Origin of the sequence: Cytobacillus sp. FSL K6-0129, assembly GCF_038007625.1 — a bacterium.
In the GTDB taxonomy this organism is placed as follows: domain Bacteria; phylum Bacillota; class Bacilli; order Bacillales; family Cytobacillaceae; genus Cytobacillus; species Cytobacillus kochii.
The window spans coordinates 288357-749729 of record NZ_JBBOXM010000001.1; the positions used below are offsets into that span (position 1 = coordinate 288357).

The following is a 461373-nucleotide window of genomic DNA, read 5'->3' on the forward strand; positions in this document are numbered from 1 at the left end:
AGCAGTAACAGTTGAACAAGCGTTAAATCATCCTAACTGGTCAATGGGAGCTAAAATCACAATTGACTCGGCAACAATGATGAATAAGGGCTTAGAAGTAATCGAAGCTCATTGGTTATTCTCATTACCATATGATAAGATTGACTGTCTTCTTCATAATGAAAGTATCATTCATTCAATGGTTGAATTCCATGATAGTAGTGTCATCGCACAATTAGGTACACCGGATATGAGGGTACCTATCCAGTACGCACTTTCATACCCAGACCGTTTACCATTAAAGAATAAGCGATTAGATCTAGCCAAAATTGGCCAGCTCCATTTTAAAGAGATGGATTATGATCGCTTTCGTTGTTTAGCGCTTGCTTACCAAGCAGGAAAAGAAGGTGGATCGATGCCTGCGGTTTTAAATGCAGCAAATGAAGCAGCGGTTGCAGCATTTTTAGAAGGAAAAATAAGCTTTTTAAAGATTGAAGAGTTAATTGAAAAAGCTTTAACAAGACATTCCTGTATAAAAGCACCGACATTATCAGAAATACAAGAAGTAGATGAGGAAACAAGAGCCTATATCTATTCGCTTTTATCAAGCTGATTCGTTTTTGATTCAGAAAAAAAGGTGGTTAAAAATTGAGTACAGTCATAGCCTTTATTATCATTTTTGGGGCACTAGTATTTTTCCATGAACTTGGACATTTAATCTTTGCGAAGCGAGCAGGTATCCTATGTCGTGAGTTCGCGATTGGTATGGGACCAAAAGTTTTTTCATTTACAAAAAATGATACACTTTATACGATCCGGTTGTTACCGATAGGTGGCTATGTTCGGATGGCTGGTGAAGATGTTGAAATGGTCGAATTGAAAGCAGGTTACCGTGTAGGATTAGTCTTCAATGACCAAAATGAAGTTCAGAAGATTATTTTAAATAACAAAGATAAATATCCGGATGCAAGGATTCTCGAAATCGAACATGCAGATATTGAACATGAATTGATATTAAAAGGGTATGTCGAAGGTGAGGAAGAAGAAAAATTAGAAACTTTTAAGGTGAATCGCCGAGCAGTATTGGTGGAAGATGGAACAGAAACACTGATTGCTCCTTATGATCGCCAATTTTCTTCTAAAACTTTAGGACAAAGAACAATGGCTATTTTCGCTGGACCGATGATGAACTTTGTTTTAGCTTTTGTTATTTTTGTCATCATCGCTTTATTACAGGGGATGCCATCAAATGCGCCGATGCTTGGGGAATTAACAGAAGATGGTGCAGCGATTGATGCAGGATTCAAACAAGGTGACATTGTTCATTCAGTCGATGGTGCAGAAATTTCAAGCTGGCAAGATGTTGTAGAAATCATTCAGAAAAACCCTAATAATGAGCTTGAATTTCAAATTGATCGCGGTGGGGAAGAAATGACGATCCCGGTTACACCTAAGTCACAAGAAATAGAAGATGGTCCGACAATCGGTGTGATCGGTGTATATAGTCCGATGGAAAAAAATCCATTAAAATCAGTTGTATACGGTGCTGAGGAGACCTTATTATGGACAAAAGAAATTTTTGTTATTTTAGGGAAGTTAATCTCTGGGGAATTTACGATTGATGCCCTTTCAGGTCCTGTTGGTATCTATGTTTCAGTTGACACAGTTGCTCAATCAGGTATATTTTATTTAATGAAGTGGGCAGGCGTCTTAAGCATCAATTTAGGTATCATGAACCTATTGCCTATCCCTGCTCTCGATGGTGGAAGATTAATGTTCTTTGCTATTGAAGGAGTTAGAGGAAAACCGATAGACAAACAAAAAGAAGGTATGGTTCACTTTGTAGGCTTTGCGCTATTAATGCTGCTTATGTTAGTTGTAACATGGAATGACATTCAGCGATTCTTTTTATAAGAAGATGAAACCTGAGGCTCAGAGATCCGTTTTCACTAAATGGTTTCTGAGCCTTGATAATGAAAATAAATAATAGAGGTGTATAAATTAAGATGAAACAAAGTCAGGTATTAATTCCAACTTTAAGGGAAAACCCTGCTGATGCAGAAATTAAAAGTCATCAACTTTTATTAAGAGCAGGATTTATTCGTCAAAATGCTAGTGGTATTTATAGTTATTTACCAATGGCAAGAAAAGTGTTACAAAATATTGAAACGATTATTAGAGAAGAGCTTGAAGCCATTAATGCCGTAGAGATGCTTATGCCTGCACTTCAGCAAGCAGAGTTGTGGCAAGAGTCTGGTCGCTGGTATACATATGGTTCAGAGTTAATGAGAATGAAAGACCGTCATGAGCGAGAATTTGCTCTTGGGCCAACACATGAAGAGGTTGTGACGAGTCTTGTACGTGATGAAGTGAAATCATATAAAAGGTTACCCCTTGCTCTGTATCAAATTCAAACGAAGTTTCGTGATGAAAAGCGTCCGCGTTTTGGTGTGCTAAGAGGTCGAGAATTTATTATGAAAGATGGTTATTCTTTCCATTCAAGCCAAGAAAGTTTAGATGAGATGTACGACCTTTTTTATCAAGCTTATTCCAATATTTTTTCTCGCGCAGGTTTGAATTTTAGAGCTGTTATTGCGGATTCTGGAGCAATGGGTGGTAAAGATACTCATGAATTTATGGTTCTGTCCGAAATTGGAGAAGATACGATTGCTTATTCTGATACATCTCAATATGCAGCAAATATTGAAATGGCAGAGGTAGTTTCAACATATGAAAAATCTAATGAAGAGTTAAGAGAAATTGAAAAAGTTAGTACTACGAATCAAAAAAGTATTGCAGAAATTGTGGATTATTTAAATGTCTCAGCAGAAAAATGCATAAAATCATTACTGTTTAAAGTAGATGAAGATTATGTATTGATACTTGTTCGTGGTGATCATGAAGTCAATGATATTAAAGTAAAGAATCTGCTCGCTGCCAATGATGTGGAATTAGCTGATGCTGAGGAGACAAAATCCGTTATTGGCTGTGAAATTGGTTCCATTGGTCCGGTTCATACAAATGTACGGATCATTGCCGACCATGCTGTCAGTGCAATTGTAAATGGTGTCTGCGGTGCAAATGAAGCTGGTTACCACTATGTCAATGTAAATGTGGATCGCGACTTTACCGTAGAACAATATGCAGATGTTCGCTTTATTCAAGAAGGAGACCCATCACCTGATGGAGAAGGTAGTATTCTTTTTGCAAAAGGAATTGAAGTTGGTCATATATTCAAGCTTGGTACGAGATATAGTGAAGCTATGGACGCGACTATTCTTGATGAAAATGGCCGTTCACAACCAATGATTATGGGTTGTTATGGCATCGGGGTTTCTCGTGTAATGGCAGCTATTGCGGAACAACATAGTGATGAAAATGGACTTGTTTGGCCGGAGAATATCGCACCTTATCAGCTTCATCTTGTTTCTTTAAATATGAAAAAAGAAGACCAAGTGCAATTAAGTGAAAGAGTATACGATTCTTTGAAAGATTTAGGGTATCGTATTTTATGGGATGATCGCGCTGAACGAGCTGGCGTAAAATTCGCTGATAGTGATTTAATCGGTTTACCTTTACGAATTACTGTTGGTAAAAAGGCAAATGAAGGCATCGTAGAAGTTAAATTAAGAAGTACAGGCGAGCAATTTGAAGTATCGGTGGATGAATTACCACAATTCATTCATAATCAGTTAGCATAAAAAACCTAAACATTCCTATATAAAAATATTCCGACCCCATTAGTCGTCAAATGTTAAAGATGAGAATGGGATCGGTTTTTTATTTATCATCGATAGAATTAGATTGTAGTCCTATTAATAAATTGCGTCACTTTCCGAATTATAGCTTGATACTTATGCTTAATAGCCTACGCTTCATTCATTTTTGAAGTGTTAAATAACCCGTTCATTCCTCGGGGAAATAATATACATTACCACAAAATAGTTGACAATTAGCGTGATTTTTACTTTATCAAATCTAGTATTTAATTATGATATAATAGTGACCGATTGAAAAAAATAGAACGTTAATGAAGGGGGAGGGCTGAAATGAGCGATGTAAAAGGAAACAAAGAACGTTTTCAGCTCCTGTTACAACAATTAGAATTAACAGAAGATGCTTTTGTTCATTATTTTGAACAAGCCGAAATCATGAAAGTATATATTCAAAAAAAGGAAAAAAGGTGGCATTTTTCCTTTAGCTTAGAACAAATCTTACCGGCAACTGTTCTTCAAAGATTTGCAGCTCAATTGCACCACAAGTTTTCTCATATTGCACGTACCTCTTTTTCTATTACTGTTACGAATCAACAATATGATGAGAGCTTAATTCAAGATTATTGGACATTTTGTATGAAAGAAATTGAAGGCATCTCACCACCGATGCTTAAGCTTCTTCATGAGCAATTGCCGAAAATAAAGGGAAATAAGGTAATCGTTACCGTTAGTAATGATATGGAAAGTCAGTCTATTAAAAATAAGTATGCGCCCCTTATTCTTGATAGCTTTCAATCATTTGGATTTCCACCATTTCAAATTGAAACAGAATTGTCAACCGAAGAGAGCAATGAAGCATATGAGCGTTTCTTAGAAGCAAAGAGAAAAGAAGATCAAGAACGCGGCATGCAAGCAGCAATTGAAATGGAGAAGAAAGCATTAGAGCAAGAATCAGATACACCGATACCACAAGGGCCATTGACAGTTGGCCTGACAATTAAAGATGATGCTGACTTCCGCAAACTAATTGATATAGTTGACGAAGAAAGAAGAATTGCTGTGGAAGGTTACGTCTTTCATGCAGAAACAAAAGAACTCAGAAGTGGTCGGACATTATTAACTTTCAAAATTACTGATTATACAAGCTCGATACTTGTAAAAATGTTTTCCCGAGATAAAGAAGATGCTGCACTCTTTCAAATGGTACAAAAAGGCATGTGGCTGAAAGTTCGTGGTAGCATTCAAAATGATACCTTCGTGCGTGACCTAGTCATGATTGGTAATGATTTAAATGAAATTAAACCAATTGAAAGAAAAGATACAGCTAAGGAAGATGAAAAGCGGGTTGAACTTCATCTTCATACACCAATGAGCCAAATGGATGCCGTTAGTTCGGTTAGTGCGCTTGTTTCACAAGCAAAGAAGTGGGGACATAAAGCAATTGCGATTACAGACCATGCTGGTGCTCAATCCTTTCCAGAAGCATTTAATGCCGGTAAGAAAAATGGTATCAAAATACTTTATGGTGTTGAGGCGAACTTAATCGATGACGGTGTACCAATTGCTTATAATGATGCTCATAGACGAGTAGCTGAAGATACTTATGTTGTGTTTGACGTTGAAACGACTGGATTATCTGCTGTTTATGACACCATTATAGAACTTGCAGCCGTGAAAATTCACGACGGCGAGATTATTGATCGTTTTGAATCCTTTGCTAATCCGCATCATCCATTATCTGCTACGACAATTAATTTAACGGGCATAACAGATGATTTAGTAGAGAATGCCCCTGAAGTAGCTGACGTTTTAAAAGATTTTTACGAATGGACTGGCGATAGTGTGCTTGTGGCCCATAACGCTTCATTTGATATGGGTTTTTTAAATGTAGGGTATAAGAAAATAGGTCTTGGAAAAGCAACAAATCCCGTTGTAGATACACTTGAATTAGCGCGATTTTTACACCCTGAAATGAAAAATCATCGCCTCAACACATTGGCAAAGAAGTTTGATGTTGAACTAACTCAACATCACCGGGCAATATACGATGCGGAAGCGACAGGCTATATATTAATCAAAATGCTGAAGGATGCGATGGCTAAAGGCATTGAATACCATGATCAATTTAATGACAATATGGGTAAAGGAAATGCTTATCAAAGGGCTAGACCGTCCCATTGTACTTTGATAGCGCAAACGAGTGAAGGATTGAAGAATCTTTTTAAATTAGTCTCGATTGCTCATATTAATTATTTTTATCGTGTGCCACGTATTCCTCGCTCGGTATTACAGAAATATAGAGAAGGTATTATTGTTGGTTCTGGATGTGACAAAGGTGAAGTTTTTGAAGGGATGATGCAAAAATCGCCTGATGAAGTGGAAGAGATAGCTGAGTTTTATGATTATCTAGAGGTTCACCCTAAAGAGGTCTATGCTCATTTATTAGAATTAGAGTTAGTTCGTGACGAAAAGGCGCTCGAAGAAATCATTACGAACGTTGTACAACTTGGTGAAAAATTAAATATCCCAGTTGTTGCCACAGGGAATGTTCATTACTTAAATCCGAATGATAAGATTTATCGTAAGATTTTAGTAAATTCTCAAGGTGGGGCAAATCCGCTCAACCGTCATGAACTGCCTGATGTGCATTTTCGCACGACCAATGAAATGCTTGAATGCTTTGCATTTTTAGGAAAAGAAACAGCGAAAAAAATCGTAGTAGATAATACGAATAAAATTGCTGAGATGATTGATGAAATCAAACCAATAAAAGATGATCTCTATACGCCAAAAATAGAAGGCGCAGACGAAGAAATGCGTGAAATGAGCTATAGCATGGCGAGAAGTATTTACGGAGAAGAACTACCTGAAATCGTAGAAGCTCGTTTAGAGAAAGAATTAAAAAGTATTATCGGACATGGCTTTGCCGTTATTTACTTGATCTCTCATAAACTTGTTAAAAAGTCACTAAATGATGGCTACTTAGTAGGATCAAGGGGTTCGGTAGGTTCCTCATTTGTTGCGACAATGACGGAAATAACAGAGGTTAATCCACTGCCTCCTCATTACGTCTGCCCTGATTGTAAACACTCTGAGTTTTTTGATGATGGTTCAGTAGGTTCAGGGTTTGATTTACCAGATAAAGATTGTCCAAACTGTTCTCAGCATTATCGTAAAGATGGCCATGATATTCCATTTGAAACTTTCTTAGGCTTTAAAGGGGATAAAGTACCAGATATTGACTTGAACTTCTCCGGGGAATATCAGCCTAGAGCTCATAACTATACAAAAGTTCTTTTTGGTGAAGAATATGTATATCGGGCAGGAACGATCGGTACTGTAGCAGACAAAACGGCATTCGGCTATGTTAAAGCGTATCAAAATGATAATAATCTTCAAATTCGAGGCGCAGAAATTGATCGCTTAGCTTCTGGTTGTACCGGTGTTAAGCGAACAACTGGACAACATCCAGGCGGCATTATTGTTGTTCCTGATTATATGGATATTTATGATTTTTCACCTATCCAGTTTCCGGCTGATGATCGTAATTCAGAATGGAAAACAACTCATTTTGACTTCCACTCCATTCATGATAATGTGTTGAAGCTAGATATACTTGGTCATGATGATCCCACTGTTATTAGGATGTTGCAAGATTTAAGTGGGATTGATCCGAAGACCATTCCAACCGATGATCCAGAAGTAATGAAAATCTTCAGTGGAACGGAATCGTTAGGCGTCACAGAAGAGCAAATTATGTGTAAAACAGGGACATTTGGTATTCCGGAGTTCGGAACAAGGTTTGTTCGACAAATGCTAGAAGACACGAAACCAACGACATTTTCTGAGCTTGTTCAAATTTCAGGTCTTTCACATGGAACTGATGTATGGCTCGGCAATGCCCAAGAGTTAATTCATAACAATACATGCACATTAAGTGAAGTTATTGGATGTCGTGATGATATTATGGTGTATTTAATTTATCAAGGCTTAGAACCGGCTTTCGCTTTTAAAATTATGGAATCAGTCCGAAAAGGAAAAGGCCTGACAGAAGAGATGGAAGCGGAAATGAGGAAGAATGAAGTACCTGAGTGGTATATTGACTCTTGCTTAAAGATAAAATATATGTTCCCTAAAGCCCATGCCGCTGCCTATGTCTTAATGGCGGTACGTATAGCCTACTTTAAAGTTCATCATGCGCTTTTATATTATGCAGCTTATTTTACCGTTCGTGCAGAAGATTTTGATATAGATGCGATGGTAAAAGGCTCACAGGCGATCCGAGCAAAAATTGAAGAAATCAATGCGAAAGGCTTAGATGCTTCTACAAAAGAAAAAAACTTGCTGACTGTAATGGAGTTAGCGCTTGAAATGAATGAAAGAGGATATAGTTTCCAAAAAGTTGATTTGTATAAATCCAGTGCAAGTGACTTTATTATTGAAGGTAATACACTGATTCCGCCGTTCAACTCTATACCAGGATTAGGTACGAACGCAGCACTGAATATTGTAAAAGCAAGAGGAGAAGGAGACTTCCTATCGAAGGAAGATCTTCAGCAAAGAGGTAAGGTATCTAAAACAATTATCGAGTACTTAAATAATCATGGTTGTTTAGAAGAATTACCAGACCAAAATCAGTTAAGTTTGTTCTAAGTCGCTTTTACAGCTATTCCATTTGCATAAAAATTATGGTTATGGTATAGTTTTATTGGAAATACTAACGGATATCTTCGCAAACAAGAGTGGGGCAACCCACTCTTTCGTCTTGTTATTAACCAAAATTTTCATCGGTTACAAAGATGATCCGGTATATCTCGATTAGCAGCAACTCTAGTGTTTGCTGCTACATTTATAATGAATAGGCATCTTGCTAGAAGGAGGGATAAAGATGAGTAAAGTGACTGAAGAAGTTGAACAATTAGTCACTCCTATTTTGAGCGATCTTCAGTTGGAATTAGTTGAGATCGAATATGTGAAGGAAGGAAAAGACTGGTTTCTTCGTGTCTTTATTGATAAAGAGACAGGCGTTGATATAGAAGAGTGTGGAGTAGTTAGTGAACGCTTAAGTGAGAAATTAGATGAAATTGACCCAATTCCTTACAACTATTTCCTTGAGGTCTCTTCACCAGGAGCGGAACGCCCTCTAAAAAAAGAACAAGATTTCATGAAAGCAATTGGTAAAAACGTATTTATAAAAACGTATGAACCAATAGATGGAGAAAAAACATTTGAAGGTGTATTAACAGACTTCGATGGCCATATCGTTAAAGTTGAAATGAAAGTTAAAACAAGAAAGAAAACGGTAGAATTACCGTATGAAAAAATCGCAAAAGCTCGCTTAGCTATTGTCTTCTCATAAAGCAATTGGCGTAACGCAACTTATTTAAAGGGGGATATGAATCACATGAGCAGTGAATTATTAGATGCTCTTATTTTGCTTGAAAAGGAAAAAGGAATTTCACGAGATGTCATTATTGATGCAATGAAAGCCGCGTTAGTGTCTGCTTATCGTAGAAACTTTAATCAAGCACAAAATGTCCGTATTGATTTAAATTTAGGTAGTGGCACTATGAAAGTATTTGCCCGCAAAGAAGTCGTTGATGAAGTGTTTGATCCAAGATTAGAGATTTCTATCGAGGATGCACGCAAGATTAATCCTAACTATACGGTTGAAGATATTGTAGAAATGGAAGTAACGCCAAAAGATTTTGGTAGAATTGCTGCACAAACAGCCAAACAAGTCGTTACTCAACGTGTTCGTGAAGCAGAAAGAGGCATTATCTATTCTGAATTCATTGATCGAGAAGAGGATATCATGACAGGCATTGTCCAAAGACAAGACGCAAAATTTATTTACGTTAGTCTTGGTAAGATTGAAGCGATTTTACCTGTAAGTGAACAGATGCCTAGTGAACAGTATCGCCCACATGATCGTATTAAAGTGTTTATTACAAAAGTCGAAAAAACGACAAAAGGTCCACAAATTTATGTTTCTAGAACACACCCAGGACTTTTAAAACGTCTTTTTGAAATTGAAGTACCAGAAATTTATGACGGTACTGTTGAATTAAAATCTGTTGCGCGTGAAGCGGGAGATCGCTCAAAAATCTCTGTACATTCTGATAATCCAGAGGTAGATCCAGTTGGTTCATGTGTTGGACCTAAAGGTACACGTGTGCAAGCCGTTGTTAACGAGTTAAAAGGTGAAAAAATTGACATTGTGAAGTGGTCTAGCGATCCAGTTGTCTTTGTAGCCAATGCATTAAGTCCTTCTAAAGTGTTAGATGTTGTAGTAAATGAAGAGGACAAAGCGACAACGGTTGTTGTTCCAGATTATCAACTATCGCTAGCTATTGGGAAACGCGGACAAAATGCAAGACTTGCGGCGAAGCTTACTGGTTGGAAAATTGATATTAAATCAGAGACAGAAGCAAGAGAAGCCGGCACATATCCAAGAGATGAAGCTCTTTTAAGCTATCATCAAGATGATGAAGATGAAGATTTTACATTCCCTGAAGATAAGGAATAAGAGGTGAATGGCTGGTGAACAAAAGCAGAAAAATTCCGATGAGAAAATGTATAGCGACGGGAGAAATGATGCCGAAGAAATCACTCGTACGCATTGTTCGCTCAAAAGAAGGCGAAGTTTCGGTTGATGTTACAGGTAAGAAATCCGGTCGTGGAGCGTATCTTACAAAAAGCAAGGAAGCCATCTTACTTGCAAAAAAGAAAAATATTTTAGCTAGTCATCTAGATGTACAAGTGGATGAGGACATATATAACGAACTTTTAGATCTTATTGAAAAGGAGAAATGACCGTCCAAAATGAATGAGAGAAAATGGATGTCATTACTTGGCTTGGCCAATCGAGCGCGTAAAATCACTTCAGGTGAAGAGCTTTCTATAAGCGATATTAGAAAAGGGAAAGCGAAGCTGGTTTTGTTGTCTGCAGATGCTTCTGCTAATACGACAAAAAAAGTAACAGACAAATGTAAATCTTATGCTGTTCCTTATAAGATTGTCCCAGACAGAGAATTGTTAGGGCAAGCAATTGGCAAGGAAGCAAGAGTAGTGGTGGCTGTTTTAGACGCTGGATTCGCCAAAAAGCTATTAACGTTGCTCGATTAATTCTAGCGGGGGTGAAAGCATGAGTAAAATTCGCGTTTACGAATATGCTAAAAAACATAATCTATCTAGTAAAGATGTAATTACGAAATTAAAGGAAATGAATATAGAGGTTTCGAATCATATGACAACATTAGAACCAGGTGAAGTAACAAAATTAGACGGTATTTACAATAAGCAAGAAGAGAAGCAACCACAAAAACAACAATCAGCGCAAGCACAACCTGCAAACAATCAGAAAAATAAACCAGCAGGTGCACCAAAAGGCAATAGAAATAAGCCAAATAATAATAATAATAAGAATCAAAAACCTAATCGCAATAATAATCAAAAAAATAAACCAAAGAATAAAGGGCAGAAGCCACCTCAACCACCAGCACCTAAAAAAGTAAAAGAATTACCAGAGAAAATTACTTTTACTGAATCACTAACGGTTGGTGAGCTTGCTAAGAAGCTCCATAGAGAGCCTTCAGAAATCATTAAAAAGCTATTTATGCTTGGTGTGATGGCAACAATTAACCAAGAACTAGATAAAGATTCCATTGAGTTAATTGCAGGCGAATATGGTGTTGATGTAGAAGAAGAAGTATTAGTAGATGTGACAGATTTAGAAGCATATTTCACTGAAGATGAAGAGACTAATCTTGAGGAACGTCCATCTGTTGTAACGATTATGGGTCACGTTGACCATGGTAAAACGACATTACTTGATTCCATTCGCCACACAAAGGTAACTGCTGGCGAAGCTGGTGGAATTACACAGCATATCGGTGCCTATCAAGTAGAAGATAAAGGTAAGAAGATTACATTTCTAGATACACCTGGTCATGCGGCATTTACAACAATGCGTGCCCGTGGAGCGAAAATAACTGATATTACAATTTTAGTTGTTGCAGCGGATGATGGTGTGATGCCGCAGACAATTGAAGCAATTAACCATGCTAAAGCTGCTGAGGTACCAATTATTGTTGCTGTTAATAAAATGGATAAAGAAGCGGCAAATCCTGACCGTGTAATGCAAGAGCTAACAGAACATGGATTAGTTCCTGAAGCATGGGGCGGAGATACAATCTTTGTACCGATTTCAGCCATTAAAGGTGACGGTATTGATGAGTTGTTAGAAATGATTCTCCTTGTTGGTGAAGTAGAAGAATATAAGGCGAACCCTAATCGTAATGCTGTCGGAACAGTTATTGAAGCACAGCTTGATAAAGGTAGAGGATCAGTAGCCACATTACTTGTACAAAACGGAACATTGAAGGTTGGTGATCCGATTGTTGTCGGTAATACATTTGGACGCGTACGTGCAATGGTTAATGACCTTGGACGTCGAGTAAAAACTGCGGGACCATCTACTCCTGTAGAAATTACAGGATTGAATGATGTCCCTCAAGCAGGTGACAGATTTGCTGTTCTAGAAGACGAGAAATCTGCGCGCCAAGTAGGGGAAGCACGTGCACAATTAGCTCTACAAGCACAAAGATCTGAGAAATCTCGTGTTAGCCTTGATAACTTATTTGAGCATATGAAAGAAGGGGAAATGAAGGACATAAACATCGTTGTAAAAGCTGATGTCCAAGGTTCTGCTGAAGCCCTAACTTCCGCATTAAATAAGATTGATGTAGAAGGCGTAAAAGTACGTATTCTTCATACAGGTGCGGGTGCCATTAATGAATCAGATATTACGCTTGCTGCTGCATTTAACGCAATCGTTATCGGCTTTAACGTAAGACCAGATACGAATGCAAAACGTGCTGCTGAAGCAGAAGATGTTGATATTCGTCTACACCGCATCATTTATAACGTAATTGAAGAAATTGAATTAGCAATGAAAGGGATGCTAGACCCAGAGTTTGAAGAAAAAATTATTGGTCAAGCAGAAGTCCGTCAAACATTTAAAGTATCAAAAATTGGTACAATTGCTGGTTCTTATGTTACGGAAGGTAAAATCACAAGAGATTCTGGTATTCGCCTAATTAGAGATGGCGTTGTTATTTTCGAAGGTGAAATTGATGCGTTAAAACGCTTCAAAGATGATGCGAAAGAAGTAGCAACAAATTACGAATGTGGTATCACAATTAAGAACTACAATGATGTCAAAGAAGGCGACATCATTGAAGCTTATATTATGCAAGAAATTGAGCGTAAATGATTGTAGGTTTGGTTTCGTGTGAGTGTATGATATATGATGCTCGTTCATTAAAGGAGAAGAGAAGTGTATTACAGCGAATCCTCACTCGTCTGCAACAGAAGTTTAACATTTCTGTTGCAGAAGTAGGGTTTCAAGATACATGGCAACATACGCAAATTGCCATAACTGCTGTAGCTTCAAGTAAGCAAGCCGTTGAGTGGGAGCTTTCAAATGCGCTTAAATTAATTGATTCTTTTCCTGAGATTGAACGGACAATTACAGACATTGAATGGCTTTGAAAAAGAGGTGTAACAATTGAGCCTAAGATCAAATAGAGTTGGCGAGCAAATGAAAAAAGAGCTCGGAGAAATTATCGGTCGAAAAATTAAAGATCCACGAGTGGGATTTGTAACAGTAACAGACGTTCATGTGACAGGTGATTTACAACAAGCTACTGTCTATATTTCTGTTCTCGGTAATGAAGAGCAAAGAGAAGATACATTGAGAGGATTGGCTAAAGCTAAAGGGTTTATCCGTTCTGAAATTGGTCAGAGAATACGTTTGAGAAAAACCCCTGAAATCACTTTTGAGTTTGACGAATCAATCGATTACGGTAATCGTATTGAAACACTCCTTCATCAAATTCAAGATGACGGTCAATCCAAAGATAAGGAATAAATAATGATTGGCGGATAGACGTTTGTCTATCCGTATTTATTTCACCTTAATTTGAATTTGAAAGGGGGCGTACAAAATGGAAGGAATATTACCTTTATTAAAGCCAAAAGGAATGACTTCTCATGACTGTGTATTCAAGTTACGCAAGATTCTAAAAACGAAAAAGGTGGGTCACACAGGAACATTGGACCCTGAGGTAACTGGCGTATTACCTATTTGTATTGGACGTGCTACGAAGGTTGCCGAATATATTACGGATGCAGGTAAAGAGTATGAAGGAGAGGTCACAATAGGTTTCTCTACAACGACAGAAGATGCCTCAGGTGAAGTGGTTGAAGAGAAGAAGGTAGATAAACCGATTACTCGAGAAGAGATTATCGCGGTGTTCCAGCAATTAACTGGAGAGATTGTCCAAACACCACCCCTGTATTCTGCTGTTAAAGTGAATGGTAAAAGACTTTATGAATATGCACGACTAGGGCAAGAAGTGGAGCGGCCAAGTAGAAAAGTGCGCATTGATCGTATCACCTTGCTAAATGAGCAGGAAGTATATAATGGGGAACGGATTACTTTTCGTTTTCGTGTTGCATGTGGAAAAGGAACATATATTAGAACATTAGCAGTTATGATGGGTGAACTTCTTGGTTATCCTGCCCATATGTCTGATTTAACTCGCATCCGGTCTGCAGACTTTACTATTGAGGATTGTTTGACATTACCACAAGTGGAGGAAGTGATGAACGAGGGAAGAATAGCTGATGTGCTCAAACCTTTAGAATGGGGGATTAGCTATTTGCCGAAATATCAAATAAATGATAAAGTAGCAATGAAAGTGAAGAATGGCGCAGTTCTTCCTACTCCCGAAGAACTTGAGAGTGTATCTGGTCCTATTGTAATGGAGACTGTGAACAATCAAGCGTTAGCCCTGTATATCCATCATCCTGATAAACCAGGTATAATAAAGCCAACTAAAGTTCTATACATAGGTGAATAGGGTAAAGGTAAACGTTCTTTAACATAAAGTAGACGTTCTATGCCTATCTTCATGTTTAAACAATATAAAAAGGTGAATGATCATGGAAGTTATAAAAATAGTACATCCACATAACCATACTAAAGATAGCTGGCCACCTCTTTCAATGGCATTGGGCTTTTTCGACGGTGTTCATCTTGGTCACCAGAAAGTGATGCAAAATGCAAAGGAGAAGGCAGCTGAACTAGGGTTGAAAAGTGCCGTAATGACATTTGATCCTCATCCATCAGCTGTATTAGGTGATCCACAAGAACAAATTAGATACATCACACCGATAAATGAGAAAATTAAGATTGTTGCACAGTTAGGCATTGATTATTTATTTATTGTGCACTTTTCTAAAGCATTTGCTAATCTAGATCCAGAAGCTTTTATCGATCAGTATATTATTGATTTAAATGTATCACATGTATCTGCTGGATTTGATTATACGTATGGTAAATTCGGAAAAGGCACTATGGATACGATAAAGACACATGCTAAAGGGTATTTCTCTACAACCACGATTCCACAATTAAAAAGAGATAATGCCAAGATTAGTTCCTCGCTTATTAGGTCTTACTTAAAAGAGGGGAGCGTTGAAAAAATCCCTCCGCTTTTGGGAAGATACTATACAGTTAGTGGTCTGGTCGTGCAAGGTGATCAAAGAGGGAGACAATTAGGTTTTCCAACAGCAAACGTTGCTGTTAGCGAAGATTTCATCACCCCGCCTACAGGTGTTTACGCTGTAAGAATTTTTGTTCAAGGAAAATGGCGTAAAGGGGTCTGTAATTTAGGCTATAAGCCAACTTTCCATGATGACTTAAAGACCCCTTCTATTGAAGTTCATATTTTTGATTTCGATCAAGATATATATGGTGAAGAGGTTGAAGTAGAGTGGCATCAACATATTAGAGATGAACGAAAGTTTAATGGAATTGAAGCTTTAATAGAGCAAATTGCTAAAGATAAGCAAGCAACACTCGATTATTTTGCAAAAAACAACGGTTAATTCTTGCATTTTGTCTAAAAAAGTTGTATTCTTATAAACGTATTGATTGATGAACCTTTGCTTGGCAAGTCGAGTCACCGACGCTCGCTCAGTAACAGGGGATTGAAATTTTAGGAGGTGAATCGGATGGCAATCACTAAAGAACGTAAAAATGAACTTATCAGTGAGTACAAAACTCATGAAAATGATACTGGATCTCCAGAAGTTCAAATCGCTGTCCTTACAGAAGAAATCAACAATTTGAACGAACATTTACGTACTCATAAGAAAGATCACCACTCTCGTCGTGGTCTATTAAAAATGGTAGGTAAACGTCGTAACCTATTAACTTACCTTCGTAACAAAGATGTACAACGTTACCGTGAGTTAATCAATAAGCTTGGTTTACGTCGATAATAAGAAGCTTGTCTTCTTATTTGAAGAAGCGGGATTTTTTCCCGCTTTTTTATTAGCCTAAAAACGCTATTCTACATAAAATTTTGTTATTTTATATATTTGAAAAAGTGTGCATAATAGTATTAATGATGAAAATATGTCATGGCATTTTGCTTTAGTATATATGATTTTGTAAGTGAAATGGTAGAGAGGGGTACAAATATGGGACAAGATAAGCATATCTACAGCATAGATTGGGCTGGACGCAAGTTGTCTGTTGAAATTGGACAATTAGCAAAGCAAGCAAACGGTGCTGTATTGGTTCGCTATGGTGATACAGCTGTACTAAGTACAGCAACGGCATCAAAAGAACCGAAGAACTTAGATTTCTTTCCACTTACTGTGAACTATGAGGAAAGATTATACGCAGTCGGTAAAATACCTGGCGGCTTTATTAAACGTGAAGGTCGTCCAAGTGAAAGAGCCATTCTAGCTAGCCGATTAATTGATAGACCAATTCGACCACTTTTCCCGGACGGTTTCCGCAATGATGTTCAAGTTGTCAGTATGGTTATGAGTGTCGACCAAGATTGTTCTTCGGAAATGGCGGCAATGTTTGGGTCATCTCTTGCATTAAGTGTTTCTGATATTCCGTTTGCCGGTCCAATTGCAGGTGTAACTGTTGGCAGAGTTGACAATGAATTTATCATTAACCCTTCTGTAGAACAAACAGAAAAAAGTGATATTCATTTAGTCGTTGCTGGTACGAAAGATGCGATCAACATGGTAGAAGCAGGGGCAGAAGAAGTTCCTGAAGAAACGATGCTTGAAGCAATTATGTTTGGTCATGATGAGATAAAACGATTAATTGCCTTCCAAGAGAAGATTGCTGAAGAAATTGGTAAAGACAAGATGGAAGTTACACTTTATCAAGTCGATGAAGAGATTAATGCAACTGTGCGCGCTATGTGTGAAGCGGATATGATTCCTGCTATTCAAGTTCAAGAAAAACATGCTAGAGAAGCGGCCATTAAAGTTGTCAAAGATAAAGTGATCACCCATTTTGAAGAGCAAGAAGTTGATGATGACTATCTTAAACAAGTAAAGCAAGTACTTGATAAAATTGTTAAACAAGAAGTACGCCGCTTAATTACTGAAGATAAAGTAAGACCTGATGGGCGTGGACTAGAGGAAATTCGTCCGCTGTCATCTGAGATTGATTTACTTCCACGTACACATGGATCAGGACTGTTTACACGTGGTCAAACACAAGCGTTGAGCATTTGTACATTAGGTGCGCTTGGTGATGTACAAATTTTAGATGGTCTTGGCATTGAAGAAGAAAAACGTTTTATGCATCATTATAATTTTCCTAATTTCAGTGTTGGTGAAACTGGCCCGATGAGAGGACCTGGTCGTCGTGAAATCGGACACGGTGCTTTAGGAGAAAGAGCTTTAGAACCAATTATTCCATCAGAAAAGGATTTTCCTTATACGATTCGACTTGTTTCTGAAGTGTTGGAATCTAATGGTTCCACCTCACAAGCAAGTATCTGTGCAAGTACTTTAGCAATGATGGACGCTGGGGTACCAATTAAAGCGCCAGTTGCTGGTATTGCGATGGGTCTTATCAAATCAGGTGATTATTACTCTATTCTAACCGATATTCAAGGAATGGAAGATCACTTAGGTGATATGGACTTTAAAGTAGCAGGTACAAGTAAAGGCGTTACAGCACTACAAATGGATATTAAAATCGATGGTCTTTCTAGAGAAATTTTAGAAGAGGCATTACAACAAGCAAAAATCGGTAGAATGCAGATTCTTGATTCTATGCTAGCAACAATTGCTGAACCTAATAAAGAGCTTTCACAATATGCACCGAAAATCTTAATGATGTCAATTAACCCAGATAAAATCCGTGATGTTATTGGACCAAGTGGAAAACAAATCAATAAAATCATTGAAGAAACGGGCGTAAAAATTGATATCGAACAAGATGGTACAGTATTTATTTCTTCAGTCGATGAAGCGATGAACCAAAAAGCGAAGAAAATCATTGAAGATATCGTTCGTGAAGTAGAAGTTGGACAAATGTATTTGGGTAAAGTGAAGCGCATAGAGAAATTTGGTGCTTTCGTAGAAATCTTTAATGGGAAAGATGGACTTGTTCATATTTCTGAACTAGCTGAAGAGCGGGTAGGAAAAGTCGAAGATGTGCTTTCAATAGGTGATGAAGTCCTTGTAAAAGTGACGGAAATCGATAAACAAGGTAGAGTGAACCTTTCTCGTAAAGCTGTATTAAAAGAGCAGCGTGAACAAAAAGAAAAAGCTGAGAATAAATAAACTTGTAAGAAAGTCAGGGTTGTCCCCTGATTTTTTTCTTTCTTTTTTTGTTAGAATATAAAATGATGATGTTTTTTGTGAGCCCTTGGCTTGTTTCTTTTACTTGTCAAAGGGATTGTTATTATGTAAGCGCTTTATCAAATAGTTAAACTGTTCTACCTTGTCCTCCTTTAACATATTTTAATGAAGAGGGAGGCTGGTGTTATGAGAAAAATTGGATACACGCTGGTAATAGTCATTAGTGGATTTTTAATCGTTGCGAACCCGTTAACAGATCAATATATGTCTTTAGCCCTGAATGAAAGCATATCGGTAAGTAAAGTAGATGATCCGCTTTTAATAGAAATAAAGGAGCAAGCGAAGACGTTTGAAGTACCTGCCAAGGATGCTGTTATAGATAGAGTATGGAAGGCGATTCCAGGATTAAATGGACTAAAGGTTGATGTGAATGCATCTTATAAAAAGATGAAAAAGGACGGGTCCTTTGATAAAGAGAAACTCGTATTTTCCGAAGTAAAACCAAAAATCCATCTAGAAGATTTAGAACCTTCACCGATTTATAAGGGACATCCAGACAAGCCGATGGTTAGTTTATTAATTAATGTAGCTTGGGGAAATGAGTATCTTCCTAAAATGTTGGAAACATTAAAGAAACATAATGTAAAAGCAACGTTTTTTTTAGAAGGAAGATGGACGCAAAATAACCCTGATTTAGCAAAAATGATTGTTGCCGCAGGGCACGAAATTGGCAATCATTCTTATACGCATCCTGATTTGAAAGTTGCTTCTGATCAAAAAACGAAAGAAGAAATTGCGAAAACTAACGAAGTCATAGAGGCGACGACTGAACAAAAGGTGAAATGGTTTGCCCCCCCAAGTGGTAGTTATCGTAATCAAACCGTCAACATTGCTAATGGGCAAGGACTACTTACTGTGATGTGGACTGTCGATACGATAGATTGGCAAAAACCATCACCTGAAACGATTATTAATCGTGTAGTCAATAAAGTAGAAAATGGTTCAATGGTCTTAATGCATCCAACAGAATCAACAGCAAATGCACTGGACAGAATGATTGTAGGGATTAAAGACAAAGACTTACAAATTGGGACAGTGACATCCTTATTATCAGAGGAAAGAATCGGATCACACGAAAAGCCGAAAAAATAACAAGCGAGATTTTGCAAAAAATAGCAACAATAGATACACTTATGTTATTCTACCATCATGAGTCTTTTTTTCTAATGAATGATAAACAGTTGTTTTGAAAAGCATTTCGTATCATTCGAAAAAAAGACAGCTTGCAAACAGAACAGGAGGAGCATGCTTGATTAAAAGATATACTTGCAAAAATGGAACAAGAATCGTATTAGAAAATATTCCGACTGTCCGCTCTGTTGCCATTGGCGTTTGGATTGGAACAGGATCAAGAAATGAAGATAAAGAGAATAATGGGATTTCCCACTTTCTTGAACATATGATTTTTAAAGGTACAGAGTCAAAAACAGCTAGAGAAATAGCGGAGTCTTTTGATAGTATTGGTGGACAAGTGAACGCTTTCACATCAAAGGAATATACATGCTATTACGCAAAAGTACTGGATACTCACGCCTCATTTGCGTTAGATGTACTAGCAGATATGTTTTTCAACTCTTCCTTCGATAACGAAGAGTTGAAAAAAGAGAAAAATGTTGTCTACGAAGAAATTAAAATGTATGAAGATACACCGGATGATATTGTCCATGATGTTTTAAGCAAGGGTGTATATGAAAGTCATTCATTGGGGTACCCTATACTCGGAACGGAAGAAACACTAGAAACGTTTAACGGGGACACATTAAGAGACTATATGCATAATCACTATATACCTGAGAATGTCGTCATCTCCATTGCAGGTAATGTACCTGAATCATTTATTAAAGAAGTTGAGTCGCATTTTGGTACATATACAGGTGGTAGTCCGGCAGTAAACGAAACAGTACCTACTTTTCACAATAATAAGATCGCCAGAAAGAAAGAAACGGAACAAGCGCATCTTTGTTTAGGGTTTAACGGACTTCCAGTCGGTCATGATGATATGTATCAGTTGATCGTTCTAAATAATATTCTTGGTGGTAGCATGAGTAGTCGCTTATTCCAAGATGTGAGGGAAGATAAGGGGCTCGCTTACTCTGTGTTTTCTTATCACTCTTCTTTTAAAGATAGTGGTTTGGTTACAATATATGGCGGTACCGGTGCGAAACAAATGAATGTTCTTTTCGAAACGATTCAGAACACATTAGACGTTTTAAAACGAAACGGAATAACAGAAAAAGAATTAGTCAATAGTAAAGAGCAATTAAAAGGTGGCTTAATGCTAAGTTTAGAAAGTACAAATAGTCGCATGAGCCGTAACGGCAAAAATGAACTATTGCTTGGATCTCATCGTACATTAGATAAAATTATTGAAGAAATTGATGAAGTATCAATGGATGAAGTCAATGAAATGGCGAAAAAGATCTTTACAGATGACTACTCCTTAGCCTTAATTAGTCCAGATGGTGAATTACCTCAAGGGCTATAAATAAAAGAGAACAATTTCCCGTTTGTTAAGATAGGAAATTGTTCTTTTTTTATTATAAAAATTATATTTTCTTTAGCCTTTGTTCTTTTTTAAAACCGCACGAAAACAACTTAATTCTCCCCATATAGTTGATGTGAGGACATTAGAAGGTCGGGTGAAGGTCACATGATCAAAAAAGGTTAATCCAGCTTCGTGAATCATACGATTGAACATGTCTAGATCGATGGTAGGATAATCACATGTTAAAATAATAAGTCCATCCTCTTTTAATACACGTTTAAACTCTACAAGGCTTTTATATATATCCTCAATACTTAAATGTTCAATAACGGAAATACAGAAGATTTTATCAAATAGTTGCCCACTGTATGGTAAATCAGTTAAGGAACAGCAATTCATAGATAAGTTGTTTAACAATCGCTGTACATTTCCTTCTTGTATGTCGTCATGTGTATATGTTTCCTTCATATCTAACAAAATGGCTTTACTGTCTAATAATCTCTCATCGATATCACAGGCAAAAGTGTGTTTGCATATCTCACTTAGATAAAATTTTAAGGGATGCCCCAATCCACAGGCTGCATCGAGAACAATTTCATTTTTGTCTGCAAAATTTTTTGCCCATTCATACTCATAGGGTCTTGTTTCCCATTCCTTAGGTAACTGGAAGACAAACTGCTGAGATTTCGGATCGTCAGTTGTAATAAACCTAGAATCTGTTATGTTTTTCATTTTATTTCCTCCTCACTTAGCATTTTATTGTATGTGAATAAAGATGAGTCGCTACCTCACTATTTAATAACTTTTCTTATTTAAAGTGTTTTTTAAAAGTAAGGAGTTTCGTCCTTCATTCTTTATCAATCTTCTCTTCACAACTAAGGTTCAAACTTAGAGTCTATTCTTTGTTAGAGAACTCACCGAATAGGTCATTTCTACATAAGATGTTGAAGTAATTGAGTAAAAGAACATAAAAAGTTCTTTAAAAGAAGGTGAGTGTTGCATGCTGACAGGATTACAAATTGCAGTGATCGGCGGAGATGCAAGGCAGCTTGAGGTCATTCGTAAGCTGACAGAATTGGATGCAAAATTATATTTAGTTGGTTTTGAACAGCTTGACCACGCTTTTTCTGGTGCAGTAAAGGAGAAGTTAGATGAAGTTGACTTTACATGCATTGACGCTATTATATTGCCAGTGCCTGGGGCTGGGGTGGATGGACAGATTGATACAATTTTCTCTAATGAAAAAATTACAATAAATGAAGAAATTTTAAAGAAAACACCGCAACATTGTAAAATTTATTCTGGTATTAATCCTCCTTATCTTCAAGAAATTTCAACCAAAGCAGATCGTGAAGTTGTTCAATTATTTAATCGTGATGATGTCGCAATATACAATTCAATCCCCACTGTTGAAGGTGCATTAATGATGGCCATTCAACATACTGATTTTACAATTCACGGATCAAATGTGACTGTATTAGGACTAGGAAGAACAGGTATGAGTATAGCTCGTGCATTTCATGCTTTAGGAGCTAAAGTGAAAGTAGGAGCTAGAAAAAGCGAGCATATAGCGAGAATAACTGAAATGGGTCTTACGCCTTTTCATTTGAGTGATATTGAAGAAGCCGTTGTGGATACAGATATATGCATTAATACAATTCCCGTACAAGTCGTGGTGGCGTCAGTAATAGCGAAAATGCCAGTTCATACGCTCATTATTGATTTAGCTTCTAAACCGGGTGGTACGGACTTTAGGTACGCAGAGAAACGCGGGGTCAAAGCACTATTAGCACCTGGCCTTCCAGGAATCGTTGCACCAAAAACAGCGGGACGTATTTTAGCTAATGTTCTTTCACAATTGATTTTGGCTAATTTTGATGAAAGGGAGGATAAACAATCATGAATTTAAAAGGGAAAAAAATAGGATTCGGGTTAACTGGGTCGCATTGCACATATGATGCCGTTTTTCCGGAAATAGAGAAGTTAGTCGGGGCAGGAGCTGAAGTAATACCAGTCGTGACTTTTACAGTTCAAAACACGGTGACAAGATTTGGCGATGGAGAAGATTGGATTAAAAGAATAGAAGAAGTGACTGGGAATAAAGTCATCGATTCTATTGTAAAAGCAGAACCATTAGGTCCGAAAATCCCATTAGATTGCATGGTTGTTGCCCCATTAACAGGAAACTCCATGAGTAAATTTGCAAATGCTATGACAGATTCTCCAGTGCTTATGGCTGCCAAAGCAACATTAAGGAACGAAAAACCAGTTGTACTAGGTATATCGACTAATGATGCACTTGGCTTAAATGGCACAAATCTCATGCGTTTAATGTCAACAAAAAATATTTATTTTATCCCATTTGGGCAAGATGACCCGGTGAAGAAACCGAACTCAATGGTCGCCCGTATGACCGCATTATCTGATACAATAGTGAAAGCAATAAATGGTGAACAGATTCAGCCAGTCATTGTAGAAAGATACAAAGATGGTAACTAAGTTCGAGATTTATCATAGTTCCTTTTGTTAACTCATGAATATTTAGCAGACGACGGCTTTCGCCAGTAGACTTGGCGATAAGCCATGTTTTCTCATAAAATTTTATTTTTTAATGCGGGAATATGATAAAATATAAAATAATCTTAGTATACTATCCCTAGCTCGCTCTCATAGCTGAAATACGACTGAAAGATAGTCGCTCACTTGTTTGTTAGCTGAAAGGTAAACTAAAAAATATCAATCATTATGTTGGCCGGAAGGAGAAATGGTTATGACAGAGAAAAAAGACTTCCATGTAGCTGTAGTAGGAGCAACAGGAGCAGTAGGTGAGCAAATGTTAAAAACATTGGAAGAGCGTGCTTTTCCGATATCAACGTTGAAAGTATTATCTTCGTCTCGCTCAGCTGGGAAGAAGATTCAATATAACGGTAAGGAATATACTGTAGAAGAAGCTACACCTGATAGTTTTGAAGGTGTAGATATTGCCTTGTTTAGTGCAGGGGGAAGTGTATCCAAACAATTAGCTCCAGAAGCGGTAAAGAGAGGAGCAATTGTGGTTGATAATACGAGTGCATTCCGTATGGATGAAAATACTCCACTCATCGTACCTGAAGTAAATGAAGAAGACTTGCATAACCATAATGGCATCATTGCCAATCCCAATTGTTCAACCATTCAAATGGTTGTAGCGCTTGAACCGATTAGAAAAGCATTTGGTTTAAATAAAGTGATTGTCTCCACTTATCAAGCAGTCTCTGGCTCAGGGCAAGCAGCTATTGATGAATTGCAAGAGCAAACAAGAGCGATCCTAGATAATCAAGCATACACGCCTGAAGTATTGCCAGTAAAGGGTGATAAAAAGCATTATCAAATCGCTTTTAACGCCATTCCTCAAATAGATAAATTTGTTGATAACGGTTATACATTTGAAGAAATGAAAATGATTAATGAAACGAAAAAAATTATGCATCTGCCTTCTTTACCAGTCGCTGCGACTTGTGTTCGTCTACCCGTAGGAACTGGTCATTCTGAATCTGTGTATTTTGAGATTGATCAGGAAGGCATTAACGCAAAGGATATAAAAGCTTTGTTAAGTACCGCACCAGGTATAGAACTACAAGATGACCCTGAACAGCAAATTTATCCAATGCCAGCAGATTGTGTTGGTAAATCAGAAGTGTTCGTCGGTCGTATTCGCAATGACTTAGATGAGCCAAAAGGGTTCCATATGTGGGTCGTTTCTGATAATCTACTAAAAGGTGCAGCCTGGAATTCTGTACAAATCGCAGAAAGTCTTGTTAAATTAAAGTTAGTGAAATAAATTGCAATTACTCGAGGTGTTAAGATGAAAATCGTCGTTCAAAAATTTGGCGGTACATCGGTAAAAAATGAAGAAGGCAGGAGTCATGCATTAAGGCATATTAAAAATGCCGTTCAGGAAGGGTTCAAAGTGGTAGTTGTTGTTTCTGCAATGGGAAGAAAGGGAGACCCTTATGCAACAGACACGTTATTATCACTTGTTGGTGCGCCCCTTGCCAAAATCAATAAACGTGAAACAGATTTATTACTATCTTGTGGAGAAGTTATTTCAAGTGTTGTATTTACGAATATGCTTTTAGAAAATGAGCTAACGGCGACCGCATTAACAGGTGCGCAAGCTGGTTTTCGTACAAATCATGATCATATGAATGCGAAAATTATTGATATGAAATGTGAACGTTTAAAAAACGAGTTAGAATTACATGATGTTGTTGTCGTTGCAGGCTTTCAAGGATCAGCTAGAAACGGTGATACAACGACGATTGGACGTGGCGGTAGTGATACTTCAGCAGCTGCGCTAGGTTCTGCCCTTAATGCAGAGTGGATTGATATATTCACAGATGTTGAAGGGATTATGACAGCTGATCCGCGGATTGCACAGAATGCACGTTCTTTGGATGTCGTAACTTATACGGAAGTTTGCAATATGGCTTATCAAGGTGCAAAGGTTATTCATCCACGAGCAGTTGAAATCGCGATGCAATCAAAAATTCCCATTCGTATCCGTTCCACTTATACAGACGGTTTAGGGACGCTAGTTACGGCTGTTACGAAACAAAGTAGAGGAACAGATATAAAAGAAAGGCCGGTTACCGGGATTGCACATGTAGCGAATATTACGCAAATTAAAGTGGTTGCTAAAGAAAATCAGTATGACCTACAATCAGAGGTTTTTAAGGCAATGGCTAAAGAAGGCATTAGCGTTGATTTCATTAATATTTATCCACATGGAGTAACCTATACAGTGACCGAAGAAATGACCGATAAAGCGATACAAATTTTAAATGGATTAGGTCATGAACCAAAAGTGGAAAGAGGCTGTGCGAAAGTTTCAGTTGTCGGTGCAGGTATGCAAGGTGTACCTGGTGTTGCCTCTAAAATTGTAACAGCACTTTCGGAACAAGGCATTAGAATTATGCAATCAGCAGATAGCCATACGACTATTTGGGTTTTAGTTGAACAAGAAGATTTGCCGAAAGCAGTCAATGCACTCCATGATGCCTTTCATTTAGAAAAAGATCAAGTAGAAATGATATAAGTGATTATTAAAAAGAGGTGTAAAAATGGTTTTATTCGGAAGAGTTTCAACAGCAATGGTTACGCCATTCGATATCAATGGGCATATTGATTTTGCAAAGACAACTCAGTTGATCAATCATTTGATTGAGAATGGGACAGATTCTCTTGTTGTTGCTGGAACAACAGGCGAATCACCTACGTTAACGAAAGAAGAAAAGCTTGCTTTGTTTAAACATGTAGTGAAGGTAACGGATGGACGCGTGCCAGTTATTGCCGGTACAGGTAGCAATAATACTTACTCATCCATTGAATTAACGAAAAAAGCAGCAGAAATTGGTGTAGATGCCATCATGTTAGTCGCTCCTTATTATAATAAGCCAAACCAAGCTGGCTTATATGAACATTTTAAAGCGATCGCAGCAAGTACAGATTTGCCTGTTATGTTATATAATATTCCAGGTCGATCATCTGTTAATATTGCACCTGAAACAATTATTGAACTATCCAAAATTAAAAATATTGTCTCTGTAAAAGAAGCGAGTGGTGATCTTAATGCAATGACGAAGATTATCGCTGAAACAGATGACGATTTCTTGTTATATAGTGGCGACGATGGTATCGCTTTACCAGTCTTATCCATTGGTGGAGCAGGTGTTGTATCAGTGGCCTCACATATAATCGGCTCTGAAATTCAAGAAATGGTGCAAGCATTTTTAGTTGGACACTATCAAGAGGCTGCAAAATTGCACCAATCCTTACTACCAATAATGGAAGCGATGTTTGCAGCGCCAAGTCCTGTACCAGTTAAAACCGCTTTGCAGGTCAAAGGCCTTGATGTCGGTTCGGTGCGTTTACCAATGGTACCACTTTCTGAACAAGAAAGAGCTACACTGATTGCCATTATTAAATAGTTAGCAAAAAAATCTGAACGTTCATTCCCACCTTAGGGTTTGAATTGTTCAGATTTTTTTTGCGATGCCATAACATATTTACACTGGATAGTGGAGTAAAAAGGGGGCTCTTCGTATATTTCACACAAATCTAAAATATATTGAGCAAACATAAGTAGTGCAGCTATCCTTGGAGAAGTTTTCGCATACTAGCTGAACTAGAGATATTTAAATCTTTGATCACTACTATTTAGTCCTTGTTAAATCCAAACCCAATATATCAATCTGGATGAAGGAAGTTTACACGTTTCTTGAGTCTTTTACGTTCTCTTTTTTAAAAGCAAGACTAACTGAATTATTAAAAACTTGATATTAGGTATCACTTTTTGAGGAGAGTATTTGCTAAAGTAAAATTATCCTTTATTGTGCCGTCTTCTTTAATTACTAAAGTGTTTAATTACTTAATTTAACTGGATAAATTGCTTAATAACCGCAAAAATGCATAAATTTGGTTGTTATTATTTTCTTAGTTAAAGTATAATGGGAATAACTGATTTTGATCGGGTGAATGAACTATAGGAGGATACATAAGTGAAAAGACAGAACGAAAGCATCAAGTTAGCAGCACTAGGTGGAGTTGGTGAATTAGGAAAGAATATGTACATAATCGAAGTTGATGAGGATTTATTCGTAATCGATGCAGGTTTAATGCTTCCAGAGAACGAAATGCTTGGAATTGATACGGTTATTCCAGATTTCACCTATCTTATTCAACAAAAAGATCGTGTGCAAGGAGTATTTTTAACCCACGGACATGAAGACCATATTGGAGCTTTATCTTATTTGCTTCGTCAAATTGAGGCCCCGGTATACGGAACTAAGCTTACGATTGCGTTAGCAAAAGCAAAAATGAAAGAGCAAGGATTTAAAGGGAAAGCTAAACTAGTGGAAATACATAGTGATACTGAACTACACTTTGATCATTGTGAAATTTCATTTTTTAAAACAAATCATAGCATCCCAGACAGTGTTGGGGTATGTATTCATACCTCACAAGGCAGTATCGTCTACACTGGGGATTTTAAATTTGACCAAGCGGCTGGCCCACTTTATAAAGCCGAAATTGGAAAAATGGCTAAAATCGGAGAAAATGGCGTTTTGTGCTTATTATCTGATAGTACAGAAGCAGAAAAGCCGGGCTACACAAAATCTGAAGCTGAAGTATTAGATGATTTAGTGAAGCATTTTTATCAAGCAAAAGGGAGAGTCGTAGTAGCTACATTTGCGTCTGAGTTAATTAGGATTCAACAAGTATTTGACGCTGCGAAACAGACTAACCGAAAAGTAGCAATAGTAGGAAGAAGTTTGCAAAAAATATATGATATTGCCATCAGATTAGGGTTTTTGGATATTTATGAAGACGTAATGGTTTCTATGAACGATGTGAAAAACTTGGCAGATGAAGAAATCATTTATTTAGTGACAGGTACGCAAGGAGAGCCAATTGATGCGCTGTATAAGATGGCGAAAAACTCTCACCGTCAAGTGCATATTCAATCTGGAGATTATGTGATATTCTTTGCTTCTCCTTTGAGAGGTTCGGAAGTTTATTTATCAAAAACAGTTGATGTATTGTTCAGGGGCGGAGCACATGTGGTCTCAGGTAAAGGGAGTTTTAATACATCTAGTCATGGTAGCAAAGAAGAGCTTAAATTCATGATTAATTTAATGAATCCGAGATATTTCTTTCCTGTTCATGGAGAATATAGGATGTTAAAGGCACATGCAAAAGTAGCTGAGTCGACTGGTATGGAAAGTGAAGCTATTTTTATTCCTGAAAAGGGAGAATTATATGAAATAGCAAAAGGAACCATGAAAAATGTGGGGAAAATCCCAACCGGACATGTATTAATTGATGGCAGTGGTGTAGGTGATGTTGGTAATATTGTCCTTAGAGATCGTAAGTTATTATCTCAAGATGGAATATTACTTGTGGTTGTTACGTTAAACAAAAAACAAAAAATCATTTCAGCAGGACCAGAAATTATTACAAGAGGCTTTGTTTATGTTAGAGAATCTGAAGAATTACTTGCAGAAGCAAGCAAATTGGTAAAAGAAATTGTTGAAGCCAAACTATCGAAAGAAGCTTTTGACTGGTCAGGTATCAAACAAGATATGAGAGAAGGTCTCAATCAGTTCTTATTTGATAAAACAAAACGTCGTCCGATGATCTTACCGATAATTATGGAGTCCTAAAAAAGCAGGCAATTACGTATTCGTGGTTGCCTGCTTATATTTTTATTTCGATAATAGATATCTTCGTTTCTAAAAGCATTAGTAGAATGAAAATCCCATCCCTGTTCATACTAAATATATAAAAGTTTGAAGGGAGAAGTCTTATGGATTTTGAAATGAATGGGAACGATCAAGAGCAACAACCTAAAGAAGATAAACAATCGCCTTTAATGGAAAAGATACAGCAATTAGGTCAAACAAATGTACCGCAACTATCTCAAGATTCCAAAATTCACTGTTTGACTATCGTTGGACAAATAGAAGGGCATTTACAACTACCGCCACAAAATAAGACAACAAAATATGAACATCTTATCCCTCAGATTGTAGCCATTGAGCAAAATCCAAAAATAGAAGGTTTGTTAGTAATATTAAATACTGTAGGTGGAGATGTAGAAGCAGGATTAGCACTTGCTGAAATGTTAGCATCATTGTCGAAACCTACAGTTTCAATCGTGTTAGGTGGTGGACACTCAATAGGTGTACCTATAGCCGTATCTTGTGATTATGCCTATATTGCTGAATCAGCAACGATGACCATCCACCCCATTCGGTTAACCGGCTTAGTAATTGGGGTGCCACAAACTTTTGAGTATTTAGATAAAATGCAAGAACGCGTCATTAACTTTGTAACAAAACACTCACAGATTACTGAAGAGAAGTTTAAAGACTTAATGTTTGCTAAAGGAAATTTGACAAGAGATATTGGAACGAATGTGATTGGTGCTGATGCTGTTGAATTTGGTTTGATTAATGAAGTAGGTGGTATTGGCCCAGCATTAAAAAAACTTGAGGAGTTAATTGAAAACAATGAACATCAGGAGGGGCTTGTGCAATGATTTTATATACAGCCATGCCAAGTGAATGGATATACCAAGCTGAACCATCTGAATATGCGAAACAAAAAGTGGTTAACTTTGAAGGTATCCCGTTACTAGTGGAATTAACTAGTGGTTCTGAATATCGTGTAATCCAAGTAATGAGTACGGACCCAAATGATTTCATGAATGAAAATATTGGACCTGGAGTAAAAATCACCCTCAGTTAAGTAAAAGATGGATGAAATTATGCTATAATAAATGAACAAACGTAGAGCAGCCACTAAAAGGCTGCTCTCTTCTTTCATGCATCATTCAAGTACTTATAAATCAGGTGATAAAATGGCGAAAAAAAAGAAGCGTAAAACGCGAAAAAAGCAACAAGTGAGACAAACTTTAAAATATGAATTAACTGCTCTAGTGATGCTCGCATTAGCAGTGATTGCTATAGCGAAATTAGGGGCAGTAGGTGGAGCAATCGTACTTTTTTTCAGGTTTTTTACCGGCGAATGGTACATGCTTTGTTTAATTGGATTAGTGATTTATGCAGGATTTCTAATGTGGAAAAGGGAGAGACCTGATCTCTTTCATATGAAATTAGTGGGCATGTACTTCATCATTAGTGCACTTCTTTTATTAAGTCATGTAACGTTATTTGAATTACTTTCAAATGGGGGAGCATTTACCGACCCAAGTGTAATCATGAATACATGGCGTCTCTATTGGGGTGAGGTGACAAATCAAGCCAGCACTTCAGATTTAGGTGGAGGCATGATTGGAGCATTAATGTTTGCCGTTTTCTATTATTTATTTGATGAAGCTGGCTCAAAAATTATTGCATTCCTCTTGATTATCGTAGGAATTATATTAATTACAGGGAAAACTTTTGGCCCTGCGATGGGCGATATGACCATTTCATTTGCTCAATTTCTAAAAAAACAATGGCTAGCATTTCTTGATGATGTAAAAGGTTGGGTAAGTAAAAAGAATAAGCGCAATGCTAAACCTCGTACGAGAAGAAGTAAAGAGAATCAAGAAGAGCGGGCAATAACAATCCATAACAGCTCAGAAGACATGGATAAAGACAATACACCAGAAGAACCAATTATTTCTAGTTTTTCTCAAAATGCTTATAATCAAGAACAAGATGTTACAGTCCCGGTACAAGGGATAAGCGAGAGACAACCGGAGGACGAAGAGCAGCAAGATGAGACTGTACCACCGATTACATTTACAGAAGTGGAAAATAAGGATTATAAACTACCACCAATGAAATTATTAAAGGCACCTAATCACACCGACCAAAGCGGTGAATATAAACTTATTCATGATAATGCAGCAAAGCTTGAGAGAACCTTCCAAAGCTTTGGTGTCAAAGCTAAAGTAACCCAAGTTCATCTTGGACCGGCAGTAACCAAATATGAAGTACATCCTGATGTAGGTGTGAAAGTGAGTAAAATTGTTAGTTTAAGTGACGACTTAGCACTTGCTTTAGCAGCAAAAGATATCCGAATTGAAGCACCAATTCCAGGAAAATCAGCTATCGGGATAGAGGTACCGAATTCAGAAGTTGCGATGGTTTCCTTAAGAGAGGTCATTGAACCTAAAGGTAAAGATCGCAATGATTCAAAACTATTAATCGGTTTAGGAAGAGATATTACTGGCGAAGCTGTCACGGCAGAGTTGAATAAAATGCCGCATTTGCTCGTCGCTGGAGCGACAGGAAGTGGGAAGAGTGTTTGTATTAATGGCATTATTACTAGTATTTTAATGAGAGCGAAACCTCATGAAGTGAAATTGATGATGATTGACCCAAAAATGGTAGAGCTTAATGTATATAATGGCGTCCCACATTTATTAGCGCCTGTTGTGACAAATGCCAAAAAAGCTTCTCAAGCACTGAAAAAGGTTGTAAGCGAAATGGAGAGAAGATATGAATTATTCTCCCATACAGGCACAAGAAACATAGAAGGTTATAATGAATTTATAAAAAGGCAAAATAAAATAGAGGAAGCTAAGCAACCACTACTCCCTTACATCGTTGTTATTGTTGATGAGTTAGCGGACTTAATGATGGTTGCTTCATCGGATGTTGAGGATGCAATCACTAGATTAGCACAAATGGCTAGGGCAGCTGGTATTCATCTAATCATTGCGACTCAACGTCCTTCAGTAGATGTCATCACCGGTGTGATAAAAGCAAATATTCCATCAAGAATTGCGTTTGCTGTTTCTTCTATGACGGATTCAAGGACGATTTTAGACATGGGCGGAGCAGAGAAGTTATTAGGAAGAGGCGATATGTTATTTATGCCAGTCGGCGCATCAAAACCTATTCGGGTACAAGGCGCATTTTTATCGGATGATGAAGTAGAAGAAATTGTTGATTTTGTCATTGGTCAGCAAAAAGCGCAATATCAAGAAGAAATGATTCCCGATGATTTACCAGATTCACAAGCAAGTGAAGTTGATGACAAATTATATGATGAAGCAGTTGAGCTTGTCATTGAAATGCAAACAGCCTCTGTTTCCATGTTGCAAAGGAGGTTCCGTATCGGTTATACGCGAGCAGCGAGGTTAATTGATGAAATGGAGCTGCGAGGAATCGTCGGACCTTATGAGGGAAGTAAACCAAGAACAGTACTCGTCAGCCAAAGTATGGATGAGGCATCTTCTTAAAAATATATTTAACGCTTTTTAGCAACACAGCTTTAATCAACAATTGAAAGAAAGTATGTACAAAGAATAGGTTAATATTTATTATAAATATGACCTATTCTTTTTTTAAAAGGTTTCTAAAATATTTTAGTAGCATTTGATTTTTATCAAAAGAAGCCTATAACGAAAGGGAAAATAAATAAACAAAACTCTTTAAGACATCAACTATGAGTCAACAAATGTGAAAAATATTCACTTTTTTCACTATCTTTTTCGACATTTTTTGAAAAATATGTTTCTTTATATTTAGAAAAATGGTATAGTATTTTCGATTAGTAGAGATGATTGAACATCAGAGGTCTGATGTCTTGAGATTTGGATTTGGAGGAGCACAGCATGTCTATTAAGTCAGATAGCCGCCATTTGTATTTACAAGTAATTGATCGTTTGAAGCAAGATATTGATAAAGGAATTTATAAAGAGAGAGAAAAATTACCTTCAGAATTTGATCTTGCCAAACAATTAGGTGTCAGTCGTGCGACATTAAGAGAGGCATTAAGGATATTAGAAGAAGAGAATGTCATTATTCGTAGACACGGTGTCGGCACGTTCGTAAATACAAAGCCATTATTTACATCAGGAATTGAACAGTTAAATAGTATCACTAATATGATTACCCAAGCAGGTATGCAACCTGGGACTATATTCCTTAGCTCAGAGACGCAATGTCCAAGTGAGGAAGATATCAGACTTTTTTCCTGTTCAGCAGATGAAGAAATCTTAGTAGTAGAACGGGTGAGAACGGCAAATGGTGAACCTGTTGTTCATTGCTTGGATAAAATGTTGGCGAAGCATATTCCAGACTCTATCTCTTGGGAAAAAGAATCTATTTTTGAAAATTTGGAAGAAAAAACAGGCAGAAGAATTACATATGCGGTCTCTGAAATTGAACCGATTGGTTATCACGAGAAGGTCTCACCTATTTTAGATTGTAGCCCTGAGACAGCTCTACTCGTTCTTAAGCAGATGCATTACACTGAACAAGACGAGCCATTACTCCTCTCGGTTAACTATTTTAGAGCAGACAAATTTAGCTTCCATGTTCTTAGAAAACGGATTAACTAATCAATCATACTCATCTACTAATGTAAACCAATTCCTTAAGGGGGAGCAAAATGAAAAAACGTAAACTTGGATTAGTACTTTCTTTTGCACTAGCAGCAGGTACCATTTTAGGAGCATGTGGTTCTTCAGAAGAAAACGAAAAAGGATCAAGTTCAGAAGGCAACAAAGAAGAGTCATTCACGGTTGCAATGGTAACAGATGTTGGTGGCGTAGATGATAAATCATTTAACCAATCTGCATGGGAAGGGATTAAAGCTTTTGGTGAAGACAATGGCTTAGAAGAAGGTAAAGGTGGATACACTTACCTTCAATCCCAATCTGATGCTGATTATGCAACAAATTTAAATAACTTAACTCGTCAAAAATTCAATTTAGTGTTTGGTGTTGGAGCGATGATGCATGATGCGATTGCTGAAATTGCCGAACAACAAAAAGATAGCCAATTTTCAATTATTGATTCAGAAGTAGAGGCAGATAATGTAGCTAGCATTATGTTTAAAGAACAAGAGTCAGGTTTCTTAGCTGGTGTCGTTGCTGCAAATGCAACAAAAGGGGATACAGTTGGTTTTATCGGCGGTATGGAACTTCCTGTTATTGAACGCTTTGAAGCAGGGTTTATTGCAGGTGTTAGAGCTGTAAATCCAGATATTAAAGTAGAAAGCAATTACTCAGGTGCATTTGACAAAGCAGAGCTTGGTCAATCAATAGCCTCTAAGATGTATGCTTCTGGCATTGATGTCATCTTCCATGCGGCTGGTGGAACAGGTAATGGATTATTCAAAGAAGCACGTGACTTAAAAGGAAAAGATCCAGAGAGAGAACTTTGGGCAATTGGTGTTGACGCAGACCAATCAGCAGAAGGGGTAGTCGGAGATCATAATATTATCCTTACATCTGCTATGAAACGTGTAGACGTTGCTGTACAAGATATCGCTACTAAAGCAAAAGATGGGAACTTCCCTGGTGGCGAAACTACTGTTTACGGTTTAAATGAAGATGGAGTGACTTTGGCACCAATCAACGAAGAGTTCGCTGCCAAAGCGGAAGTTGAAACACAAGTAAACGAATGGATTGAAAAAATTAAGAGTGGAGAAGTTACTCCTCCTCAATCAGTAGAAGAAGCGAAGGCATTTACAGCAGAGTAATGAGGAAAGGAATAAGGGACTTGAAATCTCTTATTCCTTTTTAACTTAAAAGGTTAATTGAAAAGAATAACAAATTATCCTTTTCAATTAGGTTTTTAAAGATAAGCCTAAAATTTCATTCATGGATGTTCAATCAATCATAAATAAAAAGCGAGGTCTGACCTCTAACTACATAAGGGTAAGGAGTGGAGAGGGTGGAATATGTTATTGAAATGCTCAATATTCGTAAAGAGTTTCCGGGTATTGTAGCGAATAATAATATCACACTTCAAGTTAAACCAGGAGAAATTCATGCGCTCCTCGGAGAAAATGGTGCAGGAAAATCAACGTTAATGAATGTTTTATTCGGTCTTTATCAACCTGAAAAAGGGGAGATTAAAGTCAGGGGAAACATTGAAAAAATCACCAATCCAAATGTCGCGAATGAGTTGGGTATTGGGATGGTTCATCAACATTTCATGTTAGTTGATAAATTTACAGTAACAGAAAATATTATTTTAGGGAAAGAGATCACATCAAAAGGTAAAATTGATTTAAAAGAAGCGGAAAAAGTAGTTAGCGACATTTCACAAAAATATGGTTTATCGGTAGATCCAAAAGCAAAAATTGCAGATATTTCTGTAGGAATGCAACAGCGTGTTGAGATTCTAAAAACACTTTATCGAGGAGCAGATATCCTAATATTCGATGAACCTACTGCAGTGCTAACACCACAGGAGATTGCAGAGCTTATTCAAATAATGGGTAAGCTGATTAAAGAGGGTAAATCTATCATTCTGATTACTCATAAACTAAAAGAAATTATGGAAGTATGTGACCGAGTAACGGTTATTCGCAAAGGTGAGGGAATCGGAACGCTAAATGTATCTGAAACAAATCCCGATGAATTAGCTAGTTTAATGGTTGGTAGGGAAGTGACGTTTAAAACTGAAAAAACAGAAGCTATGCCGAAAGAAGCGTCATTAGAAATACAATCGCTTACAGTAAAAGATTCTCGCAATATCGCAGTTGTAGACAATTTAAACTTAACAGTCAGAAAAGGGGAAATTGTCGGTATTGCAGGTGTAGATGGTAATGGACAAACAGAATTGGTAGAAGCAATTGCAGGATTAAGAAAAGTAGAAAAAGGGTCAATTCTGTTAAACAATAAAGAAATTACTAAATTAAATACAAGAAAAGTAACTGAATCAGGTATTGGACATATCCCGCAAGATCGCCATAAACATGGCTTAGTATTAGATTTTACAATTGGTGAAAATATGGTGCTACAAACCTATTACCAACAGCCTTATTCGAAAACAGGTTTGATGAATAAGAAAGCGATTTATGACCAAGCAAATAGATTAATAGAAGAATATGATGTACGAACACCAAGTGAATATACACCAGCTCGCGCTCTTTCTGGAGGTAATCAGCAAAAAGCGATTATCGGCAGAGAAGTAGATCGTAATCCAGATTTATTAATTGCCTCACAACCGACTAGGGGGCTTGACGTGGGTGCAATTGAATTCATCCATCGCAAGTTAATTGACCAAAGAGATCAAGGTAAAGCCGTGCTGTTAGTTTCTTTTGAAATGGACGAAATCATGAATGTGAGTGACCGTATTGCTGTTATTTTTGAAGGGGAAATCATTGCAATGGTTGATCCCAAGGAAACGACAGAGCAAGAGTTGGGCTTATTAATGGCTGGTTCAACGAAGAAAAAGGTAGGTGATGGAAATGTCTAACCGTATGCAAAACATATTAATACCAATCATTGCCGTGCTTCTTGGCATCATTGTCGGGACTATTTTAATGATTGTAACAGGTTATGATGCTATTGCAGGGTTTATAGCTCTGTGGAATGGTGCATTTGGTGATGTTTATTTTTTCGGTGAAACCGTTAGACAAATCATCCCCTATATATTAGCTGGCCTTGCAGTTGCATTTGCTTTTAAAACAGGCCTTTTTAACATCGGAGTTGAAGGGCAATTAATTGTTGGTTGGTTAGCTGCTGTTTGGGTAGGTGTAGCTTTTGAACTACCGAAGATCATTCATTTACCTTTAGCTGTGCTAGCTGCTGCTTTAGCGGGGGCGATTTGGGCATTTATACCTGGTTTCTTAAAAGCACAATATCGTGTTCATGAAGTTATTGTCACAATTATGTTGAATTATACTGCACTTCATATTACGAACTATATTATTCGAACAAAATTGTCAGAAGGTAGTGATAGTTCGGACCCAATTGCTGAAACAGCAAGTCTTCGTTCACCTTTATTAGAATCTTTAACAGATTACTCTCGTATGCACTGGGGAATTGTTATTGCCATTATTGCTGTTATTATTATGTGGTTTATTTTGGAGAAAACAACGAGAGGATTTGAGTTGAAGGCTGTTGGCTTAAATCAACATGCTTCAAATTATGCAGGCATGAATGTTAAAAAGAATATTATTCTTTCCATGGTGATATCTGGAGTTTTTGCTGGTTTAGCTGGTGCAATGGAGGGGCTTGGGACTTTCGGATATGCCGCTGTGAAAAGTGGATTTACTGGAGTCGGCTTTGATGGTATCGCTGTAGCTTTATTAGGTGCTAATTCACCGATAGGCATTGTTTTGGCGGCGATTCTTTTCGGGAGCTTGAAGGTTGGTGCCCTTAATATGCCACTAGAAGCAGGCGTTCCGAACGAGTTGGTTGATATTATTATTGCTTTAATTGTTTTCTTTGTGGCTTCAAGTTATATGATTCGATTACTCATAAGAAAGATTAATAAGAAGGGGGTGAAGTAAGTGGGTATCATGGAAATATTAATGATTATTGTGCCAACTACTTTACTTTGGGCAGCACCCCTTATTTTCACCGCGTTAGGTGGAACTTTCTCAGAACGTTCAGGTGTAATTAATATTGGATTAGAAGGATTAATGGTAATAGGTGCTTTTACAGCAATTGTCTTCAATTTATCGTTTGCCGATGTATTAGGGGCATCGACCCCGTGGGTTTCGCTATTAGTAGCCATGCTTGCTGGAGTCATTTTTTCAGCTATTCATGCGGTAGCATCCATCACTTTTAGAGCGGATCAAACTGTTTCTGGTGTCGCAATCAATCTGTTAGCAGTAGGAGTTACCTTATTTCTAGTAAAATTTATTTATGATAAAGGGCAAACAGATATCATTCAAGAGAGCTTCAGTAAAATAGATATCCCGCTTTTAAGTGATATCCCGTTTATTGGCCCGATATTCTTTTCTAATACGTATTACACTTCGTTTGTAGCAATCATTTTCGCTGTGGTTGCTTGGTATGTCATTTATAAGACAAAATTCGGTCTCAGATTACGGTCTGTTGGCGAACATCCGATGGCCGCAGATACTATGGGGATTAATGTGACAAAAATGCGCTATTATGGCGTATTACTTTCGGGAGCGCTAGGTGGTATAGGTGGTGGTGTATATGCCCAAGCGATCTCTTCTGATTTTGGTCATGCGACAATTAGTGGACAAGGATTTATGGCATTAGCTGCAATGATATTTGGGAAATGGCATCCCTTAGGAGCAATGGGTGCAGCGATATTCTTTGGCTTTGCCCAAAGTTTGAGTATTATTGGTTCTAGCTTACCGCTATTAGAGAATATCCCAAATGTCTATCTACTTGTTGCACCATATGTATTAACGATTATAGCACTCACTGGATTTATAGGTAGAGCAGATGCGCCAAAAGCTTCTGGGGTACCGTATATTAAAGGAAATAGATAATAAGTAAAGTCTCGGGAGATTGGCCCTGAGACTTTTATTTTACTTATTTTCTCCTATAGATGTCTGCAAGATTAGCATAGGATGGTTATTAACGTATATAATAGAAAATATTGTTTTCTTTTCATACATATACTAAAAAGATGACAAAATAGGAAGAAGTGCGATTCAAATAGTATGTTTTAAGGTAAAAAGGAATAAGGAGGTTTATTAATGAATATTACAACAGAAACAGTTAAAGAAATTGATGGTGTTAAGCTCCATCAAATTAAAACAGATAAATATAAAACAAATACGATTGTTTGGAAAATGAAAGCGCCTTTAAGTAAAGATACTGTCACACTAAGGGCTTTATTACCGCATGTGTTAGAAAGTAGTAGCGCTGCATATCCTACTACGGCTAAGTTGAGGGCATACTTAGATGAGCTTTATGGCGCTTCCTTATATGTGGACCTCTCAAAAAAAGGGGAGTACCACATTATTTCTATGACTATTGAAATGGCAAATGAAAAATTTCTATCTGATCAGACCCCATTACTTAGAAAAGCTTTTGAATTACTTTCAGAGCTTTTACTCCATCCATTATCCAATAATGGAGCTTTTGACCGAGAGGTGGTTGAAAGTGAGAAAAGAACATTAAAGCAGCGGATACAAGCAGTTAATGATGATAAAATGAGATATGCTAATTTACGTCTTGTACAAGAAATGTGTAAAGATGAAGCCTATGCGCTCCATGTACACGGTGAATTAGATGATTTACCATTAATTACAGAATCGTCTCTTTATCATTATTACGAAAAGGCTCTAGCTGAAGATGAGCTTGATTTATATATGATTGGTGATATTGATACGAATGAAGTTGAACAATATGTTCGTGAATTATTACCTTTAAAAACTCGATCTATTAAAGAAACCTCAATGGCGAGAGCAAACGATTTGATTGAGCCAGAAACGATTAAGGAAGAGCAGGATGTGAAACAAGCGAAATTAAATATTGGTTATCGTACTGGTATCACTTATGGTGATCCTGAATATAGTGCGTTACAAATATTTAACGGAATTTTTGGCGGATTCTCCCACTCAAAATTATTTATTAATGTAAGAGAAAAAGCTTCTCTAGCCTATTATGTCGCCAGTCGTTTGGAAAGTCACAAAGGTCTATTGATGGTGATGTCTGGAATTGACAACAACAGCTATGGGCAAGCAACTTCTATTATTGAAGAACAATTAGAGGAAATGCAGAAGGGTGCCTTTACAGAAGAAGAGATTACGCAGACAAAAGCGGTTATTAAGAACCAAATGTTGGAAACGATGGATACGGCAAGAGGTGTCGCAGAAGTGCTCTATCATAATATCGTTTCTCAACAAAAAATGGACTTAACTGAATGGATGAATGGAATGGAAGCAGTTACAAAGGAAGACATTATAACTGTAGCTAAGAAAGTTCAGCTTGATACAATTTACTTTCTTCATGGAAAAGAGGTGCAAAAATAATGGAACAAATCGCATTTGATCAGCTTCAAGAAAAACTCTATTATGAAAAAATGGCCAATGGGTTAGATGTCTATGTCCTACCGAAAAATGGTTTTAATAAGACTTTTGCAACATTTACGACAAAATACGGATCGATCGATAATCACTTTGTTCCGCTTGATAAAAATGAACCAGTTAAAGTACCAGACGGTATCGCCCATTTCTTAGAGCATAAAATGTTTGAAAAAGAAGATGGAGATGTGTTTCAACAATTTAGTCGCCAAGGTGCATCTGCCAATGCATTTACTTCATTTACTCGCACGGCCTATCTTTTTTCAAGTACGTCAAACGTTCAAGAGAATTTAACTACATTGATTGACTTTGTCCAAGACCCTTATTTTACTAAGGAAACGGTAGAAAAAGAGAAAGGCATTATCGGACAAGAGATTACAATGTATGATGATAATCCTGACTGGCGTCTATATTATGGTCTAATAGCAAACCTATATCATCATCACCCTGTGAAAATCGATATCGCGGGAACGATTGAAAGTATTTCTCACATTACAAAGGATATGCTGTATGAATGTTATCATACTTTTTATCACCCAAGTAATATGTTGCTTTTTGTAGTGGGTCCAGTTGACCCAGAAGCTGTAATTGCTCAAGTAAGGGAAAATCAGGCTAATAAAAGTTATAGCGAGCAGCCTGCAATTGATAGAATCTTTGATCAAGAGCCGCAAACGGTTGCTGAAACGATAAGTACATTAAGAATGAATGTGCAAACACCGAAATGTATGGTGGGCATTAAAACAAACGACGCCAGCCAGCAAGGAGCGGAGATGCTTAAAAAAGAACTAAGCCTAAATGTTATGTTAGACTTGTTATTTGGAAAAAGTGGGCAACATTACAATGATCTCTATCGAGAAGGTTTAATCGATGATACTTTCTCTTACGATTACTCCCAAGAATCTGGGTTTGGCTTTGCTATGATTGGCGGAGATACAAGTGACCCAAATAAACTTGCTGAAAAAGTGAAAGAGATTTTATTGCAGTCTACGAATGGTGCAAATTGGGATGAAGCGGCACTTCAACGCTCAATCAAGAAGAAGATTGGTGGGTTTTTAAGGGCGCTTAACTCTCCTGAATATATAGCCAATCAATTTACTCGTTACTCATTCAATGATATGGACCTCTTTCAAATTGTTCCTTTTCTTGAAAAGTTAACGTTGGATGATATTAATGAAGCGGCAAAAGAATTAATTTCGGAAGAAAGAATGTCTGTGTGCCAAGTTTTACCAAAATAAACAATGCTAGCCCCGTTTTAGGTGGGCTAGCTTGATTTATGTATTTGTTTTTTGGAGGAAAAAAATGAAGAAATTTGTATTAATAACGGGAGCTAGTGGAGATATTGGCGAAGCAATTGCGCAGTTATTAGCGAAAGAAGGTTATTCCCTTTATTTGCATTACAACAAAAATCAGTCTCGTATTGATCAGTTAATGGCTGCTTTGAATACTTATGGCGGTGAATATATTGCTATTTCTGCTGATTTAACCTCAACTGAAGGATATCAAAAAATTGTTAAAAACATTTTTTCACTTGATGCGATCATTCATTGCAGCGGTCATGCTTATTATGGTCTATTAACTGATATGACAGATGCTGATGTCCAACATTTAATGAACGTACACGTCTTAAACCCGATTTTATTAACGAGAGCATTAATGCCAAAACTTGTAACAAAACAAAGAGGAAATATACAGTTTATTTCTTCGATATGGGGACAAACAGGCTCTGCCTGTGAAACTGTCTATTCAGCTGTTAAAGGGGCACAGATTAGCTTTGTGAAGGCATTGAGTAAAGAAGTAGCCTATAGTGGCATACGGGTAAATGCAATTGCTCCAGGTGCCATTGAGTCAAAGATGATGTCCTCTTTTAACGAAATGGAAATGGAAGATATGAAGAATGATATTCCTATCGGTCGGTTCGGTTATCCAAGTGAAGTAGCTCATGCTTGTGCATTTTTACTATCTGACGCCTCTTCTTATATAACTGGTCAAACCATAAGTGTCAATGGTGGCTGGTATACATAAAGAATGAATAATTTATTTCTCCTCGTTGCATGATAATATTGTACGTTCTAATATTTTGCATTTGCACCATCTACCTGTTGAGGCAAATGTCTATAACGAGGAGGAAATACAAATGTCTGTACTAGATAATTGGCAACAATGGAAAGATTTTTTAGGTGAGCGTTTAGAACAAGGTCAAGATCAAGGGATGAATCAATCTACGGTAAGTGAAATTGCTTATCAAATTGGAGATTATCTTGCTGGTTCAGTAGAGCCGAAAAACGACCAAGAGAAAATTCTTGCTGATCTTTGGTCTGTCGCAAGTGAGGAAGAACAACATGCGATTGCTAATTTAGTTGTGAAATTAGTACAAAAATAATTAGCGGGTATGGGAAAAGCAATGAAGGTGTATATGCCTTTAATTGCTTTTTTCTTATTTTACATATATTTTTACGAACGAAAAGGATTTTCCTTTCATATTAGTGGAAAATCATATATTATAGAACCTAGATTTAATTAAAAATAAATTAATATTGTGTAATAAGAATATCTGGAACTGTAGGCGAATAAGGAGTGTTTTAGGTGGAGAAAAAAGAATGGTATTTCGAATATGAAATCCAAAAAAACAGACCTGGATTACTCGGAGATATTTCATCATTGTTAGGGATGCTTTCCATCAACATTATTACGATTAATGGAGTTGATCAAGGTAGGCGTGGAATGTTGATCCTTGCTAAAGATGATGACCAAATCGTTCGATTGGAATCAATATTAAAGACGATGGATACGATTAAGCTCATTAAACTAAGAGAGCCAAAGCTTCGCGATCGGCTGGCTGTGAGACATGGGAGATACATACAGAGAGACGCAGATGATAAGAAGACTTTTCGATTTGTCAGAGATGAGCTCGGTCTTTTAGTAGATTTTATGGCAGAATTATTTAAGAAGGAAGGCCATAAATTAATTGGTATTCGTGGCATGCCTAGGGTTGGAAAAACAGAATCTATTGTGGCATCAAGTGTTTGTGCGAATAAACGATGGCTGTTTGTTTCGTCAACGTTGCTTAAACAAACGATTCGCAATCAATTAATTGAAGATGAGTATAGCGATGATAATTTATTTATCATTGATGGGATCGTTTCGACAAAAAGAGCAAATGAACGTCATTGGCAGCTTGTGAGAGAGATAATGAGACTCCCAGCTATTAAAGTAATTGAACATCCTGATGTTTTTGTGCAAAATTCAGAATATACTTTGGATGATTTTGATTATATTATCGAGCTTCGTCACGACCATGATGAAGATATCGTCTATGATGTAGTCGAACGTAACAATCATAATATGTTCTCCGATACAGGCTTCGGAGGTTTTGATTTTTAGTAATGTTGGAAGGTGTTAGTTTTGACAGAATTAGGTAGTCGTTTGAAAGAAGCACGTTTACAAAAAGGGATGTCTCTTGATGAGTTACAGACAGTTACAAAAATACAGAAAAGATATTTAATCGGCATAGAAGAAGGTAATTACCGTATAATGCCGGGTAAATTTTATGTGCGTGCTTTCATTAAGCAATATGCAGAGGCAGTGGGCTTAAATCATGAAGAGCTGTTAGATGAGTATAAAAGTGAAATTCCAGCAACATCCAATGAAGATATTCCAGAGAAACTTTCACGTGTGCAAACAAGTAAGAATATCTCTCCTTCAACTTCGAAGTTTTTAGATCTTTTACCAAAAGTTTTAATTATTGTCTTTATCATTGGTGTTATTGCTGTCATTTATTATTTTGTTGAAAATAACGTGTCTAATAGTGATAAGCAATCAAATGAAGACAATAATAATCCAGGTGCAATTGTTGAAAATAATATGCCTAAAGATGAGAAACAAAATGAAGATGCTGCTCCTGAGGAAGAAAAAGACGATGCAGCAGATGAAAATGCAGAAGAAGAGGAGAAACCAGTTCAAGAGTTAAGTGTACAAGAATCCTCGGGTAAAAACACTGTATATGAATTGAAAAATACGGATACGTTTACACTATCTTTATTAGCAGAAGGTAAAAGCTGGGTAAGAGTGGCTAGTGCTGATAATGAAACCTTCTATGAAGAAACAATGGAAGAAGGCGTTGAAAAAGAGTTAGATTTAACAGACCAAAAAGAAGTACAAGTAATCATTGGAAATACAACTGCTACTGAAATTAAAATCAATGATGAGAGACTCGAATATGAAGTCTCACCATCAGAGTATGTAAACCAAAACATTACAATCCGTTTTACATCGCTTGGCGAATAGTCATCAACCATTGATGACTATTTTCGTGTTTAGCCCCCTGAGGTGGGAAATATAAATAAATCCTAACATTGTATCGCAAATTTAGGCTTTATGACTTTTTTTTGATAAAATATGATCATCCCACCAAGGGAAGAATTACATAATTACCGGAGGGAACTTATGAATTTACCAAATAAGATAACGATTTCAAGGATTTTGTTAATACCGATTTTCATTATTATTATGTACAACCCTTTCTCATGGGGAGACATGAATTTTATCGGTGTGACGCTCCCAATTGCTCATTTTGTTGGCGCGCTTATTTTTATATTCGCTTCCGTTACAGATTGGATTGATGGATATGTAGCGAGAAAATATCAATTAGTAACCAATTTAGGGAAATTTTTAGACCCTTTAGCAGATAAGTTATTAGTTTCCAGTGCATTAATCATCCTTGTAGAATTAGGGATGGCTCCCGCTTGGATTGTGATTATTATTATTAGTAGGGAGTTTGCAATAACTGGTCTTCGCCTGATTTTAGCAGGTGGTGGTGAGGTAGTTGCAGCGAATATGTTAGGTAAGATTAAAACTTGGACGCAAATTATAGCTGTATCTGCGTTATTGCTGCATAATACAATCTTCGCATTGATTCCATTTGACTTTGCGACATTTGCTCTATGGGTGAGCATGGTGTTTACTGTTTGGTCTGGCGTTGATTATTTTATTAAAAACAAACATGCCTTTACCAATTCAAAATAATAGGAGAGTGGTCATCATGAATGCTGAAATTATTGCGGTTGGCTCTGAGTTGTTATTAGGACAAATTAACAATACGAACGCCAAATTTTTATCACAGCAGTTAGCTGACCTTGGTGTGAATGTTTTTTATCATACGGTCGTCGGAGACAATGCGGGGCGGTTAGAGTCTGCTATAAAAATTGCTGAAAATAGAGCTGAACTCATTATCTTCACTGGTGGGCTTGGTCCGACAAAAGACGATTTAACAAAAGAAACCATTGCTAAGCATTTGCAAACAAATCTCGTAATGGATGATACAGCACTGGCGTCTATTGAAGAATATTTTAAACGGACGAATCGACCAATGACTGAAAATAATCGTAAGCAAGCCTTAGTTCTTTCTGGTGCGAAAGTACTTCCTAATGATTACGGTATGGCACCTGGTATGTTTTATCAGACGGAAAATAAGCAATATATGCTTTTACCTGGGCCACCAAAAGAAATGGAACCGATGTTTTTGAAATACGGATTTTCTGCAATAAAATCACAATCAGTAGAAGAAGCAGTTATCTCGTCGCGTGTCCTTAGATTCTTTGGCATTGGTGAAGCAATGCTAGAGGCGGAAATAGAAGATATACTTGATAACCAAACAAACCCGACGATTGCGCCGTTAGCGGGAGATCATGAAGTTACATTGAGGTTGACAGCCAAACATCATAATCTTGATACTGCTTTAACACTTTTGGAAGAAAAAGAGAAAGAAATTATGGCAGTAGTAGGAGACTATTTTTACGGTTATGATGATACGTCGCTCTTTAAAGAGCTCTCAAAAAGAATGCAGGAAAAGAAATTAACCCTGTCTGCTGCGGAAAGTTTAACTGGGGGCATGTTTCAAGAAACATTTACATCGATTCCTGGAGCTGGTGGGCTAATAAATGGTGGCGTCGTTTGTTATACAAATGAAGTAAAAGCTAAAGTACTCAATGTAAAGCTAGAGACAATTAAAAATGAAGGTGTTGTCAGTGCTACATGTGCAAAGGAACTTGCGGAAAATGTCGCCAAGTTAATGGAAAGTGACATTGGTGTAAGCTTTACGGGTGTTGCCGGACCTGATGAATTAGAAGGCAATCCAGTCGGTACCGTTTATATAGGGATTTATCACGATGGTGAAGCAAGAGCTGAGAAGCTCAACCTTGGTGGTTCCCGCACATCAATCAGAAAGAGGTCATCTCTTTATGGCGCCTATTTTCTATTGAAATCCTTGGCGTAGTGAGGCGTTTTAGATACTGAAGGAAGTAAGTAGTTGAAGAAATCCGGACAATGATTAACGTTGTTCGGATTTCTCACTTCTAAAGAAGCAATAGATGCTTGTTATGATCGGCTAGGGTGCCAATATAGCTAAAGGAATAGTCGGAGATTAAAAGAAATTTGAAGTTTATACTGAGAAAGAGGTTTGATTAATGGATTTCTATCTGGCAAAACGATCATTTTTCCAAAAAAACCAACCGATAAAAAAAACGAATGGATGTTCGATTTTTTCCTCGACAAAGTCATAAAAAAAAGCTATAGTATAAATATGAAATCGAAAGACCTAATGATAAATTTATCATAGATAATCGAAATTTAAAGGAGGAAATAGCATGAGCGATCGTCAAGCAGCCTTAGATATGGCGTTGAAACAAATAGAAAAGCAGTTTGGTAAAGGCTCGATTATGAAGTTAGGAGAACAAGCAGAGCGTAAAATATCCACTATTCCAAGTGGTTCATTAGCTCTAGATACCGCTTTAGGAGTAGGTGGATATCCGAGAGGACGTATCATCGAAATTTACGGGCCTGAAAGTTCGGGTAAAACAACTGTTGCTCTGCACGCCATTGCTGAAGTACAAGCAGCAGGTGGACAAGCAGCATTTATCGATGCAGAGCATGCACTTGACCCTGTATATGCTCAAAACCTTGGGGTGAATATTGATGAGCTTCTTTTATCACAACCAGATACAGGGGAACAAGCCCTTGAAATAGCTGAAGCTTTAGTTAGAAGTGGTGCCGTTGATATTTTAGTTATTGACTCTGTAGCTGCTTTAGTACCAAAGGCAGAAATTGAAGGGGAAATGGGAGATTCTCACGTCGGTCTTCAAGCAAGATTAATGTCGCAGGCACTAAGGAAACTATCTGGTGCGATTAATAAATCCAAAACGATTGCGATCTTCATTAACCAAATTCGTGAAAAAGTAGGCGTTATGTTCGGTAACCCTGAAACAACACCAGGTGGTCGTGCATTAAAATTCTACTCAACGGTACGTTTAGAAGTGCGTAGAGCAGAAGCTTTGAAGCAAGGCAATGAGATTGTCGGTAATAAAACAAAAATTAAAATTGTAAAAAATAAAGTAGCTCCGCCTTTTAGAGTAGCGGAAGTTGATATCATGTATGGTGAAGGTGTATCAAAAGAAGGGGAAATTATTGATCTCGGATCAGAGATTGATATTGTACAAAAAAGTGGTTCTTGGTACTCCTATAATGATGAACGTTTAGGTCAAGGAAGAGAAAATGCAAAGCAATTCCTTAAAGAGAATACGGAAATTCGTTTGCAAATTCAAGAGAAAATCCGGGAGTACTATGGTTTAGACGTAGATAAATCTTCTAACAGCGATGATGAACAAGAGGAATTCGAACTAATCGATTAATTGAGAGAAAGCAGAGTACAGACTACTGTAACTCTTGTTACTTCGAAAAGAGATATTCACAACTTATAAATATAGTTGAATATCTCTTTTTGTATAGAAAAATCATGCGGTGAAAATCGTCATCTTCTTGAGCTCGTGATTATACATAATAACAGGCATTGTGGACTTATACTCTACCTTCAAGTACTTGACAATGAAATTCTGCGGCTTTACAATTAAAACTGTATAATTTACATTTTTTATATGTTAATTTGCATATTTGTTAAGGGAAGGTAGAAATAACCTTTTCAGAAGATATCTCTGTTGCAAACAATGGAGAATGCTTCCAAATAACTGTATTATTTGCAAACAATAAGAAGAATGAAAGCGTTGAAAAGCTTAAGTGCAGTATATTGTTAAAACGGTATACATGCCAACACTTTAAAAACGTAACAAAAAAGTTTATAGCAAGAGGAGGTGAAATGATGGAACTAGGTTATATCATCTCCATTTTGCTTGGCCTAATCGTTGCTGCTTTTGTTGGCTATTTCTTTCGAAAATCCGTTACGGAAGCAAAAATCGCTGGTGCCCGAGGAGCTGCTGATCAAATCTTAGAAGATGCAAAACGTGAAGCAGAAGCTCTAAAGAAAGAGGCATTACTTGAAGCGAAGGATGAGAATCATAAGCTTCGCACAGAGGCGGAACGTGAAATTCGTGAACGTAGGAATGAACTGCAAAAACAAGAAAATCGTTTATTGCAAAAAGAAGAGAATCTAGACCGAAAAGATGAAACGCTAGATAAGCGTGAAGCGGTTTTGGAAAAAAGAGACGACTCTCTTGGCAAAAGACAACAGCATATTGAAGAGATGGAAAGCAAAGTGGACAAAATGGTACAGTCTCAGCAAACTGAACTGGAAAGAATCTCCGGGTTAACTCGTGAGGAAGCTAAATCCATCATTTTAGATCGTACTGAACAAGAGGTTGCACATGATATTGCCATCATGGTAAAAGAGAGTGAATCAAGGGCGAAGGAAGAAGCGGATAAGCGTGCGAAAGAAATCTTATCATTAGCGATTCAAAGATGTGCTGCGGACCATGTAGCTGAAACAACGGTGTCAGTTGTTAACTTGCCAAACGACGAAATGAAAGGTCGTATTATCGGTCGTGAAGGGCGTAATATCCGTACACTTGAAACGTTGACAGGTATTGATTTGATTATCGATGATACACCAGAAGCCGTTATTCTTTCAGGATTTGATCCTATCCGACGAGAAACTGCTCGTCTTGCACTTGATAAACTTGTACAGGATGGAAGAATTCATCCAGCTCGAATCGAGGAAATGGTGGACAAGGCCAGACGAGAAGTGGATGAGCATATTCGAGAAATTGGAGAGCAAACGACATTCGAAGTTGGTGTCCATGGTTTACATCCTGACTTGATCAAAATATTAGGTCGCCTAAAATTCCGTACAAGCTACGGTCAAAATGTATTGAAACACTCGATGGAAGTAGCACAGTTGTCCGGTATGCTTGCTGCGGAATTAGGTCAAGATGAGACATTAGCTCGCCGAGCAGGATTATTACATGATGTTGGGAAAGCGATTGACCATGAAGTAGAAGGAAGCCATGTGGAAATTGGGGTTGAACTAGCGACGAAATATAAAGAACACCCAGTTGTCATTAATAGTATCGCTTCCCATCATGGTGACACGGAACCAACATCCATTATCGCTGTTTTAGTAGCTGCAGCTGATGCACTTTCTGCTGCAAGACCGGGGGCAAGAAGAGAAACGCTTGAGAATTATATTCGACGTTTAGAAAAGCTCGAAGAAATCTCAGAGTCATATGATGGTGTTGAAAAATCATTTGCTATTCAAGCGGGTCGTGAAATTCGCATTATGGTTAAACCGGAGCAAATTGATGATTTGGAAGCACACCGTCTTGCAAGAGATATAAGGAAGAAAATCGAAGAAGAACTCGATTATCCAGGTCATATAAAAGTAACGGTTATTAGGGAAACAAGAGCCGTAGAATATGCGAAATAAGAGCGATGCCTATTAGGCATCGCTTCCTTTTTTGAAGGATAAATAATCTTAAAGAGCTAACAATCTAGCATAGAGCTTGATTGGCGTATGTATGAATACAAGTATTTTTAGAAGGGGAATTTTATGAGAATTTTATTTGTAGGGGACGTTGTTGGATCATTAGGCCGTGAAATGGTAGAAGAGTATTTACCGAAGTTAAAGGAAAAGTATCGACCGCAAATAACCATTATTAATGGGGAGAACGCTGCTGGTGGTAGAGGAATTACCGAAAAAATATACAGGGAATTTTTATCGGCTGGAGCACAAGCGGTGACATTAGGTAATCACACATGGGATAATAAGGAAATATTTGATTTCATTGAGGAAGCAAAGTATTTAGTTAGGCCAGCTAATTTCCCTGATAATAATCCAGGGAAGGGTTTAGTTTATTTAAAATATAATAGTGAAGAAATAGCTGTTATCAATCTACAAGGTCGAACATTTATGCAACCAAGTGATTGCCCTTTTGAGAAGGCAGAGCAACTTATTGAAGAGGCAAAGCAAAGAACTCCGGTTATTTTCGTCGATTTTCATGGTGAAACAACAAGTGAGAAACAAGCAATGGGCTGGTATTTAGATGGTAAAGTGTCAGCAGTAATTGGGACTCATACACATGTGCAAACAGCAGATCAACGCATTCTGCCAAATGGGACAGCATTCATGAGTGATGTAGGTATGACTGGACCATATGATGGTATTCTTGGTATGGAAAGAGAAGCTGTATTAAAGCGGTTTATTACGAATATGCCGGTTCGTTTTGAAGTACCGAAAAGTGGAAGAGGAATATTGAGTGCCGTAACCATTGACATTGATATGAAAACAGGAAAAGCGAAGAAGATAGAAAGCGTTTTAATTAATGATGATCACCCATTTTATAGCTAAAAAAAACCTCCTCATTTTTTAATTTTTCTGGTCAAGCTGGAATATGTCTTTTTCATTATGAATATAGTAGCAGTGGAAACATTTATTGAAACCTGATGAACTCTTTAAAAAAAGAGCATTCAGGAGGGGGAAAAATGAGGAGGAGCTAGGAATGGAAATATTAAAAGTTTCAGCAAAATCTAATCCTAATTCTGTAGCTGGTGCGCTTGCTGGTGTTCTACGTGAAAGAGGAGCAGCAGAAATCCAGGCAATTGGTGCGGGTGCATTGAATCAAGCGGTTAAAGCAGTAGCAATCGCAAGAGGATTTGTAGCGCCTAGCGGTGTAGACTTAGTATGTATTCCTGCGTTTACTGATATTTTGATAGATGGGGAAGAGAGAACAGCTATAAAGCTGATCGTAGAACCTAGATAATGGCTGTCATGTCCCATCAGAAAAAGTAAAAGCTCATTTGATTATCAAATGGGTTTTTTCTCTTTGTAGAACGAAAAACAATAGAGAATGAATGAAATATTTTGTATATTTAAATAATAAGGGAGTGAGAAAGTGAAGATAGTTGATGGTCATTGTGATGTATTAGTAAAAATGTTTTTGGACCCTTCCATTGGGTTTCAGTATTCGCAGCAGCTTCAGGCTAATCTCAATCGATTATTAGCCGGTGATGTGAAAGTCCAATTGTTTGCTATTTATGTACCAGAGAAAATTCATCCAGAATTAAAGTTTAACGCAGCACTACAAATGGTTGATATTTTTTATGAGAAAATAGTTAAACCTCATCCTCAAGTGAAGGTAATTCAGTCGAGTGATGATCTTCAAGGATTACAGGAAAATGAAATAGGGGCGGTTTTAACTCTAGAAGGCTGTGATGCGATTTACAATGATGAAGTGAAATTAAAATCGCTGTTAAGGTTAGGTGTACAATCGGTCGGCTTAACTTGGAATTACGGAAATTTTGTTGCCGATGGTGTATTAGAGGAGAATGCAGGAGGACTATCACGATTTGGCAAAAAGGTTATTGAAATATTAAATGAACGCAATATATTATGTGACGTCTCTCATATAGCAGAAAAAGGCTTCTGGGATGTAATGGATATAGCTAAGAGACCGTTTGCTTCACACTCTAATTGTCTTCATTATTGTTCACATCCAAGGAATTTAACCGATGACCAAATTCGAGCTCTTATTAAGAAAGATGGTTTGATTGGATTGACTTTTGTTAGAGAATTCTTAAATGAGCCACATAGAGCTTCAATCAATGATGTATTAAAACATATTGATCATATCTGCTCCCTTGGTGGAGAAGACCATATTGGCCTTGGTTCAGACTTTGATGGCACTGAACCACCACTAAGAGGGCTTGAGCATGCTGGAGAATATCAATATTTGATTGACACATTATTACAGCACTTTCCACACGATGTCGTAGAAAAGATTACCTATTATAATTTTAAAAATATGTTATTTAGTAGATAAATAGATGAATTTTTCAAAACTATCTAAAAAAATAAACAAATCTATCAATTATTTAATCTTAAAGGCTTGCAATTTTACATTGTTAGGTCTAGAATTGAAAGCGTTTAGTACGTTAAATGGTGAAATGGATGTATAAAAAGAGATTATACAAGTTATTTACATATTTCTCATGTAATAAAAGGGGTGTAGGACATGGTGAAACAACTTTCGTGGAAGGTTGGCGGACAACAAGGCGAAGGAATTGAAAGTACTGGTGAAATATTTTCTATTGCATTGAATCGCCTTGGCTATTATTTATACGGATACCGTCATTTTTCTTCTCGTATCAAAGGGGGGCATACGAATAATAAAATTCGTGTGAGTACCTCTCAAACTCGGTCTGTTGCGGATGATTTAGACGTTCTTGTGGCGTTTGACCAAGAAACGATAGATGTCAATTATAAAGAGTTACATGATGGTGGGATTATCTTAGCAGATGCAAAATTTAATCCAGTGAAACCAGAAGATACAAACGCGCTACTTCTATCCATTCCATTTACACAAATGGCGACTGATCTGGGTACATCACTGATGAAAAATATGGTCGCTGTAGGCTCAACTTGTGCCGTTTTAAATTTGGATGTGGAAGTTTTCAAAGAAGTGGTAGAAGAGATTTTTGCTCGCAAAGGACAAGCCGTTGTAGATAAAAATATGGAAGCGATAAAAGCTGGCTATGATACAACAGTTGAACAATTAGGTAAAACAGATGGCTTGATGCAGTTGGATGAAGCGGATGGTAAGAAAAGAATGTTCATGATCGGAAATGATGCCATTGCTCTGGGTGCATTAGCTGCAGGAAGTCGATTTATGGCTGCTTATCCAATTACACCAGCCTCGGAAATTATGGAGTATCTAATAAAAAAATTACCTGAACTTGGTGGTACTGTTATTCAGACAGAGGATGAAATTGCTGCTGCAACTATGGCGATTGGTGCTAACTATGCAGGAGTACGTGCTTTCACAGCCTCAGCCGGCCCAGGATTATCTTTGAAAATGGAATCGATTGGCCTAGCGGGTATTACAGAGACACCATTAGTTATCGTTGATACTCAACGTGGTGGCCCGTCAACAGGTCTACCAACGAAACAAGAACAGTCAGATTTAATGGCTATGATTTATGGAACACATGGAGAAATTCCAAAAATTGTTCTTGCACCAAGTACAGTACAGGAAGCGTTTTATGATACTGCTGAAGCATTTAATCTAGCTGAAGAATATCAATGTCCTGTAATTGTTTTATCAGATCTACAATTATCATTAGGTAAACAAACAGTGGAACCGTTGAATTTTAATGAAGTAGAAATTCGCCGTGGGAAGCTGCAAGGTGATCTACCTGAAATAGATAGCAAAGAATATTTTAAACGTTATGAAGTGACGGAGGATGGCGTATCGCCAAGGGTAATCCCAGGGATGAAATATGGAATCCACCATGTTACAGGTGTAGAGCATGATCAATCTGGAAAACCATCGGAATCAGCAGCAAATCGTATTCAACAAATGGATAAACGGTTCCGTAAAATTGAAAATGTGAAATTTAATACACCAGTATATAAAAATGCCCTTCATGAAGAAGCAGACTTGTTATTAGTTGGTTTCATTTCAACAAGAGGTGCAATTGAAGAAGCGATTACTAGATTAGAAGCAGACGGTTTGAAGGTTAATCACGCACATATTCGTTTGATTCATCCATTCCCAACTGATGAGTTAATGCCGTTAGTTGCATCTGCTAAAAAGGTTGTGGTGGTTGAAAACAATGCCACTGGACAGTTAGCAAATATTATCAAAATGAATGTTGGACATGCGAATAAAATCATTAAATATAATAAGTACGACGGGAATCCTTTCTTGCCGCACGAAATCCATACAAAGTGCAAGGAGTTGTTCTAAATGGCTACGTTTAAAGACTTTCGAAATAATGTAAAACCGAATTGGTGCCCAGGCTGTGGTGACTTCTCTGTTCAAGCTGCTATTCAACGCGCATCAGCTAATGTTGGTTTAGAACCTGAAGAGTTAGCTGTAGTATCTGGAATTGGTTGTTCTGGACGAATTTCTGGCTATATTAATTCATATGGATTTCACGGAATCCATGGACGTTCATTACCGATTGCTCAAGGTGTTAAGATGGCGAATAAGGACTTAACGGTTATTGCTTCTGGTGGTGATGGGGATGGCTTTGCTATCGGTATGGGGCACACGATTCATGCTATTCGCCGCAATATTAATGTTACGTATATCGTAATGGATAACCAAATTTATGGCTTAACTAAGGGCCAAACATCTCCGCGTTCATCTACCGGTTTTAAAACAAAATCAACACCTGAAGGTTCCATTGAACAAGCGATTTCACCAATGGAAATGGCTTTAACGGCAGGAGCTACGTTTGTTGCACAAAGTTTTTCAACCGACTTGAAAGATTTAACTGCTCTCATTGAACAAGGAATTCAACATGATGGATTTTCACTTATTAATGTGTTTAGTCCATGTGTCACTTATAACAAAATCAATACGTATGATTGGTTTAAAGCGAACTTAACTAAATTAAAAGATATTGAAGGATACGATTCTTCCAATAGAGAACAAGCAATGCAAACCTTAATGAAACACGAAGGATTAGTAACTGGACTTATTTATCAAGACACAGAACGTAAGTCTTATCAAGAAATGCTACATGGTTATTCAGAGACACCGTTAGCAAAGGCTGATTTAAACTTAGATCAAGCGTACTTTGATAAGTTAGTAGAAGAATTTATGTAAATTAAATAAAAGACTTAAGAGAATCCATTGTTGATTTTCTTAGGTCTTTTTTATTCTTTATAGAATGTACGCCTATTTTTAATACTTTCCTACGAAAAAGAATAGATCAGGTGCATTGCTATTGTGTTCAATAGAAATACGCTTTATACTATAGTAATGTGTATAGAAATAATGGATAGAAATCGCCTACAGTATCATAGAAAGGGGCATGTCGTAAATGAATGAAAAACAAAGATTAGAAAGTCAACAAGTAAAGGTCGCAAATCCTGCGGACAAAAAATCCGAAAAGGATTACAGTAAGTATTTTGAACATGTGTATACAGCTCCATCTTTAAAGGATGCGAAGAAACGTGGAAAAGAAGATGTCAAATACCATAAGGATTTTGAAATACCGAGTGAATTTGCCGGCTTAGGGGAAGGTCGTAAGTTCTATATCCGTACATATGGATGTCAAATGAATGAGCATGACACGGAAGTAATGGCAGGGATTTTTATGAATTTAGGCTATGAACCAACTGAATCCGTAGATGATGCCAATGTGATTCTTCTAAATACTTGTGCAATCCGTGAAAATGCGGAAAATAAGGTGTTTGGTGAACTCGGACATTTGAAACATTTAAAACAGCAAAATCCTGATTTACTTATCGGTGTTTGTGGGTGTATGTCTCAAGAAGAATCTGTCGTTAATAAGATTCTTAAAACATATAACCAAGTAGATATGGTGTTCGGAACACATAATATTCACCGCTTGCCAAATATTTTACAAGAAGCTTATATGTCTAAGGAAATGGTACTTGAAGTTTGGTCTAAAGAAGGCGATGTGATTGAAAATTTACCTAAAGTGAGAAGAGGTAATATCAAGGCTTGGGTAAATATTATGTATGGCTGTGATAAATTCTGTACGTATTGCATTGTTCCTTATACAAGAGGAAAAGAGAGAAGTCGCAGACCGGAAGATATCATTCAAGAAGTTCGTCAACTAGCGGCAAAAGGCTATCAAGAAATTACTTTATTAGGACAAAATGTGAATGCTTACGGTAAAGACTTTAAAGACATAAAGTATGGTCTTGGGGATTTAATGGATGAAATTCATAAAATTGATATTCCTAGGGTCCGTTTTACAACTAGTCATCCACGTGACTTTGATGACCATCTCATTGAAGTGCTTGCAAAAGGCGGCAACCTTGTAGAACATATTCATTTACCTGTACAATCAGGTTCGAATGATGTATTGAAAATTATGGCTAGAAAGTATACCAGAGAACAGTTTCTAGAGTTAGTACGCAAAATAAAAGAAAACATACCAGGAGCAACTTTTACTACGGATATAATTGTTGGTTATCCGAATGAAACTGAAGAACAGTTCGAGGAAACGATGTCGCTCTATCGTGAAGTAGGTTTTGAAGCGGCGTATACTTTTATCTATTCTCCTCGTGAAGGTACACCTGCTGCGAAAATGAAGGATAATGTACCAATGGAAGTGAAGAAGGAACGCTTACAAAGATTAAACGCGCTAGTAAATGAAATATCTGCTGAATCTATGAAGAAATACCAAGATGAAATAGTTGAAGTGTTAGTAGAAGGGGAAAGCAAAAACAACCCTGATACATTAGCAGGCTATACAAGAAAGAACAAGTTGGTAAACTTTAAAGGACCGAAGACAGCAATAGGAAAAATCGTCAAGGTGAAAGTGACGGATGCTAAAACTTGGTCACTTAATGGTGAGATGATTGAAGAAAAAGAAAATCTTGAGGTGAGCTAAGATGGCGAAGTATTCTAAAGATGATATTGTAAAGCGTGCAAGAGAACTAGCTGTAATGATTGCTGAAACGGAAGAAGTAGATTTCTTTAAACGTGCGGAAGCACAAATTAATGAGAATGAAAAAGTTTCAAAGATTATTACGCAAATTAAAGGTCTACAAAAACAAGCGGTTAATTTACAACATTATGGGAAAGAGGAAGCTTTAAGAAAAACAGAAGCGAAAATTGATTCTCTTGAAGAAGAGCTAGATGCAATTCCTGTTGTTCAAGAGTTTAAACAATCTCAAGTGGATGTGAATGATTTATTACAAATTGTCTCTTCAGCCATTTCTAACAGAGTGACAGATGAGATTATTTCGTCAACTGGTGGCGATTTACTATCTGGTCAAACCGGTTCACAATTGAAAAATTCAGGCTGTCAACATTAAGAATGAAATTGAAGGGTGATCACAAGTCGATGTGATCACCCTTTTGATTTTTCACTATTGATATCAGCAGCTTTTAGAAACTTGTTTTATAAGTTTATTGTTCTTTAAGAAAGGAAGTGTTTCTCATGGATTACTTTAGACTTATGAATATATTCTTAGATTTCGAACTTCTTATTGTTGAATAGAATGATTATCAATATAGGTTAAATATGTGGATTTATCACCCTTTCCTTCGTTGTGTAAGATGAAAATAGGGTCTTTTTTTGCTTGTTAAAAAATACATCACATTCAATGCAACCGTATTTATAACCAATTGCCTGCAATCCATAATCGCCCTTTTTAAAAGCAATAATACATCTGCATCGTTGTCGCTTTGGGCAATGATTGAATCGGTTGCAGCTGCACAACCTTTGTTGATGAAAAACTGTAAAGTTATAAAGATATTGTAAAAAAATAGTCTAAAGACCAGCAATAGTACCCAGCGCTGCTGATCTGTGCTTATTTAAACGGCTAATCTCACTTATGCATGTATCTTATTTGTTTCTATTGAGGAGTAAATTTATATCTCTAATTTTGCGCCGTTTTGTGAGAAATGAAAAAGTGTACTATAAGAAAACAATATAATTGGGAACAAACTATACAGTAAGGTGAAATTTGAGAATTCAAATTTTCTACAAGTGAGATGCGTTTTCAAGATATTATTTAACTGACCAATTAATCCTTCGTAAGACAACTATCACAATAACGCCACTTCTATCCTCGTATGATTAATTTAACAGCTACGTGACAATCAATACCGGTATTTGAACCAAAATTGAGAGAGAATGTTTCAAGAGGTTGCTGAAAAATCTTTCCTAGATTGGGCCCTTGCCCACCTCAGTCCGTAACAATCGCCCGTATGCGGCATATGATAAAGCATGCTAATGGATTTGGCTAATTGCCCACAAGAAAATATGTCGCACACTAGTCTAATATCCCGCATAGGATGAATTGAAAATGAATGAGGAGGGTTCGCTCGCAATGGGAGACTATAGAGAGATAATAACGAAGGCAGTCGTTGCGAAAGGACGTAAGTTTATCCAGTCCAATCACACGGTTTGTCCTCAACACCACCCATCTAGTATTCTTGGTGCTTGGATCATTAACCATAAGTACAAAGCGAAAAAGGTGGGAAATACTGTAGAGGTTAGCGGAAGCTTTGATATCAATATCTGGTATTCTTATAAAGATAACACGCAAACTGAAGTAGTAACAGAATGCGTGGAATACAAAGATGTAATCAAAGTGAAGTATCGTGATGAAGAAATCCTTGACGATATTGAAGTTGTTGCACGGGTCGTTCAACAACCAAACTGTATTGAAGCAACAATCTCTAAAAATGGCAATAAAATTATTGTACATGTGGAGAGAGAGTTTATTGTTGAAGTCATTGGAGAAACAAAGATTTGTGTAGCAGTTGCTGATGCTGGTGACTGCGAAGATGAAGATTGGGGATTAGAAGCAGAAGATGAGGAGTTTGAAGACTTAAACCCAGACTTCATCATTGGAACTGAAGAGGAATAAAAACTAACTAGGAGGTTTTACTTCCTAGTTTTTTTCTTTTTTCAAAGTGTTGAAGAGTTAAGGCGGGTAAGAGTATGAAGCATTTCTAATCGTTTGTTGACTTTCAAGTATGATATAATGAGATAAGAAAATAATAGATTATGAATTATGTGGAGGAAATTATGGCAGCAACATATACGCCGATGATACAACAATATTTAAGGGTAAAGGCAGATTATCAAGATGCCTTTTTATTTTTTCGTTTAGGCGATTTTTATGAGATGTTTTTTGACGATGCGATTTCAGCATCAAGAGAGTTAGAAATTACATTAACAAGTAGAGACGGAGGAGCTGAAGACCGCATACCGATGTGCGGGGTACCTTATCATTCAGCCCCGAATTATATCGAACGCTTAATTGAAAAAGGCTACAAAGTAGCCATATGTGAACAAACCGAAGATCCGAAACAGGCTAAAGGTGTAGTCAAAAGGGAAGTTGTTCAATTAATTACACCTGGGACTCGGATGGAAGGTAAGGGGTTAAATGAAAAGGAAAATAACTATATCGCTACAGTAAGCGCATTTGAAGATGATACCTATGGTTTTGCATATAGTGATTTATCAACAGGAGAAACAAAAGCGACCATTATAACTGATGGTTTTACTTCCATTTTGAATGAGCTTTCAGTTTCTAATGCGAAAGAAATTGTCGTCTCTTCGCAGTTCTCAGATAAATGGCTCAAAAAGATGAAAGAGAGAATGGTACTGACCATTTCTATTGAAGACGATATCCAAACTCGGGAAGTGTTTCAGGAAAGTGTAGCAAAGTTAGCAAATGATCGTCTGCGTGAAACAGTAATGAGATTATATAATTATTTATACAAAACACAAAAACGTAGCCTTGACCATTTGCAACTTGCTGAAGTGTATGAAGTGAACCAATTTATGAAAATTGATTACTTCTCGAAGAAAAACCTAGAACTAACTGAAACGATGCGTTCAAATGGAAAGAAAGGTTCACTTCTTTGGCTGCTGGATGAAACGAAAACAGCGATGGGTTCGAGAATGTTAAAACAATGGATAGATCGTCCGTTAATTAATAAGGATGCCATTATAGAACGACAATCAATGGTGGAAACTTTCATGAATCATTATTTCGAACGAGAAGAGCTAAGAGATACTTTAAAAGAGGTATATGACTTAGAGCGACTTGCAGGTAGAGTCGCATTCGGTAATGTCAATGCTCGTGACTTATTTCAATTGCAAAAATCATTACAGCAAGTACCCAAAATAGGTCATGTAGTGAATCAGTTAACGAATGACGTAGCTAAACAGTTGGCAAATCAACTTGATCCTTGTGAGGATGTAACCGACTTGTTAGAAAGAGCCATTACCGATAATCCCCCGTTAACCATCAAGGAAGGGAATATTATTGCTGACGGTTTTAATGAAGCACTCGATCAATATCGTGACGCAACGAAAAACGGTAAAAATTGGATCGCTCAGCTTGAGAAGAGAGAGAGAGAGAAGACAGGGATTAAGTCATTAAAAATCGGATACAATCGTGTCTTCGGATATTATATTGAAGTGACAAAGTCTAATCTTCATCTGTTAGAAGAAGGTTTATATGAACGAAAGCAAACCTTAACAAATGCTGAACGGTTTATTACTCCAGAGCTAAAAGAAAAAGAGGCATTAATTCTACAAGCGGAAGAAAAATCGGTTGAACTAGAATACACATTATTCTTAGAGGTAAGAGAACAGGTAAAAGAGCATATTCCACGCATCCAGAATCTTGCCAAGCTAATAAGTGAATTGGATGTATTGCAATGTTTCTCTGTGGTTAGCGAACAGCGGCAATACCATAAACCGACCTTTTCTAGTGAACGGAAAATCGTCATTGAGGACGGGAGACATCCGGTTGTTGAAAAAGTGATGAATGCGCAAGAATATGTAGCAAATGACTGTTATATGGATGATGAAAGAGAGTTGTTACTTATTACTGGACCTAATATGTCAGGTAAAAGTACATATATGCGACAAATTGCTTTAACCTCAATTTTGGCACAAGTTGGTTGTTTTGTTCCTGCCAAACAAGCGGTGTTACCTATTTTTGACCAAGTGTTTACTAGAATAGGTGCGGCAGATGATTTAATCTCTGGACAAAGCACATTTATGGTCGAGATGTTAGAAGCAAGGAATGCCATTGTTCATGCCACAGAAAATAGTCTTATCCTATTTGACGAAATTGGTAGGGGAACGTCGACCTATGATGGAATGGCCCTTGCTCAGGCGATTATTGAATATATTCACCACCATATTGGGGCGAAAACATTGTTCTCAACGCATTATCATGAGCTTACTGTTTTGGCAGAGGAGTTACCCCATTTAGAAAATGTGCATGTAAGTGCAGTTGAACAAAACGGGAAGGTCGTATTTCTCCATAAGATTAAAGAAGGCTCAGCAGATAAAAGTTATGGTATACATGTTGCCCAACTTGCAGAGCTACCGGAGACATTGATTCAAAGAGCAAACGAAATCCTTACGCGACTAGAAGCAAAGGATTCAACAAAAATAAATGCAACAGCAACAAAAATAGACGTACAAGAAGAAGCGGTTGGCCAATTGTCATTCTTTGAAGAAGAAACGCAAGCGAAAAGAGGAACAAATATTGCAACAAAGGAAAGAAAGTTGCTTGATCAGCTAAAGAAACTAGACATTCTAGAAATGACACCGATGACGGCATTAAATACCTTATATGAGATACAAAAAAAATTAAAATAAAGATTGAAAGGGTGAATCCTAATGGGTAAAATCAAGCTCTTAGATGATTATCTATCAAATAAAATCGCAGCAGGAGAAGTCGTTGAGCGTCCAGCATCTGTTGTAAAAGAATTAGTTGAAAATGCAATTGATGCAGGCAGTTCTGTTATAGAAGTGGAAGTAGAAGAAGCTGGCCTTTCAAGTATCCGCATCATCGATAATGGAGAAGGAATAGCAGAAGATGACGTTCTCCATGCGTTCCACCGACATGCGACAAGTAAAATCCAAGACGAGAGCGACTTATTTAGGATTCGCACATTAGGATTTAGAGGGGAAGCGTTGCCCTCTATTGCTTCCGTTTCCAAAGTTGAATTGAAGACTTGCCATAGTGATATAGGTACGAGAGTGATGCTTGAAGGCGGAAAAGTTGTAACGATGGAAAAGGCAGCTAGTCGTAAAGGTACAGATATTACCGTGTCAGATTTGTTTTACAATACGCCAGCTAGACTTAAATATATGAAAACGATTCATACCGAATTAGGTAATATTACAGATGTCATGAATCGCTTATCTTTATCACACCCGGAGATTTCATTCAGGTTACTCCATAATGATAAGCAATTGTTAAAAACAACAGGTAATGGTGATGTTCGTCAAGTTTTAGCGGCGATCTATGGTTTAAATATTGTCAAAAAAATGATTCCCATTCAAACTCAGTCCCTTGACTTCAAGGTTTCTGGTTATGTAGCGTTACCAGAAATAACGAGAGCTTCGAGAAATTATATTTCAACGATGATCAATGGTAGGTTTATTAAAAACTACCCTTTAGTGAAAGCGATTCAGGAAGGTTATCATACATTATTGCCGATAGGACGGTATCCCATTGTTTTATTAAACATTGAAATGGACCCATTATTAGTAGATGTAAACGTTCATCCTTCTAAAATGGAAGTTCGGTTAAGTAAAGAGCATGAATTAAACGAATTAGTAACGGCCACCATTAAACAAGTCTTTAAAAAAGAAGAATTAATTCCAAGTGGCTTTACCGAAAAGAAAATATTTAAGCCAAAAGATGAACAAACATTCCTTCACCTCGATCATTTACCTGAAAGAAAACCATTTAAAGAGATCGAGCAAGAAAGGAAAGAAACAGAAGTACAATTCATCCAAGAAGATTTAGTAACACCAAATCAACAAGTAAAAAATACGATCTTTGAAACGGCTCCTGCAATAGAAGTTTCTGCTCCACCTAAAGAAGTGGATTCACAAGAAGGAGAAAATATAACGCTTGCAGAAGAAGAGGAATTCGTGCTTCCTTCTAGAGTCCCAGCGATGTATCCTATAGGTCAAATGCATGGTACCTATATTTTTGCACAAAATGATAATGGTTTGTATATCATTGACCAGCATGCGGCTCAGGAAAGAATCAAATATGAGTTTTTTAAGGAAAAGGTTGGGAAAGTAGAAAGTGAATTACAGGAGCTTTTGATTCCAATGACCTTTGAATATGCGAATGACGATGTGATAAAGATTGAAGAATATAAAGACGAACTTGAAAAAGTGGGAGTTTTCTTAGAGGAGTTTGGCCACAACAGTTATATCGTTCGTGCGCATCCACAATGGTTTCCTAAAGGAGAGGAACAAGAAACGATTGTGGATATGATAGAACAATTGCTGAATATGAAACGAGTGGATATAAAAAAACTGAGAGAAGAAGCGGCTATCATGATGAGTTGTAAAGGTTCCATAAAAGCAAATCGCCATTTACGTAACGATGAAATTCAAGCATTACTTGATGAGTTACGACAAACGAATGATCCCTTTACTTGTCCTCATGGTCGCCCAATTATCATTCATTATTCTATATATGAAATGGAAAAAATGTTTAAGCGTATTATGTAAGACTTGCTTTAAAGAGACCTTTGTTTTAAGAAGGATACAGGAAATTAACTCTAAAACGGTTATGGTCACATAAAAAGAGAGAACCGCAAAATTAGTGCTACGCGGTTCTCTCTTTTTTAATTATTTCGCATTGGCTGTTTGTAATTTGTCCATGTATTTTAATGATTTTCCTGTTCCAATTGCGACGGATTCTAACGGATTTGGAGCAAGGTGAACAGGCACATCAATCTCTTGACTGATCCATTCTTGCATACCGTTAAGTAAAGCTCCACCGCCAGTTAAAATGACTCCACGGTCAACGATATCACCGCTTAATTCAGCAGGGCTATCTTCTAATGTTGCTCTTAGTGCTTCTAAAATACTGAGTAACGCTTCTTTCATCGCATCCCTAATTTCAAAGGAAGAAAGCTCAATGGTTTTTGGTAAACCAGTAACTAAATCTCTCCCACGTATCTCCATTTTTAATTCATCATGGTTAATCAGCGCATGGCCAATCTCAATTTTAATATTCTCTGCTGTTCTTTCACCAATAAGTACGTTGTATTCTTTACGCACATACTGAATAATATCATCGTCTAAACGGTCTCCGCCAATACGGACGGAGTGGCAAGCAACTACACCACCGAAGGAAATAATTGCCACTTCAGTTGAACCGCCACCTATGTCAACTACTACATTTGCTACTGGCTCATCGACTGGCATACCAGCGCCAATTGCTGCTGCAACAGGTTCCTCAATAACGAAAACTTTTTTTGCACCGGCGTTTCGTACTGCGTCTTGAATCGCTCTTCTTTCAACACTTGTCGACCCGGAAGGTGTACAAACAACAACACTCGGCTTTCTAATTGAGAAGCCACCAGCTTTTGCAGCTTTTTTCATAATATGACGTAACATTTCTGTTGTTGTATCGAAATCGGCAATTACCCCATCTTTTAGTGGGCGTATGGCGACAATTCGTCCCGGTGTTTTACCAATCATTTCTTTTGCTTCAGAGCCAACTGCAAGCACTTTTTTTGTTTCTGTATCAATCGCAACAACAGAAGGCTCATTGAGAGCGATTCCTTTTGCTTTACTATAAACAAGTATATTAGCTGTTCCTAAATCGATTCCAATTTCAGCATTTCCTATCATTATCAATCACCTAATTTCCTATAATTCTGCTTCGTCTCAATCCATTTTCATAAGACCATATTCATAAGACATCTTATCTTAAACTCCGCTTTTTATAAGGTAACATGAAACGACTATAGAAGCCTGAATGTAAATAAAACGTTATAAAAATGTAATCTCCACTGTAAAAAAGAATCGAATCCGCAATAAAAAAGGTTTAATTTGTAGAAAAAGGGTGAATAATGTTTGAGTATTGATTGTCTTTTTTCCTTCCTATGCTTATGGTACGATAAGGTAGAAATTGAAAGACTAAAAGGCAGTGTGAGTGAATGACAAATCAAAAAGAAAAAATCATTATTCTTATAGGACCTACTGCTGTAGGGAAAACAAAAACAAGTATTGAACTGGCAAAAAAATATAATGGTGAAATTATTAGTGGTGATTCCATGCAAATTTACAAAGGTATGGACATTGGTACAGCTAAAATAACGAAAGAAGAGACAGAAGGTATCAGCCATCATTTAATTGATATTAAAGAGCCAGATGAAAGTTTTTCGACAGCTGAATTTCAAACAATTGTCAGAGAAAAGATAACTGAAATCAGTAGTAAAGGGAAGTTACCCATTATTGTAGGGGGGACGGGACTATATATACAATCCGTTCTATTTGACTATCAATTTTCAAATGCCCCCTCAGATGATGATTTTCGATATCGCTTAGAGGAAAGGGCGAAAGTTGAAGGGAATGTTTGTATACATAAGGAATTACAGGTGGTCGATCCGGTATCTGCGGGAAAAATACATCCTAATAATATTCGAAGAGTGATTCGGGCTCTCGAAGTATACCATTGTACGGGAAAAACGATGACAGAATGGCAAAGTAAACAGGAACTTGAATTGGTATATAATGCCGCTGTAATCGGTTTAACAATGGACAGAGATCTTTTGTATAAACGAATTAATCAGAGAATAGATATGATGATGGATAATGGCCTATTGGAAGAGGTGAAAGGGTTTAGTGATAAGGGGTTGCAAAACTGTCAGTCCATGCAAGCGATAGGATATAAGGAATTCTACCCTTATTTTGATGGTTTGATTACTTTAGACGAAGCTGTTGATCAACTAAAGCAAAACTCACGAAGATATGCCAAAAGACAGCTAACATGGTTTCGTAATAAACTGGATGTTAGTTGGATAGATATGAGTGAAGCTCTCGATTCAAAGGGTTTCCATAAAAAAATAAATGAAATTTATGTAACGATTGAAGGAAAGCTGAAAATTAAATCGAATACATAATAATAGAGATAAAAGAGGAGGATTTGTAATGAAAACATCAATCAATATCCAAGATCAATTTCTAAATCAATTGCGAAAAGATAATGCCAATGTGACAGTTTTCTTGTTAAACGGTTTCCAAATTAGAGGGCAAGTAAAGGGATTTGATAATTTTACTGTCCTATTTGAATCAGAAGGAAAACAACAACTTGTTTATAAGCACGCGATTTCAACATTTGCTCCTCAACGAAATGTATCGCTAGATATGGAACAAAAATAATAAAGTTGCCTTGTCGAGTCCGCAAATGATGCGGGCTTTTTCTTATGCTTTGACAATCTTGTTGGAAGAAATTCTGTTGTTCTATAATTTATATTTAATTAGTAACAATTTTGTTTTCACTAAAAAAACTTTAATGATTTTCCTCCAAATTGAATATATATGAACAAGAAGACTCTAACTTCTAATAATAGAATAGGCTAAATAACGACTTGAGATAACGACTAGGCTTTTGTCACAATTAAGGCAATCTTAGCGTATACTGGTGCAAGAGAATGTGAGGTGAAAGCTATTGGATCAGCCGATTCGTTTGAAAAATAATGGACAAATCAGTATTGTACTAAATTCTCAAAAAAGAAAAGCCTTAACAAAGGAAATACCCGAACCGAATGTTGTACAAAAAACCTTACAATCAGAGCATCTTGCTCTTAGAGAAATTGAAGAAGAATTAGCTGCTTTAGTAGGCATGGAAGAAATGAAGAGAATGATAAAAGAAATTTATGCCTGGATCTATGTGAACAAGAAGCGAGAAGAAGCAGGACTGAAAGCGGGAAAGCAGTCCCTTCATATGATGTTCAAGGGAAACCCTGGTACAGGGAAAACAACGGTAGCGAGGTTAATAAGTAAGCTATTTCAAAAAATGGATGTTTTGACAAAGGGACATTTGATCGAAGCTGAAAGGGCTGACTTAGTAGGAGAATATATTGGCCATACAGCTCAAAAAACGAGAGATTTAATTAAGAAAGCAATCGGAGGCATACTTTTTATCGATGAAGCTTATTCCCTCGGTAGAGGAGGGGAAAAGGATTTTGGTAAAGAGGCAATCGATACATTAGTGAAACATATGGAAGATAAACAGCATGATTTTATACTGATTTTAGCCGGATATTCAAAAGAAATGGACTATTTTTTATCTTTAAATCCGGGTTTACATTCTAGGTTTCCGCTAGTTATAGATTTTCCAGATTATTCGATTGAACAATTAATGGAGATTGGGCAAAGAATGCTGAAACAAAAAGAGTACGTACTTAGTAGAGAAAGTGAAAGGAAATTAAAAGATCACTTACTTTGGGTGAAAACAGTCTTAAATCCACAAACATTTTCTAATGGAAGATATATAAGAAATATTATCGAAAAGGCAATACGTGCACAATCCATGAGGCTTTTAATGCAAAGTCATTATGACCGCCATGAATTAATGACTATTAGAAGCAACGACTTAGTTTTTGAAGAAGATGATTGACCTTGTTTTAGCTCCGATTAATTTAGGAGCTTGTTTTTGTTATTAATAGAGATGGAAATTGAATTAAGCAGAGCCAGTCTCCTACCTTTTATCGTGGGCTGAAACGTGGCTCTGTTTTTTTACTATTTTATCTTTAATTTAACTTGAATTGTTTTGTAGGAAGTTTCCATTTATAAGTGTAAGATAATACTCTAAGGGCTGTAATTGTTATGAATAATATTATGAGTTCTACTGCTGATGTGAAAATATTTAATCCAATTAATAGCCCAGTAATAATGGCCCAAACAGCATAGATTTCTGATCGTAATACTAAAGGTTTTCTTTGTGCTAATAAATCACGAATCATTCCACCACCACTACCGGTTAATACTGCGGCAACGATAATTGCGCTTAATGGATGATTCATATCAGCAGCATAAAGTGCACCTTGTATAGCAAATGCTGATAATCCGATGGCATCAGTGAAGTTTCCCCACTTATGCCAATGCTTCAATAAGTGATGGGGAAAAATAATAATCAATGTAATAGACAAGAGGGCGATTTGAAAAAAAGTTCCCTGTTCCCACAATGTTGATACGGGTACCCCAATTAATAAATTACGGATGGCTCCCCCACCAAAGGCAGTGACAATACCTAAAATATAAATGCCTAATATATCATAATCTTCTTCCATTGCTACGATAGCACCGCTAATGGCAAAAGCAATTGTACCAATCATACTTAAAAAATCCCAAGTTAACATCACATATCACCACACGTTCTTAAAATCCTGCTAAAACACAAACATATAGATTTTAACATGAAAAAGCATGAAATCAATGATTTTCAATAAATAAATTTTTGTGGTAAACAATAATTATTGATTACTTAGCAGGGACATTTTGGATAACCGGAAATTTTCTCCCTTTAACGTAAAGAATAATTAGTGAATTACAAAAGAATTTGATATGATAATGATATGTTAAAAAGAAAGTAGGGCTTTAATGGAACAACAGTCTTTTAAAGAAAAAGCGATACTTGTCGGCTGTCAAACGACTGAAGACGATTTGCAATATAGTTATTCAATGGATGAGCTTGTGTCTCTAACAAAAACAGCTAAAGGTGAAGTGATTACAAGTGTTGTACAAAAAAGAGAGAGAATTCATCCATCTACATATATAGGAAAAGGGAAAGTTGAAGAAATATCACGCCTACAAGAAGAGACCGAAGCAGATGTGATTATTTTTAATGATGAACTATCTCCTAGTCAAGTTCGTAACTTATCCGAATTCATTTCGGCAAGAATTATTGATCGAACCCAGTTGATTCTTGATATTTTTGCTGGCAGAGCTCGTTCAAAAGAAGGGAAACTGCAAGTTGAACTAGCTCAATTAAAATATTTACTACCGAGATTATTGGGACAAGGAACAGCACTTTCACGCTTAGGCGGGGGAATTGGAACAAGAGGTCCAGGTGAGACAAAGCTTGAATCAGATCGCCGTCATATACGAAGGAAAATTGATGATATTGATAAGCAATTGAGGGCAGTTGTTCATCATAGAAAGCGTTATCGTGAAAGAAGAAAGAAGAACCAAGCACTGCAAATAGCCTTAGTAGGTTATACGAATGCGGGTAAATCGACCTTGTTTAATCGCCTAACCGAAGCTGATTCCTATGAAGAAAATCAATTATTTGCCACACTTGATCCAATGACAAGAAAAATGTCTTTACCAAGTGGATATACAGCTCTTTTAACCGATACAGTTGGATTTATACAAGACTTACCGACTACGTTAATTGCAGCTTTTAGATCTACTTTAGAAGAAGTAAACGAAGCGGATCTCATTTTACATGTAGTCGATATGTCTAATCCGGACTACACCCAACATGAACAAACCGTACAACAATTAATTGATGATTTAGAGCAGGAAGAGATTCCACAATTGATTGTTTATAATAAAAAAGATGAAGCACATGAAAGGTTCATTCCAACAAAAGGTAGGCACACGTTACAAATGAGTGCATTAAATGATCGTGATCGCTATTTGCTAAAAGAAGCAATTGAACATGCGGTCACCCAATTAATGGATTCGTATACTGCTGCAATCCCTGCTTCAGAAGGAAAGTTATTATCGCTCCTAAATACGGTGACTATTGTGCGGAGTAGTGAGTTTATAGAAGAAAAACAAATGTATTTGGCTAAAGGTTTTTACTTCAAAGATCATCCAATCACACAAATGCTAAATCATTATAGAGTATAGAAAGTAAAGGTGTAAATCATGTTCCAAAGCTTAATAAATGGAGAATCTCTTTCTGAGATTGTTCAAGAAGTAGAAAAAAAAATTTCTTGTGTGACACATAAAATAGAGGAAAGAATAGATGAGAATCAATTTCGGGTTCTGCGGAGTTTTCAAAAACACCGTGTAAGTGATAGCCATTTTATACCGTCGACGGGATATGGTTATGACGATGCGGGTAGAGATACTTTAGAATTAATCTATGCAGATGTCTTTGGTGGCGAAGCAGCATTGGTTAGACCACAAATCATTTCTGGTACGCATGCTATATCCACTGCGCTATTTGGTATTTTACGACCGGGGGATGACCTTTTATATATTACTGGTAAACCATACGATACGTTAGAAGAAATCGTCGGTATAAGAGGTAAAGGGGTAGGGTCTCTAAAAGAATTTCGTATTGGGTATGATGCGGTTGAATTGCAAGAGGATGGTACTGTTGATTTTGAGGTACTCAAAGAAAGAATGACATCCTCAACAAAGATGGTTGGTATACAACGTTCAAAAGGTTATGCGGAAAGACCATCATTTACAATAAATGAAATTAAAGAAATGATTCATTTTGTTAAGTCCATCAACCCTGAAGTCGTTATCTTCGTCGATAATTGTTATGGTGAATTTGTTGAAGAAATGGAACCTTGTCATGTTGGTGCCGATTTAATGGCCGGTTCCCTTATTAAGAACCCAGGCGGTGGATTGGCGAAAACGGGTGGTTACATTGTTGGAAAAAAAGCCCTTGTTGAAGCGTGCTCTTATCGATTAACTTCCCCTGGCATTGGAGCGGAAGCTGGAGCCTCACTATATAGTTTACAGGAGATGTATCAGGGTTTTTTCTTAGCCCCTCATGTAGTAGGACAAGCTTTGAAGGGAGCGGTTTTTACAGCTGCAATTCTCGAATACTTTGGGATGAAAACTAATCCAAGATGGGATGCAGAGAGAACAGACCTTATACAATCAGTACAATTTGGTGATGCTAAAATGATGGTTGCCTTTTGTCAAGCGATTCAATATGCTTCCCCAATCAACTCTCACGTTACTGCCTATCCAGCATATATGCCAGGATATGAGGATGATGTCATTATGGCTGCGGGTACTTTTATACAAGGAGCAAGTATTGAGTTAACAGCAGACGGACCTATTCGGCCCCCGTTTGAAGCATATGTTCAAGGCGGATTAACCTATTCTCATGTAAAAATCGCCATTTGTACAGCGTTAGACCAATTATTAGAGAAAAAACTCATTCAAAAGTATTAATAAATATAGGGAAAGGAGGCGGAATATACGCTGCCTTCTTTCAGTATTAGGAAAAAAGTTTGAAAATTTCATGATTTCCATGTGATAAAACATAACATTTTGTTGACAGATTATCTAACACGACATATAATAGGATATAAGATACAAAGAAATTAAAAGTAAAAGAATGAAGGAGGAGAGATGGTTGACTGGAAGTGAAATACGTCGTTCCATGCCGCTCTTTCCAATTGGCATTGTGATGCAGCTGACTGAGCTAACAGCAAGACAGATTCGCTATTATGAAGAACACCAATTGATTACTCCAGCTAGAACGGATACGAATAGAAGGCTATATTCATTGAATGATATTGATAAATTGCTAGAGATCAAAGATTTAATTGATCAAGGTGTCAATATGGCTGGAATAAAGCAACTATTCACAGTGAAACAACAACAAGAGATGGATGAACAAGCATTTAAGAAGCAAGAAGAAAAAGTGAGACACGATTTGTCAGATGACGAATTGAGAAAGCTTTTGCGTAAAGAATTTATGCAAGCAGGTAGGTTTACTCGATCGTCTTTAAGACAAGGTGATTTATCACGCTTTTTCCATTAAAATAAAAAATCTTTTCTTGACTTTAAAGGAGGAAACACAAGGTGGCAAAATTCACTAAAGAAGATATCACACGAATTGCTGAAGAAGAAAATGTAAAATTTATCAGATTACAATTTACTGACATTTTAGGAACAATTAAAAACGTAGAAATCCCAATTAGTCAGCTTGAAAAAGCTTTGGACAATAAAATGATGTTCGATGGTTCCTCAATTGAAGGTTTCGTTCGCATTGAAGAATCAGATATGTATTTATTCCCAGACTTAGACACATGGGTAGTCTTCCCTTGGACAGCTGAAAAAGGAAAAGTTGCACGTTTAATCTGCGATATTTATAATCCAGATGGTACGCCATTCGCGGGAGACCCTCGTAATAACTTAAGAAGAATCCTTAAAGAAATGGAAGACCTCGGCTTTACAGATTTTAACCTTGGACCAGAACCAGAATTCTTCTTATTTAAGTTAGATCAACAAGGTGAACCAACTTTAGAACTTAATGATAATGGTGGTTATTTTGATTTAGCTCCAACTGATTTAGGTGAAAATTGCCGTCGTGATATCGTTCTTGAGCTAGAAGAAATGGGCTTTGAAATTGAAGCTTCTCACCATGAAGTGGCTCCAGGGCAACATGAAATTGATTTTAAATATGCTGATGCACTTACAGCATGTGATAACATCCAAACATTTAAATTAGTGGTTAAAACAATTGCACGTAAACACGGTTTACACGCAACATTTATGCCAAAACCATTATTCGGTGTGAACGGTTCAGGTATGCACTGTAACGTTTCATTATTTAAAGATGGTGTAAATGCATTCTATGATACAAAAGGTGATTTAGAACTTAGTGATACAGCACGTAATTTTATTGCAGGTATCATTAACCATGCACCAAGTTTCACAGCTGTAACAAATCCAACAGTAAACTCTTTTAAACGTTTAGTACCTGGATATGAAGCTCCTTGTTATGTTGCTTGGTCTGCGAGAAACCGTTCACCACTTATTCGTATCCCAGCATCACGTGGTGTCAGTACACGTGTAGAAGTACGTAGTGTTGACCCAGCTGCCAATCCATACCTTGCAATGGCTGTTCTTCTTAAGGCTGGATTAGATGGTGTGAAAAACAACCTAACACCACCAGCTCCGGTAGACCGTAATATTTATGTTATGAGCAAAGAGGAACGTGAAGCTGAAGGTATTAAAGATCTTCCAGCTACACTTTATAGCGCGCTAGAACTTCTTAAACAAGATGAAGTAATGGTTGCTGCACTTGGTGAACATATTCTTGAGCACTTTATTGAAGCAAAAGAAATTGAGTGGGATATGTTCAGAACGCAAGTTCACCCATGGGAACGCGAGCAATATTTACAAATGTATTAATAGATAATACCAAAGTGGTTTTTCAGACTGTAGGTAAACTCGGTGTAATCGAGGTACCTACAGTCTTTTTTTATTTGAAAATATAAGAGGTGAGGATTATCCTTGAGGCGTTTATTATGAACCTCTCTACATTTAATTTATAGAAGTAGCCTTAACATCTGATTTTTTCATAAAAACTTAAGAAGATGTAATATAAAATGGTCTTTTAACAAGGTAATATAGCCCGTACAACTCTTCATCTTCCACATATAGTATTAACATAATCATAGAAAGGAGGATGAGAATATGGGATATAATAATCAAAACTATTCAGACTCATACGGATATGATCATAATGATTGTGGCTGTGATGAGTTCTTTAGGAACATTTCCCGTGGTGAGGATGTGAAAGTATTCCTTAAAGGTGGCGGCCATGTGTTCGGAGAGTTTATCGATGTTCGTGGAAATTTAGTTTTCCTAGCAAAAGCTAACTGTAATCGTCACGATGATCGTCACGATGATCGTCATGATGATCGTCACAAAGATTGTTGCAACAAGAAGGATCGTGTAAGGATTACTACGATCTGTTGTGATGATATCATTGCAGTTGAAACTCGATAGTAAGAGTCCTTTTTATGAGTCTAAAAGAAGTTCTTGCAAGGGGTATAACTGCTTCGTATCATCATTCAACTAATTAATAGAAACTAAAAAGGGTCTCAGATTAAAGCAGCCATAATGGCTGCTTTTTTATATTTGCTAGGATAGGTTTGAAAAACAAAAAAGGTCCACAGAGAAAAATAAAATGGTCTTTCAACAGGGGGATATAGCCCGTACAACTCTAAGACCATCCACATATAGTATTAACATAATCATAGAAAGGAGGAAGAAAAATGGGATGTAATAATAATTTCTATGGAAGAGGCTCAAGATATTCAGACTCATATGACAACAACAATCACGGTTGTGGTAATTACAGTAAAAACGACAATAAGGATTGTGGCTGTGATGAGTTCTTTAAGAATATCTCCCGTGGTGAGGATGTGAGAGTATTTCTTAAAGGCGGCGACCATGTGACAGGAGAATTCGTTGATGTTCGCGGTAATTTAGTTTTCTTAGCAAAAGCTAACTGTGATCGTCACGATGATCGTCACGATGATTGTTGCGACAAGAAAAATCGTGTAAGAATCACTACGATCTGTTGCGATAATATCGTTGCAGTTGAAACACGATAGTTAGGAGTTTCTTTATTGTGTCTAAACAGATATGTATGCAAGGAGTATAACTGTTGAGTATTAACATTCAACTTGGTATCTCTTTATTAGATACTAAAAAGAGTCCAACCAAAGCAGCCATAACGGCTGCTTCTTTATTTTAGTTAGGATAGGATAGCAAATTAAAAGATAGAAACAAAGAGAAAATAAATGGTCTTTTAACAGGGGGATATAGCCCGTACACCTCCAATACCCTCGACATATAGTATTAACATAATGATAGAAAGGAGGAAGAGATATGGGATATAATAATTGTTTTTTTGGAAGAAGACCAAGATATTCAGACTCATATGGATATGACAACAACAATCACGGTTGTGGTAATTACAGCAAAGACGACAATAAGGATTGTGGCTGCGATGAGTTCTTTAAGAACGTTTCCCGTGGTGAGGATGTGAGAGTGTTTCTTAAAGGTGGCGGCCATGTGTTCGGGGAGTTTATCGATATTCGCGGTAATTTAGTCTTCCTAGCTAAAGCAGACTGTGATCGTCACGATGATCGTCACGATCATTGTTGTTGTGACAAGAAAGCTCGTGTAAGAATTACTACGATCTGTTGTGATGATATTGTTGCAGTTGAAGTATAAGGAACTTAGGAACCCCGTAAGTTGAGAGTGCTTTTACTGTGTTTTAATGGAAGCTTATATATGGGAAAATAACTATTGCTGAAACTAAAAGGCATCTTCAAATACCGTTTTAACGGCTGCTTCAGACTGTAGATAAACTCCTTAAATGAGTTTGTCTACAGATTTATTTATTAATAATAGGAAGAAAAAATATAAGTAATGATGCGGATAGTCGAAATCAATGAGAAATAGTTACTTTAAGCGATTTAGTACTTGTGGGTTATTGGGTATGTAAAATCAAGGGGGGCAATTGATTCATTTATGAACTGAATTTAAGGTGTATGTATGATGAAGTAGGTCGTTCAAGTTACCAATCAATTGAATAATTGGCATTTAATCATCCTAGCTATTTGTTTTCATGAAAAATGCTTTAATATTTATTTACCCATAAAACATCATGTCAAGTAGTAGGTATCAAATTTAAAAACATTAGCTCGTATTGAATGGATGAACAGTACTTCAGGAGAGTGGTTCTATGGGCTGTGTAAGACATACATATTACAATTTAAGAAGCAACACAAAACGTTAAACGAAAATGTGTTATGTCCCTTCCATAAAGGTGAAATAGAACTGTTTAAGCGGGTATTTCTAGCGCTAGAATAGTAGGTAAAAAGCGAAGTTGTCTAAATAAAATTTGTTCTTGTTATATACAACAAAAAACCGTTCATAAGAACGGAATAAAATTTTATTCTTGATCTTTTACTTTTAGGGTATCTAATAATTTTAAGATACCCTCACCTCCCATACCAGATACGAGAGAGATGATGAAAACAGCAGTGGGGGAATCCGGTGTTGTTGTCACAATGACAAATACGGCCGCCAGTCCTCCTAGTAAGATGTCTTCTAAGAACCCTAAATAAATGAATTTTTTCGTCATCCGTGGCTTGACTAGTTTGCCTAATCTCTGCAAATGTCCTGCAACACCGACAATTCCACCAATCAACGCAGCGAAGAGAATGTTCATTAACATTTTTCCTTCACACTCCTAAAGCCGAGATTTTTTTGCGACCTTAGGTTGATTCTTGGTGTAAATTTCATTATAATATATTTTTGTCTCGATGTAATGATTCTATTTTACTGAATTTTTCAAATTTTATAATTGTATGAGTAACATATAAAGATAATTGCAAACTATTAAAAAGGAGTGTCAATAATGACACTCTTTTTTAATGTATTTGACGATAAACACCAATAACTTTGCCTAAAATAGATACATTGTGCAAGATAATCGGCTCCATAGTAGGGTTTTCTGGTTGCAAGCGGATAAAGTTCTTCTCTTTAAAGAATCGCTTAACGGTGGCCTCATCATCTTCTGTCATAGCAACCACGATTTCTCCATTATTTGCTGTTTGTTGCTGCTTGACTATGACATAATCACCATCTAATATGCCAGCTTCAATCATACTTTCTCCCATAATTTCAAGCATGAAGATATTTTCATCACTCGGAGCCATTCTTTCAGGTAAAGGGAAATATTCCTCAACATTCTCAATCGCAGTAATGGGGTGACCAGCAGTAACCTTACCGATAATAGGTACGTTCACCGTTTGCACTTTAGGTATTGGGTTGCTCTCTTCTAGATTTAATACCTCAATGGCACGGGGTTTTGTCGGATCTCGACGAATAAGACCTTTACTCTCTAGTCTGGCTAGATGGCCATGTACGGTTGAACTTGAAGCAAGTCCAACAGCTTCACCTATTTCCCTAACGGAAGGTGGATAACCTTTTTGTTTTACTTCATCTTTTATAAAATTCAATATATCTTGCTGCCTCTTAGATAATTTCACGCTATCACGCACCTTCGTCAATTTCATTAAGATTATTATACCATCAGTAGTAAATAGATACAAACATAAGTTCGAATTTTCTTATTGACAGAAACAAATGTTCGCATTATACTAAAATTATTAAATCGAACATATATTCTATTCAGGGGTGGCAATTAATGATAAAACAATTGTGGAATTCTTATAGTTATGCTATTATTCTTATCGCTTTTAGTTTCGGTATGGTTTTCTTATTATTTTTGAACACTGGTAATGCAAATCAGGAGGAATATGTAAAAGTTGAAGTAAAACAAGGAGATTCTTTATGGAAAATAGCGGAGGAGTTTAAAGATGCCCATAATATGTCTTCTAAAGACTTTGTTGCTTGGGTAGAAGAATTTAATCATATACATTTAGGTAAAATACATCCTGGTGATACGGTATATCTTCCCATTACAAATGGTGAAATAATATCTGAAACAAATTTAGCTAGTGTGATATTAGAAGACTAAAGGAATGAAAGAGAATGAATGTAATTATATATTGCAGGGTGAGTACGACGAAGGATACCCAGGAAACGTCTCTTGCTAGACAAGAAGAAGAACTTTTACATTTAGCGAGAATGAAGGATATGAATGTAGTTGAAGTCATACGTGAGAAAGCAAGTGGCTATGATTTAGAAAGAATTGGTGTGTTGCAATTATTGGAGTTACTTAAACAAAATCAAGCAGAGGCTGTTCTTATTCAAGATGAAACCAGGATTGGAAGAGGAAATGCTAAAATTGCCATCTTACATTGTATACTTAAAGAAAATGGGAAGATTTATACAATTGCCCATAATGGAGAATTGCAACTTTCAGATTCTGATTCTATGGTATTACAAATTGTTAGCATGGTTGAAGAGTATCAAAGAAAACTACATAATGTAAAAATAAAAAGAGGGATGCAAAAAGCTGTTCAAAAAGGCTTTCGACCTGAAAAAAATTTAAAAAACCAAGGAAATATAAACGGAAGAGAACGAATAGAGGTACCAATAGAAGAAATAGTAAAATTGAGACAAAATAACCTTACTTTTGCAGAAATTGCTGCAACGTTAAGAGGCTTTGGTTATAAAATATCTAAAGCGACAGTAAACCGTAGGTATAATGAATATATAGATGATATAGAGCAGATGGATAATGAATCATCATGATATAGGCATAATAAGTTAAGTCGATTGATTAGTTGTAACTCAACTAAAAAACTAAGAAATATTAGTACTGATACCAAGCAAGATAAAGGCATACTAAAAGATTCTACAATCGTTCGTGGGTTCAGACAAGTGAACTGTGAATGGTTATTTGTTTCCGAGGATTCATCCGTGTTTTTTCATTTAACGTTAGTTGTTAGTGAAAGTATTATTCCCTTATTCCCCTTATTTACATACATACGCTCCCTATATTAATAGTCTCACATTTTTAAGTTGAGAACACTGCTACATTGCCATACCTAATAATAAAGCAAGACGATACCAACTTATTGGCGTCTGAAATGAAAATCAAAAGATGATTGTAAAACTGCTTTCTTGTAAAATGCAGTCATATTTAGTAATATGGCTATTAAGTATCTTCTCCATATGGAATGAAGAACTTTTTGGATGGGAAGGAGTGTAGCACAATGATTTCAAAAGAAAAATTAGCGAGAATTAATTCGCTTGCTAAGAAAGCGAAAACAGAAGGTTTATCAGAACCAGAAGCAAAGGAACAATCTAAATTAAGAAAAGAATATTTAGAGAAGTTTAGAGCTTCTATGTTAAATACATTAAAAGGTGTTACTGTTATTGACCCTGAAGGTAATGATGTTACACCAGAGAAGTTAAAACGTGAACAAAATAAACCACTTCACTAAGATTGTGTTTATAAATTTTTAAAAGGAAACTGTCACGAACAGTTTCCTTTGTTGTTGTTTTATATGACAATTATATAATTTTTTACCTTTCTGGTTGTAACTGAAGGTGAAAGTCTATTATATTTAATTTGTAGGATATATATTGAAAGGATGTCGTTCATGTTCAACAAAACAGATGCTTTATCAATTAGTGCCATAAGAACATTGTCTATCGATGCAGTCGAGAAGGCAAACTCTGGTCATCCAGGAATGCCAATGGGAGCTGCGCCAATGGCGTATACTTTATGGACAAAGTTTATGAATCATAATCCCAAAAATCCTGATTGGTTTAATCGTGATCGCTTTGTGTTATCTGCGGGTCATGGGTCTATGCTTTTGTATAGTCTCCTTCATTTATCGGGATATGGTCTTTCTTTAGATGATATTAAAGAATTTCGCCAGTGGGGTAGTAAAACACCAGGACATCCTGAATATGGCCATACACCAGGTGTAGATGCGACAACCGGTCCATTAGGACAAGGGATTGCCATGGCAGTAGGGATGGCAATGGCAGAAAGTCACTTATCAGCTGAATATAATAAAGATGGCTACAATGTAGTAGACCACTATACATATAGTATATGCGGAGATGGAGACTTAATGGAGGGAGTGTCTGCAGAAGCAGCTTCTCTTGCTGGTCACCTTCAATTAGGAAAGTTGATTGTAATGTATGATTCTAATGACATCTCATTAGACGGAGATTTAGATCAATCATTTTCTGAAAGTGTAGCCGATCGTTTTAAAAGTTATGGCTGGCATTATCTTCGAGTAGAAGATGGAAATAATCTCGATGAAATTGCCCAGGCAATTGACAGCGCTCGTCAAAATACTACACAACCGACGTTAATAGAAGTTAAAACAGTAATTGGTTATGGATCCCCGAATAAGGCAGGCTCATCTGCTTCTCATGGTTCACCACTAGGCTCATCTGAATTAAAATTAACAAAAGATGCTTATGAGTGGACATTTGAAGAAGATTTTCATGTTCCTGAAGAAGTATATGCACACTTCAAACAAAATGTAGCTATTAACGGTGAAAAAGCAGATAGTGAATGGAAAGATCTTTTCGCTGCTTACAAAAAAAATCATTCGGAATTAGCAGAACAGCTAGAAGGTGCAATCAAAGGTGAATTACCAAATGGTTGGGATAAAGATATTCCCGTATATGAAGAAGGTAAAAGTTTAGCCACTAGAGCGTCTTCAGGGGAAGCTCTCAATAGTATTGCGAAGAACTTACCATCTTTCTTTGGTGGTTCAGCTGATTTAGCAGGTTCGAATAAGACGATGATTAAAGATGCAGAAGACTTCTCAGCAACTAATTATGCTGGAAAAAATATTTGGTTTGGCGTACGAGAATTTGCTATGGGTGCCGCTTTAAATGGTATGGCTTTACACGGTGGTCTAAATGTTTTTGGAGGGACATTCTTTGTATTCTCTGACTACTTAAGACCAGCTATTCGGCTTGCAGCATTAATGAAGCTACCTGTTACTTATGTTCTTACACATGACAGTATTGCTGTAGGTGAAGATGGACCTACTCATGAACCAGTTGAACAATTAGCAGCGCTTCGTGCCATGCCAAATTTAGCAGTTATTCGCCCAGCTGATGGAAATGAGACTTCAGCTGCTTGGAAGTTAGCGATTGAATCAAAAGATCAACCAACAGCACTTGTGTTAACTAGGCAAAATATTGCTACACTACCAAACTCAGCAGAGTTAGCCCCTGAAGGAGTTCAAAAAGGTGCTTATGTGATTGCAAAAGCAGAAAAAGAGCAACCAGATGCGCTTCTTTTAGCGACAGGGTCAGAGGTAGAATTAGCGGTGAAGGCTAAAGCTGCTTTAAAAGAAGAGGGCTTTGATGTGGCAGTAATCAGTATGCCGGATTGGAAACGATTTGATGCTCAATCAAATGAATATAAAGAATCTGTATTACCTAAAAATGTAACCAAACGTTTAGCCATTGAAATGGCAGCATCATTTGGCTGGCATAAATACGTCGGTCTAGAAGGCGACGTTTTAGGAATTGATCAATTCGGTGCTTCTGCACCAGGAGATATTCTAATAAAAGAGTATGGGTTTACTGTAGAGAACATCGTAAGTAAATTAAAAAGTTTATAAACATGAGCGAAGAGGGAATTTCCCTCTTCGTTTTTTTTCGACAAAAAAAGTAGAAATTTATAACAAAAAGAGACAGAAAATACAGAAATAAAATTTTATAATAAGAAAAAGACTTGTCTAAAAAAGGAGTAATTCTATGAGAACGTATCAGCTATATTTAATAGATGAACCTTTTGCGTCTCATTATTTTGGTAGAGAGCAAATGTTTTATCAGCTGTTCAAGGAATATGAACAAGCGACTGGGACGATCCAATTTATTTTGGGAAAACAAATTGCCTTTATCACCAAGAATATTCCAAAAGATAAAGTAAATAATGATTTATATAGAGAATTATATGCAGAGAAAAAAGTTTCTTATAAGAGTAATGCGTTTTATATTAAAGAAAAAAATAGTCAAGCTAAGTTGATGATCTATGATCGTTTTCTTAGTTTAGAGGCTCAAGGAAACTATGATGCAGAGACGGTGTTCTTTGAAGTCCTACGAAAAGAAGAAAGTTCTTATTTAGCTATCGACCTTTTTCATAATCGATTTGGCTGGTTAAAGCCAATAAAAGAAAGAAAGTTTGTCTAAATTAGAGAAAATCATCAGCAAATATTGTATAATAACCTTTGGTCTAGTACACTGTATGATAGACAACATGAAGGAGGAAGTAGTATGTGGACATATATTCTAGTTGGTATATTAGCATTACTTGCTGGTGTAGCACTAGGATTTTTCATCGCTCGTAAATATATGATGAGCTACCTAAAGAAAAATCCACCAATTAATGAACAAATGCTTAAAATGATGATGATGCAAATGGGAATGAAGCCGTCTCAGAAGAAAATTAACCAAATGATGAATGCGATGAATAAGCAACAACCTGGAAAATAACTTACGAACTATAGTTAGATAAAGTTACTAGGTTCAATTGCATATAGATAGAAACAGAGCAAACTTTATTTTTCGGTTCTTCATTGCAACTAAGAAATAGACCAAAGCTAAACTTTAGCTTTGGTCTATTTCTTTAGTCGGTATCATATTGTTGAATTCTTTGATATCAAGTCACTTGATAAATCCAAGTATTAGCCTTTTATGCTTGTCTATTTAATGTGAGTCTGCTCTCGTAAAGACGATTATATTCATTTAATAGAGAATCTAACTCCTGACTATATTTTATGGCAGAAGTAGAGTTGAGGCCGTTTCTCATAGCAGTTTGAATCAGTTCTCGTCTTTTTTGTTCAATTAATAATAGTAAGTCTTGTTTGTTCACGCACCTAAAACTCCTCTGCGATTTTGTCTAACCATGAAGTAGTTTCTATTTTGTCCCAAATATACTTTTATTAATTATAGCGAATTATGGTAATTAATTCAAAAGAAACTTATGTAAAACTTTTTACATTCATTATACATATCACTAATTGATTCAACGAAATTGATACAATGTCGAAATAAAACTGGTGTTTACCATGTGTGTTAAATGTTAGACACAAATTATTCAAAAAGATTAATTTCTTTTCTCATAATGTTTTGATAGAATGGGGAAGGAAAAAGGGGAAGGTATGGAGGTGTTGGTATGACTGATGTGAATTTTATTATTGCTCTTGGTGCAGGTTTTTTGAGTTTCATCTCGCCATGCTGCTTACCATTATATCCGGCATTTTTATCGTATATCACTGGAATGAGCGTAGGTGAATTAAAAACGGAGAATGCACTGCTACAAAAACGTAGTTTGATACATACGCTATGCTTTTTATTAGGATTTTCAATTGTGTTTATTGCCATCGGTTTTGGTTCTTCTTATATAGGTAACTTTTTTTATGAATATGCTGACCTCATCCGTCAAATTGGAGCCATTTTTATTGTTATATTTGGTCTAGTGATCTTAGGTTTACTTAAACCAGCATTTTTAATGAAAGAAAGGAGATTTGATTTTAAAAATCGACCGACTGGTTACTTCGGTTCAGTTTTAATAGGTTTAGCCTTTGCTGCTGGTTGGACACCTTGCTCTGGACCTATTTTAGCATCAGTTATTTTACTTTCAGCGACAAATCCTGGATCTGGCCTATTTTATATGATTGCCTATATTATTGGCTTTGCTGTGCCATTTTTAATATTGTCTTTCTTTATCGGTAAAATGAAATGGATTAAAAAACATAATGTAAAGATTATGAGAATTGGTGGGATTTTAATGATAGTAATGGGTGTCGTCTTGTTTTTTGATTGGATGACTGATATAATCTCCCTTCTCACTATGTTGACAGGTGGTTTTACTGGTTTTTAACAGTGATAATTGGATTAAAAAGCGAGGAAAACTCGCTTTTTGTTCCTTGCGAAAATTGTCGTTGGGTTTAAATTGAAATTATTAGAAAAATTAGATATATTGTAATGAGTGATATTACTTTGAAATCGTAGTTCTTTAATATGAGATGTTGTAGCGGATGTGTTTGGAGGAGGAATAATAGGTGGCAAAGATACTAGTAGTAGATGATGCAAAATTTATGAGGCTGACTTTAACAAATATATTAAAAAAAGCCAATCATGATATTGTGGGCGAAGCGGAGAATGGTAAACAAGCCATTGCTTTATATGAAGAATTAACACCAGACCTTGTGACAATGGATATTACAATGCCAGAGATGAGTGGATTAGAAGCAATGAGAAAAATTAGAGCTGAATACCCAACAGCTAGAATTGTTATGTGTTCAGCCATGGGTCAACAAAAAATGGTAGTAGAAGCGATCGAAGCTGGGGCAAAAGATTTTATCATCAAACCATTTGATGAAGTTAGAGTGATAGATGCAGTATCGCGAGTGTTATCTTAATATCATACATATAATTTACTATTGAATAGGAATTAGCTATAATAATAAGTGTCATTGATTTTATTGTAAAAGGATGTTTTTTATGGACATGGTGTTGTTGACATCAATTGGAGCTGTTTCTATGGCAGTATTAGCTATGTTCATCCGAATGAAGGCAGCTAATCATCCAGTCACGATTAAGAAGATAATTTTACCTCCCGTGTTTATGAGTACGGGGGCATTAATGTTTATTTTTCCCTATTTTCGCGTTACGCCAATTGAATTAATGGAAGCTGTTATAGTAGGGGCATTGTTTTCCTTAATATTAATCAAAACGACTAAATTTGAAAAGAAGGAAGACGAAATCTATTTAAAGAAATCGAAAGCGTTTATATTTATCTTAATAGGTTTACTTATTATTCGGCTCGTTGCCAAACTGATGCTAAGTTCGACTATAGACATAGGTGCACTTGCAGGAATGTTTTACTTATTAGCATTTGCGATGATTGTTCCATGGCGTATGGCAATGTTCGTTCAATTTCGCAAAATGGACAAAGCGGTAAATGTCAAACAAGTTAGATCAAGACCAACTACTTAACAAGAAAAGAAGCACCTTTAAGAGTGTCCTAACTTTTAAAGGTGCTTCTTTGTTATTGTGCAATTTCTGCTTCGTTTTAAAAAAGATGTTCATATGGTGTCATGTTGATTTCTTTTTGTGCCAATTTTTTTCTTAGAAATTTATGATCTTTTTTTGGAGTAGCAATTATGTAGCCGCGGATGAGAATTTCCTCTGTTATCTTTGTTGCTTTTTCCTTTACAGCTAATTCCCCAATTTTTCCAGCTATCTTTTGTCTGGCAACATCACGAAAAAGTTCTGGTACTGGACTAACGAGATCATTTAATAACTCTTTTTCTTGTTGTCCCCATAAATGCTGTGTTTGTCTTACGTAATATTCTTCCCAATCCATATCAGATTTACCGTCAGCTTTAGGCAGCCGTTTTAAAAACTTTCGGAACATAAAGAAACCACCAATGGACATAAGGATTACTAATATGACAACCCAAAAAAGTATAAACCACATAAACCAACCATCGAGCATGTTCTTTTCACCCTTACCGTTCTTATTCTCTCATTATTATAAGCCTTCTTATGCAATCAGACAAGCAAGCGTCACAGAAGAGGTTCGTTTTTCCCAATTTGTGAAAACAATGTGGCGTATTCCTTGTCGGTGATTAGTAATCGATGATGTAAATCATATGTTCTTAATACATATTCTTTTACACCTATAAATTCAGATTCAGTAATGACGAGAAAAGGGGTACCTTTTTGAAAATTTTGATAGTCTTTTAATAGACGTACTCTCTTCATGATTTCCCTCGCAAACTATAGTAAATAATTTACTTTCTATTATATTAAAATTTCTTGTTATTGTCGAAACTTGTCTAAAAATAAATCTTTTCTTTTAGTACAAATACTATTGCATATATTAATTATATTTTTTAGAATATACATATATTTCAGAAAATGGGAGGGGATCCATTGGATAACTTAGCGAAAGCGCATGACCAAAAGGAAGAGAATGTAGATTATGAGGTTGTGGCAAGTAGTTCAGCTTTTAAAAGTTTATTAAGTGCTAAGAAAGCCTTTTTAGTACCAATGATTATTTTTTTCATGCTCTTTTATTTTATGCTACCGATACTGACTTCGTTTACGAATGTGCTTAATCAACCGGCAATTGGTTCTATTACATGGACTTGGATGTATGCGTTTGCACAATTTGTGATGACTTGGGTTTTATGCATGATTTACGTTAAAAAAGCTGCAAAATTTGATAAAGATGCAGAACAAATCATTGAAAGTCATAAAACACAAGGAGAACGTTAATTATGAGTGGAATTGGTTTAACTTTATTCGTATTAATCGTAGCAATGACATTGGTGGTCACTTATTGGGCAGCAAAACGCACGAATACAGCAAGTGAGTTTTATACAGCCGGAGGGGGATTAACCGGTTGGCAGAATGGCTTAGCGATTGCTGGTGATTATTTATCAGCCGCTTCCTTTTTAGGTATTGCGGGCGCGATTGCATTATTCGGGTTTGATGGTTTCTTCTATTCTATTGGATACTTAGTAGCCTATTTAGTCGTATTATATATAGTTGCGGAACCACTTAGAAATTTGGGTAAATATACAATTGCTGATATGATTAGTGCCAGATTTAGTGAAAAGAAAGTTCGAGGAGTCGCAGCAATTAGTACGTTAACGATTGTTATTTTCTATATGATTGCTCAATTAGTTGGAGCTGGTGCACTTATACAATTATTGTTGGGTATTGATTACTGGATTGCTGTTGTAATCGTTGGTGTCATGATGACAACTTATGTTTTATTTGGTGGAATGACGGCAACTAGTTGGGTTCAAATTATTAAAGCAGCACTATTAATGATAGGAACAGTCATTATTTCATTCCTTGTATTAAAAGAGTTTAACTTTAATATTCTCGGTATGTTTGAGCAAATGAAAACGGTAACATCCCACGGTGAATCTTATTTAAACCCAGGTGTGAAATATACGAACGGTGTTGACACATTGTCAATGATGGTCGCTCTTGTATTAGGTACTGCTGGACTTCCTCATATTTTGATGAGGTTTTTCACAGTGAAAGATGCTAAAACAGCGAGAAGTTCTGTTGTCACAGCTACTTGGATTGTAGGAATATTCTATATCTTAACGATCTTCCTAGGATTTGGAGCTGCAGCGTTTGTAGGCTCACAAGATATCGTTGCAGCAAATGCAGCTGGTAATATGGCAGCACCTCTATTAGCTGAAGCACTTGGTGGAGACTTCCTAATGTCATTCGTTTCTGCCGTTGCTTTTGCAACCATTCTTGCCGTCGTTGCTGGGCTTGTGCTTTCAGGAGCTTCAGCCTTCGCACATGATATTTATGGGCAAATTATTAAAAAAGGTAAAGCAACTGAGAGAGAGCAAATGCTAGCCGCAAGATATGCTTCCATTGGTGTTTCTGTACTTTCGATTATTCTTGCCCTATTTGCGCAAACGTTAAATGTTGCCTTCTTAGTATCTTTAGCTTTCTGTGTGGCAGCAAGTGCGAACCTTCCAGTTATCATTTATACAATATACTGGAAGAAGTTCAACACAGCGGGTGCCATTTCAGGAATGGTTACCGGTCTCGTTACTGCACTTGTTCTAGTAGCTATTAGTCCAAGTGTATTGAGCCCTGAAGGAACAGCAATCCTTGTTGGTGATCCAATATTTCCATTAACCAACCCGGCAATCATATCAGTTCCAGCAGGATTTCTAGCAGCCTATATTGGTGCAGTTGTTTCAAATAAACGAGATGAGAAGAAATATGCTGAAGTAACTGTTAAAGCGAATACAGGTGTTAAATAATATTTTTAATACAACGCACAAGAGCGGCTTTCCATTAGAAAGTCGCTTTTCTTATATTTTGCGAAATAATGGTGGTGGGGATTTAATGGATATGGAAAGAATAGAAAATTTATCGAAGCCTGCACTTATATTAGATTTAGATGCTCTTGATCGAAACTGCCAGGTCATCGCAATGCATGCAAAAGGCAAAAAAATAAGAGTAGCAACAAAGTCTATTCGTTCCATTGATGTAATCAAGCGTATTTTAGCTTCAAATGAATGCTATCAAGGTATTATGACTTATTCTGCTGATGAGAGCTTAGTATTAGTGAAAGATGGTTTTAATGACATTTTGCTTGGATACCCAAGTATGGATGAAAATTCTCTAATGCTAATTGCTCGAGAGCATCCTAAAGAAATAACTGTCATGGTCGATTCTTTAGCGCATGTTGATTATTTAATAAAACTAGCAAAGTCTGTAAATGGCCAGTTTTCAATTTGTGTAGATATAGATATGAGTACAAATATTTTTGGATTTCATTTTGGGGTTCGACGTTCTTCTTTAAGGAGCTCCTCTGAGGTCCTAGCTATAGTAGAAGCTATTCATGCTAGTGATGTGCTTCACTGGAAGGGAATCATGGGATATGAAGCACAAATTGCTGGCGTTGGTGATAACGTCCCGCATTCATATGGGAAAAATACCATTATCCGTTTAATGAAACAAAAAGCAAAGCGAGAAGTAAAACGGAAGAGGGAAGCAATCATTACAGCTTTACTACAAAAAGGGTATACACCTGCTTTAGTGAATGGTGGCGGGACTGGTAGTATCCATTATACGGCAACAGACGAACAAGTGTCGGAAATTACTGTCGGGTCAGGCTTTTATTCACCACTTCTTTTTGATTATTATCAAGAGATTAAATATGAACCTGCTCTCTTCTTTGCCATACCTATTGTTCGTCAAGCGAAAGCGGATATATATACATGTCTTGGCGGAGGTTACATTGCTTCCGGTGTTACTGATCAAACGAAGATGCCACTTCCCGTATATCCATATGGCATGAGACTTTTATCAATGGAAGGTGCTGGCGAGGTGCAAACACCATTGTCTTATTCAAAAGAACGTTTATCCATAGGAAGTGCAGTTGTTTTTAGAGCTGCGAAAGCTGGGGAGGTATGTGAAAGGTTCACAGAGATTCATTGCTACTCGGAAAGTCAATCTACATCAACTGTAAAAACGTATAGAGGGGAAGGGATGTGTTTCCTATGAGAAAAACTTCGCTCGCATCTATCCGTAACTGGGCAGAAAATGTACAATTCAATGCTGAGCAACTATTTTTTCCACAAAGCATAGAGGATGTCATAAAAGTTATAAATAATGCAAGAAAGGAAAAGAAGAAGATTAGAGTGGTAGGATCTGGACATTCTTTCACAAATCTAATTCAAACCGAAGAGTGGTTCGTTTCATTAGACCGTTTATCAGGTATGATTTCTTTTGATGAGGACCAAGGTTTAGTAGAGGTATATGGTGGTACCAAATTATATGAAATCGGCAAATACTTAGGTGAGAAAGGTTGGGCCCAAGAAAACCTTGGTGATATAAATACGCAAAGTATTGCCGGCGCAATATCAACTGGTACACACGGGACAGGTATGAAATTCGGCAATATTTCTACACAAGTTGAAGAACTAGTGATGATTACAGCAGGAGGAGAGGAACTGTTAATCTCTCGTCAAGTAAACTCACAATTGTACGATGCATCGCTCGTTTCGTTAGGGTTGTTGGGCATCGTTGTAAAGGTGAAATTAAAGGTCATTCAAGCACCGACCTATGTTTATAAAAGTAGGAAAATACTTTATAGTGATTTAAAGTCTCATATTAGTTTATATATCCAACACAATCGCCATTTTGAATGCTTCTTATTCCCCTTTTCTAACCATGTGCAAATAAAAACAATGAATATAACAGACAAGAGGCCGAGGAAAAGAAAATGGCGTAAGATGGAAAGTATGATAATGGAGAATTATATATTTGGTTTTCTATCTGTCTTATGTCGCAAATGGCCAAATCTAACGAAACCAGTTAGTCGTATAAGCGCAAAAGCCATTAGTGATAGTGAGCAATATGCGCCAAGTTATGATTTATTTGCTACTCCACGAAAAGTAAAGTTTGTTGAAATGGAGTATGCCATTCCGTTAGAGCATATGGTTGCTTGTCTCGATGAAATAAGGAAAAAGATAGAAGAGCAGCAATACAAGGTCCATTTTCCAATCGAATGTCGCGTCGTGCAAAGAGACAATATTTGGTTAAGCCCATCTTTTGGGAGAGATTCAGCTTATATTGCTTTTCATATGTTTAAAGGTATGCCATATGAAACCTATTTTAACGATATGGAAGCAATTATGAATAAGTATAATGGGCGTCCTCATTGGGGGAAGATTCATCAAGCAAAGCTTTCAGAGTTGACTCGTAAATACAGCCACCTAAGAGAATTCCTCATTTGGAGAGCAAAACTTGATCCAAACCATTTATTTGTCAATCCCTATTTGGCGAAGTTGTTTCATATTGAAAAGGGCAACATGTACGGGAAAGAAACAATGACAGAAAAGCCATGATTTTTCTAATATACGAAAGGGATATGGTAAGATAGTATTATCGAATCTACATTCAGGAGGATTCAGTCTATCTTGTCTAAAGAACTATTTCAAAAAGCTCAGGAATTTATTTATCAGTTTTACGAAGAAACAAGGCAAACAAAAGAACAAGCGGATAGAAGATTAAGTATGATATTTGATGAAATAGAATCAACTGGAACATATACGCAATTACAGGAAGAATTGGCTTATGGTAGCAAACTTGCATGGCGTAATAGTAATCGTTGTATAGGGCGTTTCTTTTGGGAAACACTTCAAGTCATCGATAAGAGATTATGTAACACAGAAGAGGAAGTAGCAAAGGCGCTTTTTGAGCACATAAAACTAGCGACGAATAGTGGGAAAATTAAACCTTTTATTACTGTATTTCCAAGTAACGAGAGTGATACAACCTTTCGTATATGGAATCACCAATTGATTAGATATGCTGGATATGACACCAAAGATGGTATATTAGGTGATTCATCTTCTATTGAATTTACAAAAAAGTGCATCGAGCTAGGGTGGGAGCCAACCTATAGTCATTTCGATATATTACCGCTTGTTATTCAAAAGAACAATGAAGAACCCAAATGGTTTACGATACCGACAGAATTAATTGTTGAGGTAGAAATCGAACACCCCGAATATACTTGGTTTAAAGAATTACAGTTAAAATGGTATGGAATCCCCATCATTGCTGATATGAAAATGGAAATAGGCGGTCTTATTTATGAAGCGGCACCTTTTAACGGTTGGTATATGGGGACAGAAATAGGTGCTAGAAATTTAGCAGATGAAGATAGGTACAATCAGTTACCTATTATAGCAGAATTGTTAGAGTTAAATATTCGCTCGAATGCTTCACTTTGGAAAGATCGTGCATTAATCGAATTAAATTTAGCTGTCATGCATTCTTTTCGACGGGCCGGAGTTAGTATTGTAGATCATCATACGGCTGCAGAACAATTCAAACAATTTGAAACGAAGGAAAGAAAACACAAGAGAGAAGTCACTGGAGATTGGACTTGGCTTATTCCCCCTTTATCACCAGCTACTACTCACATTTTTCATAAACCTTATAAAAATGTAAGTAAGTCACCCAATTTTTATTATCAGCATAAACCTTATTAAAAAAAGATAGATACTCTACCCTAAATGGTTAGAATATCTATCTTTTTTATGATGGGGAAGAAGTGTTGTGAACAATAGACTGAAGCCGTATTATACTACTTTTATTATATATTGAATCTGTCCGTTTTAATGTCTCTAAGGCACTATCAATAAGAAACTTCCTTGGTTTTTTTCTTAAAAGGAGTTCGTCTTGAATAAACTGTATCAATAATTCTTCGTCCTTAGTTAGTGCTTCCGTTTCTAAGATAAGTTCACATAAATACTTAATTTCATCTTGTGTTTCAGTACCTAATAAATCATTGATTTCTGTATCGATTAAAGAAGGTGAGAATAGTTGAACTTCTTTTGTCGCAACTTGATTTGTCATTTCTACAATTCTCTCAACACTATATTGAACAACCTTAGTAATACTGACCGATGATTGGAATAATTCAGTATAATATTTGCTCAACTGATGAAGAATACCAAGGAAGATAATTGACATATCAAGAAGGTATGCTCGCCGATTCTCTCCAAACAGATCAATAAAACGGTAATAAATCCACTTAACTGTCTGGAGCTGACCTTTTCTTATAAATGCTTTAAGTTCTAAGTCATCTGATATGAACATTTCATCAAATAAGGAGATGAGCTGATGTTTATGATTAAACATGACTTGCTGTTCCACTTGCTGCTTGAAAACATCAATACTTTGTGGGCTTTTTCCGATAAGTAAAGCATCTCTCTCCTTTTCCATCAGTTTGTAACTATCTTTAAAGATGGCCATCAGTAATTCTGATTTTGATGAAAAGTAATTGTAGAATGTACCTTTAGATATACCTGTATAAGATAATATATCTTGGATAGAAGTAGCTTGAAATCCCTTTTCAATAAATAATTCATGAGCTAAATGAATGACATGTAATTTTCTGTCCTTCAAAAAATATCACCTTATTTTTAAGTTTTAAATAATTAGTATCATAACATAAAATTCTACTAAGAAAAAATTCGCAAAGCGAAATATAATGATTGCATTCACTAATCATATCAGTTATGATAAGTCCTACGTGAAATAGTGGTATAAACAATTGAACAATGTGTATAGGGAGGGGAACCAATGACCGCAAATCACCAAAATTCAAATACACCACCCTATGGATTATTAGCAATCCTAATGGTAGGTGCATTTATTGCGTTTTTAAACAATACTTTATTAAATATCGCCTTACCATCAATCATGGAGGATTTGAATGTAGATACAGCTACTGTCCAGTGGCTAACAACTGGCTATATGTTAGTAAATGGGGTCTTAATCCCTGCAACGGCGTTCTTAATCCGTAAATATAGTGTTCGCATTTTGTTTTTATTTGCGATGCTTATGTTCACATTAGGAACATTTGTAGCTGGATTTGCCGATATTTTTAGCATGTTACTTATAGGAAGAATGATGCAGGCATCCGGTTCGGCTATATTAATGCCTGTTCTAATGAATGTGATGCTCGTTTCTTTCCCTGTTGAAAAGCGTGGTTCTGCGATGGGGATATTTGGTTTAATATTAATGGCAGCCCCAGCGATAGGTCCAACATTGTCAGGTTGGATAGTCGAAAATTATGATTGGCGAATGCTGTTTCATTTTATTTCTCCAATTGCAATTATCGTTTTACTATTAGGCTTTATATGGTTAAGAGATAAAAAAGAAAAGCAATCAATTAAATTAGATTTTCTTTCATTATTATTGTCTAGTATTGGGTTTGGTGGAATTTTATATGGATTCAGCTCAGCAGGTAATGATGGATGGAGTGCTGCGAACGTTTATTTAACTATCATTGTTGGTGCTATTTCTCTATTCATTTTTATTTTTAGACAAAACAAGCAAAAAGAACCAATGTTAAACTTTGGTGTTTTTCAATTTCCAATGTTTACTCTCTCAACGATTATTACAATGGTTGTGAATATGGCGATGTTCTCAGGGATGCTACTCATTCCTATCTATGTACAGAATATCCGAGGTATTTCCCCTTTTGATGCCGGTTTAATGATGCTGCCAGGTGCATTAATAATGGCAGCAATGTCACCCCTAACTGGAAAGTTATTTGATAAATTCGGTGGGAAAATATTAGCTTTAACCGGCTTAAGCATTATGACTATCTCGACTTACTTTTTTAGTCGTCTTGGTATGGATACAGGGGTAATTCATATTATGGTATTACATACGATTAGAATGTTCGGTATGTCAATGGTCATGATGCCTGTATCGACAAACGGTTTGAATCAATTACCACCACGGTTTTATCCCCATGGTACGGCGATGAATAATACACTTAACCAAGTATCTGGTGCCATTGGTACAGCATTACTTATTACAATTATGTCTAATAAAGCAAACGCTGTCGGAGAAGATTTAGCAAAAACTACTCTACGTGAAAATGGTGGAGGAGAATTATCTCAAGAAGCGATGATACAAATTGGGTTGCAATCTACATTAGACGGGATTAATTTTGCCTTTTTCGTTTCAACCTTTATCTCGGCTATTGCGTTGATTCTCGTCTTCTTTATGAAACGCTCAGTACCTGCAAAAGATCCTGAAGAACAGACTGAAGCATTAGAAACAGAACCTTTAAATGAAACAGAATCGTCAAGATGATAGAATAAAGTGACTGGAGATCCTCATCTCACAGTCATTTTTTTATGATTTTTTAAAAGGAAGATTAGTTGTATCTTTATACGAAATAATTGCGAATTTCTGATACCCGTGAAATAATAGGTACCATACATAATAGTTTTTATTAAAAGGAAGTGTTTTCTTTGGAGAAAATATATATTATTCACGAGAATGATGAATGGACAGACCATTTGACAAGTAGATTAGATGAATTACAAGTACCTTATGAAACATGGCACTTGCATGAGGGATTAATCGATTTAACTTCTACACCACCAGAAGGTGTGTTTTATAATCGCATGAGTGCTTCATCTCACACGAGAGGGCATCGTTTCGCTCCAGAATTAGCAGCAAGTGTGATTACATGGCTAGAAAGTCACGGTAGACAAGTGTTAAATGGGAGTAACGCACTTTCGTTAGAAGTGAGTAAAGTGAAACAATATGCTCTACTAGAAAAAAGCGGGATTAAAACACCAAAAACAATTGGAGCAGTTGGGAAAGAAAATATTATAACTGCAGCTGAAAGATTAGGAACCACTCCTTTTATAACGAAACACAACCGTGCAGGAAAAGGTTTAGGTGTGCAGTTATTCCAAACAATCGATTCTTTAAGAACATATGTTAATAGCGATTCCTTCGAAGAACCTGTTGATGGGATTACTCTTATTCAGCAATATATAAAATCGGAGGATCAGATAATTACAAGGGCAGAGTTCATTGGCGGGAAGTTTTATTATGCTGTAAATGTTGATACGTCGGAAGGGTTTGAATTATGTCCGGCAGATGCTTGTCAAATTGGCGATGCTTTTTGTCCGGTGGGAGAAGAGCCACAGATACGTCCTAAATTCGAAATCACTGATGAAGTGGATACCGAACAAATGGATAAATATGAGAAATTTCTTGAATATGCAGGAATTGATGTAGCAGGGATCGAATTTATAAAAGATGGTGATGGTAACGTTTATACGTATGACATCAATACAAATACGAATTATAATGCAGACGCTGAAGCAATTGCAGGTAAATATGGTATGTTACAACTAGCAACGTTTTTGAAGGAACAGTTGAAACGAGCATAATTCATGTTAGCCATCATATACTAATGGAGCTAGTCCATTTTTCTATGAACAGTTCTAATTAGAGTGACATATGCTAATTCAAAATGTGTATGTGAGTAATACTGAAATGTTAGCTAATACATCTAAGGGCTGCTTAATTTTAAGCAGCTCTTGATTATGGAGGTTTTTAAGGTTATTTCTTGACATTTGCTCAAAAAAGAGTATATTTATAACTCGTGATAGCGTTAATTTTAAAGAAAAATTTACATTGTCATAGAACGTTCATAATTATCGACTATAATCATAATATGCTTCTGTTCAATACAAACAGGGAAAGTAGTTGGTAAGAAAAGGGTTTTTATTACCAATTGCTTATAGAATTTTTTTAAAAGCATGTTATAATAATGTGCTAGAAGGTAGGTGCAATAATGGATAATTTATCTAAAAAAGGTCAAAGTTTATTCTTCGATAAATATATTGGCTTCTTTATGTTAGCTGTATTCTTCCTTTGGATGAAAACGTATATAACACAATTAACTCAATTTAATCTCGGGGTTGACAGCCCAATACAGCAATTTCTCTTATTTTTAAATCCTTTAGGATCATCGTTGATTTTTCTTAGTTTAGCTTTATTCTTTAAAGGAAGACGAAAGTATATTGCAACATTAGTGATATACAGCATAATGTCATTCTTGTTATATGCGAATGTGGTATATTATCGTTCATTTACGGATTTTATTACATTACCAACATTAACAATGACACAGAACTTTGCAGATGTAAGTAAGAGTGTAACCACTCTACTACGCCCATATGATTTCTTATTCTTCATAGACATCCTATTCTTAATTGGTCTATTAGCATTTAAATTTGTTAAGATCGAGAAGAAAGATTATGGTAAGAGACGCATGGTTGCCGTATTATCTTTAGGATTAGCAATCTCATGTGCAAACCTAGGACTGGCTGAAGCAGATCGACCACAATTATTAACACGTGGGTTTGATAGAAACTATATTGTTAAATATCTCGGTATGTACAATTATACTATTTATGATGCAGTACAAAGTACGAAAGCATCAGCTCAAAGGGTTATGGCAGATAGCAATGATACAACCGAAGTCGTGAACTTTACGCAATCAAATTATGCTGAACCAAATCCAGAAACATTCGGTATTGGGAAGGATATGAATGTGATATATCTTCACTTGGAATCCATTCAAACCTTCTTAATGAACTATGAATTGCATGGAGAAGAAGTTACACCATTTCTCAATTCATTAATTGAAGAAGAAAACACAACTTATTTTGATAACTTCTTCCATCAAACAGCTCAAGGAAAAACAGCTGATGCAGAATTTATGCTTGAAAACTCCTTATACGGGTTACCGCAAGGTTCTGCTTTTACTACAAAAGGAATGAATACATTCCATGCAGCACCAGCCATTTTAAAAGAAGAAGGCTATACGTCTGCAGTATTCCATGGAAATAATGGGACATTCTGGAATAGGAATGAGATATATAAAGGATTTGGTTATGACCGTTTTTATGATTCAAGTTATTTTGATATGAATTCAGATAACTTAACTGACTATGGATTAATGGATAAACCATTCTTTGAGCAATCAGAAGCTTATTTGGATGAATTACCACAACCTTTCTATACGAAGTTTATTACCGTAACACATCACTATCCGTATCCATTAGATGAAGAAGAAGCGACAATTGATAAACATACAACTGGCGATCCATCTGTGGATAATTATTTCCAAACGGCAAGATATGCGGATGAAGCACTTGAAGAGTTCTTTAATTATCTTAAAGAATCAGGACTCTATGATAATTCAATTATCGTTATGTATGGTGACCATTATGGCATTTCAAGTAGCCATAAGAAAGCAATGGAACAAGTATTAGATACAGAGTATAGTGATTTTCTTGATACAAGTTTACAACGTGTGCCGTTATTTATTCGTGTCCCAGGTATGGAAGGTGGAACGAACCATGAATATTCCGGCCAAATTGATTTAAAACCAACGTTATTACATTTACTTGGTATCGATTCGAAAGAGTATATCCACTTTGGAACTGATATTTTCTCAAAAGAACATGATGATTTAATACCGTTCAGAAATGGAGATTTTGTTAGTCCAACAATTACAGCTATCGGTGGAAAATATTACGATTCAAATACAGGTGAACTTATAGAAGATGAAGAAGTGATTGCTAAAGGCGATGAGATGAATGAAAATGTTGAGCAAAAGCTCGCATATTCAGATAAAGTCGTCAATGCTGATTTACTTCGATTCTATGAACCAGAGAATTTCACTCCTGTAAATCGATCAGATTATGATTATGCCGACTTTAAAAAGTTGTTTACTGACACTGAATCAAGTACAAACTCAAACGATATGATTAGAGAATAAAAAGAGGAGCCATAAGCGCTCCTCTTTTTATTATTTTACGTTATTTTTTCAAAAACTATTGAATTTTTTAAAAATTTTAATTATTATATAATGTATAAACCAATGACAGTAATTACCTTACTGCAAAAATGGTTTCCCTTTTTGAAATGTGAATATGAAAATCATTGACAATGATTCACTTGATTTTTCTTGCCGAAAAACAAGCCGTGAATAGGAGTCAGTAGAGTAAACTTTTCGGAGGAAAGTTTATTTTGCTGACTCTATTTTATTGTTGTAGAAATGGAGTGTATAAAAGATGGGGCTTGCATTAGAAGGGGTTAAGATTATCGACCTATCACGGGTGTTAGCAGGACCATTCTGTACGATGATACTGGGTGATTTAGGTGCAGAAGTCATCAAAATTGAACATCATCAGAATGGAGATGAAACAAGATTCTGGGGACCTCCTTTTGTTGAAGGTGAAAGCGCTTATTATTTATGTGCAAACAGAAATAAAGAGAGTATGACATTGAACTTAAAAGCTGAAGAAGGAAAGGAGATTTTTCGTCAATTAGTAAAAGATGCTGATATCGTAGTACAGAATTTCAAAACAGGTACATTAGATAAATGGGGACTTGGATACGAGCAGTTAAATGAATGGAACAGTAAAATTATTTTGGCTTCTATTACAGGGTTTGGTCAAAGTGGGCCATATAAAGATCTACCTGGGTATGATTACATCATTCAAGCAATGAGTGGTTTAATGAATATTACCGGAGAGGAAGCTGGCTCACCAATGAAAGTTGGTGTTGCCATTTCTGATGTGATCACAGGTTTATATACTTGTATTGGAATATTAAGTGCATTACAACACCGTCAACACACTGGAGAAGGTCAAGAAATTGATATAGCATTATTAGATTGTCAAATATCGGCCTTAGTTAATGTTGCGAGTAATTATTTGGTCGGTCAAACAGAACCTAAGCGGTTAGGTAATCGTCATCCAAATATAGCCCCTTATCAAGTATTTACGGTGGCTGATGGAGAAATGGTCATTGCTGTTGGCAACGATCAACAATTTGCCCGTTTCTGTAATATTTTAGAATTAGCTGAGTTGATAGACGATAATCGGTATGCCACCAATCGTAATCGCGTTGAAAATCGTAGTTCGCTAATACCAATTCTTCAACGAGAGTTATTAAAAAATTCAAAACAAAATTGGAAGCGTTTATTTGATGAACATGCGATTCCAAACGGTCCAATTCATACAATTAGCGAAATGTTTAATGATCCACAAGTTCTTGCAAGAGAGATGGTGATAGAGGGCAATCATCCTCATATACCGTCTTTGAAATTAACTGGTTCTCCATTAAAGCTGTCAAAATCTCCGGTCAAAGTAAGACATCATCCGCCGCTTTATGGGGAGCAGACAGCCGAAATATTACAGAGAGTGGGATATACCAGAGCAGAAATAAAAGAAATGAAAAAAAATCAAGTGATATAGGAGGAATTATAATGATGAATTTCGAATTAACAGAAGAACAAGAAAGTGTAAAAAAATTAGTGAGACGGTTCGTTGACAATGAAATTATGCCAAATATTCAAGAGTGGGATCGTAAACAACATTTTGAACCTCGTATTTTAGAAAGGCTGTCAGAACTTCAATTAATGGGTGTATGTATTCCTGAGCAATACGGCGGGGCGGGGATGGATTATAACACCCTAGCAATTGTATGTGAAGAATTAGAAAGAGGAGACACAGCATATAGAACAGCAGTGTCTGTTCATACAGGGTTAAATAGTATGACCTTATTGCAATGGGGAACTGAAGAACAAAAGCAAAAATATTTAGTTCCTCAAGCAAAAGGTGTAAAAGTAGGTGCTTTTGGTCTTACTGAACCGAATGCTGGATCAGATGTAGCAGCAATGAATTCGACAGCGAAAAAAGATGGTGACTATTATATTTTAAACGGATCAAAGACTTGGATTTCACTTTGTGATGTTGCTGATCACTTTCTTGTATTTGCTAAAACAGATCATGATGCAGCTCATAAAGGTATCACAGCTTTTATCGTAGAGAGAACATTTGCAGGTGTAGAAACAAAGGCTATTAAAGGAAAGTTAGGTATACGAGCGGGTAATACTGGTGAAGTGTTCTTATCTGATGTAAAAGTACCAGTAGCCAACCGTTTAGGTGAGGAAGGGGAAGGCTTCAAAATTGCCATGTCAGCTTTAGATAATGGTCGATTCACAGTAGCTGCTGGTGCAGTAGGCTTAATCGCTGCTAGTTTAGAAGCGAGTGTGAAATATTGTCATGAAAGGAAAACATTTGGTAAAGAGATAGGAAAGCATCAACTAGTTCAACAAATGATTGCTAAGATGACTGCTAACCTAGAAATTTCACGCCTACTTGTTTTCAAAGCTGGATCGCTGAAAAATGCTGGTAAGAGAAATACAAAAGAAACGTCCTTAGCCAAATGGATTGCGTGTGATGCTGCATTTGAGGCGGCAAATGATGCGGTACAAGTCCATGGTGCTTATGGTTATTCAGATGAATACCCCGTAGAAAGATACTTGAGAAATTCAAAAGCTCCGGTTATTTACGAAGGAACGAGAGAAATTCATACCGTTATGCAAGGTGAATATGCACTAGGCTATCGTGAAGATAAGCCATTGCGTAACCCACTGCCATCTTGGCCCTTTGAAGAAGAAGAGGTGGCAATTCAACAAAGATAAGGAGAGCAACTATCATGAATACATTTTTTCTAGCAGGACACGCTAAGCTTCCTCAAGGAATGGCGGCAAGGAACCTATATGATTCTATTACAATTACATTAGAATTGGATCAAAAGTATGGTGTAATCATTGATGCATCATGCACGTTAGCAACAGAGCATGGAAGAGAATTTATTCGCCAGTTATTAAGAGGATATAGTTTAAATGATGGTTTGGAACCTTTGATACAGAGAGTAAAAGATCATTATAAAGGCAAAGCGGGTCAAGCGATATTAGCTGCTTTAAAAGATGTGCACACACAATATGAAATGGTTTTATCTATGAAATAAGGAGGGGGGCTGCTTTCATGCAGACCCCTTTTTCCTATCATCGTGTAAAAAAGGAGAAGAGTGATATGGATACCATTCGTTTTAAGATCGGAGACAGTGCAGCCATAGCAAGAAAATTTACAGAAGAAGAAATTTTGAGCTGTCAGCAACTAACAAATGATTATAGCCCTGTTTACCAATTACACAATAAGAAATGGGATGAACCTTTTCATAAAGCAATCGTACCCGCATTGTTAATTGAAGGACTGATCCATCAAGTAGTTAGTGAAAAATTACCAGGTTGTCCATGTGTGCTCCTTCAAAAAGAACTGTTATTTTATGACCCTGTCTACCGTGACGAAATTATTACAGCTAAGTTAGATTTGCTAGACTGTCATAACGAACGTCATTGGTTGACGATGAAGGTATCATGCATAAACGAAGATAATCATGAAGTCATTAGAGGTCAGCTCGTGGTACAATTACTCGGGCCTAGAGGTTGAATAAGATGAAGGATATTACATTGATGGAACAATCTCATCAAAATCCTATATTAATCGTAACTGAGCACGGAAGAATGGTTACTGCTAACCCTATATTTACCCAACGGTTTGCGATTACAATACAAGAATTGAAAGGTCAGTTGATAGAAGTTAGTAATTTTCCTTATCTGATTGGCAAACTTCACTGTCTAACGATCTTATCGGTTCTCTGTATCGTCAAAGTTAATAAAGAAAATGGTCATTATCGTTTAACTATTTTTTTAAAAGCAGATGAAATTTCTCTCCCTGTTTTAAAACAGTTTCTTTCTTTATTACAAGAAAAAGAGCAATATACACCTAAGACACATACAGCTAATTATGAATTTGCGCATATTATCGGTGAAAGTCAAAAGTTATTAGAAGTGAAAGAACTAGCTGCTCGTATAGCTGTTAGTTCATCCACAGTTTTAATTACCGGTGAAAGTGGTACTGGTAAAGAATTATTCGCTCAAGCGATTCATCATGCCAGTCCAAGGAGAAAAGGCCCTTTTATTGCAGTCAATTGTGCGGCCATTCCATCAGAATTATTTGAATCTGAAGTATTTGGTTATGAAGAAGGCGCATTTAGTGGAGCGAAAAAAACAGGCAAGCCAGGAAAAATTGAGCTAGCACAGAATGGCACATTGTTCCTTGACGAAATTTCTGAATTGCCTAAAGCTGCACAAGGAAAGCTATTGAGGGTATTGCAAGAGAGGGAAGTTGAGAGGCTTGGTTCCATAGGAAAAAAGCGAGTGGATATTCGGATAATAGCCGCCACGAATAGAGATCTATTTGAGCTCGTCTCGGCAGGGGAATTCAGACAAGATCTATATTATCGTTTATTCGTATTTGATCTGCCTATCCCCCCATTAAGAGACAGAAAAGAAGATATATTACCGCTTGTTCACTATTTTTTAGATAAATATAATCAACAACTAAATAAAAACGTAAATCAGATTCATCCACATTTGCTAAAATGCTTAATGGAGCATGAATGGCCTGGTAATATAAGAGAATTAAAAGCTGTGGTAGAAAGAGGGGTAACACTTTCTTTAGGAGAAGAGTTAGGCGACAATGCTATGGTGAAAAGAATAGCGACTCAGACTAGTCAAACCCAGTGTTTACCAAGCAATAATACTTCAAAAACCTTAGAAGAGATCGTGAAAGAAACAGAAAAAAAAGCTATTGTTGAGGCTTTAGAAAAATCGGATGGAGATAAAACAATGGCTGCTGTAAAATTAAATATTCATTTAGCTAGTTTATATAGAAAAATGGCTAAATATCAAATCAAAACCTAAGTAAGTAGAAAACGTAAGCAGATTTTGGCAGAGAGCCAATTTGTTTACGTTTTTTTTGTTGATAACACTCGTTCATCTACTGTATAATGACTCACTTTTGCAAATATATTTCGCAAAAGTGAGATAAATTCGCAATAGTAAGAAGAATGAAACTGAATAAACAGCTTCAAACAAATAAACTAATTTGGCATGGTTCTTGCTTAATAGTAACTGAGAGGAGGATGGATGATGTTACAATTTTCATTTACTGAAGAGCAAGAGGACTTTCGAAAAATTTTAAGACAATATTCTAAAGAGGTATTATTACCTCAATATACAAAGTGGGACAGAGAAAAAAAGACGCCGAGACATTTATGGGAGGAGCTAGGGGAGTTAGGTGTAACAGGTCTGCGTATTCCAGAAAAATATGGTGGAAGCGCGGCAGATTGTATCACGACAGGTATTGCTGCTGAAGAAATAGGCAAAGGTGATTTTAATTTAACTTATTCAGTAATGTTAAATGCTTTAATAGGAGAAATTCTCTCCATTCATGCAAATAATGCTATTAAATCAGAGTGGCTTCCGAAAATTGCACAGGGAAAATCGATTGTTGGGATTGCAATTACTGAGCCACAAGCAGGTACCGATGCAGGGGGAATACAATCAACAGCTATTAGAAAAGGCGATCATTTCATTCTAAATGGTGAGAAATCGGGGATTAGTGTGGCAACAGTGGCGGATGCATTTATTCTTTTTGCTAAAACCGACCCAACTGCCGGAAATAGAGGAATATCCGCTTTTCTTGTACCTAGTGATTTACCAGGAGTAGACTGTAGAGGTTATGAAGATATGGGAAATATCCCAATAGGTAGAGGCTCCGTTTATTTAACTGATGTCATGATTCCTGAGCAATACTTGATTGGTAATCTAAATGAAGGCTTCTCTCAAGTGATGAATGGCTTTGATTTAAGCCGACTTTTAATAGGACTTCAATGTATAGGTACAGCCACACAAAGTTTGGATGAAACAATAGAACATGTGAAAACAAGACATTCTTTCGGCAAACCATTAGCTGTGAATCAAGCAGTCTCTTTTCCGATAGTACACCATTATACTCAACTGGAGCTCGTTAAATGGCAAGCTTATCGAGGACTGTGGTTGCGTGATGAATGTTTACAACATACGAAGGAAGCAGCATCTGTTAAGTGGCTTGCACCTAAATATAGTAGTGAAGCGATTCATGAATGCCTCCTTTTAAATGGGCACTATGCTTATACAAAAGAAATGCCATTTGAACAACGATTAAGAGATGTCATTGGATTAGAGATTGGTGATGGAACAGCCCAAGCAAACCAAATGGTAATCGCCAAACACCTTATAGGGAAAGAATTCCGATCTTATCAAAAAATATAAATTCAAATCAGAAGAAAAGGAGAATCACTAATGGAATTAATAGATACGATACTAGAAAAGAAAAATGGCGTAGCGAAAATAACTATTAACCGACCAGAAGTTTATAATGCCTTTCGAGCACAAACGATTAAAGAATTAATTTGGTGTTTTCGTGAAGCTTGGGATGATAACACTGTTGGTGTGGTGATTTTAACAGGTACAGGAGAAAAAGCATTCTGTACAGGTGGCGATCAAAAACAAAAAGATGGAGAAAGTGGTTATGATGGAAAAGGTGGTCTAGGAAATGGAATTGGCCTTGAAATAGAGAATCTCCATCAAACGATAAGAAACATCCCTAAGCCAGTTATTGCTGCTGTTAATGGCTATGCAATCGGTGGGGGCCACGTATTACATGTAGTTTGTGATTTAACAATTGCTGCTGATACCGCAAAGTTTGGGCAATCAGGGCCAAAGGTTGGGAGCTTTGATGCAGGATATGGATCTGCCTATTTAGCAAGAATCGTTGGTGAGAAGAGAGCAAGAGAAATTTGGTACTTATGTGAACAATATAGCGCTGATGAATGTAAAGAAATGGGACTAGTGAATAAAGTTGTACCATTACATGAATTACAGCAGGCGTCAGAAGACTGGGCACAAAAAATACTGCAAAAAAGTCCAACAGCAATTAAAATGTTGAAACTGTCCTTCAATGCAGATAGTGCAAATATCCAAGGGATTACGCAGTTGTCAATGGCAAATTTAGCATTATTCTATCAATCTAATGAATCAGCGGAAGGAAAAAATGCTTTCCTAGAAAAACGCCCAGTAGATTTTTCTACGTTTAGAAGTTAAATGAAAGATGAAGGAGTGTTTATTGTGGAACAATTAGATGGATTAACATCATATTCTTCACAATGGCTCAATAAAACGATGATTGATTACTTAGATGAAGCAATCACACGTACACCAAATAAAACAGCGATTATCGATAGTAAAAGTCGATACACATACAAAATGTTAGGTTCAATGGTCGATCGCGTCGCACTAGGTTTATTGGACTTAGGTATAAAAAAAGGAGATGTCATTTCTATTCAGCTTCCGAATTGGAATGAGTTTGTTATTCTACATTATGCTGCTTCAAAAATTGGGGCGATTACGAACCCTCTTGTACCTATTTACCGAGAAAGAGAACTTACTTATATGGTTAAAGAGGCAGGGGCTAAATTATTAATTATTCCAGATTGTTTTAGAGGCCATGATTATATTGAAATGGTAGGAAAATGTCTAAACGAATGGCCGGAACTTGAGAATATTGTTGTTGTAGGAAATTCGTTACCAATACCGGAAAAAATGAAATCGTTTGCATCAATAGTCACTTCTATAGACATACTTCAAAAGCGTAGAGATGAGCTAAATATAGAAATAGATCCTAATGAAGTGACTGAGATTATCTTTACATCAGGTACAACAGGTCTTCCTAAAGGTGTCATGCATACTCATAATACTTTATGTATTACTTCCCATTATTGGATTGATCATTTGCAATTAACGAATGAAGATGTGTTATTTATGGCTTCAACCTTTGCCCATCAAACTGGGTTTGCATACGGTGTAAGGTTACCAACACAATATGGTGGTACAGCCGTCTACCAAGATACTTGGAATCCAGATTCATTCTTAAAGCTTATAGAAACAGAGAAAGTGACTTTTACGGCTGGAGCTACACCTTTTCTAAAAGACACAATCGCAGCGGCTAAAAAAAGCACAGCAGATATTAGTAGTTTGAAGTATTTTATTGCTTTAGGCGCCCCTATTCCGAGAAACTTAGTCAAGCAAGCAGAAAAGGTTGTATCATTCAAAATATTGGCCGGTTGGGGGCAAACAGAAAATGGGTTAGTTACCTTAACAAAGAGAACTGATTCCATTCAAAAATTGACGGAAACAGATGGTGTTGCTTTCACTGGCATGGAAGTAAAGGTTGTCAATCAAGAAGGGGAGACTTGCCAGGCGGGAGAAGAAGGTAATATTTATTGCCGTGGACCGGCTTTATTTCGCGGTTATTATAAACAAATAGAGAAAACGCAGTCTGAATTCGATCGAGATTGGTTTATTACAGGTGATAGAGGCGTGTTGGATGAGGATGGTTATTTAAGAATTACTGGTAGAAACAAAGATATTATTATTCGAGGTGGGGAAAATATCCCCGTATCTTATATTGAAAATGTCCTATATGAGTATGAGTTGATCAATGATGTGCAGGTTGTGGCAATGCCAGATGAACGATTGCAAGAAAAAGCATGCGCATTTATTCAATTGAAACAAGGGGCTACTACGCTTACTTTAGCTATGTTACAACAGTTTTTACTGGAAAAAGGGGTAGCGAAACAATATTGGCCCGAACATTTTGTCCTTCTAGAGGAATTTCCACGAACAGCAAGTGGGAAAATCCAGAAGTTTAAATTAAGAGAATCGTTACTAAAGAATTGAATGTAACTTAAGTAAAAAGGAGTGTTTGAATAATGAGTAAAATAGCCTATATTACCGGTGGCGGTAGGGGGATGGGAAGAGCAATTTGTTTAGCTGTTGCAAATAATTATCAAGTGGTTGCCAGTGATATCAATATAAATAATGCGAAAGAAACTATTGAACTTGTGAAAGAAATAGGTGGAGAGGGGTTTGCTGTACATTGTGATGTTACGAGTTTAGAAAGTGTAGAACGATCAGTAAAGGAAGTGCAGCAGAAGTATGGGAGTATTGATTTACTTGTAAATAATGCGGGATGGGATAAAATTGAACCATTTTTACAAAGTGAACCCGATACTTGGAGAAAGGTAATAGACATTAATTTAATGGGTCAAGTACACACATGTAAAATGATCCTGCCATTAATGATAGAAAATGGGAAAGGAAAGGTAGTCAACATTGCTTCAGATTCTGGGAGAGTAGGTTCAAGTGGAGAAGGAGTTTACTCTGCTGCTAAAGGTGGTGTAATTGCATTTACAAAGACGATTGCAAGAGAAATGGCCAGATATCAGATTAATGTGAACTGCATTGCGCCAGGTCCAGCCGATACGCCACTTTTCCAGGAGATAGGATCTTATAATAAAGGGATTGCTGCTGCACTAGAGAAAGCCATTCCATTCCGAAAATTAGCCCAACCAGAGGATATTGCTGGTGCAGTCGCTTTTTTTGCTTCGAAGGAAGCGGATTATATTACCGGGCAAACACTTTCTGTTAATGGCGGTTTAACAATGTGTTAAACAAGATAAAAAAGGATAACCTCTTTCCTAAGTTCTTAAGGATAGAAAATAAGTATAAGAGCATGCAAACAAGCCGAAACCTTATTCGGCTTGTTTGTGTTTGTGCTTGAATAGGCAGTAATATATTGTTACTCTTCTATATCATAAGAATGTTTCTCGTCAATGGTTCCATCTTTTTTATATATTACAAGATGTGTTTTTTTATTTTGAGCGATTTCCTTTGCTCTTTTGACTGCTTCTGCCTTCGTAGGAAGGATCTCAGATGGTTTTTTTCCATGATCAGTTGTAATTGCCCAACCATCATCGTGTGGTAGTACATGTTGTCCTTCTTGAACTCGTTTACTCTTTTCTTTATCCCCTTTTCCTTCGGGTTGTAACTCACTGTCAGTTGCTTGAATCATTTGGTTTCGTTCTTTCGTTGTTGCATCGCTATACCATTTTTTACTTTGTTCAATGGCAATTGGGATAGCACGACTTTCATTATAGCCATCACGAATAAGACTGTTAGCTATTTCAATGGCTTTTTTCTTCATCGCTGTTTCTAAGTTTTTGAATGAATCTGGATAATCTGTCGTATGCCAGGGCATGTTCTCCACCTCCTAGTTTATTATTAAATTCATACCCTAGTTTGATAAAGATTACTCATAAAAAAAAGTAAGAGTAGTACATAACAATAGTGAAATATCTAAAAATTTAGAATAATGATTGACAAATGATGGGTATCTATTTAAAATTAAAACAATGTTTTGTTATAGAAACATAATGAAGAGGAGGAGTAAAATGCCTACCATAAGAGTAAGTAAAGAAATGAAGATTCATTACAGAGTGAAAGGTGAGGGAAAGCCGCTTATTATTTTACACGGGTTAGGTAATAATTCTCAGTCGTGGACAAAACAATTGGATGATTTATCAAAAGACTTTCAAGTATTCGTTTGGGATGCACCAGGTTATGGTCAAAGTAGTGATCCGGAGGAAGAGTTTACAAGTTTCCGGCAATTTGCTGATATACTAAAGCAATTTGTCGATGCCCTAGAATTACAAAAATTTTACTTACTTGGTCATTCAATGGGTTCTGCTATTGCTATAGATTTTACCTATCGATTCAAAGATCGAGTTGAATTACTTATTATTGCTGATCCAACACGAGGGGCTGCTGGGAATAGTGAAGAAGAGAACAGGAAAAAGTTAACTAGAAGAGTTTATAATGTGACAAATCTAACAGGAGAAGAACTAGCAAGACAAAGAGTAAGAGAATTGTTAGCGCCAGAGGCAAATCTGGAGGTTGTGAAAGAAGCAGAAAGAATTATGGCGCAAGTTCGACCGAAAGGATATATTTCGGTTGCTAACTCATTATATTCCTTGGATCACACGGACATTTATGGGAGCATAACAACGCCAACTTTAATATTATGTGGTGAATTTGATAAGGCAACTCCTGTTGAAGAGGCAAAAATATTTCATCATGCGATTGCCGAATCACAGTTGGTGATCATTCCTAATACAGGCCATCTTTGCTATCAAGAGGACCCAGCATCTTTTAATGAAGCCGTTCGGACATTTCTGCAAAATCCTGTAAATATATAAATGAAAATGATTCTTAATATCTTTTTCATCGATTTTTTGTTAAAATAGTAATATAGCATTTACTGGGAAAGTGGGGTGATGGAGTGGCTAACGGTGAAAAAGAGAGATATAATGCCAATTCATTAGTCAGAGGATTAGAAATCTTGAAATTATTCAACGGTGGACGTCCAACGATGTCTCTAGCTGAAATTGCGAAGGAACTAAATGTAAGTCGTACAGTACCATACCGTTTACTTTATACATTGCAAACGTTAGGTTACTTACATCAAGATGAACATACAAAGCGCTATAGCTTAACACCAAAAGTGCTTGAGCTTGGGTTTGCTTATTTGAATAGTTTAAACTTACCTGAAATCATTCAGCCTTATTTGGATACACTCCGTGATACAACTGGAGCGTCATGTCATTTATCGATATTAGATGATTATGAAGTCGTATACATAGGTAGTGCACCTGTTCGCGGGGTATCTGCCATAAATGTAAATATCGGTTTAAGATTGCCTGCACATGCAACAGCTAATGGCAAGCTTTTATTAGCTATGCAACCAGAAGGGAAGCTACGTGAGACAGTGTATGGATCTAACTTAAAACCGTATACAGAAAAAACGCAAACTGATTTACCTGGGTTCTTTGAAGAATTAGAAACAATCAGGAAAAACGGTTATGCAATTTCTTTAGGTGAATTCCATCAAGGAATTCAATCTGTAGCGGCGCCAATATATGATCGTAGTGGAAAAGTAGTAGCAGCCATTAATATTGTCGCCACTGATGTCACATATCAGAATGATTTTATCGAAAAAGTTGCTTTACCGAAAATCCTTGATATATCCAAACAATTATCCGGACTTATTGGAAATTGATTCACTAGAAGACACGAACTACTCATTAACAATTGTTGTACCCGAATCTAATTGATTCGGGTTTTTTTATTGGATTTACCTTTTTCTTTCACATGAAACTTGCTTCTTTCCAGTTTATCCTTCTTTAGGTATGAAAGAGTAATTGTTTTTTATATATGTACAATCTTTCCCCTAGTGTTGCTCTCATAGTAATAACTCTACAAATTAATCTACTAGATTAATATATTACTTCTCATCATCAACCTCTTCATTTGTCGTTCCTTTAATTGGCAGGGACTCACTTTTTATAAATAGTTCACAATAAAAAAGATCATTAAATTAAATAGATTCTAAAAAATATATGAAATCACCTGATAAAGTGACTAAAATTTCGAATCTTTTTGGGCTTCTTTAAAATAATACGTATTCACTATTAAAATAAGTGAAATCAGTTGGGATGTTCAATTTTCATTATAAGTATAGTGAAAATAGTTTTAATTTATAACAATCTGTATTGACAAAATTTTTTAAAAATTTTAAGATTATATAAACTTTGTTTTGTATAAAAAACAAAGTTTTGAATGGATCGAAATTTATATGGAGGTGATTTTTGTTAATTAGTGATTTTTTCCACATATGATAGGAGGGTAAAGAATGTTAACAGGAAAGAAAAGATGGTTATATATTGCTGTACCGATATTCTTCTTTTGGTTTTTTGGCCAAATTGACAAGCTTGGTATTTCTATTATTCAAACAGATGCTGATTTTCTTAGTGACTTAGGGATTGCTGGTGAAAATGCCAAGATTGGTTTCATCACTTTTATATTCACAATTGCTTATGCGGTTTCAAACCTATTTTGGGGTGTAATTATTGATAAACTAGGTGCCAGAAAAACAGCAATGTTAGGTTTGGTTGTTTGGACCATTACGATGATTACCGCTGGCTTGTCGACTACATATGAGATGTTTATCTTGTCAAGAATCGTTCTTGGGTTTGGTGAAGGAATGATGATTCCTGTATGTGGAAAATTCATTGCTAACTGGTTCCATTATAAAGAATTAGGAAAAGCACAAGCATCATGGTTATCTGGTAACTATTTAGGGCCGGCTGTTGGTGCATTAATGCTAACCGCTATCATTGCTAGTCTCCATTGGCAAGCTGCATTTTTCCTACTCGCTGCTTTTAATTTATTGCTTGTACTGCCACTTTTTTATTTTCTTACAAGAGATATACCAGAAGAGCATAAAGGGATTACACATGAGGAGCTTGCCTATATACGTGAGAAAAACCCGATTGATAAAAAAGATGGATCGAAAAATTTTGCTCAAGACTATAGGTACTGGATTGTATGGTTTGGAATGCTGATGTCTTCCTTCTTATTTTTTGGTATTAGTATATGGTTACCTACTTATTTAATCGAAGCGAAGAGTTTTTCTAGGGAAGCAATGAGTAGTATTACATCCTTATCTTGGTTATTTGCCTTAGGATTTGTCCTTATTTGTGGTTACTTATCAGATAAGACAAACCGCCCAAGCCTGATGGCGACCATTTTATTTGCATTAACAACAATCTTTTTATGTGGTGGCATTATGTCGCCTAACGCGATAGTTGCAGGTATTTGCATGGGATTAGCTATGGGTACACAAGGTGGCGTCTTCCATCTAAGTAATTTATTTATTGTGAAATTCTCTACACCTGAAACCGCTGGTAGAGCAGCAGGTATGATGGGGTTTACTAATATTATGGGTGGTTTCGCCAGTTATATTATGGGATATTTACGAGATTTATCAAACGGAGACTTTGGGACATCAATCATTGTGTTAATTTTTGCCTCCACTTTAGGTTTTGTTGCTTATTTATTTACTCTTAAGCGGGAATCAACTGAGTTAAGGGTTGTTCATAATAACCAGTCAATAGTAGGTTAATCGTTTCATTCCAACTATTTATCTTTTTAAAATTTTCTCAAAATTTGTTGACTTTTTTGTTAACAGATTTTAAAATTGATTTATAGGAGAAACAGTGTTTCTAATATAAAACATAAAGGAGTGTTTTTGAAAATGGCATTTGATGTTAAAGAATTTGAAAAGAAGCATGTAGCAAGATTACAGGATCGTTCATTAGATTGGAATGTTCTTAAATTCCAAGAAGAAATTGACCCAAGATTTAAAAGAGCACAAATGAGATATATTGGTCGTGGAGCCACTGCAAATGCTGATTCTAATGTTATTGCAGCTGAGCACTTTACATTAAGCACAATGGTATTACCTGCAGGTTGTATTGGACCATTGCATTTACATGATGATGTTGAAGAAGTTTTCTTCATTATTAAAGGAAGTGTAAAAGCGTTGATTCAAGAAGTAGATAGTGATGAGGTTCATGAAATTCGTTTAAACGAGCGTGATTGTATCAGTTCCCCACCTGGCGTATATCGTGGGATTCATAATGATGGTGACGAAGAAGCATTAATGTTGGTTATGCTTGGTGCAGTTAAACCGAATTTGCCAACTTACGTTAAAGGGAGCGAATTAGAAGAACTTCGTCTTCAAAGAGCGAAAGAAAGAGAAGCAATTATTGCAGATAAATAATTAAGTGAGGTAAGGAAGACCAATCTCATATGGTCTATCCTTACCGATTTTTATTAACATTCTATATTCACCAATAATTTGTAACGAGCGAAACAATTACCACGAACTTTCGCTTTATTTATAGAGGAGGTTTCAAGATGATTGGTATTACCCATTTAAGACATATCAGTCTTATTACTCCGAACATTGAAGAACAAGCAGCCTTTTATGAAAAAGTTTGGGGATTAGACAAAACGGCTGAGGATGAACAAACGGTTTATTTCAGAGGAGCAGGACCTGAGAATCATATTCTTAGCTTGCACAGTGGAGATAGAAGTGCTCTTCATCATATCGCATTTGGCATGGTGGATAAGCATGCAGTTGACCGTGCTGCAGAATATTTACAAGAAAAAGGCGTACCGATTGTGCAAGCACCGGGCTATTTAGATGAGGAAGGTAAAGGTTATGGTCTCCGCTTTGCTGATCCAGAAAATCGTGTAATTGAATTATCGACGTGGGTTGAAATTCATACATCTATTTGGAATCAAAAAAATGTAGATCCAGTCAAACTTAATCATGTAGTAATGAATACCGCTGATTTACAAATGATTACAGAATTTTATACAGATATTCTTGGATTTAAAGTGACAGACTGGAGTGAAGATAAAATGGTGTTTTTACGTTGTAATCGAAAACATCACTCCATTGCTTTTAATCAAGAGGGTCATGCATCTGTCAATCATATTGCTTACGAAGTTGATACAGTAGATGAGGTCATGCGTGGCATTGCTAATGTGCGGAAAGCTGGATTGAATGAACTATGGGGACCAGGTAGACACGGACCAGGAGATAATATCTTTTGCTATTTCAAAGACCCAGGTAATTTTGTTATGGAATACACTTGTTATCTTGAAACGATTGAGGATGAAGCAGAATGGAAAGCAAGAGTATGGAAACGTGTACCACACTTAATGGATCAATGGGGGATTGCTGGGCCACCATCCAAAGAAGCACGTGCAGCAATGGGGGGAAAACCAGATCCAGGCTGGGCAAAATTACAATCTTTGATTTAATGGCTGACTTAAGAAAGGAAGAGTGTAATGGATTTAGGATTAAATAATAAAGTAGCAATTATTATGGGGGGGACTTCAGGTGTTGGATTGAAAACGGCTGAGATGTTCCTAGCTGAAGGTGCTAAAGTTGCTATTTGTGGTAGAGATGAAACAAGAAAAAATACGGCAGAGAAATATTTAAATGATTTAGCATCTGCTGATAGCATTTTTGCCGAAACATGTGATGTAACGAATAAAGAAGATGTACAGCGTTTTGTCAAAGGTGTGGCAGAAAAATTTTCAGGTATTGATATTTTAGTCAATGCAGCAGGGCAAAGTGTAATGGGACATTTCTTTGATGTTACTGATGATCAATGGGAACAACAAATTCAATTAAAGTATTTTGCTATCATCCACGCTGTAAAAGCTGTTCATCCCTACTTAGTTAAGCGTGGCGGCGGCCGAATAGTAAATATAAATGCTACGCTCGCGAAAGAACCAGAAAGGCATATGATTGCAACAGCTGCGACAAGAGCAGGATTACTTAATTTAAGTAAAACATTATCGCAAGAACTGGCGAGTGATAATATTCTTGTGAATTCTGTAAGTCTTGGCTTAATTAGAACGGATCAATGGGAGAGAAGAAGGAAGAAAAATGCACCCGATATGGATCCAGAAAGTTATTATGCAGACTTAGCGAAGAAAAGAAATATACCACTTGGTCGTGTTGGAGAAGCAGAAGAAGTAGCTAGTGTGATTTTATTTTTAGCATCCAAACATGCAAGCTATGTCGCTGGCTCAACTATTGAAACAGCAGGTGCATTAGGAAAGGCGTTATAAATACACAAAAAAGGTAGGAAGATACTATGACAGAAACAAAGCAAATGGAGACAGCGGGTGTAACAGATAACTCGGAGATGAACTTTACGGTTGCTGATGCGATTGTTCAAGAGCTTGTTAAAGCGGGCGTTACGACAGCATTTGGAATTGTAAGTATACATAATATGCCGATTTATGATGCCATTTTACGAGAAGGAAGCATCCATCTTGTATGTGCACGTGGTGAAAGTGGCGCGGTAAATATGGCCGATGGCTACGCACGTGTTACAGGAGAGTTAGGTGTTGTCATTACAAGTACAGGAACAGGCGCAGGTAATGCAGCAGGCGCACTTGTTGAGGCTTGGGCAGCAGGTGTACCACTTCTGCATCTAACTGGTGAAGTAGCATCCCCCTATTTAGGTACTGGCCGTGGCTATATTCATGAATGTAAAGATCAATTATCAATGTTAGAAGGATGTTCTAAACAAGCGATGCGCTTAAGAGTGCCACATCAAGCAAAAGCAGTGGTAAGGCAGGCTGTTGTAACTGCTCAAACTGCGCCGGCTGGTCCTGTTTCGTTAGAAATCCCCATTGATTATCAATCTGCGATTATTCCTGACCTGCATTTACAAGACTGGTCGGTAAAAACTCCGGAAGTTAACTCAAATACATATATTCCTGAAGATATTCTCTCATTGGTTGCTAAAGCGAAACGTCCTGTGATTTGGGCTGGTGGAGGTGTCATTTCAGCAAATGCATCCCAAGAGTTAACAAGATTGGCTAATCAGCTAGGAGCTGCTGTTATTACGAGCCAATCCGGAAAAGGAAGCATCCCTGAAGATCATCCTCAATGTATTGGTCATTTTGCTGCCTATCCAGACACGAAAGAAATGCTCAAGAATGCGGATTTGTTAATTAGTGTCGGTGTGAGATTTAGAGGAAATGAAACGTCAAATTGGAAGGTTGAAGTGCCGAATAATCATATTGCAATTGATGCCGATTGGCAAGGAATAAATCGAAATTACCCTTGTAGTTATGGACTTGTTGGAGACGCGAAGGATATTTTAAATCACTTTGTCACGCAATTACAGACAAAAGATGTTCAAGATAAACCATCGTATAAGGCTGAAGTAAAGCAACTACGAGAAAAATTACGAGCAAATTTACGAGCAACTTTAGGTCCATATGAACAAATAATGGACGAAATGAGAGCAGCATTACCGAAAGATACAGTGCTCGTACGAGATGTGACAGTACAAGCTAATGTATGGGGCAGCAGATTGTTCGAGATTCTTGAACCGAGAACATCTATTCATGCTTCCGGTGGTGGAATAGGTCAAGGGTTACCGACAGCGATTGGTGCTCAAATGGCTGCAAAGGATCGCAAAGTGGTTTTAATGGCTGGTGATGGGGGCTTTATGGTGAATGTTGGTGAAATGCCGACTGCTGCTGAGGAGGCTCTCCCACTTATTGTTATCTTATTTGATGATGGTGGTTATGGCGTTCTTCGTAATATCCAAAAAAATGCATACGGTCGTCAAGTAGCTGTTGATCTACTAAGTCCTGATTTTGTGCAATTGGGAGAGTCTATGGGATTTGATGCGGTACGAATTCATTCAAGTGATGAATTTGCCGTAGAAATAAATAAAGCGGCAAAAAGTGTTAATCCGACAATCATCGTTGTAGATATGGAAGCTGTAGGGCCAATGGCTAAACCCTTTGAGGGACCTCCTGGTGCTGCTGATGCGTTTAAACCGAAGAAGTTATAAGTAAACATCTGAGTAAAGGAGGAAGCATAATGATTTCAACATATCCTAAAGTTTCAGGAAAATTTTTAATTGATGGTAAATGGTTGGAAGCGGAAAATAAAAAAGAAGTCATTAATCCAGCAAATACGCAAGAAGTAGTTGGAGAAGTTGCCCTTTGTACAAAGGAGCATGTAGATAAAGCGATAACATCAGCAGTGACGGCATTCGAATCTTGGTCTCAATCAGATATTCACGAACGCGCAGAAAAAATGAAGGTAGCAGCAGGAGCGATTGAAAAAATCGTTGAAGAGAATGTGAATTTACTCGTAAGGGAAAATGGTAAAATATTAGTTGAAGCAAAGAAAGATTTACTTCGATGTGTCGACATTATGAGAGAAGCGTCCGATGAATTATTAACTTGGTGGCAACCAGAGTCATTAGATGGAAAACAAAAAGTGCAAATTCGTAGAAGGCCGAGAGGGGTAACTGCGGTAATCTCTCCATGGAATTCACCGATGATTTTAACATTTAAGCGTGTTATTCCTGCTATCTTAACAGGTAATACAGTCATCGTTAAACCAGCTACAAGTTGTCCGCTAACAATTATGACATTTCTAGAAAAAGTCGCTTCATACTTTCCAAATGGTGTATTGAATGTTGTAACAGGGTCAGGTTCAGTAATAGGAGATGCACTTTGCAAAGATTCTAGTGTACGAACAGTTGCCTTTGTTGGTAGTACGGAAACGGGTAAAGAAATTATGAAAGCGTCAGCTAGCAATGTGAAAAACATCTTCATGGAATTAGGCGGGAATGATGCAGCCATCATCTTGGAAGATGCGAAACTCGATGATGAATTAATAACTAAGTTAAGATTTGGTATCTTACGAGCAGCTGGTCAAGTATGCTCAGCAGTTAAAAGGGTATATGTGCATGAATCTCGTTATGAAGAGCTTGTGGAAAAATTAAGGAAAAAGTTCCAATATATTCGGATTGGTAGTGGGATTCAACCAGATGTAGAGATGGGACCGTTAAATAATCAATCACAATATGAATATGTGAAAGGGTTAATTTCGAGAGCGAAAGATGGAGGGGCAGAAGTCCTTACAGGTGGAATCAAAATTGATCCAGAAGGTTGGAATGATGGATACTTTATTGAACCTACTATTATTACTGGTGTTAATCAAAATAGCGAAATTGTTCAAGCGGAACAATTTGGACCAGTAATTCCGATTCTCTCATTTAAGACAAATGAAGAAGCATTAAAGCTTGCAAACGATAGCCATTTTGGTTTACGTGCGTCTGTTTGGACAGAAAATGAAAAGAAAGCGATTGCGTTTGCTGATCAATTAGAAGCCGGTGCTGTATTTATCAATAACCATACTGTATTCCAGGACCTTCATTTAGATTTTCCTGGTTTAAAAGAAAGTGGTATTTCACGCGAAACGAGACACTGTAGCTTGGAATTTTTTGCAGACACTTATGGATTCGCGAATTAGAAAGTAGGGTTAAAAAATGAAGCTGGGATTAATAGGTGGAGGAAATATCGGAAAATTTTTGCTACAATCTATCAATAGCGATAAATTGGTAGATGGCGCACAATTCGTTGGATTGTATACAAGAAATCAAGAGAAAGCAAATGAGCTGGCTGAAGAGTATGATTTGCGAAGCTACCAATCAATCGATGAACTGATTGCTTCAGATATAGATGTGATAGTTGAAGCAGCTACTGTAGACGTTGTTCGAGCCCATGCCACATCGGTTCTCACACATGGTAAAGATCTTGTTGTGAGCAGTGTTGGCGCATTTTCTGATAACGACTATTTTCTCCAATTAGAAACGATTTGTAAAGAACAAGGGACAACGATTCATTTACCTTCAGGTGCAGTAGGAGGCTTGGATATATTAAAAGCTGCTAAGGCTATTGGTGCTTTACAAGAAGTATCGTTAACAACAACGAAGCCACCGCATGCCTTAAACGGTGTTACTCTCGAGAATAAAACAGTCTTATTTGAAGGTAATGCCTATGAAGCGATTAAACAGTTTCCTAAGAATATTAACGTATCAATTATTCTATCATTAGCTGGACTTGGTTCAAAAGAGACAAAAGTGAAGATTATTGCTGATCCAAAAGCAACGAAAAATAGTCATGAGATTACAGCTAAAGGGGCGTTTGGAAAAGTGAAACTAGTGGTTGAAAATGATCCGATGCCAAACAACCCAAAGACAAGTTACTTAGCAGCTTTAAGTGTTCTCTCAACATTGAAACATAAGGATCAATCTATCAAAGTGGGGTAAGAATTAGTACAATAATCTTTGTGACATCGATGAATCAATTGGTAAGAAGGGGGATTATTATGATTAAAACGGCAAAAGACATAGAGGATATGACAAAATCGGAATTATTGGAACATTTGAATGATACGGTCAAACCGGAAGTAGGAGAAATACCTGCCTACGTGTTGGCTGATCCCAAAGTTTATGATCTTGAACATAAAAAAGTCTTTATGAAAACATGGATATTTATTGGTCATGAATCAGAAATACCTAATAAAAATGATTATATGCTGAGAGATTTAGCCGGATATTCAATTATTGTATCTAGAAATGCAGATAGCAGCATCAAGGCATTTTACAATATGTGTACGCATCGTGGTATGAAGTTGTGTCGTGCAGACAAAGGGAATAAATCTGCTTTTGTTTGTCCATATCATGGATTTAACTTTAAAAACAATGGTGATTTAATTGGTGTTCCACTACAAAAAAACATCTATGGTGAAGAGCTAGATAAATCTACTATGGGTTTAACAGAAGTACGAATTGAATCCTATAAAGGATTGTTATTTGGTACTTGGAATGATGAGGCAGAATCATTAGATGATTTTTTAGGAGATTTTAAATGGTATCTTGATATATTAGTAGGTCGAGCTGAAATGGAAGTTCTCGGTGCTCCGCAACGTTTCGTGATTCATTCGAATTGGAAGATTGGTGCTGATAATTTTGTTGGTGACTCCTATCATACAATGGTGACACATGGTTCAATTGCTAAATTAGGAATGGTACCCTCTGCAACGTATTCCAAAATGGGTTATCAAATTCATAGTGAAAATGGCCATGGACTAAATCTTGGTACACCAAATCCTGATTTTGCTTTTCCAGAAGAATTAATAGAAGAATATAAATCGAATTTATCGTCAGAACAGTTTGAAGTATTAAGTAACTTGAAGAATATGATCGGGAACATCTTTCCACATCTATCTTTCTTAATTTCTCATACGAAAGTAAAAGGGCAATTGATTTCCAATACCACTGTTAGGTTATGGCGACCAATCGATCACGACAAAATGGAAGTGATTGCTTGGTTTTTAGTAGAAAAAAATGCACCTGAAGATTGGAAGAGACGTTCACGTGAATCCTTTGTCCTTACATTCAGCCCATCAGGCATTTTTGAACAAGACGATACGGAAGTATTTACTGACATTACTGCCGCAGCAAAAGGCCCTATGCCAGTAATGAAAAATTTAACTTATAACTACACAATGGGACTGCATAGAAAACCAGTAGACTTTATCGGTCCTGGAGTTGCTTATGATGATAAATTCTCTGAAGCGAACCAAAGAAATTTTTATAAATACTGGTTGGAGCTAATGAATAGCTAAATTTTCTTGAAGGAAGGAGATAGATGAAATGAGTATGGAAAAAATGCTTGCAAATTATGAATTTGAACAATGGCTATATAAAGAAGCACAATTATTGGATGATATCGATTTTGATGGCTGGTTCAGTTTGATGCATCAAGATTTGAAGTATCAGATGCCAGTCCGTATAAATAAGGAAGGAACAGAGCGACCTGATTATACGACAGATATGTTTTGTTTTGATGATGATATTGACTTGCTAAAACTCAGAGTGGATCGTTTAAAAACAGATTATGCTTGGGCGGAAATTCCACCTTCTCGAACTCGACGTTTTGTCAGTAATGTAAAACTGGAAGATTATAATGAGGAAGAATTTGCGTCAGTGAATAGTTATTTACTTCTTTATAGAAGTAGAAGTACAGATATCCATCACGATATTATTTCAGGAGAGCGTCGTGATGAATTCAAGTTCGAGAACGGCAAATGGAAGCTATCGAAACGGGTATTTATCGTGGATCAAACAACAATTAATACTCGAAATCTAGCAATCTTTATTTAATTTATTCACAAGGAAGAGAGGAGGACAACTAGAATGGCAGAGTTTAGTGGTCGCTCGCTTTATGTAACTGGTGGGGCATCAGGTATTGGGAGAGCTGTGGTGGATTCATTTCTGAATGAAGGAGCAAATGTGACGATTCTTGATCGCTCAAAAGACGGATTAGCTGCTATCAAGGCACAATATGGTGAGCAGGTGATTTGTATAGAAGGAGATGTCACTATTTTTGAAGACCACGAAAAAGCGGTATATCAAGCGGTTGAAAAATTTGGGGGACTAGATGTCTTTATTGCTAATGCAGGGGTATTCGATGGATTTGCAAAATTCGAAAATGTGACTGCTGAAGCAATGAATGATGCTTATGATTTATTAATGAACATTAATGTTAAAGGATATTTCAACGGTGCGAAAGCTTCCCTTCACGAATTGCAAAAGACAAAAGGTAATATCATTTTCACCGTTTCAGGTGCAGGATTTTACCCTGATGGTGGTGGAGTATGGTACACCGCTAGTAAACATGCGCAAATTGGTTTAATGAGACAATTAGCTTTTGAGGTTGCCCCAGACGTAAGAGTGAATGCAGTTGCCCCTGGTGGGACATTAACAGCACTTAATGTCATCCCACCTTTAAAACCATTTGTGAAAGAAATCGACAATGATACGAAAGCGAAAAGCATAAAAACGAGAAATCCATTAAGAATCGCAATGAATGCTGATGATCATGTTGGTCCATATTTATTATTAGCTTCGAGTAAATCACGCGCCATTACTGGCGAAGTCATTTCGAGTGATGGCGGCCTAGCCATCAGAGGTCTTAGTTAAGAAAGGAGATAAATGATTATGGCATCAAATACGAAAATACAGCCACTTCTTGGTAGTACAGAGGTCAATCAATTAGCATTTGTTGTCAATGATATTGAAAAAGCCTCGGCTGATTTTTCAAAACTGTTAGGTATACCTAATCCTGGCTGGTTCTTAACAGGTGATGAGGAAGTCTCTAAAGTAATATATAAAGGAAAGTCGACCGCTTCACAAAGTAAACTAGCATTCCTAAATACACCGACTGTTCAATTTGAACTCATAGAACCTAATATGGAGCCGGGAACAATGCGCGAATTTCTCAATGAAACAGGAGAAGGAATCCACCATATTGCCGTTGATGTTGATAAGATTCAAAATCATTTGCCGAACCTAGAAAAAAATGGTTATCCGCTTCTTCAATCAGGTGAGTTTACATCAAGTGATGGAAGGTACATTTATGTTGATACAACGAATGAAATGAAAACTTTGATTGAATTATTAGAAAGTGCAGAACCTAGGGATACTACATACAAAGCGGGAGAAGAAAAGCCACTTTTAGGTACAAATGTTGTGGAACAACTTGCCATTGTGGTAAAAGATTTAGATAGAGCAGCAGATAAGTTTTGCCAATTACTAGGTGTGAAAAAACCAGCAGTGATTCAATCAGGTCATAGTGACATAACAAAAGTTGTTTATAACGGTGAAGCAACGGATGCGGATAGTCGCTATATGTTCATTCGAACACCATTATTAGAAATTGAGTTAATTGAGCCTGGAAAAGCGCCAAGCACATGGAAGACACATTTAGAATCATATGGAGAAGGTGTTCACCATATATCCTTTGTAGTAAAAGATATGGATGAAAAGATTACACTTTTAGAAGAAATGGGCTATCCAGTTATTCAAAGAGGTAATTTTTATAACGGAAAAGGCAGATATGCTTATATGGACACAACTTCAACTTTTAAAGTCATCATTGAGTTGTTAGAAAAATATTAAACTATATTGGGAAGCGCTTTGTAAATGAAGAGGTATACAAGGTTGCTTCTCTCAATTTTTTAAGTAAATACTTATCAGGTGATTTCATGACAAAAGTTGATGTCTTTATTATCTGAATTTTCAAATAAAAAATAAGCGAGGATTATATGATGGAATTAAAGGAGAAAGCACTAGCGCTTCATCGTTTGCATAAGGGAAAACTTAGTATTACCACAAAGGTGCCAGTAAAAACGAAAGAAGATTTAAGTTTGGCGTATTCACCAGGTGTAGCTGAACCTTGCTTAAAGATTGCTGAGCATGAAGAGTCAGCCTATGAATATACGAGTAAAGGCAATATGGTCGCAGTCGTTTCAGACGGTAGTGCCGTTTTAGGCCTTGGAAACATAGGTGCTCAGGCATCTTTACCTGTAATGGAGGGAAAGGCGATTCTTTTTAAAGAGTTTGCCAATGTCGATGCAGTGCCGATCTGTCTTCAGACCAATGATGTAGATGAGATTGTCCGTACGGTGAAATTATTAGAGCCCTCATTTGGAGGAGTGAACCTTGAAGATATTTCTGCACCTAGATGTTTTGAAATTGAACAAAGATTAGTTGAAGAATGCGGAATTCCTGTCTTCCATGACGATCAACACGGTACGGCAATTGTAACAGTAGCTGGTTTAATCAACAGCTTGAAGGTTGTGGGGAAAAAGCTTGATGAAATAAAAGTAGTCGTTAATGGTGCAGGTGCAGCGGGGATTTCAATTATTAAATTATTAAGAAAATTAAATGTTGGCGAAATGATTCTTTGTGATACAAAAGGAATGATTTATAGCGGAAGAGAGGAAGGGATGAACGCGATTAAAGAAGAGGTAGCCAAAATAACAAACAGTAAGTCTCTATCGGGTACGTTAAAAGAGGCAATGAATGGGGCGGACGTGTTTATTGGAGTCTCTGCAGCAGGTGTATTATCTAAAGAAATGGTACAAACAATGAATCGTGATGCGATAATTTTTGCGATGGCTAATCCTAGTCCAGAAATTATGCCAAAGGAAGCCAAAGATGCTGGAGCAGCCATCATTGGTACCGGCCGGTCTGACTTTCCTAATCAAGTGAACAATGTATTAGCTTTTCCAGGAATTTTTAGAGGTGCATTAGATGTAGGAGCCAAAGTGATTAATGAGGAAATGAAGATTGCGGCTGCTTATGCAATAGCAGGCATGATTAACGAAGAAAAACTTACTAGAGACTATATTATCCCAGATCCATTTGATATCAATGTAGCACATAATGTGGCAAAAGCAGTTAGTGAAGCAGCCATTTCTACTGGTGTCACTAGAAATGCATATAGAGAACCAATTTTTATATAAAATAATGAATACGCCGGGGATGTTTGTCCAAACAAAATAAAGATGTGGACATACTATAATTGTGTAAGATCTCCTCCCTATTAGATCTTTTGATCTACTTTGGCCACAAGCCATTTAAACTTGTGGTCTTTTTTATGTCCAATTAGAAAAAAGATAAAAGCTACCAAACATGCCGGTAGCCTTTACTCTCACGAACACCATACCTCCTCAAATATCAGCCCTCGTTATCTGTTTTTTTATTTATCACTATCCCTTCCTTTGTTTGTTTCAAAACCTGATGACCAAAAACAGCGATCCCTGCTGCAATAATACCGTTAACAATCGCCTCTAATGAAAAACCATATCCGATGCTCCCAATACCGATAGAACAAATAAACAAAATCCAAATGATTGTCCAATCAGGGATAATAGGGGTCTGTTTGAGTGCATGTCCAATGAGCCAAAGCGCCGGTATTAATACAAAATAATTTTGGTTCAAAAATTGCACAAGGTTCATGTCACCACCTCCTTATTCCGGCTATTAAATATAGTATGAAAACCGCATAAGATTGCTTGTTCGCTTGCACTAAGTTTAGAAGCAGAAAGGTATTATTTTTTGAGAAATACTAGAAATAGTATAAACAAATCCTTATTTTTAGGTGATCTGTTGTATGTAATAGGGGTGGAACAACCTCTAAGTTCTAATAAATGAAAGCACCTTGTAAGTAGCTCAATTTTAATTTATCTGATGATAACCTGTCTCTTTTGCATATTAACTTTTATATAAGAAGTGAAAGGGGGGAGAGAATATGGCACAAACAATTTTAGTTGATTCAAAGCTTCGTTTAAGTTTTGAAACAGGTGTAAATGAAAAGGGAGAAGCGGAGTATAAGGTGAAAACTTTTAGCCATGTGATATCAGAAACTACGGCTGATCAATTATATCGATTTGCCGAGGCATATGGATCTTTAGCACAATCACCACTCGTTTCTATCCAAAGAAATGACAACCATGATATTTTACAATAATACTATTTGAAGGGAGAGAGTAAAGAATGACGAAAAAATTAGAGTTAACTTTTGGAACGGCAGATGGAAGTGTTTCGACCATTTCAGTTGATGATCCTAAAGAACCTATTGACATCGCTGAAGTCATTACTGTAATGGAAGAAATGATTGCTTCAGAAGCGGTTCAATCAACAAAAGGAAAGCTTACAAATGTTAAAGGTGCAAGACTTGTAGAAAGAACCGTTACTGATTATGAGATAGTGTAATATAAGGTTATTGTAACCAAGTTGTAATTTTAGGTGAACCTCTATCTTTTGCAAGGAAAGAGGTTCATCTTTTTATTTATCTTCTATATTCTTATTACGCAAATTTAGGAGGGAACGAATGTGAGTGAGCTTGTTAAAATGATCAGTGAAGTCGGCTTTCCTATCATTGTGACATTGTATTTACTTTACCGCATTGAGGCGAAGTTAGATGTGGTTGTTCAATCGATTCAAAGCTTGCCTGAGAAGCTAAAAGATTAAAAGCGTAATTTGTTGACAGTGATGGGGATAGATGCTAAATTTAACTTAACCGTTACTCATTAGTGGTATATAAAGAAAGCTTTTCCTTTGATTGGATAGGTCTTTGTAAGTACAATGATTAAAGGTGAATTTTTATATGGTTGTTTTTTCAACCATAAGGAGGATTTTTTGTTATGAAAAACGGTAAAGTAAAATGGTTTAACGCAGAAAAAGGTTTTGGATTTATCGAAGGCGAAGACGGAAATGATGTATTCGTACATTATTCTGCAATCCAATCTGAAGGATTCAAATCACTAGATGAAGGTCAAGAAGTTTCTTTCGAAGTTGTTGAAGGTGCTCGTGGACCTCAAGCGGCTAACGTTAATAAAATATAATTCGATGATAAACAGTCTAACATTTGTTAGGCTGTTTTTATATATAAAAATAATAGTTGATCCTTTCACTTAATATGATGCTGAGCCCACTTACGAAACATCTCATCAAGATCATTCATATTAAAAGTAATAGGAAGGTATGATGCTTCAATATCTTTCCAAAACATTTTTAAAGTATTACCTGCTGACTTCGTACTTCCCCACAATCATTAATATGTTTGCAAGGATTTGCCATCATATCATAATTGCTATACATTTGGAATCTTTCATATGTATAGCAATTGGTTAATTGTGACCCACACGGTTCATTTTTTGCACTCGGTAGGAGTAATCATCGAGATGATTATTCAATCACTATGATGAACCAATAATAATCCTCGTTCACTCCATAACAAGCGGTACACCTTTTATATGATAATCTGATTATCCTTCCAATCATTGCATTATTGTCCGTTCTAGCCCATATTTTTCCTTAATATATTGTTATGCTCACTCCTTTACTTGTTTTTATTTTAAAACATATTCGAAAAATGAAATGGAATATATTAATCTTTGCATTAAGAAAATGTTATTAAGATATAGCTTGTAATCATAGTAGATTATTTGTGATAATATGGTGAGAAAATTGGTTACAGAGTTAAATGGTTCGATTATGGGAAAAGGAAGGTTTAGTTCATTATTAACAATAAAACCTTACGAATCGATGCTGTATGATGGATTGCAGACATGGGGTGTAAGTATTACCAATGAGCGCAGCATTCGCTTGCTATGAAAGTACGACTTTATAAAGATATATTAATATTGAAGATAAGATAACATCAGAAGATTTTGTAACAATGTGGAAGAAAAGCAATATGAAGGCAGATTTGCCTCATTTTTATAAAAGGTTAAATTAGGCAAACAAAGATACATAGAAGAGAGGGAAAATAAGTGAAATTTATTCATACAGCTGATTGGCATTTAGGAAAGCTTGTTCATGGGGTTTATATGACTGAGGATCAATCATATATGCTAAAGCAATTAGTTAAGCTTGTTGAGGAAGAACAACCAGATTGTTTAGTTATAGCAGGTGACCTTTATGACCGATCTGTCCCGCCCGTTGCTGCGGTAGAATTATTAAATGAAGTATTATTTACAATCAATGTAAAATTAGGTGTCCCCATTGTGGCAATTGGCGGAAACCATGATAGTGCAGAACGATTATCATTTGGCAGTTCATGGTATCAACAAAGTGATTTTTACTTAGCTGGAAAGCTGAAAGACACGGTTGACAGTGTCAATATTAAGGGAGTGAATTTCCATCTTGTTCCCTTTGCTGAACCAGGTCTAGTAAAATATGCTTTCAATGATGATCGGATTATCTCACATGAAGAGGCAATGAAAGCGATTATTGAAAAAATAGAAAAGAAGATGAACCATAATGAGCCAAATGTGCTCGTCGGTCATGCATTTGTACTTGGGGGAGAAACGACAGATTCAGAGCGAATATTATCTGTAGGTGGTTCTGGCTGTGTAAGTGCCCGTAACTTCGATTTATTTGATTATACAGCTCTTGGTCATTTACATAGTCCAGATGCGATATCTCATAACAAAATTAAATATGCTGGATCTCTGATGAAGTATTCTTTCTCAGAGGCAAAACAACAAAAATCGGTTTCAATTGTTGAGATGAATGCTAATGGTACTTTTCAATTAGAGAGAAAAAGTTTAATACCGCTCCGAGATATGAGGGAAATTGAGGGCTATTTAGACGAGTTATTAGACGAGCGTTTTTATAGCGAGCAGAAGAAGGATGATTATATAAAAGTAACCCTATTGGATGAAGGTGCGTTGATTGACCCCATCAATAAATTAAGACAAATATACCCTAATATTCTTCATTTAGAACGAAAGCGTACTTTGCAAGATATGAAAAAGAAGACGAAATTAAATGTTTTAACTGATGAGAGAAAAAGTGAACTTGAACTATTTTCGCATTTTTATCAAGAAGTAACCACAGCTGAATTCACTGAGGATAAGCAAAATATTATTGTCGATGTAATAGAAAAAATGAGAAGGGAGGGAGTTGGCCTATGAAACCACTGTTATTAACAATGCAAGCGTTTGGACCATATGCCGGTAAAGAAAAGATTGATTTTACTCAATTAGGTGGTCGTTCAATGTTTGTTATATCCGGAAAAACAGGAGCGGGAAAAACAACTATTTTTGACGGGATAACATTTGCCATTTATGGTAAGGCGAGTGGGGAAGATCGAATGGGTGCAGACTTACGTAGTCAGTTTGCAGAAGAAGAGTTAATAACGGAAGTATCGCTCACATTCACAATTAAAGAGAAACGATTCTATATTGTTCGCTCTCCTCAGCAATTGAAGAAAAAAACAAGAGGGGACGGCTTCACAACCGTTGGTGCGAAGGCCGAATTATATTCGATCTCTAATGATGGTACACAGCAACAATTAGCTGCGAATGTTCGGGATGTAGATGAAAAGATTAAAGAAATCATGCTTATTGATAGCAACCAATTCAGGCAAATACTGATGATTCCCCAAGGAGAGTTCCGTAAATTACTCACTTCAGATAGTAAAGAAAAGGAAGTCATCCTGCAAAAACTATTTCATACAGAGATATATAAAAGAATAGAAGAAAGATTAAAAGATGAAGCAGCTGAACTGCGCAAAAATGTGGAAGTGAAATTCGAGCAAAAGCAGAGAATCGCGCAGCAAATTCATGCTGTTATGAATCAGGAGTTACAGAGAGTACTAGAAGAGGATAAGCTTGAGTCTATCAATCATCATCAGTTTGTAAAACTTTTATCAGAAGAATTAGCACAAATGGAAGAAAAAATAATTGACTGGTCAAAAAAGATAAAAGAGCTTGAAAAGACAAGTTTAGAATTTCAGCAAAATAAAATAGAAGGGAACCGGATTATTGAACAATTCACATTAAAGGAACGATTAACTGAAAGGTATGAACAGCTAAAAGATACTGAGGAAATAATGGCGAAGAAAGAGAAAGATTTGTCCTCAGCGTACAAAGCAGCTGTCTTATTCGAACAGGAACAAAATTGCCACCGTCTAAAAAAAGAAATTAATCATATTTCCGAGCAAATGCAATCAGTCCAAAGTGAAGAAAATATCCAAAAGGAACGGCTATTACATGCAAATAAAGTATTAGAAAAGGAGTTGCTTCGGGAGAAAGAAAGAGAATTAGTAGAATCAGAATGGTTGTCATTAAAAAATTTACACGATGATATCCACATCTTTGCTGACACAGAGAAAGAGGTTTCATTATTAGATCATGCAATGACTAGTAAAAAGAAAGAGATTGATAAAAGCCAACAAAAACTTAATCATTTACAGCAAGAATTAAAAAAAGTAAAAGAAGAAAAGCAAGAGCTTGAGAAAAATCAAGAACATATGCTTTCAATAGAACAACAACTTCATCAATACAAATATGAAATCAAACAATTACAATCACTTATACACTTAGAGCAAGAATTAGTTTTTGAAAAGCAATCTTATGAAGAAAAGGATAAATATCTACAGAACGCAATTGCTCGCTTGAATGATAGTAAATCACTTCAGCATGAACTCGAGAAGAAGTGGATAGAAGGACAAGCAAGTATTCTAGCAAGGCAGCTTCAACAAGGTGAACCATGTCTTGTTTGTGGTTCAATTCATCATCCGTCAATTGCTAATGGTCATGAAACCATTCCAACTGAGGAGGATTTAAATGCAGCTAAACATCAAGCATTAGTCATTGAAAAGGAAAAAATAGCGGCAGAGCAAGCTTTCTACCTAGTACAATCTAAATTACAACATATAGAAAAATCTATTGCGAAACTATTAACAGAAATACAATCAGAGCATCTACATCATCTAACATTAGATAATGCAAAAGAAGTTTTAGCAGAAGTGGAAGAAAACGAAAGAAAAAAAATACAACAGAAAAATCAACTAGAAAAAGAAAAATCCAGGTTGAAGCAATGTCAAGAAAAAATCATCCTGTTAGAAGAAGAGGAAAGTCAGTATGCAAAAAAAACAGATACGCTTAAGCAGTCTGTTGTTGATCTAAACAATGAATATATTAAGCATCATACCTCGCTGCAAAGGTTGATTAAGACCATTCCAGAAGATTTACGTTCTTTACCGCAATACAAAATGGCTTTGCAAAATAAACAGGACAAATTGCAGACATTAAAAGACCAATTAAAGTTGGCAGAAGAACAGAAAGAAAAAGTGGCCAAACAATTAACCATTTTGAAATCGCGTTATGAAACATTCACCCAACAACATGACCATTTACAAGGACAATTACATCAGGAAAGAACGGACTTTGTTAATCGAATGCAGAAGCAAGGCTTTCAAAGTTATAGTGAATATGCCAATGCGCAAATTTCAGAAGAACTTAGGGAACAAATCGCTCAAGAGATACGTTCGTATCGTGAAGAATTACGTTCTGTTAATGACCGCTTAAATGAGTTGACGAAACAATTAAGAGATATAATGAAACCAGATTTAGAGCAAATTGAATCGAAAATAAATGAACTCGCTAAAAAGATTCAATTTGAAAATGAGCAATACAATCAACTTATGTATAAGAAAAGAGATAATGAAAAGGCATATACACGTTTAGAAAGTCTTCATGAAGAAATTGCTGATTTAGAAGAACGTTATCGCCTCATTGGTCATTTATCCGATATTTCGAAAGGACAAAATACGTATAGATTAACGTTTGAGCGGTTCGTTTTAGCGGCTTTCTTAGATGATATCCTTATTCAAGCCAATTTACGTTTATATAAAATGACGAACGGAAGATATGAATTAACGAGAAAAACAGATCGTTCCAAAGGAAATGTACAAAGTGGATTAGAACTACTTGTATTTGACCAGTATACGGGACAAGAAAGACATGTTAAAACATTATCAGGTGGGGAGAGTTTCAAGGCTTCTCTTGCCCTTGCATTAGGTCTTGCTGATGTGGTTCAATCACATGCAGGTGGCGTTTCGATGGAAACCATGTTTATAGATGAAGGTTTCGGTACACTTGATCCTGAATCATTAGAACAAGCCGTTGAATCACTCATCGAAATACAGAGTAGCGGTAGATTAGTGGGCATTATTTCCCACGTCCCCGAGTTAAAAGAAAGAATAGATGCACGCCTAGAGGTAGAGTCGTCTAAAGGGGGCAGTACAACTAAGTTTATTTTTACAACCTAAGTAATTTTGGACTCTCTTCATTGATAGGGGGTCCTTTTTACGTAACCAAAAGGTTTGTTATGAAGACGACATCACTTAGTCTCGAATGATTTTTTTTCGAGCGATTATTCACTATTATTAGGAGTTTTCGGGCGAATAGAAGTGTTTGTCTATAGTCAATTTTTCATAAAAAGAAAATACTTGTGCGAAAGCAACAGATAAGAGTATGGTAAAAAAGGTAAGTACTTCACTTAGAAGCACAAAAGGTGAAAAAGGCGAGCGTATGATGTTTGAACTTTACTCTGAACGAAAGATAGAAATGAAAGCCGTCCACACAAACAAGGCTAGCCTGAGTTAATTAGGTTCAAAAACTCCTAACAAGACCCCAGCAAAAATTGTTTATGTTTTCTTTCGAAAAGCGGAATAATAGGAATCAAAGTTTAATTATTGTATAATTATTAATAATCAGAAAATAATTAAAGGGGGTGAAAAGACATGGCCGTTGCATCCTTCACTCGAACGAGCGCTCATAAGCAAGAAAACCCACAATATAAAAAGTTAATTTTAGCACTCTGTTTTTGTAGCTGGTTTGTCGTTATGAACACAACAATGTTTAATATAGCCTTGCCCAATATAATAACAAACTTACATATTACCCCGATTATCGGTTCGTGGATGGTTTCTGGATACTCCATCGCTTTTGCCATTTTTACACTCACATTTAGTCGATTATCCGATTATATTTCTATAAAAAAATTGCTCCTTATTGGACTTAGTATATTTATAAGCTCTTCGTTGGTTGGATTTTTTGCTGAAAATTTTATTATCCTTTTATGTTCACGAATCTTACAAGCGGTTGGTGCTGGGGCTGTTCCAGGATTATCTATGATCATTGCTAGTAGATATGTGCCGATATCAGAAAGAGCAAAATCAATTGCCATGATTGGTTCAGGTGCAGCATTAGGTTTTGGGTTAGGTCCAGTAGTAGGTGGGGTAGCAACACAATTTTTTGGCTGGAATTACTTATTTCTAATACCGCTAATGGTTCTTGTCTTTTTGCCTATATTAATGCAATTGTCTCCGGAAAATGAAAGAAGGGAAGGTAGCTTTGATATATTTGGTTGCTTTCTTACTAGTTGTACAACTATTGCCGCCCTTTTAACTATCTCGCAAACATCTTATTTATTCGGCGCAGTATTTGTAGGTTTAGCAATCATTACAATGTTCTATTTGATGAAGCAGAATCACCCATTTATATTTCCGCAATTACTATTAAATAAACACTATATCCGATTATTAGTCATTGGTTTATCAGGTTTTATTTTTCATTTTTCAAATTTATTTATGATGCCACTTATTTTAGGGAATTTGCATCATAAAGAGCCGATTACTATGGGTCTATTGATATTTCCAGGTGCCATCATCGCTATGCTTGCTGGACCCTATATTGGTAAGTTGATTGATTTATATGGAAGCAAGCGTTTTATTTCTCTTGGCCAATTAACATTACTGCTCGCCTCATTACTATTTGCTTTTTTACAAGCTTACAATTCGTACTTTATTATGGGTGCTTACATTTTTGCAAGTATCGGTTTTTCTATGCTAAATAGCAGCGTTGCCAATGAAACAGCCTATCTATTATCAGCAGAATTGAACAGTGCAGGTATGGGTCTGTTACAACTACTTCAATTTATTGGTGGAGGAATTGGAGTGACAATATGTGGATTATTAATGAATCTTCAGGGGGAATTGCCATTATATATTCAGTATGAACGCGTCTACTTTATGCTTGCTAGTATTCTCGTACTCGCTTTTAGCTATCAAATCATCTTTCGGAAAGTAGATATTGAAAACTAATCGTTCAAAACAATATAATAATAGAAAAAGAATTCAAGGGGACAATAGATGATGGAATTGAAGATTGATGATTTATCAGGTACAGATATTCAACAATTGATAATGGAACATTTAGAGGATATGAGTAGTCAATCACCTCCTGAAAGTACACATGCATTGAACTTAAATGGTTTAAAACAGCCTTCTGTGACCGTTTGGAGCTGCTGGGAATCTGGTCAACTTGTTGGTTGTGCTGCATTAAAAGAGCTAGACAACCAACATGGTGAGATCAAATCGATGAGAACAGCCAAAAACGCTTTACGAAAAGGGGTAGCAGGAAAACTATTAGATCATTTGCTTCATGAAGCAAAGGAGCGGGGGTACTTGCGTTTAAGTTTAGAAACAGGTTCTATGGAATCTTTTGAACCAGCTAGAAAATTGTACGAAAGTAGAGGGTTTCAATATTGCCAACCATTTGACCACTATAAGGAAGATCCCAATAGTGTGTTTATGACACGAACAATTTAGAATAAGAAAATTATTCTTGTTAGATAAATGGTTGCTAGTAAAGAATCTCTGTAATGAAACAGGTGCAAACCGAATGTGATTTGCACCTGTCTTTCTTCGCATTATGGAAATATTTTTTTAAAGGACAAAGGTGAAAATGAAAAATAAAATGTAAATGAAGATTAATAAGCCGATAATTGTAAAGGCAATAGTTGCTATTTTACTACTAGAGTATTTATTAAGAACAAACACCATCACAATATAGAGAATAAAAAAGATTAGAGCTGGTAAGAAAATAAAGAATGTTGAACTCAATTGGAAAACCCTTTCTTTTTGCAATATATGTACATTCTCTACTATCTTAAATGAAAGCTAGTAGGACATGCAATATTTCGTACAGAGCATAACCTTTTTGAGGTATTTTTAAGCGTATGATAAGTATATTCAAGACGGTTACAGAAGGAGATGTGTAAACGTGAAAAAATAGAAAGATGGAACACTGTACTGGGCAACCTCCTTTTCCATTGTTTTCCATCTTCTCTTTACTAACGAATGTGATATTGAATAATTTTCCCCCCTTATAATGAAAATTCCTGTGATCTCTTTTAAGCAGTTCAGTTCCGACCGCTTAATACACTAATTAAAGAGTGTATATTTTAAGAGCGCCAATCCTTTGTCGGTTCACACCCACAACCTCAGGCAATTATTGTTCTGTCCACTTTTGCTACCTAACAGATATGGAATCTTTGAGCAATTCCTTTCCCTCTTTTCATCAATATGTTTTTTACAGTATTATTTAATATGGCAAAAAAGAAGTGTGAAAAATTCAGATAATTATTAACCTGTTTATTTTGTTGAGGATATTTATGGTATCATTTGTAAATAACAAAGGTCCTAAATTCTAGTTTAAAAGGAGATTTGCGCGACAATTGATATCATTACATAATTTGAAAGAATGGAAAAACCCAATCATTTTATTATCTCACTTTCTAGTGCCCATATTGGTAGTTTTGTATATTTAGCAGCCATTAATGTATTGGTGTACAAAATAACAGATGGTTCAGCAGCGGCTGTCGCCGGTCTTTGGGTGATTTCACCAATAATCAACATGATGACAAAGTTGTGGACAGGTAGTTTTATAGATTATCGTAGTAAAAAGAAAATCGTGATGATTACTTATGTTTTACGTGCTTTATTAATTGTAACCATGTTCTTCGCAACGAATATAACCTACTTGTATCTTATTTTAATTGCTTTAAGTGTGGCCCAATCATTTTTTGTCCCTGCGTCAGTAACCTATTCAACGATGATAGTCCCTGTTGAGAAAAGAAAAAAGTTCAATACATTCCGTTCGGTCACATCATCTAGTGCTTTTATTATTGGGCCAGCGATAGCTGGTGTATTTATCTTGTTGACAACCGTTGAGGTGACTCTTTTATTAACTAGTTTGTTTTTTGTCATCGCTGCCCTTTTTATTTGCTTTCTACCTGATGTGGATAAGAAGAAGATGGAGATCCCTCGATTAACAGTTAACAGAATAAAGGAAGATTTTACCCTTGTTTTTAGCTTCTTAAAAAAAGAGAAATATGTCAGCTTTGTCTACTTAGGTTATTTATATCTGGTAATTATTTCTTATATTATGGATGCGCAAGAGGTCGCTTTTATTCAAACAGTAGTCGGCCTTTCTGAGACTGATTATAGCTTTCTTTTGAGTATTACAGGTATAGGATCGGTTGGTGGCGCTTTAGTATTAACCATGATGGCAAATAGACTATCAATCCGATCAATGATTGCTTGTGGAATGTTCATGATGGCTATTGGATATGTTATCTACTCATTATCCACGTCATTTACGGCTGTGATGAGCAGTTTTATACTATTAGGTTTTTTTAATAGTTTCTTAAATGCTGGAGCCTTAACTTTTTACCAAAATAATATCCCTGTAGAAATGATGGGCAGAGTGACAAGTATCTTTCAATTGCTGCAAAGTATGTTACAAGTAGGTTATTTAAGTATCATTATACTAATGACTCATCTCATTCCATTAAAAAATATTATCATTACATTGAGTTTGCTCCTATTTGCATTCACTTGCCTTTATGTTGTAGTTATTTTTCGCTATTCTTTTCAACGTTATTTTACAGAAAAAGGTGAGGAGATGTCTGCTGATGAATAACAGCAAATGGCTATGCTTGAATACAACTTTTCTGCAAACAGTTTTATTTGCTACCTAAGAGTGAAAGGAGTATGATATGTTATAAGAATATTCAGTTTATTATAAGGGGGATTATATGGGAAAAACGGCTTTATCATGGAGTGGGGGGAAGGACGCTTGCTTGGCATTAGACTACTTATTGGCTAATGGAATAAGTGTTGAAGTATTGATTACAACAAAACAACCATCTGAAAAAAGGACATACGGTCATGGAGAAAAAACAAATCTGTTAGTAAAACAAAGTGAATCATTAGGTATACCCATTCATTTTATTGATACAGACATAAATAATTATACAGATAGATTTGTAGAAGAATTAAAGCAACTGAAGTTAAAATATGATTTAGAGGTTATTGCATTTGGGGACATTTATTTTACGCCCCATAAAGATTGGGGAGAGAAGCTTGCTTCAACAGTCGGGTTACAGGCTATTTATCCATTATGGAGAAAAAAAGAAGAAGTAGATGCACTTCTAAAATCGTTTATTCAGCGTGGTTATAGAGCTAAAGTGATAAGAGTCCGTCCGGATTGTTTATCTGATAGTTGGCTAGGCAGAGAGATTGATGATGAGTTTTTTCAGAAGATTAAGTTAGAAGAAGTCTGTCCGATGGGAGAAGCAGGAGAATATCATAGCTTTGTTTATGATGGACCGATTTTTTCTAAAGCGGTTTCACTCCTTACTAAGGAAACTGTGTTATGGGAAGGATCTAAGAAGGTTGATTACCATTTAAGTCATGATGGGGAGGTAGAAGTATGAAAATAGGTGTGGCTGGGGCAGGAGCAGTTGGAAGTTTGTTTGGGGCATTACTTGCAAATGCTCATCATGAAGTGACCTTTCTTGCCAGAGGTAAGCATTTAACTAGGTTGCAAGAGAGGGGCATAAAAGTAGTTACTGAGCAATATCCTATCCTTAACTTAAATAATGAGCAAACGATTTTCACTAATGACATACATGCGTTAGCTTCAGTAGACATCCTTCTATTTTGTGTGAAGTCTACTGATACGAAAAAGTTAGCTGATAGCCTAAAGGGTGTTATTAAAGATGAGACAATGATCGTAACGATGCAAAATGGGGTGGATAATGAAGAAATATTGGCACGTAGTCTAACGAATAATAAAATTTTTTCTTGTGCGACTTATGTGCAAGCAAGTATAACTGAACCAGGCTGTGTGAAAGAATCGGGGTCACATCAATTATTAATAGGTGCATTACAAAAAGAAGATAGCAATCAAGCGAGAAAAATGGTTGATTTATTTCAAAGAGCAGGAATAAGTGCAAAATTCACAGAAGAAATTCTTAACCATAAGTGGAAAAAGCTTCTTTGGAATATTACCTTTAATCCGTTGTCGGCTATAACAAAAGCAACAATTGGCGAAATATTAGAGAGTGTGGAATTAAGTGCTTTGGCGAAAAACGTGGCAGCAGAAGCCGTTTCTGTGGCAGCAAGACAAGGTTATCCATTTGATAAAGAAAAAGTGATTCAGTCTATTTTTAAAAAAGCCGCCTATGCCAAAGATCATCAGACATCTATGCTACAAGACCGGTTAAATGGTAAGGCAATGGAATACGAATCGATGTGTGGGTATGTTCTTAAACTTGCCCATGAAACAAAAATAGAAGTGCCAACGATTATGTCTTTATATAGTATATTGAAATTTTGGGACGAAAAAGAAAAAAGAAAGGACTACGGATATGTTGAAATCTTATAAACATGAAGGTGTGATTTGCGCCGAAGGGAATTTATTGAAGAATAGTAAAATTTCAAGAAAAATATTTTCTTTTATTATCGACGGTTTGGTGATTGATACTGGGCCGTATTCGATGTCATCTGCCTTCACTCAATTTTATCAATCCTATTTTGTTGATCAGGTCGTTTTAACACATAGCCATGAAGATCATTCTGGCAATGCCTCGTGGTTTGCCAAGCAACAAATTCCTATTTTTTGTCATCGGTTAGGGATAGAGATTTGTTCTGAAGAGGCGCCATACCCCTTATATAGGCAAAAAACATGGGGAGCAAGAAAAGCGTTTCCTGCTTATCCATTATCGCAAAAAGTTTCGTCAAGACAGCTTGATTGGGAGGTAATAGAGACACCTGGTCATGCGGATGACCATGTGGCCCTATTTTGCCTCAATAAAGGGATAATGTTTACAGGTGATTTATATGTTCAGCCTCATACAAAGATTGCGATGGATACAGAATCCATTCCGGAAATAATGCAATCAATAAAAAAATTGTTAACTTATGACTTTGAGGCAATGTTTTGTTCTCATTCAGGGTATTTTCCTCATGGTAAAGAACAATTGCAAGCGAAATTGAATTATTTAGAGGATCTCAGTGGCGAAATCATGCAATTGTATCTTGAAGGAAAAAGTGTTTTAGAGATTCAGCAATTACTTTTTCCAAAGCACTATCAAATGATCGCGTTATCAAATGGTGAATGGGATACGCTTCATATTGTTACTTCTATCATTAATGGCAATCAAGAAAAATTCAAAAAATCATCGGTTTAGTCTTGGCAAGAGAAAAAATCTCTGATATTATAATGAATATTAAAAACATACTGACTAGTCAGATAATATTTTATGTTTTTATTACTCCATGACACATTTCCATTCAACTACTAAGAACTTTGCAAAATTACTGCGTGGTTTGGCTGTAGACACTTCTTTGTTTTTAGTTCCGTTACCTCTGCCAAACGTTTTTATCAAAAAATGAAAGCGTTTCCTAACTATTACGTTCAATGAAATTTAACACCATTGTTCTAAGCCGGTTGTAAAGTGAATAGATTCATAATGTCATTTATAGGTGGCTACTCTATGCTTCGCTACAGGCAAGAGTCAAACAAAATGATCATGTTGTTATTGATAATGTGAAAAAACTAACCGGTTAGTATGTAAAGAAGTTCTAACATACTAACTAGTTAGTATAAATAAATAGATAGAGGTGAAAAGAATGGATTTACGGTTAACAGAAGAACAAAAAATGGTACAACAAACCATTAGAAAGTTTGTGGAGAAAGAATTAATTCCGCTAGAAAATGAAGTGTTAAAGAATGAACGAGAAGGAAAGCCAAGCCTTTCTAAAGAAGTGCAGAAGAAACTACAGTTAAAAGCAAAGGAAGCAGGTTTTTGGGGAATTAACACACCTGAGGAATACGGTGGAGCTGATTTGGGACAAATGATGCAAGCCATTGTTTGTATTGAAGTAGCTAAAACGTTTGTGCCATTTAGTTTTGGTGGATCTGCTGACAACATTCTTTATTATGCTAATGAAGAACAAAAACAAAATTATTTAATTCCGACGATAAATGGTGAGAAAAAATCTTGTTTCGCTATGACTGAACCTGGAGCAGGATCTGATACGCAAAATATTCGCATGACAGCAGTGAAAGATGGAGATGAGTGGGTTCTAAATGGTGAGAAAACTTTCATTACTGGTGGTAATGAAGCAGATTTCGTAATGGTCATCGCGATAACGGATAAGGAGCTACATAAGAAAACAAAGGGTAGAGATGGTGTCACTTGTTTTATCGCTGACCGTGAAATGGGCTGGAAATCAGAATTTATCCATACGATGGGTGAATGGGGACCAGCTGGACTTGTATTTGATAATGTACGAGTGCCAGAGAAGAATATACTAGGTGAATTGCATGGTGGTTATAAACTTGGCCTTGAATGGATTGGATTTGCTCGTTGGATAGTAGGAGCAAGAGCAGTTGGAGCAGCAGAGAGACTATTGCAAATGGCCTTAGATTATGCAAAAGAACGAGAAACTTTTGGCAAACCAATTGCTGAGAGACAGGCAATTCAATGGCAAATTGCCGATTCAGCCGTTGAAATTGAGGCAGCTAAGTGGCTAGCTTTAAATGCTGCATTTACTTTGGATCAAGGGGAAGATAATCGACACTATGCATCAATGGCAAAACTTTATGGGTCTAATATGGGGAACAGAGTCGTGGACCGCGTATTACAAATTCATGGTGGCATGGGGTATACAAGAGAGCTTCCGATTGAGAGATGGTACCGCGAGGCAAGACTTTGGAGAATATATGATGGCACAGATGAAATCCAACGTATGATTATCTCAAGAAACTTACTGAAGGGACATGTGAAAATCGGACAACAAATATAAAGGAATGATACAGGGGGCATATGAAAATGACAAGATTCACAGGGAAAACTGCATTTATTACTGGTGGAAGCCGAGGAATTGGTAAAGGCGTCGCTGAGCTTTTCGCACAAGAGGGGGCAAATATTGCTATTATTGATATCAATGAGGAGGCATTAGCAGAAACAGCCGCAGAATTCAAGGAAAAGGGCTATCATATCTTCGTGAAAAAAGCGAATGTTGTGGAAGCAGGCGAAGTAGAAACAGCAATGGAGGAAGTTGTGCAACAGTTTGGTACACTTGATATTTTAGTTAATAACGCTGGTATCATCCGCGATAATTTACTGTTTAAAATGACGGACGATGATTGGCAATTAGTGATGGATGTACATCTGAAGGGTTCGTTTAATGCATCGCGTGCCGCACAAAAATATATGGTCAAGCAAAACTATGGCAGAATCATTAGTATTTCTTCTACTTCTGCTCTCGGTAATAGAGGTCAGGCTAACTATGCAACAGCAAAAGCTGGTTTACAAGGGTTAACAAAAACATTAGCCATTGAACTTGGACGTTATGGTATCACAGCAAATAGTGTTGCACCTGGTTTCATTGAAACAGAGATGACAAAGGCTACAGCAGAAAGAGTAGGGGTACCTTTTGCAGACTTTGTAAATGGAGCGATTGCGGCTATACCGGTTGCGAGAAGCGGAAAACCTGCGGATATCGCAAATGCAGTTGCTTTTTTTGCAGATGAGAAATCATCATTTGTGAACGGTCAAGTAATCTATGTTGCGGGCGGTCCAAAAAATTAAAATAGGAGTTGATACACAGGATGTACACGGATGTGATCGGCAAAGTATCAGATAAGGTGAAGAATACTGTTGAACGAGGGTTAGTCAAACGGTTCGCGCAATCGATTGGCGACCCCCATCCCATTTTTATTGACGAAGAATATGGAAAGAGAAGTAAGTATGGCACAAATATTGCGCCACCTACTTTTCCACGTGTGTTTGAATCGGGCACAATTGAAGAGTTACAGCTTCCTAAAAAAGGTTTGATTCATGGTGAGCAAAGGTTTCATTATGAAAGACCTCTCCTAGTTGGAGAAGATGTTTATGTTTGGACCGAAGTAAAGGATTATTATGAAAAGAAAGGGAGCAATGGTTTAATGGGTTTTCTTTCCGTAGTGAAGTATGGGGAAGATAAGGATGGGAAGCTCATTTTTAAAGAAGAAGCCATTACCATCATTACAGAAGCTGTGAGAAAGGCGATGAGTGTATGAGTAATATCTTGACATTAGAAAAAGGAAAAACATTGTCAGAAACCTTAGCGCCTGTATCGAGAATGGACTTAATAAAGTATTCAGGTGCATCTGGAGATTTTAACCCCATTCATACAGTTGATGAGGAAGCAAAGAAAACGGGACTTCCTGGAATTATCGCTCATGGCATGTGGACAATGGGTAATTTGGCCAAATTATTCACACCATATTATGAAGAAGGGTTTATAAAGGATTATCGCATTCGTTTTTCAGGTATGGTCTTCATTGATGATGTGATTACACTGGTTGCTACAGTGACTGCTGAAGAGGAGCAGGAAATTGCATTTGAGGTGAAAGCAGTCAATCAAGCAGGGAAGGCAGTTTTAAAAGGTGATGTCACGTTTGTTAAAACAAATGGATAAGAGGAGGTGCGGGTAATGAATTTTGAATATTCGGACAAAGTAAAGCGTTTACAAGCAAAAATTAGTGATTTCATGGATCAATATGTTTTTCCAAATGAGAAAACCTATATGGAGCAAATAAGTAAGGAAAATCGATTTAGTACCCATCCAACCATTATGGAGGAACTAAAAGCAAAAGCAAAAGCAGAAGGATTATGGAATTTATTTTTACCGGATAGCGAAGATGGTGCAGGTTTAAGCAATATCGAATACGCTCCATTATGTGAGTTAATGGGGAGGTCATCTATAGGACCTGAAGTATTTAACTGTGCAGCACCAGATACAGGTAATATGGAAGTATTAGTACGCTACGGAACGGATGAACATAAGGAAAAGTGGCTAAAGCCATTACTAAACGGTGAAATACGCTCTTGTTTTTCCATGACTGAACCGAATGTGGCCTCATCTGATGCGACCAATATCGAATCCAGCATTATTCGTGATGGAGATGAGTATGTCATTAATGGAACAAAGTGGTGGTCATCAGGGGCAGGTGATCCTAGATGTAAAATTGCCATTGTCATGGGTAAAAACGATCCAAACGCCGAAAAACATAAACAACAATCGATGATATTAGTCCCACTTGATACACCAGGTGTAAAAATCAAACGCACATTAAATGTGTTTGGTTACGATCATGCTCCTCATGGTCATGCAGAAATTGAATATAACAATGTAAGAGTCCCTGCTAGTAATATGCTACTAGGTGAAGGGAGAGGCTTTGAAATTGCACAAGGCAGATTAGGACCAGGGCGCATTCATCATTGCATGAGAACGATTGGGGCAGCGGAAAGAGCATTATCCATTCTTTGTGAGCGTGTCCAAGAGCGCATTGCCTTTGGCAAAACATTAGCAGAACAAGGTGTTATTCAAGAATGGATTGCTGAAGCTAGAATGAATATAGAACAATCTCGTTTACTTACATTGAAAGCTGCTTATATGATGGACACTGTTGGAAATAAAGCTGCCAAAACAGAGATTGCCATGATTAAGGTAGTCGCACCAAATGTGGCACTTCAAGTTATTGATCACGCCATTCAAGCACTAGGTGCAAAAGGAGTAAGTCAAGATACACCGCTTGCTGCAAGTTGGGCGAATATTCGAACATTACGATTAGCAGACGGTCCAGATGAAGTCCATAAAAGAGCGATTGCAAGACAAGAGTTAAAAAAATATAAAAAAGTAGCACAGGGGGTCCAATAATGCATGTAAAAGAACTGTTCGATCTATCTGGAAAAACAGCTATTGTCACTGGGGGCGGAAGAGGATTAGGTGAACAAATTGCTGAAGGGTTTGCAGAAGCTGGAGCAAACATCGTGTTATGTTCCAGGAAAAAAGAGAATTGTGATGAAGTGGCCGATCGTTTAAAGGAACTTGGTATTGAAGTACTGACTTTTAAATGTGATATTACTAATCCAGAAGAAGTGCAAACAGTCGTCGATGAAACGATTCAGCGTTTTGGAAAGATTGATATTCTTGTCAATAATAGTGGGGCAACATGGGGGGCACCAGTAGAAGAAATGCCTCTAGAAGCCTTTCAAAAAGTAGTCAATGTAAATGTTGTAGGAACATTTCTAATGTCACAAGCTGTTGGTAAAGCAATGCTGGTTGAAAAACAAGGGAAAATCATTAATATAGCTTCTGTTGCTGGACTTAAGGGGTCAAATCCAGAGTTAATGGACGCAATTGGATATAACTCAAGTAAGGGTGGTGTTATTTCTTTTACAAAAGATTTGGCTGTGAAATGGGGACCAAGAGGCATTCATGTCAATGCGATTGCACCTGGGTTTTTCCCAACAAAAATGTCCAAGGTTCTTATTGAAAGAAATAGCGATCGCTTCTTACAGAGGACACCACTTAGGAAATTTGGTTCCGACTCTGATTTAAAAGGAGTGGCTCTATTTTTAGCCAGTGGTGCGTCCGATTTCATTACTGGTGAAACAATTGCGGTAGATGGTGGAACAACGGCGATGTAAAGAGAAAGGGATGGGTGAAATGGGTAATAGAGAAGCAGTAATCGTTTCAGCTGTACGCACAGCGATTGGTAGGCAGGGAGGTGCTCTTGCCTCCGTTCCAGCTCACGTATTTGGTGGCGAAGTTATAAAGGCAGCAGTAGAGCGGGCGCAAGTGAATGTGGGAGAGATTGATGATGTGATTTTTGGTAATGTGCTAAGTGGTGGGGGAAATATTGCTAGATTATCAAGTCTTCAATCAGGTCTTTCTCTTAATCTACCTGGCTTAACAATAGACCGCCAATGCGGATCAGGTATGAATGCTGTTGCACTTGCTGCAGCAATGATTAAAGCCGGTGAGGGAGATGTCTATATTGCAGGTGGAGTAGAAAGTATGTCGAGGGCACCTTACTTGATGGATCGGGCTGATCAACCGTATAGTCCAAGACCCCCTCAATTTAGAAAATCACGACTTTCACCTGATGAAGTTGGAGATCCTCCTATGGGGATAACAGCAGAAAATTTAGTAGAAAAATATGATATTTCTCGTCAAGAGCAAGATGAATATGCCAATCGTAGTCAAGCAAGAATGGCTAAGGCGATGGCAGAAGGCCGTTTTAATGAACAAATTGTTCCGATAAAGATTCCTATTAGAAAAGGTGAGCCGATTACTTTTAATGAGGATGAACACCCAAGACCACAAACGAATATAGAGGGGTTAGCTAAACTTAAGCCTGCATTTAAGCAAGCTGGCAGTGTGACAGCCGGTAACAGTTCAGGCTTAAATGATGCGGCTTCGGCGCTTGTTATCATGTCAAGAGAAAAAGCGAATTCACTCGGTTTACGTCCATTAGCCGTCATAAAAGAATCAACTGTCGCTGGTGTTGACCCTAATATTATGGGAATAGGTCCTGTACCTGCTGTTAGAAAACTATTAAAGAAAACTGGAAAAACACTTGAAGATATCGATTTAATTGAATTGAATGAAGCATTCGCCGCACAAGTCATTGCTTGTGACAGGGAGTTATCATTCAATCCTGAAAAGTTGAATGTGAATGGCGGAGCGATTGCTCATGGTCATCCATTAGGCGCAACAGGTGCCATACTTGTTACGAAAGCAGTGTATGAATTGCAACGGTCACTGAGCCAGACGGCTTTAATTACCGCTTGTATTGGTGGAGGTCAAGGGATTGCCCTTCTCATTGAAAGAGAACTAGTCTAAGAATAGGCATAGACATAGTCAGGAGGGCTTTTAGTGAAAAATCAAATTTTAAAGAAAAGCATCGATTTGTTTGATGATAAAGGCTTTAAGGAAACGACCATTCAAGATATTGTCGATCAACTCGATGTGACGAAAGGTACTTTTTATTATTATTTCAACAGTAAGCAGGAAGTATTAAGGGATATCCATTTAGAATACATCGAAGGTTTATTACAAGAACAAGAGGAAATCTTACAAAATCAAACATTAAGTAATAAAGAAAAGCTCTACGAAAACATTTATTTAACATTAAGTAAGATTGACACCCAGGGAAAAGAAGCACGAATTGTGCACCGGGAGTTAAGGCATTTACATGAAGATCATGTCAAACAAATTAAATTAAAGAGAAAAGAATATCGATTAAATTTTGAAAAAATTATTGATGAAGGTAAAAAGACAAGAGAGTTTAGTAATCATATTCGAACGGATATTCTTGCATTCGGGTTTTTAGGAATGACGAATTATAGCTATTATTGGTTTCGCACAGATGGTGAACTAACGGATAAGGAATTAGCACGATTTTATACCGAAATTATTTTAAAAGGTATTGAAGAAGTGCCTGTTAAAGAGGGGATTTGATGATGCATAAAAAACATCAAATAGAGGTGTATGTACGGTTTAGTGAAACCGATGCTGTTGGCCATGTCAATAATACAAGTTATTTTCTTTATTTTGAAGAGGCAAGAACGAAATTATTTTATGAGATTTTACCTAATAGAAATAAACAAAGTAGTATGATTTTGGCTTCTATTCATTGTGATTATGTTGCCCCAGCTTTCGCAGGTGAGGAACTAGTTGTGACTACTGAGGTTAGCAATATTGGCCGTAAAAGCTTTGAATTACAGCATTTATTGACAAAGAAGATGGATGGGAAATTGGTGGCTAAAGCAAGTTGTGTCACTGTGTGTTATAACTTCATAGATGATCATTCTATTTTGATTCCAGAACATTTAAGGGATAACTTAAAAAAATATCAGCCTCTCGCATTACTAAGTAAAACAGAGGAGGGTGTTCATGACTTCTGATACAATTCCCATTCGAGAAGGTGAAGGGCTTGATGTTCATCGCTTAGAACAATATTTAAAAGCAAATATAGAAGAAATACCTAACAAACCATTAGAAATCTCCCAATTTAGTGCAGGTAAATCAAATCTAACCTATCAATTAAAAGCTGGCAACTGGGAAGCTGTGTTAAGAAGACCGCCTATGGGACCAGTAGCACCTAAAGCGCATGATATGGAAAGAGAATATAAAGTACTACAGGAAATCCACCCTTTTTTCAATCAAGCACCGAAGCCTTTTATTTACAGTGATAAAGAACTTTTAGGTGCACCATTCTTTATTATGGAAAGAAAAAAAGGGGTGGTGATAGACGATTCCCTCACTATTCCTGATGGTGACAGTACTTATGATGTAGGTCAAAGAATATCACAATTGATGGTAAACACTCTTGTGCAATTACACGCTATCAATTATCAGAAGACCAAACTAAAAGAGATGACGAGACCAGCTGGGTTCATGCAAAGGCAAGTAGATGGCTGGATAAGCCGATATCATCGTAGTAAAACAGATGAAATTAATGGGATTGATGAACTTACAAATTGGTTAGAGTCACATCTCCCACATTCCGAAAAAACAACGATTATCCATTATGATTTTAAGCTAAATAACAGTATGTTCAATCAACAGTTAACAAGATTAATCGGTGTCTTTGATTGGGAAATGTCAACTGTTGGTGACCCGTTAGCAGATTTAGGTGTTGCCTTAAGCTACTGGCATGAAAAAAATGATTCCGATCTATTGAAGAGAGGTCTAGGAGAAGAGTCGGTGACGACAAAGCCAGGCTTCTTCACAAGAGAAGAGTTTATTCAAGCATATGCGCTAAAAAGTGGGACAGATGTCAGTCAAATTCATTATTATTTAACATTTGCTTACTTCAAACTCGCCGTTATATGTCAGCAAATTTATTATCGTTGGAAGCGCGGACAAACAAAAGACGAGCGCTTTTCTAATCTAAACTTATATGTAAATAACTTAATACAACATGCTGTAAAGACATCTAGAAGAAAATTGTGAGGTTATTGATATGGTGAAACTTCATGTAGTCATGAAAAAAGAAGAAATCGATAAAGAGAAATTAAATGGGCAGAAGGTGGTAGTTGTATTTGATATTTTGATGGCCACATCAGTTATAACAACTGCGATTCAACACGGGGCAAAGGCGGTCATACCAGTAGCGAATCAAGAGGATGCATTATATGAAGCAAGCATTCGTGAAAAAGGAACATATGTGTTAGTTGGAGAATATAACGGGCTAACGATAGACGGATTTGAATCACCCCATCCAGAAAGATTATCTAAAACTGTTGAAGGTAAGGATATCATCTTAACAACCACCAATGGAACAGTGGCCATCAAACATGCTCTTAATGCAAAGAAAGTGTATATAGCATCCCTCTTAAATGCCAAACATTCTGCTAAGGCAGTTTGTAGCGAACATCTTGATGAGACGGTAGTACTTGTTTGTTCGGGATCTTCTGGTGTATTTAATGTCGAGGACTTTTATGGAGTCGGTTATTATATTGATTGTTTAATAACTAGCAGTCATAAGGCTTGGGAAATGTCAGATACAGCACTGTGTGCCCATCAATTTTATTTGGGTGCAAAAGAAAAAGGAACAGAATTATTAATGGCTTCACGTGTAGGTAAAATGATTGCAAATCACGGTATGAAGACGGAAGTAGCATTCGTAGCTCAAAAAGATATTTTTGCCGTTTCCCCTATTGTAACGGATGAAGGCGTAATCGGCGTTTAATAAAAAAATGAGGTGAAGATATGACATCGAAAACAATGAGTCATTTACTAATGAAAATTGAGAATGGTGTAATGGAATTAACATTAAATCGTCCTGAGGCATTAAATTCATTTAGCCCTGAGCTAATTCAAGGGTTAAAATCAGCACTACAACAAGCCAAAGCGGATAAAGATATTCGTGTTATTGTATTGAAGGGAGCGGGAAGAGCTTTCAGTTCTGGTGGAGATGTAAAAAGGATGGGTTCAAGATCGCCTATAGCTACTTATGAACATATTGGGAATTTGAATGAGCTTATTCTTTTAATACAATCTGTAGAGAAACCAATCATTGCAGCCGTACATGGATATGCGGCAGGAGCAGGGTTTAATCTAGCACTAGCATGTGATTTAATCTTAGCAGAAGAAGAAACTAAATTTATTTTAAGCTTTTCTAAAGTAGGCTTAATTTCGGATGGCGGCGGCTCTTATTTTCTACCTCGACTAGTTGGATTACAACGTGCGAAGGAACTATTATTTAGCGCAGAGCCATTAACAGTTGAAAAAGCATACGAATTTGGCATCGTTAACCATATTTACAAAAAAGGTCACTTTGAAGATGATGTAAAACAATATGCGGAAAAATTAAGTGCTGGGCCAAATATTGCGTATGGATTTATTAAAAAACTTACTAACGAATCTTATCAGTTATCATTAAAACAAGTATTAGAACAGGAAAGGATTACACAAGGTACGATGGTAACAACAGAGGACCATCATGAAGGAATTACTGCTTTTAAAGAAAAAAGACAACCTGACTTCAAACGTTCTTAAATTAAATATGACACCTCTATGAGCTATTCTAAAAAGTTAAGGAGGAGATTAAATTAATGCAAACAAGACATTTTGATCACTGGCCAAAGCTTCCAAAAAAACTGATTGTTCCAGAAACTTCAGTTTACCAAAACTTGGAATTCTCAGCACTTCAATATCCTTCGCGAGAGGCTATCCATTATTATGGAAATGAAATAAGCTTTAAGCAATTATTAGACGAAGTGAAGAGTGTTTCTAGTTATCTTCAAACGGAATTACAGGTAAAAAAAGGAGATAAAGTCCTGCTCTTTATGCAGAATTCTCCACAGTTTGTCATTAGCTTCTATAGCATTATGAGAATTGGCGCAGTCGTCGTTCCGATTAACCCAATGCTTGTTACGAGTGAGTTAGCTTTTTATATTAATGATTGTCAAATTGAAACAGCAGTTATCGGTCAAGAATTACAACCTATTGTAAAACCACTTATTGAACAGACTTCTTTGAAACACCTACTTATTGCCTCCTATTCAGATTATATTGACCCACAAGATAACATAGATAGACCAGATGTAGTTGCAGAACCACGAAAAGAATGGACAGAAGAGCAAGATCATTTCCGGTGGGATGACGCTATAAAGATGAGAGAAATCGTTCCTTATTATACGAGCAAACAGGATGATTTAATCGTCCTTCCTTACACTTCAGGAACAACCGGTGTACCAAAAGGCTGTATGCATACGAATTATTCTGTTCAAGCCAATACCGTTGGTGGTGCTTTATGGGGGAGGATTTCAAGTAGCAATGTCATTTTATCTTCTTTGCCATTTTTCCATGTGACCGGAATGGTGCAAAGTATGCATGTACCCATTTATGCTGGAAGTACCATGGTCATTATGACTAGATGGAATAAAGATACGGCATTACAACTTATTGAGAGAAAGCAGTGTAGTAATTGGACAGCTATAAGTACGATGTTAATTGATTTTATTTCTAATCCAAAATTAACAGCTGATCGTATAGCTTCACTTATTGGCATTTCCGGTGGTGGCGCTACTTTGCCGGAAGCAGTTGGTCAGAAATTAGAGAAATTAACTGGATTAACTTTTTTAGAAGGGTATGGCTTGACCGAAACAATTGCACAAACCCATTCAAATCCAACAGATCATCCGAAAATGCAATGTTTAGGCATTCCCTTCTTCGATGTGGATGCTAGAATCATAGATCCTATTACAAATGAAGAATTGGGTATCGATGAGGTTGGTGAAATCATCATTCATGGTCATCAAGTAATGAAAGGTTACTATAATCGTCCGGAAGAAAATGAAAGCGCTTTTATTACTATAGAAGGAAAACAATTTTTTAGAACAGGTGATTTAGGAAAAGTAGATGAAGAGGGTTATTTCTTTATTGTTGATCGTGTTAAAAGAATGATTAATTCTTCAGGTTATAAAATTTGGCCGACAGAGGTGGAGTCGATTCTATATCGTCACTCTGCGATTCAACAGGCTTGTGTCGTGGGGATTCCTGATCCGAGACGAGGAGAAGCAGCAAAAGCCTTCGTGATATTAAATGAAGACAGTAAAGGAAAGACATCTGCTGAAGAGATTATTCAATGGGCTAAAGAGCATATGGCTGCCTATAAAGTTCCGAAAGTGGTTGAGTTTAGAGAGTCTTTCCCAATGACATCTAGCGGGAAAATATTATGGCGTAAACTGAAAGAAGAAGAAGAATCGAAATTGAATCAACAAAAAGTCTAATCTTCTACTGACGTGAAAAAGGGGGAAAATGATGGAACTTTTAATGCAACAATTGTTTAATGGATTAACAATTGGGAGTGTCTATGCCCTAGTAGCTTTAGGGCTCACTTTAGTATACGGCATTCTCCATATTCCAAATTTCGCTCACGGTGCTCTGTACATGGTAGGTGGATATATCACTTTAATTATGATGACTGAAGCAGGTTTACACTATATTCTCGCAATGGTTGTTTCCATTTGTGTAGTCGGACTATTAAGTGTCTTAATGGAGAGACTTGTGTTCTATCCTTTAAGACACTCTCCTCCTATTCAAGATAAAGTGGCTGCCATCGGTATTTTACTTTTTCTTGAAGCATTAGCACAGTTTATATGGGGAGCGGACTATCGCCAAATGTCAACACCTTTTGGGCAGGTGGTGGAAGTGTTTGGTCTCACACTGACATTGCAAAGAATACTCATTGTATTCGCAGCAATTGCGGTAATGATTTTGCTTTACTGGTTCTTAAAGAAAACATTTACGGGTAGGACAATCATTGCAATGGCCCAAAATAGAGAAGGGGCGCAATTAGTAGGTATCAACACACATAAAGTAGCGATCCTCACTTTTTTTATTGCTGGTGCTCTGGCGGCAATTGGTGCTTCACTTACGTCACCAATTAACCTCGTCTTTCCTGGAATGGGACATCTGGTAATCCTAAAAGCTTTTGTCATTATCATCATCGGTGGAATGGGCAGTATTCCAGGAGCCATATTGGGTGGATATATCCTAGGGTTCACGGAAAGTTTAGGAGCAACCTACCTTTCTGCAGATTATAAAGACATCATCGCTTTTGTATTATTAATTCTCATTCTATCAATCAAGCCTCAAGGAATTTTCTCTAAAGGAGGCGTATAGAATGAACGTTCTAACAAACAAGAAGGTAATTATACCTTTGCTCATCGTTCTCGGAATCGTTTTCCCTTTCGTTATTCCGAATCTTTATTATCTTCATATTATGACTTTGGCTTTTATTTGGACCATCGCAGTTTATGGCTTGAATTTACTTGCGGGTTATACAGGTTACTTATCTTTAGCTCATGGTGGTTTCTTTGCAATTGGGGCGTATGTTATCGGCATCCTTACTGTTAAACTTGAGATGGGTTTTTGGTTAAGCTTTTTGTTAGCCCCATTGGTAACGATGTTCATCGGGTTAATCATCGGGCTGTTTGCCTTAAGAACGAAAGAACACTTTTTTGCTATATATACCCTTTGTGTAGGCTATATTATTTACCTAGTGATTGATAAGTGGGAAGGTCTAACTGGTGGCGTAAGAGGACTAATTGGTATCCCTTTGCCAGAGGCAATCGGTCCAATTACTTTTCAATCACCAACAGCTCAATATTATTTAGCGTTTTTCATTTTTCTCCTCGTTGTGGCTGTCATTTATCGTATCGTGCATTCACTAACTGGGAGAACATTTATCGCTATTCGTAATAGTGAAGATTTAGCGTTATCACTTGGTATTTCAACTAAACGGAATAAACTTCTTGCCTTTGTACTTTCCACTTTTTTTGCTGGTTTGGCAGGAGCGATGTATGCAGGTTTTATCCGTTTCATCGGTCCAGAAATAGCTTATACAACGATCACATTTGATTTGCTTACTTATATGATTGTTGGTGGAATTGGTACATTTGCTGGTCCGATTGTAGGGACATTTCTTATCGTGATCATCTCGCAAAATCTACAATTCTTACAAGATTATCGGATGCTCATATTTGGTCCATTATTGACATTACTCATCATCTTTTCTCCTAGAGGAATTGTTGGGTTTATTCAAATGCAGTTGTATCAAAGAAAACGGAAAAAACAGGAATCTCTTGCTTACAAAAACAGGGAGGAGGAGACAAATGCTGGAGGTTAAAGGCTTAACGAAGCGTTTTGGTGGAAATGTAGCAGTGAAGTCAGTGGATTATTCCGTCCAACAAGGGAAGATCAACGCCATCATTGGCCCTAATGGTGCGGGGAAAAGTACATTCTTTAACTTGATTACAGGTGTGCACGAACCGACCGAAGGAACGATTATCTATAAAAATGAGGAGATTACTAGACAACCAGCGAATGTGATAGCAAAGCTAGGTGTGGCAAGGACATTTCAAAGTACACACTTATTTGAAATGTCGACGGTGAAAGACAATGCAATCGTTGGCCATCGCTTGCGAACGAAATCTAATCTGTTTGATAGTATCTTTCGGACGAAAAGGCTAAAAGAAGAAGAACAACAATGTATCGCCAAAGCAGAGGAATCTTTAGATTTCGTTGGCTTATCACATGTAAGTGATCAACTAGTAACAAATATTTCTCAAGAAGAGAAGAAACGTGTTGCTTTCGCATTAGCACTTGCTACTGATCCTGAGATCGTTTTTCTCGATGAACCAACAGCTGGGGTCAATCCTGATGAAACAGATGAAATGGCAAAATTAATCCAAAAAATGGCGGATAAAGGTTTAACGATTTGTCTTATTGAGCATAAGATGCCGATGATTATGCGGTTGGCGCATCATATTATGGTTTTAAACTATGGAGAAAAGATTGCGGAAGGAACACCAGCAGAGATCCAAAAAAATGAAGAGGTCATCAAAGCCTATTTAGGAGGGACGGTGAGTGCTTAAATTAGATGGAGTTTCTGCTAAATATGGAAAATATTTAAGTATTAAAGATATTGATATTGATGTTGTGGAAGGCGAGATTGTTGTTTTACTAGGGGCGAATGGAGCAGGGAAAAGCACGACTTTCAAAACAATTAGTGGTCTATTAAAAGCAACTTCAGGCAAGATACTTTTTAATGATGTACCTATTCATCAAACGGCACCTGAAAAGATTGTACAAATGGGGATTGTCCAATGTGCCGAGGACCGTAAATTGTTTCCTTATATGAACGTAGAACAAAATCTAATGATGGGAGGTTATATTCATCGTAAGCGTAAAGCGCAATTGAAACAATCATTAAATGATGTGTTCGAGCTTTTTCCGATTCTTTACGAAAAAAGAAATGAAGCAGCAGGTTTACTAAGTGGTGGACAACAGCAAATGCTTGCAATCGGCAGAGCTTATATGGCTAAACCGAAGTTAATGTTACTTGATGAACCTTCCATTGGGCTAGCACCACTTATTGTTGAGCAAATGTTTGAAAGCATTAAAAATATTAATCAAGAAGGAACAACCATTCTTTTAGCAGAACAAAATGCATTTGCAGCGTTAAGTATTGCGAAGAAAGGTTATGTGTTTGAAAATGGGCAGATTGCATTGCAAGGGACTGCGGATGAGCTTTTATCAAACCAAGAGGTAAGAAAGGCTTATATTGGTGCATAAGTAATAATTATTAAGGGGGAGAGTTTTATGAAAAAGCGGAAATGGTTAAGTGTTTTAGTCGTATTCACTATCTTTTTTCTTTCAGCTTGTGCACAATCAAGTGGTGGCAATGGTGAGAAAGTCGTCAATATTGGTTATAGTGGTCCATTGAGTGGTGCTGCTGCTTATTATGGTGAAAACACATTAAATGGTTTGAAGATGGCAGTAGAGGACATTAATAAAGAAGGTTTTGAAGTAAATGGTGATAAATACAAACTGAATGTTGTTGCCTTGGATGATAAATATCTACCTAATGAAACAGCATCAAATGGAAAACGCTTAGTTCAAGAAAACCAAACACCAATTATATTCTCGCCACATAGCGGTGGCATCTCAGCGTTACAAGTATTTAACGAAGTGGATAATTTCATCGTATCAGCCTATTCGAGTGAACCAGATATTGTTGAGCGTGGGAATACATTAACTGTTAGAATACCGCCGAGCTATGAAGGATATATTGAGCCATTCTCCGATTATGCGATGGATAATTTCGGAAAAAAATTAGCTGCTATTCCGCCTGTTACGCAATATGGAAAAGATTGGGCTGAAGCGATTATTCCATACTGGGAAAGTGCAGGAGGAGAAGTAGTTCATAAAGCTTCAGTTGATTACTCGAAAGATACAGACTTTTTTACTCTTTTAACGAATGCATTAAAAGAAGAGCCAGATGTCCTCTTCATTGGTGGACCTTCAGAACCTACTGCTAAAATTGTATCGCAGGCAAGACAGCTTGGATATGACGGAGGTTTTATCGTGATGGACCAAGCGAAATTGGATGAAATGAAAAATGTGACAGGTTCATATGATGTATTAGAAGGAGCGATAGGTGTTGTTCCGCTTATATATACAGAATATTCTGGAACAAAGGAGTTTATTGATAAGTATCGTGAAAAGCATGACAAGGACCCAGGTTCTGAAGCAGGCTATCACTATTTAGCAATGTATGTATTTGTAGAGGCAATGAAAGCAGCGGGATCTGTTGATGATGCTAAGCTTATACGGGAACACATTGAAGATGGATTAACTAATTTACCAGATGATAAAAAAGTATATGATTTGAAACATATTGAAGAAAATGGGGCAATCGAAAACTTTATCAGAATGGGTGTAATTAAAGATGGTGAGTTTGAAGAAGTAGATGTAGAGTAAAAAGAGGGCGTCTGTGAGTGAAGAAGGTTCACAGACGTCCTATCTTTTGTTTTACCTTAATTGATAAGGGTATAGAGAAGTAGAACGTATAAAATGGAGGGATAAAATGGGTAATCGAAGTATTCTATTAGTCGAAAGACCAACCGGAATGCCAAATGATAAAAATTTTGAATTAGTAGAGAGTGAAGAACTTCCTCGTTTAAATGAAGGGGAGGTATTAATACAAACCATTTACCTTTCTGTTGATCCATATATGAGAGGCAGGATGAGTGGGCGAAAATCATATATTGAGCCTTTTGCATTAAATGAAGTGTTATCCGGTGGAATTGTAGGTCAAGTAATTGAATCAAAGGATGGTAATTTTAAAGTGGGTGACTATGTGGAAGGGCGTCTTGGCTGGTCTGATTATAATGTAGCTAAAAGTCATCAAGTACGTAAATTAAATCCTTCTATAGCTCCTATATCAACAGCATTAGGTATTGTGGGAATGCCAGGATTAACAGCTTATTTTGGCTTACTAGATATAGGTGAGCCTAAAGAGGGAGAGACGGTTGTGGTCTCTGGAGCAGCAGGTGCCGTTGGTTCAACGGTTGGGCAAATAGCTAAATTAAAAGGCTGTAAAGTGATAGGAATCGCTGGAACGGAAGAAAAATGCCAATATTTAAAAGAAGACCTACATTTTGATGAAGTCATCAACTATAAAACTGATAATATAAAGGATAAGGTTAAACAATATACACCCGATGGCGTCGATATTTACTTTGATAATGTAGGTGGAGATATTTCCGATGAAGTAATAAAAAGAATTAATTACAAAGCAAGGATTATTCTTTGTGGACAAATCTCCTCCTATAATGCGACAGAAATAGAGCATGGGCCGAGAATACAAGGGTTATTAGTACAAAAAAGCGCATTAATGAAGGGTTTCATTGTTGGTGATTATGCAAATAATCACGAAGAAGGCTTGAAGCAACTTGGAGAATGGGTTAATTCAGGAAAGCTTCAATATCGTGAAAATATCGTGGAAGGTTTAGAAAATGCTCCTCATGCTTTTATTGGCTTATTTAAGGGAGATAATTTAGGTAAACAACTGGTTAAAGTGAGTGATGATTAACATGAACGAACTATAAGAGCATGGATATTGGAGAAGAACAAATAACGTGTTTGGCATAATTTGTTCTTTTCCTTATTATTGTGAATGTTTGATCCTGCTACTAGCTCTGTAATAGAACAATAAGGGACAATTAGATACATATATTGGAGGAATGTTATGCAACTATTTGAGCAAAACCATAGCAACTACTCCTTTGAGATATTTTCTACTTCACACCTTGTAATGGTAGTACTCTTTTTAATAGGATCCTTCTTCTTATATTTCCAGAGAAAAAGGTTAGCCGGACATAAAACGATGTTAAGAGTAATATTCTTATTGCTCTTGCTCTTTTTAGAAGGAAGTTATCACTATTGGTTATGGATAGGTGGAAAGTGGGATGTCTCTTTTGCTTTGCCTCTTCACTTATGCTCGATTAGTGTGCTACTTTGTTTGCTATTACTTATTTTTCAAAAACGTTTGCTCTTTCAATTAACTTATTATATTGGTATTGCGGGAGCGACTATGGCTATCTTAACGCCAGAATTGTTTTTCGGATACCCACATTTTCGTTATTTTCAATTTTTCTTTATCCATATGATCATCGTATGGACAGCTCTACTTTATATATTTAGCTTCAAGTACTCTCCATCAAGTAAAGGGGTTGTAGCTGCGTTTATTTCTCTTAATATATTTGCGATTATAGCGGCTGTTATTAACTATGTTACGGATGGAAATTATATGTTTCTTTCTCGAAAACCAGCGACGAGTTCTGTGCTCGACTTTTTTGGCCCATATCCTTATTACATTTTTGTTCTTGAGGCTGTAGCAGTATTGTTATTTGTACTTATGTATCTTCCTTTTAAGGATAGGAGGAAAGACCCTTTAGAGAAAAGAAAAACAATTAGTTGATTAAATCGGCCCATTTTTTTCATAGGTGTCACAAAATGGACAAATAAAATGTAACTATTTTCTTTTGTGTTACATTTTGTTTTAGTGATAAAGAACTGTTTATTGTGGATGCTATTGGAAGTTTAGTATGTATTTTCTTTTAAATTGTAATTATATTACATATAAACCATGTTTTTCACGGTTTGTTTTTCTTCGTATGCACTCTATCATGAATGAGAAATGATAGATTAGGAGTGTACAAAGAGATGAAAAAACAACTCGTGTCAATAGCAGCGGCTACTACTCTTTTTGCGGCAACATATGCAGAAGTTGGAGCAGCGCAAACACATACAGTGCAATCAGGTGATACTTTATGGAAATTGTCTAATACATATAATCTTTCCATCAATCAATTAATGGAGTGGAATCAGCTAAAGAGTTCTACAATTGTTGTTGGTCAAAAGCTGAAGGTAAATGGGGCAGAACAAACAAGTACCTATACAGTCAAAAGTGGAGACTCACTTTGGAAAATTGCACATCAACATGGTATCTCTGTCATTGATTTAAAAAACATCAATGGGCTGAGTTCCGATAGAATATATCCAGGGCAGAAATTAAAGCTAAAGGTGAGTTCAGGGGGGGCACCTTCAACCCCTAATACAAACCAATCAACTTATACAGTACAATCAGGTGATAGTCTCTGGTTAATTGCCTCAAAGCATCAGTTATCAGTGGCGCAGTTAAAAAATATGAATAACTTAACAACGGATGTAATCCGTCCAGGTCAGGTATTAAAAGTGAGTTCATCTAACTCCTCGGCTGGTGGAAATCAAACTAGTAATAACCAACAGTCACAGGTAAATCAATTAATAAAAGAAGCGAAAAAACATATCGGTGTTCCTTATACTTGGGGAGGAAATTCACCGTCTTCAGGGTTTGACTGTAGTGGATTTCTAAAATATGTTTTTAATCAAATCGGTGTTTCCATACCACGAACAGTGGAGACGATTTGGCAAGCGACTACATCTGTTTCATCTCCACAACCAGGTGATATTGTTTTCTTTGAAACGTATAAAAAAGGACCATCACATGCCGGTATTTATTTAGGCAACAATCAATTTATTCATGCTGGAACAAGTACAGGTGTAACAATTGCTGATATGTCTTCAAGTTATTGGAAACCGAAATATTTGGGTGCTAAAACGGCATTATAAAAACTGGATTTAAAAGAGCATTTGGGAGACAGTTCCTAGGTGCTCTTTTTTAGGTTAAAACACTGAATTACTCTGTAAATATTCTAAATATTTAAAATTGACAAAAAAGACTATTTTAAATAAAATATTATATATAGATATATAGTATCGAATACCGATAAAATGAGAGGGTGAAAAGTATTGGTTAAATTAGAAGTGCCAACTGTTCAATTGACATCAGATCAGCAGTCATTTAGAAATGAAGTCCGTGCATTTTTAAGAGAAGAAATACAATCCGAGCATTTTACACCTACATGTGATTCATGGCTAAGTGGAGAATCATCTACTTTTTCGAAAAAGCTAGGTGATAAAGGTTGGATTGGAATGACATGGCCGCAGGTATATGGTGGAAGTGAAAAGAGCGCCATTGATAGATATATTTTAACAGAGGAGTTGCTTGTAGCAGGTGCACCCGTTGCTGCTCATTGGTTTGCTGATAGACAAACGGGGCCATTGCTTCTAAAATATGGGACGGAAAATCAAAAAAAGACTTTTTTACCGCAAATCACAAAAGGGGAATGTTTCTTTGCTATTGGTTTAAGTGAACCGAATGCTGGCTCTGATTTAGCTGCCATCAAAACTCGGGCAGTACGAACGGCTGGCGGCTGGCTACTCACTGGTTCAAAGATATGGTCAAGTGGTGCTCATATCGCTCACTATATGGTCGTACTATGTCGTACATCACCAGAAGATGAAGAAAATCGCCATGATGGTATGAGTCAGTTAATTGTTGATTTACATGTTAATGGTGTGACCATTCGCCCAATCACTTTTTTAACAGGTGAGCATCATTTTAATGAGGTATTTTTTGAAAACGTTTTCGTTCCAGATGAACAAGTGGTCGGTCAAATCGGGAATGGTTGGAAACAAGGAATGGCAGAACTTGCTTATGAAAGAAGTGGACCAGAGAGAATACTCAGTACATACCCATTATTTTCAGGTGTAATTGATGAACTAAAAAGGATAAATGATAGAGAAGGATTAACAGAAATGCTCTCGCTCCTTCCAGAGCTATGGAGCATTAGAAATTTATCTATTGGTGTGGCAAAGTATCTTGACGAGGGGAAGGATGTTTCATTTATTGCCTCACTTGTTAAAGATAGAGGAACAACTTTTGAAACAAAAGTGGCAGAGACGGTGAGGTTAGTATTGTCTAAGCACCCTGATTTATTAAATAGTAAGTCTATCGGTGAGCTGTATACACAATCTATTTTGCATGGCCCAGGTTTCACTCTAAGAGGGGGAACAACGGAAATCTTACGAGGAATTATTGCCAAAGGGGTTGTATCAGAATGAGTGAAATAAAAGAGTATATTTATGATTCGGCCAGTAAATTTTTGAAGAAACAATCTACACAGGACTTACTTGAAAAGGGACAAAAGGGTTTATTTGATGATGAGTTATGGGCATCCCTAAATGACATGGGTCTAACAGGAGTAAATATACCGGAAGCATATGGTGGAGTGGGTGGAGATTATGAAGATGGTTTTACAGTTATTAGATTAGTTGGTCAATACCCAATTCCTCTACCTTTACCTGAAACTTTAATTAGTAAATGGATTCTGTCACAGTACGAGATGAAGATCACTCATGATCAACCGTTATCATTCCATTTTAATGAACAAAACCCTTTGGAAGTTAGGAAACATAACGGTAACTATATCTTAAACGGAGAGGCTTTAAATGTACCTTGGGGAAGGGTAGCAAAAGAAATCGTTGCCCTCGCTAAATGTCAAAACGAGTGGATGATGGTCCTCGTACCAGTAAACGAGTCAAAGATACATGAACAGGTGAATCTAGCCGGTGAACCACGTGATTCCTTGATTTTTCATGACATTCATATTGGAGATTCAGCCATCAAAATAATAGAAGATTGTGAGAGTAAGAAAATAGTAGAGCAACTGTATGCATTGGCTAAAGCGGCGATGCTTGCTGGCATTAGTGAACGAGTAGTACAGGAGTGCCTGTCTTATGCAAGTGAGCGTAAACAGTTTGGCAAGAATTTATATCGTTTTCAAGCAGTGCAGCAACATATCTCACTTCTAGTAGGAGAAACCGCTGCTTGCTTAGCTGCTGTTAACAATGCAGTGGAAATGCTTCAGGGTAGCCATGATTCGTTGTCTATCATGTTGACGAAGATAAAGGTGAGTGCCGTTGCAGGCGATATTGCGATGACCGCCCATCAGCTCCATGGAGCTATTGGGATGACATATGAACATACGCTGCATCATTTAACAAAACGGTTATGGTCATGGCGTGATGAAGCTGGAAATGAGCGCTATTGGCAAGGGGAATTAAGCACTTATATAGCACACAGTCCAGTCACTATTTGGTCACTATTAGTGGATAATCACGAAGTTAAATCCATTTTATAAGGAGGTAAAGAAAATGTCTGATTTACATTTTGAGGTAAGAGACGGAATTGCACAAATTATATTAAACCGCCCAAATGCAATGAATGCGTTTAGTGAGGAAATGCTAGATTTATGGATTGACGCACTACAGACTGTGCGAGATTCTAATGATATACGTGTTGTGATTGTTAAAGGAAATGGAAAAGGTTTTTGTGCTGGTGGAGATATGAAAGAGATGGGCGCAGGCAGGGGATTTTATCGTTCTGATGAAGATCGTGTAACCACTGGTCTTGCAAGAAAAAATTCACTATGGAAAAAGGTACAACGGATCCCTTTATTATTGGAAGAGATTGATCAACCTGTTATTGCACAAATTAATGGAGCGGCATTTGGAGCAGGTCTTGATATGGCATTAATGTGTGATATCCGCATAGCCGCAGAAGGAGCGAAGCTATCTGAAAGTTATACAAAAGTCGGCTTAGTTCCTGGGGATGGTGCTGCTTATTTTCTTCCGAGAATAGTTGGAATAGACAAAGCTTTAGATATGCTTTGGACAGCGAAAGTATTGACGGCTAATGAGGCGAAAGAAATGGGATTGGTCACATTTGTAATTGCTGATGATGAGTTGGAAGGTTTTACAGAGAACTATGCCAAAAAATTAGCAAATGGACCACAAACGGCCATTCGATTCATTAAAAGAGCTGTCTATCAAAATCAAACAATGAGCCTAAGGTCATCATTAGATATGATTTCTTCGTTTATGGCAATCACAACCGAATTAGAAGATCATCGTGAAGGAGTAAAAGCGGTAACAGAGAAGAGAAAACCGAAATTTCAATGAATGGATGTGAAGGGGGAGGTAGTCGTGGATAGAGCCTTGGATGGAATTAGAGTATTGGATTTATCAAGAGTTTACGCTGCACCGGCTGGTTCAATGATATTAGCTGATTTAGGTGCCGATGTAATTAGAATAGAATCACCTATGGGTACTGATAGCATGCGAGATTGGGGGCCGTTTGTGAATGGTCACAGCAGCTATTATTTTACAGCCAATCGGAATAAACGTTCTATTACCCTTAATTTAAAATCTCATAAAGGATTGACTATTTTTAAGCAGTTAGTAGCAAAAGCTGATATCGTCCTTGAAAACTTTAAAACAGGGACATTGAAAAAGCTTGGTATTGCCTTTGATGAATTAAAAAAAATCAATAATAGGATTATACTTTGTTCTGTAACAGGCTTTGGACAAACAGGTCCAATGCGTACAGAACCAGGTTTTGATCCAGTTATTCAAGCGATGAGTGGATTAATGGATGTGACAGGTCACCCTGATGGTGAGCCAACAAAAGTGGGGATTCCAATTGCGGATATTCTTACCTCTAAATATGTCGCTATAGGTATCTTAGCCGCTTTAAGGATGCGAGATAATAACGGTGTGGGTCAGCATATCGACTTATCTTTACTAGATGTGCAAATCAGCTCAATGGCCAATATTGCGAGTGGCTACCTAAATACTGGTATGGAATCTAAAAGATTAGGCAATCAACATAATAATGTTGTTCCCTATCAAGTTTTTGATTGTAAAGACCAACCGCTAATGATTTGTGTAGGAAATAACCATTTGTTTAGACAATTATGCATACTATTAGATAAACCAGAATGGGTAAGTGATCATAGGTTTCAAACAAACGAAAAACGCTTAGAGTATAAAGATATCTTAGTCCCATGGATAGCTGAACAAATGTTAGCAAATACAGCAGACAATTGGTTAGAGAAGTTTTCCCAATACGGTATTCCTGCTGGAAAAGTTAATAGTATTACGCAAGCCTTTAATGATCCGCAAGTAATTGCAAGAGAAACGGTTGGAACAATGTTACATCCAGTGATGGGAGAGGTGAAATTAACGAAAAGTCCTTTACGTTTTTCTGGATTAAACATAAGGTATGATCTGGCACCACCAATCCTCGGAGAGCATACAAATTTGTTCTTACAAGAGGAATTAGGTTTGGATGAGGGAGAAATAGCAGCATTAAAAAAACAAGGGGTTATATGAGAAAGATCTATATTTTAAAAAATTTGTATGATTGAATAGCTCATTTACCAATTTTTCATTTGAATAAAATAACACCTTTTTTCCGATGTGTTGGTTCCAGAAAGATACTTCATTAGATATTCTATTTTACATGGATGAGAAACTCCTGTTTTTTCTCATCATTCCTTACCAAATTACCTGGCAAATGTGAAGCAGGATATGTGTCGGAAGTAGTAAAAGCCAAGTAAAATATGTGTTGATATCTATCACTACATGGTAAAATATAGATGAGGATGAATATGATGAGGAGGAAGAAATGAATGAGTTTCTTTTCTAAAGTTTTAGCTAGTGTGGGTATAGGTGGCTGTAAAGTGGATACAAAACTTGCAAAAGCATCTTTTGTGCAAGGCGAACAAATCGACGGTGTCATTGCAATCACCGGTGGGAAAATAGATCAACAGATTGAACATTTATATATAGAAATATGCTGTAAATATGATGTCGAAAATGATGATAATGGGGTAAGCGCACAAACAGCAGTTCTAAGTCGCCAATTGATTACACAAAATATAACCGTTTTAGAAGGTGAAGAAAAAGAAGTGCCTTTTTCTTTTCAATTACCTTATGATACACCGATGACTTACGGAAAAACAAAGGTTTGGTTACAGACTTCAGGGGATATTAAGAACGCTATGGACCCAAACGACACAGATTTTATAAAGGTTGAGCCTAATCAATTATCTTCTTCCATTTTACATAGCATGGAGGATATTGGATTTATGTTAAGAGAAGTAGTATGCGAAGAAGTACCTAGAAGATTAAGAGATAAATATCCGTTTGCTCAAGAGTGGGAATTTATTCCTGATAGCGGAGAGTTTCGAGGCCGGTTGGATGAAATAGAATTGATCTTCATGAAGCAAAGTGAAAGTAATGTGGAATTACTCATTGAAGTCGACCGCCGAGCAAGAGACTTTGGCTCCTTTCTTTCAGAACTTATGGAAACAGATGAGACGAAATTAAGGGTCTGTTTGTCTGTAAATGATATCCCTCAAATGGAAGCGAAACTTACAGAGCTTATTCGCAAATATGCTTAAAATGTAACAATATTTACTGGTTATATGCTGGAAGTAAGTAGAATAATAGCCTAATAGAAGCTTAACAAGACAATGATTTTAGCTATTATGTTTATTTATGAATGTGATTTTATGCGAACATATCAGAGGATAATCTTCATTGGATATGTTCGCATTTGTCGTTTCAAGCATATTAAGTCAATCTATAGATGTTCTAATAAATCAGAATTTTTGAATTAATCACTTGGTTTGGTATACTTGTATTATGTTTAATTAAGTAAAATAATTGCTTTACATACAGGAGAGGTTTGGAAAGGGGTAGAATAAATGAAAGCGGTTGTATTAAAAGACAAAATGAAAAAAGGAAATATGATTGCTCCATTATATTATGAAGAAGTAGAGACACCACAGCCCAAAAAAGGTGAAGTGCTCGTGAGATTACATTATGCTGCTGTTAATCGTCGTGATGTATTTATCCGATATGGTGCTTATCCTGGAATCGCGGTTCCTTCTGTTTTAGGTTCTGATGGGGCAGGTGTCATTGCAGCATTAGGTGAAGGGGTTTCAGGTATCGCTGTAGGTAGTGAAGTTGTCATCAATCCAGGGCTTGATTGGGGAGATAACATTGACTATCCTCAAGCTAAACATACAGTACTTGGTGTTCCCTCAAACGGGACTTATGCACAGTATGTGACAGTACCTGCTGAGAATGTGCTACAAAAACCTTCTCATTTAACATTAGAAGAAGCAGCTGCCATTCCATTAGGCGCACTTACAGCATACCGAGCCGTTGTCACAAAAGGAGAGGTCAAACCATCTGATACCGTTATTATTCCGGGTATTGGAGGAGGCGTTGCGACTTTTGCATTACAAATTGCTGTAGCAAAAGGAGCGACGGTCTTTGTTACTTCAAGCAGTGATGAGAAAATTGCTTATGCTAAGGAACTAGGGGCTACTGATGGAGTAAACTACCGCAATGAGGATTGGGTGAAGGAATTAAAAGCACTATCAGGTGGTGCCGATTTAAGTATTGATAGTATTGGTGGATCTACCTTTAATGATCTCATCTATTTGGCTAAACCTGGTAGTAAAATCGTCTCCTTTGGTGCGACATTAGGACCGGTAGAGCAAGTTGTGATGCCAAGAATCTTCTTTAAGCAATTACATATTCTAGGGACAACAATGGGTAGTGCTTCTGAATTTAAATCAGTGATTGATTTCTACGGGGCTCATAAGTTAAAGCCAGTAATTGATGGAGTATATGATCTACAAGATATTGAAAGTGTCCATGAGAAAATGGATAAAGGAAAGGTATTTGGGAAAATGGTTTTAAAAATACCGCATGACTAAGAAGGAAAAATGGTATTAAACATGATTTATCGTTGCCAGGCCAGCTATGAAATTATCATCCACTCATCAAAGATATCAAATCCCAACTGACATGCAAAAATGAAAAACATATAAAATAAATAGCAAAAGGTTGATCTTATCATTACTATAAGTTCAACCTTTTTATGCTGCTTATTGATAATTATTCAGGTTTCCATGAGCTAAATCTTTTTTCAATCAAGCCGATAATGCCGGTGAGAATGACACCAGAAACAGCGATTACAACGACACCTACAAACATTTCCGCAGTTTTTAAATTTTGGCCTGCATGTGTGAGATGATAACCAATACCAGCTGTAGATGCATACATTTCACCAACGACAATTGCGATTAATCCCTGTCCTAGCCCTAAGCGAATACCGTTTAGAAGAAAAGGAACTGTGGAGGGGAGAGCAATCGTTTTAAATATTTGGAATTCAGATGCGGTAAAACTACGAGCTGCTTTAATTAAGTTTTGATCTAGAGTGGACATGGCCTTTTGTGCACTCATGACAATAGGAAAAAATGCCATTAAAAATACGACGACGATTTTAGATGCCACACCAATCCCAAAAGCAATGATGATTATGGGTAATAATGCAACTTTTGGCGTAACGTATAGAGCGGATACAAATGGACTAATTATACTGTTGAAAATACGATTCCACCCTGCAAATATGCCAATCGGAATCCCTATCGCCATAGCCAGTATAAACCCAAGTGAAAATTCATAAGCACTAACACCTAGATGTTGCCAATACCTAGGATCTGCAAAAAGTGTCGTAGCCGCTTCAACAATTTTAATAGGTGAGCTTATAAATAGTGGGTTAATAAGCTTATAATAAGAAATCAATTCCCAAGAAATTAAAAATAGAATAACGGAAGTTACACTAATCCAGACGGTGCTTTTTTTTGTTTTTATTTTTAGCGATTTATTTTTCACTGGAATGGTGGATGTCATTTCGGTTTTACTCACTGAATGTCTCCTCCTTAGGCGAATCCTTGTTTTGCTGACTCATTTTCTATTAACTGCCAAATACGGTCAACATATTGTAGAAAATGTGGTTCTCTTTTTATCTTCAATTCTCTTGGTCTTACTAAATCAATCGAAATATCTTCTACTAAATGGCCAGGTCTTGCACCAAACACAAAAACGCGATCAGCTAAAAAAACAGCTTCGTCGATTTGATGGGTGATAAAAATACTTGTTTTTTTCGTTTCACTCCATATTCTCACAAGTTCCTGTTGCATAAATTCTCTTGTTTGTGCATCAAGAGCGGAGAATGGTTCATCTAAAAGTAGTAAGGAGGGTTCCACTGTTAAGGCTCTTGCAAGGTTTACTCGTTGTTGCATACCACCAGATAGTTCATGCGGATAATGACTTTCAAATCCTTTGAGGCCAACCATTTCGATATATGTTTTCGCTAGCTCTCTTGTAACAGGACTCAGTCTCTTTTGTAATTCTACCCCATATAAGACGTTGTCCATTACATTTCTCCATGGAAGGAGACTCGGAGATTGAAAGACCATAGAGCGATCTTTCCCAGGTCCGACTATTTTCTTATTATCTAAAAGAATGGACCCATTACTCGGTTCAATAAAACCGATCACAGTATTTAAGAAAGTTGTTTTTCCACAACCTGATGGACCGACAATACAAATAAATTCTCCTTCTTGAATGGCGAGGTTAATATTTTTTAAAGCAGTTACCTCTTGACCGGTTTTATGGTTCATATAAGTGACATCGAGGAATTGACTTTGCAGTTTAGGTATTGATTGTGTATCTTTCATCGTACCCTTCCTTTCCTATTATTTTGGGAAAGCCTCTTTTAAGTAACGATTTGTCCAAAGTTTTTCTTCAGCCGTATCATGAGTTTGGCTTACACCAGAAATTTCACTTAATTCAACTAAAGGGTCTTGTGCGTGATCCCATGCAGCTTGAGTCATTTCACCATACCCGACATAGGTTGGTTTTAATGAAGTGAGTGATTTTTCTAATATTTCTTGATCAACTCCTTCAAAATACCCTGTAATTAATCCAGCAGCTTCACCTGGATTGTCCCGAGTAAATTCAATCGCTTTTCCTAATGCCCTTACAACTTTTGTAGTAAGTTCAGGGTTGTCTTCGATATAGTCTCTTTTCGCAAAAACAATCTCCCAAGCTAGTTCAGCGTACATTTCTTCTTCACTTAGTTCGAGTGCAAGTGAACCACCATCTTCTGCTTCAACCAGTGCAGAGAATGGAGGTGACGCAATTCCACCATCAATAATACCTTCTTGCATTCCACCGACTTTTGATCCTGTTCCTTCCATTTTTACTGTTTCAAGGGTCGATTGATCTTGTCCATACTTTTCCATTAAATAACGTAAATAAACATCGCCGGAATCTCCCACTTGATTAGAGCCAATTTTTGCACCAGCTAATGCTTTTACTTTCTCCTCAACAGTGGATTCCTTTGTTATGCCTTTTTCTTTCATAAAGGCTTCAGACAGCGCTACTTCATATGTGAGAGCAGAATTTAATCCTTGGATGGCTACAAGGTCTTCTCCTGCCTCAATGGCAGATAACATGGCACGTGGTGCAGCTAGCGCAAATTGTGTATCTCCTGAAAGAATAGTCGCTGTTACTTGGGAACCACCACCACCTGAAGCAATATTTGCCTCGATCCCTTCGTCTTCAAAATATCCATTTTCAATTGCCACATAGAGAGGGGCGAAGGAAAGAATTCGTGCTGGCTCTGCAAAAGTAAGTGCGGTCTTCCCATCCTCTGTAGTAGAAGAAGCATTTCCACAAGCTGTCAGAAGGAGCAGTGTTGACAGTAATAAAGTGAATAAAGTGCTTTTCATGTTAATTCCTCCTTTGTTTTATATATAATACATAGTTTTAAATATACAAAAAATATTTGATTAATGTCAATATTATTTGAATATTTTATTTATTTTGATGAGTTCGATATATCTTTTGCCGATTCTAGAGTAGAAAGATAGTCGAAGGAGAATTTCGTCTTTTAATCTAATTAAAGAATCCTATGTATGAATTGATTATTCTCCAACATTTGGTGATTCAACCGTTTATTATCAGTTATAATGGTAAATAAGGGAGGTGGGTTGATGAAGCCTAAACCGATTTATGTGGAGATTGATATCAATCGTGCGCTAGATGACGTTTGGACATACACACAAGAACCTATTAAGCATGTGGAATGGGATATCAGGTTCTCAAGCATTCACTATGAAGAAATACTGGATGATGATGTACAAACTTTTACATATAAGCGAAATATCCCACCACTTTTAGAAATAATAGGATGGGGGAAAACAAAAGGTAGCGTAGATAGGGATGGAAAAAAGACTTCATCGCTTCATTTCGGTACCGATTATTCGTTTTCGCCAATAAGGGAAGGTAGAGGATACTGGAAATATGAACCTAAAGGAGAAAATAAGACATTATTTATTACCCAATATGACTATGATGTCCCATTAGGTAAGTTTGGTATGTTGCTAGATAACTATTTTTTCCGACCTTTATTAGGATGGTCAACGGCCCTTAGTTTCGATGTATTGCGAAGATGGTTAGAAAAAGGGGAAAGTCCTCAGACGCAATATCGAAATTTTATCATTCACTGGATAGTTACTTTTCTATTTGCTTTTATATGGATCTATCACGGTTTGGTTCCTAAATTGATTACACAACATCCCCTAGAGGTGCAAATGATTACTGATGTATTGCCAGTCTCATATGCGCATGCGAAAATATTGACGGTAATAGCTGGTGTAGGTGAGATTGCCTTTGGCTTGAGCTTTTTATTTATTCAGCGAAAAGGGAAGCTGTTTATAATAGCCCTCTTGCTTTTATTTGCTTTAGGCATAGCGGCAATTGTCGGAATTCCATCTTTAATGACTGCCCCCTTTAATCCTTTTACGTTTAACACTAGTTTAATTATACTTGCCCTGATTGGGTGGTTAAGTTCGGCTCATCTACCGTCTGCTAAAAATTGTAGGAGAGTGAAAAAGCGTAAATGACTATGTATGAGCAAGTATTAGGTGAACATTTTGAAAGATTACATAAGAGAATGCAGCAAAGATACCGTTTCAAAGAGGCAACTTTTATAGGAAAAGGGAAAATGGACATGATTGAAAATAAATGGTGGCTACGCCCTTTTTTATATTTAGCGACAAAAAGACGTTTAATGTTCCCTGAACATGGTAAAAATATTCCGTTTGAAGTGAAAAATACGTTGAATGTAGAAAAAAACGAAGTGTATTGGGAGCGGAAGTTTTTCATTGGTGGGAAAGTACGTTTTTTTGATGCAAACATGAGGTGGAATGAACAGACGAGAGAAGTGGATGATTTTTTAGGATATCCGTCCCCTTTATACTCATCACTATGTTTTCAAGTACAACCTTGTGGTGGTCTAAAGATTGTGTCGGGTCGGCAAAAGTTGCTTATTGGTAAACACGAGGTAGAGATTCCCTCTTTCTTTCAAGTGAAAGCAGAGGTGTATGAACAATTTGATGAGAAAATTGGCCGGTTTCGAATTAAAGTAAAAGTAATGAATCGGTTTTTAGGTACATTGTTTACATATGAAGGGACTTTTATTGATGAATAGACAGAAGAAAACATTACTTCTCCTATACATCATTTTATTTATTATCACACTTATCGTATCAATCGATAGTGGCTATTTTTTACTTTTGACCGTAGCACAAATGATTTATGTCCCGACAATGATCTTGCTTATTGTTGAGAAAGGGGATTGGATAGACAGATTCGGATGGCTATTCATTACAATTGGTGTCCTTTCGATTTTTATACTAACGGTTTTCACTTCAGTTGAGACCAATTGGATTTTCTCTACAATTTACCTGTTTTATACGGTTTTCATATGTTTTTATGGGGTATGCCGCTTTCTAAACCGAGGTTTCACTCTCTTTGAAGAATTTTTGATTGATGTTGGCTTGATTTATTTAGCAATTGGAGGATTATGGACATTTGCTCATTATAATGGAATTGATACTGGTTTTTCACCAATGATTACTTGGTTAACGAGTATCCATTTTCATTATGCTTCTTTTTATTACCGGTTTTTGCTGGTTTTTTAGGACGCGTACTAAAAGGGAAGCGAAGGGGTTTTTATTACTGTAGCACAGCCGTCCTTATTGCACCGCTTCTTCTTGCAATTGGCATTGCTGTTTCTTATTGGTTAGAAGTAGTATCCGTCGTTCTTTATATATATGGAATCTATGGACTGATTTATTATGCATTAAGTGCACGAATTCATAGATTGTTTTACAAATCCTTAGCTGTCATTTCATTTGCTTCCTTAGGTGTAACCATTTTATTTTCTGTTGCCTATATCATAAGTCGATTTGGTGGAAATGAAGGGATTACTATTCCTTTTATGCTTCAATTTCATGGTATAACGAATAGTGTCTTTTTTGCTTTATGTGGTTGCTTAGCTTGGTTTTTTATCCGACCCCAAAGTCGTTTCGTTAAGCATAGTATCCCATTGAGTCATGTGAGAGGTGGCATGATGGTTGGTGAAGAAGTTTTAACTAAAGTGAAAGACAATAGACAAGTAGAGGGACTTGTTGAAGAACTACAAAGTTATTCATCCCGTTCGATTCCAAAACCATACCGAGATTTTTATGAACATACAAGCGAGTTTCGCTTGTATGCAACTGTACATTGGGCTAAATGGTTTAAACCATTTGCTTTCTGTTATTACCAAGTGAGCCGCTTCGTTAAACAAATCCATTTACCCCTCCATAGCAATAAAATAGAAATGAACGGTGAGTTGGTATCGGTCTCATCTAAAGTCGATGGGCGAACAAATCCCCGAGCGTGGGTGAGAAAAATAAACAATGACGTTTGCTTTATTGCTTTATATGCAGCACATGAACATTTAGGGAAAAAATATATGAATATAAGTCTACCCCTTCCTTTCTCTGCTATGACCGGTATTCTTTCACTGAAGATGGATAAAGAGAACTTAGTATTAACTAGTTTTCAAGAAAATGAGCAGTCGCATGAAGGGATATATTTTCAATGGAGAAATGATTTCTTCCGTTTGCCATTAAATGAAAAATTTACGATGTTTGTTTCAAAAGATGGCAAGTTAATGGCGAATCATCATATGTGGATATTCGGAATCTCTTTTCTATTTATCTCCTATGAGATTGAAAATAGGCAGGAAAAAAATACTTAGAGTAGAATTATATTAGCATGATTAAATGATAGGTTGCTAAGGAGTGCCTTAAATGGGAGAGATGTTAATAAAAGGATTTCGGATGCTAGATGGGAAGAAATTTTATATACGACATGCTGAAAGCTCGGATGCCAATGAGTTGCTACTGTTTACTAAGGATGTCATAGAGCAATCTCCCTATTTATTGATTGAGCCCAATGAATATCAAGTTTCCTTCAAACAGCAACAGCAAAAGGTTCAGCAAGTACTTGAAGATCCAAGTAAGTTATTGTTAATTGCTGTTTTTGGAGAGGAGATTATTGGCAGGTTAGATTTTAGTGTAGCCAGTCGCAAGAAAATTGCGCATACAGGAACTTTCGGGATGAGTGTGAGTCAATTTTTTCGTGGAAAAGGGGTAGGAAAAGCGTTACTTTCAAGTTTACTTTTATGGGGGAGACAACACCCAAAAGTAGAAAAAATAGAGTTAGAAGTGCTGGCTGAAAATAAAGCAGCTATCCACTTGTATGAGAGTGCTGGTTTTGCAGTTGAAGGTGTTAAAAGGCAGGCAGTGAAAAATCGTTTTAATGAGTATGATGATCTCATCTTAATGAGCTATTTTTTCGATAATAGCAGCATGTAAAGAAGAAAAAAGGTGATGAAAGGAATCATCACCTTTTTTCTTACTTTTGTTTGTTAAAAGCTTCCTTCACATCGCCGAACTTTTCTTTAACTGTTCCTTTCACTTGATCCATCTTACCTTCAGATTTTTTTGATGTATTATTTGTACTATCACCATATTCTTCTTTCATTTTTCCTTTTACTTTATCTTTAAAACCATCCATTTGCTCTTTATTCATTTGTACCACTCCTTTTGAAGTTTGTTACATTTATTCCCTTTATCAAAAAACTGAAACCTTTTTCTTCGATTATTCGTTTATGAAACTGATAAACTATTGAAAAGAGACAACTTTGTGTGGGGGAAAAGAAAAGGTGAAGATGGTGAAAGTTTTTAGGGCGTTTGTATTTGTGCTCATATTAATTATTATTCTATTATTATTTATCCAATATTTATTTGGTTCATTATTTAAGTATAAAGATGTACCTTTACCAGTTGAGGTTCATCCCGAAGTAAGAGCTAAGACAGAACAGCTAATCACATCATTAGAAGACAAAGGAATCACTATATTGATTACAGATGATTATCGCAGTTTACATGAACAAGATGAGCTGTATGCAAAAGGGCGAACTGAAGAAGGACAGATTGTCACACATGCCAAAGGTGGAGAATCTTATCATAATTATGGGTTAGCTGTTGATTTTGCACTAGTCACAAAAGGTGGAGAGGTTGTATGGGATATGACATATGATGGGAATGGAAATGGCCAAGCTGACTGGGATGAAGTAGTTGCAGAAGCGAAAAAGTTAGGATTTGAATGGGGTGGGGATTGGCAGCATTTTAAAGATTACCCGCATCTGCAATATGACTTTGGTTTATCGATTAATGAATTACAAAGGGGGAAAAGACCACCAGAAGAAGAATAATTATCGTTAAGGGAGGGATTGAGTGTGTTGGATATTGCTGCTGTAACTAAAGAGGAAGGTTTTGATCTGCATTTGCATACGACTGCCTCAGATGGTGAACTAACACCTCTTGAGTTAATGCAATATGCTGTTGAAAAAAGATTAAAGACTATCAGTATTACAGATCACGATACGATTAATGGTGTGGAAGAGGCATATAGCATCTCCCACAATCTCCCTATTCAACTTATTAGAGGGATTGAGCTATCATCAACATATAAAGACAGAAGAATTGATATATTAGGTTACGGTATTCACCCAACTAATGATCTTAAAAAAAAGCTTGCATTAATTTTTGAAAATCGGTTAGATCGTGCCAACAAGATGTTAAAACTGTTAAACTCTTATGGCGTGCATATTAATATGAGAGATATTAGAAAACAGATGGTAGGAGAGCTTATTTGTCGTCCCCATATTGCCATGGCTATAGTTGAAAAGGGCTATGCATCGTGTAAGATTGATGCTTTTCGGCGATACATCAGTGATGATAGCCCAACACATGTTCCACTCGATACGATGTCTGCGGAAGAGGCGATTGCCACTATTCATGAGGCTGGTGGACATGCTGTGCTAGCTCATCCCCGGCTCATAAAAGATGACCAATTAGTGTTAGAATTACTGCATTTAGGTCTCGATGGTATTGAAGTTTGGCATCGCAGGCATACGAGTAAAGATGTGAAAAAATACAAAAGAATGGCAAAAAAATATGAGATTCTGCAAACAGGCGGATCAGATTTTCATACATACGCCCACTATTTGGGTGAATTTGGTTATAAACGATAATGGAATTATGGAGGTTTGTCATGCCTATTTGTCAACATTGCCATCACAAGTGGAGTTGGATGCAAACATTTAAAAGGCTATTTACTATTAGAAGGGCAATAAAGTGTATGTATTGCGGTGAAAATCAATATCAAAGTGTAAGGTCAAGAAAAGTTACTTTCTTTTTACCGCTCGTTTCCTCATTTATGATCGCTTTTATTTATCTTTTTAACCCTTCCTAAACCATTGTATATCTATTCAGTGGCTTCGTATTTATCCTTATTTGTCTTGTCATGCCTTTTTTTATCCGATTCATTAAGGATGATGATGTAATGTAGTGAACTAATGAAGAACTAAAATTTTGCTTGCTATGATGATATGGTAAATACCATTGCATCATAGCTTTTTTTCATTATATATACTCCACTGCCTTCGCCCCTTTTAGGTATATGTTTCAATTTTATCTTTCAAAGACTTGCCTATAGCAAAGTCGAGATACAAGCATAAATTAATATTAGATAAAAAAAGTGCTATGGTCTAGTAATGGAAAGGAAAGGGAGTGAAGGGATGAAGATCATGACAATTTTGGGGACAAGGCCAGAAATTATTCGCTTAAGTTTAATCATAAAAAAACTCGATCAATTAATTGATGAACATCTTATTGTACACACTGGTCAGAATTTTACAAACGAATTAAGCGATATCTTTTTTAAAGAACTAGGCTTAAGACAACCTGATTATATATTAGCATCAAAACAGCAATCACTAGGGAAACAATTAGCCAAAATGTATAGCGAGCTAGAAGGTATATTACAAGATGAGGCACCAGATAAAATTCTCGTATTAGGAGACACCAATAGTGGACTCAGTGCTATTTTAGCTGAGCGCATGGGAATTCCAGTATACCATATGGAGGCAGGGAATCGTTGTTATGATTTAGAAGTGCCTGAAGAGAAAAACCGCCGTGTAATTGATGCGATTTCAACAGTTAACCTTCCTTATACACCAGGAAGTAAAGAAAACCTATTAAGAGAAGGGATTGCCCCACAAAGAATTTATACTTCAGGCAATCCGATTAATGAAGTCATCCAACACTATTCGGTCCAAATTAATCAAAGTAATATCTTAACCTCATTATCACTACAAAAAGGAAATTATTTGTTACTTACTGCACATAGAGCTGAAAATGTCGACCATCAAGAAAGGCTGCTTGAGATATTAAATGGCGTTAATCAAGTAGCTGACCATTTTAATAAACGTGTCATTTGCAGTATTCATCCCCGCACAAAATCCAAAATCGATCACCTTACCGATTTCGTTTTACATCCATTAGTCGAATTCCATCAGCCATTTGGTTTTTTTGATTTTGTACAGCTTGAGAAAAATGCTTTCTGTGTATTAACGGATAGTGGAACAGTCCAAGAGGAGTGCTGTTTATTCTATATTCCAACTGTAACGATCCGCCATACAACAGAAAGACCTGAAACATTAGCCTGTGGAAGTAATATGATTTCTGGTATTGATGCAGAAAGAATACTTTCCTGTGCAAAAATAATGACGAGTCAGCCGACAAGTTGGAAATTGCCTGAAGGCTACGAAGCAGAGGATGTTTCAGATAAAGTAATCAAACTACTATTAGGGGGACTGACAGTTGTTTAAAGATAAAATCATCTTAGTAACCGGCGGAACAGGGTCATGGGGCTATGAACTCGTCGAGCAATTACTTTTCTTACAACCGAAAGAGATAAGAATACTATCTAGAAATGAGTCTAATCAATTTTCAATGAAAGAAGCATTTGATCATCATCCTTCATTACATTTTTTAATTGGAGATATAAAAGAAAAAGATGCAATGATTGAAGCAACACAAGGAGTACATTATGTTTTCCATCTTGCGGCACTTAAGCATGTTCCTGTATGTGAAGACCAACCGATTGAGGCATTAAAATCCAATGTAATTGGAACACAAAATGTCATAGATGCAGCGATTATTAATAAAGTAGAAAGAGTTGTATATATATCCACAGATAAAGCTTCTAACCCGTCGAACTTCTACGGTTTATCTAAAGCGATGGGGGAGAAATTGATTATCCATGCCAATACATTAAACTCGGCTACAAAGTTTGTTTGTATAAGAGGCGGAAACGTACTTGGTACAAATGGAAGTGTCATTCATGTGTTTAAGAGACAAATACAAGAAAAGGGAAAGGTAGGTATCACCGATCCAAGAATGACAAGATTTTTCTTAACAGTAGAGGAAGCAATTAAATTGGTATTTAAAGCAACTTTTGAAAGTATCGGTGGTGAAACATTTGTAATGAAAATGCCTGCATGCAAAATTACTGATCTCGCTGACTTATTAATTGAGGCATCAGGAAAACCGAATATTGGAACAGAAATTCTTGGAGTAAGACCAGGAGAAAAAATCCATGAACTTTTACTATCAGATTATGAAAGTACAATGACCGTCACTTATGATGATGAATACTATGTTATCCTACCCTCTATTCATATCGATGGTTTGAAGGCTTATTATAAAGATTATCAACCGATTAATCTAGAAGAATATAATTCTGGTCAATCGTTAATGGATAAAGAGGAGCTGAGGAAGATGTTGAAGAAGGGCGGGTTTATTTAAAATGAAATTATTAATTTTGGGAGGGAAGGGCATGGCAGGTCACATGCTTGCCTCCTATTTTCATGCGTATTCAACCTTTGACGTCTACACAACTTCAAGAGGACATTCAGAAAGTGATCATCAACTATATTTAGATGTGACCCGTACAACAGATGTCGAAGCGGTTATAGATAAAGTACAACCAGATATCGTTATAAATTGTGTTGGTATCTTAAACGAGCATGCGAGCGCTAATACAAAGCTTGCCTTTCAAGTGAATAGTCTGCTGCCACAAGCGTTGGCAGGTATTATGGAAAAAAGGGGCGGTCGTCTCATCCATATTAGTACTGACTGTGTGTTTTTAGGCGATAAGGGTGGATATACTGAAGAAGACATAACAGATGGTACATCTATTTATGCGCAATCGAAACAATTAGGTGAAGTATCTTCACCTCCCCATTTAACTGTAAGAACATCAATTATAGGTCCGGAGTTAAAGCAGGACGGTATTGGCCTATTCTTATGGTTTATGGAACAAACAGGTACCATAAAAGGTTTCAGTAATGTGTATTGGAATGGCGTAACAACTTTAGAATTAGCGAAAGCGATTCATCAAATGATCCAGGAGGATATACAAGGACTGTATCATTTAGGTATGCCTCAAGCTGTTTCAAAATATGAGCTCTTATCTTTAATAAAAGAAGTATTTCACAAAGATGATATATCGATTATCTCTGATGATGTAGAAAAGTTAGATCGTACAGTGCAAACGGTAAGGAAAGATTTTTCCTATCTATTCCCAACATATAAAGAAATGCTTATTGAGCTTAAAGCAGAGATGGAAAGAATGAAGGAAAGAGAATAATTGTCATCAACTATAAGGAAAAACTGCACCTCTGATGGTTAGACGCATGACCTAACAATTGGAGGTGCAGTTCTTTCTTAAATTATTCGCATTTAGATTTTTAGCGAATCAAACCGGATTGATCGTTTTTTTAATTCAATTATTCATCTGTTTTTTCTGTATCGCCTGATGATAGAGGGGGAGTACTAGTTTAATGGCGTTAGCTAACGACCAGTGACTAGTAGCAAACTCAAATGCTTTCGTACCTATACTTCTTCTGACCATATCCTCATGTAGTAAGAAAGCCATTTTTTCGGCTAGTTTCTTTGAGTCTCCTATCGGTGTAAGAAATCCTGTTACGCCATCTTCAATCATTTCAGGTATGCCTCCTACATCACTAGCGATAATAGCTAATCCTGATAGTTGTGCTTCGATAATTGATAAAGGCTGGTTTTCTGAGAGTGTTGGTAAAATGAATAGATCAGCTTGTTGTAATAGAGAGGGGACATCATTTCTTTCTCCTAAAAAGAGAATTTGATTTCTTAAATGATAATCATTCGTTAGTTTTTGTAGATGCTGTTTTTCTTCGCCATCACCAATGATCCAACAAACCCAGTCATTATTTTGTTCTTTCAAATATGACAACGCGGTGATCAAATACTGTACACCTTTTGCTTTAATGAGTCTACCTGTATATATGAATAGTTTCTGTCTTTTTTTTCTTTTTCTAATATGGTTTGCAGGTTTTGCAGCTCGTAATAAGAAATCATCAATATCAAACCCATAGTGAAGGACAGTTAGTTGATGACTCTCGATGTGAATATCATTACATAAAATATTTTTCATCCATTCATTAGCTACAATAGTGGTATAACCTGCCATTCCACCGATGTATTCTAAATTCTTAAAATACGATAAATTCTCCAGTTTTGATGAAGGGTCTTGGAAAAACTGTTCTTTTATTTCTTTTGTCAGGGATCCATGTATAGTTGTAATGAGAGCAGGGTGTTTGAGTTTTAAGTGATCAATTGCCCGGGCTGCAATAACGTCTTGTGCATGTATGATATGATATGCTTCCAAATCCATTTGAGCAGCTGCCTTCTCATATTCCTTGCTTTGATAAGCGGTATATTTAACAATTAATTCATCAGGCGGAAGTTCTGTATGAGGAAACGTTGTAATCGGAATACTAATATCTTTATTAATAATAATGACATGACGGTTTTGTGTATTAAACCCCATTAGATCTACCTCATGACCTTGTGCCTCAAGCCCTTTTCTTAACTGAATCATATAATTCCACACTCCCCCTAAGTGAGGAATCGCCCAATACGTAGCTAATAGAATCTTCATAAAAAAGCTCCTTTACATTAAGTTAGCTTTTGTTTTTCATAAATTGATAGGTTTGTAGTAAGCCCTCGTCGATAGAATGGTGTGGTACCCAATTGAGTTTCTGTTTGATTTTTTCTCGGGAAAGGCAGCTATCTTTTATATCTCCTTGGCGACTTGTAACATATTGTTTCTTTATCGGCTTGGAATGAATATGCGAGAGTTTTTCAATGATTTGATTAACTGAAGTCTTTAAACCTGTGCTCACATGAAAGGTATCATTTGAGACTTGTTTACTAGCAGACACATTTGCCAGAACGATATCGTCAACAAATATAAAATCTCGCGTTTGTTCACCATTACCATGGATATTAAGTGATTCTCCGGATAAAATCTTTTGAAGGAAAACAGCAATAACACCACCTTCTCCTTTTGGTGTTTGTCTAGGACCATACACATTGCCATAGCGTAATATCGTATAGGGTAATTGATATAAATGATGGTAGAGGCGGATATAATTTTCTGCTGCATATTTTGACATACCGTAGTAGGAGATTGGTTGAGTGGAATCTGTTTCGTGAATAATATCCTCTGATGATTCTCCGTAAACAGCTGAGGTAGAGGAGAATATAAATTGTTTTACTTTTGCTTGTACACTAGCTTCTAGTAGATTGATTGTACCAACGATATTAATATCTGCATCTGCAGTTGGATATTTGATAGATTTTGTTACATCTGCTTGAGCAGCAAGATGGAAAACAAGATCAGGTTTTATGTTAGAAAAATGTTGCTTTATTTTGTCACTTCTTATATCACAATCAAGAACGATTGACTCAGGGTGGATATTTTTATTTGTGCTAGATGAGAAGTTATCAATCACATATACTTTAGCTCCTTCTTTTACAAAATAGTCTACTAAATGTGAACCAATAAATCCTGCTCCTCCACTAATAACAATATTCATGCTTCTTCCTCCCTATGTTTGCTTTGTCTTCAAGGCTTTTTCGTAAACGGCAATAACACAATCAATGGCTGGGGCTAAACGCCAGTAATCATGTGCGAAATGTTTGGCACGCATACCGAGATTATTCAAGAATGCTGGCTCTTGTAAGAGATAAGCAATCGTTTCATAAAGGGGGTAGGCGTTTTTTGGAGGTACTAGCATGCCTGTCATTCCATGTTGAATCATCTCGGGGACACCACCGACTTGACTAGCGATAATGGCTTTCCCAGAAATTTGTGCTTCAATAACTGATAAAGGCTGGTTCTCAATTAACGTTGGTAAAATAAGCATATCTGACTGTTGCAGTAAGGCAGGGACATCGTCTCGTTGCCCTAGAAAGACAATATCTTTCTCTAATCGTGCTTCTTTAACAAGTTTTTTCAATTCGTTCTCTTCAGGACCGTTCCCTACCAGCCAACATACCCAATCACGTCTTTTTTTCTTAAGCATTGAAAGTGCTTCAATAAGAAACCTCACTCCCTTGAATGGTGTGAACCTCCCTGTGAAAATAATCACTTTTTTATTCCGTGGTTTTTTTATATTGGTTGTTTCCTTAGCGCTAGCAGTAAAAGCTTCAATATCATAGCCATAGTGTAAAATGTTTAATTGCTGACTCGATACACCGAATTGGGAGATCAACTTTTCATACATCCATTGGTTTGCCACAATCGTACAATCGCTTGCTTCGGCTCCTTGTTTTTCAAGTTGACAGAAATATTGAACACCTTCGATGGAGCGATTTTCTATTTGCCCATGATAATGGGCATCAATAATTTCTTGAGCTACACATCCATGCATTGTAGTAACTGATGCAGTGTGAGGGTGTTTTAATCGATTGACTGCGATAGAAGAGAAAATATCTTGGGCATGTATGACATTATATTCGCTAAGGTCAATTTGTTTGAAACAATTTATATATATGTCTAATAAGGAAGAATAAGAGCCAATAATTGGATCATTACTCTCAGCCATAGGTGGTTGTCCAGCGGGTGTAGGGATAAAAATATTACGATTAATGACCGCAAGTGCTTTATGACCTTGAGTAAAGCCAATGATATCTACTGTATGACCAAGTAGTTCATATCTATTCTTTAGTTGGTTCATATATTTCCATACGCCACCAACATGCGGAATTTGCCAAAAGGTTGCAAATAAAATCCTCATATGTTCCTCTCCTTTTTGATTGTCCACATACTATGTATATGCAGTGCGCTATAATCGGTTATAGACGGGTATACCTGCTAAATATCATAAATAGAATAGCTCTGTTCAAATTAAAACGCGGACAAAACATGTTAAAAACATATATTGTCCGTGTTTTGCGTCATTCAAGAATTAATCAGAATAGGCAGCTGCATAAAATGTTTCTGGTCCTGTTCGTGTTGGAAATAACACTACCCCGCCTCCTACATTGATTGTTGCACGATAAATTGGAAAAGTCGTTGAATCAATTGGGTTGTAATCAGCACCATTGAAAGATAATACAGTAGTTGAAGCTACTCCGAGACCTGCAACTGCTAATGATTGTGTGGCTGAATAAATGAGGCTTGGGGTACCGTTCACCACACGATATACGTTGACGACAATCGGTGTTAACACTGTAGCTAATGAAGTGAAGGCGGCACTGATAGAAAATGTTACACGTGGATTAGCACCAGCACCTGCTAAATTCAAGCCTAATGTACCGAATAATGCTGGTGTAGCTGTTACAGGTATACTAATCTGACCATTAGCTGTTGAGTTTTGTGAACTTTGTGAATCTAAAAATGTTCCCATAATGTTCACCTCCTTTGCTTGTCAGTTAGTAATACATTATGTGAATGAAGTGTAAGGTGCTTGGACAAGTTTCACCATTTTTTTAACGAATTGAGCCCGAAACAAATAGACAAACTCTTCATATGCTATTTAGTAAGTTGTTCGAATTGGAGAGTGAGAGGGGCAATATGGGTAAAGGGAAAACAATCCTTATTACTGGTGCTGGTGGGTTTACGGGTCGGCATGCATGTGATTTCTTTCATAAACAAGGTTATCAAGTATATGCATTAATGAGGAATCAACCAATATTATCATTACCATATAATGTAATTATTTGCGATTTATTATCGCTTGAACAAATTGAAGAAGCAGTAAATGTCAGTAAGCCTGATTATATTTTACATTTAGCTGGGAGATGTAGTGTTACTGATTCATGGGAACATCCAGTAGATGTATTAAGTGTTAATACGATGGCAACAGCCAAATTAATAGATGAAGCTAGAAAGCATGTGAAACACTGTCGCATTCTTATACCGGGTTCTGCCTTAGAGTTTGAACCCAATCAAATAGAGACGCTGAAAAACCCTTATAGTCTTAGTAAAACAATACAAGTCATACTGGCAAAGTCCTGGATTCAGCTCTTTGAAAGCCAAGTCATCTTAGCCAAACCTACGAATTTAATTGGGCCAGGAAATTCGACGGGGATTTGTGCCATTTTAGGTCAACGAATCGCAGAAATAGAAGCAATGCATTCTCATGATAAGGAAGAAGCTATTGAGATTGCTGTCAATGCTACAAGAGATTTTCTCGATGTAAGAGATGCTATAAAGGCTTACGAATTGTTGTTAAGAAAAGGAAAAGTTGGTGAAGTGTACGAGATTTGTTCTGAAACATCTTACACACTTCTTGAAGTGATGGCTATTTACAAATCTCTTACAAATGAAAATATTCATTTTGAAGAAGTGGAAGAGTTACGACCATCTTATGTCGCATCAATGAGTGCACAAAGATTAAGAGAATTAGGTTGGGTGAGAGACTACACGTTAAAAGAATCTTTAAATGATGTGTTAACTCACTTTAGGAATAAGATAAAGAAGGATGTGTAAATATGGAGCCACTAGTTTCGGTCGTTATTCCTTTTTATAATTGCCAATATGTCGATCAAGCAATTGAAAGTGTATTACAACAAACGTATCAAAATATTGAATTAATTGTTGTCGATGATGGTTCAACTGAATACGTACATTTAGTGCAAGCGTATAAAGATAAACTAACCTATCTTTATCAAAGAAATAAAGGGACAGCAGCTGCATTAAATACGGGAATAAAAGCTGCTAAAGGTAAATATATTGCCTGGTTAAGTGCCGATGATTTATTTGAACATGAAAAGATTGAAAAACAAGTAGATTTTATGGAAAATCGTCTAGTGGATATGAGTTTTACAAACTATGATATCATCAATGAAAATAATGAAGTTTTGATGAAAAACTTAACGATTAATTTTCTATCTACCGGTCATATTTATGAAACATTTTTATACTACAATCCTGTTAACGGGTGCACAGTTATGATAAAGAAAGATGTATTTAATGAAGTGGGCTATTTTAATCCTCAATATAAATATACCCAAGACTATGATATGTGGTTAAGAGTGGTCCTTGCCAAAACTTCAATAGCATTTATTAATGAAAGTCTAACAAAATATCGTTCTCATAGTAATTCAACATCAGCTAAAAATCAGCCGGCAATGAAACTGGAAATACGTAAACTCGAAGCCATTTATCGTAAAAAATTAAGGAAACACTTAAAAAAGTTGATATAAAAATGATACTAGTTTTTATAAATAGTGACATAGATGAATACATGCCAAATGAACACTCCGAATATGGAGTGTTTTCTTTTTACATAAAATACTTTTGTGCGTTCTAATTGTTAAACTGATAGAGATGGTTAAAAAAATGATTGCAGAGTAAGTAAAACCCTAAAGGGCGAAAACATCAATGGAGTTAAGATTCCGAGTTATACCAATAGAGTAAAAACAGAATTGAGCAGTGTAATGTACTGCTCAATTCATTTCCTAATGTATGATTATTACAATCTACTTTTTTCAATTCCTTAAAGAGGCATCTGAATAAATAAAATATTTAAATGAGTAGTTGCAACGTATTCCTTATAAGATGACATTACGTTCAATTAAAAAACAACAGCACGTAACAGATTTGGTATTTGAATTTTTTATTTGTTTTTCCATCCATAAAACATATTCAGTTACTTACTGGTAATGTACTTGTCATCATTTTCTTGAAATTCTGAGCATAAAGCGAGGGGGCAAAGTTCGTTTTTACATGGGATACTGCGTTATTAATAATTGTCTGTCTGAGCGTCTGGTTTTGAATCAGCTCTATTCCTTCTTTAACAGCTTCTTTTGGGTTGCCAATTTCATAGTATTTGCCGGTAACATTATGAGTAACAGCTGTTCTTATACCGCTAGAGTCAGTTGTGAGTATCGGACATCTACAGCTCATCGCTTCTAATGCTGTTAATGGGGCACCTTCTATTTTTGAGGTCGAACAAAGAAAACCACCAGAATCACTAATAATGGAAAAGTAGTCAGCCATTTTCTCATTAGGAATATTCGGTAATAAATTGATGTTTTTTTCTAAATGATACTTTTTCATCACCTTAAAAAAATCCTCTCTATCTTCGGGTAAAGATAGTGTGGGATCTTCAAAAAAGTAGACTTGTAGCTGATTACGTAGTTTCCTTTTGAGTAGAAAACAAATGTTCAAAAATTCCTGCCAGTTTTTATTATCCTCGATTCGACCAACCCAACCAATAATTGGTTGGACAAAACTTTTGCCAGTCGCTTTATAGTTAAAGTGACTGCAATCAAAGCAATTATTAAATTCATACTTAGGCACATTTGGGAACATTTCACTTAATAATGTGGAAATATGGGGAGTTCTTGGATTAAGAAAACCATCAATATCCTTCTCTGCTAATGTTTTACCGATAGAAAAACCATATCTTGTTTGTTGTATCGACCCATAACCTTGGATTTCAACAAAGATTTTTCCTTTGTACCCACTTTTTTTGATAGCAGGCACCATTTTAAAATCAGAAGTAATGACAATGGCGTCATATTGATGTTTCTTTATAAGGTTAATAATTTCTTCTTCATCATTTTTAATAAATACAGGATTATAGTGTTCATTTAAATAATTTCTACGGTTTTCATAGTATAGAAAATGGCAAGTGATTCCAACGTCCTTTAAAGCAATACTTCTTTGTCGATTTAAGGTTTCGACTCCTCCACTTGGTACATAGAATATAAATAATACTTTCAAGATGTACTCCTCCTATCACATTTATCCTCTAATATTATGAATATGCTTAAGTCTCACATGTGGTATGGACAATACGTCTAGAAAGAAAGAACGGAGTGCATTTAATTTATGGATAAAGTTTCAGTAGTCATCCCTTTTTATAATTGCCGGTATATTGGTGAGGCAATTGAAAGTCTGCTTGCACAGACATATGGAAATATCGAGATTATTGTCATCGATGATGGCTCCACATTACATCTTGATAAACTTGAACCATATAAAAAACAGGTTACTTATGTAAGGAAGGAAAATGGAGGCACAGCTACAGCTCTCAATGCTGGAATTCAAATTGCAACAGGTAAATATTTTTGTTGGCTTAGTGCCGATGATAGCTATAAGCCAACAAAAATAGAAAAACAACTAAAGTATATGGAAACATATGGCGTAAGAGCTTGTTATACCGGCTGTGAGACAATTGGGAAGAGTGATTCACAGATAGATGCTTATTTTAATCAAACCTATTCATTGCGAAGTCACTTTTTAAAAGCTTTATTAAATAGATGTTTTATTCACGGTTGTACAGTTATGCTGCATATGGATTTATTACGCGAAGTTGGTCCATTTGATGTTAGTTATCGATATACACATGATTATGAGATGTGGCTGCGGGTTGGCCTAAGTGAGGAATTTTACTATCTTTCTGAAAAGTTAGTGAATTATCGTGTGCATGAAGAAATGGGGACAGTGCGTCATCAAAGAGAGATAAAGCAAGAAGTTCTCTTTATAAAGAGACAGTATCGAAATCAAGTATTAAAGAAAATCTCAGAGTTAAGAAGGGATGGGCATTAGGAAAAAAATATACCTGCCGTCAAACGATAAGTTTTTGGCAGGTATGGTTATATAAATTGCATATTGGATGTTAAGCTTTAACCCACTAGTTCTGACAGTAAATAATAATAAAGTAAGTCGTAAGTTTGGCGAATACTCTTTTCATGCGTGCGCTCAAAAGCGTGGGAGGAATCGATACCTGGTCCTATTAATCCGTGAATAATATCAAATCCAGCTCTAATAGCGGCAGATGCATCGGAACCGTAGTATGGATAAATATCCACTTTATAACCGATTTGATGTTCTTCTGCGAGAGCGACTAAATGTTTACGCAATTGATAATGATAAGGCCCACTAGAATCCTTCGCACAAATAGAAACCGTATATTCATCAGTTGCCTGTCCATCACCGATCGCTCCCATATCCACAGCTAAATATTCTACTGTTTCGTCAGTGATATTTGAATTGCCTCCATAACCAATTTCTTCATTATTTGAAATGAGGAAATGAGTTGTATAAGGTAATTCAATACGAGCAGTAACGATATCTTTAATTAACTGCAGTAAAATAGCTACACTTGCTTTATCATCCAAATGTCTAGATTTGATAAATCCAGCGTTGGTTATTTCCACTCGTGGATCAAATGAAACAAAATCTCCTACGGCAATTCCTAGTTTTTTAACGTCTTCAATGGAGTGTATTTCTTCATCTAAACGTACTTCCATATTATTTATATTTCTTTCCGCTGTCCCAGCATCTTTATATACGTGAACAGAGGTCTGATGCATGAGAATCGTACCAGTATATTTTTTTCCATCTGACGATTCTATTTGACAGTACTCGCCTTCAATAGAGTTATAACGAAACCCACCAATCAGATCAATTTTTAATCTGCCACTCGGCTTAATTTCCTTTACAATGGCTCCTAATGTATCCACATGTGCAGTTAACATCCTATGTTGAGAATTGTCTTTGCCAGTAATTGTTGCGATAAGAGCACCTTTGCGGTTTTTTCGTGTTTGTACTCCAAGTTCACGCAAGTATTCCTCAACGAATGAAATTACTTCATATGTATTCCCTGATGGACTAGGGATGGAAACTAAATCTTTTAATAATTGCAGTGTTTCTTTCGTTTGAAAGTTAGTCAAATTTTGTGTGCCTCCTATATGTTTAATTGTCTATTATTATACGCCTTTTTGGTGTGTCTGAACATGCTAGGCTGTTTATTGCTTTTGTGATTGAGATTCTCTTTTTTTAAGCTCTTGTATGGCAAGTATTTTTAGTGAAAGAATTTCTTCTTCACTAAAATGCTTATTAACGGTGTCCATTAATTCTTTCTTATCTTTCTCCGTTAACCCTTGTTTTAGTTTTGTAGAAAAATCCTTGATGTCTTGATTGCTAAAGGTTTGCGTTACTTTAGTCATGGCTTCTGATCTCGTTTTTATTGGTAAGTCCGTTTTACTTAAGTTCATTGTTGTAATCTCGTCTTTTTCATTTATATATGACTGGATTGTAGGGTCATTTAATAATTTTTGCATGTCTTCTTCTTGAAGCGTGTCTGCCAGTTTTGAAGCTGCTTGATAAGTCACTCCCTCTAGCACCGCAAAACAAATAAGTATGGCGGTGAAAACCGTTGTTAAACTTATGAAAGAAATAAATATGATTTTCTTTCTAGACATGGGGAGCTTGCACCTCCTTTTTTCGTTTCTTTTAGCATATTTTAACATTAATTGACGATGTTAACGTACAAACTCGTTAAATCTTTTGTGATTTTCGCAATGTTAAAATCTTTTAATAATGCTTGACGAATTTCTTTCATTTCTACGAGGTTTTTTTCATGAGTCATTAATTGGAGGATGTCATTTTTGATATTCCGTTGATGAATAGGTTGATCTGCCTGATGATCAGCAAAATGGCCATATTTCATTTTTTCCCAGTTTTCTTTTGTCACAATTCCACTATAACCTTTTGCTCCTGCTGCTATAACAGGAACTTCGCAGCATATCGCTTCCATTGCTGTTCTTCCGGTTCCTACAACCGCATTAACGGAATAGTAAAAGGGACGTAAATCTTGTTGTGAGCCTAATAAATGAACGTACGGTGTTGCTCTTTTCCGATTCATCGCTTTAATCATATTATGAATTTGTTTCGTTCTAAAACCTTCCCCAGCAACAAGTGCGTATAGGTTTGGTTGTCTCAATTCTGCAATGGATTTTAACAGCCGCATGCAAATATCTGCTTTATCAAATTCGAGCCGGCTGGCATAAAAGACGACAAATCCTGTTTCTGGGATATGAAGGTTTTTTCTTACAGTTATGTCAGATTGATAAAAATAATCATTTCCATCAATGCCATTTGGGATGAAGGTAGATGACAAATTATACTGTTGAACCAATTGCTCTTGAACTAATTGGCTAACAGTAATGATTTGATTACATTTTGGCAGTATTTTTAATAACTCATCTTTTCTGTTATATAGGCCATGAAGGGTGTAAACATAGGGGATGTTATGTTTTTGTGCCATATGAAGTAACAAAATACCTGAATATACTTGATGACAATGAATGAGATCAATTTGATGGTTATGAATGATTTCCTCTATTTTTGCTTGTAATTCATTAGATTTTTTGTCAAAGGTGGTCGGAATAGTAACCTCATAGACAGGAATGTTCTCTTGCTTAAAATTGTCTCCTAATACGCCCGGTCTCCCGATTACAATAATCGTATAACCCATGGCTTTTAATGCTTTACTAATTGTAAATATATAAGTCACTGTTCCGTTTGCTCCTAAGTGATCAGCTACCATTAATATGGATTTCATCGAAAACACTTCCAATCATGTTTTTTACATTATATGTGTGGCGCTAAAGGAATTGTTATAAAAAAGGCGTTTGTACTGGGAAACTCGTCCATTCAGTTTGAGGAAAACAACATAAGATAGTTAGTGATTAAGGAGTGAAGGGAGGGTATTACAATATGTTATGTACTGACTCTAAGAAAAAACATCGTTATCAAGGTGGTAAGAAAAAAGAATGGAATGAGTGTTGTGGAAGACCATCTCAGAACAATGAAACTGGCGATGACTTCTGTAATTTCGAAGGTTTAAGAAATGAGTTAAGACGTTTAGTGGGTTCTTTTGTCGAAAAAGAAACTACTGGTGGTCCAGTTGAAGGTGTATTAGCAGCAGTAAGACAAGATTATGCCGTTGTTACTGACGGGACTTCAACATACTTCGTACCATTTAAAAATATTCAATCTGTTGTCAAATTAGGATAAGGAGGGGTTTAAATGTCTAGAGGGGTTTCAAATTTTGCCTCTACACTAGAAGAAGAATGTACTAACTATATTGGCCGTACGGTCACAGTAGTAAGTAACTTTACTTCTCAAACAGGCGTCCTGTTACGTGTAGAAGATGGTTCACTTGTGTTAGCTCGTGTCGTATCTGGATATTATTCTAATGAAACGGACGAGATTATTATCCCGTTATGTAATGTAAGTTATATGGAGTTATCAGGAGTCTATTGATGACTTAAAGCCTTCGAAGGTCTTTACCTTTGAAGGCTTTCTCATTTTTGTTTTTGTAGCAGGACGATATCAAAAAGCTTCATTTTTGAAACTTTATTATTTTTGTCTTCGTCTTCAATAGGAGCAAGCCTATATCATATTGCATTTATACTTATAAAAGAACGTGAAAGAGGTTTTATAATGGAAGAAAAAAGCCATAAATATATTTCATTTCATACGATTTTTCTCATTGCATTAAGTAGTTTTGTTATGAAGCTCTTGATTACATATAGCACACAGTTTCGAATGAGTATTGAGCTGGGAACACAAATGATTATATTAACTACACATATTTTAAGTTCTGCTAGCTTATTTTTTATCTTGTATATATTTAATAAACGTAAACAAATGATTTATTTACTTATCATGGATCTTCTTTTAACCATTATTCTTTATGCAAATATTGTATACTATCGATTCTTCAATGATTTCATTACAATACCAGTCTTAATGCAAACAAGAACAAATGGGGGGCAATTAAGTAATAGTGCCTTCGCCCTCATACAGCCATTAGATATTCTCTTTTATATAGATTTGATCGTGTTGGTCGTCCTTTTAACCGTATTTAAAGGTAAGATTGTTGGACATCGAAGCATGAAAATGGCATTGCTAGGTCTTTTCTTAGGAATAATGATGGTTATAGGAAATGTCATTTTAGCAGAAAAGGATCGACCGGGGTTATTTCAGCGCTCATTTGATCGCGCCTATATAGTCAAGTATTTAGGGTTATACAATTTCACACTTTTTGACATTTATCAAAATATACATGCGACTAGTGAAAGAGCAATGGCAGATAGCGAAGATGTGGCGAAGATTAAAAAAGAAAATCAAGATCACTATGTTTCGCCTTCTCAGGATTATTTTCAATTGGCGCAAAATCGCAATGTGATAGTAGTCTCAATGGAATCATTACAAGATTTTGTAATCAATATGAAAATAGAAGGGAGGGAAGTCACACCTTTTCTCAATTCTTTAGTAGAAGATGAGGTGACGTTTTATTTCGATCAGATCTATAATCAAACGGGTCAAGGTAAAACTTCGGATGCTGAGTTCATTCTTGATAATTCTTTATATGGCATGCCGCAAGGATCGGCCTATGTAAATAAAGCCCAAAATACCTTTCAATCTACACCAGGAATATTAAAGGAATATGGTTATACATCTGCTTCCTTTCATGGGAATTATAAAACATTTTGGAATCGGAATGAAATGTATCGTTCTCAAGGCTATGACCGTTTCTATGATGCATCATATTATGATATGAATGAGAGAAATACGAAGAATTATGGATTGAAAGATAAACCTTTTTTTGAAGAGTCGATGCCAATATTACAGGGATTACCTGAACCTTTTTACGCAAAATTTATTACATTATCCAATCATTTTCCTTTTGAAATGGACGAATGGGATACAAATTTCCCACAAGCTAATACAAATGATAAGGTTGTTAATCAGTATTTTCAATCGGCAAATTACTTAGATTCCGCATTATCTAAGTTTTTCACAGATTTGAAAAAGAGTGGATTGTATGACCGTTCTATTATTGTCCTTTATGGTGATCACTACGGAATCTCAGAGAATCATAATGAAGCGATGGCAGAGATTATCGGTAAAGAAATTACACCATTCGAAAGTCTAAAACTACAACAAGTCCCCGTCTTTATTCATATCCCTGGAGTGAAAACAGGTGATTATCCTCAACCTATCGGTGGACAATTAGATATTAGGCCTACACTTCTACATTTATTAGGGGTTGAAACCAATCAGTATTTAGGTCTAGGAACAGATTTATTAGCCGATGGTCATATCGAACTTACACCATTGCGAAATGGTGATTTTGTCTCGAATGATATAAGTATGATTAATCAGCGTTATTATGATAGTAAAAGCGGTAAAATGATATCGTATGAGGAGGAGTTTGATCAACTGACACAAGCAGCGAGAGAAAAACTTGATCTTTCAGATGAAATATTAACAAAAGATTTATTAAGGTTTTATCATCCAGCAGGGTTTACCCCTATCAATCGTGAGGACTATCAATATGTTCAAGACGATGAAGCGGAAAGTTAAAGTATTGAATGTGAACTTCAGGTTAAAATATAGCAAATAACTTATATTCAATGTTATACTTCATACATTGAAAAATTGATTAAGGGGGATAAAAGATGAGCGAATGCAAATTAGATCACACAATGACTGATGTAAAAAATAAGTATATAGATCAGCAATCGTATTTGCCTAAGGATTTGCATGCAAAGTTCGACCTTTTTTTCCAAGAAGAACATAGCCAAGAAATCCTAAACGATGTATTTCATTTATTAAAGAAATACGATTTAGCTGATGAAGAGGAGCAAGACACGAGAAATAATCGTCTTCATTTAGTCTTAAGAAATGTTTGATGATAAAGCGAGAGGACTTTTGTTCTTTCGCTTTTCATTTGTTGTTTTTTGGGTCGATGTGTGTAGCATGATTTGAAAGTATTTTAAAGTTGCTCTCATAAATTTAATCCAAGCTGAAACCCTCACAAAATAAAAAAAGCAGTTTTCCACTTCAGAGAAGAGTCCCAAACTATGAGCGTTGGCAAAATTAAACAAAAAAACTCTGCTCACGTACGAAAAGTGAGTGATTTTGATGATAGACGTGGGGATACGTTGACACGTAACAAGTAAATGCCCCCTTCTTTCTCGAGTGAATTGTGGATATAATCTATTCTCATATAAATTTACATAATAGCTATTTTAGACTCACTGTTTTTATTTGTTGTTCTTAGTTTATAGTTCTTTCAGAATGATTTTACAAAAAAATTGTATGCATTAAAAAAATATTTTAATTATAGTTTATGTGTGTTATGATGATTAGGATTTGAAATACAACCATTTTGAAAACGGTTTCATTCGAAGAGTATAGGATGTGACAAAGATGAAAAAGAAGGATCAACATATATTTGACTTTGCTATTAGAACGGCAGATATGCTTGTGAAAATGTTTGGCCCTCATTGTGAAGTAGGTGTTCATGATTTCGCAGATTTTAAGAAATCGCTTATACATCTTGCCGGTAATGTAACTGGTCGTTCAATTGGTGCTCCAATTACGGATTTAGTTTTGAACGAATTAGCAAAGGGTAACCATGAGGCAGAGGATCTTGCCAACTATAAAACGCAGACACCAAAAGGAAATGTAATGAAATCATCGACCGTTTTCTTACGAGATGAACATAATAAAATTATTGGCGCGCTATGTATGAACTACGATATAAGCTTGATGATGCAATTTGGTGGTGTCCTTGAAACGTTAACAAACTTTAATGAAGAAGATACAAAGGATGAAACTTTCTTTACATCCGTACAGGATATTGTTCACGAAATGGTAGAACAAGTCCTTCAACCGTTTAAAAAGGCACCTGCAAGTATGACGATTGATGAAAAAATTGAGGCAGTGAAAAGGTTAGAGGAAAAAGGAACCTTCTTAATTAAAGGAGCCAATGAATATGTTGCTTCTATTTTAGGAGTTTCTAAGTTTACTATTTATAATTATTTACAAAAGATAAAAGTGATGAATGAGAATGAGAACACACATGAGTATGTATAAGATAAAGAGTCAGTTAATGATAAAGGAGCATAAGATATGAAATATAGATCAGCATTTGATATTATCGGCCCAGTTATGATCGGACCTTCTAGCTCACATACAGCTGGAGCTGCTCGAATTGGAAGGGTAGCTCGGACCTTATTTGGCAGACAGCCTTCTAAAGCGGAAATATATCTTTATGGTTCATTTGCGAAAACGTATAAGGGACATGGAACAGATGTGGCAATTGTAGGGGGAATTCTTGATTACGATACGTATGATGAACGCATCCCTGGATCGCTTCAATTAGCCGAGCAACTGGGAATGGAAATCGTGTTTTCTGTTGAAGAAGCAGTTGTCGATCATCCAAATACTGTGCGCATTAAATTGTTCGATGATGATAAAGAAATGGAGCTAGTTGGTATTTCCATTGGTGGAGGCTCTATTGAAATAATTGAATTAAATTCATTTGCGCTTAAACTTACAGGTGAACATCCCGCTATCTTAGTGGTCCATAATGACCAATTTGGTGTGATTTCAAAAGTTACTTACCTTTTAGCACAACATGAAATAAACATCGGTCATATGGAAGTGTCAAGAAAAGAAAAAGGGAAAATGGCTTTAATGGTCATTGAAGTTGACCAAAATATTGATCAAAACTTAATGGACGAAATTGCTCAGTTACCACATATCACTCAAGTCATCAAGATGGTGGATTAATGACAGCATGTAGGAGGGATGTATATGTTATTTAAGAACGCGGCAGAATTAGTAGAAATTGCAGACAAAGAGCAAATTAAAATTGCAGAAGTGATGATTCGCCAAGAAGTTGAAGTATCCGGGCGCGCACGTGAAGATATTATTGCCCAAATGGATCGTAATCTTACCGTTATGGAACAAGCAGTAGAGAGAGGTTTAAATGGTGTAACTTCCGTTTCTGGGTTAACAGGAGGAGACGCGGTTTTATTACAAAAATATATAAAAAGTGGAAAAGCACTTTCTGGTCATACACTGCTAGATGCTGTTAGCAAAGCTGTTGCTACAAATGAAGTAAATGCAGCAATGGGAACTATTTGTGCCACACCAACAGCGGGTTCCGCAGGCGTTGTACCTGGAACGTTGTTTGCTGTTAAGGATGTACTTAACCCAACAAGAGAGGAAATGATTGAATTCTTATTTACATCCGCAGCTTTTGGCTTTATTGTTGCCAATAATGCATCCATTTCCGGAGCAGCTGGTGGCTGCCAAGCAGAGGTGGGTTCAGCGAGTGGGATGGCAGCTGCAGCTATTACAGAAATGGCAGGCGGTTCACCTTCTCAAGCAGCACATGCGATGGCGATTACTTTAAAAAATATGCTCGGTTTAGTATGTGATCCTGTAGCTGGTTTGGTAGAAGTCCCTTGTGTGAAAAGAAATGCAATGGGTGCTTCAAATGCGATGACAGCTGCTGACATGGCATTAGCAGGTATCACAAGTAGAATTCCATGTGATGAAGTAATTGATGCCATGTATCGTATTGGTCAAACGATGCCTTCTGCGTTAAGAGAAACGGCTGAAGGTGGGTTAGCTGCTACACCAACAGGTAGAAGGTTAGAAAAAGAGATTTTTGGGAACAAAGCAAAAGCAGGTAAATAATATGAAATAGTACTTAAATGAACATTCTTGCTTCGTGTCTATACGATTCAAGAGTGTTTCTTTTTTTGATTGTTTAGGTAAAAGTTGTAGCTTTACGGCTAATAAGGGATGAGGTATAGGAGAAAGAAGTAGAGCAAAGAGCGCTAGGTATTCTTTTTCTCAAAATCGAATGAAAAAGTCTTAAAATAGTGCTTATCTTTCAATACGATAGGCGTTCAAACGTTCATCTTTTTCACAGATTACAATTAAGTACAGACATAGCATAAGAGAAGACCACTACAATAGTGGTCTAATGTAAAATGGGTGCCAAAGGTAGTTGATGCTTGTGTATTTTGTCTATTATCCTCGTTCCCAAAACCTTTGTTTACCTACATTTTGTATATAAGTTTTAAAAGGGCCATTTGTGATTGTTACTCCAGGTTTATTAATAATACCAACTTCTTGGATTAAGTACATGCCACTTCGAGAAGAGCCGATCGGTTTATAATGATTATATTGTTCAATTATATAGCTCTTTGCTTTTTGATTAAAGTGAGGTGTAGCTCCTCTTCCTGATACGACAAATAGACTGTCATAAACCAGTGGAGAGCCTGTTAAAAAGGAATCGTCGACTTGAAGCGTACTACCATCAGTTCCATTCAATGTTTCCTGTGTTTCACTAATAATGAACGGGCGAGTTTTTGCTGCGAGCAGCTGTTGTAATAATGGACGTACAATAGCTGCATCATATTGGTCAGCTACGATGATCCCCACCTTTAAAGTAGCTGGCGAAAAAGTTGTGTTTGCCATACTAAGTGCTTTAGAGGACGCAGTTTCCGATGATTCTTTCACATTTGGTGGCTCAACACCAATTTTATGTGCCACGGATGTGGCAAGATCGTGGCTAATATGACCAATGAGGTTGACTACATTTTGTCTGACCATTTTACTTTTTACTTTACCTAATTCAAAGCTAAAAGCTAAGAAAATATGATTCCTTTCAACATCACTCATACTATTCCAAAATAACCTCGCCTGAGAAAAGTGGTCTGTAAAACTTGGAGCAGTTTTTCGAACTTTCATGCCTTCAACTTGAGAAGGATATGTGAGGAATCCTCCTCTTGCTGGGGGTACTTCATAAGGTGTATTGTTTTGCAAGGAATTATTGTGATAAGCGACTTTATCCTTATCGATAATATATCTGGCTGCTCCATCTCGTTGGTTGTTATGAAATGGACAAACAGGACGATTAATAGGAATTTGCTGAAAATTTGTTCCTACACGATATATTTGTGTATCTGAATAGGAAAAAATACGCGTTTGTAGTAGGGGGTCATTAGAGAAGTCAATACCACGAACAATACTACCAGGGTGAAGAGCAACTTGTTCTGTTTCGGCAAATACATTATCTACATTTCGATTCAATGTCATTTTACCTATTTTCCGTACGGGAACAAGCTCTTCTGGCCATAATTTAGTCGCATCTAGAATATCAAAGCCGAATTTAAATTCGTCTTCTTCATTTATGACTTGTATGCCTAATTCATACTCAGCAAAGTGACCTTCTTCGATATTTTCCCATAAATCTCTGCGGTGAAAATCGGCATCAGCTCCGCCAAGTTTTTGTGCTTCATCCCAAATTAACGAGTGCAGGCCGAGTACAGGCTTCCAATGAAATTTAACAAATCTCGCTTCGTTATTTTTATTAACCAGTCTAAATGTATGGACGCCGAAGCCCTCCATCGTTCTAAAGCTACGGGGAATTGTCCGGTCAGACATAATCCACATCATCATTGCTGCAGATTCTTCATTGCTAGAAATGAAGTCCCAAAAAGTGTCGTGAGCTGTTTGACCTTGTGGAATTTCATTATGCGGTTCAGGTTTTACTGCATGAATGAGATCTGGAAATTTAATACCGTCTTGAATAAAGAAGATGGGAATATTATTCCCTACCAGGTCAAAATTACCTTCTTCTGTATAAAATTTTGTTGCAAATCCCCGTACATCTCGGTTCGTTTCATTTACCCCTCTAGAGCCCGCCACCTGAGAAAAGCGGACGAATACTGGTGTTTCTAAACTAGGATCTTGAAGAAAATGAGCCATTGTTATATCTTCTAACGATTCATATACACGAAAAACCCCATGGGCAGCAAATCCCCTCGCGTGAACTACTCTCTCAGGAATACGCTCTCTATCAAAATGAGCCATTTTATCCTGAAATATAAAATCCTCCATCAAGGTGGGACCGCGTTCACCAGCTGTTAGAGTATTTTCGTCATTCGCAATTTTTACCCCTTCATTAGTTGTTAACGGTTGATTTTTATTTTCACGAATGAATGCTTCTAATTGTTTCGTTTTTTTATTTTCTGGCTTTTTGCCTTCTCGCTCCACTACAGTCACCTCCATTATCAAAGGTATGATGACGGTAAAAAAGTATGTATAAAATTTTATGATATACGCTTTTGATGGTCTTTCACGGCAATTAATATCCCTTTATTAATCCAATAATTGAAGTTTTCTGGCGGGAAAACGCCACGTCTTTGTGAAGACCCCATTTCAATAATAATACTACTATCACTTACATCCAAAACCTTCAAAGATTTTGACAAACATAAGTTCGGTAAAAAACCATCTTTAATTTTAAACTCCATATTCTTTTTAATAGCCATGTAGATTCGCCTCCATTTGAAATGATGCATTAATGCGATAGACTAGGCTTTCATTCGCCTAATCTTTTAGATAATACAGAACTTTATATAAATCGTATCTTAAAAACCTTTTAAATGCTTATTTTCCTTTGCTGTTTACTTGGATTGTTCAATTATAATGTAACCAATTTTCATGAGGTTTATCCTTTTATAAGAGTATTTCAGCAATGATGAAGAATAATAGAAAGAACAATGTTGTTGGTTTAAATATTGAAAGGAGCAATAAGGTATGGAATTTCCTGTCATACATACAAATTTTTGGGATGCTATGATCGCCATTCCCATCGTGATTATCTTTACGCAAATGTTAAAATATTTTCTAGGGATTAGTAAACCTTTTGTACCAACAGTGGCTATACTTATTGGGTTAATTGTATCGATTTTTATTAGTCATAGAGGTGATCTCATTGCAGGGGTCTTTATGGGTTATTTTTATGGTTATGGGGCTATTGGTAGTTACGCTTCCCTTAAAACATCATTGCTTTATTTTAGAAATAAAAAATAATTCAAAAGGGCATAGAGTTTATTAAAACGAAAAAAACACGAACAAATTTCCATTTGTCCGCGTTTTATAAAGGATATCATTCCGATTTACTTGGCGTATGAGTCACAAATTGCATCCTTTCATTAAACATTGTTGGATAGGAGAGGAATCCAAGTATAATACTCGTAATAACAGCAGATGAAAGCAACATAAATAGAATCAACAATTGAAACATGACAGCCTGAACAGGATCAGCGCCTGCAATTATTTGTCCACTCATCATCCCAGGTAGTTGTACAAGACCAATCGTTTTTTGACTCTCAATTGTTGGTATTGTACTTGCGCGAATACTAGTCATTAACTGGCGATGAATGGCTTGTTTCGGTGTACCCCCCAATGATAGAAAAAGTTCTACTTCTCCTGTTCTGTTTTCAATTTCCGCGGTAAATCGATTAAGAAATAATATTGATAATACCATCGCATTACCAATAATCATTCCACTAATGGGTATCATATATTGCGCAGTTGCTGGAATAATTTTAAGACTAATAAGGACACTTTGGGTCAACACTTCAATAAAGCAGTATGTAAGAATTAGTTTCCATGTAATGCCTTTAATCATCACACCTTTTTTTCTTGCATTATGTACGGCAGCAGTAATAATGAGAATAATCATTAAAAAGATATAGAAAAAGCTTTCTGAATCAAAAACGAATTGCAACACGTAACCTACCGCAAGAAGTTGGATGATTGAGCGAATGGTCGCAATCAAGACATCCTTTTCAAGACCTAGCTTGAATGTTTTAGATAAGAGAATAGGAATAAGAACAAATATTAATGTCAGAGATAATTGGAAAAAAGTCATTTTTCCTCACCACCTTCAAAAAACTGCTTGACCTTATCATTAGAGGATGAAACAATTTCAGAACTTTTTCCATGTGCCGCTAGTTTGCCATCTATAATTACCCACGTCTCATCCCCTATGCGTAGTGCTTGATCAAGATTATGAGTAATCCAAACAATGGTTGTTTTCCTCTTTTGATTAATGGATGTAATTAGTTGCTCAACTTCCCTTTGTGAAGTTTGGTCAAGGGCTGATGTAACTTCGTCTAACAATAATATTACTGGTTCATTCAATAATGTCCGTGCGATAGACACCCTTTGTTGTTGCCCTCCAGAAAGGTCTGTTGCTTTGCGGTGAAGAAATTCTTCATTCAATCCAATCAAATTAAGCATTTCAATCGCCTTTTCTTTTGACAATTTTTCTCCATTGAGGGTTAGTGGCAACGATAAATTATCATAGACATCCCCGTCTATCATAATGGCTTTTTGCAGAACTATTCCTACATTACGACGTAAAACTGTTGGTGTAATGGTCAAAATATCCTCACCATGAATGAAAATGTCTCCAGATGAGGCTGATTTCATCCCATTACATAAATGAAATAGTGTAGATTTGCCCGAGCCTGATGGACCGACAACGGTCGTTATATTCCCCGATGAAATAGTACCAGTTATGTCTTTAATAATTGATAATGAATCAGTGTGATAATGTACATTTTGAAATGAAATTGCTGTATGCAAATATAACCACCCTTTTAAATTTATGATAAATCTTTATGTACAATCTTAGTATATCCTAAAGGATGAGATTGGTTAGATATTTAAAACATTCTTGCTTAAAATGCCGCAGAAATAACTTGATGTTTTTTAAAATAAAGCGCTCTAACGGTTACTTAGTATAAAGACTTCACTTAATATTTGAAAAAAGAAAAGGATTTATTAAAGGAAGTAAAGAAAAGAAAATATATAACAATGACAACATAGAGGAGGTAAAAATGATGAAAAGATATGAATTAGCAGTGATTCCTGGTGATGGTATCGGGAAAGAGGTTGTACCTTCTGCCGTAAAAGTGCTCCAAACAGCAGCGACTTTACATGGTGGTATTCAATTAGAGACAACTGAACTTCCATGGGGGTGCGACTATTATCTCAAACATGGCAAAATGATGAGTGATGACGGTCTAGAGCGACTAAAGAATTTTGATGCGATTTTTTTAGGGGCAGTAGGAGATCCGAACAAAGTTCCCGATCATATTTCATTATGGGGGTTACTGATTCACATTAGGAGAGAATTTGAGCAGACCATTAATATCCGGCCAGCCAAATTATTCAAAGGGCTAACCTCCCCTCTCGTTGATCCAGGGGCATTTAATTTTCTAGTTGTACGTGAAAATAGTGAGGGCGAGTATAGTGAATCTGGTGGGAGAATACATAAAGAAACAGACGAAATCGCTATCCAAAACGCCATTTTTACGAGAAAAGCAACGGAAAGAGTAATGGATTATGCGTTTAAGCAAGCTGTTCTTCGTAAGGGTCATGTCACTTCAGCTACGAAATCTAACGGTATTGTCCATTCGATGCCATTTTGGGATGAAGTGTTTAATGATGTGAGTAAGCGCTATACAGGAGTGCGTACATCATCTGTGCATATTGATGCACTAGCTGCTTTTTTTGTTACCAAACCGAGCGATTTCGATGTGATCGTTGCTAGTAATCTTTTTGGAGATATTTTAACTGATATTGGTGGAGCGATTATGGGGAGTATTGGTATAGCACCTGCAGGAAACATCAATATAAATGGGAAATATCCGTCCATGTTTGAGCCTGTACATGGTTCAGCGCCAGATATTTATGGTAAAGGAATAGCCAATCCAATCGGGCAAATATGGACGGCTGCGTTAATGTTAGATCATTTAGGTGAAATCGCACTAGCTAGAGAGGTCTTACGAGCAATGGAAGAAGTTACTGATGCAGGGATAAAGACGAGAGATATTGGCGGAAATGCTACGACTGATGAAGTGACAAATAAAATTTGTCTTCAATTACAAAATAATATTGGCTGAATGTAGGAGGTTGAGCATATTTGATGAATCAAATGTTTAGTTTTTTATTCGTACCTGCGATTTCTACCAAGATGGTAAATAAGGCTTTAACAATTAATCAATCGGCCATCATACTAGACTTAGAGGATTCTGTTGCCCATTCCAAAAAGCATGTAGCCAGAGAGAAGGTCTCTGGTTATATGAGTGAACTTAATGAATGGGATAGGCAAAGGGTATATATTAGGATTAATGATAGTGAAAGTCCGTATTTTTATCATGATCTCCAATTAGTTAAAGTATGTAAGCCACGGGGACTATTTATCCCAAAAGCAGAAGATAAAAACATGATAAAGGAGATAGCAACTTATTTGGCAGATGAATTGATAGCTCTTATTCCCTTAATCGAAACGGCAAAAGGGATACATTATTCATTTGACATTGCCACTGCAACAGAAACCGTTGAAAGACTGGCTTTTGGTGCGGTTGATTATTGTTTAGATACAAATATTGAGGTAGGAGAGGGGAGGGAAGAGTTATTATACGCACGTTCACAATTAGTAAACGCTTCAGCAGCAGCTAAAATACTACCCCCTATTGATTCTGTGTTCCTTCATTTAGAGAATAGCAATGATCTCATTAAAGAAACAACCCATGGCCGGAAAATAGGCTTTGCTGGTAAATTAGCGATTCATCCAAAGCAAGTCGTACGAATCAATGATGTGTATCATCAAGAGAATAACAACCGTATTCATGAAGCGAAAGAAGTGATTAGACTGTTTGAAGACGCTGAGAAGGAGGGAAAAGCATCAATTAATGTGAATGGGCGTTTAGTGGATTATCCCGTTTATAAACAGGCTAAGAAATTACTACAGATAAATAGTGAGTGTAATGAATCAAGGTGATGACACTTTCATATTGTAAACTGTAAAATGTTTGATACGCTAGTATTAGCTGACCCCTTTTCGGCGAACACTTAGTTTTACTACTCTTTAAATAAATTTCAGAAAAGTATAGACAATTTTAATTGGATTTTGTATCCTGTTTTAAAAGGGAGTAAAGGGTGAGTGATCATTGACGATTGATGTTGATTTGAAATTAGATAATCGCGATACACTGCATTTAAAAGTATGTAACGTTCTCCGAGAAGCAATTATAAAAGGTCAGTTTAAACCTGGTGAACGATTAAAACAATCAGATTTAGCAGAAAAACTTGGTGTCAGTAGAATGCCGATTAGAGAAGCATTGAGAAAATTAGAATCTGAAGGCTTAATTACCCTAGTACCACATAAAGGAGCTATTGTTAAAACGATTCATTTATCAGATTTACAAGAGGTGTACACCTTAAGAGCACAGTTAGAGAAGATGGCTTTTATCCAAAGTGCAAAGCTGCTTACAGATACTGAAATCACGAGATTAATAGATCTTGTACATTTGATGGAAGATAGTGAAGATGTAGATGAATTTATTGAAAGAAATATAGAATTCCATCAATTATTATTAAAGCACTGCCATTGGGAGAGATTAAATGGTTTTATTGACACACTATGGAATGGGCTACCACAACAAACACCACATTTTATTACAGGTCAGACGGCTACATCAAATGAAGAGCATCGGGAGATTATCAAAGCGATAAGAGAGAAAAGATTTGAGCATGCAGGTGAGATTTTGTCTCATCATATTTTAAGAACAGGTGAATCACTTATTCACAGTTTAAAAAATGAAAGAATGAAATAAATATTGATTCATCAGGAAGGCAGCACGAATTTTTCAGAGCTGCCTTATCTTTTGCAAACGTTTACTTTAACGAAGGAAGGAAGAATGGACAATGGCTTTAACGGAAAAAATTTCAGAATATATAGTTAATATAAACTATCAAGATTTACCAAAAGATGTGATTGAGTTTACGAAAGTATGTATTTTAGATTGGTACGGTTCTGCAATAGCAGGAATAGATGAACCACCAGTGGTTGCATTAAAAGAGACGTTATTTGAAATGGGAGGGAATGAACAGGCAACCCTTATTTCCGGTGAAAGGACTTCTCTTGCAAATGCTGCCATGATTCATAGTGCTGCTAGCCATATAGTGGAGTTAGATGATATTCATAAAGGATCGATTATTCATGCAGCAACAGTTGTGATTCCTGCTGCTTTATCTGTGTGTGAAGCGTATGACTTATCAATAGAAGAATTAATTACGAGTATCGTCATCGGCTATGAAGTTTGTTATCGTATCGGTGAAGCGGTTACCCCTAGTCATTATTATTATTGGCATAATACCGCAACATGTGGCACTTTCGGAGCAGCAGCTGCAGCAGCGAAGTTATTAGGGCTTAATAAACAACAAATCGTTCATGCTTTGGGAAATGCAGGGACACAGGCAGCGGGGTTATGGGAATTTATTGAAGATGGAGCCAATTCAAAACAGCTTCATACTGCAAAGGCATCCTATAATGGTGTACTTGCAGCACTCCTTGCTAAAAAAGGCTTTACAGGTGCCTCAAAGATATTAGAAGGTGATCGTGGTTTTTTCAAGGCAATGAGTGATTCGTACAACGAACAAAAGATTATTGAAGGACTCGGTGAGCAGTTTAAAATAATGGAAAATGGTTTTAAGCTTTATGCTTCCTGTCGTCATACCCATCCGAGTATGGATTGTGTGCATACATTGATGAACAAACATTCAATAGACTCTACTAAAATTGAAAAAATCCTCATAGAAACCTATCAAACGGTATTAGATATAACGGATAATCCCAAACCCCGTTCCATTTATGCAGCAAAATTTAGTGTACAATTCTGTGTTAGCTTAATTGCTCTTAAAGGCAGCGCTTTTCTACAAGACTTTAATGAAAGAACATTAAATAATAGTGAAATTAGAGAAATGATGAATAAAGTACGAGTAGCATCATCAAAGGATTTTACGGATGCCTATCCAGAACAATGGGGTGCTAAGGTAACTATTGTCTTAAGGAATAAAGAAAGTTATAGTTTCGCGACTGAATTTCCAAAAGGAGAGCCAGAGAATCCTGCCAGTAAAAAACAAATGGTTGAGAAGTTCCAGTCATTAGTGGCTCATAAGATCACAGATGTAGATCATAGAGTAGATGAAATATACAATATTGAAAATTTAAAAATAAAGGATTGGCTACTGGCAAATAGCCCAATTGTAAATGGAAATGAGGCTTGATGATGAAAGTGATTGCTTATGACCATATAGTGGAAAAAGTAGCGAAGCTTTGTCAGGAAGCGAACTTTGCCCTTGGCGAAGACGTTATTTCTGCTTTTCGACAAGCGGTAGAAACAGAAAGGTCACCAATTGGGAAAGATATCCTGTTAGATTTAATTGAAAATGCAAATATCGCTACAGAAAACCGTGTGCCTATGTGTCAGGATACAGGTGTTTCCGTTTTTATAGTTGAATTAGGTCAAGACTGTTTGATTAAAGGTGGGACAATTACAAGTGCCATTAATGAAGGTGTAATGAAAGGATATAAAGACGGGTATTTACGGCATTCTATCGTCAATAATCCCCTGACAAGAGATAAGTCTGCAACATATAACAGCCCTGCCATTATTCATATTGAAATGAAAGCCGGAGATCAACTCGTTATCCATATGTCGGCAAAAGGGGGAGGGAGTGAGAATATGAGTGCACTTAAAATGTTAACCCCAGCAGATGGTATCGAAGGCGTAAAAGAGTTCATCTTAACAACCGTTGAAAATGCAGGACCTAATGCTTGTCCACCTTTAGTTGTTGGAATTGGAATTGGTGGGAATTTTGAACGCTGCGCTTATTTAGCTAAAAAATCATTGTTTAGACCGATTGGTCAACATCATCAGGCTCCAATAGTTGCCCAATTAGAAAAAGATTTAATGAAGAACATAAATGAAATGGGGATTGGTCCTCAAGGCTTAGGTGGCGATACAACTGCCATAGATGTAAAAATCGAGTTAGAACCATGTCATATCGCTGCACTTCCTGTGGCTGTTAATTTAAATTGTCATGCGTCAAGACATAAAGAATTGAGAATGTGAGGCTGATAGAATTGGAAAAAAAGCAGTTAACTTTACCCTTAAAACCAGAAGAGTTGGAAACATTAAGGGCAGGACAGCAAGTCGAATTATCAGGCTTAATATATACAGCAAGAGACGCAGCCCATAAAAAAATTTATGATCTTTTATCTCAACAAGAAACGGTTCCATTCACGGTAGAAAATGCTTTTATTTATTACGTTGGTCCGACCCCAGCAAAACCTGACCAAGTGATTGGCTCCGCTGGTCCAACTACTAGTAGTAGAATGGATAAATATACACCATTATTATTAGAGCATGGCTTAAAAGGAATGATTGGAAAAGGATATCGAAATGAAGAAGTAAAGGAAAGTATAAAAAGAAACAAAGCCGTTTATTTAGCAGCAATAGGGGGCACCGGCGCACTTCTTTCTACGGCTATTAGAGAGGCTGAGGTTGTGGCATTTCCTGAGTTAGGTCCGGAGGCAGTATACAAGCTCACAGTAGAAAATTTTCCAGTTACAGTTATTATCGATTCTTTAGGTAATGACTGGTATATACAAGCAAGAGAGAAGTTTCAACAAAAAAGATCAACTCTATAATTATTAATTACTATTTTTAAAGGACAAAGTCTCATATGTCTATCAATTGTATCCATTATCCCAAATAAATTATCTGTTTTATTAATAAAATATTGAATATTATTAATATATATAATAGTATAATTAATAAATTCAGAAAATTCTAATTAGGTGGTGGGGATAGATGGAGTTCGAATACACAAATGAAAACCAACAAGTCTTACAAATGGTAAAGGAGTTTGTCCGAAAAGAAGTGTCACCTCATATTAAATATTATGAGAAAAATCAATTATTCCCGAAAGATATTTTTGAAAAAATGGGCAATCTAGGTTTTTTTGGTGCTTGTTTTCCTGAGCGATATGGTGGGTCTGAATTAGGTTTTCTTAATTTAGCTATCATTGCTGAAGAAATATCGAAAGCACATCCATCGTTAGGTTATGCCTTTAATATGCAAGCAATGACCTGCCCTTTTACAATCTTAAATTGGGGAAATAAGCAGCAAATTGAAAAATATGTCCCTTCTCTAATAAAGGCAGAGAAAATTGGTATGTTCGCTCTTACTGAATCTGGTGGTGGCTCAGACCCTGCTGGAGCAATGAAGACAACGGCTGTTTTAGATGGTGATGAGTACGTGCTGAATGGATCAAAAATGTGGATTACTTTTGCTAACGAGGCAGATGTAGGTGTGTTGTTTGCGAGAACAAATCCAGAAGCTGGTCATAATGGCATTTCTGCATTTATTATTGAGACTAATGTACCAGGGTTTTATGCAAAACCAATCGAAATCAGTTCTCTAGGATATATGACAAGAAGCTGTGAAGTATTTTTAGAGGATTATCGAATCTCCAAAAGTCAATTATTAGGTAAAGAGGGAGAAGGCTTTAAAATTGCGATGAACGCGCTTGATTATGGACGCTTAACTGTTTCTTCACGATTGGTTGGTATTGCTCAAGGTTGTATTGATGAGTCGATATCTTATGCAAACGAACGAGAAGTGAGTGGTGTACCAATTGGTCAATATCAAATGATTCAACATTTGATTGCGGATATGGTAGTAGAAACAGAGGCTGCAAGATTGCTTACGTATAAAAGCGCTTACTTAAAAGATAAAGGCGAAGCGGCGACTAGACAAAGTGCATACGCAAAATATTTTGCTTCAGAAGTAGCTACCAAAGCTGCAAGAAGTGCGTTAGAGATATTTGGTGGCAATGGTATAGCAGATGAATATCCGATTATGAAGTATGTAAACTATGCGAATATGCTTCACTTTGGTGAAGGGTCGGCAAATATACAACGTATACTGATTGCTAATGATGCCTTAGGGGAAAAGGATGCTAATCGTCATCATATCGAAAGAAAGTATTCTTTAAGTAGTGATATTAAAAAGGTGAGGGTGTAGTCGATGAGTGATAGGCAACCACTTGAAGGCGTAAAAGTATTGGATTTATCTCGTGTTTATGCAGGACCTGGGGGTTCAATGATACTAGCAGATTTAGGTGCTGATGTCATCAGAATAGAGGCACCGAATGGTACTGATAGTATGAGAGATTGGGTCCCTTTCATAGGTGGAGAAAGTACGTATTATTTTACCGCTAATCGTAATAAAAAATCAGTAGAGTTGGATTTGAAAAACCAAAAAGGGAAGGATATCTTTTTAAAGCTCGTACAAGAGGCAGATATTGTCTTAGAAAACTTTAAAACAGGTACTTTGAAAAAGTTAGGTCTCGACCTACAACAACTTAAAAAGGTAAAAAAAGATATTATATTATGTTCGGTTACCGGATATGGGCAAACGGGACCGTATAAAGGGGAACCGGGATTTGATCCTGTTATGCAAGCGATAGGTGGTCTAATGGATGTTACTGGACTTCCAGAGGGAGACGCAACAAGAGTGGGACTTCCACTAGTCGATATTATGACGTCACAATATGTAACAATAGCGATTCTCGCAGCTTTAAGACAAAGAGATCAAACAGGAAAGGAACAATCTATTGATCTATCCCTATTTGAAGTACAATTAAGTGCACTTGCCAATGTAGCAAGTAGTTATTTAAATGCAGGTACAGTTTCAACAAGAGTTGGCAATGATCATAGTTATATTGTTCCTTATCAAGTATTTAAATGCAGTGACCGTCCATTAATGGTTTGTTGTGGTAATGATAAATTATTTGCGAATTTTTGCGTTGTTTTAGATCGTGAAGAATGGATTGGGGACGAGAGGTTTAAAACGAATCAAGCTAGAGTAACTAACCGTGAAGTGTTAACAAATAGAATCGCAGATATGATGATAACCAAAACGGCAGATGAATGGTTCACTCAATTATCACAAGTAGGTGTTCCAGCTGGACCAGTAAATAATATCGAACAAGTTTTTCAACATCCTCAAGTTGAGGCGAGAGAGGTTGTAGAAGAAGTTTCCCATGTAAAGCTTGGACATATTAAATTGGTGAAAAGTCCACTTAAAAATTCTACCCTAAATGTTAAAACAAAAGCAGGGCCACCTATTTTAGGACAGCATACAGAAGAACTTCTACATGCATTAGGGTATCAAAAATTAGAGATTGATCAATTGAGAAAAGAGGGAGTTATTGGTTCGTTAGCCGAGCGGAAAATGTGATTATGAACAATAATGGAGGTGTTTCCAATGAAAAAGGTTCTTCTATTGACTTTATTTTTTGTATGTATTTTATTAAATGGCTGTAGTCAACAGACATCTAATGAAAGCGCTTCCGATGAAGTGTATGTGATGGATATAAATAATTGGCAGCCATCTACACATCACTATGCTTATAATGCGTGGGAGCCATGGAAAAAGATGGTGGAAGAAAAGACGAATGGAAGAGTTAAAGTCAATATTTATCATGGGAGTGCCTTAGGAAAGTCTAGCTCCGTTTACCAAGATATAAAAGGAGGGCTCTATGATGTGAGTCTTCTCGTAACGAACTATTTTTATGATACACCTTTTTTTCCTTATACAATCGGTAGTTTACCTTTTGCATTACAAGGACCTGTTGAGGCAAACAAGGTTTTAAGTAAATTCGAAGATCGATTTGCAGACAAAGGGTTAGATAATGTCATCCTTATGCCACCAACCTCAACAGATGCCTATGATTTATTTTCTACAACTCCTATTCACACAATGGAAGATTTACAGAATAAAAAAATGAGAATGAGCGGAAAAGGCGAAAATGCCTTTATTCAATCATTAGGAGGAACACCCGTATCGATCACATCTGAAGGCATATACGAAGGATTAGAAAAGGGGATGATTGATACCGCATTTTATACACCTATTGGCGGTGAAGCAGTAAGGTATTATGAACCTGCCCCTTATATTACACAAATGTCAGTACTCGTAAACCCACTCATTCCTGTAATGAATAAAAACTTCTATGATCAGCTCCCACCAGATTTACAAAAATTATTTACAGAAGAATTGAATCCTGCATTATCAGAAATGTTTACAAAGAGTTATGTTACAGAGTTAGCTGCTTCTAATGAGCAGCTAGAAAAAGCAGTTGAAAAAAGAGGCGAATATATTAAACTTTCAACAGAAGAAGACATTAAGTACCGTGAAGCAGGTAAAGGTGCTTGGGAGTTATGGATAGAAGATGCAAATAAACGTGGATTTGATGGAGATGAAATGGTAGAAGCTTTTTTTGAAATTCTCCGTGAAGAAGATTACCCTTTACCATTTGAAAATTAAAACAGTTAAGGCGGTGGAATGCATGAGAAAGCTTGAAGAAGTCATACACTTTTTAACTGCAATAACAAAATATATTGCGTTAGCAACGATGACACTGATGATGATATTTATTACCTTTGCTGTGTGTAGTCGGATGTTATTTTCACCTATTATTGGTGATATCGAAATTGTTCAGTTAGGTATGGTAGTGCTAATCATGTGTGGTTTGGCTTATACAGAACAAGTTAACGGACATATTACAATAGATATTATTACAAGCAGACTTTCATATAAGTGGCAACGCGTATTAGAGATATTTGGCGCATTTCTTACATTTATTATTACCATCCTCATTGCCTATATTTATCTTCATGTCGGGATCTTTCATCAACTAACAATGCCTATATCTACAACTCTTTTAGAAATTCCTTTTTACCCCTTTGATTATATCATTACAATCGGTTTTCTCATGTGGGGAGCTGAGGCTTTTCTAAGAATGCTCAAGCTCATCCTTTCATTAAATCATGAAAATATAGGAGGTGATGAACATGCCGGTTGAATGGTTTGGTGTTATCGTTATTTTGATCATGTTTGTTTTAATGTTTTTTAAAGTACCCATTGCAATCGCAATGGTCGTACCAGCTGTACTAGGAATCTTTTATTTGAAAGGTTGGACGGCATTAGCCACAGTTGTTGAAACAGTGACATGGGATCATAGTTTTAGTTATACGTTAAGCACTATCCCTATGTTTGTTCTAATGGGAGAACTATTATTTATCTGTGGAATTAGTACAGAGCTCTTTAATACTTTCAGACTTTGGCTTAGTAGATTAAGAGGTGGACTTGGGATGGCGACAATTGCATCTTCTGCTGTTTTTGCGGCCGCTTCAGGTTCAAGCCTAGCAAATACTGCCACAATGGGTGTCATTGCATCGAAGGAAATGCTAAAGGCTGGTTATAACAAATCATTAACCGGAGGAACGATTGTCGCAGGAGGAACATTGGGTGTGCTCATTCCACCGAGTACATTGTTTATTCTATATGGGATGATGACTGAACAATCTATCGGACAGCTTTTAGTTGCGGGCATTATACCGGGGATTATTCTTATCATTTTATATATGATCACCGTTTATGTAGTTGTATCTTTAAAGCCAGAATTAGCACCGATGATTCATACAGAGGTGAAATGGAAGGATCGTTTCATCGCATTGAAATCTACAATATGGATTATTTTGTTATTTGGCATTGTGATTGGGGGTATGTATATCGGATGGTTTAACCCAACTGAAGCAGCAGGGATTGGGGCATTCTTTACGTTTATTTTTGCATTAATCAGAAGGAAATTAACGATTCAGTCATTTGTTAAAGCATTATCTGCTACTTTAAAAACAACAGGATTTTTATTTGCCATAATTATTATGGCATTTATCTTAAATTACTTCTTAACAATTACAAGATTGCCTTTTCTATTAGCGGATATTTTCGAATCTATCTCAGTTCCCCCTTTTCTATTATTTGTGCTTATTATTCTTATGTACATTTTATTAGGAATGGTAATGGATGCTCTTGCTATGGTTGTTGTTACATTACCGATTATTCTACCGATCATTCTAGCGATGGATATGAATTTAATTTGGTTCGGTGTCATTATTGTTTTGGTGATGGAAATGGCAATGATCACACCTCCTGTTGGGATGAATTGTTTTGTGCTAAGAGGATCAGCCCCAGACCTTACTTTAGAACAAATTTTTAAAGGAACAAGTTTATTTTTAATTCCCATTTTCCTATTAATTATTATTCTTTATCTTTTTCCTGATATTGCTCTGTTTCTACCTAAAAATATGTATTAAGAGGAAGGTGAAAATATGTTTACGAGTGACGACCTTAAACCAATGTTAGAACCAAACGCAGTAGCTATTATAGGAGCTAGTGGAGACAAAACGAAAATCAGCTATAAACCAATAGCGAATTTAAAAGAGGTAGGCTATCAAGGTGAAGTTTATCTTGTAAATCCAAAATATGAAGAGATATTAGGTTTTCCATGCTATCAGAAGATAGAAGAACTACCTGAATATATTGACTTAGCATTGATTTGTGTAGCTGCTAAAAGTGTATTATCTATTATTAAACAATTACATGCGAAGAAGGTAAAAAGTATTTTGATTTTTAGTTCTGGATTTACAGAAATAGGTGGAGAAGGAGCGAAGTTAGAGGAAGAGATAAGGGAGTATTCAAAAGGAAACCATTTGCCGATTTGCGGTCCAAATTCTCTCGGGTTATTTAACTTAAATAAGCAGATGATTGCTTCCTTTTCCAGTTTAAAAGCATGTGATGCTGCAGCGATTGCATTTGTTACACAAAGCGGAGCAATGGGTTCTTTAACTCATACATTAGCAACTGAAATGGGTATCGGATTTCAAGCTTTTGTATCTAGCGGAAATGAAAGCACGGTTGATTTCTTTGAGTATATTGATTATTTTGCTAAAAGTCCTGACATAAAAGTCATTGGTGGATATTTAGAGGGAGCAAGAAATATAACTAAAATGAATCGTGCAATAAAGGCTAGTCATGAAAATAATAAACCAATAGTATTAATGAAAGTTGGTACGTCAGTTATCGGGGCGGATGCGGCTAGTTCGCATACTGCATCATTAGCAGGTAATGCGAAGATTTATCAATCTTATTTTGCTGCAAACAATGTGGTTCTTGTTGATGATGAGGAAGAATTAATTGATACATTATCACTGTTTCATTATGCTAAAAATATCTCTAAAGACGGAGGGGCGGTTATCGTCACACAATCAGGTGGTGCAGGCATAATGATGGCTGACCAATGTGAACGTAAAGGAATGAAACTTGCCACTTTAAAAGCAGAAACGAAAGAGAGATTATCACAAACTCTTCCAGCTTTTGCTTCTATTAAAAACCCAGTTGATATGACGGCACAAGTGAATCAAAATCCTCAACAAATACTTGATACTCTATCTGTGCTAGTTGAAGCAATTGAAGTGCAAACCATCGTGCTTTATATTCAAATGACGGATCATTTATTTACACCTATTATCGACAAACTCAGTAAGTTGATTAAACAAGCTAATAAGCCCGTTGTTGTTTGTTGGTCTGGAATACAGGAAGAAACAAAAAAGGCAGTCTTTAAGGAAAAAAGTATTCCTTGGATTCCTACACCAACACGGACCATTAATGCCCTAGCACATGTCGTAAATTACTATACGGCAGAAAAGCAAGCTTACGATCAAACGAGAAAAGAAATTCGTAAGCAGACACCCATGATCGTAAATGAAAAACTAAATGAATGGGAAGGAAAGCAACTATTACAATCGATTGGTATAAAAGTGCCTAAAGGTTCTTTTGTTCGTAATCAAGAAGGTCTGCATGAGCATAGTCTTCCTTTTCCTCTTGTCTTAAAAGGAGTTTCGAAGGAGATCACTCATAAATCAGACTATCAGTTGGTTCAAACAAACATCAACAGTCAACAAGAGTTACTGCAATTTTATGAAGGGATGATTAATAGGATAAAGCATCATCATATCGAACATCTTATCGAAGGGATGATGATTGAAGAAATGGCAGATGAGGGAATTGAGGTGATTATTGGAGCAATTAACGACCCTACATTTGGACCGACAATCATGTTTGGTATCGGTGGGGTATTTACGGAAGTGCTTGAGGATGTTGTTTTCTTGCCTGCACCAATTACAGAGAGCCAAGCGTTACAAATGATTGCTTCTATTAAGGCATTTCCACTTCTAAATGGAGTGAGGGGAAAACCTAAGTCAGATATAAAAGCATTGGCATTAACGATACAAACTTTATCCGAATTTTGTTTATCTCATCAAGGGGAATGGAGAGAAATGGAATTTAATCCGATCCTTGTCCATAAAGAAGGTAATGGTGTTACCGCGGTTGACGCCGTCATTGTTGGGAAAAAACAAGCAGAGATATATAGTTGATTCACTTACCCTTATTAATGAGACAAAGTGCAGAGACCTCATTAATAAGGGGGTTTATATACTTAAATCAAATAGGGCTTCTGTTCAGTTACAAACGATAAAAACTTCTGTATTCCTCCAGCAATTACGGTATCTTGATGGTAAACAAGGTGAGAGTGACGATACAAATGCAGGTTATCACTTATTGGAATGATTTGGAGCTTACCATTTTCAATCTCTTCTTGTACCGAAATACTTGGCAAGAAAGAAATCCCGAGATTGATCTCGATCATTTTTTTCGTTGCATTGATGTCGTTAAGCTCCATTCCTGTTTTCATATGGAAACCATAGGAAAAAAGCTTTTGTTCAATTTGTGCCCAGTAGTTTGACTCTTTCCCATAAACAATGAAGGTTTCATCAGCTAAGTCACTTAAATGAGGACTTGGAATATTTGTTAAACGATTGCTAGCTGAGGCAACGAGTACAATGGGATCTTGTCCAATATGATGGCTGACTAAATCTTCTTCTATAAACTCTTTTTGAGCGGAACGTGCAATGGCGAAATGCACTTCACGATGATAAAGCATATCGATCATTTTAGGTGTAAAAGCGGTATGTAGTATGATTTCAATTGTAGGATAGGAAATATGAAAGCTTTCTAAAATTTTTGGTAAGATCCAGTAACAAAATGAATCGGAAGTCACTAGAGAGAGGGAACCTTTATACCCTTCTTTATATTGAGTGAGTGATTTTTCGGCTTCTTTTACTAATGAAAGAATTTGTGTGGAATAGGGATAAAGAATCTTTCCGGCATCTGTTAAGTTACCTAATGATTTATTTTTACGATTGAATAATTGCAGCCCTAATTGGTCTTCTAAAGATTTGATTTGAGAGCTAACTGTTGGTTGTGAGATACATAGTTCCTCAGCAGCTTTAGAAAAGTTATTATGTTTATATACTGATAGAAATACTTCTAATTGTTTAATATCCATTCTATTAACGCTCCTCACATGTTTTCCTGCTCCCACTATTTTACCATATAGATATCAGATAATTTATATCATTCAAAAAAACAATCTTTATTTCATTGACAAAAAAATTTTTTGTATATAAAATTACTGAAAAAAGGATAATGAAGGGGTAGAAAAGATGGATGAGCATGTAAAGAAGGCGAAAAGAAAATATAATGTACCTGCAGTTGACAGTGCATTTAAAATCCTTACATTATTGAGTCGAAAAAAGTTTAGTAAAAGTAACTTAACTGAAATTGCAAATGCCTTATCATTAACCCCAACCACATGTTACCGCATACTGCAAAAGTTAGAAGAGCTATCCGTTGTACGTTATGATCAAAGCTCTAAAAGATATAGTCTTGGCCCCTATTTAGTTGTTTTAGGAGAAAGAGCGAAAGAGAATATTCTAGATTTATCTGTTATAATGCCGTACTTGGAAAGATTAACAGAAGAAACTGGATTAACGAGTTTCCTAGTCAATCGAATTGGTGAGAAAAAATCGACCATTATTGCTAAGGTAGAAGCAGAACAATTTGGTATAAATGTATCAGTAGGTAGACATTTCTCAATTGTAGATGGGGCTTATGGTAAGTGTTTGTTAGCTAACCTAAGGCGAGAAGAAGCAAAACGTTTAATTGATTATAATGATGGTCTTCGTCCTTTAACGGAAAAAGAAATGAAAGAATTATTAGCAGAGTTAGAAATGATAAAAATAAAGGGATTTGCCATTTCACATGGAGAATATATTGATGGTTTAATTGGCATTGCTGCACCAATTTTTAATAATACAAATACAGTGGAGATGTCCATTTCTTTAGTCGGCTTAACCAGTCAGTTGCAAGGAGCGGAAGCGGAAAGAATTGGTGAACTAATAAAGGGAATTGCGAATGAAATTACAAATAAATTAGGCGGAGAACGCCCATTAGTCTAATTAGAAAAGACATTATTATTCAATCAGAAAATAGGGAGTAATAATGTCTTTTTTGCTGAGAATAATCGAATATAGATAAATAATCTTAATTTTCTAATTTTTTATTGACAAAAAATTTTTTAATATATAAAATCTTAATTAATATCATATTTTTGAAATGGAGGTAGTTTCATGGATTTAAAGAATAAAGTAGCGATAGTTACTGGCGCTGGGAAGGGAATCGGTAGAGAGATTAGTCTTTTATTAGCTCAACATGGCGCCCAAATAGTCGTTGGTGACTTGAATGTAGAGGCATGTGAATCTGTCGTGAATGAAATTGAAAAGGTTGGATCAAGGGGATTAGCAGTTAAAGTAGATGTTGCCAAAAAAGAAAGTGTTGACGAGCTTTTCTCTAAGACAATTAGTCATTTTGGTGATATAGATGTGCTTGTTAATAATGCAGGAATTACACGTGATGCAATGCTTCATAAAATGACAGAAGAGCAATTTGACCAAGTGATTCAAGTACATATGAAAGGGACATTCTTATGTATGCAAGCTGCTGCACTTCATATGAGAAAACAAGAAAAGGGAAAGATTGTTAATATCTCATCCATTGCCGGTAAGGTTGGTAATATGGGGCAAGTGAATTATGCTGGCGCTAAGGCTGGAATTGTTGGCATGACGAAAGCTGCAGCAAAAGAATTAGCTAAATTCCAGGTCAATGTGAACGCCATTCAACCTGGTTTTATTGAAACAGATATGACCAAAGCCATTCCTGACAAGTTAAAGGAGTTGAAACTAGCAGAAATACCGATGCAGAAAGTAGGTCAACCGCTTGATATCGCTAAAGCTGTCGTTTTCTTAAGCTCTAATTATGCTGACTATATCACTGGGAACGTAATTGAAGTAACTGGTGGCAGATATATGTAAGCGATTGCAAAATATGAAAAATATATCGATTCATTTTTAATCTCTCTTCTAAAATCTACAAAATGATCTAACAACATCCTCAACCAAGATACATCCTGAAATACTCGCTGTTAACTTCTTTGTAAAAGACCAAACCCAATAAAAAATATATTTCTACCAATCTATTAGGTATTACTGCTTTCATAAGGATTTCTACAAATAAATGCATATGGAGGGTTATCATGTCAATTAAAAACGCTGCTGCCATTGTCGGAGTAGGTGATATTGAGCTTGAGGAAGGAAAAGTAAAAGACGGTTTATCTGTCTTGCAAATTCAAGCAATCGCAGCAAAACGAGCACTAGATGATGCAGGTTTAACAAAGTCTGATGTAGATGGTCTGTTTGTTGCTGGTCTATGGGGAGTACCTGGTGTTGGTACATTTCCTTCTGTTGTAATGGGGGAATATTTAGGGATTGAGCCGAACTATACAGATTCTACACAGATAGGCGGTTCTTCATTTGAAGCTCATATTGGCCATGCTGCAGCTGCCATTCAAGCAGGGCTTTGTGAAGTAGCATTAATTTTATATGGAAGTACACAGAAGTCAGAGAGGTCGCGATCTTTAGCAGGAAGACCACCTACGTTTACTGCACAATATGAAACACCTTTTGGCTTACCTTCACCAGCTGGTGCTTACGCGATGGCGGCACATCGTCATATGCATCAATACGGAACAACGAATGAAGACCTAGCAGAAATAGCAGTGGCAACAAGAAAGTGGGCTCAATTAAATCCATATGCGACAAAAAGGGATACGATATCCATTGAGGATGTGCTGCAATCGCCAATGATTACTGATCCTCTTCATATACTAGATTGCTGTCTTGTAACAGATGGAGCAGGGGCAGTAGTGCTTGTATCACCCGAACGGGCGAAGGATTGTCGGAAAAAACCGGTCTGGATCCTTGGCCAAGGTGAGGCACATAGTCATTGGTCTATTCAAGCGATGCCTGACTTAACCATGACATCTGCTGCGCAATCAGGTAAACGAGCGTTTGAGATGGCTGGAGTTGGCCATGATGACATTGATTTCGTTGAAATCTATGACTCTTTCACGATTACGGTGTTGCTCACATTAGAATCTTTAGGCTTTTGTAAACGTGGTGAAGGTGGCGATTTTGTGAAAAATCAACGTACAGCTCCAGGCGGTGATTTTCCGATGAATACGAACGGCGGGGGCCTTTCATATGCACATCCAGGTATGTACGGGATTTTTTTAATTATTGAAGCGGTTAGGCAACTAAGAGGTGAGTGTGGAGAGAGACAAGTGAAAGAAGCAAAAATAGGACTTGTAAATGGAACAGGGGGAACACTTTCCTCAACATCAGTCGTCATTTTAGGGAGGGACTAAACAGATGGATAAGATAATGAAGCCATTACCAATTATTGATAATGATTCGAAGTTTTTTTGGGAAGGGTGTGAGAAAGGAAAATTATTCATACAACAATGTCAAAGTTGCTCTTTGCATATCTTTTACCCACGTATTCTATGTCCTCACTGTGGAGAGGAAAACGTTACTTGGGTAGAAGCAAGCGGAGAGGGGACGATTTATTCTTATACAATTGCGCGAAGGGCTGGTGGACCTGCGTTTAAAGAAGATTTGCCGTATTGTGTTGCCCTCATCGATCTAAAAGAAGGGGTTAGGATGATGACGAACATTATTGATACGGATATGGAAGCAATTCATTGCGATCAACAAGTAAAAGTCGTCTTTCAAAAAGTCGGAGAGATGACGCTACCCATGTTTACGCCTGTATAACTTTGTTTTCATTGGCCATATCTGGATGGGAGGTTATTACATGAATAAAGGGAATAAAATGCTTCCATTAGTACTGCTGCTATTACTATGTTTTCTTTTAGCTGGATGTAACTCTGCTCCTCAAGCTTCGTTGCTCGCAGATGAATCGGGCCTAGCTGAGCAAATGACGTGGAGTGTATATGATGTAGGCTCTGGTGGTTATGCAGAAATGTCGGCTATTGCGAATGTGTTGACAGAAAAATATGATACAAAGGTGAGAATGCTTCCATCTGCAAGTGGTGTTGGAAGAATGGTGCCTTTAAGGCGTGAAATTGCTTCTGTAGGTAAAGTTGGAGATGAAATTCAACTGGCATTCGAAGGAAAGGAAGAATTCACTTCAAAAAAATGGGGACCGCAAAATGTTCGAGCTTATTGGGCACCCATTAGTCAATTCGGATTTGCTGTAAGAGAAAACTCAGATATACAAACTCTCAAAGATCTAAGGGGAAAGAAAATTCCAATAATAGCTGGAAACACTTCCGTCAATTTAAAAAATGAAGCAATGCTTGCTTTCGCCGGCTTAACTTGGAATGATGTGGAGCCAGTAAAAATCACTTCCTATTCAGGACAAGGAGAAGCACTTATCCAAGGGCAAATTGATGTTGCCGGTATTAATCCGACTGCATCTACAATGTTTGAAGCCCATAGTAAAGGTGGGATTCGTTGGTTAGAAATGGATAAAGATGACAACGGGGGATGGGCAAGAGTAGAGGAAGTGGCTGCGTGGTTATTTCCTATTAATACAAAACAAGGAGCAGGTATGGAAACAGGTATGGATGTTATGGGACATGGCTATTTAATTGGTGGATACGCAGATCAAAGTGAAGAGGCAATCTATCAGTTTATTAAATCGTTAAATGATTCTTTCCATTTATATGGCGATGCCCTACCTAATTTAGCTCTATATAGTAAGGATGAAGTCTTAACAGAGCCAAAAGGGATTCCGTTTCATGAGGGCACAATTCGTTTCTTTAAAGAAGAAGGCTTATGGAGTGAAGAAAAACAACAAAAAAATGATCAATTAATAGAACGGTACGAAGCGTTAAATGAAGTATGGGAAAAAACGGTTGCCTTCGCTGAAAAAGAAGAATTAACAGATGAGGAATTTGAAGCGCTCTGGTTACGGGAACGGGAATCTGTAAATTAAAAATGAGAGAATCATAACCATCCATTCTGATAAATGTGAGGTGAGGTTAGTCTATGGTGCAATCACGTTTAAACACTTTTTGGAAAACGATTATTATTAGCTCCACTTTAATAGGCATTTTCTTATCTGTAAACATGTTATTCTATCTTGAATTATTTGGCATAAATCCGATTCAAAATGCTTACATGATTTTATTATTAGCCTGTTTTCTCCCTTGTGCCTATCTTATGTTTCCCGCAAAGAAAACGGATCTTTCGATTAAATGGTATGATATCGCCTGTTTTTTATTATCCATGATCATTGCTATAGCCATTGGTTTGAATGGTGAACGAATTATTATTGAGGGATGGGATTGGGAGGCTCCAGTTTTACCGACAATTGCAAGTATTCTTCTATGGGGGTTAATTATTGAAGCTTTAAGAAGAACAGCTGGTCTTGTTTTAGCGATGATCTGTCTAGTAATCTCACTGTATCCCCTTATTGCTGGAATTATACCGATAGAATTGCTCCAAGGACAGTCTTATGATTTTCTTACCTTAGCGAGAAATCACATCATGAGTTCTAATAGCGTGTTTGGTATTGCTTATACAACGATTGGGAATTTATTACTAGGATTTTTAGTATTTGGTGTAGTCATTACGAAAACTGGTGGTGGTGACTTTTTCTTCAACCTCGCTCTTTCTATCTTTGGCAGAACGAGGGGTGGCTCTGCGAAGGTTGCCGTTGTAGGGAGTGCATTTTTTGGCATGTTGAGTGGTAGTGCCGTTTCAAATGCAGTGACAATAGGTGCAATGACCATACCGGCAATGAAGAAAACAGGCTATAAACCCCATTATGCAGCAGCTATTGAAGCGACAGCGTCTACAGGTGGTACCATTACGCCACCGATTATGGGTTCGGCAGCCTTTATCATGGCCTCTTTTTTAGCGGTCCCTTATTATGAAATCGCTTTAGCAGCTGCAGTCCCAGCATTTCTTTATTATCTTGGCTTATTTATTCAAATTGATGGGTATGCTGCCAAAAATGGATTGAAAGGGATGGCTGCTAAGGAAATACCATCATTCTGGAAAACGTTAAAAGAGGGTTGGTATTATATTTTTTCAATCGTAGTCATGATTTTCTTCTTAGCAGTACTAAACTCAGAAGGGCAAGCCCCTTATTATGCAAGTGCTGTATTGTTACTCATTGCCATGATAAAGAAATCAACGAGGATGTCAGCTAAAGATCTAGCAAATATGGTCGTGAATATAGGAAAGGTCTTAACTGATATCGTTGTTATTATTGCTGGGGTAGGCTTTATTGTTGGTGCGTTGTCTGCTACAGGTGTATCGTTTTCATTTTCTCGTGAATTAGTGGCTGCTGCTGGAGATAATACTTTCTTAATCCTAATTGGTGGAGCACTTACCTGCTTTATTTTAGGGATGGGTATGACTGTATCCGCTGTATATGTATTTTTAGCAGTTATTATGGCACCGGCACTTGTTGCTGTTGGTGTGGATCCAATAGCAGCACATTTATACGTTGTTTATTGGGCAACTGTCTCCTATATTACGCCACCAGTAGCATTAGCTGCCTTTTCGACAGCAAGTATAGCAGGAGCAAGTCCGATGAAAACAGCTTTTCAATCTGTCCAGTTAGGATCCGTCAAGTTTATCGTTCCTTTCTTCATGATTTATAATCCTGCCATATTAATTGGTCGCGGAGATCCGTGGGATACGGTCCTTAGTATAGTTGTTGCCGTCATAGGAATTGCTTGCATTTCCTTTTCATTAGAAGGATATCTTGTGGGAGCTGGTACTTTAGCCATAGTAGAGCGAATCATTTTATTTATCGCAGGATTGATGATGTTTGTCCCAATGTGGCCGTTTATTATCGGTGGTATCGTGATTGCATTATGTCTTTATGTACTTAAATGGCGAAGAAAAAGAAGTAATTATAATCAAGGCAATGAACTGGAGGTATAACGAATGGATAAAAATGAAGCGATACAAAAATTTCTTCACCCAGAATCAATCGCCATTGTAGGCGTATCAAAAGATTTCACATCCATTAGTGGTAAACCGATCAAAAACCTTATTCAGCATCAATATAAAGGCAATATTTATCCTGTTAACCCTAAATATGAAGAAATTGGTGGTTATAAGTGTTACCCTTCTTTGGTTGATATTCCTGACTCCGTTGATGTCGCATTAATTGCTGTTTCAGCTAAAAGAATGTTATCTATCATCGATCAATGTAAACAAAAAGCGATTAGAAGTATCGTACTTTTTGGCTCAGGTTTTGCAGAAATAGGAGAAGAAGGTTCAAATCTACAGAATGAAGTGTTAGAAAAGGCTAAGGAAGCGAATATTCATATTCTTGGTCCCAACTGTGTCGGTTTATTAAATGTTCATTTATCACTACCAATGGGGTTTGCTACCTCGTTTGAAACAAATCGGCCCTTTATTTCTGGACCAGTCGGGTTTGCTTCTCAAAGTGGAGCGATTGGCTTTTCATTATTCGGGATGGCACAAGAAGAGAATATAGGATTTTCCTATGTCGTGAATACGGGAAATCAGATGGATATTACGACACTTGATGTCATGAATTATATGGTAAAGGATGAGCAGACATCAATCATTACTGGTTATTTAGAAAGTATTCCAGACGGGGAACAATTTATTCGATTAGCGAAAGCCGCAAAAGAAAAAGATAAACCACTCATCATGTTGAAGGCTGGAAGGTCAAAATTAGGACAGAAAGCGGCTTTATCGCATACAGCCTCAATGACTGGTTCTGACGAAACGTATCAAGCAATCGCCAAACAATATGGCATTATTACAGTGAATGATATTGATGACTTAATCACAACAGTCAAAGTCTTTTTAAATCAAAAAAGGGCAGCTGGAAATAGAGTGGTAACGATTTCTAATTCTGGAGCTGCAGGTATTGCAATGGCGGATTATAGTGAAGATTTGCAGCTTAATATGATTACGTTGACTGAAGAAACGAAGAGAAAAGTGGCAGATTTAATCCCTACTTACGGATCTGCAATGAATCCGATTGATGTGACTGCGCAAAGTTTAAAAGAACAACATATTCTAACCGATACATTGAAAGTATTATTAGAAGATACAACAATAGACAGCATTGTTTTTCAAACGACATTTGGAGGCGAATTAGGCTTTAATATTTGCAAAGCAATAGCGGAAATAGACGCGAAAACAGATAAACCGATACTCGTGACGATTACTGGCACAGATGAATTAACAGGAAAAGGAAGAAGGTATTTACAACAAAATAATATCCCAGTATATAAAACATCTTATGAAACGATGGTTGCACTAAGTTTACTAGTACAATATTCAACAAAGACTGTTAATGATGTTCAGGTAGCTGGTGAAAACATTTATCATACTGATGAAATAAAAGAACGAATTTGGACTGAAGTGAAGGTTAAACATTTATTAACAAACTTTGGCATCCGTACACCTAAAGGAGTACTCATCAATAAGGTAGATGAGATAGAGACTATGAAAGTAGACTGGGATATTCCTAAGGTGTGCAAAGTCATTTCTTCCGATATTCTTCATAAAACGGATGCAGGTGGTGTTATTGTTAATATACAGAATGAACAAGAATTAGCGGTAGCGGTTAAGGAGATAACAGAAAGTGTAAAGAAATATGATAAAGAAGCACAGATAGATGGCTTTCTTGTGGAAGAGATGGTTAAGCAAGAAGGTGTAGAATTTTTCATTGGCGTGAAAGAGGATCCTCAATTTGGTGCGATTATTGTCTGTGGGCTAGGAGGGATATTTATTGAAGTATTTAAAGATGTATCGCTAAGAAAAGCTCCAGTCAGTAAGGAAGACGCAATTGAGATGCTAATGGAATTAAAAGGTTATGCCGTTTTGCAAGGAGTTAGGGGAAAAGGCAGTCATGACATTCAGGCATTAGCTCGAGCGATAGAGAAGATATCACATTTTGCTGCTAATCAAAATGGTAGATTAAAAGAGATGGATATCAACCCTCTGATTGTGCTTGAAGAAGGAGAAGGTGTGCTTGCCCTAGATGGTGTCATCGTTTGGGATGAAAAAATTGATCATTTAATAGAATCCTTATGAATGGAGAAGTCTCTATTATGAAGAATGAATACTTACAATGGCTAGAAAAGGAGTTTAATACATCTCCTTATTGGCAGCTTCTTGGTATTACAATGGATGAATTGGAAGCAGGGAGAGCGCGCATTAAGATGTCAGTACAAAAACAACATTTAAACTCTAATGGTGTGGTTCATGGAGGCGCAACTGCCTCCTTATTGGATTCGGTTATAGGTGTCACTATTCGGTCAATGAAAGATGTTAAAGTTGCGACGATTTCATTAACAACTCAATTTCTCGCCCCTGTTAAAGAAGGGATCTTGTATGCAGAAGCGAAAATGATACATGAAGGAAGAAGAATCCAATATGTTGAGTCTATCCTTACTCAGGAAGATGGAAGTGTTGTTGCCAAAGCGCTAGGTACCTTTTCTATTAAACAGCGGATAAGTTAGGAGGTGGATTTATGGATGAGTCTATTAAAGTACCTCAACCGGAACCGATAAAAGGTGGCATGCCAGAACCGACAGAAATCAATTATTTCTTATCAGATCCCCATATTCATTTTTTATTATCACACTATGTAAATGATGATTATCAATTAGTTAAAGATAAGTTAATTGAGTTAGGGGATAGAGCAAATAATGAAATCGATCCGCTTTCGAGAGAGGCGGACAGACATCCACCAACATTAACAATGTATGATAAGCGTGGACAACGAATAAACGATGTTAATTATCATTCATCCTATTCACGTCTCGAGGAAATCGGTTATGAAGAATTCGGCTTGGTTGCCATGAGTCATCGTAGCGGTGTCATGGGGGCTGAAACGGCTTTTAATAAAGTGATGAAATACACTTTTTGGTATGTATTTGCTCAAGCTGAATTTGGTTTATGTTGTCCGATGAGTATGACAGACTCAGCGGCGAAGATTTTGGAGGATTATGGAAGTGTAAAACTAAAGAAAGAATACTTACCCCAATTAATTAGCACGAAGAGTGATAGAATGACGGCTGCTCAATTTATGACAGAAAAGCAAGGCGGCTCGGATGTGGGTGCCAATTCAGTCAGAGCAGAAGCTAATGGAGATTCATGGTTAATCACGGGGGATAAATGGTTTTGTTCAAATGTTAGTGCTGATGTAGCACTTGTATTAGCGAGACCAACAGGTGCAAAAGAAGGAACAAAAGGGTTGGCCATGTTCTTAGTACCAAGAATCTTGCCTAGTGGAGAAAGAAATCATTATACGATCTAAATTAAAAGATAAATTAGGGACAAAAGGAATGGCTTCAGGAGAAGTAACTTTTGAGCGGGCGACTGGTTACTTAGTTGGGGAACTTGATCATGGGTTTAAACAAATGATGTCAATGGTCAACGCTTCAAGGTTATCAAATAGTGTCCGTTCTACAGGTCTCATCAGGCGCTCTTATTTAGAAGCCTTATACACAACTAGAGGACGTATCGCATTTAAAAAACCATTAGCCAAACTTCCTCTCATGCAGAAACAATTATTTGAAATGATGCTAACATCGGAAGTGGCGACATCCATGTCACTATACACGGCACATACCTTTGATTTGACCGAAACTAAAAAGGATGAGAAAGCAAAAACGATGCTAAGATTGTTAACACCTTTGTTAAAAGGTGTAATATGCAAACAAGCAAGAGTGATTGCAGGTGAATCAATGGAAATGAGAGGCGGCAATGGATATATTGAAGAATGGGCAAATGCTAAACTTGTACGTGATGCACATTTAGGGTCAATATGGGAAGGTACGACGAATATTGTTGCGCTGGATGTTTTAAGAGCAATTACAAAAAATAAGGCAAATACTGTGTTAATACAAACAATGAAAACGATTTTAAATGAAGTGACGTTTGTTGATTTTACCCCATTGAGAAAGAAGTTATTAACTAATATGCATCTATTAGAGGAAGATCTTAATCTAATAGGGCAAGTTAGCCCTACAGAAGTAGAAATGGAAGCTATTTCTATCATGCATCGCATTTATTATTTATTAGCGAATTGCTTATTGTTGAAAGAAGCTGAAATTGAAACAAAGGAAACAAGCAGTTATAGAAAATATTTTAATGCTTGTTATTATTATCATCTGCATATCGAAAATAGTAAAAGTCGGTGTTTTCACCAAAGTGTATGGCAATGGGGAGAAGATGTTATCAATTGGGTGACTATCCCCAAATCAGCGATCTCTCATTTTAATGAGCAATTAAGTAAATAGAAAATTCTAAAAAATATTGCAATTGAAAATTGGATACAGTATCCTATAGATAACCATTTTTATAAGTAGGGTGAAGACGAACGACAACTTGTGAGAAAAAACGTGAAGCTTCGTTGTTACTCCTAGCAAACCATTAAAAACATCATTTAAAGGAACCTTTAAGGATTGAATGAATGTTACGATGCATTTCCACAAAGAACATCTACGAACATTTGGCGAAAAATGAGCAGGTATTCGTCTCCCACTTCTTTTAATGAATCATACTAAACCAACAAGAATATTAGGAGCAACTATGTCAATGATTGCGTATGGAATAAATGCTCATTTATAGCAAAAAAGGAGGATATAAATGAAAGTTGAGACATATGAAACGATTGACCTAAAAAAAACTCATCATAATCAAATTGCTATCTTACGTTTAAACCGTCCACAATCAATGAATGCATTGAACACCAAAATGGCGAGTGAAATCGTATCAAGTTTAGAAATCTTAAAATATGATCCAGATTTACGAGTCATTATTTTAACTGCAGAGGGGGATAAAAGCTTTTGTGTTGGAGCTGATTTAAAAGAGCGAAACGGAATGAGCCAAAGTGACTGGAAAAAACAACATGATATTTTTGAAAGAGTGACTGAATTAATTCGTGAGTTTCCTTTTCCTATTATTTGTGCTGTAAATGGTTATGCGCTAGGCGGTGGTATGGAGATTGCATTAAGCTGTGATATGCGCACGGCAAATGAAAACGCTTCATTCGGTTTACCTGAAGCGAAACTCGGTCTCATACCAGGGATAGGTGGTACACAAATGGCCATAAGAGTATTACCACTTGCAATAGCTAAAGAAATTTTATTTACAGGTAAAAGAATCAGTGCTACAGAAGCTGAGACATATGGACTCGTGAATAAAGTTTGTAGAGAAGAAAGCTTATTAGAAGAGACAATTAAGTTGGCATCAGAAATTGCAGAGAACGCGCCACTTTCATTAAAGGCATTAAAGAAAGTTGTTAATAAAGGAGCAGATTGCGATTTATCTACGGGAATCGCACTAGAATTAGAAGCATATTATCGTTGTGCTAATTCTAACGATCGTTTAGAAGGAATTTATGCTTTTAATGAAAAAAGAAAACCACAATGGCAAGGAAAATAAAGGAGGGTAAAAATGGCACAGACGAAAGTCAATACTGAACATGACATGATTAGAAAAAGTGTGAAAAGTTTATGTGAGAGATTTCCGGAAACGTATTGGCAAGAAACGGATGAAAGGGAAGAATATCCAACAAGTTTCGTTCAAGCCTTAACAGATGAGGGGTGGCTTTCAGTTCTTATTCCAGAACAATATGGCGGAGCTGGTTTGGGAATGACAGAAGCGAGTATTGTATTAGAAGAAATTAATCGCTCAGGCGGGAATGCTGGTGCTTGCCACGCACAGATGTATACAATGGGTGCAATATTAAGGCATGGTAGTGAAGAACAAAAACAGAGATTTCTCCCAAAAATCGCCAGTGGTGAAGCAAGACTCCAAGCATTTGGGATTACGGAACCTACAGCTGGCAGTGATACAACTAGTATTGAAACTTTTGCCCAAAAAGAGGGAGAAAAATATATAGTTAACGGACAAAAAATTTGGACATCTAGAGCTGAGCATTCTGATTTGATGCTACTTCTAGCAAGAACAACACCGAAAGAAACTGTAACGAAGAAAACAGATGGCTTAAGTTTATTCATACTAGATATGAAAGAACAACGCGATAAAATAACCATTCGTCCGATTGATACAATGATTAATCATGCAACAACAGAAGTATTCTTTGAAAATGCGGAAATTCCTGTAGAAAACTTAATTGGTGAAGAAGGTAAAGGGTTTAAATATGTTCTTAGTGGAATGAATGCGGAGAGAATATTAATTGCCTCAGAATCTGTTGGAGATGGTTTATACTTTATAGATCGCTCAGTACAGTATGCTAATGAACGTGTAGTATTCAATCGCCCTATTGGAAAGAATCAAGGTGTACAATTTCCAATTGCTAAGGCATTTATGGAAATAGAAGCTGCAAAGCTAATGAGAGATAGGGCGGCTGAATTATTTGATGAGGGAGTCAATTGCGGTGCAGAAGCAAATATGGCTAAATACCTTACTTCCGAAGCGACATGGAATGCTGGAAATGCGGCAATGGATACTTACGGTGGCTATGGTTTTGCCAAAGAATATAATATTGAACGTAAATTTAGAGAAGCGAGATTATTTAAGGTTGCCCCAATTGCCAATAATTTAGTATTAAGCTTTGTCGGACAGCATGTATTAGGATTACCAAGGTCTTATTAACTTGTACCATTTCTTTTACTACAGGGAGGGATAAGGATGACGGGACCTTTAGCAGGCATGAGAGTCGTTGATGTCACAACCAATATTTCTGGTCCAACTTTAACAATGATTCTAGCGGACTTAGGTGCAGAAATTATTAAAATTGAACGTCCGGGTACGGGAGATGACGCCAGAGGAATGGGGCCATTTATGAGTGGAGAAGGTGTATATTTTCTCCATATTAATCGAAATAAAGAGTCGGTTGTCATCGACCTTAAGAAACAAGATGGGAAACAAATCGTTTATGATCTTGTCGAATCGGCAGATGTATTCGTTGAGAACTTCCGACAGGGAAAAGCTGAGCAAATGGGATTAGGTTATGCTAAATTGAAAGCAATAAACAATCAAATCATCTATTGTTCATTATCAGCATATGGCCAAAGTGGGCCGCAAAAATTGCAACCGGGCTATGATGCTATTGCTCAAGCTGAAACAGGTATCATGGGTATCAATGGAGCCAAAGACGCTGAATTAGCGAGAGTACCTGTCTCTATTTTAGATCAAGGAAGTGCAATGTGGGGTGTGATTGGTATTCTATCTGCACTTTTGCATCGAAAGCATACAGGTGAAGGGCAATTTGTTTCTACTTCTTTATATGAAACCGGTTTATTTTGGAGTAGTTATCATATGCTTTCCTTTTTAGCGACAGGAGAAGAACCACAGAAAAACGGCTCTGGTCACACGGCATTTGCTCCTTATGGTGCTTACTTGGCAAGCGATACGTATATCATGATTGGCATTTCCAATCAATCGCTATTTGAAAGATTATGTCGGGTTTTAAATAGTATGGAGTGGCTATCAGATCAGCGATTTAGAGATAATAAAAATCGTGTGGAAAACCAATACATCTTAAAAGAAAAAATAGAACTGATACTTCAAAGGGAAACTGCTGATTATTGGGTGACGGAATTAAGCGCGGCAGGTATCCCAAGTTCCAAAGTGAAAAAAATATCTGAAGTCATTGACGCAAAACAGACAGAAGCCCTCGACATGTGGGAACAAGTAACACATGATACAATTGAAGATTTACGTCTCCCAAGACTACCTTTTCAGCTAAGTAAATCTACACCTAAGGTGAAAACGGCATCGCCAAAACTAGGGGAAAATACGGATTATGTCCTACAATCATTAGGCTATACGCAAGAAAGAATAGCAGAACTTTCATCCAGCCAAGTTATTGCACCTTATGAAAAAGAACTGAAAAACAGATAAAGCTTTTATGAGCTCTTCTATTAATGTGGTAAGACATTTATAGGAAGAGCGTTTCTCTTGGTTCAACTAACACGTAAAATAGAACAACTGTTTTTCATCTACAGTATCAAAAAAGTTGAAGAAAAGATGTGTTTAATGAATATTACATATGAAGTGGTAATATTTCATTACTACGATAAATATTTCTTTTCATGAGAAAGATTTCTGCTATAATAGTTGTAATACTGAAACGTTTTAATAGAAGAAAGAGTCAAAATTATAAATGAACGATTGAAAGAGGGCTAGTAAATAGGGATTGGCATGAAAGAGAGTGGAATTTATCAGCTGAAAGATTCCACCATGTTTCAACCTATTGAACCTGCCTCTATAGTCTGGTGAAAACCATCAGCGGTGATTGAGACGTTAACTCATGAAAGTGGAATGTTTAAAAGAGAGCATTCAATTAAGGTGGTACCGCGAACCTAACTCGTCCTTATGTATTAAGGCTTGAGTTAGGTTTTTTTTAATCTTTTAAAAAACTAGACTGAGACATCACTACATGGGTGTTCGTGCTCTTAAAAGGAATGAATCATATGGGGAAGAAAAGAATGATCGTTAAAATTGGCAGCAGTTCATTAACGAATGAAAGGGGAGAGATTGACCGCTATAAATTTACCGATCATATATTAGCAATTGCAAAAATACAGAAGATGGGCCATGAAGTGATTGTCGTATCCTCGGGAGCAGTAGCAGCAGGTTTTAGAAAACTAGGTTATTCTTCCCGTCCCATTACATTAAAAGGGAAACAAGCTGCGGCTGCTATCGGTCAAGGATTATTAATTCAAAGTTACATGGAAGCCTTATTAAAATTTGACACCTTGGCAGCGCAAATTTTACTGACTCGATCCGACTTTAACAATCAAGTCCGCTTTAGAAATGCGTACGATACGATTATGGAACTGTTAGATCGTAAAGTCATACCGATTATTAACGAAAATGACACTGTTTCTATTGAGGAATTGACTTTCGGGGATAATGATATGTTATCAGCACTCGTTAGCGGGCTTGTTCATGCTGATTTACTTGTAATTTTAACAGATATTAATGGCTTATATGATCAAAACCCGTTTAAGTACCCAAATGCCAGCCGAATTGACTTCTTAAATGAAATTACTGATGTGCAAATGAAAGCGACAGACGGTGCGGGCTCTAAAGTTGGTACTGGCGGCATGTACTCAAAGTTGAATGCTGCTAAAACAGCTATGGAATTAAATGTTCCGGTTTTTATCGGTACTGGTAAAGGTGAAGACAAACTTATAAGCATCCTTAATGGAACTGGAGACGGTACATATCTTTCTAATCAGCAAATGAAAAAGATTAATACGAAACGGCAATGGATTGCCCTTCATTCAACGGTCAAAGGAAAAATCTATGTGGATAAAGGTGCCGAAAAAGCACTTGTGCATGGTGGTGGCAGTCTATTATCACCTGGAATTGTTAAAATTGATGGAAGTTTTCTTTCGGGTGAGGTTGTTGAAGTGAGGTTTGAAAGTCAACTAATTGCTAGGGGAGAAGTAAGTTGTTCTAGTCAATATCTTACGCAAACAGCACATAAGAAAAACCGAATTAAAGAAGTGATTCATCGTGATAAATTAGTTTTGGAATCGAATAGGAGTGAAGGGAAATGACAAGTGAAGTATATGAAAAAGGTAAGTTAGCAAAAAAAGCGAGCTATCGTTTAAGTGGAGCTACGACAGCAGAAAAAAATCAAGCATTAAAGGCCATTGCCAATCAATTAATAGAAGATCAAGAGGAGATCCGTTTAGCCAATGAAAAAGATATAAGGATGGCGCGTGGCCACATGAGTGACAGTATGATTGATCGTCTTATGTTAGATGAGTCTAGAATAAAAGCAATGGCACAAGCGGTCACTGATATCGCACAACTTGACGATCCTATAGATCGTGTATTGCAGACAATAAAAAAAGAAAATGGTCTACTTATTCAACAAAAGTCAGTCCCACTGGGTGTTATAGGCATGATTTACGAGGCAAGACCTAACGTAACTATTGATGCAGCTTCACTAGCTTTAAAGACAAATAATTGTGTAATTTTACGAGGGAGTAAAACGGCTCTACATAGTAATCGTGCGCTTGTCCAAACTGTTCATCGGGCATTACAATCGACGGAGCTACCAATTGATAGCGTCTTATTAATTGAAGATACGAGTAGAGAAGCTGCCAAAGAATTATTTCATCTTCATACTTTTCTCGATGTGCTTATCCCTAGAGGTGGAAAAGGATTGATTGATACTGTTGTACGTGAGGCATCCGTGCCGGTTATTGAAACAGGCGCAGGCAATTGCCATATGTATATTGATGAGTTTGCGGAATTAGAAATGGCGAAGAAAGTAGTATTAAATGCGAAGAAACAAAGACCTTCTGTTTGCAATAGTATCGAATCTCTTTTGATTCATACTCATTGGTTGGAAAAATACGGGGGAGAATTTTTAGCTTACATGGAGAACGAGGGAATTGAAATGGTTGGTGATCAATATGTGAAAGCCATTCTTCCTCACATCGAATTAGCCACTACAGAAGATTTTCACAGTGAGTTTCTTTGCTTAAAAATGAGCGTTAAAACAGTTGCCTCTGTTGAAGACGCCATTACTCATATTCGTCAATATGGGACAAAGCATTCAGAAGCAATTATAACTGAAAATAATAGTCGTGCAGCAACCTTTATGAATCATGTAGATGCTGCTGCTGTTTATCATAATGCTTCAACAAGATTTACAGATGGATTTGAATTTGGTTTTGGCGCTGAGATTGGCATTAGCACACAAAAAATGCATGTGCGTGGACCAATGGGATTAAAAGCATTAACATCAAGTAAATATTTTATTGAAGGCAATGGACAAATAAGAGAATAATTGTTAGCTAGAAGTTAGAGGAATTTTGCTAGCGTTAGAGAAGTATAAATGAATAAGATGATATTCTTCTAAAAAGGTGTGACTTATACATGGAAACTATTCCTAAGCCAGCGGCGACAGTCTTATTAATCAATCCACAAGGACAAGTATATATGACGAAACGCCCAGCAACAATGAAATTTCTTGCTGGGCATTATGTTTTTCCTGGTGGCGCAGTGGATGAGAAAGACTCGCTGCTATCTAATAGATTAATTGCTCCAACAGATCAGGCAAATATCCCTTTAGCTTATTATGTTGCTGCCGCAAGAGAAGTCTATGAAGAAATTGGAGTTTTCCTTGGATGTGATAGAACAGGGGAGCCGCTCTCATTTCAAAGAGAAGAAAGTTTGAACGATAGGAAAAGGCTCTTAAAAAAGGAAATAAGTTTTATCGAGTTATTAAAAGAAAAAGAAGCCGCGCTAGATTGTCGCTGCTTCACATATATCGGCCATAAAACGACACCAGCAAAAAGTCCAATACGTTTTGATACACGTTTCTTTATTACGCGTCTTCCAAAACGGCAACAACCAATTCCTGATCCTTATGAAGTGGCAGAAGCCAGGTGGATATATCCAAAAGATGCTTTGCATGCATATGAGAAGGGCGAAATTAAACTCATACACCCGACTATCCGTTCACTTGAAAAAGCAATTTGTTGGTTAGATGCAACTTCATGAATAACTTGAGTAAGCATTTCTGTTCTGTATAACCTTTCTTTCTTCTATCAACTTAATTAAATGAGCTTCTGTTGTTTTTTCTGCCACTACTTTGTTTGAAGGGTGAATATGACCAGCGTATATCTTATTCGTAATTTCGTGTAATAACAGGGGCTCATTCTCTTTTAAAATTTGTAAAATTTGTTCTTCTCTCTGTATCCTTCTATTCAGTACATAATCAATATGTTCGTATGGATTATTAATCCAATCGCCATGACCAGGACCAACCATTGTTAAGGATAATGATTTTATTTTTTCTAATGTGATGAAATAATCTTTCATATTCCCATCTGGTGTACCAATCCAAGAAGTTCCCTTTTCTATTAAATTGTCACCTGCCAGTAAAATCTTCTTAGAAGGTAAATAAAAGCTTAAATGGCCTGAAGAATGCCCTGGGAGATGTAATGCGATCAGAGATTCATCGCCTATAGATATTTCTTCGTGATCAGAAAGGTAATGGAGGTGATCAATTTGAACATTCCTTCTGATTTCCGGCTCCTCAAGTGGATGAGCAAATATAGATATTTGCCAATCAAGAAGTTGTTTCACTCCAGGTGAATGATCTTTATGTCCATGGGTGAGAAGAATCGCTTTCGGAATGGGAAGCTCATGTTTTTTTAGTGCTGTATGTAGTGTTTCTCTTGTAATGGGTTGATTATAACCAGTGTCAATGATTAGAGTTTCCTCTTTATTACCAATGATGTAGCTATTTGTTGTTGTATATGGCCAAAGAGTGGGAGTAGGAATAGGTATTCGTAAAACACTAATATCAGATTTCATTATGTCCACCTTTTATAAATAATTTGAATATTATGAATATTTTTTAGCTATTGATACTTACTGAAAAAATATGCTATGATACATAAGTATGGCTGTTTGTTATTATTGTGTAAAAGTATCCAATATAATAATACCAAAAATATTGAGATGTGTCAACTAATTTTTTATCGAGGAGTGATTCTATGCAAGAGCGACAAGAAGAGCAAAAAAGGGTTGATAGAATAATACATGAAGTGATTAAGAAGCAAGTCGCTTATATAGAAAATCGCGACCACGTACAAAAGGATGTAAAGCAATTAAAAACAGGATTTTGGGATGATGTGACAGTCAACCTAGAGGAAATGGACGATGTAATTGAGACATTTCAAAGTGTAAAGCAGCAAGCAGAATTATTAGGGGAAAGAGAACGGCGAATGGGAATGCTCGATCAATATGTCAACATATTGTCGAAACAAAAAGACTCACCCTATTTTGGCAGAATTGATTTTAAGGAAGATGGGGAAGAAAAGGAATCCATATATATTGGTGTTGCCTCATTAATGGATGAAAACGATGAGCAGTTTCTTATTTATGATTGGCGGTCACCTGTTGCGAGTATGTATTACGATTACACACCTGGAAAAGCAAAATATGACACCCCTTATGAAACAATTATGGGAGAAATGTTATTAAAGCGTCAATTTATTATAAAAAAGGGGAAAATTGAAGGGTTATTTGATACGGGTTTAACGATTGGCGATAGTGTGCTGCAGGAAGTGTTAGGTGGACACGCAAATGCACAGATGAAAAGTATTGTTGCTACGATTCAAAAGCAACAAAATGCAATTATTCGCAATGTGAAAGACGATTTGATTATTGTTCAAGGAGTGGCAGGTAGTGGGAAAACATCAGCAGCATTACAAAGAATCGCTTACCTACTATATCATTATAGGAAATCATTACATGCTGAAAATATCATGCTATTCTCGCCAAATCCGCTATTTAATAGTTATGTTTCTCAAGTGTTACCAGAATTGGGTGAGAAAAATATGAAGCAGGATACTTTTTGGCACTTCATTCAAAGTAAGTATGATGCAAAGCTTACGATAGAAACACCGCTTGATCAATTAGAATTTCTTCTTCAAGAAAATGATTCAAGTGAAAAAAGAGTCCAGGAAATTGAAAATAAGTCCTCTTTATCCTATAAATCTTCTATGGATCAATATATTAGCCATTTATTAATAGAAGGGATGATTTTCCGTGATATCACCTTTCATAATGAAAAATGGCTGACTGTCGATGAAATCGGTGAGAAATTTTATTCTTACGAAAGTAATATCTCAATCGCGAACAGACTGCAACTTATACAAGAATGGATCCTTTCTATAATAAAGAAAAAGGAGAAAGCAGAACGGAAAAAGGCATGGGTTGAGAATGAAGTAGAATTACTTGATAAAGAAGATTATTTACAAGCATATAAAAAGGCACAGCAAATAGATAATGATGGCTTTATGCAACCAGAAGTTGAGCAAGCGTATTTGATGAAAATGGTTGTAAAAAGGAGACTTAAGCCACTTCGGAAACAAATCAAATCTTTCTATTTTGTTGATATACTTGCAATGTACGTTGAGTTTTTACGTACAAGTAACAAAGATGATTCGGGATTAGAGGCAACTGTATCTGGTGATATGCTGTATGAAGATGTGGTACCCTATTTATATTTAAAACAACAATTACTAAAGGAAGATGGTCATACGTCTGTACGTCATATTTTTATTGACGAAGCACAGGATTATTCACCCTTTCACTTTGCCTATTTAAAAGAGTTATTCCCGCATAGTAAGTGGACGTTATTGGGAGATGTGAATCAAACTATTCACTTTCACGCTGACAATCAGTCTGTCCTTTTTAGTAATGAAAAAGCTACAGTTTATCAATTAAGACAAAGTTATCGTTCAACAAAAGAGATTACGACATTTACTTCAAGTCTACTTTTGAATAATGAAGATATCATTCCTTTTAACCGAAGTGGCGAAAAGCCCGTTATCAAAAATGTGGATGAGAAAGAAGCGCTAACGATACTCATAGATGTCGTTCGTCGATCCGTCTCGCTAGGCCATGAAACCATTGCGATCATTGCTAGGAGTGCGAGTCAAAGTGAGGAGTGTTACCGTCAATTATTTCCTCATTTTAACAATGTGAACCTTATCCATCAAAAAACAACGGAATTTCAAAAAGGAATTACCATTATTCCATCTTATTTAGCAAAGGGGATTGAATTTGATGCTGTTGTTATCCCTGATGGTGAACAATATAAAAAAGAGAGGGACCGCTTTTTATTCTATACTGTGTGTACGAGGGCAATGCATCAATTAGTCATCCTGCAAAAATCGCAAACGAATCCGTTTATAAATGGAGCAAATGTGCACACATATGAATCTATATTATAATGATTGTTTTAGGTATGTAGGATATTATTCGTATCTTGCATACTTTTTTTATATCTTTTGATGTGTTTTTACAAATTAAAGGAGGAAAAGGGGATTTCTTGCATAACCCTTTTAAGGGAGCAATTTTTGCTTTCAACCTGATTAGAGGGAGGAATGTGAAGTGAAAAAAATGGTCGCTTGTATTGCCATCGTCACGCTATTTATGTTAACAACCTCTCAAGTATTTGCTGCTAAAACGATTACGCCTCAAGGAAAGCTTAAGCCACCAGGAGAAGTATTCACGCCGGGAGAATGGTTTCTCGGAAGTGTACCACCGAATTTAGATACAAGTAAACCCCCGATTGTCTTTGTTCAAGGAAAAAATGGTAGTTCAACTAGTTGGTATGAAGAAACGGAATATCATGGTGTAAATGATATGTATACAAAAGCGTATGAATCTGGTTATCAAACTGTGTTTTTACAATTGCATGATGCGGCAGGGGAAGGTTCGGCAAGCCAATTTGATAACGGTGAACTTCTCGCTTCGATGCTTGCTGATATTTCCGCGCATTTTCAAGGGAGAAAATTAAATATTGTCGCTCACAGTAAAGGTGGGCCAGATACACAAGCGGCCCTCATTCATTATGGTGCACACGCATATGTTGGTCGAGTCATTACATTAGGTTCCCCTCATCATGGTTCACATTTGGCTGACCTTGCTTATAGTTGGTGGGCAGGGTGGTTAGGTACGTTGTTAGGGCAAAAGGATGATGGGACCTTTTCTTTACAGGTAGGTGAAATGGCTCACTTTCGCTCAATAACTGATCATCATTCTAATGCAACGAAGAATAAGTATTACACTGTTTCCGGGACAAATAAGGGACCGTCAATGTCCGCTTTATGGATGGGTGGCCAATACTTATCCTCTGAAGGTGAAAATGATGGTTTAGTTAATGATTGGAGTACAAGATTACCATATGGTACACATCTCTTTAATGACACCTCTCTCGATCATGATAAAATTCGTATGGGCTCCGCTGTATTTTCTAGAATTGAACCATATTTGCGTACATCATCTGTAGCCGGATTGAAAACGGATGATGTAAAAAGTAGCGACACATTTATGTCTGAAGATATTTCCTCCTATACCCACGGTGGCGAATGGCAAGGGAATGCCCTTTATAAACAATCCTTTCATGTGGATGAACAACTTAAAAACATACAAATCTGGACATCAACGAAGGATGTTAAAGTTAGATTAATCTCGCCAACTGGAAAAGAGTATCAAAGTTACGCTTCATCACCTAAAAGTGCAGAAATATTTAATGGGGCAGCAGCACATAGTTTTACTGGCATTATATCTGAAACAGGCCGTTGGCAAGTGCAACTAACATCTAATAAGAAAGATAATGCCTATGTGATGAATGTTACCCATGAAGGGAAAAATAATCTAGAACTAAAGATGAATCCACTTTTCTCAAAGGATCCAGTTGCTTTCTCCCTACAATCAAACAACAATATACAATCTATCACAATGAATACGAAATTAGTGGATAAGAACGGCAATACAGTAGTGGCACCTTTAGATGTACAAAACACTTCGCGTAATGGGTCAATTGGCCAATTTAATGCTAAGTTAAGTAGTGGTGTTTATAATATGACTATTGATATAAAAGGTAAAACACTTCAAGGGGCCCCTTATGAAAGAACAGTTATTCGCTCGTTTTATGTACAATAGTAGTGTTTGATTTATCGTTTGATTGATGACTGAGGTGCTGATACTGGCATCTCTTTTTCTTTTTAACTAAAATAAAGGCAAGTCAATTGAATTAGATGGGGTGAGATGTGAATGAAGTTTATAAATAAAACAGTTATTGTCACTGGTGCAGGAAATGGAATTGGTCAAGGGGTTGCACTCGCTTATAGGCGGGAAGGTGCCAACGTAGTAGTGGCTGATTGGGATGATTCTAACTTTGCTGCGCTTGAAGCAAAGGGGCTTGATTGCCTTCAGATAAATGTCCAAGAAGAAGCAGACATTCAACGATTATTAGAACAAACAATCGAGAAGTATGGACAAGTAGATATTCTCATTAATAATGCTGGTGTATCTGTCTTTAAACCTTTGTTCGAATTAACATTAGACGAATGGGATCGTGTCATCAATACAAATGTAAGAAGCGTATTTCTAGCCACGAAAGAAGCGGCGAAATATATGAAAAATAACGAAACTGGTGGAGCGGTTGTAAATATGGCTTCTACTCGTTCGATGATGTCTGAAGTCAATTCAGAAGCCTATGCTGCTTCAAAAGGTGGCATTGTTAGTTTAACTCATGCATTAGCTCTTTCCCTAGCAGATTATCACATTACGGTTAATTGTATTTCGCCAGGGTGGATTGAGACGAATGAGAAGGCGGAACTGCGAGAAGTTGATCATCATCAGCACCCTTCAAGGAGAGTCGGGACGGTAGCTGATATAGCTAAAGCCTGTCTTTACTTAACAGATCCAGAAAATAACTTTGTGAACGGAGAGAATATTACTGTAGATGGTGGTATGACGAAGAAAATGATATATGAAGAATAAATAACTGATAAAAAGCAAGGTTCCTCTAGTAAAGAATAAAGGAACCTTGCTTGTTTATATTTCTATTTCATTGCGTCTGACCACTCTTCTACATTCCACACTTTTGTGACCCAATCTTCGTAAAAATCGGGTTCGTGGCAAACGAGGACAATGGTGCCTTTGTATGCTTTTAAGGCTCTTTTTAATTCTTCTTTCGCAGTAATATCTAAGTGGTTTGTTGGTTCGTCAAACAGCAGCCAATTGCTTTCGTTCATCATTAACTTGCAAAGACGTACTTTCGCTTGTTCTCCCCCACTTAGTTGGTTCATTGGTCTTGAAATATGTTCATTTTTTAGCCCGCATTTAGCGAGAGCTGCACGTACCTGATGCTGATCCATCGCTGGGAACTCGTTCCATACATCATCTATGGGTGTAATTTGCTCGCCTTTCACTTCCTGTTCGAAATAGGAAGGGTAGAGGAAGTCACCTCTTTCAATTTTTCCGCTAATCGCTGGGATTTTTCCAAGCATTGTTTTTAAGAGGGTAGATTTTCCGACACCGTTACAACCAACTATGGCAATGCGATCCCCTTTTTCAATCGTAATTGACATTTTTGGCAATAGGGCATGTGTATAACCAATTTCAAAATTCTCGCCTTCAAACACATAACGGCTACTAGCCCTCGACTCTTTAAATTCGAAAGTAGGTTTAGCGGCTGTTTCAGGACGATCAATTCTCTCCATCCGGTTTAATTGCTTTTGCCTACTTTTTGCACGACCTGTGGTTGAATATCTCGCCTTGTTTTTTGCGATAAAATCTTCTTGTTTCTTGATGAATTCCTGTTGCTTTTCATATGCTTGGATATGTTGATTTTTATTGATTTCTGCCAGTTCTAAGAATTTTTCATAACTAGCCGTATAGCGAGTAAGTTTAGAGAATTCTAGATGAAAAATAACATTTGAGACACCGTTCATAAATTCAGTATCATGCGAGATTAAAATGAAGGCATACGGATATTCTTTTAAATAGTTGGATAACCAGTCTATATGTTCAACATCTAAATAGTTTGTTGGTTCATCTAAGAGTAAAACTTGAGGTTGCTCAAGCAATAGTTTAGCAAGTAAGACTTTTGTTCTTTGCCCACCGCTAAGTGCTGCGACATCTCTATCCAAACCTATTGCATCTAATCCCAATCCTCTTGCGGCATCGTCTATTTTTAAGTCGATTGAATAAAATCCGCCTGCTTCTAGTGTATCTTGAATTTCTCCCATTTGCTCTAGCAAAACTTCTAATTCTTCTGGTGTGGCATCTGCCATCTTCGCTGTGACTTCATTTAATTCTTCTTCTTTTTTATATAATGGTAGAAAGGCATCTCTTAATGCATCGCGCATCGTTTTTCCAGGGGTTAAAACAGTATGTTGATCCAGATACCCATATTGAACATTAGGTGTCCATTCCACTTTGCCCCCATCGTGAATAAGTTGCCCTGTAATAATATTCATTAAAGTAGATTTACCTACCCCGTTCGCTCCAACTAACCCTACGTGATCTTCTGCTAATAAACGAAAAGACACGTCCTTAAATAATGTTCGATCGCCAAAAGTATGACTAAGATGATCAACTGTAAGTAAACTCATTTTGTAATCCTCATTTCTTCATAATCATTTAATAATCATACTAGATTTCTCGATGTTTAACTAGGGGAGAGGCGATATTTATCTATAAAAGAAAAATTCCTTTTGAGGAATGGCTGGTGGTATAATATGGTTTAAATACATATAAAAGGGGGATTGTTATGCAATTAACGATTCATGCAAAAGGAGAAGGAGCGAATGTCCTTTCTTTTTTATTGGCTAAACACCCTGAACGTCTTTATGAAAGAGATCATAAAGGGCATAAAGTACGTCTCTTTTATCAATCCTTTACTCCCAATGAGGTGAAAGTAACGATATACGTCGTTTTGGATGCTATAAGTTTATTAAGGGATAGTGGAGAGAAGTTAGATATTACACATTATATTAATGACCGTGAATTTGCAGTTAGTAGTTTGTTTTTATCGCTCATACGCTCTCCTCTTGCGACAGCCCTAAATGGCTTACCTAAGGAAGAATATTTATCATATGTGGGGCAGGTATTTCAATTTTCTTATTCATTTGGTCCAGTAAATACAGACCTTTCTGTAGAGAATCTTCGGGAGTTGTTTTCACCGCTTGGATTTAGCTTATCTGTGCAATCTGAAACGAAAAACAGTCCTCTTTATGTAACTGTTACAGGTGAGACAACGTTACAAAAGGGGTTAAGGCAGTTATTTATTCTCATTCCAGTTATTGATAATTATAAGCACTATTATATTGATGAAAAAGAGGCGGAAAAGCTTCAGCGTTTCGGAGAAGGTTGGCTAGATGATCATCCTCAAAAAGACTGGATTTATAAACGTGCCTTAAAGTATAAAGGGCTCTTAGGCGACAATATAACCGAACACACAAAGGTTGAAAAGGAAAAGAAGCAAAAAGGACTAAACCAACTACGTTATGAAAAGATAATCGAGATCATTCAATCTAAACCTCATCTTAGAAAGATAATAGACATGGGGAGTGGAGAAGGAAAACTTAGTACTAGATTAGGTTTTTTACCAAATGTGAGTGAAATAATTGCAGTTGAACCAAGTGAACGAGAAACGGTAAAGGCGACAAAAAGATATGCAAAAGCTGCCGAAAATCCGGGCTTCTTAATGCCAATGCAAAAATGGGGTTCGGTATTTTATTATGATGATGGACTAAAGAATAAAGACGTCTTTATTTTATGTGAAGTGATTGAACATATTGCCGAAGAAAAATTGCAAACGGCCATGCAACTTATTTTTCAAGAGTATAAGCCTGCGGTTTGTATTATTACAACACCGAATAAAGAATATAATACACTTTATCAACTTGGTGAATCCATGCGCCATTATGATCATCGCTTTGAATGGACAAGAGCAGAATTACATGCATGGGTTGAGAAGATGACTGCTATGTATGCATATAAGGCAAGCATTTCTAGTATAGGTGATATAGATCATGAACGAGGTGCGCCGACTCAAATAGTCGTTTTCGAAAAAGAGGTGATGGTATGAGGAGAAGAATCACAATTCCTAACGCTGGTGTCATTTTACTTGTTGGGCCTTCTGGTAGTGGTAAAACAACATTATTGCAGAACTGGATCGATAGCGGACAAATAAGAGACTCAGAAGTTTTAAGTTCAGATAAATATAGAAAAATAGTTGCAGATCAAGAGTACACCTCAGTTGAAAGCAGTAATAACAAGGTGGGGCAGATCTTATTTGAACAGTATCAAATGATTTCTAAAGAGGCATTTGAACTACTAGAATCAACCCTACAAGCAAGATGTCGTTTAAATAAATGTAGTTTCATTGATGCGACTAATATAAATAGTGATGATCGCAAAAAATTGATTTCCATTGCACATCGCCATCATTTACCGATAAGCGCAATTGTGATAGATATCGATTTAGATACATTATTAATGAGAGATAACGAACGAATATTCCCAAGGGGTTCAAAGCGCATTAAACAACAAATGAAAAGGTTCCAATATAATAAGCGTTATTTAAAAACAGAAGGTTATCATCAACTTCATATGATAAAAGAATTGAATCACTCTGTTGAAATAGCACGAATGGATGAAGTTCCTCCTATTGATGTGGGAGCAGGAATTGATATCATTGGTGATATTCATGGTTGTTATACTGAGCTATTACAATTATTAGAGAAGTTAGGTTATGAAGAAAATGAACAAGGGCTCTATACTCATCCCTTTGGGAGAAAGTTTTTATCACTAGGTGATATTATGAGTCGAGGACCGCGCTCTTTAGAAACGCTTTTATTTTTTAAAAATCATGTCAATAATAACTTAGCTTATATGATTGATAGTAATCATGGTTGGAAAATCTACAGATGGTTAAAAGGAAATCAAGTCACTTTGCAACATGGTGACGAATTGACGGCTAAAGAAATCAATCAATGGTTAGCTACCTATTCAGAAGAAGAGCAAAAACGACTGAAGGATGAGTTCATTCAGTTTTTAGGAAATGCTCCTGCACATTATATAATCGAGGATGAAGGTGTGCCGATGCTTGTATGCACGCATGCAGGGATTAAAGATGAGTATATAGGCAAGAAATCCCAACAAATATCGGATTATTGTCGATACGGTGAATCATCAAGTCGCATGAAAGATGGTATTCCCATAAGAGATGAATGGTATCATCATCATACAGGTCATATGACCATTATATGGGGGCATGATCCGAGACCATATCCGACTACTATCAACTCTACGATTAATATTGATCAAGGTGTCGTATTTGGAGGGAAATTAACAGCCTATCGATATCCCGAGAAGTCATTTGTCGCGGTGGATGCTCTCAAAAATTATAACGGTGTAGAGCATAACCCAATAATAGAATGGAAGAGCAAGAGGTTGCAACCCCCTAATATACAAGCGCTTATTGAAGGTTATCGCATACAAATGGAAGAATTCGAAGATGTAAGTGTGAAAGGTAAGTATGTCAAACCAGTCATTGGTTCGTTATCTACAGCCGATACCCATTTTGGTCAACTGGTTTATCTCCCTCCTACTATGAGTCCTGTTCCTATTCCGAGTCAGTTGCCAGATTATTTAGAACATCCAGTAGAGGCTTTTAAATATTATCGAGATTATGGTGTTAATCAACTTATTGTTGAGAAAAAGCATATGGGTTCACGGGGGATTTTACTCATTTTTAAGAATGAGGAAGTAGCATTAAACTATACTGGGATTAGTAATTTAGGTGCGATATATTCAAGAAGTGGGAAGCGCTTTTTTAAAAAGGATATAGAAGAGCGAATATTAACGGTTATTCAATCTAGTTTAAAGAAAAATGACTATTTTGATAAGTACGAAACAGACTTTGTATTACTGGATTGTGAGATCATGCCGTGGAATTTAAAGGCACAAGATTTAATCAATAAACAATATAATCTTGTAGCTGAAAGTGCAATCTTAGACCGAAAAATCTTGGATAAAGCACTAAGCGAAGCATTGGTTGAGAACCAGTGGTTAAAAGAAAATGAAGAGAAGTTAGAACGTGCAGAAAGTTTTCAAAAAGTGTATGAAAAGTATTGCTGGGAGGTTTCTGACATAGATCGCATTGTGATAGCTCCATTTCATATCCTAGCACATAGTGGAAGAGTATATCACGAAAAACCCCATACATGGCATATGACTCATGTGGAAGAACTATCCAACGTATGTAGTATTTTTAGGCCTACTGAATATTTGCTAATTGAAGATGAATCGGATTGGGAGCAAGTAATTAGTTGGTGGAAAGAAATGACAGAAGAAGGGCATGAAGGAATGGTTGTTAAACCCAACCAGTTTACCGTATGGGAAAAAGGGAAGCTGTTACAACCGGCGTTAAAGGTAAGGGGAAGAAAGTATTTACAAATCATATATGGCATGGATTATTTAGAAGAGAAATACTTAGAGCGGTTGAAGAAAAGAAACACGAAACGTAAACAAAAATTAGCTTTACAAGAATTTTCCTTAGGGATAGAGGCGTTAAACCGCTTTGTAAAGCAAGAAGAAATAGGTCGAATTCATGAATGTATTGTCGCTATACTTGCCCTCGAAGGAGATGAAGTCGACCCGAGATTATAGTCGTCATAGAGAAAAGTCATCTATATTGATGGCTTTTTTATGATGGAATTTTATCTTTCATAATCTTATTACCACAAGCGCAAATTGTACTATGCTTTAATTTAATCAATTTTGTTTTACATACTGGGCAAATTTTATCTTCTTTTTTCATCGGAATCATCCTTTCTCTATGCATTCTTGGCATTTCCCATACACTTCCATATTGTGATTATTGACGGAAAAACCTGTAAGATTAGCTACCATTTCTTCAATTTCTGTAAGTTCCGGATAGTTAATATCTGCAATTTTTCCACATAATTCACAGATAACGTGATAATGATTGGACTGACTAAATTCAAAACGACTTAATCCATTGCCATAAGGTAGCTCATTAATGATTCCTAATTCAACAAATAGTTTTAAGTTATTGTAAATGGTAGCGAGACTAATGATAGGGATTCTTTTTTGAATGTCTTCAGCTGTTGGATGTCCATTCATGTCAATCAGTGTCGTTAAAATTTGTATTCTTTGTGGTGTAACCCTTAAATTTTTTTCTTTTAATAAGGGAATTAAGCTTTCTATTTGGTCTTTGTTCATGCTATAACCCTCATTTATAATGATGTAATTGTAGAGAATGCCTTTAAGTAGAACTTAAAGGCATATGAGAAAAAGTGAAAAATAAACGAAATATGAGAATGACTAACATATTAACGATATATATTAATAATAACACTTCTCATTCGAAAATCAATACTTTTTTATAATAATTATAAATAAGGATTGTGTATAAATATAGTTTCGACATTTCCGGTAATATACCTTCGTTGAGTGTGTAATAATTTTAGTTTTTTAATCACCACTATACTAATATGTTACATGATATCAATGTGTGAAAGAATATTGAAAACGGAAGGGGATTATCAATTACACTTTGAATAGGGATTCTAGTTGATAAAAGAGTTTGAATTTTATACAAATATAAAATCCGTAATGTCTCAAAAACATTAGCGTTGTTTGGGACATTACGGATTTTTATATGTTTAATCTAATAATGGAAGTGAATGTTATTTTACTTTTTCTGACCAGTTAATAAAATTGATTACAACCTGATCTAAGAAATCTAAAGTTTGTTCGTGTACAAGTTCTCCTTGTTCATTTACTTTATCAAGGACGGTACCGATAAAAACTTCATTTCCTGGAAGCGTGACAGCGCCAACTCCAGCTGAGTTGAGTATTTGACGCAAGTGCATTTGCGCTTTTACTGTTCCCATTGCACCAGGCGTTGCACCAACAATCATCGCAGGTTTATTGACCATAACTTTTTCCACTCTTGAAAACCAATCAATGGCGTTCTTTAAAAAGGCAGGAATGGAGTGATTATATTCAGGGGTTAAAAATAATAACCCATCACTATCTTTAATTCTTTGGCGAATTTCTAAAACGGACGCTGGCGGTGTAAGTTCATCATCTTGATTATACATCGGTAATACTTCAAGAGGGAGGATATCTATCTCGAGCTCTTCTTTATAACGTTCTTTCATTAATAAGGCTAACTTTTTATTAATTGATTCTTTGCGATTGCTTCCGACAAATGCAGCTATTTTCATAATAAATGCCTCCATTATGTAATAATTAATGTTTCCATCATAGCATAGACCTATTTGAAATCTGTTATAAATGCTCAGAAAATCTAAACGTTTCCATTAAATTTGAACATTTTTTAAGTAAGATGGGTAAATTAACTAATAAAGTTCTTTTGAAAATATGTCCTCTATATGTGTACAATTATTTAAAATGTGGTAAAGTATAATTTGTAAAACCTATACATAGCAAATGTATAACTAGAAAATAGTTGTATTTTTACAGAGGACAGTTGTCTATTTTGAAAAGAAAATGAAGATGAAACACTAGGAGGAAAAGGAATATGTCAAGCAATATTCTAAATCAATTTTTAAGTGAAAATCTTGAGGATTTAAAAGATAAAGGATTATATAACGAAATTGACCCGTTAGAAAGTGCGAATGGTCCAATCATTAAAATTAACGGGAAAGAGTTAATTAACTTATCTTCGAACAATTATTTAGGTTTAGCAACAAATGATACGTTAAGAACAATTGCTAAAGAAGCGATTGATAAATATGGTGTTGGTGCAGGGGCAGTTAGGACGATTAATGGTACGTTGCAAATCCATGTAGAGCTTGAAGAAACACTTGCAAAATTCAAGCATACAGAGGCAGCAATTGCTTATCAATCTGGATTCAATTGTAATATGGCGGCGATTTCTGCAGTTATGGATAAAAATGATGCCATCCTTTCAGATGAGCTTAATCATGCTTCAATTATTGACGGTTGCCGTTTATCCAAAGCAAAAATCATTCGATTTAATCATTCTGATATGGACGATCTTAGAGCAAAAGCAAAGGAAGCAACAGAATCTGGGCAATACAATAAAGTAATGGTCATTACAGATGGCGTATTTTCAATGGATGGTGATATTGCTAAATTACCAGAAATCGTTAAAATCGCTGAAGAGTTTGATCTAATAACATATGTAGATGATGCTCACGGTTCTGGTGTATTAGGTAAAGGTGCTGGTACGGTAAAACATTTTGGTCTTTCTGATAAAGTGGATTTCCAAATTGGTACATTATCGAAGGCAATCGGAGTAGTTGGTGGTTATGTAGCTGGTAAACAACAATTAATAGATTGGTTAAAGGTGAGAAGTAGACCTTTCTTATTTTCTACATCTGTTACACCTGCTGATGCTGCTGCAAGTAAAAAAGCGATTGAGATGTTAATGGAGAGCACAGCGCTCAATGAAAAGTTATGGGAAAACAGTGAATACTTAAAAGCAGGCTTAAAGAAATTAGGCTTTAATATCGGTGAAAGTGAAACACCGATTACACCTTGTATCATTGGGGATGAAGTGAAGACGCAAGAATTTAGTAAGAAACTTAATGAAGCTGGAGTGTATGCAAAGTCCATCGTATTCCCAACGGTACCAAGAGGAACAGGCCGTGTACGTAATATGCCATCTGCTGCACATACGAAAGAAATGCTAGATCAAGCATTAACTATATATGAAACGGTAGGAAAAGAATTAGAGATTATATAAAATCACCCCTTTAGAGAGGGTTGAAAAGGGTAGGAGAAAAAATGAAAAAAATTATGATTACTGGTGCACTTGGCCAGATTGGCTCAGAGTTAACACTGAAATTAAGAGAAATCTATGGAACGGACCATGTCATTGCAACAGATATTAGAAGCAATGACTCAGAGGCAGCTACATCAGGACCTTTTGAAATGGTAGACGTTACAGATGGAAAAACGATGTTAGAAGTGGCGAAAAAGCATCAAGTTGATTCTATTATTCATATGGCTGCCTTATTATCAGCCACAGCTGAAGCAAATCCAGTGTTTGCTTGGAATTTAAATATGGGTGGATTGATGAACGCACTTGAAGCAGCAAGAGAAACGGGTGCGCAATTCTTTACACCAAGTTCCATTGGCGCTTTTGGACCTTCTACACCAAAAGACCTTACACCACAAGATACGATTTGCCGACCAACAACAATGTACGGCGTAAATAAAGTTTCTGGAGAGCTCCTTTCTGATTATTACTATCATAAATTTGGTGTGGATACACGCGGTTTACGATTCCCAGGATTAGTTTCTTACGTAACACCTCCAGGAGGCGGAACGACCGATTATGCTGTGGAGATTTATTACGAAGCGATGAAAAACAAAGCGTATACTTCTTATATTGCAAAAGGTACCTATATGGATATGATGTATATGCCTGATGCCTTAAATGCGATAGTCAACCTTATGGAGGCTGATCCAGCAAAATTATTACATCGTAATTCATTTAATGTGACAGCAATGAGTTTTGAACCGGAGCAAATCGCTGCTGAAATCCGTAAGCATATACCAGAATTCGTCTTAATGTATGATGTCGATCCAGTTCGCCAATCAATCGCTGATAGTTGGCCAAATGCCATTGACGCTTCAGCCGCAAAAGAAGAATGGGGATTTAAAGCAGAGTATGATCTCGCAAGAATGACTGAGGATATGTTAAATAAACTAAAATAAAGATAAAGAAAAACGCCCTTTTGTTACGCGGGCGTTTTTCTTTAAGTTAAAATAGATTTTAGTATATCCATGCAGGAGTTATCATATTGTAAATTTGTTTATTTTAGTTCGAATCCTGAGACGATAAAAGGTTCACATAATTTTATTATGTCAACTAAATATTGTATCATTATTTGTCTATGAAAATTTCCAAAATAGAATGCTGGTGAACGATTCGTAGTGGAGTTGTAATATGAGGAAGCATAAGTTTTCTGCTATATGTTGCACCATCACTTTTTGCAACAGCACTGATAATAAGCTCATCTCCCGTTGGTATAACTTGCACATGATGATAACGATCCTCTTCAATTAAGGCTTCAATTATATAAGCTGATTCAGTATCAAATACATCGATACGAAAGATAGACTCGTCTAAAAAAGATGTTAACGGATCAAGAAACATGCTTTCAAACCAACTCTGCCACTCCATATTCATACATATCACCCCAGTATGATAATGTATGCGTATACACAAATAATGTGAATCGTACAATCGATTTTTTTAAATGTTAATGTGGAAATTATATTTTCTTCCAAAATTGATGATAACTGTACAAGAACTACAGTTTATAAAATATATTTGTATGAAGCTACTTAATCAAGTTAAGGAAATGAATGATGTATTATTTTTATTAATAACAGTCCGGGGATAAGGTAAAATGAGTCCGGTACAATACCGAACTCATTTCAAGAATGCAGAGTTATTTCATTAAGGTTTTTATTTTGATCATTTATTCAATTGTATCGAACAAACTTCTACATATCATGATGAGAGTGATTCTTTTGTCTTGAATGATTTCTATTCTTTACTTTCTTAGAGCCACTTAAAGGCTCAGGTTGTCCTGGGTTATCCCCTTTTGGAGCGTTTTTTCTCATATCTTTACCATCATTTTTATTCATTTTTTCATTTCCCTCCTTTTGTTTATAGGATGAAAGAATCCCCATTTTTTATACGGTATATTTTATCCTCACTCTGAACAATTTAATTGTAAGAAAAGCAAAAGAGGTGAAAACAAGTTATGCCTTATCATAAAAATAAACAGCAAGCATTTCAAGCAGCCCAACAAAGTATGGAAGATGTAGAAGAACAGTATCATGTAATAGATAAACATGCTAGTACGTATGGCCAACAACTCAAACATCTGTCTCAAGAAATAGCAGAAACTTATGAACAAATCCAAAATGCTTTAGAAGTTGCATCTGAGCATCAAAAAGAGCAATTGCTTAAATTTCAAACGGATTTGGATGCCATCACAAGCCAAGTGCAATCAGAAAAATAAAAATAGGGCTAAAAAAGTCGAAAAAAGTCAATTAAACGCGATTGGTTTATTTTCTTAATATAATAATTAAATGAAGTGTATTTCACACCGTAATTGATAACCTCTCTCAATTGCGGTGTTTTTATGTTTATCATATCATTTATTAGAAATACCATAAGAAAAACTTATCAATAACAATAACTTTCTTGTTATTTACTTATGTTGAATGTTGTATTATTATAGGAATTGTGAGAAAAGTGAGGATGGGTAAAAATTCAAACTTTTCGATTGATTACCATTAAGTGGTATTATAGTACTTTGTAGTTCGAATTAGGGGGTAATACTATGGCGAAAAATGATGTGTTTAATTCCCGTAAATCATTTGATGTAGATGGGAAACGTTATCATTACTATGACTTAGCAGCACTTGAAAATGCAGGTATAGGACAGGTATCTAAATTACCATATTCTATTAAAGTCCTACTTGAATCTGTACTACGTCAATATGACGGTCGTGTAATTACAAAAGAGCATGTTGAAAACTTAGCAAAATGGGGAACAGCAGATGTGAAGGAAGTGGATGTACCATTTAAACCTTCACGTGTTATCCTTCAAGACTTTACAGGTGTACCAGCAGTTGTAGACTTAGCTTCTTTAAGAAAAGCTATGGCTGATATGGGTGGAGATCCAGATATGATCAACCCTGAAAAACCAGTTGATCTTGTTATTGACCACTCTGTACAAGTTGATAAATATGGCACACCAGATGCACTAGATGCAAATATGGTTTTAGAATTTGAAAGAAACGCAGAACGTTACCAATTCTTAAGTTGGGCACAAAAAGCATTTGATAACTATCGTGCTGTTCCACCTGCGACAGGTATCGTTCACCAAGTAAACTTAGAATATCTTGCTGATGTTGTAATTGCAAATGAAACAACAGAAGGAGATTTTGAAGCATTCCCTGATACACTTGTTGGTACTGACTCTCATACAACGATGATTAATGGTATCGGTGTACTTGGTTGGGGTGTTGGTGGTATTGAGGCGGAAGCTGGGATGCTTGGACAGCCTTCATATTTCCCAGTTCCTGAAGTTGTTGGGGTGAAACTTGTTGGTGAGCTACCTAATGGAGCAACAGCTACTGACCTTGCCTTAAAAGTAACACAAGTTTTACGTACACACGGTGTTGTAGGTAAATTTGTGGAATTCTTCGGACCAGGTGTTCCTGCACTTCCACTAGCTGATCGTGCAACAATCGCGAACATGGCACCTGAATATGGTGCAACATGTGGATTCTTCCCAGTTGATGGTGAATCTTTAGAATACATGCGTCTAACTGGACGTAAAGAAGAACAAATCAAAGTTGTTGAAGCTTATTCTAAAGCAAATGGCTTATTCTTCGATCCTTCATTAGAACCAGTTTATACAGATGTAGTAGAAATTAACTTAGCTGATATTGAACCGAACCTTTCCGGTCCAAAACGTCCGCAAGATTTAATTCCGCTTTCTGCTATGAAAAAAGAATTTAATAAAGCTGTTACTGCTCCTCAAGGTAACCAAGGTTTTGGTTATGATGAGAAAGAGTTTGATAAAACAGCAACAGTTAACTTCAAAAATGGCGATTCTACGACAATGAAAACGGGTGCAGTTGCAATTGCTGCAATCACTAGCTGTACAAACACATCTAATCCTTATGTATTAGTTGGTGCAGGTCTTGTTGCGAAAAAAGCAGTAGAACTTGGTTTGGAAGTTCCTAAATATGTGAAAACATCTTTAGCACCAGGTTCAAAAGTTGTAACTGGATACTTAAATAACTCTGGTTTACTTCCTTATTTAGAGCAATTAGGATTTAACCTAGTAGGTTATGGATGTACAACATGTATCGGTAACTCTGGTCCTTTAAAAGAAGAAATTGAAGAAGCGATTGCTGACAGTGATTTACTTGTTACTTCTGTTCTTTCTGGTAACCGTAACTTTGAAGGTCGTATCCATCCATTAGTGAAAGGTAACTACCTTGCTTCACCACCGTTAGTAGTTGCATACGCTCTAGCTGGAACAGTTGATGTTGATCTTCAACATGATGTTCTTGGTCAAGATAAAGATGGGAACGATGTATTCTTTAAAGACATCTGGCCAACAACAGAGGAAATCAATGCAGTCGTTAAACAAACGGTTACACCTGATTTATTCCGTGCTGAATATGAGCGTGTATTCGATGATAATGAGCGTTGGAATGAAATTAAAACAAGTAATGAACCATTATATACTTTCGATGAGTCATCTACTTATATCCAAAACCCACCATTCTTTGAAGGTTTAAAACCAGATCCAGAAGAAGTAAAACCATTAAATGGTTTACGTGTAGTTGGTAAATTTGGTGATTCTGTTACAACTGACCATATTTCTCCTGCAGGTGCAATCGGTAAAGATACACCAGCTGGTAAATACCTTCGCGAAAATGGCGTAGAAGTTCGTGACTTTAACTCTTATGGTTCTCGTCGTGGTAACCATGAAGTTATGATGCGTGGTACATTTGCTAATATCCGTATCCGTAACCAAATTGCACCAGGTACTGAAGGTGGATTCACAACGTATTGGCCAACTGGTGAAGTGACATCCATTTATGATGCATGTATGCAATATAAAGAAGATGGCACTGGATTAGTTGTACTTGCTGGTAAGGATTACGGAATGGGATCATCTCGTGACTGGGCAGCAAAAGGAACAAATTTACTCGGTATTAAAACAGTTATTGCCGAAAGCTATGAGCGTATTCACCGTTCTAACCTTGTGTTAATGGGCGTTCTACCACTTCAATTTAAAGCTGGTGAGAGTGCTGATACACTAGGATTAACTGGTAAGGAAACAATTAGTGTTGAAATTGGAGAAGACGTGAGACCTCGCGACTTTGTAAAAGTGACAGCAATTGCAGAAGATGGCACTATAACTACTTTTGAAGCACTTGTTCGTTTCGACTCTGAAGTGGAAATTGATTACTATCGTCATGGTGGTATCTTGCAAATGGTTCTTCGTAATCGATTGAAGAAATAATTGTAGCTTTCCTGCCCTCTACACCTCTAGATGTGTAGAGGGTTTTTAGTTTCCAAACTTCAACAAACTTCACCCCTTTTAGGAAGGAATTTGCCTTCATTCAATACACATAGAATCACGATGTGAAAGTTTAAAAAAACCTTAGAACTAAATGAAATGAGTAAAAATGATTGAGCATAGTAAAACAAAAGGAGATAACAATTGAAAGCATGGATGATTGGTCCGTTTTTAATTACTGTGAATCAGTTAAGTCTTGCGATAGCGTTTGTAATCACATATTTTCTTTTAAAAACTTTGTTTAGAGTTGATGGGAAGATAAAAGATGAAGTTAGTTCTAGTCTGGTGACTGGTCTAATTATTTTTCTCCTATGTTATAAAGGGCTACCACTAATAATGAGGTTTACAGATGTAATAAAAAACCCTCTTATAATTGTTTATTCAAATAGTGGACTGAAAGGTCTATTCTTCGCTTTAGTTATCATGGTAATTTATTTATTTATTAAAGCCTATCACTCGCATTTCTCTATGATTCAATGGATGCGTATCGCTTTCGTTTATTTATTTACATATTTTCTTTCATTTTGGATGATCAGAACACTATATTTTCTTTTCTATTAGGAACAATAATGAAAGGAAGGAGTGTTCTAGTTGAAAAAAACCTTATTATTCCTTTGTTGCCTTTTACTATTTATCCCGCTAGAAACTGCAGCAGATGATCAATTACCTGGTTTGAAGATCGGCACAAAAGCACCCGAATTTAAGCTTCAGACTATTGAAGGTAAAAATGTCAGTTTAACGGAATTTCGCGGAAAAAAAGTGATGCTCAATTTTTGGGCTACTTGGTGTGCGCCATGTAAACAAGAAATGCGTGATTTCCAATCATTTTATCAAAATAAAAAGGATACTAATATAGAGATCATTGCCATTAACATTGATACAAAAAGTAATGTCAGCAAATATGTTGAGCGATTAGGTATTACTTTTCCGGTTTTATTAGACGAGAATGATCAAGTAAATGAAATTTATCAAGTGATGGTAATACCAACTACTTATTTCATTGATGAAAAGGGCGTCATAAGGGATAAATACTATAGTGCTATGCCTTTATCATTAATTAAAGAAAAGTTAAAACAGTTTTAATCTATCTCTTTTATAATTCAATAACTAAGCCCATTATTAAATTTTCTAAAATTTGTAATAACTTTCTATTGAATGGGGCATACTGCTTATAAAATAGAAAGAAATGGTGGGTGAAGAATTTTATGAGAAAACCTAAAAGAAGAACGTTTGCTGATCTGGTATTAGAGAATAAGCTTCAATTAATGAAAGATCAGTCTGCAATGGATAAAATAGAAATGCGATTAGAAGAAAAACATGCTAGTCACCTAAAGGCAGAGTAGATTTTTACCTGACTATTTCACTTAACTTCCGAACATAATAAAATGAAGGAGGGATAAGTGATGGGTAATCCAAAAAAGAACAGTAAAGCTTTTGTCCCCAATCACCTTGGTACACAATCAAGAGGTTTTGGTGGCAATAAAGGTAAACAAATGCAGGATAAAACAGGCAAACAACCTGATGTGATTCAAACAAAAGGTGAATAAATGTCAAAAGGATGCTTAGGTAAGCCGTACCTAAGCATCCTTTTGTATGTAAGCGGCTTTACTTCAATATGAAGAAAAAAATATGGTATAGTTAGTTTAAACCATTGAATAAAGTGATGTGAATAGAATGAAACAAAAGAAAAAAACAGATATTGATAAAAATGGTTCCCAGCAAGTACATACTGAAAGAAATATATTTGAACAAATCTCTCGTTTAGATGAAAAAACGGATGCTGAACAATTATCAGAGTTGCTAACAGAAGCAGCGCAATTGTCTGCTATAAGGGACAAAACAGATGTTCAATTGCCAGTTGCATGGTTACAAAAGGCGATTGAATTATCACCGCAGAATCTCAGAGCAAAAGAAGCGCTCGCAGAAACAAAATGGATGATTAACAAAGAATTCATGGATCAACTTCAATATCCTATTATTCGTGAAACTGATAATCGTGCAACAAAAAAATATGCTGCAGAAGAAATGATAGCCATCACAAACCGTTTTATGCAACAAACTCATAAAGCAAAAGAACATTTAAAACGACAAAAAGAGGAACTACGTAAGTATAAAAATGATCAATTGAGTCCTTTTGTAAACGATTTATATGCTATCCTCGAAGACGCTCTATCCATTGGCGGTGAATTAGTTGAGGTTGCTGAAGCATATGAGCAGTCGATATCTGGCGTATTTCATACAGCGATACATTATGATGAAGTAAAGAGAAAAATTGAGCAACTTTTGAAAGTGAAAGAAAAGTGGCAACAAAGAATTGAAGCCTACGAAATACAGAAAAAGCAACATGTGACTCCTTTAAATGAACTTGATGAAATGGTTGGTATGATAAATGTAAAGAAGAGAATTAAAGCTTATTATCAATTTTTACAGTATCAACATAGACGTCGTACTTTAGGTTTTAACCAGCGAGATCAAATGAGTCTCAATATGGTGATTACAGGGAATCCTGGAACAGGTAAAACAACTTTAGCGAGAACACTTGCGCGTATATACAATCATTTGGGTGTCTTACCAAGGGAGAATGTCATAGAAACTAATCGTTCACAATTAGTTGGTGCATATGTTGGGCAAACCGAAGAGAATGTTGGACAATTAGTCGAAAAAGCGCTAGGTGGAGTATTATTTATCGATGAGGCTTATACATTGAATCGATCAGATCAATCAAAGGACGATTATGGACAAGTAGCAATTGATACCCTTGTTTCGTTAATGACAAGTGAAAAGTATAGTGGACGATTGGCAGTAATATTGGCAGGCTATCCTGATGAAATGCGACAGTTTCTTGAAGTAAACCCGGGATTACGCAGTCGTTTCCCGCAAGCAAACCATCTCCATCTTTCAGATTACAATGACTACGAGTTGTTAGAGATAGGAAAGCGAATCGCTTTAAATAATGATTATGTGCTAACTAGTTCAGGAGAAAGGGCGTTGTTAAAGAGAATAGAAAGAGAGCGTGTTGATGATACCTTTGGTAACGCAAGAGCTGTACATGATGTCATTCTCGATGCGATATTTTCTAAAGGTATAAAGGGTGATCAAGCAGATATTAGAGAACTAACCATATTAGAAGAAGATGATTTTACCATCGATGAGGAAGAGTCTATTGATCAACCGCAGAAGCAACTGGATGAAATGATTGGATTGGAGCATGTTAAAGAAGAAGTAAAGACTTTAGTGTCATTTGTACAAGTACAGCATATGCGAGGGCAACAAGGATTACCGGCCATTCCTGTGCAGCTACACTCAGTTTTTACAGGGAATCCAGGTACTGGGAAAACGACGATAGCGAAAATCTTCGCACAATTATTAAAAGAATGCGGCTTGCTCAAACGGGGCCATCTTATTGTTTCGAGTAGAGCCGACTTTGTTGCTGGTTATATTGGCCAGACAGCATTAAAAACAAGAAAACTTATTCGCCAAGCATTAGGTGGTGTTTTGTTTATTGATGAAGCGTATTCTCTTTTATCTGATATCACTACTGATTTCGGAAAAGAAGTGATAGATACGCTTGTAGATGAAATGACTAAGCATAACGAAAACTTGGTAGTGATATTAGCAGGCTATCCAGTGGAAATGGAAAAGCTATTGGCAAGTAATCCTGGACTAAGGTCGCGTTTTAAAAAGTTTTTACATTTTCCGGACTATACTGCTGAAGAGATGCTGAAGATGATGAAAGCATTTTTAACAAGATATGAAATGAGTTTAACGAAGGCGGCCGAACAATTACTGCTGGAGTATTTTACGACTACAGTAACAGAAGGGAATGGTCGTTTAGTTGTGAATCTTGCTGAAGGGGCTATTCAGAATCAAGCAAGAAGAATTATGGAAGATTCACATACAAGTGAGTCATCGTTATCCACATTAACAGAGAGAGATTTTATAAATACAATTGGTCCGAATAGAAAGGAAGACAAGACTAGTGCTAGTTTCAACGAAAGAGATAGAAGTTAGATATGCGGAAACAGATCAAATGGGTGTGGTCTATCATGCCAATTATATTATTTGGATGGAACTAGGTCGAACGCAATTAGTAAAAGACCTAGGTTTTAATTATGCGGCATTAGAAGAACAAGGTGTATTATCACCTGTACTTGACATACAAGCATCTTATAAAAAACCTCTCCATTATGGAGAGACAGCTACAGTCAAGACTTGGGTAGAGGATTATGATGGTTTAAGGACAACTTATGGATATGAAATATATAACCAAGAAGGCATTCTCGCTGTTAGTGGGTCTTCATTACACACTTGTGTGAAGAAGGATAGTTTTCGACCGATTTCACTTCGGAGGAAGTTTCCAGATTGGCATGAAGCATACGAAAAAGCAAAGAAATAAAGAAAGAAGGCTTAAAAATGGCGTTCGGTATTACTAGGGTTGATGTAAGAAAGTGGAAATCTGATATAGATGCTGGAAAGATCGCCTTTCTTACTCATTATTGGCTTGATGATCGTTTTCCCACGTGTAAGACGGTCACGAAGGTGGGAGCGTCCGATTTGAATCAGCTCATTTTATGGGGGAAGAAGTACGGATTGAAGCCGGAGTGGATTCATCATCGTAAAGACGGATACTCTCATTTTGATTTATTAGGAGATAAACAAATTGAAATTATGAAGTTAGAGGGAAAAGAAGAGCATATTTGGAGATAATAAACATCACCCCTAGTTTTATAGAGCTAGGGGTGATGTTTATTTTTCATATTTATACTGCGGTTCGTTTAAGTCCTCGTCATATTGCACAATCAAATGATGATTATCGAAGTACCACAAGTCTTTTTCCTCGATAAAAAACTGGATACCGTCAGATTCTTTCGTAACGACAGGATTGACCGGTTCTTCATTAGAAATACCTAAAGAAAATCCTTGTTGTATCGGGCTTGAACCTCCATACCGGGCAAAAAAACGAACGTAATCTCCGGCAGTTAAAAGCATCTCATCTTTAAACCAGTTAATGGCTTTGTCACTCAATCGAATGTCCAAGGTCCCCACTCCTTTTATCTTTATAAGACTATTGTATACGAAAGCGAAACACACTGCTAAGATTTTGATTGGAAAGAGAAGGGAACCTTATTTATGCTCAGAAAAATATTCATTGATGGCACGAATCCAATTGATTCTTGTTACATCAGAGGCTGTTTGTTTGTCACCTGCTTCTAGCGCTTGTATGATCCGTTCATGCTCGTCGATAGATGATTCTGTTAAGATAATGGCTTTGTAATAGTAAAGTCTCATAACGTGAGGTTGGAGACCTTCAATCGCCTGAGTTATATAAGGGTTTTTTGTTTCATCTACTATTAATTGATGGAACTCTTCGTCATATTTAAGAGCAGAGAATGAATCCTCAGTTTTAATAGCTTCAGCAAATTTCTGATTAATTTCTTTTAAACGATTAATTACCTCTTGCCCCAGATTGCCTGCTACTAATTCAGAAGACAATGCTTGCAGGACACTTAATGGAGGAAGGATTTTCGTTATATCTTCGTGATTTACTGCAGTAACTTGTGTCCCTACACCCGGATACATTTCTACAAATCCTTGGGAATTTAATAATTGTAATGCTTCTCTAATGGGTGTTCTGCTGACTCCTAAAGCTTCCGCAAGATCAGCATCATTCAGCTTTTCTTTTGGTTTTAACGTGCCATCAATAATCCATTCTTGAATTTGCAAGAATGCTCGTTTTTTAGCTGAAAGTCGTTGTGGAGTTGAAAAATTACTTGGAATTGGCATAATATACCACCTTTGCGTATCAAATATCTGTAAATTACTCTGTTAGTATAGTGTGATTTTTCAAAATTGCTGAAAGAAATCCGGAAATATTCTATCCATATTAGTAATATATAGAAAAAATTATATAATAATATAGTTTTTAATGCAATATATCACCTCTTCCGTTAGTTTCTTAAGATAATTTATTGTGTTCATTATAGTGATATGTTATCTTATTAATGCAATATATTAACGGGAATTAGATAAGTGACAGAATTTTTAAAAATTATTTCAGAATATTTAATTTTATGAAGAATAAATATTCTGAAAAATACTAGCGGTGAGAAAATCATCTGCTAGTTGTAATTGAGAGGGGTAAACTTGTAAATATGAATCAAAAATCTTCAAATTCTTATGTGGTTGTATTAGGTTTAATGTTATTCTCTTTGTTCTTTGGAGCGGGTAATTTAATATTCCCGATTATGATGGGGCAAGAAGCGGGTACAAATGTTTGGGCAGCGACAGCTGGGTTTATTATAACTGGTGTGGGACTGCCATTATTAGCTGTTGTTGCTCTTGGCTTTTCAGGTAAGAGTGATTTGCAATCGCTTGCAAGTCGAGTGAATCCAACATTTGGACTGATTTTCGCTATTATATTGTATTTAGCTATTGGTCCATTATTTGCCATTCCGAGAGCAGGAAGTGTTTCATTTGAAATTGGAATTCGACCATTATTGCCAGAATCTTCACTGACGATTGGTTTATTAATATTCTCAATCTGCTTCTTTGGTGTTGCGACGATATTATCATTAAATTCATCAAAGATTGTTGATATTGTTGGTAAATATTTAACGCCTATTAAAATTAGTTTTATACTACTATTAATTCTTGTTGCTGTTTTTAATCCTCTAGGATCTTTTGGGGAGCCAACAGAAGCTTATTCACAACACTCATTCTTTAATGGCTTCTCAGAAGGCTATTTAACTATGGATGTACTGGCTGCATTTGTCTTTGGTGTAATTGTTATTAATGCACTGCGGGCAAAAGGTATAGAGTCAAATCGCTCTATTATGTTTGCTACGATGAAGGCTGGTTTGATTGCTGCGGTTTTATTAGCATTCTTTTATAGTGCGATGGCTTATATGGGTGCTAGTAGTGTTGCGGAATTAGGTATCCTTGAAAATGGTGGAGCTGTTCTTTCGGGTGTTGCCTATGCATATTTTGGCTCTTATGGAGGAATCGTTCTAAGTGCTGTTATGATTATTGCTTGTATGACAACAAGTGTAGGTTTGATCAGTTCATGTGCTAGCTATTTTAATAAGATCATGCCTAAATTTTCCTATAAGACATATGTAATTGCATTTGCTATTTTCAGTACTGCAGTTGCGAACTTTGGTTTAACAGAGTTAATAGCTATTTCTGTTCCAGTACTTACAGCGATTTATCCTTTGGCGATTTTATTATTAATTTTAACATTTTTCCATCAGTTTTTTAATGGGAAGAAGACTGTCTATCAAGTAAGTATGATTTTAACGTTTATTGTTAGTGTTTTTGACGGTTTAAAAGAAGCAGGAGTTCAAATAGAGCCTGTTTATCATTTATTCGCAAACATTCTTCCGTTGTATGAAGTGGGATTAGGTTGGATTGTACCAGCTATCATTGGTGTGATTTTAGGTATTGTAATAGATCTGTTTAAAAGAGAGACAAAGATAAAAGAGAATGAAGAAGTAATTTAACTGTTTTTTTACCCTTACAAAAGATTTTCCTTTTGTAAGGGTTTTTTTATGTAACCTATAATAATATTCACTATTTTTTTGATAACTAGAAGGATTATTCTTAGTCATTCCAATCAAGAATGTAAAATTATCGAGGTCTCTACTAGTAAATTAAGTAAGAATAATTCTATTAATATATTACATATGACTATATTTTTTTAAAATAATATATTGCATTCATTACATGGATATGTTACTTTAATAATGCAATATATTGCTTGAATTTTTTCAGAGATTGTAATTCATACAATATTATATTTAAATATGAATTTTCTGAAGAATTAGTAAATTATAGTAATTGAAGATTGTTAACTACAACAGTAGAGGCAGAAGGGGGTAGAAGATATGAATCAAAAGGTTCCGTCTTCTTATATTATTGCAGTAGGATTTATGTTATTTTCATTATTTTTCGGTGCTGGGAACTTAATTTTTCCAGTAATGATGGGTCAAGAAGCAGGAACGAACGTATGGGCCGCAGTAGCGGGCTTTATTATAACAGGTGTTGGTCTTCCTTTATTGGGTGTAATCGCTTTAGGTTATTCTGGTAAAAGTGACTTGCAATCGCTTGCAAGTCGTGTAAGTCCACTCTTTGGTCTACTTTTTACAGTTGTATTATATTTATCTATCGGACCATTATTTGCGATACCAAGAACTGGTACGGTCTCTTATGAAATTGGTATTAGACCATTCATTTCTGATGAATGGAGTACGATTGGATTAGTTATCTTCTCTATCATCTTCTTTGGAATTACCGCATTCTTCTCTCTGAATGCATCGAAAATTGTTGATATTGTTGGTAAAGTTTTAACACCTATTCTACTATTATTTATTTTAATTTTAATTGTAGTAGCATTTGTTAATCCACTAGGATCTCTACAAGCACCAAGTGAGGCATATACTGTTAACTCTTTCTTTAACGGCTTTACTGAAGGTTACTTAACAATGGATGCCCTTGCTGCTTTCGTATTCGGAATTATCGTAATTGATGCCATTCGTTCTAAAGGCGTTCAATCAACTAAAGTAGTGATGCTTTCAGTGATTAAAGCAGGATTAATTTCAGCCGGTTTGCTTGCTGTGATTTATGGCTCACTTTCTTATATTGGTGCTAGTAGTGTTTCTCAATTAGGTATATTAGGAAACGGTGGGGCGGTTTTATCTCAAGTTTCCGGGCATTATTTTGGCTCATTTGGAGGAGTTATACTAAGTGTGATTGTCATTGCCGCATGCTTAACGACTAGTATTGGTTTAATCTCTTCATGTGCAGCTTATTTTAGTAAAATCATGCCTAAAGTCTCCTATAATACGTTTGTTATTGTTTTCTCAGTATTTAGTGCAGCGATTGCTAATTTTGGATTAAGTCAATTGATTGCTATTTCAGTACCGGTATTAACAGCTATTTATCCATTAGCGATTGTATTATTAATCCTTACGTTTTTACACCCGTTGTTTAATGGTAAGAAATCTGTTTACCAAATGAGTATGTTATTTACGTTTATTATTGGTATCTTTGATGGCTTTAAAGCAGCAGGATATACGATTACCTCAGTAGATAATCTATTCACTAGTATTCTTCCATTATATGATGTAGGGTTAGGTTGGTTAGTACCTGCATTTTTAGGAGCGGTTCTAGGAATAATCATTGGTTTATTTCAAAATAAAAAGGTTGAGGATGAAAAAGAACAATTAATTTAATAAGAAAAAAAGCCTCCGACTAAAACGGAGGCTTCTTTTTTTTGCTATAAAACGATGCCAGATCATTCGGATATGTGAAGTTAATCTCTCAATTGCTGTATGTATTTTCTTTATCTAGCGGTAAAGTAATCTTAATCGTTGTACCAACATTCATTTCAGATGAAATGTTAATCCAGCCATTATGTTGTTCGATAATTCTTTTACAAATGGATAACCCAATGCCTGTGCCCGTCGATTTAGTAGAATAAAAAGGTTGAAAAAGCTTTTCTAATGTCTCTTCATTCATTCCGAAACCAGTATCCTTTATAACGATTAAACATGTTTCAGCTGTCCTTCTAACAGAGATATTAATCGTATTTTCTTGATGCTGCTCTTGTGTATCAAATGATTCCAGTGCATTTTTAATTAAGTTGACTAGTACTTGTTTTAATTGTTTGGCATTACCATAAATATATGGATCGTCTTTTGATAATTGGAAGGAGAGTGCAGTATTCTTTAAAATCGCTTCACTCTGAAACAACAGGAAAGTATCGTGAACAAGTTTATTAATAGAAATACGTTCTTTAATATTGTCTGTTGGCTTTGCTGCATTTAGAAACTCATGAATAATATCATTGGCACGATTAATCTCATCTAGAGCAATATCAACATATTGATTTTTCCCTGACTCATTGAGATAGGGTTTTAACAATTGTAAAAAACCTTTAACTGTTGTAAGCGGGTTACGTATTTCATGTGCCATCGATGCTGCAAGTGTACTTAAATTTTGTGCGTACTCATTTGTGAAATTAGCTTCATTAATCTGAGACGCAGTTTCATGAATGATTTTCTTTTTTTCATTTAGTTCTAAGCTAAATCTGAGGAGTTTCTGCTCTAATTGTTGTGTTTGATAATTATGATCAGTAGATAATGAATGAAATAAGGGGTAGCAAAATAAATGACATGATTCTTCCTCAGGAATCGTATAGACGCGATAATTGTGATAACCGTTTCCGAAAAATAGCTGTAAATTAAGAACTGCTTTTTTCTTGCGTATTTCATTAAATTGTTCGACATCTTCGTAATTCATTAATTGTGTGAATGGGGTACCAATGATTGTATGCTGATTAACTATAGATGTTGAAACCACGTGATTATTGTTGTCAATTAAGAAGTATGGAAATGGTAGTTCTTTTAAGACAATCTCAGTTAATTTCATTTCTTATCATCCTTACCATTGTTTGTCATGTGGAAGTAGTATCTAATGTCATTCTCTTTTATTCTATTAGAAGAAATTGCATTATATGTTAGAAAAACATGTATATTGAGAAAAAAACACGAATCATCTCTACTTTTCTTGTTATGTATATGAGTTAAAATGTCATATTTTTAATTAAATCGCAATGATGGACTTATTAATCTTATCATACCAAAGTCATTCAATGGCTTTCAATCACCGTTTTCATTCGTTAAAGGAATTTTTTAGGAATTGTAAAAAAGATAGATTACTAGAAAAAATTATAGCTTCGATCTACCTAGTATAGAAATGAATAAATAAGAAAAGACAGCATTCTATAACGCTGTCTTTTGAATGTTAACTTTTCTTTTTAAATAAATTGACTTTTGGTTCGGTTTTATTGATAATCCTTTTAATATTTGTACGATGTCGATAAATGATGAACAATGTCATTAAGGCAATCACTATGATTAAAATTGAATCACCAAGAATGAGTGAATAAATCAATCCTGCAATACCAGCAATCATTGATGATAATGAAACATATTTAGTAGTGAGAAGTGAGATGAAAAATACAGCTAATATTACCACAAACATGACGGGCACGAACGCCAGCACAACACCTGCAGATGTAGCAACAGCTTTACCACCTTTGAATCCTGCAAATATCGGGTACATATGGCCAATAACAGCAAAAATTCCTATAATTACTGTATGTATATCTATATCAAAGAAGATTGGTAATAATCCAGCAGCTATGGTACCTTTCAGGATATCGGCCAGTGTAACGGTAAAACCTGCTTTTTTTCCTAGCGTTCGGAAAGTGTTTGTCCCACCAAGATTACCACTACCATGCTCACGAATATCAATGCCATAAAACACTTTACCAATGATTAATCCAGATGGAATGGAACCAATTAAATAAGCAATAAGAAAAACGATGATTACTTCAAATGTCATAAACTCTCCCCCACGGAATAAAAATACAGTTCTTATATTGTACCACGTAAATAAGTGAATGTACTATGTTGCTTTTAAATTATCTTTTCAATTGCAAAGATTACCCTAGTATGAAACGAATGTTAAATAGATATATGATTAAAATTAGTAGAAAAGAACTTTTTTGTTAAGTGGATTACGTGATATTTAGCGAAAAGGAAAGCTTTATAAAAAAGATGAAGCTGTATGTCAGAAAGAACAGCATTGCGATCTATTCGCATTTATACTTTAATTCAGATAAAATAGTGTAGAGTTCAAAATAAGAGGTGAATGTATTGAGTATAGAAAACCCATCAAGAACTGAAATCGGAAAGATGTTAAAACAAGCAAAGAGGATTGCCGTCGTAGGTTTAAGTGATAAACCTAATCGTACATCCTATATGGTGAGTGAAGCCATGCAAAAAAGTGGTTACGAAATCATCCCTGTTAATCCCAAAGTTAAGGAAGTATTAGGTGTAAAAGCGGTTGCATCATTAGCTGAAATAGAAGGCAAAGTGGATATTGTTAATGTCTTTAGACGTTCGGAATATTTGCCAAGTCTTGCGAGTGAATTTCAAAATATTGATTGTCCCATTTTTTGGACTCAGCTAGGTGTTGTAGATGAAGACGTATTTCAGCAGTTAAGTGATGCTGGTTATACCGTGATCATGGATCGATGCATTAAAGTAGAGCATGCGCTAACAAAATAACATTTGTAGCATGGGATCATGACATTGATTTCATGCTTTTTCTTTCATATGCGGTTTAGACGTATAAATATGATATAATGATTAGAACGTTTGTTCTTATTCACCTCTTGCAACAGTATATACATGACCTTAATGCATGTTACAATGGGGAACATATATGCATACGACTCGCATGATAAGAAGGAATATAGTGAATAAGAATGGAATAATAAACCGATATCTATTGTAGAGAGGTGCATAAAGGCGCGGTTATGATATAATCAAACTCTATTGCCGACTCGGATTGATAGACAATAGATGGTTTTTGAAGAGATGAAAGGGGAATGCTTGTGGCAAAAAATCAGGAAGTATTTGACTATAATGATGATGCCATACAAGTACTTGAGGGATTAGAAGCTGTTAGAAAACGTCCCGGAATGTACATTGGAAGTACGGATGCAAGAGGGCTACACCATCTTGTATACGAAATAGTCGATAACGCTGTAGATGAAGCACTTGCAGGTTTCGGCGATCATATCATTGTCAAAATACATAAAGACAATTCAATTAGTGTTCAAGATAAAGGTCGAGGAATGCCGACCGGAATGCACAAGATGGGCAAACCTACAACCGAAGTCATATTGACTGTGTTGCACGCTGGAGGAAAGTTTGGCCAAGGTGGATACAAAACAAGTGGTGGACTTCATGGTGTAGGTGCTTCAGTTGTTAACGCCTTATCACAATGGTTAGTCGTTAAAATTAAACGCGATGGACTTGTTTATGAACAGCGGTTTGAAAACGGCGGAAAGCCAGTAACCACGCTTGAGAAGGTTGGTAAAACGAATCAAGTAGGGACAACGATCCACTTTAAACCAGATCCGACAATTTTCTCAACAACTACATATAATTTTGAAGTGCTAAGTGAACGATTACGTGAATCCGCTTTTCTCTTAAAAGGGATGAAAATCGAGATAACGGATGAACGTCATGATCTTAAAGAGATTTATCATTATGAAAATGGGATTGAAGCATTTGTTCAGTACCTAAATGAAGAAAAAGATACGCTCCATCCAGTAGTTAGTTTTGAAGGGGAGCATAATGGTATTGAAGTTGATTTTGCCTTCCAATTTAATGATGGTTTTTCAGAAAATGTCCTTTCTTTTGTTAATAATGTTCGTACGAAAGATGGAGGGACACATGAAGCTGGAGCTAAAACAGCGATGACTAGGGTGTTCAATGAATATGCCCGTAAAGTTCAGCTTCTAAAAGAGAAAGATAAGAACTTAGAAGGAACTGATTTACGAGAAGGTTTTGCGGCGATTGTCTCAGTACGTGTACCCGAAGAACTGTTACAATTTGAAGGACAAACAAAGGGCAAGCTCGGAACAAGCGAAGCGCGTTCAGCTGTCGATGCTGTTGTATCAGAGTATCTCTCTTACTTCCTTGAAGAAAATCCAGATACAAGCTCTTTATTAATTAAGAAAGCAATTAGAGCTTTTCAAGCAAGAGAAGCAGCACGTAAAGCAAGGGAAGACGCTAGAGGCGGAAAGAAGAAGAAACGGGCTGAAGCGGTTCTGTCAGGGAAATTGACACCTGCTCAATCACGTAACCCAGAAAGAAACGAATTATATTTAGTAGAAGGTGACTCTGCGGGTGGTTCAGCAAAGCAGGGGCGCGATAGAAGGTTTCAAGCAGTATTGCCATTAAGAGGTAAAGTAATAAATACTGAAAAGGCAAAGCTCGCAGATATCTTTAAAAATGAAGAGATAAACACGATTATACACGCTGTTGGAGCGGGTGTCGGTGGTGACTTTACGATTGAAGATATTAATTACGATAAAGTGATTATTATGACGGATGCTGATACCGATGGAGCCCATATTCAAGTGCTCTTACTGACCTTCTTCTACCGCTATATGAAACCGTTACTAGAAGCAGGTAGAGTCTATATTGCTTTACCACCATTGTACAAAGTGAGTAAAGGTTCTGGAAAGAAAGAAGTAATAGAGTATGCATGGAGTGATGAAGAGCTTCCTGATACGATTAAAAAGGTTGGTAAAGGCTATATTATTCAGCGTTATAAAGGACTTGGTGAGATGAATGCTGACCAATTATGGGAAACAACGATGGATCCAGAAACGAGAACGCTCATCCGTGTGAAAATTGATGACGCTGCGAGAGCGGAACGTAGAATTACCACTTTAATGGGTGATAAAGTTGAACCACGGAGGAAATGGATTGAAACAAATGTCGCATTCGGATTAGAAGAAGATGGCAGCATTTTAGAAAATGAAAACATTTCGACGCTTGAGGAGTTAGATTCATGAACAAAGCAGAACAATTTCGTGATCTGCCGTTAGAAGATGTCCTTGGTGACCGATTTGGCAGATATAGTAAATATATTATACAAGATAGAGCATTACCTGATGCGAGAGACGGGCTTAAGCCCGTGCAGCGTCGTATCTTATATGCCATGCATGTTGAAGGTAATACGCATGATAAAGGTTTTAGAAAATCGGCAAAAACGGTCGGTAATGTGATTGGTAATTTTCACCCACATGGTGACTCCTCTGTATATGATGCCATGGTGCGTATGAGTCAAGATTGGAAGTTGCGCAAGCTTCTTATTGAAATGCACGGCAATAATGGTAGTATCGATAATGATCCACCTGCTGCGATGAGGTATACAGAGGCGAGATTATCTTCTATTTCTTCTGCACTCTTAAATGATATTGAAAAAAGAACGGTTGATTTTATTCCGAACTTTGATGATACTTCGAATGAACCAACCGTTTTACCAGCTAGTTATCCCAACTTACTTGTAAATGGATCAACAGGGATTTCTGCCGGATATGCAACGGAAATCCCACCTCATCATCTTGGAGAAGTTATTGATGCTGTTATTCATCGTATGGATCGTCCACAAAGTACTGTCGATGATTTAATGCAGTATATAAAAGGACCTGATTTTCCTACCGGTGGAATCATACAAGGTGTAGAAGGCATTAAGAAAGCCTATGAAACGGGCAAAGGTAAAATTATTATCCGTGGTAAAGTAGATTTCGAGGATATTCGTGGTGGTAGAAAGCAAATAGTCATTACTGAAATCCCTTATGAAGTAAATAAAGCGAACTTAGTGAAGAAAATGGATGAATTTCGCTTCGATCGTAAAATCGAAGGAATCGCTGAAGTCCGTGATGAAACGGATCGTACAGGGCTAAGAATTGTCGTTGAATTAAAGAAGGATGCTGACCCACAAGGGGTTTTACATTATTTATATAAATATACTGATCTGCAAATCCCGTATAACTTTAATATGGTGGCTATTCATAACCGTCATCCGAAAACGATGGGTCTAGTCCCCCTACTAGATGCCTACATTGACCATCGAAAAGAGGTTGTCACACGTAGAACACAATTCGATTTAGAAAAGGCTCAAACACGTCAGCATATCGTTGAAGGCCTAATCAAGGCATTATCTATATTAGACGAAGTCATTGCGACGATTCGTGCTTCAAAAGATAAGCGTGACGCGAAAGAGAATTTAATGAGAGAGTATCAATTTACAGAGCCTCAAGCAGAAGCGATCGTCTCATTACAACTATATCGTTTGACGAATACAGATATCACTGCATTGCGTGCAGAAGCAGAGGAATTAGCGGCCAAAGTAGAGGAACTCACATCGATTCTTGCCAGTGACAAGAAACTCGCATCAGTGATTAAAAAAGAACTTCGTGAAGTGAAGAAGAAATTTGAAGACAATAGAAGAACAGTAATTGAAGCAGAAATAGAAGAAATTAAAATTAACCTAGAAGTTCTTGTAGCAAATGAAGATGTGATTGTTACTGTCACAAGAGATGGGTATATTAAGCGGACAAGCCAGCGTTCTTATTCAGCTTCAAATGGACAAGATTTAGCGATGAAGGAATCCGACCGTTTATTAACAAAGCTAGAGATGAATACAACGGATGTTCTACTTCTATTTACGAATAAAGGCAGCTACTTATATTGTCCTGTGCACCAATTACCTGACATCCGCTGGAAGGACATGGGTCAACATATTGCCAATATCATTGCCATCGATCGTGATGAATGTATCATTCACGCAATCCCTATTACTGATTTTGAACAAGAGAATGCAACATTATTATTTATTACGAAAAACGGTATGGTGAAGAAAACCGAATTAAAATCATATAAAGCTCAACGCTTTTCAAAAGCGCTCGTTGCACTTAACCTAAAAGGTGATGATGAGGTTGTCGATGTTCACCTAACACATGGCGAGCATGATGTGTTTCTCACAACTCATTTAGGTTATGGTCTCAGGTTTCATGAGAAAGAAGTAAACTTAGTAGGCCCAAGAGCTGCGGGTGTAAAAGGAATCAATCTAAAAGATGATGACTATGTTGTTTCTGGAAAAATGATTAGTAATGAGAAAGAAGAAGCAGTTGTCATTGCGACGCAACGCGGGGCAGTGAAAAAAATGAAACTGCAAGAGTTTGAACAAACATCAAGGGCAAAACGAGGTGTAGTGATGTTACGCGAATTGAAAAAACATCCGCATCGCATTGTTGGTATGGTTATAACAAATAATCATGAAACAGCATTTGTTGAAAGTGAAAAAGGGACAATTGAGTCCATAGCAATGAATGAACTTAGATACAATGATCGCTACTCCAACGGATCGTTTATATTAGATGAAGAAGAAAATGGTGCAATTATTCATTTATGGACTGAGACAAAGGAACAAACATAAACGATTTCTTCAAAAAGTTGAAAGGTTGTATTTAACTTAATGACACATTATTAAAAAAGTACACACTCATAAAAGTGATGTACTTTTTTAATGTGCATTATCATTCTTTTAGTTGATCATTTTAGTATTGAAAAAACACTGAAGGCATCCCTCTAACGTTTCTTGGTCAACAGGGAAGATTACTGTGTAAAGTAAATAATTTTTTTATTAATGTTAAGTCTTCTAGTTATCTAATCTTCATGATTAATGAACGGAAATAGACAGAACTTCTGTTCATTTAATCGTAGTTACTTCAAAATTTTAGATAGAATTTTTTTATGGGTGTTCGACAATTTTAACAAATTAAAGTTTCCAGCTCTAACTAAACTTTTAATGATTTTTACTTCTTTCCAAGCTAAATCATATAGAGGTTGATTAATAATATTATTTTTTAGCGCATCTTCAAGTTCGTCGTCATCCAAAACATATAATTCCCCGGTTGGTAATATAACAATATCTAAGAATAAATCGTCCATCCATGGAATATTATTGTCTATTCCATAATGGAGGCATATGTCTATATACCACTGAATGATATTCCCTTTAGAATCGAACATCGTAGTTACTGTATGGTTTTTTCTTAAAGGAAATTGTTGAAGCCACATATATCCATCATCCACTATACATAATTTCTTTCTCCCATAACTTACACATAATGGTGATGTAACGGATAGTGCATGTAATAAAGTTATGTGACCCTTAAAGTTTTTGGTATTGAGGAAAGCCTGTGAATATTTCCTTTTATCAATTCTTTTCCAATCTGAACGATCTCCGAACTTCCTCTTTAGCATCATCATCCCCCACGCAAGTTTTTATGCGAATTATAGCATTTGATTGTAACGAGTTTACTTATATTAAACAAAATTATTGGATGAAATTCTAAATTAAAGATTTATTCAACATATCATCACTTTTATTTGAAATATTAGATACTACCGAAGATATTTCATAAGTAATGCTGTTACCTCTAAAATTAATATGCTTCCTTTTACTGAGCTATATTAGTGAGAAAAAATTTAATTGAGGATAGAGGAATTTTACAATAGGAGGTCTAATACTATTAATAGTCAGAATATTTTACCTATAAAATGTAAGCGCAATCATTTAAGTAGAAAGGTGTGAGTAATTGATGGACAATCACAATCATCAAGATTTCCCTTCCTATGATGCAATCATTGTTGGTGCTGGGTTTTCTGGCATGTATATGCTCTACAGATTACGAGAACGTGGCTTAAGTGTCCGAGTGTTTGAAAAGGGAGCTGGTGTAGGGGGAGCTTGGTATTGGAGCCGCTACCCTGGTGCGAGGTGTGACTCAGAGAGCCATACGTATAATTTTACCTTTTCTGAAACGTTATATGAAGAATGGTCTTGGCGTTCTCGTTATCCGACTCAACCAGAAATTCTCGAATACTTAAACTTTGTAGCAGATCGCTTACAACTGAGAGAGGATATTGAGTTAGAAACAGAAATAAGAGCGGCTCATTTTGATGAAGAAATTACACAATGGAGAGTGTATTTACAAGATGGTCGACAATTGATATGTAAATATTTCATTACAGCTGTCGGTTGTCTGTCAGCACATGCGAAGAATATCCCGAAAATACCAGGTTATAGTCAGTATAAAGGTGAAAGCTATCACACAGGTACTTGGCCACATCACGAAGTAGATTTTCATGGCAAGAAAGTAGGGATTATTGGTAATGGTTCAAGTGGAATTCAAAGTTTACCGGTTATTGCAGAAACAGCAGCGGAAGTATATAGCTTCCAAAGAACTCCTCAATATGCGATTCCTGCACAAAATCACCCTTACACAGAAGAAGAAATCAATGAATATAAAGCAAATCGATTAGATACAAGAAAGAAAATGTTTCAATCTCATACTGGTTATCCCTTTTTTTCACGACCGATTTCTGCCTTAGAGGAAAATCAATTTAAACGGCAGGAAATTTATGAAACAGCATGGAAGAAAGGTGGCTTTGAGATAAGTGCCACTTATAATGATTTATTAATTAATGAAACCTCTAATGAAACACTTAGTCAATTTGTTCGAGATAAGATAAAACAAGTTGTTAAGGATCAATCGTTAGCAGAAAAATTGTTACCCACTTATCCAATTGCCACTAAACGTCTAGTTCTTGATACAAATTATTATGAATCATTTAATTTGCCACATGTCCATTTTGTCGATGTAAAATCTGCGCCTATAACACAATTCAGTGAAAAGGGTATTTGCACAACAGGCAGAGAGTATCCCTTAGATATGGTTGTGTTCGCTACAGGTTATGATGGAATGACCGGACCATTATTAACTATGGATATTAAAGGACGTGGAGGAGAATCACTTAAGGAGAAATGGGAACATGGAGCTAATGTATCAACTTATTTAGGTGTTGCCACTAACCTCTTCCCGAATATGTTTATGATTACTGGACCACAAAGTCCATCTGTAGCAACAAATATGCCGACAAGTATTGAACAGCATGTGGATTGGATTGACCGTTTTATTGCTTATATAGAGGCAGAGGGAATCGAAATGGTAGAAGCTAATGCGCAACAAGAAGAAACATGGCGTATCCACTGTGAAGAAGTATATAGACAAACATTATATAGTAAAACCCCTTCTTGGTATTCTGGAGCAAATGTAGAAGGAAAGCCTGAAGCATTTTTAATTTATCTAGGTGGGCTAGGACAATACGGGAAAATCCTCGAGAATTGTGCTACTAGTGAGTATAGTGGGTTTGACCAACATTCTTCCATCACAAAAAATATGTAAAGGAGTGCTATTAATGGATTTTATCAGTAGAGTAGCAGAAGAAATAAGAGAAATCTGTGAGGTTTTCCCACCATTTAAGTTACCAGAGGGATTAGAAGCAGCAAGGCAGGCTGCATTCGTCCCAGTCGAAACATCCCCTTATGTAAGAATCAATCAATTATCTATTCAAGGTGGAGATAAACAAAGAATGTTAGTGAAGATCTATGAACCTTCTAATAGAAATGAAGAGGCACTTCCAGCTGTTCTTTTCATACATGGAGGAGGGTATGTAACTGGTCATCCAGATGGTAGTGATGCTATTTGTCAAGCGTTTGTAAAAGAAGCTGAATGTGTGGTTGTGTCAGTCGATTATCGGTTAGCTCCAGAGCATCGCTATCCTTGTGCAATAGAAGATTGCTATGCTGCCTTGTTATGGATGCATGAGAGCTGTGAAGAATTAAAGATTGATAGAAGTAGAATCGCAGTAGCTGGTCAGAGTGCGGGCGGAGGATTAACAGCTGCCCTCTCATTGTTAGCACGAGATAGAAGCGGTCCGAAAATAGCCTTTCAAATGCCACTTTATCCAATGATAGATGATCGTAATACGACTGCATCAAGCTATGAAATCACCGATGAAAAAGCGATATGGAATCGTGGCAATAACCTAGCAGCATGGAGGATGTATTTAGGTAAAAATATCAATGGTGAGATTTCACCGTATGCTGCGCCGGCAAGAGCAAAAAATTATTCTGGCCTACCACCAACCTATACATGTGTGGGTCAATTGGATCCATTTAGGGATGAAACAATTGAATATGTCTCGAGACTTGCGAAAGATGGAGTCGATGTAGAGTTTCATATTTATCCTGGCGCTTATCATGCCTTTGAATTATTAAATCCAACTTCTGATTTGGGTAGTGCAGCCATTCACAACTATATACAAGCATTAAAGAAAGCGCTTAATCCAAAAGTAAAAATCATGAAATAAAAAAATGAGCTGCGAGATTGAATCGCAGCTTATTTTCACGAAAAATAATATTGTTAATTTAGAAATATCTGATATTTAATTGACGGGTAACAGAAATATGGGTTAAATTGGACATATAGAAAACAGATGTAAATAAGTGTTACCGTTTTCATTCGTTCTTTGAAGGGAGAAAAGAAAATGTCTCGTTTACCAAAACAATTTCAGCAATTACAGTTACCGGTCATTGGATCACCACTTTTTATTATTAGTAACCCAAAGCTAGTTATTGAACAATGTAAAGCTGGTATCGTTGGATCAATGCCAGCATTAAATGCCAGACCTTCTTCTCAGTTAGATGAATGGTTAGCGCAGATTACAGAAGAGCTTGCTGATTATAATGCACAAAACCCGGATAAACCGGCTGCACCCTTTGCAATTAATCAAATCGTACATAAATCAAATCAAAGATTAGAAAAAGATATGGAGCTATGCGTGAAATATAAAGTGCCAATTATAATTACCTCTCTAGGAGCGAGAGAGGAAGTATTCTCCGCTACTCATAGTTATGGTGGTATTGCACTCCATGATGTAATCAATAATACTTTTGCACATAAAGCGATAGAAAAAGGCGCAGATGGTTTAATTGCTGTTGCTGCAGGAGCGGGTGGCCATGCTGGTGATAAAAGTCCGTTTGCGCTCATTCAAGAAATTAGACAATGGTTTGATGGAACATTAGCGCTATCTGGCTCTATTGCGAACGGACAAGCCATTTTAGCTGCGCAAGCGATGGGAGCAGACTTAGCCTATATCGGCTCGCCATTTATCGCTACAGAGGAAGCTAGAGCCTCAGAAGAGTATAAACAAGCTATTGTTGATGGTTCATCCGATGATATTGTTTATAGTAATCTATTTACTGGGGTTCATGGTAACTATTTAAAACCATCCATAAAAGCTGCTGGTTTGGATCCTGATAATCTACCAGATAGTGATCCAAGCAAAATGAATTTTGGGGAAAATCGAGTAAAAGCATGGAAAGATGTTTGGGGAAGTGGACAAGGTATTGCTGCTATTTCCGCGGTGACAACTACCGCTAATTATGTCAATAAACTAAAACAGGAATATAAACAAGCACAAGAAGACTTGTTCGCTTATAGCAAACAATTTACGTGAACAATGAATCTTTTAGCCACCTTTTAGGTGGCTTTTTTAATGTTCGAAGTTATAAGCATACAAAAATTAACGAAAATAATTCTAACAGAACTATGTTCCAAATATTCAATAGATAAAGAAAAAACAAAAAATGCGATTAAGTAAGAAAAGGCCGAAAGTATAAAAAGTGACTTATTGCAATATACAGTTAGACTGTATATAATTGAACTATATAGTTTAACTGTATATATAGTGTCGGGGTGATTCAATGGACATAAATAAATATTCTCCATTAACCGAAACAACCTATTACATTCTATTATCATTAATTGAACCTTCCCATGGATATGTCATGATGCAAAAAGTGGAGGAATTAAGTGACAACAAAGTGAAAATAGCGGCAGGAACGATGTACGGAGCAATAGAAAATTTAGTGAAACAACGGTTAATACAATCTGTGGAAAGTGATGATAAACGTAGAAAAACGTATGTGATCACAGAGAAAGGAATTGAGGTACTAAGACAAGATTATAAAAGGATGAGCCATATGATTCACATTACTGATAACTTATTCTCTAATACAGATATTTAGTGGAGGGGAGAAGATGCGCAAATTCAAGGTTTTTATTGACTTTGATAAAGAGGAACAATGGTTAGAGAGAATGGCGAGTGAAGGGTACCAATTAGAAAGCACTTATTTCGGCTACAAATTTCGGTTAGTTGAGGCAAAAGAGAAGAAAATCAAAATAGATTTCAGAAAGTTCAAGCATTCAGCAGACTTTTTGGATTATATTACATTGTTCGAGGATAGTGGTTGGAGACATATTGCTGGATCAAAATATTCAGGGATTCAATATTTTGAGAAAATCGATGATCAAGCCACAGATGATATTTTTTCTGATAATGTTTCAAAGGCAAAAAGGTATAAACGTTACGCTCATTCTTCTCTCATGCTTGCCATTGGTAACTTCCCACTAATAGTCTTTCTTTATTATACAGGCATCATTGATCCAGCCTATTTCATTCGACCAAGTGAACTTTACTTAACTCCGGGGCTATGGGACAAAAGTGGAATGTCATTTTGGTTTTCGTTTATTTTTGAGACACCTTTTGCCTTGTTAAGAGGGGCAGCTTGGACATTCATTCCACTATCTGTTCTATCCTATTTATTCTTTAGTTATAAAGCAAATAAACGGTATATTCAATCAATGATAAAAAAATAACATGATTCTTCATAGCAAAGGTAGGAGAGAACAATGGAATCAGAATTAAAGAGGGGCTTTCTTGTAAGACAAAGAGCATTTTTGAAGTTGTATTTACTAAAAATGATTGAAGCGAATAAGCGTTATGGTACTCAGTTTTTAGATGATCTTAGAACCGAATTTAAACCATATGGATATCATCCTACTCATTCCGAAATCTATAAAACATTACATGAATTAACGAGAGAGGGATGGGTGAGAAGAGAAAAAAAGTTACTTGGTGAACCTGGTGTAGATTTTCAAGAAATTATTATTTATCATCTTACGGATAAGGGGAAGCAAGAATACGAGCTATATAGAAAGCAAATGAAAGTGGAGTTTGACCGTTGTTTAGGACTGCTAAATCAGGCCATGAGTGATCATTATGGACCAATAAAAAGAAAATAAATTATTCAAGTCTATTTTTGCATTATTCTTCCAATAAAGGGCATCCTTATAATAATGTTAGGAGGGTCTTTATAATGAAGAAAGAAGTGCTTGTCGCATTAACTGCCTTTTTCTTGATGAGTTTATCCACGATGACCGCTGTATATGCCGGTGTAGACAAGAATGAAGAGCAAAAAACAGTCATTACCCAAGAAGCAGAGCTTTCTGGAAAAGAGATAAAAGAGACGATAAAGATTAAAGGTATCCGTTATGAAGAAGAAGCTGGTTTTTTTAAAGAATTATCATTAGAAGTAGAAGATGATCTTAAAAAAACTGTCAAAGTAGATTTAGAACCAGGGTTTGACCCACGATTAAAAATAATTGATTTTAATGATGATGGTAATAAGGAATTGCTAGTGAAAATCAACAGCGAAGATAGTGGAGAAAATGCTTCATTCTATCTTTATAGTTATCAAGATGGAAAACTAATTAACTTAGGTGTACCTGATCCAGTCATTTCTACTGCGCAATTAGAGGATAATTACGAAGCTGTTATCGCAGTAGAAAATGAAAATAGAGAAGTAACTTTTGATTTGGCTGAGAATGCAAAAGAATATGAAAATCTCGGTTTATATCATAAAGGAAAATTAAACGAACCTTTTGAACTAACTGTTAACTCATACAATATGCTTACTCCTTTTGAAAATACAAAGGGGGAAAAGGGCTTGAAGGGAATGCAAAGGGTCACAGGTATAGACCAAAATGATACTATAGCTTATTTGCAATCTTTTTGGAAAAGAGAAGATGAAAAATGGCAATTAGTGAACGTAGAAATTTTAGATGTAAGAAACAAATAAGCGGTTATTGCTAAAATGCTTATAGTTTATCTTCTTTAAAGATAAACTATAAGCTATTTTTTATGATAAGGGCAGCTCAAGGAGCATTGAGTTTTCTTCTTTATGGTAAGAATGAGGTACAAATCTCTAGCTAGCACAACTTTAGTTAATGGGCATATGATGTATAGAAGTAACAATCTTTTAATGAAGGGGAAGGATTCAATGAATCAAGAATTAGATTTAACAAAATTAAAGGTTGATATTCTTGCTCCTGCTACAAATGTTAAGCCAGTTGAATATAGAAATTATTACTTTCGACAGCCTTATGGAGATGAACAAGCTTATTTAAGCATTTCTATTGAGAGCGTAAAAGGCAATGAGAACAATCATTCTGACGCGCTTCAGGCACAGTGGATACCGCAAATGGGGCAATATGTATTGTTCTGCCGATTTCAAATTAGCAAAGGAGAATATACCGAACCGTATGCTAAGATACGATATCTTATTTATGAAAGAGAAATCAATAATTGGTTAACAGCGCTGGTTTTTGGAGATCAACAATTTTTACAGCATTATCCATGGTTACTTGATTCTCCAATCTACGTACAGTTTCAATCTGATTATCCTGCGTTTAATAAGATACAATATTACGGAAATGTAAGACAGTTTTTAAGCAAAGCTTTACAAAGACAATAATATTATTATGTAAACTAAAAGTTATAAATCATAGCATGGTTTATAACTTTTTCTATTTAAAATTCATAAAGTAGAAATATGTTGCAGTTAATTAAATTCGTGAATAATCTTAGTGATCAAGGAGTTATTTTTATATCATGCAGAAAGACATGATAATAGATAAAGCAATTTTTCTGTTACATCCAAACTTAATTATGAGCATTCAGCAGCTGGCAATGCTGGAGCAAGAGCCAGAGTACGATTAGAGGAAAAATAGAAAAGGTAGCTAAGAAAGAGCTAATACGATATTCTAATCGTATACAACATAGCTAGAGCAAGAACGTAAATAAAATTATTGAGTTAACTGGATTTTTTTATTGGATAATAGATTTATAAATACACTAAAACTTGAATCATATGCGAATCAATCATTTTGTTATATTTATTAAAGATGACATATTGATTTGCGATTTATCGCAGAATAAGATCAGAATCATAAAATTTTATTTTGTCTCAATGTTTTAAGTATACTTGGATATTGAGACAAAAATGATTATAATTATTTAACTTCCTATAATATATATTATGTAAACTAGATAAAAATGATAAGAATAGTAGATACTTTCATTTCATTGCGATTTCTCGCCTACGACTTCACCTCCATCTAACCGAAAAATAGCAACTCTATGTTTATTTTTTTTATGCCAGTTCTTTAAACTTTCATAATCCTTATTCTTTTGAATGCTCTGGATTATCAACTAATAATTTGTTTTAGATACTGAGGTACCTTAATCATCTCTATTTTTTTCTAAAGCCAAAAACCAGTCATCTGATGACTGGTTTTTGGCTTTCACTCTGTTAAAAGCATATTAATTGATAGCAACCTCGCTTTGATATTTTAAGTCACCTGCCGCTTTTACTCTTACTCTCGTTGCATTTCCTGGCAAGTAGGCCAATGGGACATCCTCAATATCTACAATCTCTACACTACTGGGTTCGGCTCCAGCTTGCACAGCTTCTTTTATTGCTTGTTCTTTTGCGCTTTGTAACGCAGCAGCTCTGCCGATCTCATCTAAAACAAATATCTTTTCCACTTGCCCGCTCACTTGAGCAATGGCTGAGCCGATGGCATTTGCTACTCCTGAATGGTTCGGGCGGATAACATGTGAGGCACCTTTAAGGGTTTCTGGTAGTAAAATACTACCTCCTCCAACAAGAATAACGGGAACTGGATCAGCACTTGTTTTCATTCTGTCTATTGCTTCTTCGACCATCTCAACCATTCTTACGTATATTTTTTCTAATAAATTTTTATCAAGATGTGACACTTTTTTAACGTCTCCTAAATTACTTTTCCCAAGTGCCACAACAACATCAGTAGTAGTCAATGTATCTCCACCGAAGACCAATCCTTTCTCTGGTAATCGATATCCCACACTTTCAGGACCGATTGTAAAAGAGTGTTCGTCTTCTATCTTTATAATTGTTCCGCCCCCTAAGCCTATAGAAACTAAATCCGGCATACGGAAGTTCGTTCTTGCTCCACCAATCTCAACTGCAAGAGAAGATTCTCGTGGAAATGATTGCACTAGCACACCTACATCAGATGTTGTTCCTCCAACATCTACGACTATGGCATCCGATAATTCACTTAAATATGAAGCTCCTCTCAAAGAATTAGTAGGTCCGCATGCAACTGTGAAAATAGGATATTTCATAGCGTATTTTACAGACATCAATGTTCCGTCATTTTGTCCAAAGAATACTTTCGCTTGAATCCCTTCATTTTTTAATGCATCGATAAACCCTTCTGCAGCCATCTTTGCGACATTAATAACTGAAGCGTTTAATATGGTCGCATTCTCCCTTTCTAAAAGCCCTACAGAACCAATCTCAGAAGATAACGATAATGCGATAGAGTCTCCCAATACTTCTTGAAAAATCTCTGCTGCTCTTTCTTCATGTGCCTTTGATACTGGAGAGAAAACAGAAGTAATTGCTATGGAATCCACTTTTTCCTTTAATTCATTTGCGATTTCATATAAGTGATTTTCATCAAGTTCAACTATTTCTCTTCCATCAAATTCATGACCCCCTCGCACTAAGAAGACATGTTCACCTAGTAATTCTCTAAGGTCATTTGGGACACCTATTAAAGGTTTGACTGCCAGTGTCGCTGGCGCACCAATTCGTACTACCGCCACTTGATTTAGTCTCTTTCTTTCAACAATCGCATTCGTGCAATGAGTTGTTCCTAGCATTGCATATTTTATATTTTCCTTTGGCACATTCGCATGAGAAACAATTTTGTGCATTGCGTGATATATGCCTGTAGCTACATCTTCAGTAGTTGAAGCTTTTGTTTCTGATATGACTTCATTCTTGTCATTTAACAAGACCGCGTCAGTATGAGTACCACCTACATCAATTCCAATTCTATATGTTGCCATCATTGTGTCACTCCTTTTTTTACAAGTTCCTCTACAGGTGTATATGCCATATCATAGCCAAAGTAGTTTGGTCCTACTGTTGCTATGCCTTTTTCTGTTCTCCATTTTGGATGACAAGGGATGCCAATTACAACACATCTAGATCCATAGCGTATGCCTTCTGTTGTTATAGGTAAACCTGTTTCTGAATCGAGTACAGCTATTAAATCCGGCGTCATACATAAAACCTTTTCATTCGTTTGAGCAATAAGATGTTCATTTTGAAAGCGGAGTTTTAAATTTTCACCTTTATTTTGTTCAAGCCCCTCAAAAGTAGCGACACCCTTTGCAAAACCTGATTCAGTTTTCCTATCTATATCAATGACTTTCCCTTTAAATAACTCAAAGCCATTGACTGTTTCTAAAATTTTTTCTATAGGATTCACATTATTTATTTTAGCTAATCTAATACTTTTACCAATTTCCTCTTCAAGCTTAAGAATATTTGTAATCCCACTTTTCTTAAGGTCTTTAGCTTTCATTGAATACATCGCACACATGACTGAACCACCCATTTGTATAGTTGCAGATCTAGCAATCCGCTCTGTCCATACATTATCAATTGTAGACAATAGCGCCGTATTTCCCTTTTCATCAGCTATTATTGCAGGAGTTGCTGATATCCCGTCTAAATAAAAGGTTACCATTTGGAGTTCTGGAAATGCTCGTCCCATCCCATCAGCATCTATTACTGGAATTCCTAATCTTGCAGCTAATGCAAAAGGTAACATGCTATTTACACCACCCGCTTCAATAGGAAAAGTCCCGTATATCTTTTCACCTAAATATTCCTCTAATTGATTAAAAGCACGAATAGCCTCCTCACCACTTGGTGCTTTTTCTAACATAACAGTGGGTGCACCCATCATTGATGATGGGACAACCAATGCATCGTCTGGTACTTCCTCTGGGTCTAATAATATTACTTCTCCATATTCTTCAATTGCTTGAAGCGCCATTAGCTTCCCGATGTACGGATCTCCACCTCCGCCCGTTCCAAGTAAAGCTGCACCAATTGCCATATCTTCAATTTCTTTTTTTCCTATTTTTCTCATTTCGCGCACTCCTTTGAAGTTTCTAAATATTTATGCTACATCTGCATGAATATCAGTTTTATATAATCGCTCCATTTTTTTTGCAACATAATAAATGACCGCACTAATCACTAACGAGTTAATAGACGGTATACCTATTGTAATAAAATAACCAGCTAATCCTCCGCATCCCCAGGCTAAAATCGTAGGCCAGCCAAGTTTCTCGGTATTTGCAGGCAATTGGCCCTTCTGGCGACTTTCGTCTAGTATTTTCCTATGTGTCTTTAAAATGAAATAGTCAATAACCATAATTCCCGCAACAGGTGGAACAAGTATCCCAAGTAAAACGAGAAAATCAGTGAAACGTTCTAGTATCCCTAATACAGATAATAGCGTCCCAATAATACCAATAAGTAACGTAACCATTCCACGATTTAATTGAATTCGAAATAATGAGTCAAAAATATTAGTAAAACCGAGGGATGATGAGTACAAGTTTAAATTATTGATTTTAACTGTGGAAAGGACCACAACCAAAACCCCTAACCAGCCAACTGTTGTCATCATAATATTAGCTACATCATTTGTTCTTGCTGCTAAAGCCATTAAGACAGCAATCATATTAATCCCTAACTCTCCTACTAATAATCCGATGGTAGTCATCCAGAAAACATCTTTTCCACTCTTAGCAAACCTACTAAAATCCGGGGTAATCACGGCACCTATGATAAATCCACCCGCAACCATCGTCGCAGCAACGCCAATTGATAAAGGCTCACCTGCTGGCTGTGTTGCTAGTAAATCAGAAAAACTCTGTCCTTTTAGTGTTTGATAAATTCCTATACTGACAGCTATTAGAAATAAAGGTACAGTGATAGAAGCAGTAATACTTAAAAGTTTAAAACCGAAAATAACCAAAATTGTTACGCCAATTCCTGTTAATGTTGCTGCTAAGGGTAAAGAAATCGCTCCATTTGTAGATTGTACAATTCCTTCAGCGAACACGGAATTTTGTACTCCAAACCAACCAATACAAGAAATAGCTATAACTGCACCAATTATACTCGAACCATGGCGCCCAAACCCTGTCCACCTAGCTAGAAGGCTTGTAGATAACCCTTCTTTCGCGCCTGCATACCCTAAAAGGAAACCAACCACTTGAAGAATCACACTACCTAGAAACGTAGCCCAAAATGCCTGCCAGAAAGTCATACCGTATCCTAAAGATGCTCCTAAAATAAATTGTGAAATGGTTGCTAATGCCCCGACACGAATAATCGTAATACTCCACAGTGATCGCCTAGCCTCCTGAGGCACCCTTGTTAATGAATAATCGTCCCCAATAGTAGAATGATTTGCCAACGTCCTATCCCTCCATTCAATTCGTATTCATCACTCTTTGTTTACTTGGCGGCTTCATATAAGTAATGCGACTTTGCTTCACTCCCATGCTTATTGTTGCTTCTAATAATTTAGTTGCAGCAAAGCCAGGATCTACAACTGGAATGTCATAGCCTTTTTCAGTTAGCTTCATTTGGAGTTCGCTAGCTACCCCCATAAATCCAGTACAGCCCAAAATTAGTGCTTCTGCTTGGTCTTCTTTAATCGCTTTTAACATTTCGTCTAAAAGGGCACTCTTTAACTTTTCTTTCTCATGTACTTCTAAAACGGGGATGTTTACATAACGAATAGAGGCAAGATTATGATAAACACCTGTTACTTTACTAATGTTACTAATCATTGAAACGACATTGGGGAGAACAGTTACAACAGAGAAACGTTTTGCCAGTGTGCTTGTAAACAGCATAGAAGCCTCGCAAGGGCCTATCACTGGAATATCAACGACCTCTCTAGCTGGCTTCACTCCTGGATCTCCAAAACAATTACTAATCACACCGTCGTACCCGTCTGCTTCCGCTTGTTTTACTTTTTCGATAAAATCAGGTACACATAAGGCTTCATCGTACTCACTTTCTATAGAAGCAGGCCCGTAATCTAGGTTTGTTACATCAATGGTTGTTTGAGGATAGGAAAATCCAGTAAATTCTTTTTTCATTTCATCCATAAATGTGTCTGAGATAATAGGTGCAATCACTTTAATTTTCATATTTCGCCCTCTCTTTTTTAAAATAAGATTATAAATCACCAAATGCCATTATTTTCAAACGAAACATTTCTCCTTTTAAATAATCGAATGGAAATTCCTCCACTCTATTAATTTTGATCGTTTCAGGTTTTGCTCCTTTATGAATTAACTCTTTAATTACTCTCTCTTTCTCTCTTTCTACAATTTCTTCTTTTGTGCGATCATTTAGCCAAAAAACTTTGTCTAGACTTGAGCTTAGAGGAGCATAACAAGCCCCTACCGCATTACATATTTGATAACCTACAGGCTGGATAGCTTTATCAAATTTAGTGAAAATATTATTTAGAAGTAAAGGACTTCCACCCCCAACTAGAACGAGTGGGATGTATTGATCTTTAGGTTGTAATTGTCTGATTTTTTCTCTTATCCTGCTTGATACTGTATTTACTACTTTTAAACAATCTTCTGTTGAAATACCTTCTAGATTTTCATATTTAATGTGTTTATCCTTGAATGAATGAGGAAAGATTTTTAAAAACGAGTCGGATATTGTCCATTGCTCTCCTCCCCATGCAAGCCCATCTTTTGTTATATCACTTGCAATTGTATCTTCAATTAATAAATTCCCTTTATGAGTATTGACCAAATTGCCTCCACCTGTTGAAAGTGAATGTACTTTTGGAAGCCTAACATTTACTGGTATATCCAATACTTTTACAGGCCCTTCTTCTGTTTGTGGATGACCATGACTTACCATACCAATATCAATTGTGCTGCCTCCAACATCAATCGCTATGAAGTTCTTTAAACCAGTAAGTTTGGAAGCGCCGCGTAAACTATTAGTTATGCCAGAACCGATTGTAAAAATAGGTAACTTAATCGCTTCTTCTACTTTCATCAATGATCCATCATTTTGGGTTATCCAATAAGGGCAATGCAGACCTAAGTTTTTTAAGATATCATTAATGGAGCTTAAAGCATCCTTCATCACAAATGACAACATTGAGTTAAGCAAAGAGGCATTCTCACGATCTAAAAAGCCTATACTTCCTATTTCATTAGATACAGTGACAGAAAGAGAAGGCATATGAGAGGCGATCACTTTTTTTAAGTTATTTTCTTCATCCTCATAAAAGGAAGAAAAGGCGCCTACTATACATACAGCATCTACTTTTGCTTTTTCTATTTCCTTCATTATCTTCAATACACTTTCATAATCGATTTCATAATGAGGTATTTGCCTTGTAAAATCATATCTTGTTTCTAAATGAAACTCTTTTATAATGTATTTACTTAAATGACTTGGCCAAAATAAACCTGGTTTGATTTTCGATGGTTTCTTAGTTAAGCGAATCAAAGCTGTCTTGGCTAAATTTTTTGGATAGTACAATTCATTTAGTACATGTGTAGTGCCTAAGAAGACCCCTTTTATCGATTCTGACTTTACATTAGCCTCATTTAATAGTACTTTTGCGGTTTTATAGATGGTTTCTCCCAAGTTACTTGTCGTCAATTGCTTTGACCAGCCCTTTATATTGTCTGATTCATCAATGATAACTGCATCAGTATTTGTTCCACCTACATCAATTCCTAACCTCATTGGTCTTCCTCTTTCTTTAATAGTTGATAGGATTCTTTCATGTGTATGAGTGTTAACATATCTGTAGTATGCAATATGTTAGGAGCAGGTATAACTAAAACTATGACTGATTGAGCCTTTTGAATGTCTACAACACTGATTGGTTCAAGTGAATCTATATGGAGAAACACAATTAAATCTGGCACACGATAAATGTTTTCGCCATTATGAATGAAAAAAAATTCATTCATAAATTGGATTTCAATTTTCTGGTTATGTTGTTTTGTATAGCTTTCAATGAATAGTTTTCCAACAATCCCTTCATTTTCAAACCAACGAGAGACTTCTGTTACATACCCTTTAATCACAAAAGATAATTCTCCGTAGATAGAATTTTCAAATGCGTTCATTATTTGTCTTAATCGGGTCATTCCGTCGCCATAAGACGCAATAATTTTCCCTAAACGATAAGCTAAATAAAGTGTCCCTGACAACATGGAAGTTTTGATCTCATCTCCACTAGCACCATAGCCAACTAAGTGACTATGCCCTCCATTATTCTTAGCAAATGATTTCGCTTCATCTACTGCCTGATCGGAAGTGTATGAAGAAGGAATGAACTTCATATTTTCTTGCGTGACTAGTGAAAGAGGGGCAAGTGGAATACCATTTAAATGCAAAGTAGTCATATAAAGCTCTGGAAAGGCTCTTCCCATTCCATCTCCATCAATCACAGGAAGGTGCCGCTTTAGAGCAAGTAAAAGGGGAGCCAAAGCATTCACACCGCCTATTTCAATAGAAATGAGGGCATCTACATTTTTGTTAAATTCCTTTTCATATAAACTAAGTGCTGTTTCCACTTCTTCGCCTGTCGGTAAATCTTCATTAAAGAGGACTGTTGAACCCATAATTCCAATAGCAGTTACCCACCAATCATCCTTCACTTCATGAATGGGTATCACCTCTATCACATCATCGTCTTTCATCACAGACAAAATTAAAGCTTCAATTGATCTTGTATTACCACCACCTCCACAAGATAATATTCTTGCCCCAAGGGAAATGAATCGAATGTCTTCTTTAGTTATTTTCCAAGGCATTTCTTTATCTCCTTTCTTTACTAATTGCAAGTTCTGTACCAAAATTCAAAAAAATAAAATAATAACTTAAAAAACCACGAATCTCGTAACTTTATGTATCTAGATTAAACGTGAAAATCCTCTCAAGTGAGAGGATTTTTATATATTTACTTGAGAATGATAATTGAGAAAAACAGGTTAAATACATTGATTTCTCATTTTTTCTCAACTTTTCTCTTTGTTTCTCAAATTACTTAATTCTTAATTTATTCAGTTTGCGGTATAAGGTTGGTAAACTTATATTCAAAGATTTTGCTACTCTTTTTTTACCCAAGGTATCCCTTCCGAATTCATCTAATAGTCGGAGGATTTCCTCTTTGTTTTCATTGGATTGTTTTCTATATAAACGCTTTTGATTTGGTTGTAATTGTATTTGAGATTGTATTTCATCTTTAAGATACGTTGGCAAACTTTTTTGAGTCACTAATTCACCGATTTCTAATTGAACAAAGTGGTGAACGACGTTTTGTAACTCTCTAATATTGCCGCTCCAATTGTTTTTCAATAAAATCTCCAATACTTCTTTAGAAATTCTTTTCGGTTTTTTTCCAGCTTGTTTTGATAAGTTTTTCATAAAATATTCAATCAATATCGGGATATCCTCCCTTCTATCTCTTAAAGGTGGGATGACAATCGGTATAACATTTAAACGGTAATATAAATCTTTTCTGAACTTACCTACTTGAACCAATTGCTCCAAGTTTTGATGAGTAGCAGTAATGATTCTTACATCAACTGGGGTTGATTGATTATCACCTACTTTTTCTATTCTTCTTTCTTGAACAACCCTTAATAACTTCGCTTGAAGAGAAGGAGATAAATCACCAATCTCATCTAAAAAAAGCGTACCGCCATTTGCGAGCTCAAAGCGCCCAACCCTTGTGGTATGTGAACCAGTAAATGCACCTTTTACATGACCAAATAATTCACTTTCTAATAATGATTCCGGTATGGCCGCACAATTTAGTGCAATAAATGGCCTTTTACTTCGATTGCTTCCATGGTGAATAGCTTGGGCAAAAATTTCCTTTCCCGTACCACTTTCACCTCTTAATAGAATAGATGAGTCACTATTAGCTACTCTCTGTGCTTTTTCAATCGTTTTTTGAATACTATGACTAGTCCCTTTAATTTGTTGAAAAGTATAGAGCGTTTGTTTAGCAATCGGTTTTTTCACAGTTCCTTTATCCATTAATATTTGTATTAAATAGGAGATTGTTACATCATTTGATTTGATTGTTCTTAAAGAAACCGTAGCTTTTCCTTTGTTCACTAATAATTCAACCTCTTCAATGACTTTATCCTTTTTGAGTCTTTCCCAATCTTTACTGTACATTAAAGTCGAAATATTTAAGCCTACTACATTTAATCTATCCTCATTAATAGATGAGAATGTTTGACTGGTCGTTTCAATGATGTCTTCTTTGTTAATTAGGACAAATACATCGCTTGTAGTTTGTAAAAAGATTTGCAGTTCATCTAACGTTTCATGATAAAGACGTTCTAGTTCTAGACTTTGTAATTTTATTTCGATCGTCGATTTACATAAGTCCAATTGAGAGTCAATGAGTTCTAATGTTTCATATCGCTGTTCATTTTTCATACCATTTTGAATAACAAGATATGCCACTATTTGATCCGCTATCCTAATTGGGGTCATACTTATTTCTTCATCTGGGTATTCAGTTAATGTACATAAGTCAGTACAAATGCTACATGATTCTTTAAATAATTGTCCAATATGGTTCCTCGTTTTCCGGAGTTTTTCTTCAATAAGGACACTAAAGGTTGAATTCTCCCTATCACAATTCTCAAAATAGATATGTATCTTACAAGAATAGTGGCGAAAGAACCTTATAGCAATTGTCGTTATTTCACTTTTGTATAATTCAGATAACAACAGGATCACCACTTTTACTGAGATTAAAGTTATTATAACAAATAATCTAGATTTCCCATTGGTATATTGACGCATTTAGATCAATGTTACTTTAAATGATCTTATGAAAAATAAACCTTAGTTTAAATAATTCCATTCATATAAAGGTGAATTAAGGTCGCGCCTCCCAAGGCTTAAGTGTGCCAATGATGGTGAAATCCCTCTCTGATTGCATACTGTCAATTGTACCAGCTGATATTTCTTCGTGTGTGAGCCACCTGGAAGATGTTCCGTTATATTTGAAGCCTAGTTGGATGATTTTAAGCTTACATTGGTCTTGGTAGTTTTGTTGGGAGGATTTGATACTTTCGATGTCTGAACTGCTGCCTTTTACAAGATAGAGTGTCCAAGGTTCATTTTGTAATTGCTCTATTTGTTTGTTCATTATAGGAATAGCGTTGGGGGCTGTATTGTGAATCCATGCTAAAACAGTGTGAATGGGACCGCCATCTTTGTGAGCAAGGGTAATCTCTTCAATAAGTTTGTCAGTATCTGTGTAATCTAAAAGGCGATAAGTTGTATTTGAATGCTCTAGGGATTTGCTCTTTCTTCCATAGATTCTTGTTTGAGTCGTGCGATCAATTAACCATTTTGTTGTTTCCTTTAACATACCTGTTCCTCCAAAAATGAGGGTATGTCCAAAGTTTTTCATACTGCTTCTCCCTCCTTCTAATTAGCTGCGATGTTACTGCGAGCGCATACATAAAACTTCCATTTATCAGCGATTAAACCCTCTTTTTCACAAAATTTCATTGAAGAATTTTGACGGTTTAAAGAACTTGCTTCTTGTATTGGAAATATTTCTTTTCTAATTTTGCAGAAGTTGCAAAGATATATTGGTAGCTTTGCTGAATAAGTTGAATTAAATCATTTAGTTGCACATTCGATTCATTCACTACTTCTTCTCTCATCTCTTTAAGTGATTGATGAAAGCCTTTAATGTCTTCATATTCCATAATGTCATAGAGTGTTTCCATATCTTCATATGATGTATAGATGAACCGTTTCATTAGTTCGTGTAATCTTTTTGCTTTCAGATGGTAATCAATGTCTAAATTAAAAACATTAGAGTATAGTAATGCTTCATTAGCAATCTCTTTATATTTAGGTTCAATCTTCGTCGTTATTAAAAGTAGTTTTGAGGTGGCGGTTGAGAGAAAGATTTCCTTATCACGATGCCAAATGGTTACTCTAACACCGTAGAAGGTAATCATTCCGCCAATAATCGCTCCAACAAATCCGATCAAACCAGCTATAATGGTCAAGTCCCATTCAAACATGATATGTAAACAAGCCCCTAGAATCAATGTAATACATAATAGTAATAGAGTAATGATGATGATTAAGAAGCTGTTTTCCTTTTGATGAATCATTGCCTTCCCCACCTATTTAAAAGGATTATTAAGAAAGATTATATTAATCAAAGGCTAATACTTTCCATTTTAGTTACTTTCATTTACAATAAAAGATAAATAGTCAGATTTTTCTATCTTTATTTTATGATCTCTATTAACTGATAATACCTTTTACTGATTTATTTTCATTTACATATTAATTTTATCAATTTAATTTGCGTTTTCTCATATCCTCCTTCTCTTTTTACTATTTTACAAGAATAAAAGGACCCTAATATTCCATTGTTTATCCTCTTAGAATATAATTTTCTCGTAAATTTCATCTTTTCCCTTTACTTTTTTTATTGTATTTTATTATAATCATTATATAATAATTATTATTATCTGAGATTGATTAGTAGATGATGATAATTACCTCACTTCACAATAAAGGAGAATCAGTATGAGCGAAAATAATATTATTTCTGAAGCAAACCATTCAGGCGGAGGTGGCTGCCCTTTTCATCATGGAAGTGTAACGAAGCAGCAATCTGAAGCAACGACTAACAAAGATTGGTGGCCCAATCAATTAAACTTAAATATTCTTCACCAACATGATAAAAAGTCTAATCCAATGGGTGAAGATTTCGATTATACTGAAGAATTTACTAAACTAGATTACTATGCTTTAAAGCAAGATCTTCATAAATTAATGACGGATAGCCAAGATTGGTGGCCAGCAGACTTCGGTCATTACGGACCACAGTTTATTCGTATGGCTTGGCATTCTGCAGGTACTTACCGTACAGGTGATGGCCGCGGGGGTGGCGGTACAGGTTCACAACGGTTTGCCCCTCTTAATAGTTGGGCAGACAATGCCAACATTGATAAATCTCGTCGTCTTTTATGGCCTATTAAACAAAAGTACGGTAACAAAATTTCTTGGGCAGATCTCATTCTATTAGCAGGAAACGTTGCCATCGAATCGATGGGTGGTAAAACATTTGGTTTCGGTGGTGGCCGAGCAGATATTTGGCACCCTGAAGAAGATGTATATTGGGGTAATGAAAAAGAAATGCTTGGTGATAACCGCTACTCAGGAGATCGTGAATTGGAAAATCCTTTAGCGGCTGTACAAATGGGTCTGATTTATGTGAACCCTGAAGGTCCAAATGGGAAACCAGATCCTGTAGCAAGTGGTAAAGATATTCGGGAAACATTTGCACGTATGGGTATGAATGATGAAGAAACAGTTGCCCTTGTTGCAGGTGGACATACTTTCGGTAAAGCACATGGTGCTGGAGATGCTGCGCAAGTTGGCCCAGAACCAGAAGCAGCGCCAATTGAAGCGCAAGGACTTGGTTGGATCAGCTCACATGGTAGTGGTAAAGGTCGTGACACAATTACAAGTGGAATTGAAGGTGCATGGACTGCAAACCCTACTCAGTGGGATAACGGTTTCTTCGAACAATTATTTGGATATGAGTGGGAATTAACAAAAAGCCCTGCCGGTGCGTATCAATGGCAAGCAGTAGGTCAAGATGAAGCACATATGGCGCCTGATGCCGCAGATAGCTCTGTCCGTGTAAAAACAATGATGACAACTGCTGATATGGCGCTACGTATGGACCCTGCTTATGAGAAGATCTCTCGTAGGTTCTATGAGAATCCAGAAGAATTCGCCGATGCTTTTGCACGTGCTTGGTTTAAACTTCTGCACCGTGATATGGGTCCACGTGATCGTTATTTAGGCCCAGAAGTACCAGAAGAAGAATTAGTATGGCAAGACCCCATCCCTAAAGTAGACTATGAACTAACAGATGCTGAAGTGTCTGAGTTAAAAGCCAAAATTTTAGATTCAGGTTTATCAATAAGTGAGCTTGTTACAACTGCATGGGCATCAGCTAGTACATTCCGTGGTTCTGACAATCGTGGAGGTGCAAATGGTGCGCGAATCCGTTTTGCTCCACAGAAGGACTGGGAAGTGAATCAACCTGAACAACTTTCTAAAGTACTTCATACATTAGAAGGTTTACAAGCTGGATTAAATAAAAAAGTCAGCTTAGCTGATTTAATTGTACTTGGTGGTAGTGCGGCGATTGAACAAGCAGCAAAAAATGCTGGTTTTGACGTCACTGTTCCATTCTCAGCAGGTCGTGGAGATGCCACAGAAGATCAGACGGATGTAGAAAACTTCGAAGTATTAGAACCAATTGCTGATGGTTTCCGTAATTATCAAAAGCAAGAGTACAGTGTAGCTTCTGAGGAGTTATTGGTAGATAAAGCACAACTACTAAACTTAACTGCTCCTGAAATGACTGTGTTAATTGGCGGTATGCGTGTATTAGGTACAAATCATGGTGGCACAAGCCATGGCGTATTTACTGAAAATGTAGGCACACTATCCAATGATTTCTTTACGAACTTACTTGATATGAGTGTAGAATGGAAACCAGTTCAAGGCGGTATTTTTGAAGGTCGTAATCGCCAAACAGGTGAAGTTGTTCGTACCGCTTCAAGAGTGGACTTAGTATTTGGTTCTAACTCTGTATTACGTTCGATCGCTGAAGTATATGCACAAGAAGATAATAAAGAGAAATTTGTTAAAGACTTTATCTCCGCTTGGGTTAAAGTAATGAATGCCGATCGTTTTGATTTAAAAATCAAGGATGCCGTATTAAGCAAGTAATATTATTCAAAAAAGAAACGCCGCTACTTATGTAGACGGCGTTCTTCTTATTTGCTTCTGCGTGCGGCTTGTTGCACTGGGTCCCATACCCCGTTGAAAGGTGGCGCATACGATAAATCTAAATCCATTAAGTCATCGATAGACATTTGATTGTATAACGCAGTGGCAAGAACGTCTATTCGCTTATCTACCCCGTACTCTCCAATTATTTGTCCCCCAAGTAATGTGCGATATTTCTTATGGTATAAAAGTTTAACCTTCATTCTTTTTGCATCTGGGTAATACCCAGCAATATCGTGAGCGTCTGTTACGACAAACTCGTAAGGAATATTTAGTTCTTTAGCTTCCTTTTCAGAAATACCTGTTCTTCCTAATGTTAAGTTAAAAAATTTAATGACAGATGATCCTACGATTCCTTTAAACGGCTTAGGAATTCCTAATAGGCTCAGACCTGCAATTTGTCCCTGTTTATTTGCGTGTGTGCCCAAAGGAATATGATCATCTAACGCTTTAATTCGATGATATTGCGTAGCACAATCTCCTGCTGCATATACATCTTTTATACTGGTTTGCATATAATTGTTCACCCGTATTGCCCCGTGCTGACTGAGTGAAATATCTGTTTTTTTGAGAAATGCTACGTTTGGCTTGACACCAATTGCCACTAAGACAAGATTTGTCTTGTATGACCCTTTATCAGTCGTAATGCTTTCGACAAAAGCCTTTCCTGAAAAGGATTGAACTTCTTCACCTAATTTTAAAGTTACTTGATGCTCTTTAGCCTTTTGATGGATTAGCTGTGCCATATCTTCATCAAAAATGGTAGCAAGTTGTTTATTCCGCTCGATAATGGTTACCCTTTTCCCTAACCTCACAAAGCTTTCAGCCATTTCCAAACCAATGTATCCACCACCAATAATCGTCACATGTTTAATCGTTCGATTATTCATTTCCTGGATTATTTCATTTGCGTCAGGTATGGTTTTTAAAGTGAATATTCCTGGAAGATCAGTCCCCTCCCAATCAGGCATAACAGGACTAACTCCAGTGGCAATCAATAATTTATCGTATGTAAGTTGAAATGGTTGTTGATCAATATAGTTATATCCCTCAACAATTTTCGTATCTGTATTAATATTAGAGACTTCATGTTGTACTTTGGCATCAATTCCATATTTCTCGCGGAAAGTTGTTACAGAACGGGCAATTAAGTCTTCTTTTTGAGGAATTACCCCACTAATATAATAGGGAAGACCACATTGTCCATAAGAATAAATCGTTCCTTTTTCTAATACAGTAATTTCGTGATTTTCCTTGCTGTTGCGAATGATTTGCATCGCTGCACTCATCCCGGCAGCATCGCCACCAATAATAATTATTTTCATCTTTCATTCCTCCCTTCACTAGTTTTGCTCAACAATGTGTTTTTCACACAATGATTCGTTTATTACCTACAATTAAACGATTGAACGAAGTTAATTGAGGATTAACGTTATCGTTTCTTATCCTCTTCCACCACTCGTGAATTTCTTAATTGAATACCCTTTAGTTCATTTTAAGAAACCATAATGATTGCTTGAGTAATTTATACTCATTGATGGGGCCCAGTAGCAAAACGCAAACTTGTTCACTTATATCATCAGAAATGCTAACAAACGCTAACCTTGGTTCTGATGTAAGCTATGCTCTTCCTCTTAACCACATTCTTTTACTATCTTACAAAATTGCTTGGCATTAATGTCGATACAGGGATGTCTTTATGTTTCACTTTTCATTTCCTTTTTTAGCCTGCTTCCTTATCTAAATAACAATAGATAGTTCTACGAAGAAATCCCCCCATTTAAGCAACATCCTTTATAGGGAGGCCGTTTGCCAAATTTGTTTTCTGCATTACTATTTCTTCCTTTCTAATTTTACTGATTTTCAGCCTCATCTACTTCTAACCTTCGCTGCTATCCTTCAGCTTGCTGAATGTTCTTGAATAAGGTTTCGTTCCGGAGAGATTCCTCAAATCCTTTTCTTTACTCTTTTAATCCACTCATTTGTCAGTTAAGATTTCTTCACAACCATGACTTTTTAAAGCTCTATTGCAAGTCCAACTTCTGAAGACCAGTTGATAGACAAGCTAACTATTTTCATAGAGAACCACCATTTCTAATTATTCCCAAAAATAATTGTACCATAACTTGATGCAATGGTATTAAGGAAACATAGATTTATTAACAGAGTTAATGTGAATTATTTGCAATAAAATATAGAAAACTAGATTACAAAATATTTTCTACAGAAAAAGATGACTTTCCGGACTGAACTCAATAATAAAATAATCTTCTATTTGTATATTTCATTTTCTCTTTTCGGTTATTTATCTCTCTTTATATGAATGAACAAACCCCCAAATAGCGTTAAGATTCCTCCTATAACAGAAACGGTAGTCGGTACCTCTCCAAGCCAAACCCAAGCGATCACAAATGTAAGAGCTGGTGTTAAGTAAAGGGAGCTTGTCGCCTCTGAAGCTCCTACCCGAGATGTTACATAAACTAATACAAGATAAGGAATAACCGTAGGAAAGAGACCTAAGTACAAAATGCTATAGGGAGGATCTTATTATTTCCTGACCCAGTCCCGGGAGATAGAAAAGCATAAAAAATGTACCTGCCAAATCGTATATGTAGTAAAAGCAAGAAATCCATACTTTATTAAATACCGCTTTTGAAAAACGAAGTATAAACTTTCTGAAAAGGATGCTAAGAGAATCATTCGTGAATTAGTAAAGTGTTAATAAAAAATCCTCTTCCAATAGAAAATTGGTTGAGGATTTTTGTTTACGCTTCCTGTCTGTTGATTTTTGAAGTCTTTATTATTTTCCTTAATCTTTTTATACAATTTACAATTAAACAGATTCTGGTGTTGCTATTATTGTTATTGTTCCATTTCAAGTAGGTTGAGATCAAATGATATCTTTTTCGACCATTGTCAATACAATCTGGACTGAATTCCAAGCAGCCCCTTTTAATAAATTATCTGATACAATCCAGAGGTGGAAACCATATGGATTGTCAGGGTCTTTTCGAACTCTTCCAACAAACGTTTCTGTTTTTCCGACCGCGTAAATAGGCATTGGATATAGTTGATTACTTGGAGAATCCTGCAAAACAACGCCCGGTGCCGAAGATAATACTTCTCTCATTTCATCAACAGTTGCTACTCGTTCTAATTCAATATAAACAGATTCAGAGTGCCCTGTTACAACTGGCACTCTGACACAAGTGGCAGCCATTTTTAGGTTAGAATCTTCGAATATCTTCTTGGTTTCTTGAATTATCTTTACCTCTTCAAAGGTGTAATCATTTTCAGTAAATACATCTACTTGTGGAATTACATTAAAAGCAATTGGATAATGTTTCTTATCTTTTTTTGCAGGCATTATAGAAGCGGTAGCCTCTTCACCCGCGAGTAAACTCATTGATTGATCTTTTAACTCATTGATGGCATGTATTCCAGTTCCTGATACAGCTTGATATGTAGAGACAATAATTCTTTCTAAACCAAATAATCTTCTAATTGGCTGAAGTGCTGTCACCATTTGTAAAGCAGAACAATTGGGTACTGCAATAATCCCCTTGTGTCTAATAAGAGTATGTGCATTCACTTCTGGAACAACAAGTGGGACTTCACTTGACATACGATATTCGCTAGTATTATCAATCACCACTGCGCCACTTTCGACCGCGAATCTTACTAATTGTCTGGAAACTTCTCCGCCAGCACTAAAAAATGCAATATCAACATCCTTAAAGCTTGCTTCATCCGCTTCCTTAATGATGATTTCTTGACCTTTAAAAGAAATTTTCTTACCAGCAGATCGCTTCGATGAAAGAAGAGTGATTTCGTTTATATTAAATTCAGTTATTTGCTCCAGTAAGTTAATAATTTTCTGGCCTACTGCACCAGTAGCACCTACAACAGCGATATGATAGCTCTTTTTCCTCATATTATTCTCCTCCGTTAATTAATTTTAAGAAGTGGAATAGGTCCATTTTTTTATTCCTACTTTTACTATAATGGAAGAGTTATTATTTGATAAATTGAAATATATGATATAATCATTCATAAATTATGATACTAAAAAGAGGTTTAGCTATGGAGATGAGACATGTTAAGACTTTCTGTGCTGTTGTTAAATATGGTGGATTCTCAAAAGCAGCGCGTGAATTAGATTATGCACAATCCACTGTAACAACGCATATTAAAGCTTTGGAGAACGACTTACAATCTCCACTTTTCGATCGGTTAGGGAAAAAAGTACTTTTAACAAAATCGGGGCATCATTTTCATCCTTATGCGTTAGAGTTACTTGCGATTTACGAAAAAGCACAAGAAATCCCAAAAGATAGCAACCATCCTGAAGGTACGCTTACGATTACTGCGAATGAATCTTTAGCTGTTTATCGATTACCAAATATACTACAAAAATATAAACAGATAAATCCTAAAGTGAATATTGTTCTTGAGACAGGAACAAATGAACAAGCAATTAAGAAGCTGAGAGATGGAGAAACAGATATCATTTTTTTGATTGGACAATCAATGGAGTACGATGAGCTCATTACGACTCCTTTGTTTGATGAGACCTTAGGTTGGGTTTTACCGGCTGACTTAGCTTCATGTGAAAATCCATTAAAGATATTAAAGGATTATCAGTTTATCTATACAGAGAGAAATTGTGGGTACAGATCCATGGTGGATAATTACATACGTATGAGTGGACAGATGCCTGACAGAACATTTGAAAGTTCAAGTATTGAAGTTATTAAACAATCAGTTTTGTGTGGGTTGGGCCTTGCTATTCTTCCTTATATTGTTGTGAAAGAAAATTGTAACAATAACGAACTAATCTTTAAGCCAATTGAAGCATCACAACTTATTAAAAGTAATGTGATTTATCATAAATCCAGATGGATCTCTCCAGTACTACAATCTTTTCTTAGTATATTAGAAAAGTAGAGCAATTTAATGTATGATTAAATACTATTATTTTTTCAAACATTTAGTAACGATTTATAAAGAGCCTTACTATGTATAAAATGTAGTAGGGCTCTTTAAAATCGTTAAATTAAATAACCAAAATCGACTTTTTTAATATCAAATTTGCTTAGCGTATGTTTTCCGCGTATTGCTACCAGGCCCCCTTGATTTGGATGAGACCAATGTCCTCTAAAATATAATGAACTCGTACTCAAAAAAATCAGTAATATGATAATAATTAGCCCAATCTACTTCAGAGTATGTAAAATTACTCTCATCTATAATCACTATAATTATTTTTCTTTCTATATCTAATGATTTAAACACTTCGTTCGGAGCAACTCCACTATTAATAATAACAGTATCATTCATCTACTTTGAAAATTATTGTATCTTGATCAATATTAGTTACTATAAAATTATTATGTAAACTAATCCTCCTTTAGATTGTCATGTATACAAAAAATTATTACAGTGAAGCAAATAAGGATAAATTACCGGATTAGGTGTAAATTTTGTATAATAATAAATTTTATTAGATGATAGCCCCGATAATTTTGTAATAATATCCTTTTAAAAGTATAATTATGCATCGTGATTTTCCATAAACAAAGGATTATACTTGCTTTTTTCAACATGTGTTGTAGTAATATCTTTAATATCAGTTTACAATTTACACTTATTGTAAAAAAGGGGTCAAACTGAATAAAATATATCCTCTAAAGTATTTAGTCCATTTTTATAGTATTATAGTCTAAAAGGTTTGCCGCTTACATAAAGTGGATATGTCATAAGAAAGGAGAATTTACATGAAGACGATAGAGATAAAAAGATTTTCTGTTAGTAGTGTTGTAAAAAGCACATTGTACTTATTATTTATCCCCATTATTGGGATGATTATTTTCGGATTATTTTCTTCCTTATTATTGTTTACCGAAGATGGTGTCATCGCCTTTACTGGCATTTTATTTATGCTTTTATTATCTGTATTGTATGCGGCCATTTATTTTGGCATACTTGCACTCATGACCGTTATTTATAATTGGTTAGCTGGAAAGTTTGGTGGCTTGACGATGGTAATTGAAGAGAAAGAGTAAAGAAACTAGGCTGGGATCATTTCATCCCAGCCTTACTGGTGTTTTAAGAGTTTAAATGTAGCATTTTTTTATGGTAGATTCGAATGATTGTAAAGATAATTGCTGTTACCCATATGATTGCGACAGCACTATACACAATGGGATGAATCTCTTCATTACTAATCCATGTTTGTACAATTGTTTGAATGTTAATGAGAATGATGAATCCTCCAACAAGCACCCCCATTAATTGTGGATTTAATTTCTGTACAAGCCAAGCAGCGATCGGTGCTGCAATCACCCCCCCTACCATGAGTGCTCCCACCCAAAGCCAATTTACCTCGTTCCATCCTAAAGAAATAAGAAAACCAATGGATGCAGAAAGGGCAATCGCAAATTCACTTGTGTCAACAGTCCCAACAACTTTCCTTGGGCTTACCCCTTTTTTTGAAAGCAATACTGGTGTTGTAACTGGACCCCAACCGCCACCACCTGTGGCATCAGCAAATCCGGCTATAAAACCTAAAGGAATCGATTGCTTTTTACTGAGATTGATCGATGACTTGTGGCTACTTTCCTTATATTTAAATAAAAATCGTATAAAGATAAAAACACCTAATAGTAAAAGGAAAAGGGCAATATATGGCTTAGCTAAATCACCTGGGATATTACTTAAAAATGTGGCACCTAAGAACGCACCAATGGAACCAGGGATGATTAACTTAAATACTGTTTGTTTATCTACATTGCCAAATTTAATATGTGAGATACCTGAAGCGGCAGTAGTGACAACTTCAGCAAGATGTACCGATGCGGAAGCAACGGCAGGTACAATGCCAAAAGCAAGTAAAAGCGATGTAGAAGTCACTCCGTATGCCATTCCAAGAGCACCATCAATTAACTGTGCGAATAAACCAATAAAAATAAAAAGCAATAAATTTTTCATGGGTAACACCTCTTTCGTTAAATAAAAAAAGACAAAATCTATTTTCTAGATTTTGCCTTCGGTTGACCGAACAGCAGCTATATGTAATGCTTCTAAGCTCTCTCTTTGTTGTTTATTATTTACACGGAATTCATCTGCTAGTACCTCTTGTAAATAGTCATTTTTTTCAATCTTACTTATAGGCAATTTTTTAACCAACTGCCTATATTCGGCAAGAAACGCTGTATACTCCGTCCAACTTTCATCAAATTGTTTACTTAATTGTTGTTTTAATGCTCTTGTTAACTTTGGACTACTGCCATTTGAAGTAACCGCTACTTGCAGATGCCCTCTCGTTACAGTAGCGGGGAAGATTGTATTGCCATCCGTTAATTCATCTACTACACAAACTAACTTTTGCTGGGTTAATATTTCGCCAAAATGGTTATTAATCGCTCGATTATTGGTGGCGAGAATACAAAGAAACGCATCCTCGAAATCAGCCAATTCGACCTCTCTTTCTATGCATTGAAAATGATTTTGTTGCGCTAATTTCAAGACTTCATTTGAAAATGCAGGTGCGATAAAAGTAATATTGGCTCCTTGTTCTAATAAAACTTTCGCTTTGCGTGCGGCAATCTTCCCACCTCCCGCAATGACAATTGCCTTATTACTTAAATCAATAACGAGTGGTTGCAATCTTCTGGGCCCCCTTTATTTAAATATTGCATCAATCGAAGTTGTATGTTGGAGATGCGACTTAACGGTTCAATGATGAAAGTTTGATCTCCTAAAGCTCTTTTTTGTTCGGTGAATTGCTGCAATTCATCTAGTAATAACCCTGAAAATAATAAGTAAGGGATAATAATTACTCTATTATTTGTACGATTCTGTGATAAATGGTAGCCCTCTTCAAGTCGAGGAGTGGCTGCAGCAAGAAAGCAGGAGGTTACGTTATTCACAGCTAACCTTTCCTTTAACCCAGTTGTAACTAAGTGGAAATCCTTATAAATGTTCATATCGCTACTTCCACGTCCTACTACAAGTAAATGATCTGTTTCGGTAATGGGAGAATATTTTTCGTTTATTAAATCAGTTATTCCGTCTAAAATATAGCTCTGGACGCCAAAAGGTGGATGCAAATTGATTTTAATAGCTGAAAAGCGCTTCTTCAATAATAGTAGAAGGCCAGGAATATCCTTCTTGTAATGCCCTCCTTTTAATAAAAGTAACGGAATGACATCAATTTCCCGTGCTCCTTGATGAACACAAGCTTCTATTCCTTGCTCAATCGTTGGGGCACATATTTCTAAATAGGACCATTCTTGTATAGGGACATTTACTTGTTTCATGATGGTCTGCAAAAAACCTTCTACTTCCCGTATCCCTTTTTTTGACCTTGTGCCGTGAGCAATATAAAGGATGGCTTTCATTCGCTATGTACCTTCTGAAGGGCTGAGCCATTTTCAATATACCAGTTCAGTTCGTCTCGTAGTTTAACGACCTCCCCAATAATAATCATACTTGGATTGATGATTGCTTCTTCTTCCGCTAAGTTTACAATCGATTTTAAATTTCCAGTTATCGTCCGTTGTTTTAATGTTGTTCCCCACTCCACAATAGCAATTGGGGTATCACTATTTTTTCCGCTTTTAATAAGATGATCGACAATGACAGGCAATTGTGAAACACCCATATATATACAAAGTGTATCAACCCCATGTGCTAAGTGATGCCATTTTTGGTCAGCAACTGAGTCACCCGCTTGATGACCGGTAATAAATGCAAAGCTTTGACTGATTTGCCGATGGGTGACAGGAATGCCGGCATAGCTCGCAGCGCCAATGCCAGCAGTAATCCCAGGAATCACTTCAAATGGAACACGATGTTTCACACATTCAAGGGCCTCTTCTCCTCCACGACCAAACACGAAGGGGTCCCCACCTTTTAGGCGAACAACTGCTAATCCTTTTTTTGCATATTTCACGAGGAAATTGTTGATCGTTACTTGTTTCATCGTATGATAATGAGGAAGCTTCCCACAATAAATCAATTGTGCCTCTTCTCTCGCAAATGATAAAATTTCCTGATTGACTAGTCGGTCATATAAAATTACATCCGCTTGCTGAATTTTTTTTATTGCTTTTAATGTAAGTAATTCAGGATCACCACAGCCTGCACCAACAAGGTAAACATAACCCTTCATTTATCCGCCTCCATTATTCATCTAATATAAAACCGATTTTTTTCGTTATTCGTTTCTTTTCTCTTAACGTGACCTCGTCTATTTCTGGCAATTTTAAATAATATTTTTCTAGTTCAATATCTAATTGGGTAAATGCTTCATCATCAGAATCAGCTACAATGACTGCTGGAATTTCCTTATTTACCAATGACAATTCAAACCTATATAGAAAGGCCATCTTTATGATTCTCCAATACAATATTTAGTTGATCTTGCAAAGATTGTGTGCCATTTCTTTGTACAAAAGTATAAAAGTTCTCACCTGCCATTTTTTCTTTATTAAAAAAATGTAGTAGATGTTCAAGTGTATCTGTGAGGAAGTTGGCTGGTACTTTTCCTTTTAACTTTTTGTTAAACTCTCCGCCAGATTCTAACGTTCCTCCAACATACACTTCATAAGCTTCTTCCATTTCCTTATTCTTGTTTCGTACCATCACACCTTGTAAACCGATATCGGCTATTTGCCGTTGACCGCAGGAATTCGGACAACCGATCATATGCATGCGTACCGGAACATCAACAGTTAAGCGACGATCGAGTTCTTCTGCAATTTGGCGCATTCTTTCCTTTGTCTCAACTAAGGCTAAGTTACAAAATTGGATACCTGTGCAAGAAACGGAATGTCCGATGAAAGAATTCGGATTCACTGTAATTCTATTAAAAATGGGCTCGGCTAGTAGCGATTCTACATGTTCTTCTGGGATATGGGGAATAATCAAGTTCTGTGAATTACATGTTCTAATTTCACCTTGACCATATTGATCAGAGATTCGAACAAGTTCAAATACTTCATCAGCTGTTAAACGGCCGACAGGTACATTAAAACCGATGAACTTAAGCCCTGATTGTTTCTGATCATGGACGCCATAGAAATACCCTGCATTCCATTTCTTCACGGGTTCAACTCCTTTAGAAGGCAATTGCCCTGTATATTCTTCAAGTTTTTCTTTAAATTTCTCTACACCCCAGTCAGCAATTAAAAACTTTAATCTAGCACGATGACGTTTATCTCGATAACCGTAATCTCTAAATATTGTCGTTACGGCAATAGCAATCTGCAACACTTGCTCTTTTTCTACAAATATATCAACGGTTTCTGCCAGAAAAGGCTTAGCAGATAGGCCTCCCCCTACTTTTAAATGAAAGCCTTGTTTTACTTCACCATCAATGTTTTTTTCAGCCGGTGTAAAAGAGACACAGTTAATTTCTGCATTAGCGGCGTTGTGTAAGTTTGTACTGATAGACATCTTATATTTTCTTGGTAAATTCGAAAATTCCTCATTAAATTGAAAATACTCATACACTTCTTTGACAATATCTCTCGTATCAAATAATTCGTCAGGGTCGATGCCTGCAATCGGATTTCCGACTATATTCCTCGTTATATCCCCACATGCACCAGCACTGGAAAGGCCAACACTTTCTAGTCTTGTAAAAATATCAGGGATTTCCTCAATTGTTAACCAGTGAAATTGAATCGCTTGTCGCGTCGTAATGTCGAAAATCCCGCGACCATAATCTTTGGCAATACCAGCAAGAATATTCGCTTGTTCCTTCGTTAAAATTCCTGAAGGTACATTTACGCGCATCATAAAATAACCTGCTTCTTTAGGCTTTTGCAAATACAAGCCTGCCCATTTGAAAAGATCCCATTGGTCTTTAGGAATAGACGAGAAGCCATTCTTTGCATAATGTGGAATGTCTTCATAAATTTTCAGTCCATCTTTTTCGAGTTTAGCTATTTCGCTTTTGTTTAGTTTTTCATTATTTGACCAATGCTTTGTATAAGCCATTGCCTACAACTCCTTAATGATTTGTTGTTGTTGCAAAAACGATAGTATTTCAGTTATTGCTTCCTCAACTGATAACCGGTCGGACCTAATAGTTAAATCCGGATGTTTAGGAGGCTCATAAGGTGAATCGATTCCGGTGAAGTTTTTTATTTCACCTCTTCGCGCTTTCTCGTATAATTTCTTCGGGTCTCTTTTCTCACATTCTGCTAACGGGCAGTCAATAAATATTTCAAAAAATTCATTGGAAGCAAACTGTTCACGTACACAATCACGGTCTGCAGAAAATGGTGAGATGAATGCCGTAACAACAATTGTTCCACTATCAACAAACAGTTTAGCTACTTCCCCAATACGGAGGATATTTTCTGTACGATCTTTTTCAGTAAAGCCTAAGTCTGCATTTAGACCATGTCTGATATTATCTCCATCAAGCACATATTCCTTTATGCCCTTCTCAAATAGTTTGGCTGATAAGGCATTCGCTAAAGTTGATTTACCAGAACCTGATAATCCTGTAAACCATAATGTGCAACTGCTATGTTGCTGTTTACTACGGCGCTCGTCTTTTGTAATCACGGCATCATGCCAAGTAAGGTTACGATTCGTCATATTCATTCACCCTCTCGTAACCGTTGCATCTGACTTTAATCCGTTAATCAATACATCAATCACTTCTTTACGACTAAATGTGGAAGGTGGCTGTTCACCCTTACTTAATAGCTCTCGTACTTTTGTACCAGATAAAATTACACGATCTTCCATTTCATGAGGACAAGTTTTATCTGAAGCCATTCCCTCGCAACGGTGACAATAGAAACTATGTTCAAAGAACAACGGTGTAATACCCAGCTCTTCTTTCGTAAAGTTGTGGAAAATTTCTTGGGCATCGTATGTACCATAATAATTGCCAACACCAGCATGGTCTCGCCCAACAATAAAATGTGTACACCCGAAGTTTTTTCTAGCGATAGCGTGAAAGATGGCTTCCCTCGGCCCAGCATATCTCATTGCTGCTGGGTATACACCGAGGTGAACACGTTCACGAGGGAAATATTCTTTTAAAAGAATGCGATAACTTTCTAAACGAATAGTTGCCGGGATATCATCTGCTTTCGTTTCACCGACTAAAGGGTTCACAAATAAGCCATCGACAGTCTCAAGGGCGGCCTTTTGAATATACTCATGGGCACGATGAATCGGGTTACGTGTTTGAAAGCCAACAATCGATTGCCAACCTTTTTCTACAAACAAAGCCCTAGTGTCTTTTGGCTCTAACCAAACATCTGTAAAGTCTTTTTTCTCAGGTTTTCTTATAAGGGTGATCTCACCAGCTACGTAATGATTGCCTCTTTCAAAAAGTCGTTTCACACCTGGATGCGCATGGTCGTTAGTTTGATAAACATGATGTGCCTCTATCTCTAAATCTGGTCTAAACCATTCCGACACTGTGATGACTCCATAAGTTGTATTCTCGAAATCCAAGCGATATTGTTCCCCTTTATCGAGTTGTTCTGCAACCGATAGATCAACAGGTAATGTAATGGGAAGTGACCAAACCGTGCCATCACTTAATCTCATTTTTTTCACGACAGATTCATAATCTTCTTTGCCTAAGAAACCGGTTAGTGGGCTAAATAGGCCAATAGCAATCAACTCTAAATCACTTAATGCAATTCGGTCGATTGCGATTGTTTTTGTCACTTTAGCTAGATCGAATTGTGGTTCATATTTTTGAATTAATGTTCCTCCATGTGGACTAGGTAAGCTCATTTGTTTACTCCTTTTAAGAATTAGTATGCAAGCCGCATTCTGTTTTCGTTAAGCCTTGCCAACGACCCGCGCGGGAATCAGCGTCTTCATTTGTTGGTTGCGTGCAAGGAAAACACCCAATACTCGGATAGTTCACATCATGTAAAGCATTATAGGGTAATTGTTTTTCTTTGATATAATCCCAGACATCTTTCGTCCGCCAATGAATAAGTGGACAAATTTTGATGTTTGTGAATTTCTCATCCTTGTTCACAAAATTAGTATACTTTCTTGTGGGTGACTGTTCGCGCCTAAGACCTGAAATCCACGCTTTTTTTCCCACCATTGCTTCTTGTAAAGGTAGTATTTTACGTATTTGACAGCATTGATTCGGATCTTTTTTCCACAATGCCGACTCGTAACGAGCGGCTTGTTCATCTAATGTTAAATGAGGTTTTTTCATTTCAACTTGAAGCGCTGGAAAACGTTTTTTTATATCTTCAATCACTTGATAAGTTTCAGGAAAGTGTAAATCCGTATCAAGAAAAACCAACTTAGCCTCTCTTTTGATTTGCGTAATTAAGTCGATAAGGACGATGGCTTCGGCACCAAAACTAGAAGCATACACAATTTCATCCTCGTTGTACGTGTGATAGGCCCACTCTAGAACAGACAAAGCGCCTTTCGAGTGATCATCGGTAGTAAAGCTTGCAGAAATATCCTGCCAGTTCTCATAAGTAATCGCCTGTTGCATTTCATCCCTCCTTTTCCGATAAAAAAAGACGGCATTTCCCCATTGAAGGAAAATGTCCGCCTTTAGTTGTCTAATCAGCGAATGACTATTATTTTTTAAGAATCACCTCTTATACAAAAAACACCTTTTCAATAAGAAAAGGTGTGAGATAACGATTCATGACACCTTATCTTTCAAAATGAATCAACATTTTGCTGGAATTAGCACCTTGCATTAAGCAGGTTGCCGGGTTTCATCGGGCCAGTCCCTCCACCTCTCTGGATAAGAAAATATTGGATAAGATAAATCCTAACATACTATCAATAAAAGTCAATACAAAAATCTAATTTTTATGATTTGTCAGAATTATTTAATTGAAACTCATGAATATACATAAACGTTAAGAAAAAGTTAATTTCTTCTGAGAGCGCTTCTCAAATATCCTCATAAAAGAAATAACGTTTTATAAAGGATGTAACTGCCGTTAATAATTAGTTAAAGATATAGTAAAAAACATGGTATGAGCTTCTCTTTTGATGGTCTCAATTGTTCTTTGAAATTAAAATCGAAAATAATCATATTAGGAGAATTATATACTGCATTTACAACTAAAAGATTTCCTCCAAAAGCTGCCCTTGAAAAATTAAAGACATAATACTTCTCACTTAGCTAAAAGTAAAATTCAATCTATCTTCATTCTCTTAAAGGAGGATTAATAAGAATAGAAGTTTTATCCCAACTTTTCTTGGGTTTTTGGAGCTAGGTGTAAGTCAGAACATTTACCAGCCTTCAAAATAAAGCTATCAGAATATTCAGGATATTTAATCTCTATTTTTTTTCCTAGCTTAATGACTTTATCCAAATCTACACCTGTTGAAATACCCATCTCTTCAAAACCATGAATAAGGTCTTCAGAGGAGATATTTCCAGTGGCGTTTGGTGCATAAGGGCAGCCACCTAGTCCAGCAATCGAGCTATCAAAATCCCGAACACCCATTTCATAGCCTGCTACGGCATTGGCAAAAGCCATACCTCTCGTATTATGCAAATGTAAGGATAAGGATAATTCTGGGAATTTACTAGTGAGATGCCCAATAATGCGCTTAACTTTTACCGGATTCGCCATCCCTGTTGTATCAGCTAACGATAACTGGTATATTCCCATATCTATATATCTTTTGCAAATCTCTTCAATTCTTACCAAAGGTACATCCCCTTCGTAAGGACATCCAAATATGACAGAAATGCTGCCTGATACACCCATAGAAGCTTCTGTTGCGCGTTTTACTAGAGGTTCAAAACCTTTCATTGCATCGAACGTTTTGCTATTAGCGTTACTGATACTGTGGGAATCTGTTGCTGAAAGCATTAGTTTTACTTTATCTACTTCTGCTTCAATCGCTCTTTCTAATCCTCGTAAATTCGGGACAAGCGCACGTAGTTTTACCCCTTGCTTGCGCTTTATTTTTTGCAGTACTTCAGCAGCGTCCGACAGCTGAGGAATTGCTTTTGGGTGAACAAAAGATGTGACCTCAATTTGCTTGAAACCGCAGCTAATCATTGAATTAATCAATTCGACCTTTTCTTCTGTAGGAATGATTTCTGCCAGACTTTGAAAGCCATCGCGGGGGCAAACTTCAGAAATAATGACCTCTTCTTTCAAATTCATGTTTTTCCCTCCTTAGATTACGTTATTTTCTTTTAAAATCTCAATTTCTTCATGATTATAATTAAGAATGCCAGAAAGGATTTCCTCATTGTTCTCTCCCAAATCTGGGCCTACATTTCGAACAGCCCCAGGTGTCTCAGAGAATTTAGGGATGATACCAGGCATTTTTATTTTTCCTAGACGAGGGTGGTCAACCTCTATGATATTTTGTCGTTCTTTATAGTGAGTGTCTTCGAAGATATCTTTAATACTATATATTGGACTAATTGGGACCCCATAGTCATCTAGCAGATTCTGCAATTCTTCTCTATTAAATTGTTTCACCCAATCGGCAACAATTCCGTTTGTTTCCTCAAATCGGCTAAGGCGGGCGGCATTATTATGATATCGCTCATCTTCAAGCATATCTTCCCTGCCCATTGCAGCTGCTAAACGTTCAAATGTACGATCAGAGCTAGTGACAAGAGACATCCAGTGACCATCTTTTGTTTGAAATGTTCCTGCCGGACTGGAGTGTCCGCTCAAACCTGGCGTACGCTCTTTCACGATTTGCTTTTGATCATATTCCGCAATAAGAAATTCCATCATTCTAAACATAGATTCATATAATCCGATATCAATATATTGTCCTTCCCCTTGTTCTGCTGTATCACGATGATATAGACCTGTAACCGTTGCAAAAGCAACGTAAATACCCGTCACATAATCTGTTAATGAAAAAGACGGACTAATGGGAGGTCGATCCGTGTATCCATGTAAATAAGTAAATCCACTATAGGCAGTCGCTGGTGTACCAAATCCTGCTTTGCTGGCATTTGGACCTGTCTGACCATACCCTGTAACCCTTGTCATGATTAAGTTCGGATTCTCTTTCTTTAAATTTTCGTATCCAACCCCCCATTTTTCCAACGTTCCTGGTCTGAAGTTTTCTATTACTACATCTGACACTCTAACAAGCTTTCTTAAAATTTCTTTCCCTTCTTCTTTATGCAAATCTAAAGTAAGTGATTTTTTATTTCTTGCTAAAGCTGGCCACCTTAATGGTTCATCCTCACGAAAAGGACCCATGCCTCTTAATGTATCCCCTTTACCGGGAATCTCTACTTTAATAACCTCAGCTCCAAAATCCCCTAGTAATGTAGCGCCAAAAGGTGCCGCAATCATTGTAGACAAATCTAACACTCTCTTACCAGTTAGAGGGCCATATTTCTGTTTATTATTCATTACTTTTAACCTCTCTTCTGTTTAAAAAATATACTCTTATTTCAACTCCAACAAAACAAATAGTTTCTCAATATTTGTTTCCGTTTCTAAATGAGTAATAAAATCAATTATTTTATCCTGTTGATTGCTGCTGTAGACGGCAGATGTCAAGGTCTTAAATTTTTCTATCAATTCGCTTTCAGATAGTTTTTTACCCGGCCCGCCCTTTGCAATGTCTACACGTTCGCTATATATATTTCCATATGAATCTATAATTTCCACTCGAGCGGGCATTTGAAGAGGATAGTCCTTTTCGAGCTCAGCAGAATATTGAACAAACACCTTTTTAGCGAACTCTTTTATCTCTTTATCCTTGTGTAGCTGATCTATGAAAACAGATTGATTCGCTTTTTGATGATAGAGCTGTACAGCAATAGCAAAAGGTATGCTAAACTTCGATGACAGTATATTTTCATAATCCTGATGTAATAAAGAGGATGCTCTTGCATAGGTAAATACGTTTATTTTTTCTATCTGATCTGGACCAAGTTGCTGTTTGTCAAGAATAGACTTAAAGGCATCAATAGGTGAATGCACATAACGACAAAAAGCATAGGGTTTAAAATAATTGAGTTCAATATCCCAGGGCACATTCTTACCCCTCTCTAAATCAGTCCAATTAAATCCACTGCCGAGAATAGTGGAAAACACAGTTGAAACATTATTTTTCGGCGCCAAATGATTGGTACGGGCAAATATCACACTCTTCATTCCCATTTCAATCGCATGGCCAGCGTAAATATTTCTAATTAATTTACCTTCTAATGCCGATGTCCATAAGGTTGGCAATGAGAAGCTAGCGCTTAGGTTCACACCTTCTTGAAATGTTGCTTCATCTGCTCCATCAATCATGAGTGCAGTTGCTGCAGCCCCCATTACTCCCCATGTACCATGAGCATGTGCTTCTGGTAATAGAGTAGTCGCTCTACCAAATCTTGAGCAGTATTCATAGCTTTTAATAATCATACTAATCAGTTCTTGTCCAGAAACATTTTTGCTTCTCTGAAGCATCGTGAGAATAACAGGAATCACATGAGCCGCAGGGTGGCCTTTACTATATTGGTTTCCTTCATCCATCTCTGTAGCCACACATGCCGTACCATGTACAAGTCCAGTACTATACATATCTGCATGGAGGGTAGTACCAAGCAGCTGATAGCTACCCGTTCCAGAAAATTGCTTAGCTAATTCGAGCGTATCTTGTTGCTGCATGCCAGCAATCAAAGCTCCTAATGTATCTAACAAGATCCATTTAGCTGAATCAATTGTTTCTTCATTAAAGTCTGACCAAACTGCATCATATATTGCTGAAGCTTTCTTGATCAATCGGCCTTCTCCCCCTTCTCTTATTCAAAATAACCTAGGTTGTTGCTGATTTGTCTAGCTCCCTCCTTTATTTTTGCAATCAATTCCTCCTCATGTTCTGGCGTAAGTCTCTGGATAGGACCTGCAATCGTTAAGCTTGCGACCATCTCTTTGTTTTGATCAAATATAGGTGCAGCAATAGCAAAGCTCCCAGGAACCCTTTCACCTTTCGTAACACAGAAACCACGTTGATTGATTTGATTGAGTTCTTCTCGTAGTGCTTGAATAGGGATAAGACTGTTTTGCATAGCTAGATTATCGAGTGTTTTTTCTCTGTCGGTTTCCTTCTCGAATGCAATCAATACCTTACCTGAAGCACCTAAATGAAGTGGCTTTCGTTCTCCAATTCTTACAAAGTTTCGGACATCCTGAGGACTATCAACCTTTTCTACGCATACTCGATTAAGGTCGTCCTTAATATTAAGTTCTACTGTTTCGCTTGTTTCTTCTACCATTTTTTTCATTATCGGTATGGCGACATGCCTAAAATCCAATTGGCTTTGAACAATGCTACCCAGCCTAAAAAAATTAACACCTAAAGAGTATCTATGAGTATCTTTGTTCCTTTCAATATAATCAAATTCTTCTAGTGCGTTGAGGATACGAAAGACGGTGCTTTTAGGGTATCCCAATTCCTCTTGTACCTCACTAATAGATAAGCTTGTTCTATTCATAGAGTACAAAGATAGTATTTTAGCCATTTTTTCAATTATTTTCATTTTGTGAACTCTCCAGTCTATCAAAAAACTATTCGGTGCAAGGGTCTTAATTGGCTAGACCTAAATAAGATTCTCTAAGTTTATTGTCCTGCAGCAAAGACTCTGCTGTACCTGACATCACTATCTCTCCATTTTCAATCACATATCCCCTATCAGACATGGATAATGCTTGATGTGCATTCTGTTCAACTAATAGGACAGTGACACCCTGTTGCTTAATTTCCTTAATAATGTCAAATACTTGTTTTGTTAATAAAGGCGATAACCCTGTAGAAGGCTCATCTAATAATAGAATCTTAGGTTGAGCCATCAGTGCTCTACCTATTGCAAGCATTTGTTGCTGGCCTCCACTGAAGCTTCCTGCCATCTGGTTTTCCCTTTCCTTTAAAATCGGAAATAGCTTAAAACAGTACTCGATATTTTTCTTCATATTTTTACGTGCCCCTGAAGAATAAGCACCTAACTCTAAGTTTTCACGTATTGTCATTTCAGTAAATAACATTCTGCCTTCTGGCACCTGTATTAATCCTTCCTTGACAATATTTTCTGGTTGCATTTTTTGTATATGCTTTCCATTGAACTCTATTTGTCCATTGGTAGTAGAAATTAATCCAGATAAGGTCCTCAACAAAGTAGTTTTCCCTGCACCGTTCGTTCCTAGTATACTGACTAATTCACCGGAGTTCACTTCAAAAGTGATATTTCTTAAAACCTGTAAATTTCCATAACCTGCATTCAGGTTCGATACTCTTAGCATCATGATACTTCCTCTCCTAAATACGCCTCTACTACAGTTGGAATTTTCATTACTTCCTGCGGGTCTCCATCAGCTATTTTTTCTCCCAGATGCATAACAGCTAGACGATCAGATAGTGCCATCACCGCAGACATAAGATGTTCAATGAAGAAGATGGAAATTCCACTGTCTCTAATATTCTTAATAAGCTCAATGAATTCATTAACCTCAGATGGATTAAGCCCTGACATTACTTCATCTAAAAAAAGAACTTCAGGGCTTGTAGCAAGAGCTCTGGCTACTTCTACTTTCTTTTGATTTGGAAAGGTTAGGTCTTTCATTCTGGAATAGGCAAGAGATGAAATACCAATTAAATCTAAGTTTTCCAAAGCTAATCTTTCTGCTTCTTTATAACTTTTTTCTCGATTAAATGCGCCAACAATGACATTTTCTAACACTGTCAGATTGCCAAAAGGCTGCACAATTTGAAATGTTCTCGCAATCCCTTCTTTACATATATGCTCCGGTTTATTTCCAATTATCTCTTTACCATTATACTTAACAGATCCTTCCTCCGGTGTGTGAAATCCACATACAGAATGGAATAAAGTTGTCTTTCCTGCTCCATTCGGACCAACCAGCCCAACAATTTCTCCTTTATTGAGCGTTAAGTTGACATTGTTTACTGCTACTAGGCCAGCAAAGCGTTTTGTCAATCCTTCAATTTTTAAAAGTTCCAACGTCTTCACTCCCATTTATGCTATTATCTTTCTTTTTCTTTGCATTTTTTTCCTTCCCAAATTTATTTTGGAACCACCCAACAATTCCTTCAGGCAAGTACAGCATGACAAGAATTAAAATGACCCCGTAAGCCATTAAATTCGCTCCGACAAAGTTTCCAAATAAAGTGGTTGTAATCTCCCCAATTGGAATAATAATGAGTGAACCTACAATAGGACCTAAAACCGTTCCTGCCCCGCCAATGATAGCCGGTAACAAAATATTAATCGATACATCATTAGAAAAAGTCGTCGCAGGCTCAATAAAGAGCATATATTGTGCATAAAATGTACCTCCTATTGCTGTTAGGCTTGCACTAATTGCAATAGCAATCATTTTATTCTTATACGTATTTACACCTAGTGATTGGGCAGCATCTTCATTTTCGCGGATGGCGACCAAGTTATAGCCCAACTTAGAACGACTAATATAATAAACTAAAACAGTGACTGCGATAGCAAATAATAGAATGATGTAATAATAAGTGGTGCGTGAGCTAAATTGAAACATAAGGGGATCTGGTTTATACGGAATAAGTACACCAAGTGTTTTATTGAAAATGTCAAAATTCTGAATAATGATTCGCAGAATTTCCGCAAATGCAAGTGTTCCGAGCGAAAAGAACACACCTCTCAATTTGAATCTGAACGACAGATATCCAATAAATAGACCAATTAAGGCTGCAATTATGGCCCCTGCAAAAAGTCCAATCCAAGGTGATACACCAAGCTTTGTGAATAATATACTTGATGTATAAGCACCTGTTCCAAAAAAAGCTGCATGCCCAAATGAAAACTGGCCCGAGTAACCGCTTAGTATATTCCATGCTTGGCTCACCAATGCATAATACAAAATGAGAATGGCAATGTGCATGTAGTACTGGTCTTTTACAACAAGTGGAAAGAACGTAAAGATAAGTAATGCTAAGATGATTAGAATAGGAGATTTTCTCATCGTGCTTTCCCTCCAAATAAACCATTAGGTTTTGCCATTAGGACAATGACAAAAATAATATAGGTCATGAGTTCTTTTAAACTACCAGGTAAAAAAGCTCCTCCTAACGCTTCAGAAATGCCAATAATGAGCCCACCTATTATTGCACCGATAAAGTTGCCCAATCCGCCAAGAACTACCACAACAAATCCCTTTAATATAAAAGTGGCACCTACTGTAGGCGAAGTATAGAAAAATGGAGTAATGAGCGAACCAGCGATTGCTGCAAGTGAAGCGCCTAATCCAAAGGCAATATAGTTTATTCGGTTCGTGTTGATTCCTGATAGCATTGCACCGTTCCGATTGATTGAAGTTGCGCGTATCGCCTTTCCAAGCATCGTTTTTTTAAGAAATAAAAACAGGCCTATGGATAATACAATCGCTGCAATAAAAGCAATTAATTTTGGGACATTTACGCCTACTTCACCTATATTAAACGTTTGAATAAAACCTTCTAATTTTACGCTGCGAAAATCAGGACTCCATAATATTAACGCAAGGTTTTCGATAACAAGCATAATTCCAAGTGTCACTAGCAATTGATTATGCTCTGGCGCATTTAACATTTTAGATAAGATTGTCTTCTGAATGATCGCTCCAATGAAAAATAAGAAGATGGCGCTTAATGGTATTGATAAGTATGGATTTAGCCCAAGAAGGCTAAACGACCAGTATGAAACATACATACCTAACATTAATAATGCCCCTTGAGCAAAATTAATAATTTTCATTACCCCAAAGATTAAGGTGAGGCCTATAGCTACCAGTCCATAAATACCTCCCATTAAAATACCGTCCACCAAGGACTGTAAAATCAAAGTGAGCATCAACTTCCCTCCTATACCTAGTGTTTTTTATAAAAGAGAACCCATTTCGTTCCCTCAATCATCCTAATTTTGAAAGTTGGGGTGGAGTTTTCCGATATATGACGCAAGCTTCCAAATGAGATAAGAGTATACAACCGGCCACAAGTACAACTGAAGGCCCTAAATGTTAATATTGTCTATACATAGTACTCTCTCTTCGTTCCCTCTTTTCATTACTTTGCTGGTAATACAGCGTCGGCATTCTTGTATTCATCAGGGAAAATAACTTTAGTTTCACCGTTAATAATTTGATTTAAAACAGCCTGGGCATTTGCGTTTTGTCCACTTTTATCAAAAATAATTGAATCTTGAGGGAGAATATGCTCTGTTAAATTTGTTTCGGATAAAGCCTTCTTAACTTTGGCCCGATCGGTTGATCCAGCTCTCTCTACTGCATCAATTAAGACTTTCGTGGCAGTATAAGAATAAGCTGCATTCGGCCCCATATGTTTATTAAATAGGTCCTCATACTTTTTTGAAACTTCAATTGCCAGGTTACTTTGAGGGTTGATAGAATAGTTGACATCCATAATATATTGATTGATTTCTGTTTCATCATTAATAAATGCCGTATTGCTAAAAGCTCCATTAGCAACACCGATTATTGCTTTAGGCTGAAAGTTAGATTGTTTTAATCCATTTACCAGTAGCGTGCCGTCACGCAAATAGGTTGTTGCGATTACTGCGTCAGGCTTGAGCCGATTAATTTTATTGATTGTCGATGATAAATCAGCTGTTGTTGCAGCGTGAGGGATGTTATCCAGCACTTCAATTTCGTGATCTGCTGCCCCTTTCTCTATCAAACTAGCAATACTTGTCCCAAAAACTGAGTCCTCATGAACAAGAACAACTGTCTCTAGAGGGGAATCACTCATTTCATTAAGCACATTAAAATAGTCTAAAAAGTTCGCTGCCATAGTCGATGCTGGCGGCTGAACTCTGAAGGTGTATTTAAAGCCTCTCTTTGTAACTTCTTCGACTGTAGCAATATCGACAACGAATGGGATTCCTGCTCTTTCAGCTTCTTGGGTTGCAGGTAATGTAACACCACTTGAATAAGCGCCAATAACACCAACTACTTTTTCACGATCTAACCTTTGAATTTCAGACATCCCTTTTTCTGGTGCACCTTCATGATCAGCTTCTATTAATTCGACCTTTGCACCGCCTAAAGACTCGATTCCGCCTGCTTCATTAATTTCTTCAACTGCAAGTCTTGCTGCATCACGCATTTCCTGACCTTCATTAGCCAATGCGCCGCTTAATGGATGAAGTGCGCCGATTTTAACAATATTCTCATCGTCTGATTGTGCTTCTCCAGTACAACCTGTCAATATGAACAGCGTCGCCAGCATAAGAAAAACGATTTTTTTCAATTCCATCCCCCACTTTTATCATTAAATGGACCTTCTAACGAATTTACCTCTACCACTTTCCTTTGTTGGTATTCCATTGTTTACGATTACTTCTCCTCTACTGATGGTATACACTGGCCATCCTACGGTCTCAAATCCATCAAATATAGAATAATCTGAATTCGAATGAAGTACTTCTGGCGAAATCGTTTTGGCTTTAGCTAAATCCACAATGGCGAAATCAGCATCTGCTCCTATTTCAATTCGCCCCTTATTTTCCAAATTAAACGATTCAGCTACTTGATAGGAAGTGATATCAGCAATTCTTTCAAGCGGAATTCCTCTTTTCATATGACCTTCAGTAATCATCATTGGCAATAGTGCACCAGCACTTGGGAATCCGTACTCTGCTTCAAATACTCCATTCCCTTTAGAAAATTTGGTTGCAAGTGATCCAGGCACATGGTCTGTTCCAATTGCATTCACAATTCCTTCCTTAATCCCCTCCCATAAACGATCTGAATCGTATTGACCATGAATAGGTGGACCTACTTTTGCTTTTAATCCAGTTGAAGATTCTTCTGTTAAGTTCAAATAATGGGGACAAGTTTCTACCTTTACCCCTTTTTCAAGTAGCCAAGGCATCTTTTCAAGCACATCGATACTAGCACCTGACGTCAAATGCACAATAAAAACATTTCCACCAACAATGGAATTAATATACAATGTGCTTAGTAATGATTCTGCTTCCGCAAAACCAGGGCTTGTAAGAGACCATGTTTTTAATCCTTCTTCCGCACCTTCTTCTTTATACTTCTTAATCAAACTGCGATTAATATCCATATTCTCGCAATGAATCGCTAATAGCAGTTTAGGAGAGATAGATTTAAACTTCTCCAGAAGACGCATTAAATCATAAGAAGATAAGTTAATGCCATTGGATATTTTGAATTTATCATTTAATTGTCGTTCATAATTCCTAAAAAACTTAAATGATGTTAGCCCGAAACGTGTAACCGTCTCTTCAAGCTCATCAATGTGCTGTTCTGTCAAAATACCTAAGCTATATGTAAAGTCAATATAACTATGTTTTTCACCGATATCTTGTACTTTAGGAAAAAAATCTAAATAGCTAACTGGTTGCCGATCATAATTGACAATCGTTGTAATACCTCCAACGGCATGCTGTTTCGTATCAAGAAAATCTTTTTCAATTGAGTTATAGATTCCTAGATGCTGGTGGGCATCGATCACTCCAGGGAACACATGTAAACGGTTTGCATCAATTACTTCATCAGCTTCTATCTCTGTGTTCTGATTATAAATACCAGCAATTTTACCATTAATGACACCGATATCAACCGCCTTAACTCCTTCTTTAGGGAAGACGACTAACCCATTTTTAATCAGTTGATTAACCTTCAACTTTAACTCCTCCTTCTTAAAATTGTTTTAGATAATCGTAAATTTCTTCTGACGGTGATACGTCGCAATACTTCATCCATAGATCAAGTAGACCGGCTTTATGAGACAGTTCGATCCGATCATAAACACAGTCCTCAACAACAGCCACATTGAAATTATGCGTGACTGCATCTACGGCTGTTGCACGGACACATCCACTCGTCGAACCACCTACAATAATCAATGTATCGACGCCCATTTTTACTAGATAACTAATCAGTGGCGTACCAAAAAAGGCGCTTGCATAGCTTTTATCAACAACAAGATCCTTGCTTTCTGGCTCAAGTTCAGAAACAATTTGTGCCTCAGGCCTTCCGTCAATGTACTTAGAATTATCTCGTTCAGCTTTAACCGCAAATGAATCAAAATTGATGGTTTTCTTCTGCACATTCCTTGTATAGATTGTTGGTATATTTAATTGATCTGTCAGCTTTTTCATTTTCTTTATTTTCTCGATCGATTCCCATGCCTTTGCACCTCCCCCACTTGGCCATGTTTCAAGCTGATCTGCTATCGGAAGGTTTGCCCCTACATAGTTATGTTGAATATCTATAATAACAAGAGCAGGCTTTTTCCCTAATCCTCTCTTTTTTCCATATCCTCCTTTTTGAATTACCATTCTATCTACCTCAGTCAACATATCTTCCCATGGTCTAGTCATAATATTTCTATCCCTTCATTTAAAATTGATAGTGCCGCATGGTCTCCGGCAATTTTCCCGAAACCTAATGCAGCTAAGAGGCCGTTTCCTGACATATAACCATAAGAATGGTTACCTGAAATTCCAACCGCTGCCCCTCCGCCTGCATATAAATTCCTAATAGAATTACCATTCTTATTTATCACCTGTGCATTGGAATTTATTTGCAAACCTCCTTGTGTATGAAAAAGAGCAGGCGATACCTTGATCGCATAATAAGTTGGGGTAAGCTTCTTCGGCCATTCTGCTCTTCCATATGCATCTCTGCCTTCATCAACAGCTACATCAACTGATTCGAAAGTTTTTTGTAGATTTTCTGCAGGCAAACCTAACAACTTCGCTAACTTATCAATCGAATCACTTGTTTTAAAAGCTTTCATCCCAACAAGCTGGTTAAAATCTTCAATACTAATCAATTGATCGTATATATGCTGATCGAAAATAATATATCCGCATTGGCCAGGCTGACTTAATACTTGCACAGCGAATTCTGAGTATCCATGAGATTCATCGCCAAATCGCTCACCATTTTGATTGACCATAAATCCACCCATCATAACCGTTCCCCATGTAACTAAAATACCTTGTGATTTTGCAACAGCAGAGTGCCCTTGATAACTTGTTAAGGAGGCAAATGATGCCTCTACTTTCTCGCCCATCCTAATAGCATCACCTGTATTTGCTTCATAACCAAAATAGAGCGCATCTGCTATTTCAGGAATATATTTACGTACCATTTCTTTATTTGCCCCAAACCCATTTGTTGCTAGTATGACTTTTTTTGCTTTAATTCGCTGGACACCATCATCTGTTTTTACTTCTATTCCAATGACTTCTTTGTTCTCATTTGTTATTAATTCATTTACCTCTGATTTTAATAGCAAGTATATGTTGTCCCGCTTTGCAACAGCTTGTTTAAGCTTTTTTATTAGTTCTAATCCTGATCTCGAGGGCGGTGCATGCATTCGAAAATTCCTTTGACCAGGATATTTAAACTCTTTTACAAGTGAAAGCTGAATTTGCAACGTATCTGCCATCCACTCAATTAATGGGCCCGATTCTTTACATAAAGCTAAGGTTAAATCATAGTCACTTTCATGATGATTTTTCCTTAAGATATCCTCTGTCATCTCTTCTGCTGTCTCAAAAATTCCTTCCTCTTTCTGAAATCTTGTATTCGCTGCAGGAATCATTCCGGCACTGGCAGCTGTATTGCCCAAAACAAAATCTGTTTTTTCAAAAACTCCTACCTCTAAGCCTTTTTCAGCTGCTGCTAATGCAGCCACCAAGCCGCAACCACCAGCCCCTGCTACAACTACATCTAACTCAGCATCCCACATAATGTTGAATCCTCCAATTTGTTCCATATTGTGAAACTAGTTTCATTTAATTATCATAGTAACACTATAAAATAAATTGACAACTAAGATGTCATATTTATTTACAATATTTTTTATTTTGCAATAATTAATGAGCTGGTCTCAGCAATTCTGTGATTGTTGATATATCTTCCAATTCTTCTAAAGAAAGAATTTTTTCTATAAGATCCTTTGCACGCTGACAGCTAAGAACCTTTCCTAAAGTTCTTTCGCTTTTTTCTATTACTTTTTGTTCAAGTCCTACCTCATGAGCATCTCCGCTAGCTCCACTAACAGTCATCGTAAATTGCTGTTGATTTACCATTTTAAGTACAACACGTGAATCGCGTTGGTCAGGAAGCAATTTTGTCATATTAACATCCTCATGAACAAATACTTTCTTGGTAAAATTGAGCCTCTCTTCGTTCTGACTTTCCTTTGGATAAAATAAGCTTGCCACAGCATAAGGTATAGAAAATTTGCCTGCATATGGATTTTTCACATTTTGATTATTTAGCCTAGCTGCCATTGAATAGGTAAAGATATCTACTCTCTTCACATCTTTAGGGAGGATTGTTTCCATTTTTAATAGTTTAATTACTCCATCCATAGGAGAGTGGCAAAAACGACAAAAGTCATAAAATTTGAAATAAGTTTTCAGCAAGTAGTATTCAACGCCAAGATTTTCTATTAATTTTTCGCTTTGAAAACGCTTTCCTAATATTCCATCACCATAAATTTGCTTCATAGCGTTAGGACTGCTCGAAAAACCAGCTGTAATAAGATGGTCAATTAAAAATGAATGCATATTGTTCAAACCAATGTATACATCCCGTAACCGATGACCTTCTAACACAGGCTGCCATAAAGATACATTAGGCAATGAGCTACTTAAATAAAATCCTCGCTCGTAATCACTTGCATGATAGTTTTTCAGTTTACCTAAAGCAAATATAGCCCCAATTACTCCCCAATTTCCATGGGGATGTATGTCGTCGCGCAAGGTAATAGCTGCCCCTGCTCTAGTTGCAATCTCATAGGCGAGTATAAAGCTTTCTAAAAAACTTCTTCCATTGCAGTGACTCGTTTCAGCATAGGCCAATAAAGAAGGAAAGAAGTGACAACTTGGATGCCCTTTTGCTATCGGATTACCTTCATCCATCTCCTCACTCACCATTGCAATCCCATTAATAAAGGCTGCCATCTGAGGGTTAATAGAAGCTTGTCTGCCTACAATAGTTGCGTAGCCTTTATTGGCTTCATTCTGACTGATATCCTCTTGTAGCTTGAGCATATGTGAAGACTGATTTCCATGGATAATGGCAGTTATTGAATCAAGAATGATTAATTTCGCTCTCCGTTTTACTTCTTCTGATGCATTATGAAGTTGAAATTTGATTGCGTACTCACTTAAAACTTGTTGATATTCCATTCAGACACCTTCTATTGTTCCATATTATGAAACATGTTCTATTTTTTATAAATTCTATCACTATTTAAATTTTTAAGTCAATGAATTTCATTAAAAAGTTTTGAATTAATTTTAAATTTTAATAAATCTGATAATTGTATTGACTTCTCCTAATACTTCCCTTACGATGTTTGTATGTTCGTATCGTGAACATGTTGTTCATAATATGTAATAAGGGGATTAAAAATTGAAAACAAATGAAACTGAAACGGTTCAATCTGTTGAAAGAGCGATTGAACTATTATATTGCTTCACAACACGAACACCGGAGCTTTCACTCAATGATATCGTCAAACGCACAGGGCTGAATCGGACAACGGTCTTTCGATTACTCTCTTCTTTGATGAAAAAAGAACTGATTAATAAAAATGCAGCTATGAATACTTACCGACTTGGTCTACCTTTTATACATTTCGCCCAGATTGTTACTGAAAATCTAGATTTAAGAAAAATGGCCCTGCCTATCATGAATGAGCTTAATGAGATTACGAAAGAAACAATAAGTTTGAATATCATACAAGGAGCTTCGAGAATATGTATTGAGAAATTAGAGGGAAAGGAAGATATTCGACAGTTTATCAACTTAGGCATTCCTTACCCTCTTTATAAAGGGGCTTCAGGTAAACTGCTGCTTGCCTTTTCTAAAGACGAACTAATTGAAGAAGTTATTGAAGGATCCGGATTGACGAAGAATGAAACAACAGAATTAAAAAAAGACCTCTTACTTTTCCAGGAGCAGGGATTTGCCTTCAGCATGGATGAACGAATTATCGGAGCATTTGCGATTTCCACCCCCATTTTAAATAGCCAGCAGCAGCTAATTGGCGGACTCTCTATCTCAGGGCTATCAGCAAGGCTAGATAATAATAAACAGTTATTTATAAAAGCAGCCATACAGTCAGCAAAAAAATTATCAGCTATGATGGGTTATCAAAAATTAGGAGGATGATTCATTATGGGACAAACCATTATTGAAAAAATCGTATCAGCACATGCAAATAAACAAGTTAAGCAAAATGAAATTGCAATTGTCAATGTCGATGGTGTGATGGCTACCGACACAACTGCCCCTCTTACAATTAAGGCCTTTCAGGATATGGGTGGATGGAAGGTATGGGATGCAAAAAAGGTTTTCCTTATTATTGACCATGCTGCACCAGCGCCTAACGAAAAAATCGCAAATCTTCATACATTCATGAGAGAGTTTGCGAAAGCTCAGAATATAAAGCTTTACGATATCGGTGAAGGCATATGTCATCAGCTGATGGTAGAAAATCATCATGTGAAGCCAGGTCAATTATTTTTAGGAGCGGACTCCCATACTTGTACATATGGTGCATTGGGTGCCTTTGCTACAGGTGTGGGTTCAACCGATTTGGCAGGAGTCATGTTGACAGGGCAAACTTGGCTAAAAGTACCTGCTTCATTCAAAATCACTTTGAATGGAAAGCTGCAACGAGGTGTGTCTGCTAAAGACTTAATTTTATATATCGTCGGTCAGTTAGGAATTGAAGGTGCAACCTATAAAGCAATCGAATTCACAGGCCCTGCAGTCGAATTACTTTCACTTGATGACCGGATGACTCTTTCCAATATGGCCATTGAAATGGGAGCTAAAGCTTGTTTTGTTGATACTACAGGATTAGAGCTTCCATACGATTTTGATCATATATATGGTGATGAGGATGCAGCGTATGAAAAAGAGTTTTTATTTAATGTCAGCCAAATTAATCCTGAAATTGCCATCCCTCATTCTCCAGACAATGTAAGAGATATTGCTGAAGCCATTAACACACCTATCCAAATGGCTTTTATCGGAAGTTGCACAAATGGCAGATTGCAAGATTTACATGCGGCAGCAGAGATTTTAAAAGGAAGGCATATTCATCCAGATGTTCGTCTAATCATTGCTCCCGCATCGCAAAAGGTATTACTAGATGCACTAAAGGATGGGACTGTGGAGATCTTAACTGCAGCAGGTGCATCCTTCATATCTTCAGGCTGCGGGCCATGTGTTGGGACGCACCAAGGGGTACCAGGGAACGGAGAAAACGTTATTTCGGCGACAAATCGTAACTTTCAAGGTAGAATGGGAAATCGTCACTCCAATGTATACTTAGCATCTCCAGCAACTGTTGCAGCCTCCGCCTTGAATGGAAAAATCACTGACCCTACAACACTAAAGGAGGCATTTTCTTGATTATTAAAGGTCAAACACATGTATACGGAGATAATATCGATACTGACCGGATTATACCCGGAAAATACACTAAAACACTAAATTTACAAGACTTAGCCGATCATGTCCTTGAAGATTTAGATCCTGAGTTTCGCACAAGAGTAAAACAAGGTGACATCATCGTGGGAGGAAGCAACTTCGGCTGTGGCTCATCAAGAGAACAGGCCCCTCTTGCGTTAAAAAAAGCAGGGATCTCTGCCGTTGTTGCGCAATCCTTTGCGCGCATTTTCTTCCGCAACGCAATCAACATTGGCTTGCCTGTTATTGAAGTGAAGGATCACTCTATCAATATGAATAATGAAGTAGAAGTAGATTTAAAGAACGGAAAAGTGACAAACTTATCAAAAAATGAAGTATATGAGGGGACACAAATCCCTGAGGTAATGGTAAAGATACTAAATGAAGGTGGATTAGTCCCTTATTTGAAGGAACATAAAACTTATTCTTAATCCCATTTTGGCGCTTTTTATTGACAATTATAAGAGAGATGAAAGACATAGATATATCATGCCTTCTTCTGTTCGACTATAAGGGAGCTTGCATGTACCACTGGAAATTAAGATTTCCAGTGGTACACTTGCTCGAATCGTAGGGCATTTATGCAAAACATTGTTTTTTATAATCAAAATACATGTAAAAATGAACTTAGGGAAAATAGCCAACTTATTCCTGGCTTACATATGTACAATTAATGAACAAAAAGCTCTCCTTTGTAGAAGCAAAATCGACGCCTTCCGATTCCATACCTAGCACATTGCCACTTCTTTTTGATTTCATCCCTCCTAGTGGTTTTTAGCTAAATCTCATTAATTATAATATTTTATTATATTTACTAATAATATTTTTGAAATCTGATTCTTTCATTTATCTGAATAATATCCCTTTATACCAAGAGATATTTTATAAGAAACGAATGAGTAAATACCTATTAAAAAAAAGATAATTTCGTCTGAGGGCGATTCTCAAGCATCCTAATTACTGGAAAAATATAATTTTATTTTCATAGATTTCTATGATAATATATAAGTAAAGATAATTACGCATTATCTTTACTATACATAATATAATTATTGTTAATTATAAAGGAGTTCCTTCTTATGGATGAATTAATTTTATTACATACCATTTCAAATGAAGATTATTTACGGCAATTACAAAATCGGCTAGCATCTAGTAACTTACTAGATTCCAATCGAAATCTCAGCTTGAAAAATGCAAGTGATCAAGAATTACTTGAAATGTTTTTTGTCGTAAAGATTTTTACAAGTAATAAAGAGTTATCTCCCCATACTTTGAAAGCTTATCGTACAGATGCAAAAACATTATTAATTTTTATGAATGATCATCAGCTTGGATTTAGAGATATCGGTTTTCCAGAAGTGAAAGCCTATAATCATTATATTAATGAAAAATATGCACCAAAATCGGCAATTAGAAAATTAGAATTTTTTCGGAGAATATTAGACTTTGGCTATGAGACACAATTTTATGTCGCACATTTATCTACGTGGGTTTCGAAACCTTCTAGTAAAAAAGGGCATTTTGCCCAACCGGATAGCGGTCAAGTACGAGAACTAACACCTCATGATGCTGAACATTTGATAGCCTGCTTTCCCCAAGTTGTAAAAGCAAAGAAAAATCGAGAGGCCTTGCAAAATCGCAACTTATTAATTGGATATTTACTTTATACAACCGGTATGCGTGCCAGTGAGTTATTAAGCTTGAACTGGGGAAGTTTTCGTATTAACCGTAGAGGAGCACTTTATGCTGATGTGTTAGGAAAAGGAAAAAAGCATCGTTCCATACCCATTCGAGGAGAAGTAAAAGAAGTTCTCTTTACTTATCGAGAAAGTATTTGTGCACCGATAGAATGGAATAGCAATGATACAACGCCTCTCTTCTTCTCCCTCTACAATAAAAATGATATTGAGACAGATCCAAAGCGCTTGTCCTATCCTGCCTTGTATAAAATTGTAAAAGAAGCCGTTACCTTAGCAGGAAAACAATCAAATATCTCCCCGCATTGGTTCAGACATACATTTGTTACGATGTTGCTCGAAAACGATGTCCCCCTTGCCGTTGTCAAAGATTGGGCTGGACATGCAGATATATCGACTACCAATATCTACTTGGAAAGGATTAATCAAGATGATTCATTTAAACATTTACAAAAAGTGTCTATATTTCAATAATACCCCTATAAAGTTTGTTTTGCATGCCATCCCCTTTTGAATGTTTGAGGCAATGGCTTCGGACTATTCGCCTGTTTATCTTTAAATTGGTGAATAGTCATATCTATCAAGAAAAGAATATAAGCTTTTTCTCTATCACTCTGCATTCGTTTGTCGTTTGCTACCTTTAGATTTCATGTCAGTCCGTACCCTTTAGTTTAGCTCATTACAATTTTTACCTTTGCTTATGTGGGAGTACTCAATAAAGGGGCTGGGTAATCACTAAATGAGCTAACCTTAAAAACAATCAGTAACAAATGATGATCTTAAGAACATCATTTGCAAAAAAGTCCTTACCATTGTGCTACAGACACTCGCTTTCCGAGATAAGGGGCTGAGCTTCCACGGCATTGCTTGCGGGGTCGCAGCTTTCCCATTTCACTATTTACATCATATAAGGAAATCATTACAAAAAATCCGAATGATTAGATGTTAGATACGCCTAATCACTCGGATCAATCCTTAGCTAGAATACTTATGTCCCAACCTCTTTTGAAAATATGATGATGTCTAACAATAAGATGAAAATAAGCGCTACTACATGCGGAGATAGGCTGTTTGATTTTGAGTAATCGCTATCTTCTTATTGAGTCTCTTCCTATTTAATATATTGTGTTTTAGATAATGCTTGATTCATATAAGCCAGTTCACTGGCTAAGTTTTTCACTCTTAATAAGACATCTTTATCAATTAGTTCGTTCTTATGATTGAAATGATCAATATGTGCGTACACATAGCTTGGAGATACATATGCACGAAAATAGCCTGCAATCGGTTTTAATTGATTTTCAATTACGAGATAATGTTGATATGTTCCTCCTGTCGCAATAAATCCCATGACTTTGTTACGAAATACATCTGGAGGAACTAAATCAAACAAATTTTTAAGTACGCCTGTTATCGATCCTTGAAAAATAGGTGATCCGATAACATAAAAATCAGCGTAAGTGATGGTTTCAATCACTTTTTTTGTATCATCATTGTAATCAGAAGGATGTCTGCCATCACAAAATTGCAGGTCAAAATTCTTTAAGTCTAGTAACTCTACTTCTATTTCAGGGTGAATTGATTTTAATTCATCTAATACTTTATTTACTACGACTAACGTTTTCGAGCCTGTTATTGTTCCAGAAATCCCTAATAATCGCATCCTTAATCTCCCCTTTATTTAGCATTGTTAATATAAGATTAAGTTGCAATATTTATGCCAATTTAAAAAGTAGTGATTAGATGACACAGCTTATTTTATATGTATCATATTCGAACCAATATGATGAATTTTGCAACATTGGGAGCGTTAAGATTCGACGATGATTATATTCAAATTAATTCTTCTTCATTTAACTTCCGCCATAATGTACTTCTGCTGATCCCTAGTAATTTTGCTGCCTCACTTTTGTTCCCATTTGTTTTATTTAGCACATCTTTGATTGTACTCATCTCTGCCTTTTTTATTAGATCTTGATATGACGTATTTTCGGCATAAAGGTCAGCACTTAATTGTGAAAAGTCATTATCCTCTAATGTTTCAATTAAATAATTCATTAACTCTTTTCTAGTCAACTTTATTGGTGACTCTAAGTAGGCAAATAATCGTTCAAGATTGTTTTCCAATTCCCTGATATTTCCCTGCCACTGGTACTCTGCTAATAGTTCTGTCATTTCATAAATGTGCTCATTTATCGTATGTGAAAAATGAGGATATCGCTTGGCAGTATAAGATAAAACCAAATCTTCCAAATCTTCTTTGCGTTGATTTAATGTCGGTAAAATAAGATTTAATACACTAATACGATAAAATAAATCTAAACGAAACTCACCTTTCCTCACTTTTTCAAGCAAGTTCACATTTGTAGCAGCAATAATTCTCACGTCTATTGGGATAATCGAAGCACTTCCCACACGTCTAACGACTTTTTCTTGAAGAATTCTTAATAATTTTGATTGCATGCTTAATGGGATTTCTCCTAATTCATCTAAAAATACAGTACCTTTATGAGCAAGTTCGAATAAACCTGCTTTTCCCCCTTTTTTTGCGCCTGTAAAAGCACCTTCTGTATAACCAAAAAACTCTGATTCAATTAAGTTTTCCGGGATTGCTGCACAATTGATTGCAATAAAAGGTTCAGATGAGCGAGAGCTTTCATTATGTATACTTTGTGCAAAAAGCTCTTTCCCAGTTCCTGATTCTCCAATGATTAAAACATTTGCATCGGTTTTCGCAAACTTTCTGGCCTTTAACTTTGTCTTTTGAATCGCTGTACTCTTACCGACAATATCATGAAAGTCGTAAATGGCGCGATTGGATTGATCATATAACTTTTTTCTTATTTTCTTTTCATGTTTTTGTATCTCGTCCGTGTCCGAAATAATGATAACCGTTCCGTCAAAAATATCTTTAACATAGATTGGGAAGGAGTTTAAAAATAAAGTTTTGTTTTTATAATCAAGTAATTTCCCCTTGATAAGAACATTTTGTTTTGAGCTTTTAGAAATAAAACCAAACTCCCCAATTTCATTGATTGAAATTCCTTTCAAATCTCGATATTTTTGTAGATCTAACAATTCGATTGCTTTTTGATTGATTTGAAGGATTCTGTTTGTTACGTTTAAACTAATGACACCTTCATTAAAATGTTCTAATATATATTCTTGACGTTTTAAATTACTTTGCTCTTCAAATCTCCCGGCTAATACATTGAATGCAATATCGACTGCCTGTTTTACACTTTCTCTTCCATACCAAATGAACCCGCTTAATCCTTTTTTAATAGCTTTAGAGACAATTAAGCCAGAACCTATGACACTTTTTTGTTTGTTCGCAACAAGCTTATCTATTAAATCATCAATGGACTCTACATTCGGATAAGAGTATTGGTTAATCTTTATATTCAATAAATTTTCTAAATCCGACAAATCTTCCTTAAAAAACTTTTCTTTATAATTAATAATATTAATTTCATTTCCAAGTCGTACGGCTTGATTTAATGCTTTTAGAAATTCATTCGTTTGTACGCGAAATGGAATCAAATGCCCTCTAACATGACGCTTCTTAAACTCTTCATAAATGGTAGCACCACAAATTAATACATCATCATTTTGTATATAGGTAGGGTTTTTCAAAATATCTTTTGCTTCTAATTTTTGTACTACTAATTCTTGGAAATTTTGTTTCCTTATTGAGATTTCTTCTTCGACAAACACATCCAAAGGTGAAAAACCAGTTACAAATAACTTCATCCTCATCCCCCCTTATCTAACGATATTAATGAAACATTTGGGTATGTTGATTTTCAATTAATTTAACCATGTTTTCACATTTTCATAGAGCATCGTATGGATTTGTTCTACACTTACCCTATCAGCTATCAACATAGGAACCACTTTATCTAATAAAAATGTCATTGACCAATCGGGGTATACTTCCTTTTTAAAACTTTCAGGTTTATATCTATCTGTCGTACAACAATAATCTTGTGATAAAAACATTCTATTAGTGTATCCTTTTTGAATAAGCGCGTTTATTGTCGCATTTCGTCTTTCTGTTGATAAAGTAGAGGTAAGACCATAGCGGTCCATTCCGATATAAACCCCTTTATCTAACAATCTTTCGAGATAACCCAGTTGGTCAGTGTCCCCACAATGACCGATTAGGACTTTATTCAATTGAACGCCTTCCTCTTCAAAAATTTCAATTTGAGTGAGGCCATTTTCTTTGGAGGGTACTGAATGAGTCATGATAGGTACTCCTGTGCGGAGGTGTGCCCGAGCGACTGCTCTTAAAACTTTTTCTACTTGAGGAGTAAGACCAGGAACATCCGTTGCACATTTTAAAAAGCCTGCTTTGATCTCACTATTTTGAACGCCTACTTCAATATCCCTTACAAATTGTTCTACCATAAAGTCGATGTCATTGAACATAAAGCGTGTCGGTAAATAATGAAATGTAAAGATACCTGTAGCAGCAATGATATTTACTCCTGATGCCCTAGAAACCCTTTGCATAAATCTGACGTCACGATCTAGTCCCATTACACTTGGATCAAAAATAGTCTGTACCCCTTGTTTCTTAACACCAAGCACTTGTTCTAAAGCTAATTGATATTCTTCATCATGATTGTATAAATGGGGGAATTGAACAGCGACTTCTTCTGCTCTTGTCCTTAAATGTTCATGGATAAGTGTTTTACCTAGTTTGTTGACTTCAATTGGCCCGGTAACCGAATGAATTACTTTCATATATTCAACCTCCATTCATTTTTTAATTATTTCATAAATTTATAATTTTGAATACAAATGAAGGGAGAAGATAGATGTAGTAAACGTTTTCATTTTCACCTTCTCCCTGATTGAAGCAAGTTGGATGTACTTTTGAAGAAAATTGAATCACCTTACGTAATTCGGTAGAAATAGGGCGATTTCAGGGAAAATATATAACAATATTATTAATGATAGAATTGGAATCATGAACAATAGTGCGCCTTTAAATATGGATTGAAGGTCAAGGTCGTCCACGACGCCCTTCAACACAAAACAATTCATCCCAACTGGTGGTGAAATTAAGGCCATCTCTACGAGGAGAACAATAATTACGCCAAACCAAATCAAATCAAATTCAAGCGCTTGAATGATTGGCATGATGATTGGGATTGTGACGACAATCATTGCCATTGTATCCATAATGGCTCCTAAAATTAAATACATAAGCACAATGAGTAAAAAAATCATTGTTGGTGATAATTCTTTACTAAATAAAAAGTCGGCTAATAGATTCGGTACTCTCGTAATCGTCAAAATAAAGTTTAAGAGAAATGCCCCCATCACAATAGCGAAAATAAAACCAGTCGTTTTTACTGTACTAAAAATCGCTTCACGAAATCGAGCGAATGTCAGTTTTTTTCTTAATAAGGCAACAAGTAAAGCACCTAATGCCCCAAAACCAGCTGCTTCTGTAGCGGTGAAAAATCCGATATATATTCCACCCATAACTAGGATAAATAGTAAAATAATCCATATATTCGTTTTTAAAGATTTAACTTTTTCACTCCAAGGTACGTTGTTCTCATAAGTCCCCGAAACTAAACTAGGCTTGATCAATATACTAATCCATATCGTTAGCATAAAAAAAAGCGTCAATAAAATTCCAGGTACAATGCCTGCCATTAGTAACTTGCCTATAGATTGCTCGGTCATCATGCCATAAAGAATGAACATGGTACTTGGAGGGATAAGTATGCCTAATGTTCCTCCTGCGACAATCGATCCACCTGTTAAGCTTTTTGCATAGCCTGCTTTGAGCATTTCTTTTGATGCGACGACTCCAATGGTACCTGTTGTTGCTAAACTCGAACCTGATGAAGCGGCAAACATAGCCGATGCCCCAATGGTTGCTATACCTAAGCCGCCTTTAAGCTTGCCAAACCAATTCTTGAATGCGGTGAATAATTCGTCACTAAATCCAGCAACATATAAAAATTGTCCCATTAATACAAATAGAGGAATGGTACTTAATGTATAGCTATAACTATGGTGCCAAATGATGCTTTCAATAGCAGTAAACAATGCATTTTCACTTTTTAAGACTAAAATACCTATACAGGCAGGCACCGCCATTGCTACTACAATCGGTATTCTTAAAAACATTAAAATAAACACAAAAACTAAAACAAGCACACCTATAGCAGATACATCCAAACGAATCCCCTCCCTACTTTCCTTGTGTGAGCAACTTAATGTTACCAACAATCTGCTTGATTGATTCAAATCCCCAGCCGATGAAACCAAATATTAATAGGGCTTTAAAGTAGAAAAAAGGTATCCTGAGAATGATAGAGGCTTCGGCGAGATCAAATTTGATGAAAAAAACATAAGCAACTAAAAAAGCAAAAATAGTAATTAATATAGAAGAAATTAAATCAATCACATATTGAACTTTTATTGGGAAATGATCTGCTAGAATCCCTACCGAAATATGAGCTCTATGATATTCAGTATACGAAAGGGCACCGACAATCAATGTAACCATTGTTAATTGGACAAGCTCAACATCACCGACAATCGGACTACCTAAACCTCTTGATATAGCTGAAAAGGCAACAATTATCATCATTACTATCAATGAGAGGAATGCCAACCATTTATTGATTTGATTACATATGGAAATTATTTTCGCCCACATTTTTAACCCTCCAATCACAAATGATCATTACTATTAAAATATGTTGGGGCTCACTTGGTAGCCCCTTTTCACTATTCTGGAATGATAATCCCTTTTTCTTCAAGTAGACTTGTAAAGTACGCCATCATTTCTTCGCCAGGATAGCCTCTCTTATTTGCAATTTCTACCCACTGATCCATTACAATTTTTGCAGGTTTTCTAAACATAGCTAGTTCTTCTTCAGTAGGAACGATCACTTTACCTCCATCTTCTTTTACATTCAATTCAAAAGTATCTATCGCCTTGTCAGCACTTTGTGTGTAAAGGTCTGTAATCAAACTAGCGTATGCAGGGCCAAATTTTTCATAAAACATCTCTTTTATCTCTTCAGGTAAGCTCTCTAAAAAATCATGATTCATCATAAACATTTGTGTTGCCACACCAATATCTAATTTCGTCATATAAGGGCTCACTTCTTCTAATTTGAATCCATTTGCACCGACTGCAGTGTAAGCAACGGAATCGACTATGCCTTTTTCAACAGATTCATATAATTCTGTATTATTCAGAGATACTGGTATGGCGTCTAACTCTTTGAATAACTCGATTCTTTCAAGAACTGAATCGGCTATCTTCAGTTTCTTTAAATCCTTCATCGTACGAATTGGTTGAGTACTATATAATTGATAAGCGTCAGTGGAAGAAATTGACATAAATTGTCCTTCTTTAAAAGTATCTTTCATATATTTATCTTTGAATTGAGTAAGGACAGATTCTGCGATTGCGGGGTCATCAATTAGAAAAGGCAAATCACCAATAGTTAACGGGAAAAGGTCTGTATCTATATGTCTACCTGGTGATACAATTCCAGCTTCATAAAGGCCTGATTTTATATCTTCATAGGCAGAAGAAAGCTCTCCTAAAGCAGCACTAGGGAAAATATTAACTTGAACAATCCCATTCGTCTCTTCTTCAACCATTTCTGCCCACGGCTCTGCTACTTGTTTGGTAAAAGGATGTACAGGTCCGGCTGAAACATTTAAGTTTAATTGATATATTTTTTCGCCGGAAGCTGTTTTTTGAGAAGAACAAGCTGATAAAAACAAGAGTGAAATGAACAGTGTAACTATTATTGCCTTGTATCTCATAAAGTTCCCCCTTTTTAGTAAACGTTTTCATTAGGACGCATTAGCGAATGGAATGTTCTGTCTGCGAAAAATATGGCATCACTTTTTCTGAGAACAACTTCATCGACTTTAACACTTGCCGTTGTGGTTGACCGCCAATATTCATCCAAAGAATCATATTATTTAAACCTGTAATTCTCTTGTATTCTTGTATATCATGTATTACTTTTTCTGGTGATCCAACTAATGTATTCTCCGATTGTAAAAAACGTTGGTAATCTATATTTCTTTCTCTATCAATCACACCAAATGTTGGTCGGTTATCCCTTTCACTCATATACCATTCAAGCCCTTTTCTATATTCCTCTTGTGCTTGTTCAGTCGTTTCTGCAACATAGCAGAAAAGTAACTTTCCAGATCGAGCAACCGCATTTTCAACATATTCAGGAGTTAAACCTGATTCAAGTGCAGACTTTTTATACAATGCAATCTTGTGATTCGTATCTTCATTTGTTATTCCTCCTAGAACAAATGAATGCCCCTGTTTTGCTGCATTAATGATAGAAGAATCATTACCAGATACCATTACAAATATCGGTGGTCCTGAACGACGGACGGGTCTTGGGTAAACAGGAATGTCTTTGATATCAAAGAATTTTCCTGCATAAGTAACCTTCTCATTTTTCAATGCGGTTGTAAGAATATCTAATGACTCTAAGTATTTTTCATGACGTTGATCAAAGTCAATATTATATGCTTCATATTCTAATGCATCGTAGCCTTTACCAACGCCTAAATACAATCTACCATTACTGATAATATCGACTAATGCCATATCTTCAGCTAATTGTAATGGATGATGGAGAGGTAATCTAGAAACGGCAGAGCCCAGCATAATTGTATTCGTTTGTGCGGCTGCAGCTGCCAGATAAACAGATGTAGAACTAACAACACCATAAGCACGAGCATTATGTTCAGCAATCCATGCTGAATGAAATCCTAATTGATCAGCACCCTTTATTTGTTCTAATCCATCACGTAACTCTTCTGCATCAGTTTTCCATGGGGCTACCGAATTCAAGAAGAATAGTCCAAATGTCATATCTTTTCCTAAAATAGGCATTATCCAACACTCCATTTCATTTGATTTTCAACTTTTGACTAAAAATTACAAAAATTTAAACAGAGACTATAATTGTATCTTTAGAATCCCTTAAATCTAAGGACTTCTTTTTATATGTCTGAAAGCGCTTCTTCCAAAATGGGCAAGCTTATATGAAAAGTACTACTGCCTTGTGTACTGACAATTTTTAAAATTTCCATTATCTCTTCAAAGCTAGCTCCATACTTCAATGCATTTCTTATATGAATTCGAATCCCATTCTCGAATAAATGTGTTGTAGAGCTATCGATTGCAATATAAATAAATTCTTTTAGCTTTGCACTGATGATGTCTTTTTCCCAAGGGTTTGTTAAAACTTTAAGATAACTTTCAAAAAATGGTTCATCATTAACTAGAAGTATGTCACGAAAACGGTTCCAATAGCCCATTTTCTTTATAAACTGATCTTTTTGTTCCTTTTGGCTTTCGTTCAACTTTACAGGCATAGAATCGTTTGAGTACGCATTATATTCATCTACTAAAATCGGTATTCCTACTGCACAAGTATGCATGCCTAGCACACTAACGAGTTTAAGAACCTCGAAGATTTCCTCTTTTTTTGCCCCGTGATTGATTGCGTTTTTCATATGCATTTCTAGTTTGCTTTGGCAAAGGTTTGTCGGAGAAGCGTTTATTGCGATATGAATCAGCTCAATTGTTTTTGCATCAAAAATACTATTTGTATAAGGAGTACATAAGAAGTCTTTGTATATATGATAAAAGTCAGTATCGAAAGTCGATATATAATCCATTATCGAATCCCAATAACCCATTTCTTTTAGTTAATCTTTTGCGATGGTTTTTTTAGTATTGCCGTTAGTTTTCAACGATAAAACCTCCTTCCGTAGGACGAAGAGATGGATTGATCCGTCAAGCAAAACTGGTGGCTTAACTTGTTCTACATGATCAATTTTTCTATCCCCTTTTATAGTCTGTTAACTATTTGGAGCTCCTGATACATAGATGATTTGCCCTGTAACGTAATCGGATTTTTCTGTTGCCAAAAATTCAATTACATTTGCCACATCTTCTGGTTGACCAATTCTTCTTATTGGATTCCGATTGAGTATCGCTCGCTTCATTTGATTGAAATTATCAATTCCCCTCTTATGTGCATCGGCTTCAGACACTTTACTCATCTGTGTTTCGATATAGCCGGGGGCAACCGCATTAACATGGATGCCGTGGGGACCAAGTTCAATGGCTAAAGATTTTGTCAGTCCTTGAATGCCTGCTTTTGCAGCAGCATAGTTGACTCTTCCTTGTGTACCTAGAGCTGCGACGGATGAAATTAAGATAATCTTTCCTTGTTGCTGTCTCTTCATATAAGGTGTAACCGCTCTACAACAATTAAAGGAACCTTTTAAATTTACATCAATGACTGTATCCCACTCATGATCCAACATATCATCAATTAGATGATCTTTTAATATTCCAGCACAATTGATCAAAATATCAATGCGATTAAACTTTTTATATACACTCTTTACAGCTTCTTCAACCTCTCTTCTATTCCTAATATCTACTTTTATTTCCTCAATATCGTCTTGATAGCCCTGCCATTTTCCTTGTTGTAAATCAAAAACAACTACTTTTGCTTCCTCACTCAACAATTTCTTCACTGTTGCTTCGCCTATTCCCCCTGCACCGCCTGTAATAATAGCCACTTTCCCTCTGAACATCCTGATAGGCATCCATTCCTCCTTTTAAATTTCTTGTTCATTAAACCATTGAATGGTTGGCTTAAGGCCCAATTCATTTATTTTCTCTCTAATTGATTGAATCCCTTCAGTCGTATGGATAATTGCATCCTGTTCTGGACCGAACATCACACTCGTTCTAAATCCTTGAATGTCCATTACGCGATTATGTGCTTGCTTCTTTAACTTCAAAATATCAAGAGGTGTTTTGGCAATTCCTTTAGCAATTTCTAATGTTTTATCTTCTAATTCAGCTTCTTTAAAACAACGAGCGGCAAATCCATACTCTGTTGCTTCAATACCTGTTATTCTACTTCCAGCTGTTAAGTCTAGTAATTTTGCTCGTTGATGCCCAATATGCCACCCCCAATAAATCCCGACAAATCCTCCTCCAAGAGGCAGAGAGGGAAAGCCAAATTGGGCATTCTCCGCTGTGATGACAAAGTCACATGAAGCTAATAGCTGTGTACCCCCTGCCAATGCATAACCATGCACTTGAGCAATGATTGGTTTGGGAAAGGCCCATATTCTTAACCATCTTTTCGTAAATTCCTCTAATTTATCTCGGTCTTCAGTGACAGTCGGATGACTGTACTTACCAACATCGTAGCCTACACTAAAGGCTCTCCCACTTCCTTTTATAATGACTACACTAATAGAATCATCTTGTTCAATTTCGTTTAGCGCTTGATCAAGTTCTGTTAACAGCTGGTTATTTAAAGCATTTAATTTTTCTGGGCGATTCAGTATGATATAGGCTATTCTTCCTTTTCTTTCTTTTAATACTGATAATTCAGACATCTGATAACCTCCCATATATATTTTTTTAAAACCCACCACCACTAACATCCAATGTTACACCTGTAATATAAGATGCATCGTCTGAGCTTAAGAATGTAACAGCAGCAGCTTGCTCATGAGGTGCGGATGGTCTGCCGATTGGAACATTTCTTAATGTAGATCCAACATCTCGGTTCTTCCATATTTTCTGCATTCTCTCACCACTAACACAATAGCCTGGAGCAATTGCATTAATCCTAAATCCTGATGGGGAAAACTCTTTTGACATATGCTTAGTTAAACCTATAACAGCCGCCTTTGCTGCACTATAATGTGGCCTCATCGAATTATTTGGGTTGATTGCTGCTTGTGAAGCCATATTGACAATTGTTCCTTGTGTCCCTTTTTCAACATGATTTCTAATAAACGATTGAGATACGAGGAAAATACTTTTTGTATTTAAATCAAATACACGATTCCACATGTCTTCTGTTAGTTCCAATAGATGAATGGGGTGTTCCATACAACCTCCACCCGCATTATTTATTAAAATATCGATAGTACCTAGTTGTTTCCAACAATCTTTGATGACATTGTTCACTTGATTACTCGATGTGACGTCACAAATCTTCGGTAGGCAAGAACCAGGAACTTGATGATTGATTTCATTACAAGTGACATGTAAAGATTGTTCGTCTATATCTAATACAATCACGCGAGCTTCTTCTTGAACAAAACGCTCGACAATTGATCTGCCAATTCCTGAGCCTCCTCCAGTGACGAGCGCAATCTTGTTTTTTAGTTTCCCCATTTCAGCTCCCCCTTGTAATAATCCTTCTGTTTAATTAAAGTTCAAGTCACCTTTTAATAGGCTTCTAGCTATTGTTCGTCTATGGATTTCTGATGTACCATCAGGGATTCGCAGGATTCTGGCATAACGGTATCCTGCTTCAAGCTTTAATTCATTTGAAACGCCGACTCCTCCATGAACCTGGATGACTTTATCATATACACGCCCTAACATTTCCGTACAGTAAGCTTTTACCATCGAGATTTCTTTCACCGGTTGTTTTTTCGTGTTTTCAATTTTCCATGCGCAATGTAAAGCCATATTCCTAGCAGCATAGATATCCATGGCAGATTCTGCGATCATATTTTGAATAGTTTGGTGCTCACCTATTGTTTTTCCAAACGTTTTTCGCATATTTGCATAATCTATTGCCTGTTTCAATGCCCATTGAGCAGAACCGATACATTTCCCGCTCATCCCTAATCTGCCATTATTAATCCCGTGCATAGCTTTTGTAAAGCCTTGATCTAATTCTCCAATAATATTTTCTTCTGGAACTCTTAATTGATCGATGCTAATAATTCCAGCATCCCCTCCTAATTCCCCCATAACTGGAATGACTGAATCTACGTTGAAGCCTGTGCTATTTGTTTCAACAAAGAAACAAGTAATTCCACCTTTTCTCTTCGCATGTAATTCGGGATTTGTCACTGCAAATAACATACAGTAATCCGCATAAGGTGCATTCGTTATCCACTGCTTTGTTCCATTTATTACCCATTCATTGTTCACTTTAACAGCCTTTGTTTTAATCCCCCAAACATCAGAACCGGCATCTGGTTCAGTTAAGCCAAAGCATAATGTTTTCTCTCCCTTTCTTATCCCATCTAGATACTCATCTTTTAATTCTTGTTTCAACCCTCTCAGTACTGGTGTAATTCCATTGGTAAATGGAGAGGGAATCACTATAGGGTCGATTAGTTTTCGATTAGGATAGTTTTTTGCAATCGCTTCTTGCGTTAATAATGCCGTAATAGGTCCAAGTTCCTCTCCCCCTAGTTCTTTGTCCCCGAACATTGTATAAAAGCCAGCTTCTGCTGAAGCCACTCTTACTTCTTTTCTTAAGCTCTCAACCTTTGGATGACGCCTACCATTTTCTAGATAATAATTCCTTTCATTGTAGAGTAATCCTGCGTTTTCTTCTTCTAAAGGAATGACCTTTTTATCAATAAATTGTTTTAAGCCGTTTATAATTTCTAAAGTTTCTTCTGGTACAGTAAAATTCATGCATAATCCTCCTTCATTATTTATTTAACTTAATTTCATCAATGCGTCCGCAACCTTTACACCTTTCCTACCTTCAAACACCATAATAGGGTTTAGGTCAACTTCCTCTAAAACCCCTTCTTGCATACTGATTACAAAACTAAACTGTGAAATGAGATTACATAATGAGTCAACATCGTACTGAGTTTTTCCTCGAAACCCTTTTAAAATCTGGCTTGCTTTTAATTCCTCTACCATTTCTTTCGCAACTTTTGGCGATACCGGCGCTTTTCTCATTGAGACATCCTTAAAAACTTCAATAAAAATTCCGCCTAAACCGACAAGTATCATTTGGCCAAAAATAGGGTCTCTCTTTGCACCGACATACATTTCTATCGAATGATCGTTTATCATTTCCTGTATTAACACGCCATCAAATGCTGCCTCTTCTTCGTTTTGAATAATCGTTTTAATTTGATTGAAAACTTCTTTTACTTCTTGGTCACTGTTAATATTTAATTGCACTAGTCCCTTTTCAGTTTTATGTAATATTTGTGGTGACATGCCTTTTAACACTACTGGATACCCTATTGAATTTGCCGATTCCACCGCTTCTGTTGGAGATAGTGCCAATTGCTCTACTGTTATAGGAATCTTGTAATGACTTACTATTTGTTTGCTTTGAAATTCTGTTAACGCTTTTTTACTAGAGTATGAAATGAATTGATTGATTCGATCAAGCGGTATCCTCACACCCTCGTCAGCAGACATTTCTTCTAGATGGTTTTTAGATTTTCTCAATTCATTCATTGCGGAAAGAATCTTTACAGCTCTAGTTGGGTCTTCATTTAAGACCATTCCCGATTCATGGATTAATTTTTTTGCTTCGGGATTACATAATGTAACCATGACACAAGGAATATCAGGAAATTGTTGTTTCATATGCATCAGAGATGTAAGCTTTGTAGCTAATGAATCCGGTTTCAATCCTGAAAAGCCTAAGAACACTATTGCTGCATCATATTGCCCACTCTCTAAAACCGCTTTCATAAAATCTTCTAATAATGTCGGCATGTAAGAGACTTGTGCTGTAGTATCGAGGGGGTTTTTCACTCCAGCAATAGGAATAATTGATTTTAAATGTCTTTGAACTTCTTTAGGCGTTTCTGGTAAAGTGAGTCCGTTTTCTATTACTTGGTCGGAAAGCATAATGCCTACACCTCCAGAGACCGTAAAAATGGCTACGCGGTCCCCTTTCATCCGCGATAATTGTGCGAATGCGTTTGCTACATCAATAAACTCATCGATCGTCTCTGCCCTGTAGACGCCGTACTGTTTAAAAATCGTGTCATATACCGAATCAGAGCCGACCATTGAACCGGTATGTGACATAGCCGCCTGCATACCTACATCTGACTTTCCAACTTTTAGTAAGACGATTGGCTTTTTCTTTTGCGCAGCTAACTTAAACATATTGATTAATTTTTTTCCATCTTTTGTTCCTTCAAGATAACAGGCAATCACACTTGTTTTATCATCATGTACCAAATACTCGATGCAATCTGCCACATCAATATCACTTTCATTTCCAGTGGCAACAAAGTGACTAAAACCGATATGATGTTGTCTTGCTAAAGTAAAAACATGTGATCCAAATGCCCCACTTTGACTGACGAAACCAATTTTCCCTTCAGGTAATGGTTCTTCGTTTTCTAATATGGTGGAAAAGGTAGCATACATTCTTTTACTTGAATTAAATAACCCTAAACAATTCGGCCCTAATACTCTAATATGATGTTTTTTGGCAAGGGCAGTAATTTGCTCTTGGTCTTTTTTGCCATCTTCCCCTAATTCTGAGAAGCCAGCACTAAAAATAACAACAGACTTCACATTCTTTTTGATACAAGCTAGAAATGTATGGAGAACTAATTTTTGTGGCAACGCAATAATTGCTAGATCAATCTCACTTGGAACATGCATAATGGTCTCATAACACTGCATGTCTTCGATCATTTCATAATTAGGATTAACTGGAAAAATGCTTCCTAAGAATCCATATTTCAATAAATAATCTAACGGTCTGCCACCAATTTTTTTTTTGTCAGGGGAACAGCCTATAATGGCAATACTTTCAGGCTCAAATAGAGATTTTAATTCATTCCGCATAAAAGACTCCTTTCATGAAGTAATTATTAACCTTGTTGCAATTTGTGTGCCAAAAAATTTAGAATAATTAAAATAATGGAGATAACTATTCTTGTTATAGAGAATCTTAAGTGACGGAGGGTGAAATTCAAATATCAAAACGATGAATGTGTTTCAAAATAAAATACTAGCTTTTTAAAATGAAACAAATAAAAGATTTCATACTGTTATTTGGGAACATCATTTTCATGAATTTTAGTCTTATTAAACGCATAGTTAGTTTTTTAACTGAGCAGGTTTGAATTACACTGGATAAATGGGGCGGCGGTTAGGTTGGATGCTAGCTTTTTTAATTGAAAAATCCCTCCTGCAAGCAGAGGGATCCTCAATCATAAACGCTATTGTTTCTTGCTTTTTAATACATAAGTTGCTCTCCCTGTTGCTAATAGCTTTCCATCTTCATCAAATATATCTGCTACACCAACTACAAGGGTCCCTCCTTTATGAATAATTTTGCCTTCTGCTTTTATCACGCCTTTTGAAACTGGGCGGAAATAATTAATATTCATTTCAGCTGTCATAGCATTATGATGATCTGTGAGAATGGTTCTAACAGCTGTCCCAATGACAGAGTCGATTAAAACTGATATTACGCCTCCATGAACAACTAGATTCGGTTGAAGTAATTTCTTACTTACCGGTAGAATAAGTGTCGCCTTACCATCATCAATTTCTTCCAACTTCACCCCGATTAGTTGACGAAAATGATTGTTTTTCATCCGGTGTATTTCTTTATCCCATAGCTCATTTTTCAACGAAATCTCCCCTTCCTCACATAGGTATCTAAACAATTATGTATCATGCAAATTATATGCCTATCTCAACAAGTAAAGATTCTCCCAAATACTTTGTTAACTATTAACTGATGAAAAGCTGGTTGCCTTCATTGGATTGTTTGAATAGAAATATGAAAAAGACAGCCTGGGCGAGCTGTCTTTTTCTCCGTTTGAGGTGAATCAGTTTTTCAGAAGGATTACTATACTATATGTACAAGCAGGGAATGTGGACAAGGACAATGGTCTATTTTTAAAAATTTGGGCTATACTTAAATTTGATACCCCTTATTTACTTCCTTTAATTTTCGTGCAAGTGAGCTAATCTTTAAACCCTCTTCGTGACTTTGTGCCACTTCCTTCATTAAATGGTTTGAATCCTTCACCATTTGCTCTGATTTTGCTAAAGTCTCTTGCGAAATCGCTAAAGCATATTCTGTTTTGTCCTCCATTTGCGGTAGAATAGTCTGTAAACCAACTAATTGTCGTTTTGATTCATCTATAATGTTACAAACAGAAAGGACTTCTTTCATTAACAAATCGAATGCTGTTCGATTCTTAGTCATGATCTCTTTATATTGTATAAAATGGTTATTCGTTTCTTCAGATTCAAAAAGTGTTCTAGATGAGATGTCTTTCATTGAAATAATATTTTCTTTGACTAGTTCAACAGCTTGTGCTGATTTTTCTGCCAAAGCCCCGACTTCAGTTGCCACTACTGCCAAACCGCGCCCTGATTCCCCTGCTCGCGCTGCTTCTATGGAAGCATTTAAAGCTAGCAGCTTTGTTTGAGTTGAAATATCTTGTATAACTGAGGTCACCTTTTCAATAGAAGAAAAATAGTTATTCATTTGGGCAACAGTGTGAGTCATTTTTGAAAATGAAGTTGAAAAAGATTCAAATGTGGCGATGACTTTACTTATACTCTCTTCACCATCTACCGCAGTACCTTCCATTGTATATGCTTTTTTCATCATACTATCCATACTATCAAATAATTTATTGGTTTTTTCTTTCATAGATTGAAACTTCTTAATACTCTCTTCAGAACTAATGGCAGTTTGCTCTGCTCCCTGTTTTACTACTTGAATACCGACTAATAATTCTTCATTTTCTAATTTTACTTTATGAGAAATATGATCAAGACTATTGCCTGATTGGGATAAATTGTCTGTAGCATCCATTATATTTGTTAATAACTTCCTCATATGAGCAATCATTGTTTGATAACTATTAATAAGTGAGACAATTTCAGGTGTTGTACTTTCCATTTTTATATCATTTATTAGTTGTCCTTTACTAGCCTGTCTCATCATTATTGTTAACTTTGAAATAGGGTTGGTCAAATTTCTTACTAAAAGAATGACAATCACTCCAGTTACTAACAAACATAAAAGGACTGTTACACCAATAAACTGGCTCATTTCTGTTAATGTTTGTAGATACTGTGATTGAGGTATAGCAATAGTGTAGATTCCCTTTAATTCTTGAATGTTACGAAATGCTATCGTGTAGGTTTCCCCATTCATGTCACGCTCAATGATTCCATTTTGTTGTTGAGTAATAGTTTCAACAACGTTATCAGGAAAGTTAATTGGTCGATTTTCACTGACAGAAAAAGGGTCTGCTCCGTTTTGATTAATCAAAAAGAAATATGCACTGAATCCATCTTGGGCTAATTGTGATTCCTGTCTTCTGATCACTTGATTCAGTTTTGTTGTGTACTCATTCTCGTCACCTATGTATATGAGTAATAAATTTTGGGCAATTTCATAAATATAACTCGTTTCCTTATCAAGTCTTTGTTCCATAAAGCCAATAATAGTTTCTTTTGATTTACTAATAGAAATCATTGTCACTACTGTTGCTGAAAAAAGCAGAATAGTAATAACAATAATCAATAGCCTTGCTTGTAAAGAAAGTTTTCCAACAATCCCTTTGATGGCGTCTAAAACATTTTCCATATATCTCTCCCCCTTGTTCTCATTATGAGGGTGAAATATAAAGAGAATGTAAATAAGGAGTTATAATTGTTTTAATTCTTTATACCCATTACTAAAGTAGTGAGAATGAAAAGTTGTGCACTCATTCTTAATACATTGAATAATGCAATTTCTGTCATTTTTTAATATTCATTTGACATCAGATGTCATACTACCTTATCATCAATACTATTGGAGAAAACTTTTTAAGGGGAGACATCATGGTAAATATTTTAATAGGAATTTTAGGTTTTTTTCTCGTTCTCGGCTTAGCATACCTTATTTCCAATGATAAAAAAAATATCAACTATAAAGCGATTGCTATTATGGTTGTCTTACAGATTATCATTACTTTATTCATGTTCCAAACAACCATTGGTTTAAAGTTAGTTGAATGGATTTCTAATGGCGTTACAACTGTTTTAAATTTTGGTTATGAAGGTATTGATTTTGTATTAGGTGGCTTGGTGCAAGAAGGACAAACAGTCTTCTTTATGAATGTACTTATGCTCATTATTTTCACTTCAGCATTATTATCCATTCTTACTTATATTAGAGTTTTACCACTCGCTATTAAGTATATTGGTGGGTTTTTAGCGAAAATTACCGGTTTGTCAACAGTGGTTACATTCAATAGTATTAACTCCATTTTCTTTGGCCAAAGTGAAGCACTATTGGCGATTAAATCACATTTAGCAAGAATGAGTGATAACAAACTATTTATTATTAGTACATCAGCAATGGGGAGTGTATCAGCTAGTATTATGGGCTCTTACATGACAATGGTTCCTCCTCAATATGTTTTAATAGCGATGATTTTGAATTCGCTTTCAGGCTTGATTATCGCGACAATGATGGCTCCGATCAAAAACAATGAAAAAGAAGAAATTGATGTAAAAGACGTAACGGGGTCAAAATCATTATTCGAAGCTATTTCTAACGGTGCACTTGATGGTGGTAAAGTAGCTTTAATCGTTGCAGCTATGCTTGTTGCCTATATTGCGTTAATGGCTTTACTTAATGCCATGTTTGATGGAATATTCGGTATGGATCTAACAACAATACTAGGTTATATATTTGCTCCTATTGCCTGGTTGATGGGTATACCATCAAATGAAATTATTACAGCAGGATCCATTATGGGAACAAAACTTGCTACAAACGAATTTGTTGCAATGTTACAATTCCAACCACTTATTGGAGAGCTTTCAGAGAAAACAGTTGCGATTATTTCAACATTCTTGATTTCTTTCGCTAACTTTAGTTCAATTGGTATTATTAGTGGTTCGATTCAAGCTATTAATGGTGAAAAAGCGGCAGTCGTTGCTAAATTTGGTTTGAAGATTCTATTAGCAGCAACCATGGCATCTACCTTAACATCCATTATGGTCGGTTTATTTAGTTAAACACGAAAAAAAGGCATAGCGATATATGCCTTTTTTTCGTGTTAAAATCATGAGTTTGTTCAACTGAACCTATACTTACTTTGATTAAATGTAAGATTACCGCCCTAAGTGCTTATAATAAAAAGATAAAATTGACCAGATGAGTATAGGTAGTGCAAAAGCACCTATAAGCATATAAGCGAGCGTTTTAATTGCATCATTTGGGCCACTTCCATATAACAGAAAAATTGTCAATGCAGCTAAAAATAATATGATTATTGTATTTATGAAAAATACACTTCTTTGTTTCCCTTGTACTTTCCATTTATTTGATTGAATTTTCATTGCTGTCCAAACAGCTGGTACTGCTATGATCGTTAATATTATTGATACAACAGTGAGTATATTTGCTATCATTCCAGTTGTAAATATTGTACCCGTCCAAGAACTTACTGCAAACAACACTAATGCTCCTATTCCCCACCTTGCCGTGTTACTTAAAGATTCTTCATGTTTTTGGGCAAGTGTTTCCTTATCTGAATAAATTGGTTCAGTACCAGGATCGGCGCGAAATAAATGAATACCTGCTTCTGAGTAAACGTGGTTCCAACCTGCGTCTTCAAAATAGCTTAAGTATTCCTCTTCCTCATTTTCTTCTACTGTACGGTAATCAATGCTGTATACATACTCTTTTTTCTCACCTTTCACCAATGTATATCCCATGAAACTTAGCTTTTTAACATGCCACCCTTTAAGAGACTGCTGCCTCAATTTCTCCATATCTTTACTTTCTGCAAATGCTAATCCACCAGACATCATATACTTTGTTTTACTCATTGTCCATTCCTCCCAATCCTTCTTCAGCTAATTGAACCATTAGCTTTCTCACATTCATTTCATCTTTTAATACCACTTTACCTTGATTAGTCAATTCATATACTTTTCTTCTTGAATCCGAACCGTCCTGCAAATAAATCCATTCTTGTTTTAAGAGCTTCTTTATAATCGTATACATCGAGGCTGGTCCAATGGCTATTCTCCCCTGTGTAGTCTCTTCTATCAAAGACATAATTGCATATCCATGCCTTGGACGGGTTAGTGCCGTCATAATATAAAACATAGAATCGGTTATCTGCCCTTCTGATTTCAATTTACATCATCCTTAATGTATTCTTTTTTGATATATCACAAATGGATATATTCATAATATATCATTTTGTGATATAAGTGTCTATAGTTATATCATAAAATGATATAATTTTTATAAAAAAAAAGCTTCCTTCAACATAAAGAAGCTTTCTAGTCAATATTAACAACGAACATATCTTTGCAATTTTAATTTCTTTTACCCATACATTGCACATTACTTCAAAGGATATACCATCAACCAATTACTATCCTTATTCATTTTCCTCACTTTCGTAAACCCAACTTTTTCATAACAAGCAATAGCACGATGATTGTTTGTCGCAGTATCTAAAATAACCATCTTTGCTTCTGTTCTTTGCGCAATGTATTTAACAAATAGTTTCACCATTCTTGTTCCAATACCTTTTCCGAAAAGCATGGGTTCACCGATGAACTGATCGATTCCATAAATCAGTTCATTGTCCCTAAATCCAAAATATTCATTATCTACCTGATAATACTGCATAAATCCAATCGGTTGATCTTTGAGTTCTACGATAAATGGTGGGACATTGATTTCGCCGTCTATACGAGGACCGTATTTCTCTTTCACCATTTCTAGAGAAAAAGGTTCATTGACATCTCCGTAGAATGTCAATACTTCTTTCGTACTTAACCATTTACTCATATACTGATAGTCATTTTCACACATTTTTCTTATAAATAAATCATTTTCCTTCAACACGAACTCTCCTGTTCAAGATATAGAGTGACCTCTCGCACGAATAAAAGCAGATTGATTGAACGTCCAACCTACCGAATAAGAAAAATCTCCACTTGGAAAAATAATCGTATCTTAACTGTTCCAAAGAGAAACAACTGAAATTCCGGTTATTTATTCACATGTTTATCCGTACGCATACCTGCTTAATAGGACTGAATTTTCAGTTAATAAATTACACACTATTTCTTAAAGTCCTTATCTATTAAAGGTTTACCATCTGAATCAACCATAACAGTTAATCCACTGACCGGACCTGCATAATGGAACATATACATCACTCCGGTTTCATTATCTCGAATAATCTTAAAAATTTCTATTTTCCCTTGAGAATAAATTGTTTCAAAACGTTTATTATCCATCACTCAACGCTCCCTACATCTTTTTTAATGAAGTTCCTCTGAGGTAATATAGCTGTATATAAGTTTCATTAACTTATTTTTACCATAAAACTACCTCTTGAACAATGCACATTTCAAAGCATTTTTCTTTTAGAGATTAAATCGAAAATTTTCATAAACAATTCTTAAAAATAAAATTTACAACATTAAAGTGATATAGCAGACTAAATTATTATTATTCCATTCAAGTTAAAGTCCACTCGACGCCTGTATTGAGTGAAACTAAAAATCACCTAAATAAAAGCTTGTTAACTTCAAAAGCTAACAAGCCAAAAATGATCTTATTCTGTTTTTCTTTTTTGATCTTTGTTTCGTTTATTTCCCTTACTATTATCACCACTTATTGCGCTTTGAGTTCCTTGCGGTGAGCTTTGGTTCTTACTGCCGTTATTAGGTACTTTCGTCAAACTGCTTCACTCCCTTCTATTAAGGAGTATTGTGGACCGTTCGAGAAAATTCTATACAAGCCCTCTTCTTATCAAATCACGAGGCGAGTAATTCCATCCATATTGCTCTATTGTTTTTTTGAATGATAACCAGTGGTTTCTTCCTCAAAGCAAGAAAAACAAATCATTTTACCATCAGCTTCAAGAACACCACCTAAAAATCCGCCATGACAATAAATCCCCTCACCACAACTACGACATTGACCAAGATACTCTTTTTCCATATATCCTCCTTTAAAAATAAGTGCTCTTTTTACTTCAGACCTTAAAATACTTCATATGTTCTTTTGTAGAATTGAGTCCGATCAAATGAATCTCAATTTAACTTAGGTTATATATATATTTAGACAAACAGAAAACATATTCCCTCTAGTTTTGAGGCGATTAATGAGATTTTTTGGTAAACTTAAAAGGTATTTTGAATTTTCATAAAGGAAGAAACACATAAAATACAAGTTCTAAGATGGAATAAGAGACTTACTTTTATCATACAGCTACAAATATTTTTGAAAATTAAGCGAAATTTATAATTATAGTAGAGAAAAAATGTATATTACTTACAAAGTAGACGAAATTATTGCTGGAATAAGCGTGTTAAGTAATTATTTAAAAACTACCTGGAATGCTAGATTCCACGTAGTTAATAGAGTTTATTGATTTTATTCGACTGTTTCGTAATGATCAAAAATAACTTTCACACATCTCCAATCTCAGAGATGTGTGAAAGTTGTATCATTTTTTATAACCCATGTTTTTAATATTTTAAAAATGTTGGGCTTGCCAATTACTTTGTTCGTCCATTACTAAATCAATTATAGTAATAGTCTTGAAAATAATAAGTAAGAAACCTCATTACCTATAATGAAGTTTCTTTACTTTACTATACTTAAATGCTCATTACGCCACCTTTTGATGCATTTGTTACTAGTTTGGAGTACCTTCCTAACCAGCCATTTTTAATCTTTGGTTCAAATGGTTGTAATGATTTTTTTCGGTTAGCTAATTCTTCATCAGATAATTTTACGTTCATCGTTCTGTTAGGTAAGTCGATCACAATGATATCTCCATTTTCAATAAGTGCGATTGGACCACCCTCAGCAGCTTCTGGAGAAATATGACCAATGGAAATTCCACGTGATGCTCCGGAAAAACGACCGTCTGTTAGCAAAGCAACTGAACTACCTAATCCTCGACCCATAATGGCTGAAGTTGGTGCTAGCATTTCTGGCATTCCTGGACCACCTTTAGGTCCCTCATACCTGATGACAACAACATGGCCTTCTCTTACAGCTCCATTATCGATTGCTTGTTGTGCTTCTTCTTGTGACTCAAAAACAATTGCTTCTCCTTCGAACTCTTGAATCGTTGGGTCCACTGCGCCGACTTTGATGACAGCACCTTCAGGGGCGATATTTCCATATAAGATGGAAAGGCCACCAACTGGGCTATAGGGATTATCTTTAGGACGTATAACCTGTTCATTAGTAATGTCATGTCCACTTACCAACTCACCCATTGTTTTACCTGTAATCGTTATTCTCTCTGGATGAATGGCATTTGGAATTTTCGTTAATTCATTAATGATTGCACTAATGCCCCCAGCTTTATTAATATCATCCATTGAATAATCTGACGCTGGCATAATTTTTGCTAAATATGGAACACGGGTAGCGATTTTATTAATATCTTCAAGATTATAATCAATACCAGCTTCATTTGCGATTGCCAAAGTGTGAAGCACTGTATTAGTCGAACCACCCATCGCCATATCTAAAGCAAAGGCATCATCAATAGCTTCTTTCGTAATGATGTCACGTGGTTTCACATCTTCTTCAATCATGCGAACTAAATGTTTAGCAGCTTCATAGATTAACTCTTTCCGTTTTGCACTTGTTGCGACAATCGATCCGTTACCAGGAAGAGCGACACCTAGCATTTCCATTAAGCAGTTCATTGAATTAGCTGTAAACATCCCTGAACAAGACCCACATGTTGGACACGCATTATTTTCAATATCATTGAACTCTTCTTCTGTCATTTTTCCTGACTTAAAAGCTCCTACTCCTTCGAAAACAGATGTTAATGAAAGTTGTTTTCCGCTCGCACTTGTTCCTGCTTCCATCGGTCCACCTGAAACAAAGACGGAAGGGACATTTGTACGCGCGGCTGCCATTAACATACCAGGAGTGATCTTGTCACAGTTTGGAATATAAAAGACGCCATCAAACCAGTGGGCATTAATAACGGTTTCTGCACTATCAGCAATTAACTCTCTGCTAGGTAAGGAATAACGCATACCAATATGCCCCATGGCTATTCCATCATCAACACCGATTGTATTAAATTCAAAGGGAATGCCACCTGCTTCAATGATTGCTTCTTTAACCACATCTGCAAATTCTCGTAAATGAACATGTCCAGGAATAATATCAATATATGAATTACATACACCAATAAATGGTTTCTCTAAATCTTTTGCTCTTACTTTTCCTGTCGCATATAAAAGACTACGGTGAGGAGCTCTATCTACTCCAAGTTTAATCGTATCGCTTCTTCTCATTTACAACCACACCTTCAATTTTCATTATTTTGATTATTTGTATAATGTATTGTAAAACGTATGTTGTCTGCTGTCAATAACGTTGTTAGACAAAAAAGAGCATCTTTTATAAAAAGATGCTATTTTTTGCTTTTTTATTCAATTCCTAATTCACTCATTGCATGTAATATATGAATTTTCATCGCACTTCTTGCTCCCTCAGGGTTACGATTCTTCATAAAATCCATAATCATTTGATGATCATTCAATGTATCTTTAATTGCAACTTCTTTTTCGACTGATAAAATCACACCTTTATCGATGGCTTGATAAATGACAGGCATGAGCTTTTCCATAAATTCATTATGGGTCGCTTTAACAATTGATTGATGAAATTTCTGCTCTTCAGCCGTTCGATCTTGCTTCTTTTTAATCTTCTCTTCAATTTGTAATCCATAATCGATAATTCTTTTCATTTCTTGGTCACTTGCACGAATGGTCGCATAGTATGCAGCTTCTGGTTCAAATATTAAGCGCATTTCATACAAATCTTTCGCATTAATTTTTGCATCTGTAAGCAATCCGAAATGTTGCATATGGTCAATATCCAAAGCTTCTTTTATAAAAGTCCCTTTACCTCTTTTGATTTCGACAATGCCATTTGTAACGAGGATTCTAATCGCTTCTCTTAAAGTTGTTCGACTAATATTCAATTCTTCCGATAATTCATTTTCGTTAGGTAGCTTATCTCCAGGTTGAAAACGTTTCTCAATGACAATCATAGAGATAATGTCATCAGCAATGGAATCGGATAATCTTTTTTGAGTCATATATTTGTCCACACCTTATTTAGTATTAATATAGAATATAGTGTAAACGATCATTTATGTAAATGCTTATTTTTTGCGAAATAAAAAACCATGAATGCTATTGGGTTATAAAAAAGTTTGATCAAATGCACGTCTTATTATGTTAATTTCCCAAATATAAAAGAGCCTGTTTTTGAAAAAGAGTTTGATAAAAACAGGCTTTTTAAACATTTTACGAAGACGATTTTTATAAAAAAGTTTGATCATTTTCTACCTTTGTTGCTCAACAATCGCGCCCGTTTAATAAAGACTTGATTTCGAGATATATTGGAATAAATCAATAATGTTAAATTTCCATAATACTAGTAGGGATAAACATTTAGCGATCGGTCAGAAATATACTATATAATTAAATGTTTCCTATTGGACTTCTACAAACCCCTATTGGAATCCCCTTATGATTAATGTGCTTTTTAAGATTTACAATAGCGTTTCCTTGATAAACATGTTCCATAATATTTTTTATTTTTTCGCTTTCTTGTTTACTTACTATTTGCTCCGTAAGCATTTTTTGGAACCATTGACTAATTTCCGTCGGTAAAACATTCCCAGCAATGGAAGAAAGGCGATTATATCCATGTAATACTTTTTCTTCTAAATCCATTTCTCCACCAGCATAAAAGTACAAATCGTTATGCATACCTTTTTTTATTCGTTCAACTTTTTCTTTATTGCCAGCATCTTTTATTCCAACCACTAAGTCATTCTTACTTAATTGAATAATACTTTCTTCTGATAAATCAAATCCAGTTCTTTTCGGATTATTATATAAGATTGTAGGTTTATTACTAAGGTGGATAATCCTCTCTGTATAAACGAATGCTTCTTGTTGAGTCGGTATAACATAAGGGGGGTACCCAAGCATTACACCTGATATTTTTGAATGACGAATCTTTTCAGCTAATTCCTCTGCTTCTTTCTGTCTAATTGAAGCTACACCAAATATAATTTCCATATTACTAATAAGTTCTTCTTCCAGTTCTAATCCGTTTATTATTTCAATTTTCTCTTGGAGGTTTAGACTATGCTGCTCTCCAGTAGTTCCAGAGACAAGAACAGATTTTACACCTTGTTTATACAGGTCTTTTATGTGGATTATTGTTCCTTGAACATTTATAGATTCATCTTCAAAAAAAGCTGTTGGTACGGCAATATGAACATTTTCGGTTAGCATTTTGTTATCCCTCTTTTCCTTTTTATATACTTGTACTGAACTGCCTTTAGCACAATAATCGATATCCACTGAGCTGCTTTCCCTCAATTGTTTAAAAATCGAATTCACGATATAAACATCTAAACTATGAGATAGAATTGATCACTTCGTTTTCCTAGCTTTCATCACTTCTGCTAATTGTTGAGAGTTTAAATCTTTTTCCTTATTTAGTTTATCAATAATATTGATATAGTCCTCTTCATTTCGTTATTCACTCAATTTAAAGGCTGCTTGAACTTCTTGCACTTTTACTTAAATCCAACAATACCTTTAGTTTGGTTTTTGGTTTTTGGAGAGAAGTTCTCCCATAACGCTGCACTTTCACGGTGTTGTTCATACTTTTGCTTCCTGCAATTCTTGTTCACTCATCAGACTAGCTGTTCCATATACATGGACGCTTGATAATTCCATGTGGGCACATTTTCTGACTCGTACCACGAGGATGAAATATAAGCATGGGAGCCTTGATACATAACAAGAGCAGAATCATCCCCGAAAGTTTTCCACTGTGGATTCGCATAAGCGAAATGTCCAGTTAGATAGTAGTCATCCCCTTGTTATGCAACTCCAAAGGTAAGTAAGTCGCTATAGGTCTTCCTTCTTCTGTCGTTACGATCGTTCCGAAAGAGTTCCTCTGAATAAAGTCTTTGATTTCAGCAAAGTCTGTGACTTTAAAATGCTTTGGGATATACATCCTTATTCACCTCTTTACTTAATTATTAGAGCTTTTTAACCATTATTAAGTCCGTTTGTTCTTCATTCCCCATATAAAAAGAGTGCGCTCCCGTTTGGGTAAAACCCAATGTCTTGTAAAAAGAAATGGCATTTTTATTTTTTTCCCACACGCCCAGCCAGATCTTCTTTTTATTCTGTTCCATAGCAATATCCATAGCTTTATTGAACAGGTATTTACCAAGGCCAAGCTTTTGAAATTTATTAATAATATAAATCCGCTCGATCTCAAGGGCGTCATCATCCATTTTTTCAGTCTGGGCATCCCCGGTATTAACCTTTAAATATCCAGCGACCTCATCATTAAAAGAAACAAAAAAGAAATGGGATGAAGGATTGGATAACTCATTTTCTACTTGATTTATGTTAAAAGCCTCTTCCAAGTAAGCCTTCATATTTTCTGGAGAATTCTGATCCTCAAATGTCTCCTTAAATGTTTCATAACCAATTTTTTGAAGTTTTCGTGAATCTCCCACTGTACATCTTGTCATATTTATATTCATAAAAACCTTTCGCTCCTCTCTACAATCAGTAACTTCTCTTGTTTCTTTTTTTTACAAATTCCCAATCTTTTTCTATATTTCTTCTTACTCTTTGAAGAAGGTCAAAAAGATTTTCTATTTCTTCTTCGGACAAACCCTCTAAAGCAATTGTATTGGAATGATCATTTTCTCTTTTTATAAAAGGAAAAACCATTGTACCTTTCTCTGTTGGAAAGAGTTTTTTTATTTTTTTGTTATGTTCATCTTCTTTCTTCACAATAAAGCTGTTCATTTCAAGTTTCTTAATAGAGCGAGCTGCTGTGGTACGATCTACTTTTATCATCTCAGCTACCTTTTCTTGAATAATACCTGGGCTTTCACAGATTCGCACAAGGTATAAATACTGCCCTCTTGTGAGGTCATATTCTTTGAATTCTAAATTACTTATTGAATCTAGCGCCCTTGCTATCATTCCAATTTCACGTAGTATTTCCTTCATACTTAACCCCTCACGCAATAATTTTGTTGCAAATGCATCATTTATATATATTTACCCTAACTTATTTTTGTTGTATATGCAACAAAAAAATACTAGTAAAGAGGTAGATTAGTGTGAAGTTTTTCTTTTATGTAGTAGGAATCTTGATTTTAATCCTCGGCATTTCTTGCACGATACAATTTGACCTTGGGACTTCCCCTTTTGACGCCCTTCTGGTAGGACTGTCTATCCATGTGGGTTTTACGGTCGGTATTTGGGAAATAATCATTGCTTTTATATTATTAGGGTGTAATTCACTTTTTAAAAAACAAAACTAGAAGTTTTGGGGTTGTTAACAGCATTTATAACGGGGGTTAGTATCGATATGTGGATCTTTTTATTAGAAACTTTGCACACACCTGAACTATGGTACAGCAAAGCTGTTTACTTTGGAGTCGGCTTAGTTGTTATAGGATTAGTTACTGCCATCTATCTACATACGAATTTTGCACCGATCCCGGTTGACCGGTTAAAGTTAATCATACAAGAATTAACTAGAACAAATATTTATGTTGAACTAAATGATATAAAAGGCTAAAACTAAAACCCGTATTTAATAAAAATACGGGTTTTAGTTTTCTAGAAGACTTGTTTGAATGAACAAAAAAGCTTTCTCACTTATTAGTGTTGGTTTTCTTATAATTTCTTTTTAATCTATCCAGTTCTTTAACTAACCTATAGAAAGTAGCTTTAGACACTTTTGACATTTCTATAGCTTCTATATCTGTTATTTCTTTTTTTCTCCATTTTGCATAAATTTCTTTAAATTCATCTGTAATTACAGTTTTTGGACGTCCTAAATGTTTTCCCTTTAACTTTGCAGCTTGGATTCCTTCTGCCTGTCGAGTTTTTGTATCAATGCGTTCTTTTTCAGCAAAAGCCGCAAGAACAGTAAGAATAACTTTCTGTATAGCTACTTTAATTACATCATCTTGATCATTAGAAGTATTAATCATAGGTTCTTTTATAAAAGTTAAGTGAATACCATGTTCAACAAACCACTCATATTCCTTCAATGTTTCATTCATGGTTCGTCCCATCCTGGTAATAGAGTCAAAAACAAGTTCATCCCCTTCACGCACTAATTGCTTTACCAATTGATATGTAGGTCGATCAAAATTTTCCCCGCTCTTTTTTTCTATAAGTATATCTCTTTCATTAATTCCTTCCTTCATCCTGGTTTGTATCTACCATTCTTCATTTTGTTCTTTACTAGAAACTCATATATATGGCCTAATACCAGCAAAGCTGCTATGAAACGCAATGAGAAATCGGAATCATAACAAAACCCCTCGATTTCATTAGTTATTTATAATTGCACTATTACTGAAAAAGGCACAATTTCTCTTCAATAATTGCACCCGATTGATGAAGATTGTTCGTTTTTATTTTCAAGTAATAATCTAACTCGTCTAACGACACTTAACCCTTTTCCCATTCCATTAAAAATTCTTCCTCGGAAGTCTGTTCATCTAATGTTTCTTCTTTTATTACAAAGCCATTTTTCAAGTAGAAATCAACAGCTTTTTTATTTCGCTTGTACACTTTTAATTGTATATTTTCCCTTTGTTTTTTTATAAAATCTAACAATCCCTTGCCATATCCCTCACCTTGATGCTTAACATCAATAAATAATGCAGCTAAATAATTATCCATCATTGATACGAAGCCGACAACATCTTTTTCATTACTTACAACATATGTTTCAGACATTGGGATATACATTTCTTCCATCTCCGTTTGCTGTGATTTTCAATAATTCTTATCAATAAAGTCGTGTGTTATTAAAGAACCTTTATACCATATTTCTACTAACTTATTGACTTCTGTATTCTTATTTGATCTAATATTCACCTTATCACCTCTATAAATCTCAATGCTTTATTCAATTAAATGGCCCTGTTGTTCAAGTTCTTGTTCTAGATTTGCGCCCGATTGTGGAAAATAATTAAGCTAATCTTATTGAATAGGTGCCCTTAAATAGAGTGAATCCTAATTTAAAAATTTTAAAATTTAAAAACAATTTTATCCCCATTGGAGCATGGTATTTATTGTTTTCGACACTACTTTTTTTGATGAAAGGAATTCTATTCTATAAAAAAGTTAAAAATCTATTATTCCAGAGATTCTCATGATGTTCAATGATTGTTTTAGCTTCCAAAAGGTCACTGTTTAGGGTGGTAGTTAACCCTTTTTTCATAAATAATTTATATCCTAATCCATGAGCCATTCTAATAGTTGTATCTACACAATATTCAGTTTGTGCGCCACAAATTTCAAGTTTTGTTATATTTAAATTCCTTAGTTGTTCATCCAAATTAGTCTTGTAAAATGAGTTAGCATGTGTTTTATTGATATAGATATCTTTATCTTTAGCATCTAGTTCGGGAAATAGTTGCCATTCTGGAGAATTTAGAACCAGATCACTATCATTATGTTGAACAAAAATGATAGGATTGTTTTTTTCTCTAAAAAAATGAATTCTTTGATTAACCCCATTTAAAACATTCTCTAAGTTATAAAGTGGAATATTTTCAGGCTGAACACCCTTTTGCAAGTCAATAATTATTAATGCTGTATTTTCCATAATTATCATTCTCCTAATACCTTCTTACTGTTGTATTTTACCTTTATACTTTTTAATACTACGATTATACATTTATCCTAATTCCTATTCCATTAAATTGTCCAAAAACGGAAAAAAAAATGGAACCAAAAGACCAACTACTAAACCTGAAAAATCAAATTTTTCTTCTGCGTACGTGTACTCTACTTCCCTGACAGCTTTTTTATACTTGCCATCTTTGTCTTGAATTGCTATCGCTTCATCTGTACTAATACTTTCTATAGAATAATATTTAGTACCTTTCTTATAAGCGTTCGAGAAGTTACCAGAATACTGTTCCATATCTGAATACTTAGTGACTTGCCCAATCTTGCTATCTATATCCGTTACGTACTCATCACTTACTACATAAATATATCCATCCCAAACTACAAATGGATAAGCCCAAGATGTTGCTAATAGCTTACTAGGAAATAAAAAAGAAGCTAATAAAATAAATAAAATTACAAGAGAAAGTGAATGCTTAATTTTCATACAAATTTCCCCCTATCTAAAAATTAGACATTGAATAATTTGTATTAGTTTCACTATGTTTATTATTGAAGTAACCTACCTTTAATCGAAGAAATTAAGCTATGCCCTTACTCAAGCATCGGGCCAGATCGTAATAATGATACGATTATTGAACAAAAGTTTCCATACTAAATTTCCTATATTAATACTCAATAATCTGGTCCAATTCATAAGAAAAGCGCATTTCTTCTTCCAGAAATGCGCCAGATTGTAGAAGATTGTTCTTGTAGTAAAGCACCCGTCAGTTTATGTACACCTTCATAAATATAATAAATAATATCTCATTTAACTATACAACCTATCTATCAAAAAAATAGGGTATCAGCTCAACATGGAGCCGTTACCCTAATCTTCATTTTAAACATTTCTAAGACTTCACCTTCTTTTATTTCTATTTTGTTCTTTGATGGATTTCCTGAAATTCCTAAAGTTTTTCATGCCACCCATACTACTAAGCATTTCATTTGTCTTTTCTTTTTCAATCATTTTAGAATTCAAGCCTTCATACCTAGTTTCCCTTTTAAGTTTCCAGTAGCTTTCTAGCCTTTCTATCGACAAAAAGCCATCTTTAATGGCTTTTTGCACTGAACAGTTTGGCTCATTTTTGTGTGTACAGTCATTAAATTTACAATCAAAAGCAAGTTCTTCAATATCGGAAAAGGATTTCGTTAAATCTGCACTTATAATCCCCAGTTCCCTCATACCCGGAGTATCTATAACAACACCTAAATTTGGCAACATAATCAGTTCTCGTCTTGTCGTAGTATGTCTGCCCTTATCATCATTTCTTATCCCATTTGTGTCTAATATATTTTGACCGAGCAAACAATTGATTAAGGTTGATTTTCCAACTCCAGATGATCCTATGAGCGCTACTGTCTTACCGCTAGAGAGAAATCTTTTTAAAGATTGATACCCTTCATCAGAAGTACTTGTTGTAACAAGCACCTCTACACCAATTGCAATAGAAGAAATTTCGTTAAGCCTTATCTCTATATCCTTACACAAATCTGATTTTGTAAGGACAATAACTGGTACTGCACCACTGTCCCAAGCGATAGAAAGATAACGCTCTAGTCTACGTAAATTATAATCATAGTTCAGTGACATACAAATAAAAACCGTATCAATATTTGTAGCGACAATCTGAATATCTTCTTTAGTTCCTGCCATTTCACGCGCAAATACGCTTTTTCGTGAAAGTATGTGGTGAATGATTCCGTTTCCCTGTAAATTATTTGTTCTATCGATCATAACAAAATCTCCAACAGCAGGATATTCAGAAATTCCTTTTACACTATAGTGATACTTACCGGATATCTCAGCAACGATCTCACCTTTTTCTGTGATTACCTTATATAAATTTTTAGATTGTGATGAAACTCGACCAATAAAAAGGTCTTTATATATTTTAGACTCCTGTATAAGTTCTTCAGTAAGTCCTAAATTTTTCATATCAATATTATTCAATTTCATTTCCTCCTAATTTGTTTTTTGATTAAGCAAAATTTATTTTGATTGCAAACCGGACACCCCTGATTTTTCAACACTTCGATTGTAGGAAAATCACCCTGGATGCCCACTAGGATTGATCTATTACACAACTTACACTGGTAAGTACGAATTGTTTGCCTTACCTCGCCTGTATAGATTGTGTCTTCGAATCGATCCGTAATATTAGGCTTTGTAGATTCTGTTGTTTGAAGGACTATCATTTGTCCTTTATTTCCAATCATTTGTGCCCCTTCGTATTCATTAAAATGTACAATAATCTCTTTAATTGAGAGACTCATGTGTATTAGCTCTTGCTGAAATGCCAACATAAAGTCTGGTGATTTATGAGCAAATGACAAAAAGATTGGCAATCCTTTTGCTTTCTTTATAGCGCTTATGCCGCGAGAAAGGAACAAGGACATTCCTTGTAGCGTATAAGGCGGGTCTGTGAAAAAGCAATCGTATTGTCCGTGAAAATACTCTGGTAGCGGTTGTCGTAAATCCATATGAAGGTCATTAATAAATAGTCCTTCTCGCACCTTAATATCACGAATATACTTTAAGAATCGGTCATCATTATCTATGACGGTTATCATGGTTTTTTTATTCCCCTCATTCGGAAATAACCGGTTAAGAAGGAGGCCAAGTGACACACTCACTAGGTCATCATCACCAACACACAAGATTTTTTTTCCGATCAACGCATGCTCTCTTAGGCAAAGTATTGCCCGACGCAAACTCGTTTCGGGTGTGCATTTCGATTGATCAATTTGCACATTAACTTGTGGTCGTAATTGAAATAACTTTGTAATTAACGATAATATTTCTTCAAGCTCTATCTTCCAAACTGTTCCATTGGTCATAAGTCTTTGATATAAGGCTTTGTCTAATCCACCATATCCTAACTCATTTTCGATATAAGAAATTCCATTATAGGTACAACGCACCCCACGATCCTGCATTAAAGCACCTGCCTTTATGAGTTCCTTCTTAACCGCAGTAGCTACCGGAACAGGCAGAAGGACTTTTCGTGCTAGTTCTTTTGTGGAAATCCCAGGTTGTATAAAACATTCAACCAAAAGTTGTTCGATTACCAAAGGACCCTCTTGAAGACGTACGTTTGCATTTACTAGTTCAATATAATTTTTCATAGAATCACTCTCTTATTGTCGATATTTTTAATGTGCTATATTCATTTTGGAAAAGCACACACGTCATCCAATAGATACTTAATCCCACATAAAAAAGGACAGAAAATGAACATATAGTCCATCTTCTGTCCTTTTTAGGATATTGACTACCAATTTACTTTTGTCGGAATGATACAGGTCATTAAAAAAACCTATTTCTAACATGGGCATAAAAAATAGAACCGTGCATAAGAGCACGGCTGTTTGTAGTCAATTATACATTAAGGATGGCCGTTGTGTTCTTAACCGATATTGATTCATCTATTTTTGTCCACTACAAATAAACCACTTAAAAAAGTAGATTTTTGCCAGTGAAATAGAAAGAACCATATAAAATTGATTGATTAGTTAAGAACAAATACCAACATCGAGCAAAACTCCTGTTTTTTATAATACTTTTATTTATAACTTAAATATATTAAATAATCAAGAACAATATTATTCTATTTTCACTACAACCTCGCTTTGCAAACTTTCTATATAAAACCAGAATACAATCGATGCAAAAGGAGCACCTTCTTTATTCAAGAATGGCGCCCTTTACTAGAAGAACCAATTATTAGATTTTATTAAATAGCCGATAACACTCGTGAATTTATTCCTGAGAGGTTCATAAATATTTAATACATCTAATATTACTGATTCCTTTTTTCCTCCCAAAGTCGAATACGCTCTTCATGACTCACTACTTTATGGATTTGATGAAGCATCCATACATAGCCAAAAGAGTCCATAAATATTGCATTTGACACTCCGTAATCATGTAACTCAGTAACCGGTTGTATCTCGGAGCACCCCAAATTCATTGCCTTTGTATATGTTTCCTTGATATCAGGGACAGAGACGTTAAACCAAATTGTTTTAGGGTCATCTGGGGTTGGGGCTATCAATTGAAATTCTGGATTTTCATCCAACATGTGAAAGCGTACGCCGTAAAGAGTAAAAACCACTTCATTTGTACCTTTGGGTAAATCCGAAACCTCAACACGTTCGATTTCAAATATGTTTTCGTATAATTCCAATGCTTTTAAACTATCTGTAACAACCAAATCAATTTCTACTCCTACCATCATGAGCACACTCCTTTTATTAGCTAATAGATCTTCTTTACTCCAACATTTTCTTCTAGTTTGTAATTAAGTATGTCAAATTCAATATGTTAACACAATAAATATGGGTCCATTTCAATTATCCTGCCCTTTAACTGATTAAAGAACAAGAAAATGAATTCCTGAAACAGTCCATCATTGCTCAATAATTGCGCCCTATAATTGAATAACTTTTTTTAAATATTACGTATTTTATTTCCTTCTACTAAGGCTTTCAAATTTTCTAAAGAGGCAGCAAAACCTTCCGAATTCATTGTTACTCTTGTTCCATTTGATTCATCTTTTAATGTAATTGATATTAGAATTTGTTGTGAATCTAAACGAAAGGCAAATTCCTGATAGGTAACAACATTCTCAATTGTTAAGGTCATTGGAAGTTTCTCTGTAAGGTTATTATGTACACTAGGTATTAACGTAAAAGTAATTTTCTCACCAACATTCAGACTAGGAATTACCCAAGGTGAACCAGGTGCATACCACTGTGAAAGTTTATCTTCATTTATTATTGCGTTCCAAACTTTCTCTTTCTTGCTAACAATCCAAACAGAACTCTTATCTTCTTCATTACCCATAATTCTTACCCTCCCTTAATTTGAATTAATTATTTTAAGCCTTATACAAAAGTAATGTCCTATTGCTTAATACCAATTATTTCAAAATATACAAACTAACTCAAATCATTTACTACAAAAAGAGAGCTTTCCTTGTTCTTGAAAAGCGCCCTATTGCGGAATATCACTAGGTAAAGTAGCTGAATTGTTGATAGTTACTTTCCATGAAATTATTGTTGTACTATCACGTACATTATTTTCCTTAATTTCTTCTAATAATCTTTTAACACCATATTGATTGGTTATCCCTTCGAAGGTATTAAATATTTCAAATGGGTTGTCAAAATTAGTATTTGGGCACTCAATAAGCCCATCTGTTGTTAAGAAAATATGATTTTCTCCTTTCCGTAATTCTTTCCTTCCAGAACTGTAACAAGGTACAGCTAAATTAAAAGTATTCTTTTGTCCTACCCACTCATAAAAACTTCTATGATTCTGTTGAAATTCTCCTAGTGCTTTAAGTTCAGGATGAAACAAATAAAGAATGCAATCTCCTATCGACAGCCACCAAAGGAATTTTCCTTTCCTAACAACAAATAGGCAAGCAGTTTCTCCTTGGACATTTTGATTAGCTTCTCGAAAGCTTTGACCCTTAAAAATATTTAGAATGAAGGTGGATATGGTGTCGAAAGCTTCTACTGTCTGCATTTTTAAGATTTGTTGCACTGAGTCTCTTTCTTTTTCAAAGGTTTTAAGAACTAATTCTGCACTTTGTGCTGTATTATGAGCATCAAGAATAATAACAAACTCCCAATCTTCTTCTTGATTAACCCAAATTAAACATCCATCTTCATTCTTAAATTGCCCAGTTGAAGAGTTACCACCAAAATGACCTATTACAATATCGTTGTTCAACAATTTAGTGTGAACTTCATCTACATAATGTTTTTGGCTTCCTACCCATTGATAATCACTCATGATTAATCACCTTGTATTCATATTGGTCAACTATTTTTAATATACAAAAGAAAATAAAACGATTTATAACCTAAGAAAAGCACCCTTTTCATGCAGAATAGCTGCCAATTCCTTATTTCGGAAATATAATTTCGTTATTTATCCAACTTTACTTGCTATTAAAATATCTGTTATCTCGTCAACACAATTAACAATATGTGTAGGGTTAGTATCACTTAATTCTTTAAATGAACCATATCCATAAGTTACTCCGATAGAGTCAATACCAATATTATTTGCACCAATCATATCGTGTTTTCTGTCACCAATCATAATAAAATCATCTAGCCTATGCTCATTGTACTTATCAAGTATGTATTGAATAATTTCAGTTTTTGATGTTCGTGTTCCGTCTAGATTACTTCCAACAACAAGATCAAAATAATGGTCAATGTTAAAATACTTTAGTATTTGTTCAGAAAATACAGTAGGCTTTGAAGTTGCAACAACTAAAATATATTGTTGTTCTTTTAAGGATTTTAGTAGAAAAGGAATTTCCGAATATAGGTCATTCTCAAACATACCCTTATCCTTGAACCTTTCCCTGTAAAAATGAATTGCCTTTTGTGTACTTCCTTCATCAAAGTCGTAATATTCAGCAAATGACACTTGAAGTGGTGGACCGATAAAACATTCAAGTTTATCGATATTAGGTTCATCAATGTCCATTTTCTTTAACGCATATTGAACAGATTTAGTTATACCTATTTTTGGGTCTGAAAGTGTTCCATCTAAATCAAATAAAATTATCTTATATTTGTTCATATAAAGCTTCCTTTCTGTATCAATTACCTTCCTCATTTTACTATATAAAATTCAGAATTGTTTAAATTCATTATCAGACTGTCCCGTTTACTCGATAATTCTTGCTCCATTAAATGGCCTATTACTGAAAGAGGCACAATTCCAGTCTTCAAGAATTACGCCCGATTCTTGAAGATTGTTATTAGAACATGGACAGCTAACATTTAAAATGGAACTTTAACCAAATCCCTTTAATACAACAAGCGACTGTTCTTGCTATGCAATTATCCTCAATTTCAACATTACAGATTTTTCATTATACCTTCAGGTAATAATCTACTTAAAATGCTGGTAACAATCCAAATACCTATTAATAATAAGATAAGTTGAATGCTAAATTCATATATCCAAATTAAATCGAATTGCCGTACCCAATCCTTTAATTCAGACATCCCTATAATTAAACCACCAAATAATCCAACATATAATATAACCGTATAAATACGTTCCCACCAAGAAAGTTTACGAATAACCTCTTTAGCTTTATAAAGCCTTCCTATGATAACAACTGTCAAAATAAATAATAACAAGATTATTAATGCCATAATCATCCATCCTCAAGTTATAAAAACTATATTAGGCACAAAATTGCTATTACCTAAAAACCCTGACCTTTTAATAAAATAGGTGTCTTCACTTAAAATAGAAACTTGCTCTAGAGTTTAAGTGCACAAATTTCATAACCTTCATCTATTTTAACATAATTATCCAAAAAAAAACGAGAGATCCAATACAGATATAAAAACGAATAGGCTAATTCTTACTCCTGAAATGCGCCCGATTGTTGAGCATAGTAAATTCAATCTTTCTCAGTTAACGCTTCCATTAGCTTCATAACTATTAATCAAATATTGTATCTTTATTAGGATTTCTTAAGAATTCAAAAAGCATTTTGATTTGAGTATCTGTATTTCTTCCTAGAGAAAGCATTGGTAAATTATCTTCATTATAAAAGTTTATTCCTTTTGTTTCCAAACCATTTCTTGCTTGCCCACCAATAACCTCACATTGAATAAACAATTTATAATAATGATATGGTTGAGGTGGATAGGGGTGCTTATTCATATCCAATAAAGCAAGTAATTTCGCAGGAACTACATCGTAACCTGCTTCTTCTTTAATTTCTTTTACAATGTTTTCACTAGGCGACAAACCTATATCACAGAAACCACCTGGCAAAGACCATCTATCATCAATTTTTTCTCTTACCATTAATATTTTATTGTTATTAAATACTACTCCTCGAACATCTATTTTAGGTGTTTGATAACCTGTTTCATTAGTAAATAAATCCTTGATTTTTTTCAATTCTAATCCAGTGTATTCTCTCATTATCTCGGCACTTAAATTTCTTAATTCTTCATAACGTTCAATATCGTAAACGTCTTTTGAAAAGGTTAATCCTGCTTGAGATATTGATTGTATCTTCTTTGCCCATTCTAACCATTTATAACTCATTACGACTACCTATATTTATAAAATCAACAAACTGATTAACGCTGTTAAAAAAAGAATTAGGTTCTATTTTAAATTCTAAAGTTTGATAATCTGGCAACCACTGAACTCCTACCGTATGTACATTTGCTTCACTTCCTGCTTGTATATCTGCATCACTATCTCCAATAAACATAGCCTCATTATCTCTCACACCTAATAGTGATAATGCCTTGATTATTCCTTCTGGATGAGGTTTTGGGTTAATAACATCATCCCCTGTTATTATGACATCAAAAAGATTATCCATTTGAAGAGCTTTTAATGAAATATCTAAACTCCTTCTTGCTTTTCCTGTAACAATCCCTAATTTAATACCATTGTCTTTTAAATGTTTTAACATTTCATCAATTTCCACATTATGTTTAACCAAGTTAGAATGATTCTCTAAATACTTTTTATAATACAATTCAATAGCATGCTCTTTATTCGAATTTACAAGATTTTCTCTAATAATTCCTGTTTCTGAAGGACCAAACATTGTTTTTATTTCTTCAGAAGAAAGGTCTTTATTATCAAATTCTTTGAAGACATTCTGAAAGGCATAATAACAAATTGGTAAAGTATTTGCTAAAGTTCCATCAAAGTCAAAAATAATAGCTTTCATAACACCCATCCCTTCATTTCCATTCTCTTTCCAATATTATCAAATAAAGAGTTTGAAAGGGGATAAATTCATAAAAATTTTTTCAAATAACAACTGCTCTTATTAAAGAATATGGCCCGATTGCTGAACAAAAAGTCCTGCATCAATACAGGACTTTTGATCAAACTTTATTATAAGTTATCAATCTTTTTTATAAATTATCGAACTTTTTTACAACTTATAAATTTTATTTTAAATCAACAAATGCTAGAACATTCGTGGAAAGAATTTATTCATTATTGGTTGTTACTAGTGGCGCGTTTTCGTCTTGCACCCATTCTGTCATGGAACCATCGTATACAGCGACATCTTTACGGCCTAGTGTATATAGAATGAAAGCATTCCATGTAGCAGCAATCCCACCGCCACAATATGTGATGACTTTTTTAGATTGATCAAATACACCGGTCGGCTCAAAAATTTCACGTAATTTTTCTTCATCTTTAATGAGAAGTGATTCATCATCTGATAAGTCGGCAAAGAAGACATTTTTACTATTAGGGATATGACCGGGACGGCCGTAAGTGTTTTTCTTACCACTAAAGACATCTGGTGATAAACAATTCATAATAATCATGTTGGGATCATCAATCGCTTTTTTGACATCTTCTTTTGTAGCTAATAATTCCCGTCTTCTTCTACCATTAAAAGTTGCTTTTGGATAATATTCAATTCCAGACTTAATTTCTCTACCTTCTTCTTTCCATTTTCTAAACCCGCCGTTTAAGATTGAGACATTATCAAATCCTTCGAAGCGAAGTTGCCACCAAACACGTGATGCCCAATCAGACGCGGCATTTGGGGAGCCGACTTCAGCGATTTTGTCATAAATAATTACATGCGTACCATCACCGACACCCAATTTTTCAATCCCTTCTACGAACCTTTCTCGGGATGGCAATGTAAATGCTTTTGGATCATCTGGGTTTGCTAATTCGTTTACTACATCTGCATGCACAGCACCTGGAATATGCTCTTCTTTATAAGCGTCTCGTCCGTTCGTTACAGAGTAAAGTCCATCACCATCTGGTAACTTTAAGAAAGTCGTCGCGTCTAGTATGCGGATATTTTCATCATTTAAATGTTCCTCTAACCATTGGGTTGAAACAATTGGTGGAATAGTTTTGGTCATACTTTTCTCTCCTCTTTCGATTTTTGATTAATATAACATTATACCCATCTGTTTACAAGGAATTAGGTTTGCGATGTTCATTTTTCTGCTACAAGCCATTATACTTTCAATATTCCCTATTTACAAAGGACAAAAACATTGATAAAAGCATAATCATAGAAATCATTATCTTATGAAAGCTTTCGAGCAAAAAAACAATCTTACGAAACCTGTTCATTGTATAGAGAGAATGAAATTAAGTAAAGACATTCGACATTCATACCAATAATTATAAGAAAATATCTTTTCGATTCGTCTCTTCATTACATTCAATCTTGCTACATAAGGTCCTCCTCTATGGCGGGAAGAAACAACTGGAAAAAACAAACCGATTCTTATCAATCGGTTTTTAAAATAGTTTATTATTAATAGAGGGTGCTTTCTGCTTCTTTTGTATAAATCTTCACCTGATCAAGTGCCCCATCTTTTAACTTGGTTACCCATTCTGGATCTGCAAGTAGGGCACGACCGATTGCCACGTAATCATATTCACCAGCATTTATTTTTTCATCGACAATTTTAAGATTTTTTTCAATGGTGATTTGTGCATTATCTTCACTACTCAAATATGCGCGATTAATGCCAATGGATCCAACTGCAATTGTTGGTTTTTGTGTGATTTTCTTTGTCCAAGCAGCTAAGTTATATGTAGGGTGTTCATCTACAAATTCTGGTTCCCATATGCGTCTTGTTGAACAATGAAAAATATCGACACCCGCTTCAACTAAAGGTAATAATATGGTCTCAAGCTCCTTACTATTATTCGCTAACTTGGCTTTGTAATCTGTACCCTTCCATTGAGAATAGCGGAAAACAATTGGAAAATCGGGCCCAACACTTTGTCTGCATGCCTTAACGACCTCTGCTGCAAATGTAGAGCGTTCCTGTAGGTCTCCACCATACTGATCTGTCCGTTTATTAGTCAGTTCCCAGAAAAATTGATCAATTAGATAACCGTGAGCTCCGTGTAATTCGATGCCATCAAATCCAATCTCTTTGGCAGATTTAGCAGCCTTTGCATACGCATCAACTAGGTCATGTATATCTTCTTCTGTAAGTACCTTGATCTGATCAATTTTCTTTCCTTTTAACGTGATGCCTGAAGGACTGACAGGCGGTGAATCGATGTTAGGTAGACTCCCGGCTTTTCTTGCTGCACCAACATGCCATAATTGTGGAATAATCTTCCCGCCGGCTTCATGTACTTGAGCTACTACATTTGCCCAACCTTTTAGTGCATCCTCGCCATAAAAAAGGGGAATTGTTTCACCAGCAACTGCTGATGGATGATCAATCGCTGTGCCTTCAGTAATAATAAGGCCTACACCATTTTCTGCTCTCCTGCGATAATATTGTGCTACCTTTTCATCTGGTACACCATTTGGTGAGAACCCTCTTGTCATTGGTGCCATTACTACCCTGCTTTTTAATTGCCCATTTCCAAATGACACCTTTTCCAATAAACTATGCCCTGCAATTTTTTCTACCATCTTTATCACTCCTTGCTTTCATTTTACAAAGAATGATAACAAATACAAGTAAAATGCTTTCAATTAACAGAATATTTTATTCATTTATCACTGCATAAAAAAACATTTCAACAAAAGGGATTGAAATGTTTTCTCTTTATTAGGAATCAGCTCTTTTAATTTCTTCAGGTTTAAAGCCATAAATAACAGAAACACCTAAATATAAAGAAAAGAAATCCAAGAACCAATTATTATTCCTTTCCTTTGTGTGAAGACAACGAAAGATCTCTTGGAACTGCATGCTTTCATTTGCCTTCACCACGGGGGTGATTCCGAAATATTTAATTACCGTATCTAAATTTAAATGTTTTGCAATCTTCAAAACATCCTCTAATAGTGAATAATAGATTGCGATTTCCTTTTCCTGAAATAGTTTAATCATTTGCGTATTTAAGTTAGTTAATAATAACCGTCCTTCTTCTTCATTCACAACAGGAACTTGATTTAACATTTCTTTTATATCGATTTTAATCACCTATTTTTCCAATTTTAATCATCTTAAAGAGTTGAGAGTTATACTTGCAAAGGTTTATCAAAAACATAAATCGTCATCGCAATATCTTTTTCCAAATCAATATCAGTAAAAATATTGATTAATTGAGCACCAACGAGTACTTCAAGTTTTTCAACCTTTTCTTTATCGCTATATAATTGTTTGATAAGGGTTGTTCGAGCTTCATGGACTACTTGGTAGCCTTTCGTTGATTCAATCATGAACTTCTCGACATTTGTTAAGTTCCCTTTCATTTCCGTAATCGCCCAACAGCCTGTAAATTTTGTAGTCATTTCTCTTGGTCCATTGCCTACATGTTTTTTTCGAATTTCTCTTATAATCATATTGAATTGATGTTCGATATTCATTAAAAGCGTCCTCCAATAATAAAGTCACAGTTTTTCCAAGGTAAGTGTATAGTGAAAATGTAATCTTATGGTCCTCATGTGCCCATTTGTTAAACCTATTTCTCTATGCATAAAATAAGCCCGCCATAAAATAGTTTGTTTTCATAAACTATTTTATGGCGGGCTAATAGCAAAGCAGCAGAAGCTACTCGTTATCCATCTCACCATTCACCTATTATTATATAGTAATAGGCAATCTCTTTACCTATTAGCCATATATTACTTATATAAGTATAATTTCTTTCTCAAAAAATATCAATATTATAGAAAAAAATTGCTTTCTCTTCTATTTGATATGGTAATAAGCTCATGCCCTTGCTGTTTCGTTTGATTTTCGTTAAGAGTTAGCTTACTTTTTTTGAAAGAATCCCTCAACATGTTGAGATGTAAAATCGGATAATTGTGCAAAGTCATATTGGGGATTGCGGTCTTTGTCAATGACCACAGACCGTACACCTTCATAAAAGTCACTATGGCTTAAAAAATTTCTAGCAAGTATGAAGTCTGTTTCTAAGCAAGTTGTGAGAGATTGTTCTTCACCGTCAATCAGTTGCTTAAGTGTGACTTTAAGTGATGAAGGTGATTTAGATAATAAGATATCACTTGTCGTTGTAGCGAAATCACTAGGGTGTTCACGAAGAGAGTGTAGAATCTCTTCTAATGTTTGAAAAGAAAAGTGCAAATCAATTTCTTCTTGTAATTGTGATAACTTACTTTCTCCGCTTTCGTTGTTGGCGTACTGATTGAGGAAATCATTCAAGTTATAATCGAGATTTACATCTAACCAATTCATATTCTCTAGATTTTCTAAGAGGGAGTTAAATTGTTCACTCTTGATGAAATAATCAGCTCCTCCTATGTAGAGAACATCAGATGCATGTATCGTCTCTGCCGTCAACGCTAAATAACGGCCAATATAGCCTGGAGCTTTGTTAAGGAAATAGGCTGCACCGACATCAGGAAAGAAGCCAATATTCATTTCAGGCATGGCCCACTTCGTCCGTTCAGTTACGATACGATAGTTTGCCCCATAAGTCAGTCCAACTCCCCCTCCCATTACAATACCATCAAGATAAGCGATAATGGGCTTTGGATAGTCATAAATTAATTGATCTAATTCATACTCCTCTTTAAAAAATTGCATTGCCAGACTTTTATTTTTTTCATTCAAGCGGGCATCGTATAAAGCTTTTATATCTCCACCTGCACACAAGCCTTTTTCTCCTGCTCCTTTGATCAGAATTATCTGTATGTGATTATTGTTTTTCCATCGCAGTAATTTTTCTTTAAGTGGTTGAACCATTGCTAAAGAAAGTGAGTTTAGCGCTTTAGGACGGTTGAGTGTAATCACACCTAACCCTTTATCATTTACTGTGAAGAGTACTTCATCTGTCATACAATCTCTCCTTCCATTTTTTTAAAACCAACGTTCAGTTACGACTTTCTTTCTTGTATAAAATTGAACACCATCTTTTCCGTTAGTTCCTAAATCCCCATAAAATGATGATTTGTTACCAGCAAAAGAGAAAAAGGCCATAGGAGCAGGTACATTCACATTTACACCAATCATGCCTGCATCAATCTTCTCCCTGAAAATTTGTGCTTCTTTACCACTAGATGTATAAATAACAGCTCCGTTGGCAAATTTTGATTGGTTCGTTAAGGCGATACCATCTTCAAATGTTTTTACTCTAACGACACTTAAGACCGGTGCAAAAATCTCATCTTGCCAAATTTTCATATCGGATGTTACATTGTCAAATATTGTCGCACCTACATAATAACCATCTTCTGTCGTCTCTGTATCCCTACCATCTACGATTAAATGGGCCCCTTCAGATACCCCTGAGGCGATATATTGTAACACACGGGATTTATGAGTGTCACGAATGAGTGGTCCAACAAAATGCTCTTCAAACCGGCCATCCCCGACAGTAAGTTTTTTCGTTTCTGCTACAAGTAGGTTCATAAAATCATCTGCTATATCTTCTACAACGGCTACCACAGAACAAGCCATACATCGTTCCCCACTACTTCCAAACGCTGCGCCAATAACACCTTGAACCGTTTTTTCTAGATGACAACTAGATGTTACAACTGCGTGATTTTTCGCACCAGCTAATGCTTGTACTCTCTTTCCGTGAGCGGTGCCAGTTTGATAAACATGTTTGGCGACCGGCTCTGACCCAACAAATGAAATGGCACGAATTTCTGGATGATCTAATAAGCGATTAACCACGTCTTTTCCTCCATGTACAAGGTTTAGTACCCCTTTAGGAAAACCTGCCTCATAGAATAACTCTACGAGTCTACCAGCCAAGATCGGCGTTCTTTCAGAAGCTTTCAGTATAAATGTATTCCCACAGGCGATTGCCAGAGGAAACATCCATAAAGGAACCATCATTGGAAAGTTAAAAGGGGAAATCCCAGCAACAACACCAAGCGGATAGCGCCAAATTGAGCCATCTATCCCTTCGGCAATACTAGGAAGTGCATCTCCCATCATTAAATTAGGAGTGGAGGTTGCGAGTTCAACGACTTCAATTCCTCTTTGTACCTCACCACGCGCATCCTTTAATGTTTTTCCATTTTCCTCTGTAATAATTTGAGCGAGGTTTTCTTTTTCCTCTTTTAACAAATGAAGGTATTGGTAAAGCAGACGCGCTCTATTTGGGACGGGTACTTCAGCCCACTTAGGATAGACCGCAGCAGCAGCTTTGACAGCTAAATCAACATCTTCTTTACCAGAAAGGGGGACGTAAGCAATAATTGTCCCATTCGCCGGGTTCGGTACGGCTTCCACTTCCTTACTGCTTGAATCAACCCATTCACCATTAATATGGTTTTTCATTGTTGGAATTTCTGTTTTAATCATTCCTTCATCCCCGTTTCTTTCGCATTTTTTGTTTGATCATTTTTCACTTTTTCATAAAGAACAGCCATATCTTGGCTACCATAACCCTCGTTTTCAGCATTTTTGTATATATTTAATAGTAATTCACTAACTGGCAATTGCAATTCGTGTTCCTTGGCTAAATCAAGCGCGAAACCAAGATCTTTATTTAATAGCTGCAAGGTAAAACCGGGACGATAATCTTCGTTCGCGATAAAACTTTTATAGTTTCTTTCATATATCCGACTTTGGCCGTAGCTCACATTCAACATCTCAAATAATTGTGCTAAATTAATGTTGCTTTTTTCTGCCAGATTTAAGGCTTCGCTTACACCAGCAGTATAAAAACCGATAAGTAAGTTATTGATTAATTTGACTGCAGTTCCGCTTTCAATTCGTTCATTCACATGAAAAATATTCTCTCCAAGAATATTTAACAATGGTTGGGATTGCTCGAAAGCTTTTTTAGGACCACCGACCATAATGGTTAAAGTACGATTTTCAGCACCGATTACACCGCCACTGACAGGAGCAGCAAGAAAATGAATGCTCTTCTTTTTTGCTTCTTCTGCTAATTTTTGATTCAAGCTAGGAGCAACCGTACTTGTATCAATCAGGACAATGCCTTCACGTCCTTTTGTAATCAATCCTTCCTCACCTAAATAGATTTCTTCCACCGCTTTCATTGAAGGTAAGCTTGTGAAAATAAAATTTACTTGCTTTATGATATTATTGATAGATAATCCAATCACACCTCCCGACCTTAGCAATGCCGCTTCAGCATCTTTGTTGAGGTCGACGCCGTACACTTCATTGCCTTCTGATAATAAGCTTTGCGCCATCGGTAAACCCATATTCCCTAATCCAATAAAACCGATTTTCTCACCCATCATTTAAGCTCCCTTCATTTCAGTAATTTTGGTTGATCAATAAGTATTTGTGCTAATTGCCTTTTTTTCAATAACAGATTGCTGTAGAGTGGGATTTGGTAATTTTCAATGTTTGTGAATGCAACGAATCGTTCTTTTTCATCAAGTATCGCTGCTGAAATCAGGCTAATCGTTTGTTGTTTCAAATATTGAAAGCATTGTTCGCATATAATATCAGTCGCTAAATCTTTCCACTTTTGATTTTGTTTTCGATGTTGCAGTTTTGATGTCCGCATATAAGTCGATTCCATTGTGTATAGTTCTGTGATGATATTAGCTAAAAGACGTGCATACTGCTGTTCTCTATTTATATCAATCTTTGCATTTGAAACCGCTTCCAAAGACAGCGATAACAGTTCTTTTCCTAACTCAATAAATTGGCTGTTTCTATCTTGGTGTAATGGTGTAGGGGTATTGATTGTGATATCTTTAGATGAGTGTTTGTGAAGTAAGTTTTTTGCTATGGTTAAGCGATTGATTTCGTTTGTTCCTTCAAAGATACGACTGATTCGAGCATCCCTATATAGTCGCTCAACATCGTAATCTCTCATATAACCGTATCCACCGTGAATTTGAACGGCCTCATCTGTTACATGCCCAAGCATTTCAGAGCATCGCACTTTGTTTATGGCACATTCCATTGCGAATGCTTTTAAAGAGGTGATTCCTTCATCCGTTGGAGCTTGATCAATCATATCTGCTGTGCGATAAGCGGCACTTTCACTTGCATAAATAGATGTCACCATATCAGCTAATTTTTCTTGTATCAAAGTAAATTCAACCAGCGTTCTATTAAATTGTTGCCTCTCTTTCGCATAGTTTAGAGAAAAGTTGAAGGCTTGTTTAGCTGTGCCAATATTCGAGAAAGCTAGCTTCAATCTAGCAAGATTTAATATATTCATGGCAACTTGATGACCTTTTCCTTTTTCTCCTAGTATATTAGCGGATGGCACAACGACATCTTCCAGTATAAGTGTAGCTGTTGATGATCCATGAATACCCATCTTTTCTTCTTCTACACCAATAGATACGCCTGCTGTGTCTTTTTCAACAATAAAAGCAGTCATCCCGTCATTTGTTTGGCAAAACACAACAAACACATTTGCTATGTGAGCATTGGTAATCCATTGTTTTTCCCCATTTATTATCCAACTATCACTCTTGCTGTTGTAAATAGCTCTTGTTTTAGGTGAAAGTGCGTCTGATCCAGCTCCTGCTTCCGTTAAGGCATAAGCACCAATCCAATCCCCGGAGATGAGTTGTGGTAAATACTTTTGTTTTTGTGCTTCTGAACCAAAATAAACATACGGTAATGTACCAACACCTACATGAATATTATAGGAAACACTAAAAGCCCCACCGTATCCTATCTTTTCAGCAATAAGCCCGGATAATTTTTTACCAAGTGCAAACCCGCCATAATCTTCAGGTACATCAATAGCAAGTAGACCAAGTTCCCCTGATTTTTTAAACAGATTCTTAGCCACTTCATAGTTCTTTTTTTCTAATGAATCTATTTGGGGCAACACTTCATTCTTAATAAATAATTCTGCCGTTTGTGCAATGAGTTGTTCCTCTTCAAGAAAATCTTCAGGAGAAAAAATATCTCCCTTTTCTTCTAGCGTTTTTTTTAGCTTCGCCATCGTGCACTCCCTTTACATCTTTCTATCTCCTTTGATTGAGCGCTTGCTCAAATCAGTACTAAGAAGCAAACCTCCTTCAAACAAAAAACAACTCCTATTAAAAGAAGTTGTTAAGTAACGAGTGGACAAACAAATAAACATGTGTAGTGTTATATACATGTTCTTCTATCCGCACTTAACACCCCCTATCCGCGTAGGTAATGATGTTGGCTAAAACAGGCAGGTCTCCTGGCTTATGGTCGTGGCGGATTTGCTCCTTCCCCATTCAATAATGAATAAGTGGTTATGTACAATCCGCTCGCATATACAGTTGCGGGACAGCACCGGAGTCTAACCGGTTTCCCTTTTAAGCTTGATGAACAAGCACCTGTTTATTTAGCTTATTTAGTTTTCACACTAACAATATATCAATTTTTCGGAAAATTTACAATTTATTTTTTAGAATATGTATTCTCAGCTTAAAATGATGAAAAAGTTAGGCTCTTTATCATTTTTCTTCCAACCACAATATAAGCTAGAGTCATTGATTAAATCCACTCCTACAACCCGAGTAGAAGAAAGCCTAATTCTTCATTTTGACCGATCGTTTGATGTAACATGAAAGGTTTATATAAATTTACCACCAAAAAGAGAAACACGCCTCCTAGATTGCAGTGGCGTGTTTTTCAAGTTTACTTAAATAAGTTAAGAAGTTTCTCGAAGAATCCTACTTTATCTTTTGTTTCTTTTACATCTTCTTTGTTATCTTTTATTTTAATCTTATCTGTTTGGATGACAAATTGGACTAGTTCCAACTTTTCATTATTTTTATCTGATACAAAAGAAATTGGCTCATAATCAGATTTATCATATTGCGATATCATTTCATCCACTTCTTTTGTCACCTCATCAGGAATGTCTTTAGTTGCATCATGTAATTGTCCAGTTCCATTATGAAGCGAGCCAGCTCCTTTGGTTAGTTGCTCAGCTCCAGATAGAGAACCGCTAATTCCTTCATGGATGTCATTATATGATGTACTTAATTCAGAAACACCGCCTGTATAAGCAAGTAACCCTTGGTGGAATTGATTATAGTTAGATACCATTTCTTCAACACCAGATGTCAATTGTTTTAAACCTTCATCAATGTCAATTTGAAGAATAGATTCATCTATATTAGATGATATTGCACGGAGGTTACCTGCTGCTTCTCTCATTGATTGACTAAAGGTTGATAGAGGTTCAACCATGTCTGTAAGGTTATCTTTGGCTAGTAGTAGAACTTCTTGAGCAACTTTTGTCCCTCTATAGGTTTCTACCAATTGATCAATTACCTCTTTATCCGCATTACTTTCATATAATTTATTTATCTCTTTATCTGAAATTTGGTTATCTGGTATCTGCTCCAGAGCACGGTTGATTTGTGTTTTTACCTCATTGTAATTAACAACTACTTGGTCTACATCATTAGCTGCTTGTTCTAGATTATCCGCCACCTCAGGCAGATCGATTGTTACATTCTCGAGTTCCCCAATACCACTCACGCCACTGGCTTGTTTAATCTCATCTTTAATCAATGATAAAGTATTATTTATTTGTGCTGATCCTTCAGTTAATCGGTCACCAGACTGACTTAATTCATTTAGTCCTTTTTTATATTGTGCAGACCCACCCTCTAATGACCGTAAGCCTGATGAAAGTTCATTCATTCCTATTTCTAAGTCTCCGACACCATGATGAATGTCACCAATTGCCTCAGTTAATGAGTGAAATTCACTCGTCAATTCTTCAGTATCTGGGCTATCAATGGCAAGTGAAGCAGGTAAAGCAGATATTTGCACACCTTCTGTTTCAAAATGATTTGTTTCTGCCTCAATCGTAAATACTTCTTCCTGCTCAGGCATAACGGTAAAAGTGAGCTGCTTATCTTTGCCGGATTGTGCAACAGTGGCATTCTCAGCTTTTATATCCTTAAATTTTTCAGTGTTCAGCGGTACGCTAATTTGCAGCATATAATTTTCAGAGAATGAAGAACGCTTACCTTCATTCGCTTCTACAGCAATTTCCATTTTTATATCGCCAGATTTACCAGCTAAATTTTCTGGATTAATCTTTTTATTATTAAGGTAATAATTAATTGTAAAACGCCAAGGTAACTCAGAGTTATTTGGTAAGTTTCCTTGATAATAATAATTTTCTTCTCTTGCTTGTAATGTGATCTGATTATTTTCTTTGCTAATTTTTGATGTGTCAGTTAGATTTTTAACTTTTTCGTAATTTCCAAAATCCTCAATCACACCAGGTTCTATCATTTCAAAAGAATTGACAACATATAATTCGGTTAGGTTACCGTCTGCTAGCAAGTTAGCATAAATCACTTCATTTTTGTTTGCTACTTTCCCTTTACTCATTCCATCTTTAACAGGTTGTGATTCTGCATGTATATTCATCACAGGAAAGAAAAATAGAGAAGCAGTGATAAGCATCCATTTAATGATCTTCATTTTTTTCCTCCTTGTTACTAAAGTCCATTTGAAGAGATGTTTTTTGAATCAATTTATCACATAGTAATAATAATCCAGGTAGAAAAAGTATAACGAGTAAAAACGCGAGCAATGCTCCTCTACCTAATAATAATCCTATAGAACCGACGATTGGATTTGAGGAAGTTAGCCATAATATAAATCCGACACTTGATAATATGGACGCTGAAACGATAATGGAAAATAATTTCTCATCAATTGTTTTTCTCATCGCTTGTTTTGGAGATAACTTTCCACGATTATGCTTATAAGTCTCTGTTAATAAAATGGCATAATCGACCGTTGCTGCAAGCTGTACAGTGCTAACGATGAGATAACCAATAAATACTAATGACGTATCGGTAAAATAGGGTATGGCGAGATTAATCCAAACAGAAGATTGTATTGTTAATAATAAGATAATCGGTAATGATAATGATTTGAATGTGACAAGTAACACGAGTCCAACCGCGATAACGGTTAAAGTATTTACTAAAGAATTATCTTCTGTAACAGTTGATTTCATATCATAAAGTGCAACACTTTCGCCTAAAGTTAACGCTTGATTACCAAAATAGTTAGTACCTATTTCCCTTACCTCTTCTACTAATTGAAAAGGAATATCTCCTTCTGTTCCTGCATCAGTATTAATGATGATTCGACTGTAATTATTAGATAAGAATTGTTCCTTTGCTTCCTCCTCCAAATATTCTTGCGGAATAGTCGAGCCAACCATATTCGCGTATCCAATTACATTTGAGACATGGTCAACCTCTTCAATAGATTCAATCATTTCTTTTTCTTTACCTATTTCATTATTAGGTACCAATAATACTACAGCGGTTGATTCGCCAAATATTTCTTCTACTTTTTGGATGTCTTGCCCTAATCTAGTACTATCAGGTTGATCCCCCATTCCATAAGTAAATGAGGTTTCTTTTTGTGCTAAAAAGCTAGGTATAATGAGAAGTAAGACGAAAATCAAGACTGGAAACCTTAACTTTAATGTTTTTTTTCCAATACCTTCAAAATTTGGTATTAATGATTTGTGCTGTGTTTTTTCAATCCAATGATGGAATAATAATGTAAGTGCTGGAAGGAATACCATCACACTTATAAAACTTAAAATTATTCCTTTAACAAGGTTTAAACCTAGGTCTGATCCAATCTCAAAATCCATAAACAATAATGCAATAAATCCAAATAGAGTTGTAGATGCGCTCGAGGCAATGACACTAAACGATTCTTTCATAGCTAGTTTCATAGCTAGATTTGGCTCATGCCCTTGTTTACGATAATCTTGAAAACTATGTAATAAAAAGATAGCGTAATCCAAGGAAACAGCTAACTGCAAAATTGGTGCGACTGATTGTGTCACAAAGGACACTTCTCCTATAAAAACATTACTCCCTAAATTAATAATTACCGATACACCGATAGCCGTTAAGAAAAAGAGCGGTTCGACCCAAGAGTTTGTCGAGAGAACTAGTATAATGATAATAATGGGAATAAGTATCCCTGCAGCGAGTAACGTTTCTTGCCCTGTCATTTTCTGCTGCGTAGCTGTATTTGCAGCTTCGCCAATAAGTGATCCCTTCTCACCAATTATTTGATATATATCTTCTGTTGCTTCGACCTCTTTGCCACTCTCAATGGTGACAGAATAAAGAGCGTGATTATTTTTGTAGTAATTTTCTATTGTGCCTTGGTCTCCGGTTTCTATTGGTGTTCTTATGTCCATCGCATCATCTAACCACATCACATCAGTTACACCTTGAACCTTATTTAATTTCTCTTTAATAACGAGCGCTTCTTGGATTGTTACATTCTCAACCATTACGCTTGTATTTGGAATGCCACTAGTAAACTCATCTTCCATCACTTCTAAAGCAACGGTAGATTCAGCTTCTGCTGGGATATAATCTTTCATATTATAATTAACATTCACAAACAGAAATCCAATAGCAGAAAGCACTGATAACAAAAAGAAAATGATGGTTACAGATTTTTTATAACGAATAATAAACTCAATCATTATTGGTTTCCCCACTTCTTGATGTTGAAATTCTTTTACAGTAACATTATACATACCACTGTGTTAGATAAACAACAAACAGTTGTGTAAAAAATGTTTAACATCCAACATTTAAGCGTACTTTGTTGGATTTCTCTAAAAAAGTGAGGGTGGCATGATGAACAAAAAATTGGATCGTCGGAAACAATATACTCGTATGGTGTTAAAGGAAAGTTTAATGGAATTATTAAGAGAAAAGATAATTTCATCCATTACCATTAAAGAATTATGTCAAAAAGCAGATATCAATCGTTCTACTTTTTATAGCCATTATCGTGATCAATTTGATTTACTTCAGCATATTGAAGATGAGATTTTGTTAGAATTACAGGTCACTTTAAAACAGTACAACCATAATGAGACAAATGAAACTTTTGCAATGACGAAGTATTTATTAGATTATGTTTATAAACGAAGTGCTGATTTTCTTGTTTTATTTAGTGACCATGGTAACAAAGCTTTTCAAACGAGAGTGATTGATACTGCACAATCAATCATTATTAATAGTTTAAAGGAAGATCGGCAGGTCATAAATATAGATAAATCAAAATATATGATTTACTTTGTAATTAGTGGATGTATTTATGTAATTGAAAAATGGTTAATGAATGGGATGAAAGAATCTCCGGAAGAAATGACAACCATTATTACTGAAATTAGTAATCGGGTTATTCTTCATTCTAAATAGTATGCGAATATATCAACATTCTTCACATCAATATTTTATTCACCTCTACTATATTGCGATTTAAACTGTATTCCTTACTCTTTTGCATCATTTACGTATCAATTAGTAAATTGTATTTATCTCTACTACATTATCAATTGACAAGTATTGGTTTACAGATAATGATTTTTTGCTTATGATAGGATAGACGAACAAATAAAATATATCGAATGCGCTAGGGGAGCTATATTTAATGGCTGAGAAGGCAATTGCCTGACCCTTATAACCCGATCTAGATAATACTAGCGTGGGGAAGTGCAGTTGGTCAGTGTATTCTCTTTTTTTTCTGCATAGCCAAACTGCATTCCATCGGGGTGCAGTTTTTTTTGTTCAAAAAATGTTAAAAGGAGATTTTTGTATGAATCAATTATGTGGAACAAGTAGTATCGTAGGTTGTCAGTTTACGCTTTCTCCAATGAGTGAGAGGTATGTGGACATCATCTTATTTGCCCTTAAAGAAGTGAACATGTCAAAGGTGTGGTCAGAAACTGATGATGTATCTACTTGTATCCGTGGCAAGCAAATTCATGTTTTTGATGTAGTGAGGGCAATCTTTTTACACGCAGCTAAAACAGGAGAACACATCGCTATGAGTGGTACCTTTTCGATTGGTTGTCCAGGAGATTCAGCAGCAGATGTATACATGGACGAATCTGACATTGCCTTGAACAAGGATGATACAAAAGAAATAGACCAGCTTGCAGGTTGTAAATTTGCCCTCTATCCCTTAGGGAGGGAAGATTATATGGAAAAAATTTATGAGCAAATTGATTGGTCCAAGGAGACTGAAGTAAACGTTAGCCATAGCCATTATGCCACAAGGCTTGATGGCAAGGTGAATGATATTTTTAACTTGTTACAGAACGTTTTCGATCAGACCAAGCAAGATGTATCTCATGTGACAATGACATTCACATTATCAGCTAACAGCCCTACTGGAAAAGCTAAAGAAGTGAAAGTCTCATGATAAAATCATGGCGTCTGAAAGATATTGTTCTCATGTCAGTCCTGGGTGTCGTATTTGGCTTTATTTATTTAGGGTTTTTTGGGGTCGGTAAAGTTCTTGTTGCCATCCTTACCCCGTTTGGGTTTGGACCCATTGGTTATGAATTGATTTATGGCATATGGTTTATTGTATCCATAATAGCTGCTTACATTATCAGAAAGCCAGGCGTTGCTTTTACAGCAGAAACCATTGCTGCTATTACCGAAGTACTTGTCGGCTCAACATCTGGACCCACTTTAATTCTTTCAGGGATGGTGCAAGGATTAGGGGCGGAAATCGCTTTTGCTCTGACAAAATGGAAAAATTATCAACCTCGTATTCTCGTTTTTTCAGGTGTCAGCGCTGCATTTATTAGTTTTCCTTACCATTTCTTTGTATCAGGTTTTCATGCCTATGAATCCTGGCTTATTATGACAATGTTTGTTATACGTCTCTTAAGTGGAGCTATCATTGCTGGTTATTTAGGAAAAATATTAGCAGATCAACTAGCGAAAACTGGTGTTTTAAATGGGTACCCTATTGGGAAGGAGGTACTAGCAAGGCATGGAAAATCATCAACCAATTTTTGAATTAGACTCTTTCTCATTTTCCTTTGATAAACACGATGAACCTTCTGTAAATAATGTAAGCTGTAAGTTATATGCAGAGGAAGTGACTTTATTACTTGGAGCAAGTGGTTCTGGCAAAAGTACACTGACACTATGTTTAAATGGTCTATATCCTGAGGCGGTTGAAGGTTTTACTTCAGGGGACCTTTTATATAAAGGGAGAAATATCTCCTCCTACCCCAAAGGAGTAATAAACCAAGAAATAGGCATTGTCTTTCAAGATCCAGAAAGTCAGTTTTGCATGGTTCGTGTAGAAGATGAATTAGCATTTGTGTTAGAAAACTTGTCTATTCCCAGATGCCAAATGAAACAAAGAATAGAACATGTGCTAGATATTGTAGGATTATCACAATATATGAAACATAACATTCACCATCTTTCAGGAGGACAAAAACAAAAGGTTGCGCTAGCTTCTATCCTTTTAATGGACCCTCAATACTTAATTTTAGATGAACCTACAGCAAATTTAGATCCGATATCTAGCCTCGAGTTTATCGAGACAATTATTAAGATTCAAAAACAACAAAGATTTGGTTTGCTTGTAATTGAACACGAAATCGATGACTGGGAACCATACGCTCATCGGTTGGTTGCGCTTAATAAAAAAGGAGAAATACTTTTAGATAGTACGCCGAAGGAAGGTTTTCAAAATCATTTACATAAGTTGACGAAGAATCGTATAAGAGTTCCTAAAAGGTATGAAAATAGGAAAATGCCTAGTCGACCATCAAGTGAGAAAGAAAGTACAGAAGTAATCGTCAATCTTAAAGATATACAATTTAACTATAAAAATAAGCAAATCCTAAATGAACTTTCCTTTTCAATCAAAGAAGGGGACTTTTGCGCAATAGTTGGCGAAAATGGTGCTGGTAAATCTACTTTATTACAGTTAATAGCCAAATTAATTAAGCCCGTATCAGGCTCAATCGATTTTTTAAACACTCCATTAAGTAATTGGCATGAAAACGAATTGTATAAGAATATGGGCTATGTATTTCAAAATCCTGAGCATCAATTTATTAACCAAACTGTATACGATGAAGTGTGTTTTGGTATCAAGCTAAGTGGCTATTCTACAGAAGAAACAGAAAGAATGGTTCATCATTTATTAACCGATTTTGATCTCTTATCTGATAAGTGGAAAAATCCATTTTCCTTAAGTGGTGGCCAAAAAAGAAGGCTAAGTGTAGCAACGATTTTACATTCCAAACCTGATTTACTTCTATTCGATGAACCAACATTTGGACAAGATGCCTATACGACCTCTCAATTTATGCGTAAAGTCATGCACCTAAATGATAAAGGGGCCACCATCGTTTTCGTTACACATGACATGGATTTAGTTGATTCATACTGTAATAATGTCTTGGTTATGCAACAAGGAAAGATCGTTTATGATGGTACACCTAAAGCACTTTGGCGAAAAACTGACCTTTTAGAAAGAGCCAGATTAAGGATACCTTACCGCTTACGGTTGATAAATGAAGAGATGACGATATGATACACTCATTAAATCCAACCATAAAAGCTATTACGGTTATCTTACCTGCCATTTTGTTGAGCTTTTCCTTTGATATTATTACACCAGCGATTATGTTTATTTATATCCTGATACTTACCTTTTTCTTCAGTAAACTGAACATAAAGAAATGGTTGTTTTACTTTATACCGATGTCCTTTTTTACGCTCGGGTTAGCTTGGATGACAATGCTGTATACGGATGATAAGTACGCAACTGGTCCTATTGTTTTTTCGTTCTTTTCTTTTGATATTAGGATGGGTAGCATTATAGTTAGTATGAGTTTAGCACTAAGGTCATTGTGTTTTATAGGGTTATCTTTACTCTTTGCTTTTACAACTGATCCAACAAAATTTATGTTAAGTTTAATGCAGCAAGTTCGCCTTTCACCTAAGTTAACTTATGGTATTTTGGCAGGGTATCGCTTTGTTCCAACCTTCAAGCACGAATTAGACTTGTTAAAGAAAGCTCATCGTGTTCGGGGCCTTGGTCGTGCAAAAGGATGGAGAAATCGCGTGGAACATACGAGACAATATTTTATCCCCCTATTAGCTGGCGCCATTCGGAAGGCTGAAAGAGTCGCAATTGCAATGGAATCAAAAGGTTTTACAGGGTCAAAAGATCGAACCTATTATACTGTAATGAAAATCAAAGCGACTGATTACCTATTTTTTATCATCATGCTTATCATATTAATAATCGCCTATTACGTCTCCTATCGATTGGGTACACTTAATATATTTGGCCATCGGATTATGCCCTAACTTTACTCGCTAAAACCTTTCTAAGTAAAATTAACAACGAACAAGTTCAGTTATATGATAAGAATTTGTTCGTTGTTGATTATCTTAAAGTACTTAATTCTAATTTTTTTATTGAATCAAGCAAAGAGAGATTTATTTAATCAATCTCATCCATCCCCCACGCTTTGAACAATGCTTTCAAGCTGTGTTCCAATTGCTCTTCACGAATACCTGCAAAGCCTAATATAATTTGCGGTTCTTTATCATCTCTTCTAATTATGGAGTAATTAGATAAAGGATAAATTTTCAAGCGCTCTCTTTTTGCGCGTGCTACGAGTTCGCTTTCATTCATTCCGTTCTTGACAATCAATACGACATGTAATCCAGAGCTTTCTCCCATAACTTCTAATTGCGGAAAGGACTTGAGTACGTTTAGAACTATTTCGACCTTTCTTCTATAAACTTTTTTCATCCGGTTTAAATGCTTTTCAAACTCCCCGTCTTTCATAAATCCACTTAAAGCATTTTGGTCTATTCTCGAAACCGTGCAATGATAAAAAGATAATTTTTCTTTATAAGATTTAACAAGGGGTTTTGGCAAAACCATATAACTAATTCGCAATGATGGAATAAAAGATTTAGAAAAAGAGCCTAAATAAATAACCTTTTCCCCTCTGTCCATACTTTGCAGAGACGGTATCGTTTTTCCGTTATAGCGAAACTCGCTGTCATAATCATCTTCAATAATGTAGCGATCATCCTTCTCTGCTGCCCAATTCAACAATTGTTGTCTTCGTTGAATCGGTAAAACGGTTCCATAAGGGAAATGGTGTGAAGGTGTCGTATACAGGATATCTATAGGTGATTTTTTTATGGCGTGAATGTCGACTCCTTGTCTATCCACTAAAAGTGGATACACTTCATATCCGTAATTATGTAGTATCTTCATCATTAAATGGTAACCTGGGTCTTCCACCCCATAGACTGTATTTTTATCAAATAGAAAAATCAGCTGTTGTAAAAGAACTTCTACACCTGCACCAATTACTATTTGTTCAGACTTGCAAGTTACGCCACGGGAATGATATAAGTACTGCGCAATTTCCTGCCTTAAATCAAGTTCCCCTTGGTTTTCACCAAGCAGTAATGAGGACTGATGAACCGGTTCAATATGTTGTTTCACATACTTTCGCCATTTATCATATGGAAAGTGAACAGTATCAATTTGGCTCGGGTGAAAATCATAAATCGCGGTTTGTTCTTTAGGATAAACACCAACTGTTGAACCTTCATTCTTCATTTTACTTTCGATATATTCTAAGTCTGTTAATGGTAATATAAAGTAGCCTCTGCGCGCTTGTACTTCAATATAACCTTCCGCTTCAAGCTGTTCATACGCTGTTTGAATAGTATTTTGACTTATTTTTAACAAGGTGGCTAATTTTCGTTTAGATGGAAGCTTATCTCCTTCTAATAATCTTCCCACTGTTATTTCGCCTTTAATATAGTCATATAATTGCTCATATAAAGGTACATCACTGTCTCTTAACAACTCACAAGCTAAGTAATCCATCTAACTGCCCCCTCTAACTGATACTATAAAATTATCAAAAACTGATACTTACAATCATATCAGTTCCTTTTTATACTAATAAACAAATCTGAAAAATGCAATGGAGGAATGAAAATGAGTCAATTAGTAGGTACAGAAACAGTAAAACGCGGGATGGCACAAATGCAAAAAGGCGGTGTCATTATGGATGTCGTCAATGCTGAGCAAGCAAAGGTCGCTGAAGCAGCAGGCGCAGTTGCTGTTATGGCATTAGAGCGCGTGCCTTCGGATATTCGTGCAGCTGGAGGAGTCGCTCGCATGGCCGATCCAAGAATTGTAGAAGAAGTGATGCAGGCAGTGTCTATTCCTGTCATGGCCAAAGCTAGAATTGGACATATTGTTGAGGCACGAGTGTTAGAAGCAATGGGTGTTGATTACATAGATGAGAGTGAAGTATTAACCCCTGCAGATGAAGAGTACCATATTTTAAAAAGTGAGTTTACGGTTCCATTTGTGTGTGGATGTCGTGATTTAGGTGAAGCAGCAAGAAGAATTGGTGAAGGTGCATCCATGTTAAGAACGAAAGGTGAACCGGGCACAGGTAATATTGTTGAAGCAGTAAGACATATGAGAAAAGTTCAAGCACAAATTCGGAAAATCACTTTAATGAATGATGATGAACTCATGACAGAAGCTAAACTCTTAGGTGCACCATATGATATCCTTCGTGAAATTAAGAAAAATGGCAAATTACCAGTAGTAAACTTTGCTGCTGGAGGGATTGCAACACCAGCAGACGCTGCTCTTATGATGGAACTTGGTTCTGACGGTGTCTTTGTAGGATCGGGTATTTTCAAATCTGAAAATCCAGAAAAGTTTGCTCATAGCATTGTGCAAGCAACAACGCATTATAAAGACTACGATTTAATCGGGAAGCTTTCGCAAGAACTCGGTGCTGCTATGAAAGGATTAGATATTTCTAAATTATCCTTAGAAGAAAGAATGCAGGAGCGTGGTTGGTAATGTTGAAAATTGGCGTACTCGCCTTGCAAGGAGCCGTTTCTGAGCACATAAAACAAATCGAGTCAGCCGGGCAAGCCGCTGTAGCCGTAAAAAAAGCAAGTGAACTATCATCACTTGATGCTTTAATTATTCCTGGTGGAGAAAGTACGGCAATAAGAAAACTAATTGATTATTATGAATTCAAAGCACCAATTCAACAGTTTTCAGCAGAAAAGAAACCAATTTTTGGCACTTGTGCGGGTTTAGTATTACTAGCTAATGAGTTAGCCGATGGTAGTGAAGCGCATTTACGGTTAATGGATATAAGTGTAAAGCGAAATGCCTTCGGTCGACAAAAGGACAGTTTTGAAACAATGTTACAAGTAAAGGGCTTCACAGACAATGTTCCAGCAGTATTCATTAGAGCGCCCATTATTACAGAAGTAACAGAGCATGTGGAAGTGTTAGCTACATATGATAACCAAATTGTAGCTGCCAAACAAGATCATCTACTTGTTACCTCCTTCCACCCTGAACTGACAGAGGATAATCGTTGGATGAAATTATTTATCGAGATGGTAAAACAAGCACATCAAATGTCTACCATTCATTAAATTACAAAAAGAGCCTTGCTACAGATAACTTAAAAAGAAATGCCCGGAAAAGAGCTGTTTCCTAAAAGGAATTTTCCGGGTTCTTTATGTATTGATTTACTCTCCTGTTCCTAACCTGCAAATCTATTCCTAATCGTGAGAAATTATCAATGGCAAGATGCCGAAACACACTTGCTTACTTCGGTAAAAATACGCTCCTTTCTTCGAGCCCAATTGTTTAGAAGAATAAAAAGTTCTTTTTACATATTTTGCAATAAATGCCTTTGGCTTTAATATCTTAACTTTATTAGCAATTCGGGACAAATTTACTTTAGTAAGGGACTACTAAACGCTACACTATATATGAAGTTATTTATCAAATAGGGATTTATCTACAAAATTACGGAATTAAAGATTAGATTAAGTAGAAATATGGTAATTAGGCTTTTTCATACATTTATACAACTTTATTCGTTATCTCGATCATAATTTAAAGTTTTTATTTTTTCTGCTGCAATGATTAAAAGGTGAAGTTTTTTTCCTTCTTTTAAGTATTTGTGTAAACCATTACAATCAAACAATGCAGCATGGATTGGTTTTTTAATAGTTATCTATTATTTTATGGTTTTATTTTAAATGAAACTTGGAGTTATTGTAAACTTAAAAAAATAAGTGAAAACTGTCTTATAATGTTGGCTGTTGTAAAAATAAAACGAGTATTAATGAATCAGGGGGATTTTCATGGAGCAAAAGAATATGGGTTTGATAATTGTAGATGTCCAACAAGCGTTTGATGATTCTAAATGGGGAGAACGTAACAACTTAAATGCAGAGGAAAATATTAGTAAAATACTAACACTTTGGAGAAAAAAAGGTTGGCAAGTCATACATATTCAACACAAATCTGATCAACCGCATTCGCTTTTTCATCCTGCTAATGAAGGGTTCTCGATAAAAGAATGTGTTAAACCTATTTCAGGTGAAGAAGTAATAACTAAAAAGGTGAATAGTAGTTTTATCGGTACCAACTTGGAGAGCTATCTCAAGTCTAATGAATTAAAATCTGTCGTAATAGTGGGTTTAACTACTCCCCATTGTGTATCAACAACTACAAGAATGAGTGGAAACTTAGGTTTTAACACTTATCTTATCTCAGATGCAACGGCAGCATTTTCCTTAAAAGACCAGCACAATAACTGTTATGATGCTGAGACGATACATAATATTTCTCTTGCAACTTTAAATGAAGAGTTCGCTACTATACTTACAACTGAACAGTTGATAAAAGCAATCAAATAGACTTCATTTATGCAGAATATTTTTTTATAAGGTTAAAACAACCTCAATATGTAAAAAGATGAATAGCATATAGAAGTATTGGTGATTTTAGTCATCCCTATGAAGAGCCTTACTATTTCATACATAGTAAGGCTCTTCATAGTAAGCTGTTATTTAACTGATATTAATCATAGGGCGGTATACTCTGTGGAAAATGAAAGAAGTTTTCTGGATCGTATTTCGTTTTTACTTCTCGTAACCTTGCAAAATTATTACCGTAATATGCTTCTCCGAAATTTTTTATATTTTGATCTGGTACGTTTACATATGAACCCGTTACATATGGCTTGATAAGCTTTCTTACTCTTTCAACAGATGCAATATTAACTGCTTCTTGTGATTTATGCTCCCAACTTGCATTCCATTCCACATAAAATAAAGGATTTCGCCAATAGAAAGCTGTTTTGTCAGTTGGGACTCTCCCCAATGCACCACCCCAGTTGATAAAAAAGAAATTAGCTTCTGTTCCTGTTGCTTCTTCCAAAAACTTTCTCATAATCGCATACGGTTCATTTGGCCATATATCTAGACCCCAAGCTGAAGAAAATTTCACACTTTGATCAGAACGACCTGGAATGGGCTCGTCAGGATCTAAGAAATCGATTGCATCTGGATACGGTAAGGTCTCAATCACGATTCTCGAAGGTGTTCCGGCGCTAGTTAAAGGTCGTAGCAATTTTGTAAGTTCACTTTTAGAACCTTGAAATATACCTTCTGCGTGACATAATCCATTGATTTTACTATAGACCTCTAATAAGCAGCCTAACCTCTCATCCACGAATGGTGCCCATTTTTGCCATGCTTTCACAACTGTTTCAAATTGTTCCCATGGCCAAACGATATTAAATACAGTAGTGGCTTTAGGTGCACGTCGTACACTAAATGTATACTCAGTATTGTAGCCAAAATTACCGCCACCGCCCCCTCTGGAAGCCCAAAATAAGTCCGTATTCTCCTTTTTATTAGCAGTAATGATATTTCCATTTGCATCAACAGTTTTCAACGAAAGAAGATTATCGCTAATTAGCCCAATCGATCGTGATAGTACACCAAACCCACCACCCATTGTAATGCCACCAATACCAACAGTCGGACTATCTCCAAAGGGAGCAACAAAGCCATTGCGAGCCAAGCCTTTTACAAGTGGACCAACATGAACACCCGTTTGCACTGTCGCAATACCCTTTGTCTTATTCAAATGCACCTTTTGCATGTCACTGACATCAATCACAATGCCTCCCTTCACAACTGAAAGGCTCTTATCTAATGCATGACGCCCACTTCTCACACGCAATGGAACATTTTTTTCTCGCGCCCACTTTATTGCATTGCTTACATCTCTTGCGTTTTGTGCAAAAACAAATACAAGTGGAAAAGTATCAACATAAGGATTCCAATTCAAAACAGCTTTGTCGTAACCTGGTTCACCTTTAAAGATCACACGTCCAGTTAACTCACTCGCCCCCATGCACACCACTCCCATTATATACTGTTGAACATTTTTAATTGTATGAGTAGATGAACGATGGTATGTGAAAAAGTAAAACATAACCTTCCTATTTTTTGTTTCTGTTGATGAAAATAAATATTTATTAAGCGACTCTTGAAAGACGTTGTTGTTTTTTATCACAATTACAAAAAGGCTAGCTAAAAAGTGTAGTCTTCCTGCTCCAAAAAAAGCAGTGGTATAGGAGTAAGTTCCTCAAAGATGACTATAGCAGCAACTCCTGCAGGTATCCAACCTTAATTGAATGATACTTTTCTCAAGGCCGAATACAATCCTTTTGATATTGATGGTAAGTGGGACAGTTACTATCCAGTCGGACCCGCCTTATTCTCCACTTTTTTAATTAAAACAATCCCCTTATTTCGTCAGTTTGCTTTAAGACAGTGTCATAGTTTCTTAGATTTTATACTTGAGTATAAATCTTACATATCAGAATGAAATAATTTACTTATAAAGGGAATAGGGATGATATTTAATTTTTTCTCAGAGCTATTGTCAGTCATAAATACCTCAAAGAACTTATTAATAAAGCGAGTTTCTTCTATAATTTAGTGTGTCTTTTGAAAATAATTTTGAATCATAATATAGTTCTATTAAAATCCCCTCGAATAGATACACTCATTAATAGTATACTTTCGAGGGGATATCGCAAGCTAATATCTTTGTAAAAGAAGAAATTCCATTGGTTTTTTCAAATAAATAAAAAGTAACTTTCTTACGTTTATTTATTTATAATTAAAACCGTAACTTATTGGGTTACGTATAACTACCGAAGTTTAACAGGTAATTAGCTACAATAGCTTAGAATCTCATCAGTTACGGACATAATGTTTGGCTTTTAAATATACAGTAATTGCAATTACAATACCAATAAGAGAGAAGGTCATTATTATTGTTTGTATATTTACTCCGATTGAAGCAAGGCCACTTACAAGTCCATAGGCTATTGGATCAAAGCCATTCATTGCTAGAAATATAATACTCATAACCCTCCCCATAATTCTGCTATCAGTCCGCTCTTGAGCGGCTGTGAAAAATGGAATAAACACAAATGACATTGAAAATCCAATAAAAAATACAACAATAGTCAATAGTAATAAGCTTGAGACTTGACTAAATATTAAAGTTACAATTAATGTGGCAAATAAACCAAGTGTAGAGACCAACCCTTTCCTTTTGATCTTTACAAAACTAAGCAATATTGTACTGCTAAGTGTTCCAATTCCCAATGCAGATTCCATTATACTTAGGTTAATGGGAGTTCCATTAAAGTTATCTACTATTAAAGGAATTGCTACATGAAGAGTACCAAATGAAAAGAAGTTTAAAGTTATTAATACAATTATACCCACTAGCAAAAAATTACTTTTCCTAATATAAGAAAAACCTTCTTTGAAATTTTGCAGAGGAGTAGTCTTTCCTAAATCTTCTGCAGGAGCTTCTTTTATGAAAGGCGGAAATATAACAAATGCTGAAAGAAATACTAAGATTGTAGCAATAAAATAACTCGTTGATATCTCAAATGATTCCATAATTATTCCCGCTAAAACTGGACCAGCAATAAAAGCAACCTGATCAACACCTTGGAAGTAGGCATTAGCTTTTTGCAATTGATGTCTCTTAACTATTTTGGGAATCATTGATGTACTAGCAGGACCAAAGAAAGCGTCTAAAGCTCCAAATAATCCTGCCAATATCAATAAGATCCATAAATTCATATTGTCAGTGTCAACTAATAGAAAGAGAATTAAAAGCAGTAAACTTTGAGCTAAATTAGTTCCAAACATAATAGTGGTCTTTTTATATCTATCAGCTACAACGCCACCAAAAGTCATCATGATTAATCTAGGGACAGTAGCTGCAACTAAAACCAATCCAAGTGAACCTGCCGATCCTAATTCAGTAATTACATACCATGTTGTAGTTGTTAAAAACATGCTAAAACCAACAACAGCAAAAATCCCTGCAATGAGTAATAATACATAGGTTTTATTTTTAAATAAAGGTGTTTCTATTTCATTCATAAGGACCCTCCTTTAGTTGGTTTTTAAATCTGAATGAACGTTCGTTTATATTATTTGACGGTTAATATTATATATTCATATTAAAAGATATCACTATAAAAAATGGTATACGGCTACTTAAAAGTAGCCGTATGTTACAAATTAAGAACTCCAATCTATCTTATAATCATCTGTTGTCATAAACTCTTCAATAATATTTGCTTCAGATGTCGCAAATGCTGAATTTTTAATGGCTTCTACACGTTCTTTTCTATCGAATTCGTAATAATGAAATGCATCTTGATAACTGTGTTCATTTAACATCTTAGCAATATACATGGAATCTTCTAATGCAAATGAAGTACCATACCCAGTGTTTGGATTTGTCGTGTGAACTGCATCACCTATTAATGCAACCCTTCCCCTTGACCAAGAAGGTAAAGGATTAATATGATACACTTGCCTTGGTAATACGAACTTCGAGTTTTTTATTATTTCTTTTGCTGGATTATCCCATTCTTTCATTCTTTCAAGAACCATTTTAATTACCTTATCTACATCATTCTGTTCAAAATCTTTTGATGCCAATTTTCTCTTTTCGAACGTACCAATTTGCCAGGAAATATTGTCAGTACCTGTTGGGTGACTTCTAAATACATACATTGTTAAATTTTCGTCTTGATAGATAGTTGAATTTTCTTGAATTAATTTTTCACTATTTTCTAGTATATCTGATGATGTTAGTCCTACCATTGTCCACATCCCTGAATACTTTAAAGCCTCATGTGGAAACAAAGTTTTTCTAGTTGCTGAATGAATTCCATCAGCTCCAATTAGAATATCACTTGTATCGTGTGTACCATCCTCAAAGTAAACCGTTACCTCGTTTCCACTATCAACAAATGTTTTGAGTCTTTTTCCATATTCGATTTTCAATCCTACTTCTTCAACTTTACTCATCAAAGCTTTTATTAGCCAAGAACGATTAATTGTTATAGATTGCTCACCAAATTCACTGCTACTTGGTAATGAATATCTCATAACCTCTTCATTTTTTTTATTTCTGATTGTTACCCTCTTTTGAAGTAAACTATTTTTCGATATATATTCTTCCAGCCCTAAAGCCTTTAACACACGAACTCCCGTTGGTGGTATTTCAAAAGCAGCACCAGCGTCTGCATAATGTGGAAACCCTTCACATATACGAACTTCGTAATTTGCCTTTTTCATAAATAGAGCTAAACTTAATCCCGCTATACCTCCACCACTTATGATTACCTTTTTACTATTGTTATTCATATAATTCTCCTCCATTTATATGACCATTCGTTCATTTATTTGATAAAATTTTTTGTGATTTTCTATAGGAAATAGGAAATTATAATTATATGACCTTTTGGTCATATAATTATAAAAAAAATTTCACCTCCTTATGTTAATAAAAATACTTAATTTTTTGCTAAACCTTGTAGAAAAATAGTAATGACATTTTCATAAGTTTTATCAAGATCATCTACACTATCCAATAAGTATTTAGTCATGCTAAGGTTAGTGAAAACACTATACAGTGCTAAAGTTACATCATGAATATTTATTAATTTAAATTCGTTATGTTTAACACCCTCATTAATAATTCCATAAAATAAATCAAATTCTTCTTGAATAAGATATCTTGCCTTAATCTTAAATTCATCGGTACCTACAGTCGAAATGAATTCTGGCACAGTTCTTTCTAAACCATAACTAACATTATCGCTATAGTATTTTCCTATGGCATAAAGTTTGTTTTTAGCACTTGGTAAGTTTTTAATTTCTTCTAGAATATCCACTTTCCACTGCTTGAAACTTTCTTCTAAAGCTTGAAAATAAAGCTCTTCTTTACTAGAAAAATGTGTATAGATGTTTCCTTTACTAATTCCAATAAATTTTCTTATATCCTCTATAGATGTACTAGTGTATCCTTTCTGTTCAAATAAGATGGTTGCATTATCAATAATCTTTTTCCTTGTTACTTCGCCCTGTCCTGCGGGTCTAACCATATTTTCACGCCTTTCTCATTATATATAAGGAGTAAACTACGTTAAATTATAACCCATACTCTTTAAAATTAAGATTTATAATTTTATATTAACGTTAAATGAACAATCGGTCAAGTAATGAAGTTTTTCTAATTAATGATATTAGTTTCCAAATACTGTTGTATTAAACCTGTTTATAATAGTAAAAATAAGACCTTATAAAAAGCTAATGATACCTTCGTCATTTTTACTATATTATCTTGAGCTTTACTTTAATTTGATTAGGTGTTAACATTACGGCAAGTTAAGTGAACGACCGGTCGTTTATTTAATTGATTGAAAAAAATATGATAAGGAGCCTGTAAAATGAAACACTTGATAATCTTTGCTCATCCACATGAAAATAGTTTAAATCATTCATTTTTAGATTCAACTACTCAAGCATTAGACAAGTTAGGCCACGAATATATTGTAAGGGACCTTTATAAACAGAATTTCCAGCCTGTTTTGACATCAGAAGACACTTCGAGAATGAAAGAAGGGAATACGCCAGAAGACATTGCAGTTGAACAAAAGTACTTAATTGAAGCTGATAATGTCATTTTAATTTATCCAATTTGGTGGACCGGTTTACCTGCCATTATAAAAGGCTATATTGACCGAGTTTTTGCTTTTGGTTTTGCATATGTTCACACTGAGGAAGGTACTATGCAATTGTTAAAGGGAAAAACTGGATTAATTATAAATACTTATGGAACACCTCATGACATATACGAACAGATGAATATGAATGAAGCCATGAGAAACACTTCTGATATTGGAATTTTAGATTTCACCGGGATAGCGCCTTTGGACCATTTATTTTTCTCCGATATAGGGAATTTAACAGAATCAGCTTATAAAAAAATGATTAAAGATATTGAAGATAGAGTTACAACCCTTTTTAAATAAAATTAAATGGATTTCCTTAGGAAATCCATTTAATCAAGTTGATCATAAAGTTCAATATGTTTACTTATAACTTTCCGATTACTTATCTTAAACACAGATATTTCATTTTCCTTAACAGATAAAAATAATCCCGTTTCAAAATCTGTTGATTTATCTTTGAAATATATGCCATCAATATTATTCTTTGAATAATCAAAGCTTAATTCATTATTTTCAATGTTTATATAGGCTTTTCTTCCAATATGGTAATCCCAATCTTTATAAGGAAAAGCTAGGTTTTGGGGTACTATATGAATTTCTAAATCGGGTTGGTTTTTTATCAAAAAATTAATAAACGACCCATGAACAATTTCTTCCAATCTGTTTTCACCCGTATGAGTTATCACTAACTGTGTAATATTGAGTTTGTCTTTAATGTCAATGAAGATTTTATAATAATCTTCTTCATTTCTATACAGTTTAATTTCATAACTGTCTGCTTGAAAATATAAGCTCAATTTTTTACTTTCAGCTAATACAAAATTCAGCTCAGTGCTGTTTGAGTCTTTCTTAAGAAATAAAACATGTAATGTCCCCTGAAATGTTTTAGCTAATTTATAACCTCTTTGAATAGTAGTCGGACTATACGAATCCATATCAAGAACAACTAGTACTTTTTCATTGCGTTTGTCAGGAATGAATACTCTATCCATTTCAACACCGCCTATCTTGAGTGATTAAGAATCAAATACATTTATAGGATGGTTTAAGAAACTAAATTTCTTCTTTAGCTTCAAAATATATTTCTCCATTAAAGTATGAACTTAAAAAACACTTTTAATGCTTTTAAATCTTTATTTTAACTAAATTTGTTAATCAATTCTCACTTTGGGAAGTAACATCAATACTAATTAGCTGGGGTATACTCTTTTTATCTGAAATAAAGATAAACTTTCTGATACTGCTTACTGCTACGCTACTTGCTTACATTATAGTTAGTGGTATAAGGACTTTAATATGGAGATGTAATAAAAAGATATAATAGAATTCAAAAAAGATTTCATGGAATAATCCACTTAAACTAACGATTGATAGACTTTAATAAGTCAAATTTAAAAGTATTAGTTCGATGGGGGTATACTTTATTTTAAATTAGTAATAAAATTATCTCTCACATGCCCAATTATCTTTATCACGATCGTGTTTTGAGGCATGTTTTCATTCATTCTTTAAAAAAACGAATCGTGCTTTATCACTATTTCTTAACATGTATAATACTTAACCAACAAATCGCGCAACGAAAAAGCTAGATTCCCTATGTTCGAAAATGAGATCAATTCATAAGGGAATAACCATTAAAAATACATTCGGAACTTTTGAACTTGATATGGTTTAGCGGCTACTTATTAAATTAAAAGTCTCTTAAATTATTATTTCGATTAGTAGCAAAAAACCAGCTAATCCCTAGACAGTACATTAGCTGGTTTTTGTTATAAATACATAGATGTAAAAAGAGCACACTCCTTCCTCCGAAAATGCGCCCTATTCTCGAATAAGAACTAAATTTATCAATCGTTATTTTTAATTAAAATTTGATTGTGAATATGGTGTTCCATATGCGAAAGATAATCTTGAATAAGCCACTCGAGTGTCTTATGTTGATTATTGCCTATGTCACAAAGTTTAGATAAGCTTTCTCTAGGAACATTTTTAACAATATTGAGAATTTGCTTATTTAATGTCTGAAAAAGGTTTATTATTTCACCAAGCGGTCTATCTTGATAATTCTGAAGCTTTACCCATTGATCTTGATTATATGATTGAATAACATACATTTGTTCTTCATACTGAATTTTTATAAACCTCTCAATATTATTTATTGCAGAGTCACATAAATGTCCTAAAATTTCTTTTTTTGACCATTTATTTGGTAATGGTCGATTCGAAATTTCTAATTCTGACATAGAATTGTACTCATCTGGTAATGTTTTTATCCAATGATTGATCCCCTCAACTACCTTTTGCATATTTCTCTTCCCCCCTAAAATTTTTATAAGACGAATATTCAACTGTACTGGAGGTCTATCCTTTTGAAGTTAGCCGTATATAATATCCATCTGGGTCAATGACTCTAAAATCAGTTGCCCCCCAACTTTGGTGTTTAATAGGAGATTCTATGACTCCTAGTGCGACTTTTGTGATTTGCTCGTAATGATCATTGACGTCATCCACACTTAGAATCAACTCAACGCCCACTCCCTTATTTGCTAAATTCCTTTTTCTAAAGTAATGGTCCTCGTCTAGAATGGATTCTCCTGTGAGTAAGAGAAAAGTATCCTCATTCTTAAACAAGGCACTATTCTCCCCTTGTTTCATAAGGCTACATCCTAATATTTCTTGATAAAAATGAATCGACTGGTGCAAGTCTATGACAAATAATTCAATTTTGAAAGCCATCAACTACCTCCTTTATTTTACTAGCAATGGTTGAATCAGTCTGATGACATCTTGATAAAATGAAGGAGAATGCGGAACAAAGTTTGCTTGAGATATATTAGTGTTCAGCTCATCACTTTGCCTAGGATCTAAGATAGATCGGTCTATAATAGGAATCGTATCTTGTTCCCCCACCCATAATCGGCAAAAATCAGTCCATTTCACTTTAACCAAACCGGCTACTTCTTCCTCTTGAAGAGAAAATTGATCCCAGTTGAATAATCCACGATATAAAAAAACATGTGCATGCTCTCTATCTTTCATCTTTTCGGTTTCTATGGCATAGCGAAGCATACCAACAGAGGAAAGTTGTTTTATAGAGACATCGATGCCTAGCTCTTCCTCTACTTCCCTAACTCCATCTTCAATGGTTTCATCCGCTAATAAATGCCCTGCAGCAGTAATATCTAGCAAATTAGGATAATCTTTCTTTTGCGCACTTCTGATTTGTAAAATGAGGTAGTCTGTTTCTCCTTCCTGACTTAGTAGCCAACAATGAAAGACTTCATGCCAATAGCCATTGTCGTGCGCGTCGTCTCTTGTTGCTATACCAATTTCGTTATAATGTTCATCAAAGATTTTCAAGAATTCTTTAGTCATGTATGCCGTCCTTTCCTACAACCAATCTTCTAGTACACTCCAACTAATAGTGGCTTTGCCGTTGTCTGATTTCATTGTGCCGGTATAGATTAATTCATTTTCCAGGTGTTCATTATAATGACTAGCAATGGCTCTCGACGTTTCAGAAACGTTTTCTTTTTGCAGATTTTTCATCCTGACCCAGCACAATTCTCCTTCCTCACCTGAAATAATCGGTACATTATCCTTTAAGTTTGCAAAGAAAACATATTGAACCCTTATCTCATTTTCATCTGCTTTTAATCTATGAACAATATACTTTAACTGTAGTTTATCTAACATAAGTCCAGTCTCTTCCTTCACTTCTCTTATAATCGCACGTTCTGGGTCATTTAGCTCATCTGGCTCCATATGACCACCGATTGGAACGAGTTTCTCTGGAAGAAATGCGTGCGTGGAAGGTTTTTGTAATAATAAAACTTCACCATTTCGATTGGTTAAAAACGCAACGGCCATTTGCCTAAACCTCACTCAGTAATCACTTCACTTCCCAATTGACTTTTATTCTCCCCTTTAAATCTGAACCAGTTATGAAAACACGATACTCACCTGTTGTATTTGCTGTAAAATAGATTCGAAAATTGTTCACGTCTTGATCGATTGCCTCTATCATCTGATAAGACACATCTTGATTTTTTTCGTCTAAAATATAATAACCATAGCCACCCTCATTTTCAGGTAAAAATTGAATGGTTATGTAGACTATTTCACCACGAGCAAGTGAAATAGGAATAGGGTGCATACCATTAAAATGAGTAAATTGAGCAGAAAATGAGTTTTCTGACGTTTGTTCATGCCAGTCTTTCTTCTCTGTATAATCTATGGTGGATAAGGCAACTAACACGGGAAGAAGTAGGACAATTACCCATAACTTTTTATGATAGTGTTTCACGATTTTATAGCAAAAGAAAAAGATAACAGCTATAAATGCAGCGAAAACACCTGCGAAAAAGGTAAAAAAGCTGAATCCCGTAAGAGGAAAGAAAGCTATAAAGCCAGCGACTGTATAAAAGATGGCCTGAGCTGACAAGGATAAAGTTAATTTAACCGAAAACCCATCAATAACCACAGCAACGAGTAGAGCATAAATGATGCAATAAAGATAAACCCATGATTGATATGACTGCTTCCATGCGTATAAATCAAAACCAACACTACTTAGAAGGAAAACATTTAGTAGAATAAGTAAGAAAGTGAGTGTAGTTAATAGATTCATTATATATGATAGAATGGATTGGTTTTTATCCGTGTTCATATGTACAACCCCTATGAAGCAAAAGATTTTATTGAAAGATCTGTAATTTCTGCTGATTATTAATGGCAATAATGCCTATCCATTGTTGTTTAGCTACAGCAAAATTCAACTGATCGTCTCCCCAATCCCAAGAAGGGTTCCATACCCCCTCCGTTGTAATTGTTTTATGTAAGTAAACAATATTTTCTTCTACAAGATTGCGATATTGATGATATAGAAGGTCCTCTTTATTATGAATTAAATCTAGTGGCGTTGCGCCATAACTTTTCCCCCATGTATCTGGTAATTTGTTCATCGCTCGCTCTGCTAGTTGATGGATTTTAGCAAGCACTTTTTTGGAATCACCCATTTTGTCCTGTAATAAGTTAGCTGCCTTCTGATAATTATTAATCTCATGAAATCCCATGTCTTCCGCTTGCTGCAGATAGGTTAAGGCTTTTTCAATTACTTGCCATCCCAACTTATTTGCTTCACTCTCCTCGTTCGACCAATGTATCAAATAGGCAGCTAATTCAACTGATGGATTATACATCCACTTAGATTGAACATCTTTTGTATATTGCCAATGAGGGGCATGGGGATAAAGGTTATGTTCTGGTGTTACTGTGAGCCAAAGTTCCGCTTCTCTATTATAAGAAAGTAATAAATAGTTGACGAGATTCCTTACTATCTTTTCATCCTTAGTCGCATTCACTTCTATTAATTGTTGGCACGCTGACCATGTAGCAATAGCCGAAGAATCTGGCAGCCAGAAATCGGGTTCCAATCCATTGCCGAAACCTCCATCTTCGTTTTGGTAGGACGCTAAATACTGAATGACCCTTTCTCGTGACCCTCCATCAAATAGGTATTCCCATCGTGCCAATTCAAGTGGTCGAGCATTACGCTGCATCCAAATCTTCGTTTTTTTATTCATCCTGTCTCCTCCTTAATCATAGCGTCTTGAATAGAGCTCGTTAGTCAAGATTAGAAAACTGACCACGGCTACTGGCATATCTTGATGAGAGCTGTTTAAACTTTGTTCACCGTTTTCTATTGCCTCTTTTCCTTCTGCCATTGTTTCATCTAAGGAACTAGATGAAGAATCATTATATTCACTAAACGCGTCAGCAATATATCGTGAATAATGAAAGCATCACTAATATTCGATATCATTTTGCGCCTTATCATTCATTCTATTGCTTAAGCTTCATAGATAGTAGAAACCTTCCATATAATTATAGAAGAATACATTCTAACTTAGGAGGTCTATTAGCAATGAATTTGTTAGGTATGATTACTTTTCTCTTATTAATTATTGCTGTTGATTATTTTAACTTTGATAGGGATAGAAAAAGATGGGGTTGGTTGAAAGGTGCAAGTCGCGCAAAGAAAGCAATTTGCATATCCTCTATCCTTCTACTTTCTATCATATCTTATCTAGGTTTAAGTATGTGATATTCCCTCTGAAAATTCTTATAATTTTTGTTACTTTTGTAATAAAAGAACAGGCATTTTTTCCTCTTTAATATGAAAAGAATGGCTAATCTCTTGTTTTGCTGGTATCATATGTAAATAGTTAAAATTTTTATTGATTTTTCAATTTGATTACATCGCATAATTGGAGGGTCTATTGGTTTCTTTTTAGCCAAACATACTATATAATGCGCACTAGATGATTTTAATCAAAAAATCATTCTGCTTGCAGGAAGGAGATTGATTATGAAGAAATGGACAGTTTTATTAATGACAAGTTTGATGGTGCTTTTCTTAGCCGCTTGTGGAGGAGACGAAGAAGCAAAAGATGCTGAGAAGAAGGACGAAGGGCAAAACACTGAACTATCTGCTGAAGATAAGAAAAAACAAGAAGAAATGCAGAAGAAATTAGACGAACAAATGGTTGAGGATGATTCAACTGTTGCTGTAGTGAATGATGAAAAAATCTTAGGTGTTGATTATAATTTGACACTTACTACACTACAAGGGCAAATGCAACAAATGGGTCAAGACCCAACTACTAAAGAAACATCTGAACAAATGAAGACTCAAGTAATTGATAGCCTTATTGGACAAGCACTTATCCTTCAAGAAGCAGATAAAAAAGGGATTAAAGCTTCTGAAGAAGATATCAATGAACAATTTGAGCAGACAAAAGGTCAGTTTGAAGATGAAAAAGCCTTTGCAGCTGCTCTAGAACAATCTAAATTAGATGAAAAAGAATTAAAAGCACAAATCGCTGATAGCATTCAATTCAACCAATACGTTGAAAAAGAAGTACCTACTGGTGAAGTATCAGAAGATGAAATCAAAAAAGCGTATGAAGAAGTAAAAACACAAAGTGAAGGTGCCGATCAAGAAGTGCCAAAACTTGAAGATGTAAAAGAACAAATTAAAGCATCTATCCAACAGCAAAAACAACAAGAAGTACTTGCTCAACATGTTGATGACTTGAAAGAAAAAGGGAAAGTTGATATTAAGATTTAAAATGGTATCTCATCCCGAAACGAAGGGGCATCAATAAGTTAGATACAGTTATATTATTAGGCATTTGGGTAAAATGAGTTCGGTACACTACCGAACTCATTTTTCATTTAAGACTTTTACAGTCAAATGGCAATAGGGATGGACACGTTTAATACATATTCTCCTGCAATCGCTCAGTAATTGATTGTTTTGTCATTTTTTTGTAGGTTAGCAATGGAACTGTCACACAAATAATGACTACGACTAATGACACAAGTACCATTGGGGTGACTGGGAACTGATAGACTGCATATTTTGAGACTGAATTAAATAAAGTGAATAATCCATAAGCTATTCCATTTCCTAATGTCCATACTAATCCCAAGGAAATCATAGCATAATATGCGCCTTCAATCGCAACCATCTTATTCACTTGCTTCCTTGTCATGCCAATACTTTCTAATACAGATAACTCTTGTTTTCGGTTGATTATTCCGGTAAACATGATATTAATAAAGTTCACAATGCCTATTAAGGCAAGTAGAACAGAAAACCCACCACCAATAAGTGAGATTGCAATTTTTGATAGCTGCAGATTATCACGTAGGGCTTCTTTTGTTTCGATTTGGAAATCACCGTATTTCTCAGATATCTGTTGGATTTGTTGATGGACTTCCTTGTCTTTTCCTTTTTCGACGGACACATAGACCGACCCGATCACTGGTTGAACTTTACCATTGAAGGTATCCATAAATTTTTCCGGTACTATTAAGGTCGGTGCCCAGTGATTAATTCCGGATGATCTTAGAGAGATTGGTAGGTAGCCTCCAAAATTAACTTTATATTCTTTACCTGAGATTGGATGAGTGATATCAAAATGACTTGGAAGCTCATAGGTTCCCTCCAGTGATTGACTTAAATAGACCGTATTTGACTTGGGTAAATCTATATTGCTAGTTATTTCACTGGTCTGAATACTAAATAAACGTTCGAAATCCTCACTTTCTAAGCTAATAATTTCACCCTCAAATCGCTTTGCCAGATCTGCTTTTGAAATACTATCCTTAGCCCAATTATAATAAGATGAAAATTCATCCGAAAATTCTGCTTTATATTTAGATTCGTACTGCGGCATAACAGCAGTAACTCCAGGAACTGCTTTAACTTCATTGATTAGTTTGCTCGATAAATTGTAAACCGGTTCAAATTCCCCATCATCACCAATCATATAGCTATTACGCATTTCAATATCGCTTACCATAGTTCTGGACACATAATTCTCAATATCCAAGCTTTCAACAACTGTAAAAACCGATAAAAATGTGGTTAAACCAAAGAATAAGGACATAAAAACTACAGTGGTCCTTTTACCATGTCGGAAAATGTTTCTCCATGCCATTTTCCCTATTTTCCCACCATGGGTTGTTAACTTCGTTTTTTTACTTTGAATTTTTATATCTGTATAACGAGTTCCTTCTACTGGTGATATCTTCCCAACCTTTCGGGCTGGTTTCCATACACTAATAAGAACAGTCATAAATGCGAAGAAACTACTTAATATAATGAGTACTAACTGTACTTGCCAATATCTAAAGAAATTGGGTAGGCCGCCATATAAAGCAAAACCAAAAGCTAAAGCGATAGCTATGGCACTACCAATTGGAATACCAATGACAGAAAGGCTCAATGCTTGTCCTCTAATAATTTGTTGAAGCTGTTTAGCAGTAGTTCCAATTGTTTTCAAAAGTCCATATGACCGAATATCGTGTGAAATCGATAGATAAAAGATATTATAAATAAGTAAGTATCCACTAAACATAATGAGGAGGACAACTACTCCAATACCTACAAGCATCAACATCTGATCACTTGATCCAGATAAATTAAAGTATGTTGCAAATGCTTGAGAATCAAGTGTTTTTATTTGCTGTTCTAACCGTTCTACTTCATCTACTGCGGTTATTCCTCTTTTAAACTGAACATCTGCATACCCGTTATTTTCTATGGTGTGATTTGTACTTTCTAAGTAGGCTTTTGAAACAAACCCAATACTGGTTAAAGGATTATTTGAAGCTAGTGGATCAGTAAACCACCCTGTAAGAATAAATTCCTGCATAACCTGATTCCCGTGCTCATCAGAAATCGGTAATTCAATTTTCAATCCCTTTTTCGGTGTTGAACCAGTTAAATGGTTAACTGCTTCAACCGAGAGCATGATTTCATTTTGCTTTTTCGGGTATTCTCCCTTTATTGGATATAATGCATCTTGCTTCATTTGAAATGCTTCTTTTGATAAGTAACTTAATTCAATACGATCATCATCCATTTCACTACTTGCAACTTGTGTAATTTGACCTATTCGTTCAACTGAAGATGATTTATCTAAAGTAGATAACTGTAATTCTGTCGGATTGGTTAAATATGCATCAGCTGCTGTTCCCGCAGATTGAATCCAATTTACTTCATTGAACCGATAAGCATTCATGCCAAAAAGGATCAAGGCACTCAGCATAAAACTTGTTAAAATAATCGCCAGTAATGCTACTTTATTTCTAGACTTATTTTCTTTCAGTAAACGTTTAGATAATGTATGAATGACCTTTCGATTATTAACCTTTAGCATAACCCATACCACCTACGATCTGACCATCCTCTATTCGTATGGTGCGATCCGCCATTTGTGCGATTTCTTCGTTATGTGTAATCATAATAATTGTCTGCTTAAAACGATCACTTGTTACTTTTAATAAGCCAATCACATCTAAGCTCGTTTTACTATCTAAGTTTCCTGTAGGCTCATCTGCAAGTATTATTGAGGGTTTTGTTGCCAGTGCTCTTGCTATAGCAACACGCTGCTGTTGTCCTCCTGAAAGTTGATGAGGAAGATTGTATACTTTATCCTTCAACCCTAATAATGTAATAATCTCCTGAACATATTCCTCATCGACCTGATTGCCATCTAATTCTATTGGCAAAACAATATTTTCATATACATTAAGGACAGGGATTAAATTAAACTGTTGAAAAATAAACCCAATTTTACGTCTACGAAAAATGGTTAGTTCGTCTGCACTTAAGGCAAATAAAGATTGACCATCAACGATTACCTCACCTGAATCTGGAAAATCCAAACCACCAAGCATATGGAGTAAAGTGGATTTCCCACTACCTGATGTCCCGATTATCGTTACAAATTCTCCATGCTCAATTTCTAAGGTAACATGATCTAATGCTTTGACAATATTCGTTCCACTACCATAGAGTTTTTTTAAAGCGTTTGCTGTAACTATGTTCAAATGTCTCTCCTCCAAAATACTTGTTTGTTAACAATGTAATTGTAAAAATTAAATCTTTCTATGTTCTTTCTGAAATCTGTCACAATTGAAAGAAATGAAAAGTATTTATGATTTTGGAAGAAAAACTGAAAACAATGATCCTTGATTTTGCTTAGAGGCAACTTTAATATAACCACCTTGGAGCATAATAATTTCTCTTGTCAAAAACAAGCCTATCCCTACACCTTCCATATGATACACCTCTTTAGAGCGGAAAAAACGAATAAAAATCTTGTTTATTTCTGATTCTTTTATTCCAATGCCTGAGTCCTGGATGTCTATCCTACAGAAGCTTTCATATTCAAGTACTTTAATTGTTATTTCTCCTGCTTCTTTCGTATATTTATTAGCATTATCAACAATGTTTAATAATGCCTCTTTTGTCCATTTATAATCAAAACTAGCTTGTTCTAGCCCACATTGAAGATGAATACTTTGTTGCTTCTCGTTAAACATGGGCTGCAAATCTTTAATAATATCTTCTAGTAAAGGTCTCAATAACTGTCGTTTTGGCGTCACATGGATCATACCGGTTTCTAATCGCGAGGTATTTACTAAGGCTTGTACTAAAAAGCTTAATTTTGTCGTTTGATGGTTTAATTGATTAATATAAGTCTTTCCATTCACTGATAAGCCTTCCTCATCTAACAGTTGCCCATAAAGCATAATATTGGATATGGGTGTTTTAGTTTGATGGGCTATATCAGATATTAATGTCTTTATCTCGTCACGTTCTTTTGAAAGCTGTTCTTTAGATGTCCCACTTTCTAAGAGATACTGCCTCATCTTTGTTTCTATCGCGGATAATTTTGACTCATCATACGTCGACTCTCTGAATTGTCCGTTCTTAGCTGATTCAATCATCTCAGATAAGCGATTTAACATTCGGCTCATTTTTCGCTCATAATACCATTTCCCAAATAGCCATGTGCTTATAATAGATACAATCATCACCAACAAAACAGCTATTTTTTCCATGAGTAGCCTATCCCGTATACTGTTTCAATTCTATTCTCTACCCCTAACTTATCTCTCAGCCTTTTAATAGCAACCGAAAGAGCATTCTTCTCAACAAATGCTGATTCATCCAACCATACCTTATCTATCAACAGTTCTCGTTGTAGAGTTTGCCCTCTATTGATGATTAATAAGCGCAACAATTTCTGTTCCGTTTTGCTTAATTCTATTGGCAGTGATTGATTCATAAATTGCATTTTTTCAAAGTTGAAATAAAAATTTCCGATTTGATAAATATCTGTATTCTGATGAGATTGTTGTCTACGGAACACCGCTGAAACTCTTGCCCGTAAGATCATTAAACTGAATGGTTTCGTTATATAGTCATCGGCACCAAGTTCTAACCCTCTCACAATATCGACTTCAAGATCATTTGCTGTCAGAAAGATGAAAGGACACAAGTCATTCTTCATCATAGCTTGAATCCATTCAACACCATTTCCATCTGGCAAATTAATATCTACAAGCATCAAATCATATATATCCTTATGTAAAGCAACAGTCGCTTCTTCTAATGTATATACTTGAGTAAATGAATAATTATCTTGTTTCAAACTCAGGGTAATGCCTTGATTCAGTGAAATATCATCCTCTATTACTAAAATTTTTTTCATCCTTACGCTTCCTTCCTAGAGACAATTGACATAAACCTGTCCCCCTTTTATTTATCCTTTCCATACTGGACGTATGTAAAAATGCATTCATCAGTTTTAAGTAAAAGCTACAAGTTAGCACCTCAATCAGGGAAAATCATCTTCTTTACATATTAAGTACTTCTCAGAGTTTGTGCAAACAACATCAGCTATTAACAATTGAACACGCTTCCCTTTATCTTGATCTTTTAGTGCTTGTTTCCCATTGCTTTGAAATTTCATTGATTAATGATAAACGCTTCATTTTTTCAAACATAATTAATATACATCCACAACAAATTCATGGTATAAACAGGTGTAGGAAGAAAATAATAGTAGGTATCCATATATGTAAAAGGGAGCGTGGATGATGACTTATATTTTATTACTTGTTGGATTCGCATTATTGATTAAAGGGGCTGATCTTTTTGTTGACGGTTCTTCCAATATTGCTAGGTTGTTAAGAGTCCCGCCCATTTTAATTGGGTTAACGATTGTGGCATTTGGTACAAGTTCACCTGAGGCTACTGTTAGTATTATTGCGGCACTTGAAGGAAGTGCAGATGTTTCACTAGGGAATGTACTTGGAAGCAATATCTTTAATATCACACTTGTGGTCGGTGTTACAGCCTTTTTATATCCATTGAAAGTACAAAGTGAAACCATAAAAAAAGAAATCCCTTTCACATTACTTGCAAGTGTTACTTTGCTCATTCTTATGAGTGATGTGGCATTACAGGGTTTTGACAGTAATTTACTTACTCGTAGTGATGGTCTTGTCTTTTTATTATTTTTATCTATATTTCTGTACTATGTCATTGAAATTGGTCTAAAAAGTAGGCAGAATAAAGAAAATCTAACTACTCCTAAAGACATTACGTGGGGTAAAAATATATTCATTTCGATTTTAGGTCTGGCGGCCATTATTTTTGGTGGGAATTTGGTCGTTAACAATGGGACAGAAATCGCGTACTCCCTCGGTATGAGTGAAACATTAGTAGGGTTAACAATTGTTGCAATAGGGACCTCTCTACCGGAGCTAGTAACTTCAATTACTGCAGCGTTAAAAAAAGAGAGCGAAATCGCTTTGGGTAATATTGTAGGTAGTAATATTTTTAATATTTTATTTGTACTTGGTGCCTCGGCAACCATCTCACCATTAGCCGTAAATGATAAAGTCTTTATTGATGTCATTCTTATGATAATCTTAACGATTGTTCTATTTATATTCTCGCGGACCAGTTTTAAAATCGGCAAAAGAGAAGGGTTCATTCTCGCTGTCGCATACATTATTTATTTGGTTTATATTATTATTCGTAATTAAAAAATGCTATAAAATAATTGAATGTGCATGATAAAAAAAGACTTCCATTTCTAGTTTGAAAGTCTTTTTTGTTTACCCTATATGTTTGGCTTACGACATTTGATAATAAAGCTAGTCGGTAATAGACTAGCTTTATCAGGTGAATACCAGCCATTACTATGTCTTTCTTTATCTTCTTCTGTTATACAGACCTCTTCGATTATTTGCTCAATATGAAAGCCAGAAGCAATAAGTAAATTTATATATGTACTTAATTTATATTGTTGCATTGTTGCTGGTTCCTGCCATGCATGATGATTATAAGCACCTTCCTCATGATAGCTTTTAGTCATAACGAGTTGTCCATTTTCGTGGCTCATTCTATTATATAGTGGGTGCTCCCAACTAAAGATAAATAAACCACCATCATTTAAATATTGAAAGACATTGGCCAATGTCTTTCTTAAATCCGTCGACCATCCGATCGCGTATATTGAAAAGACAATATCAAAATACGCACTTGGAATACCAGGATTCTCTTCCATTGGAGACTCAAATAATTGAATCGATGTATTACTTTCTGCTAATAAGTGCTTAGCTGTTTGAATTTGCACATGAGATAAATCAAGCCCCCATAACTCACTAGGAGATTTTCCATCTAAATATTTGATTGAATGACCACTCCCACATCCTAATTCCAATATCCTCTTTCCTTTCACCTCACCGAATAACTGTAAATCTTCTTCTGTAGGTGCGAACGGACCATATTCAGGTAGCGGGTTTCTAGCAAAAAAACGCTCTGCGGCTTTATCCCAACTTTTTTTGTTTTGTACTAACGTTTCATTATTCATACTTTCACCTCTTAAGAACATACATTCGACTATTGAGTAGTGAAACCCTGCAAATTATTTTCGTATTTTAAAAAAAAGCGATATATACATACCATTGTGTATTATTCTTTTAGTCCTTTCCTTTCAGTTCTTTCCACCTAGCAATAGCCACATTCACTCGATGTGCATTTATAATTAACTATTCTAGCATGTTGCAAGATTTAAAATTTTTCTAAAAAAAATTGAAAAGAGCATCCTAAAAATTAGGACGCTCCATTACTTTATGCTGTTACAGTGCTTTTATCGAATTCTGTTACAATGTAAGTTCCTGATGTATTAAAATTGCTCATTTCTTCAAAGATTTTTGTTACTTCTGATAAACTGATTTCTGCTGTTACCATCTTACCTGGTGTTATTTTCCCTTGCAATACTAAAGGAAGTAATGAATCAAAACGGTGATTCGGCATCCCTAAAGTTCCGATAAATTGGATTTCTTGCATAACCATTTGATCAATAGGTAAGGCAATCTTTCCGCCTTCAACTTTTGTTGTCACTCCAACTTGCAAGTGACGACCACGTTTAGCTAAACTATTAATCCCATTTAAACATGTATCTGCAATACCAAGGGCATCAATTGATACATTCGCCCCACCACCAGTGATTTCCTTCACTGCATGAACCGGATCTACTTCTTTACTATTAATCACTACATGTGCTCCCATTTGCTTAGCCAACTCTAGATTCTTTGGATTAATATCGACACCAATGACGGTTGCACCAATGGAAGCAGCAATATTAATGGCATTTAAGCCCACTCCTCCACATCCATAGATCACTACCCACTCACCTGGTTCCACTTTTGCTCGATCGACTACTCCATGAAAAGCTGTCATTAAACGACAACCTAATGCAGCACCATCTAGAAAACTAATTTCATCTGCTAAAGGAATAATATTGCGGTCACCCAATGGAACTCCTACATACTCCGCATACCCCCCATTGTAAGTCGAACCCGGAATAAAGGAAGAGTGACAGAGGTTAGAGTGGCCTTGTAGGCAATAAGGACATGTACCATCACTACCAGAGAAAGGAACGATAACGCGGTCTCCTTTTTTATAGTTTTTCACATTTTTACCTACTTCTTCGACAACACCAGTAAATTCATGACCTAATATTTTTTGGGTAATCGGTATATCTCCTGCCCAGTAATGCCAATCACTACGGCAAACGCCATTTGCTTTTACCTTTACAATCACCCCATTCTCATCAATTGTAGGGTCAGCGACCTCTTGAACAATTGCATTTTTTATTCCTTCAATTACTAATGCCTTCATAACATCAGCTCCCTATCCATGGTTAATGGCAACACTTTTTACTTTTGTATAAGCTTCTATACCTGCTAATCCTAATTCCGACCCTATTCCACTTTGCTTAAATCCAGTTAATGGGATATTGTCATCAGTTAAATAATATTCGTTGACCCAAACAGAACCAGCATTTAATGAATCAACCATTTTATGGGTTGTCTCTATATTTGTCGTCCACACACCTGAAGCTAGTCCATATTCTGTAGCATTCGCTCTCTCAACGACTTCCTCGATTGAATCAAAAGGCATAATGCAAAGGACAGGACCAAAAATCTCCTCATAGACAGACTGACATTTTTCATCAAGTCCTTCGATAATTGTTGGTAAATAGAAGTTTCCTTGTTGAAGATCTGGACTATCAGGTCGTTTCCCCCCGGTGAGAATGGTAGCTCCATCTTTTTTGGCAAGTTCAACATATTTTTCTACAGTGGTTATTTGGTTTTTCGAAATGAGTGGCCCCATTTGAGCATTTGGATCAAGAGGATCACCTAAAACAAAGCTTTCTGCTATTTCAACAAGCTTCTCCTTGACCGTATCGTAAACAGAACGTTCAATATATAGTCGTGAGCCTGCCGCACACACTTGCCCTGTATTCATGAGGATCGCTTTTATAGCGCCAGGAATCGCTTTGTTTAAATCCGCATCTGCAAAGATTATGTTTGGCGATTTGCCCCCTAGTTCGAGCGTGATTTTCTTTAAAGATTTCGAGGCTTTTTCCATAATTCGTCTTCCCACACTAGTTGAGCCTGTGAAACCGATTTTATCGATATCAGGGTGTGATGTAATCGCTTCCCCGAGCTTACCTCCTGCACCTGTAACAATATTAACCACTCCAGGGGGAAAACCAGCTTCTTCTATTAATTTACCAATATATAAAGTAGATAAAGATGTTTGTTGTGAAGGTTTTATCACAACAGTATTCCCGGCTGCTATTGGAGCAGCAATCTTCCAACATGCAACTAAAGCAGGGAAGTTCCATGAGGTGATCTGACCACAAACACCAAGGGGTTCACGTTTAGTAAATGCATGGATATTTCCACCACTAGTTAGTTCGAGAGTATTGCCATAAAGCTTTGTTGCCCAACCAGCATAGTAACGAACATGATGTACTGCATTCTCTGCAAAGCCACCTGCAACTGCAAGTGTACCACCATAATCAAGGGCATCCAGTTGCGTAATAACTTCTAAATTTTCTTCTAATAAATCCGCTAGCTTATTTAATAATCTAGCTCTCTCTCTTGGAGCTGTATTTTTCCAGCTACCTTCAAAAGCTCGTCTGGCAGCCTTTACTGCTACATCGAGATCTTCCTCATCCCCTTCATAGATTTTTGCCAGAATTTCATTCGTTGTTGGGTTAATAGATTCATACACTTTCCCCTTAATTGCCGGAACCCATTTTCCATTTAAGAACATTTCCTTTGTTCCACTTAAAAACGCTTGAACGATCGGATTAATTTCTAACGTAGTATTGGCCATACTCATTCCTCCTAATCAGACTTGAATTTTATTAACTCCTAAAACATATCCTTTGTAACCCTGTTGAGAGACCTTGTTACATATTTGGCGATAATTGTCTAAACCACCTAAATAAATTAAGAAATCTGGTGACTTTCCATCAATATTAGATCCTGTATACCAGGACGCTGTTTTTGTAAATAGCGTATTATGGGCAAGCTCTGTACAATCCTTACTCCATTGCCTTTGTGCATCCTCAGTTGGCTCAATCGTTTTCAGATGATGTTGACGCATGTACTTTAGGCAATCTGATATCCATTCAACATGTTGTTCAATGGCTGACGGTACATTGGTTAAAACAGAAGGACTTTGTGGCCCAGTAATCGTAAAAAAATTTGGGAATCCTGCTAAGCCAAGTCCTAAATACGTCTCAACTTTTTTCCCATTTTGCCACTTGTCTCTAAGGGACAGCCCTTTACGTCCTTTTATATCTAGTTTCAATAGCGTCCCTGTCATGGCATCATAACCAGTTGCAAAAACAATCAGATCTAGTGGATATTCTTTTTCCGTTGTTTTAATTCCGTTTTTTGTTATACACTCAATTGGTTGCTGTTGTAAATTTACTAATGTGACATGTTCTTGGTTATACGTATCATGATAGTTTGTATCTAAGATTGGGCGTTTTGTTGCGTAGTAATAATATGGAAGGAGATCTTCAGCAACTTCAGGATTTTTAATTTTTGCACGAATTTTATTTCTAAGAAATTCTGATACTAACTCATTTGATTTCTCATTAATCGTTATATCATTAAATGCATTGTTTAAAATCATCCCCCCTTTGTCCCAAGCATTTTCTAAGATTGTATTGCGTTCCTCTTCTGGCGTTTCTACTATGGATTTGGTTGCTTTAGGAATGGGTAATCCTGAAGGTGAGGTTAACATGATTCTTCGTGCTGAATGAAACTCATCTTTAAATTGTTCAACTTCCTCGTGCGTAAATGAACGATTTCTAGTTGGTACAGAATATTGCGGTGTTCGTTGAAATACATAGACTTCTTTCGCAGTTTCTGCAATAACAGGAATCGATTGTACACCACTAGAGCCTGTGCCAATCACTCCCACACGCTTGCCTTTAAAATTAACGTCAGTATGTGGCCATTCACCGGTATGGTAGCTTTGACCTTGAAAATCTGCAATCCCTTTAAAGTTGGGAATACTTGAGGTGGATAGGCAGCCGACGCCTGAAATTAAGTAAGTTGCTGCAAACTCATCACCTTTTCCCGTTGTAATGTGCCACATTGAATGTTCTTCATTCCAAACGGCCGATTTGACTTCCGTATTAAATTGCATATATTGCCTAACATCTAATTCATCAGCTACGAAATTCAAATAGCTTAAAATTTCATCTTGACCAGCAAACCTTTTAGACCAAGACCACTTTTTATATAAATCCTCTGAGAACATAAAATTATAATAAAAACTATCTGAATCACATCGGGCACCAGGATACCTAGCGACATTCCACACGCCACCAACTCCAGCTGCCTTTTCAAATGTCTTTACAGAAAAACCGTCTTCGTGTAATTTATACGTCATATAGATTCCAGAAAAGCCAGCACCAATCACTACAGCGTCAACATATTGAGTCATTCCTTATCCCCCTTTGTAGTGTAATAGATGATTTTTAGAACATATGATCTTTAGCTACTTATTTACTGCTTTCTCTCCCCCTTGGTGGACATTATTTAAAAATTTCACAATATGTTGAACAGACTCTTTTGTTTCTTCTTCAAAGAAATCCATATTACTGTAATAACCATGGACTGCCCCTGATATCACTTCATATTGAACAGGTACACCGTCTCGTCTTAACTTTTCTGCATAAGCAATTCCCTCATCTTTTAGAACATCATTTTCCGCTGCGATAATAATAGTTGGGGGTAGCCCTTGAACAGTATCGTATTTTAATGGTGATACATCGGGATGACTATACATTTTTTCATCACCTACATAATGGAAACCAAACCATTTCATAAGATCTCGATCGAGACCATATCCCTCAGCAAATTCATTATAAGAATTGGTATTGAATTCCAAGTTTGTGACTGGGTATATAAGAACTTGTGATTGAATGGATGGCCCATTGTTTAAAGCTCTCTTGGCAATAACCGTGGATAAGTTCCCACCAGCACTATCTCCACCAACAGAAACTTTAGTTAAATCTACATTAAGCTCTTCTGCATGATTAGCTACCCATTCTAGTGCTGTATAGCAATCATTCATTGGAATGGGAAATTGATTTTCCGGAGCAAGACGATAATCCACAGAGATAACTACCGTTTTAGCCTCTGTCGCTACTAATCGATTGGCCGCTTCAAACATTTCAACAGAACCAATGACCCAACCGCCTCCATGATAATAAACTAGTGCTGGAAAAGGCCCTTCTCCTTCCGGTGAATAAATACATAATCGTATTTCTGCTCCATCATTTACTTTAATTAAGCGCTCTTCTCTGCGATGAATATGAGGTAGAATATTTTGTTCAGGTATTGGGGCATTTTTCTGAATTTCCTTTAATTCAATTGGATCAAATGATTCGATTTTCGGACCAGAATAAAAGCTCTCCAAATACAATTTTGCTCTTTCAGATAAACTTGCCAAATGATCTCCTCCTTTTTACTCAGAAAATTGTAATCGCTTACAATGATATTGTATAATCTAAATATTCTAACAACTATTCCTACTTTTTGATAAAACAGTACATACTTTAAGTCAAATTACAAATAAACTATGCCATTAGGTAATGAATATATAAGACTAAATTAAAAAAGGAGAGTGTATTTATTGGTTAAATTAGATAAATGGGAAAGTAACGTAGATAAAATAAAGGCAGCTATCAATCAAGAGCATAAAATTAAAATAATATTGGAAAGCTTTCTTACTGATTTTTCATTAAATGAAGCGATGTTATTTCGATATTCTCCGATAGACCACTTAGCGGAGGGGATACTTTCTGCTACTAAGTCAGAGTTCAAACATATTTCCTCTATAAGGGATGATATCACTTCTATTCCGGCCATATTCAAAGCTATTAAAACGAGAACACCCCAATATTACGAAGGAAATAACTTCCATTTAAATATATCAAAAAAATATATTATCGCAGATAACCAAGATGCTCTATTGGTTGTTCCTATCATATTTAACCAAGTTGTCATTGGCTATTTTCTAGGATCCCAATTTAAGAAGCCCTTTGACCTTAAACTATTAATAGAAGCAACTTTATTTAGCAAGGACATTGGAGAAATTTTATTCAATCAATTTAATTTTATCGAGGAGGCAGAAATAAAACTATCGAAACGTGAATACGAAGTAATGAAATGTACTGCAAGCGGTTATAGTACGAAACAAATTGCCCATATATTAGAGATTAGTGAAACGACGATTAAACAATATATCAAAAGTGTCATGGTAAAAACCAATACATTAAATCGAACACATGCTGTAGCGTTTTTAATTCAAAAAAATATTCTTAAATAAGATGGGATTTTGTTAGAATCTCTTTACGTTCTTGTGAAAAAATACAGCTCATAAAAGTATCTTTTTATATAATGTAGAATAAGGTTTTGGATAAAAGAAATACCCCTCTATAAAAGATGGAATTTTATACTTTTATTCTATCTAAAAGGGAGCATATCATTATAATCTAATATTTGTTTTCTAGTATAATATTTCGTCTTAACGGAATCAAAATCGGATAGTTCTTTAAATCACTTGAATTAAACTCATAAAATCTTCCAAGATTGCATTGTAAAGCCTTAAACACTTAGCTAACTTCTAAAATGAATATTGCTTGCCTCCCTAATTTTAATTAATTACCAATTTTAGAAACTAAATATATTAATATAAATCACTCTTTCTAGCTCTATAATCACACCATTTTGGAACTCCTGGTTAATGACGTTAGAAGCATTATTTATCGGGATGTTCGCTCATACCCGTGGTTTAGTACCGGCTTAACAGTTGAAACAAGTGATCGGATTATTCCGTTATTCTTCTCTACTTATGCACCGGTATTTGGGGCGATTGTAGTAGCAGCTGTAATTGCAGCGGGAATCTCGTCTATTAATAGGGCGTTATTTTCATCTGCTAGGTTATTAGTTAATGATATTTATGCCCGATTTATCAAAAAGAACGCTTCTTCTGCTGAGATTTACCTTGAAGAAATATCATCAAGACCTGAATTTCAATCATTAGAAAATGAACTAACGAGTGGAGGTAGCTCCATCGTCAACCCACTTAGGCAATTTATAGCCGAGCCTGTATACGGAGAAGAAAAGATTATTTATGCCGATATTATTCTCGACCAAATAGCAGAAAGCAAATTTGACTTTGATGTATTTGGCCATTATGCAAGGCCTGATATCTTTCAACTTACTATCAATGAAAAAGAACAGGAAAACGTCGTTTGGAAAGGATAAAATGATAAAATGCTCGCTAAGATTTTGATTTTCTAAGCACGAACCAGGGAATTCTAGGGTTAGATCTAACCCTAGAATTCCCTATATAAACTTGGTAACCAATTTTAAAATCATACTAAATAAGTATAATAGCAGTAGTCAAAAATACCGGATGTAATAATTATACATTATTTTAAACTATTAGGATTTGTAAATGACTTTCGCTATTCACACCTCTATTTGTTATAGCTTTAAATAAAAGAATGAACTATAAAAACTGTTTGTACAACTAAGTTAGACTTATGTGATTTATGTCTCATATGTTTATCTAACCATTGCGACATTTTCAACATTTTTTGACATCTATTACCTTAAATTATAGATATGTATAGTTGAACTCATATCAACACCGTTTGGTAAACAGATACCATATACAAGTTAGAGTCATTTAGCAACACTACACTTTGTACATTAAATATATCTGATCTGAAATATACTCTGAACTATAGTGAATCCCCTTTCGTATCCACCACATAATGATGCCTACTAAAGAGGCAGTTTTAATTTCAATGGAAACATAATCGTCAGGTAAATCTTTCTCTGTATTCTCTCTTCGTACTTCTATTAATTTTCTTATCTGTAGAAATAATTGATCCTCAAACTGATTTAAATTGAATAAAGTTTGTAAATAGTTTCGATGGATATACAAGAAATCTAATAAATGTGTTAGTTGCTGTTTTTCTGTTAAATCTTTTACTTGAATTAATGAAAAGATTCTAGAAGAAAGATCATTTACTAGCTCTTCTGTCACTTGCGTTAATAAGTCTTCTATATCTAAATAATGCAAGTAAAATGTGGTTCGATTTAAGCCTGCTTTTCCAGCTACTTTCTGAACTGTCAAATTCGAAATGGTGTAGCCTTCCTCTCCTAAGAGAGAGAGTACAGATTTTTTAAACATTTCTTTTGTACGTATGGTACGTGGATCTTCTTTTTTAGAATTAGACATTTATAACTCCTTCGTATATTTTCATTTGACTTCAACGACAACTACTGATCAATATGTCGATTAGTATACACTCGCAAATAAAACTGTTCATGGTCATCAAATTATATATTTGTTACTATAAATTTTATCGACGTCATGTTGATAATGCAAATTGGAGTAAGGAGTATATATATGGAAAAGGAAATAACCAAAAGAAGTAAAAATATTTTAATGGTTGTATTAATTGCTGGCTGCTTTTTATCAACATTAAATCAGACTTTATTAAATGTGGCTATGAGTGGTTTTATGGACATTTTTGAAGTATCCGCTGCAACTGTACAATGGTTATCAACGGGATTTATGTTAGTAAACGGGGTTTTAGTACCGATAACAGCATTTTTAATGAAACGATTTACAACTAGACAGCTATTTATTAGCTCGATGTTCTTTTTATTGTTTGGTTCAGTCCTATGTGCTTGTTCAATCAATTTCGGCATGTTATTAACAGGAAGAATGATTCAAGCCATTGGTGCTGGCATTATCATACCTTTATTAATGACAGTTGTTTTGTATTTATATCCGATTGAAAAGCGTGGAAGTGTTATGGGTACTATTGGCTTTGCGATGATTTTTGCACCAGCTATTGCTCCTACATTATCCGGTTTTATTATGGAATTTTCATCATGGAGATGGCTATTTATTGGAATAACTCCTTTTATATTAATCGTTATTATACTTGCCTTTAAATATTTAATGAATGTGGCAGAAACATCAAAAGCAAAGTTAGATATTCTAAGTGTCATTTTATCAACATTTGGTTTTGGTTCTATTTTATTTGGATTTAGTAGTGCAGGAAGCAAAGGCTGGGATGACCCTGTTGTTATTACGACCATTATTACCGGATTAATTGTTACGACTTTATTTTGTTCACGTCAATTGACTTCCAAAGATCCATTGTTAAATCTATCTATATTTAAGTATAAAATATTTACACTCACATCACTAATCAATGTACTAATTACTATGATTATGTATGCTGATTTAATCCTACTACCCATCTACTTACAGGATGGTCGAAGTTTTACAGCTTTTGAAGCAGGTTTACTTTTATTACCTGGTGCGATAATTAATGCTTTCTTATCACCGGTCACAGGTAGGATGTATGATAAATACGGCGCCAAGCCACTTTTTATAACAGGTCTAGTGTTTATTATTATTGCGATGTGGGGCGTGATTGATTTATCAGCATCAACTACCTATTTTTATTTATTGTTACGAACATGTATTTTACGAATTGGCTTAAGCTTTATTACGATGCCTATAAATACAGCGGGTTTAAACGCGTTACCAAGAGAGTTAGGTTCCCATGGTTCAGCAGTAAACAATACTATTCGTCAATTAGCAGGTGCGATTGGTACTGCAGTAGTTATCACGATTTACACCATTCAATCTACATCTTATGCTCAAGAATTATCCCTTGAAAATGGGCATATTTCTGCCGTTCAACTTGCTAAATTGGCATCTATCTTTGGCTCAAGTAGTGCCTATATATTTATGTTAGTTTTATCTTTTGCGGCACTAATTTTAGCATGTTTTATGCCTACTCAAAAAGCAAAGAATCACAAAAATACATCTAGAAAAAATGTATTTAAACAAAGCACCAATTAATTTTATTGTTTCTACATTCAAAAATTAGCATACCTAACGTTTTTATCAGGTATGCTATTTTTTGTACACTTAATAAATAGCAAACACACAAAATAGTACTCTGATTTTATTACTAAAATCTTACTCTCTTATTATCCTCACCTACCTAAAACGAACTGTGACTCTGCATCTTCAGATTTATCTTCTAGAGGAATAATTCTTAGTCATTTTTACTTATTCAGCACTACTCTTCTTGCTATTAAATCTGATCGCATTTTTCATAAACTAATTTTCCTCATTTATTAATAGCTTTCTTTTTTGAAAGTGAACCCAACAAATTATTTTGCTCTCTTTTCAGCTAATGAAATATCAATCTTCTTTTAAAAATTATATATTCATATTGACAAACCACTAAAAACATTATACTCTTTAAAACGTAATCGTTACGATTAAACAGAAAAGACATGCATCTGAGGAAATCATACTCTATACATATTGATCAGCCTTCTAAAAGTATATTCTTTAAAACGTAATCGTTACGATTAATTCCAACGCGAAAGGATGTTTATTTTGAAAAGACCGTATTTATATTTAAGTGTATTGGCTTTAAGTTTAGCATTAGTAGCTTGTCAAGATTCAGAAAAAACAGCAACTACTAACAGTACTTCTGCAGAAGAAGGGGAATCTACAAATGATAATGCAACTTCAGCAGAAACAGCAGATATTGCGATCGATGGCTTAGGTGATCATTATCACACTGGGGATACCATTGAATTGGCTGCTGTATTAAGTGAAGATGCTGATTATGATCACTGGCATTGGTATACAAGAGAAAGTGGTCAATCAGAATGGGAGGTTGAATCTGGTCAAGAAGGTGACACCTTCTCAGGCGAAGCAAGCGTCGATGGTTTAGAAATTAAAGCAGCTCTTTACAACGATAATCATGAGGTATTTGCTGAATCAGAACCGGTAACTATTGTTATTGATGATCATCATGGGAATGATGAAGAAAGCAAACAAATTTATCAAGGGTATTTTGATGATGATCAAGTAGCAGATCGTGAATTAACAGACTGGGAAGGCGATTGGCAGTCTGTCTACCCTTACCTTTTAAATGGTGATTTAGATGAAGTCTTTGCACATAAAGCTGAAGAAGGTGACATGACTGCGGAAGAATACAAAGACTATTATACAGAAGGTTATGTAACAGACGTCGAGCGTATTGTTATTGATCATGGTAATGTAACGTTTTACAAGGACGGAGAAGAGTTTTCTGGAGACTACGAATATGATGGCTATGAAATTCTGACTTATGAAAAAGGAAATCGCGGTGTTCGTTTTATCTATAAACTTGCAGAAAAATCTAATGAGATGCCTCAATACATTCAATTTAGTGACCATATCATATCCCCTCAGAAATCTAGTCATTTTCATCTTTATTGGGGAGATGATCGCGAGAAATTATTGGAAGAAGTAACTCACTGGCCGACTTATTATCCATCTAACTTAGACGGCGATGATATTGTCCGTGATCAATTAGCCCATTAATACTTTGGAGAAGAGATGGATTGGTCCTCTCTTCTCTCTACTTTTGCAACACATTCTAACAAGGAGATTCATAGATAAAATGAAAAAACACCAAACTATATTCATATGTTTTACCGTGATAGCATTTCTTTTTGGTTGTCAGTCTCAAAATTCAAAAGAAGTTGGAAATAAGAATGAATCTGAAATAACTGTTGTCGCTTCCTTCTTACCGATGTATGAATTCACCAAACAAGTAGCTGGTGATCGAGCAAATGTTCAACTTATGGTTTCAGAAGGTCAAGATACCCATCACTACGAGCCTAGTGCCCAAGATGTAGCTGCTGTCAGTCAAGCAGATGTGTTTGTCTACAGTAGTGAAGAAATGGAGTATTGGGTAAAGAGCCTACTTAATACGGTAGAGAACAACAATCTCGTTATAGCACGTGCTGCAGACGGTCTCTATGAATCAAACCATGAAAATGTGCATGATGAACACGACTCAACTGGAACAGAACAAGTGAAGATCAATGGGGTAGCAGATCATTACCATACGGGTGATGAAATTCAACTTTCAGCTGAATTAATAGGAAATGCCGATTATGATCACTGGCATTGGTATCAGCAGTTAGATGAGAGTGAAGAATGGGAAGCTATTTCTGAGCAAAGTACTGAAACGTTGACAATGGTTGCTCCAGATAAAAGTTTAAATATTCGTGCTGTTATTTATGATGATAATCATAATAAATATGCAGAATCAGAGCCAGTAGAAATTAATATTGATAACCATGATAACCAGGTAGACACTGAACATAACCATTACAAGAAGGAAGCGGAAATAAACATTAAAGGGTTAGCAGATCATTATCATACAGGTGATGTTGTTACATTAGAAGCTGTGCCGACTGATTCATTCAATCATAATCATTGGCATTGGATGATGAGAGAAGATGCTAACCAAGAATGGAAAGCAGTACCAAAACAAGTAACCGATCATTTTGAGTACAAAACCACAGGAAAAAGCTTTGAATTGAAAGCTGTTCTTTATGATGATAAACATCATATTCAGGCAGAATCTAACCCTGTATCTGTGTTAATTGATGATCACGAAGAACAAGATCCTCACATATGGCTTGATCCAGTTTTAGCACAAAATCAAATCAAAGCGATTCGTGATGCCTTAATTGAGGCAGATCCAGGTGGAGAAGAAATATATGAGAAGAATGCTGAATCCTTTATGAATGAACTTAAGGATCTAGATGAGGAATATCAAACTACTTTAAAAGATGCGAAAAATCGTGTTTTTGTCGTGCAACACCAGGCATTTGGCCATCTAGCGAAACGTTACAACCTAGAACAAATTGCGATTGGGGGATTATCTACAGAAGTTGAGCCCAGTCCTTCACGTATTGCTGAAATCGGTCATTTAGTCGAAGAGAATAACGTACCTGTGATTTATTATCAACAAGGAGCGAGCTCCTCCATTGCTCAAACCGTTGCATCAGAGACAGGAACAGACACAGCTGTATTGTATGATTTAGAGGTACTTTCTGAAGAATTATTAGAAAATGACTTAGGTTATATTGAAGCTATGCGTCATAACCTTAAAGCATTGCAACTTAGTGTACATTAGAATCAATTGGTGAAGGCGGTTATTTAAAAAAGGCTAACTAACCAAGGTTTGGGTTTGCATCATTCTAGTTAGCCCATCTGGTTAATTTAACTTCTATCTATTAGATAAAGAATCAGATAGACGATCCTGCAATCCTTCCACCTTATTTTTGGAAAATGAAGAAAGGTAGATGAAAAAGTGTTCTATATAAAAGTAGATGATCTCTCTTTCCACTACGAAAAAGAACCCGTCTTAACAAATATTTCATTTGAGCTAAACCCGGGTGATTTTGTCATGTTAACCGGTGAAAATGGCGCCGCAAAAACAACTTTGTTACGTAATATCTTAGGATTGCTTAAGCCTACTATGGGGGAAGTTACGCAGTCTCCTACGAATCGATATGGTGAGAAGTTAGTGGTTGGATATGTTCCCCAACAAGTATCTTCATTTAATATTGGTTTTCCTAGTACAGTCTTAGAATTAGTTCAATCAGGACTCTATCAAAGGGGCAAGTGGTTTAAAAAGTTGACTGAAGCGGATAAAGATCAAGTGAAACGATCCCTTGAATCTGTAGGATTATGGGAGATGCGTCATAAAAAAATTGGTGAATTATCAGGAGGCCAAAAACAACGAATATCGATCGCACGTGTATTTGCTACAGATCCGGACTTATTTGTTCTAGATGAACCTACTACAGGAATGGATAAAAAATCACGGGAGGAATTCTACCAATTATTGCGACATCAAAGTGAAATACACGAAAAAGCAATTCTGATGGTGTCGCACGACCACGACGAATTACGAAATTATTGTAATAAACATATTGAACTTGTTCGAAAGGAGGAATTGCCTTGGAGATGTTTCTCTATGAATTCATGCAGAGAGCTTTCCAAGCCTCGATTCTCATCTCTTTAATTGCCCCTATGCTAGGCTTGTTTCTCATACTACGGAGACAGTCTCTGATGGCAGATACTCTAGCTCATGTTTCTTTAGCTGGTGTAGCACTTGGATTATTAGTTAGTATCAATCCGACTTGGACGAACATTATCATGGTGGTGATCATTGCGATCTTACTGGAATACTTACGTATGTTATATCGCACCTATTCAGAAGTTTCAATTGCTATTTTAATGTCTGGCGGGATGGCCTTAGCATTGTTTTTAATGAGTTTGAACCAAGGTGGAACTACACTTAATATCAATCAGTTTTTATTCGGTTCTATCGTAACAATTAGCACACAACAAGTATGGATGCTCTATCTCTTAGCGGGAATCATCGTCATACTATATATCATTTTCCGTAAGGCGATGTACGTTTTAATATTTGATGAAGAAACAGCGTTTACTGCTGGATTACCAATCAAAACGATGTCGATTGCCTTTAATGTATTAACCGGAGTAACGATTGCTATTATTATGCCTATAGTTGGCTCCCTGCTCGTATCCGCCATTTTAATTCTTCCTGCAGCCATTTCTATGCGATTGAGCCGTAGCTTTGCAAGCACAATTCTATTAGGGATACCTATTGCGTTGACTGGTATGTTAAGTGGTTTATTTACATCTTATGAGTATGGTACGCCTCCGGGTGCCACTATCACTTTAATCTTATTGGCCCTATTTGTGATAGCAATCATAGTAAAAAAAGTGATGAAACAAAACCAAAAAGAAAAAATCACTTTGAAAGAACAGCAGTAAATGGTACAACATCATAAAACCAAGCTTCATAAGGTTCTGGTTCTATGTCTTGTTAGGGTGGGGATACTATCTCCACCCTTAATTTATCTTATAGATACTTTTATTTAGAGTATTTATATTCAGAGGTTAAGTAGTTTTTTAACTCTCCACTTAAACTTTGTTCTATTTACCTTTACCTCTAGATAAATTTCAACATTCATTTAAGATATTTTTCAAGTATCATAATATCTTATCTGTTTGAAATAGCGTTCCGTACATATCGAACATTTATATATACTCTCGATGAATAACGTTCATGGCCTCGTCTATCCCTTCAACAACCTTATCCAACTCAATGTCTTTGAGTCTCTCCTGGTGCTCTTTTAATGTTTGCTCTCCTGCCCCAGTTTTGACTAAGATTTTCATTGCACCTACTTTTGAAGCGGCAACCATATCACTCCAGCGGTCGCCAATTACGACGGTTCGAGCTAGGGAAAGCTTATAATCTTCTGCTGCTTGCTGGAGCATTTCAGTATTTGGTTTGCGACATTTACATTCCGCTTCAGGGGCATGAGGGCAAATATACACTTGATCGAATCCGAAAGAAAGTAATTCGTGAATAAATGCCGTTTTTGTCGTTAATCCTTTCGCAATTCCAGGTTGGTTCTTGAAAGCAAAAACCTTTATTCCCTTTTCCTGTAACTTGCTTATATTTTCTTTTACACCGGGAAAGAGTCTAAATTCCCCAGGATAATGGATGGTGTCATCGCCACCAATTGTGCCATCTCTATCTAAGAAAACGGCTTGTATTTTATTGTTTTTCTTCATGATGACTGTTCCCCCATAGGCGATTAACCGTTAACAGTTTTTCTTCAGCAAAAGCCATCTCATAAATATCAGGTTTTGTTGTTTGTTGAAAAAATTGAAAATCAAACTGTTTTTGAAAGTAATTCATTATAATCGTCATGATATTTCCATGTGTCCCAATAACAATAGATTCTCCCTTATAATTGTTTAAAATCTCTTTTATGACTGGAATAGAACGTTCTTGTGCGGCAACTGTGGATTCTCCTCCAACTAAACAGTAATTTTCGTCTTTAAATGACTGCTCAATGGCGGATAATAATTCCTTTTCTTCTGCATGGTAATCGAGCCCCTTAATTGGTCTTTCTCTTAGATTTTCATATGTTTTGATTTGTAGTTGCCTATTTTCTGCAACCTCTCGAACAGTCTCGATTGCGCGTGTATATGGACTAGAGATGACTCTATCAATCTTTTTATCCTTTAAAATCTCAGTGACCTTAATTGCTGCTTCTCTTCCCCTTGGCGATAAACCTCTCGTTTTCTCCTCACCAAATATAAACGGCGATTCTGCATGTCTAACCATATATATTGTCGTTACCATAGATTTCCCCCTATCATTCTCTATAAGACTCGAAAAAAAATTCCGATAATTTCGAGTCTTATAGTTAACGTAAATCCAAATATATAAAATTCTTTATACAATCTTTACTCTTCTTTTTACGCTAAGAATCGAGCAAAATGACATTCTTTATTCTGCTCCACCCTCATGTTTATCTTGACCTAGGGAAAAGAAAAGCCTGCAAATAATCGAGCACCATATGGAAGCAACACCTCATAAGTATGTGCGATTAACCCTGCTTTGCTATTTTACTTATCCAATTGAGGATAAGAAGGACCAAAAAAATGAAGTACGAGATATCTATACATCTTTATTTACAGTAGTTGAGTTGAGAAGGTTAAAAATGGGGAACTATAAATTTGCGAAAGGCATGGTGTGAAACATCCAACATGCCTTTTCTTTATTCTATTTAATCTTTATCATACTTATAATAGATTTGGTTTTACAGAAACTTCTCATAACAAAAACATTCATATGCTCGCTTATACTGTGACTTCACTTCTTCTTTGTTATCACCGACATAATGCGCGAAGATTGTCATTGGTAGGATATTTTTTTCTTTGCTATAAATGATATCACTACCCTCTTCTTCATTGATATAAAGATGAAGATAGGAGTAATCACTAGTAAATCCGTTTTGCTGGTACCAACTGTTGACTCCATTATCGTCTCTCGTCCACGCTTCTAACCGATTGATGTTTTTTTTACGAGCTATTCGCTCAGCTTCTGTCAGTAATGCCCGGGCAATCCCTTGTCTTCGGTAATCGGGATGGACAGCGATATGCCAAATCATGCCACCGAGTCCACTCCCATGGTAACAAATACTTTTTTCTTCATTTTCATATTCTACATCGATCAAGCCGACAACTGTTTTGTCCATGATAGCTGTGAGTTCAATCGCTTGATTTTCGTAATGCTCTTTTGCAGTTAAAACATTGTCATAATAAGCTGAATCCAAAAAGGCAAGTACTCTACATCTCACCCAACCTATTTCATCCTCTGGTCTATAAGCTCTTATTTCCATTTACTCTCTCCTTAAGTAAAAGAATCCCCTAAACACCTACATGCAATTATTGTTAGATTCATTGTGAACATGGCAATCACTCCTTTCAATATGAAAGTCTTAATGATTAAAGATAAAAGGCATTAAATAAACAAACGAGAAGTCCAGTTTCTATGGATATAGAACCAACACACTTTGCTAAACGGCCTCACATCCCATTCTATAGAACAAGATTGGCGAGAAACAATGCCTTTTTTGTAAAACGAAATAGCCGATTACTATTATTTTGATATTGCTTGGCATGAATGTCTTTCTCTCGAGATTCCAGTTATCCATTTGAAAATAAAAAGAGCACGTTCTTTTTCTCCATGCTTTACTTTACATTTCGATTACAATAAAAAACAGGTGGAAATTTGATACAGATGATTATCTGGTCAATTTATAAATTGTAGCCTATTTTATTTTCTGTATTTCCTATTTTTTCTTGCAATTATTCAACTTCCTATTACTTTTTTTGCTATAATTAATAGTATCATATTTTGGAAAAAATGTAATTTTGTAAGAGGAGTGAAATGATTTTGTTCCAGTTCTTTCAATATAATTGGCAAGTGAGAGATGAATGGTTGACACTGTTGAAAGACATCCCTCCTGATGAACTATTAAAGGAGAGGGTCGGTGGTGTCAAGAGTATTCTTTATACCTTCTTCCATATCATTGATGTGGAGTATAGCTGGCTACGATGTATCAATGGAAAAGAAGATGTACTATTTGATTATAGTGACTATCAGACACTTGATCGTATTCATTATCTATCAAATCAACTAAGAACTGAAATAAGCGCTACCTTTCCTCATGATGTACCTATAGATAAACAAGTATTTATTCCTTGGGACTCTAGTCACCAAAATGTGACTGCGATTCTTCATCATATAATTGCCCATGAAATTCATCATATCGGCCAGTTGTCTATTTGGGCGAGAGAAATGAATTTACACCCTGTCTCTGCTAGCTACATTGGGCGGAAATTTTAATCGGAGGTATATATGCGTTTTACTTATTTTTGTCTTAGCTTAACAGTGTTGTTTTTATTATGCGGGTGTTCTGAAATGAGTAGGAATGAAAAATTAGAAACGAACTGGTCTTTCCAAACTGAAACCGGACAATCATTTAATATTGTAGAAATCCAACATTTAATGGAAAAGTACATAAAAGATCATGATGAAGAAGATGCTATATTCGCAGATTATAAAGAAGCGGTCATTGATCCTATTTATAATGATTGCTTTCTTGACGGCGAATTTCTTCATATCGCTGAAGATGTATTGTCACATAACCCGGAGAATTTCGACAAACTACAAAGAGCCATCGAACGGATGAATAGTAAGGAAGTAAAAGATAACTTGTCAGAAGCATTAGAGCTTTCTGCTGCTGCCTTACCGATAGAAAAGGAAATCAATGTATGCTTACTTCCTGTTTCCTACCCTGGTTTTGGAATGGCAGTAGGATCAGATAAGATTCTCATTTTGTTTGACGAGTACCTTTCCATCGATCGTTTTAAGGTTACACTCGCTCATGAATATCATCATAGTGCCTGGCAAGCTGCATATAGAGGGCCATCTGAGAAATGGACTGTCCTAGATAATATGGTTTTTGAAGGAAAGGCAGTGATGTTTCAAGAGATCATTTACCCTAATCAACAAATGATCAATACAAATGAGATTTATGACCAAGAGGCATGGGATTATGCTTCACCTCATTTCGAAAAAGGAACACTCGAGCACTCTAATGAGATTCTTTATGGCGGATTTGATCCACTGCCACCATTGTATGGCTATTCTGAGGGCTACCGAATGGTGAAAAATTACATTGAGAAAAATCCGAAAATGAGTATTCCGGAATGGACAAAACAAGACGCTGCCACTATTTTCAAAGAAGGTAATCATGAGGAAAACTATGATTAAGATAGGAGAGCTCTTATGCAACATGGAAATGTATTAATTCCTTCAAAAAAGGGACTGTTTCTCTATAAAAACACCTTTCAACAAGAAAGCTTATTACGTTCAGATGCTTCGTATAAATTGATATATGCTCTAAACGGACCCATTCATTACCATCTATCACAAAGAGTGGAAAAACTTAAGGTTAATCAATTTATTATGATTGATCCATTTACACCTCATCAGCAATTATTTGTTGAAAAGCAAAAATTTCTTATTGAAATCAACCCTTCTTTTTTAAAAGATGTGAATGAATCTTTTGGTGTTGAACCTATTGATATTGCATTTGCAGCGGTTATTCAGCTCAATCCAATGATCACGAAATGGATTGAGCTGGTAATTGAAATGATGACTCTAGAAGAAGACGATCAACAGCCGATGTTTCGCTTATTCCTTGAGAACAGCTACACACAGCTAGCGATCCTTCTATTAAAACACACGATACATACGAATAACCATCAGCTACCAACAGAGCATTATCAAACCGTAGCACCTGCTATTTACAAAGTTACGTCCTCATTAAAAGAAGCCTATCAATCACCATGGACCCTCAAGGACATGGCAACAATTATTGATTGGGATGTCTATTATTTCTCTCATTATTTTAAGGAAATCGTCGGGGTTTCGCCCTATTCGTGGTTACAAATCTATCGTCTGCAAAGAAGTTTGTTTTCATTGAAACAGAATGATACGACTATTCTCGATACGGCTCTGAACGCAGGTTTTTCATCCATTGCTGTCTATAATCGCCTTTTTAAAAGAGTATATGGCATTTCACCTCGAACATTTCGAAACAACTTCACGAAGTAATAAAATGTGAAGAGACATATAAAAAGGCCACATATTGCAAAGAGGAATCTTACTGGTACAATATGTGAGAATAAACCAAATAATAATAAGGAAAAGGCATTCGCACAATATAAAGTAAATGCGCTAAAACTAAATCCTCGGCCTAACATCTCATCTGGTAGGTGTTTTTGTAACAAATAAACTCTAGCTAACCCTGAAATCGGTAGACCAATCGCTGCGAGGGACACACCAATAAACAAAAATGGGAGCCCATTAACTAAACCGACGATACTAATGCCAGCTCCCCATATAAATGAACCAATTACATATTGCATCATAGTGAATCTTTTGATAAATAAAGGAATGATTACATTAACAACAATGACAAATAGGCCGTACCAACTGGTTAAAATACTGTACCATTCTTCTCCCTTTGTAACCATTTGTTCTACTAACAAAAATAATCCTACTTGCCAGACCCAAGTATGGAAAAATACAATCACAACAGTGATGAAAATGACATTCCTAAGAATATGGTGCTGTATTAACCAGTGAAAAAATTCCTTTAAGGACCTGTAAATTTTTAATTTATTCGTTTTGATGTCACTATGAATGTATACCTTCACAAATGAAAGGAATATTGTACTAACAAGATAGCTAACTATCGAAACTGTAAATAAATGTATTTTACCGATCGTAGCTAAAATGATGAGGTTTCCAACTGGGCCTACTATAACAACACCTCTTGTAATAGAGTCAACTAAACTGTTGGCCGTTGTTCTCTCTTCTTCAACCGTCACTTTCATCAATAACGCTCTACTCGCAGGATCATATAAGCAACCTATTGTATGTATAGATAAACAGAGAAAAATAAGTTGCCAATATTGTAATTGCTGAGTATAAAATAGAACAATCACTATCATGATTATCGGTATTTTAATGATTTCCATCCGAATAAGCCATTTCTTAATAGGAATCCAATCCGCTAATACGCCTCCTATTAATCCAAATAGCAAATATGGCAACACCTGTGCGGCCACCATAGCAGTTACATAGCTAGATGAACCAGTTAATGAGAAAGCAAAAAACAATAAAGCCATATTTATCATCATATTACCTAAACTGGTGAAACTCTTACTTAGTAAATAAAATCTGAATGCCCGGTTGTTTCGTAGAATTGATTGATACATCTCGCTCACCTCACCTACTACCTTATAGTTGAGCGAGGGATTTTTCTGCTATGATATTGCATATATTTTGCACAAGATCATACCACTTCTATTGTTTAGTATCATTCATATCAAAAATATGAAAGATGATAATCCTAATTACGATACCATACGAGGCCTATGGTCGGTCTTAAACTCTCACGCATTAGGTAAATCATATAGTTGTTAGGTTACGCTATAGCCTTCCTCACCAATTTCACCAACAATTTCCTCTAGAACATCCTCCATTGTGACAATACCAACGGCTTGATTTTCTTCATTATGAATAAGTGCCATATGCTTTCTTGTTTTTTGCATCGTTAGTAAAGCTTCCTTAATTGGAGAAGTCTCTAGAAAGTTTGGAATTTCATGAATAAGATCACTGATAGATACATCTTGATCCACTAGACTTTTCGTTAATAATTCCTTTGCATTTATATAACCTTTAATCCTTCCATCTATCTTGTCTTTAACAGGATAACGAGTAAAAGCGTGTTTTTCTAAAATATCTAATAATACGGCAAGGCTCATGTTTTTTTCAAGTGTAATGATACTTGATTTAGGAATCATGATATCTTTTAGTTTTCGTTCATCAAAACTAAAAATATTTTCTAAATAAGTAAGTTCTGCTTGGTTAATCTCACCACTTTCAAAGCTTTGTGTGGCAATCAACTTTATTTCTTCTTCTGTATGCGCTGTTTCATGTTTCGACGGTTCGACACCAAACAATCTTAGAAGACTTTGCGAAGCTCCATTTAAGAATTTGATAAACGGTTTTGTTATTTTCCCAAACCAATATAATGGTGGAGCAAGTAACAATGTCATCTTCTCTGAATATTGGATCGCCAATGTTTTTGGAGCTAATTCTCCAAAGACAACGTGGAAAAACGTGACAATCGCTAAAGCAATGAAATACGACAATAAAGTGGCTGTTGCTTTAGATACTTCGAATCGTTCAAAAACAGGATGTAAAATTTTTTCTACTGTTGGCTCACCCAATGCACCGAGTACGAGGGCGGTAACAGTAATTCCTAATTGGCATGCCGATAAATGATAATCGAGCCCCACAACCACTTTTTTCGATATTTTAGCCTTTTTATTTCCTTCTTCAATCAGTTGGTCAATTCGTGACATTCGCACCTTAAGAATAGCGAACTCTGCACCAACAAAAAATGCGGTTAAAATAATAAACACAACAACAAGAAATAGATTTAAAATAATCATACCGTCCATTCTCAATCCCCTTTGGGTTCACCTCCAATATGAAGTCCTTCTAATTGTACTCTTTGGATTTGTAGTTGTTTTACTTTCATTACTGTCCAAGTGAGACCGTTTTCTTCTATGACATCTCCCTTTTTTGCCATGCCCGCTAATTTTTGATGAATCCAACCGCCTAATGTATCAATTTGATCACTATTTGCGAATGTCATCCCGAATTTTTCTTCTAAATCATCCAATAAAACGCGTCCAGAGATACAGTATTTGTTAGGTGCACGATACTCAATTTCTTCGACTTCCTCTTCGTCAAATTCATCGCGAATTTCACCAACAATTTCTTCTAAAATATCTTCTATCGTCAGTAAACCAGAGGTACCACCGTATTCATCCACAACTATCACCATGTGAACACCGGTTTTTTGCATTTTGATGAATGCGTCGTATATTTTTGTTGTTTCTAAAATAAACGGAATAGATTGAATAAAATCAGACAAGTGATAATCCCTTTTGCCTGCCATCTTTGCCAACATTTTTTTAACATTAACGATCCCGATCACTCGATCCTTAGTTTCATCTATAACAGGATATCTTGTAAAATTATGTTCTATCATGGTTTGCGCAATTTCTTCCTTCGCCATGTTCTGCTCGAACACAGCCATATTAATTCTCGGAACCATGATATCTTTGGCCACCCTTTCATCAAAGGAGAAAATATTTTCCATATACTCGAGTTCGGTTTGGTTAATTTCACCGCCTTGATAACTTTGCGTCATGACAATTTTCAATTCTTCTTCCGTATAGGAATCTTCTTTTGCTTTTGCCGGCACGCCAAACATACGTAATATTACTCTTGATGTTCCATTAAGTAACCAAATGAAAGGAAACATGATTTTTCCGAACCAGTAAAGAGGGGGCGCTAATAATAAGCTCATTCTTTCGGCAAATTGAATCGCTAAGGTCTTAGGTGCCATTTCACCGACAACTACATGTAGAATGGTTACTAAAATAAAGGCAATGGCATATGAAAGAACTGATGATAATGATTGTGAAATATTTAACCAATCAAAAACAGGATATAATATCTTCTCAACGGTTGGCTTACCAAGGGAACCAAGTCCTAAAGCTGTTACGGTAATCCCCAGTTGGCAAGCTGATAAATTATAATCTAAGTTATCTGCTACCCTCTTGACAGTAATTGCTTTTTTATTCCCCTCATCAATAAGCTGATCAATCCGTGACATTCTTAGTTTGACAACAGCAAATTCAGCTGCTACAAAAAAACCGGTCGCAAAGATCAAGAAGGCCAGTAGTAGTAAATTTAATATTGTAATCAGATCCATAAGACACCACCAGTATTGAAATTGTATTTTATTAATGTGTCCATTCTTATATCATGTACTCATGCATTTGTAATGATTAGTTAACCTCTAATATCAAAGGCTAAAATGCATAACAGTATCTTATGAAAACTCCTATTAAAAATAAAAACGAGGAAAGAAAATAATTTTTCTTTCCTCGACAACATCAACATGTTTTATAACTGGACCGATTTATCTAACTATTGATTGTCCAGCTAAATGGATCTGGCAGTTCATCCCACTTGGCATCATACTCACTTGGTGATAACAAGCAGTCATCTAATTCTTTTGTTATTAAATCTACATCAATATCCATTCCAATAAACACAAGTTTAGTATGACGATCACCAAATTCCACATCCCAATCATCTAACAAACTAGGGTTTTCCTTTAAGGTCTCATCTTTTTCCTTCTCTGGTAGTGATGCTACCCAATAGGATATGGGCTGCATCATTACAGAAGGACCAGCTTGTGACATTAATATAGCTAAGTTATTTCTGCTCGCGCACCAAACAATCCCTTTTGATCTAACTATTTGTGATGGCATTTTTTGACACCAAGTATTAAAACGTTCAGTATGGAAAGGGTATTTTCGGTAATAGACAAAAGATGAAATGCCATACTCTTCTGTTTCAGGTGTATGATCAGAAGGACCGATCGAGAGCTCTTGTAACCAACCTGCAGATTGACTCGCTTCATCAAAATCGAAAAGCCCAGTATTTAATATTTCATTCGGATTTACTTCACTATTTACCGTACGAATAATCTTCGCTTGTGGCTGCAGTGTTCTAATCACTTTTTCTAATTTATCAAGGGCTATATCATTTACTAAATCACACTTATTTAATATAAGCACATCGCAAAATTCAATCTGGTCAATGAGTAAATCAGCGATATTTCTATCATCTTCTTCCCCAACTGCCTCCCTACGTTCTAATAATGTGTCTCCTGATTCAAAATCATGCCAAAATCGATTCGCATCAACAACCGTTACCATCGTATCTAATTTACAAAACCGAGTTAAATCTATATTCATTTCTTCATCGATATAAGAAAAGGTTTGTGCTACAGGGACAGGTTCGCTAATACCTGAAGATTCAATCAGTATGTAATCTACTTCACCTTGTTTAGCTAATCGTTCAACTTCTATAAGTAAGTCTTCTCGAAGAGTGCAGCATATACATCCATTTGACATCTCCACCAATTTTTCCTCCGTTCGAGAAAAGTTTCCTTGTTTTCGAACAAGTTCACTATCGATGTTTACTTCACTCATGTCATTTACAATGACTGCTACTTTTAAACCGTTTCTATTATTTAATATATGATTTAATAATGTTGTCTTACCGGAACCTAGATAACCACTAAGAACGGTCACTGGAATTTTTTTCATTGTTAAACACCCCTATAAATCAAAATGATTACGATTTAAGAATTAAAAAAATACTCTTCTTATCTTCGTTTATATACTCCCATCTAATAAGGATTGTGGATTACCAGCTCGATTTTTTAACGCCTGGTATTTGACCTTTATGTGCATATTCGCGAAAAGCTATACGAGACATCTTAAATTTTCTAAGATAACCTCTAGGTCTTCCGGTTAATTCGCATCTGTTTTTTAACCTTGTCGGGGACGAATCTCTCGGTAGTTTTCTAATACCTTGAATGTCACCTTTTTCTTTCAGCTCCTTCCGAATTTCTGCATATTTTTTCACTAATTCTTGCCGTTTCTTTTCTTTTGCTATTTTAGATTTCTTAGCCAACTTTCACCATTCCTTTTCTATATTCTAAATTCTCTACTTTGTTTCTCTATGCAAAGTTTTTCTCTTTAACCGTGGACAATATTTCATCAGTTCAATTCTATCTGGATGATTTCTTTTATTCTTTGAAGTAATGTAATTTCTATCACCCGTCTCTGTGCAGGCTAGTGTGATTTTAACACTCAATTTTTTATCTCCTTTCCGTTTCCTATTCATAAAAAACTAAAAACAATCAGATACTTTCAACTCATAGTATAAAACGTAATCATTACGATTTGCAAGTGTTTTTTACTCCTTTATAAAAAAGAGCCATCATTTTGTATGATCGCTCTATCCTTTGATTATTTAATTTACATAGTTGCTAAGGGGCTAATTTTCACTGCAACTCTTACTGATTGCTCTAATTTATGATCGAGCATAAAGTTCGCTTGAATATAATAATCATTATCTTGAGCATTCATTTCATTTGCTGATGGAATTTCCAATGTAAATACTGTTTCTTTCTGCTCATTCGGTTGGACAGGAATCGAACAAAATACAGAGTGAGATCTCACAATTTCTTCTTTATCATTTTTTTGGTTGCAAGCAATCAAATCAATATCATATCTTCTAATCTTCTGTGGGATAAGACCACCAAAAAATTTTATGCCACCTTCAATAATATGGCCTTCTTTATATTCTTTTTCATTAGTAGATAAATGAATTTTCTTCATTCCTATACCCATTTTTAGAGCATATTTTTTAAGCATTCTAGCTATGTCACCTATACCTTCTTATATATTGTTTAATAACTATGTTTGTAATCGTACTAACCTATAATAGTATATGATAGAAATAATGGTAAAGAATTTTTTTACATAATTATTTTTTAAAATTATTTATCCTTCTTTTAACCTTAAAATTATAAGCTTTCAATCAGTAACGCATTTTACTAAACAATTAATCAATTCCATTACTCCCTTTTTGAAAGTGAAACGTTACAATTGTCTAACATTTCTTTAGGTAATTAACCAAAAGATAAAGTGCAACGTTATAGTTCTTTAAATTATATAATGCTCATCTACCTTTGACAAGATAAAAACATGTGCTAATAAAAAATTTACTTTGTTTTTACGTTCGTTGATAATAGGAAACAAAAACATTCGCCAAGAAATAAGCGAATGTTTTATCATGATTGTTTATGCATTTACAACTTCATAAATCTTCCCACCAACAGCTTCAGTTAATTCTTCAGTTGTTTTTGGTACAAATGATTTTAGGATTTGATTAATCATTGGACCCATAGCACCACCGGCCGTGATGTCCAGATTACCCGTCATTTCCGTGGTTCGATCATTAACAACAACAGCATTAAAATAACCGCCTCCTTTAAAGTTATCCGATATCCCCTTTAAATCGAAGGTAACTGTTGTTGGTTCTTTCCATTCTATAATATTTATTTTTAGCTTAACTGTTTTTTTCATAAACCCTAAATCACCTTTAAAAGCCCAAGTCGATTCATTTTCATTGAGAATTTCATGTTCGATGTAACCAGGGACTAATGGGGCCCATTTGTTCATATCACTTACAAAAGACCAGATTTCTTCAATTCCCACTGGTAACGTAATGGTATGTGTTCCTGCTGGCATATATATGCACTCCCTCACTTTTTGTATTTAACTTCATCATTCATTTTCTTGACTTATAGCCAATCCTGCTAAGTAACCAAATGTAAGTGCAGGCCCAATTGTTCCACCAGCGCTAACATATCCTTGGCCGAAGATGCCCATCGCTGCATTTCCTGCTGCATATAAACCTTTAATCTTATTACCACGTAAACTGATTACTTGTCCGTTTTCATCTATTTTTGGTCCCCCATTTGTGCCTAAGCTCCCAAAGTGAACTTGTACAGCGTAGTAAGGACCTTTTTCAATCTTTCCAAGGTTTAGTTCCTTATTACCTCCGCCAAGTGCTAAACCTTCAAAGAAAGTTGTTCCACGGTGGAAATCTTTATCTTCCCCTGCTTCAACTTGGCTGTTCCAACGATTGACAGTTTCTTCTAAGGCATCTGGATTGATATCAATCTTACTAGCCAATTCTTTTATGCTATCTGCTCTCGTCATCCATTCTGGTGCATCTTCACCTGGCATAACAGTAACAATCATGGAAGCGTCTTTTACTTGTTGATCAAAAATCATCCAGTTATTTTTTTCGTTTGGCCATTCTACATTCACTGGATCAAATTCATAAAATGACTTTGGTAAATCATTGTAGGTCGTTCCTTCATGGACGAAACGTTTCCCTTTACCATTTACAATAATACTATTAGGACCCGTACGACCGCCTGAAGCTAATTGGTTCATCACACGATCCTCATATTCAAACGTGGGATCTTGCATTGTCGGATACCACCAAGCCTCACTCATATTCCCTAATGCTGCTCCAGCTTCCATGGCCATAATTAAGCCATCGCCTTCATTCCCCCAAGGTGTAAGTGGATGAGTAATCTCACCTTTTAAAAAGGTTTTAATTAATTCCTTGTTCCATTCAAAACCACCTGAACCTAACATCACTCCTTTTTCGGTACGGTAATAAATTTGATTGTCTTTATTTTCAGCAATGAGGCCAATGACTTCACCTTCGTCATTTAACACAAGCTCTTTACCTGATGTTTCCATCACAATATCGATACCTCGATCTAAACAACCTTTAACCAATCCAGCGATTAGTGATCGTCCCATTGTCACAATATTATTTTCCATTCGCTCTGCGACCTTTACGAAGTCAATTCCACCAATTGCTCCACCTTCTTCAAGTGTTAAAGGTGGGAAAGTTGGATTGTGACGAATGAGTGCTCCCCATTCACCAATTTCATTTAAATCGTATGGAAGGGGATCTAATGAACGTCCCTTTCTAGAACCCTCAAAATAACTATAATATTCTGGATAACTTCCCGGTACAGCGAATCTTACCGGAGTATGCTCATATAAATAATCAATCGCTTTGTAAGCGTTATCAACGTATACCTCAAGCAATTTCGGATCTGGTACTTTGCCACCAGTTACACGATTAATATAGGCAAGTGCATCTTCTCTTGTATCCTCTAATCCTACTTCTTTCATATATCTGTTTAACGGTATCCATGGTACACCACCTGAAAAAGCTGTTGTTCCACCGATTTGATGAGTCTTTTCTAAAACAACAACTTTAGCTCCTTGGTCGTGTGCCGTAATGGCTGCAACTAATGCTGCTCCCCCTGTTCCCATGACAACGACATCGGTTTCATAATCCCATTTCTCTGGTTTCTTTGCAGACATCTCTTTTCCCCCTTATCCCAACGATTAAATTGAATTTTTTAAAAATAATAGTTTAACTATCATGGGTATTTTATCATGCGGCCGTTTGTTAGTAAATAAGTTTTTTTACAATTGTAAATTATTTTTTAATGCTATCATTTATTTTATTTTTCTGTTGGTACCCTTAGAAAAGAGAAATTCATGAAATAGTTATGATAATATAAATGAAATATAGTTATGCTTATGCATTCGCAAAAAATATGAGGAGTTAAGCCGGTATTATGAGAGAGAATACGAAAAAGAAAAAGAGAGAAAAGATTTTACAAAGTGCAGAAATTCTATTTGTTGAAAATGGTATTGAAAAAACAACAATGAATGACATAGCAGTCAAAGCAGAAATGGGTGTTGCAACGATATTTAGACATTTTCCAAAAAAAGATATGATTGTCGATGAGGTTGCTGCTGAGAAATTGAAAATATTGCTTTCTTTTATGGAAGAATTGAGTAAAAAAGAAGATATCTCGTACCTTGAAAAAATCACCTACCTTTTGGATTTTTTCATTTTTCATTCAAACAAAGAATCAGGCGCATTACCGAAAATTTTAGACTATATCGTCAATTACATTGCTGTCAACAATTTTTCCTTTGAAGAAAATCGATGTTATTTAAATGTCCGAGATCAATTGTTTAGCCTTTTTTTCGACATGATTGATGCTGGCGCTAATGATGGAACAATTCGCTCAGATATTAATGCCAGAGAAGTAATTCCAACCATTATTAACAATTTCACTGTTTTCACATTTAAACTTGCTGTACAAAGCAAAACGAATATAATCGAACCGGAATTACCTGCGCAGCATCAACTAGTAACAATGAAAAATGTTATCTTAAACTATTTAACCGCGAATGCAGCAAAATAAAGTCATTTAGAAAAGAGGAGAATAATCATTTCATACAACCTGAATGTCAGATAGAATGGGGAAAACGTGGTGTGAGAGAAGCAGCAAATCGAGGAGATATTGTGATTATTGTTGATGTCCTCAGTTTTTCTTCTACAGTTGTAACGGGTTTAAATTATGGAGCAATCATATATCCTTATCCCCCTCATTTAAATGGCAAAGCATACGCGCAATCATTGGGAGCGCAATATATTCTTGGGAGAGCTGAGGCAGCGAGATTAGGTGCACCCACTTTATCACCTGTTACATTTAACCACTCACATGATAGGCAAAAATATGTTTTGAGTTCCTTAAATGGTGCCTTTTGTACTTGGATTGCCTCCCATATACCAGCTTTATTCATTGGCTCTTATTAAACGCTTCTGCAGTAGCATCAGCTGCAAACCAATTATCCGCTTCATTAAACGCTAATATTACTGTTGTTCCTTGTGGAGAATTATGGAATGGCGTGAAAGAATTTGAAGACTCCCTTCGTCCTGCAATGGAAGACTACTTGGGGGCTGGGGCCATCCTTTCTAGGATAGAAGGAAAGCGATCAGCTGAGGTGCAAGTGTGTATTGGCGCTTTTCAGTATTCAAAATCAACACTTAGTAGATTAATATGGGAATGTACGAGTGGAGTAGAATTAAGAGAAAGAGGGTTTGAAAAAGATGTGAAGCATTGTAGCCGTTTAAATATTTACCAAACCGTTCCTATATTAAAAAACCAACATTTTTCCGAGTATACAACAACGATATGAAGAAGCAATCCACGATAATGTTCACAATTGCTTCTTCTTTGGTAGCTTTTAATCTTGTCATCTTCATCTTAAGCTGTTTGATTCGCCAATTATAAGTGTCACTATTTGGTAGAAATCTCGTTGTGCTATGAGGAAGTGGGGATGATTTTCGTCATCTAATAACATAATATAAGGTTCTTCTTCTTCAGGAATAATTAATACCATTTCGTTGATAAAATCATTAAACCATTTGTTTTTTACGGTCAATGATGGTGCCAACGGAATACGAACCATATAGCCGTCTTTAGGCATAGGATTAATCTTCACATATATCCCATTGATTGATTGAAGAATGGATGTTGCTTCTTGTTGTATTTGTTCATTAGGGGGGCGTTTTTTTACAACGTCGTTGACTTCCACATCAAACAATTCCACTTGCGGAAGTCCTTGTGCTGAAACTGTTGAAACAAATGATAATAATAGTGCGAAAAAAAGTAAGATCAACATTTTTTTCATCTTAATCACCTCTGTTATTAACTTTTCCCTCAAGATTTTTTTTACTCTTAATTGTGTATTTATTATTTTTTTCCTATTGAATATTTGGAACATAGTTCGTTTAATTTATTAGTTAAATAAAAAAACCAATCTAAGATTTATACTCTGGTCTTGCCCCTGTCAAGTAGACAACATAAAAAGCTAAGCAGTGAGCGCGTGTCGATATTCAATCGGCGCGCGTTTCTTTAGTTTCTTTTGTCTTCGTTTGTAATTGTAATGGTAAATGTAATCCTCAAGAGCTTGCTCTAGTTCTTCTTCTCCCTTACACTTACTTATATACAGCTTCTCGGTTTTGAGGTGTGAAAAGAATGATTCTATACAGGCATTGTCCAGGCAGTTTCCTTTGCGAGAGTGGCTGCCTTTGATGCCATAATCCTTTAATCGGTTGCCGTATATTTTTGACGTGTACTGGAAGCCTTGATCCGAATGGAGAACGGCTCCAGCCACGTCTTTTTTCTTTGTCCATTTCTCTACCGTTTTTAACACAAGTTCCAAATCATTTCTTTGGGCTAGCTCCCAACTTACTATTTCGTTATTAAAGAGATCCTGTATGACCGATAAATAATAATATTCTTCGCCAACAGACACAAATGTGATATCCGTTACCATTTTTTGATTAGGTCCTACCGCCTTGAACTTCCTTTTCAGACGGTTAGGAAAGAGGTTAGAAGGACTATGACCATGTCGTTTTCTCTTTTTTCGGATGACTGATTGTATGTTCATTGCCGTCATCAATCGGTAGACCTTTTTGTGATTAATTAAATACCCGTTTTCATTTAATTCGTCTGTAATACGGGGTCGTCCATATTCGGGATGCATAAAATGTATGCCCAAAATGTGCTCTCGAATCTTTTGTTCATCCCTAACTTTTGCTTCGCGTTTATGATTGTTTTTTCTCCATTTGTAGTAGCTAGCCGGTTTGATATAGGCAATCTCCAACAGCCAGGAGACCGGATAGGTAACCCTTAACTCATCCACCAATTCATATTTCATTCGTCTGGGGTTTTCTCCTCCTTTACCAGATTTGGATACTGCTTTTTTAGAAATTCAACTTGTGCTTTCAAATAATCCCTTTCCTCTTCAACCGACTTAAATTTAGTCCTAGGCCTGCCTTTTAAAGGATTAGAAACTCCTTTACGCTCATCAAACGGGGCTCCTTCTTTCCATTTCTTAACCCACACTTTAAGCTGGCTGCAGTGACGGATTCCCAGTTCCTCTGCCAATGCTTTATAACTTTTAGACCCATTCACATATTTCATGACGGCATTATGTTTAAACTCTTCCGAATAACTATTAAAAGTTTGTCCTTTCTTTGCCATAGAAAAATCCCCTCCAAGGTAGCATTCTTTCCTTCATGGTAACATGAAGGTTTTTTTGAATGTCTACTTAAAGGGGACATTAACACTCAGATTGGTTTTTTTTCTTATGCTTGTAAAGATTTCGCTTGCATCTCGTACATTTGTTCGTATATACCGCCTGCTGCAATGAGCTCTTCATGACTGCCTTGTTCTTTGATTTCACCTTTATCAAGCACCAAAATGCGGTCAGCATTTTTAATTGTAGACAGTCTATGAGCGATGATAAAAGTGGTTCTTCCTTGTTTTAGAACATTCATTGCGTTTTGAATAATCTCTTCCGTTTCTGTATCGATATTTGATGTTGCTTCATCGAGGATTAGGATCGCTGGATCGAAAGCGAGCGCCCGTGCAAACGAGATTAATTGTCTTTGACCGGAGGACAAAGTACTTCCTTTTTCAATTACCGGTTCATCTATCCCTTTTTCTAAATGTGATAGCACTCGATCAGCACCAACTGACTGAATCGCATGCTCCACTCTTTCTCTTGTAATATTAGGTTGATTTAAACTTACATTCGAAGCAATAGTCCCGGTAAAAAGATACGGGTCTTGTAAAACTATCCCCATATGTTCACGAATCGTTTGTCGTGGTATCGTCGTAATATCCACTCCATCAATATAAATTTTACCGATTGTTGGATCATAAAAGCGAAATAATAAGTTCATAATCGAGCTTTTTCCTGAACCTGTATGACCCACGAGCGCAATCGTTTCTCCCTTTTTTGCTTGGAATGAAATATCCTTTAAAACAAAATCAGGTTCTTTATATGCGAAGGATACTTGATCAAACACCACATGCCCTTTATATTTTGGTATCTTTTCATTAGATACCTTCTCACCTTTTAATGCTAAGACTTCAAATACACGATTACCGGCTACGAGTGAACGCTCCATTTGCGAAAATTGATTCACAATATTTGTAATCGGATTAAAAAGTCTTGTTAAATAGTCAACAAACGCATATAGTGTTCCAGCTGTCACTATTTGTGTACCACTAAATGATTGTGTCCCAAAATAAATGATAAAACATGTAAATAACAGTAGCCTTAACGTATTTACAAGGTTATGAGAAGTCGCAGAATCAAGAATAATTAGCTTTCTCTCATATTGATAATGTTCTTCATTCATTTCATCAAACTCTTTCGTCATTTGTTTTTCTCGACGGAAAGCTTGAATAATAGTCATCCCTTGAATGGATTCATTGATCATTGCATTAATATCAGCAATTTTTGTTCGGATCACGTCATTATACTGTGAAGCATACTTTCTATATAGAATCATCCAAATATAAACGATTGGTATCATAACGAGTGCGATTAAAGCCATTTTCCAGTTCAAAATGAATAGGGCAATATAGACACCAGTTATAGAAATGGCACTCGTAGCAAAACTCGAAAGTACTTGCACAAATAAGTTTCTTATTGCCTCTGTATCATTTGTCACTCTTGCAACAATTTTACCAGATGGTAATTGATCAAAAAAACCAATTGGTAATGTTTGAATATGCTTGAATACATCTTTTCTTAATGCTTGAATAATTCTATTTGAACCCTTTTGTAATTGTAAATACATAAAATAACGGAAAATAGCCGTACAAATTGATAACGAGAAATATAGAATGAGTAAGTATAGAATTGGTGTAAAGTCAAATTGGCCGACTGTCATATGATTATCAATGATGTGTTTAGCAATAAAGGGGCCCGCTAGGTCAGTGAACACTGCAATGGATAGAAATAACAACCCGAGTAAAATGGTGCCTTTAAACCTTAGCGCATACGATAGTAATTGTTTGCCTGTGCTCATGAATTGGCCCCCTCTAGCTGTTGGCGTACATACTGTTCTTTATACCAACCGTCTTCATTAATTAAATCATCATGTGTACCTACTTGTGTAATCACACCATTATCTAAAACAATAATTTGATCTGCGTGTTGAATACCTGATAAACGATGTGTTGTAATAATTGTCGTTTTTCCCGCTCTTTCGCGTTGAATATTGCTGATAATTGCAGACTCTGTTTTTGCATCTACAGCAGATAAGGAATCATCTAATATTAAAATATCAGGATCTTTAATTAATGCGCGAGCAATCGATACCCGCTGCTTTTGTCCCCCTGATAAGGAAACACCTTTTTCACCTACTAACGTATTTAACCCGAGCGGAAGATAAGCTAAATCTTTTGTAAAAGCAGCCAAATCAATCGCTTTTTCTATTTCTTCGTCTGTGGCATCTTCTTTACCGAATAATATATTTTCTTTAATTGTTCGAGAAAAAAGCACGTGACTTTGCGGTACATAACCAATCCAATCTAATACTTGTTCTTTCGTCTGTTGGGAAAGGTCGATATCATCAATAGATATTCCTCCTTCTCCTAAAGGATACTCCCTCAACAATTGGCGAATAAAGGTCGTTTTCCCTGCGCCTGTTTTACCCACAATTCCTAACGTTTCACCACTTCTTAAGCTTAAATTAATATTTGAGAGGTTAACGACTTTACTCGTAGGGTATTGAAAGGTTAACTCTTGGAATTGTAAAGTATGGGGCTTATCGACTGCTAAAGGTTTTGTTGGCGGCATGATATCCGCTTCATAATTTAATGTCTCTTGCACCCTGTCTAAAGAAGCGTTCCCTTGTTGCATCACATTGATTAACTCACCAATAGCAAAGATTGGCCAAACCGCTAATCCTAAATAAACATTAAAGGTAACTAATTGCCCAACAGATAAGTCTCCATTAGCCACTAATACTGATCCATAACCTAGTGCGACAATATAACTAATGCCGGTTCCAATTGTTGTGATTGGATTGAATAAAGCATTTATCTTGGCGGTATGCATATTTTTCTCAAAAACATCTTCACTCATATCAGCAAAACGTTGTTCATCTGCCTTCTCTTGCACATAGGCGCGAATAACTCTAACACCAGAGACGGATTCTAAAACACTATCATTCATCTCGCCAAAAGCATCTTGTGCTCTCATATACCTTTCATGGACAAGTTTGCCATAATATTGAATTAATATGGCCATAACTGGGACAGGTAACATGGCGAAAAAAGTAAGTTCCCACGAGATCATGAAGCCCATCGCTAAGATAATACCACCGAGAAAGAAAGTAGAGTCAATCAACGTCATAATCCCAAATCCTGCGGTTAACGAGACAGCATTCAAATCATTGGTCGCCCTGGCCATAAGATCTCCGGTGCGATTTTTTTCATAAAAAGTCGGTGTCATACGCAGAAATTGGCTCATTAATTTTCGCCGCATTAATCGTTGCAAGTTGACGGATCCTTCGAATAGACCGTATTGCCAAAAGAAATTTAACATATAGCTAAAAATAATAATACCTAAGAAGACCGCTACATACTGAATGAGTAAATCACGCGTCATTTCACCTTCTGTAATGTAATCAATAATGACCCCAATTAAGTACGGTGGAATAATTTCTAATACAGTAGCTAACATCAATAATAGAACGGCGATACCGTATTGCTTTTTGTATTTTTTGAAAAACCAACCGAGTTTCTTTAACACATCAAACATTTATTACACAACCTTTCCTCTCTTGCTGTCTGATTCCTCTACCCACAACCTATACGCTGCTTTTTTAATAGTAATATTCTTTGTTTTCTGTTCATCTTTAACATCCCCTTATCTTTATTCAACTATCTATTAGAAAAACTCGACTTGCACCGAAATTTACATGGCAAGTCTCTGTTTATCTCCCCTATTTACTTCTCCAAAAAAAAGAAAATGCGGCCCCCATAAAGAGGCCGCATTTCTCTTCTAAGGTATGAACGTGTTGCCATACCTCTATTCATTAAAAGAATAAAGCATTATCGAAAAAAAGGTAGGGACGAATATGAATTTGTATTCATGAATGCCTTCACTCTTGCTTTCATCGTCCTTACCTCCTCTCATTTGTAAATAGCGTCTTTTGAATATTACCACTATTTTCATATTTGTGTCAATATGTTTTTTTCAAAGACATTCTTTTTGAATACCTGTCTACTTCAACTGTTATGCCAAAAAAATCAGTTAATGTTTCACTCGTAAGTAACTCAGATGTATTTCCACTTTTAAATACCGTACCGTCTTTGATTAATAGAGATTTATTGAAAATAGGAATGATTTCTTCAATATGATGGGTAACGAAAATAATGGTCGGCGCTTCTTTTTGTTTTGAGATACGAGCAATTGAATCCAGCAGCTGTTCACGAGAAACAAAATCTAGTCCCGTTGTTGGTTCATCAAGAATGAGCAATTTTGGATGGGCCATTAGGGCACGAGCGATTAATATTTTTTGTTTCTCACCTTGAGAGCAAGTTTGATAAGTTTCATTCTGTAATTGGGTTAAATGGAATTGCTCTAACCATTCATTTGCTTCTTCAATATCATCCGTTGAAGGTTCTTCATAAAGTCCGATAGATGCGTATTTCCCACTTACTATAATATCTTGTACTCGCTCATATGGACGAATCTTCTCTTGAAAAGAAGAGGATACCCATCCAATGGATTGCCTTACTTGCTGTATATCTACTTTTCCGTATGTATGACCCAATACTGATATTTGTCCACTTGTTGGCCAAATATAGCCCATAACCATATTTAATAATGTGGTCTTTCCTGATCCATTTAAACCAAGCACTGCCCAATGATCCCCATTATTTACATGCCAATTCATATTTTGTAGGATGAGCTCCTGATTTCTTGACCAGTAGACATTTTCTATTTGAAGCACTGTATCCATCTTTACCCTCCCTAAAAACCAAAAATTCTGTTATTTACATCATAAAAAAACAGAACGGTGCTTTTGGCTTTTGTCCGTCCTGTTTATGTAAATTATTCATTTCACTCATAAAAACTGTCAGGAATACCTGCGAATTTACGCTTATGATATAATAACGGTTCTTTTTTATTGCTTTCTATATCAACCACTTTTCCCACTAAAATACTGTGGTCGCCAGCTTCAATTGTGTCATGCATCTCACATTGAAATACACCAGCACAATCAGCAATAATTGGCAATCCATTGGCTGATTCAGACCAATCAGTATTTTTAAAACGATCAAGACCTTTTGAAGCAAATAATGAACAAACTTCTGCTTGATCATGAGCTAATACATGGACAGCAAATTTTTTCGTTTGCGTGAACTTCTCATAAGAAGATACTCTTTTATCTATTGACCACAATAATAACATTGGATCTAATGAAACAGAAGCGAATGAATTCACCGTTAAACCGATAGGTGTGCCTTCTTCGTCCATCATTGTGACAACAGTGACACCTGTAGGGTAATTACCCATGACTTCTTTAAATAAATCTGTTTTACTCATGATTCTTTCCCCTTTCATTCTCCTCATAATCCCCTAAAATTTGTACTTCTCTTTCTAGCTTCACACCAAAATTGGCAAAGACCTTTTCTTGTACAAGATGAATGAGCTGAATATAATCACTAGCAGTCGCTTCATTCATATTCACCATAAAACCTGCATGTTTCGTCGACACTTGCGCGCCCCCAACCGTTAAGCCCTGTAAGCCGCTATCTTGAATCAACTTCCCAGCGAAGTATCCAGGAGGTCGTTTAAAGACACTACCACAAGAAGGATACTCTAGTGGTTGTTTCGATTCTCTCGCAAAGGTAAATTCATCCATCTTTGCTTTTATGTCTGCTTTATTTCCTTTTTGTAGCGTGAATGTCGCTTCTAGTACAATTAGCTTTTTCTTAGCAAATGCACTTGTACGGTAAGCAAAATCGAAGTCTTCTGGTGTTAGCGTTAATAACTCACCTTCCGTATTTAAAGCAATGACCTTTGTTAATACATTCGAGATTTCACCACCGTATGCCCCTGCATTCATAAATACCGCACCGCCTACACTTCCTGGTATCCCGCATGCGAACGCTAACCCATCTAACCCGTGTTCATATGCAGTACGAGAAACATGAATAATTACAGCGCCACTACCTGCTGTTATTTGTTTTTCATTAACAGAAATATCATTAAAATGATTCAGGTTTAACACAATTCCAGGTAAACCATGATCACTAATAATGACATTTGCTCCTTTTCCAAGTAAAGTTAGAGGAATCTTTTTATCGAAGGCAAATTTTACGACCTTTTGTGCGTCTTCAGTATTTCTTGGCTGTACGTAAATTTCCGCCTCGCCACCAACCTGTATATATGTATGTTTTGACATCGGCTCTTGATGATAGATATCACTATTCGTTAATAGCTGACGTAATGTTTCTTTGATGTTCATTTTTTTACTCCAATCTGTTATGCTTTACAAAAAGTCAATGCATTTTTATACTGAAAGGTATAAAAATAAAATAACATGAAATCATGTATTTATCTAGTACTTTGTGAGACGAAAGAAAGTGTGATAACCATGGGTTTAATATTACTAGAAATTTGCGACATGAACCTCTTGTCAGAAGAAGCGTTGCAAGCACTATTAGAAAAATATCCCGAAGTAGCTGTTATGAGCTATGATTGTCAAAACTTATGTGGTCTTTGCAAAATGAGACCATATGCGCTTGTAAACGGACAAAGGATATTTGGAAAAGACTTGCCGGAATGCATTGAAAATATACGCATTAAAATAGAAGAGGAACTGGCATTGTTCGCATAATTCATTCACACTGGAGCCTAATAAAGGCTCCAGTTTTTTATTTATTCTTTAATGTAATCCCAAATAGATCTTTAGCTAATTGTAAAAATTCAGCTGTTGCTACTTTTCTTTTCGTTATATTTCCCCCTACATTTAGGGTATAGGAACTTTCTGTCAACGTAACCGTTTCATATTCTCTAATAGATGTGAATAGATAACCCTTATTAAAAGGTGATGATTCACTATGAATAATGGTGTCTTGTATGGTCGTTAATTCATCTTCTGATTGTATAGTGTTTGCCAAAGAGAATTTATACCCTGTTTTCCAATCATGTACACCGTTTTTTTTCATATTTAAAATATATTCATCGTTATTGTATGTGATTCTAAAAAAACCGTTCGCTGATTTGACTTCTTCACCGTCTAACGGTACAGCTTTTAAAGGTAAATTATTGCCAAAACCTGTATCTACTAAGAAAGGTTTATTTTCTTTAGTGAGAATGATACATACATGCGTGTCCCCAGTACTTGACCATTTTTGATTAGTGTGATCATAGACATTCCCTTTTACTAATTTTACATCTAATCCTTCATCTTTTAATACATAAAAAAGCAAAGGGTTCAAATGATAGCAAACACCACCAAATCCATTGTTTAAACAAGTTTCTTCAATTAATTCTTTCGTAATAGGTGTTGTACTTCTCGCCATAATACTCGTGTTTTCAAACGGGAAGATATTTGTTGTTTTTCTTAGAACTTCGTCCAGATTATTAAATGTAATCTTCTCTTGAAAATGAATTTTCTCTTTAAACTTCATAGTCAAGTCTGTCATTGTTCATCATCCTTTGGTATAACTTCACTCTACTATAACACTCTTCGGCTATCTCATAAATGAATCTGCATAAGTTTGGCGAGCTCAAGGTATATTTCTGTTTCTTTGAATTACTGAGAATTATTTAAAAAGACAAAATAATCATTCCTCCTATCACAGATTGCCTACTATTTTATTCCTAAAAAAACAAACACATGCAAACACAAATCACTTTGAATAAACCTTACATAATAAAGAGACAAACCGCTGACAATATAAGCAACAAAGATAGGAGGACTTCATTATGTTATCTGCTGAACAACTACATCATTTTAAAAAATTGTTAACACAATCTTTGAAGGAAAATGAACAACAAATAGAGCAAAATCATCATTTCGGACTACATGAAGATCAAAATAATGTTGGTTTTTCAGGAGAATTATCTAATTACGATAATCATCCAGCTGATTCTGCGACTGAATTATATGAAAGAGAAAAGGACCTAGCCATAGACGATCATTATAGAGATGAAGTGGATGAAATTCGCACAGCTCTTACTGCTATAGAAAAAGGAACTTATGGAGTGTGTCAAGTTTGTCAAAAAGAGATTCCCTTAAGCCGCCTTGAGGCATTGCCAACAGCAACAACTTGCATTGAACATAGTCAACAGCAGAACTTAAATGAGTACAGACCAATAGAAGAAGAAGTCATTAATGCCGATGTCGAGGTACCACATGATGATAATAACGGTTTTGATGAAGAAGATAGCTGGCAATCTGTTGCAAAATGGGGGAATTCAGATGGACCGTCAGATTTATACGATGCCCCAACAGATTATGAAAAAATGTATCTTAATTCCGGTGAAAATGTTGGCTATACAGAAGAGTTCGAAAATAGTGTGGGAACGGATATCGATGGCAAAAACATTCAAATTTTTGACACTAAACAGTTACGTGCTTATGAAGAAGCACTTGATGAAGAAGGCATTATGACCACTTTCGGTGATTTAAAAGCTTATGAAGAAGAACCATATGTAGAGAACGAAGAAGATGAGCAATAATAAAAAGCGAGACTATAGCGTCTCGCTTTTTATTATTCACTGCTTTACTTCTCTTCTTTGGCGAGATCGATTATCATGACAATTAACACGAGTAATTGAATCAAGACATCGGCTTCGATCGGAATCATCCTCCTCCATAAATGGTGAAGTTCATTCCTCCGTTTCTTCTAAGAAGTAAAGACTTACGTTTCCCTTACTCCATCTATATGCAGAAGCGTCTTCATTATGTCTCCATATACTAGTAACCAGTGAAGATATACGTTAAACTAAAAAGGATTATATACATAGGTGGGGAGAATAAATGACATTAAAGGAAATTGAAAACCAATTAGCAGAGTTAAAAATGGACTATATGCGCTTACAAGATGATATCGAAAAGTTAGAGTCATTTGGACGTTCAGTTGAGAAACAAGAATTACGAATGAAAGAAATTGAAGAAGAACTACAAAGGCTTAATCGTTTAAAAGCTGAGCTTGAGAAATAATATGTTGACTATAGGTGAGAAACGGCCTGTTGATTTGCAGCCGGGTCCATTAAGTGATAATGAAGGCTTCCCCCAATTAATTTGGGGGATGTTTCCTGAGTTGATGAACACATGACTTGCACTAAAAAATAATCTTTTCATATTTTTCCCTTCACATTCTATTTAACAGAGTGTCAACAGAACGCTGATTTGATATCTTGTGACAGCAATCTTATAATGAGAAACTTTGTGGTTGTATAAAGGATAGTAGAAAAAAACCACTTGTTGCCCTTCCGATTGGATTTCTAACAAAGACAAAAAATAGGGCTATTAATCGAAACCTGCTCATTAAATTTAGTTACCCTTATAACGGATATAGAAAGCTCGCAATTAGAAGAAGTTCAAATACATAACGGTATAATCGGTTATTATGCAGTAACACCGTAACTTTTCTACAAGATGATGTTGCTATTGATACCGTGTAAGTTAACTAAAAAGGTGGATGAAGATGAGCATTCTCTGTGGAATCAAGTGATTAATCAGGCAAGCTAAGGAGGTATTACCAATGTCTAAAGGAATGATTCATCATATAGAATTGTATGTGTCAGAACTTTCACGTAGTATAGCTTTTTGGGATATATTACTAACAGAGCTGGGTTACAGTCGTTTTCAAACATGGAAGTACGGACAAAGTTGGAAAATAGAGAACAGTTATTTAGTCATTGTACAAGCAGAAGAGAAATATTTAGACATCCCCTATCATCGTTGTCGCGTTGGCCTTAATCATTTAGCTTTTCATGCACAGTCACGAAAGCAGGTTGATGTGATTACAGAAAAATTAAGAGAAAATCATGTCACAATTCTCTATGAAGATAAGCACCCCTTCGCTGGTGGTACAGGGCATTATGCTGTTTATTTTGAAGATCCAGACCGGATAAAGGTCGAAATTGTTGCACCCGCAATATAGTTTCATCGTCATTCTCCACCATTTAAATACTTGTCATCACCCATCATCATCATTTTATCTTCTCTCATATTTACATTAGTAGGAGGCGAATATGGATGATGCCTCCTTTTTCTATCAATCCAAAAAGCTATACTAAATAAAAAAACAATGATAAAAAAACAGCACCCATATTTTTATCATCACCACGCTTTTAATCAATCGCTTTTTGTCTAATCCATTTGGTTGCCACCCACTTTTCTCCTCTTTGTACCGGTAAACTTGAATGTAATGATTTGCGATCGACTTCACCTAGAGAATTACTATAGTGAAAAAAGACAGCAGATCCTTTCTTAGGGGTAAATGAAGCATTAATCTTCGGAAATATCGTTTCACCGCCTGATTCGACATCATTCAAATAGATTAGCATCGTCGCTATTCTTTGGCCGCCTTTACGATTGTCTACACGGTTTTCCGGAAAAAAATCAAAGTGAGACTTATATTCATCACCGACTTCATAATGCAATACTTGCAAACCTTCCCCATTTTCAATTGGATAAGAGGTCAGCAAACTGATTCGTTTTTCAATTCGAGCAATAAAATCATCTTCTTGAAGCTTAAAATACATCCCTTTGCTCGTTCTACCAGCAGCGGCTTTTTCTGCTCCAGAATTCGCATCTATGACTTTAGAAGGCTGAAGGCGGCATTTCGCCCGTTCAATGAGAAAATCACATTCCTCATCTGATAATACATGGTCTAATTGGATAATCGTGGGTTTTATAAAGTTAGAGCGAACAAACACCATTTGATTATCTACCACAATGGAATGAGGTTGTTCATTTAAATAGACAGGTTCATATTGATAAGTTGAGGCACCTTTAATATCTGAACTGGCAAACGCAATTTCAAACATTGTCTCATAGGCAAACCTAGCATCAAATCCTTTTTTAATCAGACCATTCGTAATAGCTAATGGACTTACTCCTTGTTTTAATGTATCAATAATCCAATCTTGTAGTTCATTTGAAATAGTTTTCATTTTTTCCAAAACAGACGTCAACTCCTCCCCTATTTTGACAATATGTTTTGTTGAGACTGAACAATCTTCATTAGTTGCTCTGAAGAATAAATACAAACCCCTTGTTTCTCCATATCAGTGATACATTTCATTGCTTGAGCAACATGCTTGGCTTCAATGGCATATTTCATTTTTTTCTCGTCATTCAATAATGGCGACAAAAGTTGATACAGCTTTTTACCCGCAAGTTCCCCTCTACGCTTTTCTAATCGTTCTCCCATTAACAATGAAGGCCTTACAATCGATAATGCAGGTAATGACAATGTTTTTAGTTTATCTTCTAGTAAGCCCTTAATCCTTGGATAGAACAATTTAGAACGAGCATTTGCATTGATAGAACTTATAATGACAAAATGTTCAACCTCATGACTTTTCGCTAATTTTGCCATCGTATAAGGATAATCTACATCTACTTTAATCATTTTCTCTTTTGTTTTTGCTTTTTTAATGGTCGTTCCTAAACAGCAATAAACGTGATCAACACAAAAATGTTCGGCATATTCTTCTAAATAATCAAAGTCAATGACTAATTCAATCAATTTTTCATGTTTCATATGAAGCGGTGTTCTAACAATAGCAATCACTTTCTCATACGAATCTTGTAGTAATAATTTTAATAATTCTTGCCCAACTAGGCCTGTTGCACCTGCTATCAGCGCAGTCTTTCCCATCTTTAAACCATCCTTCTATATTTTTTCCTTTCATTCTATGATACATGGAAACGGGTACAGATAAAAACAAAAAGTTTGAATTATTGTGCATTTATTGTTTTTTTCTAGTCACGAAGCTTTTCTTTTTGCAAAAATTACATCATATGCCATAATATGACCATAACATTAAAGGAGGTACTACATGAATACAATTACTTTAAACAATGGAGTAGAAATACCCCAACTTGGCTTTGGTGTTTGGCAAGTGCAAAATGAGGAAGCAACCGCTGCTGTGCAAACAGCCATTGAAGTTGGGTATCGTTCCATTGATACAGCGATGATTTATCAAAATGAAGAAGGTGTCGGCAAAGCCATTAAAAATGCTGGTATTGCTAGAGAAGATCTATTCATTACGACAAAAGTTTGGAATACTGATCAAGGATATGAACAAACATTAAAAGCGTTTGACGAAAGTCTAGAAAAGTTAGGATTAGATTATGTTGATTTGTACTTGGTTCATTGGCCAACACCACAATTCGATACTTATGTAGATACATATAAAGCACTAGAGAAATTATATAAAGACGGTCGTGTAAAAGCGATCGGCGTCTGCAACTTTCATATTGAACATTTAGAACGTATATTAAATGAGTGTTCAGTCAAACCTGTCTTAAATCAAGTAGAATGTCACCCCTATTTATCACAAAACGAATTAAAGGAATTTTGTAAGAAACATGATATCTATGTTGAGGCATGGAGCCCCTTACAACAAGGCGGGGAAGTATTACAGCTTGATTCAATTAAAGAAATAGCCAACTCAGTAGGAAAAACACCTGCCCAAGTAGTTCTGCGTTGGCATTTGCAGAACGATACAATTGTTATTCCTAAGTCAGTTACTCCTTCTAGAATTAAAGAAAACTTCGATGTCTTTGATTTTGAGCTTTCGCAAGTACAAATGGAAACCATTAATAAACTTAATCGCAATGAAAGAAAAGGACCAGATCCATCGGATATGAATGTTCGCTAATATTCTTTCATCAATAGGATAAAGAGGTAAGTGCTATAATATTCTTATATTTGCACCTCCCTCTTTTTTTATTACCTAAAGGCGTCTTTAATATTATATAGGGCTATATCAATATCTAATTCCTCGCCACTTACAAGCTTTGCTAATTGCGCACCTAAATACGGACCAGATGTTAATCCAGATGCTCCTAAACCATTGGCAGCATATAGTTTCTCGTACCCAGGAACTTGACCTATAACGGGTAAAAAACCAGGTGTATACGGTCTAAATCCCACTTTTGTCTCAACAAGAGTTGCTGCTTGTAAACCAGGTGCCACAGTCAACGCTTTAGATAATACTTCAAGCACGCCCCCCGCTGTCACATTCGTATTAAACGGATGTTCATCCTCATGTGTCGCACCAACAACGACTTTACCATCTTCAAAAGAGAGTAAATAATGATTTGTTGGAGGCTGAACCACAGACCATTCAGATGTGTCTGTATCAGGTACGTGAAGATGGACAATTTGTGCTTTTTGAGCGCTAACTTGAAAGTTGAGCCCTATTGGCTCTAATAATTCCCTTGCCCAAACGCCGGCGGTTACGATGATTTTATCTGCATGTAATAGCTCTCCATTCACCTTTACCCCTTCTAGTTGACCATTTTCACTTACTAAAAAAGCTTCACCATGAATGATATCAGCGCCATATAGTTCGGCGGCTTTTAGCAGTGCCTTCCTAAGTTTACGCCCATCTACTCTAGCCGCTCCACTCACATATACTGATTGAAAATCTTGCGACAGTGGTGGAAAGGCGTCTCTCGTTTCTTCTTGATTATAATTTTTGATTTCACCGATTTCTGGTGCATCTTCTCGCCTTTTTATCGCCCTATCTATCATCTTTTCAAGTTTTGTTTCGTCGTGATGTAAACTAATCGCACCTACTTTTTTATAACCGGTGTCTTGATCAGTTTCCGCTTCAAGTGCTGGAATTAATTGTTGATAATACTTTGCTCCCCCTTTAGCAAGCTGATACCACGCTTTGTTTCGACGTTGTGACAACCATGGGCAGACGATACCCGCAGCTGCTTCTGTCGCTTGCCCTGCATCTTGCCGATCGATTACTGTCACCTTAAAACCAGCTTTCGCTAAATGGTAAGCCGTAGATGCACCTAGTATGCCTGCTCCAATCACTATCATTTGTTGCATATTTTTTCCTCCATCATGGATAAAAGACGAAAGGCAATATGCTTTCCGTCTTTTTTCTTTCTAGCTTAAGCTTGCGAACTCTTCCACAAGCTCTTCAAACGTTTGTAACGCTTCGTCAATCGGTTTTGACGTCGTTAAATCCACGCCCGTATTTTTTAATAAGTCTAATGGAAATTCTGAACTTCCGCTTTTTAGAAACTCAAGATAAGTCTTTAATGTTTCCTCATCGCCATTATAAATCTTCGTTGCTAATTGAATGGCTGAAGCATAACCTGTCGCATATTTATATACGTAAAATGGTCGATAAAAATGCGGAATTCTTGACCAACCATATTTTACCTCTTCATCTAATACAAGGCTTTCCCCATGATAATCTTTAAATAGTTGTTCATAAATACCATTAAACACTTCTGTATTTAACGTTTTACCTTCTTCTGCTAATTGATGCGTTTTCCATTCAAATTCACTGAACATGACTTGTGTAAAGAATGTGCCTTTAAACTGATCAATAAAATGATTAAGTAAATGTCGTTTAATGTCTTCATTGTTTTCGTGATCAAGTAAATATTTTATTAAAAGTACCTCATTTACAGTTGATGCAACTTCAGCGACAAAAATACTGTAGCCTGCCGTAATTTGCGGCTGATGCTGGGCACTCCATTTACTATGAACACCGTGGCCACATTCATGCGCAAGTGTAAACATACTATCAAGATCATCACGATGATTTAAAAGTATATAAGGGTGTACACCATATACCCCCATATTATAAGCACCAGAGCGCTTTCCTTTCGTTTCTCTTACATCAATATAACGATGTTCTTTAAACGATTGCAATGTAGAAATATACTCTTCCCCTAGTGGCGCTAACGCTTTACACATCGTGGCAAATGCCTCTTCATATGGAATCTGCATATCGACATCTTTCACAAGCTGGGCACTTAAATCGTATTGTCTTAATTCATCTAACTGCAATAACTCTTTTCTTAATGCTGTATATTTGTGCATCGTTTGCAAATGGTCTCTTGTGGACTGAATTAGATTATGGTAAACCTCTTTCGGAACATTATCACCAAATAATGCTTTTTCTAATGCAGAAGGATACTGCCTTATTCTTGTGGTTGTAACATTATTCTTGATCGCTGCTGATAAAGTCGAGCCGATTGTATTTTTAAGTTGTACATAAGGCTTATAATACGCTTTATACGCTTCTTTCCGCTTTTGTCGATCATCACTTTCAATTAATTTCGCATACATTCCTCGTGTAAGTTCTACTTTTTCACCATTATCATTTGTTACGAGACCAAACTCAATATCAGCATTATTAATCATATTATATGTATTTGATGGTGCAGAAAGTGATTCACCGAGTTGTGATAATAAACTTTCTTGCTCAGTTGAAAGCACATGCGCTTTATAACGAAACGATTCGAGTAAGTCTTCTTCAAAATATTGCAGCCCTTCTTCTTCTTTAATATAAGCTTTTAATGTCGCTTCATCTAAGCTAAGTAAAAACGGCATAAAGAAAGAAGTTGCACTACTTACTTTTACACTTAGTTGTTTCGATTGATCTAATAAACTTTGAGCACGACTATCCCTTGTATCAACATCAGATTGTAACATCGCATAAGCATATACTTTACCAAACAAATAAGATAAATCTTCCTGCTTCTTCAGAAATTGAAATAAACTTTGACCATCGCTTATTTCCCCCTCGAACCCAGCTAACTCCTGCGCTAACGACTGAATGGATTCATAATCCTTTTGCCACTCAGACTCCTCACTATAAATATCAGTGATATTCCAAGTTTCTTCTACGGGAATCTCTTTTCGACTAGAATAGGTCGTCATAATTTTTAACACTCCTTAAATAGTTCATTTTTTTGCTCATATGCGTTATATTAACTAAATATATTCTATTTCGCCATTCTTAAACCTTTTTATAGTAATTAATAATGGAAAAAGGAAAGGAGATCCAATCATGGCTATTACATTACCTCATATCGAGGATGCGAATCAAACTAATTATCTCCCACCTCAAGGTGAGATTCAACCGTTTGAATCTGAAGAAGAATACGAAACTAAGTTAAAAGAATGGAAGCTGCCTGCCAAGAAAACGTTTTGGTTTAAACAAAAAACCCATCAACGCAAAGTAGAAATTGTCGGCTATCAAGCATACGGTGAAGAAGATGATCATTACACCATTGTAATCAAGTTCCAAGATGGAAAACTAAGTTGCATTCATCCGGCTTATTTAAAAGAAATGCAAGCAGGCAACTTTGGTAAAGAAGCTTTTGATGCTGCTGGACAACCAAACACCGCACAAATAGAAGAAAAACAGGCCGACGAAAAAACAAAAGAGCAAGCGCCAACACCGCCGAAAATCACAGCTACAAAAACGAAAACAAAGAAAAAAGAAGCAGCTAAAAAAATCCAACTTCCTGAAGATAAGGTCGCTTTTTCAGCAATTGTGAAGCAATTTGCGCTAAGCTATAACCATTTCACTGAGGACCATGATGAAGTCATTGTGCTCGATGAGGTTGTCATTCATCAAGACGACCCTTTACCAATTGGACTAGCTTGGTGCAGTCACTCTAAAACATTAAAAAAACAAGAATTAGCTATCGGAGACAAACTTTCCTTTAATGGCAAAATCGTCAAAAAGAAATTACCAAAAGCCCAAGACGATGTCGATGAAGAGCATAAAGTAGAAGAAACAGTACCTTATAAAATAAACAATCCTTCAAAAATTGAAAAACAATAGCAAACAGAGTGAGGCCATTCCTCACTCTGTTTTGTTCTACTTTAAGATAAGCAAGTAATCTCGTAACAGATTGGGTACTGATTCGACAAATAGTTCCTCAGCAATCATTCATGCTTGTAGTTAAAAAACATATTTAATTGCGTATACGTTTTTATCTTACTAGCTTGTTTAAAATGTCTTCCTTTTTTGAACCCTAATCTCTTTACACATCATCGAGTTGTGTGATACTGGTCAAGTTTATTAAAGGTTTACACAAAGAATGAGCGACCGTGATTTCCTATATACAAGTTTTAGGACGTCCTTTAGACAAAAAAAGCACCTCTACAAAAATATAGAGATGCTTTCGTATCGAATTAGAATTGAGCAGCAGCTTTAGCTACGTTTTGTAATCCTTCTTCAATAATATCTTGTGTACGATCTGGGTATTGGTTATGTCCTTCAATCACTACTTCTGACGGAGAAGTAATGCCCCAAAGGCTGATAATTGTTTTTACTAAGTTAACTGCCATTTCGCCAGCAGCCATACCTTCTAGTGAATAATCAGAACCTCTAGCATTTAAAAGCATCACTTTCTTGTCGCCAGCAAATCCTACTGGACCTTCAGCAGTATATTTAAACATTTTACCTGCTTGAGCTAAGTAAGAAACATAGCTGATCAATGGAGCTGGTACAGTTGAATTCCAAAGTGGGAATGCGAAAACGATTTTATCAGCATCAAAGAACTGATTTAAATACTTCTCAACTAGCGCCGCACCCTTTTCTTCTGCAGCAGTTAATTCCAACCCTTGGTTCTTTTTAAAAGTACCATTGATTGCATCATTACCATAGTAAGGCATGTTTTCTTCAAAAAGATTCAATTCCGTAATATCATCTGATGGATTTGATTCTTTATATGATTGTAAAAATGCATGATACATTTTTACAGAAATTCCAGCTTCAACTGGACGATCACTTGCGTTTACAAATAGAACTTTTGCCATTATGTGAAGACCTCCGAATGTCGTAATAATTTATTCGAAATACACTAAAATGAAATATCTCGAACCAAAAGTAATTTTAGTATATTAATAGTATCTTGTCAATGGAATAAGTTCTCTTTAACTACACTTATGATATTTTTTAGGTCTAAAGGAATAATTGAAGTAAATCTCGAGCTGACTTTTCTGGATTTTTAGATTTACTAATTGCTGAGACAACAGAAACACCTGCTAACCCTCGATTTTTAAGCATTTTTATGTTTTCTAGTTGAATACCACCAATAGCGACAGCAGGAATATCAATCGCTGCAATGATTTCCTCGAGCATACCTGGTGCTAATAAATCAGCATCTGATTTAGAAGTTGTCGGAAACACCGAACCTATTCCAACATAATTTGCTCCTTGTTCTTGAGCAAGTTTCGCTTCTTCCACATTGGATACAGAGATACCAACTACCATATCATCAGGAACAATCTTTCTAACGACGGCACATGGCAGATCATCTTGTCCAACATGCACACCTGCTGCACCTACCGCTAAAGCGATGTCTACTCTATCATTAATAATCAGTGGAATATCCAATGGCTTTAATATAGATTGTAATATTTTCGCCTTTTCATAAAAGAGTTGACCATCCGCTGTCTTCTCTCTTAATTGAACGATGGTCACACCACCTTTTACACCACTTCGAACAATATCATATAATTCATTGTTTGCTATTTTATCATCTGTGACTAAATATAAACGGTAATCCATTAGTTTTGCCTCACTCCATCTAGCCATATGGCTGCATTCATTGTACTAATCGTATCCATTAGCTTCACTCGAAATGAACCTAACCCTTCACCGGCATGTAAGCTCTTAGCTGCGATTTCCCCTGCTAGACTCATAGTAGCCATACCAATAACAGCCCCGTCAAACCAATTTTCTGAAACAGCAGCAGCAGTTGCTACTAATGAAGCTGTCATGCAGCCAGTTCCTGTTACCTTCGTCAAAAGATAATCTCCATTATCAATCACAACTAATTGCTTCCCATCTGTAATGACATCTTCTTTTCCACTAATAACAATGAGACAGTTTAGGACTTCAGCTGCCTCCTTTGCAAGTGCTTCAGGTGCTATTTCAATTGCCCCTGCATCAACACCACGCGTTTTTGTATTCTTACCAATAAGAGCAGAAACTTCAGAAGCATTGCCGCGAATAATGGACACTTTTATTGTGCTAATTAGCTCTTTTGCCTTATTTGTGCGATAAGTGGTTGCACCAACACCAACTGGATCAAATATTACTGGGGCCCCTTTTTGATTGGCAGTTTGTCCAGCTTTAATCATTGCCGCAAACATCGCATCATTAATAGTACCAAAATTAATTACGAGCCCATCTGCCATCATAGCCATTTCTTCTACTTCTAAGAGTTGGGTGGCCATAACAGGTGAACCGCCCATTGCTAGGGTCACATTTGCACAATCATTAATAGTTACTGTATTTGTTAAATGATGAATGAGTGGGGTATGTTCTTGTAACTGCTGAAAGACTCTCTCAACTGCTTCACTTGAAATCGCCATTATCTTTCCTCCATCTTTGCTTTGTTGTATAACTCATAAAAATGATTTGTCGGACCATGCCCATTACCGAGTGCTAGGCTATGCTCAATCGCTATGGAAATATAATTTTTCGCAGACTGTATGGCCTCAATAAGTTCTTCCCCTTTTGCTAACCCAGCAGCAATGGCAGATGATAGAGTACAACCTGTACCATGGGTGTTTTTTGTCTCTACTCTTCGACCATTAAACCAGTTGAAACTTTGTCCATCCCATAATAAGTCATTCGGTTCTCCTTCTAAATGTCCACCTTTTAATAAGACGGCTTTTGGCCCTAATTCATATAATTTTTTACAAGCTTGCTCCATATCATCAACCGTGCGAATTGTCATACCCGAAAGTACTTCAGCTTCAGGAATGTTTGGCGTAATTACAGTCGCAAGTGGTAACATTTTCGCTTTTAATGCTTCAATAGCTTGTTCCTTTAAAAGATGATGTCCACCTTTTGAAACCATAACAGGATCTAACACAATCACTTTTGGACTATAATGATTTAAACGGTCTGCGACGATTTTTACAGTCTCACTAGATGACAACATCCCGATTTTGACAGCATCAACTTGGATATCATCAAACACAGCTTCTATTTGGTCTTTTATAATATTGATTTCTATATCCTGTACCGAACGTACCTCTACTGTATTTTGAGCGGTAATCGCCGTAATGACGGACATGCCAAACACACCATTGGCGGAAAAAGTTTTAAGATCTGCTTGAATCCCAGCTCCTCCTCCTGAATCAGAACCTGCGATCGTTAATGCTGTTTTCATTGATGTAACCTCCAATAGCTTTATTCTTAATTAATACTCTTAATAAACCATATCCTAAAATTGCTCCAGTAAACGAGCTCACCATAAATGCTGGTAGGAATCCGAAAAGGGTTGCTTCTTGTCCTAAAAGTAATGTACTAATCGGATAAGTCGCTACTGCCCCTATCATTCCTGTTCCAACGACTTCACCTAGTGCTGAGAAGCCAATTTTTTTCGTTTTTTGATAAAGGAACCCTGCAAGTAATGCGCCAATCATACTCCCGGGGTAGGCAAAAACACTTCCAGTCCCCATCATATTTCTCAATGTAGATGAAAGAAACGCTTGACTAACGGCATACCATGGTCCAAGAAGTACAGCAGATAATACATTCGCCAAGTGCTGAATCGGAAAAATTTTCGCTATTCCAATCGGAATAAAAATGAGACTACTCGACACAGTAGTGATGGCTGCAATCGTTGCCGTCATCGTCATTTTTTGGATTTTATTCATAGACCTTTCCTCCTTTCGATAAAAATAAAAAAGCCGCTATTTTGAATAAGCGGCTTTGGTCATCATGATATGTATGACGTCACTCGCTTCCCTACGCTAGTATTAACTAGATCAGGTTCAAAGGGTTCATCTCAGCCAAGTATTTGGCACCCCTAGCATTTATTCATATATAAAAAAAATCCTCTACTTCCAAAAGGAAGCGAGGACGACTACATCGACACACTTCCCTCCACTGGTACAAACCAGATCAGGTTCAAAGGGTTTTGAACGGACGGCATTCAATCTCAGCCTCTATGTGGAGGCACCCCCAGTGAAAACTTATAACATATGATGCACTCAATATAACATGAAATGATAGAAATGAAAATAAAAAACATTGGATAGAAACGATGTTGCGACATAAAACGTTATGATATGATATTTTATATAATATTCGGGAGGACAGTCTATGGAAGATAAGAGTATTGTACTTATTGGGTTTATGGGGGTCGGAAAGACATCCATAGGAACGGAATTAGCTAAGAAATTACAGTGGGGTTTAATCGACACGGATGAACGCATTGAACAACAGTTTGGAATGTCAACTTCAAAAATTTTCCTTGATCATGGTGAAGAAGTTTTTCGAAAAGCTGAAAGCGAATTGATTGAACAACTATCTGCCGAAGAAAAACAGATTCTTTCATTAGGCGGCGGCGCCTTTTTAAACAGTAAGAACCGCGAAATTTGTTTACAAAACAGTACCGTTGTCCTTATCGAGCTCTCATGGGAAAATTGGCTCGATCGATACCCATTGATTAAAGATACAAGACCGAAATTGAATGGTCTTTCTACTGACGAAATGTATCATCTCTACAAAGAAAGACAAGCTCATTATCAACCATATCATCTAAAAATCAATGTTGACGGGAAAACAGCTGAAGAAGCTGCTGAATTGATTGTTAGTGGGATAGGATAAAGCTTGTGATGATTATGGTTATAGTTCATTAGAATGTTTCTTTTACTATCTAAGTAATTCGCATTATCCTAAACGAATTTATGAAAGCCGGGCACTCCCTTCCTCGGCTTTCATTTGTGTTTGGTTCTAAATAAATTGCTGAATAACTCCCTTTTTGTGAGGCGGTTATCTCTGGTTTTCTTTCTGAGTGACTTGCTAAACCCTTTTGCGAGGCGCTCATTTCTGGTTTTCTTTCTGAGGGACTCGCTAAACCCTTTTGCGAGGCGCTCATTTCTGGTTTTCTTTCTGAGGGACTCGCTAAACCCTTTTGCGGGGCGCTCATCTCTAATTCCCCTTCCGAGTGACTTGCTAAACCCTTTTGCGAGGCGCTCATCTCTGGTTTTCTTTCTGAGGGACTTGCTAATCCCTTTTGCGAGGCGCTCATTTCTGGTTTTCTTTCTGAGTGACTTGCTAATCCCTTTTGCGGGGCGCTCAACTCTGATTCTCCTTTTGAGGGACTCGCTAAAGCCTTTTGCGGGGCGCTCATCTCTGATTCCCCTTCCGAGTGACTTGCTACACCCTTTTGCGGGGCGCTCATCTCTGATTCCCCTTCCGAGTGACTTGCTAAACCCTTTTGCGAGGCGCTCTTCTCTGATTCCCCTTCCGAGTGACTTGCTAAACCCTTTTGCGAGGCGCTCATCTCTGGTTTTCTTTCTGAGGGACACGCTAAACCCTTTTGTGGGGCGCTCATCTCTGGTTTCTTTCCTGAGGGACTTGCTAACCCCTTTTGCGGGGCGCTCATCTCTGATTCTTCTTCCGAGTGACTTGCTACACCCTTTTGCGGGGCGCTCATCTCTGATTCCCCTTCCGAGTGACTTGCTAAACCCTTTTGCGGGGCGCTCTTCTCTGATTCTTCTTCCGAGTGACTTGCTAATCCCTTTTGCGGGGCGCTCATCTCTGATTCTCCTTTTGAGTGACTTGCTAACCCCTTTTGCGGGGCGCTCAGTTCTGGTTTTCTTTCTGAGTGACTTGCTAAACCCTTTTGCGGGGCGCTCATCTCTGATTCCCCTTCCGAGTGACTTGCTAAACCCTTTTGCGGGGCGCTCATCTCTGATTCCCCTTCCGAGTGACTTGCTAACCCCTTTTGCGAGGCGCTCATCTCTGATTCTCCTACTGAGTGACTTACTATCCACTTTTATTGTGATGTTATATAGATTTTTTTTGTGCACAAAGTCCTTTGTTCAACATATAACTGCTTACTAATAGATTGACCCCATCAGAATACATTTCAATCTATAAGATACTGTCACTTCTCTTCATTACTAAATAATTCAACTGTTTCTTCGGTTTTAAAACCCATTAATGATAATAAAAATAATTTCCACCACCATTAAGTGTATATTTCTCTTGTAAGAATCGTTGTATTGCGGAACTACTTATTGCTCCACCACACCAATCATAAATCGCCGTCTTTGTTACTTTTTCTGATGGAAAAAGAATAATAAAGTCATTGATTGCTTCACTTAATGCATCACAAGATGAAATGTTCCTCCTACATTTTGAGCAATGAAATTTGCGCAAACTCGCTCGCTTCATCTGCACACCGCACTCTCGACAAACCACACCTTTTACCAAATCCTCCGTACAATATTCGATTTTTCTAGCGTAATTCTTTTCTTCTTTATGATGACTCAAAAAAGCATGAACAATTTTTGTATAAAATGGAGAGTGTTGAATGTCTATTTGATTTAGTTCTCTTAATAATCGTGGAATTTGCGGTGGAAGAATAACATTTTGTTTCTTTGTACGATCATATAACATAAACTCCGGATGAACAAAAACCAGTAGATAATCAAATGCAATGTTTAATTCGTGCTTAGTAAGGAATTGGTGTAGGAGGGTTTCATTTCTTTCGATTTGTAGGAGGGGATTTTTAATTTCCTTATTTGTTGGTGAATACCATTTAGTTTCCTGAACCATAAAATCACCACTATAATTTTTCACTTCGAAAGCAATGAGTTTGTGGGGAGTTACACAGAGTGCATCAATTTGAAAGGATGTATGATTTATTTCTAGCAATATATCATAAAGGATGGGGAATTTTGGTGAAAGTTGTTGCAAATCATCTCGCCATTTACTTTCTCCTTCATATCCTTTTTCTAACATTTTGAGATATTGTTCATTCTCAGGGGACAATTTTGATCTAAGATGGAGCACGCGTAATAATCGGAGTTGGTAAGAGGGATTGAGCGGTTTTAGGTCTGGCAAATTACTTCATCCTTTCTTTTTACTCTATTATAACGAATTTTCCACATGAAAAAAATACCAATTTATTTAACTTCTCTCGGAAAGGACAACCTTGCTTGTTAAAAAGCGTAAAATCCTTTTGTGATTGTAGGGCTGAAGTAGCAAAATCAAACGATAATAATATATACAGTCAGTCCATTTTCTAAATCCATCACTTCTGTTTTGTTCTTTAAGTTTTTGTCCACTTTTACAGCGCTAATAATATATGTACTCGTTCCATTTTCTCACTATATCCATCACTTCTGTTTTATTCTTTTCAGTTTTTGTCCATTTTACAGAACCACATTTCTAGTCTAACCCTTTAAAAAACCACTTACCATCAATGGCAAGTGGTTTTTTTCTTCTATTAAATTGCTGTCGTAACAGCTTTTTCTTCGTCTACTTTCACAATCCAACCAAATTTATCTTCTACTTTTCCTTTTTGGATTCCTGTTAGCGTTTCGTAAAGTTTGCCGGCGATTTCACCTGTTTGTCCGCCACCAATGGTAAGTTTTTCGTTATTCCAGAATAGTTCTCCGACTGGTGAAATGACCGCTGCAGTACCCGTTCCGAATGCTTCTTCTAGCGTGCCATTTTTTTGCGCTTCATAGATCTCATCGATTGAGATACGACGCTCAGATAAAGGAATACCCCAGTCTTTAATGAGTTCAATAACAGAGTTTCTTGTAACGCCTTCTAAAATGCTTCCGTTCAATTCAGGTGTAACGACTTCACCGTTAATTTTAAAGAAAATATTCATGCTTCCTACTTCTTCAACATATTTATTTTCCTTGCCATCTAACCAAAGTACTTGTGAATATCCTTCCTGTTCTGCTACTTCTTGTGCTTTTAGGCTAGCAGCATAGTTTCCTCCTGTTTTGGCATTACCCGTTCCACCTTTGACTGCACGAACATATTCGCTTTGGACAGCGATTTTCACTGGGTTAATTCCTTCTTTATAATAGGCACCGACTGGTGACATGATAATAATAAATTTGTATTGATGTGATGGAGCAACGCCTAAATAAGGTTCTGTAGAAATAATAAATGGACGAATATATAGCGATGT

At 36.2% G+C, this 461373-nt stretch carries 434 protein-coding genes, 4 pseudogenes and 5 riboswitches (2 of these 443 running past the window's edge); of the genes and pseudogenes, 260 read left to right on the forward strand and 178 right to left on the reverse strand.

All coding sequences use genetic code 11. The features are described from left to right. The 17 genes from dxr to MHI57_RS01560 form a co-directional block, all read left to right on the forward strand. Positions 1-592: the 3' portion of a 1-deoxy-D-xylulose-5-phosphate reductoisomerase gene (gene dxr, locus MHI57_RS01480; RefSeq protein WP_095369498.1), read on the forward strand. The gene continues 554 nt to the left of window position 1, outside the view; only the last 592 of its 1146 coding nucleotides appear in the window; its start codon lies beyond the left edge, outside the window; its stop codon occupies positions 590-592. 35 nt (positions 593-627) lie between these two features. Next, positions 628-1893, forward strand: coding sequence for an RIP metalloprotease RseP (gene rseP / locus MHI57_RS01485; protein ID WP_095369497.1), 1266 nt, complete (start codon positions 628-630; stop codon positions 1891-1893). Positions 1894-1985: 92 nt separating this feature from the next. After that, complete coding sequence (locus MHI57_RS01490; protein WP_322909238.1) at positions 1986-3680, forward strand: proline--tRNA ligase; 1695 nt, start codon at positions 1986-1988, stop codon at positions 3678-3680. A gap of 348 nt (positions 3681-4028) precedes the next feature. Beyond that, positions 4029-8348: a PolC-type DNA polymerase III gene (locus MHI57_RS01495; RefSeq protein ID WP_322909239.1), complete on the forward strand. Its 4320-nt coding sequence runs from the start codon at positions 4029-4031 to the stop codon at positions 8346-8348. A gap of 235 nt (positions 8349-8583) precedes the next feature. After that, the gene (gene rimP, locus MHI57_RS01500; protein ID WP_095369494.1) at positions 8584-9054 is read left to right on the forward strand and encodes a ribosome maturation factor RimP; all 471 of its coding nucleotides are present in this window, start codon (positions 8584-8586) and stop codon (positions 9052-9054) included. A 45-nt stretch (positions 9055-9099) separates the two neighbouring features. Then, positions 9100-10224 (forward strand): transcription termination factor NusA, encoded by a 1125-nt coding sequence (gene nusA, locus MHI57_RS01505; protein WP_340974583.1) that lies wholly within the window; start codon positions 9100-9102, stop codon positions 10222-10224. Positions 10225-10238: 14 nt separating this feature from the next. Then, a complete protein-coding gene (gene rnpM / locus MHI57_RS01510; protein WP_095369493.1) occupies positions 10239-10511 on the forward strand; it encodes an RNase P modulator RnpM in 273 nt (90 codons plus the stop codon). Between the two features lie 9 nt (positions 10512-10520). Continuing rightward, positions 10521-10823, forward strand: coding sequence for a YlxQ family RNA-binding protein (locus MHI57_RS01515; protein WP_095369492.1), 303 nt, complete (start codon positions 10521-10523; stop codon positions 10821-10823). Between the two features lie 19 nt (positions 10824-10842). Beyond that, the gene (gene infB / locus MHI57_RS01520; RefSeq protein WP_095369491.1) at positions 10843-12972 is read left to right on the forward strand and encodes a translation initiation factor IF-2; all 2130 of its coding nucleotides are present in this window, start codon (positions 10843-10845) and stop codon (positions 12970-12972) included. After that, positions 12969-13250, forward strand: coding sequence for a DUF503 domain-containing protein (locus MHI57_RS01525; protein ID WP_095369490.1), 282 nt, complete (start codon positions 12969-12971; stop codon positions 13248-13250). The genes infB and MHI57_RS01525 overlap by 4 nt, the downstream gene beginning before the upstream one ends. Positions 13251-13266: 16 nt before the next feature. Next, entirely contained in the window at positions 13267-13629 is a 363-nt protein-coding gene (rbfA, locus tag MHI57_RS01530; protein ID WP_095369489.1) for a 30S ribosome-binding factor RbfA, read from the forward strand. A gap of 76 nt (positions 13630-13705) precedes the next feature. Continuing rightward, positions 13706-14623 (forward strand): tRNA pseudouridine(55) synthase TruB, encoded by a 918-nt coding sequence (gene truB / locus MHI57_RS01535; RefSeq protein ID WP_095369488.1) that lies wholly within the window; start codon positions 13706-13708, stop codon positions 14621-14623. Positions 14624-14705: 82 nt separating this feature from the next. Next, a complete protein-coding gene (gene ribF / locus MHI57_RS01540) occupies positions 14706-15653 on the forward strand; it encodes a bifunctional riboflavin kinase/FAD synthetase (RefSeq protein ID WP_340974590.1) in 948 nt (315 codons plus the stop codon). Positions 15654-15779: 126 nt separating this feature from the next. Beyond that, positions 15780-16049, forward strand: a complete 270-nt coding sequence (rpsO, locus tag MHI57_RS01545) for a 30S ribosomal protein S15 (RefSeq protein ID WP_095369486.1) — start codon at positions 15780-15782, stop codon at positions 16047-16049. Between the two features lie 201 nt (positions 16050-16250). Next, positions 16251-18374, forward strand: a complete 2124-nt coding sequence (pnp, locus tag MHI57_RS01550) for a polyribonucleotide nucleotidyltransferase (RefSeq protein ID WP_095369485.1) — start codon at positions 16251-16253, stop codon at positions 18372-18374. Positions 18375-18578: 204 nt separating this feature from the next. Beyond that, positions 18579-19544 carry a polysaccharide deacetylase family protein gene (locus MHI57_RS01555; protein ID WP_322909240.1) on the forward strand — a complete coding sequence of 322 codons (966 nt, stop codon included), beginning with the start codon at positions 18579-18581 and terminating at the stop codon, positions 19542-19544. Between the two features lie 157 nt (positions 19545-19701). Continuing rightward, the gene (locus MHI57_RS01560; protein WP_307314370.1) at positions 19702-20937 is read left to right on the forward strand and encodes a M16 family metallopeptidase; all 1236 of its coding nucleotides are present in this window, start codon (positions 19702-19704) and stop codon (positions 20935-20937) included. Positions 20938-21009: 72 nt separating this feature from the next. Here the strand turns inward: MHI57_RS01560 and MHI57_RS01565 are convergent, their stop codons facing one another. Next, positions 21010-21669 carry a class I SAM-dependent methyltransferase gene (locus tag MHI57_RS01565; RefSeq protein WP_322909242.1) on the reverse strand — a complete coding sequence of 220 codons (660 nt, stop codon included), beginning with the start codon at positions 21667-21669 and terminating at the stop codon, positions 21010-21012. A gap of 268 nt (positions 21670-21937) precedes the next feature. On the opposite strand from MHI57_RS01565, the gene dpaA reads away from it, so the two are divergent. The 34 genes from dpaA (at position 21938) to mutL (ending at position 63480) form a co-directional block, all read left to right on the forward strand. Further along, the gene (dpaA, locus tag MHI57_RS01570) at positions 21938-22840 is read left to right on the forward strand and encodes a dipicolinic acid synthetase subunit A (RefSeq protein WP_095369481.1); all 903 of its coding nucleotides are present in this window, start codon (positions 21938-21940) and stop codon (positions 22838-22840) included. Next, positions 22837-23436, forward strand: a complete 600-nt coding sequence (gene dpaB / locus MHI57_RS01575) for a dipicolinate synthase subunit B (RefSeq protein ID WP_095369480.1) — start codon at positions 22837-22839, stop codon at positions 23434-23436. Before dpaA ends, dpaB begins: the two co-directional genes overlap by 4 nt. Before the next feature lie 271 nt (positions 23437-23707). Beyond that, on the forward strand, positions 23708-24757 hold the full coding sequence (gene asd, locus MHI57_RS01580; protein WP_095369479.1) for an aspartate-semialdehyde dehydrogenase: 1050 nt from the start codon (positions 23708-23710) through the stop codon (positions 24755-24757). 24 nt (positions 24758-24781) lie between these two features. Beyond that, the gene (gene dapG, locus MHI57_RS01585; protein ID WP_307314365.1) at positions 24782-26014 is read left to right on the forward strand and encodes an aspartate kinase; all 1233 of its coding nucleotides are present in this window, start codon (positions 24782-24784) and stop codon (positions 26012-26014) included. Positions 26015-26039: 25 nt separating this feature from the next. Continuing rightward, positions 26040-26906, forward strand: a complete 867-nt coding sequence (gene dapA, locus MHI57_RS01590) for a 4-hydroxy-tetrahydrodipicolinate synthase (protein ID WP_340974597.1) — start codon at positions 26040-26042, stop codon at positions 26904-26906. 570 nt (positions 26907-27476) lie between these two features. Beyond that, positions 27477-29141 carry a ribonuclease J gene (locus MHI57_RS01595; protein ID WP_218971969.1) on the forward strand — a complete coding sequence of 555 codons (1665 nt, stop codon included), beginning with the start codon at positions 27477-27479 and terminating at the stop codon, positions 29139-29141. 155 nt (positions 29142-29296) lie between these two features. Beyond that, positions 29297-30019 carry a ClpP family protease gene (locus MHI57_RS01600; RefSeq protein ID WP_233435397.1) on the forward strand — a complete coding sequence of 241 codons (723 nt, stop codon included), beginning with the start codon at positions 29297-29299 and terminating at the stop codon, positions 30017-30019. Further along, positions 30016-30228 carry a YlzJ-like family protein gene (locus MHI57_RS01605; protein ID WP_095369475.1) on the forward strand — a complete coding sequence of 71 codons (213 nt, stop codon included), beginning with the start codon at positions 30016-30018 and terminating at the stop codon, positions 30226-30228. The genes MHI57_RS01600 and MHI57_RS01605 overlap by 4 nt, the downstream gene beginning before the upstream one ends. Positions 30229-30340: 112 nt before the next feature. Further along, positions 30341-32677, forward strand: a complete 2337-nt coding sequence (locus MHI57_RS01610; RefSeq protein WP_340974603.1) for a DNA translocase FtsK — start codon at positions 30341-30343, stop codon at positions 32675-32677. 375 nt (positions 32678-33052) lie between these two features. Next, positions 33053-33781 carry a GntR family transcriptional regulator gene (locus MHI57_RS01615; RefSeq protein WP_095369473.1) on the forward strand — a complete coding sequence of 243 codons (729 nt, stop codon included), beginning with the start codon at positions 33053-33055 and terminating at the stop codon, positions 33779-33781. 50 nt (positions 33782-33831) lie between these two features. After that, on the forward strand, positions 33832-34926 hold the full coding sequence (locus MHI57_RS01620) for a BMP family lipoprotein (protein WP_095369472.1): 1095 nt from the start codon (positions 33832-33834) through the stop codon (positions 34924-34926). Between the two features lie 194 nt (positions 34927-35120). Further along, positions 35121-36653, forward strand: coding sequence for an ABC transporter ATP-binding protein (locus MHI57_RS01625; RefSeq protein ID WP_095369471.1), 1533 nt, complete (start codon positions 35121-35123; stop codon positions 36651-36653). Beyond that, positions 36646-37692 carry an ABC transporter permease gene (locus tag MHI57_RS01630; RefSeq protein WP_095369470.1) on the forward strand — a complete coding sequence of 349 codons (1047 nt, stop codon included), beginning with the start codon at positions 36646-36648 and terminating at the stop codon, positions 37690-37692. The genes MHI57_RS01625 and MHI57_RS01630 overlap by 8 nt, the downstream gene beginning before the upstream one ends. Continuing rightward, on the forward strand, positions 37693-38652 hold the full coding sequence (locus MHI57_RS01635; protein WP_095369469.1) for an ABC transporter permease: 960 nt from the start codon (positions 37693-37695) through the stop codon (positions 38650-38652). Positions 38653-38862: 210 nt separating this feature from the next. Next, positions 38863-40143, forward strand: coding sequence for an EF-P 5-aminopentanol modification-associated protein YfmF (gene yfmF, locus MHI57_RS01640; protein ID WP_307314356.1), 1281 nt, complete (start codon positions 38863-38865; stop codon positions 40141-40143). Next, positions 40143-41429: an EF-P 5-aminopentanol modification-associated protein YfmH gene (yfmH, locus tag MHI57_RS01645; protein WP_340974612.1), complete on the forward strand. Its 1287-nt coding sequence runs from the start codon at positions 40143-40145 to the stop codon at positions 41427-41429. The genes yfmF and yfmH overlap by 1 nt, the downstream gene beginning before the upstream one ends. Before the next feature lie 64 nt (positions 41430-41493). Beyond that, positions 41494-42216: an elongation factor P 5-aminopentanone reductase gene (ymfI, locus tag MHI57_RS01650; RefSeq protein WP_340974614.1), complete on the forward strand. Its 723-nt coding sequence runs from the start codon at positions 41494-41496 to the stop codon at positions 42214-42216. A 112-nt stretch (positions 42217-42328) separates the two neighbouring features. Continuing rightward, positions 42329-42574, forward strand: coding sequence for a DUF3243 domain-containing protein (locus tag MHI57_RS01655; RefSeq protein WP_095369466.1), 246 nt, complete (start codon positions 42329-42331; stop codon positions 42572-42574). 203 nt (positions 42575-42777) lie between these two features. Next, complete coding sequence (locus MHI57_RS01660; RefSeq protein ID WP_095369465.1) at positions 42778-43575, forward strand: DUF3388 domain-containing protein; 798 nt, start codon at positions 42778-42780, stop codon at positions 43573-43575. A 12-nt stretch (positions 43576-43587) separates the two neighbouring features. Then, positions 43588-44478: a helix-turn-helix domain-containing protein gene (locus MHI57_RS01665; protein WP_095369464.1), complete on the forward strand. Its 891-nt coding sequence runs from the start codon at positions 43588-43590 to the stop codon at positions 44476-44478. A gap of 159 nt (positions 44479-44637) precedes the next feature. Further along, the gene (gene pgsA / locus MHI57_RS01670; RefSeq protein ID WP_095369463.1) at positions 44638-45216 is read left to right on the forward strand and encodes a CDP-diacylglycerol--glycerol-3-phosphate 3-phosphatidyltransferase; all 579 of its coding nucleotides are present in this window, start codon (positions 44638-44640) and stop codon (positions 45214-45216) included. A gap of 16 nt (positions 45217-45232) precedes the next feature. Beyond that, on the forward strand, positions 45233-46465 hold the full coding sequence (locus MHI57_RS01675; protein ID WP_307314351.1) for a competence/damage-inducible protein A: 1233 nt from the start codon (positions 45233-45235) through the stop codon (positions 46463-46465). 370 nt (positions 46466-46835) lie between these two features. Beyond that, positions 46836-47876, forward strand: a complete 1041-nt coding sequence (recA, locus tag MHI57_RS01680) for a recombinase RecA (protein WP_095369461.1) — start codon at positions 46836-46838, stop codon at positions 47874-47876. Between the two features lie 464 nt (positions 47877-48340). Then, positions 48341-49900, forward strand: coding sequence for a ribonuclease Y (rny, locus tag MHI57_RS01685; protein WP_095369460.1), 1560 nt, complete (start codon positions 48341-48343; stop codon positions 49898-49900). A 123-nt stretch (positions 49901-50023) separates the two neighbouring features. Next, complete coding sequence (locus tag MHI57_RS01690) at positions 50024-50821, forward strand: TIGR00282 family metallophosphoesterase (protein WP_095369459.1); 798 nt, start codon at positions 50024-50026, stop codon at positions 50819-50821. A gap of 151 nt (positions 50822-50972) precedes the next feature. Then, positions 50973-51233, forward strand: a complete 261-nt coding sequence (spoVS, locus tag MHI57_RS01695) for a stage V sporulation protein SpoVS (RefSeq protein ID WP_095369458.1) — start codon at positions 50973-50975, stop codon at positions 51231-51233. A gap of 132 nt (positions 51234-51365) precedes the next feature. Then, on the forward strand, positions 51366-52292 hold the full coding sequence (locus tag MHI57_RS01700; protein ID WP_340974619.1) for a dipeptidase: 927 nt from the start codon (positions 51366-51368) through the stop codon (positions 52290-52292). 192 nt (positions 52293-52484) lie between these two features. Then, positions 52485-54218 (forward strand): 2-oxoacid:acceptor oxidoreductase subunit alpha, encoded by a 1734-nt coding sequence (locus MHI57_RS01705; protein ID WP_340974621.1) that lies wholly within the window; start codon positions 52485-52487, stop codon positions 54216-54218. Continuing rightward, entirely contained in the window at positions 54219-55085 is an 867-nt protein-coding gene (locus tag MHI57_RS01710) for a 2-oxoacid:ferredoxin oxidoreductase subunit beta (RefSeq protein WP_095369455.1), read from the forward strand. It begins immediately after the preceding gene. A 217-nt stretch (positions 55086-55302) separates the two neighbouring features. Continuing rightward, on the forward strand, positions 55303-56847 hold the full coding sequence (gene miaB / locus MHI57_RS01715; protein WP_095369454.1) for a tRNA (N6-isopentenyl adenosine(37)-C2)-methylthiotransferase MiaB: 1545 nt from the start codon (positions 55303-55305) through the stop codon (positions 56845-56847). Between the two features lies 1 nt (position 56848). Then, positions 56849-57274 carry a RicAFT regulatory complex protein RicA family protein gene (locus tag MHI57_RS01720; protein ID WP_095369453.1) on the forward strand — a complete coding sequence of 142 codons (426 nt, stop codon included), beginning with the start codon at positions 56849-56851 and terminating at the stop codon, positions 57272-57274. A 1020-nt stretch (positions 57275-58294) separates the two neighbouring features. Beyond that, a complete protein-coding gene (locus tag MHI57_RS01725; RefSeq protein ID WP_095369452.1) occupies positions 58295-58837 on the forward strand; it encodes an outer spore coat protein CotE in 543 nt (180 codons plus the stop codon). Positions 58838-58998: 161 nt separating this feature from the next. Next, complete coding sequence (gene mutS / locus MHI57_RS01730; protein WP_095369451.1) at positions 58999-61599, forward strand: DNA mismatch repair protein MutS; 2601 nt, start codon at positions 58999-59001, stop codon at positions 61597-61599. 21 nt (positions 61600-61620) lie between these two features. Next, complete coding sequence (mutL, locus tag MHI57_RS01735) at positions 61621-63480, forward strand: DNA mismatch repair endonuclease MutL (protein WP_340974631.1); 1860 nt, start codon at positions 61621-61623, stop codon at positions 63478-63480. Between the two features lie 120 nt (positions 63481-63600). On the opposite strand, the gene mreBH is transcribed toward mutL, so the two are convergent. Next, positions 63601-64611, reverse strand: a complete 1011-nt coding sequence (gene mreBH / locus MHI57_RS01740) for a rod-share determining protein MreBH (RefSeq protein ID WP_095369449.1) — start codon at positions 64609-64611, stop codon at positions 63601-63603. Between the two features lie 308 nt (positions 64612-64919). Between mreBH and miaA the strand changes: the two genes are divergently transcribed. From miaA to spoVK, 3 genes are all read left to right on the forward strand, one after another. Beyond that, positions 64920-65885 (forward strand): tRNA (adenosine(37)-N6)-dimethylallyltransferase MiaA, encoded by a 966-nt coding sequence (gene miaA / locus MHI57_RS01745; RefSeq protein ID WP_340974632.1) that lies wholly within the window; start codon positions 64920-64922, stop codon positions 65883-65885. 28 nt (positions 65886-65913) lie between these two features. Further along, positions 65914-66144, forward strand: coding sequence for an RNA chaperone Hfq (hfq, locus tag MHI57_RS01750; protein ID WP_095369447.1), 231 nt, complete (start codon positions 65914-65916; stop codon positions 66142-66144). Positions 66145-66433: 289 nt separating this feature from the next. Further along, a complete protein-coding gene (gene spoVK, locus MHI57_RS01755) occupies positions 66434-67384 on the forward strand; it encodes a stage V sporulation protein K (protein ID WP_095369446.1) in 951 nt (316 codons plus the stop codon). Positions 67385-67517: 133 nt separating this feature from the next. On the opposite strand, the gene MHI57_RS01760 is transcribed toward spoVK, so the two are convergent. Beyond that, a complete protein-coding gene (locus MHI57_RS01760; protein WP_095369445.1) occupies positions 67518-68126 on the reverse strand; it encodes a trimeric intracellular cation channel family protein in 609 nt (202 codons plus the stop codon). Between the two features lie 241 nt (positions 68127-68367). On the opposite strand from MHI57_RS01760, the gene hflX reads away from it, so the two are divergent. The 7 genes from hflX (at position 68368) to MHI57_RS01795 (ending at position 74721) form a co-directional block, all read left to right on the forward strand. Continuing rightward, complete coding sequence (gene hflX / locus MHI57_RS01765) at positions 68368-69624, forward strand: GTPase HflX (RefSeq protein ID WP_307314327.1); 1257 nt, start codon at positions 68368-68370, stop codon at positions 69622-69624. A gap of 18 nt (positions 69625-69642) precedes the next feature. Then, entirely contained in the window at positions 69643-70914 is a 1272-nt protein-coding gene (locus MHI57_RS01770; protein ID WP_095369444.1) for a methionine gamma-lyase family protein, read from the forward strand. 184 nt (positions 70915-71098) lie between these two features. Continuing rightward, positions 71099-71509 carry a MerR family transcriptional regulator gene (locus MHI57_RS01775; RefSeq protein WP_095369443.1) on the forward strand — a complete coding sequence of 137 codons (411 nt, stop codon included), beginning with the start codon at positions 71099-71101 and terminating at the stop codon, positions 71507-71509. Between the two features lie 41 nt (positions 71510-71550). Then, positions 71551-72885 carry a type I glutamate--ammonia ligase gene (gene glnA / locus MHI57_RS01780; protein ID WP_095369442.1) on the forward strand — a complete coding sequence of 445 codons (1335 nt, stop codon included), beginning with the start codon at positions 71551-71553 and terminating at the stop codon, positions 72883-72885. Positions 72886-73170: 285 nt separating this feature from the next. Then, on the forward strand, positions 73171-73485 hold the full coding sequence (locus MHI57_RS01785) for a hypothetical protein (RefSeq protein WP_322909250.1): 315 nt from the start codon (positions 73171-73173) through the stop codon (positions 73483-73485). A gap of 269 nt (positions 73486-73754) precedes the next feature. Next, positions 73755-74096, forward strand: coding sequence for a hypothetical protein (locus tag MHI57_RS01790; RefSeq protein ID WP_095369439.1), 342 nt, complete (start codon positions 73755-73757; stop codon positions 74094-74096). Between the two features lie 439 nt (positions 74097-74535). Beyond that, a complete protein-coding gene (locus MHI57_RS01795) occupies positions 74536-74721 on the forward strand; it encodes a hypothetical protein (RefSeq protein WP_157733734.1) in 186 nt (61 codons plus the stop codon). Between the two features lie 724 nt (positions 74722-75445). Here MHI57_RS01795 and MHI57_RS01800 read toward each other — a convergent pair. After that, the gene (locus MHI57_RS01800; protein ID WP_224936226.1) at positions 75446-75730 is read right to left on the reverse strand and encodes a DUF4257 domain-containing protein; all 285 of its coding nucleotides are present in this window, start codon (positions 75728-75730) and stop codon (positions 75446-75448) included. 196 nt (positions 75731-75926) lie between these two features. Then, positions 75927-76574: a transcriptional repressor LexA gene (gene lexA, locus MHI57_RS01805; protein WP_095369436.1), complete on the reverse strand. Its 648-nt coding sequence runs from the start codon at positions 76572-76574 to the stop codon at positions 75927-75929. Positions 76575-76705: 131 nt separating this feature from the next. Between lexA and yneA the strand changes: the two genes are divergently transcribed. From yneA to MHI57_RS01835, 6 genes are all read left to right on the forward strand, one after another. Continuing rightward, positions 76706-77038, forward strand: a complete 333-nt coding sequence (gene yneA, locus MHI57_RS01810; protein ID WP_095369435.1) for a cell division suppressor protein YneA — start codon at positions 76706-76708, stop codon at positions 77036-77038. Between the two features lie 14 nt (positions 77039-77052). After that, on the forward strand, positions 77053-77718 hold the full coding sequence (locus MHI57_RS01815) for a YneB family resolvase-like protein (protein WP_095369434.1): 666 nt from the start codon (positions 77053-77055) through the stop codon (positions 77716-77718). Positions 77719-78182: 464 nt separating this feature from the next. Beyond that, positions 78183-78413, forward strand: a complete 231-nt coding sequence (locus MHI57_RS01820) for a DUF896 domain-containing protein (RefSeq protein WP_095369433.1) — start codon at positions 78183-78185, stop codon at positions 78411-78413. A 159-nt stretch (positions 78414-78572) separates the two neighbouring features. Then, positions 78573-80570: a transketolase gene (gene tkt / locus MHI57_RS01825; RefSeq protein ID WP_340974644.1), complete on the forward strand. Its 1998-nt coding sequence runs from the start codon at positions 78573-78575 to the stop codon at positions 80568-80570. Positions 80571-80706: 136 nt separating this feature from the next. Beyond that, positions 80707-81141 carry a sporulation inhibitor of replication protein SirA gene (sirA, locus tag MHI57_RS01830; protein ID WP_095369431.1) on the forward strand — a complete coding sequence of 145 codons (435 nt, stop codon included), beginning with the start codon at positions 80707-80709 and terminating at the stop codon, positions 81139-81141. Between the two features lie 84 nt (positions 81142-81225). Then, positions 81226-81444, forward strand: a complete 219-nt coding sequence (locus tag MHI57_RS01835) for a YneF family protein (protein ID WP_095369430.1) — start codon at positions 81226-81228, stop codon at positions 81442-81444. Positions 81445-81643: 199 nt separating this feature from the next. Here MHI57_RS01835 and MHI57_RS01840 read toward each other — a convergent pair whose 3' ends face one another. After that, positions 81644-81823 carry an aspartyl-phosphate phosphatase Spo0E family protein gene (locus MHI57_RS01840; protein WP_224936256.1) on the reverse strand — a complete coding sequence of 60 codons (180 nt, stop codon included), beginning with the start codon at positions 81821-81823 and terminating at the stop codon, positions 81644-81646. Between the two features lie 303 nt (positions 81824-82126). On the opposite strand from MHI57_RS01840, the gene MHI57_RS01845 reads away from it, so the two are divergent. The 3 genes from MHI57_RS01845 (at position 82127) to MHI57_RS01855 (ending at position 83952) form a co-directional block, all read left to right on the forward strand. Continuing rightward, positions 82127-82834 (forward strand): cytochrome c biogenesis CcdA family protein, encoded by a 708-nt coding sequence (locus tag MHI57_RS01845; RefSeq protein WP_095369428.1) that lies wholly within the window; start codon positions 82127-82129, stop codon positions 82832-82834. A gap of 181 nt (positions 82835-83015) precedes the next feature. Beyond that, positions 83016-83375 carry a response regulator gene (locus MHI57_RS01850; RefSeq protein WP_095369427.1) on the forward strand — a complete coding sequence of 120 codons (360 nt, stop codon included), beginning with the start codon at positions 83016-83018 and terminating at the stop codon, positions 83373-83375. 82 nt (positions 83376-83457) lie between these two features. Continuing rightward, complete coding sequence (locus tag MHI57_RS01855) at positions 83458-83952, forward strand: CcdC family protein (RefSeq protein ID WP_095369426.1); 495 nt, start codon at positions 83458-83460, stop codon at positions 83950-83952. A gap of 76 nt (positions 83953-84028) precedes the next feature. Here MHI57_RS01855 and MHI57_RS01860 read toward each other — a convergent pair whose 3' ends face one another. Both MHI57_RS01860 and MHI57_RS01865 read right to left on the reverse strand, forming a co-directional pair. Next, the gene (locus MHI57_RS01860) at positions 84029-84454 is read right to left on the reverse strand and encodes a DUF2621 domain-containing protein (RefSeq protein WP_095369425.1); all 426 of its coding nucleotides are present in this window, start codon (positions 84452-84454) and stop codon (positions 84029-84031) included. Between the two features lie 71 nt (positions 84455-84525). Next, on the reverse strand, positions 84526-84723 hold the full coding sequence (locus tag MHI57_RS01865; RefSeq protein ID WP_095369424.1) for a hypothetical protein: 198 nt from the start codon (positions 84721-84723) through the stop codon (positions 84526-84528). Between the two features lie 171 nt (positions 84724-84894). Between MHI57_RS01865 and MHI57_RS01870 the strand changes: the two genes are divergently transcribed. The 5 genes from MHI57_RS01870 to MHI57_RS01890 all read left to right on the forward strand — a co-directional run bounded on the left by MHI57_RS01870 (position 84895) and on the right by MHI57_RS01890 (position 90512). Next, the gene (locus tag MHI57_RS01870) at positions 84895-85239 is read left to right on the forward strand and encodes a DUF485 domain-containing protein (protein ID WP_233435262.1); all 345 of its coding nucleotides are present in this window, start codon (positions 84895-84897) and stop codon (positions 85237-85239) included. A gap of 2 nt (positions 85240-85241) precedes the next feature. Beyond that, positions 85242-86765 (forward strand): solute symporter family protein, encoded by a 1524-nt coding sequence (locus MHI57_RS01875; RefSeq protein WP_095369422.1) that lies wholly within the window; start codon positions 85242-85244, stop codon positions 86763-86765. An 85-nt stretch (positions 86766-86850) separates the two neighbouring features. Then, complete coding sequence (locus MHI57_RS01880; RefSeq protein ID WP_340974652.1) at positions 86851-88014, forward strand: alanine racemase; 1164 nt, start codon at positions 86851-86853, stop codon at positions 88012-88014. After that, positions 88011-89360 (forward strand): D-arabinono-1,4-lactone oxidase, encoded by a 1350-nt coding sequence (locus MHI57_RS01885; RefSeq protein WP_340974653.1) that lies wholly within the window; start codon positions 88011-88013, stop codon positions 89358-89360. The genes MHI57_RS01880 and MHI57_RS01885 overlap by 4 nt, the downstream gene beginning before the upstream one ends. A gap of 72 nt (positions 89361-89432) precedes the next feature. Then, positions 89433-90512, forward strand: a complete 1080-nt coding sequence (locus MHI57_RS01890; protein WP_095369420.1) for a nitric oxide synthase oxygenase — start codon at positions 89433-89435, stop codon at positions 90510-90512. A gap of 46 nt (positions 90513-90558) precedes the next feature. On the opposite strand, the gene MHI57_RS01895 is transcribed toward MHI57_RS01890, so the two are convergent. After that, positions 90559-91431 (reverse strand): TetR/AcrR family transcriptional regulator, encoded by an 873-nt coding sequence (locus MHI57_RS01895; RefSeq protein WP_340974656.1) that lies wholly within the window; start codon positions 91429-91431, stop codon positions 90559-90561. A 177-nt stretch (positions 91432-91608) separates the two neighbouring features. Between MHI57_RS01895 and MHI57_RS01900 the strand changes: the two genes are divergently transcribed. The 12 genes from MHI57_RS01900 to MHI57_RS01955 all read left to right on the forward strand — a co-directional run bounded on the left by MHI57_RS01900 (position 91609) and on the right by MHI57_RS01955 (position 106107). Next, the gene (locus tag MHI57_RS01900; protein ID WP_224936265.1) at positions 91609-93135 is read left to right on the forward strand and encodes an MDR family MFS transporter; all 1527 of its coding nucleotides are present in this window, start codon (positions 91609-91611) and stop codon (positions 93133-93135) included. A 161-nt stretch (positions 93136-93296) separates the two neighbouring features. Continuing rightward, the gene (locus MHI57_RS01905) at positions 93297-94232 is read left to right on the forward strand and encodes an ATP-grasp domain-containing protein (protein WP_340974659.1); all 936 of its coding nucleotides are present in this window, start codon (positions 93297-93299) and stop codon (positions 94230-94232) included. Between the two features lie 407 nt (positions 94233-94639). Then, a complete protein-coding gene (locus MHI57_RS01910) occupies positions 94640-96634 on the forward strand; it encodes an LTA synthase family protein (protein WP_224936267.1) in 1995 nt (664 codons plus the stop codon). A 295-nt stretch (positions 96635-96929) separates the two neighbouring features. Continuing rightward, complete coding sequence (locus MHI57_RS01915; protein WP_251161496.1) at positions 96930-98117, forward strand: CaiB/BaiF CoA transferase family protein; 1188 nt, start codon at positions 96930-96932, stop codon at positions 98115-98117. A 14-nt stretch (positions 98118-98131) separates the two neighbouring features. Then, positions 98132-99349 (forward strand): acyl-CoA dehydrogenase family protein, encoded by a 1218-nt coding sequence (locus MHI57_RS01920; protein WP_224936641.1) that lies wholly within the window; start codon positions 98132-98134, stop codon positions 99347-99349. 14 nt (positions 99350-99363) lie between these two features. Beyond that, the gene (locus MHI57_RS01925) at positions 99364-99678 is read left to right on the forward strand and encodes a DUF3870 domain-containing protein (protein WP_095373468.1); all 315 of its coding nucleotides are present in this window, start codon (positions 99364-99366) and stop codon (positions 99676-99678) included. A 17-nt stretch (positions 99679-99695) separates the two neighbouring features. Further along, on the forward strand, positions 99696-100160 hold the full coding sequence (locus tag MHI57_RS01930) for a hypothetical protein (RefSeq protein ID WP_095373467.1): 465 nt from the start codon (positions 99696-99698) through the stop codon (positions 100158-100160). Between the two features lie 5 nt (positions 100161-100165). After that, positions 100166-101476, forward strand: a complete 1311-nt coding sequence (locus tag MHI57_RS01935) for a sigma-54 interaction domain-containing protein (protein ID WP_095373466.1) — start codon at positions 100166-100168, stop codon at positions 101474-101476. Positions 101477-101704: 228 nt separating this feature from the next. Beyond that, the gene (locus tag MHI57_RS01940; protein ID WP_095373465.1) at positions 101705-102868 is read left to right on the forward strand and encodes an acyl-CoA dehydrogenase family protein; all 1164 of its coding nucleotides are present in this window, start codon (positions 101705-101707) and stop codon (positions 102866-102868) included. Positions 102869-102898: 30 nt separating this feature from the next. After that, positions 102899-103699: a 1,4-dihydroxy-2-naphthoyl-CoA synthase gene (gene menB, locus MHI57_RS01945; RefSeq protein ID WP_095373464.1), complete on the forward strand. Its 801-nt coding sequence runs from the start codon at positions 102899-102901 to the stop codon at positions 103697-103699. 24 nt (positions 103700-103723) lie between these two features. Further along, positions 103724-105334: an AMP-binding protein gene (locus MHI57_RS01950; protein WP_233435261.1), complete on the forward strand. Its 1611-nt coding sequence runs from the start codon at positions 103724-103726 to the stop codon at positions 105332-105334. Between the two features lie 32 nt (positions 105335-105366). Further along, positions 105367-106107: an SDR family NAD(P)-dependent oxidoreductase gene (locus MHI57_RS01955; protein ID WP_095373462.1), complete on the forward strand. Its 741-nt coding sequence runs from the start codon at positions 105367-105369 to the stop codon at positions 106105-106107. 128 nt (positions 106108-106235) lie between these two features. Here the strand turns inward: MHI57_RS01955 and MHI57_RS01960 are convergent, their stop codons facing one another. Beyond that, positions 106236-106694, reverse strand: a complete 459-nt coding sequence (locus MHI57_RS01960; RefSeq protein ID WP_095373461.1) for a DUF2188 domain-containing protein — start codon at positions 106692-106694, stop codon at positions 106236-106238. Between the two features lie 193 nt (positions 106695-106887). Between MHI57_RS01960 and MHI57_RS01965 the strand changes: the two genes are divergently transcribed. The 14 genes from MHI57_RS01965 to MHI57_RS02030 all read left to right on the forward strand — a co-directional run bounded on the left by MHI57_RS01965 (position 106888) and on the right by MHI57_RS02030 (position 122054). After that, complete coding sequence (locus tag MHI57_RS01965; RefSeq protein WP_095373460.1) at positions 106888-107691, forward strand: alpha/beta fold hydrolase; 804 nt, start codon at positions 106888-106890, stop codon at positions 107689-107691. An 83-nt stretch (positions 107692-107774) separates the two neighbouring features. Next, on the forward strand, positions 107775-108551 hold the full coding sequence (locus tag MHI57_RS01970) for an IclR family transcriptional regulator (protein ID WP_095373459.1): 777 nt from the start codon (positions 107775-107777) through the stop codon (positions 108549-108551). A 633-nt stretch (positions 108552-109184) separates the two neighbouring features. Beyond that, positions 109185-110456, forward strand: coding sequence for an MFS transporter (locus MHI57_RS01975; RefSeq protein ID WP_095373458.1), 1272 nt, complete (start codon positions 109185-109187; stop codon positions 110454-110456). Between the two features lie 132 nt (positions 110457-110588). Beyond that, positions 110589-111116, forward strand: a complete 528-nt coding sequence (locus MHI57_RS01980; RefSeq protein WP_095373457.1) for a cupin domain-containing protein — start codon at positions 110589-110591, stop codon at positions 111114-111116. A gap of 137 nt (positions 111117-111253) precedes the next feature. After that, on the forward strand, positions 111254-112168 hold the full coding sequence (locus MHI57_RS01985) for a VOC family protein (RefSeq protein WP_307314255.1): 915 nt from the start codon (positions 111254-111256) through the stop codon (positions 112166-112168). 27 nt (positions 112169-112195) lie between these two features. Then, entirely contained in the window at positions 112196-112987 is a 792-nt protein-coding gene (locus tag MHI57_RS01990; RefSeq protein ID WP_095373455.1) for an SDR family oxidoreductase, read from the forward strand. Positions 112988-113013: 26 nt separating this feature from the next. Continuing rightward, positions 113014-114735, forward strand: coding sequence for a thiamine pyrophosphate-binding protein (locus tag MHI57_RS01995; protein WP_340974670.1), 1722 nt, complete (start codon positions 113014-113016; stop codon positions 114733-114735). A gap of 29 nt (positions 114736-114764) precedes the next feature. Continuing rightward, on the forward strand, positions 114765-116210 hold the full coding sequence (locus MHI57_RS02000; RefSeq protein ID WP_307314250.1) for an aldehyde dehydrogenase family protein: 1446 nt from the start codon (positions 114765-114767) through the stop codon (positions 116208-116210). Positions 116211-116226: 16 nt separating this feature from the next. Next, entirely contained in the window at positions 116227-117009 is a 783-nt protein-coding gene (locus MHI57_RS02005) for an aspartate dehydrogenase (protein ID WP_095373452.1), read from the forward strand. Positions 117010-117068: 59 nt separating this feature from the next. Beyond that, positions 117069-118370 (forward strand): aromatic ring-hydroxylating dioxygenase subunit alpha, encoded by a 1302-nt coding sequence (locus MHI57_RS02010; protein WP_095373451.1) that lies wholly within the window; start codon positions 117069-117071, stop codon positions 118368-118370. A 28-nt stretch (positions 118371-118398) separates the two neighbouring features. Next, complete coding sequence (locus tag MHI57_RS02015; RefSeq protein ID WP_340974675.1) at positions 118399-118908, forward strand: aromatic-ring-hydroxylating dioxygenase subunit beta; 510 nt, start codon at positions 118399-118401, stop codon at positions 118906-118908. A 33-nt stretch (positions 118909-118941) separates the two neighbouring features. Next, entirely contained in the window at positions 118942-119727 is a 786-nt protein-coding gene (locus MHI57_RS02020) for an SDR family NAD(P)-dependent oxidoreductase (RefSeq protein WP_095373449.1), read from the forward strand. A gap of 18 nt (positions 119728-119745) precedes the next feature. Further along, positions 119746-120705 carry a VOC family protein gene (locus MHI57_RS02025; protein WP_340974678.1) on the forward strand — a complete coding sequence of 320 codons (960 nt, stop codon included), beginning with the start codon at positions 119746-119748 and terminating at the stop codon, positions 120703-120705. A 146-nt stretch (positions 120706-120851) separates the two neighbouring features. Beyond that, positions 120852-122054: an NAD(P)-dependent malic enzyme gene (locus MHI57_RS02030; protein WP_307314243.1), complete on the forward strand. Its 1203-nt coding sequence runs from the start codon at positions 120852-120854 to the stop codon at positions 122052-122054. A gap of 214 nt (positions 122055-122268) precedes the next feature. On the opposite strand, the gene MHI57_RS02035 is transcribed toward MHI57_RS02030, so the two are convergent. Next, positions 122269-122550: a phage holin family protein gene (locus MHI57_RS02035; RefSeq protein WP_095373446.1), complete on the reverse strand. Its 282-nt coding sequence runs from the start codon at positions 122548-122550 to the stop codon at positions 122269-122271. 292 nt (positions 122551-122842) lie between these two features. Here MHI57_RS02035 and MHI57_RS02040 point away from each other — a divergent pair, with 292 nt between their 5' ends. The 40 genes from MHI57_RS02040 to MHI57_RS02235 all read left to right on the forward strand — a co-directional run bounded on the left by MHI57_RS02040 (position 122843) and on the right by MHI57_RS02235 (position 162681). Then, positions 122843-123061, forward strand: a complete 219-nt coding sequence (locus MHI57_RS02040) for a DUF1659 domain-containing protein (RefSeq protein ID WP_095373445.1) — start codon at positions 122843-122845, stop codon at positions 123059-123061. A gap of 26 nt (positions 123062-123087) precedes the next feature. Beyond that, positions 123088-123306, forward strand: coding sequence for a DUF2922 domain-containing protein (locus MHI57_RS02045; RefSeq protein WP_095373444.1), 219 nt, complete (start codon positions 123088-123090; stop codon positions 123304-123306). 138 nt (positions 123307-123444) lie between these two features. After that, complete coding sequence (locus tag MHI57_RS02050; RefSeq protein ID WP_263624176.1) at positions 123445-123564, forward strand: YvrJ family protein; 120 nt, start codon at positions 123445-123447, stop codon at positions 123562-123564. 173 nt (positions 123565-123737) lie between these two features. Next, the gene (locus MHI57_RS02055) at positions 123738-123938 is read left to right on the forward strand and encodes a cold-shock protein (RefSeq protein ID WP_095373442.1); all 201 of its coding nucleotides are present in this window, start codon (positions 123738-123740) and stop codon (positions 123936-123938) included. A 625-nt stretch (positions 123939-124563) separates the two neighbouring features. Further along, the gene (locus tag MHI57_RS02060) at positions 124564-124710 is read left to right on the forward strand and encodes a hypothetical protein (RefSeq protein WP_340974680.1); all 147 of its coding nucleotides are present in this window, start codon (positions 124564-124566) and stop codon (positions 124708-124710) included. Between the two features lie 158 nt (positions 124711-124868). Next, entirely contained in the window at positions 124869-126014 is a 1146-nt protein-coding gene (locus MHI57_RS02065) for an exonuclease SbcCD subunit D (RefSeq protein WP_340974681.1), read from the forward strand. After that, positions 126011-129157, forward strand: coding sequence for an SMC family ATPase (locus tag MHI57_RS02070; protein WP_340974682.1), 3147 nt, complete (start codon positions 126011-126013; stop codon positions 129155-129157). Before MHI57_RS02065 ends, MHI57_RS02070 begins: the two co-directional genes overlap by 4 nt. 474 nt (positions 129158-129631) lie before the next feature. Then, positions 129632-130993 (forward strand): MFS transporter, encoded by a 1362-nt coding sequence (locus MHI57_RS02075; RefSeq protein WP_095373440.1) that lies wholly within the window; start codon positions 129632-129634, stop codon positions 130991-130993. A gap of 51 nt (positions 130994-131044) precedes the next feature. Next, the gene (locus MHI57_RS02080; protein ID WP_095373699.1) at positions 131045-131500 is read left to right on the forward strand and encodes a GNAT family N-acetyltransferase; all 456 of its coding nucleotides are present in this window, start codon (positions 131045-131047) and stop codon (positions 131498-131500) included. Between the two features lie 934 nt (positions 131501-132434). Further along, positions 132435-133655, forward strand: coding sequence for an MFS transporter (locus MHI57_RS02085; protein ID WP_340974683.1), 1221 nt, complete (start codon positions 132435-132437; stop codon positions 133653-133655). 115 nt (positions 133656-133770) lie between these two features. Continuing rightward, positions 133771-134451: a diphthine--ammonia ligase gene (locus MHI57_RS02090; protein WP_340974684.1), complete on the forward strand. Its 681-nt coding sequence runs from the start codon at positions 133771-133773 to the stop codon at positions 134449-134451. Beyond that, entirely contained in the window at positions 134448-135404 is a 957-nt protein-coding gene (locus MHI57_RS02095) for a ketopantoate reductase family protein (protein WP_095373438.1), read from the forward strand. The genes MHI57_RS02090 and MHI57_RS02095 overlap by 4 nt, the downstream gene beginning before the upstream one ends. Positions 135405-135438: 34 nt before the next feature. Next, positions 135439-136209, forward strand: a complete 771-nt coding sequence (locus MHI57_RS02100; RefSeq protein WP_340974688.1) for an MBL fold metallo-hydrolase — start codon at positions 135439-135441, stop codon at positions 136207-136209. Between the two features lie 442 nt (positions 136210-136651). After that, entirely contained in the window at positions 136652-137830 is a 1179-nt protein-coding gene (locus MHI57_RS02105; protein ID WP_095373436.1) for an acyl-CoA dehydrogenase family protein, read from the forward strand. A gap of 26 nt (positions 137831-137856) precedes the next feature. Continuing rightward, entirely contained in the window at positions 137857-138618 is a 762-nt protein-coding gene (gene fabG / locus MHI57_RS02110) for a 3-oxoacyl-ACP reductase FabG (protein WP_095373435.1), read from the forward strand. Positions 138619-138638: 20 nt separating this feature from the next. Continuing rightward, positions 138639-139088, forward strand: a complete 450-nt coding sequence (locus MHI57_RS02115; RefSeq protein WP_095373434.1) for a MaoC family dehydratase N-terminal domain-containing protein — start codon at positions 138639-138641, stop codon at positions 139086-139088. Further along, positions 139085-139489: a MaoC/PaaZ C-terminal domain-containing protein gene (locus MHI57_RS02120; protein WP_307314219.1), complete on the forward strand. Its 405-nt coding sequence runs from the start codon at positions 139085-139087 to the stop codon at positions 139487-139489. The genes MHI57_RS02115 and MHI57_RS02120 overlap by 4 nt, the downstream gene beginning before the upstream one ends. 15 nt (positions 139490-139504) lie before the next feature. Continuing rightward, positions 139505-140731 (forward strand): acyl-CoA dehydrogenase, encoded by a 1227-nt coding sequence (locus MHI57_RS02125; RefSeq protein ID WP_095373432.1) that lies wholly within the window; start codon positions 139505-139507, stop codon positions 140729-140731. Next, a complete protein-coding gene (locus MHI57_RS02130) occupies positions 140731-141504 on the forward strand; it encodes an SDR family oxidoreductase (protein ID WP_322909266.1) in 774 nt (257 codons plus the stop codon). The genes MHI57_RS02125 and MHI57_RS02130 overlap by 1 nt, the downstream gene beginning before the upstream one ends. 19 nt (positions 141505-141523) lie before the next feature. Next, complete coding sequence (locus MHI57_RS02135) at positions 141524-142702, forward strand: thiolase family protein (RefSeq protein WP_224936304.1); 1179 nt, start codon at positions 141524-141526, stop codon at positions 142700-142702. A gap of 33 nt (positions 142703-142735) precedes the next feature. Then, a complete protein-coding gene (locus tag MHI57_RS02140; RefSeq protein ID WP_095373429.1) occupies positions 142736-143320 on the forward strand; it encodes a TetR/AcrR family transcriptional regulator in 585 nt (194 codons plus the stop codon). 2 nt (positions 143321-143322) lie between these two features. Continuing rightward, entirely contained in the window at positions 143323-143766 is a 444-nt protein-coding gene (locus MHI57_RS02145) for an acyl-CoA thioesterase (RefSeq protein WP_095373697.1), read from the forward strand. Next, positions 143756-144817, forward strand: coding sequence for a phosphotransferase family protein (locus MHI57_RS02150; RefSeq protein ID WP_322909267.1), 1062 nt, complete (start codon positions 143756-143758; stop codon positions 144815-144817). Before MHI57_RS02145 ends, MHI57_RS02150 begins: the two co-directional genes overlap by 11 nt. Positions 144818-144827: 10 nt before the next feature. After that, positions 144828-145556: a 2-phosphosulfolactate phosphatase gene (locus MHI57_RS02155; protein ID WP_095373427.1), complete on the forward strand. Its 729-nt coding sequence runs from the start codon at positions 144828-144830 to the stop codon at positions 145554-145556. A gap of 20 nt (positions 145557-145576) precedes the next feature. Then, positions 145577-146365 (forward strand): enoyl-CoA hydratase/isomerase family protein, encoded by a 789-nt coding sequence (locus tag MHI57_RS02160; RefSeq protein WP_095373426.1) that lies wholly within the window; start codon positions 145577-145579, stop codon positions 146363-146365. A gap of 56 nt (positions 146366-146421) precedes the next feature. Beyond that, entirely contained in the window at positions 146422-148101 is a 1680-nt protein-coding gene (locus MHI57_RS02165) for a long-chain-fatty-acid--CoA ligase (RefSeq protein ID WP_224936310.1), read from the forward strand. A 31-nt stretch (positions 148102-148132) separates the two neighbouring features. Beyond that, positions 148133-148996: a branched-chain amino acid ABC transporter permease gene (locus MHI57_RS02170; RefSeq protein WP_095373424.1), complete on the forward strand. Its 864-nt coding sequence runs from the start codon at positions 148133-148135 to the stop codon at positions 148994-148996. 1 nt (position 148997) lies between these two features. Further along, the gene (locus MHI57_RS02175) at positions 148998-150002 is read left to right on the forward strand and encodes a branched-chain amino acid ABC transporter permease (RefSeq protein ID WP_095373423.1); all 1005 of its coding nucleotides are present in this window, start codon (positions 148998-149000) and stop codon (positions 150000-150002) included. Then, positions 149989-150750 carry an ABC transporter ATP-binding protein gene (locus MHI57_RS02180; protein ID WP_340974701.1) on the forward strand — a complete coding sequence of 254 codons (762 nt, stop codon included), beginning with the start codon at positions 149989-149991 and terminating at the stop codon, positions 150748-150750. The genes MHI57_RS02175 and MHI57_RS02180 overlap by 14 nt, the downstream gene beginning before the upstream one ends. Further along, positions 150743-151450, forward strand: coding sequence for an ABC transporter ATP-binding protein (locus MHI57_RS02185; protein ID WP_307314199.1), 708 nt, complete (start codon positions 150743-150745; stop codon positions 151448-151450). The genes MHI57_RS02180 and MHI57_RS02185 overlap by 8 nt, the downstream gene beginning before the upstream one ends. A gap of 27 nt (positions 151451-151477) precedes the next feature. Beyond that, positions 151478-152638 carry an ABC transporter substrate-binding protein gene (locus tag MHI57_RS02190; protein WP_307314196.1) on the forward strand — a complete coding sequence of 387 codons (1161 nt, stop codon included), beginning with the start codon at positions 151478-151480 and terminating at the stop codon, positions 152636-152638. A gap of 106 nt (positions 152639-152744) precedes the next feature. After that, positions 152745-153752, forward strand: a complete 1008-nt coding sequence (locus MHI57_RS02195; RefSeq protein ID WP_095373419.1) for an NADP-dependent oxidoreductase — start codon at positions 152745-152747, stop codon at positions 153750-153752. Between the two features lie 156 nt (positions 153753-153908). After that, a complete protein-coding gene (locus MHI57_RS02200) occupies positions 153909-154640 on the forward strand; it encodes a YwaF family protein (protein ID WP_340974704.1) in 732 nt (243 codons plus the stop codon). A 245-nt stretch (positions 154641-154885) separates the two neighbouring features. Next, on the forward strand, positions 154886-155833 hold the full coding sequence (locus MHI57_RS02205; protein WP_095373417.1) for a C40 family peptidase: 948 nt from the start codon (positions 154886-154888) through the stop codon (positions 155831-155833). Between the two features lie 180 nt (positions 155834-156013). Further along, entirely contained in the window at positions 156014-157168 is a 1155-nt protein-coding gene (locus MHI57_RS02210; protein ID WP_307314190.1) for an acyl-CoA dehydrogenase family protein, read from the forward strand. Continuing rightward, positions 157165-158247 carry an acyl-CoA dehydrogenase family protein gene (locus MHI57_RS02215; RefSeq protein WP_340974705.1) on the forward strand — a complete coding sequence of 361 codons (1083 nt, stop codon included), beginning with the start codon at positions 157165-157167 and terminating at the stop codon, positions 158245-158247. The genes MHI57_RS02210 and MHI57_RS02215 overlap by 4 nt, the downstream gene beginning before the upstream one ends. Positions 158248-158260: 13 nt before the next feature. Next, a complete protein-coding gene (locus MHI57_RS02220) occupies positions 158261-159067 on the forward strand; it encodes an enoyl-CoA hydratase/isomerase family protein (RefSeq protein ID WP_095373414.1) in 807 nt (268 codons plus the stop codon). A 24-nt stretch (positions 159068-159091) separates the two neighbouring features. Further along, complete coding sequence (locus MHI57_RS02225) at positions 159092-160279, forward strand: CaiB/BaiF CoA transferase family protein (protein WP_340974706.1); 1188 nt, start codon at positions 159092-159094, stop codon at positions 160277-160279. 299 nt (positions 160280-160578) lie between these two features. After that, positions 160579-161352, forward strand: coding sequence for a sporulation protein (locus MHI57_RS02230; RefSeq protein ID WP_340974708.1), 774 nt, complete (start codon positions 160579-160581; stop codon positions 161350-161352). Positions 161353-161658: 306 nt separating this feature from the next. Further along, a complete protein-coding gene (locus MHI57_RS02235; protein ID WP_328199249.1) occupies positions 161659-162681 on the forward strand; it encodes a zinc-binding dehydrogenase in 1023 nt (340 codons plus the stop codon). 181 nt (positions 162682-162862) lie between these two features. Here the strand turns inward: MHI57_RS02235 and MHI57_RS02240 are convergent, their stop codons facing one another. The 3 genes from MHI57_RS02240 to MHI57_RS02250 are packed head-to-tail and all read right to left on the reverse strand — an operon-like array spanning position 162863 to position 165546. Beyond that, positions 162863-163675, reverse strand: coding sequence for an ABC transporter permease (locus MHI57_RS02240; protein ID WP_095373410.1), 813 nt, complete (start codon positions 163673-163675; stop codon positions 162863-162865). Between the two features lie 14 nt (positions 163676-163689). Beyond that, positions 163690-164490, reverse strand: coding sequence for an ABC transporter ATP-binding protein (locus MHI57_RS02245; protein WP_307314180.1), 801 nt, complete (start codon positions 164488-164490; stop codon positions 163690-163692). A gap of 18 nt (positions 164491-164508) precedes the next feature. Then, positions 164509-165546 carry an ABC transporter substrate-binding protein gene (locus MHI57_RS02250; protein WP_095373408.1) on the reverse strand — a complete coding sequence of 346 codons (1038 nt, stop codon included), beginning with the start codon at positions 165544-165546 and terminating at the stop codon, positions 164509-164511. A 264-nt stretch (positions 165547-165810) separates the two neighbouring features. Here MHI57_RS02250 and MHI57_RS02255 point away from each other — a divergent pair, with 264 nt between their 5' ends. From MHI57_RS02255 to MHI57_RS02275, 4 genes and pseudogenes are all read left to right on the forward strand, one after another. Beyond that, positions 165811-166722: a DoxX-like family protein gene (locus MHI57_RS02255; protein WP_307314176.1), complete on the forward strand. Its 912-nt coding sequence runs from the start codon at positions 165811-165813 to the stop codon at positions 166720-166722. Then, positions 166719-167309, forward strand: a complete 591-nt coding sequence (locus tag MHI57_RS02260; protein ID WP_340974713.1) for a DUF4166 domain-containing protein — start codon at positions 166719-166721, stop codon at positions 167307-167309. The genes MHI57_RS02255 and MHI57_RS02260 overlap by 4 nt, the downstream gene beginning before the upstream one ends. A gap of 118 nt (positions 167310-167427) precedes the next feature. Then, positions 167428-168908 (forward strand): annotated as a pseudogene (locus MHI57_RS02270) (YndJ family protein). 52 nt (positions 168909-168960) lie between these two features. Continuing rightward, a complete protein-coding gene (locus tag MHI57_RS02275; protein ID WP_322909280.1) occupies positions 168961-169527 on the forward strand; it encodes a GNAT family N-acetyltransferase in 567 nt (188 codons plus the stop codon). A gap of 40 nt (positions 169528-169567) precedes the next feature. On the opposite strand, the gene MHI57_RS02280 is transcribed toward MHI57_RS02275, so the two are convergent. After that, positions 169568-169744 (reverse strand): CsbD family protein, encoded by a 177-nt coding sequence (locus tag MHI57_RS02280; RefSeq protein ID WP_095373403.1) that lies wholly within the window; start codon positions 169742-169744, stop codon positions 169568-169570. Between the two features lie 139 nt (positions 169745-169883). Here MHI57_RS02280 and MHI57_RS02285 point away from each other — a divergent pair, with 139 nt between their 5' ends. From MHI57_RS02285 to MHI57_RS02305, 6 genes are all read left to right on the forward strand, one after another. After that, positions 169884-170429 carry a M15 family metallopeptidase gene (locus MHI57_RS02285; RefSeq protein WP_095373696.1) on the forward strand — a complete coding sequence of 182 codons (546 nt, stop codon included), beginning with the start codon at positions 169884-169886 and terminating at the stop codon, positions 170427-170429. Between the two features lie 24 nt (positions 170430-170453). Beyond that, entirely contained in the window at positions 170454-171251 is a 798-nt protein-coding gene (locus tag MHI57_RS02290) for a PHP domain-containing protein (protein ID WP_340974724.1), read from the forward strand. Between the two features lie 20 nt (positions 171252-171271). After that, positions 171272-171472 (forward strand): TIGR04104 family putative zinc finger protein, encoded by a 201-nt coding sequence (locus MHI57_RS25015; protein WP_157733993.1) that lies wholly within the window; start codon positions 171272-171274, stop codon positions 171470-171472. Positions 171473-171797: 325 nt separating this feature from the next. Further along, a complete protein-coding gene (gene wecB, locus MHI57_RS02295) occupies positions 171798-172889 on the forward strand; it encodes a non-hydrolyzing UDP-N-acetylglucosamine 2-epimerase (protein ID WP_307314169.1) in 1092 nt (363 codons plus the stop codon). Next, complete coding sequence (locus MHI57_RS02300) at positions 172882-173868, forward strand: polysaccharide biosynthesis protein (protein ID WP_095373400.1); 987 nt, start codon at positions 172882-172884, stop codon at positions 173866-173868. The genes wecB and MHI57_RS02300 overlap by 8 nt, the downstream gene beginning before the upstream one ends. Before the next feature lies 1 nt (position 173869). Then, entirely contained in the window at positions 173870-174712 is an 843-nt protein-coding gene (locus MHI57_RS02305; RefSeq protein ID WP_095373399.1) for a dTDP-4-dehydrorhamnose reductase family protein, read from the forward strand. A gap of 135 nt (positions 174713-174847) precedes the next feature. Here MHI57_RS02305 and MHI57_RS02310 read toward each other — a convergent pair whose 3' ends face one another. The 4 genes from MHI57_RS02310 to MHI57_RS02325 form a co-directional block, all read right to left on the reverse strand. Beyond that, positions 174848-176044 carry a glycosyltransferase family 4 protein gene (locus tag MHI57_RS02310; protein WP_322909284.1) on the reverse strand — a complete coding sequence of 399 codons (1197 nt, stop codon included), beginning with the start codon at positions 176042-176044 and terminating at the stop codon, positions 174848-174850. 22 nt (positions 176045-176066) lie between these two features. Beyond that, complete coding sequence (locus MHI57_RS02315) at positions 176067-176984, reverse strand: NAD-dependent epimerase/dehydratase family protein (RefSeq protein ID WP_340974730.1); 918 nt, start codon at positions 176982-176984, stop codon at positions 176067-176069. Between the two features lie 12 nt (positions 176985-176996). Continuing rightward, positions 176997-178187: a glycosyltransferase family 4 protein gene (locus MHI57_RS02320; protein ID WP_095373396.1), complete on the reverse strand. Its 1191-nt coding sequence runs from the start codon at positions 178185-178187 to the stop codon at positions 176997-176999. Positions 178188-178358: 171 nt separating this feature from the next. Further along, the gene (locus tag MHI57_RS02325; RefSeq protein ID WP_095373395.1) at positions 178359-178799 is read right to left on the reverse strand and encodes a hypothetical protein; all 441 of its coding nucleotides are present in this window, start codon (positions 178797-178799) and stop codon (positions 178359-178361) included. Between the two features lie 167 nt (positions 178800-178966). Here MHI57_RS02325 and MHI57_RS02330 point away from each other — a divergent pair, with 167 nt between their 5' ends. Together MHI57_RS02330 and MHI57_RS02335 are read left to right on the forward strand one after the other, a co-directional pair. Next, the gene (locus MHI57_RS02330; protein WP_307314159.1) at positions 178967-179884 is read left to right on the forward strand and encodes an NAD-dependent epimerase/dehydratase family protein; all 918 of its coding nucleotides are present in this window, start codon (positions 178967-178969) and stop codon (positions 179882-179884) included. 2 nt (positions 179885-179886) lie between these two features. Continuing rightward, positions 179887-180600, forward strand: coding sequence for a glycosyltransferase (locus MHI57_RS02335; RefSeq protein WP_340974734.1), 714 nt, complete (start codon positions 179887-179889; stop codon positions 180598-180600). 442 nt (positions 180601-181042) lie between these two features. On the opposite strand, the gene MHI57_RS02340 is transcribed toward MHI57_RS02335, so the two are convergent. Next, a complete protein-coding gene (locus MHI57_RS02340) occupies positions 181043-182125 on the reverse strand; it encodes a glycosyltransferase family 4 protein (RefSeq protein WP_340974735.1) in 1083 nt (360 codons plus the stop codon). 108 nt (positions 182126-182233) lie between these two features. On the opposite strand from MHI57_RS02340, the gene MHI57_RS02345 reads away from it, so the two are divergent. After that, entirely contained in the window at positions 182234-182953 is a 720-nt protein-coding gene (locus tag MHI57_RS02345; protein WP_340974737.1) for a glycosyltransferase family 2 protein, read from the forward strand. Positions 182954-183030: 77 nt separating this feature from the next. Here the strand turns inward: MHI57_RS02345 and MHI57_RS02350 are convergent, their stop codons facing one another. The 3 genes from MHI57_RS02350 to MHI57_RS02360 form a co-directional block, all read right to left on the reverse strand. Beyond that, positions 183031-184053: a M42 family metallopeptidase gene (locus tag MHI57_RS02350; protein ID WP_445293212.1), complete on the reverse strand. Its 1023-nt coding sequence runs from the start codon at positions 184051-184053 to the stop codon at positions 183031-183033. Positions 184054-184155: 102 nt separating this feature from the next. Further along, the gene (locus tag MHI57_RS02355) at positions 184156-184611 is read right to left on the reverse strand and encodes a hypothetical protein (protein WP_340974741.1); all 456 of its coding nucleotides are present in this window, start codon (positions 184609-184611) and stop codon (positions 184156-184158) included. Positions 184612-184658: 47 nt separating this feature from the next. Next, positions 184659-185753 carry a glycosyltransferase gene (locus MHI57_RS02360; RefSeq protein WP_340974742.1) on the reverse strand — a complete coding sequence of 365 codons (1095 nt, stop codon included), beginning with the start codon at positions 185751-185753 and terminating at the stop codon, positions 184659-184661. A 155-nt stretch (positions 185754-185908) separates the two neighbouring features. On the opposite strand from MHI57_RS02360, the gene MHI57_RS02365 reads away from it, so the two are divergent. The 7 genes from MHI57_RS02365 to sdaAA all read left to right on the forward strand — a co-directional run bounded on the left by MHI57_RS02365 (position 185909) and on the right by sdaAA (position 191698). Then, positions 185909-186208, forward strand: coding sequence for a DUF2642 domain-containing protein (locus MHI57_RS02365; protein WP_340974743.1), 300 nt, complete (start codon positions 185909-185911; stop codon positions 186206-186208). 12 nt (positions 186209-186220) lie between these two features. Then, positions 186221-186457 carry a hypothetical protein gene (locus MHI57_RS02370; protein WP_340974744.1) on the forward strand — a complete coding sequence of 79 codons (237 nt, stop codon included), beginning with the start codon at positions 186221-186223 and terminating at the stop codon, positions 186455-186457. Positions 186458-186637: 180 nt separating this feature from the next. Beyond that, complete coding sequence (locus MHI57_RS02375) at positions 186638-188566, forward strand: LTA synthase family protein (protein ID WP_340974745.1); 1929 nt, start codon at positions 186638-186640, stop codon at positions 188564-188566. Between the two features lie 95 nt (positions 188567-188661). Beyond that, entirely contained in the window at positions 188662-188895 is a 234-nt protein-coding gene (locus MHI57_RS02380) for a group-specific protein (protein WP_095373384.1), read from the forward strand. A 520-nt stretch (positions 188896-189415) separates the two neighbouring features. Beyond that, positions 189416-190084, forward strand: coding sequence for a helix-turn-helix transcriptional regulator (locus MHI57_RS02385; protein ID WP_095373383.1), 669 nt, complete (start codon positions 189416-189418; stop codon positions 190082-190084). 36 nt (positions 190085-190120) lie between these two features. Continuing rightward, entirely contained in the window at positions 190121-190783 is a 663-nt protein-coding gene (gene sdaAB, locus MHI57_RS02390; protein WP_095373382.1) for an L-serine ammonia-lyase, iron-sulfur-dependent subunit beta, read from the forward strand. A gap of 24 nt (positions 190784-190807) precedes the next feature. Then, complete coding sequence (sdaAA, locus tag MHI57_RS02395) at positions 190808-191698, forward strand: L-serine ammonia-lyase, iron-sulfur-dependent, subunit alpha (protein ID WP_322909291.1); 891 nt, start codon at positions 190808-190810, stop codon at positions 191696-191698. Positions 191699-192037: 339 nt separating this feature from the next. Here the strand turns inward: sdaAA and MHI57_RS02400 are convergent, their stop codons facing one another. Both MHI57_RS02400 and MHI57_RS02405 read right to left on the reverse strand, forming a co-directional pair. Next, the gene (locus tag MHI57_RS02400; RefSeq protein ID WP_233435259.1) at positions 192038-194068 is read right to left on the reverse strand and encodes a catalase; all 2031 of its coding nucleotides are present in this window, start codon (positions 194066-194068) and stop codon (positions 192038-192040) included. Positions 194069-194124: 56 nt separating this feature from the next. Next, positions 194125-194346 (reverse strand): hypothetical protein, encoded by a 222-nt coding sequence (locus MHI57_RS02405; RefSeq protein ID WP_095373379.1) that lies wholly within the window; start codon positions 194344-194346, stop codon positions 194125-194127. Positions 194347-194614: 268 nt separating this feature from the next. On the opposite strand from MHI57_RS02405, the gene MHI57_RS02410 reads away from it, so the two are divergent. Beyond that, entirely contained in the window at positions 194615-194890 is a 276-nt protein-coding gene (locus MHI57_RS02410; protein WP_095373378.1) for a hypothetical protein, read from the forward strand. A gap of 76 nt (positions 194891-194966) precedes the next feature. Here the strand turns inward: MHI57_RS02410 and MHI57_RS02415 are convergent, their stop codons facing one another. Next, positions 194967-195734 carry an ABC transporter permease gene (locus tag MHI57_RS02415; RefSeq protein WP_095373377.1) on the reverse strand — a complete coding sequence of 256 codons (768 nt, stop codon included), beginning with the start codon at positions 195732-195734 and terminating at the stop codon, positions 194967-194969. Beyond that, entirely contained in the window at positions 195731-196453 is a 723-nt protein-coding gene (locus tag MHI57_RS02420; RefSeq protein ID WP_340974756.1) for an ABC transporter ATP-binding protein, read from the reverse strand. Before MHI57_RS02420 ends, MHI57_RS02415 begins: the two co-directional genes overlap by 4 nt. Positions 196454-196710: 257 nt before the next feature. Here MHI57_RS02420 and MHI57_RS02425 point away from each other — a divergent pair, with 257 nt between their 5' ends. The 12 genes from MHI57_RS02425 (at position 196711) to MHI57_RS02480 (ending at position 210008) form a co-directional block, all read left to right on the forward strand. Beyond that, positions 196711-197775 carry a tartrate dehydrogenase gene (locus MHI57_RS02425; protein WP_340974758.1) on the forward strand — a complete coding sequence of 355 codons (1065 nt, stop codon included), beginning with the start codon at positions 196711-196713 and terminating at the stop codon, positions 197773-197775. Between the two features lie 23 nt (positions 197776-197798). Further along, positions 197799-198656, forward strand: coding sequence for an HpcH/HpaI aldolase/citrate lyase family protein (locus MHI57_RS02430; protein WP_340978519.1), 858 nt, complete (start codon positions 197799-197801; stop codon positions 198654-198656). 169 nt (positions 198657-198825) lie between these two features. After that, a complete protein-coding gene (locus tag MHI57_RS02435) occupies positions 198826-199491 on the forward strand; it encodes a GntR family transcriptional regulator (RefSeq protein WP_095373373.1) in 666 nt (221 codons plus the stop codon). A 91-nt stretch (positions 199492-199582) separates the two neighbouring features. Next, positions 199583-200944: an MmgE/PrpD family protein gene (locus MHI57_RS02440; RefSeq protein ID WP_340974761.1), complete on the forward strand. Its 1362-nt coding sequence runs from the start codon at positions 199583-199585 to the stop codon at positions 200942-200944. Positions 200945-200946: 2 nt separating this feature from the next. Continuing rightward, complete coding sequence (locus MHI57_RS02445) at positions 200947-201792, forward strand: fumarate hydratase (protein ID WP_340974763.1); 846 nt, start codon at positions 200947-200949, stop codon at positions 201790-201792. Between the two features lie 11 nt (positions 201793-201803). Beyond that, positions 201804-202370: a Fe-S-containing hydro-lyase gene (locus MHI57_RS02450; RefSeq protein WP_095373370.1), complete on the forward strand. Its 567-nt coding sequence runs from the start codon at positions 201804-201806 to the stop codon at positions 202368-202370. Positions 202371-202533: 163 nt separating this feature from the next. After that, entirely contained in the window at positions 202534-203748 is a 1215-nt protein-coding gene (locus tag MHI57_RS02455; protein ID WP_340974765.1) for an acyl-CoA dehydrogenase family protein, read from the forward strand. 3 nt (positions 203749-203751) lie between these two features. Beyond that, positions 203752-204966 (forward strand): CaiB/BaiF CoA transferase family protein, encoded by a 1215-nt coding sequence (locus MHI57_RS02460; protein WP_340974767.1) that lies wholly within the window; start codon positions 203752-203754, stop codon positions 204964-204966. Positions 204967-204993: 27 nt separating this feature from the next. Next, positions 204994-206055 carry a TRAP transporter substrate-binding protein gene (locus tag MHI57_RS02465; RefSeq protein ID WP_233435258.1) on the forward strand — a complete coding sequence of 354 codons (1062 nt, stop codon included), beginning with the start codon at positions 204994-204996 and terminating at the stop codon, positions 206053-206055. Positions 206056-206077: 22 nt separating this feature from the next. After that, positions 206078-206593 carry a TRAP transporter small permease gene (locus tag MHI57_RS02470; RefSeq protein ID WP_340974770.1) on the forward strand — a complete coding sequence of 172 codons (516 nt, stop codon included), beginning with the start codon at positions 206078-206080 and terminating at the stop codon, positions 206591-206593. Continuing rightward, positions 206583-207887 (forward strand): TRAP transporter large permease, encoded by a 1305-nt coding sequence (locus MHI57_RS02475; protein WP_095373364.1) that lies wholly within the window; start codon positions 206583-206585, stop codon positions 207885-207887. Before MHI57_RS02470 ends, MHI57_RS02475 begins: the two co-directional genes overlap by 11 nt. Positions 207888-207902: 15 nt before the next feature. Continuing rightward, positions 207903-210008 (forward strand): acetate--CoA ligase family protein, encoded by a 2106-nt coding sequence (locus tag MHI57_RS02480; protein ID WP_340974774.1) that lies wholly within the window; start codon positions 207903-207905, stop codon positions 210006-210008. A 62-nt stretch (positions 210009-210070) separates the two neighbouring features. On the opposite strand, the gene MHI57_RS02485 is transcribed toward MHI57_RS02480, so the two are convergent. Continuing rightward, positions 210071-210979: a LysR family transcriptional regulator gene (locus MHI57_RS02485; RefSeq protein WP_095373362.1), complete on the reverse strand. Its 909-nt coding sequence runs from the start codon at positions 210977-210979 to the stop codon at positions 210071-210073. Between the two features lie 157 nt (positions 210980-211136). On the opposite strand from MHI57_RS02485, the gene MHI57_RS02490 reads away from it, so the two are divergent. The 16 genes from MHI57_RS02490 to MHI57_RS02565 all read left to right on the forward strand — a co-directional run bounded on the left by MHI57_RS02490 (position 211137) and on the right by MHI57_RS02565 (position 229346). Then, positions 211137-211931, forward strand: a complete 795-nt coding sequence (locus MHI57_RS02490) for an IclR family transcriptional regulator (protein ID WP_340974777.1) — start codon at positions 211137-211139, stop codon at positions 211929-211931. A gap of 171 nt (positions 211932-212102) precedes the next feature. Continuing rightward, positions 212103-212843 (forward strand): 3-oxoacyl-ACP reductase FabG, encoded by a 741-nt coding sequence (gene fabG / locus MHI57_RS02495; protein WP_340974779.1) that lies wholly within the window; start codon positions 212103-212105, stop codon positions 212841-212843. A 221-nt stretch (positions 212844-213064) separates the two neighbouring features. After that, complete coding sequence (locus tag MHI57_RS02500) at positions 213065-214234, forward strand: acetyl-CoA acetyltransferase (RefSeq protein ID WP_095373359.1); 1170 nt, start codon at positions 213065-213067, stop codon at positions 214232-214234. A gap of 4 nt (positions 214235-214238) precedes the next feature. Beyond that, positions 214239-214643 carry a Zn-ribbon domain-containing OB-fold protein gene (locus MHI57_RS02505; RefSeq protein WP_095373358.1) on the forward strand — a complete coding sequence of 135 codons (405 nt, stop codon included), beginning with the start codon at positions 214239-214241 and terminating at the stop codon, positions 214641-214643. Between the two features lie 40 nt (positions 214644-214683). Next, positions 214684-215829: a TAXI family TRAP transporter solute-binding subunit gene (locus MHI57_RS02510; RefSeq protein WP_157733990.1), complete on the forward strand. Its 1146-nt coding sequence runs from the start codon at positions 214684-214686 to the stop codon at positions 215827-215829. A 53-nt stretch (positions 215830-215882) separates the two neighbouring features. Continuing rightward, on the forward strand, positions 215883-217793 hold the full coding sequence (locus tag MHI57_RS02515; protein WP_095373356.1) for a TRAP transporter permease: 1911 nt from the start codon (positions 215883-215885) through the stop codon (positions 217791-217793). Positions 217794-217796: 3 nt separating this feature from the next. After that, complete coding sequence (locus MHI57_RS02520; protein WP_340974783.1) at positions 217797-219932, forward strand: acetate--CoA ligase family protein; 2136 nt, start codon at positions 217797-217799, stop codon at positions 219930-219932. Positions 219933-219949: 17 nt separating this feature from the next. Beyond that, on the forward strand, positions 219950-220360 hold the full coding sequence (locus MHI57_RS02525) for a PaaI family thioesterase (RefSeq protein WP_180316969.1): 411 nt from the start codon (positions 219950-219952) through the stop codon (positions 220358-220360). A gap of 11 nt (positions 220361-220371) precedes the next feature. Continuing rightward, positions 220372-221160, forward strand: coding sequence for an acyl-CoA dehydrogenase family protein (locus MHI57_RS02530; protein ID WP_340974784.1), 789 nt, complete (start codon positions 220372-220374; stop codon positions 221158-221160). Then, positions 221132-222145, forward strand: a complete 1014-nt coding sequence (locus MHI57_RS02535; protein ID WP_340974786.1) for an acyl-CoA dehydrogenase family protein — start codon at positions 221132-221134, stop codon at positions 222143-222145. The genes MHI57_RS02530 and MHI57_RS02535 overlap by 29 nt, the downstream gene beginning before the upstream one ends. A gap of 349 nt (positions 222146-222494) precedes the next feature. Then, positions 222495-223292, forward strand: coding sequence for an enoyl-CoA hydratase/isomerase family protein (locus tag MHI57_RS02540; RefSeq protein ID WP_095373352.1), 798 nt, complete (start codon positions 222495-222497; stop codon positions 223290-223292). Between the two features lie 12 nt (positions 223293-223304). Then, positions 223305-224468 (forward strand): acyl-CoA dehydrogenase family protein, encoded by a 1164-nt coding sequence (locus tag MHI57_RS02545; RefSeq protein ID WP_233435257.1) that lies wholly within the window; start codon positions 223305-223307, stop codon positions 224466-224468. Positions 224469-224504: 36 nt separating this feature from the next. Next, the gene (locus tag MHI57_RS02550) at positions 224505-225719 is read left to right on the forward strand and encodes a CaiB/BaiF CoA transferase family protein (RefSeq protein ID WP_095373351.1); all 1215 of its coding nucleotides are present in this window, start codon (positions 224505-224507) and stop codon (positions 225717-225719) included. Between the two features lie 572 nt (positions 225720-226291). Then, entirely contained in the window at positions 226292-227386 is a 1095-nt protein-coding gene (gene proB / locus MHI57_RS02555; protein ID WP_322909304.1) for a glutamate 5-kinase, read from the forward strand. Then, positions 227383-228630, forward strand: a complete 1248-nt coding sequence (locus MHI57_RS02560; protein ID WP_328199346.1) for a glutamate-5-semialdehyde dehydrogenase — start codon at positions 227383-227385, stop codon at positions 228628-228630. The genes proB and MHI57_RS02560 overlap by 4 nt, the downstream gene beginning before the upstream one ends. Positions 228631-228719: 89 nt before the next feature. Beyond that, on the forward strand, positions 228720-229346 hold the full coding sequence (locus MHI57_RS02565) for an NUDIX hydrolase (protein ID WP_095373348.1): 627 nt from the start codon (positions 228720-228722) through the stop codon (positions 229344-229346). Here MHI57_RS02565 and MHI57_RS02570 read toward each other — a convergent pair. Then, positions 229341-230165 (reverse strand): MBL fold metallo-hydrolase, encoded by an 825-nt coding sequence (locus tag MHI57_RS02570; RefSeq protein WP_340974792.1) that lies wholly within the window; start codon positions 230163-230165, stop codon positions 229341-229343. The two genes, MHI57_RS02565 and MHI57_RS02570, sit on opposite strands and share 6 nt — an antisense overlap. Before the next feature lie 182 nt (positions 230166-230347). Between MHI57_RS02570 and helD the strand changes: the two genes are divergently transcribed. From helD to MHI57_RS02585, 3 genes are all read left to right on the forward strand, one after another. Then, positions 230348-232594 carry an RNA polymerase recycling motor HelD gene (gene helD / locus MHI57_RS02575; RefSeq protein WP_095373346.1) on the forward strand — a complete coding sequence of 749 codons (2247 nt, stop codon included), beginning with the start codon at positions 230348-230350 and terminating at the stop codon, positions 232592-232594. Positions 232595-232763: 169 nt separating this feature from the next. Next, positions 232764-234311, forward strand: coding sequence for an esterase/lipase family protein (locus MHI57_RS02580; protein ID WP_322909676.1), 1548 nt, complete (start codon positions 232764-232766; stop codon positions 234309-234311). Positions 234312-234422: 111 nt separating this feature from the next. Continuing rightward, entirely contained in the window at positions 234423-235154 is a 732-nt protein-coding gene (locus tag MHI57_RS02585) for an SDR family NAD(P)-dependent oxidoreductase (protein WP_095373345.1), read from the forward strand. 62 nt (positions 235155-235216) lie between these two features. On the opposite strand, the gene MHI57_RS02590 is transcribed toward MHI57_RS02585, so the two are convergent. Beyond that, entirely contained in the window at positions 235217-236770 is a 1554-nt protein-coding gene (locus tag MHI57_RS02590; RefSeq protein ID WP_095373344.1) for an ABC-F family ATP-binding cassette domain-containing protein, read from the reverse strand. Positions 236771-236928: 158 nt separating this feature from the next. Here MHI57_RS02590 and MHI57_RS02595 point away from each other — a divergent pair, with 158 nt between their 5' ends. Then, complete coding sequence (locus tag MHI57_RS02595) at positions 236929-238248, forward strand: 3' terminal RNA ribose 2'-O-methyltransferase Hen1 (RefSeq protein WP_095373343.1); 1320 nt, start codon at positions 236929-236931, stop codon at positions 238246-238248. Continuing rightward, a complete protein-coding gene (locus MHI57_RS02600) occupies positions 238245-240833 on the forward strand; it encodes an AAA family ATPase (RefSeq protein ID WP_340974796.1) in 2589 nt (862 codons plus the stop codon). Before MHI57_RS02595 ends, MHI57_RS02600 begins: the two co-directional genes overlap by 4 nt. Positions 240834-240989: 156 nt before the next feature. Here MHI57_RS02600 and MHI57_RS02605 read toward each other — a convergent pair whose 3' ends face one another. Then, positions 240990-241409 carry a Fur family transcriptional regulator gene (locus MHI57_RS02605; protein ID WP_322909307.1) on the reverse strand — a complete coding sequence of 140 codons (420 nt, stop codon included), beginning with the start codon at positions 241407-241409 and terminating at the stop codon, positions 240990-240992. Positions 241410-241876: 467 nt separating this feature from the next. Next, the gene (locus MHI57_RS02610; RefSeq protein WP_095373340.1) at positions 241877-242419 is read right to left on the reverse strand and encodes an NADPH-dependent FMN reductase; all 543 of its coding nucleotides are present in this window, start codon (positions 242417-242419) and stop codon (positions 241877-241879) included. A 317-nt stretch (positions 242420-242736) separates the two neighbouring features. On the opposite strand from MHI57_RS02610, the gene MHI57_RS02615 reads away from it, so the two are divergent. Further along, on the forward strand, positions 242737-243927 hold the full coding sequence (locus tag MHI57_RS02615) for a glycine C-acetyltransferase (protein ID WP_095373339.1): 1191 nt from the start codon (positions 242737-242739) through the stop codon (positions 243925-243927). A 41-nt stretch (positions 243928-243968) separates the two neighbouring features. After that, entirely contained in the window at positions 243969-244904 is a 936-nt protein-coding gene (locus MHI57_RS02620; protein WP_095373338.1) for an L-threonine 3-dehydrogenase, read from the forward strand. A gap of 169 nt (positions 244905-245073) precedes the next feature. On the opposite strand, the gene MHI57_RS02625 is transcribed toward MHI57_RS02620, so the two are convergent. Both MHI57_RS02625 and MHI57_RS02630 read right to left on the reverse strand, forming a co-directional pair. Further along, positions 245074-245379, reverse strand: a complete 306-nt coding sequence (locus MHI57_RS02625) for a heat-shock protein Hsp20 (RefSeq protein ID WP_095373337.1) — start codon at positions 245377-245379, stop codon at positions 245074-245076. Positions 245380-245699: 320 nt separating this feature from the next. Continuing rightward, positions 245700-245843: a small acid-soluble spore protein P gene (locus MHI57_RS02630; protein WP_224936401.1), complete on the reverse strand. Its 144-nt coding sequence runs from the start codon at positions 245841-245843 to the stop codon at positions 245700-245702. A gap of 119 nt (positions 245844-245962) precedes the next feature. Between MHI57_RS02630 and MHI57_RS02635 the strand changes: the two genes are divergently transcribed. The 9 genes from MHI57_RS02635 to MHI57_RS02675 all read left to right on the forward strand — a co-directional run bounded on the left by MHI57_RS02635 (position 245963) and on the right by MHI57_RS02675 (position 254020). Beyond that, on the forward strand, positions 245963-246223 hold the full coding sequence (locus tag MHI57_RS02635) for a hypothetical protein (RefSeq protein ID WP_095373336.1): 261 nt from the start codon (positions 245963-245965) through the stop codon (positions 246221-246223). A gap of 324 nt (positions 246224-246547) precedes the next feature. Then, complete coding sequence (gene acnA / locus MHI57_RS02640) at positions 246548-249256, forward strand: aconitate hydratase AcnA (protein ID WP_095373335.1); 2709 nt, start codon at positions 246548-246550, stop codon at positions 249254-249256. Positions 249257-249457: 201 nt separating this feature from the next. Further along, complete coding sequence (locus MHI57_RS02645) at positions 249458-249874, forward strand: hypothetical protein (RefSeq protein WP_328199367.1); 417 nt, start codon at positions 249458-249460, stop codon at positions 249872-249874. A 30-nt stretch (positions 249875-249904) separates the two neighbouring features. Next, entirely contained in the window at positions 249905-250396 is a 492-nt protein-coding gene (locus tag MHI57_RS02650) for a TlpA disulfide reductase family protein (RefSeq protein ID WP_340974807.1), read from the forward strand. Between the two features lie 122 nt (positions 250397-250518). After that, positions 250519-250656, forward strand: coding sequence for an FbpB family small basic protein (locus MHI57_RS02655; RefSeq protein ID WP_095373332.1), 138 nt, complete (start codon positions 250519-250521; stop codon positions 250654-250656). 60 nt (positions 250657-250716) lie between these two features. Next, positions 250717-250860 carry an acid-soluble spore protein N gene (locus MHI57_RS02660; protein WP_095373331.1) on the forward strand — a complete coding sequence of 48 codons (144 nt, stop codon included), beginning with the start codon at positions 250717-250719 and terminating at the stop codon, positions 250858-250860. Positions 250861-250987: 127 nt separating this feature from the next. Next, a complete protein-coding gene (locus MHI57_RS02665; protein ID WP_322909310.1) occupies positions 250988-253324 on the forward strand; it encodes an AAA family ATPase in 2337 nt (778 codons plus the stop codon). After that, a complete protein-coding gene (locus tag MHI57_RS02670) occupies positions 253293-253709 on the forward strand; it encodes an acyl-CoA thioesterase (RefSeq protein ID WP_340974813.1) in 417 nt (138 codons plus the stop codon). The genes MHI57_RS02665 and MHI57_RS02670 overlap by 32 nt, the downstream gene beginning before the upstream one ends. A 17-nt stretch (positions 253710-253726) precedes the next feature. Then, the gene (locus tag MHI57_RS02675) at positions 253727-254020 is read left to right on the forward strand and encodes a hypothetical protein (protein WP_307314047.1); all 294 of its coding nucleotides are present in this window, start codon (positions 253727-253729) and stop codon (positions 254018-254020) included. Positions 254021-254059: 39 nt separating this feature from the next. Here the strand turns inward: MHI57_RS02675 and MHI57_RS02680 are convergent, their stop codons facing one another. Together MHI57_RS02680 and MHI57_RS02685 are read right to left on the reverse strand one after the other, a co-directional pair. After that, positions 254060-254350, reverse strand: coding sequence for a HesB/YadR/YfhF family protein (locus tag MHI57_RS02680; protein WP_307314045.1), 291 nt, complete (start codon positions 254348-254350; stop codon positions 254060-254062). Between the two features lie 87 nt (positions 254351-254437). Continuing rightward, positions 254438-255097: a GntR family transcriptional regulator gene (locus MHI57_RS02685; RefSeq protein ID WP_095373327.1), complete on the reverse strand. Its 660-nt coding sequence runs from the start codon at positions 255095-255097 to the stop codon at positions 254438-254440. 368 nt (positions 255098-255465) lie between these two features. Here MHI57_RS02685 and brnQ (MHI57_RS02690) point away from each other — a divergent pair, with 368 nt between their 5' ends. After that, entirely contained in the window at positions 255466-256812 is a 1347-nt protein-coding gene (brnQ, locus tag MHI57_RS02690; RefSeq protein WP_095373326.1) for a branched-chain amino acid transport system II carrier protein, read from the forward strand. Positions 256813-257196: 384 nt separating this feature from the next. Further along, positions 257197-258543 carry a branched-chain amino acid transport system II carrier protein gene (brnQ, locus tag MHI57_RS02695; RefSeq protein ID WP_322909312.1) on the forward strand — a complete coding sequence of 449 codons (1347 nt, stop codon included), beginning with the start codon at positions 257197-257199 and terminating at the stop codon, positions 258541-258543. Positions 258544-258631: 88 nt separating this feature from the next. Here brnQ (MHI57_RS02695) and MHI57_RS02700 read toward each other — a convergent pair whose 3' ends face one another. Next, positions 258632-259741, reverse strand: a complete 1110-nt coding sequence (locus MHI57_RS02700; protein ID WP_095373324.1) for an ATP-binding protein — start codon at positions 259739-259741, stop codon at positions 258632-258634. A gap of 375 nt (positions 259742-260116) precedes the next feature. Then, positions 260117-260719, reverse strand: coding sequence for a glycerol-3-phosphate 1-O-acyltransferase PlsY (plsY, locus tag MHI57_RS02705; RefSeq protein WP_340974819.1), 603 nt, complete (start codon positions 260717-260719; stop codon positions 260117-260119). Positions 260720-261033: 314 nt separating this feature from the next. Here plsY and MHI57_RS02710 point away from each other — a divergent pair, with 314 nt between their 5' ends. From MHI57_RS02710 to parC, 3 genes are all read left to right on the forward strand, one after another. Further along, positions 261034-261447, forward strand: coding sequence for a CoA-binding protein (locus MHI57_RS02710; RefSeq protein WP_095373322.1), 414 nt, complete (start codon positions 261034-261036; stop codon positions 261445-261447). A gap of 329 nt (positions 261448-261776) precedes the next feature. Next, positions 261777-263753 (forward strand): DNA topoisomerase IV subunit B, encoded by a 1977-nt coding sequence (gene parE / locus MHI57_RS02715; protein ID WP_307314041.1) that lies wholly within the window; start codon positions 261777-261779, stop codon positions 263751-263753. Next, entirely contained in the window at positions 263750-266182 is a 2433-nt protein-coding gene (gene parC, locus MHI57_RS02720; protein ID WP_307314039.1) for a DNA topoisomerase IV subunit A, read from the forward strand. Before parE ends, parC begins: the two co-directional genes overlap by 4 nt. Before the next feature lie 287 nt (positions 266183-266469). Here parC and MHI57_RS02725 read toward each other — a convergent pair whose 3' ends face one another. Next, a complete protein-coding gene (locus MHI57_RS02725; RefSeq protein WP_307314037.1) occupies positions 266470-267012 on the reverse strand; it encodes a DUF402 domain-containing protein in 543 nt (180 codons plus the stop codon). Positions 267013-267350: 338 nt separating this feature from the next. Here MHI57_RS02725 and MHI57_RS02730 point away from each other — a divergent pair, with 338 nt between their 5' ends. The 8 genes from MHI57_RS02730 (at position 267351) to MHI57_RS02765 (ending at position 274249) form a co-directional block, all read left to right on the forward strand. Next, the gene (locus MHI57_RS02730) at positions 267351-268994 is read left to right on the forward strand and encodes a flavin-containing monooxygenase (RefSeq protein ID WP_340974823.1); all 1644 of its coding nucleotides are present in this window, start codon (positions 267351-267353) and stop codon (positions 268992-268994) included. Positions 268995-269007: 13 nt separating this feature from the next. Beyond that, complete coding sequence (locus MHI57_RS02735) at positions 269008-269961, forward strand: alpha/beta hydrolase (RefSeq protein ID WP_322909314.1); 954 nt, start codon at positions 269008-269010, stop codon at positions 269959-269961. 177 nt (positions 269962-270138) lie between these two features. Next, positions 270139-271110, forward strand: coding sequence for an NAD(P)H-dependent flavin oxidoreductase (locus tag MHI57_RS02740; RefSeq protein ID WP_095373318.1), 972 nt, complete (start codon positions 270139-270141; stop codon positions 271108-271110). Positions 271111-271357: 247 nt separating this feature from the next. After that, on the forward strand, positions 271358-271681 hold the full coding sequence (locus tag MHI57_RS02745; RefSeq protein WP_095373317.1) for a PadR family transcriptional regulator: 324 nt from the start codon (positions 271358-271360) through the stop codon (positions 271679-271681). A gap of 13 nt (positions 271682-271694) precedes the next feature. Then, positions 271695-272312: a DUF2812 domain-containing protein gene (locus MHI57_RS02750; protein ID WP_095373316.1), complete on the forward strand. Its 618-nt coding sequence runs from the start codon at positions 271695-271697 to the stop codon at positions 272310-272312. Between the two features lie 33 nt (positions 272313-272345). Further along, positions 272346-272738, forward strand: coding sequence for a helix-turn-helix transcriptional regulator (locus MHI57_RS02755; protein WP_095373315.1), 393 nt, complete (start codon positions 272346-272348; stop codon positions 272736-272738). 74 nt (positions 272739-272812) lie between these two features. Then, positions 272813-273574: a hypothetical protein gene (locus tag MHI57_RS02760; protein ID WP_340974828.1), complete on the forward strand. Its 762-nt coding sequence runs from the start codon at positions 272813-272815 to the stop codon at positions 273572-273574. Between the two features lie 201 nt (positions 273575-273775). Continuing rightward, complete coding sequence (locus MHI57_RS02765; RefSeq protein WP_180316968.1) at positions 273776-274249, forward strand: staygreen family protein; 474 nt, start codon at positions 273776-273778, stop codon at positions 274247-274249. An 848-nt stretch (positions 274250-275097) separates the two neighbouring features. Here the strand turns inward: MHI57_RS02765 and MHI57_RS02770 are convergent. From MHI57_RS02770 to MHI57_RS02810, 9 genes are all read right to left on the reverse strand, one after another. Next, positions 275098-276678 carry a hydantoinase/oxoprolinase N-terminal domain-containing protein gene (locus tag MHI57_RS02770; RefSeq protein WP_095373693.1) on the reverse strand — a complete coding sequence of 527 codons (1581 nt, stop codon included), beginning with the start codon at positions 276676-276678 and terminating at the stop codon, positions 275098-275100. Then, positions 276678-277772 (reverse strand): DUF917 domain-containing protein, encoded by a 1095-nt coding sequence (locus MHI57_RS02775; protein WP_340974832.1) that lies wholly within the window; start codon positions 277770-277772, stop codon positions 276678-276680. The genes MHI57_RS02770 and MHI57_RS02775 overlap by 1 nt, the downstream gene beginning before the upstream one ends. Positions 277773-277802: 30 nt before the next feature. Continuing rightward, complete coding sequence (locus MHI57_RS02780) at positions 277803-279113, reverse strand: purine-cytosine permease family protein (protein WP_322909316.1); 1311 nt, start codon at positions 279111-279113, stop codon at positions 277803-277805. A 16-nt stretch (positions 279114-279129) separates the two neighbouring features. Continuing rightward, positions 279130-279858, reverse strand: a complete 729-nt coding sequence (locus MHI57_RS02785; protein ID WP_095373692.1) for an aspartate/glutamate racemase family protein — start codon at positions 279856-279858, stop codon at positions 279130-279132. Between the two features lie 28 nt (positions 279859-279886). Beyond that, the gene (locus MHI57_RS02790) at positions 279887-281437 is read right to left on the reverse strand and encodes a hydantoinase/oxoprolinase N-terminal domain-containing protein (protein WP_322909317.1); all 1551 of its coding nucleotides are present in this window, start codon (positions 281435-281437) and stop codon (positions 279887-279889) included. Beyond that, complete coding sequence (locus tag MHI57_RS02795) at positions 281434-282516, reverse strand: DUF917 domain-containing protein (protein ID WP_322909318.1); 1083 nt, start codon at positions 282514-282516, stop codon at positions 281434-281436. Before MHI57_RS02795 ends, MHI57_RS02790 begins: the two co-directional genes overlap by 4 nt. Positions 282517-282745: 229 nt before the next feature. Further along, complete coding sequence (locus MHI57_RS02800; protein ID WP_307314010.1) at positions 282746-284455, reverse strand: sigma-54 interaction domain-containing protein; 1710 nt, start codon at positions 284453-284455, stop codon at positions 282746-282748. Positions 284456-284606: 151 nt separating this feature from the next. Next, entirely contained in the window at positions 284607-285146 is a 540-nt protein-coding gene (locus MHI57_RS02805) for a short-chain dehydrogenase (RefSeq protein ID WP_322909320.1), read from the reverse strand. A gap of 118 nt (positions 285147-285264) precedes the next feature. Continuing rightward, positions 285265-285867 carry a hypothetical protein gene (locus MHI57_RS02810; protein ID WP_095373306.1) on the reverse strand — a complete coding sequence of 201 codons (603 nt, stop codon included), beginning with the start codon at positions 285865-285867 and terminating at the stop codon, positions 285265-285267. A 424-nt stretch (positions 285868-286291) separates the two neighbouring features. Here MHI57_RS02810 and katG point away from each other — a divergent pair, with 424 nt between their 5' ends. Beyond that, positions 286292-288517, forward strand: a complete 2226-nt coding sequence (gene katG, locus MHI57_RS02815; RefSeq protein WP_095373305.1) for a catalase/peroxidase HPI — start codon at positions 286292-286294, stop codon at positions 288515-288517. Between the two features lie 47 nt (positions 288518-288564). On the opposite strand, the gene MHI57_RS02820 is transcribed toward katG, so the two are convergent. The 3 genes and pseudogenes from MHI57_RS02820 to MHI57_RS02830 all read right to left on the reverse strand — a co-directional run bounded on the left by MHI57_RS02820 (position 288565) and on the right by MHI57_RS02830 (position 292511). Next, the gene (locus MHI57_RS02820) at positions 288565-289902 is read right to left on the reverse strand and encodes an FAD-dependent oxidoreductase (protein WP_095373304.1); all 1338 of its coding nucleotides are present in this window, start codon (positions 289900-289902) and stop codon (positions 288565-288567) included. 976 nt (positions 289903-290878) lie between these two features. Then, a pseudogene (locus tag MHI57_RS02825) lies at positions 290879-291277 on the reverse strand (DMT family transporter); the annotation flags it as partial. 190 nt (positions 291278-291467) lie between these two features. Then, a complete protein-coding gene (locus MHI57_RS02830) occupies positions 291468-292511 on the reverse strand; it encodes an aspartate-semialdehyde dehydrogenase (RefSeq protein WP_095373303.1) in 1044 nt (347 codons plus the stop codon). Between the two features lie 125 nt (positions 292512-292636). Between MHI57_RS02830 and MHI57_RS02835 the strand changes: the two genes are divergently transcribed. Together MHI57_RS02835 and MHI57_RS02840 are read left to right on the forward strand one after the other, a co-directional pair. Then, positions 292637-293524: a LysR family transcriptional regulator gene (locus MHI57_RS02835; protein ID WP_095373302.1), complete on the forward strand. Its 888-nt coding sequence runs from the start codon at positions 292637-292639 to the stop codon at positions 293522-293524. 830 nt (positions 293525-294354) lie between these two features. Continuing rightward, positions 294355-294642: a SoxR reducing system RseC family protein gene (locus MHI57_RS02840; RefSeq protein ID WP_340974850.1), complete on the forward strand. Its 288-nt coding sequence runs from the start codon at positions 294355-294357 to the stop codon at positions 294640-294642. 43 nt (positions 294643-294685) lie between these two features. Here MHI57_RS02840 and MHI57_RS02845 read toward each other — a convergent pair whose 3' ends face one another. The 22 genes from MHI57_RS02845 to MHI57_RS02950 all read right to left on the reverse strand — a co-directional run bounded on the left by MHI57_RS02845 (position 294686) and on the right by MHI57_RS02950 (position 316766). Then, positions 294686-295567, reverse strand: a complete 882-nt coding sequence (locus MHI57_RS02845; RefSeq protein WP_095373300.1) for a sulfite exporter TauE/SafE family protein — start codon at positions 295565-295567, stop codon at positions 294686-294688. 45 nt (positions 295568-295612) lie between these two features. After that, positions 295613-296245, reverse strand: coding sequence for an NAD(P)-dependent oxidoreductase (locus MHI57_RS02850; protein ID WP_322909325.1), 633 nt, complete (start codon positions 296243-296245; stop codon positions 295613-295615). Further along, positions 296221-296979, reverse strand: a complete 759-nt coding sequence (locus MHI57_RS02855; RefSeq protein ID WP_340974855.1) for a sirohydrochlorin chelatase — start codon at positions 296977-296979, stop codon at positions 296221-296223. The genes MHI57_RS02850 and MHI57_RS02855 overlap by 25 nt, the downstream gene beginning before the upstream one ends. After that, positions 296976-297752 (reverse strand): uroporphyrinogen-III C-methyltransferase, encoded by a 777-nt coding sequence (cobA, locus tag MHI57_RS02860; RefSeq protein WP_340974857.1) that lies wholly within the window; start codon positions 297750-297752, stop codon positions 296976-296978. The genes MHI57_RS02855 and cobA overlap by 4 nt, the downstream gene beginning before the upstream one ends. A gap of 13 nt (positions 297753-297765) precedes the next feature. After that, entirely contained in the window at positions 297766-297969 is a 204-nt protein-coding gene (locus tag MHI57_RS02865; RefSeq protein WP_095373296.1) for a DUF3906 family protein, read from the reverse strand. Continuing rightward, positions 297953-299584 (reverse strand): nitrite/sulfite reductase, encoded by a 1632-nt coding sequence (locus tag MHI57_RS02870; protein WP_340974859.1) that lies wholly within the window; start codon positions 299582-299584, stop codon positions 297953-297955. The genes MHI57_RS02865 and MHI57_RS02870 overlap by 17 nt, the downstream gene beginning before the upstream one ends. A gap of 3 nt (positions 299585-299587) precedes the next feature. Then, positions 299588-300193, reverse strand: coding sequence for an adenylyl-sulfate kinase (gene cysC / locus MHI57_RS02875; RefSeq protein WP_340974861.1), 606 nt, complete (start codon positions 300191-300193; stop codon positions 299588-299590). A 6-nt stretch (positions 300194-300199) separates the two neighbouring features. Then, a complete protein-coding gene (sat, locus tag MHI57_RS02880) occupies positions 300200-301354 on the reverse strand; it encodes a sulfate adenylyltransferase (RefSeq protein WP_307313974.1) in 1155 nt (384 codons plus the stop codon). 13 nt (positions 301355-301367) lie between these two features. Further along, on the reverse strand, positions 301368-302087 hold the full coding sequence (locus MHI57_RS02885; protein WP_328199409.1) for a phosphoadenylyl-sulfate reductase: 720 nt from the start codon (positions 302085-302087) through the stop codon (positions 301368-301370). Between the two features lie 163 nt (positions 302088-302250). Further along, positions 302251-302355, reverse strand: a riboswitch (SAM riboswitch). 441 nt (positions 302356-302796) lie between these two features. Then, complete coding sequence (locus tag MHI57_RS02890) at positions 302797-303735, reverse strand: hydroxymethylglutaryl-CoA lyase (protein ID WP_322909329.1); 939 nt, start codon at positions 303733-303735, stop codon at positions 302797-302799. Positions 303736-303747: 12 nt separating this feature from the next. Next, positions 303748-304959, reverse strand: coding sequence for a CaiB/BaiF CoA transferase family protein (locus MHI57_RS02895; protein ID WP_307313966.1), 1212 nt, complete (start codon positions 304957-304959; stop codon positions 303748-303750). A 36-nt stretch (positions 304960-304995) separates the two neighbouring features. Then, positions 304996-306324, reverse strand: a complete 1329-nt coding sequence (locus tag MHI57_RS02900) for an MmgE/PrpD family protein (protein ID WP_322909330.1) — start codon at positions 306322-306324, stop codon at positions 304996-304998. Between the two features lie 20 nt (positions 306325-306344). Then, positions 306345-307082 (reverse strand): IclR family transcriptional regulator, encoded by a 738-nt coding sequence (locus MHI57_RS02905; RefSeq protein WP_322909331.1) that lies wholly within the window; start codon positions 307080-307082, stop codon positions 306345-306347. Positions 307083-307128: 46 nt separating this feature from the next. Then, positions 307129-307839 (reverse strand): ABC transporter ATP-binding protein, encoded by a 711-nt coding sequence (locus MHI57_RS02910; protein WP_307314796.1) that lies wholly within the window; start codon positions 307837-307839, stop codon positions 307129-307131. After that, positions 307839-308567 carry an ABC transporter ATP-binding protein gene (locus MHI57_RS02915; RefSeq protein ID WP_251161613.1) on the reverse strand — a complete coding sequence of 243 codons (729 nt, stop codon included), beginning with the start codon at positions 308565-308567 and terminating at the stop codon, positions 307839-307841. The genes MHI57_RS02910 and MHI57_RS02915 overlap by 1 nt, the downstream gene beginning before the upstream one ends. Then, a complete protein-coding gene (locus MHI57_RS02920) occupies positions 308539-309552 on the reverse strand; it encodes a branched-chain amino acid ABC transporter permease (protein ID WP_328199413.1) in 1014 nt (337 codons plus the stop codon). Before MHI57_RS02920 ends, MHI57_RS02915 begins: the two co-directional genes overlap by 29 nt. Beyond that, the gene (locus tag MHI57_RS02925; RefSeq protein ID WP_340974867.1) at positions 309549-310418 is read right to left on the reverse strand and encodes a branched-chain amino acid ABC transporter permease; all 870 of its coding nucleotides are present in this window, start codon (positions 310416-310418) and stop codon (positions 309549-309551) included. Before MHI57_RS02925 ends, MHI57_RS02920 begins: the two co-directional genes overlap by 4 nt. Before the next feature lie 212 nt (positions 310419-310630). Then, complete coding sequence (locus MHI57_RS02930; RefSeq protein WP_340974868.1) at positions 310631-311833, reverse strand: ABC transporter substrate-binding protein; 1203 nt, start codon at positions 311831-311833, stop codon at positions 310631-310633. 21 nt (positions 311834-311854) lie between these two features. Continuing rightward, entirely contained in the window at positions 311855-313237 is a 1383-nt protein-coding gene (locus MHI57_RS02935) for a dihydroorotase (RefSeq protein WP_340974870.1), read from the reverse strand. A gap of 16 nt (positions 313238-313253) precedes the next feature. After that, entirely contained in the window at positions 313254-313937 is a 684-nt protein-coding gene (locus MHI57_RS02940; RefSeq protein WP_340974873.1) for an isochorismatase family protein, read from the reverse strand. After that, positions 313934-315316: an FAD-dependent oxidoreductase gene (locus MHI57_RS02945; RefSeq protein WP_307313942.1), complete on the reverse strand. Its 1383-nt coding sequence runs from the start codon at positions 315314-315316 to the stop codon at positions 313934-313936. The genes MHI57_RS02940 and MHI57_RS02945 overlap by 4 nt, the downstream gene beginning before the upstream one ends. 127 nt (positions 315317-315443) lie before the next feature. After that, complete coding sequence (locus MHI57_RS02950) at positions 315444-316766, reverse strand: MmgE/PrpD family protein (protein ID WP_340974875.1); 1323 nt, start codon at positions 316764-316766, stop codon at positions 315444-315446. 226 nt (positions 316767-316992) lie between these two features. Here MHI57_RS02950 and MHI57_RS02955 point away from each other — a divergent pair, with 226 nt between their 5' ends. The 4 genes from MHI57_RS02955 to MHI57_RS02970 all read left to right on the forward strand — a co-directional run bounded on the left by MHI57_RS02955 (position 316993) and on the right by MHI57_RS02970 (position 321236). Further along, positions 316993-317754: an IclR family transcriptional regulator gene (locus tag MHI57_RS02955; RefSeq protein WP_340974878.1), complete on the forward strand. Its 762-nt coding sequence runs from the start codon at positions 316993-316995 to the stop codon at positions 317752-317754. Between the two features lie 6 nt (positions 317755-317760). Beyond that, positions 317761-319005 carry a 3-isopropylmalate dehydratase large subunit gene (locus MHI57_RS02960; protein ID WP_340974881.1) on the forward strand — a complete coding sequence of 415 codons (1245 nt, stop codon included), beginning with the start codon at positions 317761-317763 and terminating at the stop codon, positions 319003-319005. Beyond that, positions 319002-319493 (forward strand): 3-isopropylmalate dehydratase small subunit, encoded by a 492-nt coding sequence (locus MHI57_RS02965; protein WP_307313932.1) that lies wholly within the window; start codon positions 319002-319004, stop codon positions 319491-319493. Before MHI57_RS02960 ends, MHI57_RS02965 begins: the two co-directional genes overlap by 4 nt. Positions 319494-320141: 648 nt before the next feature. Continuing rightward, a complete protein-coding gene (locus MHI57_RS02970) occupies positions 320142-321236 on the forward strand; it encodes a tyrosine-type recombinase/integrase (protein WP_307313929.1) in 1095 nt (364 codons plus the stop codon). A 637-nt stretch (positions 321237-321873) separates the two neighbouring features. On the opposite strand, the gene MHI57_RS02975 is transcribed toward MHI57_RS02970, so the two are convergent. From MHI57_RS02975 to MHI57_RS03045, 15 genes are all read right to left on the reverse strand, one after another. Beyond that, a complete protein-coding gene (locus MHI57_RS02975) occupies positions 321874-322425 on the reverse strand; it encodes an NADPH-dependent FMN reductase (protein ID WP_340974886.1) in 552 nt (183 codons plus the stop codon). Between the two features lie 170 nt (positions 322426-322595). Beyond that, positions 322596-324515 carry a sigma 54-interacting transcriptional regulator gene (locus MHI57_RS02980; protein WP_340974888.1) on the reverse strand — a complete coding sequence of 640 codons (1920 nt, stop codon included), beginning with the start codon at positions 324513-324515 and terminating at the stop codon, positions 322596-322598. Positions 324516-324572: 57 nt separating this feature from the next. Beyond that, on the reverse strand, positions 324573-325514 hold the full coding sequence (locus MHI57_RS02985; RefSeq protein WP_340974891.1) for a phosphotriesterase family protein: 942 nt from the start codon (positions 325512-325514) through the stop codon (positions 324573-324575). A 147-nt stretch (positions 325515-325661) separates the two neighbouring features. Next, positions 325662-326969, reverse strand: a complete 1308-nt coding sequence (locus tag MHI57_RS02990; RefSeq protein ID WP_095373288.1) for a TRAP transporter large permease — start codon at positions 326967-326969, stop codon at positions 325662-325664. A 13-nt stretch (positions 326970-326982) separates the two neighbouring features. After that, the gene (locus MHI57_RS02995) at positions 326983-327453 is read right to left on the reverse strand and encodes a TRAP transporter small permease (RefSeq protein ID WP_340974893.1); all 471 of its coding nucleotides are present in this window, start codon (positions 327451-327453) and stop codon (positions 326983-326985) included. 71 nt (positions 327454-327524) lie between these two features. Then, the gene (locus MHI57_RS03000; protein ID WP_340974895.1) at positions 327525-328580 is read right to left on the reverse strand and encodes a TRAP transporter substrate-binding protein; all 1056 of its coding nucleotides are present in this window, start codon (positions 328578-328580) and stop codon (positions 327525-327527) included. 40 nt (positions 328581-328620) lie between these two features. Beyond that, positions 328621-329682, reverse strand: coding sequence for an LLM class flavin-dependent oxidoreductase (locus tag MHI57_RS03005; protein ID WP_340974898.1), 1062 nt, complete (start codon positions 329680-329682; stop codon positions 328621-328623). 110 nt (positions 329683-329792) lie between these two features. Then, entirely contained in the window at positions 329793-330473 is a 681-nt protein-coding gene (locus tag MHI57_RS03010) for a carboxymuconolactone decarboxylase family protein (protein WP_340974900.1), read from the reverse strand. A gap of 183 nt (positions 330474-330656) precedes the next feature. Next, positions 330657-331415 carry an SDR family NAD(P)-dependent oxidoreductase gene (locus tag MHI57_RS03015; protein ID WP_340974903.1) on the reverse strand — a complete coding sequence of 253 codons (759 nt, stop codon included), beginning with the start codon at positions 331413-331415 and terminating at the stop codon, positions 330657-330659. A gap of 12 nt (positions 331416-331427) precedes the next feature. Further along, the gene (locus tag MHI57_RS03020; protein ID WP_340974904.1) at positions 331428-332222 is read right to left on the reverse strand and encodes an enoyl-CoA hydratase-related protein; all 795 of its coding nucleotides are present in this window, start codon (positions 332220-332222) and stop codon (positions 331428-331430) included. A gap of 25 nt (positions 332223-332247) precedes the next feature. After that, the gene (locus MHI57_RS03025) at positions 332248-333012 is read right to left on the reverse strand and encodes an SDR family NAD(P)-dependent oxidoreductase (RefSeq protein ID WP_340974906.1); all 765 of its coding nucleotides are present in this window, start codon (positions 333010-333012) and stop codon (positions 332248-332250) included. Positions 333013-333042: 30 nt separating this feature from the next. After that, the gene (locus MHI57_RS03030; RefSeq protein WP_307313902.1) at positions 333043-334278 is read right to left on the reverse strand and encodes an acyl-CoA dehydrogenase family protein; all 1236 of its coding nucleotides are present in this window, start codon (positions 334276-334278) and stop codon (positions 333043-333045) included. Positions 334279-334302: 24 nt separating this feature from the next. Continuing rightward, positions 334303-336423, reverse strand: a complete 2121-nt coding sequence (locus tag MHI57_RS03035) for an acetate--CoA ligase family protein (protein ID WP_340974909.1) — start codon at positions 336421-336423, stop codon at positions 334303-334305. A 377-nt stretch (positions 336424-336800) separates the two neighbouring features. Then, positions 336801-337217 carry a PaaI family thioesterase gene (locus tag MHI57_RS03040; RefSeq protein ID WP_340974911.1) on the reverse strand — a complete coding sequence of 139 codons (417 nt, stop codon included), beginning with the start codon at positions 337215-337217 and terminating at the stop codon, positions 336801-336803. A gap of 290 nt (positions 337218-337507) precedes the next feature. Continuing rightward, on the reverse strand, positions 337508-339199 hold the full coding sequence (locus MHI57_RS03045) for a methyl-accepting chemotaxis protein (RefSeq protein WP_340974914.1): 1692 nt from the start codon (positions 339197-339199) through the stop codon (positions 337508-337510). Between the two features lie 239 nt (positions 339200-339438). Here MHI57_RS03045 and MHI57_RS03050 point away from each other — a divergent pair, with 239 nt between their 5' ends. After that, positions 339439-340623, forward strand: coding sequence for a NupC/NupG family nucleoside CNT transporter (locus MHI57_RS03050; RefSeq protein WP_340974916.1), 1185 nt, complete (start codon positions 339439-339441; stop codon positions 340621-340623). Positions 340624-340719: 96 nt separating this feature from the next. Here MHI57_RS03050 and MHI57_RS03055 read toward each other — a convergent pair whose 3' ends face one another. The 12 genes and pseudogenes from MHI57_RS03055 to MHI57_RS03110 form a co-directional block, all read right to left on the reverse strand. Next, on the reverse strand, positions 340720-341439 hold the full coding sequence (locus tag MHI57_RS03055) for a DUF2812 domain-containing protein (protein WP_340974918.1): 720 nt from the start codon (positions 341437-341439) through the stop codon (positions 340720-340722). Further along, on the reverse strand, positions 341432-341752 hold the full coding sequence (locus MHI57_RS03060; RefSeq protein ID WP_224936458.1) for a PadR family transcriptional regulator: 321 nt from the start codon (positions 341750-341752) through the stop codon (positions 341432-341434). Before MHI57_RS03060 ends, MHI57_RS03055 begins: the two co-directional genes overlap by 8 nt. A gap of 213 nt (positions 341753-341965) precedes the next feature. After that, positions 341966-342472, reverse strand: a complete 507-nt coding sequence (locus MHI57_RS03065) for a GNAT family N-acetyltransferase (RefSeq protein WP_340974922.1) — start codon at positions 342470-342472, stop codon at positions 341966-341968. 221 nt (positions 342473-342693) lie between these two features. Beyond that, complete coding sequence (locus MHI57_RS03070; RefSeq protein WP_307313880.1) at positions 342694-342873, reverse strand: DUF6440 family protein; 180 nt, start codon at positions 342871-342873, stop codon at positions 342694-342696. 320 nt (positions 342874-343193) lie between these two features. After that, positions 343194-343319, reverse strand: coding sequence for a hypothetical protein (locus MHI57_RS03075; protein ID WP_267892241.1), 126 nt, complete (start codon positions 343317-343319; stop codon positions 343194-343196). Between the two features lie 107 nt (positions 343320-343426). Next, a complete protein-coding gene (locus MHI57_RS03080; RefSeq protein WP_322909354.1) occupies positions 343427-343582 on the reverse strand; it encodes a hypothetical protein in 156 nt (51 codons plus the stop codon). A 662-nt stretch (positions 343583-344244) separates the two neighbouring features. Beyond that, on the reverse strand, positions 344245-345918 hold the full coding sequence (gene ilvD / locus MHI57_RS03085) for a dihydroxy-acid dehydratase (protein ID WP_340974931.1): 1674 nt from the start codon (positions 345916-345918) through the stop codon (positions 344245-344247). Positions 345919-346052: 134 nt separating this feature from the next. Then, complete coding sequence (locus tag MHI57_RS03090; RefSeq protein WP_340974934.1) at positions 346053-346727, reverse strand: FadR/GntR family transcriptional regulator; 675 nt, start codon at positions 346725-346727, stop codon at positions 346053-346055. 388 nt (positions 346728-347115) lie between these two features. After that, positions 347116-347940, reverse strand: coding sequence for a dihydrodipicolinate synthase family protein (locus MHI57_RS03095; RefSeq protein ID WP_340974937.1), 825 nt, complete (start codon positions 347938-347940; stop codon positions 347116-347118). Positions 347941-348081: 141 nt separating this feature from the next. Continuing rightward, positions 348082-348673: pseudogene (locus MHI57_RS03100) on the reverse strand (FMN-binding negative transcriptional regulator). Positions 348674-348698: 25 nt separating this feature from the next. Continuing rightward, positions 348699-349214 carry a GNAT family N-acetyltransferase gene (locus tag MHI57_RS03105; protein WP_340974940.1) on the reverse strand — a complete coding sequence of 172 codons (516 nt, stop codon included), beginning with the start codon at positions 349212-349214 and terminating at the stop codon, positions 348699-348701. Positions 349215-349239: 25 nt separating this feature from the next. Continuing rightward, positions 349240-349692, reverse strand: coding sequence for a MarR family winged helix-turn-helix transcriptional regulator (locus MHI57_RS03110; RefSeq protein WP_340974943.1), 453 nt, complete (start codon positions 349690-349692; stop codon positions 349240-349242). 113 nt (positions 349693-349805) lie between these two features. Here MHI57_RS03110 and MHI57_RS03115 point away from each other — a divergent pair. Continuing rightward, positions 349806-350245 (forward strand): annotated as a pseudogene (locus MHI57_RS03115) (YczE/YyaS/YitT family protein); the annotation flags it as partial. A 100-nt stretch (positions 350246-350345) separates the two neighbouring features. Here MHI57_RS03115 and MHI57_RS03120 read toward each other — a convergent pair. From MHI57_RS03120 to MHI57_RS03230, 23 genes are all read right to left on the reverse strand, one after another. Then, positions 350346-350918: a recombinase family protein gene (locus MHI57_RS03120; RefSeq protein WP_340978525.1), complete on the reverse strand. Its 573-nt coding sequence runs from the start codon at positions 350916-350918 to the stop codon at positions 350346-350348. A 235-nt stretch (positions 350919-351153) separates the two neighbouring features. Further along, positions 351154-351465, reverse strand: coding sequence for a GNAT family N-acetyltransferase (locus MHI57_RS03125; protein ID WP_445293192.1), 312 nt, complete (start codon positions 351463-351465; stop codon positions 351154-351156). Positions 351466-351823: 358 nt separating this feature from the next. After that, positions 351824-352318 (reverse strand): cysteine hydrolase family protein, encoded by a 495-nt coding sequence (locus MHI57_RS03130; protein WP_340974945.1) that lies wholly within the window; start codon positions 352316-352318, stop codon positions 351824-351826. An 84-nt stretch (positions 352319-352402) separates the two neighbouring features. Continuing rightward, positions 352403-352831, reverse strand: coding sequence for a hypothetical protein (locus tag MHI57_RS03135; protein WP_340974947.1), 429 nt, complete (start codon positions 352829-352831; stop codon positions 352403-352405). 414 nt (positions 352832-353245) lie between these two features. After that, positions 353246-354340: a ribosome small subunit-dependent GTPase A gene (gene rsgA / locus MHI57_RS03140; RefSeq protein WP_340974949.1), complete on the reverse strand. Its 1095-nt coding sequence runs from the start codon at positions 354338-354340 to the stop codon at positions 353246-353248. Between the two features lie 2 nt (positions 354341-354342). Continuing rightward, on the reverse strand, positions 354343-355515 hold the full coding sequence (locus MHI57_RS03145) for a bis-aminopropyl spermidine synthase family protein (protein ID WP_340974951.1): 1173 nt from the start codon (positions 355513-355515) through the stop codon (positions 354343-354345). Positions 355516-356189: 674 nt separating this feature from the next. Then, positions 356190-356624 (reverse strand): VOC family protein, encoded by a 435-nt coding sequence (locus MHI57_RS03150; protein WP_340978526.1) that lies wholly within the window; start codon positions 356622-356624, stop codon positions 356190-356192. Between the two features lie 215 nt (positions 356625-356839). After that, positions 356840-357235, reverse strand: coding sequence for an SRPBCC family protein (locus MHI57_RS03155; RefSeq protein ID WP_340974953.1), 396 nt, complete (start codon positions 357233-357235; stop codon positions 356840-356842). Positions 357236-357385: 150 nt separating this feature from the next. Further along, complete coding sequence (locus MHI57_RS03160; protein ID WP_340974955.1) at positions 357386-358192, reverse strand: protein phosphatase 2C domain-containing protein; 807 nt, start codon at positions 358190-358192, stop codon at positions 357386-357388. A gap of 138 nt (positions 358193-358330) precedes the next feature. Beyond that, complete coding sequence (locus tag MHI57_RS03165) at positions 358331-358996, reverse strand: HAD family hydrolase (protein WP_340974956.1); 666 nt, start codon at positions 358994-358996, stop codon at positions 358331-358333. Between the two features lie 281 nt (positions 358997-359277). Then, complete coding sequence (locus MHI57_RS03170) at positions 359278-359580, reverse strand: hypothetical protein (RefSeq protein ID WP_095370565.1); 303 nt, start codon at positions 359578-359580, stop codon at positions 359278-359280. 295 nt (positions 359581-359875) lie between these two features. Next, positions 359876-360493: an NUDIX hydrolase gene (locus MHI57_RS03175; RefSeq protein ID WP_340974959.1), complete on the reverse strand. Its 618-nt coding sequence runs from the start codon at positions 360491-360493 to the stop codon at positions 359876-359878. Next, the gene (locus MHI57_RS03180) at positions 360483-361136 is read right to left on the reverse strand and encodes an HAD family hydrolase (RefSeq protein ID WP_340974961.1); all 654 of its coding nucleotides are present in this window, start codon (positions 361134-361136) and stop codon (positions 360483-360485) included. Before MHI57_RS03180 ends, MHI57_RS03175 begins: the two co-directional genes overlap by 11 nt. A gap of 268 nt (positions 361137-361404) precedes the next feature. Then, positions 361405-362307 carry a sulfurtransferase gene (locus MHI57_RS03185; protein WP_340974964.1) on the reverse strand — a complete coding sequence of 301 codons (903 nt, stop codon included), beginning with the start codon at positions 362305-362307 and terminating at the stop codon, positions 361405-361407. Between the two features lie 404 nt (positions 362308-362711). Next, complete coding sequence (locus MHI57_RS03190; RefSeq protein WP_328199438.1) at positions 362712-363836, reverse strand: NADH:flavin oxidoreductase; 1125 nt, start codon at positions 363834-363836, stop codon at positions 362712-362714. A 139-nt stretch (positions 363837-363975) separates the two neighbouring features. Then, entirely contained in the window at positions 363976-364350 is a 375-nt protein-coding gene (locus tag MHI57_RS03195; protein ID WP_224936479.1) for a hypothetical protein, read from the reverse strand. Positions 364351-364388: 38 nt separating this feature from the next. Next, positions 364389-364736, reverse strand: a complete 348-nt coding sequence (locus MHI57_RS03200; protein ID WP_340974967.1) for a DUF2294 domain-containing protein — start codon at positions 364734-364736, stop codon at positions 364389-364391. A gap of 388 nt (positions 364737-365124) precedes the next feature. Then, positions 365125-366171 (reverse strand): enoyl-CoA hydratase/isomerase family protein, encoded by a 1047-nt coding sequence (locus tag MHI57_RS03205; protein ID WP_340974968.1) that lies wholly within the window; start codon positions 366169-366171, stop codon positions 365125-365127. A gap of 21 nt (positions 366172-366192) precedes the next feature. After that, positions 366193-367650, reverse strand: a complete 1458-nt coding sequence (locus MHI57_RS03210) for a CoA-acylating methylmalonate-semialdehyde dehydrogenase (RefSeq protein ID WP_340974969.1) — start codon at positions 367648-367650, stop codon at positions 366193-366195. Next, positions 367647-368558, reverse strand: a complete 912-nt coding sequence (locus MHI57_RS03215; protein ID WP_340978527.1) for an NAD(P)-dependent oxidoreductase — start codon at positions 368556-368558, stop codon at positions 367647-367649. The genes MHI57_RS03210 and MHI57_RS03215 overlap by 4 nt, the downstream gene beginning before the upstream one ends. Before the next feature lie 14 nt (positions 368559-368572). After that, entirely contained in the window at positions 368573-370240 is a 1668-nt protein-coding gene (locus MHI57_RS03220) for an acyl-CoA dehydrogenase family protein (protein WP_340974971.1), read from the reverse strand. A gap of 201 nt (positions 370241-370441) precedes the next feature. Beyond that, positions 370442-370626: riboswitch (cobalamin riboswitch) on the reverse strand. Between the two features lie 285 nt (positions 370627-370911). After that, positions 370912-372723, reverse strand: a complete 1812-nt coding sequence (locus MHI57_RS03225) for a YhgE/Pip domain-containing protein (RefSeq protein WP_340974972.1) — start codon at positions 372721-372723, stop codon at positions 370912-370914. Beyond that, on the reverse strand, positions 372710-374776 hold the full coding sequence (locus MHI57_RS03230; protein WP_340974973.1) for an efflux RND transporter permease subunit: 2067 nt from the start codon (positions 374774-374776) through the stop codon (positions 372710-372712). The genes MHI57_RS03225 and MHI57_RS03230 overlap by 14 nt, the downstream gene beginning before the upstream one ends. 157 nt (positions 374777-374933) lie before the next feature. Between MHI57_RS03230 and MHI57_RS03235 the strand changes: the two genes are divergently transcribed. From MHI57_RS03235 to MHI57_RS03255, 5 genes are all read left to right on the forward strand, one after another. Beyond that, complete coding sequence (locus MHI57_RS03235) at positions 374934-375503, forward strand: TetR/AcrR family transcriptional regulator (RefSeq protein WP_340974975.1); 570 nt, start codon at positions 374934-374936, stop codon at positions 375501-375503. Positions 375504-375709: 206 nt separating this feature from the next. Next, positions 375710-375813, forward strand: a riboswitch (TPP riboswitch). Positions 375814-375900: 87 nt separating this feature from the next. Then, the gene (locus MHI57_RS03240) at positions 375901-376509 is read left to right on the forward strand and encodes a YkoF family thiamine/hydroxymethylpyrimidine-binding protein (RefSeq protein ID WP_095373260.1); all 609 of its coding nucleotides are present in this window, start codon (positions 375901-375903) and stop codon (positions 376507-376509) included. Continuing rightward, positions 376506-377117, forward strand: a complete 612-nt coding sequence (locus MHI57_RS03245) for an ECF transporter S component (RefSeq protein WP_095373259.1) — start codon at positions 376506-376508, stop codon at positions 377115-377117. Before MHI57_RS03240 ends, MHI57_RS03245 begins: the two co-directional genes overlap by 4 nt. Then, positions 377092-378657: an ABC transporter ATP-binding protein gene (locus MHI57_RS03250; RefSeq protein ID WP_340974979.1), complete on the forward strand. Its 1566-nt coding sequence runs from the start codon at positions 377092-377094 to the stop codon at positions 378655-378657. The genes MHI57_RS03245 and MHI57_RS03250 overlap by 26 nt, the downstream gene beginning before the upstream one ends. Continuing rightward, positions 378654-379439 (forward strand): energy-coupling factor transporter transmembrane component T family protein, encoded by a 786-nt coding sequence (locus tag MHI57_RS03255; protein ID WP_340974980.1) that lies wholly within the window; start codon positions 378654-378656, stop codon positions 379437-379439. Before MHI57_RS03250 ends, MHI57_RS03255 begins: the two co-directional genes overlap by 4 nt. Positions 379440-379575: 136 nt before the next feature. On the opposite strand, the gene pdxR is transcribed toward MHI57_RS03255, so the two are convergent. After that, positions 379576-380991 (reverse strand): MocR-like pyridoxine biosynthesis transcription factor PdxR, encoded by a 1416-nt coding sequence (gene pdxR, locus MHI57_RS03260; RefSeq protein WP_340974981.1) that lies wholly within the window; start codon positions 380989-380991, stop codon positions 379576-379578. A 114-nt stretch (positions 380992-381105) separates the two neighbouring features. Here pdxR and pdxS point away from each other — a divergent pair, with 114 nt between their 5' ends. The 3 genes from pdxS to MHI57_RS03275 all read left to right on the forward strand — a co-directional run bounded on the left by pdxS (position 381106) and on the right by MHI57_RS03275 (position 383864). Then, positions 381106-381993, forward strand: a complete 888-nt coding sequence (pdxS, locus tag MHI57_RS03265) for a pyridoxal 5'-phosphate synthase lyase subunit PdxS (RefSeq protein ID WP_322909365.1) — start codon at positions 381106-381108, stop codon at positions 381991-381993. Positions 381994-381995: 2 nt separating this feature from the next. Beyond that, the gene (gene pdxT, locus MHI57_RS03270; RefSeq protein ID WP_340978529.1) at positions 381996-382586 is read left to right on the forward strand and encodes a pyridoxal 5'-phosphate synthase glutaminase subunit PdxT; all 591 of its coding nucleotides are present in this window, start codon (positions 381996-381998) and stop codon (positions 382584-382586) included. A gap of 720 nt (positions 382587-383306) precedes the next feature. Then, positions 383307-383864: a cysteine hydrolase family protein gene (locus MHI57_RS03275; protein WP_340974984.1), complete on the forward strand. Its 558-nt coding sequence runs from the start codon at positions 383307-383309 to the stop codon at positions 383862-383864. A 163-nt stretch (positions 383865-384027) separates the two neighbouring features. On the opposite strand, the gene MHI57_RS03280 is transcribed toward MHI57_RS03275, so the two are convergent. From MHI57_RS03280 to MHI57_RS03295, 4 genes are all read right to left on the reverse strand, one after another. After that, a complete protein-coding gene (locus tag MHI57_RS03280) occupies positions 384028-385371 on the reverse strand; it encodes an FAD-binding oxidoreductase (RefSeq protein WP_340974986.1) in 1344 nt (447 codons plus the stop codon). 851 nt (positions 385372-386222) lie between these two features. Next, positions 386223-387434, reverse strand: a complete 1212-nt coding sequence (locus MHI57_RS03285) for an MFS transporter (protein WP_340974988.1) — start codon at positions 387432-387434, stop codon at positions 386223-386225. 141 nt (positions 387435-387575) lie between these two features. Further along, entirely contained in the window at positions 387576-388712 is a 1137-nt protein-coding gene (locus MHI57_RS03290; protein ID WP_340974989.1) for an FAD-dependent oxidoreductase, read from the reverse strand. A gap of 149 nt (positions 388713-388861) precedes the next feature. After that, the gene (locus MHI57_RS03295; protein WP_340974990.1) at positions 388862-389452 is read right to left on the reverse strand and encodes a TetR/AcrR family transcriptional regulator; all 591 of its coding nucleotides are present in this window, start codon (positions 389450-389452) and stop codon (positions 388862-388864) included. A gap of 345 nt (positions 389453-389797) precedes the next feature. On the opposite strand from MHI57_RS03295, the gene MHI57_RS03300 reads away from it, so the two are divergent. Continuing rightward, entirely contained in the window at positions 389798-390382 is a 585-nt protein-coding gene (locus MHI57_RS03300; RefSeq protein WP_340974992.1) for an NAD(P)H-dependent oxidoreductase, read from the forward strand. A gap of 29 nt (positions 390383-390411) precedes the next feature. On the opposite strand, the gene MHI57_RS03305 is transcribed toward MHI57_RS03300, so the two are convergent. The 7 genes from MHI57_RS03305 to MHI57_RS03335 all read right to left on the reverse strand — a co-directional run bounded on the left by MHI57_RS03305 (position 390412) and on the right by MHI57_RS03335 (position 395667). Beyond that, on the reverse strand, positions 390412-391074 hold the full coding sequence (locus tag MHI57_RS03305; RefSeq protein WP_340974993.1) for a hypothetical protein: 663 nt from the start codon (positions 391072-391074) through the stop codon (positions 390412-390414). Between the two features lie 855 nt (positions 391075-391929). After that, positions 391930-392388, reverse strand: a complete 459-nt coding sequence (locus MHI57_RS03310; protein ID WP_340974994.1) for a DinB family protein — start codon at positions 392386-392388, stop codon at positions 391930-391932. Positions 392389-392443: 55 nt separating this feature from the next. Then, entirely contained in the window at positions 392444-392818 is a 375-nt protein-coding gene (locus tag MHI57_RS03315; RefSeq protein ID WP_340974996.1) for a VOC family protein, read from the reverse strand. Positions 392819-392830: 12 nt separating this feature from the next. Then, a complete protein-coding gene (locus MHI57_RS03320) occupies positions 392831-393457 on the reverse strand; it encodes an NUDIX hydrolase (RefSeq protein ID WP_340974998.1) in 627 nt (208 codons plus the stop codon). Between the two features lie 15 nt (positions 393458-393472). Continuing rightward, positions 393473-393952 carry an NUDIX domain-containing protein gene (locus tag MHI57_RS03325; RefSeq protein WP_340975001.1) on the reverse strand — a complete coding sequence of 160 codons (480 nt, stop codon included), beginning with the start codon at positions 393950-393952 and terminating at the stop codon, positions 393473-393475. A 22-nt stretch (positions 393953-393974) separates the two neighbouring features. Further along, positions 393975-394751 carry a hypothetical protein gene (locus MHI57_RS03330; RefSeq protein WP_340975004.1) on the reverse strand — a complete coding sequence of 259 codons (777 nt, stop codon included), beginning with the start codon at positions 394749-394751 and terminating at the stop codon, positions 393975-393977. A gap of 28 nt (positions 394752-394779) precedes the next feature. After that, positions 394780-395667: a hypothetical protein gene (locus tag MHI57_RS03335; RefSeq protein WP_340975005.1), complete on the reverse strand. Its 888-nt coding sequence runs from the start codon at positions 395665-395667 to the stop codon at positions 394780-394782. A 341-nt stretch (positions 395668-396008) separates the two neighbouring features. Between MHI57_RS03335 and MHI57_RS03340 the strand changes: the two genes are divergently transcribed. Both MHI57_RS03340 and MHI57_RS03345 read left to right on the forward strand, forming a co-directional pair. Then, positions 396009-396188 carry a hypothetical protein gene (locus MHI57_RS03340; protein ID WP_322909370.1) on the forward strand — a complete coding sequence of 60 codons (180 nt, stop codon included), beginning with the start codon at positions 396009-396011 and terminating at the stop codon, positions 396186-396188. A gap of 264 nt (positions 396189-396452) precedes the next feature. Then, entirely contained in the window at positions 396453-397214 is a 762-nt protein-coding gene (locus tag MHI57_RS03345; RefSeq protein ID WP_340975008.1) for a SurA N-terminal domain-containing protein, read from the forward strand. A 148-nt stretch (positions 397215-397362) separates the two neighbouring features. Here the strand turns inward: MHI57_RS03345 and MHI57_RS03350 are convergent, their stop codons facing one another. The 4 genes from MHI57_RS03350 to MHI57_RS03365 all read right to left on the reverse strand — a co-directional run bounded on the left by MHI57_RS03350 (position 397363) and on the right by MHI57_RS03365 (position 402159). Further along, complete coding sequence (locus MHI57_RS03350) at positions 397363-399816, reverse strand: ABC transporter permease (protein ID WP_340975009.1); 2454 nt, start codon at positions 399814-399816, stop codon at positions 397363-397365. Further along, positions 399803-400489 carry an ABC transporter ATP-binding protein gene (locus tag MHI57_RS03355; protein WP_340975011.1) on the reverse strand — a complete coding sequence of 229 codons (687 nt, stop codon included), beginning with the start codon at positions 400487-400489 and terminating at the stop codon, positions 399803-399805. Before MHI57_RS03355 ends, MHI57_RS03350 begins: the two co-directional genes overlap by 14 nt. Positions 400490-400594: 105 nt before the next feature. Further along, positions 400595-401506, reverse strand: coding sequence for a sensor histidine kinase (locus MHI57_RS03360; RefSeq protein ID WP_340975012.1), 912 nt, complete (start codon positions 401504-401506; stop codon positions 400595-400597). Beyond that, positions 401494-402159, reverse strand: coding sequence for a response regulator transcription factor (locus MHI57_RS03365; RefSeq protein ID WP_322909374.1), 666 nt, complete (start codon positions 402157-402159; stop codon positions 401494-401496). The genes MHI57_RS03360 and MHI57_RS03365 overlap by 13 nt, the downstream gene beginning before the upstream one ends. Positions 402160-402547: 388 nt before the next feature. Between MHI57_RS03365 and MHI57_RS03370 the strand changes: the two genes are divergently transcribed. Beyond that, on the forward strand, positions 402548-403501 hold the full coding sequence (locus MHI57_RS03370; RefSeq protein ID WP_340975016.1) for a calcium/sodium antiporter: 954 nt from the start codon (positions 402548-402550) through the stop codon (positions 403499-403501). Between the two features lie 77 nt (positions 403502-403578). Here MHI57_RS03370 and MHI57_RS03375 read toward each other — a convergent pair whose 3' ends face one another. The 5 genes from MHI57_RS03375 to MHI57_RS03395 form a co-directional block, all read right to left on the reverse strand. Next, positions 403579-404331 (reverse strand): class I SAM-dependent methyltransferase, encoded by a 753-nt coding sequence (locus tag MHI57_RS03375; RefSeq protein ID WP_322909375.1) that lies wholly within the window; start codon positions 404329-404331, stop codon positions 403579-403581. 260 nt (positions 404332-404591) lie between these two features. After that, positions 404592-405644, reverse strand: a complete 1053-nt coding sequence (locus tag MHI57_RS03380; RefSeq protein WP_340975019.1) for a zinc-binding dehydrogenase — start codon at positions 405642-405644, stop codon at positions 404592-404594. Positions 405645-405656: 12 nt separating this feature from the next. Further along, positions 405657-407153 carry an aldehyde dehydrogenase family protein gene (locus tag MHI57_RS03385; RefSeq protein ID WP_095373240.1) on the reverse strand — a complete coding sequence of 499 codons (1497 nt, stop codon included), beginning with the start codon at positions 407151-407153 and terminating at the stop codon, positions 405657-405659. Between the two features lie 15 nt (positions 407154-407168). Next, positions 407169-408782, reverse strand: a complete 1614-nt coding sequence (locus MHI57_RS03390) for a flavin-containing monooxygenase (protein WP_340975021.1) — start codon at positions 408780-408782, stop codon at positions 407169-407171. 54 nt (positions 408783-408836) lie between these two features. After that, positions 408837-409793: an alpha/beta hydrolase gene (locus MHI57_RS03395; RefSeq protein WP_322909377.1), complete on the reverse strand. Its 957-nt coding sequence runs from the start codon at positions 409791-409793 to the stop codon at positions 408837-408839. Between the two features lie 174 nt (positions 409794-409967). On the opposite strand from MHI57_RS03395, the gene MHI57_RS03400 reads away from it, so the two are divergent. Both MHI57_RS03400 and MHI57_RS03405 read left to right on the forward strand, forming a co-directional pair. Continuing rightward, positions 409968-410672 (forward strand): helix-turn-helix transcriptional regulator, encoded by a 705-nt coding sequence (locus MHI57_RS03400; protein WP_340975025.1) that lies wholly within the window; start codon positions 409968-409970, stop codon positions 410670-410672. Between the two features lie 401 nt (positions 410673-411073). Then, positions 411074-411613: a sodium:solute symporter family transporter gene (locus MHI57_RS03405; RefSeq protein ID WP_340975028.1), complete on the forward strand. Its 540-nt coding sequence runs from the start codon at positions 411074-411076 to the stop codon at positions 411611-411613. Between the two features lie 436 nt (positions 411614-412049). Here MHI57_RS03405 and MHI57_RS03410 read toward each other — a convergent pair whose 3' ends face one another. Continuing rightward, the gene (locus tag MHI57_RS03410; RefSeq protein ID WP_095373236.1) at positions 412050-412598 is read right to left on the reverse strand and encodes a TetR/AcrR family transcriptional regulator; all 549 of its coding nucleotides are present in this window, start codon (positions 412596-412598) and stop codon (positions 412050-412052) included. 171 nt (positions 412599-412769) lie between these two features. On the opposite strand from MHI57_RS03410, the gene MHI57_RS03415 reads away from it, so the two are divergent. The 5 genes from MHI57_RS03415 (at position 412770) to MHI57_RS03435 (ending at position 419054) form a co-directional block, all read left to right on the forward strand. Next, complete coding sequence (locus MHI57_RS03415; protein ID WP_340975032.1) at positions 412770-414245, forward strand: DHA2 family efflux MFS transporter permease subunit; 1476 nt, start codon at positions 412770-412772, stop codon at positions 414243-414245. Between the two features lie 540 nt (positions 414246-414785). After that, positions 414786-415772 carry a ZinT family metal-binding protein gene (locus MHI57_RS03420; protein WP_095373234.1) on the forward strand — a complete coding sequence of 329 codons (987 nt, stop codon included), beginning with the start codon at positions 414786-414788 and terminating at the stop codon, positions 415770-415772. A gap of 79 nt (positions 415773-415851) precedes the next feature. Continuing rightward, positions 415852-417381, forward strand: coding sequence for a metal ABC transporter solute-binding protein, Zn/Mn family (locus tag MHI57_RS03425; RefSeq protein ID WP_340975034.1), 1530 nt, complete (start codon positions 415852-415854; stop codon positions 417379-417381). A gap of 177 nt (positions 417382-417558) precedes the next feature. Beyond that, positions 417559-418275 carry a metal ABC transporter ATP-binding protein gene (locus tag MHI57_RS03430; RefSeq protein ID WP_281203043.1) on the forward strand — a complete coding sequence of 239 codons (717 nt, stop codon included), beginning with the start codon at positions 417559-417561 and terminating at the stop codon, positions 418273-418275. Further along, positions 418212-419054 (forward strand): metal ABC transporter permease, encoded by an 843-nt coding sequence (locus tag MHI57_RS03435; RefSeq protein WP_281203044.1) that lies wholly within the window; start codon positions 418212-418214, stop codon positions 419052-419054. The genes MHI57_RS03430 and MHI57_RS03435 overlap by 64 nt, the downstream gene beginning before the upstream one ends. A 267-nt stretch (positions 419055-419321) precedes the next feature. Here the strand turns inward: MHI57_RS03435 and MHI57_RS03440 are convergent, their stop codons facing one another. The 3 genes from MHI57_RS03440 to MHI57_RS03450 all read right to left on the reverse strand — a co-directional run bounded on the left by MHI57_RS03440 (position 419322) and on the right by MHI57_RS03450 (position 421480). Beyond that, positions 419322-419861, reverse strand: a complete 540-nt coding sequence (locus MHI57_RS03440) for an HAD-IIIA family hydrolase (RefSeq protein WP_340975037.1) — start codon at positions 419859-419861, stop codon at positions 419322-419324. Then, on the reverse strand, positions 419845-420438 hold the full coding sequence (locus MHI57_RS03445) for a histidine phosphatase family protein (RefSeq protein WP_307318563.1): 594 nt from the start codon (positions 420436-420438) through the stop codon (positions 419845-419847). The genes MHI57_RS03440 and MHI57_RS03445 overlap by 17 nt, the downstream gene beginning before the upstream one ends. A gap of 460 nt (positions 420439-420898) precedes the next feature. After that, a complete protein-coding gene (locus tag MHI57_RS03450; protein ID WP_340975043.1) occupies positions 420899-421480 on the reverse strand; it encodes a GNAT family N-acetyltransferase in 582 nt (193 codons plus the stop codon). Positions 421481-422037: 557 nt separating this feature from the next. On the opposite strand from MHI57_RS03450, the gene MHI57_RS03455 reads away from it, so the two are divergent. The 3 genes from MHI57_RS03455 (at position 422038) to MHI57_RS03465 (ending at position 424266) form a co-directional block, all read left to right on the forward strand. Further along, positions 422038-422490: a DinB family protein gene (locus MHI57_RS03455; RefSeq protein WP_307318572.1), complete on the forward strand. Its 453-nt coding sequence runs from the start codon at positions 422038-422040 to the stop codon at positions 422488-422490. Positions 422491-422565: 75 nt separating this feature from the next. Next, positions 422566-423420: a DUF2268 domain-containing putative Zn-dependent protease gene (locus MHI57_RS03460; RefSeq protein WP_307318557.1), complete on the forward strand. Its 855-nt coding sequence runs from the start codon at positions 422566-422568 to the stop codon at positions 423418-423420. 15 nt (positions 423421-423435) lie between these two features. After that, a complete protein-coding gene (locus MHI57_RS03465; protein ID WP_340975047.1) occupies positions 423436-424266 on the forward strand; it encodes a helix-turn-helix transcriptional regulator in 831 nt (276 codons plus the stop codon). Here the strand turns inward: MHI57_RS03465 and MHI57_RS03470 are convergent. The 9 genes from MHI57_RS03470 to MHI57_RS03510 form a co-directional block, all read right to left on the reverse strand. Further along, positions 424197-425435, reverse strand: coding sequence for an MFS transporter (locus tag MHI57_RS03470; RefSeq protein ID WP_340975050.1), 1239 nt, complete (start codon positions 425433-425435; stop codon positions 424197-424199). The two genes, MHI57_RS03465 and MHI57_RS03470, sit on opposite strands and share 70 nt — an antisense overlap. A gap of 204 nt (positions 425436-425639) precedes the next feature. Continuing rightward, entirely contained in the window at positions 425640-426686 is a 1047-nt protein-coding gene (locus tag MHI57_RS03475) for a hemolysin family protein (protein ID WP_322909386.1), read from the reverse strand. 2 nt (positions 426687-426688) lie between these two features. Next, positions 426689-428011 carry a hemolysin family protein gene (locus MHI57_RS03480; RefSeq protein WP_340975054.1) on the reverse strand — a complete coding sequence of 441 codons (1323 nt, stop codon included), beginning with the start codon at positions 428009-428011 and terminating at the stop codon, positions 426689-426691. Between the two features lie 214 nt (positions 428012-428225). Beyond that, positions 428226-429419 carry a GTP-binding protein gene (locus MHI57_RS03485; protein ID WP_340975055.1) on the reverse strand — a complete coding sequence of 398 codons (1194 nt, stop codon included), beginning with the start codon at positions 429417-429419 and terminating at the stop codon, positions 428226-428228. A gap of 100 nt (positions 429420-429519) precedes the next feature. Next, positions 429520-429789 carry a 30S ribosomal protein S14 gene (gene rpsN, locus MHI57_RS03490; protein ID WP_307318543.1) on the reverse strand — a complete coding sequence of 90 codons (270 nt, stop codon included), beginning with the start codon at positions 429787-429789 and terminating at the stop codon, positions 429520-429522. Between the two features lie 33 nt (positions 429790-429822). Beyond that, positions 429823-429972 carry a 50S ribosomal protein L33 gene (gene rpmG / locus MHI57_RS03495; RefSeq protein WP_340975061.1) on the reverse strand — a complete coding sequence of 50 codons (150 nt, stop codon included), beginning with the start codon at positions 429970-429972 and terminating at the stop codon, positions 429823-429825. A 164-nt stretch (positions 429973-430136) separates the two neighbouring features. Continuing rightward, the gene (locus tag MHI57_RS03500; RefSeq protein ID WP_307318540.1) at positions 430137-430535 is read right to left on the reverse strand and encodes a sporulation protein; all 399 of its coding nucleotides are present in this window, start codon (positions 430533-430535) and stop codon (positions 430137-430139) included. A gap of 429 nt (positions 430536-430964) precedes the next feature. Continuing rightward, positions 430965-431414: a CoxG family protein gene (locus MHI57_RS03505; RefSeq protein WP_307318538.1), complete on the reverse strand. Its 450-nt coding sequence runs from the start codon at positions 431412-431414 to the stop codon at positions 430965-430967. Between the two features lie 36 nt (positions 431415-431450). Beyond that, a complete protein-coding gene (locus tag MHI57_RS03510; protein ID WP_340975065.1) occupies positions 431451-433082 on the reverse strand; it encodes an FAD-binding protein in 1632 nt (543 codons plus the stop codon). 260 nt (positions 433083-433342) lie between these two features. Between MHI57_RS03510 and MHI57_RS03515 the strand changes: the two genes are divergently transcribed. The 3 genes from MHI57_RS03515 (at position 433343) to MHI57_RS03525 (ending at position 434759) form a co-directional block, all read left to right on the forward strand. Next, positions 433343-433981, forward strand: a complete 639-nt coding sequence (locus tag MHI57_RS03515) for a TetR/AcrR family transcriptional regulator (protein ID WP_307318534.1) — start codon at positions 433343-433345, stop codon at positions 433979-433981. 71 nt (positions 433982-434052) lie between these two features. Further along, positions 434053-434376, forward strand: a complete 324-nt coding sequence (locus tag MHI57_RS03520) for a hypothetical protein (protein ID WP_340975072.1) — start codon at positions 434053-434055, stop codon at positions 434374-434376. Continuing rightward, a complete protein-coding gene (locus MHI57_RS03525) occupies positions 434331-434759 on the forward strand; it encodes a 2-phosphosulfolactate phosphatase (protein ID WP_340975074.1) in 429 nt (142 codons plus the stop codon). Before MHI57_RS03520 ends, MHI57_RS03525 begins: the two co-directional genes overlap by 46 nt. Before the next feature lie 63 nt (positions 434760-434822). Here the strand turns inward: MHI57_RS03525 and MHI57_RS03530 are convergent, their stop codons facing one another. The 8 genes from MHI57_RS03530 to murB form a co-directional block, all read right to left on the reverse strand. Beyond that, complete coding sequence (locus MHI57_RS03530; protein ID WP_095373216.1) at positions 434823-435254, reverse strand: hypothetical protein; 432 nt, start codon at positions 435252-435254, stop codon at positions 434823-434825. Positions 435255-435434: 180 nt separating this feature from the next. Beyond that, positions 435435-436286, reverse strand: a complete 852-nt coding sequence (locus MHI57_RS03535) for an IS3 family transposase (protein WP_328200406.1) — start codon at positions 436284-436286, stop codon at positions 435435-435437. Further along, positions 436283-436612: a transposase gene (locus MHI57_RS25020; RefSeq protein WP_251161713.1), complete on the reverse strand. Its 330-nt coding sequence runs from the start codon at positions 436610-436612 to the stop codon at positions 436283-436285. Before MHI57_RS25020 ends, MHI57_RS03535 begins: the two co-directional genes overlap by 4 nt. A gap of 104 nt (positions 436613-436716) precedes the next feature. Then, positions 436717-438453, reverse strand: a complete 1737-nt coding sequence (locus MHI57_RS03540; protein WP_095373215.1) for an ABC transporter ATP-binding protein — start codon at positions 438451-438453, stop codon at positions 436717-436719. Further along, positions 438450-440192 carry an ABC transporter ATP-binding protein gene (locus tag MHI57_RS03545; protein ID WP_095373214.1) on the reverse strand — a complete coding sequence of 581 codons (1743 nt, stop codon included), beginning with the start codon at positions 440190-440192 and terminating at the stop codon, positions 438450-438452. The genes MHI57_RS03540 and MHI57_RS03545 overlap by 4 nt, the downstream gene beginning before the upstream one ends. 424 nt (positions 440193-440616) lie before the next feature. Beyond that, complete coding sequence (locus tag MHI57_RS03550; protein WP_095373213.1) at positions 440617-441399, reverse strand: ABC transporter ATP-binding protein; 783 nt, start codon at positions 441397-441399, stop codon at positions 440617-440619. 101 nt (positions 441400-441500) lie between these two features. Further along, the gene (locus MHI57_RS03555; protein WP_233435247.1) at positions 441501-441986 is read right to left on the reverse strand and encodes a flavin reductase family protein; all 486 of its coding nucleotides are present in this window, start codon (positions 441984-441986) and stop codon (positions 441501-441503) included. Beyond that, positions 441979-442911, reverse strand: coding sequence for a UDP-N-acetylmuramate dehydrogenase (murB, locus tag MHI57_RS03560; RefSeq protein WP_340975078.1), 933 nt, complete (start codon positions 442909-442911; stop codon positions 441979-441981). Before murB ends, MHI57_RS03555 begins: the two co-directional genes overlap by 8 nt. 129 nt (positions 442912-443040) lie before the next feature. Here murB and MHI57_RS03565 point away from each other — a divergent pair, with 129 nt between their 5' ends. Then, positions 443041-443283, forward strand: coding sequence for a DUF1450 domain-containing protein (locus MHI57_RS03565; protein WP_095373211.1), 243 nt, complete (start codon positions 443041-443043; stop codon positions 443281-443283). Between the two features lie 37 nt (positions 443284-443320). Here the strand turns inward: MHI57_RS03565 and MHI57_RS03570 are convergent, their stop codons facing one another. Beyond that, positions 443321-444094, reverse strand: coding sequence for an arylamine N-acetyltransferase family protein (locus MHI57_RS03570; RefSeq protein ID WP_340975082.1), 774 nt, complete (start codon positions 444092-444094; stop codon positions 443321-443323). Positions 444095-444377: 283 nt separating this feature from the next. Between MHI57_RS03570 and MHI57_RS03575 the strand changes: the two genes are divergently transcribed. The 3 genes from MHI57_RS03575 to MHI57_RS03585 all read left to right on the forward strand — a co-directional run bounded on the left by MHI57_RS03575 (position 444378) and on the right by MHI57_RS03585 (position 446563). Next, on the forward strand, positions 444378-445133 hold the full coding sequence (locus MHI57_RS03575; protein WP_307318515.1) for a TraR/DksA C4-type zinc finger protein: 756 nt from the start codon (positions 444378-444380) through the stop codon (positions 445131-445133). Between the two features lie 301 nt (positions 445134-445434). Continuing rightward, positions 445435-445617: an SE1832 family protein gene (locus tag MHI57_RS03580; protein WP_095373208.1), complete on the forward strand. Its 183-nt coding sequence runs from the start codon at positions 445435-445437 to the stop codon at positions 445615-445617. Positions 445618-446161: 544 nt separating this feature from the next. After that, the gene (locus MHI57_RS03585; RefSeq protein WP_340975084.1) at positions 446162-446563 is read left to right on the forward strand and encodes a VOC family protein; all 402 of its coding nucleotides are present in this window, start codon (positions 446162-446164) and stop codon (positions 446561-446563) included. 190 nt (positions 446564-446753) lie between these two features. Here MHI57_RS03585 and MHI57_RS03590 read toward each other — a convergent pair whose 3' ends face one another. Both MHI57_RS03590 and MHI57_RS03595 read right to left on the reverse strand, forming a co-directional pair. Then, positions 446754-447578, reverse strand: a complete 825-nt coding sequence (locus MHI57_RS03590) for a 2OG-Fe(II) oxygenase (protein WP_180317079.1) — start codon at positions 447576-447578, stop codon at positions 446754-446756. Positions 447579-447607: 29 nt separating this feature from the next. Then, on the reverse strand, positions 447608-448288 hold the full coding sequence (locus MHI57_RS03595) for an NAD-dependent epimerase/dehydratase family protein (RefSeq protein WP_095373204.1): 681 nt from the start codon (positions 448286-448288) through the stop codon (positions 447608-447610). 181 nt (positions 448289-448469) lie between these two features. Here MHI57_RS03595 and MHI57_RS03600 point away from each other — a divergent pair, with 181 nt between their 5' ends. Then, positions 448470-449294, forward strand: coding sequence for an aldo/keto reductase (locus MHI57_RS03600; protein ID WP_340975087.1), 825 nt, complete (start codon positions 448470-448472; stop codon positions 449292-449294). Between the two features lie 71 nt (positions 449295-449365). Here MHI57_RS03600 and MHI57_RS03605 read toward each other — a convergent pair whose 3' ends face one another. Both MHI57_RS03605 and pepF read right to left on the reverse strand, forming a co-directional pair. Beyond that, complete coding sequence (locus MHI57_RS03605) at positions 449366-450481, reverse strand: NAD(P)/FAD-dependent oxidoreductase (RefSeq protein WP_340975088.1); 1116 nt, start codon at positions 450479-450481, stop codon at positions 449366-449368. A gap of 60 nt (positions 450482-450541) precedes the next feature. Beyond that, complete coding sequence (gene pepF, locus MHI57_RS03610) at positions 450542-452332, reverse strand: oligoendopeptidase F (protein WP_340975089.1); 1791 nt, start codon at positions 452330-452332, stop codon at positions 450542-450544. Between the two features lie 130 nt (positions 452333-452462). Here pepF and MHI57_RS03615 point away from each other — a divergent pair, with 130 nt between their 5' ends. Then, positions 452463-453245, forward strand: a complete 783-nt coding sequence (locus tag MHI57_RS03615) for a hypothetical protein (RefSeq protein WP_322909392.1) — start codon at positions 452463-452465, stop codon at positions 453243-453245. Between the two features lie 353 nt (positions 453246-453598). Here the strand turns inward: MHI57_RS03615 and MHI57_RS03620 are convergent, their stop codons facing one another. From MHI57_RS03620 to thiW, 5 genes are all read right to left on the reverse strand, one after another. Then, on the reverse strand, positions 453599-454225 hold the full coding sequence (locus MHI57_RS03620; RefSeq protein WP_095373199.1) for an FMN-dependent NADH-azoreductase: 627 nt from the start codon (positions 454223-454225) through the stop codon (positions 453599-453601). Between the two features lie 145 nt (positions 454226-454370). Continuing rightward, positions 454371-454979, reverse strand: coding sequence for a thiamine phosphate synthase (thiE, locus tag MHI57_RS03625; protein ID WP_233435246.1), 609 nt, complete (start codon positions 454977-454979; stop codon positions 454371-454373). Beyond that, entirely contained in the window at positions 454979-455788 is an 810-nt protein-coding gene (gene thiM / locus MHI57_RS03630; protein WP_340975092.1) for a hydroxyethylthiazole kinase, read from the reverse strand. Before thiM ends, thiE begins: the two co-directional genes overlap by 1 nt. After that, positions 455788-456594, reverse strand: a complete 807-nt coding sequence (gene thiD / locus MHI57_RS03635) for a bifunctional hydroxymethylpyrimidine kinase/phosphomethylpyrimidine kinase (protein WP_307318492.1) — start codon at positions 456592-456594, stop codon at positions 455788-455790. The genes thiM and thiD overlap by 1 nt, the downstream gene beginning before the upstream one ends. Continuing rightward, positions 456563-457084, reverse strand: a complete 522-nt coding sequence (gene thiW, locus MHI57_RS03640; RefSeq protein ID WP_095373195.1) for an energy coupling factor transporter S component ThiW — start codon at positions 457082-457084, stop codon at positions 456563-456565. The genes thiD and thiW overlap by 32 nt, the downstream gene beginning before the upstream one ends. Before the next feature lie 71 nt (positions 457085-457155). Beyond that, a riboswitch (TPP riboswitch) is annotated at positions 457156-457248 on the reverse strand. Positions 457249-457291: 43 nt separating this feature from the next. Then, positions 457292-457403: riboswitch (TPP riboswitch) on the reverse strand. 129 nt (positions 457404-457532) lie between these two features. Here thiW and MHI57_RS03645 point away from each other — a divergent pair. Beyond that, positions 457533-458039, forward strand: coding sequence for a shikimate kinase (locus MHI57_RS03645; protein ID WP_307318488.1), 507 nt, complete (start codon positions 457533-457535; stop codon positions 458037-458039). 49 nt (positions 458040-458088) lie between these two features. Here MHI57_RS03645 and MHI57_RS03650 read toward each other — a convergent pair whose 3' ends face one another. From MHI57_RS03650 to MHI57_RS03660, 3 genes are all read right to left on the reverse strand, one after another. Then, positions 458089-459177 (reverse strand): hypothetical protein, encoded by a 1089-nt coding sequence (locus MHI57_RS03650; protein WP_340975097.1) that lies wholly within the window; start codon positions 459175-459177, stop codon positions 458089-458091. Between the two features lie 200 nt (positions 459178-459377). After that, on the reverse strand, positions 459378-460286 hold the full coding sequence (locus MHI57_RS03655; protein WP_340975099.1) for a nuclease-related domain-containing protein: 909 nt from the start codon (positions 460284-460286) through the stop codon (positions 459378-459380). A gap of 385 nt (positions 460287-460671) precedes the next feature. Next, positions 460672-461373, reverse strand: partial view of a branched-chain amino acid aminotransferase gene (locus tag MHI57_RS03660; protein WP_095373191.1) — the 3' portion only. Its footprint extends 399 nt past the window's final position; only the last 702 of its 1101 coding nucleotides appear in the window; its start codon lies beyond the right edge, outside the window; the stop codon is at positions 460672-460674.

Excerpts from the sequence above, each read along its gene's own strand:
- MHI57_RS02085 (WP_340974683.1), top strand. The coding sequence starts at position 132,435 with ATGGAAAAACCCAATCATTTTATTATCTCACTTTCTAGTGCCCATATT.
- MHI57_RS03300 (WP_340974992.1), top strand. The coding sequence starts at position 389,798 with ATGAAACACTTGATAATCTTTGCTCATCCACATGAAAATAGTTTAAAT.
- MHI57_RS02795 (WP_322909318.1), bottom strand. The coding sequence starts at position 282,516 with ATGCCTTGGAAAATAACTAAAGAAGACATTCGATTCATTTCCCTTGGG.
- MHI57_RS02790 (WP_322909317.1), bottom strand. The coding sequence starts at position 281,437 with ATGAGGTTAGGAATTGATGTAGGTGGAACAAATACTGATGCAGTTATC.
- cysC (WP_340974861.1), bottom strand. The coding sequence starts at position 300,193 with ATGACGAATCGTAACCTTACTTGGCATGATGCCGTGATTACAAAAGAC.
- MHI57_RS03095 (WP_340974937.1), bottom strand. The coding sequence starts at position 347,940 with ATGCTAACCGAAAATGTTCATATTGCCGTACCAACAGCTTTTTTTGAA.
- yfmF (WP_307314356.1), top strand. The coding sequence starts at position 38,863 with ATGAATATTACAACAGAAACAGTTAAAGAAATTGATGGTGTTAAGCTC.
- MHI57_RS03555 (WP_233435247.1), bottom strand. The coding sequence starts at position 441,986 with ATGAGTAAAACAGATTTATTTAAAGAAGTCATGGGTAATTACCCTACA.
- MHI57_RS02480 (WP_340974774.1), top strand. The coding sequence starts at position 207,903 with ATGTTTACGAGTGACGACCTTAAACCAATGTTAGAACCAAACGCAGTA.
- thiM (WP_340975092.1), bottom strand. The coding sequence starts at position 455,788 with ATGGCGATTTCAAGTGAAGCAGTTGAGAGAGTCTTTCAGCAGTTACAA.
- MHI57_RS01495 (WP_322909239.1), top strand. The coding sequence starts at position 4,029 with ATGAGCGATGTAAAAGGAAACAAAGAACGTTTTCAGCTCCTGTTACAA.
- MHI57_RS02005 (WP_095373452.1), top strand. The coding sequence starts at position 116,227 with ATGAAGCTGGGATTAATAGGTGGAGGAAATATCGGAAAATTTTTGCTA.
- MHI57_RS02590 (WP_095373344.1), bottom strand. The coding sequence starts at position 236,770 with ATGAGTTTACTTACAGTTGATCATCTTAGTCATACTTTTGGCGATCGA.
- MHI57_RS02030 (WP_307314243.1), top strand. The coding sequence starts at position 120,852 with ATGATGGAATTAAAGGAGAAAGCACTAGCGCTTCATCGTTTGCATAAG.
- truB (WP_095369488.1), top strand. The coding sequence starts at position 13,706 with ATGGAAGGAATATTACCTTTATTAAAGCCAAAAGGAATGACTTCTCAT.
- hfq (WP_095369447.1), top strand. The coding sequence starts at position 65,914 with ATGAAAACATCAATCAATATCCAAGATCAATTTCTAAATCAATTGCGA.
- MHI57_RS02160 (WP_095373426.1), top strand. The coding sequence starts at position 145,577 with ATGACATCGAAAACAATGAGTCATTTACTAATGAAAATTGAGAATGGT.
- MHI57_RS02840 (WP_340974850.1), top strand. The coding sequence starts at position 294,355 with ATGAAGACGATAGAGATAAAAAGATTTTCTGTTAGTAGTGTTGTAAAA.
- dapG (WP_307314365.1), top strand. The coding sequence starts at position 24,782 with ATGAAAATCGTCGTTCAAAAATTTGGCGGTACATCGGTAAAAAATGAA.
- MHI57_RS02980 (WP_340974888.1), bottom strand. The coding sequence starts at position 324,515 with ATGAAGTTATTTGTAACTGGTTTTTCACCTTTGGATGTGTTTGTCGAA.
- rny (WP_095369460.1), top strand. The coding sequence starts at position 48,341 with ATGGAACTAGGTTATATCATCTCCATTTTGCTTGGCCTAATCGTTGCT.
- MHI57_RS02540 (WP_095373352.1), top strand. The coding sequence starts at position 222,495 with ATGAAAGTTGAGACATATGAAACGATTGACCTAAAAAAAACTCATCAT.
- MHI57_RS01925 (WP_095373468.1), top strand. The coding sequence starts at position 99,364 with ATGAATACATTTTTTCTAGCAGGACACGCTAAGCTTCCTCAAGGAATG.
- MHI57_RS03030 (WP_307313902.1), bottom strand. The coding sequence starts at position 334,278 with ATGAATTTTACTGTACCAGAAGAAACTTTAGAAATTATAAACGGCTTA.
- MHI57_RS01820 (WP_095369433.1), top strand. The coding sequence starts at position 78,183 with ATGATTTCAAAAGAAAAATTAGCGAGAATTAATTCGCTTGCTAAGAAA.
- MHI57_RS01705 (WP_340974621.1), top strand. The coding sequence starts at position 52,485 with ATGGTGAAACAACTTTCGTGGAAGGTTGGCGGACAACAAGGCGAAGGA.
- MHI57_RS02445 (WP_340974763.1), top strand. The coding sequence starts at position 200,947 with ATGAAAGTGATTGCTTATGACCATATAGTGGAAAAAGTAGCGAAGCTT.
- MHI57_RS03175 (WP_340974959.1), bottom strand. The coding sequence starts at position 360,493 with ATGAGTTATAAATGGTTAGAATGGGCAAAGAAGATACAATCAATATCT.
- MHI57_RS03090 (WP_340974934.1), bottom strand. The coding sequence starts at position 346,727 with ATGACTCAAAAAAGATTATCCGATTCCATTGCTGATGACATTATCTCT.
- MHI57_RS02910 (WP_307314796.1), bottom strand. The coding sequence starts at position 307,839 with ATGCTAAGAGTATCGAACCTGAATGCAGGTTATGGAAATTTACAGGTT.
- MHI57_RS03165 (WP_340974956.1), bottom strand. The coding sequence starts at position 358,996 with ATGAACAAATATAAGATAATTTTATTTGATTTAGATGGAACACTTTCA.
- MHI57_RS02805 (WP_322909320.1), bottom strand. The coding sequence starts at position 285,146 with ATGAAAAACTTTGGACATACCCTCATTTTTGGAGGAACAGGTATGTTA.
- thiE (WP_233435246.1), bottom strand. The coding sequence starts at position 454,979 with ATGGATTACCGTTTATATTTAGTCACAGATGATAAAATAGCAAACAAT.
- MHI57_RS03615 (WP_322909392.1), top strand. The coding sequence starts at position 452,463 with ATGGCTATTACATTACCTCATATCGAGGATGCGAATCAAACTAATTAT.
- MHI57_RS02560 (WP_328199346.1), top strand. The coding sequence starts at position 227,383 with ATGACAAGTGAAGTATATGAAAAAGGTAAGTTAGCAAAAAAAGCGAGC.
- spoVS (WP_095369458.1), top strand. The coding sequence starts at position 50,973 with ATGGAAATATTAAAAGTTTCAGCAAAATCTAATCCTAATTCTGTAGCT.
- MHI57_RS03045 (WP_340974914.1), bottom strand. The coding sequence starts at position 339,199 with ATGGAAAATGTTTTAGACGCCATCAAAGGGATTGTTGGAAAACTTTCT.
- MHI57_RS03285 (WP_340974988.1), bottom strand. The coding sequence starts at position 387,434 with ATGAATGAAATAGAAACACCTTTATTTAAAAATAAAACCTATGTATTA.
- miaB (WP_095369454.1), top strand. The coding sequence starts at position 55,303 with ATGAATGAAAAACAAAGATTAGAAAGTCAACAAGTAAAGGTCGCAAAT.
- MHI57_RS03295 (WP_340974990.1), bottom strand. The coding sequence starts at position 389,452 with ATGGTTAGACCCGCAGGACAGGGCGAAGTAACAAGGAAAAAGATTATT.
- sdaAA (WP_322909291.1), top strand. The coding sequence starts at position 190,808 with ATGTTATTTAAGAACGCGGCAGAATTAGTAGAAATTGCAGACAAAGAG.
- MHI57_RS03570 (WP_340975082.1), bottom strand. The coding sequence starts at position 444,094 with ATGACAGACTTGACTATGAAGTTTAAAGAGAAAATTCATTTTCAAGAG.
- ilvD (WP_340974931.1), bottom strand. The coding sequence starts at position 345,918 with ATGAGAAGAAGCGATACGATTAAACTTGGAGTAGATAGAGCTCCTCAC.
- MHI57_RS03025 (WP_340974906.1), bottom strand. The coding sequence starts at position 333,012 with ATGGGGAAACTAAAAAACAAGATTGCGCTCGTCACTGGAGGAGGCTCA.
- MHI57_RS02675 (WP_307314047.1), top strand. The coding sequence starts at position 253,727 with ATGGCGTTCGGTATTACTAGGGTTGATGTAAGAAAGTGGAAATCTGAT.
- MHI57_RS01915 (WP_251161496.1), top strand. The coding sequence starts at position 96,930 with ATGGGGCTTGCATTAGAAGGGGTTAAGATTATCGACCTATCACGGGTG.
- MHI57_RS03410 (WP_095373236.1), bottom strand. The coding sequence starts at position 412,598 with ATGTCTAATTCTAAAAAAGAAGATCCACGTACCATACGTACAAAAGAA.
- MHI57_RS03325 (WP_340975001.1), bottom strand. The coding sequence starts at position 393,952 with ATGGCCGTTGCGTTTTTAACCAATCGAAATGGTGAAGTTTTATTATTA.
- MHI57_RS03425 (WP_340975034.1), top strand. The coding sequence starts at position 415,852 with ATGAAAAAACACCAAACTATATTCATATGTTTTACCGTGATAGCATTT.
- dapA (WP_340974597.1), top strand. The coding sequence starts at position 26,040 with ATGGTTTTATTCGGAAGAGTTTCAACAGCAATGGTTACGCCATTCGAT.
- MHI57_RS01525 (WP_095369490.1), top strand. The coding sequence starts at position 12,969 with ATGATTGTAGGTTTGGTTTCGTGTGAGTGTATGATATATGATGCTCGT.
- MHI57_RS02055 (WP_095373442.1), top strand. The coding sequence starts at position 123,738 with ATGAAAAACGGTAAAGTAAAATGGTTTAACGCAGAAAAAGGTTTTGGA.
- MHI57_RS03160 (WP_340974955.1), bottom strand. The coding sequence starts at position 358,192 with ATGAGTGATTATCAATGGGTAGGAAGCCAAAAACATTATGTAGATGAA.
- MHI57_RS02430 (WP_340978519.1), top strand. The coding sequence starts at position 197,799 with ATGAATCAAATGTTTAGTTTTTTATTCGTACCTGCGATTTCTACCAAG.
- acnA (WP_095373335.1), top strand. The coding sequence starts at position 246,548 with ATGGCGAAAAATGATGTGTTTAATTCCCGTAAATCATTTGATGTAGAT.
- MHI57_RS02465 (WP_233435258.1), top strand. The coding sequence starts at position 204,994 with ATGAAAAAGGTTCTTCTATTGACTTTATTTTTTGTATGTATTTTATTA.
- MHI57_RS02600 (WP_340974796.1), top strand. The coding sequence starts at position 238,245 with ATGAGGAGAAGAATCACAATTCCTAACGCTGGTGTCATTTTACTTGTT.
- MHI57_RS02195 (WP_095373419.1), top strand. The coding sequence starts at position 152,745 with ATGGGTAATCGAAGTATTCTATTAGTCGAAAGACCAACCGGAATGCCA.
- MHI57_RS02120 (WP_307314219.1), top strand. The coding sequence starts at position 139,085 with ATGAGTAATATCTTGACATTAGAAAAAGGAAAAACATTGTCAGAAACC.
- MHI57_RS02890 (WP_322909329.1), bottom strand. The coding sequence starts at position 303,735 with ATGAATTTGAAAGAAGAGGTCATTATTTCTGAAGTTTGCCCCCGCGAT.
- MHI57_RS02470 (WP_340974770.1), top strand. The coding sequence starts at position 206,078 with ATGAGAAAGCTTGAAGAAGTCATACACTTTTTAACTGCAATAACAAAA.
- MHI57_RS02165 (WP_224936310.1), top strand. The coding sequence starts at position 146,422 with ATGCAAACAAGACATTTTGATCACTGGCCAAAGCTTCCAAAAAAACTG.
- MHI57_RS03385 (WP_095373240.1), bottom strand. The coding sequence starts at position 407,153 with ATGGCCAATACTACGTTAGAAATTAATCCGATCGTTCAAGCGTTTTTA.
- MHI57_RS02025 (WP_340974678.1), top strand. The coding sequence starts at position 119,746 with ATGGCATCAAATACGAAAATACAGCCACTTCTTGGTAGTACAGAGGTC.
- MHI57_RS01515 (WP_095369492.1), top strand. The coding sequence starts at position 10,521 with ATGAATGAGAGAAAATGGATGTCATTACTTGGCTTGGCCAATCGAGCG.
- MHI57_RS02830 (WP_095373303.1), bottom strand. The coding sequence starts at position 292,511 with ATGAGGAAAAAGAGCTATCATATCGCTGTTGTAGGTGCTACTGGTGCA.
- MHI57_RS03055 (WP_340974918.1), bottom strand. The coding sequence starts at position 341,439 with ATGAGTAAAACAAAGTATATGATGTCTGGTGGATTAGCATTTGCAGAA.
- MHI57_RS02460 (WP_340974767.1), top strand. The coding sequence starts at position 203,752 with ATGAGTGATAGGCAACCACTTGAAGGCGTAAAAGTATTGGATTTATCT.
- MHI57_RS02765 (WP_180316968.1), top strand. The coding sequence starts at position 273,776 with ATGAATCAAGAATTAGATTTAACAAAATTAAAGGTTGATATTCTTGCT.
- MHI57_RS01815 (WP_095369434.1), top strand. The coding sequence starts at position 77,053 with ATGAATGTAATTATATATTGCAGGGTGAGTACGACGAAGGATACCCAG.
- MHI57_RS03310 (WP_340974994.1), bottom strand. The coding sequence starts at position 392,388 with ATGCAAAAGGTAGTTGAGGGGATCAATCATTGGATAAAAACATTACCA.
- MHI57_RS03245 (WP_095373259.1), top strand. The coding sequence starts at position 376,506 with ATGATAAAATCATGGCGTCTGAAAGATATTGTTCTCATGTCAGTCCTG.
- MHI57_RS03585 (WP_340975084.1), top strand. The coding sequence starts at position 446,162 with ATGTCTAAAGGAATGATTCATCATATAGAATTGTATGTGTCAGAACTT.
- MHI57_RS02625 (WP_095373337.1), bottom strand. The coding sequence starts at position 245,379 with ATGAATATGGAGTGGCAGAGTTGGTTTGAAAGCATGTTTCTTGATCCG.
- yneA (WP_095369435.1), top strand. The coding sequence starts at position 76,706 with ATGATAAAACAATTGTGGAATTCTTATAGTTATGCTATTATTCTTATC.
- MHI57_RS03015 (WP_340974903.1), bottom strand. The coding sequence starts at position 331,415 with ATGCCTATCAGGATGTTCAGAGGGAAAGTGGCTATTATTACAGGCGGT.
- MHI57_RS02090 (WP_340974684.1), top strand. The coding sequence starts at position 133,771 with ATGGGAAAAACGGCTTTATCATGGAGTGGGGGGAAGGACGCTTGCTTG.
- MHI57_RS03205 (WP_340974968.1), bottom strand. The coding sequence starts at position 366,171 with ATGACAGATGAAGTACTCTTCACAGTAAATGATAAAGGGTTAGGTGTG.
- MHI57_RS01785 (WP_322909250.1), top strand. The coding sequence starts at position 73,171 with ATGGGATATAATAATCAAAACTATTCAGACTCATACGGATATGATCAT.
- MHI57_RS02310 (WP_322909284.1), bottom strand. The coding sequence starts at position 176,044 with ATGAAGATTCTATTAGCTACGTATTGGGCGATTCCTCACTTAGGGGGA.
- MHI57_RS02250 (WP_095373408.1), bottom strand. The coding sequence starts at position 165,546 with ATGAAAAGCACTTTATTCACTTTATTACTGTCAACACTGCTCCTTCTG.
- MHI57_RS01760 (WP_095369445.1), bottom strand. The coding sequence starts at position 68,126 with ATGTTAACTTGGGATTTTTTAAGTATGATTGGTACAATTGCTTTTGCC.
- MHI57_RS03125 (WP_445293192.1), bottom strand. The coding sequence starts at position 351,465 with ATGGAAGAAATGTATATCCCAATGTCTGAAACATATGTTGTAAGTAAT.
- ymfI (WP_340974614.1), top strand. The coding sequence starts at position 41,494 with ATGAAGAAATTTGTATTAATAACGGGAGCTAGTGGAGATATTGGCGAA.
- MHI57_RS02035 (WP_095373446.1), bottom strand. The coding sequence starts at position 122,550 with ATGAACCTTGTGCAATTTTTGAACCAAAATTATTTTGTATTAATACCG.
- MHI57_RS02865 (WP_095373296.1), bottom strand. The coding sequence starts at position 297,969 with ATGGCCTTTCTATATAGGTTTGAATTGTCATTGGTAAATAAGGAAATT.
- MHI57_RS01565 (WP_322909242.1), bottom strand. The coding sequence starts at position 21,669 with ATGAAAAACATAACAGATTCTAGGTTTATTACAACTGACGATCCGAAA.
- MHI57_RS02335 (WP_340974734.1), top strand. The coding sequence starts at position 179,887 with ATGGAGCCACTAGTTTCGGTCGTTATTCCTTTTTATAATTGCCAATAT.
- MHI57_RS01655 (WP_095369466.1), top strand. The coding sequence starts at position 42,329 with ATGTCTGTACTAGATAATTGGCAACAATGGAAAGATTTTTTAGGTGAG.
- MHI57_RS02010 (WP_095373451.1), top strand. The coding sequence starts at position 117,069 with ATGATTAAAACGGCAAAAGACATAGAGGATATGACAAAATCGGAATTA.
- MHI57_RS02280 (WP_095373403.1), bottom strand. The coding sequence starts at position 169,744 with ATGAATAAAGAGCAAATGGATGGTTTTAAAGATAAAGTAAAAGGAAAA.
- MHI57_RS02410 (WP_095373378.1), top strand. The coding sequence starts at position 194,615 with ATGGAATTTCCTGTCATACATACAAATTTTTGGGATGCTATGATCGCC.
- MHI57_RS02385 (WP_095373383.1), top strand. The coding sequence starts at position 189,416 with ATGAAAAAGAAGGATCAACATATATTTGACTTTGCTATTAGAACGGCA.
- MHI57_RS03645 (WP_307318488.1), top strand. The coding sequence starts at position 457,533 with ATGGAAGATAAGAGTATTGTACTTATTGGGTTTATGGGGGTCGGAAAG.
- MHI57_RS02940 (WP_340974873.1), bottom strand. The coding sequence starts at position 313,937 with ATGACTAGACCATGGGAAGATATGTTGACTGAGGTAGATAGAATGGTA.
- MHI57_RS02595 (WP_095373343.1), top strand. The coding sequence starts at position 236,929 with ATGCAATTAACGATTCATGCAAAAGGAGAAGGAGCGAATGTCCTTTCT.
- MHI57_RS03155 (WP_340974953.1), bottom strand. The coding sequence starts at position 357,235 with ATGGGTAATGAAGAAGATAAGAGTTCTGTTTGGATTGTTAGCAAGAAA.
- MHI57_RS02950 (WP_340974875.1), bottom strand. The coding sequence starts at position 316,766 with ATGGAATATCAACAAGTTTTAAGTGAGTACGCAATCAAATTTCAACTT.
- hflX (WP_307314327.1), top strand. The coding sequence starts at position 68,368 with ATGGAACAACAGTCTTTTAAAGAAAAAGCGATACTTGTCGGCTGTCAA.
- MHI57_RS01985 (WP_307314255.1), top strand. The coding sequence starts at position 111,254 with ATGATTGGTATTACCCATTTAAGACATATCAGTCTTATTACTCCGAAC.
- pnp (WP_095369485.1), top strand. The coding sequence starts at position 16,251 with ATGGGACAAGATAAGCATATCTACAGCATAGATTGGGCTGGACGCAAG.
- MHI57_RS03145 (WP_340974951.1), bottom strand. The coding sequence starts at position 355,515 with ATGAAAAATTATATTGAACTAGTAAATGCAAACGTACGTCTTCAAGAG.
- MHI57_RS01910 (WP_224936267.1), top strand. The coding sequence starts at position 94,640 with ATGGATAATTTATCTAAAAAAGGTCAAAGTTTATTCTTCGATAAATAT.
- MHI57_RS02230 (WP_340974708.1), top strand. The coding sequence starts at position 160,579 with ATGAGTTTCTTTTCTAAAGTTTTAGCTAGTGTGGGTATAGGTGGCTGT.
- MHI57_RS02730 (WP_340974823.1), top strand. The coding sequence starts at position 267,351 with ATGGACAATCACAATCATCAAGATTTCCCTTCCTATGATGCAATCATT.
- MHI57_RS02745 (WP_095373317.1), top strand. The coding sequence starts at position 271,358 with ATGGACATAAATAAATATTCTCCATTAACCGAAACAACCTATTACATT.
- MHI57_RS01725 (WP_095369452.1), top strand. The coding sequence starts at position 58,295 with ATGGGAGACTATAGAGAGATAATAACGAAGGCAGTCGTTGCGAAAGGA.
- MHI57_RS03150 (WP_340978526.1), bottom strand. The coding sequence starts at position 356,624 with ATGGTAGGAGTAGAAATTGATTTGGTTGTTACAGATAGTTTAAAAGCA.
- MHI57_RS01900 (WP_224936265.1), top strand. The coding sequence starts at position 91,609 with ATGACCGCAAATCACCAAAATTCAAATACACCACCCTATGGATTATTA.
- MHI57_RS02355 (WP_340974741.1), bottom strand. The coding sequence starts at position 184,611 with ATGTCTAGAAAGAAAATCATATTTATTTCTTTCATAAGTTTAACAACG.
- MHI57_RS01990 (WP_095373455.1), top strand. The coding sequence starts at position 112,196 with ATGGATTTAGGATTAAATAATAAAGTAGCAATTATTATGGGGGGGACT.
- MHI57_RS03595 (WP_095373204.1), bottom strand. The coding sequence starts at position 448,288 with ATGGGAAAGACTGCGCTGATAGCAGGTGCAACAGGCCTAGTTGGGCAA.
- MHI57_RS03360 (WP_340975012.1), bottom strand. The coding sequence starts at position 401,506 with ATGGAAAAAATAGCTGTTTTGTTGGTGATGATTGTATCTATTATAAGC.
- MHI57_RS02750 (WP_095373316.1), top strand. The coding sequence starts at position 271,695 with ATGCGCAAATTCAAGGTTTTTATTGACTTTGATAAAGAGGAACAATGG.
- MHI57_RS01615 (WP_095369473.1), top strand. The coding sequence starts at position 33,053 with ATGTCTATTAAGTCAGATAGCCGCCATTTGTATTTACAAGTAATTGAT.
- MHI57_RS02770 (WP_095373693.1), bottom strand. The coding sequence starts at position 276,678 with ATGGCAACATATAGAATTGGAATTGATGTAGGTGGTACTCATACTGAC.
- MHI57_RS03530 (WP_095373216.1), bottom strand. The coding sequence starts at position 435,254 with ATGAAAAAAATGTTGATCTTACTTTTTTTCGCACTATTATTATCATTT.
- MHI57_RS03230 (WP_340974973.1), bottom strand. The coding sequence starts at position 374,776 with ATGATTGAGTTTATTATTCGTTATAAAAAATCTGTAACCATCATTTTC.
- MHI57_RS03620 (WP_095373199.1), bottom strand. The coding sequence starts at position 454,225 with ATGGCAAAAGTTCTATTTGTAAACGCAAGTGATCGTCCAGTTGAAGCT.
- MHI57_RS03110 (WP_340974943.1), bottom strand. The coding sequence starts at position 349,692 with ATGAAGGAAATACTACGTGAAATTGGAATGATAGCAAGGGCGCTAGAT.
- MHI57_RS01600 (WP_233435397.1), top strand. The coding sequence starts at position 29,297 with ATGAATGGGAACGATCAAGAGCAACAACCTAAAGAAGATAAACAATCG.
- MHI57_RS02985 (WP_340974891.1), bottom strand. The coding sequence starts at position 325,514 with ATGAAAGTAATTCATTCGGTTACCGGGCCAATTGAAGTCAACAAACTA.
- MHI57_RS03440 (WP_340975037.1), bottom strand. The coding sequence starts at position 419,861 with ATGAAGAAAAACAATAAAATACAAGCCGTTTTCTTAGATAGAGATGGC.
- MHI57_RS03320 (WP_340974998.1), bottom strand. The coding sequence starts at position 393,457 with ATGACTAAAGAATTCTTGAAAATCTTTGATGAACATTATAACGAAATT.
- yfmH (WP_340974612.1), top strand. The coding sequence starts at position 40,143 with ATGGAACAAATCGCATTTGATCAGCTTCAAGAAAAACTCTATTATGAA.
- MHI57_RS03275 (WP_340974984.1), top strand. The coding sequence starts at position 383,307 with ATGGAGCAAAAGAATATGGGTTTGATAATTGTAGATGTCCAACAAGCG.
- pdxS (WP_322909365.1), top strand. The coding sequence starts at position 381,106 with ATGAGTCAATTAGTAGGTACAGAAACAGTAAAACGCGGGATGGCACAA.
- MHI57_RS02510 (WP_157733990.1), top strand. The coding sequence starts at position 214,684 with ATGAATAAAGGGAATAAAATGCTTCCATTAGTACTGCTGCTATTACTA.
- nusA (WP_340974583.1), top strand. The coding sequence starts at position 9,100 with ATGAGCAGTGAATTATTAGATGCTCTTATTTTGCTTGAAAAGGAAAAA.
- MHI57_RS02075 (WP_095373440.1), top strand. The coding sequence starts at position 129,632 with ATGGCCGTTGCATCCTTCACTCGAACGAGCGCTCATAAGCAAGAAAAC.
- MHI57_RS02170 (WP_095373424.1), top strand. The coding sequence starts at position 148,133 with ATGGAACTTTTAATGCAACAATTGTTTAATGGATTAACAATTGGGAGT.
- parC (WP_307314039.1), top strand. The coding sequence starts at position 263,750 with ATGAACAAAGCAGAACAATTTCGTGATCTGCCGTTAGAAGATGTCCTT.
- MHI57_RS02285 (WP_095373696.1), top strand. The coding sequence starts at position 169,884 with ATGGTGAAAGTTTTTAGGGCGTTTGTATTTGTGCTCATATTAATTATT.
- MHI57_RS01865 (WP_095369424.1), bottom strand. The coding sequence starts at position 84,723 with ATGAAGAGAGTACGTCTATTAAAAGACTATCAAAATTTTCAAAAAGGT.
- MHI57_RS03070 (WP_307313880.1), bottom strand. The coding sequence starts at position 342,873 with ATGGATAATAAACGTTTTGAAACAATTTATTCTCAAGGGAAAATAGAA.
- MHI57_RS03510 (WP_340975065.1), bottom strand. The coding sequence starts at position 433,082 with ATGTCTGCAAAGAAACCAGAGAAATGGGATTATGAAACCGATGTCGTT.
- MHI57_RS02610 (WP_095373340.1), bottom strand. The coding sequence starts at position 242,419 with ATGAAAATAGCTGCATTTGTCGGAAGCAATCGCAAAGAATCAATTAAT.
- MHI57_RS03600 (WP_340975087.1), top strand. The coding sequence starts at position 448,470 with ATGAATACAATTACTTTAAACAATGGAGTAGAAATACCCCAACTTGGC.
- MHI57_RS25015 (WP_157733993.1), top strand. The coding sequence starts at position 171,272 with ATGCCTATTTGTCAACATTGCCATCACAAGTGGAGTTGGATGCAAACA.
- MHI57_RS03240 (WP_095373260.1), top strand. The coding sequence starts at position 375,901 with ATGAATCAATTATGTGGAACAAGTAGTATCGTAGGTTGTCAGTTTACG.
- MHI57_RS01790 (WP_095369439.1), top strand. The coding sequence starts at position 73,755 with ATGGGATGTAATAATAATTTCTATGGAAGAGGCTCAAGATATTCAGAC.
- MHI57_RS03470 (WP_340975050.1), bottom strand. The coding sequence starts at position 425,435 with ATGTATCAATCAATTCTACGAAACAACCGGGCATTCAGATTTTATTTA.
- MHI57_RS02130 (WP_322909266.1), top strand. The coding sequence starts at position 140,731 with ATGCATGTAAAAGAACTGTTCGATCTATCTGGAAAAACAGCTATTGTC.
- MHI57_RS01720 (WP_095369453.1), top strand. The coding sequence starts at position 56,849 with ATGGCGAAGTATTCTAAAGATGATATTGTAAAGCGTGCAAGAGAACTA.
- MHI57_RS02735 (WP_322909314.1), top strand. The coding sequence starts at position 269,008 with ATGGATTTTATCAGTAGAGTAGCAGAAGAAATAAGAGAAATCTGTGAG.
- MHI57_RS02345 (WP_340974737.1), top strand. The coding sequence starts at position 182,234 with ATGGATAAAGTTTCAGTAGTCATCCCTTTTTATAATTGCCGGTATATT.
- fabG (WP_340974779.1), top strand. The coding sequence starts at position 212,103 with ATGGATTTAAAGAATAAAGTAGCGATAGTTACTGGCGCTGGGAAGGGA.
- MHI57_RS03225 (WP_340974972.1), bottom strand. The coding sequence starts at position 372,723 with ATGAAGATCATTAAATGGATGCTTATCACTGCTTCTCTATTTTTCTTT.
- pdxR (WP_340974981.1), bottom strand. The coding sequence starts at position 380,991 with ATGGATTACTTAGCTTGTGAGTTGTTAAGAGACAGTGATGTACCTTTA.
- MHI57_RS03500 (WP_307318540.1), bottom strand. The coding sequence starts at position 430,535 with ATGCTTAAAAAATATGCTCTAAAAATGGGTATAGGAATGAAGAAAATT.
- MHI57_RS03465 (WP_340975047.1), top strand. The coding sequence starts at position 423,436 with ATGCAACATGGAAATGTATTAATTCCTTCAAAAAAGGGACTGTTTCTC.
- MHI57_RS02605 (WP_322909307.1), bottom strand. The coding sequence starts at position 241,409 with ATGAACAAAGACCAAATAGAAAGCTTAATTCCCTTATTAAAAGAAAAA.
- MHI57_RS02905 (WP_322909331.1), bottom strand. The coding sequence starts at position 307,082 with ATGAAAATAATTGAAAAAATGGCTAAAATACTATCTTTGTACTCTATG.
- MHI57_RS03220 (WP_340974971.1), bottom strand. The coding sequence starts at position 370,240 with ATGGCGAAGCTAAAAAAAACGCTAGAAGAAAAGGGAGATATTTTTTCT.
- MHI57_RS03050 (WP_340974916.1), top strand. The coding sequence starts at position 339,439 with ATGGTAAATATTTTAATAGGAATTTTAGGTTTTTTTCTCGTTCTCGGC.
- MHI57_RS02180 (WP_340974701.1), top strand. The coding sequence starts at position 149,989 with ATGCTGGAGGTTAAAGGCTTAACGAAGCGTTTTGGTGGAAATGTAGCA.
- MHI57_RS02200 (WP_340974704.1), top strand. The coding sequence starts at position 153,909 with ATGCAACTATTTGAGCAAAACCATAGCAACTACTCCTTTGAGATATTT.
- MHI57_RS02855 (WP_340974855.1), bottom strand. The coding sequence starts at position 296,979 with ATGAAAGCCATCCTTTATATTGCTCACGGCACAAGGTCAAAAAAAGGG.
- MHI57_RS02305 (WP_095373399.1), top strand. The coding sequence starts at position 173,870 with ATGAAATTATTAATTTTGGGAGGGAAGGGCATGGCAGGTCACATGCTT.
- MHI57_RS03460 (WP_307318557.1), top strand. The coding sequence starts at position 422,566 with ATGAGTAGGAATGAAAAATTAGAAACGAACTGGTCTTTCCAAACTGAA.
- MHI57_RS02525 (WP_180316969.1), top strand. The coding sequence starts at position 219,950 with ATGAAGAATGAATACTTACAATGGCTAGAAAAGGAGTTTAATACATCT.
- MHI57_RS02660 (WP_095373331.1), top strand. The coding sequence starts at position 250,717 with ATGGGTAATCCAAAAAAGAACAGTAAAGCTTTTGTCCCCAATCACCTT.
- MHI57_RS02615 (WP_095373339.1), top strand. The coding sequence starts at position 242,737 with ATGTCAAGCAATATTCTAAATCAATTTTTAAGTGAAAATCTTGAGGAT.
- MHI57_RS01880 (WP_340974652.1), top strand. The coding sequence starts at position 86,851 with ATGGATATGGAAAGAATAGAAAATTTATCGAAGCCTGCACTTATATTA.
- MHI57_RS02960 (WP_340974881.1), top strand. The coding sequence starts at position 317,761 with ATGGGACAAACCATTATTGAAAAAATCGTATCAGCACATGCAAATAAA.
- MHI57_RS03010 (WP_340974900.1), bottom strand. The coding sequence starts at position 330,473 with ATGGATTATATATCGACTTTCGATACTGACTTTTATCATATATACAAA.
- brnQ (WP_322909312.1), top strand. The coding sequence starts at position 257,197 with ATGAATCAAAAGGTTCCGTCTTCTTATATTATTGCAGTAGGATTTATG.
- MHI57_RS03415 (WP_340975032.1), top strand. The coding sequence starts at position 412,770 with ATGGAAAAGGAAATAACCAAAAGAAGTAAAAATATTTTAATGGTTGTA.
- MHI57_RS03020 (WP_340974904.1), bottom strand. The coding sequence starts at position 332,222 with ATGTCTGAATTATCAGTATTAAAAGAAAGAAAAGGAAGAATAGCCTAT.
- MHI57_RS03445 (WP_307318563.1), bottom strand. The coding sequence starts at position 420,438 with ATGGTAACGACAATATATATGGTTAGACATGCAGAATCGCCGTTTATA.
- MHI57_RS25020 (WP_251161713.1), bottom strand. The coding sequence starts at position 436,612 with ATGGCAAAGAAAGGACAAACTTTTAATAGTTATTCGGAAGAGTTTAAA.
- MHI57_RS02570 (WP_340974792.1), bottom strand. The coding sequence starts at position 230,165 with ATGAAATCTGATATTAGTGTTTTACGAATACCTATTCCTACTCCCACT.
- MHI57_RS03135 (WP_340974947.1), bottom strand. The coding sequence starts at position 352,831 with ATGAAAATTAAGCATTCACTTTCTCTTGTAATTTTATTTATTTTATTA.
- MHI57_RS02425 (WP_340974758.1), top strand. The coding sequence starts at position 196,711 with ATGAAAAGATATGAATTAGCAGTGATTCCTGGTGATGGTATCGGGAAA.
- MHI57_RS03515 (WP_307318534.1), top strand. The coding sequence starts at position 433,343 with ATGAGAGAGAATACGAAAAAGAAAAAGAGAGAAAAGATTTTACAAAGT.
- MHI57_RS02530 (WP_340974784.1), top strand. The coding sequence starts at position 220,372 with ATGGATGAGTCTATTAAAGTACCTCAACCGGAACCGATAAAAGGTGGC.
- MHI57_RS02015 (WP_340974675.1), top strand. The coding sequence starts at position 118,399 with ATGAGTATGGAAAAAATGCTTGCAAATTATGAATTTGAACAATGGCTA.
- dpaA (WP_095369481.1), top strand. The coding sequence starts at position 21,938 with ATGCTGACAGGATTACAAATTGCAGTGATCGGCGGAGATGCAAGGCAG.
- MHI57_RS02375 (WP_340974745.1), top strand. The coding sequence starts at position 186,638 with ATGGAAGAAAAAAGCCATAAATATATTTCATTTCATACGATTTTTCTC.
- MHI57_RS03250 (WP_340974979.1), top strand. The coding sequence starts at position 377,092 with ATGGAAAATCATCAACCAATTTTTGAATTAGACTCTTTCTCATTTTCC.
- MHI57_RS03105 (WP_340974940.1), bottom strand. The coding sequence starts at position 349,214 with ATGAATATAAATATGACAAGATGTACAGTGGGAGATTCACGAAAACTT.
- MHI57_RS02040 (WP_095373445.1), top strand. The coding sequence starts at position 122,843 with ATGGCACAAACAATTTTAGTTGATTCAAAGCTTCGTTTAAGTTTTGAA.
- MHI57_RS02405 (WP_095373379.1), bottom strand. The coding sequence starts at position 194,346 with ATGGCTATTAAAAAGAATATGGAGTTTAAAATTAAAGATGGTTTTTTA.
- MHI57_RS02215 (WP_340974705.1), top strand. The coding sequence starts at position 157,165 with ATGAGTGAAATAAAAGAGTATATTTATGATTCGGCCAGTAAATTTTTG.
- MHI57_RS03605 (WP_340975088.1), bottom strand. The coding sequence starts at position 450,481 with ATGCAACAAATGATAGTGATTGGAGCAGGCATACTAGGTGCATCTACG.
- MHI57_RS01995 (WP_340974670.1), top strand. The coding sequence starts at position 113,014 with ATGACAGAAACAAAGCAAATGGAGACAGCGGGTGTAACAGATAACTCG.
- MHI57_RS03505 (WP_307318538.1), bottom strand. The coding sequence starts at position 431,414 with ATGCCAGCAGGAACACATACCATTACGTTACCAGTGGGAATTGAAGAA.
- MHI57_RS01710 (WP_095369455.1), top strand. The coding sequence starts at position 54,219 with ATGGCTACGTTTAAAGACTTTCGAAATAATGTAAAACCGAATTGGTGC.
- pgsA (WP_095369463.1), top strand. The coding sequence starts at position 44,638 with ATGAATTTACCAAATAAGATAACGATTTCAAGGATTTTGTTAATACCG.
- helD (WP_095373346.1), top strand. The coding sequence starts at position 230,348 with ATGCAAGAGCGACAAGAAGAGCAAAAAAGGGTTGATAGAATAATACAT.
- MHI57_RS03390 (WP_340975021.1), bottom strand. The coding sequence starts at position 408,782 with ATGACTCAATATGTTGACGCTGTAGTGATTGGTGCTGGCTTTTCTGGA.
- MHI57_RS03305 (WP_340974993.1), bottom strand. The coding sequence starts at position 391,074 with ATGGATAGAGTATTCATTCCTGACAAACGCAATGAAAAAGTACTAGTT.
- MHI57_RS03345 (WP_340975008.1), top strand. The coding sequence starts at position 396,453 with ATGAAGAAATGGACAGTTTTATTAATGACAAGTTTGATGGTGCTTTTC.
- MHI57_RS02155 (WP_095373427.1), top strand. The coding sequence starts at position 144,828 with ATGGTGAAACTTCATGTAGTCATGAAAAAAGAAGAAATCGATAAAGAG.
- MHI57_RS02315 (WP_340974730.1), bottom strand. The coding sequence starts at position 176,984 with ATGAATATTGTTATTAGTGGAGGAGCAGGATTTATTGGTTCACATTTA.
- MHI57_RS01490 (WP_322909238.1), top strand. The coding sequence starts at position 1,986 with ATGAAACAAAGTCAGGTATTAATTCCAACTTTAAGGGAAAACCCTGCT.
- MHI57_RS02515 (WP_095373356.1), top strand. The coding sequence starts at position 215,883 with ATGGTGCAATCACGTTTAAACACTTTTTGGAAAACGATTATTATTAGC.
- sat (WP_307313974.1), bottom strand. The coding sequence starts at position 301,354 with ATGAGCTTACCTAGTCCACATGGAGGAACATTAATTCAAAAATATGAA.
- MHI57_RS02785 (WP_095373692.1), bottom strand. The coding sequence starts at position 279,858 with ATGAAAATTAAAGTGATTGCACCTATTATCTCAGACACATTTATGGAT.
- MHI57_RS01965 (WP_095373460.1), top strand. The coding sequence starts at position 106,888 with ATGCCTACCATAAGAGTAAGTAAAGAAATGAAGATTCATTACAGAGTG.
- MHI57_RS03590 (WP_180317079.1), bottom strand. The coding sequence starts at position 447,578 with ATGAAAACTATTTCAAATGAACTACAAGATTGGATTATTGATACATTA.
- tkt (WP_340974644.1), top strand. The coding sequence starts at position 78,573 with ATGTTCAACAAAACAGATGCTTTATCAATTAGTGCCATAAGAACATTG.
- thiW (WP_095373195.1), bottom strand. The coding sequence starts at position 457,084 with ATGAATAAAATCCAAAAAATGACGATGACGGCAACGATTGCAGCCATC.
- fabG (WP_095373435.1), top strand. The coding sequence starts at position 137,857 with ATGACAAGATTCACAGGGAAAACTGCATTTATTACTGGTGGAAGCCGA.
- MHI57_RS02500 (WP_095373359.1), top strand. The coding sequence starts at position 213,065 with ATGTCAATTAAAAACGCTGCTGCCATTGTCGGAGTAGGTGATATTGAG.
- MHI57_RS02245 (WP_307314180.1), bottom strand. The coding sequence starts at position 164,490 with ATGAAAGATACACAATCAATACCTAAACTGCAAAGTCAATTCCTCGAT.
- MHI57_RS03375 (WP_322909375.1), bottom strand. The coding sequence starts at position 404,331 with ATGAATAATGAAACGTTAGTACAAAACAAAAAAAGTTGGGATAAAGCC.
- MHI57_RS01555 (WP_322909240.1), top strand. The coding sequence starts at position 18,579 with ATGAGAAAAATTGGATACACGCTGGTAATAGTCATTAGTGGATTTTTA.
- MHI57_RS02095 (WP_095373438.1), top strand. The coding sequence starts at position 134,448 with ATGAAAATAGGTGTGGCTGGGGCAGGAGCAGTTGGAAGTTTGTTTGGG.
- MHI57_RS02145 (WP_095373697.1), top strand. The coding sequence starts at position 143,323 with ATGCATAAAAAACATCAAATAGAGGTGTATGTACGGTTTAGTGAAACC.
- MHI57_RS03180 (WP_340974961.1), bottom strand. The coding sequence starts at position 361,136 with ATGAAAGCTATTATTTTTGACTTTGATGGAACTTTAGCAAATACTTTA.
- MHI57_RS02870 (WP_340974859.1), bottom strand. The coding sequence starts at position 299,584 with ATGGCTTATACAAAGCATTGGTCAAATAATGAAAAACTAAACAAAAGC.
- MHI57_RS02125 (WP_095373432.1), top strand. The coding sequence starts at position 139,505 with ATGAATTTTGAATATTCGGACAAAGTAAAGCGTTTACAAGCAAAAATT.
- MHI57_RS01935 (WP_095373466.1), top strand. The coding sequence starts at position 100,166 with ATGAAGGATATTACATTGATGGAACAATCTCATCAAAATCCTATATTA.
- proB (WP_322909304.1), top strand. The coding sequence starts at position 226,292 with ATGGGGAAGAAAAGAATGATCGTTAAAATTGGCAGCAGTTCATTAACG.
- MHI57_RS02080 (WP_095373699.1), top strand. The coding sequence starts at position 131,045 with ATGGAATTGAAGATTGATGATTTATCAGGTACAGATATTCAACAATTG.
- MHI57_RS03280 (WP_340974986.1), bottom strand. The coding sequence starts at position 385,371 with ATGGGGGCGAGTGAGTTAACTGGACGTGTGATCTTTAAAGGTGAACCA.
- MHI57_RS01845 (WP_095369428.1), top strand. The coding sequence starts at position 82,127 with ATGACTGATGTGAATTTTATTATTGCTCTTGGTGCAGGTTTTTTGAGT.
- MHI57_RS02485 (WP_095373362.1), bottom strand. The coding sequence starts at position 210,979 with ATGGATATTAAACAATTAGAAGTATTTCTATCAGTATATAAACATAAT.
- MHI57_RS02490 (WP_340974777.1), top strand. The coding sequence starts at position 211,137 with ATGGATGAGCATGTAAAGAAGGCGAAAAGAAAATATAATGTACCTGCA.
- MHI57_RS02700 (WP_095373324.1), bottom strand. The coding sequence starts at position 259,741 with ATGAAATTAACTGAGATTGTCTTAAAAGAACTACCATTTCCATACTTC.
- MHI57_RS02810 (WP_095373306.1), bottom strand. The coding sequence starts at position 285,867 with ATGATTCATCAAAAGGAAAACAGCTTCTTAATCATCATCATTACTCTA.
- MHI57_RS02970 (WP_307313929.1), top strand. The coding sequence starts at position 320,142 with ATGGATGAATTAATTTTATTACATACCATTTCAAATGAAGATTATTTA.
- MHI57_RS01930 (WP_095373467.1), top strand. The coding sequence starts at position 99,696 with ATGCAGACCCCTTTTTCCTATCATCGTGTAAAAAAGGAGAAGAGTGAT.
- MHI57_RS01800 (WP_224936226.1), bottom strand. The coding sequence starts at position 75,730 with ATGTTAATGAACATTCTCTTCGCTGCGTTGATTGGTGGAATTGTCGGT.
- MHI57_RS02115 (WP_095373434.1), top strand. The coding sequence starts at position 138,639 with ATGTACACGGATGTGATCGGCAAAGTATCAGATAAGGTGAAGAATACT.
- MHI57_RS01690 (WP_095369459.1), top strand. The coding sequence starts at position 50,024 with ATGAGAATTTTATTTGTAGGGGACGTTGTTGGATCATTAGGCCGTGAA.
- MHI57_RS02380 (WP_095373384.1), top strand. The coding sequence starts at position 188,662 with ATGAGCGAATGCAAATTAGATCACACAATGACTGATGTAAAAAATAAG.
- rimP (WP_095369494.1), top strand. The coding sequence starts at position 8,584 with ATGAGTAAAGTGACTGAAGAAGTTGAACAATTAGTCACTCCTATTTTG.
- MHI57_RS02440 (WP_340974761.1), top strand. The coding sequence starts at position 199,583 with ATGGCTTTAACGGAAAAAATTTCAGAATATATAGTTAATATAAACTAT.
- pepF (WP_340975089.1), bottom strand. The coding sequence starts at position 452,332 with ATGACGACCTATTCTAGTCGAAAAGAGATTCCCGTAGAAGAAACTTGG.
- MHI57_RS02975 (WP_340974886.1), bottom strand. The coding sequence starts at position 322,425 with ATGCGATTATTAGGGATTTCTGGAACAATAACAGGCTCGAAAACGTTA.
- MHI57_RS03185 (WP_340974964.1), bottom strand. The coding sequence starts at position 362,307 with ATGACCAAAACTATTCCACCAATTGTTTCAACCCAATGGTTAGAGGAA.
- MHI57_RS02255 (WP_307314176.1), top strand. The coding sequence starts at position 165,811 with ATGAAGCCTAAACCGATTTATGTGGAGATTGATATCAATCGTGCGCTA.
- MHI57_RS02020 (WP_095373449.1), top strand. The coding sequence starts at position 118,942 with ATGGCAGAGTTTAGTGGTCGCTCGCTTTATGTAACTGGTGGGGCATCA.
- MHI57_RS02220 (WP_095373414.1), top strand. The coding sequence starts at position 158,261 with ATGTCTGATTTACATTTTGAGGTAAGAGACGGAATTGCACAAATTATA.
- MHI57_RS03565 (WP_095373211.1), top strand. The coding sequence starts at position 443,041 with ATGGGTTTAATATTACTAGAAATTTGCGACATGAACCTCTTGTCAGAA.
- MHI57_RS01610 (WP_340974603.1), top strand. The coding sequence starts at position 30,341 with ATGGCGAAAAAAAAGAAGCGTAAAACGCGAAAAAAGCAACAAGTGAGA.
- MHI57_RS03550 (WP_095373213.1), bottom strand. The coding sequence starts at position 441,399 with ATGGATACAGTGCTTCAAATAGAAAATGTCTACTGGTCAAGAAATCAG.
- MHI57_RS03580 (WP_095373208.1), top strand. The coding sequence starts at position 445,435 with ATGACATTAAAGGAAATTGAAAACCAATTAGCAGAGTTAAAAATGGAC.
- MHI57_RS01875 (WP_095369422.1), top strand. The coding sequence starts at position 85,242 with ATGAGTGGAATTGGTTTAACTTTATTCGTATTAATCGTAGCAATGACA.
- MHI57_RS02190 (WP_307314196.1), top strand. The coding sequence starts at position 151,478 with ATGAAAAAGCGGAAATGGTTAAGTGTTTTAGTCGTATTCACTATCTTT.
- MHI57_RS03215 (WP_340978527.1), bottom strand. The coding sequence starts at position 368,558 with ATGGGTGAGAAAATCGGTTTTATTGGATTAGGGAATATGGGTTTACCG.
- rpsO (WP_095369486.1), top strand. The coding sequence starts at position 15,780 with ATGGCAATCACTAAAGAACGTAAAAATGAACTTATCAGTGAGTACAAA.
- MHI57_RS02685 (WP_095373327.1), bottom strand. The coding sequence starts at position 255,097 with ATGCCAATTCCAAGTAATTTTTCAACTCCACAACGACTTTCAGCTAAA.
- MHI57_RS02665 (WP_322909310.1), top strand. The coding sequence starts at position 250,988 with ATGAAACAAAAGAAAAAAACAGATATTGATAAAAATGGTTCCCAGCAA.
- MHI57_RS03420 (WP_095373234.1), top strand. The coding sequence starts at position 414,786 with ATGTTTATTTTGAAAAGACCGTATTTATATTTAAGTGTATTGGCTTTA.
- MHI57_RS02835 (WP_095373302.1), top strand. The coding sequence starts at position 292,637 with ATGATACTAAAAAGAGGTTTAGCTATGGAGATGAGACATGTTAAGACT.
- MHI57_RS03380 (WP_340975019.1), bottom strand. The coding sequence starts at position 405,644 with ATGAAGGCATTAGTAATTGAAGGAATAAAAAATGCAATTGTTCAAGAG.
- MHI57_RS03545 (WP_095373214.1), bottom strand. The coding sequence starts at position 440,192 with ATGTTTGATGTGTTAAAGAAACTCGGTTGGTTTTTCAAAAAATACAAA.
- MHI57_RS03235 (WP_340974975.1), top strand. The coding sequence starts at position 374,934 with ATGAACAAAAAATTGGATCGTCGGAAACAATATACTCGTATGGTGTTA.
- MHI57_RS02995 (WP_340974893.1), bottom strand. The coding sequence starts at position 327,453 with ATGTGGGCGAAAATAATTTCCATATGTAATCAAATCAATAAATGGTTG.
- MHI57_RS02755 (WP_095373315.1), top strand. The coding sequence starts at position 272,346 with ATGGAATCAGAATTAAAGAGGGGCTTTCTTGTAAGACAAAGAGCATTT.
- MHI57_RS03350 (WP_340975009.1), bottom strand. The coding sequence starts at position 399,816 with ATGCTAAAGGTTAATAATCGAAAGGTCATTCATACATTATCTAAACGT.
- MHI57_RS02000 (WP_307314250.1), top strand. The coding sequence starts at position 114,765 with ATGATTTCAACATATCCTAAAGTTTCAGGAAAATTTTTAATTGATGGT.
- katG (WP_095373305.1), top strand. The coding sequence starts at position 286,292 with ATGAGCGAAAATAATATTATTTCTGAAGCAAACCATTCAGGCGGAGGT.
- MHI57_RS03170 (WP_095370565.1), bottom strand. The coding sequence starts at position 359,580 with ATGGCATTAATAATCTTGTTATTATTTATTTTGACAGTTGTTATCATA.
- lexA (WP_095369436.1), bottom strand. The coding sequence starts at position 76,574 with ATGAAATTGACGAAGGTGCGTGATAGCGTGAAATTATCTAAGAGGCAG.
- MHI57_RS03475 (WP_322909386.1), bottom strand. The coding sequence starts at position 426,686 with ATGGACGGTATGATTATTTTAAATCTATTTCTTGTTGTTGTGTTTATT.
- MHI57_RS02175 (WP_095373423.1), top strand. The coding sequence starts at position 148,998 with ATGAACGTTCTAACAAACAAGAAGGTAATTATACCTTTGCTCATCGTT.
- MHI57_RS01920 (WP_224936641.1), top strand. The coding sequence starts at position 98,132 with ATGAATTTCGAATTAACAGAAGAACAAGAAAGTGTAAAAAAATTAGTG.
- MHI57_RS02775 (WP_340974832.1), bottom strand. The coding sequence starts at position 277,772 with ATGAGAAAAATAGGAAAAAAAGAAATTGAAGATATGGCAATTGGTGCA.
- thiD (WP_307318492.1), bottom strand. The coding sequence starts at position 456,594 with ATGAAAACAGCATTAACGATCGCAGGTTCTGATTCAGGAGGAGGAGCT.
- MHI57_RS02455 (WP_340974765.1), top strand. The coding sequence starts at position 202,534 with ATGGAGTTCGAATACACAAATGAAAACCAACAAGTCTTACAAATGGTA.
- MHI57_RS03575 (WP_307318515.1), top strand. The coding sequence starts at position 444,378 with ATGTTATCTGCTGAACAACTACATCATTTTAAAAAATTGTTAACACAA.
- MHI57_RS02050 (WP_263624176.1), top strand. The coding sequence starts at position 123,445 with ATGATCAGTGAAGTCGGCTTTCCTATCATTGTGACATTGTATTTACTT.
- MHI57_RS02275 (WP_322909280.1), top strand. The coding sequence starts at position 168,961 with ATGGGAGAGATGTTAATAAAAGGATTTCGGATGCTAGATGGGAAGAAA.
- MHI57_RS03535 (WP_328200406.1), bottom strand. The coding sequence starts at position 436,286 with ATGAAATATGAATTGGTGGATGAGTTAAGGGTTACCTATCCGGTCTCC.
- MHI57_RS02925 (WP_340974867.1), bottom strand. The coding sequence starts at position 310,418 with ATGCTCACTTTGATTTTACAGTCCTTGGTGGACGGTATTTTAATGGGA.
- MHI57_RS01940 (WP_095373465.1), top strand. The coding sequence starts at position 101,705 with ATGTTACAATTTTCATTTACTGAAGAGCAAGAGGACTTTCGAAAAATT.
- MHI57_RS03340 (WP_322909370.1), top strand. The coding sequence starts at position 396,009 with ATGAATTTGTTAGGTATGATTACTTTTCTCTTATTAATTATTGCTGTT.
- brnQ (WP_095373326.1), top strand. The coding sequence starts at position 255,466 with ATGAATCAAAAATCTTCAAATTCTTATGTGGTTGTATTAGGTTTAATG.
- MHI57_RS03480 (WP_340975054.1), bottom strand. The coding sequence starts at position 428,011 with ATGGATCTGATTACAATATTAAATTTACTACTACTGGCCTTCTTGATC.
- MHI57_RS03485 (WP_340975055.1), bottom strand. The coding sequence starts at position 429,419 with ATGAAAAAAATTCCAGTGACCGTTCTTAGTGGTTATCTAGGTTCCGGT.
- MHI57_RS02885 (WP_328199409.1), bottom strand. The coding sequence starts at position 302,087 with ATGCAACAGGCGATTACTTATGAGAACTGGCAGGATATTTCTGCAAGC.
- MHI57_RS02760 (WP_340974828.1), top strand. The coding sequence starts at position 272,813 with ATGAAGAAAGAAGTGCTTGTCGCATTAACTGCCTTTTTCTTGATGAGT.
- MHI57_RS02820 (WP_095373304.1), bottom strand. The coding sequence starts at position 289,902 with ATGAAAATAATTATTATTGGTGGCGATGCTGCCGGGATGAGTGCAGCG.
- MHI57_RS02070 (WP_340974682.1), top strand. The coding sequence starts at position 126,011 with ATGAAACCACTGTTATTAACAATGCAAGCGTTTGGACCATATGCCGGT.
- plsY (WP_340974819.1), bottom strand. The coding sequence starts at position 260,719 with ATGACATTTGAAGTAATCATCGTTTTTCTTATTGCTTATTTAATTGGT.
- MHI57_RS02945 (WP_307313942.1), bottom strand. The coding sequence starts at position 315,316 with ATGTGGGATGCTGAGTTAGATGTAGTTGTAGCAGGGGCTGGTGGTTGC.
- MHI57_RS02895 (WP_307313966.1), bottom strand. The coding sequence starts at position 304,959 with ATGAATAATAAACAGAAATATGGCCCTCTAACTGGTAAGAGAGTGTTA.
- ribF (WP_340974590.1), top strand. The coding sequence starts at position 14,706 with ATGGAAGTTATAAAAATAGTACATCCACATAACCATACTAAAGATAGC.
- MHI57_RS01960 (WP_095373461.1), bottom strand. The coding sequence starts at position 106,694 with ATGCCCTGGCATACGACAGATTATCCAGATTCATTCAAAAACTTAGAA.
- MHI57_RS02630 (WP_224936401.1), bottom strand. The coding sequence starts at position 245,843 with ATGAATAAAAATGATGGTAAAGATATGAGAAAAAACGCTCCAAAAGGG.
- MHI57_RS02330 (WP_307314159.1), top strand. The coding sequence starts at position 178,967 with ATGGGTAAAGGGAAAACAATCCTTATTACTGGTGCTGGTGGGTTTACG.
- MHI57_RS02365 (WP_340974743.1), top strand. The coding sequence starts at position 185,909 with ATGTTATGTACTGACTCTAAGAAAAAACATCGTTATCAAGGTGGTAAG.
- MHI57_RS02725 (WP_307314037.1), bottom strand. The coding sequence starts at position 267,012 with ATGCTAAAGAGGAAGTTCGGAGATCGTTCAGATTGGAAAAGAATTGAT.
- MHI57_RS03650 (WP_340975097.1), bottom strand. The coding sequence starts at position 459,177 with ATGAGCGCCTCGCAAAAGGGGTTAGCAAGTCACTCGGAAGGGGAATCA.
- MHI57_RS01975 (WP_095373458.1), top strand. The coding sequence starts at position 109,185 with ATGTTAACAGGAAAGAAAAGATGGTTATATATTGCTGTACCGATATTC.
- MHI57_RS02205 (WP_095373417.1), top strand. The coding sequence starts at position 154,886 with ATGAAAAAACAACTCGTGTCAATAGCAGCGGCTACTACTCTTTTTGCG.
- MHI57_RS01955 (WP_095373462.1), top strand. The coding sequence starts at position 105,367 with ATGAGTAAAATAGCCTATATTACCGGTGGCGGTAGGGGGATGGGAAGA.
- sdaAB (WP_095373382.1), top strand. The coding sequence starts at position 190,121 with ATGAAATATAGATCAGCATTTGATATTATCGGCCCAGTTATGATCGGA.
- mutS (WP_095369451.1), top strand. The coding sequence starts at position 58,999 with ATGGCAGCAACATATACGCCGATGATACAACAATATTTAAGGGTAAAG.
- MHI57_RS02505 (WP_095373358.1), top strand. The coding sequence starts at position 214,239 with ATGGATAAGATAATGAAGCCATTACCAATTATTGATAATGATTCGAAG.
- MHI57_RS03210 (WP_340974969.1), bottom strand. The coding sequence starts at position 367,650 with ATGATTAAAACAGAAATTCCAACAATGAAAAACCATATTAATGGTGAA.
- MHI57_RS03335 (WP_340975005.1), bottom strand. The coding sequence starts at position 395,667 with ATGAATAAAAAAACGAAGATTTGGATGCAGCGTAATGCTCGACCACTT.
- MHI57_RS02520 (WP_340974783.1), top strand. The coding sequence starts at position 217,797 with ATGGATAAAAATGAAGCGATACAAAAATTTCTTCACCCAGAATCAATC.
- cobA (WP_340974857.1), bottom strand. The coding sequence starts at position 297,752 with ATGAAGGGTTATGTTTACCTTGTTGGTGCAGGCTGTGGTGATCCTGAA.
- MHI57_RS01855 (WP_095369426.1), top strand. The coding sequence starts at position 83,458 with ATGGACATGGTGTTGTTGACATCAATTGGAGCTGTTTCTATGGCAGTA.
- MHI57_RS03255 (WP_340974980.1), top strand. The coding sequence starts at position 378,654 with ATGATACACTCATTAAATCCAACCATAAAAGCTATTACGGTTATCTTA.
- sirA (WP_095369431.1), top strand. The coding sequence starts at position 80,707 with ATGAGAACGTATCAGCTATATTTAATAGATGAACCTTTTGCGTCTCAT.
- MHI57_RS01620 (WP_095369472.1), top strand. The coding sequence starts at position 33,832 with ATGAAAAAACGTAAACTTGGATTAGTACTTTCTTTTGCACTAGCAGCA.
- MHI57_RS02135 (WP_224936304.1), top strand. The coding sequence starts at position 141,524 with ATGGGTAATAGAGAAGCAGTAATCGTTTCAGCTGTACGCACAGCGATT.
- mutL (WP_340974631.1), top strand. The coding sequence starts at position 61,621 with ATGGGTAAAATCAAGCTCTTAGATGATTATCTATCAAATAAAATCGCA.
- MHI57_RS01770 (WP_095369444.1), top strand. The coding sequence starts at position 69,643 with ATGTTCCAAAGCTTAATAAATGGAGAATCTCTTTCTGAGATTGTTCAA.
- MHI57_RS02545 (WP_233435257.1), top strand. The coding sequence starts at position 223,305 with ATGGCACAGACGAAAGTCAATACTGAACATGACATGATTAGAAAAAGT.
- MHI57_RS02550 (WP_095373351.1), top strand. The coding sequence starts at position 224,505 with ATGACGGGACCTTTAGCAGGCATGAGAGTCGTTGATGTCACAACCAAT.
- MHI57_RS02045 (WP_095373444.1), top strand. The coding sequence starts at position 123,088 with ATGACGAAAAAATTAGAGTTAACTTTTGGAACGGCAGATGGAAGTGTT.
- MHI57_RS02260 (WP_340974713.1), top strand. The coding sequence starts at position 166,719 with ATGACTATGTATGAGCAAGTATTAGGTGAACATTTTGAAAGATTACAT.
- infB (WP_095369491.1), top strand. The coding sequence starts at position 10,843 with ATGAGTAAAATTCGCGTTTACGAATATGCTAAAAAACATAATCTATCT.
- MHI57_RS02565 (WP_095373348.1), top strand. The coding sequence starts at position 228,720 with ATGGAAACTATTCCTAAGCCAGCGGCGACAGTCTTATTAATCAATCCA.
- MHI57_RS02475 (WP_095373364.1), top strand. The coding sequence starts at position 206,583 with ATGCCGGTTGAATGGTTTGGTGTTATCGTTATTTTGATCATGTTTGTT.
- MHI57_RS01605 (WP_095369475.1), top strand. The coding sequence starts at position 30,016 with ATGATTTTATATACAGCCATGCCAAGTGAATGGATATACCAAGCTGAA.
- MHI57_RS03290 (WP_340974989.1), bottom strand. The coding sequence starts at position 388,712 with ATGAATAACAATAGTAAAAAGGTAATCATAAGTGGTGGAGGTATAGCG.
- MHI57_RS02920 (WP_328199413.1), bottom strand. The coding sequence starts at position 309,552 with ATGAGAAAATCTCCTATTCTAATCATCTTAGCATTACTTATCTTTACG.
- MHI57_RS02845 (WP_095373300.1), bottom strand. The coding sequence starts at position 295,567 with ATGAAAAATTTATTGCTTTTTATTTTTATTGGTTTATTCGCACAGTTA.
- MHI57_RS02635 (WP_095373336.1), top strand. The coding sequence starts at position 245,963 with ATGCCTTATCATAAAAATAAACAGCAAGCATTTCAAGCAGCCCAACAA.
- dpaB (WP_095369480.1), top strand. The coding sequence starts at position 22,837 with ATGAATTTAAAAGGGAAAAAAATAGGATTCGGGTTAACTGGGTCGCAT.
- MHI57_RS01675 (WP_307314351.1), top strand. The coding sequence starts at position 45,233 with ATGAATGCTGAAATTATTGCGGTTGGCTCTGAGTTGTTATTAGGACAA.
- MHI57_RS03005 (WP_340974898.1), bottom strand. The coding sequence starts at position 329,682 with ATGCCTATTTTAGGAAAAGATATGACATTTGGACTATTCTTCTTGAAT.
- MHI57_RS01980 (WP_095373457.1), top strand. The coding sequence starts at position 110,589 with ATGGCATTTGATGTTAAAGAATTTGAAAAGAAGCATGTAGCAAGATTA.
- MHI57_RS02580 (WP_322909676.1), top strand. The coding sequence starts at position 232,764 with ATGGTCGCTTGTATTGCCATCGTCACGCTATTTATGTTAACAACCTCT.
- wecB (WP_307314169.1), top strand. The coding sequence starts at position 171,798 with ATGAAGATCATGACAATTTTGGGGACAAGGCCAGAAATTATTCGCTTA.
- murB (WP_340975078.1), bottom strand. The coding sequence starts at position 442,911 with ATGAACATCAAAGAAACATTACGTCAGCTATTAACGAATAGTGATATC.
- MHI57_RS02105 (WP_095373436.1), top strand. The coding sequence starts at position 136,652 with ATGGATTTACGGTTAACAGAAGAACAAAAAATGGTACAACAAACCATT.
- MHI57_RS01860 (WP_095369425.1), bottom strand. The coding sequence starts at position 84,454 with ATGCTCGATGGTTGGTTTATGTGGTTTATACTTTTTTGGGTTGTCATA.
- MHI57_RS02620 (WP_095373338.1), top strand. The coding sequence starts at position 243,969 with ATGAAAAAAATTATGATTACTGGTGCACTTGGCCAGATTGGCTCAGAG.
- MHI57_RS03190 (WP_328199438.1), bottom strand. The coding sequence starts at position 363,836 with ATGGTAGAAAAAATTGCAGGGCATAGTTTATTGGAAAAGGTGTCATTT.
- MHI57_RS03130 (WP_340974945.1), bottom strand. The coding sequence starts at position 352,318 with ATGGAAAATACAGCATTAATAATTATTGACTTGCAAAAGGGTGTTCAG.
- asd (WP_095369479.1), top strand. The coding sequence starts at position 23,708 with ATGACAGAGAAAAAAGACTTCCATGTAGCTGTAGTAGGAGCAACAGGA.
- MHI57_RS03200 (WP_340974967.1), bottom strand. The coding sequence starts at position 364,736 with ATGAATATCGAACATCAATTCAATATGATTATAAGAGAAATTCGAAAA.
- MHI57_RS03080 (WP_322909354.1), bottom strand. The coding sequence starts at position 343,582 with ATGGAAAAAGAGTATCTTGGTCAATGTCGTAGTTGTGGTGAGGGGATT.
- menB (WP_095373464.1), top strand. The coding sequence starts at position 102,899 with ATGGAATTAATAGATACGATACTAGAAAAGAAAAATGGCGTAGCGAAA.
- MHI57_RS03450 (WP_340975043.1), bottom strand. The coding sequence starts at position 421,480 with ATGGAAATAAGAGCTTATAGACCAGAGGATGAAATAGGTTGGGTGAGA.
- MHI57_RS03315 (WP_340974996.1), bottom strand. The coding sequence starts at position 392,818 with ATGGCTTTCAAAATTGAATTATTTGTCATAGACTTGCACCAGTCGATT.
- MHI57_RS03035 (WP_340974909.1), bottom strand. The coding sequence starts at position 336,423 with ATGCGGAATGAATTAAAATCTCTATTTGAGCCTGAAAGTATTGCCATT.
- MHI57_RS02325 (WP_095373395.1), bottom strand. The coding sequence starts at position 178,799 with ATGGGAACATTTTTAGATTCACAAAGTTCACAAAACTCAACAGCTAAT.
- MHI57_RS03330 (WP_340975004.1), bottom strand. The coding sequence starts at position 394,751 with ATGAACACGGATAAAAACCAATCCATTCTATCATATATAATGAATCTA.
- MHI57_RS02320 (WP_095373396.1), bottom strand. The coding sequence starts at position 178,187 with ATGAGGATTTTATTTGCAACCTTTTGGCAAATTCCGCATGTTGGTGGC.
- MHI57_RS01835 (WP_095369430.1), top strand. The coding sequence starts at position 81,226 with ATGTGGACATATATTCTAGTTGGTATATTAGCATTACTTGCTGGTGTA.
- MHI57_RS03540 (WP_095373215.1), bottom strand. The coding sequence starts at position 438,453 with ATGAGCACAGGCAAACAATTACTATCGTATGCGCTAAGGTTTAAAGGC.
- MHI57_RS02585 (WP_095373345.1), top strand. The coding sequence starts at position 234,423 with ATGAAGTTTATAAATAAAACAGTTATTGTCACTGGTGCAGGAAATGGA.
- MHI57_RS03370 (WP_340975016.1), top strand. The coding sequence starts at position 402,548 with ATGACTTATATTTTATTACTTGTTGGATTCGCATTATTGATTAAAGGG.
- MHI57_RS03000 (WP_340974895.1), bottom strand. The coding sequence starts at position 328,580 with ATGAGATACAAGGCAATAATAGTTACACTGTTCATTTCACTCTTGTTT.
- MHI57_RS02415 (WP_095373377.1), bottom strand. The coding sequence starts at position 195,734 with ATGACTTTTTTCCAATTATCTCTGACATTAATATTTGTTCTTATTCCT.
- miaA (WP_340974632.1), top strand. The coding sequence starts at position 64,920 with ATGACAAATCAAAAAGAAAAAATCATTATTCTTATAGGACCTACTGCT.
- MHI57_RS01885 (WP_340974653.1), top strand. The coding sequence starts at position 88,011 with ATGAGAAAAACTTCGCTCGCATCTATCCGTAACTGGGCAGAAAATGTA.
- MHI57_RS02740 (WP_095373318.1), top strand. The coding sequence starts at position 270,139 with ATGTCTCGTTTACCAAAACAATTTCAGCAATTACAGTTACCGGTCATT.
- recA (WP_095369461.1), top strand. The coding sequence starts at position 46,836 with ATGAGCGATCGTCAAGCAGCCTTAGATATGGCGTTGAAACAAATAGAA.
- MHI57_RS03365 (WP_322909374.1), bottom strand. The coding sequence starts at position 402,159 with ATGAAAAAAATTTTAGTAATAGAGGATGATATTTCACTGAATCAAGGC.
- MHI57_RS01630 (WP_095369470.1), top strand. The coding sequence starts at position 36,646 with ATGTCTAACCGTATGCAAAACATATTAATACCAATCATTGCCGTGCTT.
- MHI57_RS02150 (WP_322909267.1), top strand. The coding sequence starts at position 143,756 with ATGACTTCTGATACAATTCCCATTCGAGAAGGTGAAGGGCTTGATGTT.
- MHI57_RS02235 (WP_328199249.1), top strand. The coding sequence starts at position 161,659 with ATGAAAGCGGTTGTATTAAAAGACAAAATGAAAAAAGGAAATATGATT.
- MHI57_RS02655 (WP_095373332.1), top strand. The coding sequence starts at position 250,519 with ATGAGAAAACCTAAAAGAAGAACGTTTGCTGATCTGGTATTAGAGAAT.
- mreBH (WP_095369449.1), bottom strand. The coding sequence starts at position 64,611 with ATGATAGGAAATGCTGAAATTGGAATCGATTTAGGAACAGCTAATATA.
- MHI57_RS02360 (WP_340974742.1), bottom strand. The coding sequence starts at position 185,753 with ATGAAATCCATATTAATGGTAGCTGATCACTTAGGAGCAAACGGAACA.
- MHI57_RS02370 (WP_340974744.1), top strand. The coding sequence starts at position 186,221 with ATGTCTAGAGGGGTTTCAAATTTTGCCTCTACACTAGAAGAAGAATGT.